This is a genomic window from Paenibacillus sp. JNUCC-31 (assembly GCF_014844075.1).
Lineage (GTDB): Bacteria > Bacillota > Bacilli > Paenibacillales > Paenibacillaceae > Paenibacillus.
Window position 1 is genome coordinate 1,730,140 of sequence record NZ_CP062165.1, and the last position, 461,373, is coordinate 2,191,512.

The 461,373-nt window shown below is 47.4% G+C and carries 414 protein-coding genes, 11 tRNA genes, 3 rRNA genes, 10 pseudogenes, 1 riboswitch and 3 other annotated features (2 of these 442 cut by a window edge); of the genes and pseudogenes, 83 read left to right on the forward strand and 355 right to left on the reverse strand.

The window, feature by feature from the left end; all coding sequences use genetic code 11:
* From ptsP to JNUCC31_RS07360, 10 genes are all read right to left on the reverse strand, one after another.
* Nucleotides 1-509, reverse strand: partial view of a phosphoenolpyruvate--protein phosphotransferase gene (gene ptsP, locus JNUCC31_RS07315; RefSeq protein ID WP_192272841.1) — the 5' end (the start) only. It extends 1,204 nt beyond the left edge of the window; the window shows 509 of its 1,713 coding nt (coding positions 1-509); it begins with the start codon at nt 507-509; its stop codon lies off the left edge, out of view.
* Nucleotides 502-777 (reverse strand): HPr family phosphocarrier protein, encoded by a 276-nt coding sequence (locus tag JNUCC31_RS07320; RefSeq protein WP_024633102.1) that lies wholly within the window; start codon nt 775-777, stop codon nt 502-504. Before JNUCC31_RS07320 ends, ptsP begins: the two co-directional genes overlap by 8 nt.
* Before the next feature lie 77 nt (nt 778-854).
* Nucleotides 855-2,909, reverse strand: a complete 2,055-nt coding sequence (gene ptsG / locus JNUCC31_RS07325) for a glucose-specific PTS transporter subunit IIBC (RefSeq protein WP_192270091.1) — start codon at nt 2,907-2,909, stop codon at nt 855-857.
* A 288-nt stretch (nt 2,910-3,197) separates the two neighbouring features.
* Nucleotides 3,198-4,052 carry a glucose PTS transporter transcription antiterminator GlcT gene (glcT, locus tag JNUCC31_RS07330; RefSeq protein ID WP_192270092.1) on the reverse strand — a complete coding sequence of 285 codons (855 nt, stop codon included), beginning with the start codon at nt 4,050-4,052 and terminating at the stop codon, nt 3,198-3,200.
* A 166-nt stretch (nt 4,053-4,218) separates the two neighbouring features.
* A complete protein-coding gene (gene floT / locus JNUCC31_RS07335; RefSeq protein WP_192270093.1) occupies nt 4,219-5,766 on the reverse strand; it encodes a flotillin lipid rafts scaffold protein FloT in 1,548 nt (515 codons plus the stop codon).
* A 58-nt stretch (nt 5,767-5,824) separates the two neighbouring features.
* On the reverse strand, nt 5,825-6,361 hold the full coding sequence (locus JNUCC31_RS07340; RefSeq protein WP_192270094.1) for an NfeD family membrane protein: 537 nt from the start codon (nt 6,359-6,361) through the stop codon (nt 5,825-5,827).
* A gap of 264 nt (nt 6,362-6,625) precedes the next feature.
* Nucleotides 6,626-7,789, reverse strand: a complete 1,164-nt coding sequence (locus JNUCC31_RS07345) for an iron-containing alcohol dehydrogenase (protein WP_062324974.1) — start codon at nt 7,787-7,789, stop codon at nt 6,626-6,628.
* A gap of 289 nt (nt 7,790-8,078) precedes the next feature.
* Nucleotides 8,079-9,677, reverse strand: a complete 1,599-nt coding sequence (locus JNUCC31_RS07350) for a UDP-glucose--hexose-1-phosphate uridylyltransferase (RefSeq protein WP_192270095.1) — start codon at nt 9,675-9,677, stop codon at nt 8,079-8,081.
* Between the two features lie 15 nt (nt 9,678-9,692).
* A complete protein-coding gene (galE, locus tag JNUCC31_RS07355) occupies nt 9,693-10,682 on the reverse strand; it encodes a UDP-glucose 4-epimerase GalE (RefSeq protein ID WP_192270097.1) in 990 nt (329 codons plus the stop codon).
* 1 nt (nt 10,683) lies between these two features.
* Nucleotides 10,684-11,865 (reverse strand): galactokinase, encoded by a 1,182-nt coding sequence (locus JNUCC31_RS07360; RefSeq protein ID WP_192270099.1) that lies wholly within the window; start codon nt 11,863-11,865, stop codon nt 10,684-10,686.
* 156 nt (nt 11,866-12,021) lie between these two features.
* On the opposite strand from JNUCC31_RS07360, the gene JNUCC31_RS07365 reads away from it, so the two are divergent.
* A complete protein-coding gene (locus JNUCC31_RS07365) occupies nt 12,022-12,984 on the forward strand; it encodes an AraC family transcriptional regulator (RefSeq protein ID WP_416234377.1) in 963 nt (320 codons plus the stop codon).
* A gap of 142 nt (nt 12,985-13,126) precedes the next feature.
* On the opposite strand, the gene mgrA is transcribed toward JNUCC31_RS07365, so the two are convergent.
* The 6 genes from mgrA to JNUCC31_RS07395 form a co-directional block, all read right to left on the reverse strand.
* The gene (mgrA, locus tag JNUCC31_RS07370) at nt 13,127-14,134 is read right to left on the reverse strand and encodes an L-glyceraldehyde 3-phosphate reductase (RefSeq protein ID WP_192272845.1); all 1,008 of its coding nucleotides are present in this window, start codon (nt 14,132-14,134) and stop codon (nt 13,127-13,129) included.
* Nucleotides 14,135-14,223: 89 nt separating this feature from the next.
* The gene (locus JNUCC31_RS07375; RefSeq protein ID WP_192270119.1) at nt 14,224-14,964 is read right to left on the reverse strand and encodes an NAD-dependent protein deacylase; all 741 of its coding nucleotides are present in this window, start codon (nt 14,962-14,964) and stop codon (nt 14,224-14,226) included.
* A gap of 43 nt (nt 14,965-15,007) precedes the next feature.
* Nucleotides 15,008-15,772 (reverse strand): HAD family hydrolase, encoded by a 765-nt coding sequence (locus JNUCC31_RS07380; RefSeq protein ID WP_192270121.1) that lies wholly within the window; start codon nt 15,770-15,772, stop codon nt 15,008-15,010.
* Between the two features lie 61 nt (nt 15,773-15,833).
* Nucleotides 15,834-16,598, reverse strand: coding sequence for an alpha/beta fold hydrolase (locus tag JNUCC31_RS07385; RefSeq protein ID WP_192270123.1), 765 nt, complete (start codon nt 16,596-16,598; stop codon nt 15,834-15,836).
* A 91-nt stretch (nt 16,599-16,689) separates the two neighbouring features.
* Entirely contained in the window at nt 16,690-17,355 is a 666-nt protein-coding gene (locus tag JNUCC31_RS07390) for a bifunctional 2-keto-4-hydroxyglutarate aldolase/2-keto-3-deoxy-6-phosphogluconate aldolase (protein ID WP_192270125.1), read from the reverse strand.
* 86 nt (nt 17,356-17,441) lie between these two features.
* A complete protein-coding gene (locus JNUCC31_RS07395; RefSeq protein WP_192270127.1) occupies nt 17,442-18,407 on the reverse strand; it encodes a sugar kinase in 966 nt (321 codons plus the stop codon).
* Nucleotides 18,408-18,629: 222 nt separating this feature from the next.
* On the opposite strand from JNUCC31_RS07395, the gene JNUCC31_RS07400 reads away from it, so the two are divergent.
* The 3 genes and pseudogenes from JNUCC31_RS07400 (at nt 18,630) to ilvD (ending at nt 22,020) form a co-directional block, all read left to right on the forward strand.
* The gene (locus JNUCC31_RS07400) at nt 18,630-19,682 is read left to right on the forward strand and encodes an acyltransferase family protein (protein WP_192270129.1); all 1,053 of its coding nucleotides are present in this window, start codon (nt 18,630-18,632) and stop codon (nt 19,680-19,682) included.
* A gap of 109 nt (nt 19,683-19,791) precedes the next feature.
* Nucleotides 19,792-20,040 (forward strand): annotated as a pseudogene (locus JNUCC31_RS07405) (KGG domain-containing protein); the annotation flags it as partial.
* A gap of 294 nt (nt 20,041-20,334) precedes the next feature.
* Nucleotides 20,335-22,020: a dihydroxy-acid dehydratase gene (gene ilvD / locus JNUCC31_RS07410; RefSeq protein WP_192270133.1), complete on the forward strand. Its 1,686-nt coding sequence runs from the start codon at nt 20,335-20,337 to the stop codon at nt 22,018-22,020.
* A 108-nt stretch (nt 22,021-22,128) separates the two neighbouring features.
* Here the strand turns inward: ilvD and JNUCC31_RS07415 are convergent, their stop codons facing one another.
* Nucleotides 22,129-23,430, reverse strand: coding sequence for a polysaccharide deacetylase family protein (locus tag JNUCC31_RS07415; RefSeq protein WP_323374366.1), 1,302 nt, complete (start codon nt 23,428-23,430; stop codon nt 22,129-22,131).
* Nucleotides 23,431-23,763: 333 nt separating this feature from the next.
* Between JNUCC31_RS07415 and JNUCC31_RS07420 the strand changes: the two genes are divergently transcribed.
* A complete protein-coding gene (locus JNUCC31_RS07420; RefSeq protein ID WP_192270137.1) occupies nt 23,764-24,960 on the forward strand; it encodes an AI-2E family transporter in 1,197 nt (398 codons plus the stop codon).
* Here JNUCC31_RS07420 and JNUCC31_RS07425 read toward each other — a convergent pair.
* The 15 genes from JNUCC31_RS07425 to JNUCC31_RS07495 all read right to left on the reverse strand — a co-directional run bounded on the left by JNUCC31_RS07425 (nt 24,939) and on the right by JNUCC31_RS07495 (nt 40,940).
* On the reverse strand, nt 24,939-26,747 hold the full coding sequence (locus tag JNUCC31_RS07425) for a peptidoglycan D,D-transpeptidase FtsI family protein (RefSeq protein ID WP_192270139.1): 1,809 nt from the start codon (nt 26,745-26,747) through the stop codon (nt 24,939-24,941). The genes JNUCC31_RS07420 and JNUCC31_RS07425 overlap by 22 nt on opposite strands.
* A 122-nt stretch (nt 26,748-26,869) precedes the next feature.
* Complete coding sequence (locus JNUCC31_RS07430) at nt 26,870-29,152, reverse strand: methyl-accepting chemotaxis protein (protein ID WP_192270141.1); 2,283 nt, start codon at nt 29,150-29,152, stop codon at nt 26,870-26,872.
* A 235-nt stretch (nt 29,153-29,387) separates the two neighbouring features.
* Nucleotides 29,388-30,716, reverse strand: coding sequence for a peptidase U32 family protein (locus tag JNUCC31_RS07435; protein ID WP_192270143.1), 1,329 nt, complete (start codon nt 30,714-30,716; stop codon nt 29,388-29,390).
* A 17-nt stretch (nt 30,717-30,733) separates the two neighbouring features.
* The gene (locus JNUCC31_RS07440; RefSeq protein ID WP_192270145.1) at nt 30,734-31,663 is read right to left on the reverse strand and encodes a peptidase U32 family protein; all 930 of its coding nucleotides are present in this window, start codon (nt 31,661-31,663) and stop codon (nt 30,734-30,736) included.
* A gap of 15 nt (nt 31,664-31,678) precedes the next feature.
* Entirely contained in the window at nt 31,679-32,719 is a 1,041-nt protein-coding gene (gene mltG / locus JNUCC31_RS07445) for an endolytic transglycosylase MltG (protein ID WP_228469565.1), read from the reverse strand.
* A gap of 75 nt (nt 32,720-32,794) precedes the next feature.
* A complete protein-coding gene (locus JNUCC31_RS07450) occupies nt 32,795-33,109 on the reverse strand; it encodes a DUF1292 domain-containing protein (protein ID WP_024633076.1) in 315 nt (104 codons plus the stop codon).
* Nucleotides 33,110-33,409 (reverse strand): DUF1292 domain-containing protein, encoded by a 300-nt coding sequence (locus JNUCC31_RS07455; protein ID WP_062325013.1) that lies wholly within the window; start codon nt 33,407-33,409, stop codon nt 33,110-33,112.
* A 12-nt stretch (nt 33,410-33,421) separates the two neighbouring features.
* Entirely contained in the window at nt 33,422-33,838 is a 417-nt protein-coding gene (gene ruvX / locus JNUCC31_RS07460; RefSeq protein WP_192270147.1) for a Holliday junction resolvase RuvX, read from the reverse strand.
* Between the two features lie 125 nt (nt 33,839-33,963).
* Nucleotides 33,964-34,224 (reverse strand): IreB family regulatory phosphoprotein, encoded by a 261-nt coding sequence (locus JNUCC31_RS07465; protein WP_024633073.1) that lies wholly within the window; start codon nt 34,222-34,224, stop codon nt 33,964-33,966.
* Nucleotides 34,208-34,450 (reverse strand): hypothetical protein, encoded by a 243-nt coding sequence (locus JNUCC31_RS07470; protein WP_192270149.1) that lies wholly within the window; start codon nt 34,448-34,450, stop codon nt 34,208-34,210. The genes JNUCC31_RS07465 and JNUCC31_RS07470 overlap by 17 nt, the downstream gene beginning before the upstream one ends.
* Before the next feature lie 50 nt (nt 34,451-34,500).
* The gene (gene alaS, locus JNUCC31_RS07475) at nt 34,501-37,131 is read right to left on the reverse strand and encodes an alanine--tRNA ligase (RefSeq protein WP_192270151.1); all 2,631 of its coding nucleotides are present in this window, start codon (nt 37,129-37,131) and stop codon (nt 34,501-34,503) included.
* A 433-nt stretch (nt 37,132-37,564) separates the two neighbouring features.
* On the reverse strand, nt 37,565-38,632 hold the full coding sequence (locus JNUCC31_RS07480) for an AI-2E family transporter (protein ID WP_076287766.1): 1,068 nt from the start codon (nt 38,630-38,632) through the stop codon (nt 37,565-37,567).
* A 250-nt stretch (nt 38,633-38,882) separates the two neighbouring features.
* Nucleotides 38,883-39,092 carry a hypothetical protein gene (locus JNUCC31_RS07485; RefSeq protein WP_024633070.1) on the reverse strand — a complete coding sequence of 70 codons (210 nt, stop codon included), beginning with the start codon at nt 39,090-39,092 and terminating at the stop codon, nt 38,883-38,885.
* Nucleotides 39,093-39,102: 10 nt separating this feature from the next.
* Nucleotides 39,103-39,624, reverse strand: a complete 522-nt coding sequence (locus JNUCC31_RS07490) for a PRC-barrel domain-containing protein (RefSeq protein ID WP_192270153.1) — start codon at nt 39,622-39,624, stop codon at nt 39,103-39,105.
* A gap of 164 nt (nt 39,625-39,788) precedes the next feature.
* Nucleotides 39,789-40,940, reverse strand: coding sequence for a cysteine desulfurase family protein (locus JNUCC31_RS07495; protein WP_192270155.1), 1,152 nt, complete (start codon nt 40,938-40,940; stop codon nt 39,789-39,791).
* A 124-nt stretch (nt 40,941-41,064) separates the two neighbouring features.
* On the opposite strand from JNUCC31_RS07495, the gene JNUCC31_RS07500 reads away from it, so the two are divergent.
* Nucleotides 41,065-41,523: a hypothetical protein gene (locus tag JNUCC31_RS07500; protein ID WP_192270157.1), complete on the forward strand. Its 459-nt coding sequence runs from the start codon at nt 41,065-41,067 to the stop codon at nt 41,521-41,523.
* Nucleotides 41,524-41,718: 195 nt separating this feature from the next.
* Here the strand turns inward: JNUCC31_RS07500 and cymR are convergent, their stop codons facing one another.
* On the reverse strand, nt 41,719-42,138 hold the full coding sequence (cymR, locus tag JNUCC31_RS07505) for a cysteine metabolism transcriptional regulator CymR (RefSeq protein ID WP_062325025.1): 420 nt from the start codon (nt 42,136-42,138) through the stop codon (nt 41,719-41,721).
* A 325-nt stretch (nt 42,139-42,463) separates the two neighbouring features.
* On the opposite strand from cymR, the gene mnmA reads away from it, so the two are divergent.
* The gene (gene mnmA / locus JNUCC31_RS07510; RefSeq protein WP_064635858.1) at nt 42,464-43,588 is read left to right on the forward strand and encodes a tRNA 2-thiouridine(34) synthase MnmA; all 1,125 of its coding nucleotides are present in this window, start codon (nt 42,464-42,466) and stop codon (nt 43,586-43,588) included.
* Between the two features lie 141 nt (nt 43,589-43,729).
* Here the strand turns inward: mnmA and crcB (JNUCC31_RS07515) are convergent, their stop codons facing one another.
* The 3 genes and pseudogenes from crcB (JNUCC31_RS07515) to JNUCC31_RS07525 all read right to left on the reverse strand — a co-directional run.
* On the reverse strand, nt 43,730-44,089 hold the full coding sequence (gene crcB / locus JNUCC31_RS07515) for a fluoride efflux transporter CrcB (RefSeq protein WP_192270159.1): 360 nt from the start codon (nt 44,087-44,089) through the stop codon (nt 43,730-43,732).
* On the reverse strand, nt 44,086-44,487 hold the full coding sequence (gene crcB / locus JNUCC31_RS07520) for a fluoride efflux transporter CrcB (protein ID WP_192270162.1): 402 nt from the start codon (nt 44,485-44,487) through the stop codon (nt 44,086-44,088). The genes crcB (JNUCC31_RS07515) and crcB (JNUCC31_RS07520) overlap by 4 nt, the downstream gene beginning before the upstream one ends.
* Nucleotides 44,488-44,515: 28 nt before the next feature.
* A pseudogene (locus tag JNUCC31_RS07525) lies at nt 44,516-44,818 on the reverse strand (AAA family ATPase); the annotation flags it as partial.
* Nucleotides 44,819-44,929: 111 nt separating this feature from the next.
* Here JNUCC31_RS07525 and JNUCC31_RS07530 point away from each other — a divergent pair.
* A pseudogene (locus JNUCC31_RS07530) lies at nt 44,930-45,890 on the forward strand (IS30 family transposase).
* Nucleotides 45,891-46,454: 564 nt separating this feature from the next.
* Here the strand turns inward: JNUCC31_RS07530 and JNUCC31_RS07535 are convergent.
* The 3 genes from JNUCC31_RS07535 to JNUCC31_RS07545 form a co-directional block, all read right to left on the reverse strand.
* Entirely contained in the window at nt 46,455-47,819 is a 1,365-nt protein-coding gene (locus JNUCC31_RS07535) for a sensor histidine kinase (RefSeq protein ID WP_192270164.1), read from the reverse strand.
* A complete protein-coding gene (locus JNUCC31_RS07540; protein ID WP_192270166.1) occupies nt 47,816-48,514 on the reverse strand; it encodes a response regulator transcription factor in 699 nt (232 codons plus the stop codon). The genes JNUCC31_RS07535 and JNUCC31_RS07540 overlap by 4 nt, the downstream gene beginning before the upstream one ends.
* Before the next feature lie 116 nt (nt 48,515-48,630).
* Complete coding sequence (locus JNUCC31_RS07545) at nt 48,631-49,131, reverse strand: PepSY domain-containing protein (RefSeq protein ID WP_192270168.1); 501 nt, start codon at nt 49,129-49,131, stop codon at nt 48,631-48,633.
* A 674-nt stretch (nt 49,132-49,805) separates the two neighbouring features.
* Here JNUCC31_RS07545 and JNUCC31_RS33170 point away from each other — a divergent pair.
* From JNUCC31_RS33170 to JNUCC31_RS07570, 6 genes and pseudogenes are all read left to right on the forward strand, one after another.
* Entirely contained in the window at nt 49,806-49,955 is a 150-nt protein-coding gene (locus tag JNUCC31_RS33170; protein WP_228469566.1) for a hypothetical protein, read from the forward strand.
* Between the two features lie 393 nt (nt 49,956-50,348).
* Nucleotides 50,349-51,079, forward strand: a pseudogene (locus JNUCC31_RS33905) (YheC/YheD family protein).
* A 94-nt stretch (nt 51,080-51,173) separates the two neighbouring features.
* On the forward strand, nt 51,174-52,265 hold the full coding sequence (locus JNUCC31_RS07555; RefSeq protein WP_192270170.1) for a glycosyltransferase: 1,092 nt from the start codon (nt 51,174-51,176) through the stop codon (nt 52,263-52,265).
* Nucleotides 52,265-53,233 (forward strand): C40 family peptidase, encoded by a 969-nt coding sequence (locus JNUCC31_RS07560; RefSeq protein WP_192270172.1) that lies wholly within the window; start codon nt 52,265-52,267, stop codon nt 53,231-53,233. The genes JNUCC31_RS07555 and JNUCC31_RS07560 overlap by 1 nt, the downstream gene beginning before the upstream one ends.
* 399 nt (nt 53,234-53,632) lie before the next feature.
* Nucleotides 53,633-54,043, forward strand: coding sequence for a glycosyltransferase family protein (locus JNUCC31_RS07565; protein WP_228469568.1), 411 nt, complete (start codon nt 53,633-53,635; stop codon nt 54,041-54,043).
* Between the two features lie 244 nt (nt 54,044-54,287).
* The gene (locus tag JNUCC31_RS07570) at nt 54,288-54,965 is read left to right on the forward strand and encodes a M14 family metallopeptidase (protein WP_192270176.1); all 678 of its coding nucleotides are present in this window, start codon (nt 54,288-54,290) and stop codon (nt 54,963-54,965) included.
* 651 nt (nt 54,966-55,616) lie between these two features.
* Here JNUCC31_RS07570 and JNUCC31_RS07575 read toward each other — a convergent pair.
* The 9 genes from JNUCC31_RS07575 to JNUCC31_RS07610 form a co-directional block, all read right to left on the reverse strand.
* Complete coding sequence (locus JNUCC31_RS07575; protein ID WP_228469569.1) at nt 55,617-56,081, reverse strand: TVP38/TMEM64 family protein; 465 nt, start codon at nt 56,079-56,081, stop codon at nt 55,617-55,619.
* Nucleotides 56,082-56,249: 168 nt separating this feature from the next.
* On the reverse strand, nt 56,250-56,789 hold the full coding sequence (locus JNUCC31_RS07580) for a glycosyltransferase (RefSeq protein WP_228469695.1): 540 nt from the start codon (nt 56,787-56,789) through the stop codon (nt 56,250-56,252).
* A 58-nt stretch (nt 56,790-56,847) separates the two neighbouring features.
* A complete protein-coding gene (locus JNUCC31_RS07585; protein ID WP_192270182.1) occupies nt 56,848-57,201 on the reverse strand; it encodes a hypothetical protein in 354 nt (117 codons plus the stop codon).
* Nucleotides 57,202-57,289: 88 nt separating this feature from the next.
* Complete coding sequence (locus JNUCC31_RS07590) at nt 57,290-57,460, reverse strand: hypothetical protein (RefSeq protein WP_192270184.1); 171 nt, start codon at nt 57,458-57,460, stop codon at nt 57,290-57,292.
* 42 nt (nt 57,461-57,502) lie between these two features.
* The gene (locus JNUCC31_RS33180) at nt 57,503-57,745 is read right to left on the reverse strand and encodes a hypothetical protein (RefSeq protein ID WP_228469570.1); all 243 of its coding nucleotides are present in this window, start codon (nt 57,743-57,745) and stop codon (nt 57,503-57,505) included.
* Between the two features lie 33 nt (nt 57,746-57,778).
* Nucleotides 57,779-58,402 (reverse strand): undecaprenyl-diphosphatase, encoded by a 624-nt coding sequence (locus JNUCC31_RS07595; RefSeq protein WP_192270186.1) that lies wholly within the window; start codon nt 58,400-58,402, stop codon nt 57,779-57,781.
* Between the two features lie 113 nt (nt 58,403-58,515).
* Nucleotides 58,516-59,919, reverse strand: coding sequence for a HAMP domain-containing sensor histidine kinase (locus JNUCC31_RS07600; protein WP_192270188.1), 1,404 nt, complete (start codon nt 59,917-59,919; stop codon nt 58,516-58,518).
* A complete protein-coding gene (locus JNUCC31_RS07605; RefSeq protein ID WP_192270190.1) occupies nt 59,916-60,593 on the reverse strand; it encodes a response regulator transcription factor in 678 nt (225 codons plus the stop codon). Before JNUCC31_RS07605 ends, JNUCC31_RS07600 begins: the two co-directional genes overlap by 4 nt.
* Before the next feature lie 311 nt (nt 60,594-60,904).
* Entirely contained in the window at nt 60,905-61,672 is a 768-nt protein-coding gene (locus JNUCC31_RS07610; protein WP_192270192.1) for a C40 family peptidase, read from the reverse strand.
* A 390-nt stretch (nt 61,673-62,062) separates the two neighbouring features.
* On the opposite strand from JNUCC31_RS07610, the pseudogene JNUCC31_RS07615 reads away from it, so the two are divergent.
* The 3 genes and pseudogenes from JNUCC31_RS07615 to JNUCC31_RS33190 all read left to right on the forward strand — a co-directional run.
* A pseudogene (locus tag JNUCC31_RS07615) lies at nt 62,063-62,395 on the forward strand (hypothetical protein); the annotation flags it as partial.
* 181 nt (nt 62,396-62,576) lie between these two features.
* Nucleotides 62,577-63,338: pseudogene (locus JNUCC31_RS33185) on the forward strand (COG4705 family protein); the annotation flags it as partial.
* 661 nt (nt 63,339-63,999) lie between these two features.
* Complete coding sequence (locus tag JNUCC31_RS33190) at nt 64,000-64,200, forward strand: hypothetical protein (protein WP_323374390.1); 201 nt, start codon at nt 64,000-64,002, stop codon at nt 64,198-64,200.
* Between the two features lie 59 nt (nt 64,201-64,259).
* On the opposite strand, the pseudogene JNUCC31_RS33195 reads toward JNUCC31_RS33190, so the two are convergent.
* The 3 genes and pseudogenes from JNUCC31_RS33195 to JNUCC31_RS07635 form a co-directional block, all read right to left on the reverse strand.
* Nucleotides 64,260-64,432 (reverse strand): annotated as a pseudogene (locus JNUCC31_RS33195) (AAA family ATPase); the annotation flags it as partial.
* A 68-nt stretch (nt 64,433-64,500) separates the two neighbouring features.
* Nucleotides 64,501-65,808, reverse strand: a complete 1,308-nt coding sequence (locus JNUCC31_RS07630) for a replication-associated recombination protein A (protein WP_192270196.1) — start codon at nt 65,806-65,808, stop codon at nt 64,501-64,503.
* Between the two features lie 53 nt (nt 65,809-65,861).
* Entirely contained in the window at nt 65,862-66,740 is an 879-nt protein-coding gene (locus tag JNUCC31_RS07635; protein ID WP_192270198.1) for a LysR family transcriptional regulator, read from the reverse strand.
* A gap of 164 nt (nt 66,741-66,904) precedes the next feature.
* Between JNUCC31_RS07635 and JNUCC31_RS07640 the strand changes: the two genes are divergently transcribed.
* Both JNUCC31_RS07640 and JNUCC31_RS07645 read left to right on the forward strand, forming a co-directional pair.
* Complete coding sequence (locus JNUCC31_RS07640) at nt 66,905-67,645, forward strand: SDR family NAD(P)-dependent oxidoreductase (protein WP_192272849.1); 741 nt, start codon at nt 66,905-66,907, stop codon at nt 67,643-67,645.
* Between the two features lie 31 nt (nt 67,646-67,676).
* A complete protein-coding gene (locus JNUCC31_RS07645; RefSeq protein WP_192270200.1) occupies nt 67,677-68,582 on the forward strand; it encodes a DMT family transporter in 906 nt (301 codons plus the stop codon).
* A 99-nt stretch (nt 68,583-68,681) separates the two neighbouring features.
* On the opposite strand, the gene JNUCC31_RS07650 is transcribed toward JNUCC31_RS07645, so the two are convergent.
* From JNUCC31_RS07650 to JNUCC31_RS07680, 7 genes are all read right to left on the reverse strand, one after another.
* Complete coding sequence (locus JNUCC31_RS07650; RefSeq protein ID WP_192270202.1) at nt 68,682-70,868, reverse strand: HelD family protein; 2,187 nt, start codon at nt 70,866-70,868, stop codon at nt 68,682-68,684.
* A 176-nt stretch (nt 70,869-71,044) separates the two neighbouring features.
* Nucleotides 71,045-72,838: an ABC transporter ATP-binding protein gene (locus JNUCC31_RS07655; protein ID WP_192270204.1), complete on the reverse strand. Its 1,794-nt coding sequence runs from the start codon at nt 72,836-72,838 to the stop codon at nt 71,045-71,047.
* Between the two features lie 71 nt (nt 72,839-72,909).
* Nucleotides 72,910-74,208, reverse strand: a complete 1,299-nt coding sequence (locus tag JNUCC31_RS07660; protein ID WP_192270206.1) for an NCS2 family permease — start codon at nt 74,206-74,208, stop codon at nt 72,910-72,912.
* Nucleotides 74,209-74,681: 473 nt separating this feature from the next.
* Nucleotides 74,682-75,440 carry a tRNA threonylcarbamoyladenosine dehydratase gene (locus tag JNUCC31_RS07665; protein ID WP_192270208.1) on the reverse strand — a complete coding sequence of 253 codons (759 nt, stop codon included), beginning with the start codon at nt 75,438-75,440 and terminating at the stop codon, nt 74,682-74,684.
* Between the two features lie 18 nt (nt 75,441-75,458).
* Nucleotides 75,459-77,237, reverse strand: a complete 1,779-nt coding sequence (gene aspS, locus JNUCC31_RS07670; RefSeq protein WP_192270210.1) for an aspartate--tRNA ligase — start codon at nt 77,235-77,237, stop codon at nt 75,459-75,461.
* 165 nt (nt 77,238-77,402) lie between these two features.
* The gene (gene hisS, locus JNUCC31_RS07675) at nt 77,403-78,656 is read right to left on the reverse strand and encodes a histidine--tRNA ligase (protein ID WP_192270212.1); all 1,254 of its coding nucleotides are present in this window, start codon (nt 78,654-78,656) and stop codon (nt 77,403-77,405) included.
* 544 nt (nt 78,657-79,200) lie between these two features.
* Nucleotides 79,201-81,192: a serine hydrolase domain-containing protein gene (locus tag JNUCC31_RS07680; protein WP_192270214.1), complete on the reverse strand. Its 1,992-nt coding sequence runs from the start codon at nt 81,190-81,192 to the stop codon at nt 79,201-79,203.
* Between the two features lie 216 nt (nt 81,193-81,408).
* Here JNUCC31_RS07680 and JNUCC31_RS07685 point away from each other — a divergent pair, with 216 nt between their 5' ends.
* Both JNUCC31_RS07685 and JNUCC31_RS07690 read left to right on the forward strand, forming a co-directional pair.
* Nucleotides 81,409-81,996: a sensor domain-containing protein gene (locus JNUCC31_RS07685; RefSeq protein ID WP_192270216.1), complete on the forward strand. Its 588-nt coding sequence runs from the start codon at nt 81,409-81,411 to the stop codon at nt 81,994-81,996.
* Between the two features lie 158 nt (nt 81,997-82,154).
* Nucleotides 82,155-83,912 (forward strand): helix-turn-helix transcriptional regulator, encoded by a 1,758-nt coding sequence (locus JNUCC31_RS07690; RefSeq protein WP_192272851.1) that lies wholly within the window; start codon nt 82,155-82,157, stop codon nt 83,910-83,912.
* Between the two features lie 29 nt (nt 83,913-83,941).
* On the opposite strand, the gene JNUCC31_RS07695 is transcribed toward JNUCC31_RS07690, so the two are convergent.
* The 6 genes from JNUCC31_RS07695 to JNUCC31_RS07720 all read right to left on the reverse strand — a co-directional run bounded on the left by JNUCC31_RS07695 (nt 83,942) and on the right by JNUCC31_RS07720 (nt 89,907).
* Nucleotides 83,942-85,210: an SEC-C metal-binding domain-containing protein gene (locus tag JNUCC31_RS07695; RefSeq protein WP_192270218.1), complete on the reverse strand. Its 1,269-nt coding sequence runs from the start codon at nt 85,208-85,210 to the stop codon at nt 83,942-83,944.
* 448 nt (nt 85,211-85,658) lie between these two features.
* A complete protein-coding gene (locus JNUCC31_RS07700; RefSeq protein WP_192270220.1) occupies nt 85,659-86,105 on the reverse strand; it encodes a hypothetical protein in 447 nt (148 codons plus the stop codon).
* Between the two features lie 105 nt (nt 86,106-86,210).
* Complete coding sequence (locus JNUCC31_RS07705; RefSeq protein WP_192270222.1) at nt 86,211-86,717, reverse strand: type 1 glutamine amidotransferase domain-containing protein; 507 nt, start codon at nt 86,715-86,717, stop codon at nt 86,211-86,213.
* A 287-nt stretch (nt 86,718-87,004) separates the two neighbouring features.
* Complete coding sequence (locus JNUCC31_RS07710; protein WP_192270224.1) at nt 87,005-87,172, reverse strand: hypothetical protein; 168 nt, start codon at nt 87,170-87,172, stop codon at nt 87,005-87,007.
* A gap of 77 nt (nt 87,173-87,249) precedes the next feature.
* The gene (dtd, locus tag JNUCC31_RS07715) at nt 87,250-87,711 is read right to left on the reverse strand and encodes a D-aminoacyl-tRNA deacylase (protein WP_192270226.1); all 462 of its coding nucleotides are present in this window, start codon (nt 87,709-87,711) and stop codon (nt 87,250-87,252) included.
* Nucleotides 87,712-87,723: 12 nt separating this feature from the next.
* Nucleotides 87,724-89,907, reverse strand: a complete 2,184-nt coding sequence (locus tag JNUCC31_RS07720; protein ID WP_192272853.1) for a RelA/SpoT family protein — start codon at nt 89,905-89,907, stop codon at nt 87,724-87,726.
* A gap of 374 nt (nt 89,908-90,281) precedes the next feature.
* Between JNUCC31_RS07720 and uraA the strand changes: the two genes are divergently transcribed.
* Nucleotides 90,282-91,598: a uracil permease gene (gene uraA / locus JNUCC31_RS07725; protein ID WP_192270228.1), complete on the forward strand. Its 1,317-nt coding sequence runs from the start codon at nt 90,282-90,284 to the stop codon at nt 91,596-91,598.
* A 174-nt stretch (nt 91,599-91,772) separates the two neighbouring features.
* Here uraA and JNUCC31_RS07730 read toward each other — a convergent pair whose 3' ends face one another.
* The 6 genes from JNUCC31_RS07730 to JNUCC31_RS07755 form a co-directional block, all read right to left on the reverse strand.
* Entirely contained in the window at nt 91,773-92,285 is a 513-nt protein-coding gene (locus tag JNUCC31_RS07730; RefSeq protein WP_024633046.1) for an adenine phosphoribosyltransferase, read from the reverse strand.
* A 37-nt stretch (nt 92,286-92,322) separates the two neighbouring features.
* Nucleotides 92,323-94,731: a single-stranded-DNA-specific exonuclease RecJ gene (gene recJ, locus JNUCC31_RS07735; protein ID WP_192270230.1), complete on the reverse strand. Its 2,409-nt coding sequence runs from the start codon at nt 94,729-94,731 to the stop codon at nt 92,323-92,325.
* Between the two features lie 39 nt (nt 94,732-94,770).
* Nucleotides 94,771-95,736, reverse strand: a complete 966-nt coding sequence (locus JNUCC31_RS07740) for a cation diffusion facilitator family transporter (protein WP_192270232.1) — start codon at nt 95,734-95,736, stop codon at nt 94,771-94,773.
* Between the two features lie 75 nt (nt 95,737-95,811).
* Entirely contained in the window at nt 95,812-96,720 is a 909-nt protein-coding gene (secF, locus tag JNUCC31_RS07745) for a protein translocase subunit SecF (protein ID WP_192270234.1), read from the reverse strand.
* Nucleotides 96,710-97,960 carry a protein translocase subunit SecD gene (gene secD, locus JNUCC31_RS07750; RefSeq protein WP_192270236.1) on the reverse strand — a complete coding sequence of 417 codons (1,251 nt, stop codon included), beginning with the start codon at nt 97,958-97,960 and terminating at the stop codon, nt 96,710-96,712. Before secD ends, secF begins: the two co-directional genes overlap by 11 nt.
* 90 nt (nt 97,961-98,050) lie before the next feature.
* The gene (locus tag JNUCC31_RS07755) at nt 98,051-98,290 is read right to left on the reverse strand and encodes a post-transcriptional regulator (RefSeq protein WP_036617497.1); all 240 of its coding nucleotides are present in this window, start codon (nt 98,288-98,290) and stop codon (nt 98,051-98,053) included.
* A gap of 225 nt (nt 98,291-98,515) precedes the next feature.
* Here JNUCC31_RS07755 and spoVB point away from each other — a divergent pair, with 225 nt between their 5' ends.
* Nucleotides 98,516-100,129 (forward strand): stage V sporulation protein B, encoded by a 1,614-nt coding sequence (gene spoVB, locus JNUCC31_RS07760; RefSeq protein ID WP_192270238.1) that lies wholly within the window; start codon nt 98,516-98,518, stop codon nt 100,127-100,129.
* A 2-nt stretch (nt 100,130-100,131) separates the two neighbouring features.
* Here spoVB and JNUCC31_RS07765 read toward each other — a convergent pair whose 3' ends face one another.
* Nucleotides 100,132-100,833, reverse strand: a complete 702-nt coding sequence (locus JNUCC31_RS07765) for a YetF domain-containing protein (RefSeq protein ID WP_192272855.1) — start codon at nt 100,831-100,833, stop codon at nt 100,132-100,134.
* Between the two features lie 230 nt (nt 100,834-101,063).
* On the opposite strand from JNUCC31_RS07765, the gene JNUCC31_RS07770 reads away from it, so the two are divergent.
* On the forward strand, nt 101,064-101,456 hold the full coding sequence (locus JNUCC31_RS07770; protein ID WP_192270239.1) for a TIGR04086 family membrane protein: 393 nt from the start codon (nt 101,064-101,066) through the stop codon (nt 101,454-101,456).
* 145 nt (nt 101,457-101,601) lie between these two features.
* On the opposite strand, the gene yajC is transcribed toward JNUCC31_RS07770, so the two are convergent.
* The 66 genes from yajC to JNUCC31_RS08100 form a co-directional block, all read right to left on the reverse strand.
* Nucleotides 101,602-101,916 carry a preprotein translocase subunit YajC gene (yajC, locus tag JNUCC31_RS07775; protein WP_192270240.1) on the reverse strand — a complete coding sequence of 105 codons (315 nt, stop codon included), beginning with the start codon at nt 101,914-101,916 and terminating at the stop codon, nt 101,602-101,604.
* A gap of 65 nt (nt 101,917-101,981) precedes the next feature.
* Complete coding sequence (gene tgt, locus JNUCC31_RS07780; protein ID WP_192270241.1) at nt 101,982-103,118, reverse strand: tRNA guanosine(34) transglycosylase Tgt; 1,137 nt, start codon at nt 103,116-103,118, stop codon at nt 101,982-101,984.
* 40 nt (nt 103,119-103,158) lie between these two features.
* Nucleotides 103,159-104,187, reverse strand: a complete 1,029-nt coding sequence (gene queA, locus JNUCC31_RS07785; RefSeq protein ID WP_192270242.1) for a tRNA preQ1(34) S-adenosylmethionine ribosyltransferase-isomerase QueA — start codon at nt 104,185-104,187, stop codon at nt 103,159-103,161.
* A 7-nt stretch (nt 104,188-104,194) separates the two neighbouring features.
* Complete coding sequence (locus JNUCC31_RS07790) at nt 104,195-106,270, reverse strand: SpoIID/LytB domain-containing protein (protein ID WP_228469572.1); 2,076 nt, start codon at nt 106,268-106,270, stop codon at nt 104,195-104,197.
* Nucleotides 106,271-106,351: 81 nt separating this feature from the next.
* Nucleotides 106,352-107,362 (reverse strand): Holliday junction branch migration DNA helicase RuvB, encoded by a 1,011-nt coding sequence (ruvB, locus tag JNUCC31_RS07795; RefSeq protein ID WP_192270244.1) that lies wholly within the window; start codon nt 107,360-107,362, stop codon nt 106,352-106,354.
* A gap of 55 nt (nt 107,363-107,417) precedes the next feature.
* The gene (ruvA, locus tag JNUCC31_RS07800; protein ID WP_192270245.1) at nt 107,418-108,032 is read right to left on the reverse strand and encodes a Holliday junction branch migration protein RuvA; all 615 of its coding nucleotides are present in this window, start codon (nt 108,030-108,032) and stop codon (nt 107,418-107,420) included.
* Nucleotides 108,029-108,532, reverse strand: a complete 504-nt coding sequence (gene ruvC / locus JNUCC31_RS07805; protein WP_024633031.1) for a crossover junction endodeoxyribonuclease RuvC — start codon at nt 108,530-108,532, stop codon at nt 108,029-108,031. Before ruvC ends, ruvA begins: the two co-directional genes overlap by 4 nt.
* Before the next feature lie 319 nt (nt 108,533-108,851).
* Nucleotides 108,852-109,544, reverse strand: a complete 693-nt coding sequence (locus tag JNUCC31_RS07810) for a BofC C-terminal domain-containing protein (RefSeq protein WP_192270247.1) — start codon at nt 109,542-109,544, stop codon at nt 108,852-108,854.
* Between the two features lie 223 nt (nt 109,545-109,767).
* A tRNA-Pro gene (locus JNUCC31_RS07815) sits at nt 109,768-109,841 on the reverse strand.
* Nucleotides 109,842-109,849: 8 nt separating this feature from the next.
* A tRNA-Leu gene (locus JNUCC31_RS07820) sits at nt 109,850-109,928 on the reverse strand.
* A 14-nt stretch (nt 109,929-109,942) separates the two neighbouring features.
* A tRNA-Arg gene (locus JNUCC31_RS07825) sits at nt 109,943-110,019 on the reverse strand.
* 7 nt (nt 110,020-110,026) lie between these two features.
* Nucleotides 110,027-110,101: transfer RNA gene (locus JNUCC31_RS07830), tRNA-Gly, on the reverse strand.
* A 20-nt stretch (nt 110,102-110,121) separates the two neighbouring features.
* A tRNA-Asp gene (locus JNUCC31_RS07835) sits at nt 110,122-110,199 on the reverse strand.
* Nucleotides 110,200-110,226: 27 nt separating this feature from the next.
* Nucleotides 110,227-110,300 (reverse strand) — tRNA-Met (locus JNUCC31_RS07840).
* Nucleotides 110,301-110,320: 20 nt separating this feature from the next.
* Nucleotides 110,321-110,396: transfer RNA gene (locus JNUCC31_RS07845), tRNA-Val, on the reverse strand.
* 7 nt (nt 110,397-110,403) lie between these two features.
* Nucleotides 110,404-110,475: transfer RNA gene (locus JNUCC31_RS07850), tRNA-Glu, on the reverse strand.
* A 4-nt stretch (nt 110,476-110,479) separates the two neighbouring features.
* A tRNA-Asn gene (locus tag JNUCC31_RS07855) sits at nt 110,480-110,555 on the reverse strand.
* Between the two features lie 84 nt (nt 110,556-110,639).
* Nucleotides 110,640-110,756: ribosomal RNA gene (rrf, locus tag JNUCC31_RS07860) — 5S ribosomal RNA — on the reverse strand.
* 80 nt (nt 110,757-110,836) lie between these two features.
* Nucleotides 110,837-113,885, reverse strand: a 23S ribosomal RNA gene (locus JNUCC31_RS07865).
* A 339-nt stretch (nt 113,886-114,224) separates the two neighbouring features.
* Nucleotides 114,225-115,776 (reverse strand): 16S ribosomal RNA (locus JNUCC31_RS07870).
* The 16S, 23S and 5S rRNA genes sit together here with 9 tRNA genes alongside, the layout of an rRNA operon.
* Before the next feature lie 431 nt (nt 115,777-116,207).
* Nucleotides 116,208-117,830 carry a LysM peptidoglycan-binding domain-containing protein gene (locus tag JNUCC31_RS07875; protein WP_192270249.1) on the reverse strand — a complete coding sequence of 541 codons (1,623 nt, stop codon included), beginning with the start codon at nt 117,828-117,830 and terminating at the stop codon, nt 116,208-116,210.
* 195 nt (nt 117,831-118,025) lie between these two features.
* Nucleotides 118,026-118,910, reverse strand: a complete 885-nt coding sequence (gene ilvE / locus JNUCC31_RS07880; protein WP_192270251.1) for a branched-chain-amino-acid transaminase — start codon at nt 118,908-118,910, stop codon at nt 118,026-118,028.
* Nucleotides 118,911-119,049: 139 nt separating this feature from the next.
* On the reverse strand, nt 119,050-119,931 hold the full coding sequence (gene pheA, locus JNUCC31_RS07885; protein ID WP_192270253.1) for a prephenate dehydratase: 882 nt from the start codon (nt 119,929-119,931) through the stop codon (nt 119,050-119,052).
* On the reverse strand, nt 119,928-120,896 hold the full coding sequence (gene thrB / locus JNUCC31_RS07890; RefSeq protein WP_192270255.1) for a homoserine kinase: 969 nt from the start codon (nt 120,894-120,896) through the stop codon (nt 119,928-119,930). The genes pheA and thrB overlap by 4 nt, the downstream gene beginning before the upstream one ends.
* Nucleotides 120,893-121,963: a threonine synthase gene (thrC, locus tag JNUCC31_RS07895; RefSeq protein ID WP_192270257.1), complete on the reverse strand. Its 1,071-nt coding sequence runs from the start codon at nt 121,961-121,963 to the stop codon at nt 120,893-120,895. Before thrC ends, thrB begins: the two co-directional genes overlap by 4 nt.
* 119 nt (nt 121,964-122,082) lie before the next feature.
* The gene (locus JNUCC31_RS07900) at nt 122,083-123,369 is read right to left on the reverse strand and encodes a homoserine dehydrogenase (protein ID WP_192270259.1); all 1,287 of its coding nucleotides are present in this window, start codon (nt 123,367-123,369) and stop codon (nt 122,083-122,085) included.
* Nucleotides 123,370-123,464: 95 nt separating this feature from the next.
* Nucleotides 123,465-123,902, reverse strand: a complete 438-nt coding sequence (locus JNUCC31_RS07905) for an ACT domain-containing protein (RefSeq protein WP_024633956.1) — start codon at nt 123,900-123,902, stop codon at nt 123,465-123,467.
* Nucleotides 123,903-124,134: 232 nt separating this feature from the next.
* Nucleotides 124,135-125,445, reverse strand: coding sequence for a GTPase ObgE (obgE, locus tag JNUCC31_RS07910; RefSeq protein ID WP_192270261.1), 1,311 nt, complete (start codon nt 125,443-125,445; stop codon nt 124,135-124,137).
* A 17-nt stretch (nt 125,446-125,462) separates the two neighbouring features.
* A complete protein-coding gene (locus JNUCC31_RS07915; RefSeq protein WP_063568125.1) occupies nt 125,463-126,200 on the reverse strand; it encodes a Spo0B domain-containing protein in 738 nt (245 codons plus the stop codon).
* Between the two features lie 151 nt (nt 126,201-126,351).
* Nucleotides 126,352-126,663, reverse strand: a complete 312-nt coding sequence (gene rpmA / locus JNUCC31_RS07920) for a 50S ribosomal protein L27 (RefSeq protein ID WP_024633959.1) — start codon at nt 126,661-126,663, stop codon at nt 126,352-126,354.
* Between the two features lie 23 nt (nt 126,664-126,686).
* Entirely contained in the window at nt 126,687-127,016 is a 330-nt protein-coding gene (locus JNUCC31_RS07925; protein ID WP_192270263.1) for a ribosomal-processing cysteine protease Prp, read from the reverse strand.
* A gap of 13 nt (nt 127,017-127,029) precedes the next feature.
* Entirely contained in the window at nt 127,030-127,341 is a 312-nt protein-coding gene (gene rplU / locus JNUCC31_RS07930) for a 50S ribosomal protein L21 (protein ID WP_062328098.1), read from the reverse strand.
* 14 nt (nt 127,342-127,355) lie between these two features.
* Nucleotides 127,356-127,440: a sequence feature (ribosomal protein L21 leader region), on the reverse strand.
* 56 nt (nt 127,441-127,496) lie between these two features.
* Complete coding sequence (locus tag JNUCC31_RS07935; protein WP_192270265.1) at nt 127,497-128,747, reverse strand: Rne/Rng family ribonuclease; 1,251 nt, start codon at nt 128,745-128,747, stop codon at nt 127,497-127,499.
* A 104-nt stretch (nt 128,748-128,851) separates the two neighbouring features.
* On the reverse strand, nt 128,852-129,712 hold the full coding sequence (locus JNUCC31_RS07940; RefSeq protein WP_192270267.1) for a M50 family metallopeptidase: 861 nt from the start codon (nt 129,710-129,712) through the stop codon (nt 128,852-128,854).
* On the reverse strand, nt 129,705-130,589 hold the full coding sequence (locus JNUCC31_RS07945; protein ID WP_192270269.1) for a M23 family metallopeptidase: 885 nt from the start codon (nt 130,587-130,589) through the stop codon (nt 129,705-129,707). The genes JNUCC31_RS07940 and JNUCC31_RS07945 overlap by 8 nt, the downstream gene beginning before the upstream one ends.
* Before the next feature lie 223 nt (nt 130,590-130,812).
* Nucleotides 130,813-131,607 carry a septum site-determining protein MinD gene (gene minD, locus JNUCC31_RS07950; protein WP_024633965.1) on the reverse strand — a complete coding sequence of 265 codons (795 nt, stop codon included), beginning with the start codon at nt 131,605-131,607 and terminating at the stop codon, nt 130,813-130,815.
* Nucleotides 131,608-131,610: 3 nt separating this feature from the next.
* Nucleotides 131,611-132,273 carry a septum site-determining protein MinC gene (gene minC, locus JNUCC31_RS07955; protein WP_192270271.1) on the reverse strand — a complete coding sequence of 221 codons (663 nt, stop codon included), beginning with the start codon at nt 132,271-132,273 and terminating at the stop codon, nt 131,611-131,613.
* A 73-nt stretch (nt 132,274-132,346) separates the two neighbouring features.
* Nucleotides 132,347-132,880 (reverse strand): rod shape-determining protein MreD, encoded by a 534-nt coding sequence (mreD, locus tag JNUCC31_RS07960; protein ID WP_192270273.1) that lies wholly within the window; start codon nt 132,878-132,880, stop codon nt 132,347-132,349.
* A complete protein-coding gene (gene mreC, locus JNUCC31_RS07965; RefSeq protein ID WP_192270275.1) occupies nt 132,880-133,752 on the reverse strand; it encodes a rod shape-determining protein MreC in 873 nt (290 codons plus the stop codon). The genes mreD and mreC overlap by 1 nt, the downstream gene beginning before the upstream one ends.
* A gap of 186 nt (nt 133,753-133,938) precedes the next feature.
* The gene (locus tag JNUCC31_RS07970) at nt 133,939-134,973 is read right to left on the reverse strand and encodes a rod shape-determining protein (protein ID WP_062328075.1); all 1,035 of its coding nucleotides are present in this window, start codon (nt 134,971-134,973) and stop codon (nt 133,939-133,941) included.
* A gap of 201 nt (nt 134,974-135,174) precedes the next feature.
* Complete coding sequence (gene radC, locus JNUCC31_RS07975) at nt 135,175-135,864, reverse strand: RadC family protein (protein WP_192270277.1); 690 nt, start codon at nt 135,862-135,864, stop codon at nt 135,175-135,177.
* A gap of 35 nt (nt 135,865-135,899) precedes the next feature.
* Nucleotides 135,900-136,511: a Maf family protein gene (locus tag JNUCC31_RS07980; RefSeq protein ID WP_192270279.1), complete on the reverse strand. Its 612-nt coding sequence runs from the start codon at nt 136,509-136,511 to the stop codon at nt 135,900-135,902.
* A 92-nt stretch (nt 136,512-136,603) separates the two neighbouring features.
* Nucleotides 136,604-136,846, reverse strand: a complete 243-nt coding sequence (locus tag JNUCC31_RS07985; RefSeq protein WP_024633972.1) for a DUF4321 domain-containing protein — start codon at nt 136,844-136,846, stop codon at nt 136,604-136,606.
* 145 nt (nt 136,847-136,991) lie between these two features.
* The gene (locus tag JNUCC31_RS07990) at nt 136,992-138,191 is read right to left on the reverse strand and encodes an SPOR domain-containing protein (protein WP_192270281.1); all 1,200 of its coding nucleotides are present in this window, start codon (nt 138,189-138,191) and stop codon (nt 136,992-136,994) included.
* Nucleotides 138,192-138,310: 119 nt separating this feature from the next.
* On the reverse strand, nt 138,311-139,681 hold the full coding sequence (gene murC, locus JNUCC31_RS07995; RefSeq protein WP_192270283.1) for a UDP-N-acetylmuramate--L-alanine ligase: 1,371 nt from the start codon (nt 139,679-139,681) through the stop codon (nt 138,311-138,313).
* A gap of 5 nt (nt 139,682-139,686) precedes the next feature.
* A complete protein-coding gene (locus JNUCC31_RS08000) occupies nt 139,687-141,063 on the reverse strand; it encodes a bifunctional folylpolyglutamate synthase/dihydrofolate synthase (protein WP_192270285.1) in 1,377 nt (458 codons plus the stop codon).
* Nucleotides 141,064-141,140: 77 nt separating this feature from the next.
* Entirely contained in the window at nt 141,141-143,807 is a 2,667-nt protein-coding gene (locus tag JNUCC31_RS08005; RefSeq protein WP_192270292.1) for a valine--tRNA ligase, read from the reverse strand.
* A gap of 58 nt (nt 143,808-143,865) precedes the next feature.
* Nucleotides 143,866-144,144 (reverse strand) — a binding site (T-box leader).
* A 156-nt stretch (nt 144,145-144,300) separates the two neighbouring features.
* The gene (locus JNUCC31_RS08010) at nt 144,301-145,794 is read right to left on the reverse strand and encodes a LysM peptidoglycan-binding domain-containing protein (protein WP_192270294.1); all 1,494 of its coding nucleotides are present in this window, start codon (nt 145,792-145,794) and stop codon (nt 144,301-144,303) included.
* Between the two features lie 136 nt (nt 145,795-145,930).
* Nucleotides 145,931-146,839 (reverse strand): RluA family pseudouridine synthase, encoded by a 909-nt coding sequence (locus tag JNUCC31_RS08015; RefSeq protein WP_192270296.1) that lies wholly within the window; start codon nt 146,837-146,839, stop codon nt 145,931-145,933.
* On the reverse strand, nt 146,836-148,140 hold the full coding sequence (gene hemL, locus JNUCC31_RS08020) for a glutamate-1-semialdehyde 2,1-aminomutase (RefSeq protein ID WP_192270298.1): 1,305 nt from the start codon (nt 148,138-148,140) through the stop codon (nt 146,836-146,838). Before hemL ends, JNUCC31_RS08015 begins: the two co-directional genes overlap by 4 nt.
* Before the next feature lie 117 nt (nt 148,141-148,257).
* A complete protein-coding gene (gene hemB / locus JNUCC31_RS08025) occupies nt 148,258-149,259 on the reverse strand; it encodes a porphobilinogen synthase (RefSeq protein ID WP_192270300.1) in 1,002 nt (333 codons plus the stop codon).
* Between the two features lie 104 nt (nt 149,260-149,363).
* Nucleotides 149,364-150,926 carry a uroporphyrinogen-III C-methyltransferase gene (cobA, locus tag JNUCC31_RS08030; RefSeq protein WP_192270302.1) on the reverse strand — a complete coding sequence of 521 codons (1,563 nt, stop codon included), beginning with the start codon at nt 150,924-150,926 and terminating at the stop codon, nt 149,364-149,366.
* Between the two features lie 4 nt (nt 150,927-150,930).
* The gene (hemC, locus tag JNUCC31_RS08035) at nt 150,931-151,887 is read right to left on the reverse strand and encodes a hydroxymethylbilane synthase (RefSeq protein WP_192270304.1); all 957 of its coding nucleotides are present in this window, start codon (nt 151,885-151,887) and stop codon (nt 150,931-150,933) included.
* 2 nt (nt 151,888-151,889) lie between these two features.
* Nucleotides 151,890-152,540, reverse strand: a complete 651-nt coding sequence (locus tag JNUCC31_RS08040) for a precorrin-2 dehydrogenase/sirohydrochlorin ferrochelatase family protein (RefSeq protein WP_192270306.1) — start codon at nt 152,538-152,540, stop codon at nt 151,890-151,892.
* Nucleotides 152,541-152,545: 5 nt separating this feature from the next.
* The gene (ccsA, locus tag JNUCC31_RS08045; protein WP_379385324.1) at nt 152,546-153,373 is read right to left on the reverse strand and encodes a cytochrome c biogenesis protein CcsA; all 828 of its coding nucleotides are present in this window, start codon (nt 153,371-153,373) and stop codon (nt 152,546-152,548) included.
* A gap of 14 nt (nt 153,374-153,387) precedes the next feature.
* Complete coding sequence (hemA, locus tag JNUCC31_RS08050) at nt 153,388-154,776, reverse strand: glutamyl-tRNA reductase (RefSeq protein ID WP_192270308.1); 1,389 nt, start codon at nt 154,774-154,776, stop codon at nt 153,388-153,390.
* A 341-nt stretch (nt 154,777-155,117) separates the two neighbouring features.
* Nucleotides 155,118-155,516 (reverse strand): adenosylmethionine decarboxylase, encoded by a 399-nt coding sequence (gene speD / locus JNUCC31_RS08055; protein WP_192270310.1) that lies wholly within the window; start codon nt 155,514-155,516, stop codon nt 155,118-155,120.
* A 319-nt stretch (nt 155,517-155,835) separates the two neighbouring features.
* A complete protein-coding gene (locus JNUCC31_RS08060) occupies nt 155,836-156,426 on the reverse strand; it encodes a non-ribosomal peptide synthetase module (protein WP_192270312.1) in 591 nt (196 codons plus the stop codon).
* A 269-nt stretch (nt 156,427-156,695) separates the two neighbouring features.
* Nucleotides 156,696-157,340: a ribosome biogenesis GTP-binding protein YihA/YsxC gene (gene yihA / locus JNUCC31_RS08065; RefSeq protein WP_192270314.1), complete on the reverse strand. Its 645-nt coding sequence runs from the start codon at nt 157,338-157,340 to the stop codon at nt 156,696-156,698.
* 157 nt (nt 157,341-157,497) lie between these two features.
* A complete protein-coding gene (gene lon, locus JNUCC31_RS08070; RefSeq protein WP_192270316.1) occupies nt 157,498-159,837 on the reverse strand; it encodes an endopeptidase La in 2,340 nt (779 codons plus the stop codon).
* Nucleotides 159,838-159,923: 86 nt separating this feature from the next.
* Nucleotides 159,924-161,678 carry an ATP-dependent protease LonB gene (gene lonB, locus JNUCC31_RS08075; RefSeq protein WP_192270318.1) on the reverse strand — a complete coding sequence of 585 codons (1,755 nt, stop codon included), beginning with the start codon at nt 161,676-161,678 and terminating at the stop codon, nt 159,924-159,926.
* 169 nt (nt 161,679-161,847) lie between these two features.
* Entirely contained in the window at nt 161,848-162,945 is a 1,098-nt protein-coding gene (ispG, locus tag JNUCC31_RS08080; protein ID WP_090904393.1) for a flavodoxin-dependent (E)-4-hydroxy-3-methylbut-2-enyl-diphosphate synthase, read from the reverse strand.
* 122 nt (nt 162,946-163,067) lie between these two features.
* Complete coding sequence (gene clpX, locus JNUCC31_RS08085; protein ID WP_192270320.1) at nt 163,068-164,321, reverse strand: ATP-dependent protease ATP-binding subunit ClpX; 1,254 nt, start codon at nt 164,319-164,321, stop codon at nt 163,068-163,070.
* Between the two features lie 12 nt (nt 164,322-164,333).
* On the reverse strand, nt 164,334-164,924 hold the full coding sequence (clpP, locus tag JNUCC31_RS08090; RefSeq protein WP_192270322.1) for an ATP-dependent Clp endopeptidase proteolytic subunit ClpP: 591 nt from the start codon (nt 164,922-164,924) through the stop codon (nt 164,334-164,336).
* Between the two features lie 379 nt (nt 164,925-165,303).
* Complete coding sequence (gene tig / locus JNUCC31_RS08095) at nt 165,304-166,644, reverse strand: trigger factor (RefSeq protein ID WP_192270324.1); 1,341 nt, start codon at nt 166,642-166,644, stop codon at nt 165,304-165,306.
* A gap of 135 nt (nt 166,645-166,779) precedes the next feature.
* A complete protein-coding gene (locus tag JNUCC31_RS08100; RefSeq protein WP_416234385.1) occupies nt 166,780-167,760 on the reverse strand; it encodes a hypothetical protein in 981 nt (326 codons plus the stop codon).
* A gap of 187 nt (nt 167,761-167,947) precedes the next feature.
* Between JNUCC31_RS08100 and JNUCC31_RS08105 the strand changes: the two genes are divergently transcribed.
* Nucleotides 167,948-168,021: transfer RNA gene (locus JNUCC31_RS08105), tRNA-Arg, on the forward strand.
* A gap of 423 nt (nt 168,022-168,444) precedes the next feature.
* On the forward strand, nt 168,445-169,677 hold the full coding sequence (locus JNUCC31_RS08110; protein WP_192270326.1) for a CynX/NimT family MFS transporter: 1,233 nt from the start codon (nt 168,445-168,447) through the stop codon (nt 169,675-169,677).
* A 130-nt stretch (nt 169,678-169,807) separates the two neighbouring features.
* Here JNUCC31_RS08110 and JNUCC31_RS08115 read toward each other — a convergent pair whose 3' ends face one another.
* The 3 genes from JNUCC31_RS08115 to JNUCC31_RS08125 form a co-directional block, all read right to left on the reverse strand.
* Complete coding sequence (locus tag JNUCC31_RS08115) at nt 169,808-173,854, reverse strand: S8 family serine peptidase (protein ID WP_192270328.1); 4,047 nt, start codon at nt 173,852-173,854, stop codon at nt 169,808-169,810.
* Between the two features lie 366 nt (nt 173,855-174,220).
* Nucleotides 174,221-175,027, reverse strand: coding sequence for a class I SAM-dependent methyltransferase (locus tag JNUCC31_RS08120; RefSeq protein ID WP_228469573.1), 807 nt, complete (start codon nt 175,025-175,027; stop codon nt 174,221-174,223).
* Between the two features lie 694 nt (nt 175,028-175,721).
* Nucleotides 175,722-175,795 (reverse strand) — tRNA-Arg (locus JNUCC31_RS08125).
* A gap of 280 nt (nt 175,796-176,075) precedes the next feature.
* Between JNUCC31_RS08125 and JNUCC31_RS08130 the strand changes: the two genes are divergently transcribed.
* On the forward strand, nt 176,076-176,369 hold the full coding sequence (locus tag JNUCC31_RS08130) for a magnetosome magnetite crystal formation protein family (RefSeq protein WP_192270330.1): 294 nt from the start codon (nt 176,076-176,078) through the stop codon (nt 176,367-176,369).
* 135 nt (nt 176,370-176,504) lie between these two features.
* On the opposite strand, the gene JNUCC31_RS08135 is transcribed toward JNUCC31_RS08130, so the two are convergent.
* The gene (locus JNUCC31_RS08135) at nt 176,505-176,861 is read right to left on the reverse strand and encodes a hypothetical protein (protein ID WP_192270332.1); all 357 of its coding nucleotides are present in this window, start codon (nt 176,859-176,861) and stop codon (nt 176,505-176,507) included.
* 24 nt (nt 176,862-176,885) lie between these two features.
* Entirely contained in the window at nt 176,886-177,185 is a 300-nt protein-coding gene (locus tag JNUCC31_RS08140; protein ID WP_192270334.1) for a hypothetical protein, read from the reverse strand.
* Nucleotides 177,186-177,380: 195 nt separating this feature from the next.
* Between JNUCC31_RS08140 and asnB the strand changes: the two genes are divergently transcribed.
* Nucleotides 177,381-179,225 carry an asparagine synthase (glutamine-hydrolyzing) gene (gene asnB / locus JNUCC31_RS08145; RefSeq protein WP_192270336.1) on the forward strand — a complete coding sequence of 615 codons (1,845 nt, stop codon included), beginning with the start codon at nt 177,381-177,383 and terminating at the stop codon, nt 179,223-179,225.
* 129 nt (nt 179,226-179,354) lie between these two features.
* Here the strand turns inward: asnB and JNUCC31_RS08150 are convergent, their stop codons facing one another.
* The 8 genes from JNUCC31_RS08150 to JNUCC31_RS08185 all read right to left on the reverse strand — a co-directional run bounded on the left by JNUCC31_RS08150 (nt 179,355) and on the right by JNUCC31_RS08185 (nt 187,630).
* Nucleotides 179,355-180,215 (reverse strand): STM4011 family radical SAM protein, encoded by an 861-nt coding sequence (locus tag JNUCC31_RS08150; protein WP_192270338.1) that lies wholly within the window; start codon nt 180,213-180,215, stop codon nt 179,355-179,357.
* On the reverse strand, nt 180,212-181,609 hold the full coding sequence (locus JNUCC31_RS08155) for an STM4012 family radical SAM protein (RefSeq protein WP_192270340.1): 1,398 nt from the start codon (nt 181,607-181,609) through the stop codon (nt 180,212-180,214). Before JNUCC31_RS08155 ends, JNUCC31_RS08150 begins: the two co-directional genes overlap by 4 nt.
* A gap of 53 nt (nt 181,610-181,662) precedes the next feature.
* Nucleotides 181,663-182,448 carry an STM4013/SEN3800 family hydrolase gene (locus JNUCC31_RS08160; RefSeq protein ID WP_192270342.1) on the reverse strand — a complete coding sequence of 262 codons (786 nt, stop codon included), beginning with the start codon at nt 182,446-182,448 and terminating at the stop codon, nt 181,663-181,665.
* Nucleotides 182,441-183,787, reverse strand: coding sequence for an STM4014 family protein (locus tag JNUCC31_RS08165; protein WP_228469574.1), 1,347 nt, complete (start codon nt 183,785-183,787; stop codon nt 182,441-182,443). The genes JNUCC31_RS08160 and JNUCC31_RS08165 overlap by 8 nt, the downstream gene beginning before the upstream one ends.
* Nucleotides 183,788-183,802: 15 nt before the next feature.
* Nucleotides 183,803-184,645, reverse strand: a complete 843-nt coding sequence (locus JNUCC31_RS08170; protein ID WP_192270344.1) for an STM4015 family protein — start codon at nt 184,643-184,645, stop codon at nt 183,803-183,805.
* A gap of 368 nt (nt 184,646-185,013) precedes the next feature.
* Nucleotides 185,014-185,637 (reverse strand): XTP/dITP diphosphatase, encoded by a 624-nt coding sequence (locus JNUCC31_RS08175; RefSeq protein WP_192270346.1) that lies wholly within the window; start codon nt 185,635-185,637, stop codon nt 185,014-185,016.
* Nucleotide 185,638: 1 nt separating this feature from the next.
* A complete protein-coding gene (rph, locus tag JNUCC31_RS08180) occupies nt 185,639-186,397 on the reverse strand; it encodes a ribonuclease PH (RefSeq protein WP_053783129.1) in 759 nt (252 codons plus the stop codon).
* Nucleotides 186,398-186,574: 177 nt separating this feature from the next.
* Nucleotides 186,575-187,630: a GerMN domain-containing protein gene (locus tag JNUCC31_RS08185; RefSeq protein ID WP_192270348.1), complete on the reverse strand. Its 1,056-nt coding sequence runs from the start codon at nt 187,628-187,630 to the stop codon at nt 186,575-186,577.
* Nucleotides 187,631-187,842: 212 nt separating this feature from the next.
* On the opposite strand from JNUCC31_RS08185, the gene JNUCC31_RS08190 reads away from it, so the two are divergent.
* Nucleotides 187,843-188,409 (forward strand): phosphatidylglycerophosphatase A family protein, encoded by a 567-nt coding sequence (locus tag JNUCC31_RS08190; RefSeq protein WP_192270351.1) that lies wholly within the window; start codon nt 187,843-187,845, stop codon nt 188,407-188,409.
* Nucleotides 188,410-188,540: 131 nt separating this feature from the next.
* On the opposite strand, the gene JNUCC31_RS08195 is transcribed toward JNUCC31_RS08190, so the two are convergent.
* The 6 genes from JNUCC31_RS08195 to JNUCC31_RS33775 form a co-directional block, all read right to left on the reverse strand.
* Nucleotides 188,541-189,194, reverse strand: coding sequence for a ferric reductase-like transmembrane domain-containing protein (locus JNUCC31_RS08195; protein WP_192270353.1), 654 nt, complete (start codon nt 189,192-189,194; stop codon nt 188,541-188,543).
* Between the two features lie 34 nt (nt 189,195-189,228).
* A complete protein-coding gene (locus JNUCC31_RS08200) occupies nt 189,229-190,272 on the reverse strand; it encodes an FAD:protein FMN transferase (RefSeq protein WP_192270355.1) in 1,044 nt (347 codons plus the stop codon).
* Nucleotides 190,269-190,664: a hypothetical protein gene (locus JNUCC31_RS08205; RefSeq protein WP_192270357.1), complete on the reverse strand. Its 396-nt coding sequence runs from the start codon at nt 190,662-190,664 to the stop codon at nt 190,269-190,271. The genes JNUCC31_RS08200 and JNUCC31_RS08205 overlap by 4 nt, the downstream gene beginning before the upstream one ends.
* Before the next feature lie 171 nt (nt 190,665-190,835).
* A complete protein-coding gene (locus tag JNUCC31_RS08210; protein ID WP_192270359.1) occupies nt 190,836-191,828 on the reverse strand; it encodes an MBL fold metallo-hydrolase in 993 nt (330 codons plus the stop codon).
* An 18-nt stretch (nt 191,829-191,846) separates the two neighbouring features.
* Nucleotides 191,847-192,590, reverse strand: coding sequence for a class I SAM-dependent methyltransferase (locus JNUCC31_RS08215; RefSeq protein WP_192270361.1), 744 nt, complete (start codon nt 192,588-192,590; stop codon nt 191,847-191,849).
* A gap of 50 nt (nt 192,591-192,640) precedes the next feature.
* Entirely contained in the window at nt 192,641-192,766 is a 126-nt protein-coding gene (locus JNUCC31_RS33775; RefSeq protein WP_267132503.1) for a hypothetical protein, read from the reverse strand.
* 136 nt (nt 192,767-192,902) lie between these two features.
* On the opposite strand from JNUCC31_RS33775, the gene JNUCC31_RS08220 reads away from it, so the two are divergent.
* Complete coding sequence (locus JNUCC31_RS08220) at nt 192,903-193,778, forward strand: DUF72 domain-containing protein (protein ID WP_192270363.1); 876 nt, start codon at nt 192,903-192,905, stop codon at nt 193,776-193,778.
* 563 nt (nt 193,779-194,341) lie between these two features.
* Here the strand turns inward: JNUCC31_RS08220 and JNUCC31_RS08225 are convergent.
* From JNUCC31_RS08225 to JNUCC31_RS08315, 19 genes and pseudogenes are all read right to left on the reverse strand, one after another.
* Nucleotides 194,342-194,773, reverse strand: a complete 432-nt coding sequence (locus JNUCC31_RS08225) for a hypothetical protein (protein WP_192270365.1) — start codon at nt 194,771-194,773, stop codon at nt 194,342-194,344.
* A gap of 537 nt (nt 194,774-195,310) precedes the next feature.
* Nucleotides 195,311-195,556, reverse strand: coding sequence for a hypothetical protein (locus JNUCC31_RS34210; protein WP_488656255.1), 246 nt, complete (start codon nt 195,554-195,556; stop codon nt 195,311-195,313).
* Nucleotides 195,557-195,567: 11 nt separating this feature from the next.
* Nucleotides 195,568-195,855, reverse strand: coding sequence for a hypothetical protein (locus JNUCC31_RS08230; RefSeq protein WP_192270366.1), 288 nt, complete (start codon nt 195,853-195,855; stop codon nt 195,568-195,570).
* 227 nt (nt 195,856-196,082) lie between these two features.
* Nucleotides 196,083-196,403, reverse strand: coding sequence for a hypothetical protein (locus JNUCC31_RS08235; RefSeq protein ID WP_192270367.1), 321 nt, complete (start codon nt 196,401-196,403; stop codon nt 196,083-196,085).
* An 18-nt stretch (nt 196,404-196,421) separates the two neighbouring features.
* Nucleotides 196,422-196,937 carry a hypothetical protein gene (locus JNUCC31_RS08240; protein ID WP_228469575.1) on the reverse strand — a complete coding sequence of 172 codons (516 nt, stop codon included), beginning with the start codon at nt 196,935-196,937 and terminating at the stop codon, nt 196,422-196,424.
* Between the two features lie 102 nt (nt 196,938-197,039).
* Nucleotides 197,040-197,239: pseudogene (locus JNUCC31_RS34065) on the reverse strand (RHS repeat-associated core domain-containing protein); the annotation flags it as partial.
* Nucleotides 197,240-197,337: 98 nt separating this feature from the next.
* A complete protein-coding gene (locus tag JNUCC31_RS08250) occupies nt 197,338-197,691 on the reverse strand; it encodes a DUF3969 family protein (RefSeq protein WP_192270370.1) in 354 nt (117 codons plus the stop codon).
* Nucleotides 197,692-197,706: 15 nt separating this feature from the next.
* Nucleotides 197,707-198,447, reverse strand: a complete 741-nt coding sequence (locus tag JNUCC31_RS08255) for an RHS repeat-associated core domain-containing protein (RefSeq protein ID WP_323374391.1) — start codon at nt 198,445-198,447, stop codon at nt 197,707-197,709.
* A gap of 362 nt (nt 198,448-198,809) precedes the next feature.
* Complete coding sequence (locus JNUCC31_RS08265) at nt 198,810-199,031, reverse strand: hypothetical protein (RefSeq protein WP_192270373.1); 222 nt, start codon at nt 199,029-199,031, stop codon at nt 198,810-198,812.
* 14 nt (nt 199,032-199,045) lie between these two features.
* Complete coding sequence (locus JNUCC31_RS08270; protein WP_192270375.1) at nt 199,046-203,035, reverse strand: RHS repeat protein; 3,990 nt, start codon at nt 203,033-203,035, stop codon at nt 199,046-199,048.
* Nucleotides 203,032-203,946: a hypothetical protein gene (locus JNUCC31_RS08275; RefSeq protein WP_228469577.1), complete on the reverse strand. Its 915-nt coding sequence runs from the start codon at nt 203,944-203,946 to the stop codon at nt 203,032-203,034. Before JNUCC31_RS08275 ends, JNUCC31_RS08270 begins: the two co-directional genes overlap by 4 nt.
* A 27-nt stretch (nt 203,947-203,973) precedes the next feature.
* Complete coding sequence (locus tag JNUCC31_RS08280; RefSeq protein WP_192270379.1) at nt 203,974-204,192, reverse strand: RHS repeat domain-containing protein; 219 nt, start codon at nt 204,190-204,192, stop codon at nt 203,974-203,976.
* A 193-nt stretch (nt 204,193-204,385) separates the two neighbouring features.
* Nucleotides 204,386-206,659, reverse strand: a complete 2,274-nt coding sequence (locus JNUCC31_RS08285; RefSeq protein WP_228469578.1) for a glycoside hydrolase family 88/105 protein — start codon at nt 206,657-206,659, stop codon at nt 204,386-204,388.
* Nucleotides 206,660-206,667: 8 nt separating this feature from the next.
* Nucleotides 206,668-207,489, reverse strand: coding sequence for a polysaccharide deacetylase family protein (locus JNUCC31_RS08290; RefSeq protein WP_192270381.1), 822 nt, complete (start codon nt 207,487-207,489; stop codon nt 206,668-206,670).
* Between the two features lie 150 nt (nt 207,490-207,639).
* Nucleotides 207,640-210,969: a glycosyl hydrolase gene (locus JNUCC31_RS08295; protein ID WP_192270383.1), complete on the reverse strand. Its 3,330-nt coding sequence runs from the start codon at nt 210,967-210,969 to the stop codon at nt 207,640-207,642.
* Between the two features lie 235 nt (nt 210,970-211,204).
* Nucleotides 211,205-212,710, reverse strand: coding sequence for an extracellular solute-binding protein (locus JNUCC31_RS08300; protein ID WP_192270385.1), 1,506 nt, complete (start codon nt 212,708-212,710; stop codon nt 211,205-211,207).
* A gap of 18 nt (nt 212,711-212,728) precedes the next feature.
* A complete protein-coding gene (locus tag JNUCC31_RS08305) occupies nt 212,729-213,616 on the reverse strand; it encodes a carbohydrate ABC transporter permease (RefSeq protein WP_091001202.1) in 888 nt (295 codons plus the stop codon).
* A gap of 46 nt (nt 213,617-213,662) precedes the next feature.
* Complete coding sequence (locus JNUCC31_RS08310) at nt 213,663-214,592, reverse strand: ABC transporter permease (protein WP_228469698.1); 930 nt, start codon at nt 214,590-214,592, stop codon at nt 213,663-213,665.
* Between the two features lie 344 nt (nt 214,593-214,936).
* Nucleotides 214,937-217,339, reverse strand: a complete 2,403-nt coding sequence (locus JNUCC31_RS08315; protein ID WP_192270390.1) for an AraC family transcriptional regulator — start codon at nt 217,337-217,339, stop codon at nt 214,937-214,939.
* Between the two features lie 250 nt (nt 217,340-217,589).
* On the opposite strand from JNUCC31_RS08315, the gene JNUCC31_RS08320 reads away from it, so the two are divergent.
* A complete protein-coding gene (locus JNUCC31_RS08320) occupies nt 217,590-218,945 on the forward strand; it encodes a dipeptidase (RefSeq protein ID WP_192270392.1) in 1,356 nt (451 codons plus the stop codon).
* A gap of 682 nt (nt 218,946-219,627) precedes the next feature.
* On the opposite strand, the gene JNUCC31_RS08325 is transcribed toward JNUCC31_RS08320, so the two are convergent.
* The 4 genes from JNUCC31_RS08325 to JNUCC31_RS08340 all read right to left on the reverse strand — a co-directional run bounded on the left by JNUCC31_RS08325 (nt 219,628) and on the right by JNUCC31_RS08340 (nt 222,921).
* A complete protein-coding gene (locus JNUCC31_RS08325) occupies nt 219,628-219,999 on the reverse strand; it encodes a hypothetical protein (protein ID WP_192270394.1) in 372 nt (123 codons plus the stop codon).
* A gap of 114 nt (nt 220,000-220,113) precedes the next feature.
* Nucleotides 220,114-221,328: an N-acetylglucosamine-6-phosphate deacetylase gene (gene nagA / locus JNUCC31_RS08330; protein WP_228469579.1), complete on the reverse strand. Its 1,215-nt coding sequence runs from the start codon at nt 221,326-221,328 to the stop codon at nt 220,114-220,116.
* The gene (gene nagB / locus JNUCC31_RS08335; RefSeq protein ID WP_192270396.1) at nt 221,325-222,053 is read right to left on the reverse strand and encodes a glucosamine-6-phosphate deaminase; all 729 of its coding nucleotides are present in this window, start codon (nt 222,051-222,053) and stop codon (nt 221,325-221,327) included. The genes nagA and nagB overlap by 4 nt, the downstream gene beginning before the upstream one ends.
* 4 nt (nt 222,054-222,057) lie before the next feature.
* Nucleotides 222,058-222,921 (reverse strand): MurR/RpiR family transcriptional regulator, encoded by an 864-nt coding sequence (locus JNUCC31_RS08340; protein WP_192270398.1) that lies wholly within the window; start codon nt 222,919-222,921, stop codon nt 222,058-222,060.
* A gap of 154 nt (nt 222,922-223,075) precedes the next feature.
* Here JNUCC31_RS08340 and JNUCC31_RS08345 point away from each other — a divergent pair, with 154 nt between their 5' ends.
* A complete protein-coding gene (locus JNUCC31_RS08345) occupies nt 223,076-223,516 on the forward strand; it encodes a hypothetical protein (RefSeq protein ID WP_228469580.1) in 441 nt (146 codons plus the stop codon).
* Nucleotides 223,517-224,022: 506 nt separating this feature from the next.
* Here JNUCC31_RS08345 and JNUCC31_RS08350 read toward each other — a convergent pair.
* The 9 genes and pseudogenes from JNUCC31_RS08350 to JNUCC31_RS08385 form a co-directional block, all read right to left on the reverse strand.
* Nucleotides 224,023-224,118, reverse strand: a pseudogene (locus tag JNUCC31_RS08350) (LuxR C-terminal-related transcriptional regulator); the annotation flags it as partial.
* 7 nt (nt 224,119-224,125) lie between these two features.
* Nucleotides 224,126-225,058, reverse strand: coding sequence for a hypothetical protein (locus tag JNUCC31_RS08355; RefSeq protein ID WP_192270400.1), 933 nt, complete (start codon nt 225,056-225,058; stop codon nt 224,126-224,128).
* A 444-nt stretch (nt 225,059-225,502) separates the two neighbouring features.
* The gene (locus JNUCC31_RS33205) at nt 225,503-225,664 is read right to left on the reverse strand and encodes a hypothetical protein (RefSeq protein ID WP_228469581.1); all 162 of its coding nucleotides are present in this window, start codon (nt 225,662-225,664) and stop codon (nt 225,503-225,505) included.
* A 159-nt stretch (nt 225,665-225,823) separates the two neighbouring features.
* A complete protein-coding gene (locus tag JNUCC31_RS08360; RefSeq protein ID WP_017692532.1) occupies nt 225,824-226,048 on the reverse strand; it encodes a helix-turn-helix domain-containing protein in 225 nt (74 codons plus the stop codon).
* Between the two features lie 208 nt (nt 226,049-226,256).
* Nucleotides 226,257-227,216 (reverse strand): YhcN/YlaJ family sporulation lipoprotein, encoded by a 960-nt coding sequence (locus tag JNUCC31_RS08365; RefSeq protein ID WP_192270402.1) that lies wholly within the window; start codon nt 227,214-227,216, stop codon nt 226,257-226,259.
* Between the two features lie 222 nt (nt 227,217-227,438).
* A complete protein-coding gene (locus tag JNUCC31_RS08370) occupies nt 227,439-228,443 on the reverse strand; it encodes a DUF4340 domain-containing protein (protein WP_192270404.1) in 1,005 nt (334 codons plus the stop codon).
* Nucleotides 228,440-229,834 (reverse strand): GldG family protein, encoded by a 1,395-nt coding sequence (locus JNUCC31_RS08375; RefSeq protein WP_192270406.1) that lies wholly within the window; start codon nt 229,832-229,834, stop codon nt 228,440-228,442. Before JNUCC31_RS08375 ends, JNUCC31_RS08370 begins: the two co-directional genes overlap by 4 nt.
* A gap of 4 nt (nt 229,835-229,838) precedes the next feature.
* Nucleotides 229,839-230,555 carry an ABC transporter permease subunit gene (locus JNUCC31_RS08380; RefSeq protein ID WP_192270408.1) on the reverse strand — a complete coding sequence of 239 codons (717 nt, stop codon included), beginning with the start codon at nt 230,553-230,555 and terminating at the stop codon, nt 229,839-229,841.
* Nucleotides 230,552-231,676 carry an ABC transporter ATP-binding protein gene (locus JNUCC31_RS08385; RefSeq protein ID WP_192270410.1) on the reverse strand — a complete coding sequence of 375 codons (1,125 nt, stop codon included), beginning with the start codon at nt 231,674-231,676 and terminating at the stop codon, nt 230,552-230,554. The genes JNUCC31_RS08380 and JNUCC31_RS08385 overlap by 4 nt, the downstream gene beginning before the upstream one ends.
* Before the next feature lie 140 nt (nt 231,677-231,816).
* Here JNUCC31_RS08385 and JNUCC31_RS08390 point away from each other — a divergent pair, with 140 nt between their 5' ends.
* Nucleotides 231,817-232,989, forward strand: a complete 1,173-nt coding sequence (locus tag JNUCC31_RS08390; protein ID WP_323374367.1) for a glycosyltransferase family 4 protein — start codon at nt 231,817-231,819, stop codon at nt 232,987-232,989.
* A gap of 317 nt (nt 232,990-233,306) precedes the next feature.
* Here the strand turns inward: JNUCC31_RS08390 and JNUCC31_RS08395 are convergent, their stop codons facing one another.
* Both JNUCC31_RS08395 and JNUCC31_RS08400 read right to left on the reverse strand, forming a co-directional pair.
* Entirely contained in the window at nt 233,307-234,794 is a 1,488-nt protein-coding gene (locus JNUCC31_RS08395; RefSeq protein ID WP_192270414.1) for a DHA2 family efflux MFS transporter permease subunit, read from the reverse strand.
* Between the two features lie 262 nt (nt 234,795-235,056).
* Nucleotides 235,057-235,416 (reverse strand): hypothetical protein, encoded by a 360-nt coding sequence (locus JNUCC31_RS08400; protein ID WP_192270416.1) that lies wholly within the window; start codon nt 235,414-235,416, stop codon nt 235,057-235,059.
* A 183-nt stretch (nt 235,417-235,599) separates the two neighbouring features.
* Between JNUCC31_RS08400 and JNUCC31_RS08405 the strand changes: the two genes are divergently transcribed.
* Nucleotides 235,600-236,838, forward strand: coding sequence for a glycosyltransferase family 4 protein (locus tag JNUCC31_RS08405; protein ID WP_192270418.1), 1,239 nt, complete (start codon nt 235,600-235,602; stop codon nt 236,836-236,838).
* Nucleotides 236,835-237,008 carry a hypothetical protein gene (locus tag JNUCC31_RS08410; RefSeq protein ID WP_192270420.1) on the forward strand — a complete coding sequence of 58 codons (174 nt, stop codon included), beginning with the start codon at nt 236,835-236,837 and terminating at the stop codon, nt 237,006-237,008. Before JNUCC31_RS08405 ends, JNUCC31_RS08410 begins: the two co-directional genes overlap by 4 nt.
* A gap of 142 nt (nt 237,009-237,150) precedes the next feature.
* Here JNUCC31_RS08410 and JNUCC31_RS08415 read toward each other — a convergent pair whose 3' ends face one another.
* The 19 genes from JNUCC31_RS08415 to JNUCC31_RS08500 form a co-directional block, all read right to left on the reverse strand.
* On the reverse strand, nt 237,151-237,867 hold the full coding sequence (locus JNUCC31_RS08415; protein WP_192270422.1) for a glycosyltransferase: 717 nt from the start codon (nt 237,865-237,867) through the stop codon (nt 237,151-237,153).
* Between the two features lie 232 nt (nt 237,868-238,099).
* Entirely contained in the window at nt 238,100-238,816 is a 717-nt protein-coding gene (locus JNUCC31_RS08420; RefSeq protein WP_192270424.1) for a glycosyltransferase, read from the reverse strand.
* Nucleotides 238,813-239,754: an NAD-dependent epimerase/dehydratase family protein gene (locus JNUCC31_RS08425; RefSeq protein WP_192270426.1), complete on the reverse strand. Its 942-nt coding sequence runs from the start codon at nt 239,752-239,754 to the stop codon at nt 238,813-238,815. The genes JNUCC31_RS08420 and JNUCC31_RS08425 overlap by 4 nt, the downstream gene beginning before the upstream one ends.
* Nucleotides 239,736-240,563: a dTDP-4-dehydrorhamnose reductase family protein gene (locus JNUCC31_RS08430; RefSeq protein WP_192270427.1), complete on the reverse strand. Its 828-nt coding sequence runs from the start codon at nt 240,561-240,563 to the stop codon at nt 239,736-239,738. Before JNUCC31_RS08430 ends, JNUCC31_RS08425 begins: the two co-directional genes overlap by 19 nt.
* Nucleotides 240,560-241,546: a polysaccharide biosynthesis protein gene (locus JNUCC31_RS08435; RefSeq protein WP_192270429.1), complete on the reverse strand. Its 987-nt coding sequence runs from the start codon at nt 241,544-241,546 to the stop codon at nt 240,560-240,562. Before JNUCC31_RS08435 ends, JNUCC31_RS08430 begins: the two co-directional genes overlap by 4 nt.
* The gene (gene wecB, locus JNUCC31_RS08440; RefSeq protein WP_192270431.1) at nt 241,539-242,630 is read right to left on the reverse strand and encodes a non-hydrolyzing UDP-N-acetylglucosamine 2-epimerase; all 1,092 of its coding nucleotides are present in this window, start codon (nt 242,628-242,630) and stop codon (nt 241,539-241,541) included. The genes JNUCC31_RS08435 and wecB overlap by 8 nt, the downstream gene beginning before the upstream one ends.
* Nucleotides 242,631-242,644: 14 nt before the next feature.
* Nucleotides 242,645-244,267, reverse strand: coding sequence for a glycosyltransferase family 4 protein (locus JNUCC31_RS08445; RefSeq protein WP_228469582.1), 1,623 nt, complete (start codon nt 244,265-244,267; stop codon nt 242,645-242,647).
* 34 nt (nt 244,268-244,301) lie between these two features.
* Nucleotides 244,302-245,441, reverse strand: coding sequence for a CgeB family protein (locus JNUCC31_RS08450; protein WP_228469583.1), 1,140 nt, complete (start codon nt 245,439-245,441; stop codon nt 244,302-244,304).
* A 62-nt stretch (nt 245,442-245,503) separates the two neighbouring features.
* On the reverse strand, nt 245,504-246,598 hold the full coding sequence (locus tag JNUCC31_RS08455; RefSeq protein ID WP_192270435.1) for a CgeB family protein: 1,095 nt from the start codon (nt 246,596-246,598) through the stop codon (nt 245,504-245,506).
* A gap of 84 nt (nt 246,599-246,682) precedes the next feature.
* A complete protein-coding gene (locus JNUCC31_RS33210; RefSeq protein WP_228469584.1) occupies nt 246,683-246,823 on the reverse strand; it encodes a hypothetical protein in 141 nt (46 codons plus the stop codon).
* A 32-nt stretch (nt 246,824-246,855) separates the two neighbouring features.
* Nucleotides 246,856-247,197: a hypothetical protein gene (locus JNUCC31_RS08460; RefSeq protein WP_192273553.1), complete on the reverse strand. Its 342-nt coding sequence runs from the start codon at nt 247,195-247,197 to the stop codon at nt 246,856-246,858.
* Between the two features lies 1 nt (nt 247,198).
* A complete protein-coding gene (locus tag JNUCC31_RS08465) occupies nt 247,199-247,498 on the reverse strand; it encodes a hypothetical protein (RefSeq protein ID WP_192270437.1) in 300 nt (99 codons plus the stop codon).
* Nucleotides 247,495-247,833 (reverse strand): alpha-helical endospore appendage domain-containing protein, encoded by a 339-nt coding sequence (locus JNUCC31_RS08470; RefSeq protein ID WP_192270439.1) that lies wholly within the window; start codon nt 247,831-247,833, stop codon nt 247,495-247,497. The genes JNUCC31_RS08465 and JNUCC31_RS08470 overlap by 4 nt, the downstream gene beginning before the upstream one ends.
* 23 nt (nt 247,834-247,856) lie before the next feature.
* A complete protein-coding gene (locus tag JNUCC31_RS08475) occupies nt 247,857-248,144 on the reverse strand; it encodes a nucleoside-diphosphate sugar epimerase (RefSeq protein WP_192270441.1) in 288 nt (95 codons plus the stop codon).
* A gap of 121 nt (nt 248,145-248,265) precedes the next feature.
* Nucleotides 248,266-249,018: an amino acid ABC transporter ATP-binding protein gene (locus JNUCC31_RS08480; RefSeq protein WP_192270443.1), complete on the reverse strand. Its 753-nt coding sequence runs from the start codon at nt 249,016-249,018 to the stop codon at nt 248,266-248,268.
* A complete protein-coding gene (locus JNUCC31_RS08485) occupies nt 249,015-249,725 on the reverse strand; it encodes an amino acid ABC transporter permease (RefSeq protein WP_192270444.1) in 711 nt (236 codons plus the stop codon). The genes JNUCC31_RS08480 and JNUCC31_RS08485 overlap by 4 nt, the downstream gene beginning before the upstream one ends.
* Before the next feature lie 4 nt (nt 249,726-249,729).
* Entirely contained in the window at nt 249,730-250,473 is a 744-nt protein-coding gene (locus JNUCC31_RS08490; protein WP_192270445.1) for an amino acid ABC transporter permease, read from the reverse strand.
* A 26-nt stretch (nt 250,474-250,499) separates the two neighbouring features.
* Nucleotides 250,500-251,339, reverse strand: a complete 840-nt coding sequence (locus JNUCC31_RS08495) for a transporter substrate-binding domain-containing protein (RefSeq protein WP_192272873.1) — start codon at nt 251,337-251,339, stop codon at nt 250,500-250,502.
* Nucleotides 251,340-251,616: 277 nt separating this feature from the next.
* Nucleotides 251,617-251,946 carry a hypothetical protein gene (locus tag JNUCC31_RS08500; RefSeq protein WP_192270446.1) on the reverse strand — a complete coding sequence of 110 codons (330 nt, stop codon included), beginning with the start codon at nt 251,944-251,946 and terminating at the stop codon, nt 251,617-251,619.
* 270 nt (nt 251,947-252,216) lie between these two features.
* On the opposite strand from JNUCC31_RS08500, the gene JNUCC31_RS08505 reads away from it, so the two are divergent.
* Nucleotides 252,217-252,753: a GNAT family N-acetyltransferase gene (locus tag JNUCC31_RS08505; protein ID WP_192270447.1), complete on the forward strand. Its 537-nt coding sequence runs from the start codon at nt 252,217-252,219 to the stop codon at nt 252,751-252,753.
* A gap of 133 nt (nt 252,754-252,886) precedes the next feature.
* Here JNUCC31_RS08505 and modB read toward each other — a convergent pair whose 3' ends face one another.
* On the reverse strand, nt 252,887-253,570 hold the full coding sequence (gene modB, locus JNUCC31_RS08510; protein ID WP_192270448.1) for a molybdate ABC transporter permease subunit: 684 nt from the start codon (nt 253,568-253,570) through the stop codon (nt 252,887-252,889).
* Nucleotides 253,567-254,439, reverse strand: a complete 873-nt coding sequence (modA, locus tag JNUCC31_RS08515; protein ID WP_192270450.1) for a molybdate ABC transporter substrate-binding protein — start codon at nt 254,437-254,439, stop codon at nt 253,567-253,569. The genes modB and modA overlap by 4 nt, the downstream gene beginning before the upstream one ends.
* Before the next feature lie 268 nt (nt 254,440-254,707).
* Between modA and JNUCC31_RS08520 the strand changes: the two genes are divergently transcribed.
* On the forward strand, nt 254,708-255,757 hold the full coding sequence (locus tag JNUCC31_RS08520; protein WP_192272875.1) for a helix-turn-helix transcriptional regulator: 1,050 nt from the start codon (nt 254,708-254,710) through the stop codon (nt 255,755-255,757).
* 84 nt (nt 255,758-255,841) lie between these two features.
* On the opposite strand, the gene rpsN is transcribed toward JNUCC31_RS08520, so the two are convergent.
* The 34 genes from rpsN to JNUCC31_RS08690 form a co-directional block, all read right to left on the reverse strand.
* On the reverse strand, nt 255,842-256,111 hold the full coding sequence (gene rpsN, locus JNUCC31_RS08525) for a 30S ribosomal protein S14 (protein WP_192270452.1): 270 nt from the start codon (nt 256,109-256,111) through the stop codon (nt 255,842-255,844).
* 32 nt (nt 256,112-256,143) lie between these two features.
* On the reverse strand, nt 256,144-257,340 hold the full coding sequence (locus JNUCC31_RS08530; RefSeq protein ID WP_192270454.1) for a GTP-binding protein: 1,197 nt from the start codon (nt 257,338-257,340) through the stop codon (nt 256,144-256,146).
* A 41-nt stretch (nt 257,341-257,381) separates the two neighbouring features.
* Entirely contained in the window at nt 257,382-257,534 is a 153-nt protein-coding gene (locus JNUCC31_RS08535; protein ID WP_192270456.1) for a hypothetical protein, read from the reverse strand.
* Nucleotides 257,535-257,686: 152 nt separating this feature from the next.
* Entirely contained in the window at nt 257,687-258,913 is a 1,227-nt protein-coding gene (cntE, locus tag JNUCC31_RS08540) for a staphylopine family metallophore export MFS transporter CntE (RefSeq protein WP_192270458.1), read from the reverse strand.
* 256 nt (nt 258,914-259,169) lie between these two features.
* Entirely contained in the window at nt 259,170-260,366 is a 1,197-nt protein-coding gene (gene cntE / locus JNUCC31_RS08545; RefSeq protein ID WP_192270460.1) for a staphylopine family metallophore export MFS transporter CntE, read from the reverse strand.
* Nucleotides 260,363-261,127: an ABC transporter ATP-binding protein gene (locus JNUCC31_RS08550; RefSeq protein ID WP_192270462.1), complete on the reverse strand. Its 765-nt coding sequence runs from the start codon at nt 261,125-261,127 to the stop codon at nt 260,363-260,365. The genes cntE (JNUCC31_RS08545) and JNUCC31_RS08550 overlap by 4 nt, the downstream gene beginning before the upstream one ends.
* Nucleotides 261,093-261,938 carry a staphylopine uptake ABC transporter ATP-binding protein CntD gene (gene cntD / locus JNUCC31_RS08555; protein WP_192270463.1) on the reverse strand — a complete coding sequence of 282 codons (846 nt, stop codon included), beginning with the start codon at nt 261,936-261,938 and terminating at the stop codon, nt 261,093-261,095. The genes JNUCC31_RS08550 and cntD overlap by 35 nt, the downstream gene beginning before the upstream one ends.
* Complete coding sequence (gene cntC, locus JNUCC31_RS08560) at nt 261,919-262,806, reverse strand: staphylopine uptake ABC transporter permease subunit CntC (RefSeq protein ID WP_192270465.1); 888 nt, start codon at nt 262,804-262,806, stop codon at nt 261,919-261,921. The genes cntD and cntC overlap by 20 nt, the downstream gene beginning before the upstream one ends.
* Complete coding sequence (gene opp1B / locus JNUCC31_RS08565) at nt 262,806-263,738, reverse strand: nickel/cobalt ABC transporter permease (protein ID WP_192270467.1); 933 nt, start codon at nt 263,736-263,738, stop codon at nt 262,806-262,808. Before opp1B (JNUCC31_RS08565) ends, cntC begins: the two co-directional genes overlap by 1 nt.
* Before the next feature lie 13 nt (nt 263,739-263,751).
* On the reverse strand, nt 263,752-265,374 hold the full coding sequence (cntA, locus tag JNUCC31_RS08570; protein ID WP_416234386.1) for a staphylopine-dependent metal ABC transporter substrate-binding lipoprotein: 1,623 nt from the start codon (nt 265,372-265,374) through the stop codon (nt 263,752-263,754).
* Between the two features lie 115 nt (nt 265,375-265,489).
* A complete protein-coding gene (locus JNUCC31_RS08575) occupies nt 265,490-266,791 on the reverse strand; it encodes an opine metallophore biosynthesis dehydrogenase (RefSeq protein WP_192270469.1) in 1,302 nt (433 codons plus the stop codon).
* Nucleotides 266,792-266,822: 31 nt separating this feature from the next.
* On the reverse strand, nt 266,823-267,617 hold the full coding sequence (locus JNUCC31_RS08580) for a nicotianamine synthase family protein (protein ID WP_192270471.1): 795 nt from the start codon (nt 267,615-267,617) through the stop codon (nt 266,823-266,825).
* Nucleotides 267,618-267,644: 27 nt separating this feature from the next.
* The gene (locus JNUCC31_RS08585) at nt 267,645-268,481 is read right to left on the reverse strand and encodes a histidine racemase CntK family protein (protein ID WP_192270473.1); all 837 of its coding nucleotides are present in this window, start codon (nt 268,479-268,481) and stop codon (nt 267,645-267,647) included.
* 432 nt (nt 268,482-268,913) lie between these two features.
* Nucleotides 268,914-269,675 carry an ABC transporter ATP-binding protein gene (locus tag JNUCC31_RS08590; RefSeq protein ID WP_192270475.1) on the reverse strand — a complete coding sequence of 254 codons (762 nt, stop codon included), beginning with the start codon at nt 269,673-269,675 and terminating at the stop codon, nt 268,914-268,916.
* Nucleotides 269,675-270,487 (reverse strand): ABC transporter ATP-binding protein, encoded by an 813-nt coding sequence (locus JNUCC31_RS08595; RefSeq protein WP_192270477.1) that lies wholly within the window; start codon nt 270,485-270,487, stop codon nt 269,675-269,677. Before JNUCC31_RS08595 ends, JNUCC31_RS08590 begins: the two co-directional genes overlap by 1 nt.
* The gene (opp1C, locus tag JNUCC31_RS08600) at nt 270,450-271,334 is read right to left on the reverse strand and encodes a nickel/cobalt ABC transporter permease (RefSeq protein ID WP_192270479.1); all 885 of its coding nucleotides are present in this window, start codon (nt 271,332-271,334) and stop codon (nt 270,450-270,452) included. The genes JNUCC31_RS08595 and opp1C overlap by 38 nt, the downstream gene beginning before the upstream one ends.
* A 1-nt stretch (nt 271,335) precedes the next feature.
* Nucleotides 271,336-272,265: a nickel/cobalt ABC transporter permease gene (gene opp1B / locus JNUCC31_RS08605; RefSeq protein WP_192270481.1), complete on the reverse strand. Its 930-nt coding sequence runs from the start codon at nt 272,263-272,265 to the stop codon at nt 271,336-271,338.
* Between the two features lie 18 nt (nt 272,266-272,283).
* Complete coding sequence (nikA, locus tag JNUCC31_RS08610; protein ID WP_192270483.1) at nt 272,284-273,891, reverse strand: nickel ABC transporter substrate-binding protein; 1,608 nt, start codon at nt 273,889-273,891, stop codon at nt 272,284-272,286.
* A gap of 473 nt (nt 273,892-274,364) precedes the next feature.
* Nucleotides 274,365-275,588: an amidohydrolase gene (locus JNUCC31_RS08615; protein WP_416234387.1), complete on the reverse strand. Its 1,224-nt coding sequence runs from the start codon at nt 275,586-275,588 to the stop codon at nt 274,365-274,367.
* Between the two features lie 30 nt (nt 275,589-275,618).
* Complete coding sequence (locus JNUCC31_RS08620) at nt 275,619-276,680, reverse strand: LLM class flavin-dependent oxidoreductase (RefSeq protein WP_192270487.1); 1,062 nt, start codon at nt 276,678-276,680, stop codon at nt 275,619-275,621.
* A gap of 69 nt (nt 276,681-276,749) precedes the next feature.
* Nucleotides 276,750-277,622: a LysR family transcriptional regulator gene (locus JNUCC31_RS08625; RefSeq protein ID WP_192270489.1), complete on the reverse strand. Its 873-nt coding sequence runs from the start codon at nt 277,620-277,622 to the stop codon at nt 276,750-276,752.
* Between the two features lie 117 nt (nt 277,623-277,739).
* Nucleotides 277,740-278,288, reverse strand: coding sequence for an NADPH-dependent FMN reductase (gene ssuE / locus JNUCC31_RS08630; protein ID WP_192272879.1), 549 nt, complete (start codon nt 278,286-278,288; stop codon nt 277,740-277,742).
* A 24-nt stretch (nt 278,289-278,312) separates the two neighbouring features.
* Nucleotides 278,313-279,230 carry an ABC transporter permease gene (locus tag JNUCC31_RS08635; RefSeq protein WP_192270491.1) on the reverse strand — a complete coding sequence of 306 codons (918 nt, stop codon included), beginning with the start codon at nt 279,228-279,230 and terminating at the stop codon, nt 278,313-278,315.
* Nucleotides 279,231-279,285: 55 nt separating this feature from the next.
* A complete protein-coding gene (locus JNUCC31_RS08640) occupies nt 279,286-280,218 on the reverse strand; it encodes an ABC transporter permease (protein WP_192270493.1) in 933 nt (310 codons plus the stop codon).
* A 42-nt stretch (nt 280,219-280,260) separates the two neighbouring features.
* Nucleotides 280,261-281,901 (reverse strand): ABC transporter substrate-binding protein, encoded by a 1,641-nt coding sequence (locus JNUCC31_RS08645; RefSeq protein WP_192270495.1) that lies wholly within the window; start codon nt 281,899-281,901, stop codon nt 280,261-280,263.
* Nucleotides 281,902-282,145: 244 nt separating this feature from the next.
* Complete coding sequence (locus JNUCC31_RS08650) at nt 282,146-283,489, reverse strand: LLM class flavin-dependent oxidoreductase (protein ID WP_192270496.1); 1,344 nt, start codon at nt 283,487-283,489, stop codon at nt 282,146-282,148.
* A gap of 315 nt (nt 283,490-283,804) precedes the next feature.
* Entirely contained in the window at nt 283,805-284,080 is a 276-nt protein-coding gene (locus JNUCC31_RS08655) for a glutaredoxin family protein (protein ID WP_063566643.1), read from the reverse strand.
* Between the two features lie 202 nt (nt 284,081-284,282).
* Nucleotides 284,283-285,227 (reverse strand): phosphotransferase family protein, encoded by a 945-nt coding sequence (locus JNUCC31_RS08660; protein WP_192270498.1) that lies wholly within the window; start codon nt 285,225-285,227, stop codon nt 284,283-284,285.
* Nucleotides 285,228-285,444: 217 nt separating this feature from the next.
* Nucleotides 285,445-287,004 carry a glycosyltransferase family 2 protein gene (locus tag JNUCC31_RS08665; protein WP_192270500.1) on the reverse strand — a complete coding sequence of 520 codons (1,560 nt, stop codon included), beginning with the start codon at nt 287,002-287,004 and terminating at the stop codon, nt 285,445-285,447.
* Between the two features lie 65 nt (nt 287,005-287,069).
* Nucleotides 287,070-287,717 (reverse strand): GT-D fold domain-containing protein, encoded by a 648-nt coding sequence (locus JNUCC31_RS08670; RefSeq protein WP_228469585.1) that lies wholly within the window; start codon nt 287,715-287,717, stop codon nt 287,070-287,072.
* Nucleotides 287,718-288,631: 914 nt separating this feature from the next.
* Nucleotides 288,632-289,363, reverse strand: coding sequence for a sugar phosphate nucleotidyltransferase (locus JNUCC31_RS08675; RefSeq protein ID WP_192270502.1), 732 nt, complete (start codon nt 289,361-289,363; stop codon nt 288,632-288,634).
* Between the two features lie 17 nt (nt 289,364-289,380).
* Nucleotides 289,381-290,133, reverse strand: coding sequence for a glycosyltransferase family 2 protein (locus JNUCC31_RS08680; protein ID WP_192270504.1), 753 nt, complete (start codon nt 290,131-290,133; stop codon nt 289,381-289,383).
* Nucleotides 290,130-291,239, reverse strand: coding sequence for a glycosyltransferase family A protein (locus tag JNUCC31_RS08685; protein ID WP_228469586.1), 1,110 nt, complete (start codon nt 291,237-291,239; stop codon nt 290,130-290,132). Before JNUCC31_RS08685 ends, JNUCC31_RS08680 begins: the two co-directional genes overlap by 4 nt.
* A 73-nt stretch (nt 291,240-291,312) precedes the next feature.
* The gene (locus JNUCC31_RS08690) at nt 291,313-292,260 is read right to left on the reverse strand and encodes a glycosyltransferase family 2 protein (protein ID WP_192270506.1); all 948 of its coding nucleotides are present in this window, start codon (nt 292,258-292,260) and stop codon (nt 291,313-291,315) included.
* Between the two features lie 745 nt (nt 292,261-293,005).
* On the opposite strand from JNUCC31_RS08690, the gene JNUCC31_RS08695 reads away from it, so the two are divergent.
* Nucleotides 293,006-294,571, forward strand: coding sequence for a M4 family metallopeptidase (locus JNUCC31_RS08695; protein ID WP_192270508.1), 1,566 nt, complete (start codon nt 293,006-293,008; stop codon nt 294,569-294,571).
* Nucleotides 294,572-294,703: 132 nt separating this feature from the next.
* Here JNUCC31_RS08695 and JNUCC31_RS08700 read toward each other — a convergent pair whose 3' ends face one another.
* The gene (locus JNUCC31_RS08700) at nt 294,704-300,019 is read right to left on the reverse strand and encodes a WIAG-tail domain (RefSeq protein WP_192270511.1); all 5,316 of its coding nucleotides are present in this window, start codon (nt 300,017-300,019) and stop codon (nt 294,704-294,706) included.
* A 395-nt stretch (nt 300,020-300,414) separates the two neighbouring features.
* On the opposite strand from JNUCC31_RS08700, the gene JNUCC31_RS08705 reads away from it, so the two are divergent.
* A complete protein-coding gene (locus JNUCC31_RS08705; RefSeq protein WP_192270512.1) occupies nt 300,415-301,545 on the forward strand; it encodes a YheC/YheD family endospore coat-associated protein in 1,131 nt (376 codons plus the stop codon).
* An 85-nt stretch (nt 301,546-301,630) separates the two neighbouring features.
* Nucleotides 301,631-302,422, forward strand: coding sequence for an archaetidylserine decarboxylase (gene asd / locus JNUCC31_RS08710; RefSeq protein WP_192270513.1), 792 nt, complete (start codon nt 301,631-301,633; stop codon nt 302,420-302,422).
* A gap of 526 nt (nt 302,423-302,948) precedes the next feature.
* Here the strand turns inward: asd and JNUCC31_RS08715 are convergent.
* Together JNUCC31_RS08715 and pdxR are read right to left on the reverse strand one after the other, a co-directional pair.
* Nucleotides 302,949-303,734: an AraC family transcriptional regulator gene (locus JNUCC31_RS08715; RefSeq protein ID WP_192270514.1), complete on the reverse strand. Its 786-nt coding sequence runs from the start codon at nt 303,732-303,734 to the stop codon at nt 302,949-302,951.
* A gap of 209 nt (nt 303,735-303,943) precedes the next feature.
* A complete protein-coding gene (gene pdxR / locus JNUCC31_RS08720; RefSeq protein WP_192270515.1) occupies nt 303,944-305,401 on the reverse strand; it encodes a MocR-like pyridoxine biosynthesis transcription factor PdxR in 1,458 nt (485 codons plus the stop codon).
* 191 nt (nt 305,402-305,592) lie between these two features.
* Here pdxR and JNUCC31_RS08725 point away from each other — a divergent pair, with 191 nt between their 5' ends.
* From JNUCC31_RS08725 to JNUCC31_RS33215, 3 genes are all read left to right on the forward strand, one after another.
* Nucleotides 305,593-306,210: a pyridoxamine 5'-phosphate oxidase family protein gene (locus tag JNUCC31_RS08725; protein WP_192270516.1), complete on the forward strand. Its 618-nt coding sequence runs from the start codon at nt 305,593-305,595 to the stop codon at nt 306,208-306,210.
* Nucleotides 306,211-306,377: 167 nt separating this feature from the next.
* Entirely contained in the window at nt 306,378-307,676 is a 1,299-nt protein-coding gene (locus JNUCC31_RS08730) for an aminotransferase class I/II-fold pyridoxal phosphate-dependent enzyme (RefSeq protein ID WP_192270517.1), read from the forward strand.
* A 281-nt stretch (nt 307,677-307,957) separates the two neighbouring features.
* Entirely contained in the window at nt 307,958-308,083 is a 126-nt protein-coding gene (locus JNUCC31_RS33215) for a YjcZ family sporulation protein (RefSeq protein WP_228469587.1), read from the forward strand.
* Nucleotides 308,084-308,242: 159 nt separating this feature from the next.
* Here the strand turns inward: JNUCC31_RS33215 and JNUCC31_RS08735 are convergent, their stop codons facing one another.
* From JNUCC31_RS08735 to JNUCC31_RS08755, 5 genes are all read right to left on the reverse strand, one after another.
* Entirely contained in the window at nt 308,243-309,460 is a 1,218-nt protein-coding gene (locus JNUCC31_RS08735; RefSeq protein ID WP_192270519.1) for an ABC transporter permease, read from the reverse strand.
* Between the two features lie 2 nt (nt 309,461-309,462).
* On the reverse strand, nt 309,463-310,215 hold the full coding sequence (locus tag JNUCC31_RS08740; protein WP_192270521.1) for an ABC transporter ATP-binding protein: 753 nt from the start codon (nt 310,213-310,215) through the stop codon (nt 309,463-309,465).
* A 27-nt stretch (nt 310,216-310,242) separates the two neighbouring features.
* Nucleotides 310,243-311,616 (reverse strand): DEAD/DEAH box helicase, encoded by a 1,374-nt coding sequence (locus JNUCC31_RS08745; RefSeq protein ID WP_192270523.1) that lies wholly within the window; start codon nt 311,614-311,616, stop codon nt 310,243-310,245.
* 431 nt (nt 311,617-312,047) lie between these two features.
* A complete protein-coding gene (locus JNUCC31_RS08750) occupies nt 312,048-312,821 on the reverse strand; it encodes an SDR family NAD(P)-dependent oxidoreductase (protein ID WP_192270525.1) in 774 nt (257 codons plus the stop codon).
* 58 nt (nt 312,822-312,879) lie between these two features.
* Complete coding sequence (locus tag JNUCC31_RS08755) at nt 312,880-313,338, reverse strand: chemotaxis protein CheX (RefSeq protein ID WP_113055972.1); 459 nt, start codon at nt 313,336-313,338, stop codon at nt 312,880-312,882.
* Nucleotides 313,339-313,789: 451 nt separating this feature from the next.
* On the opposite strand from JNUCC31_RS08755, the gene JNUCC31_RS08760 reads away from it, so the two are divergent.
* Together JNUCC31_RS08760 and JNUCC31_RS08765 are read left to right on the forward strand one after the other, a co-directional pair.
* Nucleotides 313,790-314,692, forward strand: coding sequence for a LysR family transcriptional regulator (locus JNUCC31_RS08760; protein ID WP_192270527.1), 903 nt, complete (start codon nt 313,790-313,792; stop codon nt 314,690-314,692).
* 32 nt (nt 314,693-314,724) lie between these two features.
* Nucleotides 314,725-315,534, forward strand: coding sequence for a histidinol-phosphatase (locus JNUCC31_RS08765; RefSeq protein ID WP_192270529.1), 810 nt, complete (start codon nt 314,725-314,727; stop codon nt 315,532-315,534).
* Between the two features lie 505 nt (nt 315,535-316,039).
* Here JNUCC31_RS08765 and JNUCC31_RS08770 read toward each other — a convergent pair.
* The 6 genes from JNUCC31_RS08770 to JNUCC31_RS08795 form a co-directional block, all read right to left on the reverse strand.
* Nucleotides 316,040-316,672, reverse strand: a complete 633-nt coding sequence (locus tag JNUCC31_RS08770) for a GNAT family N-acetyltransferase (protein ID WP_192270531.1) — start codon at nt 316,670-316,672, stop codon at nt 316,040-316,042.
* A gap of 181 nt (nt 316,673-316,853) precedes the next feature.
* The gene (locus JNUCC31_RS08775) at nt 316,854-317,588 is read right to left on the reverse strand and encodes a metallophosphoesterase family protein (RefSeq protein ID WP_192270533.1); all 735 of its coding nucleotides are present in this window, start codon (nt 317,586-317,588) and stop codon (nt 316,854-316,856) included.
* A gap of 39 nt (nt 317,589-317,627) precedes the next feature.
* Nucleotides 317,628-318,569, reverse strand: coding sequence for a metallophosphoesterase (locus tag JNUCC31_RS08780; protein ID WP_192270535.1), 942 nt, complete (start codon nt 318,567-318,569; stop codon nt 317,628-317,630).
* A 178-nt stretch (nt 318,570-318,747) separates the two neighbouring features.
* Entirely contained in the window at nt 318,748-319,512 is a 765-nt protein-coding gene (sdhB, locus tag JNUCC31_RS08785) for a succinate dehydrogenase iron-sulfur subunit (RefSeq protein ID WP_062324117.1), read from the reverse strand.
* A 430-nt stretch (nt 319,513-319,942) separates the two neighbouring features.
* Nucleotides 319,943-321,685 carry a succinate dehydrogenase flavoprotein subunit gene (gene sdhA, locus JNUCC31_RS08790; protein WP_192270537.1) on the reverse strand — a complete coding sequence of 581 codons (1,743 nt, stop codon included), beginning with the start codon at nt 321,683-321,685 and terminating at the stop codon, nt 319,943-319,945.
* 42 nt (nt 321,686-321,727) lie between these two features.
* The gene (locus JNUCC31_RS08795; RefSeq protein ID WP_192270539.1) at nt 321,728-322,396 is read right to left on the reverse strand and encodes a succinate dehydrogenase cytochrome b558 subunit; all 669 of its coding nucleotides are present in this window, start codon (nt 322,394-322,396) and stop codon (nt 321,728-321,730) included.
* 304 nt (nt 322,397-322,700) lie between these two features.
* Here JNUCC31_RS08795 and JNUCC31_RS08800 point away from each other — a divergent pair, with 304 nt between their 5' ends.
* Nucleotides 322,701-323,624, forward strand: coding sequence for a LysR family transcriptional regulator (locus JNUCC31_RS08800; RefSeq protein WP_192270541.1), 924 nt, complete (start codon nt 322,701-322,703; stop codon nt 323,622-323,624).
* 72 nt (nt 323,625-323,696) lie between these two features.
* Here the strand turns inward: JNUCC31_RS08800 and JNUCC31_RS08805 are convergent, their stop codons facing one another.
* On the reverse strand, nt 323,697-324,368 hold the full coding sequence (locus JNUCC31_RS08805) for a potassium channel family protein (RefSeq protein ID WP_192270542.1): 672 nt from the start codon (nt 324,366-324,368) through the stop codon (nt 323,697-323,699).
* A 17-nt stretch (nt 324,369-324,385) separates the two neighbouring features.
* Nucleotides 324,386-325,720 (reverse strand): TrkH family potassium uptake protein, encoded by a 1,335-nt coding sequence (locus tag JNUCC31_RS08810; RefSeq protein ID WP_416234427.1) that lies wholly within the window; start codon nt 325,718-325,720, stop codon nt 324,386-324,388.
* A gap of 474 nt (nt 325,721-326,194) precedes the next feature.
* On the opposite strand from JNUCC31_RS08810, the gene JNUCC31_RS08815 reads away from it, so the two are divergent.
* Entirely contained in the window at nt 326,195-327,892 is a 1,698-nt protein-coding gene (locus JNUCC31_RS08815; protein ID WP_192270543.1) for a CPBP family intramembrane glutamic endopeptidase, read from the forward strand.
* On the opposite strand, the gene uvrC is transcribed toward JNUCC31_RS08815, so the two are convergent.
* Together uvrC and trxA are read right to left on the reverse strand one after the other, a co-directional pair.
* Nucleotides 327,861-329,951 (reverse strand): excinuclease ABC subunit UvrC, encoded by a 2,091-nt coding sequence (uvrC, locus tag JNUCC31_RS08820; protein ID WP_192270544.1) that lies wholly within the window; start codon nt 329,949-329,951, stop codon nt 327,861-327,863. The genes JNUCC31_RS08815 and uvrC overlap by 32 nt on opposite strands.
* A 320-nt stretch (nt 329,952-330,271) precedes the next feature.
* The gene (gene trxA / locus JNUCC31_RS08825; protein WP_017692451.1) at nt 330,272-330,589 is read right to left on the reverse strand and encodes a thioredoxin; all 318 of its coding nucleotides are present in this window, start codon (nt 330,587-330,589) and stop codon (nt 330,272-330,274) included.
* A gap of 263 nt (nt 330,590-330,852) precedes the next feature.
* Between trxA and JNUCC31_RS08830 the strand changes: the two genes are divergently transcribed.
* A complete protein-coding gene (locus JNUCC31_RS08830) occupies nt 330,853-331,008 on the forward strand; it encodes a YqzM family protein (protein WP_192270545.1) in 156 nt (51 codons plus the stop codon).
* Between the two features lie 123 nt (nt 331,009-331,131).
* On the opposite strand, the gene dnaI is transcribed toward JNUCC31_RS08830, so the two are convergent.
* From dnaI to JNUCC31_RS08885, 11 genes are all read right to left on the reverse strand, one after another.
* Complete coding sequence (dnaI, locus tag JNUCC31_RS08835; RefSeq protein ID WP_192270546.1) at nt 331,132-332,082, reverse strand: primosomal protein DnaI; 951 nt, start codon at nt 332,080-332,082, stop codon at nt 331,132-331,134.
* Nucleotides 332,083-332,311: 229 nt separating this feature from the next.
* Nucleotides 332,312-335,092 (reverse strand): alpha-mannosidase, encoded by a 2,781-nt coding sequence (locus JNUCC31_RS08840; protein ID WP_192270548.1) that lies wholly within the window; start codon nt 335,090-335,092, stop codon nt 332,312-332,314.
* A 4-nt stretch (nt 335,093-335,096) separates the two neighbouring features.
* Complete coding sequence (locus JNUCC31_RS08845; protein WP_192270550.1) at nt 335,097-338,270, reverse strand: beta-galactosidase; 3,174 nt, start codon at nt 338,268-338,270, stop codon at nt 335,097-335,099.
* Nucleotides 338,267-339,586, reverse strand: a complete 1,320-nt coding sequence (locus JNUCC31_RS08850; protein ID WP_062324108.1) for a glycoside hydrolase family 125 protein — start codon at nt 339,584-339,586, stop codon at nt 338,267-338,269. Before JNUCC31_RS08850 ends, JNUCC31_RS08845 begins: the two co-directional genes overlap by 4 nt.
* 292 nt (nt 339,587-339,878) lie before the next feature.
* Nucleotides 339,879-343,046 carry an alpha-mannosidase gene (locus JNUCC31_RS08855; protein WP_192270552.1) on the reverse strand — a complete coding sequence of 1,056 codons (3,168 nt, stop codon included), beginning with the start codon at nt 343,044-343,046 and terminating at the stop codon, nt 339,879-339,881.
* Nucleotides 343,047-343,050: 4 nt separating this feature from the next.
* Entirely contained in the window at nt 343,051-345,402 is a 2,352-nt protein-coding gene (locus tag JNUCC31_RS08860; RefSeq protein ID WP_192270554.1) for a glycoside hydrolase family 3 N-terminal domain-containing protein, read from the reverse strand.
* A 33-nt stretch (nt 345,403-345,435) separates the two neighbouring features.
* Nucleotides 345,436-346,290: a carbohydrate ABC transporter permease gene (locus JNUCC31_RS08865; RefSeq protein WP_228469700.1), complete on the reverse strand. Its 855-nt coding sequence runs from the start codon at nt 346,288-346,290 to the stop codon at nt 345,436-345,438.
* 84 nt (nt 346,291-346,374) lie between these two features.
* Nucleotides 346,375-347,304, reverse strand: coding sequence for an ABC transporter permease (locus JNUCC31_RS08870; RefSeq protein ID WP_192270558.1), 930 nt, complete (start codon nt 347,302-347,304; stop codon nt 346,375-346,377).
* Nucleotides 347,305-347,379: 75 nt separating this feature from the next.
* Nucleotides 347,380-348,852 (reverse strand): ABC transporter substrate-binding protein, encoded by a 1,473-nt coding sequence (locus JNUCC31_RS08875; RefSeq protein WP_192270560.1) that lies wholly within the window; start codon nt 348,850-348,852, stop codon nt 347,380-347,382.
* 282 nt (nt 348,853-349,134) lie between these two features.
* Nucleotides 349,135-350,649, reverse strand: coding sequence for a response regulator transcription factor (locus JNUCC31_RS08880; RefSeq protein ID WP_192270562.1), 1,515 nt, complete (start codon nt 350,647-350,649; stop codon nt 349,135-349,137).
* A 1-nt stretch (nt 350,650) separates the two neighbouring features.
* On the reverse strand, nt 350,651-352,480 hold the full coding sequence (locus JNUCC31_RS08885) for a sensor histidine kinase (RefSeq protein WP_416234428.1): 1,830 nt from the start codon (nt 352,478-352,480) through the stop codon (nt 350,651-350,653).
* 211 nt (nt 352,481-352,691) lie between these two features.
* Between JNUCC31_RS08885 and JNUCC31_RS08890 the strand changes: the two genes are divergently transcribed.
* A complete protein-coding gene (locus tag JNUCC31_RS08890) occupies nt 352,692-355,448 on the forward strand; it encodes an endo-beta-N-acetylglucosaminidase (protein ID WP_192270566.1) in 2,757 nt (918 codons plus the stop codon).
* 205 nt (nt 355,449-355,653) lie between these two features.
* Here JNUCC31_RS08890 and JNUCC31_RS08895 read toward each other — a convergent pair whose 3' ends face one another.
* From JNUCC31_RS08895 to JNUCC31_RS08910, 4 genes are all read right to left on the reverse strand, one after another.
* Nucleotides 355,654-356,172, reverse strand: a complete 519-nt coding sequence (locus JNUCC31_RS08895) for a DinB family protein (protein ID WP_192270568.1) — start codon at nt 356,170-356,172, stop codon at nt 355,654-355,656.
* Nucleotides 356,173-356,269: 97 nt separating this feature from the next.
* A complete protein-coding gene (locus tag JNUCC31_RS08900; RefSeq protein WP_192270570.1) occupies nt 356,270-357,241 on the reverse strand; it encodes a helix-turn-helix transcriptional regulator in 972 nt (323 codons plus the stop codon).
* A 133-nt stretch (nt 357,242-357,374) separates the two neighbouring features.
* Entirely contained in the window at nt 357,375-358,910 is a 1,536-nt protein-coding gene (locus JNUCC31_RS08905) for a replication initiation and membrane attachment family protein (protein WP_192270572.1), read from the reverse strand.
* A gap of 354 nt (nt 358,911-359,264) precedes the next feature.
* Complete coding sequence (locus JNUCC31_RS08910; protein WP_062324097.1) at nt 359,265-359,558, reverse strand: YuiB family protein; 294 nt, start codon at nt 359,556-359,558, stop codon at nt 359,265-359,267.
* Nucleotides 359,559-359,788: 230 nt separating this feature from the next.
* On the opposite strand from JNUCC31_RS08910, the gene hemQ reads away from it, so the two are divergent.
* On the forward strand, nt 359,789-360,535 hold the full coding sequence (hemQ, locus tag JNUCC31_RS08915; protein ID WP_192270574.1) for a hydrogen peroxide-dependent heme synthase: 747 nt from the start codon (nt 359,789-359,791) through the stop codon (nt 360,533-360,535).
* A gap of 143 nt (nt 360,536-360,678) precedes the next feature.
* Here hemQ and JNUCC31_RS08920 read toward each other — a convergent pair whose 3' ends face one another.
* Both JNUCC31_RS08920 and JNUCC31_RS08925 read right to left on the reverse strand, forming a co-directional pair.
* Nucleotides 360,679-360,933 carry a hypothetical protein gene (locus tag JNUCC31_RS08920; protein WP_024632648.1) on the reverse strand — a complete coding sequence of 85 codons (255 nt, stop codon included), beginning with the start codon at nt 360,931-360,933 and terminating at the stop codon, nt 360,679-360,681.
* Nucleotides 360,930-362,123: an NAD(P)/FAD-dependent oxidoreductase gene (locus tag JNUCC31_RS08925; protein ID WP_192270576.1), complete on the reverse strand. Its 1,194-nt coding sequence runs from the start codon at nt 362,121-362,123 to the stop codon at nt 360,930-360,932. Before JNUCC31_RS08925 ends, JNUCC31_RS08920 begins: the two co-directional genes overlap by 4 nt.
* 535 nt (nt 362,124-362,658) lie before the next feature.
* Between JNUCC31_RS08925 and JNUCC31_RS08930 the strand changes: the two genes are divergently transcribed.
* Nucleotides 362,659-363,633 carry an NAD(P)/FAD-dependent oxidoreductase gene (locus tag JNUCC31_RS08930; protein WP_228469701.1) on the forward strand — a complete coding sequence of 325 codons (975 nt, stop codon included), beginning with the start codon at nt 362,659-362,661 and terminating at the stop codon, nt 363,631-363,633.
* Nucleotides 363,634-363,717: 84 nt separating this feature from the next.
* A complete protein-coding gene (locus JNUCC31_RS08935) occupies nt 363,718-363,969 on the forward strand; it encodes a hypothetical protein (RefSeq protein WP_192270580.1) in 252 nt (83 codons plus the stop codon).
* A 21-nt stretch (nt 363,970-363,990) separates the two neighbouring features.
* On the opposite strand, the gene sda is transcribed toward JNUCC31_RS08935, so the two are convergent.
* Both sda and JNUCC31_RS08945 read right to left on the reverse strand, forming a co-directional pair.
* Complete coding sequence (gene sda / locus JNUCC31_RS08940; protein ID WP_017692430.1) at nt 363,991-364,134, reverse strand: sporulation histidine kinase inhibitor Sda; 144 nt, start codon at nt 364,132-364,134, stop codon at nt 363,991-363,993.
* A gap of 357 nt (nt 364,135-364,491) precedes the next feature.
* Nucleotides 364,492-365,151: a YheC/YheD family protein gene (locus JNUCC31_RS08945; protein ID WP_192270582.1), complete on the reverse strand. Its 660-nt coding sequence runs from the start codon at nt 365,149-365,151 to the stop codon at nt 364,492-364,494.
* Nucleotides 365,152-365,386: 235 nt separating this feature from the next.
* Here JNUCC31_RS08945 and JNUCC31_RS08950 point away from each other — a divergent pair, with 235 nt between their 5' ends.
* Nucleotides 365,387-365,641: a hypothetical protein gene (locus tag JNUCC31_RS08950; protein WP_062324093.1), complete on the forward strand. Its 255-nt coding sequence runs from the start codon at nt 365,387-365,389 to the stop codon at nt 365,639-365,641.
* Between the two features lie 31 nt (nt 365,642-365,672).
* On the forward strand, nt 365,673-367,202 hold the full coding sequence (locus tag JNUCC31_RS08955; RefSeq protein WP_192270584.1) for a Ppx/GppA phosphatase family protein: 1,530 nt from the start codon (nt 365,673-365,675) through the stop codon (nt 367,200-367,202).
* Here JNUCC31_RS08955 and ppk1 read toward each other — a convergent pair.
* Nucleotides 367,162-369,243, reverse strand: coding sequence for a polyphosphate kinase 1 (gene ppk1 / locus JNUCC31_RS08960; protein WP_192270586.1), 2,082 nt, complete (start codon nt 369,241-369,243; stop codon nt 367,162-367,164). The two genes, JNUCC31_RS08955 and ppk1, sit on opposite strands and share 41 nt — an antisense overlap.
* Before the next feature lie 248 nt (nt 369,244-369,491).
* Here ppk1 and JNUCC31_RS08965 point away from each other — a divergent pair, with 248 nt between their 5' ends.
* From JNUCC31_RS08965 to JNUCC31_RS08975, 3 genes are all read left to right on the forward strand, one after another.
* Nucleotides 369,492-369,719, forward strand: coding sequence for a hypothetical protein (locus JNUCC31_RS08965; RefSeq protein ID WP_062324090.1), 228 nt, complete (start codon nt 369,492-369,494; stop codon nt 369,717-369,719).
* Nucleotides 369,720-370,134: 415 nt separating this feature from the next.
* A complete protein-coding gene (locus JNUCC31_RS08970) occupies nt 370,135-371,115 on the forward strand; it encodes a glycoside hydrolase family 53 protein (protein WP_228469702.1) in 981 nt (326 codons plus the stop codon).
* Between the two features lie 452 nt (nt 371,116-371,567).
* Complete coding sequence (locus tag JNUCC31_RS08975) at nt 371,568-372,068, forward strand: hypothetical protein (protein ID WP_192270590.1); 501 nt, start codon at nt 371,568-371,570, stop codon at nt 372,066-372,068.
* A 128-nt stretch (nt 372,069-372,196) separates the two neighbouring features.
* Here JNUCC31_RS08975 and JNUCC31_RS08980 read toward each other — a convergent pair whose 3' ends face one another.
* The 3 genes and pseudogenes from JNUCC31_RS08980 to JNUCC31_RS33220 all read right to left on the reverse strand — a co-directional run.
* Nucleotides 372,197-372,838 (reverse strand): NAD(P)-dependent oxidoreductase, encoded by a 642-nt coding sequence (locus JNUCC31_RS08980; RefSeq protein ID WP_192272887.1) that lies wholly within the window; start codon nt 372,836-372,838, stop codon nt 372,197-372,199.
* Between the two features lie 153 nt (nt 372,839-372,991).
* Entirely contained in the window at nt 372,992-376,894 is a 3,903-nt protein-coding gene (locus JNUCC31_RS08985; protein WP_192270592.1) for a carbohydrate binding domain-containing protein, read from the reverse strand.
* A 325-nt stretch (nt 376,895-377,219) separates the two neighbouring features.
* Nucleotides 377,220-377,315: pseudogene (locus JNUCC31_RS33220) on the reverse strand (iron-sulfur cluster assembly accessory protein); the annotation flags it as partial.
* Between the two features lie 294 nt (nt 377,316-377,609).
* On the opposite strand from JNUCC31_RS33220, the gene JNUCC31_RS08990 reads away from it, so the two are divergent.
* Nucleotides 377,610-377,951: a hypothetical protein gene (locus JNUCC31_RS08990; protein ID WP_192270594.1), complete on the forward strand. Its 342-nt coding sequence runs from the start codon at nt 377,610-377,612 to the stop codon at nt 377,949-377,951.
* A gap of 498 nt (nt 377,952-378,449) precedes the next feature.
* Here the strand turns inward: JNUCC31_RS08990 and JNUCC31_RS08995 are convergent, their stop codons facing one another.
* From JNUCC31_RS08995 to JNUCC31_RS09045, 11 genes are all read right to left on the reverse strand, one after another.
* A complete protein-coding gene (locus tag JNUCC31_RS08995; RefSeq protein WP_192270596.1) occupies nt 378,450-378,899 on the reverse strand; it encodes a phBC6A51 family helix-turn-helix protein in 450 nt (149 codons plus the stop codon).
* Nucleotides 378,892-379,467 (reverse strand): hypothetical protein, encoded by a 576-nt coding sequence (locus JNUCC31_RS09000; RefSeq protein ID WP_192270598.1) that lies wholly within the window; start codon nt 379,465-379,467, stop codon nt 378,892-378,894. The genes JNUCC31_RS08995 and JNUCC31_RS09000 overlap by 8 nt, the downstream gene beginning before the upstream one ends.
* Before the next feature lie 52 nt (nt 379,468-379,519).
* On the reverse strand, nt 379,520-379,837 hold the full coding sequence (locus tag JNUCC31_RS09005; protein WP_192270600.1) for a DUF2577 family protein: 318 nt from the start codon (nt 379,835-379,837) through the stop codon (nt 379,520-379,522).
* Nucleotides 379,838-379,850: 13 nt separating this feature from the next.
* On the reverse strand, nt 379,851-381,107 hold the full coding sequence (locus tag JNUCC31_RS09010; RefSeq protein ID WP_192270602.1) for a hypothetical protein: 1,257 nt from the start codon (nt 381,105-381,107) through the stop codon (nt 379,851-379,853).
* A gap of 193 nt (nt 381,108-381,300) precedes the next feature.
* Complete coding sequence (locus JNUCC31_RS09015) at nt 381,301-381,621, reverse strand: hypothetical protein (protein WP_192270603.1); 321 nt, start codon at nt 381,619-381,621, stop codon at nt 381,301-381,303.
* 51 nt (nt 381,622-381,672) lie between these two features.
* Nucleotides 381,673-382,320 (reverse strand): hypothetical protein, encoded by a 648-nt coding sequence (locus tag JNUCC31_RS09020; RefSeq protein WP_192270604.1) that lies wholly within the window; start codon nt 382,318-382,320, stop codon nt 381,673-381,675.
* Between the two features lie 18 nt (nt 382,321-382,338).
* Nucleotides 382,339-383,085, reverse strand: coding sequence for a hypothetical protein (locus JNUCC31_RS09025; protein WP_192270605.1), 747 nt, complete (start codon nt 383,083-383,085; stop codon nt 382,339-382,341).
* Complete coding sequence (locus JNUCC31_RS09030; RefSeq protein WP_192270606.1) at nt 383,078-383,386, reverse strand: hypothetical protein; 309 nt, start codon at nt 383,384-383,386, stop codon at nt 383,078-383,080. Before JNUCC31_RS09030 ends, JNUCC31_RS09025 begins: the two co-directional genes overlap by 8 nt.
* A gap of 275 nt (nt 383,387-383,661) precedes the next feature.
* Entirely contained in the window at nt 383,662-383,874 is a 213-nt protein-coding gene (locus JNUCC31_RS09035; RefSeq protein ID WP_192270607.1) for a hypothetical protein, read from the reverse strand.
* Between the two features lie 64 nt (nt 383,875-383,938).
* Entirely contained in the window at nt 383,939-384,163 is a 225-nt protein-coding gene (locus JNUCC31_RS09040; protein ID WP_192270608.1) for a helix-turn-helix transcriptional regulator, read from the reverse strand.
* Nucleotides 384,164-384,242: 79 nt separating this feature from the next.
* Nucleotides 384,243-384,932 carry a hypothetical protein gene (locus JNUCC31_RS09045; RefSeq protein WP_228469588.1) on the reverse strand — a complete coding sequence of 230 codons (690 nt, stop codon included), beginning with the start codon at nt 384,930-384,932 and terminating at the stop codon, nt 384,243-384,245.
* Nucleotides 384,933-384,977: 45 nt separating this feature from the next.
* Between JNUCC31_RS09045 and JNUCC31_RS33225 the strand changes: the two genes are divergently transcribed.
* Complete coding sequence (locus JNUCC31_RS33225) at nt 384,978-385,157, forward strand: hypothetical protein (RefSeq protein WP_228469589.1); 180 nt, start codon at nt 384,978-384,980, stop codon at nt 385,155-385,157.
* A 340-nt stretch (nt 385,158-385,497) separates the two neighbouring features.
* Here the strand turns inward: JNUCC31_RS33225 and JNUCC31_RS09050 are convergent, their stop codons facing one another.
* The 5 genes from JNUCC31_RS09050 to JNUCC31_RS09065 all read right to left on the reverse strand — a co-directional run bounded on the left by JNUCC31_RS09050 (nt 385,498) and on the right by JNUCC31_RS09065 (nt 387,854).
* On the reverse strand, nt 385,498-385,974 hold the full coding sequence (locus JNUCC31_RS09050; protein WP_192270611.1) for a helix-turn-helix domain-containing protein: 477 nt from the start codon (nt 385,972-385,974) through the stop codon (nt 385,498-385,500).
* A gap of 682 nt (nt 385,975-386,656) precedes the next feature.
* Nucleotides 386,657-387,016, reverse strand: a complete 360-nt coding sequence (locus tag JNUCC31_RS09055; protein WP_192270613.1) for a hypothetical protein — start codon at nt 387,014-387,016, stop codon at nt 386,657-386,659.
* Entirely contained in the window at nt 387,016-387,147 is a 132-nt protein-coding gene (locus JNUCC31_RS33780) for a hypothetical protein (protein WP_267132504.1), read from the reverse strand. The genes JNUCC31_RS09055 and JNUCC31_RS33780 overlap by 1 nt, the downstream gene beginning before the upstream one ends.
* Entirely contained in the window at nt 387,113-387,568 is a 456-nt protein-coding gene (locus JNUCC31_RS09060) for a hypothetical protein (protein ID WP_192270615.1), read from the reverse strand. Before JNUCC31_RS09060 ends, JNUCC31_RS33780 begins: the two co-directional genes overlap by 35 nt.
* Nucleotides 387,569-387,572: 4 nt before the next feature.
* Nucleotides 387,573-387,854 (reverse strand): hypothetical protein, encoded by a 282-nt coding sequence (locus tag JNUCC31_RS09065; protein ID WP_192270617.1) that lies wholly within the window; start codon nt 387,852-387,854, stop codon nt 387,573-387,575.
* A gap of 194 nt (nt 387,855-388,048) precedes the next feature.
* On the opposite strand from JNUCC31_RS09065, the gene JNUCC31_RS09070 reads away from it, so the two are divergent.
* Together JNUCC31_RS09070 and JNUCC31_RS09075 are read left to right on the forward strand one after the other, a co-directional pair.
* Nucleotides 388,049-388,261, forward strand: a complete 213-nt coding sequence (locus JNUCC31_RS09070; RefSeq protein WP_192270619.1) for a helix-turn-helix domain-containing protein — start codon at nt 388,049-388,051, stop codon at nt 388,259-388,261.
* Nucleotides 388,262-388,276: 15 nt separating this feature from the next.
* Nucleotides 388,277-388,540 carry a hypothetical protein gene (locus JNUCC31_RS09075; protein ID WP_192270621.1) on the forward strand — a complete coding sequence of 88 codons (264 nt, stop codon included), beginning with the start codon at nt 388,277-388,279 and terminating at the stop codon, nt 388,538-388,540.
* A 215-nt stretch (nt 388,541-388,755) separates the two neighbouring features.
* Here JNUCC31_RS09075 and JNUCC31_RS09080 read toward each other — a convergent pair whose 3' ends face one another.
* The 7 genes from JNUCC31_RS09080 to JNUCC31_RS09110 form a co-directional block, all read right to left on the reverse strand.
* Nucleotides 388,756-389,868, reverse strand: a complete 1,113-nt coding sequence (locus JNUCC31_RS09080; protein ID WP_192270623.1) for a hypothetical protein — start codon at nt 389,866-389,868, stop codon at nt 388,756-388,758.
* Nucleotides 389,865-390,368 (reverse strand): DUF4365 domain-containing protein, encoded by a 504-nt coding sequence (locus JNUCC31_RS09085; protein WP_192270625.1) that lies wholly within the window; start codon nt 390,366-390,368, stop codon nt 389,865-389,867. Before JNUCC31_RS09085 ends, JNUCC31_RS09080 begins: the two co-directional genes overlap by 4 nt.
* 297 nt (nt 390,369-390,665) lie before the next feature.
* Nucleotides 390,666-390,962: a hypothetical protein gene (locus JNUCC31_RS09090; RefSeq protein ID WP_192270627.1), complete on the reverse strand. Its 297-nt coding sequence runs from the start codon at nt 390,960-390,962 to the stop codon at nt 390,666-390,668.
* Between the two features lie 29 nt (nt 390,963-390,991).
* The gene (locus JNUCC31_RS09095; protein WP_192270629.1) at nt 390,992-391,696 is read right to left on the reverse strand and encodes a hypothetical protein; all 705 of its coding nucleotides are present in this window, start codon (nt 391,694-391,696) and stop codon (nt 390,992-390,994) included.
* A 103-nt stretch (nt 391,697-391,799) separates the two neighbouring features.
* Nucleotides 391,800-392,642, reverse strand: coding sequence for a tyrosine-type recombinase/integrase (locus JNUCC31_RS09100; protein WP_228469590.1), 843 nt, complete (start codon nt 392,640-392,642; stop codon nt 391,800-391,802).
* A gap of 119 nt (nt 392,643-392,761) precedes the next feature.
* On the reverse strand, nt 392,762-393,802 hold the full coding sequence (locus JNUCC31_RS09105; RefSeq protein ID WP_192270631.1) for a tyrosine-type recombinase/integrase: 1,041 nt from the start codon (nt 393,800-393,802) through the stop codon (nt 392,762-392,764).
* Between the two features lie 219 nt (nt 393,803-394,021).
* Entirely contained in the window at nt 394,022-394,378 is a 357-nt protein-coding gene (locus JNUCC31_RS09110) for a HesB/IscA family protein (RefSeq protein ID WP_062324086.1), read from the reverse strand.
* 630 nt (nt 394,379-395,008) lie between these two features.
* Between JNUCC31_RS09110 and mqnE the strand changes: the two genes are divergently transcribed.
* Together mqnE and JNUCC31_RS09120 are read left to right on the forward strand one after the other, a co-directional pair.
* On the forward strand, nt 395,009-396,115 hold the full coding sequence (mqnE, locus tag JNUCC31_RS09115) for an aminofutalosine synthase MqnE (protein WP_192270633.1): 1,107 nt from the start codon (nt 395,009-395,011) through the stop codon (nt 396,113-396,115).
* 217 nt (nt 396,116-396,332) lie between these two features.
* Complete coding sequence (locus JNUCC31_RS09120) at nt 396,333-397,394, forward strand: NAD(P)/FAD-dependent oxidoreductase (RefSeq protein ID WP_063566178.1); 1,062 nt, start codon at nt 396,333-396,335, stop codon at nt 397,392-397,394.
* Here the strand turns inward: JNUCC31_RS09120 and JNUCC31_RS09125 are convergent.
* Nucleotides 397,391-397,645 carry a YuzB family protein gene (locus JNUCC31_RS09125; protein ID WP_063566116.1) on the reverse strand — a complete coding sequence of 85 codons (255 nt, stop codon included), beginning with the start codon at nt 397,643-397,645 and terminating at the stop codon, nt 397,391-397,393. The two genes, JNUCC31_RS09120 and JNUCC31_RS09125, sit on opposite strands and share 4 nt — an antisense overlap.
* 80 nt (nt 397,646-397,725) lie before the next feature.
* On the opposite strand from JNUCC31_RS09125, the gene JNUCC31_RS09130 reads away from it, so the two are divergent.
* Nucleotides 397,726-397,971 (forward strand): NifU family protein, encoded by a 246-nt coding sequence (locus JNUCC31_RS09130; RefSeq protein ID WP_192270634.1) that lies wholly within the window; start codon nt 397,726-397,728, stop codon nt 397,969-397,971.
* A gap of 129 nt (nt 397,972-398,100) precedes the next feature.
* Here JNUCC31_RS09130 and JNUCC31_RS09135 read toward each other — a convergent pair whose 3' ends face one another.
* Nucleotides 398,101-398,892 carry an SDR family oxidoreductase gene (locus tag JNUCC31_RS09135; protein ID WP_192270635.1) on the reverse strand — a complete coding sequence of 264 codons (792 nt, stop codon included), beginning with the start codon at nt 398,890-398,892 and terminating at the stop codon, nt 398,101-398,103.
* Nucleotides 398,893-399,220: 328 nt separating this feature from the next.
* On the opposite strand from JNUCC31_RS09135, the gene JNUCC31_RS09140 reads away from it, so the two are divergent.
* Nucleotides 399,221-400,210 (forward strand): DUF2167 domain-containing protein, encoded by a 990-nt coding sequence (locus tag JNUCC31_RS09140; RefSeq protein WP_192270636.1) that lies wholly within the window; start codon nt 399,221-399,223, stop codon nt 400,208-400,210.
* A gap of 95 nt (nt 400,211-400,305) precedes the next feature.
* Here JNUCC31_RS09140 and JNUCC31_RS09145 read toward each other — a convergent pair whose 3' ends face one another.
* The 6 genes from JNUCC31_RS09145 to JNUCC31_RS09170 form a co-directional block, all read right to left on the reverse strand.
* Nucleotides 400,306-401,142, reverse strand: coding sequence for a MetQ/NlpA family ABC transporter substrate-binding protein (locus tag JNUCC31_RS09145; RefSeq protein ID WP_192270637.1), 837 nt, complete (start codon nt 401,140-401,142; stop codon nt 400,306-400,308).
* An 88-nt stretch (nt 401,143-401,230) separates the two neighbouring features.
* Entirely contained in the window at nt 401,231-401,890 is a 660-nt protein-coding gene (locus tag JNUCC31_RS09150) for a methionine ABC transporter permease (RefSeq protein WP_192270638.1), read from the reverse strand.
* Nucleotides 401,891-402,925 (reverse strand): methionine ABC transporter ATP-binding protein, encoded by a 1,035-nt coding sequence (locus tag JNUCC31_RS09155; protein WP_192270639.1) that lies wholly within the window; start codon nt 402,923-402,925, stop codon nt 401,891-401,893. It lies immediately after the preceding gene.
* Between the two features lie 126 nt (nt 402,926-403,051).
* Nucleotides 403,052-403,193, reverse strand: a riboswitch (SAM riboswitch).
* 127 nt (nt 403,194-403,320) lie between these two features.
* Nucleotides 403,321-404,049, reverse strand: a complete 729-nt coding sequence (locus tag JNUCC31_RS09160; RefSeq protein ID WP_192270640.1) for a Cthe_2314 family HEPN domain-containing protein — start codon at nt 404,047-404,049, stop codon at nt 403,321-403,323.
* A gap of 214 nt (nt 404,050-404,263) precedes the next feature.
* The gene (locus tag JNUCC31_RS09165; RefSeq protein WP_267132505.1) at nt 404,264-405,187 is read right to left on the reverse strand and encodes a COX15/CtaA family protein; all 924 of its coding nucleotides are present in this window, start codon (nt 405,185-405,187) and stop codon (nt 404,264-404,266) included.
* Between the two features lie 316 nt (nt 405,188-405,503).
* Nucleotides 405,504-405,848, reverse strand: coding sequence for a thioredoxin family protein (locus JNUCC31_RS09170; protein WP_192270644.1), 345 nt, complete (start codon nt 405,846-405,848; stop codon nt 405,504-405,506).
* Nucleotides 405,849-405,991: 143 nt separating this feature from the next.
* Between JNUCC31_RS09170 and JNUCC31_RS09175 the strand changes: the two genes are divergently transcribed.
* Nucleotides 405,992-407,272, forward strand: a complete 1,281-nt coding sequence (locus JNUCC31_RS09175; protein WP_192270646.1) for a DUF2515 family protein — start codon at nt 405,992-405,994, stop codon at nt 407,270-407,272.
* A 263-nt stretch (nt 407,273-407,535) separates the two neighbouring features.
* Here JNUCC31_RS09175 and JNUCC31_RS09180 read toward each other — a convergent pair whose 3' ends face one another.
* From JNUCC31_RS09180 to JNUCC31_RS09200, 5 genes are all read right to left on the reverse strand, one after another.
* Nucleotides 407,536-409,164: a putative polysaccharide biosynthesis protein gene (locus tag JNUCC31_RS09180; protein WP_192270648.1), complete on the reverse strand. Its 1,629-nt coding sequence runs from the start codon at nt 409,162-409,164 to the stop codon at nt 407,536-407,538.
* 60 nt (nt 409,165-409,224) lie between these two features.
* Nucleotides 409,225-409,716 carry a DUF456 domain-containing protein gene (locus JNUCC31_RS09185; RefSeq protein ID WP_488656256.1) on the reverse strand — a complete coding sequence of 164 codons (492 nt, stop codon included), beginning with the start codon at nt 409,714-409,716 and terminating at the stop codon, nt 409,225-409,227.
* Nucleotides 409,717-409,719: 3 nt separating this feature from the next.
* The gene (locus JNUCC31_RS09190) at nt 409,720-410,469 is read right to left on the reverse strand and encodes a Cof-type HAD-IIB family hydrolase (protein WP_192270650.1); all 750 of its coding nucleotides are present in this window, start codon (nt 410,467-410,469) and stop codon (nt 409,720-409,722) included.
* Nucleotides 410,470-410,816: 347 nt separating this feature from the next.
* The gene (locus tag JNUCC31_RS33785; protein WP_416234389.1) at nt 410,817-410,930 is read right to left on the reverse strand and encodes a sugar phosphate nucleotidyltransferase; all 114 of its coding nucleotides are present in this window, start codon (nt 410,928-410,930) and stop codon (nt 410,817-410,819) included.
* Nucleotides 410,931-410,939: 9 nt separating this feature from the next.
* On the reverse strand, nt 410,940-411,635 hold the full coding sequence (locus JNUCC31_RS09200; protein ID WP_192270652.1) for a TetR/AcrR family transcriptional regulator: 696 nt from the start codon (nt 411,633-411,635) through the stop codon (nt 410,940-410,942).
* 243 nt (nt 411,636-411,878) lie between these two features.
* Between JNUCC31_RS09200 and JNUCC31_RS33790 the strand changes: the two genes are divergently transcribed.
* Together JNUCC31_RS33790 and JNUCC31_RS09210 are read left to right on the forward strand one after the other, a co-directional pair.
* A complete protein-coding gene (locus JNUCC31_RS33790) occupies nt 411,879-412,013 on the forward strand; it encodes a hypothetical protein (RefSeq protein ID WP_267132507.1) in 135 nt (44 codons plus the stop codon).
* Between the two features lie 11 nt (nt 412,014-412,024).
* Nucleotides 412,025-413,158 carry an SMP-30/gluconolactonase/LRE family protein gene (locus JNUCC31_RS09210; protein WP_192270654.1) on the forward strand — a complete coding sequence of 378 codons (1,134 nt, stop codon included), beginning with the start codon at nt 412,025-412,027 and terminating at the stop codon, nt 413,156-413,158.
* Between the two features lie 111 nt (nt 413,159-413,269).
* Here the strand turns inward: JNUCC31_RS09210 and JNUCC31_RS09215 are convergent, their stop codons facing one another.
* The 5 genes from JNUCC31_RS09215 to JNUCC31_RS09235 form a co-directional block, all read right to left on the reverse strand.
* A complete protein-coding gene (locus JNUCC31_RS09215) occupies nt 413,270-414,142 on the reverse strand; it encodes a metal ABC transporter permease (protein ID WP_090904530.1) in 873 nt (290 codons plus the stop codon).
* Complete coding sequence (locus JNUCC31_RS09220) at nt 414,142-415,101, reverse strand: metal ABC transporter permease (protein WP_192270657.1); 960 nt, start codon at nt 415,099-415,101, stop codon at nt 414,142-414,144. The genes JNUCC31_RS09215 and JNUCC31_RS09220 overlap by 1 nt, the downstream gene beginning before the upstream one ends.
* A gap of 3 nt (nt 415,102-415,104) precedes the next feature.
* Nucleotides 415,105-415,926: a metal ABC transporter ATP-binding protein gene (locus JNUCC31_RS09225; protein WP_228469591.1), complete on the reverse strand. Its 822-nt coding sequence runs from the start codon at nt 415,924-415,926 to the stop codon at nt 415,105-415,107.
* Between the two features lie 31 nt (nt 415,927-415,957).
* Nucleotides 415,958-416,905: a metal ABC transporter solute-binding protein, Zn/Mn family gene (locus tag JNUCC31_RS09230; protein ID WP_192272892.1), complete on the reverse strand. Its 948-nt coding sequence runs from the start codon at nt 416,903-416,905 to the stop codon at nt 415,958-415,960.
* A 237-nt stretch (nt 416,906-417,142) separates the two neighbouring features.
* Nucleotides 417,143-419,119, reverse strand: a complete 1,977-nt coding sequence (locus JNUCC31_RS09235; RefSeq protein ID WP_192270659.1) for a peptidoglycan D,D-transpeptidase FtsI family protein — start codon at nt 419,117-419,119, stop codon at nt 417,143-417,145.
* Between the two features lie 489 nt (nt 419,120-419,608).
* Here JNUCC31_RS09235 and JNUCC31_RS09240 point away from each other — a divergent pair, with 489 nt between their 5' ends.
* Complete coding sequence (locus tag JNUCC31_RS09240; protein ID WP_192265659.1) at nt 419,609-420,931, forward strand: IS4 family transposase; 1,323 nt, start codon at nt 419,609-419,611, stop codon at nt 420,929-420,931.
* Nucleotides 420,932-421,133: 202 nt separating this feature from the next.
* On the opposite strand, the gene JNUCC31_RS09245 is transcribed toward JNUCC31_RS09240, so the two are convergent.
* The 3 genes from JNUCC31_RS09245 to JNUCC31_RS09255 form a co-directional block, all read right to left on the reverse strand.
* A complete protein-coding gene (locus tag JNUCC31_RS09245; protein WP_192270661.1) occupies nt 421,134-423,161 on the reverse strand; it encodes a peptidoglycan D,D-transpeptidase FtsI family protein in 2,028 nt (675 codons plus the stop codon).
* Between the two features lie 105 nt (nt 423,162-423,266).
* Nucleotides 423,267-424,364, reverse strand: a complete 1,098-nt coding sequence (locus JNUCC31_RS09250; RefSeq protein ID WP_416234429.1) for a transglutaminase domain-containing protein — start codon at nt 424,362-424,364, stop codon at nt 423,267-423,269.
* Nucleotides 424,365-424,433: 69 nt separating this feature from the next.
* A complete protein-coding gene (locus JNUCC31_RS09255; protein ID WP_192270665.1) occupies nt 424,434-424,889 on the reverse strand; it encodes an ATPase in 456 nt (151 codons plus the stop codon).
* 217 nt (nt 424,890-425,106) lie between these two features.
* On the opposite strand from JNUCC31_RS09255, the gene JNUCC31_RS09260 reads away from it, so the two are divergent.
* Nucleotides 425,107-426,282, forward strand: coding sequence for an MFS transporter (locus JNUCC31_RS09260; protein WP_192270667.1), 1,176 nt, complete (start codon nt 425,107-425,109; stop codon nt 426,280-426,282).
* A gap of 172 nt (nt 426,283-426,454) precedes the next feature.
* Entirely contained in the window at nt 426,455-426,802 is a 348-nt protein-coding gene (locus JNUCC31_RS09265) for a toprim domain-containing protein (RefSeq protein WP_024631255.1), read from the forward strand.
* 87 nt (nt 426,803-426,889) lie between these two features.
* Here JNUCC31_RS09265 and JNUCC31_RS09270 read toward each other — a convergent pair whose 3' ends face one another.
* A complete protein-coding gene (locus JNUCC31_RS09270; protein ID WP_192272894.1) occupies nt 426,890-427,501 on the reverse strand; it encodes an SCO family protein in 612 nt (203 codons plus the stop codon).
* A gap of 545 nt (nt 427,502-428,046) precedes the next feature.
* On the opposite strand from JNUCC31_RS09270, the gene JNUCC31_RS09275 reads away from it, so the two are divergent.
* Nucleotides 428,047-429,027, forward strand: a complete 981-nt coding sequence (locus JNUCC31_RS09275) for a metal-dependent hydrolase (RefSeq protein ID WP_192270669.1) — start codon at nt 428,047-428,049, stop codon at nt 429,025-429,027.
* Nucleotides 429,028-429,134: 107 nt separating this feature from the next.
* On the opposite strand, the gene JNUCC31_RS09280 is transcribed toward JNUCC31_RS09275, so the two are convergent.
* A complete protein-coding gene (locus tag JNUCC31_RS09280; RefSeq protein WP_056702318.1) occupies nt 429,135-429,356 on the reverse strand; it encodes an alpha/beta-type small acid-soluble spore protein in 222 nt (73 codons plus the stop codon).
* 119 nt (nt 429,357-429,475) lie between these two features.
* Here JNUCC31_RS09280 and JNUCC31_RS09285 point away from each other — a divergent pair, with 119 nt between their 5' ends.
* On the forward strand, nt 429,476-429,679 hold the full coding sequence (locus JNUCC31_RS09285; RefSeq protein ID WP_192270671.1) for a hypothetical protein: 204 nt from the start codon (nt 429,476-429,478) through the stop codon (nt 429,677-429,679).
* Nucleotides 429,680-429,780: 101 nt separating this feature from the next.
* On the opposite strand, the gene trpS is transcribed toward JNUCC31_RS09285, so the two are convergent.
* Nucleotides 429,781-430,773, reverse strand: a complete 993-nt coding sequence (trpS, locus tag JNUCC31_RS09290; RefSeq protein WP_192270673.1) for a tryptophan--tRNA ligase — start codon at nt 430,771-430,773, stop codon at nt 429,781-429,783.
* Nucleotides 430,774-430,837: 64 nt separating this feature from the next.
* Nucleotides 430,838-431,103 (reverse strand) — a binding site (T-box leader).
* A 248-nt stretch (nt 431,104-431,351) separates the two neighbouring features.
* On the opposite strand from trpS, the gene JNUCC31_RS09295 reads away from it, so the two are divergent.
* Nucleotides 431,352-432,326 (forward strand): aldose 1-epimerase, encoded by a 975-nt coding sequence (locus JNUCC31_RS09295; protein ID WP_192272896.1) that lies wholly within the window; start codon nt 431,352-431,354, stop codon nt 432,324-432,326.
* Nucleotides 432,327-432,526: 200 nt separating this feature from the next.
* Nucleotides 432,527-432,760: an alpha/beta-type small acid-soluble spore protein gene (locus JNUCC31_RS09300; protein WP_105601328.1), complete on the forward strand. Its 234-nt coding sequence runs from the start codon at nt 432,527-432,529 to the stop codon at nt 432,758-432,760.
* An 82-nt stretch (nt 432,761-432,842) separates the two neighbouring features.
* Here JNUCC31_RS09300 and JNUCC31_RS09305 read toward each other — a convergent pair whose 3' ends face one another.
* On the reverse strand, nt 432,843-433,256 hold the full coding sequence (locus JNUCC31_RS09305) for an O-methyltransferase (RefSeq protein ID WP_192270675.1): 414 nt from the start codon (nt 433,254-433,256) through the stop codon (nt 432,843-432,845).
* 276 nt (nt 433,257-433,532) lie between these two features.
* Nucleotides 433,533-435,332 (reverse strand): M3 family oligoendopeptidase, encoded by a 1,800-nt coding sequence (locus JNUCC31_RS09310; RefSeq protein WP_192270677.1) that lies wholly within the window; start codon nt 435,330-435,332, stop codon nt 433,533-433,535.
* A gap of 118 nt (nt 435,333-435,450) precedes the next feature.
* Here JNUCC31_RS09310 and JNUCC31_RS09315 point away from each other — a divergent pair, with 118 nt between their 5' ends.
* Both JNUCC31_RS09315 and JNUCC31_RS09320 read left to right on the forward strand, forming a co-directional pair.
* Nucleotides 435,451-435,621, forward strand: coding sequence for a YycC family protein (locus JNUCC31_RS09315; protein ID WP_192270679.1), 171 nt, complete (start codon nt 435,451-435,453; stop codon nt 435,619-435,621).
* The gene (locus JNUCC31_RS09320) at nt 435,618-435,851 is read left to right on the forward strand and encodes a hypothetical protein (protein ID WP_192270681.1); all 234 of its coding nucleotides are present in this window, start codon (nt 435,618-435,620) and stop codon (nt 435,849-435,851) included. Before JNUCC31_RS09315 ends, JNUCC31_RS09320 begins: the two co-directional genes overlap by 4 nt.
* 14 nt (nt 435,852-435,865) lie before the next feature.
* Here the strand turns inward: JNUCC31_RS09320 and JNUCC31_RS09325 are convergent, their stop codons facing one another.
* The 3 genes from JNUCC31_RS09325 to JNUCC31_RS33230 form a co-directional block, all read right to left on the reverse strand.
* Entirely contained in the window at nt 435,866-436,600 is a 735-nt protein-coding gene (locus tag JNUCC31_RS09325; protein ID WP_192272898.1) for a DUF2225 domain-containing protein, read from the reverse strand.
* A gap of 36 nt (nt 436,601-436,636) precedes the next feature.
* Nucleotides 436,637-437,014, reverse strand: a complete 378-nt coding sequence (locus JNUCC31_RS09330; protein WP_192270683.1) for a globin domain-containing protein — start codon at nt 437,012-437,014, stop codon at nt 436,637-436,639.
* Nucleotides 437,015-437,257: 243 nt separating this feature from the next.
* The gene (locus JNUCC31_RS33230) at nt 437,258-437,476 is read right to left on the reverse strand and encodes a hypothetical protein (protein WP_228469593.1); all 219 of its coding nucleotides are present in this window, start codon (nt 437,474-437,476) and stop codon (nt 437,258-437,260) included.
* A gap of 100 nt (nt 437,477-437,576) precedes the next feature.
* Here JNUCC31_RS33230 and ylbJ point away from each other — a divergent pair, with 100 nt between their 5' ends.
* Together ylbJ and JNUCC31_RS09340 are read left to right on the forward strand one after the other, a co-directional pair.
* Nucleotides 437,577-438,827, forward strand: coding sequence for a sporulation integral membrane protein YlbJ (gene ylbJ / locus JNUCC31_RS09335; RefSeq protein ID WP_192270685.1), 1,251 nt, complete (start codon nt 437,577-437,579; stop codon nt 438,825-438,827).
* A gap of 106 nt (nt 438,828-438,933) precedes the next feature.
* Nucleotides 438,934-439,737, forward strand: a complete 804-nt coding sequence (locus JNUCC31_RS09340; protein WP_192270687.1) for an NAD kinase — start codon at nt 438,934-438,936, stop codon at nt 439,735-439,737.
* A 29-nt stretch (nt 439,738-439,766) separates the two neighbouring features.
* Here the strand turns inward: JNUCC31_RS09340 and JNUCC31_RS09345 are convergent, their stop codons facing one another.
* Nucleotides 439,767-440,150, reverse strand: coding sequence for a YutD family protein (locus JNUCC31_RS09345; RefSeq protein ID WP_228469594.1), 384 nt, complete (start codon nt 440,148-440,150; stop codon nt 439,767-439,769).
* 14 nt (nt 440,151-440,164) lie between these two features.
* Complete coding sequence (gene lipA, locus JNUCC31_RS09350) at nt 440,165-441,064, reverse strand: lipoyl synthase (RefSeq protein WP_062324056.1); 900 nt, start codon at nt 441,062-441,064, stop codon at nt 440,165-440,167.
* A gap of 194 nt (nt 441,065-441,258) precedes the next feature.
* On the opposite strand from lipA, the gene JNUCC31_RS09355 reads away from it, so the two are divergent.
* Nucleotides 441,259-442,329, forward strand: coding sequence for a M23 family metallopeptidase (locus JNUCC31_RS09355; RefSeq protein WP_192270689.1), 1,071 nt, complete (start codon nt 441,259-441,261; stop codon nt 442,327-442,329).
* A gap of 123 nt (nt 442,330-442,452) precedes the next feature.
* Here JNUCC31_RS09355 and yunB read toward each other — a convergent pair whose 3' ends face one another.
* From yunB to zwf (JNUCC31_RS09375), 4 genes are all read right to left on the reverse strand, one after another.
* Nucleotides 442,453-443,229 (reverse strand): sporulation protein YunB, encoded by a 777-nt coding sequence (yunB, locus tag JNUCC31_RS09360; RefSeq protein WP_267132518.1) that lies wholly within the window; start codon nt 443,227-443,229, stop codon nt 442,453-442,455.
* A gap of 314 nt (nt 443,230-443,543) precedes the next feature.
* Nucleotides 443,544-444,188 (reverse strand): fructose-6-phosphate aldolase, encoded by a 645-nt coding sequence (gene fsa / locus JNUCC31_RS09365; protein ID WP_024632668.1) that lies wholly within the window; start codon nt 444,186-444,188, stop codon nt 443,544-443,546.
* A gap of 87 nt (nt 444,189-444,275) precedes the next feature.
* Nucleotides 444,276-445,169: a phosphogluconate dehydrogenase (NAD(+)-dependent, decarboxylating) gene (gnd, locus tag JNUCC31_RS09370; RefSeq protein ID WP_192270693.1), complete on the reverse strand. Its 894-nt coding sequence runs from the start codon at nt 445,167-445,169 to the stop codon at nt 444,276-444,278.
* A gap of 397 nt (nt 445,170-445,566) precedes the next feature.
* Entirely contained in the window at nt 445,567-447,021 is a 1,455-nt protein-coding gene (gene zwf / locus JNUCC31_RS09375) for a glucose-6-phosphate dehydrogenase (protein ID WP_192270695.1), read from the reverse strand.
* Between the two features lie 415 nt (nt 447,022-447,436).
* Between zwf (JNUCC31_RS09375) and JNUCC31_RS09380 the strand changes: the two genes are divergently transcribed.
* On the forward strand, nt 447,437-447,757 hold the full coding sequence (locus JNUCC31_RS09380; RefSeq protein WP_024632671.1) for a winged helix-turn-helix transcriptional regulator: 321 nt from the start codon (nt 447,437-447,439) through the stop codon (nt 447,755-447,757).
* A gap of 290 nt (nt 447,758-448,047) precedes the next feature.
* On the opposite strand, the gene JNUCC31_RS09385 is transcribed toward JNUCC31_RS09380, so the two are convergent.
* Nucleotides 448,048-449,199, reverse strand: coding sequence for a Gfo/Idh/MocA family protein (locus tag JNUCC31_RS09385; protein WP_192270697.1), 1,152 nt, complete (start codon nt 449,197-449,199; stop codon nt 448,048-448,050).
* A 111-nt stretch (nt 449,200-449,310) separates the two neighbouring features.
* Between JNUCC31_RS09385 and JNUCC31_RS09390 the strand changes: the two genes are divergently transcribed.
* Entirely contained in the window at nt 449,311-450,180 is an 870-nt protein-coding gene (locus tag JNUCC31_RS09390; RefSeq protein WP_192270699.1) for an AraC family transcriptional regulator, read from the forward strand.
* A gap of 258 nt (nt 450,181-450,438) precedes the next feature.
* Here the strand turns inward: JNUCC31_RS09390 and JNUCC31_RS09395 are convergent, their stop codons facing one another.
* Complete coding sequence (locus tag JNUCC31_RS09395; RefSeq protein ID WP_192270701.1) at nt 450,439-451,227, reverse strand: TrmH family RNA methyltransferase; 789 nt, start codon at nt 451,225-451,227, stop codon at nt 450,439-450,441.
* 92 nt (nt 451,228-451,319) lie between these two features.
* Nucleotides 451,320-451,982 carry a potassium channel family protein gene (locus tag JNUCC31_RS09400; protein WP_192270703.1) on the reverse strand — a complete coding sequence of 221 codons (663 nt, stop codon included), beginning with the start codon at nt 451,980-451,982 and terminating at the stop codon, nt 451,320-451,322.
* Nucleotides 451,983-452,166: 184 nt separating this feature from the next.
* Between JNUCC31_RS09400 and sspI the strand changes: the two genes are divergently transcribed.
* Nucleotides 452,167-452,400: a small acid-soluble spore protein SspI gene (gene sspI, locus JNUCC31_RS09405; protein ID WP_062324046.1), complete on the forward strand. Its 234-nt coding sequence runs from the start codon at nt 452,167-452,169 to the stop codon at nt 452,398-452,400.
* Nucleotides 452,401-452,838: 438 nt separating this feature from the next.
* Here the strand turns inward: sspI and JNUCC31_RS09410 are convergent, their stop codons facing one another.
* From JNUCC31_RS09410 to JNUCC31_RS09445, 8 genes are all read right to left on the reverse strand, one after another.
* Nucleotides 452,839-454,422 (reverse strand): peptide chain release factor 3, encoded by a 1,584-nt coding sequence (locus JNUCC31_RS09410; protein WP_192270705.1) that lies wholly within the window; start codon nt 454,420-454,422, stop codon nt 452,839-452,841.
* 360 nt (nt 454,423-454,782) lie between these two features.
* On the reverse strand, nt 454,783-455,181 hold the full coding sequence (locus JNUCC31_RS09415; RefSeq protein ID WP_053783291.1) for a DoxX family protein: 399 nt from the start codon (nt 455,179-455,181) through the stop codon (nt 454,783-454,785).
* A gap of 408 nt (nt 455,182-455,589) precedes the next feature.
* The gene (zwf, locus tag JNUCC31_RS09420) at nt 455,590-457,140 is read right to left on the reverse strand and encodes a glucose-6-phosphate dehydrogenase (RefSeq protein ID WP_192270707.1); all 1,551 of its coding nucleotides are present in this window, start codon (nt 457,138-457,140) and stop codon (nt 455,590-455,592) included.
* A gap of 247 nt (nt 457,141-457,387) precedes the next feature.
* Entirely contained in the window at nt 457,388-458,125 is a 738-nt protein-coding gene (locus JNUCC31_RS09425; RefSeq protein WP_192270709.1) for a YwmB family TATA-box binding protein, read from the reverse strand.
* A gap of 249 nt (nt 458,126-458,374) precedes the next feature.
* Nucleotides 458,375-459,055: a response regulator transcription factor gene (locus JNUCC31_RS09430; protein ID WP_192270711.1), complete on the reverse strand. Its 681-nt coding sequence runs from the start codon at nt 459,053-459,055 to the stop codon at nt 458,375-458,377.
* A complete protein-coding gene (locus tag JNUCC31_RS09435) occupies nt 458,985-460,106 on the reverse strand; it encodes a sensor histidine kinase (RefSeq protein ID WP_192270713.1) in 1,122 nt (373 codons plus the stop codon). The genes JNUCC31_RS09430 and JNUCC31_RS09435 overlap by 71 nt, the downstream gene beginning before the upstream one ends.
* A 34-nt stretch (nt 460,107-460,140) precedes the next feature.
* On the reverse strand, nt 460,141-460,788 hold the full coding sequence (gene liaF, locus JNUCC31_RS09440) for a cell wall-active antibiotics response protein LiaF (protein WP_192270715.1): 648 nt from the start codon (nt 460,786-460,788) through the stop codon (nt 460,141-460,143).
* A gap of 149 nt (nt 460,789-460,937) precedes the next feature.
* Nucleotides 460,938-461,373, reverse strand: partial view of a PspA/IM30 family protein gene (locus JNUCC31_RS09445; RefSeq protein ID WP_192270717.1) — the 3' portion only. 272 nt of this gene lie beyond the right edge of the window; only the last 436 of its 708 coding nucleotides appear in the window; the start codon falls outside the window, past its right edge; its stop codon occupies nt 460,938-460,940.

Consider the following 461,373-nt stretch of genomic DNA (forward strand, 5'->3'; position numbering starts at 1 on the left):
TGAGCTGTGTCGGAAGGCGTCAGATCCTCAGCAAGCACGATCACTTCTTCACTGATCTCAGCCGGACTCATGAAGTCGATACCAAGCAAGTGATTCAGCACACGTTTGGTAACGTCACGCATGTCAGCCGCACGTTCCTGCAGGTATGCACTCTTCATGTTCTCGAACATGGAGATAAATTGCGATGCGGTCTCGTTCAATGCGAATTCTGCATTAACCTTCTCATCAGCAATTTTCGCTTTAACCGGATCAATAAGTTCCGGGTCATTCAGAATGAGCAAATGCGAAGCAAAAATTTCAGCTTTTTTCTCGCCAAGCTCTTGTAAAGTACGCTCTTTGATCGCCTCCAGCTCAGCCTGGGACTTGCCCAGCGCTGAGTCGAGTTTTGCGATCTCTGCGTCAACGTCGTTGATTTGGCGTTTTTCTACAGAGTAGTCGGGATGCTCCAAGATAAACGCCTTGGCGATAGCAATACCCGCCGAAGCCGCGATCCCGGAGACATTAAGCATTAATTTCGCCCAGCCCTTCGTTAACCATAACATCAGTCAGCGCTTGAAGAGCTTCCGCTTCGCCTTCACCTTCAACGATGATGTTGATGGTATCGCCTTGTTCCAGACCGAGGGAAAGTACGCCCAGGATGGATTTCAATGTTACTTTTTTGCCGTTAGCTTCTGCAAAGGATTCTGCACCTTTAAATTTGTTTGCTGTATTAACCAGGGCTGTCGCCGGACGTGCGTGGATACCATCTTCGTCTGTAATTCTGAATGTTTGTTGCATTACAATCATCTCACTTTCAGTAATTTAGTTTAGGCATTGCATATATTAACACTTGCTTGCCATAAGGATAACACTTCTTATTTTATCTCAATAATTGGCTGATCGCCAACTTTGAGCACACCACTCTTCTTGAGGGTGACAGTTGATCCTTCTGGCAGGTTGGTGAAGATGACTGGTGAAATGATCGAAGGAGCGTTAGCTTTGACATACTCCAGATCGACTTCCATGATCGGTTGACCTGCCGATACCAGATCACCTTCCTGTACAAGCACGTTAAAGCCTTGACCTTTCAGCTTCACCGTGTTGACACCTATATGAACAAGCACTTCCTTGCCACCGTCGGACATAATACCTACGGCATGTTTGCTTGGAAATACGTTAAACACTTTACCATACACCGGCGATGTAATGGTACCATCATGTGGCAGAACAGCGAAACCGTCACCTGTCATTTTTTCAGCAAAAACCGGGTCAGGCACGTTTGTGATATCCATCAATTCACCATTTACTGGCATGACGATATCTTCGGCAATAATGCGCTCACCTTCTGCTCCCTGTGCCTTCTCCTCTTCAGGAGTTGGTGTGACATCAGCGGCTGGTGTCGGTGCCGGGGTTCGTCCTGCAATGATATCCTGCATCTGCGATTTGATTGTATCTGAACGTGTACCGAAGATGGCCTGTACATTATTACCCACTTCCAGTACGCCAGATGCACCCAATTGTTTTAAACGATCTTTATTAACATTGGATTTCTCATTCACTTCAATCCGCAAACGAGTAATACATGCATCCAGATGTTTGATATTCTCCTGTCCACCGAAGGCGGCAAGGATATTGTGTGGCAGCTCATCCGTTGATCCTGAACTTCCACCGGAAGATGTCTCAGGTGTAGCCTCTTCACGTCCTGGTGTTTTGAGGTTGAATTTGCGAATGATGAACCTGAAACCGAAGTAATAGATCACCGCAAGAATCAAACCTACGATAATAACATCCCACCAAGGTGTGCGATTCGGAATGATCCCGAAGATCAGGAAGTCAATGAATCCACCGGAGAACGTCATCCCGATTTTGACGCCAAGAATTTGCATCGTCATGAAAGACAAACCTGCAAAGATACAGTGTACTGCAAACAATACGGGTGCCACAAACAGGAACGAGAATTCAAGAGGTTCTGTAATCCCTGTAAGGAACGATGTCAGCGCAGCTGAACCCATGATCCCTGCAACATATTTTTTATGCTCCGGTCTTGCTTCATGGTACATCGCAAGTGCAGCAGCTGGCAAACCGAACATCATGAACGGGAATTTACCAACTTGGAACGTTCCCGCTGTAAGGTTCACACCATCACGCAGTTGATTGAAGAAGATTTGCTGGTCCCCACGTATGACGTCCCCAGCCTTGTTCACATATTCTCCGAACTCAAACCAGAATGGAGAGTAGAAAATATGATGAAGACCGAACGGAATCAATGACCGTTCCACGACTCCGAAAATGAATGCCGACAATGTCGGACTTGTATCTACCATGAAGTGAGATACGGCATTCAATCCATTTTGAATCGGAGGCCAGATAATCACCAGAAGCAACCCGATTAAGAGGGAAACGACTGAAGTGATGATCGGCACAAAACGTTTACCTGCGAAGAAACCCAGGTAAGAAGGCAACTCGATTTTGAAAAACCGATTGTAACATAGCGCGGCGGCAATACCTATGATAATACCTCCGAACACGCCTGTACTCAATGTAGGGATGCCCAGAATACTGGCATAACCCGGTACTTCACCAATCATAGCCGGTGTAACGCCAACGGCAGTACCCAATGTGACGTTCATAACCAGATAACCGATGATTGCCGCAAGACCTGCTACGCCTTCGCCTCCGGCTAAGCCGACGGCTACACCGACGGCAAACAGCAATGCCAGATTATCAAATACGATCTGACCCGCGTTCATCATGATCGTGGCAATTGAATTCACCCAAGGAGTGTCAAGTGCCGTTGCATATTGCAGAAAGTCCGGATTCACAAGCATGTTACCAATTCCGAGCAACAAACCTGCGGCTGGCAGAATCGCCACCGGCAACATAAGTGCCTTACCTACTCTTTGCAATACACCAAAAAGCTTTTTAAACATCGCTTCGTATTCACCCTTTCGTCTAAGATTATATGTCGTGATGCAAGCAAGGGGAAAAACAAAAAAGGCATGAATTAATAAAGTGAACTGTGCCAACCTTCGGGTATAGCATACCCTGTATAAGGTAAGAACAATCACACTCTAATAACTCATGCCTGATCGAATCAGTAACACGTCGCTTATGTTTATTCAGTTGCTTGATTACGGAACCATTGTAGCACCACTTCAAATTCAGTGCAAGCCTTTACACAAAAATTCTTAAATTGGAATTCCACCTGTGGAAATATTTCACTTGTTGTCTTCTTCTTTCCTTTGATTCAGACGCTGCAAATGAATCGTCAGATACCCCACTTCGGCAGGATATACCGGAAGATTCAGTCTCTTCTCCATTACTTTCGTCAGTTTCCATGCAAGCGAGTACATTTCAGGGTATTCCAACTTCAACAGAGAATCCAATTTATGGAGTTCTTCGACTTTGTCTCCCCGACGTACACGCTCAAGGGCAAAACGAAGATGAGTCAACAAACGGGAGTAATCGAGAGATTCCGTTTCAAATGAATAGTCGAGTTGGTCAGAAACCAAATTCACCAAATCGGTGATCAATTGGGAATGTTCACGCACCTGAGTTATGTTCTGATTGGTCATTGCACTGTAAATATGGAGTGCGATAAAGCCAATCTCGTCTAATCCCAAGTCTACGCTCATTTTCTCCTTGATCAGTCGGACAGCGTACTCTCCCATCCGATATTCATCTGGATATATCTCACGGGTTTCATATAGAAAAGGATTCTGAATGACAATTCCCTGTTCCTTGCGTTTTAAAGCAAAAGAAATATGATCAGTCAAAGCAATATGAATATGCTCGTTGAGTGGAACGTCCGTACGCTCTGCAATATACGTAATGACTTCGTTAATAATCTCGATCAACGCCTCATCCACCTGTGGAAGAAGCTGTTTGTACTGCTCTTGCTCCTGCTGATTTCTCAAAATGAACATCTTTTCCACAGCCATCAGTGGAATAATGTCATTGGTTTTCCGGTTGAAGCCGATGCCTTTACCAATCACGACGACTTCCCCGTGGTCAGGATGCTGTGCAATAATTACATTATTATTTAGCGCTTTGTTTACATGCAGGCTACTCAATGTTTGCACCTCTTTTTTTCACACCATCATAGGCATGATTCACTCACACCCTAGTAAAAACGAAAAGACATCCGGAGCGGGCAAATCGCGCCGGACGTCTCGCTTAAAAAGTAACAAAAATTCGCCTTAAGGTCAATAGAGCACGAGTGCATGATGAGACCATCTCTTACTCGTCAACGCCAGCTCTTTCCACAATCTTATCGATTATGGACGGTGTGGTTACAGGCTCACTTTGCTGTATGGCAACAGGTGCTGATGTTTTGGGTTTGGTCAGTCCTTTGATTAATTGCTCCACATCAATACCGGAGACGCTCTTGAGCATCTCTGGAGCCGTAGCCATGAGTTCGGTTACGTAGTTGCTTACACGTGCTGCACCCTCACCTTTACCTGTATCCACAACAGTAAGTTTATCAATCGCCGAGATCGGCTCCGCAATTTTACCAGCAAGTTCAGGCAGCATTTTGACGATGATGTCGAGTATTGCAGCTTCGCCAAACTTCTGGAATGCTTCAGCCAGCTTCTCCTTCGCTTCCGCTTCTGCAAGTCCTCTCAGACGAATAACTTCTGCATCCGCTGTACCTTTGGCACGTTCCGCATCTGCCATGGCCTGACCCTCAAGTCGTTTTTGCTCAGCTGTTGCTTTGGCATGCGTTTCAATGGAGTACTGTACTGCCTCCGCCTCACGCATTCTTTTGGTTCTATCCGCTTCGGCAGCCTGCTCCACCGCATAACGATCGGCTTCTGCCTTTTTCTTCACTTCAGCATCATATTGCTTCTCACGTACGATAATTTCTTTCTCTTGCAGATCAATCTCACGTTCTTTACGAACAAGTTCAACCTTCATCTCTTCTTCCACAACGGTTTGTCTCGCACGTGCTTCGTGGATATGGTACGCCTGATCGGCTTCCGCTTTCGCCGTATCCTGATCCCGTTTAAACGTCGCTACTTTCAGTTCCTTCTCTTTGGCAGCTTCAGCGATATTCGTATCACGCAGCAACTCGGCTTTTTGCCCCTGTTCTTCCGCATTGGCCTTCTGAATACGTGCATCCCGCATCGCTTCCGCTTCCGCAATTTCAGCATCCCGCTTGACAGCTGCTATTCTCGGTTTACCGAGGGCATCCAGATAGCCTTGTTTATCACGAACATCTTTGATGGTAAAAGAGACAATTTGCAGCCCCATTTTTTTCAAATCTCTGGCAGCTACACCTTGAACCTCTTGCGCGAAGCGATCCCGGTTACGGTATACTTCTTCCACCGTCATCGTTCCGAGGATGGCCCGCAAATGCCCCTCCAGAACTTCCTGTGCTTCGCCTCTCAACGATTCAACAGGCTTACCAATAAATTGCTCGGCTGCAGTGGCCACGTCTTCTACAGAGCTTCCAACCTTGATAATGGCGACACCATCGGCAATGACCGGCACACCCTGTTCCGTATATACTTCTGGTGTAGAGACGTCCAGCTTATGGGACAACAGCGAGATAAACTCAGATTGCTGGAACACGGGCAAAATAAATGCACCGCCGCCACGAACAATTTTAATTTTGCGACCAGAGTCATCATCGGAAATGTTCTTGCTCCCCAAGAATGAACCCGTGACGATCATCGCTTCATCCGGTCCAACCGTTTTGTACCTCGCCCAGAAAGCCAAACCAAGAATCAGAATTACACCGACTACAATTGCAGGAATTAACAACACATCCCAATCTAAATTCATTCCACATCTCTCCCCTTATTCATTCATGAGTGCTTAAACTGCTTACTGTTAAACTTTCTTAAACATCTTTAAGTACATCTTCATCCCATTCCGATACACGCAGTACACCTTCGGTTACATCCACCACTACAACACGCGCTCCCGCCGCAATGGGACGATGTTCAAAGCTGGATGCGATATGAACCGTATTACCAGAAGCAATTTTGATCATGACTTCACCAAACCCTTTTTCCGGCACGGGAATGGTGATCTCACCAATTTTCCCAGACAGCTCTTTCATTGAAAATGCAATGGAGACATCACTGTTACGCATCGGCTTGATATAAGCAAAGAATACCAGCATGGCTGCAGCTATACCTATAAGCAGGGATAGTATCAGTGCCGACATGGCAGTCATAGAGCTGTAACGTGTCAGCATAATGCCAGCCCCGCCAAACGTTGTAATGGAACCGGCAAGCACAACGGGTTTGAAAAAATCAAGGCCAGGCAATTCAAAGGCCCCGTCCAGCAAACCGTCAATCAAGTCACCTAGCACAAGGCTGACGACCGCAAATATCGCACCTCCGATTAGACACCCCCAATAGATGGACTCCATATCCCGTTCCTCCTCTCTTCTGCCGCAATTCCATACTCACTGGGCATTCCTCATGTAAATAAATACGTAGCAAATGTCAAAATGTTTCAAAATGTTTCCTCTAATGTATTCTCAGCCCGATAATGGTTATTTTCCATACATTCTTCACTTATTGCTTCGTTTTTCTTTATCTTGTGCGATCATGCCACGCGTAAAAAAAACCGCAGGTTTCCCGGAAAGGAAACCTGCGGTTCAAAGACAGGATAAATCTCAATGTACTTGATGTTACAGCGAAGCTTTGTAGATGGATACGACATCTTCACGTTGCAGTTTTTTGAAGTTACCGAATGGGCCGAACAGCATCGCTTTGTCTGCCATGACGTCGATTTGGCTGTCATCGATATCGTAGTCAGCCAAACGGTTAGGTGCACCAATGGATGTCCAGAACCGGCTCAACGCTTCAATGCCTTCCTCTGCAATCTGTTTGTCCGATTTGCCTTCAGGGTTCACTTCAAACACATTGATCGCCAGACGTTTGAACCGATCCACATTTACATCCAGGTTATGTTTCATCCAGTGCGGGAACAGGATCGCCAGTCCTCCACCATGCGGAATGTCGTACACAGCGGATACCGCGTGCTCGATGTTGTGTGTCGCCCAGTCCCCTGCAAGACCCATGTTCAGCACGCCATTCAATGCCATCGTTCCGCAGTACAGAATCGTTTCGCGCAGCTCATAGTTCTCTAAGTCTTCGACCAGACGAGGTGCTGCATCCATGACGGTGCGCAAAATCGTCTCACAGAACCCGAGTTGAACCGGTGTGTTGGCATCCAAATGGAAGTAATGCTCCAATACATGGGACATCATATCCACCATACCGTATACCGTTTGGTCCAGAGGAACGGTATATGTATTTACCGGATCAAGAATGGAGAATGCTGGGAACGAATACGCGCTGCCCCAGCCCAATTTCTCTTGAGTATCCTGGTTGGTGATCACCGAACCCGAGTTCATTTCTGAACCCGTTGCAGCCATTGTCAAAACGGTACCAAGTGGAAGAGCGTCTTGCGCAACGGCTTTGCGCTGAGCAAAGTCCCACATGTCGCCATCATACTTCGCACCTACAGCAATCGCTTTGGAACAGTCCAGTACACTGCCGCCGCCTACAGCGAGGATCAGGTCGATGTTGTTCGTTTTGCAGAGGTCTACCCCTTTATGCACAGTCGAAAGACGCGGGTTCGGTTCAACACCCGCCAGTTCTGTAACTTCTGCTCCGGCTTCCTTGAGCAATCCGATCACCTGATCGTACAAACCGCTGCGTTTGATACTGCCCCCACCATATACAAGCAGAACCCGTTTGCCGTATTTCGGTACTTCGGTTTTTAGTGCTTCCAGCTGACCTTTACCGAATATCAATCGGGTTGGATTATAAAATTGAAATGATCTCATATCTATGTCGCCTCCAATGGAGTTTAGAATTTTTTAGTGCAACTCCAATTATAGTACCCCGATTATATAAAAACAAATCGATAGCCACTCACTTTATATCAACCCGTCGATTTGTAAATGGGGACGGAACATCCTACTGCACGAATACTCTGCCATACAAAATGATGCCAGCTCAGGCTAAAGTGATAATACAGCGACCGACTTATCCACAACTACGATTCAATTTCACCTGTCAAAACAAACCAAAACACCAGCCCAAAAACGGGCTGGTGTTCGTTGTTATACATGTTTATTCCGTGTATCCCATGCTGCTTACAAAACGACGGAAGGCTTGTCGTCCTGATTCATCATATTTGTAGACGCCCGCATGCTCCAGAATCTCGGCGAATTTCAAGCCGACTTCCTGTTGTACAAGGGCTACGGCTTGTTCCTTCGTCAGGTTGGGACTGAAACGTTCGATCATTTCTTCCGCCCAGCCCAGATGCTTGTTCAACACATGATCGGAAGCTGTGGCTGCCTCGGCAAGTTTGGTATCTCCAGCGAGAATATCCGCGATGCCGTCCAGTTCCTCTTTCAAACGACCTGGCAGGATGGCAAGCCCCATCACTTCGATGAGCCCAATGTTCTCCTTCTTCAGATGATGCATTTCGCGGTGCGGATGGAAAATCCCTTCGGGATGCTCATCATTCGTGCGATTGTTCCGCAGAACGAGGTCCATCTCATATCCACCATCTGCACTGCGACGAACGATCGGGGTTACCGTGTTGTGCGGAACCCGCTCTCCGTCCACTTCACTGAATGCCTCGATCTCCACAGCAGCATCACTATAGACCTTCCACGCTTCATAAACGGCATTACCCGCTTCGAGCAACTCTGCCGGATCATGTGAAGCCAGTCGCATTACGGACATCGGCCATTTCACGAGACTAAGCGTAAGCCCCGGCGAACCTGCATGGCGGAATACCGCCTCTGGCTTCGCATTTTGAATGGCAAAGGTGTGACGTCCACCCTGGAAATGGTCATGGGTCAGGATGGAGCCGCCAACGATCGGCAGATCGGCATTGGAGCCGATAAAGTAATGCGGATACTCCCCCACGAAGGCCAGCAGCCTGCGGAGTGTGTCCTTGGTCAATTTCATCGGCACATGATCGTGATGGAAAATAATGCAGTGCTCGTTGTAGTACACATACGGCGAGTATTGGAAGAACCAGGGTTCACCGTTTAATTCCAGCGGAATCACACGCAGGTTTTGACGAGCCGGGTGGTTAACCCGACCGGCATAACCCACATTTTCACGACACAGTTGGCATTTCGGATACACCGGAGGTGGAAGCAGTTTCGCCATCGCGATTTCCTTGGGACTTTTCTCCGGCTTGGACAAGTTAATAGTAATCTCCATGTCGCCATAAGCGGTATCCTGTGTCCAGTACACATTCTTGGAGATACGATCCATTCGAATATAGTTAGAGTGAATCGAAAGCTCATAGAATTGGGAAGTAGCCGCCTCAATGCCTTCTGTCTGCTCCGTATGACGGAAGGCCCGCACTACCTCGGATGGACGGGCCATCAATTGACCCATAATTTTCGCATCAAGCAAATCACGATACGTATCGGTATTTTCAGGGATAAGTCCAATTTCAAATCCATAATCAATCAGTGTATCCAGCAACGGTTGTGGTCCGTCCAAAACCGTCTCGTTCAATACTCCTGCATACGGCTCGGAGAACCCGAACTGTTCCAGCAGCAGATTACGGCTGTAATCCCGATCTGCTTCTTCAATCAGCTTGTTCTGCAAGGCAAATGCTACCAGACGTTCAATGGCATGCAGTGCTTCCTGCTGCTCCGGTGTCCGCTCTGTGGCACCTGCTGCAATATGAGTCTGTGACATATGATTGTTCGCCTCCTAGTTTTTTCCGTAGCCGTCAGGGTGAGACTGGTGCCAGCTCCATGCGCTTTGAACAACATCCTCAAGATTCGTCCATTTCGGGTTCCAGCCCAGTACAGATCTTGCTTTGGCAGACGAAGCCACCAACACAGCCGGATCACCCGCACGACGTGGTTCCTGTACAACCGGGATTTCAAGGCCGGTTACTTTCTTCGCTGTCTCGATAACCTGCTTCACGGAGAAGCCTTGACCGTTACCCAGGTTGAACACGTTGCTGTTCTCGCCTTTGCGGAGATAATCTACAGCCCGCAGATGTGCATCCGCCAGATCACTTACGTGGATGTAATCACGTACACAGGTTCCGTCTTCCGTCGCATAGTCGTCACCGAACACAGCGATGTGAGGACGTTGTTTTAACGCCGTTTGCAGCACAAGTGGAATGAGATGGCTCTCTGGCTGATGATCTTCACCGATTTTACCGCTGTCATGGGCTCCGGCTGCATTGAAGTAACGCAGGGAGACGTATTTGATTTCCTGTACTTTATCGAACCAGGACATCATGCGCTCCATCATCAGCTTGGTTTCGCCGTATACGTTCGTAGGCTCTGTCCGGTCGCTCTCTTCAATCGGCACTTTCTCCGGCTCACCGTAAGTGGCAGCTGTAGAAGAGAAGACAATGCGACGTACATTTGCTGCATTCATCGCTTCCAACAGGCACAGTGTGCCAAACACGTTGTTGTCATAGTATTTCACGGGATCTTTCATACTCTCGCCAACCAGCGAGTTGGCTGCAAAGTGGATGACTGCATCGATGGAATTCTCCGCGAACAGCTTCGCCAGAAGTTCCTTGTCACGCAGGTCCCCTTCATACAATTTTCCGCCTAGCAAAGCTTCACGATGCCCTGTCTGCAAGTTATCCAGGACAACTACCTCTTCCCCACGTTCCAACAAAGCCGCTACCGTATGAGAACCAATATATCCTGCTCCACCTGTCACCAAAATTGCCATCTTACTTCGCCTCCTTCAATTCTTTAACACCGTCGCCTACTCCACACACATAAAAATCGCCCTTGAGACTGGTACGCACTTCATACGCTGCGCCCACTTCGCTGACAAAACGCTCTACATCATCTTCATGCACAAGTGATACGGTACAACCGCCAAATCCCGCTCCGGTCATGCGTGCACCAAGTGTTCCCGGAATTCGCTGTGCTTCCTCCACCATCACGTCCAGCTCTTCGCAGCTCACTTCATAGAGATAACGAAGGGATTCATGAGAAGCATTCATCAGCTTGCCGAAGGTTTCCAGATCGTTATCACGCAGTGCATCCACCGATGCAAGTACACGTGCATTCTCTTCCACCACGTGCTGGGCACGCTGTCTTACCTTCTCATCCTTGATGTGATCCTGCAGTGTGACGAATTGTTCTGGTGTCAATTGCGCCAGATAATTCAGTGCAGGCAGTTGTTCTTTCAAGATCGAAAGTGCCTGCTCACATTGGGAGCGACGCTCGTTGTATGCCGAGTCCACCAAACCGCGGCGTTTGTTCGTGTTGCCAATGACCAGCTTGTAGGCGCCGGTACGGAATGGAACTTTTTCATACTCAAGGGTGTCGCACATTAGCAGGATTGCATGATCCTCTGCGCCATTGGCTACAGCAAACTGATCCATGATTCCGCAGTTGACGCCAACGAATTCGTTTTCCGCCTTCTGGGACAGCAGTGCCAGTTGCACCGTATCAATATCCTTAACACCTTCGAGCGACTGGATCGCATACCCGGTAAGAACCTCCAGCGATGCAGAAGAGGAAAGTCCTGCGCCGTTCGGAATTTCTCCGTGGTAGAGGAAGTCATAACCTTTGGATACCTTAACACCTTTGCCTTGCAGTTCTACCATGACGCCGACCGGATAATCCGTCCATTCCCCTGTTTTCTCACTGCCAATGGAAGAAGTGTCCAGCGTCCCTTCATAGGACATATTGGTGGAAGCCAACTGCAACTTGTTGTCCTCACGCTCACGGATAATCAAAGTGGTACCGAATTCAAGCGCTGCCGGAAGCACGTATCCACCGTTATAGTCGATATGCTCACCGATCAGATTCACCCGCCCAGGGGCATGGAATACACGGATGTTCGCTCCACTCTCTCCGTACTTGTCAATAAACTTTTGTTTCAATTCATTTATGTTCATTGCTGCTGCACCCCATCTCATGGTTGTTGGTTTTCTTAATGTTATTATACAAGAAAGCGGTCACCCTTGAAATGAAGCCATGTGTGTTCCATATGGATAAATGTGACCTTAAGGCGTATAATGAATGGACCATCAAGGAATGAAAGGAATATCATCATGACTGAACAACGTATGGAAGGTACAGCAGATCACCCAATAAAAAACAATCCGGAAACCTCGGGCAAAAGTGGAGCACTCAGTTACTCGGTTGCCTCCAATCCGGTTTATTATGAAAAAGGGGCATTGCATGTCCTCTTTGCAGGCGCAAGCCAGACACTTCCCGGTCACGCCCTCGGACCGAAGCTATACGATTATTATCTTTTGCACTATGTAGAAAAAGGAGCCGGTACGTTCCGCACGGAACTGCATTCCTACGAACTATCCGCAGGAGACTGTTTCCTCATTCAACCGGGCCAGCTTGTAAGCTACCAATCCCATGCCCGTCATCCCTGGCAATACCGCTGGATGGCCTTTACCGGAAGCCAAGCTGCGCAGCATACGGAAGAAGCGGGATTCCGGCCAGAGAAATCCGTATTTCATGCCGGACCATCCTGCGGAATTTCGGATTGGTTATCCGTGATGCAGGCAGCTTTTGCCGAGCGAAAAGAAAGTTCTCATTTTACATCACTGGGTACGTTATATATGATTCTAGCTGAAGCACAAAATCACCTTTCTCAGGGCCAAACCTTAATACCGGGTGAATCTTCAATACGACGAACTGTGAAACAGATGATCCAATACATGTCTACCCAATATGCCTACCCTGTCTCGATCGAGCAAATGTCAGCGAGTCTTGGCTATAACCGTGCGTATTTGTCCCGCATTTTCAAACAGGAAACAGGCCTTTCCCCCGTCACCTACCTGCTTAAACTGCGGATTGACAAATCACGCCAGTTGCTGCGGGAACGTCCCGATCTGTCCATTGAACAGGTATCCGCTTCTGTCGGACTGCCGGATGCACTCTATTTCTCGAAACAGTTCAAACGATTTCACGGTGAAGCTCCCAGTCTGTACCGGGAGAACATTCTTGCCAGGCCGCAAACGCAAGGGGCACGCAAAGTCCCCCCAAACAATCGATGATCCCTCATACCGAAAAAGGAAACTCACTTTCTTACATATAGATAAGAAACGATAAAAAGGTGCATCCCGCCAATATGGCTAAGATGCACCTTTTAAACTTTATTTATTTGAGTTCTTTAGTAGATGATGAAAATGGGGACCATTATTTATCCACAGGTTCCGGACTCAGAATCGATTCGATGCGTTCCAGTTCCTCTGTGGAGAATTCCAACTGGCTGAGAGCAGCCACATTCTCTTCGATCTGAGCAGGACGACTTGCACCGATCAGTGCAGAAGTTACGCGTCCATTACGCAGTACCCAAGCGAGAGCAAACTGGGCCAGACTCTGGCCGCGTGCCGCTGCAATCTGGTTGAGTGCACGAACTTTTCGCAGTGTCTCTGGCGAGATGTTGTTCTCATTCAGAAAGACGGAAGGCCCCTTGGCACGTGAATCTTCTGGAATCCCGTTCAGGTATTTGTTGGTCAGAATACCCTGGGCCAATGGACAGAAGGCGATGCTGCCTGTTCCATACTCATCGAGCACGTCCTGTAACCCATCTTCAATCCAGCGATCCAGCATCGAATATTTGGGTTGATGAATCAGCAAAGGTGTCCCCAGTCCCTTGAGAATTTCCGCTGCCTGCTTCGTTTGTTCTGCAGGATAGTTGGAAATCCCCACATATAGGGCTTTACCGGAACGAACAATATGATCCAATGCCATCATCGTTTCTTCCAGAGGTGTTTCGGGATCATAACGATGGGAGTAAAAGATATCCACATAATCAAGGCCCATGCGTTTTAAACTCTGGTTTAGACTGGAAACGAGATTTTTGCGGGAACCCCACTCCCCATAAGGTCCGGGCCACATATAATAACCGGCTTTGGTGGAGATGATGAGTTCATCCCGGTATGGCTTCAGATCCTGTGCCAGCACCTGACCGAATAACTGCTCTGCCGATCCTGCCGGCGGGCCATAATTGTTGGCAAGGTCAAAATGCGTGATGCCCAGATCAAACGAACGGGTAATCATGCTTCGGCCGTTCTCCGCGTTATTAATGCCGCCAAAATTATGCCATAACCCGAGTGAAATTGCTGGCAGTTTCAATCCTGAACGTCCAACACGGTTGTATTTCATTGTTTCATAGCGTGCTTCGCTGGCTACGTAGACCATCATGAATCCCTTCTTTCCCCAGGTTCCGCCTCTTGTACCCGGCCCGTATGCCGGAGAAAGCGGTCATTCAGACAAACGTTCACTTCCATTTAACCAAGAAGCTGGTCCACCTTATTCATTACCTCACCGATCGGATCTGTAATCAGCAAATCAGCCTGCCGGTCGTAAGCTGTAGGTGTAGCATTAAGCAAGACTGTATGTTTCCCCTGAAAATACGTAATTAATTGTGCAGCAGGATACACGGTAAGTGAGGTACCTCCGACCAACAACAAATCTGCTGCAGACAGGACGTCCACCGAACGATATAATATCGTCTGGTCGAGCTCCTCTTCATACAACACGACATCCGGCTTAATCACACCACCACATGCAGTGCAACGAGGAACCTTGTCTTTTGCCGTAATAATATCATTAAGCGTATAGAACCTTTTGCAATCCATACAAGCGTTTCGATGAATGGAACCATGAAGCTCCAGGACATTGCTGCTGCCAGCCTTCTGGTGCAACCCGTCGATATTTTGGGTGATGACCGCCTGAAGTCTTCCTTCCTGCTCCAATCTGGCAAGCAAATGGTGGCAGCCGTTAGGCACCGCATCGGGATGAAGCATTTTACCTCGATAAAAATCATAAAAAATATCAGCATGCTGGTCAAAAAAATGTCTGCTGAGCAGCTCTTCCGGCGGATAGGGTGAATGCTGCTCTGTCTGGTACAAGCCAGCGGCAGAGCGGAAGTCGGGAATCCCGCTCTCCGTTGAAGTTCCGGCCCCTCCAAAAAAAACAATGTTGGAACTTTCCTGAATCCAGGCAGCCAGTTGTTCCGCTCCGTTCATCCTCTCTCCTCCTTTTATGAGATCAGCCCTGTGATCACCGTTCTCAGGTGACCTTCAGCTCATGATAATTCTGAATGATAACATCGGCGTCATGTAAATAGTCACTTCCCTTGACTAATGGACAGAAACCAATCCTATAAGACACCCCCGCGTTCCGTCCCATCTGCATATCTCCATTACTGTCACCGATCACGACAGCCTCCCTAGGATGAATATGTAATTCACGGCAAGCCAGAACTGCAGCCTCTCCATCCGGTTTCCCCCGGCTTACCCGATCACTGCCTACGATTGATGTAAAATAGGATCGGATTCCCATCCAATCCATATGCTCTTCCGCAGCAATTGTGCTGTCCGAAGTAACCACTGCCAGCGGAATACATGCCTCTCGACAGTTCTGCAAAAAGGCTATAAGTCCAGGCATCGGTTCGGCCCTTTTTCGCTGTCTCACCTCATGCATGGCTACACTGGAAAGATGGCGGATCGTAGTGATTGCTTCATTCCATGGCATACCCGCTGCGTACAACTGTCCAGCAAGCAGTCCGTTGCTCTCGTCCACCGTGGCAATCGCCAAAGGTCCCAGAAGGTCATATCCGATAAGATGGCCCCCACGATCTCGTACCGTACCCAGAACTTGCTCACGCTCCACCGTGAACGAGGCCCCCAGCTCTGTCAGTTTTGATTCCAACTGATTCAGCAAAGACTCTGCCCACGGGCCCCACAGTTGCAGGAAATCGAGCAGCGTGCCATCCTTATCAAATAGAATGCCTGCACACGGTACTTGCTTACCACGAATGTGGAGCTTGGTCATTCATATCCCCCCAGTTGCCCGGTCAGTTATTGATAGGTGCCCTTAAAACGTTGACAGGCGTTTACTTGATTGTGTTCAGCCAGCCTTGAATCGTCTTCACTGTCTGGGAGAGCTGCTCCTCCCCACTGACTCCAGCTTCGCCATCCCCACTCTGGTGACCATAATCCCCAAATTGGGAGTGATTCCCGCCTTCAATAGTGTAATACACCGTATCTTCCGGCAAGTATGCACGGCCACTCTGGTACTTCGTTGCATTCACAACTTCATCATTGGTACCCAGAATTGACAAGGCTGGAATTCCCAATGACTTCACACTGCCTTTTTCATCGGGATAGGATGCAAGGAAAAAGATGCCCTGAAGTGCATCCGGGTGGGCAGCGGCATAACGTGCAGCCATTGATCCACCAAGTGAATGTCCTCCCATAACAAACGGCTCATCAGGATAGGCTTTAAAAATCTCATCTGCCAAATTCTGCTTCAGCACAGCCAGATTTACTGGCATCTTGGCAATAATGGTATGGTGCCCGGCTGCTGCCAGCTCATGAGCAAGTGGTGCATAACTTTCAGGCTTAACCAATCCGCCTGGATAGAATATAACACTGGGTCCCACAGGTTTGTCTGGCATAAAATCAATCCAGTTTTCTTTCTCTTCCACAGTCACCTGATTGGCTGTTCCCATGGCAGTCTGAGCCATCTCCTGTGGTCCGTAAGGGGTAAACAGCTTCCAGGCAACAAATCCACACCCAATGACAATGAGCGCCAAAAGAACGAGCAGGAATTTCCCGATGCCCCTCTTCTTGCGCCCTGTATTATATCGATTTCTCAACGTTCATCACCTTCCACACTTCCGCAGGTGCCGCGGCTTGCAGAACGGGAGCCTTCATTCCTGAGGCTCCCCCCTCTCCAAAATTTCATGGCTATTCGGCCTTGGCCTTGCGGTAAGCATCCATGTATTGTTCCGCTTTGCGGCGGACATAGCTCAAGTCCCCCGTCTTCACAGCTTCCGTTGTCAGGTCCGAACCGATACCTACGGCAACCGCGCCTCCCTTGATCCAGTCACCCAGATTAGACAAGGATACTCCGCCGGTAGGCATAAAATTCGCTTGCGGCATAGGTCCCTTCATCGTTTTGATAATGGAAGGATCGTAGAGATTGCCAGGGAACAGCTTCACAATATCCACGCCAAGTTCCAGTGCACGTTGCACATCCGCAATGGTCATCACGCCTGGCAATATCGGAATACGGTACAGGTTGCAGATTTTCACCGTGTCCGGATTCAAGGAAGGACCTACAACAAACTCGGCACCAGACATGATCGCAGCGCGAGCTGTTTGAGGTTCAAGCACGGTCCCCGCTCCAATAATGGCAAATTTCTCTGGATCTTGTGTGTTCCAATGGTATACACGGCTTAGCTTCTCGATGGCTTTGAGTGCACTGGGCACTGTCATGGTAATCTCAATAACCTTGATGCCGCCCGCGATGGCTTGCTCGGCCATGGCGATCACCTGGTCAGCAGAATCTGCACGCAGAACCGCAACGACCCCATTATCCGTTATTTTTTGCAGCAGCTGAAGCTTCTTCATTCCATTCTCTCCCTTGTCAATGTGGTTGTGTATTACAAGCCTTACATTCATGAACGAAGATGAGACATATATGATATCAGCAGCGACTAGCGCTCAACATGTGCTACATTGTTCAGCTTGGCCTCGACCTGCTCCCATGTCGGAAGCGCCTCCCAATCGCCAACAGCCTGTATAACCATGGAACCGGTCAAATTCCCGAGCCGGGTCGCTTCCTGAGGAGAATAACCTTTGATAAGGCCGGACAAAAAGCCAGCACAGAATCCATCTCCTGCCCCTACCGTATCCAGGACATGATCCGCCTTGAAGTACGGAACTTCCGTTAGGGTACCATTCACCAATACGTAGGTCAAATCAGGGCCGCCCTTCACGATACAGACCGCATTCATGGCGGATAAACGCTCAAGCACTTTTTGAACATTATCTTCATTATACAGAAGTTTCATCTCGTCCAGACCCGGCAAGAAATAGTCTGCCTGCTCAGCCAGACGCAACAGGACAGGACGCGCTTCTTCAACTGACCACAGTTTAAGACGCAGATTGGGATCAAAACTCACTTTCACACCAGCCTGTTTGGCTATATGTATAGCAGCTTCAACCGTAGCAAGTCCCGATGCGCTGATTGCTGCAGTAATGCCTGTAACATGAAGGATTTGCGCACCCGCAATATAATCCGCATCAAGGTCTTCAGGAGTGATTGCACTTGCAGCGGATAGCTTCCTATAATAATGTACCGAGGCTTTCCCGGAAGCGTTCTCACGAATCATCAGACCCGTGGGCTCCTTCTCACTTATCCTAGCTCGTGATACATCTACACCTTCACCGCGAATCGCCTTCATGATCATGTTCCCCATCGGATCATTACCCAGACGTCCAAACCAGCCGCTGGTATGCCCCAGACGGGATACACCAATCGCCAGATTACTTTCTGCGCCCCCAAATGACTTGTCTAATGTCGCCGCATATTCAAGACCTCTTGTATCCTTGGCTGTCAGCAAACCCATGCTTTCACCAAACGTAACAATTTCAGGGCTTTGGCGGGTATTCGTCGACATGACTTCTTCCCTCCTTATATTTACAATTCCTCATCTTCTTTATCCATTGTCATCCTCTATGCAACCGTTGTCAATCCCGGGGCGTTCATTTTGTTGTCACAGCTTTGAGAAAGGATAGCGCTTTCCTATGTGAATTATATCACAATGAAACACACACATTCATATTACCCTTAGTACAGATACAAACGGCCCTTGCCAAAGGGTCAACAGGGGGGCTACACCATGACCAAGCCGACAATCATTCGGGAAGATCAGGATTCTTTTTTTTACAATCTTCGCTTTATGCTTATTGTCTGTGTTCTTGTGGGCAATGCACTGGAACCGCTTATTACACGTTTTGCAGGAGCTGAAGCTCTGTTCCTGTGGATATATACGTTTCACATGCCGCTGTTTGTATGGGTGACCGGCTACTTTGCCAGACACTCAGTTCAAGGTGCACCCGGACGCAATGTGCTTAAACAAATTGCAGTTCAATACGTTCTTTTTCAAACCTTATATGCATTAATGGATTATACGGTGTTCCACACACCCCATATGCGCTTGTCTTTTTTTGCTCCCTACTTGTTGCTGTGGTTTTTGGCCAGTCACTTCTGTTGGAGACTGCTGCTCCGTCTTACGCTATCCTGGAAACCGATGTATCGGTTGATGACCTCCATCCTGCTTGGAGTTATCGCCGGGTACTTGCCAATTGACGGATTCTGGCTTAGTTTCAGCCGGACCTTTGTTTTCCTGCCGTTCTTCATGATTGGTTATGATTACGGGGGAGTGATTCGTTCACGTTTGCAATCAGGCTTGGCCCGCAATATGGCAGCTGCTTTATCTGCTGGACTACTCATTTGGATTGCTTTTGGAGGACTGGGAATTTCCGCTGGCTGGTTAACGGGCAATATGACTTACGCAGAGCTTGGTCGTCATGAGTGGTATGCCGGAATCTATCGACTTGGGGTCTACACACTGGAAATGGGATCAGGTGCATTATTTCTCGCCTGGGTTCCTTCTCTGACATCCAAACTGACAGATATGGGACGACGCACCCTTTACGTTTTCCTGCTCCATGGATTTCTTGTTCGTCTTACGGTCTGGTCGGGAGTCTACAATAATATGGAGACCAGCTTATACATTCCGGTGATTGTATGCATTGCGTTAATGTTTGCTATAACACTTGCTCATCCAGTGGTCCGTCATGCCTTTCGGCCTCTTATCGAACCCGATGTTTCCCGCTTTCACTTCAATCGCCAAGGGGGATTGAAACGTTCAGCGCCCTGGTTCAGATAAGCTGAGGCTCTCTTTTCTCCATCGAAACCGACTTGTTTCAGGCTGGAAATTACGTGGTAAGTAGCATTACGCGCTACAACAAACAACTTATGATACGGAGTGATTTGTAATGGCACGTCCACAAACGTCTGAACGCAAAATGAGTCGCGAGGAAGCAGGCAGATTGGGTGGCAAGGCTACATCCAAAAATCATGATCGAAGCTTCTACCAGATGATAGGGAAAAAAGGTGGAGAAGCTACTTCAGATGCACATGATTCCCATTTCTATAAGGAAATTGGACGCAAGGGCGGAGAAGCCACTTCCGAAACTCATAATAAGGAATTCTATCGGGAGATCGGACGTAAAGGCGGTAGCAGTTAATATGTCCTGATGCACAATGTGTTGAATTAAACCCGGGGCTTCATTCCACTAATGGAATGAAGCTTCTTTCTATTGATTGTAGAAATATGACGACGGTTGTGATAGACTCTATAGAAAAACCGGGTTGTTCACGGGTTTAAAGCACCAAAGAACTTCACAAACTACGGGAAGCTCGAAGCCGGCAATGTCGGTCTATTTTTTAGAGTACGGATGAAAATAAACGACAGATGCACTGCCATTTATATTTCCATTCATGTTGCTCAATATTATATATTTGGGGGGAAATACACCATGTCAGCCAAGAAGATGCGTTCCGATATGATCAAAAAAGGTTTTGACCGTGCACCGCACCGCAGTTTGCTCCGCGCAGCGGGCGTTAAAGAAGAGGACTTTGGCAAGCCGTTTATTGCCGTATGTAACTCATACATTGATATCGTGCCGGGCCATGTCCATCTGCAGGAATTCGGTAAAATTGTAAAGGAAGCTATTCGTGAAGCCGGTGGCGTTCCATTCGAATTCAACACCATCGGAGTAGATGACGGAATTGCCATGGGACACATCGGTATGCGTTACTCGCTGCCGAGCCGTGACATTATCGCGGATTCCGTGGAAACGGTTGTATCCGCACACTGGTTCGACGGCATGGTATGTATCCCGAACTGTGACAAAATCACACCAGGCATGATGATGGGTGCGCTTCGCTGTAATATCCCTACCGTGTTTGTCAGCGGTGGACCGATGAAGGCTGGTCGTGACAGCAATGGTAAAGCCCTGTCCCTGACTTCCGTATTTGAAGGCGTAGGTGCTTATCAAGCAGGTAAAATCGATGACAAGAGCCTTCTTGAGCTTGAACAATTCGGTTGCCCGACATGTGGATCGTGTTCCGGTATGTTCACAGCGAACTCCATGAACTGTCTGGCTGAAGCAATGGGACTGGCTATGCCAGGAAACGGAACCATCCTTGCTGTTGCTCCTGAGCGTCGTGAGTTTGTTAAACAATCCGCTAAACAACTGATGGAACTCATCAAAATGGATTTGAAACCACGCGATATCGTTACTGTAGAAGCCATCGACAACGCTTTTGCACTGGATATGGCTATGGGTGGCTCCACGAATACGGTACTTCATACGCTTGCACTGGCTCACGAAGCAGGCATCGAGTATCCAATCGAGCGAATCAATGAAGTTGCTAACCGCGTTCCTCACCTGGCAAAACTTGCACCTGCTTCTGATCTTCACATTGAAGACGTGCACAATGCGGGTGGCGTAAGTGCAGTTCTGAACGAATTGCTCAAGAAACCAGGTGCGATTCACGGTGACTGTATTACGGTAACTGGTAAAACGATCCGTGAGAACGTTGAAGGACAAGAAATCCAGGATACGAATGTCATCCACCATCTGGACAATCCGCATTCCGAAAAAGGCGGTTTGGCTGTATTGTTTGGTAACCTTGCACCACAAGGGGCTATCATCAAAGTCGGTGCTGTTGACGCATCGGTTGGCGGATATCACAAAGGTCCTGCTATCTGCTTTGATTCCCAGGAACAAGCGCTTGAAGGCATTGCGAATGGCAAAGTAAAAGAAGGTCACGTTGTCGTAATTCGTTATGAAGGACCAAAAGGCGGACCAGGTATGCCTGAGATGCTCGCTCCTACTTCACAGATTGTAGGTATGGGACTTGGTGCCAAAGTAGGTCTGATTACCGACGGACGCTTCTCTGGCGCATCTCGCGGAATCAGTATCGGACATATCTCTCCGGAAGCTGCTGAAGGCGGACCAATCGCTTTTGTTGAAGAAGGAGACATCATTGAACTTGACCTGAACAACCGCATCATCGAATTGCACATCAGTGACGAAGAATTCGAACGTCGTCGCGCAGATTGGAAAGGCTTTGAACCAAAAGTAAAAACCGGTTACCTCGCTCGTTATTCCAAACTGGTAACGAATGCAAGCAACGGCGGCGTACTGAGTATCTAATTCAAGTTTAAGGATATCCGATGAATTTCTATATCGGAAACATAAATAAAGGGTTGCTCTTCAGCCGACTTCGGCGGAGGGCAACCCTTTTCTTTATTCATTTCGCAATCAGTTTCGTTCAGGTACAAGATCCTGTTCAGGAACCAACAATTCCTCTGAGGACTGTTCCACCGTCGCTGCTACCAGTGCATGCTGTCCATAACGTTCCAGCAACACGTCCATGGGCATGGCAATCATTTTGGGAACCAATTGTTCTGATCGCTGCTTTAGACGTTTTGTCCCCGCTGGATGAATTACACTCAACAGAAGTTTCAGGTACACTTTGGATGCAGAGCTGAACGGCCCAGGAGCCAGTTCCTTCACCGTGAATCCGAACTTCTCCGGTCCCCGGTTAATCATGCTGACACCATACAGAGCCTTGGCTGATCTCAGTTCAGGATCAAGTACGACCTTCCTTGCCAAATCAGGCAATTGCTGTTCCATGGCCCGAATCATGCGAATAGCGAGATGCATACTCGATCGTGAAGTCATTCCCAGATCGAATAATTTTTTATTATCAAAATGAAGTTCAATTACCGGATCTCCGTTCTGAATCACATGACCATCATTCATTTCAACCAATGCTCCGTGATACACACGCGAGCGGAAGTGAAGCAGCGGATCATCTGGTGAAGCTGTTTGCAAATGGTACACCCAGTGGAATAATTTTTCCCAGCCCAGCCATAACGTAACTACCATTCTCTTCCAAAGTGATAAATGGGTCTGTGGCTGACTTGAACTCTTAGGTTCGCTCACCGTAACGCCTCCCATCAACGTATCGACGCGCACACTTTGTAATCCCTGCCTGTCTGCTTCCTTCAATACGACTTCCAGCGCCTGGAGCATCTGCTCCGGCGCGTGTACATCAGCGCCGAGGGTGGTCCCTCGATCATGCAGTAACATGACCTCTCCGCCCCTTAGCTCCTTCAGCATTCGTTCAGTCAATTTCTCTGCACCCACACTGCTTCTCCAGTCCTCAAACATGGAAGACCACAGTACGATCCGACGATCTTTTTTACTGAAAAAATCAAACAGATTCATAATCCCCCACGGCGGACGATAATAACAAGTTCTTGCCCCTGTAACCTCCTGTATAATCTGACCCGTCCGTTGGATCTGATCCTTCACCGTGCGCGGCCGCATTAACCAATTGGTTTTGTGAATATAATTATGAATTCCAATGAGATGACCTTCCTCATGCATGCGCTGAATGAGCTCGGGATGACGGGCTGCGTGCTCCCCGACGACAAAAAACGTGGCCTTCGCTTCATGCTGCCGGAGCAGATCAAGTAATCTGGGCGTATACTCCGGATCTGGACCATCATCAAAGGTTAAGGAAAACTCCGTCTCACTTCTCCCGCGTCTAAACACACGAAAACCGAAAAGTCTGCTAACCAAACTCGGAATAAAGGCGTAAAAAGATGAAATATACAATAACCACAGTAATATACTCTGAAGTAAATTTGTCATGCTACAAACTCCCCGCTTCTCTTGCTGAATTACCGTGCAAAAAAGCACTAACCAAAATAAACCGCCTTTAATTTTATCATAATTCAGACTTTTCTTGAATCCTCTTTTCCCAAAAACTCAGCTATCGTGTACAATAAATGCATCCTAATTTTTGCCTTAGTCTTGCTGATTGAAAAATGCTCTTTGGATTTATGCAAACTGCTCACCTTAACGACGTACAAAGGAGCCCTGCCCATGCTACCGCTTTACAGAAAATACGGGCGCACCGTCTTTGACATTGCGCTGCTCGTGTTAACCGTGTATTTCATCATGTACGGTTTCAGTCGATTATATCAATTGGCTGCACCAGTTTTCCTCTCATTTATAGTGTATTGGATGATCGAACCTCTGGCAAGATTTCTGCATCGTAAAGGATTGCCCAAAACCTTGGGCGCCGCCATTTCAGTTTTGTTGTTTCTAGCAACGATCGTTGCTGCCTTTTTTGGATTGGGACTAATCATCGTATCCCAGATATCTAACTTGCAGGATAATTTCCCTTATTATATTGAAATGGTCCAGCGTGAATTCACCAACTTTGTTTATTTCATTCAGGATAAGTCAGATGCATTACCTGACGGAATTACCGACAAGGTAAGTGACTATTTTGCGACATTAACCGGATTTCTCTCCAAATGGGTAACCAGCGGTGCGCAAATGGTCATCGGTTTTCTGAGTTCATTTTCTTCATTTATTACCAACTTCGGGATTGCCATTATTCTCGCGTTCTTTCTGAGTATCGAGATTGAGTCCTGGCGCAAATTTGCCCGGGCCAAAACGCCAAAAACGTTGAAGCTGGCTCTTGAATTTATGCGTAATCACGTGTTCAAGACGATTCGTTCATATTTGAAAGCCCAGATGATCATGATGCTGATTACATTTGTATTGATTTATGCAGGCTTGTTGATTCTGGGAACCTCAAATTCCTTCACTATCGCAGCGATCTGTGCTGTTTTTGACCTTGTGCCTTTGCTGGGTGTTCCTGTCATATTCATTCCGTGGATTGTTTATCTGTTCATCGTGGGGAATAGCAGTCTTGCGATTGGCTTAATTGTAGTACTTGCTGTAACCATGCTGACACGTCAACTTCTGGAACCGAAAATCTCGGGTAACTCGATCGGAGTATCATCCGCATATTTGATGCTTTCCTTTATGCTAATCTCACTCTCCGTCTTTGGTCTGGCCGGTGTGGTGTTATCTCCAGTGCTGCTGATCCTGCTCAAGGAACTGCTGCAGCAAGGATACCTCCAGCAGTGGATTCACTTGCCAAAAGACGAATTCGAATCCTCCCCGTTAGTTATGGACACACCGGTTAGTGCAGCCCCTGGAAGGGCTGCTGAGGCTCCGGTGCAGGAAGCTGTTCCTGCCGAAAATCATGAGGATTCCGCCAAATAATCCATCACTTTCCTGAATATTTGTGTTGCTTGATGACGGCTGTTTGGAGCAACATTTTGGACGAGGACAGCTACAGCATATTGGGGTTGATGAGTTGGCCCATACCCGATGAACCATTGATGATTACGTTTCTCTCCGCGCTGTTTTACCTGTGCGGTACCCGACTTCCCTGCCACTTGCCATCGTGCATGTTGCAGGGATTTTCCTGTTCCATCACTCACGACCTTCTTCATCCAGGATAACAGCTGATGTGCTGTTGCAGGAGAGATCTGTCCTGCTGCCGAGGGTGAGTCATGCTGCGGCATTTCCAGCATCGTATCACCGTCGGCATATCGGATACGCTGAACGAGACGCGGGGCGCTTACCTCCCCCTCATGGAGGAGTGTAACAATCAGGTTGGCCGCTTGCAGCGGGGTCACCAACACGTCCCGCTGACCAATAGCTGTCTGTACCTTTGCACCCTCATCCTGAGGTGAGACTGAAGGCAGCCTTACTCGTCCTGCCTCCTCATGGTCGAAATGCTGTAATATTGGCATTCCGGCGACCTGCTTCCCCTCCCAGCCTACAGGACGCCCCAGCCCGAGTGCATCCGCCGTACGCTCCAGCTGCTCCATATCGAGCCGGCGGGCCGTTTCAGCAAATACAATATTGCAGGACTCGGCAAATCCTTGCTCCAGATTTAATTCCCCATGCCCATGTTCCTTCCAGCAGGACAGGCCATATTTCCCCCACTCGCCACCGCAATGGAAGGTCTCCCCTTTGGATACCGCTTGATTTTCCAGCGCCGCTGCGGCGGTAACAATTTTGAATATGGAGCCTGGTACTGCCCCCTTTACGGCTCGATTCGTCCAAGCCGTTTGGTTGGGCTCCACATGCTGTGGATTATAAAACGGCCGCGAAACCATAGCGCGCACATCAGCATGGTTCACATCCAGCACAACGATTGATCCTTCCTTCATGCCGGCGTTTTTCACAATTTGCTCAATCCCCTGTTGAATCTTCGCATCAATGGTCGTCTCCGCACGTAAGGGATAGTGTGTATTGGATGGTGCAATCACGCGGGGCTGGATCGTCGCAATAACCTCTCCTGAACCTGTAACCATACGTGATACCAGAGTAGGTCCTATTCCCTTCAACAAAGGTTCTAATGTTCTCTCCAGCCCAGCTGCTCCGGATTTTATGGCAAAAGGCTGCTTTACTTCATCTTTATGAACAGCCTGCGAATTCAAAGGGCCGGGCTGTTCAGCAAGATATCCCAACCATTGCATGCCTGACTTGCCCTGCCCATAACGTGTCATCATGGGGTATACACTCGCTCCATACACCTGCAAATCACGCAATCTGGCCACCTGAGAATCGGTCAACGTGATCGGCTGGCGTGTCCCTGCTTTCCAGAAATGAGGTGCATTCCCCTGGCTCCATTCTTTTTGCAACAATTGCAAATCGGTATGTAATAGGGCTGCCATTTCTTTAACTCCGGGTTGCGTCACTGCGAACTGATTTGATTGACTTGATGAATTGGTATGCGGAAAAAGGACCAAACCCCATTCCAGCTTGCCCGTTAAGGGCTCCCCTTTGTAATCGGTAAAATGTCCACGCCCACTATCCAGCACAACCCCACGTTCTCGCTGCAATACGGACATTTCACGGATGGTACGTTGAAATCCTGGCATTGTGCGGTTGACCTGAACGATCTGAACCCAAGCCAAACGAATCATAAGCAAAGTAAATATACCTGTCAGAAGAATACATGCAATATAAAGACGTCGTTTCAGTTGCAGATGCATAAGGCCTCACCCTTCAACGTTTTGGCATAGTATTCTTCATTCAAGCTGGGATTATCCGGTAATGACAAGAAAACCTGCCCCAACAAGGGGCAGGCTTCTCGAATGGATCAAATATGTTTGGTTTAGACCGTAAAGCGAGACAACGTATCTTTCAATTCCGTTGACACATTCTCCAGTTTTGCAGACAAGTTTACCAGTTGATTACTGATATTTTGCTGTTCACTGCTCAAAGAAGCAACTTCTTGGGATGTAGCTGAAGACTCTTCAGCTACTGCACTGACATTGCTCATCGCTTCGGACAACGTTCCTTGCGATTTATTCAAATCTTCGATTGAACCTGTGACCATGCCCAGGCTCTCCACAAATGCACCCATTTGTTGCTGTACTGAAGCGAATATGACGTTGGTATCTTTCACGGCATCCATCTGTTCTTTGAACAACGGATATGCTGCAGACAATTGATCAACCGTCTCATTCATCTCCGTCATGATCTTGTCCGTAATATCTCCGACCATATCAATGGATTGTCTGGATTGTTCAGCCAGCTGACGAACCTCATTCGCCACCACCATAAATCCTCGGCCTGCCGCACCGGCACGGGCTGCTTCAATCGTTGCATTCAATGACAAAATGTTGGTCTGTTTTGTAATGTTTTGCATGACATCAAGCACTTTCAGAACGGATGACGTACTCTCTTTCAGTGAATCAACCTTATTGACGAGGGCACCGATCATCTCTTCAGTCTTCTGTGTTTTGGTCATCAACTGGTTCAAATGATGTGTTCCAGTCTGACTGGACTTCTCGACATGACGGGCTGAATCGCCCATCTGTTCGTTAGCAGTGACCACACTCTCCATCTGACGGGAGATATTGTCGGTCAATTCATTTCCACGTTCAGCTTCTGTTGCCAGACTGCTTGCACCGCCAGCAATTTCTTCTGTAGCCACGGCAATCTCGGAAGCAGAGACTGCTGTTTTCTTGGAAGCACTGCTCAGTTCTGAAGCAGTATCAAGCACTTCTTGCGCAGAACGGTTGGTTTGCTCCACCAGCTTCGTGATCTGTTCCATCATGAGATTGAATGCAGCTGATAATTGACCAATCTCATCCTTGGATGTATAAGGTGTGCGTACTTTAAGATTTCCTTTGGCACCTTCCTGCATCAGATCTTTCAGGCTACCCAATGGACGTGCGATCATGCGAACCATCCATATACCGATGAATACGGCGATAGCAGCATCTACGAGTGCCATCCACAATGTCAGTGTCAGAATGCCTTTGGCATCTTTCACCAGCATAGAAGTTGGGACCATACCGATCAATTTCCAGTCGGATGAATCCATAGTACTGTACACTGCCAGCATATTGGTCGAATTACCATCCACAGTATATTCTGTAGTCGTGCTGCCGGATTTTTCTGTTAGCTCTTTGATAAATGTCAAATCCGTATCTTTCCCTGCACGATCAGCAATCGTTGATGCTACAACTTTATTATCCGGAGCGACCAGTTGAAGTACTGACCCTTCTCCCAAATCAAGAGACTTCAATTGCTGCTCCAGAACTTCCAGCTTCAATTCAATGATTAATACATAAGATTGGGTTGTCCCTTGCAAGTTTTTCATCGAACGGGCGATGCGGAACGTTGGTGTACCACCATCTTTTTTGGCTTCAGTTGGAAGCCAGCGATATCCGCCTGCTTGAACCAGTTCATCATACCAGGCCTCATTGCGAATATCACCCATGGATGAACTGCTGCTTCCTGTACCCATAGTAGATCTTGTTTCATCCGTCGGCACAAGATAAATCGCTTCCATAGATTTATTCGTAAATGCAATGTTAGACAATTGTTTATTGATCGAACTTGAATTGATAAACGTATCATACGCCGATAAATTCGTATCAGACATCTTTTGCAGCAAGGACTGCATCTCTGGATCAAAGAAAATCTGTGTCGATGTATCTACAAACCGTTCCAAAATAATGTCCATTTTTTGTTTGGTTTGTTCAATTGTTTCCTGGTTTGATCGGGAAGCATTCTTCTCAATCGTATCCTTGGCTTTAGCGTAGGATAATAGACCCAGACTAACCACAAAAATCATGATGCCCGCAAAAAAGATCAAAAACAGTTTAACGCCTACCGATTTAATCGGGTTAGCCTTCTTAATTTGCTCTAACGTTGTTCCCCCGACATTCTTCCAGTTTTGCTTTTTCCACTGGTTTTTGGTCTTGTTCCACCCCAGCTTCATCTTCCCTGAGTCCAATTTAAAGGACTTTCTGCCTGGAGTGTCCCCAGTCTTACTTTTCACTACTTTTTCTTTCTTTACTTTCTGAACCTTCTCGGGCTTAACCTTCTCGGGTGTTGTTATTTCTTCCCCACTGTCCTTCTGCTTCTTTTGAACCAATCCCATTCACCTGCCAGTAATTTACTTGTTGGATTTTTCTTTCTCTCCCCTATAAATATGTAGTATTCGACAGCTTTCTTCTTTCCCCTTTCATTTTTTCGAAATTTATTACAACTTTTTTCCTATTTTTCTATAAAAAAAAGACCCCCATATGCCGATATACGGAGGTCAAAATTGGATATTTTATAACACTATATTGTTAATTCATAGTATTATTTTGTTAAAAACTAGGTATTTAAACCTATTTCTTTTTTCTCATCATATCGAAGTAGGAAACCGGTTGATCCACCTTCATTTTGATGCGCTGTAGCGGGTGACGGGCTGCATCGAGTACGTTGCCTTCTTCATCCTGCAATTCCCCAACCACCTGTTTAAAAAAAGTACCTCCCGGACCGAAAAACTCGATTTCCTGTCCTGGTTTGAAATGATTACGCTGCTGAATCGTCGCCATTCCTGTAGTCGCATCATAATCCATAACCAATCCGGCAAAGTCATAAGGTACCGCTTTTTCTTCCGGCTCATAGATATGATCCTCATGGTCCGGTGTATCATAGAAAAATCCGGTATTGAGCGGACGATTCGCTGCTTTGTTCATTTCCTCTACCCACTCAGGCTTCAATACATAGTTCTCCGGGTCAGCCATATAAGAATCGATCGCTTGACGATATACGTTAACCACGGTAGCCACATAGTGAATCGACTTCATGCGTCCTTCAATTTTAAAACTGTCCACACCCACATCAATCAGTTCCGGGATATGACCAATCATGCACAGATCCTTGGAACCCATAGAAAAGGAATTATCCTTCTCCTCGAACAGAGGCAACTGATTCTCTCCCAATTTGAATGGTGCAGGTGCCTGCATTTGCATTTCTTCTTCGCTAACCCACACGGTATCTTCCCGGGCATCTTCAAACAGATCATACTTCCAGCGGCAGGATTGGCAGCAGCCACCCCGGTTGGAATCCCGGTCCGTAAAGTGGTTGGACAACACACAGCGTCCAGAAAAAGACGAACACATGGCTCCATGAATAAACGCTTCGATCTCGATATCCACGTTGGCCTTGATTTCTTCAATTTCCTCAAAGCTTGTCTCACGACCGAGAACAACGCGCGGAAGACCTTCATCCTTCCAGAACTTCACAGCTTGCCAGTTCAGGGTGGATTGTTGTGTACTCAAATGCACTTCCAAACCCGGTACCGCACGTTGAGCTACCTCGATGATCGCTGGATCCGCTACGATAATGGCTGCAATTCCTGCATCATACAAGTTTTGCAAATACGCTTGAATTCCTTCGATATCTTCATTATGTGCATAGATATTGGTTGCCACGAATACCTTGGCACCATACTTTTTGGCAAATTCCACACCTTCGCGCATTTCTTCAAAGCTAAAGTTATCCGCATTGGAACGCAGTCCGTATGCCTGGCCACCGATATAAACAGCATCTGCACCATAATGGATTGCAAATTTAAGTTTTTCCAAATTGCCTGCCGGAGCAAGCAACTCCGGTTTGTCCAGACGGTTACGTTTACCCGAGAACTTCCGTTGTACCGCCACTGTTTCCATTTCGTTCACCTCGTCTATTAATACACCTGTTCTTTATAGAAAAATCCGAAAGACAACTCCCGTTCAGGGTCTTGCAATTGACGAACCTCATCCAGCCATTCTTCACAAAATGCATACGCATCGGCATCAGCCGCATAACTGTCCAGAGCTGTACGGTATGCACGTACGACAGCTTCGTTATATGCAAGCGGTTTTAACATGCCTTCAATTTTGAAACTGTGTACCCCTGCTTCCATCAACAGGTGAAGATCTTCAAGAATACAGATATCCTCTGAACTCATAATGTGTGTTCCATTCACATCTTCATAGATCGGAAACTTCTCATCCCGGCGTTCAGCCTCGATCAGGAATAAACCACGTTCTTTACCCAGGTTCCCTTCTACCGGGCGTCCCTGATGAGCCATATAACTTTGTACCAAACTTCGTTTGGAATGGTAAATATTCGTCATCCCATGCACTTGAACCTGGGCTTCCACCTTCAGAAAAGGGACCATTTCGGTCAACTCGTCCATATTCAGCTCCCGAGCAAGCACGACACGACTCGCGCCTTTGGTTCCCCAGTAGTTCGCCGTTGCATAGTTGGTCGATGTCATCTCGGCATTCCAGTGCAGCCGGATATGCGGGGCATGCTCCTTAATAGCTGCGAGCACGGACGGATCGTTAAACTCCACAGCGTGGACACCGATCTTGCCCATTGCCTGGACATATTCCGGCAATTCTTTCAGCAACTCGTTGGACATCAGATTGTTCATGGATACATAGACACGAGCCTGATGTCTGGCTGCAATGGCAACCACTTCGGCTGTCTCTTCCACACTGAAGCTGCCGGGAAGACGCATGCCAAAGCGATCATCCCCAATTAACAAAGCATCTGCCCCTGCTTGTAGCAGTGCTTCTGCCTCTTTCACATTTGCCGCCGTTACGAGCAGTTCATGTTTTGTACTCATATACATCCCCTCCGCTTATTGCGCAGCCTTACTTTTGGCTATATTTTGCTGGTGTTCCTTGTAGGTCTTGGCAAACAGATGTCCGAATGAACCATCCTTCTTGGTCACATAGAACAGGTAATCCGAAGCTTCCGGATTCAACGCTGCCTCAATGGATGCCAGACTTGGACTTGCAATCGGTCCCGGTGGTAGCCCTTTGTTCAGATACGTATTATAGGGACTCTGCACCTTCAGATCCTTGAACAACAATCTGGCCTTCGGTTTATCCAATAAATACTGCACTGTGGCATCAATCTCCAGTTTCATATCCTGGTTGATCCGATTATATATCACCCCGGCAACCAACGCGCGTTCCTGATCCACCACGACTTCTCTCTCAACAAGCGATGCAATGGTTAACACCTCATGCAAAGACAGATTTCTCTCCTTGAGTTTGGACGCCAAATCAGGAATAGAATTGACCTTGGTCTGGAACTCCTCAAGCATTCGCTGCATGACTTCTTTAGTAGAACTTCCCTCTTTCAGCTCATACGTCTCAGGGAACAGGTACCCTTCCAGTGCATATCGCATTTCTTCATCTACCGGAACATCCTTGATAATGTTGATATCAAAAGCAGATGGATCATTCGCAAGCTTCATAAATTCCTCACGATTCACAATGCCTTCAGCAGATAGTTTGTCCGCCATTTGCAGCACCGTGTATCCCTCAGGGATAGTAAACTTCACCATCGATTCCGGCACAACTTCACCGTTATTCAGCTTATTAATAAGCTCATCGTATGTCACGCCTGGATTCAAGGAATATGTACCTGCCATAAAATTTGACCCTTGTTTTTTCCATTTCAGATATCCCTTAAAGGCTAAACCACTTCGAATCAGACCTTCTTGCTCCAGCTGGTCTGCAATTTTGGACGTTCCTGATCCGCTCTTGATCTCGAACACAATCGGTTCGGTGGATGCTTGTACCGGACGCATCATGCTCCAGACATATACACCTGCTCCTCCGGCAGCAACCACGATGACTAGCAGAAGGACTAATATCGCTTTTCCTTTCAAAAAAGAAACAACTCCTTTACACAACCAAAAAGAGCGGACTTCTCCGCCCTTCCGGTTTCTTCAATTTGAAGCTGGTTAATCTTCGTCAATGGGGAGTGTACACTCATCATAAAGTTCAGAGATGTTCTCCCACTCATCATCATCGTCAATCGTGACTAATTCCGGCATGATCTGGCCTTCACTTCCCGGCAAAACCCGCAGAAGTTCAACTTCGTCATAAGGACGGAGTGAACTGCGGAGCACCGCATACTGCTGACCCTTTACTTCAAACTCGGCCAGCAAGTCATACGGATGCGATTTACCGTTCTCTTCTTCCAGCTCAACATGAGCACCAAAAGCCAGACGCAGCGAATCTGTCCATTTCAAGTCTTCGCGGCTGTATTCTGTCATTTAGTTTGCTTCCTCTTCATCTTCTGCAAGAAATGTATTAAACGTCTCCTCGACGATATCCCATTCGGCATCATCTTGGATGACGAAAAGTTTAATGTCGTCGCCCTCTTCTTCATAACGGAATGCATAGACATCCGTCTCTCCATCTTCGGGTTCAACCGGAGCAACCATCATGTACTTGGCCTCCGAACCGTCCACTTCGAATTTCATGATGACTTCAAATTCCTCTTCATTACCCTCGTCATCCGCAATGTAAATAATCTCCGATTCTTCTTCCATACCCAGTTGATCTTCAGTCATTGTTGATCCCCCTCACCTTTTACTATTGGCATCCAAATAATTTTGCAAAATCAAGCTTGCGGCCATTTTGTCCACAACCTGCTTGCGTTTTTTGCGACTAACATCCGCTTCAAGCAGCGTTCGTTCAGCTGCCATGGTTGTCAGTCGTTCATCCCAAAGGTGAACAGGTAAATTCAGTTCGCCCCGCAGGCGTTCGGCAAAAGCGATGCAGATTTCACCACGCGGCCCTACGGTGCCGTTCATGTTTTTGGGAAGTCCGACCACAATCTCGCTGATCTCATGCTCACGCACAAGCTCCGCGATCCGAGCGAACTCACCTTCATCCCGGCGGCGTTCAAGTACTTCCAATCCCTGGGCAGTCCAACCGAAGGCGTCACTAGCGGCAACTCCGATTCTTCGGTCCCCATAGTCCAAACCTAATATTTTCATCCATGCTCTCCCATCCTCAAGCCTGCTCAGGTCGATTAATATTCGCCTTTTCAAGCTTCAGGCTGTCTTCTGTCGGTTCATTTCCCGCTGCCTGCATGGCTGCATCACAGCGGAAGCGATGTACATTACCGGTGATTGGCCAGATAAGAACGAACAAGCTCTTCAATCAGCTCATCGCGCTCTTTTTTACGGACCAGACTGCGTGCATTGTTGTGACGAGGGATGTATGCGGGGTCTCCAGAAATCAGATACCCGACAATCTGGTTAATAGGATTATACTCCTTATCCACCAGTGCATCATATACCGTGAGAAGAATCTCTTTGGAGGATGCTTCCTGCTCGTCAGCTTTCACATTAAATTTAACCGTCTTATCCATGGAGTCCATTGATGGCACCTCGCTCCTGCATGAACATGGGGACCATGTCCTGCCGAATTGATTTCTGCTTATATAATAACATATTCTGACTGCCACAAGTAAACAAAGGATAAGCCAATTGTGTTTTTTGCTTGTCCTTTACCGGCTTCAGCACGTGCATCATTCGATTCCACTCGCTCTCGGGTACATAAGTTGGACGGGAAGAAGCATCCCGATCCAACCTCTGTATAAACAAATAGAACCACTTCGAACTACATTTTAGCGTTTGAAAGCCGCTCGTTCGATTTATGCAGTATGCCCACTAACCAGTGAAACCGCAAGTTTCAGTGCTTCATCCAGCTTGGTCGCGTCCTTGCCTCCGGCTTGCGCCATATCAGGACGTCCGCCACCTCCGCCGCCGCATACTGCCGCAACTTCCTTGACGATTTTTCCTGCATGAAGCCCTTGTTTCACCTGTTCAGCAGGGACAGCTACAACGAAATTCACTTTGCCATCGGCTGGAGCACCCAATACGAGTACAGCGTTAGGCAATTTTACTTTTAATTCATCAGCTACTGTACGCAGGGCATCCATATTCGGTGCATCCACACGAGCTGCAAGCAATTGTGTATTTCCTGCTTGTACCACTTGATCTGTCAAAGCGCCTGCTTCCATGGCACTCAGCTTGCTTTGCAAAGATTCAGTCTCTCTGGCAGCTTCCTTCAATTGCTGATTCAAACCTTCAATGCGTTTAGGCACGTCCGCCACATTCGCTTTGAGCAGGGATGCGGATTGTTTGAGCAATTCAAGTTGACTTTCTACATACAGATACGCGCCACGGCCAGTAACAGCTTCGATCCGGCGTACACCGGAGCCGATTCCGCTCTCGCTCACCAGCTTGAAAATACCGATCTCTGAAGTATTGTTTACGTGACAGCCGCCACAAAGTTCCAAACTATAGTCCCCGATTTGTACCACACGTACGATATCGCCGTATTTTTCACCGAACAGTGCCATAGCGCCCATTTCTTTGGCTTCATCAATAGCTTTCAATTCAATGTTTACATTCAGACGATTCCAGATCTGCTCATTTACCTGCCGCTCGATCTCTGTTAATTCTTCTGGCGTAATGCTGCCGAAGTGGGAGAAGTCAAAGCGCAGACGTTGAGGCTCTACGAGTGATCCTGCCTGATTCACATGAGTTCCAAGCACATCCTTGAGCGCTTTGTGCAGCAAATGGGTAGCGGTATGGTTTTTGATAATATCGCCACGTTTGGATGCATCCACTTCAGCATTAATCACTTCACCCACACGCAATTCACCGGATTCTACCGTCACCAGATGCACATGTTGTCCCAGCGGAGCTTTGAACAAACCTTGCACTTTTGCCGTTACGCCAGCTCCGCGCAGCAAGCCCTGATCACTCACTTGTCCGCCACTTTCCGCATAGAACGGAGTCTTGTCCAAAATGACCTGACAGGTCTGTCCTTCGCTTACGGAGTCTACCAGCGCATCACCGGCTACAATGGCTACCACTTTTGCTTCCGTCAACAGGTCATTATAACCAACAAACTCACTTTTAACCGCCAGATCGGCAAGTGGTCCACCTTGAACCTTCATGCTTTCGCTTTCCTGACGGCCAGCACGTGCCCGATCACGTTGCTCTTGCATCGAAGCATCGAATCCTTCACGATCTACTGTCAAGCCATGCTCTGCTGCGTAATCTTCGGTCAGGTCAAACGGGAATCCGTATGTGTCATACAGTTTGAATGCTTCCGGACCACTGATTACCGTGCGACCTTCGGATTTGGCCCCGACACTGATATCTGCCAGAATAGCCAGTCCGTCGCTAAGTGTTTCGTGGAAACGCTCTTCTTCCGTTTTGATCACTTTGGCGATAAATTCTTGCTTGTCTACCACCTCTGGGTAATACACTCCCATCACTTCACCGACTGTTGTTGTCAGTTCATACAGGAACGGACGGTCCAGCCCCAGCACTTTACCGTAACGTACTGCACGACGGAGAAGACGGCGAATTACATATCCGCGTCCTTCATTGCTTGGCAGAACACCATCACCTACAGCAAAGGCAACCGTACGAATATGGTCGGCAATCACTTTCAGAGCAACGTCAATCTCTACGCTGTCATTATATTTCACACCGGCAAGAGCCGCTGTTCTTTGAATCATCGGTTGGAACAGATCGGTATCAAAGTTGGAATCCACATTTTGCAGAATGGATGCAAAGCGCTCCAGCCCTGCGCCAGTATCAATATTTTTGTTTGGAAGCGGTGTGTAGCTGCCGTCCTTGTTATGATTGAACTGGGAGAACACCAGGTTCCATACTTCCAGGTAACGTTCGTTTTCGCCGCCTGGATACATCTCGGGATCATTCATGTCATTGCCGTAAGCTTCGCCACGATCATAGAAGATTTCGGTACAAGGTCCACACGGACCTTCCCCAATATCCCAGAAGTTCTCATCCAATTTAATGATACGCTCAGCAGGCAATCCCACTTTTTCGTTCCACAGTTTGAAAGCCTCTTCGTCTTCAGGATATACCGTTACCGAGAGACGTTCCGGATCGAAACCGATCCATTCTTTGCTTGTGAGAAATTCCCATGCCCAGGTAATGGTCTCTTCCTTGAAGTAATCTCCGATGGAGAAGTTGCCGAGCATTTCGAAGAACGTATGGTGACGACGAGTTTTACCGACATTTTCAATATCGTTTGTACGAATACATTTTTGGGAGTTTGCCAGACGCGGATTCTCCGGTTTCTCCCGACCGTCAAAATACGGTTTCAGCGGTGCCATGCCTGCATTGATCCACAGAAGGGATGGATCATTGTGAGGTACGAGCGATGCGCTCGGCTCAATTTTGTGACCTTTACTTGCAAAAAATTCTATCCATTTGGACCGGATTTCACTGGCTTTCATACGGTGTGCCTCCAATTAATTATAATAGTCCGGTGCATATTGGCCCCGGGTTGATAACAAATAAAAAAACAAACACAAAAAACGCCCCTGAATTTGTCAGGGACGATTATAATCGCGGTACCACCCTGGTTATTGCTGCTCATCCCTTGCTGCCCGGATAAACAAACAATCTCCTCGTTGATGCGAAATAACGGTCGCTCCCGGCAGGGTTGTCCTGCACTCCGAAATCAGCTTTCCGCCGCTTCAACTTTCAAGACTCTTCCAGCCATCGGACTCAGACTACATCTGATCCGAAGAAGTCTATTCTCTGAGGAAAGGAACCCTCGGCGTACTTCATTTCATCATCGATTTATTGTTCTACACATACCCCTCCATTATATCGATATGCCTATATGGTGTCAACGCACCCATTTGTACCAGACTGTTGCTATGATCAGTCCGTTCTTCGTTTGATGTAATAGGCAAAAAAGTGCTGCACAATGACTTTCAGAACAGCAAAGACTGGCACTGCCAGAATGAGACCTACTATGCCCGCCAGTTCGCCTCCCACAAGGAGCGCGAAGATAATCGACAACGGATGCAAATGCAGCGTCCGCCCTACCACTTGAGGGGAGATGACGTTGCTCTCCAGCACCTGGCACAGTGTGTTCACAATGACAACGAAGAGCACCATTTTGAACGATACCGTAGAAGCCATCACCACCGCAGGAGCTGCTCCCAGAAACGGGCCAAGATAAGGCACGATGTTAAATACAGCGACAATGCTGGCGAGCAGCAGTGCATAAGGCATATCAATGACGATGTAACCGATATACGCAAAGATGCCCACAATCACACAGACGATAAATTGTCCTCGAATATAGTTTCCCAAGGCCGTATCTATCTCTTTCATCACCGAAACAATGGCCTTACGCCGTGAGCGGGGCAGGTACGCCACAATCGTACGCTCGAATACCTCAAAATCTTTTAACATATAGAAAATGAGAAATGGCACGATAAACACGTTGAACAATACATTAATGGTTGTCCCGATATTATCCATCAGCTTCGTGATCCCTTGGGTCAGCCGATCCTCCATCTGGAAAAACCAGCTGTTCATACCTGTGCGCACACTTGGCGGCATTAATTTGTGATCCATATTGTTCATCAGACTCTGGGCACGCATCGACAGCTCAGGCATATGCTCGTTCAGTTCCTCCAACTGTTCAATCAACACCGGAATGACATTCATCAGGATGACCCCGATACAGGTGAGGAAAAAAGCATAGATTAACAGCACGGCAATGGTTCGAGGGACTTTGCGCCCTCCCAGCATGCTTACAATCGGATTGAGCACATAGGATATGATGAGGGCCACAATAAAAGGTGCCAGCACTGTTTTCAGAAATCCATATATATGAAGCAGCAATGGCCTCAGCAGCCAGATAAAATATAGAATAATCAATCCGAGTAGCAGCCAGATGGCATAACGGAACAGCTTGTTCTTGGTTAATTGCTCCACTTGTATCTCTCCCTTTTGGACTGGCTCTGAAAGTCAGTATATGTAAGGAAGGGAATATTTATTAACGTATTAAAAAAGCGCCCCCTTCATGATGAAGGAGACGCATCTTGTGATCCCGGGTAGCATATATTCATACAAGTCCCTTGAACCACTATGTAACCGCAGCTATATACATCTGTCATCATTTCATGACAGCATTCAATGACAATCTTTGTCATGAAACCGCATATAGAAGAAGTTATGCTGCTTATTAAGAAGAAGCATGCAGATGTGGGAAGTCTTGCGGCAGCTCTTCCCCGAAGAACAGATCATCAAGGGAACTGAGCGTGCCGTCTTCCTCTACTTGGTACACGGACATTTTCTCACCGTTCACTGTTAGTTCGATAAAGCATCCCCAGCAATAAAACTGGTGGGAACCGATTTTCCCAATATCTTTCGAACTACAATTTGGACATTTCATATTCATTCACCTATCCATTAACAGAATGAATGGCATTTTCCAAGCGTTGTTCACTCAGCGGCGGCACCATAATGGCACTTTCCCCGATGGACATATCGCTTGTACATGGCAGCCATTTGCGGCCCTCAATCAAATCGGACACAAAACCGTCCGTAATTTCAATCCCTATTATTGTATTTCCCAACTCCTGGTCAAAATAAACATCGGAGACACGTCCAAGCAGCAAACCTTCTTCGGTGAGCACGGACATCTCCTTTAATTTAGACTGGCCGAGGAGGTACGTGTGTTTTATGTCGTCGGCTTCCGCCTTGCGGACAGCCTGTTGATTACGGATCATGACGGCATCTTCGCCGTAGGCAACGATATCTTGCCACTGCACGATTTTGACATGACTGGTAAACAGGCCTTTGTTTTCAAGTTCAATGCCTTCAATTTTCCAATCGTCATTCACAATGAAATCCTGGATTTTACCGACCTGCTTCCCATCTTCAACATCAAAAACGGCAAGTCCGATCATTTCCTGAAGCTTCATCGCAGGGTCCCCCTCATCTTCTTATCATTAAATAGCCGCGGCGCTATTGCTAGGTATGCCCAATGTTGATGAGTGGCAATCAGACGCCGATCATCAAAACCGCTTCTATCCAACCGATGAAATGGAACTTCTTCCCTCCTTCTGTTCCATGTGCACAGAGCCCCTTAGGCTCTATTACGCAGTCGCCCCAGAATGGTTCCAATTTTTTCGGCGGTTATCATGATTTCTTCCGTAGTATTACCCAATCCCCAGCTAAAACGAATCGCGGAATGCAAAAATGTATCTGGCAGATTCATCGCTTTCAGCACATGGGATACTTCGAGGGAACCGGAAGTACATGCCGAACCGCTCGCAACTGCGATGCCTTCCATGTCCAGATTCATGAGCATCGTCTCCGTGGATACTTCCGGAAAGCTAATGTTCAGGATATTGGGTAGTGTATATTCCGGATGTCCGTTGACGTGAAAATGCTCCGCTCCTACCTGTTTCTCCAGTTGTTCCAGCAGCAATGATCGCAATGCCAGATCATGTTCACGGCGCGCCTCCGCTTGTTCTCCTGATAATTTCAACGCCTCCGCAAATCCAGCTATACCCGCTATATTCTCGGTACCGGCCCGTCGCTGCCGTTCCTGAAGGCCACCATGAGATCTCGCTTCCAGCACAATTCCGCGCCGCACATATAATACACCCACGCCTTGAGGGCCATTGATTTTATGAGCAGAGAAGCTAATCAGATCCACAGGCAGTTCTTTGCATGAAATGTCCTGGATTCCAAGAGCCTGAACTGCATCGGTATGAAACAAAATATCATGTTGACGAGCCAGTTCACCAATTTCGCGGATCGGCTGAATCGTGCCCACTTCATTATTGGCATACATCATCGTGATCAGCACTGTATCCGGCCGAATGGCATCTTTCAGCTCTTCCAGACGTATTCTTCCGTATTCATCTACAGGCAAATAGGTCACGTCATAGCCTTGGCGCTCCAGCTCCTGACACGTATGCAGTACAGCATGATGTTCAATGGCTGTTGTAATGATATGTCGTCCCTTTTCTTTTCTCGCTGAAACTGCACCAAATATCGCTAAATTGTCGCTTTCCGTGCCACCTCCGGTGAATACGAGCTCATCCGGGAAACAACCCAAAGACGCCGCAATGGCATCCCTTGCTCCACTGACGGTCCGTTTGGCTTCCCTCCCAAAGGCATGGATGCTCGATGCATTGCCATATTGTCCTGTCATCACTTTCATCATCGCTTCCGCGACTTGTGGATGCATAGGTGTCGATGCGGCGTGATCCAAATATATTCTTTTCATTGATTTCACCCCGTTATATGTTGGACTTCTATCTTTTCATGATGTAATTGAAAATTTAAACAACTGCTATTGTGTCGCATCTTCGTGTATAATGTTTAATATCCATTAAAAAGGAGAGATCGGCATGAGTGATCAGGTCCTCAGTCAAATTCTGAATCAGCTTCAGCAAATGGACAAGCGTTTCGACAACATCGATGGCCGTCTTGAGAAGATCGAAGACAGGCTCGACACCATGGACGGTAGGCTCAATACCATGGACGGTAGGCTCGATACCATGGACGGTAGGCTCGATACCATGGACGGTAGGCTCGATACCATGGACGGTAGGCTCGATACCATGGACGGTAGACTTGATACCATGGATAGCAGACTTAACGTCATCGAGGAACAAACCAAAAACATTCCACTGCTGCAGCAGGCCGTTATGGAGACACTGGAAGTTACTAAACGTCTTGAAACTTCACAATTCTCTTATGAACGTAAAACAACTGCTGAATTGAATACGCATGAGCACAGCATTGATATTTTGAACCGTCGTCAATTGCGTATGGAAGCAGATATTGAAGCACTTAAACGTTGTTAGATTCTCGAACTTCCGACTACATCGATCCAGAGGCACCTCGAAAACTGGTGCTTTCTTTAGTCCCTGGTTACATAGATCGTGTTCATTCCAGGTTATCGTAGAAGTGGAAGAATCATATTGCAGCTTGTTTCATGGCTAAAGCCCCCATTTATGGGGGCTTTAGTGTGTCGTTCGTGATGCTCATCATCAACTATGTTAAATATAGAACATGTAGGAATCTTTTTGTTCCTGATCCTGGAATGTAATCAGATCCTTCAGCGTTGTTGAATCCAATACTTCTGCAATGCTGTCACGGATACGCAACCACAAGTCGCGCTTCGCAGGATCATCTTCCTCTGTGAAATCCACTGGAGAGATTGGGCCTTCCAGTACACGAATAACATCCCCTGCCGTTACAGTAGCAGGATCACCTGCCAGAATGTAACCGCCGTAGGCGCCACGGATACTTTTGACCAGTCCTGCATTACGCAGGGGAGCAATCAATTGCTCCAGATAATGCTCCGAGAGCTGGTTGCGCTCAGCAATACTTTTCAAAGATGTAGGGCCTTCGCCTATTCTGGCTGCCAGCTCCATCATGATTGTGAGGCCATAACGGCCTTTTGTCGATATTTTCAAAGGAGTCACCTCTTTCCATTTTCGAAAAAAACAAGTTGTAAACTATTAAATAACAGGATGTGGCACAAGACTGCTTTCCATGAATCCGCCACAGCGGGATATGAAAAATACAGACCTAGTCCCATTAATCCTCCGTATTCCGATCATAACCCTCAGCTAATGTTAACATATCTGCATGCTTTATGGAAAAGAAAGATTGACAATATTCCAAAAATGTACGCCTGGAGTGGACACTATCCAAAGTTGGCCGGGTGTATCGTAACTTGAGTCCGGTTATGCTAGAATAAGAAACGAAACACATTTATATAGAGAAATGGTGATAACGATGTCCAAAACAATTGAAAATACACGGGTCGTCGTTGGCATGTCCGGAGGTGTCGATTCTTCCGTCACCGCACTGTTGCTAAAAGAGCAGGGTTACGATGTCATCGGCATTTTCATGAAAAACTGGGATGACACGGACGAGTTCGGTCACTGTACCGCTGAAGAAGATTCAGAGGACGTACGCCGGGTTTGCGAACAGATCGGCATTCCTTACTACACTGTCAACTTCGAGAAAGAGTACTTTGATAAAGTATTTTCCTATTTCCTTGATGAATATAAGTCGGGTCGGACTCCGAATCCAGATGTCATGTGTAATCGTGAGATCAAATTCGGCGAATTCCTGAACAAAGCACTGGATCTCGGCGCTGACTATGTGGCTACAGGCCACTATGCTCGCCTCATTGAAGAAGATGGAACGTTCAAACTGCTGCGGGGTGTGGACAGTAACAAAGACCAAACCTACTTCCTCAATGCACTGAATCAGAACCAGCTGTCCAAAGCCATGTTCCCGATTGGTCATCTTCCAAAACCGGAAGTGCGCAAGATTGCAGAAGCGGCTGGCCTCTACACCGCGAAGAAAAAAGATAGCACAGGTGTGTGCTTCATCGGTGAGCGCAACTTCAAAGAGTTCCTGAGCAACTATCTTCCTGCCAAAGGCGGAGACATGGTTGATATTGCAACCGGAGAAGTGAAGGGCCGTCATGACGGTCTGATGTACTATACGCTTGGACAACGTCAGGGTCTCGGCATTGGCGGTTCCGGTAATGGTGAACCCTGGTTCGTGGCAGACAAGGATCTGGAGAAAAATCAACTGCTTGTCGTTCAAGGCGACGCACATGCAAGCCTGTATTCAACCGGTCTGACTGCAACAGGTGTAAACTGGATCGCAGGTGCAGCACACATGCCTAACGTACCATTCCGTTGTACCGCCAAATTCCGCTATCGTCAGCCGGATCAGGGTGTAACCCTGACATGGCAGGAAGATGGCAGTGTGGATGTACAGTTTGACCAACAGCAAAAAGCGATCACGCCTGGTCAAGCCGTTGTGTTTTATGATGGAGATGTATGTCTCGGCGGCGGAACGATCGATCAGGTTCAAAAAGTGCCTGTACCTGCGCTGCAATAGATTCAATATCAGAAATGAATCCATCCCCGTATGGATTTTGCACAATACCTTGTATTCCTATAACAAAAGCCATCTTTCATGTATACCATGACGGATGGCTTTTTTCCTTCTTTTTCCTGCAAAAAAAATAATTATTTTCACTTATGCAGCCAGCCACACTCCTGCAAAAGAGGCCGCAACCCCCATCAGTACCGAACTTGTGACGTATATAACTGCTCTGAAGTAACGTTCCTGCCCCATCAGACCAAGGGTTTCATATCCAAACGTTGAGAATGTGGTATACGCTCCGCAAAATCCTGTCCCCCAGATTACCCAGACTTCGTCCGGGATTGAAGCTGACTGATGCCAGCCATAGAGCAATCCAAGTAACAGAGAACCACTGATATTAATGACCCATGTCCCCCATGGGAAGGCCGATCCAAGCGAACCGGATATCCATCGCCCCAAACTGTAGCGAAGCACTGCACCAAGCATCCCTGCAAAACCGATCCAGATGATCATGGTGCAGCACCATTCTGCGTCGGTTTACCCAGCATTCGCTGTCCAACCTTAATCCCCAATGCACACAGTAATAACCCTGCGAGTAGACTCACAACGAGGTATATAACAGCCTTACCCCACATTCCTCCTTCAGATAAACGGACCATATCGAGAGTAAAGGTGGAGAATGTGGTGAATGCCCCAGTAAACCCCGTTCCAATCGCAAGGCGAAGTTGAGGCGTTATTTTGCCGGGAACAGCTATGGTGAAAAACCAACCCAAAAACAGGCTCCCGATCGCATTGATCAGCAGCACTGCCCAAGGGAAGCCTTCATTGGCTGCTGGCATCCATAACTGTATCCCATATCGGCATAACGTACCCAAAATTCCGCCGATTCCAATATAGAATACTTCTTTCATTGTTCAAGCATCTCCCGGGTTATCGATCTTACAGCTCTCTGCGCCGCTGCTGGTTTAGACGAATCTTGGATTCATTGCCTTGTTCCGTTGCTTCATAGAAAATGCGGCGTGAGAGCTGTTTCGGTAAATATTCCTGTTTCACATAATGGCCCGGATAATTGTGCGGGTACTGGTAGCCTTCATGTCCCAGCTTCACTGCACCGGAATAATGGGTATCCCTCAGATGAAGAGGTACCTCAGCCGACTTCACCTCATCGATGGCATTCATCGCTTTGGAGATCGCAGTGTACACCGCATTGGACTTCGGACTTTCAACAGCAAAGAGGATTGACGGATTGTAATATGAAGTGCGACACCTACTGGAAATAAATAAAAAAGGGCTCATGGCCGGATCGTGTAGAATGAAGGTTCCTACACCACATTCACACAAGGAGAATCCACCATGAGCTACACACATCTTAGCATAATTGAGCGCAGCAAGCTAGAAATCCTCCATCGGCAAGGTCAAAGTTCAAGAGCCATCGCAAAAGAATTAGGAAGGCATCCTTCGACGATTTGTCGTGAATTGGATCGTGCTACTTCATCGAAAGCCTACCATGCAGAGCAGGCTCAGAGCGCTTATGAGGAGCGTCGTAAAACTTCGATCTCACTGGGTAAATGGTCCGATAGCTATTTCCATGGAGGAAAAACTGCTGGCAACGTGGTCTCCGGAGCAAATCACGGAACGTTTTCGCACCAAGGCCTGCCGTCGGTCTCCTTTAAAACCATCTACCGCTCGCTCTACGCCGGGCATCTGGTTCGAGGCACGTTACAGGTCCTTCGGCACAAAGGAAAGCGTCAGAAACCCGCAGAAACTCGCGGTAAATTCGCTATCGGCAGATCGATTTCGGATCGCCCCAAAGAGGTTCTTGCCCGTAAAACGTTGGGCACTGGGAACTGGATACCGTCGTATCGGGTCGTGGGAAAAGTAAAGGTTGCGTAGCCACGCTCATTGAACGCAAAACCCGTCTGTATACGACCATTCTCATGCCTGATCGCACCGCTTTGTCCATGGAAAATGCGCTTGGTGTAGCCATCTCACAATATCCCACAGGTACTTTCCTTACAGCTACGGCTGACCGGGGAAAGGAGTTTGCATGCTATACCAATCTGGAAACAAGCCATGACCTGCACGTTATTTTGCTGATCCATATTCGTCTTGGCAACACGGTTCCAATGAAAATGCGAATAGCTTGCTTCGAGAGTTTTTCCCGAAAGGCATCGATCTCGCTCAAGTGGAGGATGAAGATCTCGCCGGTTCACTAGATCTAATTAACCACAGATCAAGAAAATGCTTGGGTTGGAGAACCGCTCACGAATCTTTCACAGAGGTACTGTCGCACTTGGTTTGCCAATCTGTCTAATGAAAAAACAACTTGTGATTACTTGCTTAGCTATAACCCTTGCCTTGAGCTTCGGATTTTACCAATCCTTTGCTCTAGAAACAGATGAACGTCAAGTAGAATCGAGTCCTTCACAAGTGATATCAAGGAACATAGATGAACGCTCCGATCAAACTAATTTGAAATATGGGCAGCCACTTCCCGGAACCCTCCATATATCATATGTTCCGAAAGGAGGTATTTTTTGTCCTCAGATTAGTCATTGAGACTATTAAGCTCTGAGCAACAATCAGTAATCTATTTCGGAGGGCAAGAGATTGCAGATATTTCGCCCCGGCTCAGTTGCTCCTCTAAAGCAATCGGGCCGCCTTTTAATATTCCTCCGGCAGTAAATGTGGTCGTGCCCCGGTCATGCTCAGTGATGACCCAAAATTTCACTCCGCTTTTTAGGCCCGATTTATTTCCAGGCTACGTCAACAAATCATCCTTAAAAGCATCCATTCAACAACATGCATCAATTTGACTTTATTCCCATTAGTTGAACCCTTTACTAAAAAACGCTTTCCAGCCGAAGGTGACGATCGTTCAGCCCGCATCTTCCTGCTCCACAGGCAGATGCAAGATAACCTCCGTGCCCGCGCCAACTGCGCTTTCTATACGGATCTTCCCATGGTGCTCGCTTACGATCGATTGAGCGATCGGCAGACCCAGTCCGGTCCCCCCCGTCTTACGATTTCTAGAGGAATCGACGCGGAAAAAGCGTTCGAAGACATTTTCGATATCCTCATGCGCAATGCCGATCCCATAATCTTTGACCCTTATAATGGCATTCGCCGCCTCCTTCGTTACATGGATGTCGATGGATCTTTCACTGTATTTCAACGCATTGTCGATGAGAATGAGCAAGAGCTGTTTCACCTTGGACAGATCCGCTTCGATCTCTATTTCCCGGCAGTCCGAATGAAGACGGATATCATGCTTATGAAGCTGCTTGGCCAGCGAAGATACTTGCCTGCAGCAGGCCACCAGATCAAATTTCTCAAAGACGATATTTTCGTTCTTTTGGGAGGAGGCAAGGTCCAGTAATTGCCGTGTCATCTTCCTCAATTGCTTGGATTCCTCATAAATCGCCTCGACGGACTCACTCTGGATTTTCTGATCGCGCGTCCCCCAGCGCCGAAGCATATTGGCATATCCTTCAATAATCGTGATCGTCGTATTTAACTCATGCGACGCGTCGGAGACGAATTGCTGCTGTTTATGAAAGTTTTCCTCCAAACGCTCCATCATCCGATTGAACGTTTCCGTCATATGAAAGAGTTCGTCGTTTGATCGGCCTTGCGTCGGAATTTTTTTAAATACCAGGTTGCTTTCGATTTCTTTCATCGTAATGATGCTATCCGTGATCGGCTTAAACAGCGTTCTCGACAGAATTAGCGCCCCGCCAACGCTGAGCATGACTGCGCCGAGCGTCGCGAAGAACAGAATTATCACCAGCAGGTTTATATTGGATTCGAGGGTCTCCATTTTCTCTGCAATCTCCAGGACACCAATGATCTTGTTGTCAGACTGTATCGGGATTCGAACGACTAATATTTTCTGATCGTTGATAACGAGCAGCCTGGAATCGTTCATGGAAGAAATAACGATTTGATTAAAATCGATGTCCGGTTCTTGTTGATAAACTTGAACGATCTTCAAATCCGGCGTGAATACCCGGATCGCCGAATCTTCGGGCAGATAGCTCAAGATTTGGCCGTTTTGATTCTTGTCCAGTATAACAGAAGGTCCGATTTTCTCGATAATCTGCTCCGACTTGTTGCGCAGCAATTCGATCTCGTTGCGCGTGGCCATTTGAATAAATAAGAAATAGATGCCGATATCTACGCAGAGCAAGATGAGAATGACCAATATGGAAGTGAGTAGCGTGAATTTGGTTCGAAGCTTCAACTGTCCTCCTCCCTGACGCAGAAGCCCACTCCGCGTATCGTATGGATAAGGTTAACATCAAAATCATGGTCGATCTTCTTGCGAATGTATCGGATATAAACGTCGATGACGTTCGTTTCTCCTTCAAAGTCATATCCCCAGACATGGTTCATGATCTGTTCCCTGCTCAGGACATGGTGTTTATTCTCCAACAAGAACAAGAACAGATCGTACTCTTTGGGCGTAAGATCGATCCTTTTTCCTTCGCGGTTAATTTCCCGAGTCATTTTGTTCAACGTAAGATTATCGATCTGCAGTAATTTTGCCGGTTCCTTCACCTCCGGCTCTACGGAGCGATTGCGCATCGTCGCCCTCATCCTGGCGAGCAGCTCTTCGATCTCGAATGGTTTAGTCACATAATCGTTGGCTCCCTGGTCGAGCCCCGATATTTTATCCGGCGTCGTATTCCTCGCGGTCACGACGATGACCGGCGTATGTATATCGATCTTCCTTAATCTTCGCAATACCTCGATTCCATTCAATTCGGGCAGCATAATATCAAGGAGAATAAGCCCCCATGCCTTCGACAGCGCCTGCTCCAAGCCTTCTTTCCCGTTATCGGCTATCGTCACCGCATAGCCTTCATAGGTCAGTTCCAATTCGAGAAGCCGAGCGATTTTAGGCTCATCCTCGACGATTAACACGTCTTTGTTCATCGTGAATCCCCCTCCCGTCTTTTTATTATACGTAAAAACCGCTTCCACCAAACAGATCTATCCCGGCAAAACGGACAAAAAGCCTAAGCTTTCGCTTAGGCCCATCGGAAGTCGGTTCAGTCGTTTTCGGGAATGACCTTCCCCGTCGTGGCGTCTACCGTAACCTCATGCTGTGTTCCCGCAGCGTCTTTGATCGTAACGGTATAGGCGGCTACGCCGTTTTCCGTCTCCAACTGCACGTCGGACACCGTTCCTGCCGTTTGCTTCAAGGCTGCATCAATACTCTGTTGCTTCGTGATAGAAGCCGCTTGCGCGCCATCGTCGTTTACTTCTTTATCGTTATCCTGCTTGTCCTGCGCACCGTCGTCGTTTACTTCTTTATCGTTGTCCTGTTTGTCCTGCGCGCCATCGTCGTTTACTTCTTTATCGTTGTCCTGTTTGTCCTGCGCGCCATCGTCGTTTACTTCTTTATCGTTGTCCTGTTTGTCCTGCGCGCCATCGTCGTTTACTTCTTTATCGTTGTCTTGCTGGGTTTGAGCTTTTTGGGCTGGCGTTGCCGAAGCGGAAGCTGCAGCATCCGAAGCTGCATTCGTGGAAGGCAATAAGGCCGCTCCCATGATTCCTCCTCCAGTAATAGCAACAGCAAGCGCACCGACCATCAGTTTCTTGTTCATTGTGAATTCCTCCTTCAAATTTAACTACAGTCTATATTGTAGGCCACGTACTTTAGAAGATAAGGTGAGTTATATTAGAATTTAATGAGGGAAACTCCTATGCCACCAAATTTCGGCCTCCGGTCAATAAGAGTTCTATTTTAATTTTAATAAACGAAGAAATACTATTGGCACGCAAGCGCCGCATGCAGGCATAGCAAGGGATGGAAAAAAAGATGTGTTATGCTTGGTTCGGGTGATACGACACCAAAAAAACACACTTTGGAAGGCCGTTATACCTTAAAGGCTAATCGTTTCAGCAAGATATTGATCGGGGCGGAATTAAGTCTGACGCTCGGATGGTCAGTAAACTCACCGATCTTTGCAAGCTCGTATTCGACATAAGCCGCCAGCGCTTTTGTCGCGGACAACGTCATTGTCACGATCAAACAGTTTCTAGTCGTCTCTAAAGTAATTGCTTTTGAGTTAAATAAGCGATGCACAGCGGTACGACCCTAACCAGGCAATTTACGTAAACGAACGGAAAAATGGGTTGGTTTTAGGGCTATGGAACAATTCATGCGATCCAGAATTTGTTTTACCAAAGGTCTCGCTTCACTTCTTAATATTCGCAATCAATGTCTGCCCAAAAGTTTACTTTAGAGAGCCCTTACCTTAGTGAAGATCAATATACCAAGCTGGTTGAAATTCCGCCGCTAACCGAAATAACGCAGCCGATTACCGGTCATGTGCTGTCTCATTGGGCTTGCGTGGGAAAGTCCGATTAAAATAGGTATCCCCTAATACGATACGCAGCTTATATGCATTTTAATTAACGATTGGAACTATGATTAGCGTTCCTTAGTTAATGCGGAGTATGTCATTCTGCAACAACCTCAAAAGTTTTTTTGCTGACAGAATATTTGCCCTCTCATCTCCATGAACACCTGCTGTTACCATTACCTTGCTTACTTTTGAGCTACCTCTGATGACGTAATATGAGGTTTTGAACTTAGTGGCTTTCGCTAAAAATCGTTCTTGTATATCTAAATTGAAATCCCCCCAGTTATACTACAGTACGTTCCAGCTTAAGTTTAAGAAACGGACAGGAGCTCGGAGCCAAAATGACCCAAGGCACATATTCTGGTTATGGTTATGAACTCCGGAAGGTGGGGATGAATATGGGAGGCTATGCGACTATATATAATGTAAGCAAATCCTTGCTTCACAACGAGGAACTTCGCCGGAATGTTCCCGAGACAAGGATGTATAGTAAGTCGGTTTTAAAGACAATGTTAGATAAGTACAACATGGTTTATGTCAAGCCTAATAGCGGAACCGGCGGCAAGGGTGTTATGAGGGTGGAAAAGCTGGGACAAGGTAGCTATAAATACCAACTGGAAAAGTCGGCTAGAACCTTCAACTCCTTCGATAGGCTGATTCAATCCATTAGCAATGAGACCAAAAATTGTCCTTACGCTGTTCAACGCGGAATTAATTTATTACGACATAGCGGTCACCACTTTGATCTGAGGATCATGGTACAGAAAAATCCCGAGAGAAAGTGGGAAACGACCGGTATCATTGGTCGTTTAGGACATCCCAAAAAATCATAACGAATGTATGCAAAGGGGGCCGTTCCAAGCCGGTTGAGCTTTTATTAAAAGAGCATGTAGCAAACATTGCCGAATACACAAATAAGTTGAGAAACTTAGGGTGCCAGGCTACCATGCAGTTAAACGAAAGGTTTCCTAAAATTAGAGAGATTGGCCTGGATGTCGGCATAGACCAAAATCTACATCCGTGGATTTTGGAAGCGAATCCCCAGCCCGCAATTTATGGATTTAAAACGTTGGATAAGCGTATATATCAAAAAATGTGTCGTTATCAAAGAGCGTACGGCCGGCGTTAATCAGTCGATGTAGTTTTAAGCCCTTCCCTGCAATGAAGAATTCTCATACTATACACCATCTTGTATGATTCAGATGAGTCGGGGATGGTGAGAAATGAAAGTTTTAATGCTGGTATCGCGGTTGAATATTGGAGGAACCGAAAAATATATTCTTTCTCTCTCGCAAAGTTTGTTAACACATGGGGTTCAAGTCGGTGTTGCAACTGATGGAGGACCAATCGCAAACTCATTTCAAAAAGCTGGGATTAAGCTTCATAATGTGTCAATTGAAAAAAAACTAAAACGAATATCCTTATTGTCTTCGATCGTGGCCAAAGAAAAGTATAACCTGATCCACGCCCATGATTCCAAGGCATTTGCTCAGGCAGTAGCCTTATCTCAACAATGTAAAATCCCTTTAATTGTTACTATACATGGCACTTATCATCGTCGGGCTGCCCTATTATCGGCAGCAAGAAGTTCCAAACGCCTGATTGCGGTTTCACCAAAACTGACCAAATGGTTGGTGAATCATAACATTCCTACGGACAAGATCCAGATGATTCCTAATGGAATTGACATCGCAACGTTCCGTCCTGCGGCGAATAAAAACCATTGGAGAAAGGCGCTCCATTTACCGCAAACCGCCCAAATTCTTGTATACGCTGGAAGATTCTCGTCTGATAAATATCCCATAGCCAGAAAAGTAGTCTTGGCAGCAGAACAAATCGCTAAATACAACCGTCAGTTTTTAGCCGTTCTAGTTGGTCCTGGGCCTCATCGTTCAAATCTAATTCATTTTGCGGCTAAAGCCAATCGTCGTCTTGGTCGAACAGCAATCATTATTCGACCACCGATGTCTAATATCCAACATGCCTATTATGTTTCGGATGTTGTTGTAGGAACGGGACGCGTGGCACTTGAAGCAATGGCATGCGCAAAACCGGTCCTTGCTGCCGGCGTTGCAGGGTACTGCGGTATTGTACAGCAGAAAAATATAAATAAGATAATTCAATGTCATTTCGGCGACCACGACGCTTTTGCGCCGATCACACCCGAAAAACTTACGTCTGACATTAACAGCCTATTAAGAAATCCAAAAAAAGCCCGTGCTTTAGGAAAATTAGGCGTTACAACAGTAAAACAGAGATTTTCTTTAGAAACCATTAGTTCTCGAATAATTCAAATATACAAGGGGGACAACTGATGACAACTACAAATTTAATCGTAACCCTCACTTTATTTCAAAAAGATTTTTTCACACGAAAAAAAAGAGTGTTTACCAACATCAGCTTAATCACAAGAAATACATTAAACTATTTGCCGCTAAAAGATGTAATGGAAATATTGGAGTATGATATTTTAAAAAACAGCACAAACAGCATGTTGATTACAGACGGCTCGGAGCTCGTGACAATTCCCAAAAACGGTGCGCTCGCAAAAAGAGAAGGTGTCTCCTTTCAAATTGATCCTCTAATCATGATAAACAAGGAGCGTTTCATTAGTCTCCGTTCTGTAAACCGGCTTTTGAACGTCGATTTTTTGGTTAACAGGAAAGCTAAGCGTGTATCCATACGGCAACCCGGTCGCTTCATCATCACGATAAAAGGCGACACCGTTAAAAAACTATCCAAATTGCTGAATACTTCGGTAAAAAAGCTTCTCTCTGTCAATAAAAATTTAAAGGAACCGATTCCTCCCGGAATAAAAGTAACGATCCCAACGATTGATTTCGATGCAGTCCCCCAAGTAAAATCATCCGAAAAAGCGAAAATAAAACAAGAACCGGAAAAGGCTCCCGCAATTATTGCACTAGGTAGAAGCCTGATGAGGACTCGTTACCAGTTCGGTGCCGGGCCATATCCCAGAAGCAAAAGATTGGACTGTTCTTCTTTTACCCAATATATATTTGGAAAAAATGGAGTTGGATTGCCCAGAACTTCTAGCTCACAAGCTCGATATGGTCGAAGGATTACCCAAAAAGAAATAGAAGCAGGGGATTTAATCTTTTTCAGAAGAGATCGCTATTCCGATAATCGGATTGGTCATGTTGGCGTCGATATTGGAAATGGCAACATGATCAATACCTACCAATCCCCTCCCGGTGTCACCATTACGAAATGGAGAAGACCGTATTGGCTGAAACGATATGTAACCGCTCGCGAGATATTATAGAGCAAAGCAGAGCTTGTTTCGAGGCTCTGCTTTGGAATGGCATTTAGATTTGTTGGTTTGCAGATTCCGCGCGGATGGATTCTCTCCCGTGAGTTTAAGTTTTTTTCACTGGAGTGACTTTATTTAATTGAGGTTGATTAGCAACAGGCTGATTCGACAACGCAGGGACTTGTCCGTTACCTGAAATGTCGAGGCGCGCAGTAACAAAGGTCCTCACCCTATGTACACACCCGATTTAAGATCGTTTTCAGTGCAGTTTTTGAAAATTTACGGGTATCCTGAATATGGGGGCGAACATCATCGTTACCAAGGAGCACTTCAAACCTGCGAAGTTCCTTTTGTAACATAGCCATTTTCTCCCTTCATTCACCTGATTCAAGTGGATAATCGCCTCATTATATGGCTGCCATTAAAAAAGCTCGACCGAATACCAAAGTAACCCTCTTCCTACATTCGCTTACATTCGTTCCTAAAGCTCAGGGTGTACAGAATAGCTTGAAACATGCTGATATTATTATTGCAAACAGTAGTTCATTAAAGAGCAAACTAACCGATCGCTTCCCAACTCAGGCACACAAAATCCGTACAGTTGAACTTGGGGTAGACGTTAATAGGTTTAGACCGCCAAGTGAATCTGAGTGTAAAATCCTTCGGGCTAAGTATGCCATTGGTAAAACATTTGCTATTCTGTTTGTAGGGCGGGTTATTCCGCGCAAGGGAGTTCCAGTTTTGCTGAAGGCAACCCATCTTGCCGATCAACAAGTCCCGTTCACCATATTATTGCTGGGAAGGGAAAAGACTCCCATATGAAGAAACTTCGCGAGCAAGCATCGAAACTTGGCATTTCCGTGTCTTGGATAGGGAAAAACAAAGAGCTTGTTCGTTCATTGGGCGATCACGCACGAACAAATGTTCTTAGTCGGTTTACCTGGCGCCAAACAGCGCCAAACAAAGACAGTTAATCGAAATCTTAATTTGCCGCTCGGTTTAAACTCCTGCCTGTACAAATTCTATCAACTCAACATAGTATATGGCAACGGAGGTGGTTCAAAGTATGCTAACTGAAAAACGCAAGCTTGCCAAAGGCACACCGTATGAAACATGGCTTCATCTGTTTCATGGCGAACTGCCTGGTCCAAATGTTATGATTGTGGCCGGCATCCATGGTAAGGAGGTCGGTAGTATTCGTGCAGCCCAAGAGCTGGTCAAGCAGTTGAGAAATCAGGAGCTAACCATTAGACGTGGGATTTTGATTGTAGTCCCCATTGCGAACCAGCCTGCCTTCAAAAAAAGAGTGCGCGGAAATCCAGATCTTAATCGTACGTTCCCGCACGGATCAGACCGAAGGGCAACTCATGAGATGTCCCGCGCATTGTTCGAAATCATGCAAAACTACAATCCGGACTGGTATCTAGATCTCCATGAAGCGAATGGCTTATCATCAAAAAGCAAGAACGTGCTCGGCCAAACATTAATCACGAACCCAGGTAACGCTGCAGTTCCCACTGTCCAGAAGATCATCAAACAAATAAACTCGACCTCCATCCGGCCCTCCCATCATTTTCACATCCGCTTACACAAACTTAAAGGTTCTTCCCGTACTGCAGCAGCCGAACATATTCATGCAAGATCTGTAACAGTCGAAACATGCTGGAGCCTTAAAATGAATACAAGGATTGAATACCAAACGCTAGTGATCCGACACTTCCTTAGGGAAGCAGGTCTACTGTAGAAATAGAAAGGAATGCTTTGGTTTTGAATTCCTTTATTCCGCCTAATGTACTAAGTAAAGCTCGAATAAATAATGCTATGATTCAGCACCTATCAAAGTCTCCAACATAAAATGTTGTAGTCCATTCTTGAGCTCCTTCGTGACCGCCGGTGACTCCTTTTGACCGTGACGGATCGCATAGGCTGCCGCTGCCTAAATAAAGTGGCGATTTAAAAAGTTTGGCAACCCCCCAACTTCAACGGTGCCGAGGGACCCTGACGGTATACAGCTTCTCGGCCTTTTTGCTGCCGTCCGTTTTTGTCTGCGTCCATCAGCATACTTACTTCCAACTCCTAAAATACATACCGCTTTAACTCACTTGAACGGCTTCATGGTAGCCGTCCCCTAAACTTTCCCTCAAAACCAATCCACGCTTCTAAAATGTGCTGTTCAGGCGTCAAATGATAGCAGTATACAAGGATCAAGCTCATGCTCCCCTATCAAACAGGATGATCAGAGCTGAAAAAACCAACCCCCGGCTGGATTAGTTGTAGGGTAGTTTTTTTTGAATTCATACGCTAATCTGTCATCATGAATCCCAATAATCTGCATTCACGGCCAATAATATGAGATTAGAGTACCGTTCTTTTGTCCCTTCACTCCTTGTGTCTACTACTCAGCCGTCACCCTGTTATCATGAAGCTTGCGGGATGTCCGCTTCTTTAGATACCAGGACAATCCGGCGAGGATGGTAAAGAGCATGCAACCGATGATAGCCCAGAACAGCGCCCCTTTCCGAAAGCCTCCGTACATTACGCTCATGGCTACGGTATGCGGGAGCACACAGAGTGCCGTTGTCAGCACGTAACCGAGTATTTTTACCTTTAGCAACCCTGCGGCGTAATTGACAGCATGATACGGGATGAAGGGGACAAACAGAAGACCTTTAACCTCGTTGGTTCCCAGCCAATCCTTCATTTTGACTAGATACGATTCAACCCGCGTCCCTGTAAAATATGAAGAGAACGATCGAGTAAGCCAATAACCCAAGGTGGCTCCGATGATACCCGCTCCCCAATAAGACCCATAGATTTCCAGCACCATAACAGCGGTGATTTCCCTTGGCAGCGGTAGCATGTTGAGCAGGGTTTGAAACAGCAGCCCAGCGACGAAACCAAGGATACGATATTGGCGTATCAGAGCGATGATTCGCTATTCGCTCAGCATCCCCTGTTCGAAGCAAATGAATAATGTAGATTACCAAGCCTATCAGCAGCAAAAATCCGAACCATTTCAACGAGTTTTTCATGTTTTATAGACGGCCGACAGCTCGTAACCCGAACTTGGATCTTGACGATACTGCAGCGTCGACAAGATATCCTTTACGATCAGCTCGCCAGCTGCTCCTTGGTAGAATCCAGCCATTTTCCCTTGGATCCGGGCGGACAACACCAGTGCCTCAATAAATAGCTGAAGCTGTTCCGCGAGCTGACGGACGTTGGATGAAATCTGGGCAATGCCGTTATTCTTAAAGTACAGGGCGTTTTCCCTCTCCTGGCCTCCAAAGGGGCTCAAAATAAAGATCGGAAGTTTCAGGATGACGGCTTCGGATAAAGTAATCCCCCCGGCTTTCGTCACGATACAGGAGGACGCAGCCATCAGATCTTGGATGTCTTTTACGTATCCAAGGATATTGACCTGTGGATGTTCGGGATACAGCGATTTCAATTTGTCAAAGGTATGCTGCTTACGCCCACATACGACCGTGATTTCGTAAGATTGCTGGCCAAGCAGCAGATATATATGCTCGGTGGGCTGTTGGAAAGCCGTAAATGTGCCTGCCATAATCAAGATCTGTTTACCCTCGGATCCTTCATAGGTAAGAATCGGAGCTACTCCTGTATTATAGAATTGGGGGCGTACAGGAATGCCAGTGACGCTGACCTCGTCTCCAGCATCTTCGTCTGACGAATCCGTTCAGGCATCGGTTCACCGGGCCGGATGGATTGGAATCTCTGGTCATGTAATAGCTCAAGCCATAATAATCGAAGCCCAGATGGGACGAGAACGGGCTCATTTGGTACACCTTCGAAAAAAAGGAATTTAACATAGGATGAGCTTCCTTCATAAGGTCAATGATTTGCACCTGATTGACCTGCAGCATATAAAAATAATGCAATAATGCCGAGGAAACCTGCTGATGGCCGTCTCCAAATCCGGCTGTCAAAATCAAAATTTTTGGGTGACGGGGAGGCATGCTTGTTCCCTCCTATGGACACAACAAATTAGCATTGCAGTTTATTTTTATAGCCAGATCCGGCCAGGATCTTTGCCAAGACTCGACCTTAATTTTGCTGACATGAAATATCCTTGCCGGGAACGACCAGAATATGTCCCAAAATAAACCTCTGCTCTTCCTCGGAAAGGCCGGAACGTTGAATCAGTTGACGAATTTTTGTTTCCAAATCATGCATAGACTCCAAAAACAGATTCATATCCTGTAGCTGGTCATACATGTTTATCACTCCCCATCGATAATTTCGCTGTTGAATTTTCATTTATGGCTGTTTCCACAGATTCCGGATCGGCTCGCTGGCTGAGGCTCGGCCAAAATACGATAGGCCGTACAGGTCTTCCAGTGTCCGAAAAACATTTAAATGGGAGACTTTTTGACTCAATGAGGCTTGACGAACATGATCCCCCACGATGATGGTCGGAATATGATTCCGGCTGCTGTAATCATCTTTGTCCCAGGTTAGAATCCTGTTGTGGGACTTTGCCCATTCGATATAGTGATCCATGTTCTCTTAAAGCGGTAACTTACGCATTGACGTTCACTTCCCTAATTGAATTTGTTCTTCCTTGGTCACGTTCCGGGGCAATATCTTCGATTCGTATTTTTCATACCACCCGAGACCTGCTTTAAACGAACGGGAAATGAACGAGAAGCGCTCCGTAAGGCGGTGCACCCCTGCTGCAACTATGATACCGATCAGCGCCCCACCCAATACGTCGAACGGATAATGTACACCTGTCCATACTCTGGAGAAAGCAATAGCAGCAGACAAGAGCAGCCAGATGATTCCTTCTTTTCGGCGATATATAACGAAAGATGCGGCAATGGCAAAAGCTCCGATGGAGTGATCGCTTGGAAACGACGCGTTGGCCGGATGCGGTATCAACTGCAGCACCGTATGGGCTACAAAAGGTCGATCCCGGTAAAATAGATGGCCGATCACCCAGCTGATCCCAAGCCCGATGAAAACGGAAACGACAGACTCAGCTACCATTTTTCGATTGCTTTCCTTACGACTAAACCAATAGACCAATAGACCCACAAAAAATAAATAGAAAGCATATTCCGCCAAAAAACGCATAATAGCATTCAAGGAGGGAGCAGCTTTCCCCCACGCATTAATGAAATGAAAAAGCTCATAATCGATTTGACCGATACTCATTTCTCATACTCCTTCGTCTTATTCTGATCTGTTAATGATAACGATCGATGAAAATAAGCTTAACGAAAGATAATGAAAATTTAATGAGAATTAGCCTTTCGATTACATCATTATTATGGTACCGTCGGGAAAGACAAGATTACGCAGGTTCCTTCGTCTTCTACGCTGATGAGAGAAATTTCGCCCTGATAGTGCTGAATGAGATTTTTGGCGATCGCCAGACCCAGACCCGTTCCTCCAATTTCTCTGCTGCGGGCCCGGTCTACACGGTAAAATCGGTCGAAAACATGCTGGATTTCAGCCGTCGGTATGCCGATTCCATGATCCTGAATGGATATGCGCAACTGTTTTTTTTCTTCATAGCTGCGAATGTCGATTTCTTTATGATCCCCTGAATACTTGACCGCATTTTCAATGACGATAAACAGCATTTGTTCGAGGTGAAGTGGATTGATCTTCACCATTTTGCCGCTCTTCTCCCCTTTCATACGGAAAGTGAATTCCGGATACAGATCTTTCATCCTACGAAGAGTTTTGGTCAGAAACGGTTCAATCCGAATTTGTTCAATATGATTGGTCAAAGTCGAGGACTCCGCCCGCGACAGCGCCAGGAGCCCTTGAACGAGCCCTTTCAGTCTTCGGACTTCCTGAAGCGACGCCTCCAGCGACTCCTCCAGGACAGCCTGATCTCTTTTTCCCCACCTGTCCAGCAAGTTCAAGTGGCCTTCCAGAATGGTGATGGGCGTGCGCAGTTCATGCGAAGCATCGTCCACGAACTGCTTTTGCTGGCGGAAGGACACTTCCAGTTGGTCCATCAGCTCATTGAACAGGCTCGCCAGCTGCGATAGCTCATCCCCGTTTTCGATATTTGCGACGCGTTCCTGAAGCCCGTTTCGCTTCACATTTTGAATGGTGATGGCAAGCGCCTTAACCGGCCGTAAAAACTGCTTGGCGATCGCCCAGCCGCTGGTAGCGCTAATGCATACGGCCAAAAAGCCCCCGATGACCATGACCCACAGCAGCGTATCGTTAAAATGGTCGAAGGTCTCGAGATTCGTTGCAATTTCAATCGTTCCAGCTTCGTTGTTGATCATAAGAGGAGCCCGGTATACGAGAATATGGTCCTCCTCATGCCATACATCCTGCAAGGAGTTAATCGTGCTCGGAAGCGGTTGGACCCAAAGTGGATTAAAATGGTCCGCAGCCAGCAGCAGCTCCATCCCATTTTTATCAATTAGGCGAATCATTTGATTTTTTCCTAGAACATTTCGCATAAAGGAGTTTGTTTCCGGTGAATGCAGCAATTCCCCGTTAGCCGGCTGATCCTCCAAATAACCATGGACCTGTGACATCATGACATGAAGCGCGTCCCGCTCTTGGTTCAGCATCCAGTACTTCAATACCAGGTACTGGGCAAAGTTGTACGTGGCGAACAGCAGAAAAATGAGCATCGTTGCGCCGATCGTCAGCTTCCATATAACAGGCAGCCGTTTGAGCCAATCCGTTATCCGTTTCATGGCCGCATCACGTATCCCATTCCGCGCACGGTCTGGATGACGCTTTCTTCTCCGGGAACATCCAGCTTATTCCGCAAATACCGGATGTACACATCGACCACATTCGTTTCTACCAACGAATCGTAGCCCCATACCAAGTCGAGCAGCATATCTCTCGTTTGGACAAGGTTTGGATGCTTCATAAATATGGCCAACAGGTCGAATTCACGCTTGGTCAGTTCAACAGGGTTACCGCCACGGGTAACAACTCTGGCATCCAGGTCCACAATGATGTCCCTGAATGTCAGTATTACCCGATTCTGCTGATCCCGCAGCTCGATCCTGCGGAAAATCGCGCGCATGCGGGCAAGAAGCTCCTCGATGTCAAATGGCTTGGCGATATAATCATCTGCACCGCTGTCGAGGCCTTGCACCCGGTCCTCCAGTCCATCTCTGGCCGTGAGCATGATCACAGGAGTGCTTTTCACATTCCGGAGCCTGCGGCATACCTCTACCCCATCCAAATGTGGCAGCATAATATCCAGCAGGATCAGATCCCATTCCTCCTTCAAGGCTAGTTGAAGTCCGCTGGTTCCATCATGGGCAGCACGTACAAAGAATTGCTCATGCTCAAGTTCCAGCTGGATAAAACGCACAAGGCTTTTTTCGTCTTCTATAATAAGTATCCGTTTCATTGATATCTCCTCCAGGTTACAGCTGCAATGACAAGTATATTCAAATATCATGAGAAATCGATAAGAAGATAGGTGCTGACTCTGATCATCTCTACTAGTTTGGTCATACCCTGAAATTGTAAACAAATGATAATCCTTTATCACATTTTCTGTATAAGAATAACGTCTATTGACGTACATTCTAAGAAGCCAGACCGCATTTAGTGGTAGTTTTTCTTACGATATAAGAAAGCCCCAGACTCCGAAGCTTATACTTTCTTATATCTTCAAAAAGGCAGAGTCTCGCTTGAGACCCTGCCTTGTAAGTTCTTCTAGTGTTCCCCTTGTTGATCCTCTCCATCTGCACTTCCGGAATTTCTCCACTGATGTTTGGAGGAATGCTTCTGTATATTTGTCGGCTTTTGCAAGGAATCGCTTTGGTCCGATACCGAAGGCGCAGCTGCGGAATTGTCGGCAGAATTCTGCCCATTGGAATCTTGGCTGCTTGGATCCTTTCCGTTATTGCTCTGTTCAGCAGCTTGACTTTTTGGTGTCTGCCCGCCGGAAGCCTGTCCATTGTCGGAAATGACGCGACGAGCGGTTACAAAGGTGCGATCCCAGGTACTGCCGGAAAAATTGGACACCGTCACGCCAATACCGACTCTGTAGGTATGCAGGACCTGACCGTTCCCCATATAAATGCCGACATGATTGATGACGCCGTCGTGATTCGTATCGGAGAAAACCAAGTCTCCCTGCTGCAACTGATCCTTGGACACCTGCGTACCTACCTGCGATTGCTGTCTTGATGAGCGGGGCAGATCGAAGCCGTTTTGCTTGAAGACATACTGCGTGAATGAGGAACAATCGAATTCGTCCGTTCTTCCGGAAGGTGCTCCAAACTGGTAGCGAACGCCTAAAAATTGTTTCCCTGTCGAGATGACCCGATCCGCCACGGAGCTACCGGAAACGGAAGCCGCGTGAACCGGATGGGTCGGCAGCATCATGCTTCCGGAAAAAGCAATGGAGAGACACAAGCCGATCCCGGTTAAAGTTTTGCCGATCCGGCTCTTTCTGATGATGTTCGTGTTGTTATCCATAAAGCCCTCCCTACAATTCGTTTTGGATGGAGTGAAATTCATGCGTGATTAGCACTTCACCCTTCCCCACCAGTTATAGGTGACAGAAATTAAAATATGATGAGAAATGCCAATACCCCATGGATGCAATTTTATCCAACGCTTACTGAGTAGTTTCGGTTGGGATGGGTCACTTTCACAGAAAGTTCTCATTTTCAGCTGTTACGCTAATGGACAAAACCGAATCAACATGGACAGTATGAGCAGCTGATGCCGGTGGTTTCTATGACGATAAAGGAGGATGGGCAAATGGAACAGTAGACGCATAATCAGGAGGGCTTGATCCAGCCGCCCATGAGCCCGGGAAGACGGATGTTAAACAAAGTCCCGCAAGTCACCATCTTTTTTTGAATCATTAAAATCTTGGCAACGACCGTTGGGGAGACGGCAGCGGACCTGCTGAACCAAAACCTCAATCTTCGCCTGACCGTAACGACGCTGCTGATGACGGTGCTTTTGATCGGGGCTCTTCTACAGTTCAAGGCAGACAAATATGTGCCGTGGATCTATTGGCTGTCAGTCGTATTCATCAGCGTTGTTGGTACTATAATCACCGATAATCTGACCGATAACCTCGGAATTCCGCCAGAAACGAGCACCATAGTGTTAGCCATCCTGCTGACTGCGGTTTTCGTGGTTAGGTACGCAAGCGAGAAGACACTGTCGATCCATTCGATTACTACTGCTTTACAATGACTACTTTTCAGATCGGTAAATGATAAGCAAAGAAAATCAGAAGTCACCATATTTTTTGGAATCCTCAAGATTATGGCAACCAGTGTGGGAGAAACAACGCAGACTTCCTTATTAGTGAATGAAATATAATAAAGTTGTGGGAAACCACTATAAAGAAAGGAAATTATATATGCAAGAAAACCAAAATAAAATGATAATTTTACTTAACAAAGTGCCCCAAGTGACGATTTTCTTTTGGATCATCAAAATTTTATGTACCACTGTTGGTGAAACATTTGCTGACTTCATCAATTTCAACATTGGACTTGGTTTAACTCTTACTACCATTATTATGGGAGTTGCGTTTTTTATTGCATTGTTTTTTCAATTTAAAGCAAACAAGTATGTTCCAGCCATTTACTGGGTAACCGTTGTTCTTATAAGTGTATTTGGAACACTGGTAACGGATAATTTGACAGATAATATGAGCGTACCACTTGAGGTTAGTACAGCTGTTTTCTCGGTGCTACTAGGACTGACTTTTCTATTTTGGTATCTTAGTGAAAAAACACTATCGATCCACTCGATTTTCACTAAAAAAAGAGAAGTTTTCTACTGGCTTACGATCCTTTTCACCTTTGCACTTGGAACTGCAGTCGGCGATTTATATTCAGAACAACTTGGTTTTGGTTATCTTAACACAGGAATAGGCGTTGTTATTATTATTGCTCTTGTGTTCTTAGCTTATAAATTTTTGAAACTTGACGGGGTATTAGCTTTCTGGATTGCATATATTTTAACTCGTCCGCTTGGAGCGTCACTTGGAGATTACCTATCTCAACCAAAAGTAAATGGCGGATTAGGACTCGGGACAACCGTTACGAATGTCATCTTTCTTATCGCTATTTTAGCGATCATCGTTTTCCTTGCCGTTTCAAAAATTGATACAAATGCTAAAAGTGATAAAGCGGAAACAAACCAAAGTAATGCAAATAAGAAACATGTGCTAACACAAACGATTGTTGTACTCGTAATTTTCTTAGTTGTTGGTATAGGCGGTTATAACTGGCGCAGTAATTATATTGCATCACAAGATGCTGCTGAGCAAGCTACGTTAGGAGGTGAATTAAACGATTTTGTTAAAATTGAAAATGATATGCTAAACGCTGTAAATAAAAACGACTTTGCTCCAGCAAAAAAAGGCGCTGATAATTTGGAACATCAATGGGATACACAAGAACCTAAGCTTCGAAAAATTGATAGCACTACATGGACGAAAATTGATGGAACAATTGATGTTGTATTAGCAGCAGTTCGTTCATCGAATCCTGATGTAAACAAGTGTAAAACAGCACTTAACAATTCACTTAGTACCATAAACGCAGCAAATAAATAATAATCTTAGGAATTGCCAACCGCGATTCCTTTTAAAATGGAACTTTTATTAAACTAAACTCCGTTAAGAATATTCCTTCACAATATCGATAAATTAACATACTTCATTTGCTAAAATATAAAAAAATGCGTTTTGATAAAAGGGTTATGGTTCAACTGACTCCCAAGGAGTTTGGGAGTCAACTGTCCTAATAGGACGAGTAGCCCATCCAGAAAAGATTGTGACTAATTATCACAGTAGCGGTAAGCCAATGGATGTTAAACGCCTGATCGGTGCACATCTCTCATCAAGTGAAATGGAGAAAGTTATGGATAATTTAGATAAACTGGGTGTAGCTACAGCAAGACATTTTTTTTACTATTCAGCGTTTAACCCTTTCCCAAGATCGTTTGAACCTTTACTAGATTATTTTTGCTAAGTTCCATAATTTCTCCATAAAGTTCGCCATAAACCTTCTCTTTTCCCCTGGATTTTGGTCCCTTTGCGGACGTCTCCCCAAGCCCTGTCCAAAGCTGTATAGGCCGTGTTTGACTTAGGAGTTACACCAAAGGGACAGAGAGTGATATACGGGCTTCTGGGAGGCCCAAACGCTCTGCCGATTCGATTGCACTAAATGTAATGTTACCTACGTTCGGATCGGCATAATGTACCCAAAATTCCACCGATTCCAATGTAGAATATTTCTTTCATCGTTCAAGCATCTCCCGGGTCATCGATCTTACATCTCTCTGCGACGTTGTTGGTTTAGACGAATCTTGGATTCATTGCCTTGTTCAGTAGCTTCATAGAACACGCGGCGTGAGAGCTGTTTCGGTAAATATTCCTGTTTCACATAATGGCCCGGATAATTGTGCGGGTACTGGTAGCCTTCATGTCCCAGCTTCACTGCACCGGAATAATGGGTATCCCGCAGATGAAGAGGTACCTCAGCCGACTTCACCTCATCAATAGCATTCATCGCTTTGGAGATCGCGGTGTATACCGCATTAGACTTCGGACTTTCAACAGCAAACAGGATCGCCTGGGCAATGTTCAGCTTGGCTTCAGGCCAGCCATTATTCCGATAAGCATCCAGCGCCCCAATGGCCTGCGTCATCGCTTGCGGATTCGCAAGTCCAATATCTTCACTGCTTGCTGCAATCAGACGACGTATAAACGTCATCGGGTCCATACCCAACTTTTCCACCGCATACAAAAACCAGAACAGTGCTGCATCACTGGAACCCCGGATGCTCTTGTGAAATGCCGACAGTACATCATACTGCGTCGATTCATCTGCTCTCACAATGGGACGACGAATAGACTCTTCGGCTACATCAAGCGTAATATGGATCGAGCCGTCCTTCTCTGGCGGTGTGGTCAGTGCGGCAAGTTCCAATGCGTTCAGTGCACGCCGAATATCACCATTCGCCATTGTTGCAATATGCTCCAGTGCTTCGTCGTCTGCCTTCAGGTCCATGAATCCCAAACCTTTATCTGTATCCGCCAGTGCCCGGCGCATTGCAATCAGGGAATGCTCTTTGTTCAAAGACTCCAGCTGAAACAGCGTGGAACGGCTCATCAAGGCCCCGTTTACATAATGAAAGGGATTCTCTGTCGTAGCGCCGATAAAAATAATCGTGCCCTTCTCTACTGCAGGCAGTAGTGCATCCTGACGTGAACTATTAAAGCGGTGCACCTCATCGAGGAACAAAATGGTTTTCGTTCCGTACAACTGCTTGTTGGTCTGCGCCTGCTCGATGACTTCACGTACATCTTTAACGGAAGCATCCACCGCATTCAGACGGACGAACTGTCCCTGGGTATGCTGGGAAATAATATGTGCCAATGTCGTCTTGCCGCACCCCGGAGGACCATAAAGCAAGATGGAAGAAATCTGATCCGCTTCAATGGCGCGCCGAAGCAATTTTCCCGGTCCTATAATGTGCTCTTGCCCAATATATTCATCAAGCCGCTCTGGCCGCATACGGTCAGCGAGCAGTCTTGCTTGAGGTTCTGAATCCTGCTGAAACGAAAATAAGTCCATTGCTCATCACTTCCTTAACGGATTGCCTCACTCTTTCCTTACCAAATTCCTGACTAATCTCTACTCTCTATCATATCATACTCCCGTGGAAGCATATCCATAAATGCACCAAGTGCACTGCTGACAAAGGCATCCTTACGAGTAATAAAACGAGTCATCATGCGATTCATGCCTACTGGGAGTGTGTGCTTTCGCAGCAATCCATTTTCAATCTGATGCCGAATGACGATCTCAGGTAACAGCGAAATTCCCATGCCAGACGAGACCCCGCTAATAATTGCTTCGAGGGTTCCAAATTCCATAATGACCGGACGGTTTACCCCGCTCACCGATAACCAATCCTCCAAAATTTGACGATAGGAACACCCCATGCTGTAAACAAGAACAGGTTTACTTGTAAGTTCTTCATCCATTAGCCCCAAACCGGAGGAGACAACAAAGAGTTCCTCGTCAAATACGGGAGTAGAGGAAATGTCGGGATGATCGCATGAACAGCCGATGAACGCCCCTTCCAATTCATACCCAATCACCTGATCCATAAGCAATTGGGAATTCCCCGTGGTCAACGATAAGGAGACAGCTGGATGCTGTTTATAGTATTTTGCAAAAAGCTCAGGTAACCGAACCGCTGCAGCGGTCTGCGTGGAACCGATCCGTAGTGGGCCAGCAGGCTCAATTGTAGAGCTCAGCGCTTTTCCAGCCTCATCGAGCAGACCAACAATTTTATCCGCATACGTCAGCAGCATCTCACCTGCTGGAGATAAAGTCATACCGCGATTATGACGGATAAACAACAGTGTCCCTACTTCGGATTCCAGATGTCTTATCCTTGCTGTGACATTGGACTGCACGTAACCGAGGCGCTCAGCAGCTCGGGTCAGATTTCCTTCTTGTGCGACACATTGGAATATCCTTAAATCTCCGCTCTCCATTGTGAACCTCCCGGCTATGACTTTATTCAGTCAGACATCATTCAAAATGATACCTGAATCATTAACAATCATTATACAGTATAGCTGCTTCGAGCTACAATCGGGGTAGATCAGAACACAGCAGCTCGCTATCCGCTGAGTTCACTTAAGGAGTGTTAATAATGATGAACTGGACAAACACCGTAGCTTTGGTAACTGGAGGCGGTACGGGAATAGGTCGAGCTACCAGTATACTATTGGCTAATCGCGGAGCCACCGTGGCCGTTAATTACTCTCGTTCCCAGTATGAGGCCGAAGAGACGGTACAACATATTCTGGATGTCGGAGGTCAGGCTTTTGCCATTCGGGCCAATGTGGGTTCGGATGTCGAGGTTCGCGGAATGGTGGCCTCTATCATTGAAAAAGTCGGACCTGTGACCGCACTCGTAAATAACGCCAGCATCACACATCATATCCCAATGAAGGATCTGGAATCCGTAACGGATGAGATATGGGATGAACTGTATGACGTCAATGTCAAAGGCATGTTTTACTGCGCACGAGCTGTATCGAAGGGAATGCAGCAGACAGGCCAAGGCGCAATCGTTAACCTTGGCAGTATAGCTGGCAGCACAGGATCAGGCTCCTCCCTTCCTTACGCCGTTTCCAAAGCGGCTGTACACGGTTTAACCAAATCTTTAGCACATGCGCTATCTCCTGATATTCGGGTTAACGCCATCATTCCAGGTGCAGTCGCTACCCGTTGGTGGGCAGGAAAAGAAGAACAGATGAATCGTCTGGGCGGTGAATTATTGTTGCAGAGAATAGCGGCAAGCGAAGACATTGCACATATGATATGCGCTGCGCTGGAACAACCATCCATGACCGGACAACTGATTACAGTTGATAGCGGTCAAACGTTATGAGCATGCCGAGAATACAAAGGGAGGAAGCCTGATGAAGCCCCTAAGATATACAATCCTGATCATCATAACCACTCTCATTATGGGAACCTCGTTTCCCGTAGGAAAAATCGGTATGATGTATGCTCCTCCCTTTTTATTAATGGGACTTCGCTATATACTGGCAGGAGCGTTACTTGCTTGGATCATTAGAAAACGTCCTATGCCTGCGGGGTGGAAACAGTGGATGCAAATTGCTGTAATCGGTTTGTTTCAATCGGCGGGAGTAATGGGTTGTGCCTACTACAGCATGAACTGGATCAGTTCGGGAGAGTCCGCCATTATCACATTTACCAATCCCTTGCTTGTCATCATCCTGAGTGCTGCTCTATACGGAGTATCCTACCACTTTAGCCAGTGGATCGGTGTAATTCTCGGATTTGTCGGGGTGGTGTTGACCTTTGGATTCCATATGAGTTTAAGTCTTGGAACGTGGATTGGGTTTGGCGGCGCTGTATCTTTTGCTGTATCCACGTTGCTCATTAAACGCTGGGGAGCAGCTCATGATACGTTTGTTCTTACCGCATATCAGATGTTCGCCGGAGGCGTCGTACTGCTTGTACTGAGTCTCTTTACAGAGCAACCTCATTTTATCGTAAATACAACTTCCATCGTTGTCTTGGTATGGCTGACGATTTTCTGTTCCATCATTCAGTTTACGCTCTGGTTTTACTTGCTGCAAAACACAGATCCGGCCAAAACCAGTTCCTTTCTTTTTCTGGCGCCGCTCTTTGGACTGCTGTCTAGCTTCTTCTTGTTGGGCGAGCATGTCGGCTGGATGGTGGGTGCAGGCGGGGTCATGATCTGTCTGGGCATTTTCCTGGTTAACCGCCATCCCGCTAGGCATAAGTCAGTTCTGGATAAACCGGTGTTAACGAACACCTGCAAGTTAACTCAGTAGTCAGAGATCGTATAACAAATGTTAAAACGTACAAAAAAGCATGGTGCCTTAACAGCGCCATGCTCTTTCCATATGAATACGATGTTCAACAATCAGGTTTCACTCTGCCTCGCTGTCAGGCCAACCCTGAATGGCAACAGACTCGCCTTCCGAGTTGTGAGTCGCAGCAGCATAGTCAGGCAATGGGCCGTCGTGGAATAACCACAGTTCGTGCAAAGCCCGGGTACAGCCAACGTATAACAGTTTCGCATCACCCGCATTAGGCAGATAGTGCTTCTCATCGCCATCGGCCACGATAACTGCATCAAACTCCAACCCTTTCGACAAATAGACAGGTAAAACGGAGTGTCCGCCGGTGTACTGTTTTTTGCCGCCGTCAATCAAGTTCAGGTCCCAGCCTGCTGTTTGGAGTTCATGATGAAGCTCCTTTGCCTCATGCAGGGTACGGGTCAGAATCGAGACAGTGCGGTAGTCTTTGACCGTTAGCAGCTTCAATGCACGCTCAAGGCTTGCGGTTCGCCCTTCTTCCCCATAGGACAACGTCCGTACAGGGTCACCACTCCGAAATACAGGAATCGCCGTGATGCCGCTCTTGACGCCCCGCTCCAAAATGGTATTTGCATAATCTATAATTTCCATCGTCGAGCGATAACTGCGGGTCAAGGCAAAGTATGCATTCTGTTCCTCAGGAAACAGGGAACTCATTTCTTCCCACGTATGAACACCACGGTACTCATGAATGCCTTGAGACAAATCACCCAATATGGTAAAGGAATGCCCTTTGACGAAGTGATCCAATAACGCCACATGAAAAGGAGAAAAGTCCTGCGCTTCATCAATGACGACGTGATCGAATCGCTCTGAACCTTCAATATCATGCACCAGTGTATGGATGTATACCAATGCAGGCAAATCCTCTTCACGGATGATATCCTGCTTCAAATCTGCTGCCGTTTGCTTCATCACCAATTTGGGAATAAGCGCGCTGAGCGAGGCAGGTACCGAACCGCCTTTAACAACCTTGAACAGCTGTTTATACAGCGTAAGCGGTTCATATTGAGGCCATTTTTTGGCGTAGGCTTTCTCACGGGTTGCCGCTTTCTTTTTACGTTCTTTGCGAACGGCTTCCGGGGAAGGTTTCTTGAGCTCCATCTCAATCCAGCGGTGAATACGCGCCATGACCCGCTCTTTTCGCTTTGCCAGCGGATAATGTTTGTATTCTTCCCCAAACCAGTTCTCGATCTCGGCTTTGCTGAGCACTGCGCCATCCCATGGACTGAAGTCCATATCGGGTACGGAATCCTCTTCCATCCCGGACAGCCACTCCCGAATCAGTTCCATGAAGCGGATCGAGCCTTTGTAACGCCCTGGCACATCATCATTGAGCTCAGGACGTGCATCCGGCGTTTCAAACCAGGTGTTCAATGTCTCCGACGTGTCTGCCAAAGGTAGGTCCAGCCCCAGCAGGTTCATCGCCCAATCCGGGAATGTACGCTGCTGAATGTCCCCTACACCGAGCTCCGGGAGTACATCTGATATGTAATCCAGGAACATATGGTTGGGTGCGAAAATAACCATTTTCTCCGCAGATACCTGCTCCTTGTACTGATACAGCAAGAAGGCAAGGCGATGCAGTGCGACGGTTGTTTTACCCGAACCGGCCACACCCTGAATGATCAATGCGGTGTTTCTCGCCGCACGAATGATCTGATCCTGCTCCGCCTGAATGGTGGATACGATATCACGGAGCTTGTTGTCCTTGTTCTCTCCCAATCGATACACGAGGAATTCATCCGATACAGCTGGCTGGTCACTGTCGCGATTGTACGTATCCGCCACACGTTCCAATATACGCTGCCGAATAACAACGTTTCGTTTCAGATAAACCAGGCCCTCAATGAGTCCCTCAGGGGCTTCATACGTTGCGGAGGCTTCCCCTCCGGTAAATGAGTAAAACAGGCTTGCGACAGGAGCGCGCCAATCGATGACGAGCGGATGCTCTCCCACCTCTTCGCGGTCTACGCCGATTTTGCCAATATACAGCGGTTTCCGTGCACCACTGCCCTGTTCTTCGAAATCCAAGCGTCCGAAATAGGGTTGCTGCGCGCTCTTGGACAAGGCGGTGCGGCGCTCTTCGCGTCCAGCCTCCAGCACTTGTTCTGTGAAGTCGTGGCCCGTGTACACCGGCATTTTCTGCAAGCGTTCCAGCTGACGATCCACTTCCTCCATCGTTCGCTCTAACCTGTACTCTTCTTCTTGATAGGCACTTTGAAAGCTGTCTGACATGTTTCAGTTACCTCCTAAGAATATGTTTGCTCTGCATAGTCAATCACTGACGACACAAAAGGATACCCACTATATCATATTGATGTACAAAAAGCTACAGTAACCCGGTTAGCAAAATGAAAGAAACCGCTGTTCCTGTCCTGCAAAGAACAGAGGAACAACGGTCACTATCTAAATCATACCGGCTCCAAATCCGACTTTCCATCCTGTGCCACAAACTGTTTCTGGGCCAGTTCACGGTATACCGGATGTGTACTGATCAACTCCGCATGTGTTCCGGTTCCCGTCACATGGCCCTGTTCCAGAACAACAATCTGGTCAGAATCGACGACGGTGGACAATCGGTGTGCAATAACAACCGTCGTTCGTCCTTCCATCAGATTGGACAGAGCTTGCTGTACTTCATGTTCGGAAGTGCTGTCCAGACTGGATGTCGCTTCATCCAGCATCAGAATATCCGGGCTGCGCAGCAGTGCACGAGCAATAGCGATCCGTTGGCGTTGACCACCGGAGAGCTTGATCCCGCGTTCTCCGACTTCCGTATCGTAGCCCTGAGGCAATTTATCAATAAAAGCTGAGGAATACGCCATGTCTGCCGCCTGTCTAATTTCGTCCATACTTGCCTCACGACCCAGCCCGTATGTCATGTTTTCCTTGATGGTCCCAGCCATCAGAGGGCTTTCCTGTGATACATATCCAATCTTGCTGCGCCAGGAGGACAACGAATAATCCGTGATGGCTTGTCCACCATACGATATACTACCTGAACCAGGAAGATAGAATTGTTCCAACAAGGAGAACAACGTTGATTTCCCGCTACCGCTTGGCCCGACAATAGCCGTCACTTTACGGGCCGGAACAGTCAGATTAATCCCATGCAGTACCTCTTCCCCTGTCACGTAAGAGAAGTGCAGGTTGTTAAATGTAATCGTCTCATTGCCCTTTGGAGCAATGGTTGTACTATGACGAGGTTCTTCTTCATGTGCCAGTATAGATTGTATGCGTTCTGTGGCACCGACAACCTTTTGCAGGCGCGAATACAGTGTCGTAAATTGCCCCATTGGCATAATGACCTGGAACAACAACAGAATGAAGGCAACCAGTTCCCCCGGAGACAGCAATCCAGAAGCCACCCGCATGCCGCCAACCCCCAGAATAACAACCAGTACTGCCGTCATGACAAACGTAAAGAGCGGACCGATCAACGCCAAAATCCGAGCTTCCTGTAGTCCAAAAGCAAACATCTTCCCAATACGGGAATCGCCTGCTTCCGCCTCCTGTTTCTCTGTACCATACGCTTTCACCAAACGAATCTCGCCAATGACTTGGCTGAGCACCGAAGTAAGACCAGCCATTTCGTCCTGCTGCTTTTTGGAGATTTTGTACATTTTACGTCCAACAGGTAACAGAATCAGCAGCGTGAGCGGAACCAGACTCAGGATAATAAGTGACATGACCCAATCCAGATAGAAAAGCAATGCTACCCCGCCCACAACCGCAACGATGTTGGATACAAAAGAAACAAGATAATCCGCAATTAACGTCATAATCTGACTCGTATCATTTGTAATTCGACTCATCGTATCACCCGTACGATTCCGGTCGAAATATGGCATCGGTAGGGATAACACCTTGTTCCACAGCTTTGTTCGCAGTGTCGCAACCACCCGTTGACCTGCATAGTTCAACATATAGATGCTGATGCCTGAAGCGATGGCCTGAATAACAAATGCACCCAGCAGCAGGAAAATAACAGACTTGTTCAGCGCGGACATCGTAAGCCCATCAATCAGGCCCTTGGTCATCAATGGCACAATCAGTCCGGCTGTCGTCTGAATGAGTGTCAGGATCAACGCTACGATCAGAATAAGCTTCGGTGGATTTGTGGCAGCAATCAGCTTCACAAAATCCTTGAATCCTTTTTTTCCTACTTTCGGTTCAGCCTGTCCCGCTTGTTGTTGCTCTTCCATTCTCGTTCCCCCGTTCTACCCTTGTTCACCAGAGATCATACGGTATGAGTTTACATAACATTCCCTATCTTTTACAATATCCCGTGCAGCACAAAATTGGCCAAAAACAGAATGGCAATGCCGTACATGACTTTAGGCACCTGCTTACCCTGACCCGCCGCCAGCTTCGCCAGCGGATACGCGATGAATCCAAATGCCATACCGTCCACGATGCTATATGTAAATGGAATCATGACCATAATCAGAAAAGCTGGGAAAGCCTCCGTAAAATCACTAAAATCCATATCCTTCACACTTTGTACCATCAAGCCGCCAATTATGATCAAAATGGGAGCAATCGCGCTGTCTGGAATGTAACCGAGCAGCGGGATAAAGAAGAATGTTGCCCCGAAAAGCACAGCTGTAACGAGCGGAGTCAAACCCGTGCGACCGCCAGCCGCAATCCCGGCTGTAGTCTCGGCTGCGGCAACTGGAGGACTACTCCCGAATACACCTGCCAGCACAGTACTAATCGATAGTGCGCGCAAGCTCCCCTTGAACCTCTGTGGACGGCCAATCAAATGCGTCTGAGCCGTAATCAATCCGATATTTTCAAATACAACAATGAGCAGCAACAGGAATACTGCGATCCAGAACGCCAAATCGGCCAGCTTTACCAAAGACAGCTCCCCAAACAAGCTGCCATATTGACGCAATGCTTCTATAGCTGACACGGATTCACCGGGATTCACGGCACCGAGTACATATGCAAGGCCTGTCCCTGCGAGAATGCTGATCAAGAGTCCGCCCTGTACATTACGTATAAATAAAACCAAGGCGATCACAAGAGTAACACAGGCGGTGATCACTCCAGGATCATTAAAATGTCCGATAGCCACAAATGTGGTCTGATGTGCGATGACGATTCCGCTTTTTTGCAAACCGATGAACGTCAGGAACAGACCAATCCCCACCGTAATACCATGCTGCAGGTTTTTCGGAATGGCCTCACTAATCATTTTATATAGTGATGTAAATGCAACTATCGCAAACAGCACACCGGTGACGGATACAACCGCCAAGGCTTCCTGCCAGCTCAATTTCATCGAATGTACGAGTGTGTATGTGAAAAACGCATTAATCCCCATTCCAGGTACAACGATAATTGGCGATTTTCCACCAAATGCCATCAGCAAACAACCAGCAATAGACGTCAGCAGTGTACCCACCATCGCCGCCTGCAGCGGCATTCCGGCATCAGCCAGAATGGTTGCATTGACCATCACGATATACACCACGGCAAAATAGGAGATGGCTCCCGCCACAACTTCCTTCTTCCACTGGTCTCCCGGCTCCATGCCAAGACGCCTGGTCATCCATCCTTGTTTCATTCGTTCTGTTCCCCTCTCTCTATATAAGCCGAATAGATGTATTTACACTCTACCACTGCGCGGACAGAACAACCTTCCGATCGCTGTTATCCCCAGATTTTTAGATTTATGTTTTTAAAGTTAAATCCGGTGATAAGCATATGCTTCCGATGCAGCTTTCTTTCAGAAAGCTTTTAGGCGAACGCTTCGCTTCTCCAGGTTTTTTCTGTCCTCTTCGTTCTTGTGTAAATCTTATATTCATCTTATATAGCTGCGATTTCTCTATGTAGTTATCATCATTTCGCGCAGCACCACATATCATACACGGTTTTGGGATTGAAGTACATCACGTAACCCTGACATTTGTTAAGGTTTTGAGTCTCTTTTTAATACGGCTTTGATTTGCCCTTTTCTCCCTCTATCCACATGTGTTGACCATGCCAAAAAAAGCGCAGGCACCTTGTCGGTACCTACGCTTTTCCATTCACAGCAGATTACTGCTGCTTGTTCTCTGCAATTTCGATCAGTTCCTTGACAGCCACACTGACCATGATCAGTCCGGCTACCGGAGGAACAAAGGCGTTACTCGCTGGTGGCTGTTTGGCCTTGCGAATTTCCGGCGCATTCTCAGGAACAATTTTCTGCGTTACATCTGCGCGCGGTTTCAGCGGTTCTTCGGTGGAGAAGACCACTTTCACCCCTTTTTTGATGCCATCTTTGCGCAATTTTGTACGAACAACACGGGCAATCGGGTCCATGGTTGTTTTTGAAATGTCCGCTACCTGGAATTTCGTCGGGTCCATTTTGTTTGCCGCACCCATGCTGGAGATGACCGGAATCTTCCGCTTCAGGCATTCCTTGATAAGATGGATTTTGTATATGATCGTGTCGGACGCATCCAGCACATAATCCAGCTCATACTTGAACAATTCCTCATATGTCTCTTCGGTGTAAAACATATTCAGTGCAATCGCATCGCACTCCGGATTGATCAGCTTCACCCGCTCCACCATCAAATCTGCTTTTTTCTGACCAACGGTCGTTGTCAAAGCATGAATCTGACGATTGATGTTGGTGATGTCCACCACGTCTTTATCAATGAGAATGATACGGCCAACGCCACTGCGTGCGAGTGCTTCCACGGCAATACCGCCCACACCGCCGATGCCGAGCACAGCGACTGTACTATTTTTCAAGGCGTTCAGACCTTCAGGTCCGATAGCCAGTTCTGTTCTTGAAAATTGATGGAGCATTGAGAGTCGATGCCTCCTTTATTTCTTTTCCGCCACCGGTTTGCGGGCTACGCGGATGTGAAGTTGTTCCAATTGGGAGTTATCCACTTCAGATGGTGCATTCATGAGCAGATCCGTTGCACTTGCCGTTTTCGGGAAGGCAATCGTTTCACGCAGATTCGTGCGACCTGCCAGCAGCATCACCAGACGGTCGAGACCAAAAGCGATTCCGCCGTGTGGTGGCGTTCCGTATTCAAATGCTTCAAGCAGGTATCCAAATTTCTCGTTGGCTACTTCCGGGGAGAGTCCCAGTGCAGCGAACATTTTTTCCTGAACATCACGTTTGTAAATACGCATCGAACCGCCGCCTACTTCATAACCATTCAGAACAAGGTCATACGCTTGAGCGCGGATCGCACCCGGATCTGTGTCGAACAGATGCACATCTTCGTCTTTTGGACGAGTGAACGGATGGTGTTCTGCCACATAACGTTTCGCATCTTCATCGTATCCGAGCAGCGGGAAGTCTACGACCCATGCAAATTTGAATTTGCTGTCATCGATCAAGCCCAGTTGACGACCGATTTTCAAACGAAGTGCTCCCAGTACATCAGCAACCACTTTTTTAGTGTCAGCAGAGAAGAGCAGCAAGTCGCCTTCTTCAGCGCCCGTACGTTCTTTGACGGCTTCGATCTCTTCCGGCGTAAAGAACTTCACGATTGGTCCTTTGAACTCGCCATCTTTGACTTGAATCCATGCCAATCCTTTTGCACCGTACCGTGCTGCGAATGGTCCGAGGTCATCGATTTCTTTACGGCTCCATGTACCACAGCCTTTGGCGTTTAGCACTTTCACTTCTCCACCTTTTTCGATGACAGAAGCAAATACTTTTACACCGCTGTTCGCTACGATATCGTTCATTTCGACCAGTTCCATGCCAAAACGCAGATCTGGTTTGTCTGAACCGTATTTACCCATGGCATCTGCATACGTAATCCGTTGGAAAGGTAGTTCCAGCTCAATGCCTTTCGTTTCACGAAGCAATTTGGCCATCAGCTCTTCCATCATTGGCAGCAGGTCATCCTGTTGAAGGAAGGAAGTCTCGATGTCGACTTGGGTGAATTCCGGTTGACGGTCTGCACGCAAATCTTCATCACGGAAACAACGTGCGATCTGATAGTAACGCTCAAGTCCGCCGACCATCAGCAATTGTTTGTAAATTTGTGGGGATTGCGGCAGGGCGAAAAATTCACCTTCATGCACACGGCTTGGTACGAGATAGTCACGCGCACCTTCCGGGGAGCTCTTAGTCAGGATCGGTGTTTCCACTTCAACGAATTCTTCTCCATCCAGATAATCACGGAACACTTTGGATGCTTTGGAACGAAGCTTCAATGTTTCGAACATTTCCGGACGACGCAGGTCCAGGTAACGATATTTCAAACGAAGACTCTCGTCAACTTCCACACCATCTTCGATAAAGAATGGAGGTGTTTTGGCCGCGTTCAGCACTTCGATCTCGGTAATTTGAACTTCAATTTCGCCTGTAGGCAGGTTTTTGTTGACCGTTTCGGCATCCCGTTTAACCACTTTACCCGATACGGCGATAACATATTCACTACGCACTCTGTCAGCGATTTGCAATGCTTCGCCAGAGTAAGCTGGGTTGAAAACAACTTGTACAATACCACTGCGATCACGCAGATCGATAAACAGTACGCCCCCCAGGTCACGGCGGGTCTGTACCCAGCCGTTCAATGTTACGGTTTCACCGATGTGTGCGGTTGTTAATGCGCCGCAATGATGACTTCTTTTCATAACCAAACTCCTCATTATGTGAATTTCCGTTCTGTATGGGCGGGCAGAACCCGCTTTTCAACAGCGCGGTTGCGTGAAGATAATTTTATTGAAAAGGCATTAGCTGCCGAATCATTCCATTGTTAAATCAACTTTTTTTACAGTTGGCTGTTTTTTGTTGCACTCTTATTTAGCTCCCTGAATGCTTTCAATCAGCTCTTCCAGTTTCACGGTTTGCTGTTCACCTGTGTCCATCGATTTAAGTGCAATCTCTCCACGTTCCAGCTCATCGTCTCCCAGAATCGCCGTGTAGCGAGCTTTATAACGATCCGCTGACTTCATTTGGGCTTTCATCTTGCGACCCAGATAGTCACGCTCGCCGGAAAGACCAGACTGACGAAGTTGGAACAACAGACGGTTTACTTCCCGGTCCGCTGCTTCACCGAGAGCAACAAAGTATACATCAAGCGGAGCGAGGGCACTTACATCAATGTTTTGGTGTTCCAGAATCAGTTGAATGCGTTCCAGACCGATACCAAAACCAATGCCCGGTTGATCCGGTCCACCAATGTCCCCAACGAGGCCGTTATATCTGCCGCCGCCACCCACGGTATCAATCGCACCAATACCTTGAGCCTTCAATTCAAATGCCGTCATGGTGTAATAATCAAGTCCACGTACCAATCTTGTGTTCACTGTGTAATCTACGCCAAAATCCTCCAGAAGACTTTGAACTTTTGCAAAGTGATTCGTTGCTTCCTCGTCCAGGCTATCCAGAATGGATGGTGCACCGACAAACTTGTCCTGATCCACCTTGCAATCCAGAACGCGAAGCGGATTACGCTCCATGCGGTTTTGACAATCCTTGCACAGGGTATCTTTCATGGGTCTCAGGAATCCAAGCAGTTCTTCACGATAAGCAGCACGACTTGCCGCATTACCAACCGAGTTTACTTCGACTTTGACATCTTTAAGTCCCAGCTCGACACAGAACTGATAACCGAGTGCGATAACCTCGGCATCAATCGCCGGATCGACTGCTCCGAATGCCTCCACTCCGAACTGGTGGAACTGACGCTGACGTCCTGCCTGCGGACGCTCATAGCGAAACATCGGGCCGACATAATAGAGTTTGGTTACATCTGGCTCCCCATAGAGTTTATTCTCTACAAAAGCACGTACAACACCAGCAGTTCCTTCCGGACGGAGGGTCATGCTGCGATCTCCCTTGTCCTTGAACGTGTACATCTCTTTCTCAACGATGTCCGTTGTCTCTCCTACACCCCGCTCAAACAATGTGGTCTGTTCGAAGATGGGTGTGCGAATTTCCCGATAATTAAACCGACGACACAGGTCCCTTATTTTCTCCTCTACAAACTGCCACTTCTCCACAACCCCAGGCAGCAAATCCTGAGTTCCTGTTGGTTTCTGAAAAGCCATCTCTCATCCCTCCAGCATCTATGTTTCTCTATATAACAAAAAAATCCCTCGCCCTGTCGCTGTATACAGCAAACAAGGGACGAGAGATTGTGTTTATACATTCACCCGTGGTACCACCCACATTCCGGAATCCCTGACACTTTCGCCGTTCAGGTGATCATCTGATCATATGGGACTGCCTTACAGCAATCCGATCAAAACGATCATTCCGCTCTACGTGTAACGCACGTCCTGCGCAGGCCGGCTAATGACCATCAGATACAATTCTGATGTGTTCGCCGTCTGTTCTCGGGGAAGTCATTCGTCCGCTCATCAAGAGAATCCTTACAGCCTGGGGATTCCTCTCTGGTCATGTGGGCACGGAGTACTTGGTCCCGTCATCAAATCAGTAATATATTCAAAAAACGACTTGTATTGACTATAGTCAACGTATTATTTTCTGATTGTAATGAACCGCAGTACTAAAGTCAAGGGATAACATGAAAGATAGCACAAAAAAGTGAAGCGCTGTTCCATCAGCGCCTCACTTTTAATCCGATTAAATTCAGGGTTTGATTGGTAAGGTGTAGTAATTAAAAGCTTTATCAAGCAGTGCACTAGCTTCTTGGCGACTCAACGTTTGTGTGGACCGGAAATCAACATTCCGATTCGAATTCATCTTCGTATCCGGGTCTACAATACCTTGAGAAACAAGCGCAGCAACAGCATCAACCGCCCATGAATCCGTTTTGCCGATCAGTTTAACATTCGTTCCAGGCGCTGCATGCTTAAGATTTTGAATCATAACTGCCGCCATTTGTCTTGTCATTAAGGACTTGGGTTGATAATTGGGGATTCCCGCTATCATTCGTTTCTTATTTTCACGAAATTCATCCGGAAACGTATGCATGCCATGGGCGCGCAGCAATACATCCGCAAATTCTCCCTGTGTCATCTTTCCTTTAGGATCAAAGCGGTTACCTGATTTGGCTCCCATAATGTCTAATGCGTTTAAATTATCAATATACGATTTATATACACTGTCATTGGGCACATCGGAGAATGCAGTTTTCATCTTTACTTTTTGGGCATGAGCAACGATATCTATTCCTTGGGGATTCGTATAATAGAAATAGGTGATATCACCGGATTTATCTTTTTTGAATGCCATTTTATTACCGGCTTCATCTTCAAATAGAAGCGGATGAACCATTTTCAGCGTATGTTTGCCTGTAGTCCCCGTTTCCATGAACAAATTCCCATTTGCATAAGAAATTTTAGTCCTTACTCCATAAAAACGTGTGTTTCTGTATAATCCAACGTAAGCTTGGGCGGCTTGTTTGCTTATTTTCGAATAGGTGGATGGCTGCGTTTTTACAGTCTTGGGAAAATAGTGATTCATAAATGCCTCGAACACACCTAAACTCATCATTGAATCGTTATTATAAGACAAGTAAAAGGCAGTATTCTTCTCTGGCAAGATGGCAATTAAAGAGGAATGACCCGGAACATTTCCTCCCTTGAGTATTACATGCTGACCATTCATCACATTGTTGAAATACCCTTCGAATCCAACGGTTGTGATAGGAATTGTAGGATCAGCGTAATATTGATAGGTATGCATCAAATCGATGCTTTTTTTGCTGACGATTTCTTTGCCTTCAAATTTTCCTTTGTTTAAGTGCATAATCAAGTACTTAGCCATGTCTGTACCTGTTGAAGTCATACCTCCTTCAGGCTTCACGGAAGGTGCAGTTCCCATTGTCGGCTGAAGCTCACCGTTCGGTCCATAGTGTGCAGCCATATTGGATAATACCTCAGGAGTCAATCTAACACTGGTCTTGTTCATCCCTAATGGTTTGAATATATTTTTCTCCATATAATGTGAATAAGGCATGCCGCTTACGTTCTCTACTGCATATCCCGCCAACATAAAACCAAAATTGTCATACGTATAAACTTCTCCCGGAGGTCTTACCACAGTCGGCATATTCTTATTGAGATACCCCTTCATTGAAATGTCCTTATTCAAATATTCCACCGAATAATCAGTGACGATATCTGGCAAGTCCACCCCGCTCGTATAGGTAAGCAGATCAAACATCGTCAGCGGTTTTCCGGTTTTGTTTGGTACTTTCATTCCACCGAGATATTCTTGGATGTCATGCTTAAGATCAATTTTCCCTTGATCGACAAGCTGCATAGCCGCCAATGCTGTAAAAGACTTGGTAACAGATCCAATTTGGAAAACAGTATCTTTATCAACAGGTATCTTCTTTTCTCTATCTGCATAACCGTACCCTTTACTTAAAACCACTTTCCCATCCTTAACGACTACAAAATTGGAGCCAACGGTATTGAATTCCTTCATCTTATCCGCAAATACAGCGTTAGCGAACGCCTCTACTTCCTTTGAATCTATCGGCCCCTCCAAGCTGACTTTCTCTATTGATTTCTGATCTGATGCAGCTACACCATTCGTAGGTGTACAAGCTGTTACGATACTCGCAGATAATAGCAGAACTGCAAGACTGGTATTGCGAATTGCTTTTCTCATGGTTCCTGTCTCCCTTTATCATATTTGCCCTATGACCACCTGGCCTACCCAAGTATTGCAAAGTGCCTGTCATACGAACAAGTTGCATTTCGTCACCACTTTCTCTTGGTGCTCTAATGGTTCTCAAATAATGTCACATGACATTTCCACACTGGATGAAGTGACACGAGAATCGGTATGATACGTCTATTACATTGAAGGGACGATGGAACATTCATGAATAAAACGATCCGTTGCTTTTTCCAAAATGGGTACTTCTTATTGCTCACTTTTGCTACAGGATTATTTTACTTTAGCTTTTACTTGGTTACTCTGACATTAGGCATAGGTCTTTCTTTTACAGTCGCAGGCATTCCCCTGCTCATACAAGTATTGCGAACCACGCTAACCTTCGTGCAATACGAACGTATACAAACGAAGATCTACACCGATATCACCACTCAGCCTTACGAACGGAGAATAAGAATAGATCAGTCCTTATGGGCGCAAGCCAGAGAGGAACTTATGAATACACGTAACTGGGTCGCGATCTGTTGGTTGATGTTGAAGTTAGGGATTGGTATTCTATGTCTCCTATGTGCTGCTTTGCTCTGCGTGATACCCCTTTTGTTAATGCTAACTCCGCTGTTCTTTCCTATCTTTGATATCCACCTTTTCGGAATGCAGATAGATACCTTCATGAAATCACTTTTCATTATGGCTATCGGGGTTGTTTTTGCTTTTATTAGTTCTTGGCTATTAAAGGTCTTGGTTCGTCTAATCGGCGGCTACACGCGTCAAATGACAAAAAGGTTAAACCGATAGTTTCTGTGTTACAATTTACACTTGTCAAAACTCACTGCAGAAATTATCGTTTTATCGATTTAGATTAATAATTGTAAATAAAAAGATATAGAAGACTTTAGTAAGGAGAGAGTAACTTGTTTGAAACAGTAAAACAGTGGTTCTGGTATGACTGGATCATGTTCATATTTCGGCTTATTTTAAGTATTTCTCTGATGTTCACAACCGTACAGTTCCATGCTCAGATCCCCCTGCCGCTTTGGGCTTTGATTTTTTGGCAGATTTTCGCTTTTTCCGTTCCCTGGCTTTGTTTGCAGCTCAGCTATAAATATTATCTGCTTACAGAAATTATTTTTTCGGGCGGACTATGCTTGTATTTAACATCTTTGTTTCCGGAAGCTTATCTTGCGTTTCTGACCTATGCTTTTCTGATTGCGGTGAATAGCGCTCGTCAATCCTATCGTTGGACAGGCCCAGTAACGATCCTGCTCTTGCCGATGTTGATTAATGTGTTATCCCATCAAAGCAATTATTGGGTCATGATAATCCAAATCGGACTCGCTTATGCCATCGGGTTTGCCTTTCATTTGCTGGTAGTCAATCATCGACAGAGTGAAATCATCCGGGAACAGAATACGGTTCTACAACAGTATTTGTCCCAGATTGAACGCATCACGCTAGCCGAGGAACGAGATCGGCTGTCCAAGGATCTCCACGATACCATCGGACATTCCTATACTTCTATCATCATGGGATTAGAAACATTGCGCCTTGAACTTTCTACTGAGGCAGGGAAACAGAAGATCAGTTCTTTGTTGAATCTAGCCCGCAGAAGTCTAAAGGAAGTCAGAGGATACTTGCATCAGGTAGAGTCCCCGCTGGAGACACTGCCGATGCTTCAGTCGTTGCAGCAATTAGTAGAAGATTTTCAGGCACAAGCAAAAGTAAACGTTCATTTCCGAACCTTTGGAGAGGAATACCCATTATCCAAGCTGGCCAAGATGACCTTCTATCGTTGTTTGCAGGAATCGTTAACTAACGCCGTACGGCACGGGGAGTCCACGGAAATCATCGCTACTCTAAAATTTGAGCAGCGGCAAGCCAGACTGGAAATACAGGACAACGGTAAAGGAATGGAGGAATGGCAGGATGGCTTTGGCTTGAACGCGATGAAAGAACGCGCGATGAATCTTCAAGGGCAAGTGTCGGTTTATTCCGTGCCTGGGGAAGGAACGCTCGTGACTTGCACATTGCCAAGACAAGTGGAATTATCGGATGAAGTTATTCGCTTACTGATCGTGGATGACCAAGCCATCATCCGGGAAAGCCTACGGACCATTCTGGAGGGGCACAAGGATCTGAAAGTGGTCGGGTTATCTGAGGATGGCTTACAAGCCATTGAAAGATGTGAGCAGGATCAGCCCCAAGTGATACTCTTGGATTTGGACATGCCCAATATGGATGGAATTTCAGCAACCAAAATAATTAAACAAAAATGGCCGCACATTCGAATTCTAATTCTAACCACCTTTCAGGATACAGAACAGGCCCTTGAAGTTCTGCGAAGCGGAGCAGATGGCTACTTATTGAAATCTATCGAACCGCGTGAACTTGCTGAAACGATTCGTCTTGTCTATCGTGGGGGTACACTGATTGATCAAGAAATGTCGCATAGATTGTTTGAGAAGCTCGAAATGGACAACACTGGAACCGGAGTGTTGAAACCAAGAACAACGGAGAACTTCGGCCTGACTTCAAGAGAAATGGAAATATTACAGCTGGTTTGCAAAGGTCTACGCTATAAATCCATCGCTGCCAAATTATATTTATCTGATGGCACAGTGAGGAATTATGCCTCCGCAGTCTATATGAAATTGGGCGTTCGTAACCGTGAAGAAGCTGTACAGAAGGCAATAGAAGCTGGATTCCTCGAATGAATTCCAACTTCTATTGCCTTCTCATACCTCTATTGTTTCAGCATCCACTTCAGCAGATCCGGCACGCTCGCCCATAGACGGGAGTGCATAATGACATATTCAATCGCTTCGTCGGAATCGCCCATTCCGACAAAATCAGGGAGGTTATGCGGCAGCCGCTTCAAACCCAGCAGGTAATCAGGCACATGCTTGTTCACACCCCTGGCCACACGGTACAGCATTTTGAGCTGGGAGGTGATTCCGTTCTTCTTATACTCCAGAATGATCCGGTCATAGGCAAAGGCAGCTGCGGCGTCACCTTTCCCATACTTCTCCAGCAGTTGCTCTGCCTGCTTCAATTGGTTGCTGTACAAATACACAGCAGCGAGCAGGTAACGCGCTCCGGTATTGTCTTCCGTATTAAGCTCCAAAATATGCTCCAGGATTTGTGCCGCTTCTTTGGTATCTCCGCCAAACCAGCAGGATTCGGCGTAGCTTTTGCATATCCGGATATATGGACGAGTCTCATGAAGCCCCCAGAAGTGCCCTTTGTTCTTCTCAAAAAACAGTGCGCCCAGTTCGCGTTCGCCTGCAGCGATTCCGGCCTTGAGATAAGCCCGTGCATCAGACTCATTGTCCGATTCCTCAGCCAGAATACGATACGCATCAGAGCTGTCAGAATACATCTCCAGGGCCGTTTTCGCCAGCTGTATTCTGCGTTTGGAAGAACTGGCTTCCATCGCCTTATTCAGCAGAGCCTGCGCTTTGTCCTTCGATGTGCCTGGGCTGTTTAGAATCATCAGCTCGTCCGTTTCGCCGTCCATTCCGTATTCTTCGATGTAATTAAACATCTCCCTAACCTTTCGGGAGATCGTTGCTGTCGTTACCTCATATTTATCAGCCAGCTCAGTCTTCGAAACATTAAAGCCATATTCCTCGGACAGCAAATACTCAATTGCGGCACAGAACGAGCCTGTCTTCTTCACCGTAGGGCGAGTCTGACGGGAATAGCCGTTCCATAGCACCAGAGCTTCCAAAATCAGCTCCCGCTCGTATTGGTTCCTCATGCTCTCAATAAGCTCCAGGGCCAGTTGTTCGTGAGCCGGATGCTCCCATTTCAGTTCGTGCGCCACCATCTTTTTCAGCTTGGTCAAGGTCAGTTTGCTCTCAGGCTGAATCGAGGCTTTCTGGACAGACTGCTCCGTTGATATCAGCCGCAGTACGGATTCTACCGCAGAGGACTCCTTATCCAGACAGCATTTCTTATATTTTTTCCCGCTTCCGCATGGGCATAAATCATTTCTTCCAACCTTACTCAAAACTAATTCCCCCTTAAATCTATCACTAGCCATTCGCATAAGAACACTGTTGCTTTAGCATTATAGGTGTCATTTCTCAAACGAGGCATTCTTTATATAACTGACAATTTCCATCGATCAAGCACAAAACGGCTGCCCCGCTCTATTTAAATCCATTTCTCTATTCTAGCAAAAATTTAAATACGGGGTAAGCTTCGCCCTAAACATATACATTCTCATCTCAAAAAAAAAGCCTGCACACGGTGTGCAGGCTCAAAGGATATATAAAAAAGGGGGTCATGCTTGTTATTATAAACACCCTATGTTAAAGCCTTATGTAACTAATATTACAGTAATATTACAAAAATGATAGCGCTTTATTTCTCTGATTTTCTCCCATAGCAATTAAAGCCCCTGCAGCTGGTCCTGACATCGAAGTCAGGCACTACAGGGGCTTTATAACTACATATTAATTCAATTCTTCCACATAAGCTTGGTTAGAGCGAAGTTTATGAACGATTTCCTCATAATCCTCATCCCTTACTTTGGCAGACAAAACATAATGCAGATCGTCATAGTCAGCCGAGGACACGTCTGCAGCATCCAGCAGATCGCCGTCCTCATTGACATTATCCCGGGAACCTCGCTCGGTATGGCGATCCACATTACTAACGACCGGAATTACATTTTCGCTGGCGGGGACCCCAGGAGCAGCACCCACACCCATGGCTCCATTGGTTCCTACGCCACCCGCTGTGTTATAAGGCACCAGAGGTACCATAATCCGTCTGTCTCTGCCAACCGCACTGTCCAGTTGCCCTACTTCCAAATGCTCTGTACGGAACGTCTGAAGGGAAGTTCTCGCTCCCTCCGCCTCGTCCTCGGTCCGAAAATAAGCCTGAATATGTTTTGTCATGTCAAACCCTCCTTTATCGGAATAAACGTTTTGTAAAATAAAACGTAGAAGCTTCAAGTTCACCTTACAACATAATTAAATTTAACGTACGCCCGTTCGACGTCATTAGATTACTTTTAACAACTCTCGGACAAATGCCGGTTCATCGGCAGGCGTTCTTGATGTAATATAATTGCCATCCACAACTGCTTCATGATCCTTGAATTCTGCTCCTGCGTTCACCATATCATCCTTGAGCGGAGGATAGGATGTAATTGTACGGCCTTTCAACAGGTTTGCACTTGCCAGAATTTGCGGACCATGGCAGATCGCAGCGATTGGCTTTTTGGCACTGTTGATTTCGGTCACGAATTTCAGAATGTGTGCGTCCGTACGCAAATTCTCAGGAGAGGAGCCTCCAGGAATGACAACTGCATCGTAATCCGAAGCCGAGACCTCAGAGATCGCTTTGTCTGAAGTATAGGAGACTTTACCCCCTTTACCCTTCAACGTCTCTCCTGCCTTCAAGCCGATAATTTCAACGTCGTGCCCGGCTTTTTTTACCTCATCATATGGAACCTGCATTTCCGAATCTTCAAAATCATTCGCCAATAAAAAAGCAACTTTACTCATAACGTATGTTCTCCTTTCCGTGTCGAAATTTCTTGAAATCGGGTATTCGCAGAAATTCATTATCTGCTTATCTCGTTCATTGCCCGTAATAAATATGTGAACTTGGCACTCCATTGTGCCTCGTTCTGTTATTACCCTAACTAGACCCGTTTATAACAAGATGAGCCTGTATTATTTTGACTTTGATCTTACGATCCGTGTCAGAGAACGATCAGGTTCATAAACAAAAAAAGTCTTGATTCGATAATCGAATCAAGACTTTTTATTTCATTCCATACTCTCAGCACTCAGTCACGCGGAAGACGGCTCTGCTCTCCTTTATCTGAATCCTGAAGAGCCCAGATCGTAGTTGCGCATTCGGTAGCAGCACGGGCAAGCTTCAGGGACTCATACAGGTTTCCAGGTAGAAGCAAAGGTTCTATTCGGGAACGTGTTTCCTTGACGGATTGGCGCATAATTGGTGGGATACTCCTTTGATTATCGTAGGTTAATGAATCGAATTATCCCTCATTATGGCCTGTTCCCCAACCAATTATGCATTCGTTTCTTGACGGTTAGGACTTTCGAGCATCAAAGTCACGGGTCCCCAGTTGGTAAATGTCACATCCATCATGGCCCCGAAGCGTCCGGTTTCAACCTGAATCCCTTTATCCCGTAACAGCTGATTAAACGTTTTATATAACAATTCAGCCGCTTCAGGTCTGGCTGCAGCTGCAAAGCTTGGACGTTTTCCTTTGCGGCAATCCCCGTACAACGTAAATTGCGAGACAGATAATATAGCTCCGCCCACGTCCATCAAACTGAGATTCATCTTTTCCTGCTCGTCCTCGAAGATTCGAAGTCCGGCGATCTTGTCTGCCAGATATATGGCGTCTTTCTCCGTGTCCTCATGTGTAATCCCCACAAGTAACATTAATCCGGATTCGATTCTCCCGGTCAGTTCGTCTCCCACGGTAACTTGAGCCTCTTTGCAACGCTGTACTAGCACCCTCATCTTACAGGCTCCTTACTGCATAATCCGATGCACCGAATAGACATCTTTCACCCGTTTGATCCGTTCCACAACCGAATGCAGATGCTCCGTGTTGCGAATCAGAATGGTGACGTGCACCAATGCTAATTTATTTTTGTCTGTCCGTCCGGTGACAGCAGATATATTCGTTTTACTTTCAGAGACAGCCTGAAGCACTTCATTGAGCAAACCATTGCGATCATGGCCCGTAATCTCAATATCCACGCTGTAGTTGGCTTCAATATTTTCTTCCCACTCTACTTCAATGACGCGAGCTGCTTCTTCCCCATCCGTACTGGACGGAATATTTGGGCAATCACTGCGATGCACGGAAACACCCCGTCCGCGTGTAACATACCCGATAATATCATCCCCTGGTACAGGATTGCAGCAGCGAGCAAAACGAACAAGCAAATTGTCTATGCCTTTGACACGGATGCCATTGGTCGGACGGGTTCTGCGTTCGGGTGCAGGCTTCAGCTCACGCATCTCGGAATTCAGTTCAAGCAAGCTGGATTCTTCCTGCTCCTTGCGAAGTTTCTCCGTTGCTTTGGTCACAATCTGTGCAGCCGTAATCCCACCGAACCCGACTGCTGCGAGCATATCCTCAATATCATTGAAAGCATACTTTTTGGCTGCTTCCTGCAACTTGTCATCCGTCATCCAGGCAGATGGATCAAGTCCCATCCGCTTCAGTTCTCGCTCACAACTCTCGCGTCCTTTTTCAACGTTTTCTTCCCGCCGTTCCTTCTTGAACCATTGCTTGATCTTCGCTCGTGCATGAGAGGATTTTGCAATTTTAAGCCAATCCTGGCTCGGTCCATATGAATGTTTGGACGTCAGAATTTCGATGATATCACCCGTTTTGAGATGATAATCGAGCGGAACGATACGACCATTCACTTTGGCACCAATCGTCCGATTACCCACCTCTGTATGGATTCTGTATGCAAAATCCAAAGGAACGGACCCTGTAGGCAATTCGATAACTTCCCCTTTTGGCGTGAATACAAACACCAGATCCGAGAAGAAATCCATTTTAAGCGATTCTACAAATTCAGACGCATCCTGCGCTTCATTTTGAAGTTCAAGAATCTCGCGGAAAAATGTAATTTTATCTTCAAAATTATTTCCGTTTCCGTTCGCAGCGCCTTCCTTGTAGGCCCAATGGGCAGCAATCCCGAATTCAGCGGTCCGGTGCATATCCCATGTCCGAATCTGAACTTCAGTCGGTTCACCATTCGGACCTACGACCGTTGTATGCAGCGATTGATACATATTCGCCTTCGGCATCGCGATATAGTCCTTGAAACGTCCAGGCATCGGTTTCCATAACGTGTGTATAATTCCGAGCGTAGCATAACAATCCTTGATGTTATCCACAATAATACGAATCGCAAGCAGATCATAAATCTCGTTAAACTGTTTGTTTTTCGTTGTCATTTTTTTGAACACGCTGTAGATGTGCTTAGGACGACCCGACAGATCTGCCTGAATTCCCATCTCATCCAGCTTGCTCGTAATGCCGTCCATAACGGTATCAATATATTGCTCACGTTCCGCACGCTTTTTGTGCATCAGGTTTGCAATTCGATAATATTGCTGCGGATTCAAATAACGGAGGGCGATGTCCTCCATTTCCCATTTGATCGCAGAGATACCCAGACGGTTCGCAATCGGACAGAAAATCTCCAACGTTTCATACGAAATCCGGCGTTGGCTTTCTTCCGACTGAAACTTGAGTGTCCGCATATTATGCAGACGGTCAGCCAATTTGATCACGATGACACGGATGTCCTGCGCCATGGCGATGAACATTTTGCGGTAGTTCTCGTTCTGCTGTTCTTCCTTGGAGCGGAACTGAATACGTTCCAGCTTCGTCAAGCCGTCAACAAGCATGGCACACGTATTGCCGAAATGATTGCGGATTTCTTCAAGTGAAACCGTAGTATCTTCTACTACATCATGAAGAAGCGCTGCAATTATGGAGATGGTGTCCATCTGCATGTTTACAACAATATCGGCAACCGCAAGCGGATGCAGAATATACGGTTCTCCCGATTTTCGCGTCTGTCCATGGTGGGCCTGATCAGCAAATTCGTAAGCTTCACGTATGCGCACCAGATCGGGTTCTTTGATATACGCCCCGGCCTTCTCGAGTAATTGCTCTATGCCCATTCTGATCTGTTCCGTGTCCTTTCTATACAAAATGGAACCCGTGACATAATATCAACACAGGTTCCCCGTAAAAGTAATTTCCTATAATTATGACGCTTCGCCCGTTTCCCGTCAACTACTGACGAATAAGAGCATATATCCATTTTTCTTAAGCGTTATGTATCATTTCTGAAAGATGTTGCCCCATATACGACACAGGGTGGGAATGCTCCTCATTTACTAGACATTATTGCCGTTATTTACCGAAATAGAAGGTCAAATTGTAGGAATATAAATTCTTTTACCCTGCTCAGCAGAAAAATGTTATTGCTTAATTATGAGAAACTCTGTACTATATTGAAGATTTGTGTTTCGGAAAAAGGAGATGAACATGCTTGCAACGTGAAATTCAGGTTAATCAAAAGATGCCACTCGGCTCAGGCTCACTGCTGAGTCTCCAGCATTTGTTCGCCATGTTTGGCAGTACGGTACTCGTGCCGAACCTGTTCGGTGTCGACCCAAGTATGATTTTGCTTATGAATGGTATTGGAACATTGCTGTACATACTTATGTGCAAAGGAAAAATCCCTGCTTATCTAGGGTCAAGCTTTGCGTTTATCGCGCCCGTTTCTTCCGTGTTAATCGCACACCCTAACAACGGATATTCCATGGCGCTTGGAGCGTTCATCATAACAGGCGTTGTTTTCTGCATTGTGGCTCTTGTCATCAAATATGCGGGAACAGGCTGGATTAACGTGGTATTCCCGCCAGCGGTTATGGGCGCCATTGTTGCCTTGATCGGTTTAGAACTTGTACCTGTGGCAGCCGGAATGGCTGGCCTGATCAATTCAAATCCTGCGGAGAATCCCGACTGGATACCTCAGGCTAAACCAATTATTTTAGCCATGGTTACTCTTGGTATCACTGTAATTGGAGCAGTAACGTTCCGCGGATTCCCCAAAATCATTCACATTCTGATCGGGATTGTATCCGGTTACGTGCTCGGATACTTTATGGGTGAAGTAAAGACGGCGAATATAGCGAACGCTGACTTTATCTCGCTGCCGACAGTAACGACACCGACATTTGACTGGTCCGTCATCTTCACCATTTTGCCTGTCGCCCTTGTTGTCATTGTCGAACACATCGGACATCTGCTTGTAACGAGCAGCATAGTGGGCAAAGATCTATCCAAAGATCCCGGTCTGCATCGCTCCCTGCTCGGAAACGGCGTTTCAACCATCCTTTCCGGTTTCGTTGGGTCCACGCCGAATACAACGTATGGTGAGAATATTGGGGTTATGGCTCTAACAAGAGTTTATTCCACCTATGTAATTGGCGGCGCAGCTGTCATTGCCATTGTGCTTTCTTTCTCTGGAACCTTCTCGGCTTTAGTGGCCAACATTCCTGTCCCGGTTATGGGTGGTGTATCCCTGCTTTTGTTCGGAGTTATTGCGGCATCCGGTTTGCGTATTCTGGTCGAGCAGAAAGTCGATTTCTCCAAACCGACCAATCTTTTGCTAACTACCCTTGTACTCGTCATTGGACTCAGTGGTACTGAGATCACACTGTATGGAGTTCATCTCAAAGGAATGGCTCTGGCAACCATCGTCGGAATTCTGCTGAGCTTGTTATTTAAACTATTTGAAGTATTGGGTTGGTCGAATGATCAAACGGAGAAACAGCCTTTAACCGAGAGAACGCCGGATTGATTCCTTGCCGACTAATTTTGAACGAACAATGTTTATTCATTCTTCATCTTATACATCGTACAACGCAAAAAGCCTGCTCTCTAACCTTAACGGGTTGAGGGACAGGCTTTTTTGCAAATAGTTAATGCTGTATATTATTTCCCGGGAAACGGGAGACCCAGTTCAGCCGGAATTCTAGTAGTTCATCAATGTAAATACATCAATTCCAGGCAATTTCGCACGTCCATTCAAATCAGACAACTCAATCAGGAATGCTGCACCTACAATTTTTCCACCCAATTGTTCAATCAGGTTAATGGAGGTAGCAATGGTTCCGCCTGTTGCCAGCAGATCATCTGCAATCAGAACATTTTGTCCTTTTTCAATCGCATCTGTATGCATAGCAAGCGTATCTTTGCCATATTCAAGATCATAACCGACTTCGATCGTCTCTCCAGGCAATTTTCCGCTTTTGCGGATCGGTGCAAAACCGACACCAAGAGCGTACGCCAGAGGAGCGCCCACAACGAATCCACGTGCTTCAGGTCCGGCAATAACGTCAATTTTGAGATCCGAAACCATTACTTTCAGCTCATTGATCGCCTTGCGGTACATTTCTCCATCCTTCAACAATGTCGTAATGTCTTTGAAGCTGATTCCCGGTTGTGGAAAGTCAGGAATGACACGAATATAATCTTTAAAATCCAAAATAATCTCCTCCTAAAATAAATAGCACAACTTCTATCTAAGATACGCCCTTCATCCGGGATATCATCCATTGAGTCAACTGAGGGGTGGATGCATCCAGCATCACCTGCTCTGTCTCGGCCATACTTTCCAGTGCCTGATAGTGACGCGAAGCAGTTAGATCACGCTTGGGCGGGTTATCCACAAACGCTATCTTCCCATGGTCTCGGGTAATGAACGATAACTCTTCAAAAACATTCAGCATCATGGTAATCATGCGCGGCGAGCAGCCACACTGACGACTGAGCACAGGAGTGATCTCTTGTTCCTCTACGGGCTCAGCTCTCCATTTCGACACCAGCATATAAATACGCTTGAAGAGTTCTCTGGAAGGCATCTGAAGGCGATCTCGATGGTTGCCTGATCCGTGCAGAAGGATGATATTCTCGGCTCCGCTGAATAAGGACAGCATGGCATCAAGTTGTTCCGGGGTTTCCGGCGTATCAAACACAAATAACGTCCGGACCTGTTCCTGTCCATAATGCTGAGCAGCAGCATTACACGGAAACAGCCCGACCTTTCTATCATATACCCAAAGGCACGGTTCATACAATGAATTTCCCTCAGAAACATTCGTTTCTTTCCGAACGATGGCACCAATAGAGCCTGACTTGTATCGTAAATGTACTTCAAGCGAACTCAGGAAATGCTTCATCGCGTTTAGCGGTTCCGTATTGCCTCGCAGATCGAAAACTTGCGCATGAGGGACATGAATGTCCTGAAGCATCAATTGTGGCTTCCTCATGCCATTCCACTCATTAATGGACAATTCACCCATCACATCTATGATCGAGCCTGGTGGTAGAAACTCAGCCAATGCTCCCTTGCCAAAAGCGACTGTTTCCAGCTGCTGTCCGTCCTGTTCCAAAACCAGTTTCAGATGACGTTTCTCACGCCCCATCGTTCGTGTTTCTTTTACAGTCACATGGCGAAGTACAAAACGAGGGGAAGGATTGCTCATGCCAAACGGTTGCAACCTGTCGATTTCTTGAATGACCTGCAACGGTACATCACTGATTCTGCATTCATCATCCGCAAGACGATGAGGGATAAAGTCTTCTTCCGTCAACACAGTTGCAGCAAACTCATTCAGCCCTGCTTCAAGCTCTTCAAGCTGATCACGATGAAGACTCATACCTGCTGCAGCTGGATGGCCCCCGTAATGGTCCATCGTGTGTTTACAAGCCGTTAATGCCTCATAGATGTCCAGTCCCTCTATAGAGCGTGCTGAACCTTTACAAGCGCCGCTCTCCGGGTCAATGCCCAGGATTAGCGTTGGCCGATAATATCGTTCAAGTAGCTTGGAAGCTACAATACCTACAACGCCAACATTCCAACCTTCTCCTGCCAAAACGATGACATCCGGCACGGCCCCTGAGTTAAGTTCAATTTTTTGCTCCAACTGGGCTGTCGCTTCCTGAAGTATACCCTCAACGACCTGTTGCCTTTCACGATTCAACAAGTCCAGTTGACCTGCCAGACTATGCGCCTCATCCAGATCCTCCGTGGTAAGCAGCGATACTGCTCTTCCAGCGTGATCCAGACGTCCACTGGCGTTAATGCGCGGAGCCATGGCAAAGGCGATATTAATCGAAGTGACCTGGCTTTGGTCCACACCACTAATTTCAAGCAAAGCACTTACACCAGGCAGACGCGTACCACGCATGGATTCAACGCCATAACTGACGATAACCCGATTCTCACCTTCCAAAGGCATCAAGTCGGCAACCGTACCGATTGCAGCAATCTCCATCCATTCTCCTGGCACTTCCCCAATCAATGCCTGAGCCAGCTTCAAAGCCACCCCTGCACCAGCCAATCCTTTAAAAGGATAAGGACAGCCGGGAAGCTTGGGATTAATTAGCGTGTAGGCCTTGGGCAGAACCTCGGGAGGTTCATGGTGGTCCGTCACAATGACTTCGATTCCCAGTGTTGAAGCATAAGCTATCTGCTCTACCGCACTGATTCCGGTATCAACCGTGATAATCAGCGTGACACCCTGTTGATGGGCCCAATCCAGAGCATGATTGTGTAGACCATATCCCTCATTGGAACGATGGGGAATATAGATATCGTATGATGCACCAAGATGGCGCATTAAATGAATCATCAGCGATGTACTGGATACGCCATCCGCGTCATAATCCCCATAGATTAAAATATGTTCTTCACGCTCAATGGCCTGCCGGATTCGGGGTACAGCTTCTTTCATGCCTAGAAGCAGATAAGGATCATGCATCTGATTCAGATCAGGATGGAGAAACCGTTCTGCCTCTATTTCATTGTGCACCCCACGACTGACCAGCAAACGTCCAACAAGTGATGAAACGGAAAGCGCCTGCGAGAGTCCCGCAGCCGCCTCCAAGTCGATATTTGGTGTATTCCACCGATATTGCGAATAAAGCAATGATAACGCTCCTTTCCTGATCTACACGACCAAGCTTCATTACTGAATTAATGTCGCTTCAGGATCTGGCAGTTCATGATTGGATTTATAAGGATATCCGGGATCATAAGGTATAGCCTGGATCTGTACTTCTTTGACATGACTGAACCGGGTCAGTAGTAGTGTCTTCGCCCGATTCGCAATTTCCTGTGCCTCCAGCACGGAAATTCTGGGGTTCACACTAATGACCAGTTCAATCGTAACATCATGTTCCTGCTCACGTGCTACCAGATGTTCAATCGTAATGATGCCATATACACGCTGCACCGTCTCTTTAAAATCAAGTGCTTCTTCCTGTTCCAGTTCCTGAACAAGTGAACCGTATACGGTATCCACAATCATTCTGTATCCCTTGTGAAGAACAAAACAGGAAGCGATCAAGGCAGCGGCAGGGTCCATATATCGAAGAATACTCCACCCTGTGGTCTCTCCTGCCATGGAACCTATAATGCCGACCAATACAACAAGCGAACAGTAGAGTGCCCGGCGATGCTGCTGTGCATAAGCCAGAGCCTGTGACTGATTTCGTTTACGGAAATACCGATACTGGTATTGAAAGATTGCTTCTTTGACAGCCAATGCGACAAAAGCCACCACTAGTGCATGAGTGTACTTCTCTAGCGATTCGGGTTCATCCCCAGACAGACTGGTTAAAGCAGAAATGGCAATCTGTAGGCCTCCCATAAGGATGAGCACAGACAATAATACCGAAATCCCGGGTCTCGCGATACGTGAATGTTCCTTTGACCGCTCCCTACGAGCCTTGTTTTTCGTTTGTACAGACTTCGAGGGAAAGAGACCGGACAATGATGAAGCAGCTTCTGAGGCGGAGTACAGGCCGTCTGCAAGCAATGATTTGCTGTTTGCCATATAACCGAATCCCGCCTTGATTACTGCAAGTGTCATATTTCCGGCGATCCCGCTCCACGTGGCAGCGTGAGCAGATGGGATACGTTCTCTGGTCATGGATATGCCCCCCTTTATTACTCTGCCTAAAGTTGCAAAACCGCGCCTGGCAGACGCGGCTTAACAATTACATATTTAGTTGGATGCTTTGACAGCTGCTTTAGGTTTTTCTGTTTGTTTACCTTTGAGTACCAGCCACAACGGAGCGGCGATGTAGATGGAAGAATATGCACCGAACAACGTTCCGATGACCATGGCAAGTGAGAACATGCGAATGGATTCTCCACCAAAAATAAACAAGCAGAGCGAAGCGACAAACACGGTGAATGTTGTATTCAGGGAACGTGTCATCGTTTGCGCCAAACTGCGGTTGACTACTTCACGCAAATCGGCTTTCGTAGTCTTTTTGGCAAAACGCATATTCTCACGAATCCGGTCAAAGATAACGATGGTATCATTGATCGAGAACCCGACAATGGTCAGTACAGCCGTAATGAAGGTCAGATTCACTTCCAGACGGAATATCGAGAATACACTAATGACTACAAACGCATCATGGAAAAGCGCAATGACCGCTGCCAAGCCAAACCGCCATTCAAATCGAATAGCCACGTAGATCATAATTCCGATACTCGCGATGAGAACCGCGTATATGGCATTACGTTCCAGTTCTTTAGCCATCTCCGGGTCAACCGTGTTGACTTCATAAGAAGCGGTTGAATCCAGCTTGGTGAATTCTTGTTTGAATTTACTTTCCTGAGTTTCATCCAGTACGTTTGAAAAACGGACGTTAACCCGATCAGCGCCAGGTGTAATATGAACATCGTTTGCGTCAACGCCAAGCTCAGTCACAATCGGCTTAATTTGTTCTGTCGTGATTGCTTTGGATACCGTAATATCCACATTTGAACCCGAGCGGAAATCAACTGCATAATTCAAACCAAGGGCCAAAATACTGATAATACCTGCAATCGTCAAAATGATGGAAAAAGTGTAGGCAATTTTACTGCCCTTAACATAATCAAAATTCCAATTAAAGCGCACGAATTTCACTCTCCTTCACTCCGAAGTACTTAGGCTTCTTCAATACGTTAGCCCGCACAAGCAGGGTCAACAGGAAGCGGGAGAAGAAAATATTCGTGATAATGCTGGTCACGATGTCAAAAATCAGTACCAGTGCGAAACCTTTAACCGCACCTGTACCCATGAAGAACATAACTGCCGCAGCAATGATTGTTGTAATGTTGGAGTCAATGATGGTACGGAACGAGCTCTTACCACCTGCTCTAACCGAAGACAATATCGACTTGCCGCTCCGCATTTCTTCTTTGATCCGCTCGTACGTAATGATGTTGGCATCCACAGCCATACCTATACCAAGGATAAATGCCGCGATCCCTGGAAGAGTAAGTACGAATTCTCCCATATAGAAGATTGCAAGTACTAGCCACGTATGCGTAATCAAGGCAAAGCTCGCAATAATCCCAGGAATACGATACAAACCAATCATGAACACCAAGATAATAATGGAACCAATCAATCCCGCTTTAATCGTCTGGTCCAGAGATAGTTTACCCAGCGTTGCACCAACGCTTTGAGAGTACTTCTCTGTCAGTTTCAACGGCAACGCACCCAAATTAATGGTATCACGAAGCTGATTGGCTTCCTCACGAGAGTAATTACCCGTAATCTGCGCTGAGCCATCACTCAGCTGCTGCTGTACGGTTGGAGCTGACAGCAATTGATCATCCAGATAGATGGCCAATGGTTGTCCAATCAAGCGTTTGGTGACTTCAGCAAACTTGGCTTTGTCTTTAACCTGGATGTCGATCATCGGCTCGTTCAGTTGGTTGAATACCACTTTGGCGCCATTCTCCACGAACTCATTTCCCCGAAGCTCGATTTTGGTGTATTCGCCTTCTTTGTCATTCTTAGCTTTACTGCGGAAGGTCATGACAGCAGGTTCTTTCATTTTGGCTCTAACCTCAGCCTCGTCGGTAACCCCGGCCAGCTTCAAACGGATCCGGTTCGTTCCTTCAGTTGTTACTTCCGGCTCGCTTGTTCCGAGCGCATTGGCACGGCTCTCCAGACTTTTTGCTGTTTGCACCAAAGATGCTTTGGTGACTTCCTGTCCTTGCTCCAGTGGCTCTGCTTCATATAGGATCTCGTAGCCTCCTTTTAAATCAAGGCCCAAGCGTATATTTTTTAGCAGCCCTGGACTTGTGCCCAACATTACTCCTGCGGTCACAAGCACGACCAGAATGAAACTGACGATTCTTTTCATGCCGTTCCTAGATCCCCTTTCGTTCTCAATATTCCTATTATAGCGATGCCGTAAAAAGCAGTCAATTTCCAACAAAAAAGATCCCTTTCGCTAGAAAGAGGACCCCCGGTATGCAGACACGGTCATAAAGTTCATAAAGCTTGTTGCTTTCAGTGACAAAATGTCGTTCACCAGCTGGTGAAGCGGTGGAATGCCCTGCTTTTCATATTTATGACTGACGCAATTCCAGACATCTTTGCTGGTGACATATTCGTAACCGACAAGCCTTAATTCCTCTGCCTTGCTGCGGCAGAGCATCTCTATAGACTGTTCCAACTCCACATCATTCATTTCTTCCAACGGGGAGCCTCCCTTCGTACATCCAAGCCTTTATGCGGCATCAATATTACATGATTCGACTTTACCCGATCATATTCCTTCTTGCTGATGATGGATCTTTTTGTTAATCGTGTCCAAGTTGTCATGAGAAGATAAAGGACTGGCATAGGATGAAGAACAACGGCTTTGTCCCGTTTATGAAAATCTGTACTTTTCAACCGGGAAAGAGGGGTATTCTTGAAGAAACAGACATTTATCCAGGGAGCCATGATCCTGCTCGCGGCAGGCATTATCAATCGGATTCTGGGCTTCATCCCACGCATTGCGCTGCCACGGGTCATCGGTGCAGAAGGTGTTGGCATCTACCAACTAAGCTACCCCTTTTTCATCGTGCTTGTCACATTAATTACAGGCGGTATCCCACTGGCTGTAGCCAAGCTCGTTGCCGAGGCGGATACAGGTGCCAACCGCTATTCACCCCAGCGAATTCTGCAAATCAGCTTGAGCTTTACACTAACTCTTGGTGTTGTGTTTATGTTTTTGTGTATCATCTTCGCTCCTTGGGTCACTCGTTATGTTCTGACAGATGAGAGAGTATATCATACGTTTGTCAGCATGAGTCCCATGATTGCCATCATCGCCGTATCTGCTGTCTACAGAGGTTATTTTCAGGGTAAACAGAACATGATGCCTACAGCCATTTCATCCATTGTTGAAACCATCATTCGTATAATCTGTGTGATCTGGTTTGCGTGGCTCCTTTTACCCCAGGGTATTGCCCAAGCTGCAGCAGGCGCCATGTTGGGAGCACTTGTCGGTGAATTCTTCGGCATGCTCGTATTATTGTGGAACTATGCTAGACAGAAAAAGGAATCAGGTCTTGATTCACCTCATTCCATTCGGACTTCTCGCATCGAATCCAAGTCGAAAGTGTTAAAGGAGTCAACCGGTTCAGAGCCTGGACTACTACGTCGCTTACTTGCCATTTCGGTTCCCGTTACTGCTGGGAGATTAGTCGGTTCCCTGTCTTATCTGGCTGAGACCATTGTTACCGCACAGAGTCTCGCTCTTGCGGGTATCTCCAAAGGACTCGCTACGGCTCAATATGGTGCGTTACAAGGCATGATAATTCCACTGCTGTTATTACCTGGTGCATTAACGTCCTCTTTAGCCACATCACTTGTGCCTTCATTGTCAGAGGCTTCTGCTCAAGGTGATCGTGCCCTGATTCATAAACGAATGCACCAGGCCTTGCGACTGGCACTCGTAACAGGTGCTCCATTTTCTGTATTTATGTATGTGCTTGCCGAACCGATGTGTCTCATGCTGTACAATGATGCATCGATTGGAAGCATGCTTAAGCTCATGGCTCCTTTTGCTTTGTTTATCTATATCCAGGCTCCACTTCAAGCGGCCCTTCAGGCGCTGGATCGTCCGGGGAAGGCACTGCTCAATACGTTTATTGGTGCGGTTATCAAGATTACGTTAATTTTAATGCTCGCATCCCGGCCGGAATATGGGATTTTTGGAGCGGTCATTGCCATTTGTGTGAACTCCACGATCGTTACTCTTCTACACGCAAGAAGTGTGCGCAGCCTGCTTCAGTTCCGTTTCAAAATCATGGATTGGGTCAAAACAGGGACGGGTATGGTCATCATGGGGGCCGCTACACTTGTTGTTTATGAACAGACTATAACTTTGCTTCCGTTCTGGCTCAGAATGATTCTCGCACCTTTTGTTGGTTTGATCGTTTATTTCATCGTTATGGGGTGGACTAAAATGATTGATTTTCACGATCTTTCCCGTGCTCCCATCATCGGCTCTTGGTTTAAGCGCCGTTCCCGTAAATAAATTTACTTTTCATCTTTCAAACTTACGTATATTTTGCCGTTATGGTCGATGGAGCATATAAATACATCCTTAAAATCAAGAATGCCCTTTCCCTGAATCTGATTTTTAAGCCAAAACCGTGTTTTCTGAATCAGCTCAAGGTTCTGGTCCTGCACTTTACCATCCATGATCAGGGGTAGGGGAAGCCCTTCATATTTAATATTTTGGAAACCATCGATCTTCTCTCTTCTTGCTTTTTGTATGCTATTTGTAGCTCCATCCTTCCCGGCATTGTTGCCATTCTCGGAGGGGTGACTTTTGGGAAATACGGTTAACTTGCCTGTCGTCTCCAAAATGGCGAATTCCACTTCACCAATGCTGTCGATATTCTGTTCACGGAGCTGAAGCAGAAGGTCATCCAGATTATATCGCTGCTTGCGCATCTCATCCCGATGCAATGTTCCCTTGGAAATCAAGACCGTCGGTTTCCCATCAATCATTAGCCGTAATTTACGGCTCTTGAGACTTAGATAAGCCATGATAATCTGCACAACAAGTACTGTGAGCATAGGTACGATACCATGAAACAACGGCTTATTGGTATCTTCGATCACAAATGCAGCAATCTCTGCAAGCATAATGGAAACGACCAGATCAAACATGGACAGCTTCCCAATTTCCCGTTTGCCCATCAGTCTGATCGCTCCGTAAACGATAAAATACATGAGAATGGTTCGGAAAATATGTGCTCCGATATCTGATAAGTTCACAACAGGGTTCCTCCTTCCCAATATGAGTTTTTACACAGGTACCTGATGCGTAATCTTTATTTTGACCTGAAGCTCACATGCTCATGCAAATATAATGTGTTCATTTAATGGAAAATTCAGTTCATAAGTCCGAAGGCTTGACCATACACTGTATTAACTTCAAACTTGTACAAGGGGGTTGCTTCATGCAGTTGATTCGCCGAATGGTTTCATTTCGAATGTCTAACCCGACTCTTTCCGGCCTCTGTCATGCCTTTGTGTGGATGTTGCTGGGTGCACTGATTCTTTCCTTCTTTCTTTGGATGACTGGAATGCGGGAACAGGACCTTTCTCTGTATACGTACGTAGTTCATGGATTGTCCTTGCTGGTCGGCGGATTTATATCTGGCAAAAGGTCAGGGGAGCGAGGCTGGTACTATGGAGGTATTACCGGAATCATCTATGGAGTTATCGTGTTGCTGATCGGATTTCTGGCACTCGATGCTTCATTCAATTGGAAAGATAGTCTGCAGCTTGCAAGTGCATTCCTGATCTCTGCTCTCGGTGGCATATTCGGGGTCAATACACGCAGATCATAGAAGAAGTTCAGAGGTATGTTTAGTTCATAAAAATAAAAAAGAGAACCGGGCCTCCAAAAGAGATCCGGTTCTCTGAACAAGAAGAATACGCTGCAAACGTACTCATAGCCTTACAGGCTATTAAAGGTTATTGAACATCTATGATTTATTCAACCGATGTTTCACGGGCAACTGCACTGCTAATCGCATTACGATCAAATGTAAGTTTGGTTACATCGTTAACACGCAATACAACCACGTCATCCGTGATTTCAGCAATGGTACCGTGAAGGCCACCGATTGTAACAATTTTATCACCTTTTTTCAACTGGCCAAGCATTGCGTTACGTTGTTTCTGCTTTTTGTTCTGTGGACGAATCATCAAGAAGTAAAAAATTGCAACCATGAGTACCAAAGGTACGATCAAAGATACAATTCCTCCGCCCGCATTGGCCGTTGTAGCTGTTAATCCTTGGAACATTCAAACTCCCCCTTATCGACTATACATACAAATAACCTTGTTACTTCGGTTCCGCAAAAACCTGATCAGAAACCTTTGTCATTGTCGTGAAGACCATATTGATCGAAAAATTCATCCCGGAAATCAAGCAGACGATCTTCCATTATGGCTTTGCGCACATTGCGCATCAAATTCTGCAAGAAATGAAGATTGTGAATGGTTGTCAAACGCAAGCCAAACGTTTCATCCGCTTTGATTAAATGACGCAGATAAGCTCTGGAATAGTTACGACAAGTGTAGCAATCACATTCAGGGTCCAGTGGCCCAAAATCGGTTGCAAACTTGGCATTACGAACTACCAGTCGTCCCTGGCTGGTCATCGTAGTTCCGTTACGGGCAATTCGGGTAGGCAGAACACAATCGAACATGTCCACTCCGCGAATCGATCCCTCAATCAATGCATCGGGTGAACCTACACCCATCAAATAGCGTGGTTTATTGGAAGGCAACAAAGGAACCGTATAATCCAATACACCATACATCAAATGTTTTGGTTCTCCAACGCTCAGTCCACCAATAGCATACCCCGGGAAATCCATGGAAGTCAAATCTGCTGCGCTCTGACGGCGAAGATCTTCATGCATGCCTCCCTGTACAATGGCAAACAACCCTTGATCATTCGGACGAGCATGACTTTCCAGACAACGTTCTGCCCAGCGGCTTGTTCTTTCAAGTGATTTTTTCACATATTCGTACTCAGCCGGATAAGGCGGACACTCATCAAACGCCATCATGATATCGGAGCCCAGTGCATTCTGGATCTCCATTGCGACTTCAGGCGAAAGAAACTTTTTGTCCCCGTTAAGATGGGAGCGGAAATTAACGCCTTCCTCCGTAATTTTGCGCATCTCACTAAGAGAGAACACCTGAAACCCACCGCTATCAGTCAGAATCGGGCGATCCCAATTCATGAATTTGTGCAATCCGCCAGCCTGACGAATAATTTCATGTCCCGGTCTCAGGAACAGATGATACGTATTGCTCAGAATGATCTGAGCATCCATCTCTTTCAGCTCTTCGGGACTCATCGTTTTCACCGTCGCCTGTGTTCCTACAGGCATGAAGGTCGGTGTCTCAATAATACCGTGAGGTGTATGTACACGTCCCAGACGGGCTCCGGATTGTTTGCAGGTTTTGATATGTTCATACGTAATTGCTGACATTGGTTATAATCATCCTCTAGAAATTAATCGTATTGCCTTATTAATAAATCAGCATAGCATCGCCAAAGCTAAAGAAACGGTATTGCTCCTTAATCGCTTCTTCATATGCCTGCATAATATGCTCTCTACCCGCCAGCGCACTGACCAGCATAACCAACGTTGATTTCGGGAGATGAAAATTCGTAAGCATTCCGTCGATCACTTTGAATGTATATCCCGGGTAAATAAAGATCTTGGTCCAGCCACTACTTTCTTGCAACTGTCCATTCTCAAACTTGCTACCTACCGTTTCCAGTGTTCGACAACTCGTTGTCCCTACCGCATATATACGGTTGCCACGTTTTTTCGTTTCATTAATCAGATCCGCCGTCTCTTGAGACAAGGAATAATATTCCTCATGCATGACATGCTCTTCCACAACATCAACCGACATCGGCCGGAAAGTTCCAAGTCCAACGTGGAGGGTAATGAAAGCTACATTAACGCCCTTGTCCCGAATTCGATCCAACAGTTCTTCTGTAAAATGTAGTCCTGCTGTTGGGGCAGCAGCCGATCCTTCGTGTTTCGCATAGACCGTTTGATACCTTTCCCGGTCATCCAATGTCTCTTTGATATAAGGGGGCAAAGGCATTTCACCCAGGCGGTCCAGAATCTCCTGAAAAATCCCATCATAGGAGAACGTAAGCATGCGAGCGCCCATTTCGCCTTCTTCATCAATGACTGCCTTGAGCTCGTCGCCAAAAACGATGACGGAACCAGCTTTCAGCTTCTTGCCTGGTTTAACCAGCGCTTCCCAACGATCGCCTTCCACGTTTTTGAGCAAAAGCACTTCTGCCTTTGCTCCAGTATCCTCTTTGGTTCCAAACAACCTGGCTGGAAGAACACGAGTATCGTTTAACACCAGTGTATCCCCTGGCTGAAGGAATTCAATAATATCAGGAAACGTGTGATGTTTAACTTCACCGCTTTTCTTATTTAAGGTCAGTAACCGGGACGCCGTGCGATCAAGCAATGGTGTCTGTGCAATGAGTTGCTCCGGTAATTCAAAATCATATAAGTTCACATTCATTTTAGTTTCATTCCTTAACAATAGTCGCATTTTGATAATAGTGTTTCAATATTGCCTGGTAATCATACCCTTCGTCTGCCATGCCTTTGGCTCCCCATTGGGACAAGCCCAATCCGTGACCGTTGCCCTGGCCGATGAACATGAAGGTTTGGCCCTGGGTTACAGCTCTCGCTTGACCCTCAGCACTCATCACCACAAGAGCATTACTGGATGATGTTCCTGTGCCTGAGGCAGATAGCACAGCAGCACCCTGTGAGCCTGTTTTGCTTGCCGTTTTGCCGTCAGCGCCTAATACAGTATAACTTCCGGTCCCTGCAATATCAAATAAGGTGCTCGGTAATCCGCCTAAAGCGGAACGGTACGTATCTCCATATTTTACTGTCATGGGCTGCCCGTTGGCAGTGACTTCAAGAGTTCTTCCGGAAGGCCCTCGTTTGGTCACTTCCAGCGTTGAGATGGAAGAGGGTACAGCTGTAGTCGTTTTACCCTGCAGGGATTTAACCAACTGGGCTGATGTGAATGGTCCTCTTACCCAAGCATAGTCATTGGATTGCGGCACTTTGGCCAGAACTACAGCTTCGTTGCCTGGATTCAACTTCGCTACCGGTTCAACGTTGGATTGAATTAACGGAACGGGACGGACATTCGTATTTTGGGCAGTAACCGTAACTTTGGCTAGCCCGGCATCTGTTTTGGTTGTCAGTTCCTTTACATTATCTTCACGGATGTACCCGCTGACTCCAGAGCTGAGCAGTACATGATACCATGTATGTAAGCCTGCTTGAGCCGATGTGTCCCCACGGCTGTCCACATTACTGAACACACCCGCTCCTCCATTCCATACCTCGGACGGATGAGCCGTCTGTCCTCCTGCATTAGAAGAGAACACGGCTTCAACGATTTTACCTCCGCTCTTGATGACTTCTCCAGCAGTCGCATCAACCGCGCTGGTGACTTTGTCATTCTCTGAACCTATGCCGTTATAGGCCTGACTCAGCGTGGTATCCACGACATTAGCAATCTTAAAACGCTCCCCTTGTTGAAGTGCATATGAGCGTGCAGCAACAGCCTGTACTTTCAGAGCTTCTGCTGGCCAGGAGGAATACACCTCTGCACCGACGACCGAATACAGGTATTGCTCCAGTGAAACTACATTCACTAACGCAAGGTCTCCACCCACGATGCTAATTTCCATGTCTCCGCGATACGTTCGCTGGGAGCGTTCCAACACCTTGATTCCACTACCATCTCCCTGCACCAATGCCTTGGCTTCATTGCCTGCAATGGTGTAATGCGGAGCCGTCTTTAATGTGTCGGTACTTAAACCCGCATCCTGACGAATTATAAGTGCGGCACTATTACTATTTACAGGAGACAGCCTTACTCCTGGAACACTGGCTTCTACATTATTTTTCAGTGCGGATAAATCTGCATCACTTGCAGCTTCTCCGATCCATACCGTGTACCCCGGAGTACCACCACTCAGTTGCAGTACCGTATAGGAGGTAAAACCTGCTCCAGCTATGGAAGACTGCGTAGCCTCAGCCTCTTGAAGCGAACTGTATGTTCCCGTAGAGAGACGTTTGCTGCCCGTCACTGCGGGCTGTTGACCGCCGAGTTGAGTTGCTGCTACTTTCTGCACACGTGCTACAGCTTGTCTAGCTAACTCTTCTGTAGCATAATTCCCTGTGTACAGCTGATAAGTAGTTTTCCCACTCAGAGACGTTGTGAATAACAATGGCTTGTCACTGGTTGCCTGCAACAATTTTGCAGCTGCTGCCGCCGTTTTGAAATCACCTGTTTCCAACACTTTTACGCGGAATCCATCCGCAGTGAAACGAATTTGTCCTGCTGGAAGAGTTATACTTGCTCCGCTTTCCGAACCGATATTCCAAGTTCCACTCGATTCAAGCGTAATCAGTGGTGTAGTCGATTTATACGTACTTCCCAGGTTCGCAAACATGGCTACCCGGATCATCTGCCCGTCACTTTCAGCGGCATAAACCGGCACTTGTAGGCATCCTACTGTCAACAAAGCTGCGGCCAATACCTTTAAACGCCGACTCCACTTTTTAGTTTGCATTACGTTTCCCACGATCAGGCTCCTCTCCATGTTGGTCCCAATTTTTATATAAGATGAATCCGATGGATATAAAATCTTAAATTACTTCCCATCTCTCGGTGGAACGGGCAGACCTAAATGATGATAAGCCATATCCGTTACGATCCTGCCTCTTGGTGTACGTTGAAGCATCCCAATCTGCAGCAAATAAGGCTCGTAGACATCCTCAATGGTCTGACTCTCCTCACCAATTGTAGCGGCTATCGTATCCAACCCCACTGGGCCTCCCCGGAAACTGTTGATCATTGATTTGAGCATCTTGTGATCAATCTCGTCGAGACCCCGCGGATCGATCTGAAGTCGTTGCAGCGCTTCTTCCGCCAGTGCCTGTGTGATGATGCCATCACCCCGTACCTGAGCAAAGTCACGCACTCTTTTCAGAAGTCGATTAGCGATCCTCGGCGTCCCACGGGAGCGCAATGCAATCTCTTCGGCTGCATTACCTACAATCTCCACCCCTAAAATCTCTGAGGCTCGTGAGACGATGTAGGCCAGCTCATCCACCGTGTAAAATTCCAGACGACTAATTACGCCAAACCGGTCTCTAAGAGGCGCAGACAGCAAGCCTGCACGCGTTGTAGCGCCAATCAATGTAAACGATGGCAGATCTAGACGTACGGAGCGGGCACTTGGACCTTTACCAATCATGATATCCAACGCAAAGTCCTCCATGGCCGGGTACATCACTTCTTCTACCGTACGATGAAGACGATGGATCTCGTCAATAAACAGGACGTCCCCTTCTTGCAGGTTTGTGAGCAACGCTGCCAGGTCACCTGGGCGTTCAATTGCAGGTCCCGATGTCGTCCGCAGGTTAACGCCCAATTCGTTGGCTATAATATTGGCAAGTGTTGTTTTTCCCAGTCCGGGTGGACCATATAACAACACATGATCGAGTGCCTCATTACGCATTTTGGCGGCCTCAATGTATATTTTCAAATTTTCCTTGACCTGGTTCTGCCCAATATATTCATTCAGATACCGGGGACGAAGGCTCAGCTCAACCGCCTGGTCCTCCATCATCAGGTTCGCGGAAATAATCCGGTCATCCATATTCATCCCTACCTTTTTTGTGCGGGTTACTGCTTAATTCAATATGCAAAATGTATTATCCCGTAAACAGCATTTGCAGTGCCCGTTTCATCAACACATCAACAGAATCGGCCGAGGTAACATCCTTCTTCAATTTGAGCCATACTTTATCCAATTCACTGTCCGTATATCCCAGCGCCTTGAGGCCTTCACGTGCTTCGTCCCAGGCAGAGCCGCTTCCTGCTTCTTCTGAAGGAGGGGCGAACAAACCTGTTGCATATGTTGCAGCCCCGAATCCATCCAGTTTGTCCTTGAGATCCAGGATCATACGCTGTGCTGTTTTCTTGCCAATTCCCGGCAGCTTGGTTAAGAACGTCAGATTCTCTTGATAAATAGCAGTCACGACATGGTCCGGCGTACCGCCAGCAAGTATACCCAGAGCAACTTTGGGTCCAATACCTGATACCTCGATCAGCTTGCGAAATAACTTCTGTTCTTCTCGTGTGGCAAAACCAAACAGCAACATCGCATCTTCACGTACATGATGATGAGTGTAAACCATAATTTCGCCTTCTTGCTTCGCAAATGCATATGGATTCGGACAAAACACACGATAACCTACACCATGAACATCAAGTACAATATATTCATTCTCCAGATGTGCAAACTGTCCTCTTAAAAAATCAATCATTTTCGCAATACCTCATTCAACTTGGAATTTAATGTATACGAGTGTGCATGGCACACGGCTACAGCCAAAGCATCCGCTACGTCATCTGGCTTCGGAATAGCCTGCAAACGCAAAAACATTTTGACCATTTCCTGAACTTGCCGCTTCTCAGCTTTGCCGTATCCAACGATCGCCTGCTTAATCTGCATCGGCGTATACTCTGCAATAGGCAGTCCCTTCTGAGCAGCAGCCAGTACCATGACCCCTCTTGCCTGGCTGACAGACATAGCTGTTGTTACGTTACGGTTGAAAAAAAGTTTTTCCAGCGCTACCGCGTCCGGTTTGTATTTATCGATCAGCTGTACCATGCCCTCATATACATGAAGCAGTCTTTCCTCTTCAGGGGTATGTGCTTCCGTCTGAATACAGCCATATTGTACAGGGGTCACCTTACTGCCGATTTTATCCACAAAACCAAAACCAACAATCGCAATCCCCGGGTCAATTCCCAAAAAACGCAAAACCATCTCTCCCTTACAAAAGCGAACATATGTATCGTTCATTTCATTATAACAAAAGATAGACCCTGCGGCAGGAAAAACTTTGTCCGGATCATTTACTCGCCTTTATTTGTGATTAAACTCCAATCGCTATCTTCAATTCTCAGACATTTGGGTCAACAACGACAAAAAGGACATCGTTCGATGTCCTTCTTGATTTCATCTTCGTATGTCTTCTTCGTGGGGTACACAACGTGTTACTATGCTGCACCCAGCTTCTTCCCATCTCATGATGCAGAAGAATAGAATGAATAAGTGCAGGTCGTCAGCCTTTTCTTATTTATCCGCCATTGCGTACTTCTTTACCGGCCTCATCCACTGCATAATCACTAAACGTGGATATCACGCTGTCATATTCATCCTTATCCTGAATACGGATACCCTGCTGCAACTGCTCCAACACCCCCTCAGGCAGTGAAGTCTCCAACGAGCCTACGTCCATCTGAAAAAAAGTACGAATAACTTTCTCTTCTGCAGGTCGGCCTTCGTAAAGATTGAGATTACCCACTGCATCTATACTGATATATGCCTGCTCTTTACATAACGGAGAAAGATCATCAACATGTTGCTTAATGTGCATTACTTCTGATGATTTAACCTCCGCTTCCCATTCGGGATGTTGAATGAGTAATATTTTCAACTGGGGGACAGCCAACTTGCCCAATTGTTCCGTCTCCACTCCGCAGATGTATTGTGTCTCCAAAACAACGCTTGTTAAATGGTCTGGATCAGGTCCAAGTTGTTCAACCAAGGTCTGAATTTCTTCTTCAGACCTTGGTTCCATTGTTGGAGGTCCCATTGCGGATACAGCCTCGCTGAAATTGGTTGTTAGTAAACGCTCGATTGCAGAAGAAATCGGCAACCCACTGTAGGCCAGTATGGCTACGGCAATCAAAGCTGCTGTCATCCACAAGGTTCGTTTCCACCGGCGCCAGCGTCTCTTGATATGTTTTTTGAAGTTAAACGTGTTCACATGAACCCCTTCTATCACTTTTTAAACCTATTGTGACCGAAAGCTCTGGGCTTTATGCAGATATACCTTTATGAGACAGCATTCCCTTACGTTTTGACTACAATCGCGATAGAGGCTGTACTACTTGTGTTATTACTCTTCATAGTTCCCATGAATTGTAAAATAGAACTGAAAATAAACACAAAAACGGATTATCTATTATAGATAATCCGTTTTTGTGAGATCGGGATGACACGATTTGAACATGCGACCCCCTGGTCCCAAACCAGGTGCTCTACCAAGCTGAGCTACATCCCGTTATTTTATACCGGCGAGAGGACTCGAACCTCCACGGTTTCCCACTCGATTTTGAGTCGAGCGCGTCTGCCATTCCGCCACGCCGGCAAGTAAAGTTATAATGGCGCGCCCTGAGAGATTCGAACTCCCGGCCTTTTGATTCGTAGTCAAACGCTCTATCCAGCTGAGCTAAGGGCGCAAAATATTGGAGCGGACGACGGGAATCGAACCCGCGACCCTCGCCTTGGCAAGGCGATGCTCTACCGCTGAGCCACGTCCGCAAACGGTAGTAAGAAAAAAATGGCGGAACCGACGGGATTCGAACCCGCGATCTCCTGCGTGACAGGCAGGCATGTTAGGCCAACTACACCACGGTTCCAGATCACTTTCAATGAAGAAAGTATAATTGCGGGGGCAGGATTTGAACCTGCGGCCTTCGGGTTATGAGCCCGACGAGCTACCGGGCTGCTCCACCCCGCGTCGTTATTCAGAAAACTATATGGTGGAGGCTGAGGGGATCGAACCCCCGACCCTCTGCTTGTAAGGCAGATGCTCTCCCAGCTGAGCTAAGCCTCCATATTTATGACCCGTAGGGGATTCGAACCCCTGTTACCTCCGTGAAAGGGAGGTGTCTTAACCCCTTGACCAACGGGCCTTAATGGCTCCCCGAACAGGGCTCGAACCTGTGACAACTCGATTAACAGTCGAGTGCTCTACCAACTGAGCTATCAGGGAATAATATGCATTTGCAGTGCAAAAGCAATCCATCGTACAACGTCAACATACTACATTTGTTTTCTATGTATGATGAAAGAGTTCGCTTGGCGGCGTCCTACTCTCCCAGGACCCTGCGGTCCAAGTACCATCGGCGCTAGAGGGCTTAACGGTCGTGTTCGGGATGGGTACGTGTGGAACCCCTCCGCCATCGCCACCAAACGCTTAGCTTAGCCTTACATTCAGAGTTTATTCTCTGAAAACTAGATCCGAAACGAAACCTGCGATTACAACCTGCATATTTGGATAAGCCCTCGACCGATTAGTACTGGTCAGCTCCATGCATTGCTGCACTTCCACCCCCAGCCTATCTACCTCGTCGTCTTCAAGGGGTCTTACATACTGGGAAATCTCATCTTGAGGGGGGCTTCACGCTTAGATGCTTTCAGCGCTTATCCCTTCCGTACATAGCTACCCAGCGGTGCTCCTGGCGGAACAACTGGTACACCAGCGGTACGTCCATCCCGGTCCTCTCGTACTAAGGACAGCTCCTCTCAAATTTCCTACGCCCACGACAGATAGGGACCGAACTGTCTCACGACGTTCTGAACCCAGCTCGCGTACCGCTTTAATGGGCGAACAGCCCAACCCTTGGGACCTACTTCAGCCCCAGGATGCGATGAGCCGACATCGAGGTGCCAAACCTCCCCGTCGATGTGGACTCTTGGGGGAGATAAGCCTGTTATCCCCAGGGTAGCTTTTATCCGTTGAGCGATGGCCCTTCCATGCGGTACCACCGGATCACTAAGCCCGACTTTCGTCCCTGCTCGACTTGTAGGTCTCGCAGTCAAGCTCCCTTATGCCTTTGCACTCTTCGAATGATTTCCAACCATTCTGAGGGAACCTTTGGGCGCCTCCGTTACTCTTTAGGAGGCGACCGCCCCAGTCAAACTGCCCACCTGACACTGTCCCCGCACCGGATTACGGTACCAGGTTAGAACCTAGATACGATCAGGGTGGTATCCCAACGGTGCCTCCACGCAAGCTGGCGCTCACGTTTCAAAGGCTCCCACCTATCCTGTACAGATCGTACCCAAATTCAATATCAAGCTGCAGTAAAGCTCCATGGGGTCTTTCCGTCTTGTCGCGGGTAACCTGCATCTTCACAGGTATTAAAATTTCACCGGATCTCTCGTTGAGACAGCGCCCAAGTCGTTACGCCATTCGTGCGGGTCAGAATTTACCTGACAAGGAATTTCGCTACCTTAGGACCGTTATAGTTACGGCCGCCGTTTACTGGGGCTTCGGTTCACAGCTTCGGATTGCTCCTAACCGCTCCCCTTAACCTTCCAGCACCGGGCAGGCGTCAGCCCGTATACTTCGCCTTACGGCTTCGCACAGACCTGTGTTTTTGCTAAACAGTCGCTTGGGCCTTTTCACTGCGGCCCCCTCGTGCTATTCACACTACCGGGGCACCCCTTCTCCCGAAGTTACGGGGTCATTTTGCCGAGTTCCTTAACGAGAGTTCTTCCGCCGCGCCTTAGAATTCTCTTCTCGCCTACCTGTGTCGGTTTGCGGTACGGGCACCATCACCTGGCTAGAGGCTTTTCTTGGCAGTGTGAGATCATGACCTTCGCTACTATAATTTTCGCTCCCCATCACAGCCCAGCCTTACGATGTGCGGATTTGCCTACACATCAGCCTCACTGCTTAGACGGACATCCATCAGTCCGCGTCACTACCCTGCTGCGTCCCCCCATTGCTCATAACGGCTTACGGTGGTACAGGAATTTCGACCTGTTGTCCTTCGACTACGCCTTTCGGCCTCGCCTTAGGTCCCGACTTACCCTGAGCGGACGAGCCTTCCTCAGGAACCCTTAGGCTTTCGGCGGATCAGATTCTCACTGATCTTTTCGTTACTCATACCGGCATTCTCACTTGTATAATGTCCAGCGCTCCTTACGGTACACCTTCAACCCTTATACAACGCTCCCCTACCCCTGGATCGACTTCACTCCAGCTTCGAAGTCCTGTGTTTATCCCCTGAGAAGCATTTGGTCATCCAAGATATCATCTCTTGTCAGACAAAAATGTCCTTGTGGTAAACACCGCCTCAAAGAAGCAGTGAAGTCGATCCAAGCCATAGCTTCGGTGGTGTGTTTAGCCCCGTTACATTTTCGGCGCAGAGTCACTCGACCAGTGAGCTATTACGCACTCTTTCAATGGTGGCTGCTTCTAAGCCAACATCCTGGTTGTCTGTGCAACTCCACATCCTTTCCCACTTAACACACACTTGGGGACCTTAGCTGATGGTCTGGGCTGTTTCCCTTTTGACAATGGATCTTAGCACTCACTGTCTGACTCCCGGAAGTAAGTCTATGGCATTCGGAGTTTGACTGAGCTTGGTAACCCTTGCGGGCCCCGCACCCAATCAGTGCTCTACCTCCACGACTCTGTTTTCCGAGGCTAGCCCTAAAGCTATTTCGGGGAGAACCAGCTATCTCCGAGTTCGATTGGAATTTCTCCGCTACCCCCACCTCATCCCCGCACTTTTCAACGTGCGTGGGTTCGGGCCTCCAGTGCGTGTTACCGCACCTTCACCCTGGACAGGGGTAGATCACCCGGTTTCGGGTCTACGTCCACGTACTATGTCGCCCTATTCAGACTCGCTTTCGCTGCGGCTCCGGCTCTTCACCTTAACCTTGCACGGGAACGTAACTCGCCGGTTCATTCTACAAAAGGCACGCCATCACCCCTAAAACGGGCTCTGACTTTTTGTAAGCACACGGTTTCAGGTTCTATTTCACTCCCCTTCCGGGGTGCTTTTCACCTTTCCCTCACGGTACTGCTTCACTATCGGTCGCTAGGAAGTATTTAGCCTTGGCAGATGGTCCTGCCGGATTCATACGGGGTTTCACGTGCCCCGCACTACTCGGGATCCGTCTCGGAGGGAACCAACTTTCAACTACAGGGCTTTTACCTTCTTTGGCGGGCCTTTCCAGACCTCTTCGTTTAACCGGCTCCTTTGTAACTCCATGTGAGACGTCCCACAACCCCAGAGAGCAAGCTCTCTGGTTTGGGCTTCTCCGCGTTCGCTCGCCGCTACTGACGGAATCACTATTGTTTTCTCTTCCTCAGGGTACTTAGATGTTTCAGTTCCCCTGGTATGCCTCTACACAACCTATGTATTCAGTTGTGAGTAACTGGAAATTACCCCAGCTGGGTTTCCCCATTCGGACACCCCCGGATCAAAGCTTGCTTACAGCTCCCCGAGGCAGTTTCGTTGTTCGCCACGTCCTTCATCGGCTCCTAGCGCCTAGGCATCCTCCGTGTGCTCTTAGTAGCTTAACCATATCGCTCGTGTTCGAGCTGTCGCTCCACTTGTTTTGGACTGCGTCCAAAGCCAAAAGTCGCTCCATTTCGATCACTCGCTCATGCAATCTACCGTTTTTATTGAAACTTGTTTACACAAGTTCAGCTAAAAAGGAATGTTCTAATTCGCATTTTTCGTTTCGATATCTAGTTTTCAAAGAACAAGCTCCATGCAAAAGCAAGCTGTTTGAGAGTTTGAGCTCTCAAAACTGAGCAACGAGTGAGTGAAAAGCTTTACGAAGTAAAGCTCGCTTCGGAAGCATGCTTCCTGAAGACTTGTATTTGAATGTTTCCGTTACAGGAAACGATTCTCCATAGAAAGGAGGTGATCCAGCCGCACCTTCCGATACGGCTACCTTGTTACGACTTCACCCCAATCATCTATCCCACCTTCGGCGGCTGGCTCCTTGCGGTTACCCCACCGACTTCGGGTGTTATAAACTCTCGTGGTGTGACGGGCGGTGTGTACAAGACCCGGGAACGTATTCACCGCGGCATGCTGATCCGCGATTACTAGCAATTCCGACTTCATGCAGGCGAGTTGCAGCCTGCAATCCGAACTGAGACCGGCTTTTTAGGATTCGTTCCACCTCGCGGCTTCACAGCCCGTTGTACCGGCCATTGTAGTACGTGTGTAGCCCAGGTCATAAGGGGCATGATGATTTGACGTCATCCCCACCTTCCTCCGGTTTGTCACCGGCAGTCACCTTAGAGTGCCCATCCGAAATGCTGGCAACTAAGATCAAGGGTTGCGCTCGTTGCGGGACTTAACCCAACATCTCACGACACGAGCTGACGACAACCATGCACCACCTGTCTCCTCTGTCCCGAAGGAAAGGTACATCTCTGTACCGGTCAGAGGGATGTCAAGACCTGGTAAGGTTCTTCGCGTTGCTTCGAATTAAACCACATACTCCACTGCTTGTGCGGGTCCCCGTCAATTCCTTTGAGTTTCAGTCTTGCGACCGTACTCCCCAGGCGGAGTGCTTAATGTGTTAACTTCGGCACCAAGGGTATCGAAACCCCTAACACCTAGCACTCATCGTTTACGGCGTGGACTACCAGGGTATCTAATCCTGTTTGCTCCCCACGCTTTCGCGCCTCAGCGTCAGTTACAGCCCAGAGAGTCGCCTTCGCCACTGGTGTTCCTCCACATATCTACGCATTTCACCGCTACACGTGGAATTCCACTCTCCTCTTCTGCACTCAAGTCACCCAGTTTCCAGTGCGATCCGGGGTTGAGCCCCGGGATTAAACACCAGACTTAAATGACCGCCTGCGCGCGCTTTACGCCCAATAATTCCGGACAACGCTTGCCCCCTACGTATTACCGCGGCTGCTGGCACGTAGTTAGCCGGGGCTTTCTTCTCAGGTACCGTCACCTTGAGAGCAGTTACTCTCCCAAGCGTTCTTCCCTGGCAACAGAGCTTTACGATCCGAAAACCTTCATCACTCACGCGGCATTGCTCCGTCAGGCTTTCGCCCATTGCGGAAGATTCCCTACTGCTGCCTCCCGTAGGAGTCTGGGCCGTGTCTCAGTCCCAGTGTGGCCGATCACCCTCTCAGGTCGGCTACGCATCGTCGCCTTGGTGAGCCGTTACCCCACCAACTAGCTAATGCGCCGCAGGCCCATCCCCAAGTGACAGATTGCTCCGTCTTTCCAGTTCTCTTCAGGCGAAGAAAACAACTATTCGGTATTAGCTACCGTTTCCGGTAGTTGTCCCAAACTTGAGGGCAGGTTGCCTACGTGTTACTCACCCGTCCGCCGCTAACCATCTGAGAAGCAAGCTTCTCATCAAGTCCGCTCGACTTGCATGTATTAGGCATGCCGCCAGCGTTCGTCCTGAGCCAGGATCAAACTCTCCAATAAAGTATTGAAAAGAGCGATAAGCTCAATTTGAATCTGACGAGATTAAAAATCTCATTTATGCTTCAAAACCATACCGTCCGAAGACGTGTACCGACTTCTCAGCGTCGATCTTGCAAGCAAGATCGTTACTCACTCGTTGTTCAGTTTTCAAAGATCAAACTTATTTCTGCACTTCTTTTCTGTGTCGGCCGTTCGTTTCAGCGGCGACTTAAATAATATATCATACTGGTGAAACCAATGCAATAGTTTTTTCGAAAAAACATTTAATAGATTCTAAGTCCTTGACGCCTCTACTAAAACAATAGTGGATTTGAGACACTATTCCATTTCCATACTGTCGTAAAATTGCCCTGCTCTAAATACAAACCTCCAAAAGACCAGCTCTTCACAGAGTTAATCTTTTGGAGTTAAATAGCATTTACTTTACAAAGTTATTGCTGGATCCAAGGGTTCCTACGCTTTTTATCAGAACTCCGGTTAGTGGATGTTCCCTTGCGTTCTTTTGGAGTTCTCCCGGATACGGTTACTTTGGATTTGCTTTTCGCTCCAGGTCTGGCTGTTCTGCGTTTCGCAGTTCCTGTTTTGGCTGCTTGTTTAGGCTTCGTTTCTAGATGTGAGTCAGCCTCACTCTCAAAAGCGGACTGGCTCAAATTCGCCTCGTCACGTCTTCCTTTCTTGCCCTCCCCTTTACCTTGGGATGGATAAAGTTCACCAAATGCCCCAAGCGGTGACGGCGGTACTGTATTTTGAGTAGGGTAAGGGTTCTGGTAAGCATATTCCACCGGGTGATTCGGCATCATGGAAGTGGTCATTTCAGGTTGAACGCCGTATGGGTTATATGTGCCCCACGCCGGTTCCTGGTAGTTGTGTGATGGATAAGTATAATGATGAGCAGGCATATGATGGTTGCCACATCCGCATGGTGGGTATGGGAGCATAGAGTAAGGAGAAATAACAGGCGGTTGGTGGTTCATATGTCCATGGGCTGCAAACGGAGGATAAGGACTATTCACTTGACTTGCTGGCGCGATCGGATATGAGTTGTTCTGCATCTCTGCAGATATGTTTGGCATAAGGTTGTTATGATTATACTCATACTCATTCCCATTCCATGGAGCGTTAGGTGGGGTTCCTATAGAGTAAGGGCTCACCTCCGTTATACCAGGGAAGGCAGCATGGTTATTTACACCAGCCGTATACATGTCTTGTGGAGTAATGTATACCTCTTGCGCAGGCACAGGAACTTGCGCATAGGGATGCTCTGCTGGAGCATGAAGCATTTTACTGCCACAGCCACACGGTGCTTTGGCCTCAGGCGCTACTTCCGAAGGAAACTGCATGTTATTGGGCATTACGGGTAAAGGCATAACCTCAGGAGAAATGTTAGGCATGGTATACGTCGGTGACTCAGATATCGGTTTTAATTGAACCTCGGATTTAGTTTGTTCTTTTTTCTGAACTTGCTTCTCCGGTTCCATCTCAGGCATTTCAGGCAATTGCGGTAGAGCTTCCACCTCAGGCTTCACATTAGGGACGACCGGATTTGCGGGAACAGGAGCGGGAACCGAATTAGAAACTTCAGGTACCGGTGCAGGGACTGGCTCTACGGGTACAGCTGGAGCCGTTTCTTCTTTAACTCCCGTGTATTCCTTTCCTTCAGGCGACAACTTCTCATGAGCAACATTAGATGATGCACCATTCTCTGAACCCGTATTTCCCGGTGTAGCCATCGATGGAATGTACACAGTCTCCCCTACAAGAAGAGCATTGGGATTTTTCAATTGAGGGTTCGCATTGATCATGTCCTTCAACGGAACTCCCCAAGCCTGTGACAATTTCCATAACGTATCTCCTTGCTGGACTTTATGACCGTGCAACATGCCCTCCGGCTTTGGTGTTACTGGCTCCGCAGGAATTTTGACCTTCATACCGATTTCCAACTTGTCGGGATCTGCAATTTGCGGATTAGCTGCAATAATTTTGTCCAACGCTACATTATATTTTTGGGACAGCAGATATAATGTGTCGCCTTTTTTCACCATGTGTATTTTCACTTGGAACTAACCTCCTAGACGTGATACTTGGGCAGTACATTCGCCCATACCGTTACTACATCCTATGCAGAAATTAGGCTAATGACATCAACTAAGCAAAAAAAATCCTCCCAGCCCCAAAAACCGCATACTCCGAGTATGCTGAATTTCTGGAGACAAGAAGGACTTCTTGCTACGCTATTCCGTTCGTTCAGTTTAATCTTCCCATACTTTGTAACCGTCTTTGTCGACAATCTGACGGAACGCTTCAAGCAGTCGGAGCGTTACAGGTCCTGCGACACCCGTTCCGATTGTTCTGCCATCTACCTCATATGCAGCAATTACTTCCGCAGCGGTTCCAGTGAAGAAGACTTCATCGGCAATGTATACATCATGCAGGGTAAATGGTACTTCTTTTAATTCAAGATCCAGTTCACCACACAGATCGATAATCGCCTGACGAGTAATCCCTTCCAGTGCACCCAGATAACAAGGAGGCGTATAGACGACACCATTTTTAATAATAAAGATGTTATCACTTGAACCCTCTGTAACATAACCTTGTGAATTCAGCATAATTGCTTCACCCACACCTGCATAGTTGGACTGGATCTTAACAAGGATGTTATTCAGGTAATTTAGCGATTTAATTTTGGGATTCAATGCGTCCGGGATGTTGCGTCGTTGGGATACAGATACGGCTTTCAATCCAGTAAGATACGCTTCTTCCGGGTAAATTGCGAGTTGCTCGACAATGATAATAACAGATGCTTTAGGGCAACGCAGCGGATCAAGACCCAGATTACCAGGACCACGAGAAACGATTAGGCGAATATAACCGTTACGCATATCATTGCGACGTACCGTTTCTGCCATCACTTCCAGCATCTCATCATAAGACAGCGGAATGTTCAGACTGATGGATTTAGCCGAATCATACAAACGATCCAAATGCGCTTTGCATCTAAAAATGTTGCCGTTGTAAATCCGAATACCCTCGAAAATACCATCTCCATACAAAAATCCATGATCATATACGGAGACGGTAGCGTTCTCTTTGGTTACATATTGACCATCCAAATAAATCCATTGTTCTGACACGTATGACTGCACCTCCATAATATTTCATTCCTCGTTTTCGAAAACTACGTTTAACCCGTTGTTTTGCAACCAATGACAAGCCATTGTCTGCCCATTTTACCCAGTCTTATGACAACCTTCAACAGACCACGCAACTAATTTAGATCGTTTTCAGCGAAGGATATGAATAACAGGGATAACTACCCAGAACACGTACCTGACAATTCAAAGCTTCAATCTCGGCCATGGCCGCGGTAAGCAATACAGAATCGGCACTTTCCTCAACATCAATATAAAAATAATAGCTCCCCAACCGCTTCTTTGTTGGACGCGATTCCAGTCGTGTCAGGTTTAGCTTCCGCCAGGCAAACGCCGACAAAACCTGATGTAACGCACCCGGCGCATCTTCAGGCAGGGTAACAAGCAAGCTGGTTTTTACATGGTCGGGCTCCCGTGGGATCTGTACAGGTTCATGACCTATCAAAACAAAACGAGTATAGTTGTTATCATGATCGGTTACCCGTTCAGCCATGATGTCCAAACCATGCTTCTGTGCAGCAAGCCTTGTGCCAATGGCAACCCAGCCTTTGCCGGGATTTCTTTTCACAATTTCTACAGCTTCCGCTGTACTGTTAACACCTTCAAGGTCCGCTCCAGGTGAATGCAGGCGAATAAAATTCTGGCACTGCGGGATAGCCACGGGATGGGACATGATCTTCGTGATTTTCCCAAAATCATATTCGCCGCTCTCTGTTTTAAACTCGGAGCCATGTCCAATGACATTTTGTATAGATGGATAAACCCATTCTGCTTGCATCGGAATATCCACTTCATTAACGAGCCAGTCCATATGCAGACTAACCGAACCTTCAATTGTATTCTCAATGGGAATGACACTGTATTGTGACTTCCCACTATCCGTTGCACGGAAGACATCAGAAATCAGCTTGGAATGAATCAATTCTAAAGGCTCCCCATTAAACAGAAAATCTACTGCTTCATGAGAAACTGAACCTTCAGGTAATACTGCAATTCTTTTCATGCGTTAACTTCCCCTTTAATTCTGTCCAAAAAAGGACTTTCATCTTGATCAGACAGCACGGTAACACCGTCCAAGTCCGGATCCAGCCACAATGCCGAAGCAGTAATACCTTCACGACTCATGGTATCTATCAAGTATTGCTTCAGTTCTTCCTTGCGGATGTCATGACGATCTACCAACGTCAAAACGGTTGGGCCAGCCCCGCTCAAAGCAGCGCCTAGAGCTCCATGACTGACCGCATGTTCCAGAATCTCAGCCATCCCTGGAACCAATGATGTTCTGTAAGGCTGATGAATACGATCAGACATCGCCTTTTGGATCATATCCAATCGCCCACTTGCCAAAGCTGCAACGAGTAGGGATGATCTGCTTATATTGTGAATGACATCAGACTTGTCGAACTGCTGCGGGATCACATTCCTTGCTTTTGAAGTGGACAACTCGAAGTCTGGTACGATAACTAACGTCTGCAAATCCTGATGCGGCTCTATACGAATATGATCTACACGACTGCCATCCCACGCCGCTGCAATGATACCTCCATATAATGAAGCCCCCACATTATCCGGATGTTTCTCCAGTGACGTAGCCATGTCCAGAAGCTTGGCATCCGATAACGGAGTACCAATTAATGCATTAGCAGCAACCAATGCACCTACGATAGCCGATGCACTGCTTCCCAGTCCACGTGTGAGAGGAATATCGGAGTACATGGAAATATCCAACTCAGGCACGGAAATCCCGGCTTCGTTGAACACCATCTGTGCAACTTCATATATCAAATTGGATTTATCTGTAGGCAGACCTGTCAGATGGTCCCCATATAAATGGAATGTCGTTTGCTCAGCCGGTTTCATCTCAAGCCAGACATAGAGAGACAAAGCCATGCCCAGGGTATCAAACCCTGGACCGAGATTGGCTGTACTTGCCGGTACTTTAACTGTTACCCTTTGCTGCAAACTCATACGGATTGCTGCTCCAGTTGCGCAATTGCCGCCATAACTGCTTCTTCCGAATCTTCAACAACAAGAGGTTCAGTTGCTACCGTTTTGATGGCAATATTAGGATCTTTCAGGCCATGTCCTGTCAGTACACAAACCACAGTCTCTCCGCCTTTAAAGTACCCTTCACGCTTCAGTTTGTATACACCAGCAACGGAAGCAGCCGAAGCAGGTTCAGCGAAAATCCCTTCACGTGCAGCAATCGTACGGTAGGCAGTCAGAATCTCTTCATCAGTAACATAATTAATCTGTCCGCCAGACTCTTCAGCTGCAGCTACAGCCGTTTTCCAACTAGCCGGATTACCAATTCGAATGGCAGTTGCCACGGTTTCTGGCTCCAATATCGGTTCACCTTTGACAATCGCCATGGCGCCTTCCGCTTCAAAACCGACCATACGCGGCAGGGAATTCGATTTCCCTGCTTCTTTATACTCTTTGAATCCTTTCCAGTAAGCCGAGATGTTCCCCGCGTTACCCACTGGAATGGCAAGTACATCAGGTGCCTGACCAAGCTGTTCAATGACTTCAAAGGCAGCCGTTTTTTGTCCTTCAATCCGGAACGGGTTCACGGAGTTCACGAGCGTAATTGGATGTTTGGCTGTAATCTCACGCACTATTTCCAATGCACGGTCAAAGTTGCCATTAATCGCAATCACCTTGGCTCCGTAGATCATGGCTTGAGCCAGCTTACCTAAGGCAATATTGTTATTTGGGATCAATACGATACAATTCAGTCCCGCACGAGCCGCATAGGCAGCTGCAGCTGCTGAAGTATTACCTGTCGATGCACACATGATCGTGCGGCTGCCTTCTTCCATTGCTTTGGCAACAGCCATAACCATGCCGCGGTCTTTGAAAGACCCTGTCGGGTTCAGACCTTCATATTTGAAATATACATTCAATCCGAGTTCCTCGGAAAGATTCTCCGCATGAACCAGAGGTGTATTTCCTTCGTGAAGCGTAAGCAGGGGCGTATTTTCATTAACCGGAAGGTGTTCTCGATAAGTTTGCAGTAATCCTTGATATCTCATTGGGGGTAAACTCCTTTGTCGTTAATAATCCGAATATTATAATTGCATGTACTATATGGTTAGACGTGTAACATAAATTTTAGCTTTGATTTGAAATTCAAACCGAAATTTAGGACGATTTATCCTTCAACCCGGTAAACACTCTTAATGCGACGAATGACGGAAAGAGATTCAAAATGTTTTAAAACTTTATCCATGCTGGCCTTGCTAGCGTTATGCGTAACAATGATGATCTCTGCATCCGGGTTATGCTCGTTTGGCTGTTGCACAACCGAAGCCAGGCTGACTTCATATTCAGCGAAGATTTGAGTGATTTGTGCGAGAACTCCTGCTTTATCATCCACATGCAGCAAAATGAAGTTTTTCGACATAATGTGCTCGTCACTTTGCAGGCGCTTCTGTTTATAAGGCACAATCGCTTTGAGACCATTCACGCCCAGCTTCAGGTTTTTGATCACAGCCACAATGTCCGCAACTACAGAAGTTGCTGTCGGAAGTTCACCTGCACCCGCGCCGTAGAACATGGTCTCTCCTACAGCTTCACCGTGTACATACACCGCATTAAACACGCCATTGACGGAAGCTATCGGGTGATTCTGTCTTACCATCGTGGGCTGAACACTAATGGTGATCTCATCGTCCCGACGGTCTGCGATACCCAGCAGCTTCATCTCGTAGCCAAGTCTTTTGGCATACGTTATATCTTCACGGGTTACGGAGGAAATACCGCGAACGGTCACATCCTGCAGTTCCACGTTAGTTCGGAAGCCAAGAGTACCCAGTATCGCCATTTTCCGAGCTGCATCGAGTCCTTCGACGTCCGAAGTAGGATCAGTCTCTGCATATCCAAGTGCTTGAGCCTCTGCCAAAACCTCTTCATACGAGGCGCCTTCCTGGCTCATTTTGGTCAAAATAAAGTTCGTTGTTCCGTTCACAATCCCCATAATGCGGGTAATCCGGTCGGATGAGAAACCTTCAATTAGGGTGCGTATAATCGGAATTCCCCCAGCCACACTGGCTTCATAGAATACATCACATTGCTTCTCCTGTGCCTTGGCCAAAATCTCCGAACCATGCAGAGCCATCAGATCCTTGTTCGCGGTTACGATATGCTTGCCCCGCTCCAGTGCTTCAAGAATGTATTCCTTGGTCTGATCAATACCGCCCATAACCTCAACAATCACATCGATATCCGGGTGACGAATGACTTCCCAGGGATCTTCTGTGAGCTTTGCACGATCTACGGCGATGACACGCTCCTTCTCCGTATTCTTCACTGCAATTTTCTCGATGATAATCGGTGATCCAACCTGACTACTTAGATCCTCCTGATTTCCCTCTACGATACGAACGACCCCAGTACCCACTGTACCCAATCCCAACAATCCCACTTTCACCGGTTTCACTAACCAATCAACCCCCTAAGTCTTTTTCAGCCTGCCACCCCTGTACATGAAATCAGAAATACAACCTATATTTAAACGTTTTGAGTAACGTCCAATTAACCTTGGCCTACAATACGCGTGCGCCGAACTCCGGGCATATCCTGCATCCGATCCAGCATTTCCCCGATTTCCCCATGGAGATGTGATGTCTCCACTGAAATGACAACGTTGGCTCTTCCCTGAAGCGGGATACTTTGATTAATAGTAAGCACGTTGGCTCCATAACCAGCTACATGTCCAAGCACACGAGACAAAATTCCCGACTGATGCTCCAGGTCAATGGAAATCGTTACAATTCTCTCCCTCTCAAGCTGATTAATTAAATGGATCCCATCCTTGTACTTATAAAAAGCACTTCGGCTTAGTCCAACCTGCTCAACCGCTTCATGCACTGTTTTGACATCCCCGGAAGCCAGCAGTTCTTTTACCTGCATGGTCTTCACCACTGCCTCTGGCAAAATGTCTTCCCGTACTAAGTAATAGCGTTCATTCACAGAACGTCCTCTCCTCAAAGACTCATGTATTCATATAGTGGACATTATATAGGATCTATCTCAAAAGGGCAATACCTCACATGTCTATTTTTAGAAAACTGTTCCTCACAGTATACAAGTTTCAACCTGGAGCATGTAAGAGTAAATAAAAAAAAACGCAGAGAAGTGGGTCATCTCCCACGACTCTGCGTATTGCTTTAATGCTTTTTATTGTACAAGGTTCACTGCTATCTTAGTAGTAGCTGCTACCTTCCACAAATTCAAACTCAAAATCACCAATGCGCACAATGGTTCCTTCTTCAGCTCCGCGTTTACGCAGTTCCGCATCCACACCCATATGTCGCAATGTACGCGCAAGTTTTAGAATGGCTTCATGGGAATTCAACTGCATCCGTTTCATCATACGTTCAATCTTGGCACTCTCAACAACGAAGATTTCATTCTCACGTACAATACGGAAGCCATCGTCCTCTTTTTTGTCCAAGCTGTACACTTTGCGTTCGGATAAGTCTGCAACTTCTTCCACCACAGGCTCGTCCGGGATTTGATCCAGCAGATCAGCTGCACGGTACAGGAGCTCTTGAATCCCTTTTCGTGTCAGTGACGAGATAGGCATCACTTCAATATCCGGTTGAACCTCCCGAGCCTTCTGTAAGAATTCCTCAAGATTGGCTTCGGAATCGGGCATGTCCATTTTATTGGCTGCTACAACCTGTGGTCTTTCGGCGAGGACAGGATTGTACAATTTCAGTTCCTCGTTGATTTTCTGCCAGTCTTCGAACGGATCGCGTCCTTCGGAACCCGACATATCAACAACATGAACGATAATGCGTGTCCGTTCTACGTGACGCAAGAACTCATGTCCAAGTCCAACCCCTTCGTGGGCACCTTCAATCAGGCCTGGCAAGTCGGCCATAACAAAGCTGCGACCTTCACCTACACCAACAACACCCAGGTTAGGTGTAATGGTTGTGAAATGATATGCTCCAATCTTTGGCTTGGCTGCCGAAACAACAGACAACAGCGTGGATTTCCCAACACTCGGGAAACCAACCAAACCAACATCTGCCATGACCTTAAGCTCAAGTACGATATAACGTTCTTCGCCCTCTTCACCATTTTCGGCCAGTTCTGGCGCTGGATTGTTAGGGGTGGCAAAACGAATGTTTCCCCGTCCGCCTCGTCCGCCACGAGCAACAACAACCTGTTGACCATGACGTGTCAAATCAGCCAATACTTCTCCACTGTCTTCATCCAAAATCACAGTCCCTGGTGGAATACGTACAATCATGTTCTCAGCGTTCGCGCCATGCTGACTTTTATTACGTCCCTTCTCACCACGAGGGGCCTTGAAGTGACGCTGGTAACGGAAATCCATCAACGTACGCAGACCTTCATCCACACGGAAAATGATGTCAGCTCCTCTGCCTCCATCACCCCCGGCAGGTCCGCCGTTCGGTACATACTTCTCACGACGAAACGAAATAATTCCGTCCCCTCCGTCTCCGGCTTTCACATAAATCTTCGCTTTATCTACAAACATTGGTTAACCCCTTCTTCCTATATTCCGCAAGGCATTCTGAATTGTATAAACGTATCCTCAGACGGAAGCTGCTCCGTTCTGACTTTTTTTCCTTTGAGTACGGCATTGAGCTGCCGTAATGTTTCCGGATCGGGTGTTTGATCCCCATCCAGCCGGACAACCACATCTCCGTGATCCTGTCCGAAGTTCAAGGTCAGTTTGCGAACCTCTCCCCAAGACGACCGGCCGCCGCCATATTGATAGGCTCGAATCGCATCGGCAATCGCCCCCGTAAGCGACTCGCCATCCTCGGGAGAGACCAGAGCACTAAGCTGTAACTCTTCCTCTACGACCACATGCAATTCCAGAGCGACTCCACTGGTCCGGAAAGATTGAAGATAAAAAACGAGTGAAGGAATACCCAATCTGGAGATTCGGCTTTCTTCGTTAACCCGCTCTACTATTCTTTCCACACATTGCACTGATTTATCAAGTTTGCCCAGCCGAAGATATCCATATAACACCTGAAGATCGTTCATCCAATCATGCCTATGATGATTTAATGATGCAATTGCTGTCTTTTCCATAGATTGTATGATGGTTCTGCGTTCCGCCTCTGCCTGTCTCTTCATCACGTTCACAGAAACAAAAAGCACCGCGACGGACCACAATGCGTACACAGCAATTGAAATAATCACTGGATACAGCATAACGAAAACCAAAGGAATCAGAAGTGAACATGCCGCAATCCAGGGCACTCTTTTCCAAGATTTCATGGCTTCTCCCCGTTCTACAAAACTCGGTTGGTTTAAACCCCACCGTAACCAAGTATAACATGTCTTTTCTGCCAGTTCATTATCGAATAACCTTTAAATACAAAAAACCTCCGGCAAAAATGCCGAAGGCTCCTTAGGCGGAATGCCGATATTATGCTTCTACTGCAGCTGCTACTGGAGCAACATTCACAGGGTAGATGCTTACTTTTTTACGATCGCGTCCCCAACGTTCGAATTTCACAACGCCGTCAACTTTCGCAAACAAAGTGTCGTCTTTACCGATACCCACGTTAGTACCTGGGTGAATTTTCGTTCCGCGTTGGCGAACGAGAATGCTACCACCAGTTACTGTTTGACCGTCAGCACGTTTAACGCCAAGACGTTGTGCGTTACTGTCACGACCGTTCTTTGTGGAACCCACACCTTTTTTCGATGCGAATAACTGAAGATTTAATTTCAACATGATTGGTTGTCCTCCTTCTTTAATTATTTGACTTGCTCTATCTGAATATACTTTCCGTATGACTCTGCAATATCAGTGAGCATAACCACCATGGATTCGAGTAGCAATTGTACCTGGGACCAGGTTTCATCTCTCACAAGCACTGGCAAAGAAGCACTTAAAAAGCCATTCTTCATCTTGGCATCCATTTCGACACCAGTCAATGCTTCGATCGAGTTCACTGTACCCACTGTAACAGCGGATACCCCGGCACATACGATGTCTTCTCCCCGCTTGGCAAAATTAGCATGCCCTTTGATGGAAAAGCGATCAATGCTCCCGTCATCATTACGAAAGATTTCAACGATAATCACTTATCGCACCTTCTTACGCTTTGATTGCTTCGATAGTTACTTTAGTGTACGGTTGACGGTGACCTTGCTTCACATGGTAGTTCTTTTTCGGTTTGTATTTGTATACAACAACCTTTTGTCCTTTGCCATGTTTCTCCACTTTAGCCGTTACAGTTGCTCCGGAAACCAATGGTGTACCTGCTGTCAAACCTTGATCGTTAGATACAGCCAGGACACGGTCGAACGTTACGCTTTCGCCATCGTTCGCAGTCAATTTCTCGATGAACAGAACATCGCCCTCTTGGACTTTGTACTGTTTGCCGCCTGTTTCAATAATTGCGTACATTTGCCTTGCACCTCCTCATGTCTCAGACTCGCCCGTTCTCAGGTGACAGTGTCCTTGCGTAACTGTTCTTATACCCGGCCAGTGCGGTTACAGCATGTGCAAGACCAATAGGCTAGACACATACCTGATGATTATACCACCAGCTACACTAAAAATCAATGCAAAGGGGAAATATATCTTTTGCCTGTCCCATGACAGGAAGAACACGGCTCCACATAAGGCAGCGTGCTCTCTTCCCGCACCTTCTTGCGGGTGAGTTCGAGCAGCCCCAGCTTGGTCCAGCCCATTACAAAAGCTTTGGTACGATCCTTCTTAAGCTCATTTTCGAGCGATGCCGCAACCTCCTGCCGATTCATCGCTTCCTCCATATCAATGAAGTCCACAATAATCATTCCACCGATATCCCGAAGCCGCATTAAACGAGCAATCTCAACGGCAGCCTGCATATTTGTCTCCGTTACAGTCTCTTCCAGACTGTCACCGCCTGCTCCAGTGTACTTGCCTGTATTGACATCGACTACGGTGAGTGCCTCCGTATGGTCAATAACGATATAGCCGCCTCCTGGCAGCCACACTTTGCGGGCAAAGTCCTTGTTCAATTGCTCCTGTACACCGTAAGCGGCAAAAATGGATTCCGCTCCCCGGTACACCTGAACTTTAGGCTGATGGCCAGGACATATCTCTTCCAGTAAAGCAGTCACTTCACTAGCTTGTACTTCATCATCCGTAATCACTTCATCGCTACCAGGAGTGTACACATCCCTAATAATTCGCTGAACCATATTTTGATCCCGATGCAGCAGGCTTGGTGAAGGCAAACTTTCCGATTTCTCGCGAATCAGGTGCCACTGCTCACGTAATGTTTCCAAGTCAGCCTCTATGGCTTCCCGCTGCTCCTCTGCGGATACGGTTCGAATGATAAGCCCTTCTTCGCCCCGTCTTAATTGTTCACCCAGTCCTTTGAGCCGGGAACGATCTCCCTCACGGGCAATTTTCTTGGAGACAGCTACATAGTCGGCAAGTGGCATGTAGACAAGCCAGCGGCCCGGCAGTGAATAATGAGTCGTCACCCGGGCCCCTTTGCTTCCAACAGGTTCCTTCAGAACCTGGACAATTACATCCTGACCCGGACGAAGCAACTCCGAGATCGATGGCTTCACTTTGGGCTGTTTCTCCAGATTGGGATGTAATACATCATCTACATACAGAAAAGCATTCTTTTTCTGACCGATATCCACAAAAGCAGCCTGCATACCTGGCAACACGTTCACTACTCTTCCCTTGAAAAAGGAATTCAGCAGTCCACGCTCCCGTGTACGCTCTGCTGTGAATTCTACAGCTTTGCCTTCTTCCAGAAGCGCCATTTGCACGAGGTTATGTTCATTATGTAAAATCATTTGTTTCATGGCTTCACCTCTAGAAGACAATTCAATTCATCCACATCCATTCTGTTTCATTGCACTACTCGTTGTACATGTATTAACCCAATTCCGGACAGGATCCCACGATACTACAACTTCTCGGTGTTTTGTTTGAAATAGGAACCAATGATGCGTTGCTCAGGCAAAACGGCCAAGATTCTCCCCTGTCTGTTCATTACATATATCATATGATATCTTTCTCTCTTTAATAGACGCAAAATAGGTTCCAAAGGTTTCGCCGGAAATGAGATTATCGGCTGTGCCAAGCTGCCTGTGGCTGCATATTGGGCGAACGTACCTTCACGATTCATCAGAAACCGAATAAAGCGATATGGAATATTTCGGTAATCGGTCACATTGGAATAAAACAGGAACAGTCCGATCAGCAGAATATTTAGCGGCAGCCCGTACCCGCCAGCAAACCAGCGACTAATGGCAAACACAATCACTCCAGCACTACAAACGATACTGATTCGGTAGGTCCACATCAATGTTGTATAGTAGGGAGCAAACAGGCTGACGAGTGCCTGTACAATTTTACCGCCATCCAGCGGCAGCACTGGCAACAGGTTAAATAGGGCAATCAGCAGATTCCCCTTTATAATATAATCCAAAAAAACCGGGTCCCCCACGCTACCGTATTTTAACAGCAACACGATTCCAACCATGAGCATATTTTGTAAAGGCCCTGCCAAGGCGATCATGATTTCCCGTCGCGCTGTAATATTCCCGCCATCCTCGATTATGGCAACTCCGCCAAAAGGCAGCATCTGTATCGACAGGACACGGCAGCCCAGAAGGGCTGCCGCTGCAGCATGTCCACATTCATGAATAAATACGATCGTGAACAAGGTGATCAATTCAATAAAATGTCCGGTTATCAGAGATGCCATCATAATGATCACAAAAAAAGGATGGAACGAGATACGTACACCCCATATCCTAATCAAGGGCAACCACTTCCGCAGGGTCTACGTACTCCTCGCCCTCTTTTACAGCGAAATACAATGTGGCAGGTTGATCATTTCCGATCTCCTTCAGACTTCCAACTGCATCTCCCGCTTCAACCCAATCATTCACCTGGACTTCACTTTCGTTCAAGCGTCCGTATATGGCTGTCACTTTGCCAGAGTGCTGAATCACAACCGTCGTTCCATTTTCCGGATCATCCAATACCTGAAGGACACGCCCAGCATCCGAGCTGACTACCTGGACAAGTCCAGTACCACCCGATTCAGGAACAATCTCAATGCCTTTCATGCTCAGTGCAAAAGGTTGAACAATCGTTCCAGAGAGCGGTTTGCCCAGCAGGTGTCGAATACCCGACCCGTTCACAGGATCGGTGGTATGTCCTAGCACAGGCAGGAATGATGGCGTTCCGCCAAAATGCTTTTCGTACCAGGCTTCCGCAACTTCAAAATTCATATCCCGATGCAGCATATCGGCGATCACAGTTTTGGCAGGTGTCGTCCATGATGTGTTCAACTGGAACAATCCCCAAACGGCGCCAAAAACGAACACGCTAATCACAGTTCGTCCCACGAATGACTTTATTAGATTGAAACGAGGATGGCCGTCAGGACCGTAATGACCGTTCTCTTTTTTCCATAGCCACTCTGGATCTCGTTCCTGTTCTGCCAGCGAAGCTCTTGCCGTTCGCAGATTTTCTTGTATATCCATAGACGAGAATGGATTCCGTTGCGTCGATTTACCAGCATTGAACACCGTACCTGATTCTCGCTGCTGCATGATCTCCTCATTAGCCCCATCCATCAGTCGTCGAATGCGTTCTTCTCTTCTCTGCTTAATTCTGAGTTTCGTATTCATGGAATATCCTCCCGCCGAGGCTTGTTTACTACATCCTATGAGGAGCTCGTTCATAATATGAACAAGCTTCGGCAGGAAGCAAAAATAACCCCACAACGTGGAGTCCTTCATCAAAAAACGATCCCTTTGCTACACAGGCACATCAATTAAATATTCATAATATTCAAAAAAGCCGGGCGTTAGGCCACGGCTGTCATACATAAATCTGATGAGGAAAAGTGAGTTAACCCATCCCAAAAAACTTTTTGAAACGTGAGAAGGCACCCTTCTTCTGCTCCAACTGCATCAATGGAACCGTATCTCCCAAAATCCGACGGGCAATATTGCGATAGGCAATAGCCGCAAGTGAGTCTGGATTCATGACTGTCGGTTCTCCCGAGTTGGCCGCCTTGATGACAAGTTCATCATCGGGAACAATTCCAATCAGGTCAATATTAAGTACTTGTAAAATGCCATCAATATCGAGCATGTCGCCTGATTTGACCATATTGTTACGAATGCGGTTCACGACCAATTTTGGGGATTGAATGTGTGAACTCTCGAGCAATCCGATGACACGATCCGCATCACGGACAGCCGCATTCTCAGGTGTAGTGACCACAATTGCCTGATCCGCACCTGCAACCGCATTTTTGAATCCCTGTTCAATTCCGGCTGGACAATCAATAATGACGTATTCAAAATCTTTCTTCAATTCAAGGATAATGTCCTTCACCTGTTCTGGTGATACGGAGTTCTTGTCTCTCGTTTGCGCTGCAGGCAGCATATATAATTCTTCGAAACGTTTATCTTTGACCAAAGCCTGATTCAGACGGCAGCGTCCGTCTGCAACGTCACACAGATCATAAATGATCCGGTTTTCGAGTCCCATTACGACATCCAGATTACGAAGGCCGATATCGGTGTCTACCAGACAAACCTTTTTGCCGAGCAGCGCCAGCGCTGTCCCGATGTTTGCCGAGGTGGTTGTTTTACCCACGCCGCCTTTACCCGAAGTGATCACGATTGCCTCTCCCATGAGCTACACTCCTTTAAACACATTAAAATCTCGGCGCAACCGAACGATATTGCTCATCTTGTCGATCTGCATCTGATTATCCTGTAAATAAGCAAATTCCATTCCGGTCTCTCGGCTCTCCCACTCGTCAGGAGGACGGCTAATAATATCCGCGATGCGCAGCTGAGTTGGAGCAAACACCGAAGCCGCAATGATCGAGTCTTCGTCCCCACCAATTCCGGCATGAGCCATGCCTCTGAGTGAACCCAAAACATATATATCTCCGGTGCACGTTACCGTGCCCCCCGGATTGATATCTCCAAGAAACAAGAGATTCCCTTCATGATGAAGTACCTGACCAGAACGCACCATACCGCACATGGTCATAATCGGCGGAGGCCCTTTAACCTCTGGTTTAAGGGCCGGTGAGTCGATGGAACGAATGAGCAAATTCCCTTTTTGTTTTAGTATATCAAGAATTGCTTCTTTCTGGTCCTCCGTCACTTCCCGGCTGCCCATTTTGATATCCACATGAACAATCGGTCCGGTCAAAATATTTTGATGGCTGTGTTCCAGCTTATAGCGGAGCTCATAGAGCAATTCCTCGAATTCACATTGATCGTCCAACAGGAAAACCAGGCCGTCTCGGATGCCTTTAATCGTTACGTGATTCGATTTTACCGTCATAAGCCTGTCCCTCCCATCTCATTACATTTCGTGGCCGGGTCCCCAAGTTCCTGCTTCTTGCTCCAGAAATGTATTAAGAAGCTTCTTCTGCTTTGCTCTTTCTCTTGCCAATCCGTTCCAATTGTTTGCGCAGCGGGACATAGATGATCAGTGCAAACACAAAATGAATGAACAAATTGGGAATCATGTATTCAATCAGTGCCCAGTCAAATGTGACGTGGTTGAGTTGGAAGAGTTTGTACAGAAAGAATAACATGGTGTCATTGAGCAGACTTCCCAAAAGGACGACAGAAACCATAACCGGCAGTGGTGCACGTGGTGCTTGAAAAATAAGTCCCATCATGTAGGCAGACAAACCCATGGAGAATCCGTACGGTCCAATCATTTCCCCATAAAATACGACGTCGTGCAGAAGTCCAAATAATAGGCCAAGCACCAACGCCGTGTGCCGATGATGATATACAGCGATAAACAAAATCACGATGTAGACTAGATTGGCCGAAATACGCATTTGCCAGGCGGAAGGAATAAGTAACGGAAGAATCGTTCCTTCCGCAATGAACAACACGAACAGCAGCAGGAATAAGACTTGCTTGCGTGTCACCATTATTCTTTTACCTCAGGCGGGATAATGACAATCAGCTCTTTCCAATCCAAAAAGCTTGCATAGGGTTTAATTGTAGCTGTTTTTGTTAGACCATACTCGCTTTTCTCAACCTTCTCCACTTCTCCGATCCGCATATACTTCGGAAAGTTATTGATAATCCCGGAAGAGATAATTTCATCACCGTCTTTAATATTTGAATCTTCCGAAATTTTGGTCATTTTGAGCATACCGGTCTTCGGATCATAACTCTCGATCATGCCAAATACTTTCTCTTTGCCCACCGCTGTAGCTGCAATCGCATTAGATGTCGGATCATTGGCGTCCATAGAAGTTAATAGATTAACCGTTGATGTATAAGAGCTGACATGACTGACAACCCCAACTAAGCCTTCCTGCGAAGTAACAGCCATCCCCGGCTTGATTCCTGCATTTTCACCAATGTCAATATTGATCGTTCTACTGTTCGGGTCAGAGTTGGCACTGATGACCTGAGCAATTCGTGAACTGTAATTATACCGATTCTTTTGTTCTTCGGTAAAATTGAGGGCTTTCTGAAGCTGTTCATTCACCTGCTCCATATCATTGTATTTCAGCCGATCCCGGGTGTAGTGCCCCATAGCAATTCGAAGCTCTTCATTTTCTTGATATACCGTACGCATGTTCGCCAAATCTTTGAAAAAGCCCGCTACAGAAGAAGCGGGCTTGTAGAATACGTATTGTACAAATCCGACTGAATCCTTCAGGAATTTCTCCGGCCAGGATAGAGCGGTTCGCGGACCGAGCGTAAAGCCCATTAACGCGATAAATGTAACAAGGCCCACCAGCAAAACAAAAAGTCTTTTGTTACCCAGCAGTTTAAACAGTTCGACCACCCTCTAACATCCATTATTCTCTTCCGAGCCATGCCCGGCGGGGAGACTGTCAGACTTATAGTCCCTTCGAGAATATCAGCTGATTCTCCCCGGGTATGCGGGTAATAGCTCTCCCGGGATTAACCGGGTCCTCCATTGATATCATTCCGCTTGGTCGATAAGGCAGCCAAGCCGGGCAAATACCAATTAACGTTTGGAACGAACTGCCGAACTGCTTCTGCTCTTGAACAAATGAATATTTTCAAGTGCTTTACCTGTTCCGAGTGCAACACAATCAAGCGGGTTCTCTGCTACGATCACAGGCATACCTGTCTCACCAGCAAGAAGCTTGTCCAGATTGCGAAGCAATGCACCGCCTCCTGTGAGTACAATACCACGGTCCATAATATCCGCTGCCAGCTCAGGAGGACATTTCTCCAAGGTTACTTTTACAGCTTCAACAATGGCATTCACGGTATCTGCCAAAGCTTCACTGATTTCATCGGATGTAATCGTAATTGTCTTCGGCAGACCGGTCACAAGGTCACGTCCACGAATCTCCATCGTTTCCACTTGCTCAAGCGGCATAGCCGATCCGATATCCATCTTTAATTGCTCGGATGTGCGTTCACCGATCATCAGATTATACTGACGTTTAATGTATTGAATAACGGATTCATCCATCTCGTCACCAGCAACACGAACCGAACGACTCGTTACAATCCCGCCCAGGGAAATAACCGCTACTTCAGTTGTACCGCCACCGATATCTACAACCATGCTTCCTGTTGGCTCCCATACCGGCAGATCAGCGCCAATTGCAGCCGCAAAAGGCTCCTCAATCGTGTAGGCCTCACGTGCACCTGCCTGTTTCGTTGCATCTTCAACGGCGCGCTGTTCTACCGCTGTAATCCCGGAAGGTACACATACCATCACGTTGGGATGACGTTGGAACATGGAACGTTGCTTTTGCGCCTGACGAATAAAGTATTTGATCATCGTTGCTGTTGTATCGAAGTCAGCAATAACGCCGTCCTTCATCGGACGAATCGCACGAATGTTCCCTGGTGTACGACCGATCATTTTTTTCGCCGATTCACCTACTGCCTCAATTGTTTTCGTATCAGTCCGGATCGCAACTACGGAAGGTTCCCGTACCACAATTCCTTTTCCACGTACATAAACCAACGTATTTGCTGTCCCCAAATCAATCCCCAAATCTTTATTAAAACCACCAAACATGACGTTAATCTCCTTTTCTGCCTCATATAGCCGCTCCCGTAAATCAAGAGCATTTCATTTTCATTCCCACCGTTATGGCGGAGCTAATATTCGCATTTGTTTTGTGTTGCAGTTCTTTTGAGTTGCATTTGTAAAGTGAACCTATCTTCTACGGACAACGCCGTCAATATTCATAGGAAAACATCAACGCCAACCATTATATTATACTAAGCCCTTCTCCTTCAAACTTACGTAGGTTCCATCTCCGATAATAATGTGATCCAGCACGTCTATGCCAACAATTGAACCAGCTTCAATCAGTCTCTTGGTTATTTGGATATCCTCTGGACTAGGTGTAGGATCACCGCTCGGATGGTTGTGTGCGCACACAATGGAAGCGCTGCTGCATTTGATGGCAGCCCGGAATACTTCACGTGGATGTACAATGGAAGCGTTCAGGCTACCCATGGAGAGTGTTTCCTGGGCAATAATATGGTTTTTGCTATTCAGAAAAAGACACACAAAATGTTCCTTCTGCAAGTAACGTAACTGTTCGGTAAGGATATCGGCCGCATCCCGAGGCGTCCGAATTGAAGTTGACTGTGTTAGTCGGCTCTTGGCAATCCGGTGCCCAAGCTCAATGCCGGCTTTCAGCTGTACTGCCTTCGCCATACCTATTCCCTTCATCGCAGTCAGTTCTTCCATACTCAAATCCATCAACGAGCGGATGCCACCCGCTTCAGTCAGAATCCGCTGTGCCATATGCACTGCGGATTCCTGTCTTGTGCCCGTTCGAATTAAGATTGCCAACAATTCAGCATGGCTTAAGGCGCCCGCCCCGTATTCCATCATGCGTTCTCTCGGGCGTTCTTCCTGGGGGATGTCGCGCATCATATATTGAGGCGACTCCATATGTTCCCTCTTTTCATAACGTCAATTGCAGAATTTCAAGTGTGTGGCAGTACATGCACGCCGAATCCACTCAGCATGTCACTGAGTAAGGACAGAGGCAAACCCACCACATTAAAATAACAGCCTTCAATACGGTCTATCAGTGAAGCACCAATGCCCTGAATGGCGTATGATCCTGCTTTGTCCGAAGGTTCTCCTGTCTGAACATAAGCACGAATCGTAGCCTCAGACAGCTCCTTCATCGTTACATCCGTCTGACGATACTGAACCATGGATTGCCCATTGCCAGCATCAATACAGGCCACTCCAGTGAATACACGGTGTACACGCCCCTGCAGACGGGATAACATCCGTTCAGCGTCTGCTTCGTCAACGGGCTTGCCAAGAATATCGCCGTCCAGAACGACAATCGTGTCGCTTCCAACAATAACAGCATCCTGCTCACGGCCTTCCAGCCCACGATAAACGGCAAGTGCCTTGCGCATGGCAAGCTCCTGTACTGTTTGTTCTGGAGTCCATTCCGGTGGAGTATCTTCATCGGCATGACTTGGTATTACATCAAAAGCTAAATGAAGTGAGGCGATCAGTTCTTTACGCCGTGGCGAAGTGGAGGCCAGAATAATAGGGCGTTGCTGTATTTTATCCAAAATAATCGGCTCCTTAGGCTACGGCGACATCCTGTCGGATCACGCTAGTAGATGTCTTTTTTTTAGTTTCTTCGTCATAATTCGTCATACTCCTATAATCTGCGATACAGCCATACAGCAGCAATGATACCGATCAGACTCAGGAGGCTCATTTGAAATTGAAGTGAAATGTCATAACTAATAATGTCCAGATCAGCCTGAGGCGACCAGCGAATGGTCGTGGCTTTCGTTAGAAAGGCTACGGCCTTTACAGGCTGCAGTGCCTTGGCGATCCACGCTCCGGCCAGCCAGCCGAGCAGCAGAAACAGCAATAACATGCCGAAGTTTTTTTTCATCGGTGATCTTCCCTCGCCATTTTTTGACACCCACATTATTATACGGGGTTTTGTACGTCAATACAAACACAAATCCGGCAAGGGGAACTATTTCCAGTTCCTTGCCGGATAGGTATTCCAAAGCTGTGTTATGGGAAAGAGCCTGTTACTGTTTTATCGCTTCAAGCCATTTTTTTTGCTGTAATACATATTCCATCAGATCGGACTGTACAGACCACATATGCACATTTGCCGGATTTTTGTTGTACTCAGCCAATGCGTTTACCGCACTGTTCATTGCTTTCTCCATCGCAGATACATAGGGTTGTACGTCGGTGCTCAGGCCTGGAGAAATACTATTCAAACCGGTCAGCCAGAGCTGGTGCTGGTTCTGCAATGCATTCATCGTTTCACTTGAGACTGCTGCAGGAGCAGCTTGACCGAGTTGCTGAATCGAGAGGGTAGACAGTTGTTCAATCAAGGCTGAACCGCTTGTGAAGAAGCGCTGAACATCCTCTGCTTTTCCGCCGAAAACTGCTGGATTCACTTCAGGGTTGACGATCTCCTTAACATACAATTCTACACCTTCGGCCTTCAGCCTTGAGCTAAGCAGCTTGGCCTCCTCACGGTCAGCCGAAATGCCTGCGTATACCCGATTGCCGTCTTCTGGATCAGACCCTGTGGCAATGCCTGCCTGCGATAATTCCACCTTGGCCTGTTCAGCACGTTCAGGGGAACTGAACACACCATATTGCAGCGCATAGTAGCTGCCGCCTGTAGTTGTTGCCTGGATCTGCTGTTCCGAACCTGCCACTCCCTGCTGACCTGTTACAGCCGATACCGCCTGATTAGCGGGGATCTTGCTTCCAGGATCTACGGCCCCTTCCCGATTAAAAAAAGAAAGAATAACCATGCCGAAGAGGGCCCCGGTTACAAGTGCACCCGTTACTGAACCAATCATTTTCCAGCCCCTCGGGGGACGATTTCGCTTATAAGAGTAGTTTTCACTATTTGCAAGCCAATCATGACCTCCATAATTCTCATCCGACCTGTTCTCGTCCTCATCTCCCGGATACGCAGTTAGATGATCATAACTGTATCCGGGCTCATCGAGTTTCGAATCCTTGTCCGTTCTTTGGTAAGGTTCAGGTACAGTGGAGCCTGTCAGCATCGTCTCTCCCCAGTCACCGGGAATATCCTCTGGTGTCCATGAAGGCGTTGTATTCAACTGCGTTGGTGTTGGCGTTGGACTGTGCGGAATTTCTTCACTCAAAGCTGCAAATGTGCTGGATGTGGACATCCCCTTGTTTTCAGGCTTGTCCGACTCGTTATCCCCAAAGCGAAACGTCATTCTAGCATTGCTCACCCCGTACCCTCTCCTTTGTCCCATTTATAACAGCTATATGCGGAGAGAATCTGAACCATTCCATTTCATGCAAAAAACCGCCTGCTTCGCAATGAAGTCAGACGGTTTTACAATTGTAATTATTTCAACCCTTTGGCAAGTGTATCGCCAACTTTCCAGATATCACCTGCACCCATCGTGAGCACAAGATCGCCTGGCTGAAGACGGTTCTGCAAATCTGCAACAACTTCTTCCTTTGTCGGAAGATAACGTGCAGAGGCATTACTGTTTTGAACGATGAGTTCAACCAGTCTAGCCGAGTGAACACCTTCAATCTGTTTTTCACCCGCAGGGGAGTAGATATCGGTAATGAGAACCTCATCCGCTTCTGCAAAGGCACGACTGAACGCATCAAGCAGGAAGAACGTACGTGTGTAACGCTGAGGCTGGAATACCGCAATAATACGTTTCCCCGTTGCTTTGGCCGCACTGATCGTAGCCTCAATCTCCGTTGGGTGATGAGCATAGTCATCAATAATCAGCATATCACGAGCCTCACCCAGCACCTGGAATCTGCGTTTTGCCCCATGGAACTGGATAATGGCAGCGGTAATTTTCTCGAATGGAATACCTGCTTCCAGACAAGTAATGACTGTAGCCATCGCATTATAAACGTTATGTTTACCTGGAACCGACAATTCCACTGTTCCCAAAGCAGAGCCCTGATGATTCATTGTAAAGGAAATGCGACGGTCCCCGAGCACGATATCCGTTGCTGTATAATCAGCTGCGTAATCAATGCCGTATGTGGTCACCCGGGACTTCAGCTCTGGCAAAATGGCCTGAACGTTCTCGTCGTCAGCACATACAATTGCCGTGCCCTCTGGCCGAATTTGGCTCAGAAATTGTACATAAGCTTTTTTGAGTTCCTCAAAATCACTGTTGTAATTCTCCAGATGGTCTGCTTCAATATTCGTTACAATACCCAGCCATGGGTGGTACTGTAAAAATGAGCCGTCGCTCTCGTCTGCCTCTGCGACAACCCAGTCGCCTTGACCGGCCTTGGCGTTGGTCCCCACGTTCATGATTTCCCCGCCAATTATGTAGGTCGGGTCTGTATCGCATTTCTCCATAACCAGTGCAATCATGGATGAAGTGGTTGTTTTGCCATGAGCCCCGGCCACAGCCACACCCTTGCGCTCGTTCAGCAAACGCGCCAGCATCTGGGCACGATGCAGAATCGGGATGTTCAGCTGTTCAGCTGCCACCCGCTCTACATTATCTGCCGGAGCAGCCGTAGAGTAGACCACGAGGTCTGCCCCATTCACGTGCTCTGCGGTATGTCCAATATATATTTTCGCTCCCTTGGCTGCCAGCTTCTCGGTCAACTCCTGTGAAGCGACATCCGATCCGGTAACGGTGTATCCCATCTCAAGCATAACTCTCGCGATGGCACTCATGCCATATCCGCCAATCCCTATAAAATGAACGTGTTCCGATGTATTTAACAAAACTTTCACCAACCTTTTTCAGAATCGGTTTGATGCAAAAGGGCTGCCCGCACATCTGCAATCAGGTACAGTGTGCCAGACACCACCCCCAGATCTTCCGCTTCCGTCCGTGACTTCAATAGATCAAGTGCCTTTGCCCATTCGGGCTCGACGATGATTTCCAGCTCCTGTTTCGCAAAGGCGGGACGTACCCGTTCGACGATCTGCAGCAATTCGGCTGCATCCATTTTGCGTCGGAAGTCTGGCTCGGTCAGGATCAGCGTATCCACTAGTGGCAGTATATGCTGCAAATACGCTTCGTGATGCTTATTCGCGAGCATACCCATCATCAAAATTAACTTGTTGTGAGGATAAACGTCGATAATGCTCTTGGCGAGCGATTCAGCCCCTTCCGGATTATGTGCTCCGTCCAGAACAATTCGGGGTTGTTCAACCACTTTCTCGAACCGTCCTGCCCAGAAGGCATGCTCCAGTCCAAGTGCAATATCTTCATCATCCAGCATAAATGCCATGTATTGCCGAAGCAATTCCAGTACCATAAGCGCGCCCGCTGCATTATCGCATTGATGTATGCCCTGCATGCGGATACGAATGTCCATCTCACGGAACGGTCCTGTAAAATGAAAAGATTGTCCGTTCTCATCGCTGTCCAGTCTATGATAGGAGAATTGATTTCCTGCAAGGTACACGGTTGATCGGAGACGCTCTGCCGTCTCCTGAATCACCTTCACAGCCTCTGGCTGAGTGGCACAGGTAACGACAGGTACTCCAGGCTTAATAATACCTGCCTTTTCTCTCGCGATGGCTTCAATCGTATCTCCTAGCACATCCGTATGATCCATACCGATATTGGTAATGATGGACACCACAGGTGTGACGATATTCGTTACGTCCATCCTTCCCCCGAGTCCTGTCTCCCATACTACAACGTCCGGGTAACACTCCTCTGCATAATACAAAAGAGCAAGTGCCGTAGACACCTCAAACATCGTCGGTGACCCAAGGGCAGTGGACGCCATCTCCTGGACCAACGGATGAAGGCGATTCGAGAGTTTTAGCAATGTCTCTTCCGGGATGTCCTCCCCGTTGTACTGAAAACGGTTTGTGAATTTGGTGATATAGGGTGAGGTATAGGTTCCAACATCATATCCCGCCTGAAGAAGCACTGACGTCAAAAAAGCGCAAGTCGAACCTTTGCCGTTCGTTCCCGCGACATGAATAAATTTGAGACGCTGATGTGGATTGCCAAGCCTTGACATCAATCCCTCGATTCGTTCCAATCCAGGTCGGATGCCAAAAGGAATAAGACCATTAATCCAGTTCACGGCCTCGTCATAGGTAAGTAAAGGAGCTGCTGTATCTGTCCCGTTAAGTTCCGTCATATGATTCACCTTCGGTTTGAGTTTGGTTGAAAAAAGCAGCCGGATGGGACAAAAGCTCTCCATCCGACCCGAATATATTAACCTTTCAGTTCCTTGATTCGTGCAATCACTTTATCCCGTTTATCAGAATAATCTGCTTGCTTGGCGCGCTCTTCCTCGATAACCTTGGCAGGAGCCTTGGCAACAAAGCCTTCATTCGCCAACTTTTTCTCCACACGCAGTACTTCGCCCTCAAGGTTCTGCAACTCTTTCTCCAGGCGAGCCACTTCCTGTTCAATATCAATCAAACCTGCCAGCGGCAAGTACAGTTCAGCCCCCGTAATGACAGCAGTCATTGCTTTTTCTGGCGAGTTCAGATTCAAACCGCTATCGAACTCCGACGTATTACAGAAACGTTTGATGTAATGGCTGTTACGTTCAATGATGCTGGACATTTCTTCGTTATTCGCTTTTACCATCAGTTCAATCTTCTTGCTCATCGGTACGTTCACTTCTGCACGGATATTACGAACTGCACGAATCGTATCCATGAGCAGATTCATCTCCGCTACCGCCTCAGGGTTCTCCAATGCTGGGTCATAGACCGGCCAGGATGCCAGAGTAATGGTCTCACCCTCATGTGGAAGATGTTGCCAGATTTCTTCTGAAATGTACGGCATGAACGGATGAATCAATCGCATCGTATGATCCAGTACATATGCTAGTACCGATTGAGTTTTCTTCTTGGCAACCGGATCTTCCCCGTAGAAGGACAGCTTCGAAAATTCAATATACCAGTCACACAGGTCATCCCAGATAAAGTTATACAGCAAGCGGCCTGTTTCACCAAATTCATATGCTTCGATTAGACGCGTAATATCACGAGAAGTTTCGTTCAGGCGGTGCAAAATCCAATAATCCGCTGTTCCGAGGTCTCCACTAATATCACGATCTTCATAAGTGAACCCTTCCAGGTTCATGAGCGCAAAGCGTGATGCATTCCAGATTTTATTGGCAAAGTTACGAGCCTGTTCCACCCGTTCCCAACGGAAACGGAGATCCTGTCCTGGAGTGCTGCTCGTCGAAATCATATAACGCATCGCATCCGCGCCATATTTCTCAATAACATCCAGTGGATCGACACCATTACCGAGCGATTTGGACATCTTACGTCCGTCTGCATCACGAACAAGACCGTGCATCAGCACATCCTTGAACGGAATTTCTTCCGTGAACTCCAGAGCGGTAAAGATCATGCGCGCCACCCAGAAATAAATAATGTCATACCCGGTTACAAGTACACTCGTCGGATAATAACGTTTCAGATCATCCGTTTCTTCTGGCCATCCTAATGTCGAGAAAGGCCATAATCCGGAACTAAACCATGTATCCAGAACATCTTCATCCTGTCTCAGCTTGCGACCAGCGTATTCCGGCAACGTTGTTGGATCTTCAGCGGATACAATAATTTCTCCAGTTTCCTCATCATACCAGGCAGGAATACGGTGACCCCACCACAGCTGACGGGAAATACACCAGTCCCGAACATTCTCAATCCAGTTCAGATACGTTTTCTCAAAACGATCTGGAACAAAACGAACCCCTTCGCCACTCTGCTGTTTCTGAATGGCTTTCTCTGCGAGAGGCTTCATCTCAACAAACCATTGTGTGGACAAATATGGCTCAACCACAGCGCCAGTACGCTCGCTATGTCCAACCTGATGCGTATGATCCTCAATGCTGATCAGTACACCCTGTTCTTTCAGGTCTGCAACAATCTGCTTGCGACAGTCACTGCGATCCAGTCCCTGATATTTGCCTGCTTCGGCATTCATTGTCCCCGTCTCATCCATTACCGTAATTTGAGGCAGATCATGACGAAGACCCACTTCGAAGTCATTCGGATCATGTGCAGGCGTAATTTTCACGGCCCCGCTTCCGAAATCTTTATCTACATACTCATCTGCAATAACCGGAATTTCGCGACCGATAATAGGCAGGACAAGCACTTTTCCAATCATGTCAGCGTATCGCTCATCCTTCGGATGGACGGCAACTGCCGTATCACCCAGCATCGTCTCTGGACGAGTAGTCGCTACAGTGATGTGACCACTTCCGTCTTTGAGCGGATAACGCAGGTGGTACAAGTGACCCTGTACTTCTTTATATTCAACCTCAATGTCAGACAATGCAGTCCGGTTCACCGGGTCCCAGTTAATAATTCGTTTGCCTCGATAAATAAGGCCTTTTTCATACAATTGAACAAACACTTTGCGAACAGCCTGGGACAAACCCTCATCCAACGTGAAACGTTCACGTGAATAGTCGAGTGATAATCCCATTTTGCCCCATTGCTGACGAATGGTTGTAGCATATTGTTCTTTCCAGTCCCATACCTTCTCCAGAAACTTCTCGCGACCCAGATCATAACGAGTCTGGCCTTCTTCACGCAGCTTCTGCTCCACCTTGGTTTGGGTGGCAATCCCTGCATGGTCAGATCCCGGCAGCCAGAGAGCGTCGTAGCCCTGCATCCGCTTGGTGCGAATCAGAATATCCTGCAGTGTGAAATCGAGCGCATGCCCGATATGAAGCATCCCGGTTACGTTTGGAGGTGGAATTACTATCGTATAAGGCTCGGCATCTTTACGTTGACCGGCCTTGAAGTATCCACGCTCCATCCAGGTGGAGTACCATTTCTGCTCCGCAGCTTTCGGATCATATGTGGTCGGCATTTCTGTTGCAGCTGAATTTTTTTGTTCAGACATGTGTCATTCCTCCGTTACTTAATCATCTTCGCCAAAAAACAAAAAAACCTTTCATCCATCAAAGGACGAAAGGTTAGCTTTCGCGGTACCACCTTTGTTTCACGCAGACAGAAAGAGAGACTACGCCTTCTGCATATACGTGACACTTCAAGCAGATAACGGCTGCTACCGGCCCATCCTACCTCAGGAATGAATGATCGTAACCTTAACATCCCTTGTATTCAAACAGGCAACTCCCGGACGACTTCGAACAGTTGGTTCCTGCGGAATTTTCCAGCGCTACAATCCCGCTCTCTGAAAGGTCATACTGTCTACTACTCCCGATCCACGTTGTTCTTCAAAAAACCTAAACACATCATACCCTGCTCGTGCCCGATAGTCAACCTGACAACAGCGGAACAGTAGCGCTGCAATGCAGGTAAAGGGCTGACAAGGCTAAAACCCGTCATCCTCAAGGGATCACGGGTTCGCAATGGACGCTGGAACCAATAGGTTAAGGGATATATAAAATCTGCCCTTCTTCCACAACCTGTTCGGATAATCGGTTATACAACTGAAGCTCTCTGGTGCTTAACTGATATCGTTCTGCAATGGTATCGAGTGTCTCTTCACGCTGTACAATGCATAATTTCACCTTACGGAACGGCGTCTGATCCACAATGGTGCCGAGGAACAGGTTCTTCCACTCCACATCATCAGGCGGGTATGCTTCTTCTTGGAGTACTCCCGCGAGCGCCTCTTGCTCCCGCTCCGCTTCCGCCTCACGTGTCGCTCTGCCGGAGGATAACAAGGAGGATATACCTACACCCTCTTCCTGTCTTGGTGCAGACTCTCTCTTGCTGCCAAAAGCAACCTTGAGCTCCGGCTTGTCTTCCGTCTCAGCCACAGGTTCGGGGATGAAGGCTTCGATAGCAGCAGACTCATTCGCCTCCACTGCTTCCAGAGGTCTGTCTTCCTCCGAAATCTCCGGTTCAGACGATGCGAATACATCCTGCCAGTTCTCTGGCTGTGAACCAGCCGAGGCATCAACAACGTCCTGGTTCTCTTGCCTTGGTTCAGACCGGGCAGATTCAAAGTGCCATACATTCGGTGCTGCCGCCCCATTGGAAAATTGTAGATATGAATTGGAATCGATCTGCTCCGAATTCCTTGAGTTCGTATGTAAGGTCTCGACGGAAGGCTCGGACCAGACAGACGACTCTTCAGCCAAAGGAAGCAACGGCTCAGATTCAGGATATGAAGCCAAACGGTCTGCTGTCTCCGCCATAAAAGATGAAACTGGGGAAGGCGGATTGAACAACTCATTGGATTGCGCTTCAGCCTGTTGCTCCGGTGACTGAAATTGTTCAGCTGAGGCCTGGTATAGTTGTTCCTGCTTTAACTCCTCTTCGTTTCGTAATACATCTTCGCCAGCAGAAGGAACAACAAATTCCTGAGCGCCATAGACAGGTCCCGCTGCACTCGTAAGCCCTTCCTCTTCACTCCGTTGAAGCAAATACTCTTGGGCAAACGTATTGGGATAGCTGCCTGTCTGCTCTGTTTCAGCAGAACGAGTGTCTGGCTGAGAGTCGGGTGAATGCACGACGGTAAACTCATCTGCTGACCACACCTGCGGTTCCTCTACCGGAAAGCCCTCAATGCCTCGAAGTGACAGTACGCCCGTAATGTTCAGACTTCGGTTGGATAACAGATCAACATCAAAATTTTCAATCTCAACGGAAATATCCTCAATGGATCTCACCCGGTTCAAGGGTACCGTGATCTCTACCGGAATAAAATGTTTGAGCTCCTCCGAGATTTCGTTCTCTCCCCGATAAGCACCTGTAAGCAGTAGATGGCCACGCAAGGTAGCATGATCATCCTGACCTATGACTTGAATGCGGGGGTATAACTCAATTTCCTCCAGTTCCTCTATCGCAGGAACTCCCTCTGACAAATGAACGCGCTCATAAATATCGAACCGCAAACCATAAGGTTGATTCAACAAAGGTGGCGTCCTCCTTTCGGCATATGTTCACCATGATCCTTCTCATGGGACTGATCCATGGTCCAAATCCTTCGTTACCCCATCTATATGCCTTGAATGAGATGAGCATGCCACCTTTTGTGCAAACCTTACCGGTTTATTGGTCCTTGCCTTCACGTTGTGCCAGCTGTAGGAGATCCGAAGGCCAAGGGTCAGCCACTTCAATTCGTGCTCCAGTCAGCGGATGATCAAAACTCAGTGTCTCCCCGTGAAGTGCCTGTCGCCCAATAGAATCCCTTCTACCTCCATACAGCTCATCTCCAACGAGGGGGTGTCCTGCATAACTTAAGTGCACCCGAATCTGGTGTGTGCGTCCTGTATCCAGTGTCAGACGAACAAGAGTAGCTTTATCCCACACCTTCACGATCTCCAAATGGGTGACGGCTTCCTGCCCCCCTTCCGAGACACGTCTGCGTTGCTTGTGATGCCTGTCCTTGCCAATCGGAGCATCAATTGTCCTGAGTTCCTGAGATATTTGACCGCCTGCAATGGCGACATACTGGCGTCCAATATCTTTGTTACGCATCGCTTCATCCAATTTGGCGAGGGCAAAAGCATTTTTGGCATATAAAACCGGTCCGGTGGTATCCTCATCCAGACGATGAACATGGCGTACACTGGCCTGAATTCCATTCATTTCGTAATAGGAAGCCACCGCGTGATCCAGCGTAATCGCTTGGTCCATTCGACTCCCATCGGGATGAAGTTTCATTCCCGCCGGTTTGTGCACAACCAAACAGAAATCATCCTCATACAGTACATCAATATCGGCCCACCGCGGTTCAACATCTATTGGCTGAGACGCAAAAAGGGCCAGCCGAAGCCGATCCCCTGCAAGTTGTACCCCCTGGTTCTTCTTAAGCTGACGCAGCATTTTTTCTGGTAACTGAAGCTCAGACAAGAGCCATTGCTCTGCAGCCGTTTGCCTGTCTGAACTGCCTGTCACCACCTTGCCTGGCATCAGCTCAATCCATTCCCCACGGCGTTTCCAACTTTTAATGGTCATAATGATTGAAGAGCCTTACGGTTTGCCTCGATCGTATCGTCAATATCCTGCTCCGTATGCACGCCAGAAACAAACATGCCTTCGTATTGAGAAGGGGCAACACTGACACCTTGATCAATCATAGCCGCAAAGTAACGACGGAATTGATCCAGATTGCTTTCTTTGGCGATATCATAATTCGTAACCGGAACCGCACTGAAAAATGGACAAACCATGGAACCAACACGGTTAATGGTCACCGCTACCCCTGTCTCTGCTGCATTCTTCTCAAATCCAGCCTGCAAGCGAGCAGACAGCGTCTCCAGGCGATCATAAACCTCCGGTGTCAACAATTTGAGGGTCGTATAGCCTGCCGCCATAGCCAGCGGATTACCGCTCAGTGTACCTGCCTGATAGATCGGCCCAGTTGGAGCAATCTGTTCCATCAGATCACGTCTGCCGCCATAAGCGCCTACCGGAAGTCCACCACCGATAACTTTTCCCAGACAAGTCAGGTCAGGTGTTACGCCGTAACGTCCCTGAGCACAGTTCAGTCCCACACGGAAACCGGTCATCACTTCATCAAAAATGAGCAGACTTCCGTATTGAGACGTCAGACTCCGCAGCCCTTCAAGGAAACCCGGAATCGGTGGTACGACACCCATATTCCCCGCAACAGGTTCCACAATAATGGCTGCCAGTTCTTCACCATAACGTTCAAAAGCAAGCTTCACCGACTCCAGGTCATTGTATGGAACCGTAATCGTATTTATGGCTACGCCTTCAGGAACACCCGGGCTGTCAGGCAGACCCAGTGTTGCTACACCAGAACCTGCTTTGATCAGCAAGCTGTCGGCATGCCCATGGTACGATCCTTCAAACTTCAAAATTTTACTGCGTCCTGTTACACCACGTGCCAGCCGAATCGCACTCATGGTCGCTTCCGTACCGGAATTCACCATGCGTACAATATCAATTGAGGGCACACGCTCACAGACGAGCTTTGCCATCTCTGTCTCCAGCAGCGTTGGCGCGCCAAAACTTGTTCCTTTAAGGGCCGTCTCACGCAAAGCTTCAACAACTTCAGGATGCGCATGTCCCATAATAAGCGGACCCCATGATCCTACGTAGTCAATAAAAACATTGCCATCAATATCATAGATTTTGGAGCCTTCTCCGCGCTCTGCATAGATTGGGGTAAGTCCAACCGATTTGAATGCCCGAACCGGGCTGTTTACCCCCCCGGGTATGTACTGCTTTGCTTCTTCAAATGCGCTGCGTGAGCGCTCATCATTGCGACGAGTTCCTTGTTGTGCGGTCATGAACATCCTCCTTAGTGATGAGGCCTCTCCAAACATACGGGTAGAGGCCTTTTATCTATTTTTTTGAGAAGTCATAATAGATCTTGTTCATCTCATAGCTGTTATCAAAACAAGTTATTATTTCTCAGCCAGCCAGCGTGAAGCATCTTTTCCGTAGTAGGTAATAATCATATCTGCACCTGCGCGTTTCATGCTGAGCAGAATTTCCATGGCGACTTTCTTCTCATCAATCCAGCCTTGAATCGCAGCTGCTTTCACCATGGCATACTCTCCACTTACGTTATAAGCAACCAGTGGAAGATCGAATTGATCTTTAATCGTACGCATGACATCGAGATAGGACAGTGAAGGTTTCACCATCAACATATCCGCGCCTTCCAACACATCCGTCTCCGCTTCACGCAACGCTTCACGAGCGTTCGCCGGATCCATCTGATACGACTTGCGATCTCCGAATTGAGGTGTGGAATCCGCAGCTTCGCGGAATGGACCATAGAATGCTGAAGCATATTTTACAGAATAGGACATAATCGGAATGTGACTAAAACCATTCTCATCCAGTCCGGCGCGGATGGCTTGTACAAATCCGTCCATCATGTTGGATGGGGCAATAATATCCGCACCCGCCTTGGCTTGCGACACGGCTGTTTTCACGAGCAGATCCAGCGATTCGTCATTGAGAACATCTCCGCATATATGACCGTCGATTTCAACCGTGTGTACCATGCCACAATGACCGTGATCCGTGAATTCACACAGGCAGGTATCTGCAACAACGAGCAGCTCCGGATACCAGGATTTGATCAACTTCGTGGCTTCCTGAACAATGCCATTATCCGCGAATCCTGACGAACCGACAGGATCTTTGGTTTCCGGAATACCGAATAACAGCACAGCTGGAATACCGAGTTCCGCAATCTCCTTCACTTCTTCCTGTAAACGGTCCAGCGAGAAGCGGAATACGCCAGGCATGGATTTGATCTCGGATTTCACATTTTCACCATAGGTAACATAGATCGGTTGGATAAAGTCATCCACAGTCAAATGGGTCTCTCTCACCATATTGCGAATACCTGCGGATTGACGTAAACGGCGATGCCGCACTATTGGAAAACTCATACGTGTGAAACCTCCTATTCATTTGGTGGGCAAAAAGCGAAGCGCGCCGGTATCGTAACGAATTCAGCACGCTTCATCTATCGATTGCGGTTCAATTTATAGAATCAATGAGGAAATGCAGCTTCTGTAGCCGGCTTCCGTTTCCACTCACATAAAACAGAGATCAGGCTCTCAATGGTAGCTTCTTCAGCCATCAAAGTGACGTTCAACCCGGCTGCCTCAGCTGTCTTCGCTGTAACGGGTCCGATACAAGCAACCTCTACATTTTTCAATAAAGGCAAAGGGTCCTGCAATCCCATTCGTTTAAGAATGTTCATGAAATTGGTGACGGTGGATGAACTCGTGAAGGTCACCGCATGAATGCCGCCCTCTTCAAGCAGTTTCAACAGTTCATCATCATCCTCACCAGCCAGAATGGTGTCATAGATAATCGCCTCGGTGACCTGCAGTCCCCGTTCCCTCAACTGTTCAGGCAACCAGGAGCGCGCGAGGTCTCCATGCGGTAACAGAACCCTCTGGCCTTCCTTCAGTTCGCTTTCGAACGCTTCAAGCATGCCTTCTGCCTGAAATGGTCCCTGGATGACCTCAGCAACAATGCCATATTTACGGAGAGCTTCCCCGGTGGAAGGTCCCACCGCAGCAACTCTAGCTTGATGCATGGAGCGGACATCCTTGCCCTGTTCCTGCAAATGACGAAAGAAAAATTCCACCCCGTTCACACTCGTGAAAAATACCCAGTCAAATGTATTTAACGCACCAAAGGCTTGTTTGACACTTTCTTGTGCCGACTCCCCTGATGGCATCACGGTCTCAATCACCGGGAACTCGTAAGGTTCCCCGCCCAGTTCTTCAATCCGGTTCACCAATTCACTAGCCTGACTGCGTGCCCGGGTCACCAGAATTCGTTTGCCAAACAGCGGCAGTGCTTCCGCCCATTTCAATTGTTCCCGTTGGTTTACAACATCACCGACAACAATGACAGCTGGCGGTTGAAAGTTCGCAGCGATGACTTTTGCTTCGATATCCTCAAGTGTGCCTGTGATCGTGTCCTGCTCTGCTCTGGTTCCCCAGCGGACCAATGCAACTGGTGTTTGCGACGGACGTCCATGACGGATTAATTGCTCACTAATATAACCAATTTTGGCGACGCCCATCATGAACACAAGTGTGCCCGTTGCATTTGTCACTTTATCCCAGTGGATACTGCGATCAAGCTTGTCCGGACTTTCATGCCCCGTAATAATGGAGATGGATGAAGCATAGTCGCGGTGGGTCACGGGTATTCCGGCGTAAGCAGGTACACTTATGGCTGCGGTTACCCCAGGTACGATTTCATAAGGAACACCGTTTTTGCGGAGCAAATCAGCCTCTTCACCTACGCGTCCAAATATCGTCGGGTCTCCCCCTTTAAGCCGGACCACAACTTTTCCTTCCAGAGCAAGATCCACCAGTAACTGGTTGATCTCTTCCTGCTTCATCGTGTGTCGATCCGGCCGTTTACCTACATATATCTTCACCGCGCCGGGCTTCATTTGTTTAAGCAATCTCGGACTTGCCAGCCGATCGTACACGACAGCATCCGCTTTACCGATCGTTTCCCAACCCTTAACCGTAATCAGTTTGGCATCCCCTGGACCAGCACCTACCAAAAAGACCTTTCCCACCATATCTTCATCCCCTAACTTCTGCCAGTATCTGCTCTGCTCCCCGTTCAATCAATCTCCAAGCCACTTCTTCACCAAGACGAACCGGATCTTTCCCTGTCAGAGTTTCTTTAAGAATCAGCCCACCGTCCGGTGTACCGACCATACCTGTTAATTGTAACGCGTTTTGTCCATTCGGGGAAACTGCATCTTGCTGTGGCACCCATATGGCATGAGCTCCAATCGGAACCTGGCAGCCTCCATTCAGTACGCTAAGGAAGCGTCGTTCAGCCAACACAGGTAATGCCGTTTCCGGGTCATTGTACAACTGTAACAGGTGAAGCAGCTCAGCATCATCTTCACGGCACTCAATGCCCAACGCCCCCTGACCTACTGCGGGAAGACAAGCCTCCTCTGAGAGATATTCCGTAATCCGATCCTGCCATCCCATTCGATACAAACCAGCCGCAGCCAAAATAATGGCATCCAAACCTTCTGTCTCCAGCTTCCGTAAACGGGAATCAATATTGCCGCGAAGAGATTCAAGTTGCAAATCCGGGCGGTATGCCTTTAATTGACTGGAACGGCGCAGGCTGCTTGTCCCGACTTTTGCACCTTCAGGCAGTTGATCGAGCGTAAGTCCTCCATTGGAAATCAAGGCATCCCGTGGGTCTGCACGACGCGGAACAGCTCCATTCGTCAATCCTTCAGGCAACTCTGAAGGCATATCCTTCATACTATGAACGGCCATGTCGATCGCGTGATCCATCATTGCCTGTTCGATCTCTTTGACAAACAGTCCCTTGCCTCCGACTTTGGACAGTGTTACGTCAAGAATCAAATCTCCTTTTGTAACGATTTTATGTACTTCAAAGTCAAAAGCTAATCCTTCTCGCTCACAAATATCACGTAAGTCCTGAATGACATGACCAGTCTGAGTCAAAGCAAGTGCGCTTTGTCTGCTTCCCACTTTAATTGTCCGCATATCTACACGTCCTCCTGATTATGGGATATCCAGTCCCCAATTTGTTCTTCGGTCCAATACTGAAACTGTCCTGTACGAATATGTTCCAGCACATCCATCTCGGTTAAACGACGGAGCAATTTTCCCCGCAGACTCGGAGAAGATACACGTGCCTTCACTTCCATCCTCATCTGATACAAAAAATCAATATATGTCTCGTATTCCTCTCCAAATTGCTGTTCCAGCGTGGCACGAATCTCTGCTGCAGCTGCAGGGCCTGCTCCAGCAGTCGATATCGCGATACTCAGCCTGCCTCGTCTCACCACACTTGGTGTAATAAAGGTACTGTTCTCGGCCGACATGGCGTCATTGACCAGTATACCCGCTTCTTCAGCTTCACGTACAACGGATAAGTTCACTTCACTATGATCCGTTGCTGCATATACGAGAAAGGCCCCCCGCAAATCTCCATTGCGGTAGGACCGGGCTATCCATTGAATTCGGGAATCCTGATGCAATTGTTGTAATGTTGACGTAATTTCCGGGCTGATCACCGTGATCTGTGCCTCCGCATGGAGCAAACCTTTTATTTTACGTTCTGCAACACGCCCGCCTCCAATTACACAGCATGACTTCCTCGATAAATCTACAAATATCGGCGTGTATCGTTCCATCCCTTTCACACTCCCGTCCAACGATGAAACGCTGAATATGCATTGGATAAAAAACTAATAATGACAAAGCCATAACCGATCAGCGTCCATCTTGCCATAATGACTGTAGAGAATTGTTTCCTTCTTTTGAAGACGAAGTACCCCACATAAATAGCTATGGCAAGCCCTGTTGCTATAACTTTGAGATCCAACAGCAGACTCCAGCGTGTTTCGGCCACTATAGACAACACCGCGAGCATGACCGAAACACCAAGGAGAGGCGTACCAATCAATGTGGCCGTATCCATGTATTTACCGATTACTTCCAAACTCGGCAAACGACGGACGGTATCATTCCACTTTTTATGCTTCAGCTTGCGGTGCAGGAACAGATATAACATGGCAAACACTGCAGCAACGGTTAACGCTGCAAATCCAAGATTGGCCAATGTGATATGCATAATGAGCAGTCCATGCACAGTCTGCCAATTGTGTAATGAAATCTCTCCTGCCGTGAACCACAATCGGTTCAAAACGGTTACGGAGAACCCCACAACATTTAGCAGCAAGATAACAAATTCAGAACGCTGAACACGTGTCATTACAAGAGACATCAGTACAATGCTGAATGAAAATAGAAACAAAAAATCAAAAGTTGTATAGAATGGAAAGTGGCCTTCGATCCACATACGCAGAATGACATGCGTCACCTGCAGACCCCAAACAACAACAAGAAACCCTGTGCCTGTCCGCTTCGCCCCCACATTGCGTCGAATGCAGTCCGAGAAATAGAACAGTAGGCTCAGGGCATACATATAAATTAAAGCTTCATAGACTTGTTCAGCAAGGGTCAAGCTGCCCACCCACCTTATACGCCTGCCGGAGCATAAGCCGGCACGGGATCTTGCCGGGTATCGTTAAGATGAACGACGGCTGGTTTGCGCAATGCCGTAGCATCGCTCTGGTTCACTTTCTCAGCGGCCCCCTCTACTGCATTCTCCAGGGCAAAAATCTGAGTAAACATGCGCAGCGCTTCATCACCGTGCTTGGTTCCTGCCATTTCCTTGATCCGGTTAATCGGATCTGTCGTCATTTGATTCACGATACTCTTGGTCAAGCGACGAATGACTTTTCGTTGATGTTCATCCAGTTCAGGCAACTTGTTGAACAGACTATCCATCGTCTCTTCATGGATGGAAGCACCTTTCTCCTGCAAGGCACGAATCACAGGACGAACACCCAGTGTTTTGAGCCATTGATAATAGTCTTCCATCTCGAGTTCAATCATTCTCTCAATCTTGGCAGCTTCCACCTTGCGCATCTCCAGGTTGCTCTCCACGATTCCTTCCAGATCATCAATATCATAGAGAAATACATTGGATAACTCACCAATCGCCGGATCAATATCCCGCGGAACGGCAATATCAATCAGGAACAGCGGGCGCGATTGGCGGCGCTTCATACTATCCCGGACAACGGTCGCATCCAGTATATAACGCTCAGCCCCTGTGGAACTGATCACAATATCAACTTCATTTAACCGATCCAATGCCTGCTCCATCGTACACGGAGTTCCTCGGAACTTGGCTGCCAATTCTTCGGCCCGCGCAAGTGTACGATTCGCCACGATCACTTCGGATGCTCCATTAGCATAGAGATGTTTCACTGTAAGTTCACTCATTTTGCCGGCACCCAGGATCAGCACCTTCTTGTCTGTGAACATGCCAAAAATCCGTTTGCCCAGTTCAACAGCAGCATAACTTACAGAAACCGCACTTTCCCCAATTGAGGTTTCCGAATGTGCCCGTTTACCCAATGTAACTGCTTGTTTAAACAGCATGTTAAACCATGTTCCGGTGGCCTTCTCTTCCTGAGCTTTGAAAAAAGCCTGTTTCACCTGCCCAAGAATCTGAGTCTCACCAATGACCATGGAGTCCAGTCCACAAATGACACGGAACAAATGGCGCATGGCCTGATCATCTTCATATATATATAAGTGTTGCGTAAATTCTTCCCGCGGAACATTAAACCACTGTTCCATGAATGTCCGAATAAAATAACCACACATGTGAAGACGGTCTACCACAACATACAACTCGGTACGGTTACATGTGGCTACGATTACACCTTCCAATACACTCTTGGTCAGCTTGAGCTGCTGCAGCGCTTCAGACAAGTCCTTTTCTGCAAATGTGAATCGTTCCCTAACCTCTACAGGCGCCGTGCGATAATTCAAACCAACGACAACGATGTGCATTGCAAGTTCACCTGCCTAATAAATTTCCAATCAAAGTGTTTTCTACATATGTCTATCCATTTATGATTGACATGGTTAATTATATCACATATCCATACGGTGACCGGGCCATTTTTATGAAATGTTTATGAAATCCCCATGTAGATCATCTTATGCATGGTCATTTATTGTAGTGTCTCACCAATCTTCACCGTTATTCCTTAATCCCTCTTTAACGATGAAGATTTTCTGAAACTTGATATAAAACAAATAGCCATGGAATTTCCATGACTATAAAGGTTGGGATGATTTACGTTTCCACCCCAAATATGTGAACATTGTTCATGCGTTGTTTTTCAACATTAGATCCACTCGATTTGTTTCATTTCTGGTGTTTCAACTTGAAATTCGCCCAATCCGCGTACCAGTTTCTTTGCGTACGTTTTCTCAGGTTTTAATACGGATACCAGGTAGTCAATGGCCAGTTGTGGGTCTACCGTCTCCCCGCACGTGTAGCAATCAATCGCTGCAAAACCTCTTTCAGGGTACGTGTGAATCGAGAGATGGCTCTCAGACAGCAGTACAAGCACTGTGGCTCCTTGTGGCTCAAACTGCTTGGATTGTACGGACATCACTGTCGCGCCACATGCCTCCGCTGCTTCAACCAGTTGAGCTTGCAAATACTCCGCACTGTTCAGTAGATCAAAGTCGACACCCCAGGCATCAACAGCAACGTGTCTTCCGAAAGTTGAATATTCCATCCTTCGGCTCCCCCTTCCTAGGAATAAAATGTTTGAAAAAATTTCATCCGCTAGGACCTACGTCATTCACTTCCCGAGGTAATAATCTCTCGCAACATATAATGTCCTGAGTGAATCCTGGTTCCTATATTCTTTTCAACGAGATTAAAAATAACATCTATTCAAATGGAATGCAACCCTTTTCCGGAAGTAAAAAAATAAAAAATTTAAACTTGCAAAGACCAAAAAATCCCCTTTTGCTGGAACCAGGCAAGTGCCATGGGTCAGAGCTTTAGGGGATGTTTACTTGCATATATCGGGTATGACTTTCACCCTTAGATCAATAAGCCTCAAGCTCAAACATCCGTTGTCGGCGGAGAGCGATTTGCTCATCAATCTGATGGAGTTGTTCAGAAGTAGAAGCATGATTTCTTGTATCTAGGAGTGAATCAATCTCGGCGTATATCCGATTAATCTCGCGCTCAACATCCCGAGCCTGGAACAGATGTTGCAATTCAAGCAGCGTATTTTTGTATTCGTAAATGACACGGACATTCTCCCCGGTCTGCTCCACAATTTTACGGACAGTGCCACGAGCATAAACATACGTCATAGTGAACTCTTCGTAAATTCGATGAACAACGCCGTCACCCTTAAAGGCCATAAAGAGCTTCCGGACTACGTTGGTCAGATGAGGGTTTACCAGGCGGCAAGATAACTCACAGATATAAAACCCTTCAAGGCGGTCAAAAGGGAAATGAACTTCCTCTCCACTCACATCCTCTAGCACGATCTCCTGGCAACCATTCTCCAGCACCTTGACTCGATGATGAATCCGGCCGTCTTCTGTCATGTGCAAAAACTGATGCATCTGGGGTTCTGACAATTTAAAAGTGGCTTTAACGTACTCTGTGGCTAACCGCTGAGCCATACAAATCTCCTCAATTCTTTCCCGATTGTCTTGCCTTCCTGTACCTGTGGCAGTGATCTCAAAATTTTTCAGGCCGGCAAGGCCGGTATTTTGGTTACTGTTGGCACAAATGCACTTATATTCATTATACACTGTCGTCTCACTATTTCGCTCTAAACCAAAACAGGATTTCTTACGAAATTCCAGAAAATTACGGATTAATCTTGGATCTCATTAAAGATACACCTAGGTTGCTCACTTTCCTGCATTAAAACGCCGCAATCTCTCGTTTATCCGTTAATTTCGTGGCTTTCGTCAGCCTGTGCTTCTTCTTCCACCGAAGCTTCACCGATCCCGGCATGGCGAGTAATGATCTCCCATAATTCTTCTTTACCCAACCCCTCTTCGGATGAAAAGGGCACAAACAGATCGCCAGGACGAAGATCCAAAGCTTCCTTGATCACTTTGATATGTTTGGCTCTGCGCGTTTTTGGAATCTTGTCCATCTTTGTCGCTACCACAACGAGAGGCAGACCGTGATGGCGGAGCCAGTCGTTCATCATCATGTCATCCTTGGATGGTTCATGTCTCATATCCACCATTTGCATGACCAACTTCAATTCTTTCCGTTCCAGCAAATATTTCTCCATCATTTTGCCCCAGGCAAAACGCTGCTGCTTCGACACTTTGGCATAACCATATCCAGGGAAATCCACAAAATAGAGATCCTGATTGATCTTGTAATAGTTCAATTGCTGTGTCTTACCAGGGGTAGAGCTCGTCCGTGCCAGATTTTTGCGATTAATCAAACGGTTAATCAAAGATGATTTCCCCACATTTGATCTTCCTGCCAAGGCAATCTCGGGCAGGCCGTCCTCGGGGTATTGTTCAGGCCGAACGGCGCTGATAATAAATTCGGATTGATTTACTTTCATATTGTATCTGTCCTCTCTTGAACGCGTATGCTCTTAATTGAAAGCTGATGTTGGTATTATGCCATGGATTGTTCTATCATACCAAAAAAACCGTTCCAACGGACGCCAAAGCTTCCGCAGAACGGTTTACTCTTCATACGATCCCTCGTTTAACGGGCTACAGATGTAATCCTGCCTGTTCCACAAGTGCATGTTGCAGCACCTGATCCATATGGGCCACGGGGACAAATTCCACATCTTCCTTGATGCTGTCCGGAATATCCCGCAGGTCCCGCTCGTTATCCTTGGGCAATAATATTTTTTTGTAACCGGCCCGGTGAGCTGCCAGTGATTTTTCCTTCAGTCCGCCGATTGGTAACACACGGCCACGTAGCGTTATTTCGCCTGTCATGGCAATATCTTTGGATACATGTTTGTTCGTCAGAGCAGAGATCAACGCTGTCGCCATTGTAATCCCGGCAGATGGTCCATCCTTGGGAATAGCCCCTTCCGGAACGTGAATATGGATATCGTTCTTTTCATGGAAGTCAGACGGAATTCCCAATTGTTCAGCTTTGGATCGGGTGTAGCTGAATGCTGCTTGAGCCGATTCCTTCATGACATCGCCCAGTTTACCTGTCAAAGTCAGCTTGCCCGTTCCAGGTACCACCGTAACTTCAATCACAAGGGTATCTCCACCCACCTCAGTCCATGCAAGACCTGTAACCGTACCGATCTGATCTTCCAGTTCGGCCATGCCGTATCGGAATTTGCCAGGGCCAAGGTAGTCTTTCACTTCATCCGATGTGATATTAATTTGACCTTCTACACCAGATACGATGTTTTTGGCCGCTTTTCGGCATAATGAAGCCATCTGCTGTTCCAGATTCCGCACCCCGGACTCCCGTGTATATTCACGAATGACACGCAACAAGCTGTCATCCCCGATATGCAGCTGATCTTCTTTCAGACCATGGTCCTGTTTCTGCTTCGGCAGCAAATAATTCTTGGCGATTTGCAGCTTCTCCAGTTCGGTATATCCCGGAATGTTGAGCATCTCCATCCGGTCCAGAAGCGGACGCGGAATGTTATGCACCGTGTTGGCGGTTGTTACAAACATAACGTTGGATAAGTCAAACGGTAACTCCACAAAGTGGTCACTGAATGTGTTGTTTTGCTCGGGATCAAGTACCTCAAGCAGCGCTGCGGAAGGATCCCCACGAAAGTCTGAGGCCATTTTGTCGATCTCGTCCAGCAGGAAAACCGGATTGAGTGAACCCGCCGTCTTCATGCCCTGAATGATACGGCCTGGCATTGCGCCCACATAGGTACGACGATGTCCACGAATTTCCGCTTCATCCCTTACGCCGCCAAGCGATATTCTGACAAACTCGCGGCCAAGCGATCTGGCAATGGAGCGCGCCAGTGACGTTTTGCCGACCCCTGGAGGTCCAACAAGACAGAGAATCGGCCCTTTAAGCTTTTTCACCAGCTTTTGAACAGCCAGATATTCAAGCACACGCTCTTTCGGTTTTTCCAAACCGTAATGATCTGCGTTGAGCACATCTTCTGCCTTCTGAATATCCAGGTCGTCGGCTGTCATCTGCGTCCAAGGCAGTCCCAGCAGCCAATCCACATAGTTGCGGATTACCCCGCCTTCAGCAGAACTCGATGGCATTTTCTCCAGACGATCAATTTCCTTTTCAACCTTTTCCTTTACCTTGTCCGGCAGGCCAAGAGCCTCCATCTGATTACGGAGTTCCTCAACCTCGCCTGCACGGCCCTCTTTCTCGCCCAGTTCTTTTTGAATCGCCTTCATCTGCTCGCGCAAATAATATTCCTTCTGGGTTTTCTCCATTTGTTTCTTCACTCGCTGGCTGATTTTGCGTTCAAGCTCCAGTACTTCCCTCTCATTGTTCAGGATGTCCAGCAGCTTCTCCAGCCGTTCCCGCACATCGATCGTCTCCAAAATCTCCTGTTTGTCCTTGATCTTCAGAGACAGGTGACTTGTGATAACATCGGCCAATCGACCTGGTTCTTCAATATCAGACACGGCCGCAAGTGTCTCAGGTGTAACCTTTTTGGACAAATTAATATAATTTTCGAACTGATTCAAAACGGTACGCATTAGCGCATCCGTTTCGGGACGGCTGTTCTCCTCTTCAGGAAGCTCCTGTGCCAGCACTTCGTAATACTCTTCGTTGTCCGTATATTCAATAATTTCAGCCCGTTCCAAGCCTTCCACAAGTACACGAATCGTTCCGTTTGGAAGCTTCAGCATCTGTCTGACCTTGGCTACGGTTCCGATTCTGAAAATGTCCTCTTGTGTTGGTTCTTCAATATTTACCTCGGCTTGGGAACATAGGAGAATCAAATGTTCTTCTACCATCGCTTTTTCTAAAGCCTTGACCGATTTCTCCCGGCCCACATCGAGATGCAGTACCATACTCGGGTAGACGAGAAGTCCTCTTAAAGGCAGTAAAGGAAAACGACGACCTTTCGCTTTGCTCGGTCCCATCGCTTTCGCACCTCCAATGGCTCTCAGGTTGTAGTCATTCATTATTCTATCAAATGTTCACATAAAAAACCAATGAAGGGAAGCGCTTAGCAGCTTCCCGAATCTGTTACCTGTCCTGGACGCGGCAAGTCAGCACGCAAATAAGAAGCGGATGCAGGTGGAAAAATTTCCGGTGAAGGTGGCGCTGCCTCTTCGGCAAGGTCCATTTGTTTCGCTTGCTCCTGATCAGGTACCCAGTCAAATACTTCTCGGAACACGTCCTCAACCGTATCCACCGGGATAACTCGTAAGCCATCCAGATTATCAAAGATGGACTGCCAATTCTCTGCCGGAATAATGACCGTCTTTGCCCCTGCCTGGAATGCAGCCTCTACTTTGGCCAGTACACCGCCGATCGGCTTCACCCGGCCATGAATACTAATCTCACCCGTCATCGCTGTCTCATGATCAATAAGACGCCCCTGGATGGCTGATGTAATGGCAGTGGCCATGGCAATCCCGGCAGACGGACCATCAATTGGCGTTCCACCCGGGAAATTAACGTGTAAATCGTAGTCGTTAGGACGAATACCCATGGCTTTTAATACGGTTAACACATTTTCAACCGAGCCTTTAGCCATGCTTTTTCGCCGGAGTGTGCGCGAACCGCCTCCAATCTCTTCTTCATCCACAACGCCCGTAATGTTGATTCGGCCCTGATCCCGAAGAGCCGGAACAGCAGATACTTCAATCTCCAAAATGGTACCCATATTCGGTCCATATACAGCCAAGCCATTGACAAAACCAATTTGTGGCCGCTGAGGCACCTTGCGATCTGGCCGGGGCTGAATCTGGCTGCTGCCAGCCACCCACTCCACATCGGACGCCTGCAGTGTTTCCCTTTTTTCGGTCAAGGCCAGCCCTGCAGCGAGCTGAATAATGTTCACCGCTTCACGCCCATTGGTTGCATATCGCTTGACCACATCGACAGCCTCCGGGCATGGACTGAATCCGATTTTCTGCACGGCATCTTCCGCTATTCGCCCGATCTCTTCGGGCAACAATGGACGGAAATAGACCTCCATGCACCGCGACCGCAAAGCTGGAGGCAGTTCATGGGGCGAACGTGTCGTCGCTCCGACAAGGCGAAAATCGGCTGGCAGACCATTTTGAAAAATATCGTGGATATAAGCAGGAGTATGCGTGTCTTCCGAGTTATAGTACGCACTCTCCAAAAACACCTTGCGATCCTCCAACACTTTAAGCAGCTTATTCATCTGGATGGAATGCAATTCACCAATCTCATCAATAAAAAGCATACCTCCGTGTGCCTTCGTAACAGCACCAGGTTTCGGTTGAGGAATGCCTGCTACCCCCATCGCTCCTGCTCCCTGATAGATTGGATCATGAACTGAACCAATCAAAGGGTCAGCAATCCCCCGTTCATCAAAACGGGCCGTTGTGGCGTCGAGTTCCGTGAATTTGGCATCGGGCTTGAAGGGAGAGGATGGATTCTTTTTAGCTTCTTCCAAAACTACCCTTGCAGCAGCTGTTTTCCCCACTCCTGGGGGGCCATATATAATGACATGCTGTGGATTAGCACTGCATAGCGCAGCTTTAAGGGCCCGGAGTCCGTCCTTTTGCCCCACAATGTCATTAATCGTTGCTGGACGTGTCTTCTCGGCCAAGGGTTTGGTGAGTGATATGGAGCGCAACTTCCGCAGTTTCTCCAGCTCCTTGCGGGATTCCCGCTCAACGGCACTGCGGTTTGTTTTCTGGCCACGAAGCAAATTCCAGAAATACAAACCAATCACCACACCAAAAAATAACTGAATCATCATTATGACCATACCAAATTCCATGTCTCCACATCCTCCTGTTCTGTCCCTATCTCATAAGAGATCATGCTAATACTTGGTAGTATAGCCTTTTCACCGAGACGTAAACGGGTGTACGGCAATTTGTATGTCAGAGAATGCAAAACAGCCCGTCATTGCTGACGGGCTGATGCAGGAAACATATATAAAAGAATCAGTGCGAGCGGCCTGGAATAACCCCTGTCGTTTCATAGGACTCCACGATTTTGTCGATCTCTTTTTTCAATTCCTCAACCATGATTTCTTCCGGCACTTTACGGATCATTTTACCATGTCGGAATAACAAGCCTTCTCCGCGTGCACCGGCAATTCCGATATCCGCTTCTTTTGCTTCGCCAGGACCGTTCACAGCACAACCTAGCACCGATACTTTGATCGGCACCTTGAGCTTGGAAATATACTCTTCCACCTCATTAGCAATGGAGAACAGATCGATATCCAAACGGCCACAGGTCGGGCATGAAATCAGCGTAGCTGCATTGGAAATCAGCCCAAAGGTTTTAAGCAGATCACGAGCAACTTTGATCTCCTCAACCGGGTCCGCACTAAGCGATATCCGCATTGTCGACCCAATGCCCATGGATAACAAGGCACCCATACCCGCAGAACTTTTGATTGTACCCGAGAACAACGTGCCCGCCTCGGTAATTCCCAGATGCAACGGATACTTGATGATTTGAGCGGCTTTGGTATACGCTTCAATCGCCATCGGTACATCCGAAGCTTTGAGGGATACAATGATATCATGGAAATCAAGCTCTTCCAGAATGCCAATGTGATACAATGCACTTTCTACCATAGCATCAGCCGTAGGATACCCATACTTCTCAAGCAAATGGTTTTCAAGCGAACCGGCATTTACCCCGATGCGAATCGGAATACCTTTCTCTTTGCAAGCCTTGACCACTTCTTCCACTTTGGATCGTTTACCGATATTGCCGGGATTAATCCGTACTTTATCGATGCCGTTCTCAATCGCAAGGAGAGCCAGTTTGTAATTAAAATGGATATCCGCTACGAGCGGAATATGAATCCGTTTTTTGATTTCCTTGATGGCTGCAGCAGCTTCTTCATTGTTCACCGTTACACGCACCACTTGGCAGCCTGCTTCTTCCAAACGCAAAATCTCTGCCACGGTTGCCTCAACGTCTGCCGTTTTCGTTGTACACATGCTCTGGATGATGACCTCGTTGCTGCCACCAATCGTTAAGTTCCCCACTTTTACGGGACGTGTATCTTGTCTTAAAAACATGAGTGATTTCTCTCCCCACAACGTCAAAGCTCCACCCTGACAGAGACATGATTCGCCTTCTGCCAGGAGTGGAGAACTGACAAGTCTATATTTCAGTGTTGAAACGGAATATTCACCTTGAATTAGGCACTTTCTTCCTGCTTGTCGTCCTTCGATTGGCTCAGTTCAGGCACGACTCTCTTCTCAACGACTTCTTCTGTAATGACACAGTTCGTAACATCATCACGGGAAGGCACTTCGTACATAATCTCAAGCATAATGCCTTCGATAATGGCACGCAGTCCACGTGCACCCGTGTTACGTTTAATGGCTTCCTTCGCAATCGCAAGCAATGCGGCTGGTTCGAACACCAGATTCACATTATCCAGCTCCAGCAATTTTTGATATTGTTTGGTCAGCGCATTTTTTGGCTCGGACAGAATCCGTACCAATGTATCTTCGTCCAGCGGCTCCAACGTGGAGATGACTGGCAGACGACCTACGAACTCCGGAATCAGACCGAATTTCAACAAGTCTTCCGGCAATACCATACCCAAATATTCGCCCGGTTTCAGATCTTTTTGCTCCGTAACAGTGTTAAAGCCGATCACTTTTTTACCGATCCGGCGTTTGATCATTTGTTCCAGGCCATCGAAGGCACCGCCGCAAATGAACAGGATGTTGGTGGTATCAATCTGGATGAATTCCTGATGTGGATGCTTACGGCCACCTTGTGGTGGTACGGAAGCTACAGTTCCTTCCAGAATTTTCAAGAGTGCCTGTTGAACACCTTCACCCGATACATCACGTGTAATGGATGGGTTCTCGGATTTACGTGCTACTTTATCAATTTCATCGATATAAATAATGCCGCGTTCTGCTTTTTCCACATCATAATCAGCAGCTTGAATCAGCTTCAGCAGAATGTTCTCTACATCCTCGCCGACATAACCTGCTTCAGTCAATGAAGTTGCATCAGCAATAGCAAAAGGAACATTAAGGATTTTGGCCATCGTTTGCGCCAGCAACGTTTTACCAGAACCCGTAGGTCCTAATAGCAAAATGTTACTTTTTTGCAATTCAACGTCCTCAATCTTGCTTTGTGTGTTGATGCGCTTATAGTGATTGTAAACCGCAACTGACAAAGACTTTTTCGCCTGATCCTGTCCAATAACATATTGGTCAAGAATGTCACGAATTTCTTTCGGTTTTGGAATATCTTTAAGGTCCAGTTCTTCGTCATGACCGAGCTCTTCCTCAACGATTTCGGTGCAAAGTTCGATACATTCATCACAAATGTAAACGCCTGGTCCAGCGACCAGTTTACGCACCTGTTCCTGAGATTTACCGCAAAAAGAGCATTTCAATTGCCCTTTCTCATCGTTAAATTTAAACATGAAACCACCCCTTTAGGAATTGATCGGTCTGCTGAGCACCTGGTCAATAATGCCGTACGTTTTGGCTTCTTCAGCACTCATGAAGAAGTCACGGTCGGTGTCCCGCTCGATTTTCTCAAGGGGTTGACCTGTACGATCGACGTATATTTGATTCAGTTTCTGACGTGTTTTAATAATCCATTCTGCGTGAATTTTGATATCCGCAGCCTGTCCCTGAACGCCGCCAAGCGGCTGATGAATCATCACTTCGCTGTTCGTCAGCGCAAATCGTTTGCCAGGAGCACCGGCTGTCAGCAATAACGAGCCCATGCTTGCTGCCATACCTACGCAAATGGTCGATACATCCGGCTTGATATATTGCATCGTATCGTATATACCCATCCCTGCGGTGACAGAACCACCAGGTGAATTAATGTACAAGCTGATATCCTTCTCTGGATCGTCGGCTGCCAAAAACAAAAGCTGCGCTATGACAAGATTGGCTACATCGTCATCAATCGCACTGGTTAAAAAAATAATGCGATCCTTCAGCAAACGCGAATATATATCGTAAGACCGCTCGCCTCGATTGGTTTGTTCAACAACCATTGGCACCAGACTCATGAGACCAACCTCTTTTCTACATGTAATTAGACATAGGCTACCTGTAAAGCAAACCCAAATTCATTCTAACACGTTCCTGTGACAATGTCATTTTTCACAAGTAGTGTCAAGACGAAGTGAGTTTATCTTTTTAGCCTGATCATATTTAACCATGTTTTCTATGTATGTGCAAATTGGAGCATTCCTATGCCGTTTCACCTTTTTTTTATTTAAAGTGGAACCATGGGATGTTAAATATGCATAACCATATATCGCAACGACTCACACCCATATTATTACTGAATCATCTATAAAATGGATGCCATAATTTAAAAATAAGGCACGCAATGATTCACGTGCCTTATCGTTTATTCAGCTGTTCATTACGTAACAGCTTGTCTTATTTTTCGTCAGCTTCTGCAGCAACTTCTTCAGCTGGAGCTTCAACAGCTTCAACAACTTTGCTGTTTTCAACGAGAACGTCAATCGTTTTACGCAGTTTCACTTCATCACGAAGGCTGTCCAGGGAACCATTACCTTCGAGAATGCCACGAATCTCCTCAGCAGGACGCTTGTAAGACTCAGCCATTTTTTCGAGCTCTTGGTTCACTTCTTCGTCAGACACTTCGATGTTTTCCGCTTTACCAACTGCTTCAAGAACCAGATTGTTGCGAACACGTTTGGAAGCATCTTCCTGCATTTGCGCTCTAAGGTCAGCTTGAGTTTGACCGGAGAAGCTCAGGAACATTTCCAGGTTCATTCCTTGGTTGCGCAGACGGTTGTCGAAATCACGCATCATGTTTTGTACTTCGCTGTCAACCATTGCAGAAGGAATGTCCACTTCAGCATTTTCAGCCACTTTTTCTACAACAGCATTTTCTTGAGCTGCTTTGGCTTCATCTGCTTTACGGGATTCCAATTGTGTTTTCAGATCAGCTTTGTACTCTTCAAGCGTTTCGAATTCGCTGACATCTTTTGCAAACTCGTCATCCAGCTCAGGAAGCTGTTTGCGTTTGATTTCATGTACTTTCACTTTGAATACCGCTTGTTTGCCAGCCAGTTCAGCTGCATGGTAGCTCTCTGGGAAAGTCACTTCAACGTCTTTGAAGTCGCCTGTGGACAGACCCACAACCTGCTCTTCAAATCCCGGGATGAATGTGTTGGAACCCAGTTCCAAGGAATAACGCTCAGCTTGTCCGCCTTCGAACGGTACACCATCAACGGAACCGTCAAAGTCGATTACAGCAACATCACCGTTTTGTGCAGAACCTTCGTCGATAACAACGAGTTCAGCGTGACGCTGTTGAAGACGCTCGAGCTCTTCAGTTACTTCTGCATCCGTTACTTCATGTTTGGCTACAGCAACTTCAACGCCTTTGTAGTCACCCAGTGTAACTTCAGGTTTAACGGTTACTTTCGCTTTGAACTTGAATACTTGTCCTTTAGCGAATTGTTCGATATCTACATCAGGACGATCAACCGGGAAAATATCCGTTTGGTCGATGGCTTCTGTATAAGCTTCAGGAAGCAAAATGTCGATGGCTTCTTGATACAAGCTTTCCACACCAAAACGAGCTTCGAAGATTGGACGTGGAACTTTACCTTTACGGAATCCAGGTACGTTTGCTTGTTTAACCACTTTATTAAAAGCTTTGTCGAGTGCTGCAGTTACACGATCTGCACCCACTTCAACCTCAAGAACCCCTAGGTTCTTCTCTATCTTTTCCCAAGTTGCTTTCATTGTATACTTTCCCCTCCAAAATTCACATGTTCACGTAGGCAATCACGTACAAAATAACCATTTTAGTATAAACAAGATTAGATTCTTTTTCAAGGGGAATCCCTTGATACGGTTTGAGGAAAACGTTTCCGACTCCTATTGACCGTCCAAACCGGCAGAAACAAACTGCTTCATCGATCGATATGCCTGCTCCAGACGAAAGCGCATCGCCCCTGTCACAGCATACATTGAGCGAGTATCTTCCTCGTCATGCGAACCGCCCAGACTGTCTGCAACGGTCATATGTAGAGCAGCTGCCCATATATCTGTCATGGAATCATTTTCTTCCAGCATGGACATGTAATCACGGGTTCCGTACACGGCCATGACATATTGAATCCACAGTTCTTGTGCAAAATAAAAGAGCGTAGGTTCATGAACCTCCGTCTGATCCGCTACCCGTTCAAGAATCTGAACAATCTGGAGCGGGAAATCCTCAGGTCTAAGAGGAACGGTATCTATCTCCACTTCAACCGGCTCATCCCCACGAGTAAATGCAATAACACCCTGAACACCACGGCGGCGCAATGTCTGCAGCACACGAAACTGAAGCAAGGGATGCAATGTCTTGTCTTTGAGCCAACCAGTCAGCGAATCATCAATCTCCGGCCGTTCGAGATAGGCAAGCTGTTCCAGCGCCAGCATCGTTTGTTCGGATAAAGGCTCTTCCATCACAGTTCGAAGCAGTTTATCAGCATAACCATCATCTTGCTCCAGTTTGGACCGGGCATGTTGACGTGCCATGTCCTCTTCACTGATTTCCTCTTCCTCGCGCTCTTCATGGACCACTGGTGGATCTTCCCCGTAATGAGGGAAAGCCGCTTGAAGCCATTCGAGCAACGCTCGCCATTCGTCGTAATGCCGTTCTTCCTGCCCTTGGCATTGCAGTAAAAAGCGAAGCAGGTCCATCGCTTCACCGTATCGTTCGTTTTCTAGCATAACCGTCAATTGAATCTGGTAATAGTCCAGCGTCTTAGGAAACAGCACGATATTGTTGCTGTGCTCGGTTTCCGGGGTCGTGGATTCCTTAATGGGAGCACCTCCTCTGTATCCAGAATCTCCAGTCGCAATAACCATAAATAGATGTATATTAAACGAAAATCGATCTATTTTTTTGAGTTCTTCTGATATTCTAACATAACCTTAATTATAATGAAAAAAACGTTACTGCCGCCAAATATAATATACGAAAAATAATTTAAAATAAAACGGTTGATATTCATGATTATTTATGATAAAATAATTTTTGCTTGAAAAATTTCGTGTCTCAGTAGCTCAGCTGGATAGAGCAACGGCCTTCTAAGCCGTCGGTCGGGGGTTCGAATCCCTTCTGGGACGTATTAAGAAAAGCTTCCTTCGGGAAGCTTTTTTTGCGTTCTGGGGATAAGAACCCCAATGGTTCGTCGGAGCATCCGCTTCGTTAGCGCTACTTCGCAGTCTCGACGGCAAGGAGAGTATCCCTTCTGGGACGTATTAAAAAAAGCTTCCTTCGGGAAGCTTTTTTTGCGTTCTGGGGATGAGAACCCCAATGGTTCGTCGGAGCATCCGCTTCGTTAGCGCTACTTCGCAGTCTCGACGGCAAGGAGAGTATCCCTTCTGGGACGTATTAAAAAAAGCTTCCTTCGGGAAGCTTTTTTTGCGTTCTGGGGATAATCTGCTCCGTTCGTTGTCTGTTGTTGACATGAGATGTTATGCTTAATTAGTGTATATGTTATATATCAAAGTATACATATTAGACAAATAACCCATAGGAGATTTGCCATGCCCTCATCTTTGCATCAAAACTCACCTGACCGTGCTGCAGTCGATAATTCATCGTCAGTATCCATGAAACTTGGACTCTTGCTGGCAGGCATTATCGTTATCGCAGCGACCATGCGTTCACCCATTACGGCAACAGGCCCTATCGTGGAACTGATCCGTGCAGATACAGGAATAAGTCATACGATGGCAGGGTTGCTTACCTCTCTTCCTTTGCTTGCCTTTGCGGCAATTTCTCCGTTTGCCCCACAACTGGCACGAAGATTCGGATTAGAAACGGCTTTGTTAACGGCCATAATTCTTGTAACCATAGGCGTAACCCTCCGGTTCATGCCCTCTGTTCCCATTCTCTTCGCAGGAACAGCGATTCTCGGATGTGGCATTGCCCTAAGCAACGTATTGCTGCCCAGTCTGATCAAGCGGGATTTCCCATTGCGAGTTGGACTAGTTACCGGCCTCTACTCCGTATCCATGAATATCTGGGGTGCCATCGCCTCAGGAATTAGTGTCCCCGCGGCAGGCTTGACCTCCATGGGATGGCACGCATCACTGGGTATGTGGGCCGTACTGTCCATTCTGGCACTGATTCTCTGGCTGCCTCACGTCCGTACAGGACGTCGTGGTGAAGTTTACGTGGCTTCGAGAACGGAAGCGAAGCCGGTTCGTCTGCGCTCTTCTTCCTTAGCCTGGTCTGTCACACTGTTCATGGGATTACAATCTTTAATTTTTTACACCACGATTACCTGGCTGCCCGAGATTTTATCTGATCAGGGTTTCAGTTCCTCTTCGGCGGGTTGGATGCTATCCCTGATGCAAATGGTTAGTGTTCCGGTAACGTTCATCGTTCCCATTCTGGCAGGACGCATGAAAGATCAACGTGGGTTGACTGCAATCACATCCTCATGTTTGATTCTGGGATATGCATTCCTTTTAAGCGGTATCCCCTCCCTCATAACCGTCGGTGTTGCTTTGGCCGGCGTGGGAGCCGGGGCTTCATTCGGACTTGTAACCATGTTTTTTGTACTGCGTACAGCCGATGCCAGACAAGCTGCAAGCCTATCGGGAATGGCTCAGTCATTCGGATATATGTTGGCGGCAGTCGGACCTTTGCTGTTCGGTGTGCTTCATGACTGGACCAAAGGATGGACCCTGCCGTTATTGGTACAGGTTATCGTTGCGATTGTTTTACTGATCGCAGGGATCAAGGCCAGCAAGAATAGAGTAATCGGTTAGATTTAAAAAAATGGATATCCATTCCATGTATGCAGCAAAATATAAAACCAAACGGCCTCCATCCCGCGAAATCGAGATGGAGGCCGTTTATGCGAAGAACCATTCCTTCAATAAATGAATGCCGCAGGATTCACTTCACCTTAACCGTGATGGTGTCTGTGCTGGTAACTCCAGAAGCGTTGATTAATTCTGCCCGATACTTGTACGTTCCGGATGTGCGTCCCGACAGCTTACTCACAGCGCTTTGCGCAAAAGGCGTAGCTGCACTGAGTACCTGGGTGTCGATCAACTGATCATTTTCATAGAGGCGATACTCCGTGGCATTGGTTCCCCACCACAAATTCATAAGAACCTTATAATTGCCGTCACCATCCCAGTTATCGTGAGAGAGAACAGCTTTACCCGGCGATGCGTTGGTCACCCGAACCGTCAACGTCTGACTCCGCGTTGTCCCCTTGTCGTTGGTTAACTCGGCTACGTACGTATATGTGCCGTTGGCTTTGCCCGTGATCTTCGTCTGAGCAAATTGCGCCCAAGGGGCATTGTAGGTCAACTTCTGTGTATCGATCAAAACTCCATCCTCATAAAGCTTATAGCTTGTAGCGTTCTCGCCCCACCACATGTTCATAGTGACGGTATACGAGCCCTCAAGCAAGCCGTTAACTTGTCCGTTATTGTGAGACAATGCAGGCGTTCCAGGCGCTCGGACAGCCGGGGTTTCCGGTTCGGTCTCTTTGGATTCCAAATGTAATGCCGTGCTGGCCTTACCCGAAAGTCCCTGCTGGTCTGTTACCGTAAATTCAACGATGTATTCCCCTGCTTCAATTCCTTCCAGAGGAAGACTGAAGCTACCATCTTGTTTTACTTCAAAAACACCGTCCTTATAAATTGAACCATTCTCTTTTTTCACGACATACGTTGCTTCCAAGGCAGCAGACGGGTCAAACTCGATGTTCCAGCCCTCTCGGAGAGCAGGAGCGGCACGGAAGTACAAGTCGTCCACGTTACCGTTAATGACAGCAGTTTCATCCTGTTTGAACTCCAGCTTTTCTGGAGCAGTTACAGCCGGAGCTGTCTTTTTCACCAGGAATGGGGAGGTGTCTTCCTTGTAGGTTTTGCCGTCCACACCGATCGTCGTGATATCAACCGTGTACAAACCATCCGGAATTTCAGTCACTTCGTCTGTTGTGTAATCCGCATATTCGCCATCCCATGCCAGATTATATCTTGTATTGGCAGCGAAGTTATAGTTGCTACCAAAAATGTAACCGATGTATCCGTCTTGATAGTGTCCCCCTTCGGGGTTAAGACCATCAAAAATCTCAATCAGAGCGAAATTCATTGGATTATAAAATTCCATGGCAACATTGAGTGTATCCAGCGTGCCATCAGACTTCAATGGATAATGGAACGGATTCTTCTCTGTACCTTTTACAGTCTCAATGTATTTAACTCCTGCCAGCGTAATATTGAAATGCGCAACATATGGAACCGTAAATGTATTCGTTCCATTGGACAATTGAAGATATCCTTGTGCTTCTGTTACTGCAGTCACACCTTTTGGAACAGTGATGGTCACCTGCAACTCTTCCTCACCATTCAATGTGAAGGAGCTTTTGTCCACCGCTACAGAAACGCCAGGAACCGTGCGTGTTGGGTTTACATTTACGGTGTAGTCCCCACCACTGCCATTCAGCGACTCCACTTTAATCGTTTTGGTGACGGTTTTTTCGTCCGTACTGAGGAAATTACCGAAATTGACACTTCCTGTCACATTAGGCTTCTCAACAACCACGCCATTCTCTGTGTATTTCGTTACATCCAATACTTTAACAAATGCAGCAGGATCAATCGTTTTCACCGCCTGAATACGTCCTGCGCCTTGATCAAACACATCATATTTCGTCGTGTCGAGCACTTTACCATTGTTCATTAGTGCAACCTTAATATCAAAAGGTGTCCAGTCGCTGTGCTTCTCCATCAGCAAGGCAACCAGTCCGGCAACATGTGGTGTCGCCATACTTGTCCCTGATTTGCGATCATAAGCTTGTGAATAATCTGCTCCAGGCTCGTCCTTGCCATAGGCAGGAATTGTAGACAGAATGCTGGCACCAGGTGCGACCACATCCGGTTTAATATCAAGGGTCACCTTGGCTGGTCCACGGGAACTGGTCGTACTCATTTCATCTCCCGGCGTTTGACCACGCTCAAAGTCACTAAAGCTCACTTTAACCGGTTGTCCTGCATCCAGTTCAGCCTTGATGACTTCCCCATCCTCCTTCGACATGCTCAAAGTAGGAATTAACTCAAAATTATCCCCCAAACTCACACCGATCGGTCCCGGGATATTGTTATATACAATAATGGCAACTGCACCAGCGGCTTTGGCATTGGCTACTTTCTCCACAAATGCCAGTTCACCACGCTGAACCAAAGCCACTTTACCTGTAAAATCCTTGCCTTCAAAATCCGTTGGTTTGCCGAGTCCGGCAAAAACAAGTTCATATGAATCCGTTAAAACCGATTCCGGGTCTGCCGAAAGGCTCCAGCCCATGATATCAAGGCGATAGACAGACTCTGTCACAGCCAGCGGGTTTTGCTCTGTTTCAGTTGGAGCAGCCGCTGGCTTTTCTTCTACAGTGGCAAATTCTGGAGAAGTTTCGACAGGTGCAGAAGGTGAGGCTGGTTGAGTATGCTCTTCTGAAACGTCACCCTCTGTATCTCGAGCTACAACATCGGCAGACGCTTCAGTTGTTATTTCAACTTCTTTTGATCCTGAAAATGCAGCTTCGTTGGCTGATGTAGCTTCCTCTTTTGTGGCATGCTCTTCAAGAGCAGTTACAGATGGATCTTTATCATCTATTATCGATGCTGGCTCACCCTGATCCAACACTTTAGGACTATCCGTTCCCGGTGCTGACCCCAGTTCAGGTGATTGTTCAGCCTCAGGTACCGGCTGCTCTTCAGGACGTGTACCTTTACCTTCCTCACCAATCCAGAAATGCGTATTAGCCGTAATGATCTGGCTAGGCCCTGTCGAGTTGCCTACAGTGATTGCCATAGCCGATGCTCCCGGGGAACCCAATGTATAACGATTCGGGCCATCATTACCGCTTGCCACAACTGCAGTCACGCCAGACAGCATGGCATTGTTAAGTGCAACGGAAGTGATATAACTTGGATCATTTGCGGAGTTACCCAACGAGAGATTGATTACGTCCATGCCATCGGCAACGGAACGGTCAATTCCACCCAGCACCCATGAAGTTTGCCCACTTCCATAAGGTCCAAGCACACGATATGCATAAATATCGGCTTCAGGTGCAATCCCAACAATGCCATAATCTCCAGCTTCACGAGCAGCAATGGTACCGGCTACGTGAGTACCGTGAGAAGTGTAATAAGCACTTCCTTTTTCATTAAATTCAGGTTCACCCGAACCTTTCCACTCTTCACGTGTTGTTTCATAAGGATCATTGTCATTTCCAACGAAATCCCACCCACCCTTATAAGCCTCTTGCAGATTAGGATGTTCGTAGTCGATCCCTGTATCAATAACGCCTACTTTAATGCCTTGTCCTTTATACCCCAGATCCCATACTTCCGGTGCACCAATAAAAGGCGCTGTATCTTTCATATATGGATCCACTTCATCTGTTTCCGGAGATAACGTAATTTCAATGTCAGGATATACGCTAACGACACCCGGTATACGAAGCAATTGTCCCAATTGGTTTCCTTTGAGCTCAATAGCTACACCATTCAGGGCATATGCGTAATTTTCCAATACTTCATGTTTGATTTTCTTCTGAGTGAGGCTATGTACAAATGACTGTTGTTGTTGCTCTATTTGAGTCACAGCATTTGTTTCCATAGAGGAGGTAAAAGATTTTCCTTCGAGGGTAGATTCGCCTTGTGCAACAGCAACCGGCTTATTGGAGAGTTCAACGATAACTCTGGTTTCCTCTCCGCCAAGACCTTCCAGACTCTTGTCCAGAAAAGGATCTGCGGCAAGCTTGTCTTTCCGCTGATCAAGAATTTCTCTCCATTGCGTGGCCTCAGACTTGCTTAGAACATCCTCAAGCTGAACATCTGCAGGAGCAGCTCCAGCCGCTGGCATAATCATGGAGAAGATCATAAGAACACTTAACAATATGGATATCAAACGTTTATTCAAAGCTATTCCCCTCCTTCTACAATATAAAAGTACCTCACCAATCGGGCCCTGCTATGACAAGCGCTGCAACACTTGTAACCACTTCACCTTCCTATCTGCAAAACGATTGACCCTCGGTAAATTATTCTACTAAAATAGTACACTTCCCTTCTAAATAATTACAATTATGATATAAAAATTACTTATATGGTTCTTTGGTAAGAGAAAAATGTGGAATTGTATTTATTTGTCGTTAAATTATTTCAATTTTTATTTAAGGCATAGGCAAAAAGGCAGGGAGCCTCTTATCGAGAGGAGATTCCCAGCCTATGCATGAATCAATGTTTTTTTAAAATAGAGCGTATTTGTTCATTTAACAAAGGCATTTCATGTGATTATTTCAATTTTCGGCTTTACTGCTTCAATGCGCAGCCGCTTATAATCAGCATAAATCGCATCTTCATCCCAGAGTTTTGGCAGAACGATTTTGCTGGTTTCATGACAAATTTCCTGAATCTTCTCCTGATCCAATCCCTGAAAATAGTCCCCTCCAAAATGGGCTAACCAGCCCTCAATTCCCTTTTCACCATCGACTAGTCTGGTAGGGCGGTCATAGTGATAGGCCTGTCGTACCAAAAACCCGCCTTGCTCCAGAACCTGGCTATATTGGCCGATTGTTGGGAAGTACCAAGGATTGCGTTCTGAAGCCCGAATCCCAGTGTGACGTTCGAATACCTCTTCTAATGCATCAAGAACAATCTGCACATTGCCTTTGCCACCAAACTCCGCTACAAAACGTCCTCCGGGCTTCAATGACTTCCATATACTGTCGACAACCAGTCGCGGACTTCGCATCCAGTGCAGGGCTGCATTGGAAAAGACAGCATCATACAGCTTGCTTGTCTCAAACTGATGTCCGTCTCCCTCCATGAATGTGATATGGGGAAATTTCTCCCTCGCCCGACGTATCATGTCCGGGGATGAATCCATGCCGACGACCTCAGCCTGTGACATAGAAATTTCGTACGTTAAATCCCCCGTCCCACATCCCAGATCCAGGATGTATTCGCCTTTCCCCGGTTGAAGCCACGAGATTAAGTTTCTACCGTAACCAGATACAAAAGCCAGTTTGTTGTCATACTCATCCGCTTGCCATTGGTTTATCGACTGCATGAATACCACCATCGCTTTCATGATTGATATCCTCATTGTGGCACATTATGGTTTATTATTTAAATATATAAACTCTATCTATTTAATAGGTTTCACCTATAAATACACATCTATTTTCCATGAAAAATAATTATTCACTTCATTAAAACAGGCCTCCACCCAGTGGAGACCTTGTGATTTATCTTTTTCTATTGTCCAGGTGCATAAAATGTCCCTACCCATTCGACAATATCATTTTGATTCAACGATCCACTTCAATAATGCTGCGCGGTGGATAAGATCCGAAACCCACAGTTCTTTTTGGATTTGATTCCCGATGGGACGCTAGTCTGGGATGGTTAACCCATCTCACAGCCAAAAATGATATCATCGATCAATTTATGAAAAATACCCGTCAGTCTGTAGAAACCGTAAACGGGGGAATGATCGCGGGTGATGAAAACCCTGAACTAAGGCAAATTCTTGATCCCATAAAGCTGTAAAATCTGAATATGATCATGTTCAATTTGCCACAGCAGAAGGTAAGCTCTTGAATTTACCACTTGTACGAAAAAAAGCTTCCCGAAGGAAGCTTCTTGTTTTACGGCCCAGGAGGGATACTCTCCTTACAGTCGAGACTGCGAAGTGTTCCTACCGAAGCTCATGCTCCGACGAACCATTGGGGTTCTCATCCCTTGTACGAAAAAAAGCTTCCCAAAGGAAGCTTCTTGTTTTACGTCCCAGGAGGGATTCGAACCCCCGACCGACGGCTTAGAAGGCCGTTGCTCTATCCTGCTGAGCTACTGAGACAAATATGTATAATAAAAATTCGGCGCGATTTCTATTATACTCTGATTTCTATAATTTTCAAGAGTTTTATTAAAAATTAATAATTGCACCTTTTCACACGGCTGGATCGTATTATTCTCATACCTAACCTATGTAAGAATATGAATGCTGTTATGAGGCCATATTGATGAGAATAAGATAACTGCATAAAGAAAAAGGGATGACCTATTCATTGTCTGATGTACTGGGTAATCTTTTGGATACATACACTTTAAGGACTCAAATGAAGGAGAGAACCGTGATGAGACAACTTTTATCCGCATTATCCTATTTCAGCATTTTCTTTGCTCCGTTCCTGTTCCCCATCATTATTTGGATTGTTGCGAAGGACAACTACATTGAAGGACATGCCAAACGGGCATTATTCTCGCATATCTTCCCGTTTCTTGCTGCAATCCCGTTACTTTATTTCTTCGTTACCGCCCATAGTCTGGGCTCCGCGATCGGATTTGTAATCCTGTTCTTTGTCATTTATGCATTAAGTTTTGTCTATAATATTGTCAAAGGGATTCAAGTGCTGCGTGAATATGCCTGACCAGAAGTAGAAATATAGGTATTACAATCAAGTTATACTTTAAATGCAGAAACCCGCCTTTCAAAAGAAGGGCGGGTTTCTGCATTCCGGTTACTTGTTTCCTTTGAGCATCTGAGCAGTTGCTTGGACGTCTCTTTACGCTTGACCTACCAGATAGCGCTGAAGAGTTGGGCCAAGTAATCCAAAAGCAAAGAGTTCGCTTTGAAAGCGTGCCTTATCATCCCCAGCTGTAATGCCTTCACTGTTCTCAAACGCCGTGTTCGTGGCATCTTCAAACGCTGTGTGCATATTGTTATTGTACCAGTCCAGAACAGCATCCGAATGATTGCGTACAATTCGAACGACTTCGAGTGAGTTCCCTGGCTGCGTTGCCGCAACATAAACAAGTAAAGACGGATCCCCTGTGTTTCCAGGCTGCACCTCAACTTCTGCACAAGACAATCCATCCACTTCCGTTAATCTGCGTATTTTAGCATCCTGAATGGCATACATTTGTTATCGCGCTCCTTTTCCATTTCATGTACTTTGTTCGATCTGGTATCGGGTCTCTGGTGTTCCCAAGCGATAAATCTCTCGATAGACCTGCTGTAATACAGCTTCATATGCTCGGTTTACAGACTCCTCAGGCGTATCCGGCCATGGGAATACCATTCCTGGAAAGGCCTCTTCCTCTTTTTCCTGCATAAGGTTAAGCAATCCCAGTAATTGTTCCGCCTCCTGAGGCGTCGCCTCAATAACCCACTCATACGACGTTGCATGCGGATCAGGAATAACGGAGCGCCCCATGACAGATACATAATAGGTCATACTTTCCATTTGCAAGTTCTCTCCTTCACTGGCATGTTGAGGCCGTTGTCCCTAGAACTAGTTTCCGAAGAGGACAGACATTTTATGCCTGCTTTCGGCATATATTTGTTACGACTTCTGACGAAAAAGATAACATTTGCTGGCTGTTAGCGACTGAAGCGGCCATACGGATGAATGACTCGACTAAGAAAGGATGAACAAACCATGTGCGGTATAACCGGCTTCATACAGTGGAATCGGGATTTGACCCAGGAATCAGAGCTGCTGGTCCGGATGACGGACAGCTTGTCGAACCGGGGGCCCGACGCTTCAGGTACATGGATCTCCAATCCTTGTGCGTTCGGACACCGGCGTCTCAGCGTAATGGACCCGGAGAACGGGGCACAGCCCATGCATGCGTTACAAGGAGACATCTCCTATACCGTCGTGTATAACGGAGAACTATACAATGCACCCGAGTTGAAAAAGGAATTGCTCCAGCGGGGACATCATTTCCGCACGCAATGTGATACGGAAGTGCTGCTCGCCTCTTATATTGAGTGGGGACCGGCCTGTGTTGATCGGTTTAACGGAATTTTTGCTTTTGCGATATGGGATGGCGGCCGCGAACAGGTTTTTATGGCACGCGATCGCTTGGGCGTCAAACCCCTGTTCTACAGTAATGCAAAGGATGCTCTCGTATTTGGCTCAGAACCCAAAGCACTGCTCATTCACCCGGATGTCGAAGCTGCTGTTGGTCCTGAGGGATTGGCGGAGGTATTTATTGTGGGGCCTGCCCGGACACCTGGACACGGCGTCTATTCCTCCCTGAGCGAGCTTAAACCAGCCCATGCGCTTATATACAACCGAAACGGGATTAAAACCTATGCTTACTGGAAGCTGGAAAGTCAGAAACACGAACATAATCTGGAAGAAACAACTGCCGAAGTACGCAGACTGTTGCAGGATACATTAGAACGACAGCTTGCTTCGGACGTTCCGGTTTGCTCCCTTTTGTCGGGGGGGCTGGATTCCAGTGCTTTATCTGCTCTTGCCGTAGATTATTACAACCGTACCGGTCAGGGCCAAGTCAGTACGTATTCGGTCGACTATGTAGATAATGCGAAGCATTTTCAGGCGCACTCCTTCCAACCTGGGGCAGATGGTCCCTGGATTCAGCGTATGGTGGATGAACTGAAAACAGATCATCACTGGATTGAGATTGAAAATGGAGAGTTGGTCCATGCACTGACCCAGGCGATGCTCGTGCGGGATTTGCCGGGTATGGCGGATGTAGATTCCTCTCTCTATCTCTTCTGTAAAGAAATCAAAAAAGGAGCTACAGTTGCCATTTCAGGTGAAGCAGCGGATGAAGTATTTGGCGGTTATCCCTGGTTCCATCGGGAAGAGATGCTGAACTCCGGCACATTCCCATGGTCTGTAGCTCCTGACATGCGAGCAGGATTGTTATCCCCGGACATTCGGGAATGGATCAGACCGCTGGATTATCTCGCAGATCGCTATTCGGATGCTGTGGCTGAAGTACCTTCGCTCGATGGGGAAACAGGCAAGGCAGCCCAGATGCGAGTCATGTCCTATCTGAACATCACCCGGTTCATGCCTACACTCCTTGATCGTAAAGATCGGATGAGTATGGGAGCGGGGCTTGAGGTTCGGGTGCCTTATTGTGATCATCGCTTGATTCAGTATGTGTTTAACGTTCCGTGGGAAATGAAAATGACAGGCGGACGGGAAAAAGGAATTCTGCGTAAAGCGCTGGAAGGTGTACTGCCTGACGATGTATTGTACCGCAAAAAGAGCCCGTATCCGAAAACACATAACCCGCAGTATCTCGCTGCCGTTAAACAACAGGTACTGGATATTCTGGATGACGCAAGCTCACCAATCTTGCCATTAATCGATAAAGCCCAAATTCGGAAATTGGCCTCTTCACCGGACGCTTCTTCCAACCTGCCCTGGTTTGGACAGTTAATGTCAGGGCCACAACTGTTTGCTTACCTGACACAGATCAACTCATGGTTGCGTACGTATAAAGTGGCGATTCGTTAAAATAGGGCGGCTTTTCAATCCTAAAAGGGGTGCCTGATGACAGTATTACAGCTGTCCATCAGGCACCCCTTTTGTAATATTTGACTACATGATAACTGCAGATAATTTTAAAATGGATAAGAGACTGTATCAGTTGATCAGAACCGGATTACGTTCAAGCAATCCACTGCCAAAAATATCTCTGAACGGCGAATCCTCCATATGAATATAACCGATGTAACAGCCACACTTCTTCATGCCGCATGGCCGATCAGCGGCTAAAGCTTCCAAACCATCGCGATACAGATGACCAATGATCCGGCGATCCTTGTAGCACCTTTTTACATGCCCTGACCCTTGTACATAAAAAACCTCCGAACCAGCGGAGCATCGCTTGCCCATACTTTCGTAATCCTGCAAATTCCCTTCAAACAACGGATCAATTGACCGTAAAAAGTCAACCTCTTCCACGGTATAATACTTTGGCCGATCTTTAAATGCATTGACCCACATATACACGTCATCGGGTAAAGCCTGTCTCATCGATTCAATTGCCGGGAATGCACTGCGCAATCCAACCGTCCCCACACTAAAAGCAAGTCCCATCTCACGTAAAGTCAGACATTGTTTGACAAAGGAAGACTCCTTTGTCTCACGAGGGTGATATGTCGCCCAGAATGCCGCTTTATCAGGGTTCAATTCGCGGGCCCAGTCCAGTTTGACGGACAAGTTCGTTTGGACTGCAATTTTGCCCACATGTGGCATATGAGATAGTTCAATCATCGCGTCCCGATACCAGCGTCGTACCAGGGCTTCTCCATAGGGATTAAAGAAAATTGAAAATTGATGTCCAGCACGCTCCTGCTCCCTCACCCAGTTCACAAATTGACGCAGTTGTTGTTCATCCACTTTCAGCGTTTCCTTGGAGTCTACCGTTTTGCTAAAAGGGCAGTAGGGACAGTCGTAATTACACGACGACAGCTTGCCCCGATAATACAAGGTTGCTCTCATGAGACTACATACCCTTCCATTTGTTCACGAATCTCAGCGGAGATGAGCCAATCTCCAATGGCATCCGAGTAGCCCAATCCCTCTTCTGTCAGACGCAGCACCTGGTTACCCTTATCGTCCTGCTCAAGCTCAGCCATGCTCTCCAACATCAATCCACTCAACCATCCGTAGTCTGACATGACTTCTGTTCCGAATCGCTGAGCATAATCCGACAGCTTCAAGCCTTCGCGATGCAGCAGGGCTTTCAGAATAAAGCGGCGCTTCTGCTCCTCCAGGCTCAGTACAATACCGTAATCGGCTACATCATAGCGCTCGGTTGCGACATAATCGGCGATGATGCTTTGTGTAGCCTTATAACTAACGCCATACTTGGAAGCATAGTGTACTTCACTGGTATAAGAGCGTGCACCGCATCCCAGACCAACCATGCCTTCCTCCTGACAACTGTAGGGAAGAAGCTCTTTGCTTCCAATTGACGATCCTTCTTTGGCAAATCTGCGCATGGAATACTGGACATAGCCCCGGCTTTTTAAAGTCTCACGCGCAGCCTTATACAACTCCATCCGAATATCCGGTCCCTGACGCTGAATGTCATCCGGTTTCACAATGGTATTCTCGCGGGTGTACAGTGGATAAATAAAAATCTCACCCGGCTCATAGGAGAGAACGCGTTCCAGCGAATACAGCCATGATTCCACCGTTTGTCCCGGCAGACCATAGATCAGATCCAGATTCAACAAAGGGAATCCAAACCGTGTAAGTTTCTCAAGTGCGCGTTCCACTTCCTGCGGCTTCTGTGGACGGTAAATGGCTGAGGCTTCCGCTTCGATAAAGCTTTGGATGCCCATGCTTACCCGGTCCACGCTTCGTTCCTTCATGATTGCCAATTTGGCTTCTGTTACGGTGTCCGGTGACGTTTCTACCGAGATCGAAGCTTGCGTCGGATCAAGCCCCATCACATTTTGCGCAATATCGAACAAACGGTTCAACTGAGTTTCATTCAATAACGTGGGTGTGCCACCACCGATGGCAAATCTCGAATAGGGTCTGCGTGATGTGATGGGTGCCCACTGTTTGGCTTGCCGTTCCAGCGCATCCACATAACGCACATGGGTATCATCACGTCGATCCGGTAAGGTGAACAGGTTGCAAAATCCGCAACGAGCTGCGCAAAACGGAATGTGCATATATAAAAAATATGTATCGGTGTTCTCACGCTCCCACAACGGACCGAGCGGTAATGGTGGATTCAATTCCCGATATGCGGTCTTATGGGGATACGAATATAAATAAGAGCGATAGGGGAAAGCAAGCACTTCTCTGAGACCTGCAGCTGTATTGGGTCCGGACTGTGCGGAATGGCCTGCTGTCGTATGTTGAGATTGATGGTCCATCGGTTTCCTCCCTGTATCCGGTTTGTAGTCGTTCATGATACGAACCATTTGTTCTATAAAATAAATTCACGATAAGGCACATTCCAGACCACATCATGTGCCAGCCTGTGCCCCTGATAACCGTCCTCGCCATACGCCGTGCCATGATCGGAAAAAGCAAGACAAAACGTAGGCCGTAACCGCTGCCTCATGGCATCAAACAATGGCCCGAGGGCTTGATCCACATATCGAAGCGCTGCACGTTGTGTTTCTACCGAGTCCTCTCTTGCCCCCTCCACGAAATAGCGATTGGGCCCATGGATGGCAGACACGTTCAGGAATAAAAACAGCTTCTCATCCGGTGCACTTTGCTCCAGCAGCTTCAAGGCATGCTGAACCTGATGCTCGGTCGATTTGGGGTTGGTTACCCCAAAGTTCATTCGCCAGTAGCTCTGTTGAAAATAACCCGGCAGCACTTTGGCGAGCGGATTTTTCTTGGTGAAGAAAATAACCCCGCCAATACAAATCGTCCGGTATCCTTCAGCCGCAAACCCGGATACGATATCCGGTGTGTCGAACAGCCAGGTATGCGGATGCGTCTTTAAGCCGGTATTTCGGGAATGAAAAAGTCGTACATGGGAGGCTTTGTCAGTGTTCGCGGGTGTAGGCATGAAGCCACCAAAAAAAGCATGATGTGCCGCATATGTAAAACTTCCAGGGGTATGACGCTGCTCCCAGGAACCTGAACCGCACAGGTTGGGGCAATTCGGCTCTTCCAGCTTCGCAACGTCATACCTTAACGTGTCCAGCGTAATCATCAACAGATCATGGGAGCCAACGATGTTGTTCATATCAGGCATGGTTGGAAGGCTCCTTTCGCAAAAGTTCCATTTCCCATTCATAGGTTCCCAGTCCATTATGCTGTACTCTGTACAACAAATCTCCGAACGGATTCACATCCAGAACATAGGCAAGGGGTTCAGTACCTACAGTGAGCATCACATCAATACCGGCTGACCACGAGTTGGGGAAGGCAGCCATCGCTGCTTTCGCTGCCGTCTGAACCCCATCCATCTGCTGTTCGTTCAGTCCCGCTTCTACAGGCAGCATGCGCTCATTGCGCAAGTGCAGATTGGTGATCGGGGTTTGACTAAGCCGAACGATGGCATGACCTGTTTGTCTTCCTGCCACAAGCTGGCGAATATCATACACGCTTGAACCAAGGGACGCTTTTGCCATCCAACGTTCAATCTGTGCACCCTCAGCACACAGCCAATCCATGAGAGTTGATATCTCTGGAGTTCGTGTATACCTGCGCATACGGCCTTCGTTATAGAAAATGGTCTGTCCCTGAACCTGTTCCATTCCCACTGTGGTTATAGCAATTTCGGCACCCGTTCGGGGATTGACTTGATAGGCAACAACGCCTGAAGCCCCGGAGCCACACGCGAGCTTCACGAAAACGCGATTCATACCGGCAGTCTCCATTGCGGTACGCAGGTCCGCATACGTTCTGATTGGCCCCGAAGATTGGAGCGTTGGGGGGACCAGCACGCCATGTGAGGATAGATGCTGCTGACATTTCCTTTTATCAAACATGATCGCAATGTCAGCAGGATCATTCATGAACCGGGCATTGGGCCAATACTTCCGGGCTTCATGGCCAATTCGTTTCAAACATGCTTTCCAGCCAAGAAACCATTGTTTAGGCGCGTAAATCCGCCCCCACTCCTGTTCAAGAGTCAGTGTCTCTTCTGCAGGAATCATTCTCGCATAAGCGCCATCCATCAACGGAGGTGTATTAGCTCCGAGAAAGAGCAACTCACGCTCTACCTCCCATTCCTCGCCTGGAGCATCTATTCGGATAAGAGGATCGCTGCTCACTCCGTGAACCAAATCCTGATTCGCATATGGCATTGATGCTGATGAGGATAGCCACGACACTCCTTGCATCTGCGTAGCAACTTCACCTTCCATACATTGCTGTACGGCATCCGCCATCGTTCCGCCCCTTCTCCAGGCTTTCAACAAGCTGTCATAAGGCAATACAAAGGCCGGTTGTAAGCCAAGATGCCGCCTTGCCTCCTGCAATCCAAGGGTACGCCGATTATTTGGGTTCCCAATTAACAATAACGGCTTCGGCGTCATGTCATAGTCCGTACCCACAGCTAGACGCTGCAAATTTTCTTCCGTTTCCATCGTGCCTGACATCATTTATTCCGTTAAGGACGGATAACGCCAGTCATCTTCATCACTCTGTTGTTGCTCGCTGACATCAACAGACATGCCTGAACGTTTCCAGCGAATGAGCATTTCGTCCGTCATATAGTGGTAACTAAGGTTGAGATGTTTAAGTTTCTTAATCTTGTCACTGGCAAGCAGCGCTTCAGCTCCTTCATCAGACAGGGTACCCTCTGACAGATCCAGGACTTCAAGTTGATCCAGAATCGGCGCCTCAGCTGCAGCTTTTGCAATCTCATCCTGAATTTCACTGTCTTTCAGACCCAAGTACACCAACTTTGGAAATAAGCCCTTTTCCAGAAGCGGAAGTACATCTTGCAGTGAACCATCGAAACCGTAATCCTCCACACCCAGATACAATTCAAGCTTACGCAATTCAGGCAACTCGGCCCGGGCCATTGAAGCTAACACTTCTCGGGGCAAACCGCCACAGATAATAACGAATTCTTCCAGTTTGCCATGCTGGATCGGTCCCAGACTCAGTCCACTGCTGCCCTTTACCCAAAATGACTTTAATTCAGGAAAAGCAATCAATAGCGGGGTGAGATCCGTCTGAATAATCCATGATACTTCACATTCCTCGGAGCCCATATCTCCGATGAACAGTTTCCTCAAAGACGGAAAGCTTGGTGCCAGTTCAATGAGCGTACCCATAAATTCATCCGGCGAATTTTCATAAGCCTGTCCCCAGTCTCCAATAATCAGGCTCTCCAGCGAACCGGCCTCCGGTTTGGCAGCCAGTTCCCTGATCAACTTTTCCATACGAATACCGTCCTCATAATCATCATAAGACACCGTAAGCTTCACTTCTTGCATAAAGTAAATCCCCTCCGTTTGAGTTCATTGATGATTCGTTAACTTGAATGTTAACCCATTCTGTACGAGCCTTGCAACTTCTTCCAACCCTAGTCCTAACGCTCTGCTCAAACGTGAAATCTTCGTATTTTCTTTATAGGTATAAGAACATACGTTCTGATATATTGTCTGGAAAAAGCGGGATTTATTTTGGGTCCCACGTACCGGCTTTATAAAGATCGACTCACTCCTATAAAAATAAAAAAACGTTAATGGTCGGTGAAACATTCCACAGGAATGAGTCTTACCTTCCACTAACGCTTTGATATTGAATCATGGCCATAATTCACCTTATACATTCATATTCCTATGATCCGATTCGTTGAATCTCAGCCTTCCAGACTGGATATGAGCGCTCTCAGCGCATGACCCCGGTGACTGATCGCCTGCTTTTGTTCCAACGTCAACTCAGCCATCGTCATCTCATATTCAGGTACATAGAAGAGTGGATCATATCCAAAACCGCCTCCGCCAGATGCTTCAGCTGTGATCCAGCCTTCAGCGGTGCCTTCTGCTTCAAACTTGTCCCCAGTTACCGGATCATACAGCACCAGAGCACAGACGAAGCGGGCCGGACTAAGCAATGGTTGCTCTGTGTCCTCACCAGATTTGAGCGATTCCAGCGTCTCAAGCAACTTGGCATTGTTCTTTGTGTCAGTTGCTCCTTCGCCTGCATATCTCGCAGAATACACTCCCGGCTCACCGTCCAGCAGATCGACACACAAGCCCGAATCATCAGCCAGGACAGGTAGGCCAAGTGCATCACCCACCGCTTTTGCTTTCTTCCAGGCGTTCTCCGCAAAGGTCACCCCATCCTCAACGACATCCGGCAGTTCGGGATAGTCAAACATGCTCTTGACCTCTTTGCCAAGTGGTGCGAAGGCATGGGCGAATTCACGAACTTTCCCCGCATTGCGGGTTGCGACAATGATGATTGGACTATCCAGACGCATCTTACGCTTCCCCTAGTCCACGGGCACCGATCTTGAGCGCAATCGGTCCGAGAACTTCTTTTTGCCGCTCGATCATCTCCAAAATCCCCTGTTCACCCAGCTCCAGCATCGCGTTCAGTTCACGGCGGTCAAACGGTGCTTCTTCACCTGTTCCCTGAAGCTCTACATATTTACCGCCGCCTGTCATCACCAGGTTCATATCCACCTTGGCTTTGGAATCTTCATCATAGTTCAGGTCCAGCACAGGCTGTTCTCCAACCACACCTACACTTACCGCTGCAATGAAATCCGTAATCGGGAATACTTGCAATTTGTGCTGTTGGGCAATTTTGTTCACAGCGAGCGCCAGAGCTACAAACGAACCGGTAATGGACGTTGTACGTGTGCCCCCGTCTGCTTGTATGACATCACAGTCCAGTGTAATGGTGCGCTCGCCAAGAGCCTGCAGATTAACCACGGAGCGCAATGCCCGGCCAATCAGACGCTGAATTTCCATCGTGCGTCCAGTCAATTTGCCGCGATTCGCTTCACGCTGGTTCCGGGTATGTGTGGCACGTGGCAGCATGGAGTATTCAGCCGTTACCCAGCCTTTCCCCTGTCCTTTCATAAAGGGAGGTACCCGCTCCTCCACCGTAGCTGTACAGATCACTTTGGTATCTCCGACTTCAATCAGTACAGAACCTTCGGCGTATTTATTCGTGTTAATTGTTAAATTCATCGGGCGCAGCTGGTCGCTGGTTCGTCCGTTAGATCTCATCATTTCTGCCTCCTACGACTTAAGCATCCTGTAATGTCGAACTTGTTCACACTTTTACGAATCCCTTCTATTTTACCAAAGAGTTCACTTAAAAGCATCCTGTCCCCCAAAGAGTTCTGTTAAAAGCATTCTATCGACCAAAGAGTTCTGCCAACTGTACGTTAGACGGCTCTCTGAGGCTTAAATTGGAATTTCATTGATATATTCAGGCTTCGACACCGGAGCGCTATAATCCCGGTTATCATCACTCATGACTGTCTTTTGCCCATTCCACTCGATCTGCACTTTTGCATCCTTGCCAGTGGTATTCTCAGCCGTGGTCAACACGACAGATTGCAGCAGTTCGCTTGGTACGACATCCCCTTCGGTAAACATGTCGTCTTTGAGCGCAACGGTTACCGTTCCATTCTCAGACGTTTTGACCGATTGCAGCTGCGTGCCGCCTGTCATGACCTCTTCCAGCTCACCGCCTTTGGCTGGCCCTTTGATCAATTCGTTCAACGCCGCCTGAACCCGGTCTCCACCTGGTGTGACAAGACGGGTAACCGGGACATAATATTGGATGCCTGCTGGTGAAGCAGCTGAAAAATATACCGTGACCGGACTGCTGTTGGTTGTGAACGTATCACCCAAATCGAGATTGATGCCCACCGCCCGATTTAACGGTTCAGGCAGCGGCGTGCTGTTTACTGGCATTTGCGTCAACTTTTTGCCGTCCACCCAGATTTGTACGTTCTGCACATCCGGTGTGCCGGTGAGCGTCCAGGTTACAGCCTCCAGCATTTTGCGCTCGTCCTTGGCATCGTATTTGGCAAAGTTGCCGGAGAACTCCACGACTGCCAGCTTGTCATCCGAATGAATTGTTACGTTCTGCACGACGGTCCCCTGCGGGAGAACCCCCTGAAATCCTTCAGGCAACATTCCTGCATATGGGCCACCCGTCACGAGTGTATCCAGGGCTGTTTTGGGACTGCTGACGTCCGTGCCGGAAGGAAGCGTCATCGATACCGGAGCCAGCAAACCTTGATGATCCTGCAGATACACGGTTGTAAGCGGCAGCTTGGCGAGTGATCCGTTGCCCTCGGCCGCCTGAATCATGGCTGCTTCCTGGATCGGCGGCGGTGGATCGACTGCCTCGGATGACTGTGCCCCAAACATGCCACATCCCGACAACACCACAGGAATGCTCAGCAGCGCAACTGCCGATGCCGAACGCCAATATTGGATCTTACTCATGATCACGTTCCCCCTCATCATTTTTACAGTTTGTACTACCATGTATACGAGCCTTTGCCCAAAAAATAACTACTTTTTATACAAGCCATCATGCATAAAACGAAAAATCGGCTCTCACCCCCAGGCAAAGAATAGCAAAGAAACCCAAAACGGGTAAGAACGTATTAGGATACAAGAGTAGGGACATTGCTAACTTAGAGGAGGAATCGCCCATGAAACATCCTGAGCACGAGAAAATCCCTTACAGTCTGAATAGCCGCAAGGTGGCAGAGGCCACGAGGGAATGGCTGCACAAGCGGGGCGTTACAATCCCTGAGATCGCAGAGCTGGTCATGTTATTGCAGAAAAAGTACTACCCGGACCTTACGATGGAAGAATGTATCGACAATGTAGAGAAGGTTCTCCGTAAGCGCGAGGTGCAAAACGCTGTTCTGACCGGCATTCAGCTCGATCTGATGGCAGAACAGGGTCAGCTCATCCCCCCTTTGCAGGAGATGATTGAGAACGATGAAGGACTATATGGCGTGGATGAAATTCTGGCATTCTCCATCGTCAATGTATACGGAAGCATCGGATTTACGAATTACGGCTATGTAGACAAGCTAAAGCCCGGGGTACTTGAACGACTAAACGACAAGAGCCTCGGCCCTGTGCATACGTTCCTGGATGATATCGTAGGGGCTATTGCCTCGGCGGCCAGCAGCCGGATTGCGCATCGCAAACAATCGGAGCTTGAAGAAGCTTTGGGAGAGAAACCCGTCAGCGATGATATCGTATAATTTGCACGGGTGATTAGGAAGTTGGATAATGAACGAACAAAGTAAATTCAACATTTCAATCCATTCTGATCATGACAAAAAGCGGCCACCAGGCCGCTTCTTTTGTGTATATTCCCTTGTTTTATCCTACGCTATTTCGAATGCTCTTGTCTCCCCGCCCCCGTCAAACGATATACTTCTGACCATTTCTGTTCCGCTGCCAGCTTAGGATGTACATGACTGGGCCCAATTGTAATTTCCGGGCCTTTGCGTTCTCGCAACAACCCCCGAAGCACGGTAATACCAAGTACGCTCAATCCGGTGAATACGTACATCAGACGCATCAACACATTGCCTGAATCGGAGCCGGTAACCATACCATGGAATAACAGACCAATGAATACGGGATAAGACAACATATGGAACGTAAACCACCATTTGCGGCCAAGCTTGTTACGCAAGTCACTGGATAGCAGCACGATCACCAAGCCATACACGGATAACGTGCCCAGACCACTGCCTATCGGATGTACTGAAGCGGTAAACGGAATGAGCATTTCACTCCAGGTGAACGGACTATAATGGTCTATATATAAGGTTAACGCATGCACGATTCCAAGTCCGAAGGCGAGCCAGGTCGTTCGGGTATGCCATTTAAACATGGCCGCTTTGGGTTTGCCTTTAGCCATTGGCATCCCTTGAGCGATCCCCAGAAACACACCGGCAAAAAGCAGCAAATAAGCGGCTATCCCACTAATTCGAATGATATTCCACGTTGGCAGGTAATCTACAATCCATTGTGCCATAACCGGCTCCCCCCCTATCTGATAGACTTGTCATTTATATAAGACTGAAGCGGTGATCCGGGTCGAAACCAGGCCAGCGTTCAGCGAGCGTATCCATATTTCCTCTAAAATAAGTGCTCCCATCCCGAGTCATCCACAGGACATCATGCCGATCATAATGTCGGTTTAACCAGCCTACTGCCTCGGCACTTCCCCAAATGCAGACAGTCTTGGCAATAATCTCACATTGCGATGCATGCTGGCCCAGAACAGTACACTGAAGTACATCCGTATTCGCCGGCTTCATCGTCCGGGGATCAATTAAGTGATGCGAAAGGCTTCCATCTGTATTCTGCCATTGTCTTCGTATCACTCCTGAGGTGGCCACTGCACCTTTCCTCAACTGAATATTCCCTGGCAGATTTCGCTTCTCCTGATAAGGATCGGTGACTTGAACGGACCACATCGGATGAGTCGTTGCTCCCCATGCCTGAATATCTCCACCCGCATTAATCAAGCCCGCCTGAATGTGAAGTGTACGTTGCAACCAATCTGAGATACGTTCAACAGCCCAGCCCTTAACAATGCCCCCAAGGTCCAGCTCAGTCCCCGGGTCCTTATGAACCATTCGGCTGCCTTCCCGTTGAATCCAGCGTGGACGGCTATAGTCATATTCATCTTTTTGCATACCTGTTATATCAGCGTGTCGGGTGTTCAATCGGCGTGAAGTTCCTGATTGCTGAAGCTGTGTTTGTTGTACTTGCTCGAAGCTAACATCGTAACCGGAAGCACGAAGAGCCTGCGAAATACCAGGTTGAAAAATCCCCTCCGTCTGCCCCATATAACCGTATGCCAAACTTAATACTTCATCCATTGCTGCGGAGATCGGCATCCATCCTGTACAGCGATTCAGACGATTCAATTCACTGTCTGCCACAAAACGGCTGAAGCGCTGTTCCTGCGTTTCGAACCAATTTTTCACCAGCGCTGCCGCATGCTCAGCCTCTTCCCGTCCGGCTGCCAGTTGAACTTCCACGTCCGTGTTCATCGCCCGGAAGCGGAACTTGAGCAGTTGGCAGGCTTGCTCCGTGCGGCTCATGATGCACCTGTGCGTGACTGGTAATTGCCACGACTATATCCGGAATCTGTATCCTGATTGCTGCTCTGACTTGAATTCCAGCCGCCTGACAACCTGTCTTGATCCGGAACGATGGCGTTAGTTCCATCAGTCGCCCCTTCATCTTGGTCGTAGCCTTCATTGGACGGTCCATTCAAACCGTTATCCGTGCTGTTCATCCATTCATCCATTACATCGTCTTGGGTGTCTACCTGAGTTGAAGCTGTACTGCTTGTATCAGTACCATTAGCCACCGCATAAGCGGCATCAAAGGCATCAGAAGTTCTTACATATTGAAAGAGTGCAGCCACGGTCAATGTTGCTGCCGCTGAGGCTTGCCATTTTCTCCATTGATTTCTTTTTTTCCTACTCATCGCTCTTCCCTACTTTCTCTGGCGAAGTTCATGCATTTATCATAGAAGTGCTGGCTTAAAAGAAGATGAATGAACGGTTAAGAGAGGCTAAAGCTTTATCTCATTTAAGTGGTCTACACGCAAAAAAAAGACCCTGAACAGGAAGTTCTCCTGGCTCAACGTCTTGGAATCTTAATCGATACTATCTCTAAAAAAGAAAACTCCGTTCGGCTGCTGATCCTGTACAATAAGCTTCCGCCGGATCAATTCCTGCAGATGCGCCAACGTCTCGCTCATCGCAAAGCGAAGCTGATGCGTTCCCAACCGATCGCCGAACATGAATACACAGATATCATATCCGCTTGCAGGTGCCTCCTGGATTCGCTCGTTCATCTTCTGAAGGCGCTCTTCATGATGAGCGAGCAGATGGACCGTTCGATCGGAAAAGTGGGCAAACGGATTCCGGTGCCCTGGATAAGCCAGCGCTACATCCAGAGCTCCCAAACGATGCAAACCTTCCAGGTAAGACCATAAAGGCTGGTCGTCACTTCCTGGCTGCAAGCTGATATTTGGTGAAATTTGCGGTAATACGGCATCTCCACACAAAATCTCCCTGGAGGCCGGAGCATAAAAGGACAGATGCCCTGGAGAATGTCCACCGGTCTCCACCGCAATCCATTGTTTCCCGCCCATCTCCAGCCACTCGCCATCTTCAATCGGCGTCACATGGGGAAGTGGCGTAATCTGTGAATCAAATCCCTCCAAATGTTCGCGGATCTGCTCCGTCTTGTCTTCCGGCATCCCATGACGACCATAATATTCAGGCAGCATGGTATTGATGGTCGCTTCAGGACCCCACATATAATCTGCCTCCTGGCGGGAGCGTGTGGACATTCGAACAGGTACACCCGTTTGCTGCTGCATCCAGCCGGACAACCCCAGATGATCGGGATGATGGTGGGTCAGCACAACTTGCTTAATATCCTGAAAAGTTAACCCTAAACCCGCAAGTGTTTCGTGCCACTCCTGTTCTGTTTCAGGACTGCGTGGTCCCGGGTCAACAATAGTTATTGTTCCATCCGGCTCGTTAAGCACATAACTGTTCACCCAGCGCAGGGGAAAAGACATGGTAACTTTGATCCGCTGTATGCCTACTGGCATGGAAATGGCTTCCGTACGCTTCATTAATATTCTCCTCCAACTCTACTGCACAGGCCGATGACCGACAAAAATCATCCTTGGGGATGTCTGCTCATCGTACTTTTCTTCATCATAACCCCCGTGTACCTGATCCACCACCAGCCCTGCCTCGTGAAGCAGATCACTTAGTTGTTCACGGGAGTACAGCTTGACGCGCTCCTGATAGATCCGCGGTTTTTGACCCGAAGCGGTATCGGTAATGTGAATTTCTTTTTGTACAAACCCGTCCTCGATCTTGCGAAACTCCTCAATATTCTGTCCTTCGCTTTCACGTGTTGAATGCTGCACCAGATGGCGAGTCACATAAGCCGTGTTTATAAAATCAATAATGTAGCTGCCCCCCGGCTTCAGGATGCGATGTATAGCGCGCAATACTCTTAGTTGCTCCCCATCCTCTTGGAAATAACCAAACGAAGTAAACAGATTGACGACGGCGTCAAATCCGCCTTTCAGCGGAAGCTCGCGCATATCGGCGTGATACCATTTTACACGATGTTCGGTGTCCATGCTGCGTGCTTCACGCAGAAGCACATCAGACAGGTCGATACCTGTCACCCGGAAACCAGCGTCAGCTAGTGCCAGAGAATGTCGGCCCATACCACAGCACAGATCCAGTACCTGGGACTTTGGCTCAAGCTTTAACCAGTTGATCATTTTATGCACTTCGTGATATGCACCTTGCACATCCCGATGTTTGTACACAAGAAGGTAGTCTTCTCCAAAACTTTTTTCGTACCATTCCGTCATTACATATCGCCCTCCGCATGGTCTCTGGCCCAACGATCGGTAATACGCTGTTATACCAGCCGGATCTTTTCTCCATAGCTTTTAGTCATTGTATCGTCTTTATCCTTCAAACTCAAAAATTCCCACGAATCGTCCGCATTGAACGGCAGGAAATCACACGTTATAATGTTAAACATCGTCAGGCCCCCGCGAATCGGTTAACTATACATAGAAGAGTGATTTATAAACAATATGACATGACTGTTCATTTTGTGAACGACACGAAAAGAAATGAAAAGACGCTGCCGACAGGAGAAACAGGAGGTATGATTCATGATTCGGATTGGACTTACGGGCTGGGGAGATCACGAAGATTTGTACCCCAATCGTACCAAAGCGAAAGACAAGCTCCATCTGTACGGACAATATTATACAACTGTGGAGGTGGACAGCTCCTTCTACGCCGTTCAGCCTCGGGACCGGATGGCCCGCTGGGCAGCCGAAACGCCGGAATCCTTTGCTTTTATCGTCAAAGCCTATCAGGGGATGACAGGGCATTTACGGGGAAAGCCCTATTTTACAAGCACCTCGGAGATGTATAAAGCTTTTCGGGAATCCCTGGAGCCTGTCATGGAAGCAGGCAAGATGCAAGCGGCCCTGTTCCAGTATCCCCCGTGGTTTGAATGCAATCGGGACAACGTCAATGAACTGCGTGAAGTAAAGCTGAGAATGGAAGGCATTCCTTGTGCCCTCGAATTTCGTCATCGCAGTTGGTATGAAGCGGGTATGCGAGAACGGACGCTGGCATTTCTGAAGGAGCAAGGCTGGATCCACAGCGTCTGTGATGAGCCTCAGGCTGGCCCAGGATCTATTCCCATTGTACCTGAGGCTACCAATACCGAAATGACACTGGTGCGCATGCATGGGCGCAACGAATCAGGCTGGCACCAGAATGGTGCGCCCAATTGGCGCGAGACCCGTTATCTGTATCGCTATAACCAGGAAGAGTTGGTGGAATGGAAGGGTTATTTGGAGCAATTGCAGGAGCAGAGCAAGGATGTCTATGTGATTTTCAACAATAACTCGGGCGGCGACGCCGCTGCCAATGCACAGATGATGATGGAGCTGCTGGAGCAGCCAGTGAAGCCCTTCCCTGATCGTACGGAGCCGGAGGAGGAAGAGGGACCGGAGCAATTGGAACTGTTTTAACTTTCATCTCAATATTCAAATTATACGTACAACCAAATGGTGAAATCATCATACGGCTATTAGGTGGTTTATATTTGTTATTGGTTGGATAATGGGGTCATTCGGCAATAGGTAACCCACCTCCCAATAAAAGAACCTAAGGGAATATGCTCCTTAGGTTCTATCCAACTCTTCTTTATCCAATTAAATCGTTCCAATTAACTTCGGCTGCTTTAAACCTAATTACCCCTACATCATCGACACCAGTAAGAATCATCTCATTGGCTTCATTTTCTGATGTCGCTCTGACTTCAAGGAATTACATCCATTTTTCACTAATTGCTTTGGGTCTTTTGGCAAGTTGTTTGGAGAGAACTTAACAGTCCCCTTTGTCGACGGCTTGTTGCCAGAGAATCCGCTTTCACTTTCTAATGCTAATGAATTCTTTTCATAGATCAATGGATTATTCTTCACATAAGCATACAAATTCAAGCTCAGTGGGTCGTCAGCTCGCCCTCGTATGAATCCTCACTCATCAATCGGCTGACACTCCGGGCGTAACACTCTGGATCGGGTCCCTTCATTTATACATGTTCTTGGTAAGAAATCGACTCAAATAATGGACCAAATACAGGGATCAATTTGTTCATGTACCAATTTATATCAGTTATATTGCTGTAACTCTCTACTTCAACAATTTTACGATTAATATCAGGACTCATTAAAAAAGTACCATTCTCACGAATTAAAAAAGTGCCTCCTATATTCGTATCCTTCCAAGTCATTCCAACCCCGAGTAATTCTCTTTGCTTTTCTTTTGTACTTAGAATCTTTAACAACTCTTCTTTAGAAATACTGACGTGTTGCCAACCATAATCATCATCGTCACCAATGGGCAGGAAAGTTGCATGTCCGTGATCGTTATACGACCAACCGTATTTTTCTAATTTGCTTAGAATAGTCATTCCTGATATTTGCTTTGATAAGCATATTTCAATAGATGATGAGACAGACATGGATCATCTCTCCTTTTTAATCTAAGAATCCCCTAAAACCAATTCCCTTCTGTGTAAGCCAATCCTTAATTGTTTGAGGAATCCGCGAATTTGAGTATAGAGAGTAAGTGGTATCAACACTTCTATTTATTCGTTTCACTAACTATAATAAACAAACCTTGCTAGGCAAAAGCCAACAAGGTTTATTTTTTGTAACATACACGTTATTATTTCGTAAAATGATCACCGAGAATGCTTTTATCAATGGGTTTTAAACTATCAAAGTATTTTTGTTCATATAGCGCCTTAACCGTTAAATGAATATTCTCTCTACTTACTTCTTTCACTAAAACTAAATTAGGCTCAATGGAATAGTACCCGTAGTCCTCCAACTCTGATTCGAAATCCTGTTGAAGTCTTACGACGTCATATACATAAACATGATAAAAAGATGTCTGAGACACTAACAATGACATCGTTTCTATATCCTTTACTAATTGCTTCGTATTCGGCTAATTCTGTGTCTTCAAGAAAATAAACTTTAATTTCATCCATAAACTAATCTTCTTTCTCCAATACATATGTCTTTATTACAGTATTCTCATCAAATACATAAATTCTCTCACACTGTGAACATCTCCATACATCATATCGAGGAAAGGGGATCGTTACTGGGTCAATTAAATCCCCTAAATTTATAATATCGTCCCATTCACTATCTGTATAAACTACTAGCTCAACATCATTAGGTGCTTTTGAATTCGACAGTGTTGCACCACATTTACATTGGAATCTCGCCACCATTAAAACACCTCTTAAGGATAAGTTATAGTTCCTTCATTTGTCCAAACTTCTACCTTTCCAGGAATTGTTTTGTTAGAATACGTTCCGGAAGTACGCTTAATAATCTGCTTTGCTTGCTCTGCAGTCAATCCTGAGCCCCTAGCGTCAATCATCACTGTTTCTTCTCCTTGTTTAAATCCCTTTTGTATTCTTGTTATGCCCGTATTAATATTGGGATTTTCTAAAGTTATGAGTTCAGTTTTAATTCCATCGACTTTCCAGATAATCGTATTGATTTTGATGCTGTAAAGAACGTTCACTAAAAATCTCCTAATTTTTATTGATGGCCATTACTCAAAGCGTTAATATCAGAGCATCAGACTTGATACATTTGTATGAAATTGAACTGGAAAAGCTCCATAACAACAATATAGACGTAGATAAAGACCGTCCATAAAGGTAGGTCTTGGTTTTGTTTTTTAGGGTAAAAAAACCACATGGATTTGTTACATTCGCATGTGGCACAAATGTTAGAATCCTAACGAACTCAATGAAAACTTAGACCATCGTCCATAATTTCGCCGTTTAAGTTCTGAAGAAATCGATACTCAGCAAAAATTTTATCCTCAAACATTATATTTAACGTAGTTTGCACATACTCTATGGGCTCGTCAGGATAATAATTAATAACTAGCGCTAGTTTACCTCTATTTAAAACTAGGTTTGAAAGTTCAGAATTACCAAAAGCCTCGAAATACTCCTCTGGCTCCTCTAATTTCCATGAATCAACGTACTTCCAAAAGCAATCGGTAGCTTTCACAAAACATTTGAACTTCTCTTCAAATTCCGTCAAATCATTCGTATTCAAACTAAATCACTCTCCTAATTAAAGATGTGGGCCAAATAAGTCAAATATTATATTGCCATCTTCAGTTTTCCTTCCATAAATACGATAACTCTCAAATTGTTTATTTTTCACTTTAATTTCCAAGCTGTAACTATTACCGTTTTTAATAAATGGATTAATATTTTTCACTCCGTTTGCTCCAAATTCATTTACATATCCCTTTGAGGCAGATTTAGAAAATGCCTCTTCTGCCTTTTTCCCGGTTGTTTTCCCCCATTGTTTCAATACAGCTTCTGTAGCTTCTTTAGTAATAGTATAAGCTATTTTAGCTTCTCCAGGCCCAGCAATAATACCAACGGTATTAAGCAATACGCTTCCTAATGGTACTTGTGAAGCATTCCCATTGATTAACTCATTGTGCATGGAAGCTGTGTAGGACTGAGTCGCCCTATTCTTAGAAGGATTACCAGAATAGTAGTCAATATAAGAAGTTCGATTAACTTGATTTAGATATTTTAATCTAATTAAATTAGCAGAATCATGTGCCGCTTGCATAATATATGGGTTATTTGTGCTTGAACCTAATTTAAATAAACTCTGGTATGATTTTATAAGACTTTTGTCCTGCGATGTATATGTTACCCCTATCTCAGTGTGCATATGTCCACTTGGGTCAATATGAATCAACGGATTATTATGCACATACGTGTACAGGTTCAGACTCAGCGGATTCGTGAGTTCACCTTCACCGTATCCTCATTAATGAAACGGGCCGTGGACGTATCATACCAACGGGCTCTCAGATACTGCAGTCCGGTCACTTCATCCCAATACTCTCCGGCATAATGCAATACGTTCAGAAGCTCTTACAAAAAGAGAACCTTGAAAGGCATTAGGCCAATCAGGCTCCCATTAATGGTAAGAACCTTAATCCTTATTATTGATACTCCTTTGATCAACCGGCTTGAGATTTATCATTTAATAGTTTTTCAGTAGGTATGTTTGGAGCTGGCAACTGCCTTAATGTGTTGATAGTTTCCTCCTTAAGCTCTGAAATAGTAGATTGTAATTTTTGAGGCATTAAACTCTCAACATCCTCCAGTTCACACCCGGATTTAATTATTTCTATTACTTCATTGCTTAAAGTCATACCCTCTAAAATATCCGCTGTAAATGGATTGAACAGATATCCTTCTATCTCTTCAAGATTGACTACACCCTCTTCAAGAGCAGTTAGCATCCCTAATTCTAGAATTGATACAATTCTCTCTATCTGAACTTTACCAGAGACTCTTAAATTCAATTCCATATTATTCTCCACTCCCTAATTGTTACTCCATCCAGACTTAACTTTAACATCAAATACTTTTCCTGAAGAACTCTCAAAATAGTGAATTGACACTTCTTTACCACTAGCATCGTAACCATCTTTATACACTTTTTTCCACTGTCCAGATTCTACATTTCGTAATTTTTCAAGAACATCCTTGTTATTAACATTAACTTTTTTTGTTCCATTTTGAACACCTTTGAATCCTTCAGGATATTTAGGAGCCTTTTTAATAGAGTCGTAGACGTTATTTATTTTTCCCGTCCCTTGAGTCGCCTGTCCATTATTCGAAGTCGATGGCTTACTACTACTTGACGATCCACTTCCTCCTCTGCTTCCACCTCCACCAAAGCCTCCTCCAGACGATCTGCCCATACCGGCACTGCCACTGGCGCTGCCACTTCCTGATCCTAATCCCTCTAAGGCGTTCTTTTCACCTCTTTTGGCTTCTCCACTCGGATCCACATAGATCAACGGATTATTTTCCACATACGTATACAAATTCAGACTCAGCGGGTTTATCAGTTCACCCTCGTACGTATCCTCACTTATAAACCGAGCCGTGGACGGATCATACCAACGGGCTCTCAGATACTGGAGTTCTGTCACTTCAACCCAATACTCCCCGGCATAACACAAGACGTTCGGGACGCTCTCCTCTGTCGTTTCCGGATTGCCCCAGATGTCACAGGTGTATCGGTTCAGCCTATCCCCCGTTGCACTTTTCAGTTCTATAGTATCTCCATGGTCGTTCTTCCAGTATCTTTACAAACCACTCTCAGCGAGAAACCGGCCGGACTTAAAACTCTTCCAGTCACGTCAAAGACGTAACCGGCTTATAGGGAAACCATATCGTCTGACCCAACTATACCTTCTACAACAAATAGGTTGCAGTCATCATAGTAATAATAGGTGTTTAATTCCATTTTTTAATTATTTTTTTCATTATAAATTCGTCGCCTTTATACCAAATAGTAGACCCGCCTTCTTCGCTGCTTAATGTATTGTATTGGCTGGAAGATAGATTCATTTGGCACTAGACTTCCCTAAAAAAGAAACCTTGAAGGGATTGATACCTATCAATGTAAAGTAAAGAATTATATATCTAATTCATTCCACAGTTCTAGGAGCTTCTTTCCTTCAATTTGTGCATCTTTAAACAATTCGTTAGACGTTTTAAAAAATTGTGAATAACTATCTTTAACTCTTGTTAAATAAAATCCAGCCTGATTGTGGCTAATCCAATAACTATCTAATTTATAATAAAATTGGAATTCTTCTCCCATCTCTACTCTTTGTTTCATTTCCTCAAAATCCATAGTATCACTCCTAGTTATCTTATAAATGTTCCGTCAGCGTTCCATTTGTATATATGTTCGTGTGGCCACTCTGGGTGAGTTTTAGCGTTTCCATGATTGGTATAATCAACGTCTCTTACCGCTCTACCATCAGCCCCGTAATATCTCCTAGTTTTTATTTCACCAGTTTTTTTGTCTAGGATATCTACCGATGAATTAGGTGTCCCCTTTTTAGGATTTGGAATTGATGTTGTAGTAGTATGGTTTGATTTAGGAGTAACATCAATTGTCTTACCTTTATTAGATGTCACTGTCTGTTTTGGGTTATTTCCCGTCCCCCTACTCGACTGTCCATTACTCGAAGTCGACGGTTTACTACCAGAGGATCCGCTACCACTTCCTCCTCTACTTCCACCTCCACCCATACTTCCGCCTGGGGTCATTCGTCCTCCACTGGCACTACCACTGCCACTTTCTAATCCTAACAAAACGTTATTAGCCGGTTTTTTCGACTTTCCACTGGAGTCTACATAGATCAACGGATTATTTTCCACATACGTATATAGGTTCAAACTCAATGGATTCGTGAGTTCTCCTTCTACCGTATCCTCGTTGATGAAACGGGCCGTTGCAGGATCATACCAACGGGCTCTCAGGTACTGGAGACCCGTCGCTTCGTCCCAATACTCCCCCGCATAGCGCAGGACATTCGGGACCGTCTCCTCTGCCGTTTCGGGATTGCCCCAGATATCATAGGTGTATCGGTTCAATATGTTACCTGATGCATCCCGGATCTCCGTCACATCCCCGTGACCGTTGGTCACATAGGATTGAAGCTGACTCTCTCCAGCCATCTGCCGGGCGGTCAGTTTCCCGGTCGCATCGTATACGTAGCCTACCGTGATCTGTACCGTTCCCGTGCTGCTTACCGTACCTTCGGCCACCAGCAGTCCACGGTCATCATAGTAGTAACGGGTCGTTTTTCCTCCCGTACTTCGTTCGGTCATTAGACCGTCTCCATTGTAACGGTAGCTCACACTCTGGTCGTTGACCGTGGCACCCGTCAGTTGGTTACGGGCATCGTAGGTATAGGAGGCTGCCGCTGGCGGGCTCCAGTCCCGGTCACTCTCCAGACTGCTCCGGTTATCCCGCACGTCGTAGGTATAGGTCTCCTGATACTGGCTGGACGTTTGAATTCGGTTTAGCTTGTCATACGTAAACTGGTAGACCGTTCCCTGATCCGTTTTGCTCGTGATATTCCGGTTGTTATCATAGGCATAGCTGTAACTTGGGCCATTCGTTCCCTGGAACGTATGCGTGAGTCCCTTCAGGTTCAGGCCATCGTAGGTATATACTTCCTTCCACCCGGACCCTGCACTTTTTTGTGCCAGACTGTTGTTGCCGCGATACGTGTACGCGAAGCTGCCGAGGGCCGTTCCGCCGCCGCTCGTCAAGCTCAGGGATGCCGGAAGCGCCGAGGCTCCCTTGAATGTCATGCCCAGGTTGAGCGTATAACTGCCTTGCTGGAAGGTCTGACGGGTCCGCACACCTCGGGCATCATAATCCATGGTTAACGTCGCTCCATCCGGATAGGTGATGCTCTCCAGTTCACCGACGGGTGTATATGCATATTGGGTACTTCCGGTAGGGTCGCCCATACCAGTTCTCCGCCCCATGGCATCATAGGTATACGAGATCGTTCCGTCTGTGGCCCGGTTTTCCAGCAGGAAGTTACGGCTGTTGTAGACGTAGGTGCGTTCCTGCCCTTTGCGATCCAGCACCTTCGTCACATTGTCATTTGCATCATACGTATATGTCGTGTCTTGCCCCAAGGGGTCTGTCTGTACGAGCAAACGGCCCATCTCGTCATAGCGTTTTTGTAGGGTTTTTCCGTCTGCATAGGTTACCTTGGTTAAATCACCACCGAGATTATACGTGTAACTTGTCTTTTTATTCTCGGCATCCGTCACTGAGGTGAGACGGGACAAGGCATCATACCCATTCGTGGTCAGGTTGCCGTTTCCGTCGGTGACGGAGATAACGTTACCCACGCTGTCATACGTGTAGGTGGCTAGAGCCACGTTGCCGCTGGCCTTGAGCTCTTCCTTTTTGGTCACCTGGCCTATCACATTGTAGATCTCACGAATACGGTTGTTTTCGCCATCCGTGATCGTCAGGGTACGCGCCGCATCATCATAAGCCATTTGGGTAGTGGACGTTCCGTCCTGCTGACGAATGACGCGATTGAATGCATCATGGACATATGTTGTCGTCTGACCAGCAGCATCCGTCTGAGCGATCATTCGGTCATACGCATCATACGTATACGTCTTGCTGCCCCGTGCATTCGTTTCACTGGACAGCCTGCCCAGCGGGTCGAAACGGTACACCGTTTGACTGAGGTCAGGGGTCGTTACGGTCAACATATTATTTACGTCATCATAGGCCAGGGTGGTGATGCTTCCGTCTGGATTCTTCTCGGAAATGACACGCCCAAGCTTGTCATAGGTCGTTGTTGTTGTATTCTGGTTGCCATCCGTATAGCTGTTCATCTCTCCGGTGGCGTTATACCCTGCTTGCACAGTAACAGTAGAAATCTTCCCAGCCGCATCCGTAACTTGGACTTCCTGCCGGGTAGGCAACATGGATTTGTAACCAAACTGCTGACGAACGATGGTATCTGCCGTCTCTCCCTTCAGTTGGAGCACCGTCGGGTTTCCGTATCCATCATATTGATAATTCGTCTGGCCCAGAAGATTGCCCTGACTGTCCCGTATGACTGACTGTGTCAATGATCCGGTAACCGAATCATAACTGTAATTTGTTGTTGCTTGTTGATGATTACCGCCTGTTTCGGTACTTTGAGTAAGTACAATGACTGGAGACAAGTCATACCCGCTTAAAAACTTCATTTCGTAGGTGGACTTGATGGTGGCTCCAAGTGGATCCGTTTGGGAGGTGACCTGTCCCCAGTCGTTATACTGGAGTGAAGTCACCGCTGCACTGGAAGCACCGGCTGTATCATACGAACGTTCTTCAATGCGGGTCGGCACATTCCGGTAGGCGGCTTCATTATACGTATAGACCGTATCTCGCCGCTGATTCCCTTCGATTGCGCGGGTGCTGATGTTTGTGTTATAGACCACGTCCGGTTTGTTATGTGCAACAAATTGTTTCCTAAAGCTGTAGTCGGTTCGGGTCAGCCCGTCCTCCACCATGGTCGTAAAAGAATTACTTTGTCCGTATACCGCGCCTATATCACCGCTATAACTCACATTGATTTGGTTAGAAACTTCCTGTCCTGCTGTTGTACTATAGAACACTTTGCGCTGCCCATATCGAGGCTGGGTCTCAGCGCCAGTTGGCCCCAATTTTCGCAGTACGGTCCCACTGAACGTATATTGTGTCATCGCTTTGGTCGGATGCTCAATGGAGGCCAAAACGAGCCAGTCGTTCCATCCCCAATAGACCTGCTGATTTTCTCCCGTATAATCCTTGAAGGAATCAATCAGGTTGAAAAGTAGTCCATTCCAGCGAAGATACCCATACTTCGTTATCCTTCCCTCTGCATCAATGACTTGATCGAGCAACCTCTGGGTACGGTTGTTGCTCGTCACATTTCGTGTTTTATACGTGACCACCCGATCATCAAAGGAAACTTTGACTTCATTGGTGCTGTATGAAAAATCCATCGTCTGCACGGGCTGTCCCTTGCCAGCCCGAGTCATAACAAAACTCAGAACGGTGCCGTAATTGAAGTTGGTGGTGTAATAAAATTCAATGGTGTTATTATATTGATTACGAATTTGCAGAATGTTTCCGGCCTGATCAAAATATTGAACAATACCGGTATTGTAATCTTTTAAAACATAGTGAGCCTTTTCTCCGGATACATAGAGTTCGGAATTCTCAGGCCCGAAGTCCAGATTGTCCCACGGATAGCCTGCTAACCCGCCTCTTTCAGAATCGGCGAATGTACCGACTCCCGGGATATGAACATACGTCCCACCGCCTTCATGCTTCACATAAGGCAGATCCCAGGCCAGCCTTTACCGATTGGAAATTTTTGTTCCTCTGTTGTCGATTCGGTTGTGTTTTTAAAATCAGGATTTACTCTCGCACCAATCCGGTCCTTTCCCAACGTACTGTCATACTTGCGACGCAGAGTAAAATCAAGACCGTTGGCCCCCGGCATTACGAGGTCAACCACGCTTATATTAAGCGAGCCATCGCTCGTCGAGATACTATCGTTGACTGACCCTACTCCATAAGGAGCCTGATCGAACTTGATGGACTGACGTTGTAACGCGATGTCATCATATCCGTTTGCAGCGAGAGCAAACGTGTCCGGGGCTGTGTACACCTCGTCTGTGACAGATGCAGGCTCGGACAAATCACTGTATGTAGCCTCTGTTACCGAAGGCTCATCCACCCGGCCCAACGCACCGGATTCATTTTCAAATGTAACGGATTCAGGACTGTCCGTTAACGAATGATTCATTGTGTCTGGATATTTCTCTTGTATGTATGTCTCATAGGAGCCTCCTTGTTCCTGAGCAATCAACGCCTGATAGATTTCATTCAACGCATATCCTTTGCTCAGTTCAAGAATGACCCAATCCCGTTCTACCTGAAAACGTTCGGATACGGTCGTAATCGTAATGAGATCTTTTGAATCAACAGCTCCTCCCAAGGTGGGGGTCAATGGAGCATCGCCGTATACATCCCCCGTTACACTACTGTTAGCCTCGTTGTTATAGGATGAAGAAGCTACAGCACGTTGTATCCCCAGTTCTGGCGGAAATAGCATGGATACCACAAAAGCGAAAATAAGCAGGATAGATAGCCCTTTTTTTATATCATCAATCTCTCCCCATATCGATTGTAATTCCCTTCTGGACGAACGCAGACTATTCTTGGATCGTCCCCATTGCAATAATTCAAGAATTCAAGCTGACTATCGCTAAGATGCACTCTGAACTATTTTTAATAGATTTCCGTTGGTATCATACTGATATGTATATACCTTTCCATTAGCGGTCGTCACGGATGTTAATCTATTGTTGGAATCATATACATAGGTCGTTTTGCCTGCTGCCTGTACTGAGGAAGCCATACACAATATCCCCAGACTTAATACGCATGCTCCAGTCCACCTTTTCCATTTCGCTTTGTTTTTCAATTTATTTCCTCCTCATGACAGGATATTTGGATCTTCCTTATTATAGTAAATATATTTTGTAACTATCTATCAAAATTTGTCGATTAACCCAAAATATCCAGAATAATTGTGGCAATAGAACAAAAATAAGACGATTCAGGCAATTAAGTTGCCTAAATCGTCTTATTTTACTCCAAATGGACTTAATCAAGCATCAGCGCTGCACGGCTGTAACTGAAGAGTCGAGCGAAATCCCGCTCAGCTGCTGATGCATCTTATACGCCTCAATCCCGGCCAGAAGCACAATGCCGATACCGTGCGTATCATTCAGAATCCACCCCAGATCGTCACGGTAATAGTGCGCGGTAAAAGAATAACCGGAGCCCCGACATACGCCGTACACATTACCTTTGTAATCAATGGACAGACGGGTCATCCCTTCCCAGCCTTTACGTACCGCTTCCAGATACGCCTCTGGCTGCTCCAGCCAGCCTTCACGGATACCGCGGGCAAAAGCGTAGATAAACATCGACGTACAGGAGGTTTCCTCATACGAATCTGTGCGGTTCAGCACCTGATGCCAAAGTCCATTTTCACCTTGCAATGCCAGATAGCCCTGACACAAGTCCCGGTAGAAGCTTAGCAGTTCCGGCCGTTTCGCATGATCATCCGGCAGTATGGATAACAGCTCAGTTAGCGAAAACAGAACCCATCCGTTCCCGCGCCCCCATGGAATGCCTGTCGCCCGTCCACGCACAAAATCATACACATGGGACATGATCTGTTGTTCGGGAATGTAGAGATATTTGCGGAACATGAAGAACTGGTTGATCGCATCATCCCAATAGGAAGTATCTCCCGTCAACTGACCGTAACGCATCAGGAATGGCGTGCTCATATACAGATCATCACACCACATCGTTTCCTGGCGCATCTCTCCGCTGCCGCGAACACGGTAAAAGGCCCCGTCGTCCAGACGTTCCTGTTCATCCGTGATGTAGGCTGCAATACGATCCGCAGTATCTCTCCCCCCGCGAATATCACCGAGTTCCATCGCTGCCAGTAAAGTAGCTCCGAATGAACCGCAATCATCCAGGCTGTCAATCGCAGACAACTGATTATTGATTCCCGCTGCGCCGTAACCTTCCCGATCCCATAGAGCATAACGGTCAAACGATGTACTCAGGCCGATATGGTCCCGCACATACTGAACATAGTCGTCACGTCCCAACTCCTGTCCAATCTGAAGAAGGCCAAGCAGGGTAACACCGAGTGGATAATTCCATTTCCCGTAATGGGTATTTTCCAAATAAGGTCGAACACTTGTTTCGGGAAGATCTACATGCCAGTACACGCCTCTGGCTCCATCATCAAATACGGTATCCGTTACCACGATATCTTTGGGAGATGGTTCAGAGCCTGGAGAAAATACGCCCGTATACAGCCAAGCGTCGGGACATCCTGCAACCGGATGAGGCGGTCTTAATCTCCAGCCTTGTAAATCGGAATTCTCTGCATCCTCCATCGTGAATCCCCAAGATCCGTTTCCAGCCTTCGTTTCACCTTTGACTACGAGATCACAAGTACCATAGCGACGAGGCAGCTCAACATGGAAAGTCCCGGTAGCCCCAGCAGTGTACACTTCCCTGCCGTCTACATATAAAGTCAGTGCACCATCATGCGTTCCTTGTAAAATTACTGGTGACAATCCAGGCTGGATTACATCGAGCTTGGACCAAGCATAAGCCACCAGCGACTGTTCGGTGTCGGATGGATTGGCTGGATCTGATTGATCTATCGAATCCGTGGCAACTGTCAGAATTCTGTTAAAGCAACCCGCCTCCTGTTCCTCTTCTGTCCAGTTCCTGCGTGGATACCAGGAGAGGCCTGTTTCTTCTTCGCTCATGCCATCACGAGGGAGTATTGGTACAGGTTCATCGACTGGCTCCGAGTACAACCAGCCCTCCTGACCATGACGATCCACACCCGGAGTGAGGAAGTGAAGCGGGAAATTTTTAAATGAGGCCGTCCCGTAGATTCCGCCGAATCCCACTTCTGTTTTTACAAAACAAAGCAGCACATCGTTCCAGCCATATTTCACGGAGATTGGAATCTGGGTTCTGCGCTCGGGAAATAACTCCTGCAACAGCTCGGATTTGAAGATCTCTTCTCCGTTTACATAAACCATCACCGGACTGTAGCAATTCAGGCTCGTATTTAATACAGCCTCCTGCTGACTCCATAATTTGCCCCATACGTACACATACTGTCCTGCGCGCGCCTCTTTCCACTTGGCGTCCAGGTTCAGATCATAACGGTAATCCCCGAGCCTGCGGAAGCCTCCCCGGTGGTAAGCTCTGAACAAAAAGGAGTGCTTGGGATGATCGCCAATATAACGCTGCGCCACCGTGGTCAAAATATCCGGAATTGAATCATACACCTTGCCTGCAATCGCCTCGTTCTCATGAAAATAACGAATGATCGTCAACTCCTTTCCTATACCTTGATTCGTTCGGTTAGTCGCAATGTCTCTCCAGCTTTCACTTCAACCACCTGCTGATCCGCCGTAAACCAGACGGGGATGGCCGATGGGTTATGGATCATCGACCGATCTGCGGAACATTCAAGACGTTTGACCGCTTTCCAGTAAGCAATGACTTCGATGTTCGTTGCGTACCATATGTCATCCCGGCCACCAATCTGCTCAGCGAACTGCTCGATGATCTGCCAATTGTCGTTATCATTGAATTCGTAGCTGTGACCCCATACATATAACAAGAGCGGTGTACCTGTCTTCGTATGCTGGATAAAACGTTCGGCATGGGTCATCAAATCATGGTTATGATGGCAGGTTGGATGCCATTCGAGCGGTCGCTCAGGCAGCGTGTATCTGCCGTGCGATTCAACCGTGCGCGCATAATCGATGCCGAGCCATTCCAGCTTGGTGCTTAGCGATCGGTCATACCCCCCGTTGGGGTAGGCCATACCTCGTACCGGATAATCGACAAGCTGTTCCAGTGTTCTCCGATCTTCCATAATCTCCTCGGTCAACAATTCATCCGGGACATAGGGCAATGTGGGATGGGTGACCGTATGTACAGCCACTTCATGCCCGGCATACAATTCCGCAACTTCTGCTCTCTCGATCCGACCAGGCTTGCCCAGAGTACCGGAGTTCAAATTGAATGTGCCCCGTAGCCCATGTCGGTTGAAAAGTTCCACCAGTCTGCGGTCATGTACTACCCCGTCGTCATAACTGAACGTCAATGCTTTCATCACGCCACCCGGATATCGGTCGAATTGAATGCGATGTCCCATCTTGTTCCTCCTTTTCACAAATCACTACGTATTGAACGTTGAGAAATTTACACCTTACTAGAACGTCTGTAGCCCGGAGCCCTGCGTGAGAAATGGGTAGAGCGTAATCCCGACGTACCGTTTCTCTCGTAACGTTTATTCTTTAGCAGATCAATGACCCGCTTCACGCAAGCTGTGACTGGCTGAATCAAAATACGACCCTTCCAGCAAACCAATCAATGTGTTGGTAACACGTACTTCAATATCGTTATCCCCTGCTCGAAGCCAGGAGGCTTCTCCCGCCCAGCGATAGGGAGACCAGCAGCGAACGCCCAGACTATGACCATTCACCCGTACCTCTACCACATCCTGTACCCGCCAGTCGTTGAATTCCAGTTCAAAAGACGCGACCTCTTCAGCAGGCTCATCCAGCCAGAAGTTCCGTTTATAGCTCATCTCCCCTGCAAAGTGGGGATAAAGTGGTTGGGGTTCATGCCCAATCCGAATCGCTGTATCCGGTTCAGGAACAAGTGAGACCATACCCTCATGATGGAATTCCACACCAAACCGCCCTTGAAGATACAGCGCATCAACGATACCTTCTTCATCCCTCGTGACCTGTACGGTAACGGTCATTTCATTCAGACCACTGTGTAATAGCTCCGTTATATTACAGCCAATATTATGATGATCAGTAATTTCAATCGTCTCGAATTGATCCTGTCCAATTCGTTGTCCGTTGATTTCCATGGTCCAGTTACCCGAAATCGCCGCCCTGTCCATGAATAACAGACATTCGGCCAATGCCGTCCTCAGCTCAAATGTAATCGTATATTTGCACTGGATTGGATAGGCAACGGATGCTTTCTTCGGTGTGCCAAATACCTGATCAAACTGGAGCGGCAGATGATGGTTCTCCGACAATTCAGCCGCCTGGTCAATAAATGGTTTGACTGCCACATGATCACGCTCAAAAATTACACCGTTGTCATTGGAAGCCACGAGGTGGAATTTCCCCATTCGAAGTGTGTTCGGTTGAATGCTTTCCAGCCGCCATGGTCCCTCCGAAGGAAGCTTTATAGTGTAAGAATCGTTCTCGGTAACGAGGCGACTCGTGCAAGACTTCATTCCATTTTTGGTCAGAGCCGAAGGAATAACCTCTGTTTCCTCTTGGGCATGTTGTAAAGTAAGCCTCACAGCATGTGCTTCATAGGGAGCAAGCTTTAGCGATATGCACCACTCACCACCACTGCTGGTAAACGGCAATGGTTCACGCTGTCCTGTTTCCAGATTAAGCCGTTCCGCGAGCAGACGAGTACCTTCCGAAAGTTCTTCACCCGGCCATAACCGCTTGGCTACCACTTTCAATTGCCCTTCAAGCCGCTGTCCTTCCTGGTTGGACAAAAAAACCATAAACTCTCTGTCCGATAATTGACGGGTTTGCATAAGCAGCGACGCACTTTCTTCCTCCATAATCCAACAGATCGGTTCGGGCAGCACCTGATCCAGCAGCAGGGAGATCAGTTCCAGGGAGAAATCATCTCCGCGACCTGTTCCCGCGGGTAGAAAATAAGCATTGCCCTGCCCCTGTTGCCACATCAATTCACTGCCGTTATGGCATGGTTCTCCACTATTCCCCCAGTACTCCTCGTGTGGCTGATTGCCTGCACCAAACAACTGGGCGGCCTCATCTCCTACAGGGCTTCCCGGCTGAATAGCTATATATGGCGGCATGCCTACGGATATGACCGTTCCTCCCTGTTCCAGGAACTGCTTCACCTGCCGCCAGGCCGCTGCCTCCAGGTTCAGCATCGGTGGAAGAATCAGCACCTCATAGCGTGCAACGCCAATCTGCATCATGCCCTCGGCCAACGTAGCTTCGGCTAACAGCTCGGGGTCCAGATGATCATAGTCACGTCTATTTTCGAGCAGGTGCGAGGTGATCCGCATCCAATCCTTCGTGAGACGATCCAGCTTCGCCCGTTCTGCTTCGTCCTCCCCGCCGTATTCAAATCCGTGTAGCGGATTACCCATCAGGCTCCAGAACGTGGTCGTTGGATCAAGTACAGCAATACGGATATCCGCTGTTCCGGTGCTCATCAGATAGCTTAAACGTCCCGTATAATCCCCGAGCTGCCGGAAGTGACGCCAATAGGGGTTTTGTATGAACTGGGATGGGGGGGCATCATGCTTGGCAAGTCCGCCAATCGTATAGAAAAAGGCGTGGAAGTTAAAAAAGTTGGTGCCCATGGCTGCCATCCGATCAATCATCCACTTGGCATCCTGCAGCGTCATCGACCAGCCTACACTGTGAAAACACTCCATCAGATTACGGTTACGTCCCAGCTGTCGGGCAAGCGAGCTGACCATCTTCGGATTGTCGCGCATTTTCTTGCCATACCGTTCCAGAATCCAAGATAAGGGGCGTCCGATTTTCTCATGCGCCGAATCTCCCCCTGGCATGTGGCTGAACAACTGCGTGGTCATCCGTACCCCTGGCACTTCTGCCGCATACTGAATCCCTGCCTCTTCGCACCAGTCATGGACCTGCTTGTGATACGACTCCCTGAGCAGAAGATGCAGCGATTGGTAATAGTCATACCGAATACACTCCGCATCTGGAACATCGCCATGTAACAGAGCAGGCAGCGACTCGATCAGGCTGTAACCGTTGCGTTCACTGAAATATTGGGGAAGCTGTGGAGACCACGGAATACGCCCAAGCGGCGCGATTTCATCGGAGAATATGCCTTTGATTACGCTTTCAAATTGTTCTCCAACTGCCTCCTTATACCGGTCATGGGTCAGTTCAATAAAACGGCTCATCGCTTCCTTGTGACACGGGTCAACAAAGTTGCCGTAATATTTGAAATCATCGATCTCTTCTTCCTGAAATATAATCACATCCCAGTCCCCAGCGGGAGCTTTCCATAACAGGCGAAAAGCCGTACGGTATGTAAAAAACCGCTTGCGATTATACGACGTGAGTCCTGTCTCCTGATATACCTGATCTGTCTGAATATTGCCGATGTTGCTGCGCAAATCGATGGATTCATGCCACAAGCGTCTGCCTTGCGCATTCCTTGGGATCGCCTTTGCAACTAATACTCGCCCCCATGGCAACTCATGATCCACAGCTTCTCCGCTATGAACACGAATCTGATGATGTACAAGCTGGCGCTGTTTTGCTTCAGGAAAATCAAGTGTCACTTCTCCACCGGCCATCCCGCTTGGATAGGGATATTCATCATATAACCAGACCTGCATGCCACTAGCAGCCGCTGCTTCCACTGCAATCCGTACCTTGTCAAACCATGCTTCGGAAAGATAGGGAATTTCCAGTCCCTGACGTGGACAGATGAAAAAACCACCTACGCCCTGAGCAGACATTTCGGCTATTTGCCGTTTGATCTGCCCTTCTTCCATATCCCCATTCCAAAACCAAAAGGGATGAACCCGGTACTGAGCCTCAGGATTTTGAAATGCATCCCCGTTCCACATGTCGCTTCCTCCCTGTGTGTTCAAGAGTGGTCGTCCTTCTACCGATAACGTTCATTTAAGTTCAAATAGGTTTGTTTTGCAATGATTATACATCAAAATCCAAAGACTGGAAGCCAAAATCCTCAAAAAAAATTAACGAAGTAGTTTTGTAATTGAAGCCAACTATGAATAACGGAAATGCCCGGCTGCCGCACTTACACTGCGAGAAAGGCTGCCGGGCACCTGGAATATCAATCTACTTCAGTGCAGCGTATAGCTCATTTACTTCTTTGACGTAGTCATCCCCGCCACTGCTCTTCCACAGCGCAACGGCATCCTGGAATCCTTTCTCGTCAATCTGTCCCACGATGAATTTGATCCGGGCATCGTTAATAATGTTGTCCAGCTGGGGGCCTTTCTGTGCATACACGTCGGAAATCAGCGGCTCACCCGGATTGGGAACAACGATCTCCTCGTTGGCCTTCTGAACCTCGGCTACCTTTTCACGAACCGGTGTCGGCTCAACGCGGAAGGCGCGATCTTCCGGAAGAAACATCAACATTTGGTTCAAGCCCTGCAGATCGCGCAGTGCAAGCTTGTCGGTGGTCGGAACAACATATTCCCCTTTTTTCTCGTATTGCTTGCCTTCCAGGCCATTGGACAGCAGTGCCTGGAGTTCCGGTTCGTTCAATTGATCCAGGAATGCCAATACCTTTTTCAGGTCTTCTTCCGTTTTCACGCCACTTTTGGAGATGGCTATCATACCGGAGTAGCCTGAGGTTGGCATGTCACGCAGCCCTTTAGGCCCTTCCATCGCCTGAAGCACATCCACCCGGCCTGTTGCTGATGGGTCTTTCTCCAATATTTTCTGATCCATCCGCTGTGCGTTATCCGCTACATCGATCATGACACCCGCTTGCCCGTTTACAAACGGATCAGGCAGTTTGGTCGCATCCATTACGGCAAAGTCCTTGTTTACGAGACCTTCACTATAGATTTGGCGGAAAAATTTCAGTGCTTCCATATACTCCGGTGTTTCGTGTGCCGAAATCAAATTACCGTTACCATCATCCCCCCACTTGTTGGGTGCACCGAACCAAATCTGCATGTTATCCCAAGGACCTGTGAATTTGCTGGCAACCAGACCGTAGGTGTCGTCCTTGCCATTGCCATCCGGATCATCCTTCGTGAACGCTTTCAATACATTGTAAAACTCATCAATCGTCTTTGGCTCTTCCAGGCCCAGCTTCTCCAGCCAATCCTTGCGGATCGTGACGCCGTTACGTCCCAGTGGACGTCCCCGGTAGATGCCGTAGGTTTTGCCATCGATGGAAGCATTGTTGGTGATAATTTCATTCATCTGGCTTAAATTTGGATAGTCTTTCAGATAAGGTCCAAGCTCCCAGAAAGCTCCGGTTCGAGCTGCATTTATGAAACTTGGGGATTTGCCAAGCACAACCATAACATCGGGCAGCTTGCCCGAAGCCAGCGTGATATTGAATTTGTCCTCATAGGAGCTGCTCGGTACCCATTGCAGATTCACATCCACCTTGGTCAGTTCCTCAAGCTTCTGAATGACAGGGCTGTTATCGGGCGGATTCTCCGCTTCAAAGTTCGGAAGCATAATCGTAATCTGATCGGTACCTCCCGCAGCTGCTCCTGAACCTTCTTTATCCGTGGAGCAAGCTCCCAGAACCGTACTCAGTACCAATGATGCGGAAAGCAGCAATGCGCCTTTTTTGAATCCCGTCTTTTGTCCCATACGTTCTCCCCCTTGGCTTTAGCCTTTGATTGAACCTAACATGACACCTTTGGCAAAATGCTTCTGCAAAAACGGATAAACCAGCAAAATCGGTATGGTGCCGACCACGATGACCGCCATTTTAATGGACTGCTCTGGTGGCTGTACGAAATTAGGGTCCATGTTCGCCATATCTCCGACACTGGCCTGCGAGAGCAGAACGATCTGTCTCAGCATGACTTGCAGCGGCCATTTGTCACTGTCTGAAATGTACAGGAGTGCGGAGAAAAAGTTATTCCAGTGCCCTACGGCGTAAAATAACGCAAATGTGGCAATCACCGGTTTCGATAATGGCAGAACGATCCGCCACAGCACCCCAAGATCCGAACAGCCGTCGATACGGGCCGCTTCCTCCAGCCCGGGCGGCATTTGCTGAAAAAAGTTTTTGACAACAATTAAGTTAAAAGCGCTGATCGCGCCAGGAAGCATGAGGGCCCAATAGGAATCCAAAAGTCCAAGTCCACGAATGACGAGATAGGTTGGAATCATCCCGCCACCGAACAGCATGGAGAAAATCACCATGTTCATCATGACATTACGCCCCCAAAAATCACTTCGGGACAGCGGGTAAGCCATCGTCAGCGTGAAAAAGAGATTGACCAATGTACCCGCAACCGTAACAAATATCGAAACGCCTATACTGCGGAAGATGGTGGACGAGGAAAAAATATACTCATATGCGCTGAACGAAAACACCTTCGGAATGAGGAAAAAATGGCGTTCGGTGATCTCGGCTTCCGTTGCGAAAGAATTTCCTATAATATACAGGAAAGGAAGGACGGTTAATATGCCCAGAATCCCCAGCATGACGTAATTGAAAATATCGAATACTCTGCCGGCAGGGCTGTTGTATAAACGGCTGTTCATGGGCGATTTCCTCCTTATGGATAGATGTCATGGATGGCAACACACCTTAATAGATTCCGGGATGACCGAATTTCTTGGCCAGTTTGTTACTGCCGAGCACCAGTATGATCCCGACCACAGACTTGAATAACCCGACAGCCGTACTGTAACTGAATGCACCTTGCGTAATCCCGACGGTGTATACATACGTATCAAATACGTCTGCCACATCACGATTCAGCGAGTTGGTCATCAGATAGATCTGTTCGAAGCCGGTATCCAGGAAGTTCCCCAGTCTGAGAATGAGCAAGATGACTATGGTTGTGCGAATGGCTGGAAGCGTGATATGCCACATGCGCCGCAATCGTCCTGCACCATCCACAATTGAAGCTTCATACTGCTCTGTATCCACACCTGCCAGCGCCGCTAGGAAGATAATCGTTCCCCAGCCCATCTCTTTCCACATCATCTGAACAATAATGAGCGGACGGAATGATCCCGGACTCGCCAACACATCGATCGGTTTACCTGTGATCCAGGAGATCAGGTCGTACAGTACCCCGCCTTGCGGAGTCAGGAATACGTAGGTGATACTTGCGATAATGACCATGGATACAAAGTGAGGTACATAAACGAGCGTCTGAATCGTTCTTTTGAAGAAAGCGACCCGGATTTCATTTAACAATAATGCGATAATAATCGGTGCCGGGAAAAAGAATATAAGATCATATAAGGCAAGGACGAGTGTATTCCTCAGCAATCGGAAGAAATCCGGATTGGAGAAGAAGTTCGTAAAGTTCTCCATGCCCACCCATTGACTGTTGCGGATGCCCAGAAAAGGCTGATAGTCCTGGAAGGCAATAACGATCCCCCACATGGGCAAGTATTTAAAAATGACAAAGTACAAAAATCCGGGAAGTACAAGCACGTACAGCCATTTATTACGTTTGATCTGCCTCTTCCAGTTGGACTCCCGCTTTATCGGCAATGCGGCCATTTCCACCTGAGCTGCTGTAGCGCCATTTCCATTCCAGTCCGTCTTCCCGTTCATCATATCTCCCCTCCCTATTTATGTAAGCGTTATCAATCAACTTGTTATTCAGACTATACAGCTGCCCTGTTTCCGGCAACCTTCATTTTTTGCATGGTTACGCAAAGTGGCCCGAAAGCCCGCTATAACGCCATTTGCACTTCGACCTGGACCTATTTTGGCAGCAGAGATTGCACATTTTTGCAACATTATCCTTCTTTGCTTGCAAGGTGTTTCTGAGGTAAGAAACATGAATAACCGGAGTCCCATGAAGCGGGATTCCGGTCAGCGTTGAAGTCTTATGCACAGGTTTATTTACCCAGCCATTGATCCCGATACTGGCTCGGCGTTAAGCCTTCCTGTTTCTTGAAAATCCGATTAAAGTAACTGTGCTGGTATCCAACAGCGCCTGCAATATCATTGATTTTCATCGTGGTCTCACGCAGCAATTGCTTCGCCGCATCCATTCGTACCCGTGTTAAATAATCAATGAAATTCATACCGGATACCTGCTTGAATGCTTTGCTTAATGCATAAGGGGTCATCTGCTCCGCATCTGCACAGCTTTCCAGGGAAAGCTCATTTCGATAATGCTCATCGATAAACAACATCGTGCGTTCCACCACCTGCTTCAGCGGCTCCTGGGATCGCATCTCGATCTCCTGTATATAAGGAAGCAATACTTCTCCGATCATCCATTTCATCATTTGGGCAGGTTCGCGAATGGTGGACAAGCGCTCATACATGTTGCAGCCTCCAAACAGTTTGTAGGGTGTTACTCCTGTCTGCAGCATCATATGCTGAATACTTCCCAGCAATTGGAGCATCATCTGCTGCACCTGAAATTCGGTGCTGCCTGCTCGGGTGACCTCGGTCATAAATTGTTCGAGAACGCGCTCAGCCTCCTCCTTCTTCCCAAGCCTGATCGCCTGAAGGATCTCACGTTCCAGCCCCAGTGGATACGAGGCTTCTTCCGTTCTGCGGAAACATTGCTCATCCTCCAGATCGAGAATCTGGCTTCCAACTTCCACGCTGCGATAAGCAACCGCCTGCTCCATCTCCACGAATAATCCCGGCAATTCCTGCGGGGAAGCAGCCGAACGGCTTACCAACACCGTCACGTTCATTTTCAGGGTCTGACCAATGACCTCCACCAGTTCCTGTCCCCATAACAACGCTTGTGACTTTGCAGGCTCGTCCTCGGGAGCAATTACCAACATGGCCGAAGACAGGTCGTGAAAGTTCATCACGCTAATTTGGCTGAAATAATCTTTGGCAACTTCTTCAATAATATTAACTGCCGCAAAGGTAACCAGCCCCGTATCCTGACTCCCAAATCGACCCTGCAGCTGGGCATATCCCGTAAAATACATCTGAAGCAGCAAAAACTGCTGGCCTTCCACCTCAAAGCCAAGATTCCTCATCCGCTGCTGAAGATCCTGCTCGTTATAGGCATATAGATGCCCCTGCACCAGTTGTAATACAAAACTGTCCCGCAAGTGGGGCAGCTGCTCCTGCAATTGACGGTGTGCGGTTAAACTTTGAGAAGTCAACTCATTCCACTGCTGCTCCAGCAGCTGGAATTCATCCAGCCTGGTGTCTGTTGATGCTTCATTCCTGCTCGGCGTCAATAAATGGAGCATCCTGGCTACGGGAGAGTATATCCTCCGTGAAGCAAACCAGGATAACACCAGCCCCAAAAGAAGACTGCCAGCGCTCGCAATGACGATGATTTTGGATACGAGCTTCACCGGCGATGTCACGGATGTCAGCGGAGCTGCGGAGACATACGTCCAGTCTGAATCGATCCGACTCAGTGATCCATAGGACACGGAATAGGTCTCATCCTCATATTTGAACAGGAATGAATGGCTGTCTGGATGCAGGGCAACTTCTTCTTTAAGCTGCTGCTCAAATGCAAGGTCTGCCCTTCCCGCTATCGGATTTCCAGTAACCAGTGTATTGCCCTCCGGGTCCATGAGAAATGTTGAACCTTCGTCATAGGGAGTAAGCGTTTTCAACAAACTGGCGACCTTCTCATTATCCAGCGTGATGATTAGTGCGCCGAATGGATTGATGCTCTCACCCGGAATCTTATGTACAAGAACCAATGCATTCCCCGGATCGGTATGAAGTAAGCTATTCTGTTCCGTGAGTGACTTGTCGCTGCTCTGGCTCGCAACCCAATCTGTCCAATACACATGGTTGCCCATCGTCAGATAGCGATCATAGGCTTGGTTTTTCGCATCATCCTTCAACTCGGTATAATCCCGGTTAAACAAAATTGGTTTCGGTTCCTGCAAATATAGCTGTGCGGATTTGATCAGCGGGTGAGACCCTTGCAGTACATAAAGTGTGGTGACGATCTCCTGTGTTTCGTTGAAATAATACACAAAATCCAGTGTTCGCAGTGCATTGCCAAATCGGGGTTCAAAAGCCCAATGGGACAAGGTCATCTCCAGATAAGCAAGCTGGTCGTCCACATTGCGTGCCCGGTTCTCAATCTGCTTTTGATGCATCTGATTAAATTCATTTTCCATCCGGCCCACGACCAACTGGTACATCACGATGCCTGTAATCAGTCCGGGGATGCTGGCAATAAGCAAAATAAGCATCAGACTGTTTCGATAAAAACGCCCCTTATGTCTTCCTGTATTTAGCCCGGGCCAGCGCATGAGCCTGCCCAACGTCCTTACGTTCCTACTTGGTTCCATCAACGCTCACCTGCCTGCTTGCGTATGGTCTGACTGTCATGGGAACTGCTTCAACTCCCCCTGCTGAATGGTTTACATTGCAGTGCAAAATACATATGAGAATATATGGATGAAATCCGTTTCTTGTATTATACGCATAATTTCCGGGAGAATAAAACGGTACGTAGCCGATCATTTTTTAACCAATGTTTTATTAACATGTCAAAATGGATTACAATAGGGTATAGCAGAACATGAAGGAGGCCTTTTAATGAAGGAACAAGCTTATTTTCAACAAAATAGAGACAAACACCTGGCAGAATTGAATGAATGGTTATCCATTCCAAGTATTTCAGCCATTTCAGCACATAAAGAGGATATTAACCGTGCGGCTCAATGGGCTGCGGATGCACTCACACGTGCAGGTATGGAAAATGTAGAGGTTATTCCAACGGCGGGACATCCGATTGTCTATGCAGACCACCTGCATGCACCCGGCAAACCAACAGCTCTGATCTATGGACACTATGATGTACAGCCTGTCGATCCGTTAAATCTGTGGGATTCACCTCCATTCGAACCTACGGTTCGGGACGGCAAACTGTTTGCTCGGGGTGCCACGGATGACAAAGGACAAATCTTCATACATATTAAGGCGGTTGAAGCTCTGCTTGCCGAAAACAAGGAGCTTCCCGTGAATGTAAAATTCTGCATCGAAGGGGAAGAAGAAATCTCCAGTCCAAACCTGCCGATCTATCTGAATGACAATACGGACAAGCTGCGTGCAGATATGATACTGATCTCGGATACATCTCTGCTCGAAAAAGGAAAACCGGCGATCTCCACAGGTCTGCGTGGCCTTTGCTCGCTCGAAGTGGATCTGAACACAGCCAACACGGACCTGCACTCCGGTTCTTTTGGCGGAGGTGTACCGAACGCACTGCATGCGCTCGTATCCCTGCTCGCTTCGCTGCATGATGAGCAAGGCCGCGTGAGCGTAGATGGTTTCTATGAAGGGGTTCTGCCGCTCTCTCCTGAGATGAGAGAAGAGTTCGTGAAGCAGGGCTTCAATGAAGATCAGCTTCGTCAAGACCTGGGACTTGAGCAATTGTACGGAGAAGAAGGCTACTCGTTCGTGGAACGTGTTGGCGCACGTCCGACACTGGAACTGAACGGCGTATGGGGCGGTTTCCAAGGTGAAGGCACCAAAACCGTTATTCCGAAGGATGCTCATGCCAAAATCACATGCCGCCTCGTTGCGGATCAAGATCCGCAGCATGTGCTGGATCGTATCGAAGCACATCTGCGCGCTCACCTTCAACCGGGCGCAACGCTGCATGTGAAACAGATTGAGAAAGCCTTTGCGTTCAACACGGATCCTACCGATCCAATTCTGCAAAAAGCAGCTGATGCGTATGAGCAAGTGTACGGTGTTCGTGCCCTGTTTACGAAAGACGGCGGCTCCATTCCGATCGTGGAGAAACTTTCACGCGTGCTGGGTATTCCAGCGGTTATGATGGGCTTCGGTTTGCCCGATGAGAACCTGCATGCACCGAACGAGCATTTCAACCTGGAGAACTTTGATAAAGGGTTGTTGACAATTGTTCAGTTTATGAAGAGTTTGTAAAATTGAATCCTCACTCTTACACGAGGTCACTCTGCAGGGAGAACAAGCTTCCGATCGCTGTTATCCCCGGATTTCCTTGATTCCCTTTTAATAAAGGGAGAAATACCGGTGATAAAGGCGAACGCTTCGCTTCTCCAGCTTTCTTCTCCCCACTTCGTTAACGTGTAAATTATGAATTCAATTCCATATAGTATTAGTATACGTAGATCTAATAAAAGCGACGACCCTAAGGGATGTCGCTTTTATTAATCCGATTTCGTCCCCTGCACTACTTTGCAGCTTTTTCATAACTGATTTTAAGATTGAACCTACTTTACAAATGAAGGGTATAGGTAGATATATAAATAGATAAAGGGGGTGTGCCGTCCATATTCAAGACGGCACACCCCTTTTGTAATTGGTAGATCATTACAACGGCTCGTTATTTGCCTTTTAACGAACCGAGCACGTGCTATTCGACGAAAATCCGCAGTTCTGGGGAATTAACGAATCGTAGGAGCTTTATTTCCTCATCTTGCATGTCGTTCATCAAGTTTACACCGGAATAGCGTGGCTGACGTTCGTTAGACTTTCCAATCCAGACTATTCCGCATAATAAGGTGTAGTAGGTTCGTTAGCACTGTGACTAGAAGGAGAAATCCAACTTCCGGGACATCTCCAGCTCTACCCAGTCATCCTCCACTTAAGAGCGGAAGGTTGTGAAATTCAACATATGTACAAGCTGCATCATATGCGTGATTTCCTGCTGGACTCTCGAGGTGTCCTCACCAGCCATCGCTTGATTGGCCCGCAGCGTTCTGCGGGTGTTGAGCATACCGTCGATTAATTTCATAACCGTGTTGCGTCCACGATGATCCACAATCATATACTTTTTGCGTGCATCCAGCTCCACCCATACGATATTGCTGAATGAAGGGAACAGGTGTCTGCGGTACTGCTCCATATCGGTCTCATTGTAGTGCTCGCCATAAAAGGCATAATATCCGTGTACGTGCAGCTTTTCCGCCAGCTCTGTGATGAACGGGTCGAATTCGAGCATAGCGTTACGTTCCATGTTTCACGCCTCCGTAATGCGTGATCCGCAGATCTCGTCTTTTTTGAGATCTATTTTAACATATTACGAAAGGTATTGCCTGTTGAGGCACACGACAATACTACAGATGTAGAATTAACCGCCGACTCGTCTGCCCTTCACCCACACTTCCTCAATTTTCAAATCACCATTCAGCAAAACGACGTCCGCCTGTTTTCCTTTAGCAAAGGAACCCGTTCGGTGATCAATGCCGAGCAGACGTGCCGGCGTCAGGCTGGCTGCCCGTGAGGCTGCATTGAGACTCAAGCCCACTTCCTGTACCAGATAGCGGAAACCACGAATCATCGTGAGCGTGCTTCCTGCCAGTGCGCCTCCGTCTTTCAAACGTGCCACACCTTCCGTAACAATCACAGGCAGATCGCCAATTTTGTATTCACCATCATCCAGCCCGGTAGCAGACATCGCGTCTGTGATTAACACAAGCTGATCTGCTTGTTCTTTCAGTTGAGCCAAAATAGACATCGCCGCCGGATGCACATGGATACCGTCTGCAATGATCTCTGCACTGATGCGGGAATCACTAAGCACTGCGCCGGCAGCTCCGGGATTGCGGTGATGCAGCGGTGTCATCGCATTGAATGTATGCACGGCATGGTGCAGCCCGGCTTCGACCGCAAGCTGTACTTCTTCATAGGTCGCATCCGTATGTCCTAATGCTGCGGTAATTCGCTGCTCGCGCAGCCATGAAATGACTTCGAGCGCCCCCTCACGTTCCGGCGCCAGGGTGACTTGACGAATCAAGCCGGGATATTGTTTTTCCCACGCGTCCAGCCAGGACACATTAGGCAATACAATATGATCCGGGTTTTGTGCGCCGGGCCACTTCGGACTGAAAAAAGGACCCTCCAGATGTACACCTTCCAGCTGTGCATAAGGCATGTCACCGGAACGGTAGCTGTCCACTTCAGCCAATACCCGGTCCAGACTATCTTTGGGCGCCGTCATGGACGTTGCCAACATTGCAGTGGTCCCCTGTGTGCTGTGAAATGAAGTGATTTTATCCATCACTTCCTTACTCGCGTCCATAAAGTCTTCGCCATTTCCACCATGTACGTGGATATCTATAAATCCAGGCACAATGACGCCATGCTTGGAAACAGGCACAGATACGGCTTCACGGCGAATATGTTCAGATAATCCCTCGGGTGCGCCAGCATAAAGGATCTTCCCATCCGTCCAGACAAGTACACCATCCTCCAATACACCATCGGGCAGTACGATTTTACCTCGAAGAAGTGAAATGGTTTTTTCACTCTCTTGCTCCTGGTTTTCCATAGCTTCTACGTTCATTTCACCAGCCTCCCAGCCGCACGATCCAGCAACACGACCACATTAGGATGACATTGCAGCAGCGAAGCGGGACATTGGGTCGTAATCGGCCCCATAAAGGCTTCACGAATAATTTCGGCTTTCTCCTCACCACGGGCGATCAGCAGAATTTGTTTGGCTTTCAGAATCGTACCTACACCCATCGTAATGGCCTGAGTTGGAACTTCATCAATATGATTAAAAAAGCGGGCGTTTGCTTTTCTTGTCTCTTCTTTGAGATCCACCACATGTGTCCGTCCTGTAAGCTCGGTTCCGGGTTCATTGAAGCCAATGTGGCCATTATGTCCGATACCCAACAATTGCAGATCTACTGGTCCACGATCATCAATCCGTTGTTCATAGGAATCACATTCTTGTCCCAAATCCGAAGCCTGCCCATCCGGCACTTGAGTTCTGGCGAGATCAATATCAATATGGGAAAACAATTGTTCATTCATAAAGCTGCGGTAGCTTTCGCGATGCTCCACAGGAAGACCGACATATTCATCCAAATTGAAGGAAGATGCCTGCGCAAAGCTGACCAGACCTTTCTGATACAAAGCAATAAGCTGTTTATAGATACCCACAGGAGAACTTCCAGTCGCGAGTCCCAGTACAGCCCGGGGTTTGGTCTGTAGCAAACTGGCAATCACACCTGCACCAGTTGCGTTCAAATCTTCTTCGTTTTCAAAAATACGTATATTCATCTTTTTAGGCACCTCCATTATGTTGAACCCGATAAGACTGTACATTGTGATACGATTGTTCCAATTTTGGGATAAAACGGTCGAAGTCGGCACTCACCATGCCCGTGAACAGAATATCAACGACATGCAGCAGCGCAATACGTGAAGCCATGTCTCCACGCCTCATGCCTTCTTCCAGTGAAGACGTAAACAGTGGAATATCCGACACCGTCGCAAGTTGGTTATTCCCATAGGATGTTAGAGAGATGGTAGAAGCTCCCGCCTGTTTGGCACAATGCAAAGCATCAATCGTCTCCGGCGTTTCACCCGAGTAGGATACTGCCATCGCCACATCTCCCTCACCCAGTGAAGAAGCTGACGTAATTTGCATATGTGAATCCGAGAAGGCGGTACAGCTTTTGCCAATCCGTACCAGTTTCTGGTAGAAATCCTGTGTAACAATGGAAGAGGTCGCCACCCCGTAGAGATCAATACGACGGGCATGGCATAGTAACTGAACCGCATGCTCCAACCTTCCTAAATCCAGCAAACGGGTGGTATCCGCAATGGATGCAATATGGTTGGCTTCAATAGCTTCTACAATTTTGGATAAAGGATTGCCCGCGACGATATCCTGATATGCAGTTTCAGTGGATGAGTGTGACAGTTCCGCGGCCAGTTTCATTTTGAAATCAGGGAAACCCTTGAAATGAAATGATTTGCAAAAGCGGGTTACCGTAGCCGCACTTGTTCCGCTTTGCTGCGCAAGATGGTTAATGGTCCAGCCAGGAATATCGGACGGAGACTGTAAAATCACCTCTGCAATTCGTCGTTCCTGAGACGGAAGTTCGTTCAGTTCTTGCTGCAACGCATGTAGTATGGCTGCCATGAGCTCTCCTTTTGTGAAAATTATTTTTATTAATTTATTATAAATAAAGAAAATTATTTTTATGTTTTCATTTTAATCAATACGTTGTTGCAAATCAAGAGGATTTTAACCATCCACTACCGTATCTATGATGAAATTTGGAGAAGGCATCTTCTTGATTAAGGAATGGGATCCCGCTTATATTGGAGATGACTTTGAAGAAAATGTGGATACATTCCCTTTCAAGGAAGGAGCACACTTGGTGAACCGACGACAACGTCAAAAAATGATTCCTTCCACCTGGATCATTGCCATAAAAAAGACCGAAGCTCGTAAATACTATGTCCTGTATGCCATCGACTGGAAGCGTGGAGGGCGACTAAGCTGGGAAGGCTGGGAAAGCCTCGCAGACTTGTTGCAGTTCCATATCCCTATCAAACGTAGGGCTGGCGGTTCGAAATCCTTCTCCCAACCTGCCGCCAAAATTGCGAAAAAAGCACTCTATCTGCACCTAAATGAAACACAATACGGTAAATTGGAGCAGCTCTTTTATCAGCCTTTTTCGAAGAAACAATGGAGAGCTTTTATTCATGAGCATGCCAATAACATTATGTAAGTGAAACCTTATGCCATATCCGATTATGATTTCCATCACGCTCTGCCCGTAGCAATCTGTACCCTTGGAATTTCTGCGGGCTGAGCCTTTTCCCAAGGGAGCGTGATGAATCAATGAAATCTCAGCAAAGAAATCTGGCCTATTACAGGCATCACAGAAAGCGCGTCATTCAACGTAAAAAACAGCTTGCTGTACGATACTGTTGGTCCTACAAGTTCGAAGGTATTTTGGCAAAAGGAAAGATACATTGTTCCTGCTGGTGGTGCTGCGAAAAAACAAAACGGCTAGGATATCCTAAATCTGAGCTAACTAGAATAGCGGACTGCGATGAGCAACTTTTGAATTCAGATTTTTGAGAATATCAAGTCGAAACAAGCGATTCCTGCACTTTAAGGATTTGCTTGTTTTCGCTTTCCAACCTAAAACAAAAAAGTCTTTCCCCATTCTTCATGATGAAGAATAGGAAAAGACTTTCATGCTGCTTCAATCAACTGTGCAGTATCGCGTCAGATCTTCAGTTCTCCGAGCTTAATCAGCTCTACAACTGCCTGCGAACGACCCTTAACATTGAGTTTCTGCATCACATTCGAAATATGGTTTAAAGTACACTCAAGAATTAATCTGTAAATGATCTGCTTGTAGCTCTTCTTCTGCTGACTTTATGTTGTTGTTATTATCAGCGTTCTTTTTATCAACAAGTGACTTTTTCCACTTATCCCACAAACGATCAAATGCAGTATATAAAGCAAAACTATAAAGTATTGCCGTTTTCAGTTCATTTACTATGCTATTAAGATAGATATTTTCGATTTTTATAAAATAAGCTACCATTGATCCTAAAGCTATTATTGCAAAGTTCATTACATAGATAACGCTCATAAATTCCCTTTTAGCGGTTTTATCTCTGTACTCTAATGTATCGAATATCTCCGAACTAATAATTCCTTTCTTAAGTTTCCATTTTCTCCTCCCAAAAACATTCTTAAGATAAAAGTACATTTTACCTGAAACTCTCATTATAAAGTAATTCATGAAGAAAACAAAAGTAGTACATATTGTGATAGAGTTTATGTAATCATTAAATGAGACTAGTAAATAAAAATAGAGTAAAACAAAGAGTAATGAATTTATAAAGACACTGATTGTTAATGATATAGCATACAAACCACTGTATCTAAACATGGTCTCCATATTTATTTTATTTAAAATAAAAAAGGTGATTGTTAAAGGCAGAAAAGCAATTATAAATATTATCATAGAAACTAAGAAGTATGATTTCCGCAGAAAATTGTATTTTTTCGCCCCTTCTTTTTTTCCGAAATAATAGAAAGATGACATAAATAGAGCAACTGAGAACATAAATATAGATAGATAAGTACAAGCCCATTTTATAAAAATTTGATTAAAGTCATTTCCTTCAGCTGTAAATGAAATTACAAATAAGCCTAATGAAAAAAGAAATATAATTGCTGAAATCCAAAGTTGTGTTTTATCAGTATCTTCGTTTTTCCCATAAAACTTAGAGATCTCGAATCGACTCATGGGTTTATCCCTCTTCTCTATTTCTCTATTTCTATATAGGTGATTATACTATTTATAAGATTATTACTGTTAGCTTTCCTGCCTATTTTCCTTTTAATACTATATATAAAGCTAAGTGAAGTCGATGAAATACAAATTTATTAAATAGCATCAACAAAGAAGAACTGAAGCTTCAACTCCAAAAAGACCTACAGTTGTATCATCGATTCTAACTAGTAACAAAACCTTCCTTTGAATCTGTCGATAACCATATTTGCCATCATATCGTTGATACGTTCGATATATTTACGTTTTACATCGGCATAAAACTACTCAGGGATACACCAAACACGTGGCATAGTTTCTGAATATTTCCGATGACGCTACCTTTTCCATGTTCTGAAATCCTTCTTGTTGCTTCCTCCTTCCAGGTAACAAGCACTTTTTTAGCAACCATTCTCCCGTTCAGTTTTTGCACATAGCGGTATTTGATCCAAAAATTCTTTCCGTCGAACCTCGCTGATCAATCAGTCCGAACTCGCCTTGTTCCGTTATTTTAGCATCCATCACTTCAAACGTCCCCGGGTCATGAATCTCCAAATGTACATAATCTTTCAGTAAGTCCATCCCTCAACAATATGCATAGGAATAGCCTCTTTTCTAATTTTCTCCGAGTACGTTTTAAACTTTCCCCTTCATGACTTACAAAAAAGTCTTTCCCCATTCTTCATGATGAAGAATAGGAAAAGACTTTCATGCTGCTTCAATCAACTGTGCAGTATCGCGTCAGATCTTCAGTTCTCCGAGCTTAATCAGCTCTACAACTGCTTGCGAACGACCCTTAACATTGAGTTTCTGCATCACATTCGAAATATGGTTACGCACCGTTTTCTCGCTGATGAATAACTGCCCTGCGATGTCACGCGTCGTTTTGTCCTGAACCAGTAATTCGAATACTTCGCGTTCACGGTGGGTCAACAGAAATTTGCTTTTATGATCGATACCCTTCAATGTTCACCCCTCCTTGCTCGGGTTGTGTTGGTGTAACAAGGTTAAGGGGATACAGTCAACTCATCTTATGTAAGGTCAAGGGCGTTGGTTCAGTTTTATCAAAAAAATGGGCAGTCTTTTATCCAAAACAAATATGCCCTTGCAGCTGATGTTTCCCATCCGCGCAAAGGCATACTTGTTCAAACTCAACTCGGAATTTACCGATTATTTATCGGTTCATCAAGCCGTCATTGTTGCGGTGCAATATCCCATCGGGATGAACACCATCACGGTGATTGGGGTTCACTGCGTTGGTTGGGAAAATACGTTCAACCATCGATTGGAATGAACCAATCATGCCCCTAACCGGTTTCCCGTTACGAATATCGGTGGAATAGCTCTCCACATGCTGAACAAATTCAGGATTAGAGGAAACGTATACGTTCTCTACATGAGGTGCATATTGTTTGATTTTTGCCGAGATCTTGGATTTAATCTCTTCTGGTGTGTTGTCATCCGTGCTGTCTACACGTGCTGTATCACTCTTCATCCCATAGTGGCCATCGCTCATCGAACGTGCATTGCCGCTGTTGGTCAGTCCACGCATCATGCCATAAGATCCAGTACCCATGGTTCCATAAATACTGCGGTCGTTCCCCATGTGGCTCCGGTCTGTCGCAGCATTCGTGTTCAATCCAGGAGCGATGCCGCTGGTTCTATATGGAGACATGGTTCCGTTACCACCATTCACACGCATTCCGCCCATATCCTGGTTTAAGCTTTCGGTACGCATGGTACCGTTGGCGCGATTTCCATGGGTTCCGTTCATTTTGCTTTCCAATTTGCCAGTGTGACCATCTGCCAAACGGACAGCAACATAAGCGTTACGATCGGACAGCATGACTTTTGCTGACTTCACTTCTTTCATTTCGGTAATACGTTTAGCCAGCTCGTGACTTTCTTTCAGGTTAGTGACGTTATGCATCCGGTAGCTCTTCGCACGAATACCATCCATCCCATTGGACTCAACACCATAACGGTTGATGCCTTTCACTTCATGACGAACACTTTGGGTGTGCAGATTTTTATTATCTTTTGTATTCGTTCCACAACCCGTCAATCCGACCATTACGAAAATTGCAGTAGACAAAGATAAGCTGATTGCTGTCGCCTTTTTGGCTGCTGGCATGTCTCATCCTCCAATGTTGTTGGTTTTGGTCACAAGGATAGGATGCACTTCTGTACGTAGCGCTATGCTGAAAGGATATGGAACACCAACCAACCTGTATTTATTTGCACCACCTCTCTTTCCATAAAAAAAGCAGTGCTTGCAACAAGTGCAGCACTGCTTTAACCAAATTACTTATCCAGTTGGACTATTCATCATATTAAAGGCTCTGCTTCAATCCAATTACTTGGATGACGGTTCCTTGTCCGCATTCTTTCCGACAGACGATGCTGTATTCGAATTCTTTATCGAATTCGGAAATTGCTCTGCTTCCTTCAGACTGGTTTTATCCATGGAATAAGCCCACTGACCATCCGGGGTTATCACCCAGATCTGATCCGGTTCCGATGCAACGGTAAGCCCCCGATATACATCCGTAACGGCCTCTCCGTTAACCATCTGCTCAACAGATAATGTAAAACGGGGCACGGTTCCTTTCAGTTCAGAAGCTTTGTGAACATCGTCCGCAGTGGACAGATTTTTAATTTTGCCAATCAGCGAAACGGCATCTGTTGTTTCAATTGCTTCACCGTTAAGCGTCCACTTCTGCTCTGCCGTACCCTCTTCAGAAGAAGATTTGAGCATCCAGGTGGCAGCTTCGCCTTCCCACTCTAGCGAGGTAACATTCGTTTCATCCAGATTAAACGGTGTCGTATCCAGCAGATCATGTCGTGACAGTTCAATATTGCTGATCACTTCCGTTTGCACAGCAACGACGGGTCCGGAGTTAACCCGCACATAACGAGCTTCATCAGCTGGCAACTGACCTCCTATGGTCAGCTTGATAACGCGATTATCATTTAATTGAATGTCCAGCAACGTTGCATTTGTACCCAATCCATATTTATCGAGATCCTTCGGTTCTTCCTCGACAACCATTTCCTGATCCGCACCACTCAAGGCATCAAGCCAACTGCTTACAGTATACCCATTCAGAGGATAAGCCTTGGGTTCCACCATATTCCAAATACCGTTTTTTAGTTCCAATTTCGAAGTGGAAGGCTCTGTCCCATGGGATGTGCCTGCATTGGTGTCATGAATGGTGATGGACTGTATGTCTCCAGACTGGATGCCAAGCAACTTCACCTTCTCTGCTTCCTCTTCACGAAAATAATTCTGACTGGCCGCATAGACCCAACCGATGATCAAAACCACTACGACCAGAATCGTTGGGAGCCATTTTTTCATACCCGTCTACGCCTCCACCATAAGAATACACCTATCATAACAAAGATGAGCGGGAATGCGACAATCGCTACGAAGAAAATAATTCTGGCCTGCTGGCCGTTCAGGTATGCCATCTGATAACCGGATTGTACGCGTGGTCGGATGGTCACCCCATCCTCTTTTTCACTCAGATAATTAACGGCATTTAGTATAAAGTCCCGATTTCCTCCATTCGCAATTTCCGAATCCTGCATGAAAATGGATGATCCCAAAATCACAGCCTTTGGTTTGCCATCGGTAGTATCCGCAGCATATCCGAGTTCGACAGGACCTTGTACATCCTGATCCGGATCATTGGATGTCTCATTTTGTAATAGTCCTGCGATGTTTGTCTCCCCATAACTTTCATTCGACGAATGAATGAGCGGTGACAGTTTGTATTTGTCCTGCTCTTTACTGGTCAAAGCAATGGACAGGGATAACATCGGGTATAGCTTGCTCTCTGATAGCTTATCCGTGATGGCATGTGTGCCATACTCAGGCACTACCCAAAGTGGGCCCATTGTACTGGCTTGCTGGTTATCCACCATGACGGCATGCTCATCAACAACACCATAATCCGTCATGAGTGCATCAATATTTTTCCATGTCACCTTCATATCCTGATGAAATCCAAGAGACAACAACAACTTACCTCCGTTATTCAGATAAGTGCGAATAGCCTTTAGTTCGCTATCACTGATATCCCGCTGTGGACCGATAATAGCAAGCACGTCCGCATCTTCTGAAACCTGACCTGCCTGATTTAGCTGAAGTTCTTCTGTTGTGATATTATTCTGTTCCAAAGATGCGCGCAGCGTAGTCAGCTGATCCAGACCTAACTCTTCATGCCCTGTCAGGAAGACCATTTTATTCTTTTCCGTCGAAGACAGATTGATTAAGGCTTGTGTCAGCTTCTCCTCACCTGTGAACTGATACGATCCATCACTACCATCACCAACAGCCGTGAACAGGCTGGCGATATCAATGACTTTATGCTGATCGCCCTGTTCTAATACGATAGAGCTCCCTGTAATCCCATACTTCGAAGCAAGCGTTGGTTCCTGAGTCAGATTGTACTGCTTCATCTTCAGTTTGCTGTTGCGTTTCGTGTATTCCTGAACCATATCTGTCACTTCGCGGTTCAAAACTGTATTATTTGCATTTTCGACGGTTAACACCAGGATGTTGACGTCTTCTTTTACGTTTTTGATTGCAGTAAGTGACTGCTCTGATAAGGTGTATTGCTTGTTGGAAGTCAGATCCAGCTGGAAGCCGCTAAGTGAATTCAGAAACAGAGTTAGCAAAATAAAGATGCCAATCATCGCTACAGATAGCACAGTACTGTTGGTATGACTTAACCATTTTTTCATCTTCTCACCTCCACCGCTTCCGTTCCACAATCTGAATGCTTAACAGCAGAAACAAACCTGAGAGCGTGACATAATACAGTATATCCGGGCCACTAAGTACACCCTTCGTAAAGCTGTCAAACCGATTCGTCAGTGCAAAAGGATCCAGCCATTGCTGTAACGCTGATCCGGTATTGCCTGCAAATGAATCAAGCATCCACAATACGAGCAAAATAATAAAACCGGCTACCGCAGATACCATCTGATGCTGGGATAGCGTGGAAGCAAACAGTCCAATCGCCATCATGCTTCCGCCCAGAAAGAACAGACCCAGTGCAGACAACCATACCGAGGTGAGATCCAGTTCACCGAAGAAAGACATGATTAGCGGGTAAACCAGGCTGCACAAGATCAATACGACAAGAATGGCGAGCGACGCCAGATATTTGCCAAAAATAATCTCTGTCACCCGTGCAGGTGAAGTCAGCAAGAGTTCATCCGTACCCTGCCTGAATTCCTCGGCCACCAGTCTCATCGTCAGCAACGGTACCACAAAAAGCAGCATGGATAACGTATCCCCCAGCACCAGACGGTAATCCACTATGCTTGGCTGGTAGTACACAAAGCTGGAATAGAACAACAGGCTTGTCATGAGTACATACACGGCAAAAGCAAAATACGACGTCGGTGACAGGAAATAAGCCTGAAGTTCTTTATTGCAAACCGCCATCATTCGTCTCATTTGGAACCCTCCCCTGTATGGGAATCAGACGAAGCACTCTCGGAATTAGTCGATTGCTTCAGTTCTGAAGCGGTGTCCGAATTGACCTCTGCACCTACCGCCTGATTGGCGAGTTGCGCTTTATCAGCTTCAGGCTCCTGCAATGCCAGTTCCGATTCGGATTCCGTTGTGGTAAGCTTCAGAAATATTTGTTCCAAACTGAGATTTTCTTTCTTCATCTCCAGGATTGGCAAGCCTGCACCGGACAAAAGGTAAAAAAGTTCTTCTCGAAAATCATCCGAAGATTCACCGGTAAGCAACATTTTGACCGTATCGTCAGCATCGGTAGACGCCTGTCCATCCGCTGCTTGAATGACTTCGCTACGAACCTTCTCCCAAGGTGTCAGCAAGTTATGTAATTGCTGCTCTGTTGCCTTCACTTCAATCGATACTTTGAATTGTTCACCCAAGGAGGAGCCAAAATGCTGCGGTGAACCGTCCAATACAAGCTGTCCCTGGTTAATAATCAACATGCGATTACAAAGCGTGCTCACTTCCGGCAAAATATGTGTACTGAGCAGCACGGTATGATTCTCACCCAGTTCACGGATCAGATCCCGTATTTCTATAATCTGATTCGGATCAAGTCCTGAAGTCGGCTCATCTAGCACGAGCAGATCCGGTTTGTGAATAATGGCTCCTGCCAGCCCAAGACGTTGCTTGTACCCTTTGGACAGCCCGCGAACCAGTTGTTTTTCCCGGTCCTGAAGACCCAACCTGCTAACCATCTCACTGACCCGCAGTTTCACTTCACGTGCCGGGACATCTCTCAGATGGGCGACAAATTTGAGGTACGAGTGCACCGTCATGTCCGGATAAAGCGGTGGTGTCTCAGGCAAATAACCGATTTTGGAACGGACGCTCCGGCCCTGATCGTGCACCGATATGCCATCCACTGCAATGGAGCCAGCTGTTGGATGCAGATATCCGGTGATCATTCGCATCGTTGTTGTTTTCCCGGCACCATTCGGTCCCAAAAAGCCAACAATCTCACCGCGCTCCATGGTGAAGTCCAGTTGATGCACGCCGTGCCGTCCATCAAATACTTTGCTTACCTGTTTCACTTCGAGCACATCATTCATCCTTTCCCGTTAAAATACCCGTGTGCCATCATCGCTTTCTTCAGATGGTCAACACGGGAAGTTCCTTGTATCTTACGTGCTATATCCTAAATACAGCTTAAGGTCTCTTAAAAGAGAGCTTAAAAATATGTGTCTAAATCGTGAACAACCCTTCATTCACCCACACCCTGTACTCTGGGGCAACGTACCATACAGTACAGGAGCATCAGCACCTGCACAAAAGTCAGAGGGTGAACCGTGTGAAAGTACTATTCACATTTTTTGTTCCAAGCGGCGGTGTAGATACGTTAAACCGATTGCGTACCGCTGTTCTGCAACGCCACGGCATCGAAGCGCATGTGTTGTATCTGTACCCTGGCTCGGGAATGCAGAACAATAACAACACGCCGGTCTTCACCGCTTCCAGTGATGAGGAAATTCACAGTTTGATTCATCATCACCAATATGATGCCATTATTGTCACCTCGGATATCTCCATGCCGGGCAGACTGAGAGCCCTTGGGTTTAACGGTCGAATTATCTATGAAGCACAGGGGCTCGGAACGCGTGAACAGGCTTTTAAAATGATTCAAATGGGAGTACCTGATCTGCATGCATACTGTAATGCTGCAGTCATTCCTCCAACGGATCATCTATTGGAGCTGTTTATCCATATGTGCCCCTGGCTCCATCGGTTTGTCATTCCCAATATGCTGGATACCAATACCTTTGCTCCAATTTCGGTGGATACCCCGCCCTATCCGGTGCTTGCATGGGTGGGAAGACTCGAACACAACAAAAATTGGCGAGAATACTTGGCGATATCCAGCAAAATTATTAGTACAATTCCCGAAGCCAGACTATGGTTGTTCCACGATCCCACCTTGGCTAATCCGGAAGATGAGGCCATGTTCCGACATATGCTAGTGGAGTACGGGCTTGAAGATCGGACTGGTATTTTTATCAACGTGCCTCATTCCGACATGCCTACATTCTATTCCATGATTGCAGCTTCCGGGGGAATTATGCTATCCACCTCCCTGCTTGAGGGGTTTGGATACGCCGTTGCGGAAGCGATCAGTTGCGGCTGCCCGGTGCTCAGCACGGATTCAGATGGTGTCCGTTCCTTCATCACACATAACCGAACGGGAAAATTCTATCCGCTTGGCAACGTGAACGCCGCTGTATCCGAAGCCATAGACCTTATGCGTAACAACGAACTAAGGGAGTATATACGCATTCAGGGCAGGCAACATATGGCGCTTTCCTTCTCACCCGATCGATATGCATTGTCATTTCGTGAAATGATGACTGCCCTGAGCATTTTCTCATGAATACGGCAAAAAGGCAGTTCAGAAAGATTCTCTGAACTGCCTTAGGTTGATCTAACGAATCTGACACACGTTATTCGCTCTCATTTGCGCCGTTCTGAAATGTAAGGAATTCCAGAGAGGTTATTTCATCGATCAAGTCGCTTTTTAGGCTCTGACGTGCGTTTTAGACCGAAATAACGTCACTGAAGTTCGTTAGAATTTGCAATCCTTGCGAATCCGCCATTTAATGTTCGCTAGGTTCGTTAGCACCTTGCAGCTAAATGGGAAACTCTTTCGAGACAGCCCTTAATCCGATACCCTATATGTGGTTATCACAATTAGTGACCCATCATCATCGCCGGATCAGGCTGATCCCCGGTTTGAAGGGATTCTTCCTCCATCCGTTTCGGCTTACGCAGAATCAGACTGAGTACACATCCAAACAAGGCAATGCAAGCGGCCAGGAAGAAGGTATCGTTAAAACCAGCGACCAACCCATTAACTACAGCCACCCCATCTGTTGCGCCAGCTGTATTGCTTGCAATATGGGAAGTGAGGAATCCAGTGAGCCCGGCAACTGCAAAAGAAACAACGACTTGTTGCGCAGCAGCGGTAAGCGGAGTAACCCGACCTACCAGTTTGCGTGGAGCCGCATTCAGCACGTGCGTGTTGAGCGGCATCATGGACAGACCCATACCCAATCCCATCATGACAAGACTAGTAATGATCAGGCCAAGACCCGTCTCTGCCGTAATGGAGGATAGAATAAACAGTGCACCCGAGATGATACCGAGACCGACAAATGCCAATGGTCTTGCACCAATTTTATCAAATAACCGTCCACCTAACGGCATACCCACACCCGAGGCCAGCGCCTGCGGCAGCAGAATGAGTCCTGTTTCCAGCGCGGTGTAGCCCTTGATCTGTTGCAGATATAATGGAATCAGAATCATCGCTCCGAACAGAGCGACTTGCGACACCCATGCCAGAATAATTCCCCGTGTGAAATCCGAGGATTTAAATACCCGAAGTTCCAGCAGCGGATTTTTGTGCCGAAGCTCAACGATAATGAACAGAATCAGCGCTACGCCCCCGACAATCACACCTGTCAGTGTAGTTGCAGACGTCCAGCTTGTTCCGCCCTCACTTACACCATATGCGAGCATCGAGAATGCAATGGGTGCCAGAATCATGCCAAGCAGATCAAGTGCAGGTGTGCGCCCACGATCCGTATCCGGCAGGAATTTGATACATAGAATAAAAGCGGCAATCCCGATCGGCAGGTTGATCAGGAAGATCCAGTGCCAGCTGAGGGACTGAATAAACCAACCGGATAATACCGGCCCTAGTGCAGGAGCCAGCAGCATGGGAATACCGAGCATCCCCATGATGGAGCCTCTTCTTTCAGGAGGAGCCAGACGGAACACCATCGCCATACCAATCGGTGCCACCATGCCTCCGCCAATTCCCTGAATGATACGGTAAATGATCAATTGCTCAGGAGACTGTGCGATAGAGCATAACACTGAACCCAGAGTAAACATTGCAATCGTGAACAAAAATACTCTTTTGGCACCAAATCGATCGGTCAACCATCCTGCCAGCGGAATGACGGCTGACAGAGCTAACGTGTAACCTGTAACGGTCCATTGGATCGTCTTCAGGTCAGTCTCAAAATATTGAACCAGATTTGGAATCGCCACGTTAACTACCGTGCTGTCCAGAATGACCATAATCATCCCGACAATAATGGCCAGTAGCGGCAGAATAATCGTTTTAATCGAAAACTCGGCCGGGTCCTGGGGAACTGCTGCTTGTTGTTTCACTCTCTCCACTCTCTTTTCCGGCCTGGAGGCTTATCTGTGTATGTCTCTCCATCAGCCTTATATTCACGACGTTTCAAACTTTTGTTTTAAACCGTCGTTTTAAACCCTTGTTTTAAGCATAGGTTAATTCTAATGAAAATACCTTTGCTGTCAAGCTATTTTTTTATTAGATATCTGTATAGGTATGTATGCCAAAAAAATGGACCAGGTCTTCATCCTGCTCCACCCGTTTTGGTTAATCAAACCTCCGATTGAACTTTTATTAATCTGCCAGCTTGATCATCTGGTGTTCCGAAAGTATACCCAGGGTCTGACCGTTTTCACTTCTGCAATACATACGAATCACGAGATGATTCGGCGAAGAACTATTGCTGATGATCCTCAGTTCGCACGGTTCCGACGTTACCGACAGGTTATGGATAATGTGATTGGAACTCTCTTTTCCGACCTCAGCTCTCATATGAAACAGATAACGATATAGTTCCCCACGGGTGGAACTGACTCCACCGACAAATACATCGACTTCGTCATTTTCGAAATAGGCGATCTCAATGTCCATGTACCTCACCGGAACACCAATTTGTAGCAGGTTCTCATGAATCTCCAGCAAATATGCGGCCATTGTATATCCCCCCCTTAAGCGCGAACCCTTTCTTAAGATATGGTATGCCTTCACTCGTCCGTTGCTATTTGTATTCACCCATTTTAACTATTTACACAGTAATGCCCACCCTTTCGGTTGCCTTTTTTCATAGAATAACAGGATAGAAGCTCGGCCTGTGCAGGCCCTGACAAGGAGGTACCTATGAGAGTTCTGATCGTGACCTATTGGGAACTTACGCAGATGGGTGGAATATGGACATATGTGAAACAGCTCGCTGACAGGCTGATGGCACTTGGCGTTGAGGTCGATATCATGGGCACCAACGGTGCCAAAAATGAAGTGTATATTCGCAATCTCAATCGTTCCTTCTCCAAGGATAAAGTATGGCCCATGCTGCAAGCCAAGCTCAATCCTACAGATCTTCCCCATTTCACAGCCGATTCTCTCGTGGCTTATTATGAATTAAACAGATATGCCTTTGAAATGGGGGCCGCTTATCTCGGTGTTGATCACTACGACGTCATACATGCGCAGGATCCGGTAGCCGCCGTCGCGATAAAACGCATTTTGAACCGCAACACACCGCTGGTCACCAGCTATCATGGAGCCCTTGCGCGCGAAACCTTCTATGATGCCCAAAACTCTAATGCACAACTTACCCTCCCCGCATATTTACAATCCAAACGCGGTCGCTACTTTCTCTCATTGGAAGAGCGGAGCGCTGAACAATCCGAGCTTATTTTGGTCTCCAGCCATTGGATTAAGAGCACACTGGCGGAACTCCATGTTCCGGAGTGGAAATTCCGGTTAATCCCTTATGCTGTGGATCTTCCATCCTATCGTGCTCAAGCAGCGATCAGGTTCCGTCATCGTAAGCCAGCAGGCAAAAAAGTAATCGCTTTTACAGGAAGGCTGGAGTATATCAAAGGGGTCCATGTGTTAATCAAGGCACTCTCCAGTCTGAAAAAAATCCGTTCAGATTGGGTCTGCTGGATTGCTGGAGAAGGGAATCTGAGAGATGAATTGTATACGCAAGCCATGAAGGCAGGGGTAGATTCGGACATCGTATTCTGGGGCAAACTGGACAACATCCCTTCCTTCCTTCGACGCGCCGATATTTATGTACAACCCAGCTTACAGGATACACAGCCTTTCTCGGTCACAGAGGCACAGCTCGCCGGACTACCTGTCATTGTAAGTGATACCGCAGGCATGCCTGAGATGGTTCAGCCTGAACATACCGGTTGGGTCGTGCCACCGCAAGATGCGGAGTCCCTTAGTACATTATTGAACGCCCTCTTGCAGGACGATGCGACCCGTACAAAGGTAGGGGCAGCCGCCAAAGCATGGGCTGAGCAACATCGTTCACTGAAAGAGATGGGGATGCGTACACTTCATGTCTACCAGGAAGCCATACAGATGGGAGGTCACCGGAAATGACATTGCTTGTACCCAGTGATTTGTATAACCGTTGGTTTACCACTCCTGTGTCGACGGCTCACATCGAGGTAGATTACGTTGTAATGAATGAATTAATGAGGAAGCTGCCCAAAGGATACGTATTCCCTGATCCGGCAACGATGCACATTCTCACTTCAGAGAACAACTAGAATCTAGAGACAAATACCTTTTAAACAGGAATAAACAAGAGGATATTCGTTCCTGCCGCATGTTCTTCGAACGGCAATCGAATACCCTCTTTTTTTGCAGCCTCTCATCTGACACTCGGACCTTCACGAGAATGCCAAGCCTTTATTTCCAATAACCGCCGACCTGCTGCAAATTAAGCAGGATAGGTCGATGCTTCGCCTGAACAAGCCCCATCTCGGTTTTTAATGCCTCGAAGTGTTTCTTGGTTCCCATGGCTTCATGAACCCGGTAACACAGCAGCGGTTCATTGAAATAGAACAGTTCATATACCGGAAACAGTCTCAGCCACATCTCGTAGTCGTGCGTATACTGAAAATCCGTGTCGAACAGGCCAAACCTTTTAAAAGCTTCCATCTCCAGCATGACAGTACAGCCGTTGATCGGGCATCCTTCCATGAGCACCTGCAGCACTTCGAGACGACTCCCTACTTCAGGCCGCACCGTGTCCACCCATTCACTGTCCGCATTTACATAATGATAGGCCCCGTGACAGAACGATGCCTTGACCTCAAGCATGAACTTCAGTTGTTTCTCCACCCGGTCCAGCAGCATCACATCATCTGAGCTGAGCCACACAAAATAATCGCCTGTCGCCAGCTTAATCCCCTCGTTCAGTGCTGTGGCCGTACCACCATTCTTTTTCCGAATATAACGAATGCGATCCATGAAGGGTTCTAGCCGCTCCACATGCTGCGTAGAGCCATCGTCCACCACAATGATCTCAATATGCGGATATGTCTGGTGAACGGCACTGTGAACAGCCTGCTCGATGTACGCGCAATTATAAAAAGGAATGACAATTGATACTTTCGGCTCCATTCGGGCCTCCCCTTTCTCCGCGTAAAAATCACGATTCTCCCTATTATATGAAGATGGCTCCGTTAGGAATCAGGCATCTGTTACACAGCTACAGCATAAATTACGATCCGTATACATCAGCATTCTGCATCTTTCGATTTTTATCGTTCAAGGAATTTATACAAAATGCTAAACATAAAGAGGGCGTTATTCAGCCACCTTACGGCCTCCATAACCCCCTCACATTGTTCATTTATCCTCCCATGGCTGCAATACGCTGTAATAGGGGTGCACGATATCGGGACCATACCATGGAGGCCTCCCGGCCGATCGTATCCGCATGGCGTACAGACCCCATTCCCCCGTGCCATCGATATGCCGTAAGCGCTTCGTTCAGATATGGAAAACGATGTCCGTTCAGCAGAATACGCATCCATAGGTCCAGATCATGCGTATACGGTAGCAGTTCATCGAACAGACCGACCGCACTGAACAGATCCCTGCGGATCATCACAGTACAGCCGTTCACCGGATTACCGTTTACGAAAAGGCGCAGCCAATCGGGTTCGGCCATTGGTTCTGCCCCTCCGTTCAACTTGGTTACCGCAGAGTGCTCATTAATGTAATGAAAGTTGGTATGTGAGATGAGCACATTCTCCCGCTGCATAAATTCAACCTGATGACGAATCTTGTCGGGATAAAGGAAATCATCCGAACTCAGCCACGCGATATAGTCCCCCGAGGCATGGCGGATGCCGTGATTCAGAGCCGAGGCTGTGCCGCCATTGCTTTTGCCAAGTACATTAATGTAGGGAAGGTAAGGGTGGAGCAGTTCGGCATGCCGGGTCGAGCCATCGTTGACGATAATGATCTCCACATCGGGATACGTCTGGTTCATTGCACTTTGAATGGCTTGAGGCACATAGGGACAATTGTAAAACGGAATGACAATGGATACTCTGGGATTCATCCAGTTGACCTCCCCTCCTGGGTACGAACATCACTTAGAATGTCCTGAAGAGATTGGGCAAAGGGGATCAATGGCTGCCAGCCCAACTTGCGCAGCAGTGACATCTCCTCCTGTTCTCCAGCCCCGTCCGGACCGGAAGAAGCTCCATCCCAGCGTACGGGCACTTCCGCTTCGGTCATGGTCAGCAGCGTATCCGCTATCTCGCCCAGGCTGCGCTCTTTGCCCGATACAACGGGATAAACGGTGCCTGACGCGCCCTTCACAAGCAAGGTCGCATAAGCCCGAACCGCATCCCGTACATCCAGAAAATCACGGGTATTATCCCGGCCGGATAGACGGAAAGGCTCTGTCTTGCCTTCCTGTTCACAGGCGACAACATGACGTGCCAGCAGCGAACATATGCCTGTCGAGGGACCTGCCCCGATCAGATTGCCCGGCTCTGCCAGTATAATTTGCTGTCCAAAGAGGGACATCCACGACAGCGACACCATCTCCTCCAGCGCTTTGCTGAGACTGTACGGGTGGGGAGGCTGCGGATGCCGTCCGGGTTCAGGGGTGTATTTTAACCTTGAACCTACAATAACGGTCCGTGCCGCTGGACAGCTTCGAAGAGCATCCAGCAGGTACAGGACAGCCATTACATTGGTCTCCAATACAAGCAGCGGATCGGACCAGGAATCCGGCACCGAATTTTTGCCTGCGAGATGTAATGCATAGTCCGGTTTCACCTCGTCAATCAGATGACGAACTTGCTGTTTATCATTAAGATCACAGACATGTACAGCTACGCCATCGCCAAACGAGTACACACCGACTCGTCTGACCACCGCTACAACCACTGCTCCAGCTGCCCGGAAATATGCGACCGCATGCCGTCCGGTAAAACCGGACGCACCTGTGATCAGCACCTTTTTGCCTGTCAGCTCTGCTCCATCCATAATGCCAGCTCCTTCAGCATTGTAGAATAATCCGGAAGGTCTGTCTTCACGTCCTCACGTGTGGACACCAGCGTACGATCCTGCACTACGCTATCATCCGGTACGACAACAACATCCTGCTTACCCCATGTCTGTTGGAACAGGAGAAGCAGATCATGCTTGCTGATCGGTTCGGGGTGAGCAAGATGAATCAGACCGCTAACCGGGGACGACAAATAATGATCTACCCATTTGGCCAATTCAAGGGTGGTCACCCCATTCCAGAAGACACGTGTATATCCGCCAACTTCACCTGTACTGGACATGAACCAGTGCATCAGACCGATGCCGCCCTTCCGAATTTCAGGCCCAATAATGGACGTGCGAATCGTCAGGTGTCCGGCATCATGGACTTCACCCAGTGCTTTTGTGATCGCATAGGCAGATGTTCCATCCGTAATATCATTCTCCCGGTACGCCCCCCGGTCCCCACTAAACACACAATCCGTACTGATGTGAATCAGACGTGCTCCAATCGTGTCGGCTACCCGCCGCAAACGATGCGGCAGGAATCCGTTAATGTGATATGCTGTAATTTTGTCTTCATCTGCAAAGCTGTTCAAAACACCCACAACGTTAACGATAATATCCGGATGCACCGCTTCTACCAGCCGGTCAACCATATAGCTGTCGTTTACATCCAGCAATAGACCTCTCGGGTCCGACACATCCCGGGTTGTATAGAAGACACTATGCACGCCTTGACGGCGGAAATAGTCGACCAGAATATGGCCGGCCATTCCGTTTCCCCCAAGTATCAAGAGCTTCATGACAGGAATCCTCCGCGTTTTAAAATTTCACGAATCTCCTCTTTCGTCATCAGCTGATGTTCGGAACTAAAACTGCTGAAAGAAACCGGAGGGCAGTGTGTGTAATGCTCCTTGAGTCCTGGTATGCCCAGCGTCGGAAGAATAACCAAATACTGCTCATCATAGACTACCGTGGTCATACTCTCAAATTCACTCATCAGGATTTCATGAATCTTCTCGCCAGGTCGGGTGCCGCGCTCCACAATGGATACATTCTCCACACCTGAATCCTCAATCAACACTTCAGCGAGATCCACAATTTTGCACGTCGGCATCGTCATGACAAAAATTTCGCCGCCAACGCTTTCCACCGATGCTTTGAATAGCAAGGTAATCGCATCTTTCAAGGTTAGAAAGAAGCGTGTCATGTTCATGTCGGTAATGGAGACTTGACCTTTCTGACGAATCTGATTTTTGAACAAATGCACGACACTGCCGTTCGTTCCAAGTACATTGCCACCACGCACAGTGACAAACCGCGTATTGCTGTGAAGCAGATTGGCATATACAATCAACTTCTCACCGATCGCCTTGGTCATGCCGTAGAAATTGGATGGATTGGCGGCCTTGTCGGTCGAGATGTAAATGACTTTTTCCACATGATTTTCAATCGCAGCCTCGATGACATTTTGTGTGCCGATTACATTGGTTTTGAGTGCTTCGTAGGGTTGATCTTCACACACGGGAACATGCTTGAGTGCTGCGAGATGAAACACATAATCCACATGCTGACAAGCGACCGTTAATGCATCCTTGTCTCGAATATCACCAATGCGAAAATGAAGACGCGGGTCTTCAAATTCACGGCTCATCGCCACTTGGCTGGACTCATTCCGGGAGTATACAATAATCTCCTTGGGCTGCTGGGGCAGCAGTTGAGCCACAAGTTCATAACCCCATGATCCCGTACCGCCAGTCACGAGTATACGCTTATTTTCAAACATGCATTTTCCCTCCAAGCAGAAATTTGACCACTTTACTGGATACATCTGTTGCTTTGTAACCCTGCGGGCATTCCCATTCGTTTGGCATTTCGGTCATCACTTTTACACAGCCCGCAATACGCTCCGCATCCAGACCCGAGACCACATTACTGCCACAATCCACCGTCTCTGGCCGTTCCGTTGTACGACGCATGGTGACCGTAGGCACCCCCATGATGCAGCACTCCTCCTGGACGGTACCGCTATCCGTGAGTGCACAGCGTGCATGTCGTTCCAACATGACAAAATCAAAAAATCCGAATGGCTCGTGAAATTCCACCAGCGGGTTCATCTCCAATTGCAGATGCTCGGCAATGCGAATGGCCGTTCGAGGGTGAATGCTGCATATGACTCGCATGGCATGTTCCTCAGCAACCTGATTCAAACCTTTCATAATCTCCAGCAAATGAGGGGGATGGTCGACATTCTCTGCCCTATGGGCCGTAACCAGAAAATATTGCCCGGACTTCAGCTTCAATTTTTTCAGTATTTTGCTGGAACTCACTTGTGTGTCGTAATGACGCATCACTTCATAGATCGGATTGCCTGTCAGCACAATTCGGCGACTGGGAACCCCTTCACTAACCAGATGTTTCTTACTTTGTTCCGTGTATGGCATATTAATGGTGGAAATGGCGTCAATGACCCTGCGATTTTTCTCCTCAGGCACATCCAGGTCAAAACAGCGATTGCCCGCTTCCATGTGAATGACGGGTATGCCCATCCGCTCAGCCAGCACAGCACACAAGGCACTGTTCGTATCGCCAAGCAGCAGCACCTTGTCAGGCTTCTCCTGATGCAATAAATCTTCCATTTGCGTAAACATGGAAGACAACTGCCGACCTAGTGAGGCCGCTTCGTCCTGAAGAATATAATCCGGGGCACGCAGACCCATTTCCTTGAAAAAAAGACCGCTGAGACTTTCCGTGAAGTTCTGTCCCGTGTGTACCAGAATATGTTTGGTCGCGTACTGGTCCAGTTTGGAAATGATCAGGCTGAGCCGTATAATTTCAGGTCGCGTACCCAGCACCGTCATGATCTTCATCGTAACCCCTGCCTTCATCGTCTATTGGATAATCTTCGGCGAGCCCGGCTTCGTCCTGCTTTGCCAGTCGCACGTTTGCGAGCAGACGGTAGCCCCAAGCGCACACGCTTCTTTTTGCTTGTCTTCAGCTTCCTCCTGCCTGTTCCCGTCCCTCGTTTCCTTCCGCCATGAATCCTACTGCGATGAGATGGTCGCTGGTGACGACTTCGTCTTGTACTGCCATTTGAGCTGGAATCTGTTACTTCGTGGACAGGATGACCTATCACAATCGGAGGTAACGGTGAAAGCGGCAACGTATGGAAAACAGCCAGTGGAATTAAAAGTGCCCGAACCGTAGCCGATTCCAGAACCAGCACGGTTCGCAATCCCCCCTCACCCCATGCGTACACTGGACCATTCGGAGGCTGAATATACGGAAACCATCCGGGAAAACGCATTAACCACTGTGTCACCATCGTATGCAGCTTTACCCTGTAGGTTTCAATACCGTACAGCTTTTCCGCTTCTGTCCGATTACGCCATCCGGTATCGGAGGCCAGTTCGGGATCATTCAGCAAGGTTGTTGCCAGCGTGACCAGTGCTTGAGTCTCACCAGGCGGAGCCAGAAATGCACCACTGCCTACGGATTCCAGCAATTCCTTCAGTCCGCCTTGAGCAAAAGCGATAACCGGTTTGGCGAAATAAAGTCCCTCCAGCGCGGTCATTCCAAATCCTTCTTTGACCATACTCGGGATGACAACGATATCCATGGCCGTATAGGCCAGAGATACGTTCTCTTCGAATTTGGTAAAGGTGAACCGGCGATAGTAACCTGACTTTTTCACCCGTGACACACACTCGTCATAGTACTTTTTGTCCGCTGATGTGCCAATGATCCAGAATCGGCAGCGTGAATGGACCTCACACAATTGCAGCGCCATATCGATAAACGGTTTTAGACCTTTGGCATCATATATAAAAGAAGAGATATAACCGATACAGATTTGCGATGGCTTGAAACCAAGCTCTTTACGTTTGCGTTCCCGCAAGTGCACCCATCGGTCCGGGTCCGGCAAAGACGGGTCCCAGGTTGGGGAGATCACGGTGAGTTTATCGCTCATGCCAGCTTGTTTGAATGGAGTTACCGCCGTTTCGGATATGCCTATGATCCAATCCGAGTAACGACCAATCATCTGTACCGCCTCGGTTGTATGTTCATTCGCCTGAATAATTTCAGTAATCTTCCAGATGACCGGGATTTGCAGAGACTTCGCTGCTACAGCTGGCATCACATTGACACAGGTATTCGTTAACACCATTTCAGGCGCAGTCTCCCGGATCAGGGAGACTACCTCCTGATAGGATGGTGAGTGGCGAAGCTGTTCTGCATCCGTTGCGATCCCCCGGTAAGGTGTGTACACACCGTGAAGCATCGGCAGAAAACATATTTTGACCTGAATATCGAATCTCCGCGCAAGTCCGGCGAGTTTTCCTTCCTGAGGGACAACGAGTACACAATCGAAGATGGTACCCATTTCCCTCATAAAATGAAGCAGCAGCTTCTCCGCCCCCGTAATGCTGCGGGTGTTGCACACATGTGAAAACAACATGAGTTTAGGTTTAATCGCCATGGCCGCACGGACCCTGCATGCGAACATACAGGGTACAGTGCACACCTCCTTCCGGCCAAGATTAAGGGAAGATAATGGTCAACAGTTCATTGATTCTTCTGCCATACGTGTGGTCTTTCAATGTGCGTTCAAGTCCGCGCAGAGCAATTTCACGACGCTCTTTCTCATGCGAGATATAGTACTCCACCTTGTCGAGCAATTCCTGAGGTGATGAGTACGTCTCAATCTCCACACCCGGTTTATAAAAACGTGCCAGGTCATCACGAGCATCGGTCAATTGAAGGGTAGCGGAAGCCGCAATTTCAAACGTTCTCGGGTTCGGTGAGGCTGGCGTAATCTTAACATGATTGTTGTTGACCGAATCGTCTTCGTGGGAGCGATGGAGGTTAATGACAATCTTAGTGCCGTTATACACATCATTGGTTTCCTGTGGACTCATCCAGCGACCCAGTTCAATCTTTTCACCATAAGCAGTATAGTCAGGCAAACGGTCCCACCAGATACCATTAAACACGGTATTGTGTGACATCAGCTGGGCCATGATCGGATTAAAGAAATACACCCGGTTCCAGTAAGCCGAGCCGATAAAGCTGACTTCCCGGTGGAGCGATGAGGGTGTTGTAATTGGGAAGTAGTGGTTAGTGAAGGCAGCAAACGGGAGGTAGTGCACTGAAGGACAACCGTTCTGCCGATACAGATCCACACAGTTCAGTTCCAAGGTGAAGACATGATCGAAATGCTTCACGGTCTCCAGTGTCATATCCGTATAATACGGATCATCGGTAAGCCAGATTGCCGTCTGGATGCCTGCTTGCCGAATCGCATCCAGATGCTCCAATGGAATATCCATGCCATCCAACACAAGCACAAGGTCTGGCCGGGTTTGCAATGCAATTTCAGATACGGGCTGGCGCGGATCGGAAAGGGTCACCTGAGCAACCATGCCTTGCAATGTAGCCATGATTGCCTCGTCCAGTGGAGAGTAAGGAAATCCTTTACCTGAAGATACGTACAGAACGTGGATCTGTCGGAAAGGCAATGGCTCCTGTGCACAATTGACAATATAGTTGGCACGGCCGCGCAGATATCCTTCTTCCTTGCCCGCATCGTATCCGGCATGTTGCCCGTTTTTGCGTGCTTGGTCAGCCAGGCTGAGCACTGGCGCATGAGACTTTTTCGTTTTACGATGTTTGAGAGACATACCGCCACTCCTTTTATTTTGGGGATAGGATTCTCTTTACTTCTTTAATGCAGATCAGATCTCTACACATGCTCCAACAGCTGGGCGATACGACGGGTGAACGTATGCTGGTTCATCGTGGTGAGCAGCCCCCGCCAAGCCAAGGCTTGCCGTTCTTCCTCATGGTGCAGGTAATACTTGATTTTGCGCTGGAGCTCAGCCGCCGTTGTAAAGGTCTCAATGTCATATCCAGGCCGGTAATAACGGGTGAGATCTTGGCGCGCATCCGTAATCTGCATCGTTCCGCAGGCACTGATCTCATACGTACGCGGATTAATGGAATGACCTTCGAGATGATGTGTATTGCGATTGTCCTCTCCATTTTCGCAAGTCCGGTGAATGTTAATGACGATTTTGGCGCCGTTGTAATAATCTACGGTTGCTCCGGGATCAATCCAGCCTTCATGAATGAAGCGACCAAGAACATCGAAGCGTGTAAGACGGTTCCACTGGCTGCCGGCAATAAACACTTTTTTGTCTGCCAGAAAAGGAGCCAGCTCGTCGAACAGCGCAATGCGGTTCCAGAACCCGGTGCCGATAAAACAAATGTCGTACTGATGCTGAGGTGCCGTACGCCTTGGTTGATACATCCCCGGATTCACAGCGAGCGGCATATAAATGACTCGATTCGCTCCATGTGCCGTATAGAAGGGTACGGCCGCTTCCTCATGGGTGAACACGACATCATAATGCTGACAGATGGTTGTCGTATCTTCGGTAAAATACGGATCATCCACAAACCATACCGCCGTTCGAATACCCATTGCCCTTATACCGTTTACCTGTTCCAGATGATCGGGAGGAAATACATGCAGTCCATTCATAACCAATACCAGGTCTGGCCTGTGCTGGCTCGCATCCTGCAGCATGGTTGCCGGCGATCCGACAACACACTCACGTACAGATTGCTGCAGTGCCACAGTGACGCCTTCATCGATGGCATCGAATCCCTGCGGGATATACAGCACTTTCATATCCCGCACGGTCGGCTCAAACATCTCCACTCGCTCCATCATGGCTTGACAGCCGCCAAATCTGCGGCCTTCTGCATATCCGCCGCGGTATGCCGTCTCCGCTTCTGTAGGCGGTCGGTGTCGTCGTTTTGCCACATCCTTCACCCTGTCTTCCTTCAGGAGATCCGATATCAGATTCTCCCCGAGATTGATGTTCCCTCTAAAGGATATGCCTCGGGGTCAGATGCATCATGGACGGGTGTCCTGCAAGGTGCAAAATTGGCGTCTGCCCTCCACATCCGCCTGCACGGGCATGTCCGCTTCTGCGGTAAAGCAAATAACCCGGAAGGATCTATCCCCCCGGGCAATCGTCACATACTTGACATGCATCTATAACCAACAGGTGATGCACACTTATTCTGTTATTGCGCTTTGTAAGCCAGTTGATGTCCGTCCTCGAATCCCTTGGCGAAACCCGCGTTGAATCCCTCGTTGTACGCTTCGTTGTAGCCCTGACTGTAAGCACTGTCCGGGTTCGGATCGGTAGGGGTAGCCGGGACGAAAGGTTGTGCGGGCTTCGGACTCCGGTGCCGCCTTACCGCACGTTTCTTTTTTTTGAGCCACGCACTACGCCCTTTGAGGGTACGCTTATGCAGTACACGTCTGCCTTTGGCCGCACGCAGCTTACGGATTTTACGCAGACGGGCACTACGGACAAGCAAAGCTCTTTTGGTTCTCAGACGTATTTTTTTCTTCTTTAACATGTCAACATTCCTCCTGTATATTCCGGACCATGCGTATCGCATAGCCAGGGTCTCTGAGCCAAGGCGTCCCAGGCTCCCCTTGCTGGATCCGGGCCAGCCTTATACCCGTAACCATTCGGGACATCTCCTCTTGATAACGGCTCAGCAAACGAATATTCTCGGCCAGACTGCGGGCGGATACTTCCGAATGGGCAGACACGCTGGCCACACTGTCCAGAATACGGGCGAGCGCCTGCTGACTATGTGCGATGGATTCAATGAGGGCCAGTTTCGCTTCCTGCTCACGCCGCAACAAACTCATTTACCGAGATCCCCCATATCCATACTGCCAAACATTCCGCTGTCCGTTCCGCCCTCTTCACCATCGTCCTGCACCATGATAGCTTTCAAGTTGTTGCACAGTCCGGTTTCCATCCGGGTCAATCCTTCCAGTATTTCCACCAGCTGATCATGCATTTTAAGCGGTTCGGCCACCTGATCGCCATGGGTTAGAAAGGCTTCACCGTTCAGATGATTTAGCGCCCAGTTCCTTACTTTCTCAGCTTCAACCGCCTTAGCCTCCAGAATGAGAGCAATATTCCACTGCATTTTGGCAGCTGCATCCAACATCAGGATGAGGCTTTGTTCTCTGCTCATGTCCTTTCACCCGCCTTCCGGGCTTATTCTTCCTCTTGACCTGCCATCTCCCGCATCACTTGGGTCAGCGTTTCGGCTACGGCTTCTTCCAGGTCTGCAAGGCCTCCCAAATAGGAGATGATGCTTTTGTTGATCTGTCCCGAGCTATCCAGCAGACCGTCAACGCCATCCAGCTCCGGTTCGATATCCGGCAAATGATTGATGATTTCAGACATGCGCACAGCGACCTGCCGTTTGGCATCAAGTACACGTGCAATCTGCTGGTGAGAATGTGCAATATGTGTGATGATTTCATCGATTTTGCTCTGCATGGTCCTCCTCCTTACCGTCACGGCCTGCTTCACCCATAGAAAAACCCGGCCTATCAGCATTTGCCTGCTACAGCATATGCCGGGCCGGGATCGTCAGTTACTCCAGCTTGCGCCTATATCGTCAAATAACGTAACTCCAGTCGGAAGAATATCGACTAAGGAATTGGCGGGTTCGTTCCTGTCTGGGACGCAAAAACACCTCTTCTGGTGTTCCTTCCTCCACAATCGATCCTCCATCCATGAAAACAACTCGATTCGCCACCTCACGAGCAAAGCCCATTTCATGGGTGACCACAATCATCGTGATGCCTTCCTCGGCAATCGATCGAATGACGGACAGTACCTCGCCCACCAGCTCCGGGTCAAGCGCGGAGGTAGGCTCATCAAACAGTATCACCTCAGGATTGAGTGCCAGCGCCCGTGCAATGCCTACCCGCTGCTGTTGTCCACCTGACAGCATGCTGGGATACTCATTAATTTTGGCGGACAGACCCACTTGTTCAAGCACACGCAAGGCTCGTTCACGAGCATCTGCTTTGGACATTTTTTGGGCGATGATTAACCCTTCCGTAACGTTATCCAGCACCGTTTTATGCTTGAACAGATTATAATGCTGGAACACCATAGCTGTTTTCCGTCTCAACTGCATAATGTCATGTTTACGCGCATGCTTGCAGTCTATGGTTAACCCGCTGATCTGAACCTTGCCCTCATCGGCACGTTCGAGAAAATTCACGCAGCGCAGCAATGTTGTTTTACCCGACCCGCTCGGTCCAAGAATGGCAACAACATCCCCCTGCTCCACAGTCAAATCAATCCCTTTCAGCACTTCCTGCTGACCAAACGACTTGTGTATATTCGTCAGTGATATCATGACACCCCTCCTTTGCTGTACACGGCAACTCTGCGTTCCAGCAAAGCTGTAATCCGTTCGGCGATCACCGTCAGACCCCAATAGATCAATGCGGCAGCAATGAAAGCCTCCAGAAATTTCAGGCTGACCGAAGCAACCACATCCGCTTTGCCGAGAATATCCATCTGGGAAACGGTAAACGCAAGTGTTGATCCATGCAGAAAACCAACAAACATGCTGCACAGATTCGGCAAAACCGCACCAATCGCCTGTGGTAAAATAATCCGTCTCAACGCCTGGGATGTACTCATGCCTACGGCATGTGCAGCCTCCATCTGCCCCGTGTCCACCGCGAGAATGCCGGAACGAATAATCTCAGACATGTAGGCTCCCGCCGTTAACGAGAAGGCAAACAGTACAAATACCAGAATCGGAATGGAAGAAGACTGAAAAGCCCAGCCGTACCGGGCAGCGAGCTTATCGATGATCAACGGAATTCCATAATAGATCAGAAACAGATGCATTAGCATCGGTGTACCACGAAAAAACGAAACATAAAACGCAGCAATTCGGTGGACCCACGGAACCTGATCGATGCGAACCAGAGCCGTGACCAGACCCACACCAAAGCCTGCAATCAACGGTACAATCGTAATGACGAGTGTCAGTGGCAATGCCTTTAGAATCTGGAAAAAGGATGTGTAGATAAAGTTGAAATCAATAGACATTCACTCACCCCGCTATTCGTTTCAGGCGTTCAGCTCTTACCGCCGGCCCGCGTACTTCCCGCTTACGTTCATGACGCTGGAGTCTGCGTTCTGCCAGCGCAAAGCCTTTTTCAAGGACAAGTACGATAATATAGTAAACGACTGAAAGACTAATATACACTTCAAGCGCATGCGATGTAGCCGAGATCAGCGTTTGTCCTCTGCCCACCATGTCCATGACTCCAATGGAAAAAGCAAGTGACGTATCTTTCAGTGAACCAATCAACGTATTCGCCATATTCGGAAAAGCAACAATGAGCGCTTGCGGCACCACAATGCGCCGAAACGACTGAAACGTGGTCAAGCCCGCAGCGTAGGCTGCTTCCGTCTGTCCCTTGTCCACACTGCGTACAGCTCCGCGAAAAATTTCGGCAAAGGACGCTGCATCACTCAGCGCATAAGTCACGATGACGAATACCAGCGGATCGGTCCTCGACAGATCCATGCCCATCGGTTTAAGCAATTCAGGTAATCCGTAATAGACCAGGAACAACTTGATGAGAATCGGCGTGCCCCGCATGAAAGAGACGTACAGGGTCGCGAGCTGGCTCAGTACCGGAATCCGGTATAATCTCGGAACCGCCAGAAGCACTCCGCCCGCAAGGCCAAGCACAATGGAACCGCCCAGCACAATCAGTGTAATATGCAAATATCGCAGCAGTTCAGGAACGAAATCCAGAACCAATGACAGATCGAATGATTTACCCATAACCGTCGCTCACCTTTCCCACCGAACTATTCCTCAACCGTGTAATCCGCTCCCAGCCATTCTGTGCTCAATTTGCTCAATGTTCCATCTTCCTTGATTGATTTGAGGGCTTCATCCACTTTCGTTTTGAGCTCCTCCTCGTCCTTGTTCAGGATGAAATACACTTTGGAGTTGGACAGAGCGTCTCCTACAGTTTTCAACTGGGCATCCACCACTTTGTTCTGATAATCAATGGCAAACTGCGTGCTGATGGTTGCATCTACCCGCCCTGTTTTGATCTGCGTATTCGTATCTTCACCTGCTCCGGAATAGACAATATCAATGGCGTTGCCATTCGCTGCATTCCATTTCTCAGCCAATACGGCCGCATTACTCGTAGCCCCGACAATCAGTTTTTTACCCTTCAAATCCTCGATGGATTTTACGTCCTGATTTTTCTCACTGACGACAATTTTATTGGGGAAAATATTATAGGCTTCATCATTAAACAGGAACTTGGCCTGTCGTTCTTCATTTACTTCCATCTGATGAGCGATCAGGTCAATCTTCTTCGTTTCCAGACTTAACAGCAGGTTTTTGAACTCCATGGTGCTGAATTCAAATTCATACTCAGGCAGCCGTTTATCAATCTCGCGGATCAGCTCTACATCGTAACCTGTCAGCTTGCCATTCTCATCAATGAAACAAACATTCGGGAACTGCGTGCCCGTACCCACGATAATCTTCTTTACTTTATCTTCACCGGATGCCGAAGCTGTGTCACTTTCGTTCGCTGCATTGCCTGAGCTGCATCCTGCCAGCACCGCCAGCATCGTTATGAACAGCAGCACTGTCCGTATTCTCTGAATCCCCCGCTCTTTTACCATTCCCATTCTCCTCCATAAGCTGTGATTCACAGCCAATATAATGTCTACACCAGCCGACTTTAACAAACCATTCTTACTTGTATAGTCGGATTTAGGTTGATCAAAGAATAGCACTGTATATCATATCGAGGCAATATATATGCTAATAGGACATCCTGATAACGTTATAGATTTTCTCTATGCGTAAGCAATACCTGATTCAAAAGCCAATCAAAAAGAAGCCATCCGGAACTGGACAGCTTCTTCAAATACGATTACTTTAATTCAACACACGCATCTATCTGCGGCTGGCCCATTTAATTTTACGCGCCACTTCCACACGTTGCAATTGCAAGCGTTCGATTCGTTCCTCAAACTTCTCACGTTCATCTTTGGAATGAGCTGCATGAATCTGGTGGCAGAGACCTGTCAATTTGCTGTTGATATAATCTAATCTCATCCATAATTCTTGTTCAGGTGTGCGCTGCTCCGCTTCCGGCTGAAATATCTTGAGTTGGTGGATAAGGGACTGCTGCCATTCCTGATCCTCAATTTGAATAGCAAAATGCAAAAGATCCAGATAGTCGTCGATTTGCAACGATACACTGCAATCCGGTTTAGTATTCATAAACGTCTCTCCTCATTTCAGTTCTTTGGCTGGAATCAGTCACTTCTATTTTACAGGATAGGGCATACTTTAGGCGAGTCCTGAACGGTTAAATTATGTAAAAAGTTTTGTTATTTTTGCATATAGAAGCTTTCGATGCACGTATAGACAGATTTGATTCGAGATTTATATTCCCCCATTGAAATTCATGCTAAAATAACTCCAATATATGATAAACCAATTTAACAGGTTGGAATAGTTACCATTATGTACAGAAGGGATTGATCGACCATGACTGAACAATACCGATTGGCTACGATTGAAGATGCCGAACAACTGCTGGCCGTAACTGTGAATGCCTATGAGACGATTCGGGCCCTGAACATTCCTTTTCCCGCCGGACACGCTACACTGGAAGTCATTCAGAATAATATTGTACAGCATGAATGCTATCTTCTTGAAAAAGAGGGAGAAGTCATCGCTACCGTTACTCTTGACCGAGCCGAAGATGCACAGCGGCAGGCCATCAGCCCTTATCCTTTCATCCGCTGGTTCGCGGTAAGTCCAGCCCATAAAAGCAAGGGTTATGGCTCCAAACTGCTGGATTGGGTAGAGCAACATATCATTCTGCAAAAGCTTGATGCACCTGCCGTATTTCTGGCGACGGCGACCCGTCATCCCTGGCTTGCTCCTATGTATGAACGGCGAGGATATGAACCTTTTCATACCAAAACGGTACAGACCCCTGAACGTCAGGAAGAAATTGTATTTATGGTCAAAACGCTGGACCCTTCCCGTTTTACGACACCCTCGATCCAAACAGGATAAGCAAAGAACAGCTTGAATGAGCGCAAACTTAAGGACATACAAGGCCTGTATTTCAAAAACCCGCTTGGAGAAAGGCCTCCTCAAGCGGGTTTTTGAATTCTGATCCATATCGACATCACTCAATTGGCTTGAATCACGTCTTGCTGTCACGCGGCTGTCTGGTTAAGAGCAGCATGATAAACGAAATGATAATAATGGAGCCTGTCCATGCCCAGGCCATCGTCTGATTGCCCGAATCCACAGCAACATAGATCGCGGTGGGTACAGTTTGCGTTTTGCCCGGAATATTACCTGCAATCATGAGCGTAGCCCCGAATTCCCCCAGTGCACGAGCGAAACCCAGGATGAAAGCCGTCATCAATGCTCTGCCCGCAAGCGGAAGCGAGATATAACGAAATACCTGCCATTCATTCGCTCCTATGGAGCGGCCTGCATCTTCCAGATCCCGATCAATGCCGCTAAAACCGGATTTCATCGTCTGATATACCAATGGGAAAGCGACCACCACAGAAGCAATCACGGCAGCCCACCAGGAGAAAATGACAGGCGCGGAGAAGATGGCCTCGATCCACTGTCCCAGCAGGCTCTTACGACCCAATAACACGAGTAAAATAAATCCGACCACAGTCGGCGGAAGCACGAGCGGGAGCATAAATGCCGTTTCCAAAAAAATCTTCCCCCGGAACGATGCGCGTGACATCTTCCAGGCCACAGTGATGCCCGCCACCGCTGCGATTACGCTGGACAGCAGGGCAACCTGAAGGGAAAGACGAATCGGTGACCAGAATACCGTCCAGTCGATCGCGCTCACATTCATTCTGGAATGGAAAACCCGTATTTGGCGAAGACATCAAGCACTTCAGGCGTTTGCAAATACGTGTAAAATTGTTCTGCTTCTGTCCGGTGCTTCGTACCCTCAATAATCCCTACCGGATAATTGGCAGGTGTATAGCTGTTCTTGTCCACTTCAAATGCAATTTTCACCTGATCCGAAGTGAGTGCATCCGTTTTGTACACAAATCCTGCATCCGCATTGCCCGTCTCTACGTACTGCAGTACCTGTCTTACATCTTTCCCCTGTACTAGCTTGCCTTTCAGTTGATCCCAAAGGTTGGCATTCGTCAGCGCTTCTTGAGCATACGTTCCCGCTGGAACACTTTCCGGAATGCCGATCGCTACTGTTTTGATGGAATCGCTCGTCAGATCCTTCTCGCTTGTTACGGTATCTGAGCTATCCGCTGGAATAATGGCTACCAATGAATTTTGCAGCAAATTCTTCTGATCACCGGATGCAATCCATTTCTCATCTACGAGCGCGTTCATATTTTTGGTCGCAGCCGATACAAAAATATCTGCTGGCGCACCTTGTTCAATCTGCTGTTGCAATGCTCCAGATGCACCAAAGTTGAAATGAAGTTCGATATACGGATGAGACATCTCATAATTCGTCTCAATCTCCTTCATCGCATCGGTCAAACTGGCTGCTGCCGAGATCGTCAACGCCACTGTTTCCTGCGGCTCGGTATTCTCAGTTGTTGCTCCCTCACCTGATGCCGCTGGGGATGATGTGGTTGGTTCCGTTGCTGTGGATGTATCCGTACTGCCCGTACTTGCGCCGCAACCACTCAATACGATAGCCAATGCAAGCGACATGCTCCCTAACACATATCCAATACTCTTTTTCATCTACTTCTCCCCCGATGTTATGTTTAGTTATAACTAGATATAATTAATTATATTTCATTATACATAAGATCACCGAAATGGGAAGGTGATTTAGATCACATCCTGTTCTTCAGACTGTCTTGGGGGCTAATTCCGTGTTCTCAGGTTTATGACATCCGTCAATTAATGGTATAGTACTAGAGACTATAACGTTTGTCGGAACCTGTGAATGAGGTGGATGAACGAAACTATATATGATTTGTGTACCCTTAAAGGAGGAGCTTCATTGATGACGGAGGAGCAATCCTATACCACCGAAGAAATATCCAAGCTACTCAAAATATCGAAACTGACGGTCTACGATCTGATCAAAAAGGGAGACCTCGTCGCTTATCGCGTTGGCAAACAAATGCGAGTTGACGCCACCGATCTGGAAGCGTATAAACAACGTTCCAAGCAGCTTCAATCGCCAACGCACCGGGCCGCAGTGGATTCAGTTCCCCCCTCTGAATCTTATCCCGAGACGGGAAGCGATCCGACCAATCATGCCGCTGCAAGTGCTTCTCCTCTACCCAGAGGGGCATTCACAGCTTCATCTTCCATGACGAGTAACACTTCGGCAGCCCATTCGGCTCGACATCTGGTCATTACGGGCCAGGATGTCAGCCTGGATATTCTCATGCGCTATATGGAGAAGCAAACACGGGATATTCGTCCGCTGCGTTCTTTCATGGGCAGTCTGGACGGCCTGATCTCCATGTACCGCGGGGAGTCTGACCTGGTCAGTACCCATCTGCTCGACGGAGATACAGGAGAATATAATCTGCCTTATATACGCAAAATCCTGATCGGCTGGTCGTATGTCGTCGTGAATTTGCTGACACGGCCTGCCGGGCTGTATGTACAACGCGGTAATCCTCGCGGTTTGCAGAACTGGACAGATCTGATGCAGCAGGATCTTCGATTGGCGAACCGGGAGAAGGGGTCAGGGGCACGTGTATTGCTGGATGAACAATTGCGTCTGCACGGTATTCCAACTTCCCATCTGATTGGATATGACGTGGAAGAAACCAGTCATATGGGCGTAGCCGCCAAGGTCAGCTCCGGGGAAGCTGATGTGGGAATCGGCAGCGAGAAAGCTGCACGGCTTGTTGGTCAGGTTGATTTTATTCCACTCGTTCAGGAACGGTACGATCTGGTGATGTTGAAGAAAAAGGGAAACGAAGCGTGGAACGAATCGGTACTGCGCATTCTGCAATCACCTGAATTCAGGCACGAGCTGCAGTCATTTGAGGGATATGATGTCTCCCGCACAGGCGAAATTTTGTACGAAGTCTAGCTCGACACCTGAATTGCTCTTGGGAATTAGGAATTAACAATTAAAGAAAAAAACAATCATAATCGAAAGGATCATTCATGCGTTTTACCAGCTGGATTTCGTGACGCCAGGAATTTGCCCTTGATGGGCCAGCTCACGGAACACAATCCGCGATACCTTGAACTTGCGCAAATATCCTCTCGGGCGGCCCGTCAGTTCACAGCGATTTTTCAATCGGGTCGGAGAGGCGTTGCGCGGCAATTTCTGCAGTGCTTCATAGTCACCCTTTTCTTTCAGCTCACGACGCAGCTCCGCATACTTGGCTACGATGGCCTGACGTTGTTTTTCGAGTACTACTTTTGATTTTTTAGCCATGGATTGCAGCTCCTTCATGAATTTAATTTAATTTAAACAACTTCAACTGGCCAAGGCAGGGGATTGTCAAAATGGCCCCAGTCGGCCTGCATTTCCTCATCGCTGAGCAGGCATTGGTCCAGTTCTTCTTCAATGATGGCACGTTCCATTTCAATTCCGATCATGACCAGTTCAGTCTGTCGGTCTCCCCACTGTGCATCCCATTTTCCCAACATATCCGGCTCGGTACGCAAAATTTCTTCCTTCTCAGCTTCCGGCAACGCCGCAACCCAATGTCCAGCAGGACCGAACTGAATGGATGAACCCGCCTGACTCAGGCTTGCAGCCATATCCCCTTCAGCCGCCAGCCAGACCAAGCCTTTGGCACGTACCACTTCTTCCGGCCAGTAGCTCATGAAATCAGCCAGGCGCGAGGGGTGAAATGGTTTTCGGCGACGATACACGAAGGAACCAATGCCGTATTCCTCGGTCTCCGGTGTATGTGATTCCTTCTCCAGCTCCTGAATCCATCCGGCTGACATGCTAACTTTCTCGAAGTCGAAGAGACTTGTATTCAAAATTTCAGACGGGTTAACCTGTCCGTTTACGGTCCGAATGATTTTGGCGTTCGGCTGAAGCTTGCGGATGACACCTTCAAGCTTGTTCAGCTCCACGTCATCGACCAGATCACACTTGTTAAGCAGCAGAACATCGCATGTCTCAATCTGGTCAATCAGCAGGTCCACCACATCACGGGTATCTTCGTCCCCGGTAGCCTGATTCCGATCCAGAAGGCTCTGTCCTGAGGCAAAATCATGCCAGAAGCGATTCGCATCCACGACCGTCACCAGACAATCCAGCTTCGCCAGACTTGTCAGATCAATACCCGACTCCTCGTCGGCATATGTAAAGGTCTGCGCTACCGGCACAGGCTCACTGATGCCTGTCGATTCAATCAGGATATAATCAAATCTGCCTTCGTTCACCAGCTTCTCGATCTCCTGCATCAGATCATCCCGCAAGGTGCAGCAGATGCAGCCATTGGACAGCTCCACCAGTTTTTCTTCAGTACGTGACAATGTCGCCTCACCCTTCACCAGAGCGGCGTCGATGTTCACCTCACTCATGTCATTAACGATGACGGCTACCTTGAGCCCCTGCCGATTGTGCAGCACGTGATTCAGAACCGTCGTTTTACCTGAGCCGAGGTAACCGCTAAGAACAGTTACCGGAACTTGCTTTTGTGTCATGTGTATCTACTCCTTATGATTGTGGTCATATGTTTCTATCCTTAATTGTAATTATTACGATTAACAACAATGACTATAATCTTGTTGGACGCCGTTGTCAAATCATTTTTGTTTTTCTCGTGCGAGGCGGCCGCTTGGGTCACGGATCGTCTTCCGATCGCTGTTGCCGCAATCCCAGCCCAAAAAAGACCCATGGTCTGCTTCCTGTAGCTCGCATCATAATGATACGTCTCAGGAAAAGTCAGTCCATAAGCCTTTAAGTCTTGTTCTTATAGGTGCCATACGATCGGACCGTGTTTGTTACTTATCATCACATGCAATAACATATCTCTGCACAACCATCCCATCAGTTCTCCGCCACGGACCTGGCCCTATTACCGACTTCCATTCGTTGCCTGAAAGCCACGACGAAAATCATTCCTGCAATGGATAGAAGTGTGCAGATCGTAAACATGGTGGAATACGAGCTTATTTGTACAATCAGTCCCATCGCAAGACCGCCCAGGGAGAAGCCCAGATCATACGAGGACATGAAAATACCCATCAGCACATATCTGGAATCGGCAGGCAGCACAAACGACAAATAGGTCGTTAATGTCGGGTACAGCAATGCCACGGCAAAACCGCTGAACACCGCGGACAGGTACACCAGCGGACCAATCGTCTCCAGCAGTGCGAGCAATTGGGTTCCCAGTGCTGCACACAGCAGCAGCCCGGCCATCAACCACGTATTCCAACTGCCATCGGAAGGGATTTTTTTGCGCAGAATGAATCTGCACAGAATGACGACCAGTCCCTGATTTGTTAAAAATACGCCTGCGCTCGCCTTCCCGGTTGATACCATATACAGCGGAAGAAAGGTCGCTGTGGCCCCAAATACACATGAAGCAAACAGCATAACAACGCTGCTGATCAACAGCGGTGTGCTGCGCCAGATGCCGCCGAATGACCGCATCATATCGCCAAGCGTATACGATTTATTCTGTACCGTGCTTCGGGGCAAATCCACGTTATAGCCAATCAGGAGCGGAAAAGCAGCCAAACCGACCATTAACAGGGTAAACCAGATGTCGCTGGCATGTTCCCAGATCTGGATGGCGAGTATGGGAATGACCAGAGACGGGACCATCGTAAAAAGGGTATACATGGACAATCCCTGAGCCCGGTCCTTGTCCTCCAGCTTTTCCACAATGCCAGCCTGCATAGTCATGGAAAAGAACGCCGTCGCTACACCTTGCAGCGCCCGCAGCCACAAATACGTTTCCACACCAAACACAACAAACAACAGTAATGTTGCGGCATGCAAAATCAACAGCCACTTCATTACACGCAGCGGACCATAACGCCCCAGAAGCTGCGCCGCAAAAGGCCGTAGAAGCATACACGTAAACATGTACGCACCCATCATCAGACCAATCTCGGCCTGGTTCAACCCTGCTGATTCACTTCGCAAAGGGAGAATAATCGTCAAAGCCGAATTGGCGGCAAAAAATAAAAAGGCCAACAGATAAAACCGGATAAACGCAAAAGATACCGGATTTGATGTGCCGCTCGCCGTTACAGAAGACTTCAAAACATCGTCCCTACTTTCTTCTATGTAGATTAAACTAAACATTTACACGAGAACGGAGAGGACAGAAATAACCTGAAGAAGCGGAGCTAAAAGCTTTCTGAAAGAAAGCTGCATCGGAAGCATACGCTTCGCCTTTATCCCGGATTTTCCCCTTTGAAAATAGGAATCAAAAAAATCTGGGGATAACAGCGATCGGAAGGTTGTTCTGTCATCGGAGTGGCAAGTGTAAACATTCTTTAGTTCAATTTGTATAGAGTTAATCCACAGACATATCTGTGACTGGTTTTCTTCGTTCATAAGCAAAAGCAATCATTACCGCCCCCAGGATAGCACAAATCATGTACATAAATGAATAGGAGGACAGATCAGCGATCGGTCCCATCAACACACCGCCCAGAGATACACCCAGATCTGCTGTCGCAATAAATAAACCGATCAATACATTTCGATTCAGCTGTGGCAATACAAATGACAGGTAGGTGGTTAACGTTGGATAGAGGATGGATTGAGCAATGCCCATCAAGATTGCCCCCACGTATAGAAGGACGGCCCCTCCTGTGACCGCCCAGCTGACACATTGTGCAGCAACTGCCAGCAGGAACATTGTTCCCATGATAAAAGGTGCATGCCACCTGCCATCGGAAGGGATTTTTTTACGTAACATGATCCGTGCGAGCACAACAGTTCCCGCTTGAAGCATCAGATAGACACCCGCATTGCCACTTGGCAATTGACTGGCGTAGAGTGGAATAAAGGTCGTGATTGCACCGAACACAACAGAAGCACTTAGCATCAATATACTGCATCTAAACAAAAATGGATTTTGCACCAACTGACGAAAGGCTTGAAGCATGCTAACGTTCTGCTCGGCTGGATTACCAGCAGAAGGCTGCTCCTCGCTCTTGTCCATTTTGGCGGTATATCCGAATACGCCTGTGCAGACGGCAATACCGATCAGCACGACCGTAAAATAATCCATCCCGCCTGTCTGCCAAATCCCTAGCGCCAGGACAGGTCCCACAATGCCGGGAATATAACTGAACAACGAGTAATAGGAAATGCCCTGGGAACGGTCTTTCTCCGGCAGGGCATCAATAATGCCAATCTGCAGCGCCATGGAAAAGAAAGCGGTTGATACCCCCTGTAAAATACGAGCGAGCAGATAGCCTCCAAGCCCTGTAAACGTGTATAAAATCAGGGCAAATCCATTGATAATCAGAATAAAACGAAGGACTTTGATCGGTCCGCGCTTTTGAATGATGTGACCTGCCCATGGTCTGAAAAACATGGTTGTGAACATATAGGCGCCCATAATCAGCCCGATGGTTGTACTGCTCGCCCCCAGGGATTCACCCTGTAAAGGAATAATGACATTAAGAATTGCATTTGCACTAAAATACAGAAGAACCAGGATGTACAAACGCAGAAACGGCCATGACATCGCTCCACTCATCCCTGATCCTCCCCCTGAAACGTAATTAAATAGGTTAATAATCTCCTCGCATAATCGGACTGAACATGCTTCAGCTGCTCAATAGGCACCAATTCCTCAATCTGACCGTCCCTGAAAATAATAACCCTGTCACAAATATAAGCTGCCGCCTGAATATCATGCGTAATGAACACATAGCTCATCTGATAAAATTGCTTTAATTCTTTTAGCAATCGCAGCACCTGAATCTGCACAGACACGTCCAGAGAACTGATGGCTTCATCGAATACAATGCATCGGGGTTCAGTCGATATGGCTCTCGCAATACATACTCTCTGGGCCTCTCCACCCGATAGTTCATGCGGATATTTGAGCCTGTAGGATGAGTCTAATCCCACTTGATGCAACAACGTATCCACCTTGCTTTGCATATCCGCTTCCATTTTTTTATGAGCCTTCAAAGGCTCCATAATGGCTTCCTCCACCGTGAGAAATGGATTAATGGAGGACGTATAATTTTGAAATACGGCACTGATGCTGCCCATTCTCACGCGGCGATCATTCACGTTTTTCCCCTCAAATAAAATACGCCCGCGATCAGGCTTCTCGATGCCCAGAATCAAACGTCCCAGTGTAGACTTGCCACTCCCACTTTCGCCGATGATGCCGAGACATTCGCCATGCTGGCATTCAAATGCCACGTTTTTCAATACCTGCTGCTTTTGTTTGGAGAACAATCCGCCTTGTTTATAGGACTTTTCGATCCCATCCACCTTGAGCATCTGCATCCCCTCCCTGCATCAATTTCCTGAAATGGTTGCTCAGCTCCAACCGGGTGGAAACCAAATATTGAGTATAGGCATGCTCCGGCTTCGTAAAAACAGACTGAATATGCCCACTTTCGACAATGGCGCCGTCTTTCATGACCATCACTTCATCTGCAATTTTTTGTACCACACCGAGGTCATGGGATATAAACAGCATGGAACAACCCATTCGTTCGCGCAGTTGAATCAATTGTTCCACCACTTCATATTGAGAGATCGTATCCAGCGCCGTTGTCGGTTCATCCGCAATGATCAGATCCGGCTCCAACACGAGTACCAATGCAATCATGATTCGCTGCAGCATGCCACCCGATAGCTGATGTGGATATTGATTCAGGATTTCCTGCGGATGCTTTAACATGACGCTTTCCATAGCGCTAATGATCTTCCGTTCGCTGTCTCTTTTATTCCAGTCAAAATGCGTCTGGAGCGTCTCTCGAATATGCACGCCTATTACTGAAGAAGGGTCAAAAGCGCTCATGCCATTTTGCAGAATCATGCATACGTTTTTGCCTCTTCTTCGTCTCATTTCTTGTTCGGAAAGCTGGTTTACGTCCTCGCCTTGGAAGAGAATCGTTCCAGATTGACGAATCCAGGGTTTATTCAAACGCATAATGGACCTGCAGGTGACGGACTTGCCACTTCCGCTTTCCCCGACTATGGCCAGACAGCTTCCTTGTTTGACCTGAAATGAACTGTTATGAATAATGACCTTGTCCGTATTGGCATCCCAGACCTTCAAATGTTTAACCACTACTATATTCATAAACGGCCTCTCCCACCTCTTTTTTACGAAGCTTGCCTTGGGAAGTCATTAATTGGGGGTCCAAAGCGACCTGAAGTGCATCCGATAGGAAATTAAAAGCTGACACGACAATGACAATGGCTATTCCAGGTGCCAACATTAACTCCGGTCTGGAGAACATGACTTGCCTTGCCTCATTCAGCATCATCCCCCATTCGGCATGAGGAGCCTGGATTCCCAAACCCAGAAAGGAAAGCCCCGAGATCTGCAGCATCATCGAACACATGGAGCCACTCGCTATCACTGCTATATCGGCAAAGGTAACCGGAACAATATGCTTGGTGATAATGCTAAGGCTGCCAATGCCAGAGGCTTTGGCGAACTTCACATACTCCATCTCGGAGAACTGCATCACGGATGTCCGAATAACGCGGGCAAACCACGCCCATTTCATAACCACGAACGCAATCAGAATATGTTCAAGTCCCGCACCTAAAATACCGACCACCGCCAGTGTCATGACGTAACCCGGGAAAGACAGCATCACATCACATATTCTCATGATCCAGGCATCTGTCTTCCCCTTGAAATAACCCGCAATAAATCCGACGACAGCTCCGACCAGAACAGACATCATCAGGGCAGCCAACACCCATAGTACACTGGGACGAATGCCATAAATGAGTCTGGATAACACACATCTGCCCAAATGATCATTTCCTAGCCAATAGGTCCAGGAGGAGGAAGCATATCGAAGCTTCATATTCACTTCCTCCGGGTCATGGGGTGCACACCAAGGGGCAAATATGCCCGCAGCAATAATGATCACAATGAAAGCGAGCGATACCATCGCAAGCTTGTCTTTGCTCAAATTTCGTAATAATCGCATTAGAGATCCTTTCTTAACCTGGGATTCATCGCCGCATTGATCACGTCAGAAATCGTATTAAACAGCACAAAGGTTACGGCCAAAATAAGAACATACGCCTGAATAATCGGGAAATCCCGGCTGAGGATTGACCTCACACTCAACCTCCCAAGTCCCGGCCACGCAAACACATTTTCAATCACGACGGTACTGCCAAGCACGATAGGGATCGCCATGCAAAATATGGATACCGCCACTTGCAGCGAATTTCGCAAAATATGCAGGGTCACCTTCCGCTCACTTAAGCCGCTTGCCCTTCCGTAGAGCACGTAATCCTCATTCATGTTGCTTAACATCGAACTCCGAACCGTTCTGAAATAAATACCTGTATAACTTACCGTGATCACAATCACTGGCAGAATATAGCTCTTCAATGAGTCCATTCCGCTCGTAGGCAACAAGTCCAGCTTGACGGAAAAAGTCCAGATCAGGATGGCTGCGAGCCAGTAGGATGGCATCGCGGTAAGGATAAACGAGATGCCCCTGACTGATTTATCTACGGCTTTCCCTTCTCTCATGGCACAGGTCACACCCAACAAGATGGAGAATCCAATAATGAACACTGATGATACCAGCGTTAACTTTAATGTGTTCAGGAAAGCCGGACCTACCAGGGACCACACCGGTTCACCAGATACATATGAGCTGCCAAAATCAAACTGCATACAGGCGATCAACCAATTCACATACTGGACGACGAAGGGTTTATCAAATCCTAAAGCTTCATTCGTTTGGGCGATTAATTCGTCCGTAATCTGAGGAACCTCCTGTGCCTGTAACACAACTACAGCGGGGTCCAGGGGCGAAAGATTAATGAGTACAAACGTTATCAATGAAATGACGAACAGCAAGGGTATGGCGAGCAATATCCGTTTGACTATATAACTTCCCATATCCATCCCCGCTCTATTTAAAATTCAATTGCTCAAATGGCAGTTCATATTGAGTCTGTTTGAATGAGATTCCGTCCAGATTTTGGGGAGCCACGACAGTAACCCGTCCATTGGTAATCGGAATAAACACAGCTTCATCATGCACGATTTTCATAATGTCGGCGTACAGGGATTGGCGGGAAGCCCCATCTGTGGACACCATGACTTCATCAATTTTCTTATATAGTTCATCCGCCTGGGCTATGCCGCTTGTTGTATGTTTATAGGCGGAATCCGAAGTGAACGCAGAGATGGTACTCTGTGGATCGTACGCCAGTCCCCAGGTTTGGTTGAATAACAGATCATATTCCCCGGTTGCCCTTCTGTTCGCGATGGAAGTGGATTCCTCTCCGACAATCTCCAATTGAATGCCCAATCCTTTTAAGGCATGCTGAATCCATTCCGCCTGTGTTTTTTGCGAAGACGAATTGCTATCATAGTACAAGGTCATGGCTAGTTGCTGACCATTCTTTGTCCTCACTGCTTCCGCGGTTGATAGGGTCCAGCCCGCTTTTTCCAAAAGCTCTTTTGCCGTCTCCGGGCTATACTCCCGCTTCTTTAACTCGACATCAGCATAATTGACGTTTGATGAGAATAAGGTGTCCGCTACGGTTTGGGTTCCATTAAAAATATCATTGCTGATCGTTTCCCGATCAATCGCATGCCAGATGGCTTCGCGAACAGCCGTTTCGTGGACAGGGTTATCCACTCTGCTGCTATTGGCAACGATCATATTTGTATTCATCGCTTCACTTCGAACCACTTGATAATCACCCGAATCAGCCAATTGATTCATGGCTTCAACATCAATGCTGTCCGCCCCCCGATCATCGGTGAACACAAAGTTGATTTCGCCCTTCTGTAATGCGAGTAATGTCGTTTCTCCTGCTGGCAGAACCTTGGACGTAATTTTTTGGATCTCAGGTGCGCCGCCCCAGTATTCTTCATTGGCTTCAAATGTCGCATTCTCGTCGATTTTATGTCCGATAAGCTTGTAGGGCCCTGTGCCGTGATAGCCGCTAACCCCGTCCTTTGTGCCACCATTCGTAAAATCCTTGGGTGATATAAATACATACGGTCTGGTCATGGACAGCTCCACCAGCGCTGGATAATAAGGATCGGAAAGCACCAGTTCAAATGTGTATTCATCCATGACTTTTGTACTTACGATTTTGGTGGACAACTTGATCCAGGCATGTTTTTCGGCATTGGCCTGAACCGCATCGATATTTTGTTTGACCGCCTCGGCGTTAAATGGCTCACCATCATGGAATTTCACATCCTGTCGCAAATGGAACGTATACGTTTTCCCGTCCTCAGCAATATCCCATGATTCCGCAAGTAATGGCTTGATTCCATCGACTGTGTTCTCAACCAAAGATTCGTAAACCATCCCTTGTGCGGGCATGGAACCTGTGTACAGATGGGGATTCATATCATTAATATCCTTGGCGGATGCATAAATGAGTTCAGTTTTGACCTCGCTATTCGCTGACTCGGTTTGGGTGTTGGCATCCTCTTTTTGGCTGCATCCGGCAATGACGGTAATCATGGACACTAGCAATAATAAAAAACGAAAAGCACTACCTTTTTTCACAACATCTCCTCCTGATGATGAAAGATTATACAAGTAGAACCAAAGACTTTACACCAGACCACTGCGCGGTCAGAACAACCTTCCGATCGCTGTTATCCCCTAGATTGAGATATAATTAAACCTTGCTGTTCGCCAGCCCTGTGCAGATCATTCGGATGTCCTCATTGAAGGATTGAATGACAAAGGCAGCCGATAGATTCTGATCCGGGTGAGCACGAGCGACTTCTTGAAGCTTCGCCTCATAATTGGCAATAAACATATCGATGGTTGGACAATGAACCTCCAAATGCCTCGCAATGCCCTGAATGATTTTGATGCGGTAATAATCCTCCTTCGGCATTCTGGGAATGTCCAAATATCCATCCTGATTGATGAACATCTTCCTGAAGGGAACAGCCGAAAAGTCAAAATACTTACCCTCCGGATTCGGTTCCGAAAAGGGATCAATCAATAGCGAGGTGTATCGTATGTATAATAAATACTCTTGATGAAGGTCCTGCAACTGATTAAAATTTTCGATATCCTGGCGTGATAAACTCTCCAATCGCACCGGATAATTGTCATCCGTCATGAATTGCAGCAGATTGACACCCTTGATACGGAGCCGATCCGTAATCGTCATAATTTCGTTCCACTGTGTCCGCATATCCCGAACTAAATATTGGGTTACCGGACCTTCGGGATAGATTTTGTATACATATTTCCGAATGTCTGACACTCCGAAGATCGCATCCAATGAAAAGTCATTCATGAACAAAGGCGGGTGAACATATAAAGAAATATTTCTCGTTTCCGCCTCAATTGGAGAAGGCATAACTTCCAGTGCAATGCCCAGTTGCTCGGACATCCTGCACAGTCTGTCTACATGTTCCGAAGGAGTTGAAGTGGAGCCAATATAGACCTTTTTCTTGACTCCTGTTGTAAGGACATGGTTGGACGGTTGATCGAGCATCCATCGGGTGTCCCCCAAATAGGTAGAGAAGCTGACAACTTCCGTATCTGCATGTAGCTGTCTCACATATTGGCTTACCAGCATGTTGGAGCCAAAGGTTGGAGAGACCAAAATGATGCATTTCACTTGTTTGATGAAGTGTTCATTCATTTGTTTCAATACGTCGATGTAAGCATCGGTTGTTACAGCGAAAATAAGCGTATCCCATTCCCCTTCAATGGTCTCATATCCCTTAAACACCTGGTCGATGAAGCATTCACCCGCCAACGGCCGATGCTTTTCATTTTGAATACTTGCTCCAATGAATCCGTCACTTTGCCGAATGGCCTCAAAAAAAGATTCTGAACGCACCGATTCCCTTCCCACTACGCCCACGCGGCAATGAAGTTGTTTTTTGAGCATTACTGCCAATTGAATGGATACAGGACCTGTACCAAGTAACAAGATTTTCTGAAATCCGCTCATATAATCCTCCCTCTTCACAAGCTCAAGCGAGCTATGCTTTTTGGTATAGTGCAATATCAAACACATCATCTGGACGAAGGATATTGTCGACCATGTTCCACTTGCGGGTGTCCGTCTCTCTCATCGGATAGTTGAACAACGATTTTAACTGGTTACCGTATCTCATGGCCACCACTACATGCTCATTCGTCAATGCATGCAATTGGTCCAGCAGATCATATTTATTAGCAACCGTGGAACTGAAAATGATATGCGTGGCTTCTTTCGTAAAAGCTAGGTCCTGCACCAATGTTTGCTGTAAATGAATGTTCAAGCCCGCACCCAGCGTCTCCACAACCTGTCGCCCGAGTGTAATGGCTTCTTCGTCAATATCGATCCCAACGACCTTTGCCCCTGTTCGCTTGGCGATAAACAAAGGCGTCATCGGAAATGACCCGGAGCCGACCAGTAGCACTTTGGATTCCGAAGTGACATGAAAGCTGCCAAACTCTTTTTCAATACATTCTTCGATGTTTCTGAAATAATCCGCGATTTCTACTTCTCCGTCACGCAGCTTCAAGGCCCTGTATTTCTCCATGATCGCCACACATTGGGCAGATTTGTCTCTTAGATCAAGGACAAGCTGATGCATGCTGCCTGATTCCTGATGATCAAGCTGTTCCCAGATTCGTTCGTTCTCCTTGTCCGTAATAAACGAGGAATAGTCATTGATTAAAGTCTCCAGTTCTGAGCTATGCTGTACCGTATGATCATATCTGCCTGCCAACTCATCGAATTTCCCGGAAAATTCACTCAAGCATGTTTGAAAATCAATCAAAGTCTCCATTCCTTTTCCTCCTGTAACTCGTCATGGTCATGCATCTATAAAGGCTTTGCCCTGGGCCACGATTCCAACAGATCCTTCGATCGTAATTCCTTCAACCTCTGCCCCATTCCACTCCGCCATTACTTTAATCGCACCACCAGGCTGCTTGATATGCCGAACGATCTTCCTTTGCCTGCTCCAAGCCAGATAGGCTCCCACAGAGGCTGTACCCGAACCGCACCCCCTTTCCCAGATCAGACTATCCAGCTGCGGGACAAAGATAAGCGGTGCCAGTTCATCCGATTGAGGTTTGTATAATAAAATGCCAATCAGCTTATCCCCCAAAGTTAAGCCCAGTAATCGCGCCAGGGCTTGTGCCCTCTTTCTCATTGCTTCATCAAACGCCTCCACTTCGATGACGATATGGATGAACTCCCGATACCGCACAATCACCATATCCATGTTCATTCCCTCATACTTGATGGTCCGCTGCTCGATCTGCTGAGGAACTGGCATCGTGACCTGACAGAAATATTCATTCTGTTGCTGCTTCTTCACCTGACACCTGATTAATTGATCTGTCCCGGAAACCTCCAGAACGATTTCTGTAAAATCAGTTGAATCCAACTCGTTTTCGGACGCGATATACGCAGCCAAGGCCATACAGGCATTTCCACAGAACTCTCCACCGGCCATTTCCAAATGGGCAGCCGCCTCCTGTTTTATCGCTCCCCCAATGAACCCCACCTGTTCGGCGTATACGTTGTCATAGGACATAATTTGGGCAGCGATGTGTGGATATGTCTCAGCTGGATGATCCGTTTTCACCAGGACCGTCATATTTTGAGTGGGATTAAACTTGATAAAATCAATCTCCTGTTTCATCGCAGCTGCTACTCCTATTCTTGATATGAAATGATGTTGAGTCACTTTGCTGTATAAATTGAACTAAAGAATATTTACACTTGCCACTCCGATGACAGAACAACCTTCCGATCGCTGTTATCCCCAGATTTTTTTGGATTCCCTTTTTGCAAAGGAGAAAATCCGGGGATAAAGGCGAACGCGCCGCTTCTTCAGGTTATTTCTGTCCTCTACGTTCATATGTAAATGTTTAGTTAATTTATATAAAACAATGTTAATAGTAATGATTACGATTAATGGTCGAGAAAAATATAGCACAACCCGCTTGAGAGCGTCAACAAATATTTCCATAAAAAAAAGAGTGTTATGGCTGTTATTTTATGTTCAAACAGGAACAGAGCTGACGCATTTGCGTCAACCCTAATTTGCCAATCGTATGCAATTGGAAGTACATCAGCAACTTTTAAAAGGCATAACGGACGCCAGCAATGCTTTTGCATAATCATTCTTCGCATCCGAGAGACGATTCCGTTCAAGCTCCTCCACGATCGTTCCTCGATAGAGAAAAAGTACCCGGTCACACAGATTCGCCACAGCCTGAAGATCATGTGCAACAAAGAGATAGGTCATGTTCAGTTCATGCTGCAACGTGCGCAGCAACTCCAGAATTTGCGCCTGGACGGAGACATCCAAAGAACTGAGTGCTTCGTCCAACACCAGAAATTTCGGACGGGTTGAGATGGCACGTGCAATGCATACCCGTTGTAGTTGTCCCCCACTCAGTTCATGAGCATACTTGTGCATCACCGCATGAGGAAGCCCCACCTTCGCCAGCAGGTCATTGACCCGGTCATCCAGATCCACAATATCACCCAGTGCAACCAATGGTTCAGCTATGATATCACGCACGATGAATTTGCCATTGACCGAAGACGTATAATCCTGAAAAACAACGCTTATTTTCCCTTTATTCTTCTTCATCCATTGGGAAACAACCATCCCCTCAATCCGCACTTCACCTTGTGAAGGTTTCTCCAGTCCTAGAACCAGGCGGCTTAGCGTGCTTTTCCCACTTCCACTCTCACCAATCAGACCCAGGCATTCACCTTCACGGATGTCGAAATGGATGTCTTTCAAAATTTCCGTTTTCTCTTTCCGAAAGAAACCACCCGATTTGGCGTAGCTTTTGGACAGATGATTCACTTCGACCAGCATTACTGCACACCTGCTTCCATAGAAGCCTGAAAAGGCTCGGACAGCTTGATTCGAGTCTCAATCAGAAACTGTGTAAATTCATGCTGGGGATTCGAAAATACGTCATTCGCCTTGCCTTGTTCGACGCATTCCCCATCCCGCATGACGATGAGATCATCTGCCAAATATTGCACAACACCCAAATCATGAGATATGAAGATGATGGACATGCCCATCGTTTCACGAAGTTGCTTGAATTGCTCGACTATCGCACGCTGGTTAATGGAGTCCAGTGCGGTCGTCGGCTCATCTGCGATAATAATGTCAGGTTCCAGCATCATGGCAATGGAGATCATAACCCTTTGCAGCATGCCCCCTGATAGTTGATGCGGATACTTTTGCAGCACCTGCTCAGGCTGAAGAATATGAACACGATGCAAGGCATCCGCCGCCAGTTGTCTGGCTTCTTTTTTGGGGATTCGAAGGTTCTCTCGAAAGGTCTCCATCATTTGTTTCCCAATCGGTTCGAGCGGGTTAAACGCCGTCATTGCATCCTGTAAAATCATGCAAATACGCTGACCCCGGATCTTTCGAAGCTCTTCCCCGGTTTGCTGTAATAGATCTTTTCCCTGATAAAGGGCTGTTCCACTAATTTCAAGCCAGGGCGAGGCCAATCCCAGAATGGCTTTCGTGGATAAGGACTTGCCGCTGCCACTCTCGCCCACGATGCCCAGGCAGGTATTGGGTTGCAATGCAAAGCTTAGATTTTGCACGATGGACAGACCGGTCCTGCTGTCAGTGATGGACAGATTTTTTACTTCTAACAAAGACATTCAACCGGCCTCCCTTCTTTTGCGTATAACTTTTCGGATTCATTGCCGCATGCAGGCTGTCTCCCAAAAAGTTGAAAGCTGCCACGACCAGCAAAATCGCCAATCCAGGCGCAAGCATTTGCGTTGGATGTGTGATCATTACATTTTTTGCATCATTCAGCATCATGCCCCACTCCGGCGTGGGGGCCTGTACACCCAAACCAAGGAAGGACAACGCCGATATATTCAGGATGACCCAGCCCGTATCCAATGTCGCAAAGACAGCAACCTCGCCAGAGACACCCGGCAGCACATGTTTTCTCATGATATGGCCCGTCCCGCATCCCGAAACTTTGGCAAAACGAATATAGTTCTTGTCTGTATATTGAATGACCGTTGTACGAATCATCCGGGTGTACCATGCCCATTTGGCGATAATATTAGCAACGACGACATTTAGCAGGCCTGGACCGAGAATACTGACAATCGCCAAAATCATGACTTCGGCTGGAAAGGAGAGCATCATATCACAGATTCGCATAATGACCTCATCCACCTTGCCACGAAAATAACCCGAAATGATACCCAGCAGGGTTCCGACCCCTATCGTAATCGTGGTTGTAATCACAGCAAACAGAATCGTTGTACGAATACCGTAGAGTAGACGCGACAGGTTGCAGCGGCCGAGTTGATCGGTACCCAGTGGATATTCAAGACTGATCCCTGCATATTTGTTCATAATGTCTAAACTCGTGGGATTATGCGGTGCGAACCAGGGTGCTCCCACGCCAGCGACGACCACAAGTGTGATCGTAATCATGCATAACACTGCCATTTTATCGGACACCAGGCGTTTCCAGAACATCATGTTACCCCTCCCTTCTGATCCGGGGATCCAGAGCTGAATTCAGAAGATCCACGAGTAGATTACAGACGACAAACATGACACCCATAATCAGAATATAGGCTTGGATAATTGGAAAATCCGAATTGAAAATCGCGGTGACGCACAAACGCCCAATGCCTGGCCATGCATAAATATTTTCCACAATGACCGTACCCGCGATTAACTTCGGGATCGACATGCCCAGCGCCGTAATCGATAATTGAAGGGAGTTACGGAACACTTTCCAGATAATCGTCCGTTCCTTCAATCCTCTGACACGAGCGTACAACACGTAGTTTTCGGTTTTGTTTTGCACCATATTGTTGCGAATCAGCCTGACGTAGGTAGAGATGAATACCAGGGACAGCGTGACTGCCGGCAGGATGACTGAACTTGCCTGTTCCATGCCACTCGTGGGGAACCAATTCAGCTTGACGGCAAATAACCACATCAGCAGAATGCCAATCCAGAAGCTCGGCATGGCTGTGCCAATAAAGACCAATGCACGCATCAAACGATCCACTAACCTATTTTCATATATCGCGCTGAGCACACCGATCAGAATACTTATCGTCAGGATGATAATGAGGGCGACCGCTGACAGTTTTAAGGTAGCTGGAAGTGCTCGTGCTATCTGTTCTCCAACCGATTGTTGATTGACATAACTAATACCGAAATCGCCCTGAATGCTGTTACCAATCCATTCCACGTAACGGGTTAGAAACGGCTTGTCCAATCCCAGTGTTTCCCTCATGGCATCGACCATCTCCGGCGTTGGTGTAACCTGATTCACGCGCAAGGCCACTTCAGCCGGGTCACTGGTACGCAAATGAATCAGAATAAATGCTAGAAATGAAATACCGATCAGCACGGGAATAATGGCTAATATTCGTTTTATGACGTACCTGCCCAAGGTGATCCTCCTCTCTGATTACTCTTCGAAGTACATCTTCTCAAACGGAATTTCGTATTGCGAAACGTTAAAGCCGACACCCTGCAGCGCCTTAATATGAACGGCTTTGGTAACGGAATAGGTCAATGGAATATATACATTTTCTTGATGAATATACGTTAAAATCTCTTTGTACATTTGCTCGCGCTGTTCCTCATTCTGCTCAACCATCAGGTCCGTGATCATATGATCCAGCCACTCTTTTTTCTCCAGCCCCAATTGGGCTTGATAATCGGCGTGGGAGGGCACCCTCCATGAAGAGACATACGTTTGCGGATCATATGGCAATCCCCAGGAAAGGGAATACATCAGATCGAATTCACCCGTTTTCTGACGATCCAGATAGGCCTGCTTTTCTTCTCCAACAATGTTTAAAGCGATGCCAACCTGCTTCAGATCATTTTGCATGGATTCACTAATGGTTCGCTCCTGCGCGTTATCGGAGTTGTAATAGATTGTTAGTTCAAGCTTGTTCCCGTCTTTGTAACGATAGCCATCCGAGCCTGCAATCCAGCCAGCCGCCGTAAGCAGATCACTAGCTTTATTCATGTCATATTGAACCCCCTCAAGGCCCACATCAGCGTATGGAACCGAGGTAGAGAGCAGCGTATCCGCCACTTGTTCCGTCCCGTTTAGAATGCCATCCGCGATGATTTGTTTATGAATGGCATACATCAGTGCTTCACGCACTTGGGGCTCGCGAGTTGCTGAACGGTTCGTATTAAGAACGATCGCGCGTGAGCCAACCGGATGACTGATGACCGTGCTGTATTTCCCCTGATCCGTCAACACTTTGAACGATTCATTATCTACCATGTCACCGTCCGAACCGAATAACAGGTCTACTTCTCCCTTTTCCAGGGCAAGCAGAATCGTTTGATGGTCAGGCATGACTTTCCACTTAATCGTTTGGATCTGCGGTTTGTCTCCCCAGTAATTTTCATTGACCGTAAATGTCGCGTACTGGTCCTGCTTGTGCTCTGTTAAAATGTATGGCCCTGTTCCGGCATAGCTGCTAACTCCATTCGCAGTTGTACCGTCAACAAAGCTTTTCGGTGAGATGAAGCGAAACGGACGTGTTAACCCCAATTCCTCCAGTGTCGGGTAATACGGGTCTTTCAACACAATCTGGAACGTGGAGTCATCAATCACCTTCGTCTCCTTGATCTCAGCGACCAGATTCAGCCATGAGTTCTTCTCGACATTCTCCAGTACTGCATCGATATTCAGCTTCACGGCTTCGGCATTAAATGCCTCTCCATCCGAAAATTGAACATCTTTATGTAAATAGAAGGTATACGTTGTGCCATCTTCTGATATATCCCATTTCTCCGCGAGTGCAGGCTTAATGCCTTCTGGCGTATTGATTATAAGAGATTCGAATACCATATTCTGTGCCGGCATCTCTCCCGCGTATAGATGAGGATTAATATCTCTGATATCCTTCGTGCTGGCAAAGACCAACTCGGCGTTGGATGCTTTGGAGGTTTGCTCTGCGTTTCCTGCTTCTGTCCCGGTGCATGCCGATAATACAAGCAGAATCGAAATCAATAAAGCCAGTGTGTAAACCTTGCGTGATGTATGCATGATTCCCTTCCTTTTCCCTCATAAAGTAGATAAGTTGAAACCATTAAACATTACACTTGGCCACTCCGAGTGCAGAATCATCTTCTGATCGCTGTTATCCCCAGATTTTTTTTGATTCCCTTCTCCAAAGGGAAAAATCCGGTGATAAAGGCGAACGCTTCGCTTCTTCTGATTGATCCCGCTCTCTTCGTTCTTGTGTAATTGTTCAGTTCTTCTTATAAAGTGATTTCAGTATTATCTTGTATAAATGTAATGATTACGATTTATAATAGTAATTATTACGATTAGAATCGTAGCATACAATGTGGAGAACCACAATAACAAAATTAAAAATGGAAATAGCAAAAAAACGGCCACCTGATTGAGGTCACCGTTTTTTGCGTCCATTTCGCGATTGTAGTATATAAGTTAACACTAAAAATATTTACACTGCCACTCCGATGACAGAACAACCTTCCGAACGCTGTTATCGGTTATCTGCCATCTGACTGTAACTTTTGCAATGCCTGTTCAGCCAGCGCAGCCAGAAGGTGTGCGCCAAGCGGCAGCGCACGTTCGTCCACATCGAATGCAGGATGATGCCATTCATGCGGTCCTGACGTTCCGAGAAAGAGGAACAGACCCGGAACCTCCTTTTGATAAAAGGAAAAATCCTCGCCCGCCGGGGAAGGTATCGGTCGGATACTGTTCAGCCCAATCTCGCTCGCGACCTGCTCCGCCGCAGCAGCCAATGACGCATCATTGACCACGGCAGGGGGGCCCTGAATCCAGCGCACGGTAGCCCGTGTCCCGTAGGCTGCTGCAACACCAGCAACCACCTGGTTGAACCGCTCGCGAATCCGGGCACGCACCTTCTCGTCAAAGGTACGCACGGTGCCATCCAAGATGGCTTCTTCGGGAATGACGTTCCAGGCAGTGCCGCTGTTAATTTTGGTCACACTGATCACGGCGCTCTCCTGTGCTCCGACATTACGACTCACGATGGCCTGTAATGCAGTCACGATATGGGAAGCGACCACAATCGGGTCAATACCTGCTTCCGGCACCGCCGCATGCGTCCCTATACCTTCCACTTTGACCACAAAACCATCTGCCGCTGCGAGCAGCGCTCCTTCACGGATACCTACCGTACCGACCTGCAAATCCGGTTTGTTATGCAAACCAAAAACAGCCTGAACTTCGGATAGCGCTCCGCTCTGAATCACCTGCCGGGCCCCCGTCGCTTTCTCCTCCGATGGCTGGAATATCAAACGAACTTTGCCCTGAAGATGGGACTCACGCTGTTTCAATAATCGTGCAGCACCGATCAGAATGGCGGTGTGTGCATCATGGCCGCAGGCATGCATTCGGCCAGCGACTTGAGAGGCATACTCCAGCTTCGTCTCTTCCTGGATCGGCAGCGCATCAATATCTGCGCGCAATGCCACTACCGGGCCATCACCCTGCCCAATTTCAGCAATAAGGCCCGTTCGCAGTGAATATTCATCTGCAATCCGTACCCCTTCCTCCACCAGCCAGCCTCGGATGGCCTCTGTCGTTTCCCGTTCCTCACCGGATAGCTCGGGGTTACGATGCAAATGTCGCCGAATCGCCGTTAAGTGTTCTGCGAATTCCTCATCCTGCCCAACGTCAAGTTCAAGCTTGCGGCTCTGTTCTTCTTGGTCTGCCTGCTCAGGCTGTTTCAGATCACTGCTCACGACATAACCTCCTTTTATCATCGTATATTCCTAACTGATTACCGCTTGTGCAGGTGTTGAATCATTCGTGAATTCACCCAGTCCCTGCTCATTCAGAGCCTCACGCAGCAATTCAAATGAACGAATGCGCTTGGTAAAATCACGTGTGGCTGTGGTGACCATCAGTTCATCCACAGCAAAATCCTGCTGGAACTTCGCCAGAGCTGGACCGACCGTTTCCTTCGTACCTCTCGTCACACTTGGCTCCAGAATCTCGATCCGATACTTCTCGTTCGACTGCCGTCCGAATTCTTCCGCCTGCTCCACGGAACCAACCGTCAATATCTTGCCATTCTCCAGATGGATCTTGACCAGCATATGTTCACTTGCCAGCCCTTCGGCTTCTTCCGTACTCTCCGCCACAATTAACGACAGGGCGAGGATGGCATACGGCTCCCGCCCATGTGAACGGTCGAATTGTTCCCGGTAAATACGCAGAGCCTCCAGAGCCACCTCCGTATTGCTATTAATAAACAACGAAAATACATAAGGCAACCCCAATTCTGCCGCCATGCCTGCACTGTCGATACTTGCCCCAAGCACGTATAGCTCGGCGGGGATCTCGGATACCGGTGCAGCGCTCAAACCGGCCAAAGGATGTGTTTCATCTTCATGTGGTTCATTATGAATGAACTGCTTCACCTGATTGATTTTATCCTTCAGTGAAGCGGCCTCCTGAATTCCTTGCTGTAGTGCCTGTGTGGAACGGGGCAATCCCCCCGGCGCACGTCCAATACCCAGATCGATTCTTCCCGGGCCAAGCGCAGAGAGCACATTGAAGTTCTCGGCCACTTTGTAAGGACTATAATGTTGGAGCATCACCCCGCCAGAACCGAGACGTATCCGCTCCGTATGCGCCAGCAAGTGGGAAATGAGCACTTCGGGTGAGGAGCCGGCAACATGGCCTGAATCATGATGTTCCGATACCCAGAACCGATGAAATCCAAGCTGTTCAGCTCGCTGTACCAATTCAATCGTATGCCGAAACGCATCAATCGGCGACTCCCCTTCGTAGATCGGGGTTTGATCCAATATGCCAACACGAATACCCATCCTATTCTCCTCCTTCGATCATGCCGAACCTGACTTATTAAAATCCTTCCTGCTTCCTTAATGGATGCTCTATAGCTGCCGCAGCAGTTCCCCGAAAGGCTCTGCAAAAGGCGAGTGTTCCTCTTTTAACGTAACGACGCTGATCTGCAACGATACACCTGCAACCTCGTGCACCTGAATGGGGAACAGCTCCTGCTCCCGTACTTCCTTCTGTACTGTTAATCCAGGCAGAAATGCGATGCCTGCCCCCTGCATAACCAGTTTCTTCGCCGTTTCCGAATGATCGACATGATATGTAATATCCGGTGGATGTTCCAGCGAGTCAAAGGCCCGATGAATGCGCAGCCAGTCCAGTGAACCACATTCGAAAAAGACAAGCCGCTCATTCCGGATGGCTTCCATACTGACATGCCCGCGTTCGATAAACGGGTGTCCTTTGTAAACGTAAAGCTGAATGGGATCTTCATAAAAGGCAACCGTACGAATCGCCGGGTGCATGACCTTGCGTACAAACGCCAGATCGATCTCCTGATTCAGCAGCTTGGCGACCAATTGATCTGTCGTTGCTGTCGTCAGCTTCATGCTGACTTCGGGATAAGCTTCCTTGATTTTGGGCAGAAAGTCCGGAATGACATAATTGGATACGGATACCGTACTGCCGAGTCGCAGTGCATCGGGCGTCGTACGGCGTTGCTGGATCTTCTGTCTGCCCTTCTGAATCACTTGCAGCACTTGCTGGGCGTAGGGAAGGAATTTTCTTCCTTCTTCCGTGAGCACAATCTGTTTGCCAAGACGGTCAAACAATTTGCATCCGAGTTCACGTTCAAGGGACTGAATACGAGCGGTGACAGAAGGTTGGGACAAAAAGAGTACCTCGGCAGCCTTATTGAAGCTTCCGTAATGATTGATGTATACAAATGCTTCAATGTTCTCAATATTCATAAGCGCCCCCCGAATCCAGTTTATATACACATTGAACAAAGAATATTTATACTTGCTACTCTGATGACAGAACAACCTTGATTTCTATATCTATTTATCCAATGAATTTACTTGGTTTTATGATATCGTAAACCCATTCTTTTCCAGCGTCAATATCAATTCTTCCAGAGAACGATCCAATCGTGCAGTGATATCCGCCGAAATTACGTATTTCCCGTCATCGAGTCGATCAATTCCCTGATCAACCGCATATACCCCGCCGAGAATATGTCTGCCGCCAAGTGCTGCCAGAACAGGCTTCAATGCATAATCGATGGCGAGCAGATGGGCGATCGAGCCTCCGATGACGAGTGGAAGAGACAGTTTGCCCCGCAGTCCTTCTTGTGGAATCAGATCCAGGAACAGCTTCAGCACACCTGAGTACGATGCTTTGTATACCGGAGTCGCCACAATGACGGCGTCCGCAGCTTCAACGACAGCGAGTGCATCCCGAATGATTGAGCTATCGAATCGGGCTTGCACCAGATCTTCCGCTGGCAGGTCAGCCACATGAATCACCTCAACGGTAATGCCTGCCTCTTTTAATTTATTGCTGCTGTAATCGGTAAGGCCTGTCAGACGCGAACGTTTGGAAGGCGCTCCGGCAATAATAACGACATGTGACATCATGATTCCTCCTTGGAATAGCGGTCAAGCCGCTCCTTTTACTTTGGGGTCAAGCCGATCGCGAATATCGTCTCCAATCAGATTAACCGCCAGTACAAACATGGTAATTGCGAGTCCCGGGAAGGTACAGATCCACCAGGCCACCGTCAGATAACCTCTTCCTTGCGAGAGCAGCGCTCCCCAGTCCGGAATTTCCTTCAACACGCCAAGTCCGAGAAAGCTGAGCCCGGAGCCTGTCAGAATGGAGCTACCCACGCCGAGCGTCGCCATCACCAGCAACGGTGACAACGAATGAGGCAGTACATGTTTCCAGAAAATACGGGCATTGGAGCCCCCAAGCGAACGTGTAGCTGTAATAAAAGGCAAACCTTTAACGGACATCACCTGCCCACGCATCACCCGTGCATACCCCGGAATGGAGGATACCGCAACAGCCAGTGCAATGTTAAGCAGTCCTGGCCCCAACGCTGCCGCGACGGACAATGCCAGTAACACGCCTGGAACAGCCATCAGAATATCGACGGCGCGCATGGTGATAGTGTCCAAAATACCTCCTGCATAGCCTGCAATAATGCCAAGGGCACTGCCCACAAGTCCACCTACGAGCACCGAGGCAAATCCAATCAGCAGTGAATCCCTGCTGCCATGCACAACTACACTGAACATATCCCTGCCAAAATAATCGGTCCCAAACAGGTGCACAGCAGAGGGAGCCTGCAGGATGGCATCCGTCATCATCTGAGTAGGGTCATAAGGAGCAATCCAGCCCGGCACGACTGCACAAGTGACGGTAAACACCACGATCAGCAACGCTGCATAAAAGAATAAACGGGAAACCGCGAATGAGACGCGGTGACGCAGAGGACGGCGACTCCAGAGGCGTAAACGCCCTGTTCTGCCGATCCAGCCTTTTTTGTCACCCACCAATGGTTTCATGCTCATAAGACTCCTCCTTCCTTACTCCGCGTTCAGATGTTTAAGACTGTTCCATCCGTCATCACGTTCGGACTGCACGCCTAACTCGGGGATCAATGTACGCATAAGAGATATCCACCAGTAAATTCAACACGACATAGATAATCGCTGTAAAAAAGACAACTCCCTGCACGACAGGCAGGTCTTTGGCCATCAACGCATCCGCGATGATTCTGCCGATCCCCTGTCTAGAGAAGACGGTCTCCACCACAACGGTTCCTGCGAGCAGATCACCGATCAACATGCCAATCACCGTCACCGCAGGAATCAGCGCATTTCGCAATGCATGAACGTACATAATCGTTCGCTCTGTAAGCCCCTTGGCTCGCAATGCCACGATAAAGGGTTCATTCACCACTTCCAGCATGCTGTTACGCACCATACGAACGATGAAACCCGCACCGACGATCCCCAGTGTTGCAGCTGGAAGTACCAATGAACTGAACCCATCGGAACCCATCGCCGGGAACCAGCCAAGCTGTACCGAGAATAACAAAATCAACAGAATGCCGGTCCAGAAGGTCGGCATGGAGATGCCAAACAATCCAACGAGCCGGGCGATGAAATCAATCACGCCATTACGATGAATGGCAGACAGTACGCCGAGCGTAATGCCGATGGTTATCGCTATGATCGAGCTGAGCGCGGTGAGTGCCAGTGTGGCCGGGAAATGTTCCAGTATCTTGGGCAGTACCGGGTCGGAATTGATCATGGATTTGCCGAAATCCCCACGCAACATGTCTCCGAAATAGTGGGCAAACTGAATGTAAAACGGCTGATCCAGACCAAGCTGAACCCGCAGGTTCTGAATCATCTCGGGTGTTGCCGATGACGGGTCCAGCATGAGCAGGACCGGATCACCCGGCAGCAGATACATGATGCAGTACACCAACACCGAAGCTCCGAAAATAACCAGAAGCGATGTAGCAAGTCTTGTCAGTATCGTTTGAACCATACCGGGTCGTCTCCTTCCTGTCTGCATCATTGACGGTACGTTTTATGGCTGAATCCGAACATCATTGAACAACGGATACCCGAGTGAATCAAACTTGATACCCTCCACCGATTTGGATGCAGCCACCGTATAAGGGAACACATAGATCGGTAGAATTACAGCCTGCTCGATCAAATATTGCTGAATGTGATTATAGATATCCACGCGTTTATCCGGATCAGTCTCCACCGCTCCTTGCTCCAGCAGTTTATCGATCTTCGGATCGGACAGACCTGATAATGTCGGACGTTCACCCTCTGCACTCGTATGATAGAAAGCGAAAAGTGCATTTGGATCGGAGTTGACCTGGCTGTTGCCATAGAGATCATAATCCCAGTTCTGATAGATGACCGTAGCAATGTCCTTCGTAATTTCAACTTCAACCGCTATGCCCACCTGTTTGAGCTGCTGCTGGATAATCGCAGCAATGTCATTGCGCTTCTCCCGGTTCGGCGAACCGTCCACATAACGCAAGGTCAGCTTCTGACCATCTTTTTCACGGATGCCATCTGCTCCCTTGACCCAGCCCTGCTCATCAAGCAGCTGATTGGCCTTGTTGATATCCGGATGGATACTTCCTTCCAGGGAGGCATCATAACCGAGGATTCCTGGAGACAGTGCAGACCACGCTCGTTCGTAGTTACCCAGATACAATGTCTTAACGATGGATTCCACATCTACAGCAGATTGAACCGCCTGTCTGACTTTCACATCATCCCAAGGCGCTTTGCGCAGATTGAAAAAGAGGGTATACGGCAATCCGACCGTATTGGCCTGCAGCAATTGCTGGTTTGGATCACTCTTCAGTGCAGCAATATTTTGCGGTGGAACGGTTTCTGCCGCAAGTACCTGCTTACTCTGTACACTGCCGATGCGCGTTGCTTCTTCCGGTACAATTTTGAACGTAATCGTATCGATATGAGGGGCACCTTTATTTTCAACCGTTTCCGGAGCCCAGTTGTAATCCTTGTTTTTGGCGACAACGATATCCGCATTTTCATCCCATTTCACGAAGGTATACGGGCCAGTGCCCACCGGATTTTTACCCAACTGATCACCGTATTTCTTGGCGGCTGCAGGAGACACGATCCCTAGCAGGGCCTGACTCAAGTTGCCGAGAAAGGCTTGCGAAGGCTGTTCCAGATTCACCTTTATGGTGTATTCATCAATGACATCTGAGGAGGTATAAGGTCTGATCAGGGCAAGGGAATTAGCGGCTTTGGTGGCCGGATCGATCACCCGATCCAGATTGAACTTCACGGCTTCCGCGTTAAATGGTGTCCCATCATGGAACTTCACATCTTCACGCAGCTTGAACGTATAGCTTTTGCCATCTGCCGATACACTCCACTCCTTGGCGAGCCAAGGTTTAATGGAACCATCCGGCAGCTGTACCACCAGATTGTCATAGATCGTCCGGATCGCACGTACGGTGACGGCAAGACCACTTCGATGCGGGTCCAGCGTATCCGGTGATGTGGCGAGTGCATAGGTTAAATTCCCACCTTCTGCTTGCCCCGTCTGCTCCCCACCGGAAGCCTGAACTGCACTGCTCGAGTTACCTGCCGCTCCGCAACCGGATAATACCAGCACCAATCCTGCCGCCAATGCCATATATTTCATCCATGAGATAGACCTGTTCATATCGCTTCCCCCTCTGTGTCTGTGTATACAGGTGTCATTGATTAATTCATTTTATCGAATTATTAATTTATTCATTATATAACCTATCCGTTAACTTGGTTTTGAAGCATCATTCAGCCACTTCAGTAAATGCAATCCGATCACGTGCACTTCCTTTCGTGCGGTATACTGATTGCTTGGCGCCTATTTCATCCGGATGCCTCATTCCTGGACTGTTGTTACCGACCTTATGTTCTGCATATTGTTAAGCGTGCTGGGTTCCCACTTGCTCTCGGGCAGCCGTGTAACGGTTCACTGGAATTTGCACACCGAGATTGCCGCGCAATGTATCATGCTCGTATTCGGTGCGATAGATGCCGCGCTCCTGCAGAATCGGGACAACCAACTCCACAAAATCGGACAATCCACTTGGCAGTTCGGAAGCAATAATGAAGCCATCCGCCGCTTCCGCCTCAAACCATTCCTGGATCTTGTCAGCCACCTGCTCTGGAGTGCCCAGGAACTTGCTGCGCGGTGTGGCTGCCCGCAGGGCCACTTCACGCAACGTCAACCCCTGTTCTTTGGCGTCCCGTTTGATTTTGTCCGTACCACTGCGGAAACTGTTGCTGCCGATGCCATTCAGCTCAGGGAACGGTTCATCCAGCGGATATTGGGAGAAGTCATGATGCTCGAAGAAACGTCCCAGATAATCCAGCGCTTTATCGATGGTGACCAGGCTCGCAATCTCCTGGTATTTCTGTTCTGCTTCCTCTTCTGTCCGTCCAATGATCGGATTGATTCCTGGCAGAATGACGATATCCTGTGAAGAACGTCCATAGGAAGCCGCCCGTGTTTTGACATCCTTGTAAAAGGCCTGTGCATCCTCAATCGTATCGTGCCCGGTGAAGACCGCGTCCGCTTCCTTCGCAGCAAGGGTCTTGCCATCCTCCGAAGAACCGGCCTGGAAAATGACCGGCTGCCCCTGTCGCGAACGTGCAATGTTAAGCGGACCCTGTACGGAGAAGAACTCTCCTTCATGATTGAGTGTGTGCAGCTTAGATGGATCGAAGAAAACGCCGCTCTCTTTGTCTCTTACAAATGCATCATCTTCCCATGAATCCCACAGCCCCTTGGTCACCTGCAAATATTCCGTTGCAATCCGGTATCGTTCCGGATGGGTTGGGTGGTTGCTTTTACTGTAGTTTTTCGCTGAACCTTCAAGCGGGGAAGTTACAACGTTCCAGCCGGCACGCCCGTCACTGATCAGATCGAGGGAGCCGAACTGTCTGGCAACGGTGAATGGATCACTGTAGGACGTGGAGAGGGTTCCAACCAGACCGATCCGCGATGTAATGGCGGCCAGGGCGGACAACAAGCTGATGGGCTCAAATCGATTCAAGAAGTGAGGTATAGATTTCTCGGTAATATAAAGACCGTCAGCGATAAAAACGAGATCGAATTTGCCTTCTTCCGCCTTCAACGTCTGGCGCTTGTAAAATTCAAAATTCACACTGGCATCCGATTGAATCTCCGGGTGTCTCCAAGTCGTCATGCTGCCTCCGACACCGTGGACAATCGCTCCAAATTTCAAACTGCGCTGATCCGTCATAACCATTCCGCCTTCCTTGGATTAGAATATTTCAAGACATTTCTGAAGTCCGATCTGTTAGGGATTACGAATGAAGAAATTCAAATGTTAACTATTCCTATGAGTTTGGTCAGTTTTAATTCCACAAATCTTATCACTGCCCCGCACATCGGTCAACAGCGTTACTTATAGAACTTTTCTATATAAGGATTGGATATGTGAATAGGAGGAGAAACGATGTCTTAAAGTTACTTTAAAAGTCCCGACTGCTGCAAACTGAAAATGACAGCCTTTCGCAGTCGGAAACTGCTTTATCATGAGATGCACCACGTCCGGTCAGACTGCTGCTTCATCGGGCTGGGCGAGAAGTTCCGCCAGCTTCTCCAAATCAGGCTCAAGCAATGCTTCATACTTGCCGTCCCCACCCACCTCAATAACAGGTACATGTCGAATGCCATATTTGGCTTCAAGCACATCCCTCAGCACATCATTGCCTTGCACTTCGATGTTCTCAAAAGGCTGGTTACGGGCCGTAAGAAATGCCTTGACCTCCCCGCAAAAATGACAGCCTGTTTTGCTCCAGAGCACTACTTTTTTCGATGTAGAAGACATTGGCATACCTCCTGATTGATTTTATTGGGAGATCAGGATGGCTCACCACCCAGACCATTCATTCCTATCTGTTAAATAAGAATTATGGCTATAAATGTACTCCTCGTCACTTCAAGCGTCAATGGATCTGCCAATAGAATAAACCTATAAGAGGATAGAAAAATTAAATTTAAAATTGGAGAAAAACTCTGCAAGAGCACTTTTAATCCCTGGACGCATCCCTGACCATGTTAAAAACCTGTTTGGCAGAACCAGCATAATGGTTAACCTGCTCCGGACATTTATCCATAGCCCATCGGAGGTTATCAAAGGCCTTTAACAGTAATACATGCCTCGCCAGATCCAGTTCCTCCTCACTCATTCCGTATCCTTCCGAGAACGCTTTCAATTGTTCCTCATCAGGGCCTTCTCCCCGAAGCTGACACCTCATGAGATGGATGACATCTCCATACGGCACGACAGTAACTTCGGCACTCCCCCAATCGAGCAATATCAATTGCCCTGTCGGATGAACCATCGTATTTTTCAACGAAATATCGCCATGACATAAACCGAAGCGAAACTTTTTATTACTCAGCTGCTCGAACCATTGTCGTACAATCCCAGATTCCTTTTTCTTGATCACGCCCAACTCAAGCAACGGATCATGCTCTGTCAAACTATTGATATTATAATGCACATATCCTCGCCAACTGCCATCTGATCCTGGATGAGGCGGAGAACGGAATGTACCCTGAATGGGATCAATCAGCTCCTCGCCAAAACCGGTCACTTGAATGGAATGAATTTGTTTCGCATATTCACCGAGCTTCCTCCAGATGTCGGACGGGGCTGCCTTGCTGTCCAATCCGTTATCCCCTTCGACAAACGTTTGAATCATATATGCCGTTTCATCCATAACCCCAACGGACCATGTATAAGGACCCGGAATACCCGCTGCTGCCTGCTCAATACACCATTTCTCCTTGATGAAGGTGGGGTAATTATCCTTATTGTTCATGCGGACCACGACTTTATGACCTTCCGTCTCAACCACGCAAACCTGATTGACAAAGCCTTTTCCGATAATCGGATATGAGGATTTCACTTGTTCCAGCAGAAACTCACCAGCGATTCTTCGGGCTTGTATTACCATTGTGTCATTCATCGTGCATTCCCCCTGTTTTGATATACGTAAGCATGCTTGCGAAAATTGAATTGGTCCTAGTGTAAAAGTAAATCGCTAATCTTTCAATCGTTACACTTCATGATTCGTGATATATGTAAAGCTCGGATGCGGAAAGATGTATAGCGTTACGATACACTGTACATCACATTCCGCATCATGCTGTCGAGCCGATCTACAAGGCAGCCGAACCCCGTCATTACAAATCTTCGTTCAAAAGCTGCGGGGGAGCGATGATGGGCCAGCCTTCTTCCATCGAATGCAATCGGTTGGCAGATACATGAACAACATGCCCGGTTTGCACTCCCCACCGTTCCGCAGCATAGGGGGTTACAAACCTCCTGCGTTTACCGTCACTAATCTGGTACCACACATCCCGCTCATTCGTCGTAGCTACAATCATGCCTTCTTCCAACGCCTCGCGGTTGCTCTGAACCGGTTGAGCATGAACATGATTTCTTTCCAATGGCCAGCCCTGTACCTCACCCGCAGATACCAGCGGCTCACCTGCGGGTACACCGAGCAGATCCGGTTTGGCAACCAGAACGGGAGATATGCCTCGCGGAACGGGGATGTTCAGCTTACGTCGCTGTCCGCGAATCAGTCGGTAGACATCTCCCTTGATGTCCGAGATGAAACAGGACTCCGGGTAAAAATCCGTACTGCGTCTCAGCCTGAGCGTTATATCACTGCTGCCCTTGGTGGACATGCGCTGTCGCAGGTCAGGCGAGTCCCTCTTGTCAAGGGACGACGTGTTCTCGTGCTGACTGGACGACACTTTGGCATGCAGCGAGAGGCGGGAAGTTTCTGTAACCAGCGCATGGGGATCTCCCCATTTTCGGGTATAAAACTGTTCATTATCTTCGTTCACAACAACAAAATCCTGTTCTCCCAGTGCCTTCATACTAACACTTCCATAGTGATGAATGAAGGCATCCCCTGCCACCGCCAGCCTGTATCCCGCCAGCTTCGCCCGGATGATCCAGTCGTCATCTTCAAAGTTGCCCACCGCGTAACCCTCGTCAAGGTAACCTACCCGCTCCAGCAATTCCCGGGAGAACAGCCAGCAAAATCCGACCAGTCTTTCAGTCTGCCGATGTTTTGTGGCATCCGGCCGATTATGTCGGGCAGCAAAAGACCACATGTCCTCCACTTCCCTGTACGGGACTTCAATCTGCTGATCTCCGCCAATGTAATTCGTTACCGGGCCCACGACTCCGATCTCGGGATGGCTGTCAAGACAGGTCATCATGTTTTCCAGCCAACCCGGGGTGACCAGTGTATCGTTGTTCAGTACGACAATGTGTCGACCTCTCGCCATCATCAGCCCGTGATTGACACCACCGGCAAAACCACGATTTTTATCCAGCGCAGCGACCCTTACCATGCCGCCTTTGCGAAGCATGGCTTCCGCCGTGCCATCCTTGGACGCGTTATCCACAACGATAATTTCAAAAGGAGCAGGCGTATGTTTTTCGATACTGGATACACATTGCAGGACATACTCGCGCTGGTTGTATGTCGGGATAATAATGCTCACCCCTTCGAATACCAGCCCGAAAGAGCTCTGTCCCTGCCGCACGCCCTCATCATACCCTCGGTGGTAGCCCTGCTTATACTGTTTTTCCTCTTTGGCCGCCCGCGCTCCTGTACCTTTGCGCCTAAATTTCCGTACAGTTCGACTTCGAGCTGAGTGCAGAATAACGGTATCCGTCCGTGACTCTTTCCGCTGTCTTGAACGTCTGCCTGATGTGCTCATGTTGCTTCCCCCATTTCCCCTTGTCTGATGCATACGGAATAGTAACCCCCGCACCCGACCGTCCATTAGAGTTGAAGCTCTCCTGTAACCAATTTGTCAGCCAAATGTCCAAAATCGATGGCAACCCGACCCAGCTCGCCAGCAATTCGGCGGCACAGAATGACGGCAGGAATTCCTGCTGCTACAAGAGCGATATCAAATGAATGCTCCGCAGTTTGCTGCATTACTCTCGGGATGTCCGCTACCCCCTCCACTGCGCCTATGATGCCTGTCACATGAATGCCGCGGCTGTGCAACAATGCTCCGAGCTCCGCAGCTCGGCTCCCAATTAGCAGCACCCGGCGTCCATGTATCACGGGCAGCAACAGACCTGACTGGTGCAGACTGTAGTTAATCGTGGAACTGGTCAAATTCAGACGGGACCAGTCAATGCCGAAATGGCGTAATACTGGAAATAACAGCCCCTGAAAGGTGGGGGCACGCGAGGTGGGGACGCCTACCCAATCTGCGCCGTGAATTGCATCCGCGAGCGTAGCGCGGATGTCCGGGGTAGAGCGTGGCACCCCTGCATAGGGCAGAAACGGTGCCAGCTCCTGCACTTGTTCGCCGGGCAGCACGGTGTCGGCGGCGAGGGTCAGCAGTTCGCCATCTCCGAGGCGAACGACGGACAGGGGGCGCTGCGCATCCAGCGCCCCCTGGATGTGGCCAGCCATCTCATGAGGGCTGGCCAGCCGGGTGAGGCTGGGCGCGTATTGGCGGAATCCCGCCTCAATCAATTCTGCCGCCGCGGCTGGCAGAATATGATCGGGCGGGATATACTGCGCGACCAGCCCCTCCCCGCCCGCGAACACGCCGTCGCGGAAGCCCTCGGCGTAGCCGCTCTCGGGCAATGCAGCCGGCTGCGCAGGCGCAAGTGCCCTTGCGCTGCCCGCATTCGCGGCAGCGCTCTTCCGCCCCACGGGAGCGACACCACCGTGACGGTGTGTCGCTTGCCGCGGGGCGGAGCCAGCACTGCTGGCAGGCATCGCCTGTGGCGTGCTGGCTTGCGGTGCTGGCTCAAGCGCACGCTGCGCAGCCGTGCGCTGTTTGCTGCGGGCGCCTGCGGCCCGCCCGCCGCGCGGCGCAGCATGCCTGCGGCTGGCAGCTGCGCGCTTGCCCGTTTTGGCTCGCGCCCCTTTGCCGCCACGGCTTAAGCTTGCTTTGGCTCGCGCGCCTGCGCTCCCTCGCCCTTCACCTGTTCTTGCTCCCGGTTTGGCTCGTACGCTTGCATTTCCGCCACGTTTTGCACGGGTACGTCCGATAGCTTTAGCTTTCTGCTCTGCATGCTGCTTGCCTTCTGTTCCTGCGTGTTCCACACTTCTCAACCTCGTACTTTCGTTTCCCAACTCACGGTCTGAACTCGCTTGGGGCTGCACTCCCACAGATGCGTGCCAGATGCCGGCATGGCTGCCCCGTGTCTTCTTTTTGACCACATCGCTGCGTTTTGCTACTCTCACGGCATTCCCTCCCTTGGCATGCACGAGGAGTGCCGCCGCTGCACAAAGCGCCGGAGCATTCTTCCGGCTCCGGCGCAGGTTGATCTGATCTCACGGGATACTTTACAGCGGCAGCATCAGGCGCATATATTTTAGGGCAGTTGTCCCTTCATGTGGATAGCTGCTTCCTGAAGCGATTGGAATGTTCCTGCATCACTCCAATATTTTTGCAAAATATCGTATTCCAATCCTCCAGCAGCTGCATAGTGATTGTTTACATCCGTAATTTCAAGCTCGCCACGTGCAGAAGGTGCAATGTTTTGAATGAGATCAAATACATGGTCATCATACATATATATGCCAGTAACACAATAAGAGGTCTTGGGGTCACTCGGTTTTTCCTCAATGTATGAGATTCGTTCCGGATGCTGTGGATCAAACACCGGTACCCCATACCGCCGTGCATCATCCACTTCTTTGAGCAAGACACGAGCCGTACCCGTTGGTTGCTGCATATATCGATCCACATAAGGCTTCAAATCGTCACTAAACAAATTGTCTCCCAGCAGTACAACGAACTTCTCCCCCGGAAGGATAAAAGACGTCGCCAGATCCAATGCTTCAGCAATCCCGCCTGCCTTTTCCTGAATCCGATACGTAAGTTTGACACCATGATCTGCTCCACTACCCAAATACTCCGTATATAACCCAGCGGAATGTTTGTTGATGACAATTAATATTTCTTCAATACCTGCCTGGCGGAGTCTGTCGATGCCATACATAATCATCGGATGCTTGCCGACTGGAATCAGATGCTTGTTAATCAGCCGGGTCAGAGGATACAGCCGCGTTCCTGTTCCGCCTGCAAGAATTACACCTTTCATTCCACTATCCCTCCTTCTTAAGATGTCTCAATATAATTAAGGGGATCGACATGCCATTTGTTGATAAAAATGGATCGATTGCGCTCAAGCAACTGTTTCCACGCCACAGGATCGGTCTTCTGAAAACTTGCACTGCCGCGATGATGTACCAGAACATCCCCGCATACCAGCAACCGATATCCCTGCAAGCAGGCCCTGTAGCAATAATCGTCATCTTCATAGTGTCCTGGCGAATATACTTCGTCAAGCACACCAATATCCTCCATCACACTTCTCCGCATCAGCATGCACAAACCGACAATCCGTTTGACTTCCTTCCATCTGGACGAATCGGCTATATTGTTGGCAGCAGCCAGCTCCTGAAAATGTGCCATATCCCGAAAGTCCAGCTCCACTTGCTGGATACCGCTGGCATAGTTGGTCACCGGACCTGTAATTCCGATGCTTCCATGACTGTAGAGGGCTGCCCGCAAATTTTCCAGCCAGCGGGATGTGACCGTAACATCATTATTCAGCAGCAGGAGCTCATCACCACATGCTGCACGGAGTCCGGCATTACATGCTGCCGGGAAACCCCGATTTTCCGGTAACCGGACAAAACGGATTCGTTCACGGGCACAGTACGCAGCGGTTCCATCAACCGAACCATTATCCACAACGATAATTTCATATGGGGTATGGATATCGGTATACGTTCGAATGGCATCGATACATGGCTTCAGCAGGTCAAGCCCATTGTACGTCGGAATAATAATACTCGTCAGTGTCATCTGGCGTTCCTCCTATAGGCCACTTCGACACGGGAAAGCAAGCGGGCTTGCGAATGATTTCCGCCCATTTCCAGCCAGGTTGCCAGCGCCTCCAGGTGGTCCCCGATGATCAATCTGGCGACTTCGTTGCCGCTGCCCATATTGGTGGAACGCAGACGATTGGAACGAATGACATCCACTTGACTTGGTGCAGTTACTTTTAATCCATGCTGGATGGCAAGGCTTTGCGCCTTGGGGGGCACGGCCAGCGCCTCCGGTTTTACGATCTGGATCATGTTACGCGAGAGGGCATGAGGTACAGCCGTCAGCGAGTTGGAACCCAGATCCGATCGGTTCAATACCCGGTTAAGATAAGCTTTGATCCGGCTCACTTCATCCTGGCGGGCAAAGGGAGGCAAAAGGGAGGTTAGGTTGTTCAGTGCCACATCATCTCCCCGGTCGACCGCATACAAGAACGGAGCAAGTTGCTCCGCCGGGACGACCATATCCCCATCCACAAAGAGAAGGATGTCCGCCTCCGTCATTTTGGCCCCCAGTGCTCGGCCCACATCATGTCCAGCCCGATCTGGTTCATACACCAGTGTAACGCCAGGCTGTTCCAACACCTGGGTTAGACTATTGTCGGTTGTTCCGTTTAATACCACAATGATATCCTTCAAAGGTAAACGTTTCAGTTGTGCTAACACTTGCCCCAGCGTAAGTTCCTCATTACAGGCACAGACTACCGCAGCAGCAGATTGATGAAGGGCAAGGGGAACGATATTCAATGAACGCCCTGAAGCATGAGCATAACCCTGCATAAAGGCTTTCCCCGCCTGCATGGCTGCGCTATAGCTTCTTAGCTCCGCCGAGATCTTTGCTTCATGCTCCTGCCAAGCCCAACGCGCATGTTGTTCAATGGATTCATTATTTTCCAGTGTCTTGTGTCCCGCTGCTAGACCTGCTTTCCATATTTCATGCAGTACGAAGCTTCTCGCTGCGGGCTTGCTCGTTGCTGCACTCTTTATCGGGGATTTGGTCAGAACCCTCCTGCCCTTGGTTCTGTTCCGGGTTGTTCGTCTGTTTACTGTCCGTTGACGACGGACACCCCCTGAACGCCCCTTCATTTCCTCACCTCCAGCATTCTGCATCTTTTGACGTGTCGCTTTCTGGATTTATGCAAAATACTCATGTGCATGCTCACCTTATCAAGCTGCGAACACGCTGCAGATCGGAATGTCCTCCGCGTGGGCCCAGCTTATCGGTAATCCACCGGATTGCGGTCAGATGATCATTCCATACCACTTGACTGAGCAGATCGGGCCCTCCGCGTCTCTTGACTCGCACCGGATTCATTTTGCCTACAGGCACATGATGAACGGCACGTACCTCCAACCCGCCAGTCACAGCCATTGCATGGGCCAGCGGTGGCGTCTCCAGAGTATCCGCACCGATTACCTCAAGTGCCCTGCGACTTAATGCATGCGGAATGGCGGTCATGGAAGCTCCTTTCAGATCGGGTCTCGCAAGCATGCTATTCAGGGCATGTTTAGCCTCGACCACAGGGTGAACAGGGATACGCGTAACCGGACCGTCATAATCATTAAGCGCGACATCCGTCCCATCCAGAATTGCCCTTACATAAGGCGCCAGATGTTCTGCCGAAATGGGTATGTCTGCATCCGTAAACAACAGCACCCTGCCCCGAGCCGCCGCTGCACCGACCCGCCGTCCTCCATCATGTCCCAGTGCTTCTGTATAACGAAGCACCTGTGCCCCCGCCCTTCTTGCAACTGCTGCTGTCCCGTCCGTTGAACCGTTAACAACAACAAGCACTTCCGAATCACGGCATATACGCAGCGCCTGACGAACGACCGCACCAATGGTCCGTTCTTCATTCATGGCAGGTATAACAACCGAAAGCATGGGCTGATGCGAGTTTGCCGATCCCTGCACGAGTGTATCTCTCATGGCATGTTCCGCTCCGAGCTCTGGCCAATCTGCAAGTTCCACGGGTGGAATCACGTACTTATAGGCCTTTGTACCCTTTTTGTATGCAGATTTCAAACGACGTTTCTTTACTTGTGCCTTTCTTTGTACCCGATTCGATTTGGATGCATAAAAAGCAGTATTACGGCGTTTTTGCAACACAGTCACCTCCCGGGTATACATCATCGGCATGCAAAGGGAGTACACGTTATTCTATGTATTCATGGAGCAGTGGAAACGGCGTATGTCCTTGAACCGAGCAGGTTCTGTCGGCCACAAGGTCAAGTCAATCCATTTATTTAGACAGCATCCGTCAAAATATGCAGAAACCGCTAAAGCTCCCCTACTTCAGACACAATTTTAAAAAAAATCTAAAATTGCATCTTTTCCAAACTTTTACATTGTGATAATATACGTTGCAAGCAGTTATTGACAAAAAAAACCAATGGTGAACACATGTTCCTTTCAGTTTTTTTTGTTCTCATTAATTGACCTTAGGTTAAATCAGAACGCTGGAATACAGCTGTAAACAGTTTCTGGCCTGCAACTTGAAAGGAGTGATGCCGCACAAAACGTAATTCAGATATGTGAGTCCGGAACGACTACCTGGCTCCGTAGAACATCCTGCTTCGCAAGTGGACAAGACCCCTGGCTTCTGGAAGAGGAACCACAATGAACGACTATGCCTCCCGGCTGAACAGAGTACACGGTATTCCTTTTACGGTCCAACCCGTGGACATATGCAGACTCTATCGACTTTGTTCCATATCGTTTCTTGTCATATTCCACGCTTCAGATTCAGCCCCACGCTCCGCGCTGCCCAAGTTGCAGACGGAACTCCAACCGAGATTGGCATAATTCCGTGTTTCCACCAAAAATTTTATTGAGAATAGGAGAGTTTACTATGAAATTTGCTAAAGTTATGCCAACAATTCTTGGAGGAGCTCTTTTGCTCGCTTCCGTATCTTCTGCTGCAGCAGCTCCATTATCTGATCAATCCATTCCATTGCAGGCCCCGTATGCCTCGGAGGAGGGTATCCAGTTGACCAGCGGATCAGATGAAACCATCTTCAATTTCCTCGGACAACAGGAACAGTTCCTGAATTCTGATGTGACATCCCAGCTCAAAATTATTAAAAGAACTACGGATACTTCTGGTGTACGACACTTCCGCCTGAAGCAGTATATTAAGGGGATTCCGGTCTATGGTGCTGAACAAACCATTCATTTGGACAAAACAGGTCAGGTTTCATCCGCGCTTGGTGATCTTCCACCAGTTGAAGAACAGTCCATCCCCAATGACGGCGTAGCTGAAATTAGTGCAGAAGATGCGATCCAGATTGCATCGGAAGAAGCCACTTCCCGCATTGGAGAACTTGGGGAGCCCCAGAAAACAGCTGATGCTGAGTTGAACATTTACTACAATGAAGAGGATGGCCAAACTTACCTCGTGTACATTACGGAAGTCAACGTGCTTGAACCTGCCCCATTGCGTACCAAATATTTCGTGAATGCCGTTGACGGAAGCATCGTATCCCAGTATGACCTCATTAACTTCGCAACAGGAACGGGTACCGGTGTAACTGGTGATACCAAAACCCTTACCACAACTCAATCGGGCAATACCTTCCAACTGAAAGATACCACTCGCGGCAATGGAATTCAGACCTTCACCGCAAACAATGGCTACTCCATTCCAGGCACGCTCCTGACCGATTCCGATAACGTATGGACGGATCGTGCAGGCGTAGATGCTCACGCCCATGCTGCTGCCACGTATGATTTCTACAAAAGCAAATTCAACCGTAACGGTCTGGACGGCAACGGTTTGTTGATCAAATCCACTGTACATTACGGCTCCAACTATAATAATGCCTTCTGGAACGGAGTACAGATTGTCTTTGGTGACGGTGATGGTACGACTTTCCGCTCCCTGTCTGGTGATCTGGATGTGGTCGGCCACGAATTGACTCATGGTGTCATTGAGTACACAGCCAATCTGGAGTATCGCAATGAACCGGGTGCATTGAATGAGGCCTTCGCGGATATCTTCGGTAACACCATCCAAAGCAAAAACTGGCTGCTTGGTGACGATATTTACACACCTAACATTCCAGGCGATGCCTTGCGTTCCCTGTCCAACCCAACATTGTATGGACAACCTGATAAATACAGTGACCGCTACACTGGAACATCCGACAACGGCGGAGTTCATACGAACAGCGGTATTATCAACAAGGCTTACTATCTTGCAGCACAAGGCGGCACACATAATGGTGTGACTGTAACGGGAATCGGGCGCGATAAAGCCATTAAAATTTTCTACAGCACGCTGGTGAACTATTTGACACCAACATCCAAATTTGCTGCGGCAAAAACAGCGACCATCCAAGCAGCTAAAGATCTGTATGGGGCAAATTCCGCTGAAGTTACTGCAATCACCAAAGCTTATCAAGCTGTAGGATTGTAAAAATAATCATTGCATGTGTTTGCACTCATCTTAAACCGTTCAGGCACCCCTCACCGTCCGAACGGATCGAGCTTATTCATGAATAAAAGCGGTGTCCCGGACATACCCGGGAACCGCTTTTAACATTTTGCATCATTCGATTTTATATATGGAAGGTCCGGCGGCAATCCATGACAATAATCCGTACGTGTGTGTGCATCCTGTCGCGCGAGACACTTCCAGTACCGCTTCGTCTTCACTCTGGGAGAGAAGAGACACCTGAAATCCCCGATCAGTACACATGGCGACAATCACATAATGCTCCGAACTAAATGACTCCTCAAAGGCTACTGTCACTTCCACGCATGCTTCATCCTCTGGCAGTACAAATGCCTCCATGCCGAACTGCTGTACAACAGGCTGACGACTCACACTGCGCACAGGCTGGAATGCCAGATGTTTGGGCTGAACCGACCCGGATTGCAGTTGACTGCTGCCCACTGCATCATCACACAGATGTTCCTGTGTAATCGATTGTTCACTCCATATAAACTCCGTAGTTCCACCGATCCCCTGTGTCAATTCAAGCGGTGATTGCTGTGTCTGAACTATCTCCTCTGTCGTCGTCACTGAAGCAGCTGCCAATGATTCTCCAAGTGGGTCCGTTTGGGATGACTGCTCTTGTTGTCCCTCCAGCTCCTGATTCGATGTCTGGTGAATTTCTGTTTCCTCCAGACCAGCACCGGGCAATGCCTCGACCAGGTCCTGCTGTGAAGGCTGTACTGCTTCGCTCTCTGTCTGAAGCAATGCTTCTTGTCTTTTGATCGCTGCCAGCTGCTCCAGCGTTTCTCCACTGAACTGGCGAATCGCATTCCATATCTCTTCGCTCAAATGCGCCGGACCTACAATCCCCGCATTCAAGTGATCGGATGTAATACTTTGTTCACTCAGTTTGCTGCCATCGATGGCGCGGTCAGCAAGATGCGCGGATGTTATCGCGCCGTCGGCCAATTTGCTACCGTTTACACTGCCGTCGGCCAATTTAGCACTCGTGACTGCCCCATTTTGCAGATGGACCCCGCTTACTGCTTCTTCTTCCAGATGGGTTGTGCGGATACTGCGTTCTTGAATATGATCCGCAAGGATCGTTCCATCCTGAATATGCCGGGATTGCACACTTTTGTCTGCCATGTGGACAGCCGTTACCGCTCCTTCAAGCAACTTGCTGCTGTTTACACAGCCGTCGGCCAGTTTGGCACTTGTTATGGAACCATTGTGCAGGTGAATCGCACTTACCGATTCCGCTTTGAGGTGGGAGATCCCAATACTGCGTTCTTGAATATGGTCGGCATGAATCGCTCTCTCCTGGATATGACGGGATTGCACACTTCCATTTGCAATATGGACATCCATCACCGCATCTTCAAGCAGTTTGCTGCTGCTCACACTGCCATCGGCCAGTTTGGCAGTCGTTATAGACCCATTTTGCAGATGAACCGCATTTACGGCTTCCTCTTCCAGGTGGGACGTGCCAATGCTGTGCTCCTGAATATGGTCAGCAAGGATCGCTCCCTCCTGAATATGACGGGACTGCACACTTTCCGATGCGATATGAACCCCCGATACCGCATCTTCAAGCAATTTGCTGCCGTTTATGCTGCCGTCGGCCAGTTTGCCACTCGTTACGGACCCATTTTGCAGATGAACCGCACTTACGGCTTCCTCTTCCAGCTGGGCTGTGCCTATGCTTCGCTCCTGAATATGCCCCGCATGAATGGCACCTGCCTGAATATGCCCGGATTGCACACTTTCGGGTGCGATATGAATTCCCGATACCGTACCTTCTAGTAACTTGCTGCCGTTTATACTGCGGTCCGCCAGTTTGGCACTCGTAACCGATCCATTTTGCAGATGGATTGCACTTACTGACTCCTCTTCCAAATGGACGGTGCCAATGCTTCGCTCTTGAATATGCTCAGCAAAGATGGCCCCCTCCTGAATATGACGAGATTGCACACTTTCGTCTGCAATGTGAATATCCGATACCGCTCCTTCAAGCAACTTGCTGCCATTTACACTGCCGTCAGCCAACTTGGCACTTGTTACAGATCCATTTTGCAGATGAATCGCACTTACGGCTTCCTCTTCCAGGTGTAATGTGCCAATGCTTCGCTCCTGAATATGGTCAGCATGGACCGCTCCTTCCTGGATATGGCGGGACTGTACACTTTCCGATGCGATATGAACCCCCGATACCGCATCTTCAAGCAATTTGCTGCCGTTTATGCTGCCGTCGGCCAGTTTGACACTCGTTACAGACCCATTCTGCAGATGAACGGCACTTACGGCTTCCTCTTCCAAATGGAATGTGCCAATGCTTCGCTCCTGAATATGGTCAGCATGGATGGACCCTTCCTGAATATGACCGGATTGCACGCTTTCGGATGCGATATGGATCCCCGATACCGTGCCTTCGAGCAGTTTGCTGCCGTTTATACTGCCTTCCGCCAGTTTGTCACTCGTTACAGACCCATTTTGCAAATGAACCGTACTTACTGACTCCTCATCCAGATGAATTGAGCCAATGCTGCACTCTTGAATATGATCAGCAAGGATTGCTCCTTCTTGGATATGGCGGGTTTGCACACTTTCGTCTGCAATGTGGACAGACGATACTGTCCCTGCGGCTAATTTGCTGCCATCCACACTACCACTCGCAAGTTTGGAGCGTGTTACAGATTCATCCTGTAATATAATCGTACTTACCGCTTCTTCTTCCAGATGAGACGTTCCGATACTGCGTTCATGGATATGATGAGGAAGAATCTCACCATCTTGAATATGACGGGAATGTACAGCTCCTTGCTGCAGGTGAACCGCACTTGTCGACTCTGCCTGGAGATGCAAACCACTGATTAAACCTGGCTGAAGATGAGCCGCTGTAATGGATAAAGGTGCCAGGTGGTCTGTTTCGACAGATCCAGGTGCCAAGTGATGGGATGTAACCACCTGTTCAGCAATATGCTCCTCCTGAATGATGGCTGCCCTCAGATGCTGTGAGTTGACTACATGAGCTCCCAAATGATCAGACTTCACGCTTCCTTCAGCCAGATGGGCAGATTGTACAACGGATGGCTTCAAGTGCTCGCTACCTACAGCCTCCTGTTGTAACTCTGTCCCGGATACCGAGTCTGCTGTCAAATGATCCGCAGTTACGGAACCACGCCGCAGTTTGTTGCCCGTAATACTCCCATCAGCAAATAATTCCGGTGAACGTACTTCCTCCGACAAATGTTCCAGTGAAACGGCATGCTGCTTCAGGTGATACCCGCGAATGGTTCCTGCTGGAATATGTTTGGCGTTAATGCTTTCTGCCATAATCTTGGAAGAAGTCACGCTGCCGTCTGCCAGTTTGGCTGACGTAACAGCAAAATCCGCCAGTTTATCCGTGGCAACACTCTCTGGTGAGAGCTTAGGGGAGGTAATCGCATGATCTGTCAGATGAGGCGGAAAAATGGACCCGCCAGCCATCTGGACTGAAGTTACACTACCAGGAGCCAATTTGTCTGTTGTGACTGCCGCCCGTGCAATAGCATCTGTTTCAACACTGCCCGGCTGAAGATGAGGTACACCTACGGCATGTTCTGTCAGGTGCTCCGATTTCACTGCATAAGGTCTTAGGGCCTCGGAACCCACGCTGCCTGGAGCCAGATGTGTACCTGTAACTCCACCGCTCGCAAGATGCGAGGATACGACACTTCCCGGGGCAAGTGCTCTGCTGCTAACCGAAGCCGTTCCAAGTTTTTCTGTTGTCACACTTCCATCCGCTAGCTTGGCGTCTGTAACTGCAGCATCCTGCAATTCATACGTACCTACAGCTGACTCTGCCAGATGCTGCTCAGATACCACGCCATCTGCGATAGCGTCACCGGACACACTTCCGGTAGACAGATGAGTTGCCTCGATGCTTCCACTTGCAATGTGAATGGAATGAATTGCGGAATTGTCCACATGTACCGGTGTGATTCCCCGATTCGCTATGTGTTCCCCACGAATGGACCCTTTCGCAAGATGTTTGCCCTGTACAGCTTCATCCGCAATTTTGGAAGAAATGACGCTCTGATCAGAAATTTTGGAGGCCGTAATCGACTGTTCCAGCAATTTTGCTGTTCCAACCGACTGATCTGCCAGTTTGCTGCTGGTTACGGCACCGTCCGTCAAATGTTCAGTGCCCACTTCTCCATTGCCAATCTGCTCCTTGCCAACTGCATAAGCGCGAATCTGGCTTGAACCGATCGAACCGTCCAGCAGATGTCTTCCGCTCAGCGAACCCTCAGCTAAATGTCTTGTTTGTATGGATCCATCCTCGATCTGGTCACTTCCAATACTACCAATAGATAGTTGTGAACGACCGACAGACCCATCTGCCAGATGTGTCTGTTTAACAGCACCTGCCTGAATATGGTGAGACTCGATGGATTGTTCTTCGATTTTGCTGCCTGTGACAGCACCTTCACGAATTTTGGATGTAGTCACCGCATCGTCAGCCAGCTTGGAGGTATGCACAGCTCCTCCGGTGAGATGCCTTGTATCCACGGCGCTAATCGCGATCTTGTCTCCGGTTACGGCATGATTCTTGATTAATTCTTCCGTAACCAGCATGCGGCTGAGATGTCTTGTGCTGATGGAACCGTCGGCAATTTTGGCCGAATCGATGACCTGGTTGCCAAGCTTCTGGGAAGTAATACTGCCATCTCTGATTTTTTCACCGGCAATCGAAGCATTTCGTATTTTGTGACCGGACACGGAACCGTCAATCAGGTGCTCCTCGGATACAGAAGCTTCCGCAAGTTTCGCGGAAACAATGGCACCGTCTGCAATGTGAATGCTGGTCACCGCATAATCCTGCAACGCTTCACTGCCGACCGCATCCGGTTTCAGCTTGGAGGCATCCACAGAGAAAGGGGCCAGTTTGCTCTCCGTAACAGCAAATTCACTTAAGTCATCTGTGTAGATAAAGTGCCCGGTGTGACCCGGCATCTGATTCTGATTCAGGATCTTCAACCGATCCTGGGTTGCTGTTTCCTGCTTGTTAATGTCCTGCTCTTCTTCCAGAACTAGCGGAGCCACGCTGCTGACCTGAATCTGCTTTTCCGGGCTACCTGGCGTCTCAACGACTTCCTCGCCATCAGACTCTACGGGTTCCGGCTTGATGATTTTGGATACGATCTCCAGGTCTTCCAGCTCGTTCGTTGAAGCCGGCAGCTCTGTTGATTCGAATAGAAATTCTTCTGATTCCTGAATGGCCTGCGAATCCCGTTTATTTGCATTCAAGCGTTCTTCCCTATTCGAAGTGAAACCTGAGTTCATTGTGTCTGACCGTCGATTATTCTGATCAAGTTCCTTAAATTTGGGACTCACATGCCGCAGTTTCGGCGTAGGAACCTTCTTATTGCCTTTTTTACTCATGCAACTAGCTCCTTCCTCTGACGTTCGTCTCCGGCATCATATGCTCCAGTCTGGGCATCTGCCACTGCATTTCCTGACTTTTGCCGAACTACAGCCCTTGGATGTACAAGGTTCAACATGTGTATTGACGAACCGTAGAGGTGAAATAGGCTGTACACGTACGCAGATGTAAGGCGGCTGTCCACGCCTTCGTCCCGGAAATGTCATACGATATGATATAAGCATTTTGCATAGATCCATATGATGCAAAATGGCTGGGTACGAGAACATGTCGGTGCATTTCAATGCATCATGATTCCGGTCTGCGTTATCGTGATGTCCAATCATGCGGTGACAGACCGGCATTCCATGAATGGACGATCCATGGTCGCGATAACATTGAAGGAGGAACGGTCATGCTACAAGAAACGATCGGCATTATGTTCGATTCACGCATGTACCGGGGGATACCGGCCGGAAGGACCGGTCAGGAATCACTCGCGAATTACGAACGGGCCGCAGCCTGTTATGGATTAACCCCTTGTTTTTTGCGACTGGAAGATATAGATTCGGACATGAAAACCTGTATTGCCTATGTCAAAAAAGATGGCGTATACGTTCGGCAAAAGATGGCTCTGCCTTCCGTCATTCATAACCGGGCTCTCCAGCTGCGCCGGGCGGAGCAACACAAGGTGACCCAACTTCTCTTGCAAGGCATTCAGGTATACAATGTACGCAATCGATACCGTAAGGATCATATTCACGAGATGCTTCATCAGGATTTCAGTTTGAGGCAGTATCTCCCCCATGCAGTCAAAGCTACTCCGGAAGATTTGGTATACATGATGGAACATTATGATGACTTGATTATTAAACCGTGCAGCGGAAGTATCGGACATGGTATTATGCGGATATTTAAGAAAGACGGTCAATGGAAGCTGACCTGTGAGACGAAAGCTTCCCGCAGAGGATGGGCTACTTTTCGACTCAGCAAAGGACAACTGCCTTCCGCCACCCTGCGACGTATTTTCCGGCATGCCTATCTCATTGAAGAACGCATTCCACTGGTACGTTACGAGGGAAGACCGGTCGATCTGCGGGTGTCGGTGCAACGTGGAAGGGATGGTTTGTGGGGAATCACGGGTATGTTCGCCAAGGCTGCGCCCGCTCATACCTTTGTCACCAATATAGCCCAGGGCGGTAAAGTCATGACGCTGGCTGAAGCACTGGGTACGGTGGAATCCGACATTCATTTACTTGAACTGGCTACCAGGATCAGGTCTGTCGCGCTACGGATCGCACAAACGCTGGCTTCAAGCCTGCCACATCTTGCGGACCTTGGTCTTGATCTGGGGATAACCGGGAACGGGGAGATTTATTTTATCGAATGCAACGGGAGGGATCAGCGCTACGGATTCCGCAAGGCTGGAATGAACGAACATTGGAAAGTCAGCTACCAGCGACCTATGGCTTACGGACGTCTGCTGCTGGAGCAGAATTCGCTCATACCACGACAACCGCAGACTTACCATAGGGGCCCGTATTGATTTCGTAAGCATTCTGTGTCAATATTATGCAGAACGGCCGGTCCTGCCGGCCTTGAAGTTCGCACTAACCCTAAGGGGGATATTCATGGCAAAAACGCTGTTGCGGTTAATGACCGAGCTTTCTTCTCGCAAATGGATCTCCCGGACCGTGGGAGCCTTCTCCAAGAGCCGGGGAAGCAAGGCATTTATCCCTTATTTTGTCCGGACCTACAACATCCCTGTTCAGGAAGCTGAGAAAGACTGGAAGGAATATCGTTCATTGAATGATTTCTTTACCCGTAAATTAAAACCGGGCATGCGCCCGCTTGAACTTTCAGAACATGCACTGATCAGTCCGGTAGACGCCAAAATCACGGCAGCCGGTCCGGTATCTGCTGGAACGCTCCTGAATGTTAAGGGACAAAACTATACACTTGCTGAATTGTTAAACCACTCACCACATTTGGAGAAGTACAAGCACGGCTACGCCTTCGTTCTGTATCTTAGCCCTCGCGACTATCACCGTATTCATGCGCCTGTCAGCGGTCGTAGAATTGAGAGTGAGCATATCAAGGGCAAGGTATATCCCGTAAATGATTTTGGTCTGACTCATATGAAATCGGTACTGAGTCGAAACGAACGGCTTATTACGTATATTGGTCATGATTTTGGAGAAGTTGCTGTCGTGAAAGTAGGCGCAATGAACGTGAGCAGTATACAATACGCCAATACTGACGTAAGTTCCTGGGCACAGGGCGATGATCTGGCCTATTTTGAATTCGGTTCTACCGTCGTACTGTTAACACAAAGCGGCACATTTGAACCGAACCCGGGCTTGCAGCCAGGGGACTCCGTCAAAATGGGCCAATTGCTCGGAAGGTTGAAACCGATAAACTGAACCGAGTGAAGGTCTGGAAAAATAACAAGAAAAGAAATACGTCAACGGTGCAGATGATTCCAATAATAGGAGTCATCTTTTTTAATTTCTGAATATAAGGAAAACATTATTGGAGGACTTCTGTCCATGTAAAAAGGTACTCTCAGCCTGAACACCTTCCTTGTGAAAAGTGTTCAGGCTATGAGTACCTTTGCCAAGCAGAGCATCCGATGATGCACTTTATACTATACAAGCCAAGATAGTTCCATTTTACAGTCCATGTATACATGCAATACGGAGCCAAGCTCCGTCATATTGGTGTATGACCATTCCTCAAAACCACACGTCCTGCTGCAACTCCTCCGCTGGTTTGAAGCGACGCAGGCGGTTCCGGAAAAGATTAAAACCCTTTGTAGAGCACCCCCGGTTGCGGACCCGACGTTTCCCGTTCATCACAAGTTCCCCCTTTCGACCATCTGGAATGCTACATACTTACCCCTGCTTCCCAGAATTGAAACGTTGCCATATTTACCCGGTAGCAGAGGTCCTAACGAATTTCGGACGGACTTTTGCCGGTGTACTGCTTGAACTGACGACTGAAGAAAAAGATATCCCGATACCCGAGGGCATCTGCCACCTCGGTTACGTTCATGCCCGTGTGTACCAGCAGATGTTCGGCACGCTCGATACGCATGCGGATAATATAGGATTGCACGGATGAACCTATCAATTCCTTGAACTTGATTGAGAAGTATCGAGGCGATAGTCCCGCCCTTGCAGCGAGGTCTTCCACCCGATGTGTTATCCCTGGATGCTGGCGTACATAGTTCGCCACCTCCTGGATGACATCGGACAACTGGTTGCTCACCTTTTTCTCCACAGGTGCTTCTGTATCTGCACGCAGCAAATGAATCATCAACTGCTTCAGAATCAGCCGACTTTCCTCGCTCCTTCCATATACATCAGATAGGAACAATCTTACATACCGCGCCAGCAAATGTTCAAATTCTACCGTTTCCTGTACCTCACGATAGGACTGAGGCACATCGATAACAGGCACATCTACATCAAAATGAATATATGTCAGTACCAGCGGCTTCTGCCTGTTATGTGTTGCACTTGTATGGTCTCCTGGCCGGAACAGGAAACAGCTGCCTTTGCCAACTTCATACGGCTGGTCGTTCAGCACAACGGTACCTTCACCGCTCCATACATAAAATAGGTCATAGTTTTGCATCGGTTTTTCCCGCTTCTGCCACTTCCATCCCGGTTCGCAGACAATTTTGGCGACAGCGGGCAAAATAACAAAAGATGACGGCGATGCCTGCAGCATGTCGCCACTCCCCCTTGAAAGTTAATCTATCCGTATATTGCATCATTCAATTCAGGCCTCTCCCGGGTATAAAATATGGACAGGAGGAAGCATTCTGATCCATACTTTTTCTGATTGAAAGACGCCCTTTGGATTAATGCAAAATACTCACTTTATATGATTTCTACTCCTGGCGAAGCGAAATATCTTATCCCATTATACAGCGGAATTCACTGAAACAAAAATGTGCACTTCTCCCAAGCTAACCGCATCCGCCGGATGCCCTCTTGAATCTCTTCTTTCTCCAGATGTGCGAAGCCAAAACAGACAGCCGGATGACCTGGTGTCAGCTGATATCGCACCGCATCACGGAATACTACACGTTCCTCCCGAGCCAGCATCTTGAACCGCTGATAGCTATCGATATCTCCCTTCCACGTGGCATAAATATGCAATCCTGCATCTCCGGGCTGCATGATGAAGGGCTCAGGTAACTCTCGCTCCATCTCGCTGACAAAAAACGCATGCCGCTCTCCATAGAGCCGGGTTAATCGTCTTAGATGGCGCAAATATCCGCCTCTGGTCATAAATTTCGCGAGTGCACGCTGTTCCAGAATCGCAGAAGGTACCGGTTCATACAACGTTTTTGCAGCGATCAGCGGCTTCACCAGACTTGGTGGCAAAACCGCGTATCCAAGCCGGAAGGACGCAATCATCGTTTGCGAGAATGATCCGACATAGATGACCCGTTGTTCACGATCGAGCACTTTGAGCGGTTCGATCGGCCTGCCACCCCACCGAAACTCACTGTCATAATCGTCTTCAATAATGACAGCATTACGCTCCGAGGCCCATGCAAGTATTGCTTTGCGTCTGTCCAGCCCAAGAACAGCACCTGTTGGAAATTGGCGGGTTGGTGTTACAAATAACGCTTGTGCTTTCCATGATTGCGGAATAATTCCTCTGGCATCAACTTCGGCTGGAATAATCTGTCCACCACAGGACTTCACTGCCTGGGCAATTCCCTGATAACCCGGGTTTTCCAATACCACCGCAGCCCCTTCAGGGATAAGCAATTGAGCCAGCAAGGTAATCCCCTGCATGGAACCACTGAACAACACGATCTGTGAAGCATCCGCCTGGATGCCGCGTGTCCACCTCAAATGTGACGCAATGGCCTCCCTCAGTTCCAGATCACCTGCAGTACCACTTTGTTCACGCTGATCACTCCGATGAACAGCGGCCAGGGCGCTCTTCCATTCCGCTTGCGGAAAATGCTCGGCAGGCATGCGATGCACATGGAAATTGATGAGGGATGGATCACGCTCCATGACAGATCGCGTATCTTTTTGAATCTGTGTATTCAGCGTACTCACCCGTTCTCCCCATGGAGAAAGCTGAATCACTGCTTCCTGTCCCACCTGTTCCTGTTCCGTTAACGTATCGGTAACAAAAGTCCCTTTTCCCCGAAACGCCTGCACATACCCATCGGCAAGCAGCATGTCATACACCTGGGCAACAGAGCCCCGCGACATGTCATATTGACGCGCCAGCTCTCGGGTAGAGGGCAGCCTTGTGCCTCCAGCCAGCGTCCCGGCATGAATCGCGTCACGCAGAGCATGGTATAACGCCTCGTATTTGTATCGATGCTGCAGCTCGTATGAATTCAGGGGCAGCCACAATTCCATCGTGCACCTCTTCTCCATTGGTCATGATCATGCAGCTTCATCAGCATTCATGAATTTAGTTTATTATATAATCCCAAATTGGCCTATCAAATTGAATGTAAATTGGATCTTTTTATATGTCAATACAGGTTTTATTGTTATGGCTAAGGTACAACGATTTAATCCATATACCAATCAAGGGGGAACACTAGATGAGAAGAAAAGAATTTACTGTAGATGAAGAACAGGAAATTACAGCGTTTTTGGACCAATGCTCCTTTGGTTTTCTGGGAACGGTTAGTCCGGACGGGCAGCCACGAGTGACACCGCTGAACTTCGTATATATGGACGGTTGCTTTTATTTTCATGGGAGTCTTGCCGGAGAGAAAATGAAACAGATCAAGCATGACTCCTCCGTCAGCTTTACCGTGGCAGAAGAGTTCTCCCTGATTCCATCCTACTTCAGCGATCCGGAGTTGGCTTGTCCGGCAACCTCGTTTTTCAAAAGTGTGATGGCATTCGGTCAGGCAGAGCCTGTACAGGATCTGGACATCAAAGGCAAGGTGCTGCAACGTTTCATGGAGAAACTTCAACCGCAAGGCGGATATACTCCCATTGATGCTGCCGATCCACGGTACAAAGGTCAGCTTAAAGCCGTCGCTGTCGTCCGTATTGTTCCTGAACGGATGAGTGCCAAATTCAAATTTGGACAAAACCTCTCCACCGAACGCTTCGATCATATTAATGGCGAACTGGAACAGCGTAACGAAGGACGAGATGCGGAAACTGCCGAAATGATGCGGAAATACTGTCCTTTTCATCAGGAATAACCCTCATTTTCCAAGCTAAATAAGTGACATCATCCTTACTTGAAGCACTTCGCAACAACGCGGTGAAGCGGTAAAACTGTCATGTTACGTAATTTCCGTGACGGGGGGAAAGCAAGGTGTTATAATGTTAGGCAGTTGAATCACAAAGACTTGGAAGGATGAAAAGAATGAATCCACTGGCTGAACAGTTGAACGAAAGTATTCAGGCAGGCAGCAGTCACGTCTACTCTATGCTGTCGCAGCTCGGCAAAGAAATCTATTTTCCAAAAGAAGGTATATTGAGTCAGTCCGCTGAAGCAGCAAGTCTGGCCAAAACCTATAATGCTACGATTGGTATCGCCCTGGAGGGCGGTGTGCCGATGCATCTAGCTGTAATTCAGGATAAGCTCTCTGCATACCAACCGAAGGATCTATACCCTTACGCTCCACCTGCAGGGAAGCCTGAACTGCGGACTGTCTGGAGAGACAAGATGCTCAAGGAAACACCTTCGCTCGAAGGCAAAACGTTCGGTAATCCAATTGTGACCAATGCATTAACCCATGGACTGAGTATCGTAGCCGACCTGTTCGCCGAAGAAGGGGACGCTGTTATATATCCGGATAAAAACTGGGAAAATTACGAGCTGACCTTCGGAATTCGTCGTCACGGCCAGTTGGTTCATTATCCTTTGTTTGATGATCAATTGAACTTTAACAGTACGGGTCTGCTCGAAGCATTGCTTGCGCAAAAAGACAAAGGCAAAGCCATCGTACTGCTAAACTTCCCGAATAACCCGACAGGCTACACGCCTGGTGCCAAAGAAGCAGACGCCATCGTGGACACGATTCGTCAAGCAGCTGAGGCTGGAGTGAACGTGGTTGCTGTGACAGACGATGCCTACTTCGGTCTGTTCTTCGAAGATTCCATTCACGAATCCCTGTTTGGCAAACTGGCTAACCTTCATCCGCGTGTACTGACTGTTAAAGTAGACGGAGCGACCAAGGAAGAATTCGTATGGGGTTTCCGCGTTGGTTTCATCACGTATGCCCATGAAGATGCTGCAGTCTTGCATGCTCTGGAACAGAAAACACTTGGAATCATCCGAGCAACTATTTCCAGCGGTCCACACCCTTCCCAAACTTTTGTGCTGGATGCGCTCAAAGCACCTGAGTTCGAGGCTCAGAAACAGGAGAAATTCGAGATCATGAAGGGCCGTGCCAACAAAGTGAAGGCCATTCTCGATAGCGGCAAATACGGAGAGGTATGGGACTACTATCCGTTCAACTCCGGTTACTTCATGTGTCTGAAGCTGAAAGACGTTGGTGCTGAAGCACTTCGTACCCATCTGCTGCAGAAATACGGTGTCGGTACCATTGCGCTGGGTGAGGCCGATCTGCGAATTGCTTTCTCCTGTATTGAAGAATCCGGATTGGAAGATCTGTTCGATACGATCTATCGTGGAGTTTTGGATCTACAGACAACGTAATTCATATACGGTAATGCTTATCCAAATAAATAAGTCAGGAGCGGACCTTCGTCCGTTTTCTGACAAATATGAACCCCCTCTGTATCCTGATGAATGCCTCTCGATACGAAGGGGGTTTTGTGTTTCATCCTGAACATGTATTGCTGTCTTGACCAGGGCCAATGCCCAAAACAATGATTTCCAAACTGTTCGGGGCAATGGCCCAATCAGCCTATCCCCACGGCACATAATATACGATGTACGCAAGGGCGTGCCTAACACCACTTGAAAGGGGAATGACCATGTCTGGAGTTGTTGAAGAAACAAGAGGCGGTTACGGTTACGGTTACGGAGGATTCACAAATACAGGTGCCATTCTCGTTCTGTTTATCTTGCTCGTCATTATCACTAAATCGTTCCTCTGTTAGTCCATACCTGCTCATTAAGTTGAATCACGACCGTCTGAAGCACAGAAAGAAGGGTACTCCGGGATACAGCTCGGAATGCCCTTCTTTTTGTGATCTCAAGTATAGATTCAATCAACAACTCTACCCAGCAACCCGCCTGCGGATCAAACGTTCAGTCGTTTACTCATCCTCTTCTTCCTGCAACCATTTGTTTGCCTGCGAACGTCGCATAATAAAAATGACAAGTACGCCCAAGATGAGTGCTGCTGCGATGATGCCTATTCCACTCACGCCAGCAGCCAGCATAGGCAGCCACATGAGTAATGCAGCCAGTACATGCAGATTTGAGATAAATCCAAGCACCTGGGAACGACGGCTCTCTCCCGAGATGGGATAGATCATGATCCAGAAGGATTCGCCATGACTACGTCGCAATGCGCCCAATTGCACACCGATAAGCAGCAGGAAGAACAGATATACACCAATACCGAAATAGCTGCCTGCCGTCCACCAGGACAGCAGCATACCGAGTACAATCAAGCGTAGAACAATAGAGAACACTTCAGTTCGAATAAACGTTTTGGTGATGAGATAACGGTAGGCTTTCCCTGCATTCCACGGAAGGCCACTCCCCCACTTGCTGAGCCAGCGGCGGGAACTGACTTTCTGTCCGGATGAAGGCACATCCACAAACCACCCCAGTGTTCTCATCACTCGTCCAGCCTGCCCCTGTTCCACCTGAATGAGACGTTCCCATGCAACCCGATGCTTCAACGGTATACGCAGGGCAACGATGTACACGACAGCCAACAGCAGCAGAAACCAGACGCTCCGCTGCGGAGGTTGCCATAACCAGGCGGCAATTGCCAGTAGGGCCAGCGCCCAGCGCAACAAACGGTATCCTCTTGCAGCACCCATCTGCACCATACGCAGTTCTTGCCAAGCTCCATAGCTGGACAGCCCCTTCCACAGAAGCAAAAGCAGGATAAACCAGCCAAACGGCCTTGCATCCTGATCCGCGCGAACATAGAGCGGCCACAACGTAACAAATACGAGCAACATACCCAGCGTTTTATAGATAATCCCACGGGCGAAGCTGTTCTTCAGATATTCCTGCATTCTATATTCCTGAGGCCGTAAAAATACAATGTCTGCGGAATGTAGATATGTACGATAACTGCTAAACAGCACTAGTGGTGCCACGAGCAGCAACGTAATCCAGCGAATCGGAAATCCTGCCGGAATATGTTGTACAAACGATGTATACCAGGCGGAGAACGCAATGACGAGAAATAAAAAGACCATGGCTACACCGCTCTGAATCACATAACCCAGATAAGGGAGAATTCCATTCCAGAATCCCGTGCGTCTTTGCTTCCATAGCTGCTTCAGATCCATGCTTAATCCCTGCCCTGTACAAGGGAATAGAACATGTGCTCCAACGTGGCATTCGATTCCCCGAATTGAAGACGCAGCTCATTCAGCGTTCCCTGTGCAATGACCTGCCCGCGATGCAGAACAATAAAACGGTCACAGTAATTTTCAATCGTGGACAGAATATGTGAACTCAGCAGAATGGAAGATCCCGAAGCCTTCATTTCGAGCATAAAATCTAGCAGTGAGCGAATGCCCAACGGGTCAAGACCCAGGAAAGGCTCATCAATGATGTACAGTGGCGGACCCGCCACGAAGGCACACATAATCATGACTTTTTGCCGCATACCCTTGGACAGATGGGTCGACAGACTTGTACTCTTCTCATTCATGCGGAACAAGTCCAGCAGCTTCTCTGTGCGCTTTTTGAAATCTGCCTCCGAAACCCCATACGCTCTGGCCGTAAACTCTAGATGCTCCATCACCGTCATCTCGTCATATAGCTCGGGAGATTCCGGTACAAAAGCCATGGCGGATTGATATACCTGCGGATCTTCATCCCGCTTCTTGCCCATAACCCGTACTTCGCCCTGCTGAGGGGTCATCAAGCCTAGAATATGCTTCATCGTGGTACTTTTGCCTGCACCGTTTAATCCGATCAGTCCGACCATCTCTCCGCGTCCAACTTCCAGATTGATGCCGTGGAGGACCGGCCGCTTGGCACTGTATCCTCCGCTTAGCCCGTTGATTTGCAATACGGGTGGTTGAACGTTATCCATCTACCCCTGCACCTCTTTCGTCAGGTTTTATTCTTCAGAGCGTGGCTCTTTGCCTTTGCTCCATTTGGGAGCGCCCTTGTTCTTGCGATCCTGGTCCCGTTCCGTTCTGCCTGCATTGCCAGCTGGCTTGCCGCCCGCCGGGCGTTGATTCGAAACAGCGGCTCTGGCGCCGCCATTGCGGCTGGCCTGACCAGGTTTACGATCCCGGGACTGCCCTGGTTTTCTGGAGAAAGAATGCCCTTCAGGCCGCGTATCCGGACGCGGATCAGCCTCCAGCACTTTACCCCCGAACAATACACGTTCCGGCAATTCGATTCCAAGCTCCCGCGCAAACTTGCGCATAATGAAAATTTGCGTTTCATCCACAATCGACAACACGATACCGCTGCGACCCATGCGACCTGTTCTGCCTGCGCGGTGGACATAGTGTTCCGAATCAAATGCAGGGTCATAGTTAATAACCATCGGCAAACCTTCAATATCCAGTCCTCTGGCTGCAACCTCGCTCGCGATCAACAGTTGCAGTTTGCCATTGCGGAAAGCGGATAGCACATTGCTGCGGGTCACCTTGTCAGCATCTCCATACAGCGCAGCTGCGGAGAAGCCAAGATGATTCATTTTCGCTTCAACCTCGCCAATATCCTCGGTAGCATTCACAAAGACAATGGCGCGATCGGGGTTATACTGTCTGACCAGACGACGCAGCATATCGATTTTGTTACGGTTTTCTTCCACAAAATAAAAATGCTCAAGTCCCGCCGCGGTTGCCCGGTCGGGTTCAATTCCGATCTGTACCGGCTCTTTCATCTCCCGCTTCGCGAGTCCAGCGGTATGTTCATCAATTGTGGCCGACAGGAAAATCAGCTGACGGTCGCGCAGCGCACTGCGCAATACAAAGTCCACATCGCTCACACCGCCGAGTTGGAACACCTGGTCTGCTTCATCAATAACGATCGTGGAGACGTTATGCATTTTCAACTTTTTCAGCGTGATCAATTCCTTCAGTCGCCCTGGCGTTCCCACAACCAGTTCCGGATGTTCACGAAGTTTCTCGACCTGACGTTTTACCGCTGCGCCGCCAATTAGACCAAGCACACCGATTTTCCGTTCTTCTCCATACCGTTGTGCCTCACGTACAATCTGCATTGCCAGCTCTTGTGTAGGCGCTATGATGAGCTTCTGTGTCCCTTTCACGTCACTCTTGATCGATTGCAGCAGTGGCAGCAAATAGGCGAGTGTCTTGCCTGTTCCCGTCTGAGATTTTGAAACCACGTCGCGGCCTTCCAAAATAACCGGGATCGTCTGTGCCTGTACCGGTGAAGGTTCGTTGATGCCATGTTTGGCGAGTAAAGCCTCAAGATCCTGTTCTACGCCAATTGAAGCAAATGTTTGATTCGTCATGTATGTCCATCCTTTAAATTTATTCGTTATGACGCTATATACATTCAACTAATAAATATTTACACTAACACTCCGATGACAGAACAACCTTCCGATCGCTGTTATCCCCAGATTTTTTTGACTCATTTTTGAAAATGGGAAATTCGGGGATAGCGTATGCTTCCGATGCAGCTTTCTTTCAGAAAGCTTTTAGCTTCGCTTCTTCAGGTTATTTCTGTCCTCTCCGTTATCGTGTAAATGTTTAGTTAAACATATATAGCTCTGCTTGTACTGATAAAATCGAAGCCTGTCATCACATTACCTTTCATTATATGCGAAAAAAGCCTGTGGACCAAATCTTATTCAGGAAACGTCTTTTCGCACGCAAAAAAAAGAAAAGCCCCTCGGCGGAGCCTTTCTTTCATCCGGTATATGATGCCCATTGTTGCATCTTACTTCTGATTCATTACACCGTGCGACAACTTGTCAGCGAGACGCGGAAATAGTTGATACAGCCACACTCCAGCCGAAGCCAGTCTGGGCAGATTCACTTCTTCCTTGCGCTTCTTCATCGCCCGGATCATATGCCCCGCCACCTCTTCCGGCTTCAGCATCATCCAGCGTACATTATTCACATAGTTGCCAGAGGGATCCGCCCGATGAAAAAACGGCGTATCGATGGGTCCGGGGTTAATGGTCGTTACCGTGACTCCGGTCTTGCGCAGCTCCTGGCGCAGGGCATTGCTGAAACCTAATACGGCATGTTTGGTCGCCGTGTATGAAGCGGATTTGGCAGTTCCGATTTTGCCAGCCATGGAAGCCACGTTTACGATTTGTCCCCTGCCACGTTCCAACATCTGTGGCAACACAGCCTTCGTGCAGCGAACAACACCCATGTAATTGACGTCCATCATCTCATCGAATTCCTGCACAGACATATCCGTCATGGTCGCAAACTTGCCGTAGCCCGCATTATTCAGCAGAATATCGATTCGTCCGTACTTTTGCAACATCGCATTCATGGCTGCCTGAACCTGCTCGTCATTCGTGACATCCAACGTAAGCAGTTCATGCTGCCCTTTCAGCGAGGCACCAATCTCTTCCAGCTTGTCCCGCGAACGGGCAGCGAGAATCGGAATGGCTCCTTCTTCGATCAACAGCTGCGCACAGAGCGCACCGATGCCGCTCGACGCACCTGTGATAAAAACAATCTGATCTTTCAGCATACCCGATATCCTCCCGTATTGAACACACATATTGCCTCATGAGGCACATGGTTCTATTCTACGAGATCATCACCTGAATATCCATCTCCCCGATGCCATCCATCAACAAGGGAATGCTTAGTGCCTTCGTTGCACTAAATGAAGTCAGATATTCAGAATTCATCACTTGCGGAGGTGTGATATCTACGACAACACCCTGGTTAGACAAAATGGTACTTGCATTACCGCTAATCATGTTACCAAGTTCCGAAATAGCACTTTTACTCATCTCATCCATTTCTGTAATGACAAAGCCGCCCATCATGGCAGAAACAATTTTCAATGCAACCGACTCTTGTATTCCAAACACGATATTTCCGCTCAGTTGTCCGGTCATTCCGATAACGATCCAGACATGGTCTGCAATGTACTCTACATTTTTCACGCCAAGACTCCCGGTGGAAGGCGAAACCTGGATGAGCTGTTCGAATACGTTCCGTGCCGATTCCAGGAAAGGATTAATCACTTCCGCTTTCACTGTCTAATGTCCCCCTTACACTGGGTTATTGGTCACACACCAAAAGTCCCATATTCAATAAATTTATTATACTTTATCACGTACAAGAATTCATCAAGAATTCAACAAGATAGGTGTACTATAATTTATCGTCATCCACGGAGTAAATGTTTATAGCTGATTCTATCGAAAAAACGGAGCTTTTCGCATCTGCTGCATGAAGAATTCCCATCGAGATGCATGGCAAAAGGCATTTAGGACTTTTTTACTGTTTTTTCGCATATATTATTTTTTTCAATTTCTCGAAATTAAATTAATTTCTCGGTCTAATGGACCTCCCCAAATCTCTAATGTGCCATTCATTGCCCTGTTGTCCTGAATCACCTATAATTTAAGGAACAAAAACAATGACCAGTTACGGGATTCCATACTTTGACTGACAGAAGACATTTTGCCCGCAAGGAGGCCATACATGAATATCAGCCAATTGGAGACGCTGATTACGATCTCAAAAACGATGAGTTTCCGCAAAGCGGGAGAACTTCTGAACCTGACCCAGCCTGCTGTCTCAGCCCAGATCAAAAGTCTGGAGGATGAATTCAGCACTGTGCTGGTAGATCGCAACCAGCCCGTCACTCTCACCGATCGTGGACAGGTGTTTCTGGAACATGCCGAACGCATGCTGGACATCGTAGGTGAACTGAAACAAAAGCTTCTGGATCTCGATGAGACCCCTCAAGGGCATATCAGACTCGGTACAACCACATCCATTGCCATTCAGATTTTGCCACGGGTCTTGTCCTACTTCCAGGATCAATTCCCTCAGATCAAAACCAGTATCCAGTCCCTGCCCTCTTCACAGATTTATACCCAGGTCGAGAATGGTCTGGTCGACATTGGAATCGGTTATCTCACAGAGCGCAATCCAAACCTGAATACATCCGTGTTGTACTACGATACGTTCGAACTTGTGGTCTCCCCTTCCCATCCACTGGCGAAGCAAAAGCATGCTGCGGTGGATGTGCTGCGCAGCACCCCTCTGATTTTGCTCTCCCCGGATACAGTGGGACGGCGCTTTACGGAAGGTATTTTCAAGAAACATGACATCGAGCCCAATATCGTCATGGAGTTATCGAGCAGTGAAGAAGTAAAGCGGATGGTTGAGATCAATCTCGGAGCGGCCGTCATATCCAAACAATCCGTTGCGCATGAGTTGCGGCAAGGCACACTTCGCATGATTCCACTCAGTGAACTCGAAGTCAGTCACCCTGTCGGGGTCATTTACAAATCAAGTCGATATCTCAACTCGGCAATGCAGCAATTCCTTAGCGATCTCAAAGGCATGCCGGAAACACAGTTCATCAGTTCAGAATGATACATGAGCGATAAGAAAGGAAGGATATCCATATGAAATTCGATCTCCACACACATCATTTCCGCTGTGGTCATGCAGACGGCAATATTCGGGACTATATCGAAGCAGGGATTGAAGCAGGACTTCAGGCCATTGGTATCTCGGATCATACACCTTACTTTGGCCGTGACGAAGAGCAGGCTTTCCCCCGGATTGCGATGGGCAAGTCAGAATTGCATCATTACGTGGAAGAAGTATTGGCTTTGAAGGAACAATATGCGGGTAAAATTGACGTGCTGCTTGGCATCGAATCCGATTATTTCCCTGTCCATGCCGAATTGTATCGCAGTACACTGGGGCAATATCCTTTTGACTATATTATTGGTTCAGTTCATCATACGGAAGATGTCAGCATATTCAACAAATCCCGCTGGAATGGATTAAGTGATGCACGTAAGGTTGAAGTGAAAGAGCGTTACTATGCATTGATCCGGCAATCAGCCCAAAGCGGCATGTTCCAGATCCTCGGACATATTGATGCGATGAAAGGAAACTACCCTCCCTTCTCCGAGATTATCGCGGATCAAGCCATAGATGAAACATTGCAGGTCATTGCAGAATCAAACGTGGCTATCGAAATTAACACTTCGGGCAAAACCAAGCTCAGTGGTGGCTGGTATCCGTCCGATGCCATCCTGGAGCGTGCACATCATTACGGTGTGAAGGTGACCTTCGGATCGGATGCACACAAACCGCAGCGTGTTGCTGATGAACTGGATGACGTTCGTACACGTCTGCAAGAAATCGGTTTTACGGAATGGGTATATTTCAAACAAAAACAAATGCAGATTGTTCCGTTTTAAACATAGAGCATCACAATAGCCCTCATGGCGTAAAAAAACGCTGTGGGGGTTTTGGTTTGTATCCTAATAAAAAAGATATTATATAAGTTCAACTAAATATTTACACGATAACGGAGAGGACAGAACTAACTTGAAGAAGCGAAGCTAAATGCTTTCTGAAAGAAAGCTGCATCGGAAGCATACGCTATCCCCGGATTTCCACTTTTCAAAAAGGATTCAATAAAATGGGGATAACAGCGATCGGAAAGTAGTTCTGTCATCGGAGTGTTGGCGTAGAAATTCCATAGTTAAACTTATATAGACAAAAAAAATGAACCCGCTAAGCGCGGGTCCCAACAGCATAATCTATTTATCAAAAAGGGGGTCATGAGATAAGTTTACCCGCTGTCTGTTAGAGTTCAATTGCAGCTATATTTCAATTGTGTAACAAATGAATCACTGAGTTATGAAATGGATTCAAATGATTGAAGTTCGATTCAAATCTCTTCAGATGCTCTATTCTATGTTACTCGTGCTTGTCGGATACCAATGTTTGAAGACGCCTCTCCTGAAGGGAGCCACTAAACTGTTCACGGTCCAGACTATACACCTTAACATCCAACAGGGTATCCGACGTCTCACCATCCTCATGATTCAAAACAAACGAGGGCAGGGTTCGTTCATGGCACATGCCGCATTTGATAAGTACTCGTTCGGAAGACACGTTTACCTCGTAACAGCGGGCTTCCACTTTCCGAAGACTGAGCTCGCTAAAACCAAAACGAATCAATCGATGTACCGCTTCAGTCGCAACGCCTTTACCCCAACAGGATCTGTCCAGAATGTAGCCGATCTGTGCAGTACCATTCTGATCGTTCCAATGCTGGAAAGAAGTAATACCCATAATCTGTTCACTTCCTTTCCAGCAAATGCCGTAATGCAATGAATCCAGTTTGGCACTGCTGCTGCGAATCTGATTCAATAGTCGCCGAGCCCGGATTAGTGTTGGCTGACTCCCCCTGTTAACATAACGAATGACCTGCGGATCTGAAAATAGTTCCGATAACGTGCTGTAATCACTCTGACGTAATGGTCGAAGAACAAGGCGCTCTGTCCATAAAACAGGCAATCCTTGGCCCAGCATTTTTCGGGTCAGCATGACAATCGCTCCTTTTGCTTAACGGGTTCTACTCCGGTAAGACAAGCATGCTCTAAGGGTGATCCGGCGTAAATAGAATACATGGATAGATACTGAAACATCGATTACACTTGGCAATACCTCGATCTGCTGCTTGAACAGTAGTATGCCAATTCATTACAGAGGTTTATTCCTGAATGGACTATTCCGTCTGCAAGCCGCGATAGACGCCTGTACGAAGTTCACGGATATAGAAATCGAGTGAAGGCACTTGAGCCTGCTGTGCAGCCTGTACTTCCCGTTCAATATCATAAGGTACTCTTACAAATTGAAGATTAAATGGAGTATTCCGGTCAGTGCTGTTTTCCCCTTCAAGAATACAATACGAAGCCTGGGTAAAATCAAGCGGGTTCCCCACACTACCTGCATTGAACAACATTTTTCCATTCATGAATTGCAAGTATGCATTATGCACATCCCCATAACCCACAACATCCGCCCTACCAAGCTCAGGTTCATCTGTCGGAGGTTCGAACATCGCTAACCGCTTTTCGATCTCATCCCACGGTTGTACGCGGTGATATACACTTTTTGGGGATGCATGCACCAGGCGGATGGTACGGCCGCTCAGCTCCAATTGGTGGCTAAAAGGCAGGCTCGCCAAATACGCCACTCGTTCCTTCCCCAGCTGTTTCGCTTGCCAAGTGAAATTCTCGTTATCATGATTCGCAGCAACCAGTTCATCCCAGTTTCCCCGGATGACTTGCTCACATGTTTTCCTGACTGAATCAACAACCTGTACAGGGTCAGGCCCTTTACCAACGAGGTCGCCAAGACAAAAGATTCGCTGTAAGCCGCGACTCCGAATATCGTTCAATACCGCTTCCCAAGCAGTCATGTTGCCATGAATATCGGATACAATCGCAATTCGTTCCATCTGGCCAACCTCCCTTTATGCTATTTATTCTTTATGTCGTTAACCCCTCAGTTCAAAAACAGTCAATTCCGGCCTGCACAGAAAGCGAATGGGCAGCTGGGTCATGCCAAACCCACGGTTCACATAGACTGGCATATGCCTTTCGCCTGCATAATATAACCCTTGAATATACTTCCGTGAACCTCTCGGTGTTGTCAATGCCCCGATCCAAGGAAAACGAACCTGGCCGCCATGACTGTGTCCGGACAACTGTAGCCCGAAACCAAAAGGTGCCGAAATGTCTGCATAATCAGGCTCATGCATCAGCAGCAGCTTCCACACCTTATTATCCAATCCTCGGATTGCTGCAGCCGGATCGGGTCTGCCTGTAAGTGCATCATCCAGACCTGCTATAGCGAGGCGTGAGTTCCCTTCTTCAATGAGAGCATGACTGTTACGAAGCAACGTGAACCCGGCTTCTTTGAACATTATTTCTACTTCATTCTGTTGCCTGCCCCGATAATCATGATTCCCCAATACGGCATATTTGCCATACTTCGCTTGCATGGAGGCCAGTACAGGGATACATTCCCTCATCGGTTCCGCTTCCCGCTCTACCATATCTCCGGTAAAACAAATCAGATCAGGTTGCTGTTCATGTATCGTTTCCGCCAGCTTCTCCATCTGTTTCAGCCCCGTATGGAACCCAAGATGAGCATCACTGAACTGGGCCACACGCAGCCCTTCAAATGCTTTGGGGAATCCTGGCAGTTTCAATTCAACCTGCTTGATCTCCAAGTGACGTGGTTCCCACAGCCAGGCGTATCCTCCCGTGAGCAAACTGGCACTTGCCGTCATTAAGATCATGCGCAGCAAAAAACTGCGCCGGGAGGGATCATGATCCTTTTCCTCTCCTGGAAAAATGGGCTTCCCTGGGTCAGACTCATTGTCTGGGCGCCGGGGCGGCGAGATCTTGCTGCCCTCACGGGTTGGTTCTCCCATGCGTCCCCCTCCTTCTTCCGCTCCACATCCATCCCCTTAGTATACCATATTCTGCATGACTAGCCCGGTTCCTCTGACCATGTAGAAAAAGAAGCCGGGATCTTAGGCTGCATACTGCCCGGGATCACGACTTCTTCTATGTTTGCAGATTCGAAGCTATGCATGTTATATGACCAGATTACACGCCCAACCAGCGTTTGAACATATGCTTGGTCGTTTGTTTGTTCATCTCGGCAATGGAGGTGGTGAGTGGAATTCCTTTTGGACAGGAGCGCACGCAGTTCTGCGAGTTACCACAGCCCTCAATACCTCCGTCTTCCATCAGTGCTTCCAGACGATCATCAGCGTTCATCTCCCCTGTTGGGTGAGCATTGAACAGGCGTACCTGCGAAAGAGCAGCCGGACCGATAAAGTCTGTTTTCTCATTCACGTTCGGGCAAGCTTCGAGACATACGCCACATGTCATGCATTTGGACAGCTCGTAAGCCCACTGACGTTTCTTCTCCGGCATCCGAGGACCTGGACCAAGGTCATAGGTACCATCAATCGGAATCCAGGCTTTAACCCGTTTCAGGGCGTTAAACATCCGGGTACGGTCGATAACCAAGTCACGTACTACCGGAAAAGTTTTCATCGGTTCAATGCGAACCGGCTGTTCGAGCTTGTCGATTAGGGCAGCACATGCCTGACGCGGCTTGCCGTTGATGACCATGGAGCAGGCTCCACAGACTTCTTCAAGACAGTTGGATTCCCAGCAGACCGGGGCAATGGACTTGCCCTCTGTATTGACCGGATTCCGTTGGATCTCCATCAGGGCGCTAATAACGTTCATGCCGGGACGGTACGGAAGCTCAAACTCTTCGTTGTACGAAGATGACTCCGGGCTGTCCTGACGGGTGATGATAAACTTGACGGTTTTTTTTGCTGTAGCTGTGTCCGTCATATCGTTGTCCCCTCCTTTGGTGACGATGATTGATTGCTATCGTTACAAGAACATATCGTTTACACAGGGTCACTCCGCCGACAGAAGATCCTTCCGATCGCTGTTATCCCCAGATTTCTTTGATCCACCTTATAAGGGGGGAAATCCGGGGATAAAGGCGAACACTTTGCTTCTTCAGTATTCTTCTGCCTTCTCCGTTAACGTGTTCACGTTTAATCATGTAAATATAAAATTAATCATCTTGTAATTTTGTAATACTGATGCTACCTCCGCTGCGTCGTGCACATAAGCCGCTTTACTGAAAGTAGCAATAATTCATTCTGGTTGGGCAGTAACGTTGAGAAGCTCTGCGTACGCTTCGCTTCTTCAGTATTTTTCTGCCTTCTCCGTTAAGATGCTAACTTTTAACCTTATAAATTAATTCGTTTACTTAGTCCTTCGAGTAGTCCCGGATCCGTGGTGGGATCAGGGAAACGTCTACAGGCTCGTACGAGATTTTTGGACCTTCCTTCGACCAGGAAGCGATCGTTGTTTTCAGGAATTCCTCGTCGTTCCGTTCAGTGAACTCCGGTTTGTAATGCGCTCCACGGCTTTCGTTACGAAGCAGAGCGCCCAGAGTCATCGCTTCTGCCAGTTCAAGCATGTTCCACAGTTGACGAGTAAACGCCGCACCCGGGTTGTTCCAGCCGGAAGTGTCGTACATGTTGATTTTGCCGTAACGCTCTTTCAATTCCTTGATCTTGCCGATGGTGGCTTCCAGTTTATCGTTGTACCGTACCACTGTCATGTTCGCCGTCATCCACTCACCGAGTTCTTTGTGAATGACATAGGCATTTTCGTTACCCTGCATATTCAGTATGCCTTCGTATTTATCCGTTTGACGCTTCGTGTAACCGTCGAATACGGAGGAACTAATATCTGCGGACGATTTTTTGAGTCCTTTGATATATTCAACCGCTTTCGGCCCAGCGACCATACCACCGTAGATGGCGGATACGAGAGAGTTTGCACCCAATCGATTGGCGCCGTGATATTGGTACTCACACTCACCGGCTGCGAACAGCCCCGGAATGTTGGTCATTTGATTGTAATCTACCCACATGCCGCCCATCGAATAATGGACTGCCGGGAAGATTTTCATTGGGATCTTACGTGGGTCATCACCCATGAACTTCTCGTAAATCTCAATGATCCCGCCGAGCTTCACGTCCAGCTCCTTCGGATCTTTGTGAGACAGGTCGAGATATACCATGTTCTCGCCGTTGACGCCCAGGCCCATATCCACGCAGACGCTGAAAATTTCACGAGTCGCGATATCACGCGGAACAAGGTTTCCGTATGATGGATATTTTTCTTCAAGGAAGTACCAAGGCTTACCGTCTTTGTAAGTCCAGATCCGTCCACCTTCACCACGAGCCGATTCTGACATCAGGCGCAGCTTGTCATCGCCCGGAATGGCAGTCGGGTGAATCTGAATGAACTCACCGTTTGCGTAATTGACACCTTGCTGGTACACCGCACTTGCGGCCGTACCTGTATTGATAACCGAGTTGGTTGTTTTACCGAAAATAATGCCGGGACCACCGCTCGCCAGAATAACGGCTTCTGCCGGGAACGTCTGAACCTTCATCGTTTTCAGGTCCTGAGCTACGATCCCGCGGCAAACGCCTTCGTCATCCACAACAGCCTGCAGGAACTCCCAGTTCTCGTACTTCGTCACAAGACCCGCTGCTTCCCAGCGACGTACTTGCTCATCCAATGCGTAGAGCAATTGTTGCCCTGTCGTTGCTCCGGCAAACGCCGTACGGTGATGCTTCGTTCCACCGAAACGGCGGAAATCAAGTAATCCTTCCGGTGTCCGGTTGAACATTACGCCCATCCGGTCCATGAGGTGAATGATGCCTGGTGCTGCTTCACACATTGCTTTAACTGGGGGCTGATTCGCGAGGAAGTCGCCGCCATATACTGTATCGTCAAAGTGTACCCACGGGGAGTCACCCTCACCCTTGGTATTTACCGCACCGTTGATGCCGCCCTGGGCACATACGGAGTGGGATCTTTTAACGGGAACCAGTGAAAATAAATGAACATGGACTCCGGCTTCAGCCGATTTGATCGCCGCCATCAATCCCGCGAGACCTCCGCCCACAATAATTACATTAGTTGATGCCATTGCTGTTCACTCCCTTATAAGTCAGCATTTAAGTCTAAATGCTTAAATCAGAACGGTCTTAACTGCGTCAATCATTGAAGTTGCTACCTGGAAATCCATGCTCCGGAAAGCGAGCAGGGATGCAATAAACATGAGGGCAACGATAGCAAACAAACTCATGCAGATGTAAGATGATACACGCTGCGCACGTGGGCCGACGGTAATTCCCCAGCTAACCAGGAACGACCACAATCCGTTGGCAAAGTGATAGGATGCCGCAACCACACTGATCAGATATAAAATAAACGTTACCGGGTTCATCACGATGCCATGTATGACACCGCCAAGCTCTTCATGTGTGACATTCCCCAGCGCAACCTGGAAACGAGTCTCCCAAATGTGCCAGATAACGAACACGAACGTAATGACACCGCTGACGCGTTGTAACGTATAACGCCAGTTGCGCTCATTGCCATAACGCCCCACGTTAGGCTTGGCCTGATAGGCAATGTACAAACCATATACACCGTGATAGAACAGCGGCAACCAGATGAGAAGTGTTTCAAGTACAATCACGAGCGGCAGGCCATTCAGAAATGCAACTGCATCGTTAAAGCCTTCTTTGCCGCCTTCAACTGCCGAGAAGTTCGTCACCATGTGCTCAATGAAAAACAGACTGAGCGGAATGACGCCAAGCAAGGAGTGCAGCTTTCTGGAGTAAAACCCTTTCATAAAATGTCGATCCCCTTTCGCTAAATACAACGTTTTCATAAATTAAATTCACATATCACGACGCAAACCTTTCCCAAGGAAAGGTTCGACAAATTGTTCCATTTTCATCAGGTGTGAACAACTTGTGTCACGACTCATGTTACTCCTTTTTTTCTTATAAGGGAATTGCAATATAATTATTAAATGTTATAACCTATAGGTATAAGTTATAAACATCGGACGTGCAGGCCATACAACATGGAGAAATATTTGACAAGGAGATGCCTCACGCAAAGACGCTTATTTAGAAAAGAGGTCAGTGCTCATGTTCGAGGAATTAAATGCTTTTGCTGCGGTTGTGGAGCAGTCCAGTCTGAACCGGGCATCCAAATTGCTGAATCTGTCACAGCCCGCGTTGTCCCGCAAAATCGCTAAATTGGAGGATGAACTCGGAGTGGCCCTCTTTCATCGCCGTGGTAAACGACTCGAATTAACCAGTGTGGGCCAAGTCGCCTACACTTTTGCGATAGAACAGAAGCAGCAGCAACAGAAATTTTTGACCATGCTGGCCCAGTACAAGGATGAAGAGCAAAGCTCCATTACGCTGGGAGCCAGTCTGACGACGCTTCAAACCACATTGCCGCCTCTGGTTAATGCATTTATGGAGAAACACCCGAATGCGGAGATCAAGCTGGTGACGGGGAAGACCCATGAGATCGTCTCTTTTGTCCGAGACAAAAAAGCAGACGTTGGCATTGTCGCCTCTTCGATTAGTGAAGCCGGGCTGAACTGTGTTCCACTCTTTGATGATCATCTGGAGCTGGTTGTGCCACTAAGTCATCCCCTTTCCGGTCAGGAGGCGGGAATGGAGCATTTGCAGGATCTGCCGATGATTACATTCTCCAAGGGTACATGGTATCGCAAATTAACCGACGACCTATTCCAGCGCTGCGCCGTGATGCCCGATATTCGCATGGAGATTGATTCATTCGAAGCGATTGTCCGTCTTCTGCCTACCTGCAAAGCCGCAGCCCTGCTTCCCAAGTCGTATCTCCGGCCTCAATTGCTAGCGGACAATGATCTCGTCTCTGTGTATTTGCCACAACTTCAACAGACCCGACGCACCACCTGTATGATCTATGGGGAAAAGGAAGACCTCAGCGAAACGTCCAGACAGTGGGTCAGGGAGACGGCTGCGTTATTTACAGCAAAGACGCCACTGCCCTCACGGAGGCCCCCGACGCCTTAGCCTTTATACTAAATTACGAATGCCGAGCTCCAGAGCTCGGCATTTGTATTCCGTATCACAAGAATCAACAGATCAGCCCTCCTGGCTGATCACCTCTTCCTCAAACCGATCAATGTCATCATTCATGCCAATAATCACCATGATATCCCCCATCTGAAGCGAGTCCAGAGCGGTTGGGGCGATAATGACCCCGGTTTCCTTTTGCAAGGCTACAATGCTGCAACCAAAGCGTACTCGTGCATTCAGAGTGGACAGCGTTTTATTATGCAGACAGGCTGGAACCTTCATCTCTACAATACTGTAATCATCGGATAATTCGATATAATCCAGCAGATTTGGGGTGACCAGTTGATGGGCAACGCGGATTCCCATATCGCGTTCAGGATAGACGACACGATCGATCCCCAGCTTATCCAGTGCCCGCCCATGAAGAACCGAAATAGCCTTGGCCACAACCGTTTTTACACCGAGCTCCTTCAGTAAAATGGCAGTGAGAATACTGGTCTGGATATCTGCACCGATGGCAACGATACAACAGTCGAAATTACGGATGCCCAGTGAACGCAGCACTTCCTCGTCAGTGGAATCCGCGACGACGGCATGGGTGACCAATTCACTTATGTCTTCGACGACCTCTTCATTTTTATCGATACCCAGTACCTCATAGCCTAGCTCCATTAATTCCTGTGCCAGACTGGACCCAAAGCGCCCAAGCCCAATCACTGCAAACTGCTGTGTTTTCATTGTTCTTCACGAACCCCTTATCCAATAATCATTTTGCCTTCCGGATACCTGTACAACTCTTTACCCTTTTTCTGTCCGAGTGCATACGCGAGTGTAATCGGTCCAAGACGCCCTGCAAACATGGTGAAACAGATCAAAAGCTTGCCGATCGTGGTCAGCTTCAGCGTAAGTCCCATAGACAAACCGACCGTACTAAAAGCTGATGTTGTCTCAAATAAAATCGTCAGAAAACTGCTGTCTTCTGTTGTACTGAGCACCATTGTGACCGCGATAATCAGCAACAGTGCGAGGAGCGTAATCGTCAACGCTTTAAAAATCCGTTCCTGTAAGAGCCGGTACCTGAAAAAGACAATATCTTCCCTCCCACGAATCATCGCGACAACAGCCCCGATCATAATCATAAAGGTGGTCGTTTTGATCCCGCCTCCCGTGGAACCCGGAGAGGCCCCGATAAACATCAGTATAATGATGAAAAACTGCGTCGCCTGCCTAAGGCCCGCAATATCAACCGTATTGGCACCTGCCGTCCGCGGCGTGACCGACTGGAAGAACGAACCGAGAATTTTACCACCCCAGTTCAAACCACCAAGTGTCCGGGGATTACTGAATTCAAATACAAAAATAACCAGTGCTCCAAATACGATTAACAATCCTGTTGTCAGCAATACCACTTTGGAATGCAGCGACAGCTTCTTTGTCCTCCGATACTCCACCAGATCAGACAGAACGACAAAACCGATACCCCCTGCAATAATCAGGAACATGGCTGTAAAATTCACAAGCGGATCATACACATACCCCGTTAAGCTGCGGAATTCTCCGAACATATCGAACCCGGCATTGTTGAACATGGAGATGGCATGCCAATATCCATAATAAATGGCCTGCCCCATTGGCATATCGAACGACCAGCGAATGGCGAATAACGTGCCACATATGCCTTCCAATATGAGCGAGTAGATCACAACCTTGCGAATAAGGCGGACAATCCCCTCCATCGTACTCTGGTTCATCGCTTCCTGCAAAATCAACCGCTCACGCAGTGAGATCCGCCGTTTGAATGCAATCGCCACCAGTGTCGACATCGTCATAAAGCCAAGGCCGCCAATTTGAATCAGGATTGCAATGATGATCTGACCCAACGTCGAAAAATGAGTACCCGTATCCACTACAACCAGTCCCGTTACACAGACTGCGGAAGTCGCAGTAAAGAGTGCGTCAATAAAAGGAAGGCTGACCCCGCTTCGACTGGATGCCGGGAACATCAACAGAAGTGTCCCGAGCAATATAATACCCGCGAACCCTAGGACCAGAATTCGGGGTGGTGATAGACGCATCCATTGAACATTCATTTTCACTTGAGTATCATCCACCTCTACCAAAAAGAAAATGACCCCACGACGTGGAGCCTTTCTCCGAAGCGCTTTTCCAAATGACTTGACGGAATACCCAAGCACTTGAAAAGCCACATTTCGGAGCGTAAACATGTATGATTTTCGCTGTAACACATATACATTGGGTTGAAATACATTTTATACTTTCTATTCGTTCCCTTGTTAGCTTAAAGACATGCGGAATATTGCACATTTGCTTCAAAATTATAAGCGTTACGGCCTTTGCTTACAAAACGATTTTTCTGTAAATAGCATCGAATTCCGCCAAAAAGGGAAAAACTCAGATATGGTGATGGATGGATCAGATTGTTTCGATCGTTTTCATTCGTTTTCATGCATTTGCACCACTTCTCGTTTCGCCATTGGCATTCGGGGCTTGGCCTGTGCTATGTTTACTTTAATATCCATATTAATAAAGGAGGACAATATGAAATGAATCCCTTAGGGCAGCCTTTGGTACTCAAAGCTAATTTCAAGCGTTTAGGGTTGCTTGCGGCGATTGGTCTGATTTTGTTTTTTGTTTTTCAAATCTTCCCTGCCACCTCATCGCAAACGACAGACATCCAGTCCACTTCCTTCATAAGTAAGGAAAAAGCGGCGGAGTCGGCACGATCTTTTGCAGCTTCTCTACCCGACTATACTCTTCCGACAGATAACGGAAATGAACTGGTGACGTACCAGACTCATTCCGATATTTATGGGTATATGGCCAAAACCAAACAGTTAGAAACCTATAACAAGAAATGGGAAACAACCTATCCTTACGATGTGTACCGCGTTCGTTTGCCCGATGAGGACAAAGGCGGTTATTTGAATGTTGACGTACATATGAGAACAGGGAAAGTGGTCGGTTTTAAGCGTGAGCTGCCTTCATCCCTGTATGCATCCATCGAGGCCGAACAGGATAAAAGTAAAGTGAATGCGGCTCAACGCTTGGCCGAAGATAACCTTTCTTTAAATGAAAAAGAACAGCTTGCCGCTGGTGTACTTGGTGAATTTGGGTATAACATCCCAAAACTCCAGCTAGACACCCGTGAAGAACAAGCGGGGCTGAAATACACGGATAATGAAAAGCAAATTGGAGATTCCAAGCTGGAGCTGATCTTCACTTTTGAAAACGGAGCGGTTCGCTCCTTCGAATCCGTCTTCTCGGTCCCTGCCTCCCATACCGACTATGTACAAAATCAGACCCGGCAGGCCAACTGGATGACTTACGGCGGTTATGCTTTCTTGACATTTGTGCTTGGCGTGCTCGCGATCATCTACAGTATTCTGACAAGAGCACACACGTCGTTCAAACGCGGCATCGTCCTGTCCCTGGTGTACTTTGCGGCTTCCGTGATTGGCACACTGAACATGATTCCGCTATTTCAGGCACAGGGTCTGTCTAACTTTATGCTCACTTTCCTGATGGTGATGCAGGCGGGGATAACGCTGGTCATGAGTGCAACCATTTATCTGTCCCTCGTTGCCGGTGACGGCATGTGGCGCAAAATCGGTTTGAATCCTTGGCCTCGTGCCAAAGAACCCGGATACGGAAAATATGTACTGCACAGTATGTATACAGGCTATCTGTGGGCATTGATTCTGCTTGGCGTTCAATCTGTACTGTTCTTCATTCTGGAGCGTAGTATTGGAAGCTGGTCAACCACATCGGCTGACCAATCCACGTACAACATGAGTTATGCCTGGATCTTCCCGATTATGGCCTGGATGGCCGGGATTGGTGAAGAAACGGTCTATCGTCTGTTTGGGATTCGCATGATGCAGAAGGTTGTCCGAAACACGTTCATCGCCTGCCTCATCCCAACATTGATCTGGGCACTGGGGCACACCCTGTATCCGATCTATCCGGTCATCACACGTCCAATAGAGCTGACCGTCATCGGACTTCTGTTCAGTCTGATCATGCTGCGTCACGGCTTCATCGCCGTTGTATTCGCACATGTTATCTTTGACAGCTTGTTGATGGGTCTCAGCCTGATCTTCATGGGTGATGTGCTGAACATTTCCGCAGGACTCTTCTGGATTGTTCTTCCGGGTATCGTTGGTTATATCATTTACAAACTGAATCCAAACAAAAAAGAGAAGCCGTATGTTACGACTCCTCATCACGAAGTGCTGCAATAATCTGATTCGCCAGCTTGTCACCAATAGACAGAGGCCGGAAGTCTTCGACGCTGGCCTCTTTTATTTTGCGCAAAGAGCCAAAATGCTTCAGCAGCAGCTTGCGCCGCTTTTCTCCAATCCCTGGAATGGCATCCAGACGGGAAGTCACCATCGATTTTCCGCGCTGTTCCCTGTGGAACGAAATTGCAAAACGGTGAACCTCTTCCTGGATTCGCTGCAACAGGTAGAACTCCTGACTATCCCGCGGCAAGGAGATGACTTCTGGCGGATTGCCGATCATCAGCTGTGAGGTCTTGTGCTTCGCATCCTTCACCAAACCACATACCGGAATAAACAATCCCAATTCATTCTCCAAAATGTCCACGGCTGCCGAAATCTGGCCTTTGCCTCCATCGACAACAATCAGGTCAGGCTGGGTCAGGTTTTCTTTCAATACCCGCTCATAACGGCGCCGGATGACTTCTCTCATCGTTTCATAATCATCTGGTCCTTCAACCGAACGGACCTTGTATTTGCGGTATTCTTTCTTATCCGGTTTACCATCGGTAAATACAATCATCGCAGATACCGGATTCGTCCCCTGGATGTTTGAGTTATCAAAAGCTTCGATGCGGCGCAGCTGATCCAGTCCAATCCAGCGTCCGAGACCTTCGGAAGCCTTCGATGTCCGCTCTTCATTACGCTCAATGAGTCGGAATTTCTCTTCCAGTGCTACACGAGCATTATCTACAGCCATTGTGATCATCTGCCGCTTCAATCCGCGTTGCGGAATGTGGACTTTAACTTCCAGCCATTCCTGCAATGCTGCTGCGACCTGAGAAGGATCTTCAAGACCTGGAGGTTGTTTATCAGCCAATACATCTTCCTGTGCGATAGCGTCGTCCTGGATAAACATCGCAGTTTCTTCCGCTTCTACTTCTGGTTGGAGTTCTCCATAAGATGCACGGGACTCAGCAACACGTAACTCAATCGCAGAATCTTGCCCCAATCGCGTTGTCTGTTCGGACTCAGCTGTCACCGCGGCAGGTACCGCTCCATCCGTATCGGATATATCATCCGCACTGCGGTCAGCAACTTCCAGATCTTTTGGCATTTCCGGCAGTAAAATTTCCTGTGGCAATGCTGGATTATCACTGTAGTACTGGGTCACGTAAGACATAAAATCACTGTATGCCTCTCCGTAAAACGGGAAAGTCGATACATGGCGTTCAATCATTTTCCCCTGACGCATATATAGAATCTGGACACACATCCAGCCTTTATCAATGGCAAAACCAAATACATCACGGTCTCTGGCATCCGCCATCGTAATTTTTTGTTTTTCCATCATCGCGTCAATGGCAATCACCTGATCCCGTAGTTCCTTGGCACGTTCAAAATAAAGATCCTCAGCCGCTTCCTGCATTTTGCGCTGCAAATCCTTCTTGATTTCCTCATGCCCACCGCTCAGAAAGGAACTAATCTCCTGCGAAATTTCATCATACTGTTCCTTGCCCACTTCCTTTACACAAGGAGCAAGACACTGACCCATATGATAATACAGGCACACTTCCTTCGGCATTACGCCGCACTTGCGCAGCGGATACATCCGGTCAAGCAGTTTTTTCGTTTGGTGTGCCGCATACGAGTTCGGATAGGGTCCGAAGTATTTGGCTTTATCTTTGAGAACCCGCCGGGTCACTTCCAGCCGGGGATGCTTTTCATTTGTAATTTTAAGATAAGGAAAGGTTTTGTCATCCTTCAGCAATACGTTGTACCGTGGCATATGTTTTTTGATCAGGTTACACTCCAGAATGAGTGCTTCCATATTACTGCCGGTAACGATATATTCGAAATCACGGATTTCGGACACCAGGCGCTGTGTCTTTCCGTTATGACTGCCGATAAAATAAGATCTTACGCGATTCTTCAATACTTTGGCTTTACCTACATAAATGATGGTACCCTCACTGTTTTTCATCAGGTAACAGCCGGACATGTCGGGCAGCAAAGCCAGCTTATGGCGGATCTGCTCCAGTGCCTTCTCCTGTTCCTCCAAGTTTTTGACGAATTCATCCATAATTCGGTGGGTCCTCCTTCCCGAAAAAAGTATAAATAAAAGGTTACACTGTACCACTCCCATTGCAGTACCATCTTCCGATCGCCGTTATCCCCAGATTTTTTCGATTCCCTTTTTTCAAAGGGAAAATCCGGTGATAGCGTATGCTTCCGATGCAGCTTTCTTTCAGAAAGCTTTAGGCGACCGCTCCGCTTTTCCAGGTTTTTTCTGCACTCTCCGTTACTGTGTGAATAATTATACTTTATATTGTCCTATATGAAAGGTTTCGACGCAAAACGCCCCCGGCGCATAACCGGAGGCGTATGTGTAAGCCTGGTAAATTATTGGTGTTTTGCGATAATTCCTTTGAGCGCATCTTTCGAGTTCAGACCAACCACTTTATCTACTGGTTGACCGTCTTTGAAGAAGATCAAAGTTGGAATGCTCATTACGCCGAAGCGGGAAGCGGATTCCGGATTTTCGTCCACATTGACTTTAGCAATTTTCACTGCATCGCCAACTTCGGTGGACAGCTCTTCCAGGATTGGAGCGAGCATTTTACAAGGACCACACCAAGGCGCCCAAAAATCAACAAGAACCGTTCCTTCGCCTTCGACTTCAGCGTTGAAGGATTGATCGGATACGTTAACAATAGCCATGAAATTGTCCTCCTTATATATACTTACGGTTTATTTTAACCTGTAACGTCGTAAACGACACTTCCAGTATAACACAGGTACTCTAAACTTGTGAAACGAACGCATCAATGTTCATCTTCCCAACATCAAATCTTCACAATCGAAGCACTTGCAGGTTCACTGCAAAATCTTTACAAACGCTTTCTTTTCCAAGTATACTAAAATTACTCCGGGCTTCAGCTCCCTGTAAGGGCAAGCTGTTATCCCCATAAGGAGGCAATACCATGGATGCAAATGTGCGGATCAACGACCCGCGTGAACATGTGAACGAGGAACCCCGTAACGATCTGTTTGATCTCATTGCGGGAGTTGCTGGCATGACCGGCCTGATGACGGTCATCTTTTTCGGGATGGTTATTTTCAAATTTCTGACCGAATAGGAGATCTTCAGGCTGCACGCAGGGCCAGAAAAGCCCGGTTTTCGCGACAAAGCGAAAGCCAGGCTTTTTTTGGGATGCGGCTATATGAGTTATAATAAATCAGAGCAGTAACACAAATATGAATTAACGTTTGCCGCGCTGGTTCTCACCCCGAACAGAGATCACATCCACAAACGGACGAATCCGGTCCATCAAACGCTGGCCTTTGTTCATTTCCTCGCCGTCCCTGCTGGTGAAGCTAAGATGTTTCTCCAGCCCATCCAAGTTGTAGTTGGACGTATAAAATGTAGGTTTGCGATTCATACGGTAGTTCAGAATGGAACCCATCACATGATCCCGAACCCATGGGTTCAGGTTCTCTGCCCCAATATCATCAAAGATAAGCAGATCGCAGCTTTTCAGAATATCCGTCGTTTCCTTCAGCTTGTTTCCTTCACTGATCATGGATTTCAGATCCTCCACAAAGTCAGGCATATAGATAATAACACCTGTGTGGCCCACAACCGCGAGTTCATGCAGCAGATAACACATCAGAAACGTCTTGCCCGTTCCAAATGATCCTTCCAAAAACAGTCCTTGCGGAGACAATCCATTCTCCTTGGTCTCGTTAATATAACGCAGAACCTGGTTCACCGCCGGAGCACGCATCCGATCCTTGCCCATAATTTCCACATCGTTATACCCAGCATTGAGTGCACGCTCGTCCACATAGAAACTGCGGATTCTCTGTTTGATGAGATGCTCATTTTGCCTGGCGACATGTTTGGAACAAGGTGCTTTTTTATCTATAATTTCGGGTTTACCGTTAAAATGCTCTACTTCCAGTTTGCAAAAGTGACCCTGGAAATCGTTAGGACAGTTGTCGAGTCCCGGGCAGTTCGCACAGTTCTTCGAATCTTTGGCATACTGATACAGCTTGCTAAGATCGGTAATAAGCTGTGCATCTTTCAGTTCAGGATGACCTGCACGGAATTCGCGTACGTACGGATCTTCCATCAATTCCGCCGCAATCCGCCGCGACTGTTCACGAAAGGAAGGATTCAGCTGCTGAAGCAGTCCTCCCAAGGATTCCATGGCTTCAAGCCCCCTTAATAGTATCAATATAGAATGAACAATTGAAATTTACGATGACCCTCATAATGGCAGGGTAACCTTCGATCGCTTGTAATTCTACTGTTCATTCTATATAAACTTGAGGAATAACTCAACATTTTCAGCTGGAAATAGCATTATCCATTCCATGACAGTACACATAACTTCAGGCAGAACCAATCAAAGAGTTGATCCGATCACATTTGCAAAATTAACGACGTAATCCCACGGTAACAATCTCACAAGGCCCAGCCTGTAAAGCCCATTCCTTGCGGATCAAGGCGGTGGAAGATTCATTTACAATAGAAGAATTCAGCTTGCCTGTCTCTTCCTCCAGAATGTTGCTTTGATATGCATCTTCCAATGCTTGCGGGATGGACTCCGAAGCAGCAAACTTCAATTCAGTGGTATTGGATCTCATATTATACCAACGTAACATCAGATCACCCGAGTCCTCGTTCACCTTCAGTGAAGAAAATGCAAGACCGTCCCCGTGCCACTCAAACGGTGTGTGACTCGGCGTCAGGAAACCTGGGTGTACGTCCGTCTGAGCCACAGTCCATGGAATCTGGAACTGATAAGCTTCAATGTACGCTCCGGAGGTAGCTCCTTTCCCATCATGAGGTATGATCTCCAGCTGGAAAGAATGCTCGCCGAGACACTGAGCTTCCGGTGTCGGGAACAATCCCCAGTCTCCAAGCTCTCCCACGGCACGAAGCAATGTCACGGCAATCGTATTCCGTCCATCCTTAAGCACCTCATATTCATTCAGACCCAGGTTGGCTACAACCAATCCAGCCTCACCTTCGCTCACATCCACAAAACTTTGCTGATGCTGGGTATTGCTCGGATTCTGCCATTCCGGTGCAGGCGTATTATCGCGAGTAGCAATTTCGAACATCGAGTCAACGTGATGAACAGCGGCTATCAGATCCGTCGGGAAGAGTGCCCGCACCCGATGATCCTTCGCCTGATTGTTGAAGGTTGTTTCGAGCTTGATCCCTTTTCCAGTGCGGCTTAACGACACCATGGTTCGGATCTTGAGCGTAACCATTTGTTTGGAACGTTGCGCTTTGCGATGCGGATAATAAATCAATTCCCGCTGCTCACGATCAAGCGTTTCGTCGGCGGATTCAGGAATCTGCCAATGATGAACAATTTCGTACGAAGCTCTGTAAGGCGCATCTTCGATAACACGAATTTCTGCCCGAAGATCCTTCGTAGTCAGTGCCACTTCGTTCTCCGGCTGTTTGAACATGTACTCATTGCCGATATCACCGACATTTTCATACACGCCAAGATCTTTATACGTCCGGCCTGTCCGTTTATCCGTGAGTGCAAAAGACCCGTTGTCTGCAATATTTACGATAAAATATTCATTTTCCATGCCACGTTCACCACGCAGCAGTGTAGTTGAATCACTCGCACCATGGCTGTCCATGTGAATCAAGGCATACGTCTTCAGGCCAAGTGCAGGCACATTCCCAGCTTCAAATGTGATTCTGACCCGACGGCAGCTATATGGCTGACGGAATCGATCATCCGGCAGATCATAGCCGAATTGCAGACCCAGATCCTCTACCGAACACGGAACTGGCTTGCCTTCTTCATCCACCAATATACGGCCTGACAGGTCAATGGCGTTCATTTTGGCGGCCATATCTTCCAATGAGAAACCGTCGCGGAAGTACAGACGGGCCGCATCCAGTTCCATCTGAACCACACCGCTGCGCTCCCATCCCGATGTGTTAAACACAACCACCGGCCGCGCTTCTTCACCATAACGTTCAAAGGTTGACGTATCTACCACTGCTGCGATTTGGCTGGTGCTATCCTCAATCAGGGCTTCAGCAACATGACGGCTCTTGTCAAACCGTGTGACCATCTCACGATGCACCTCGTCTACGCTGCAGCCACAGATGCTGTCATGCGGATGATTCTGCATCAACGTTTTCCAAGCATAAGTGAGTTGATCATGAGGATAAGGATGACCCAACAGGTGCGCGAACGATGCCAGTGGCTCAGCCACCTTTTCCAGCATGGCCTGTCCCAGTTGGTTCATCTGTTTCAGATAAACGCGTGCCGAAGCCGTGTTCACCAAAGTGCCCCAGCCATCGGTACGCTGGCTGCGCAGCTCTCCTTTTACAACAGACAGTTCCTGAACCGCTGATTCTTTCAACGCAGACAGATAGTCAGGGAAGTTGGAGTGAACAAACTCGATATCGGGATACAACTGTTCAGCCACACGGATCGCTTCAGGGAGATCCTTCTGAATCGGCTGGTGATCGCATCCGTTCATGTACAGCAATTCATTCGTCGATGCATATTTCTCCGCATCTGCAAGCTTGGTTTCCCAGAACTTGCGGGCCGAAGCTTCGTCCACCGGAACCTCATTCCCGTTGGAGTACCAGTTGGCAAATAAAACACCGAGCACCTTCGATCCATCCGGGCCTTCCCACATCAGCTCCGAGAAACTGGATTCGTATCCGGCGTCAGACACCGTGTTGTTGAAGCCCGTTGGCTTCACGCCTCGCCCGAAGAAGACATTATCGATACCCGATTGCAGCATAAGCTGCGGTGTCTGTCCCACCAGTCCAAAGGTATCTGGGAAGTATCCGATCTTTGAAGGTGTTCCATATCGTTTGGCATCCTTATGTCCGACCTGCATATTACGTACATTCGCTTCACCACTGGTCAGGAAGGCATCCTGCAAAATATACCATGGTCCAATGACAATTCGTCCATCACGAATATGCTTCTCCAGCCGTTCCTTCTGCTCAGGTCGAACCTGGAGATAGTCGTCAATGATGATTGTTTGACCGTCCAGATAAAAGCTTTTGAAATCAGGGCCCTGATCGAGCTGATCCAGTAATGAATCCACCAGTTGAACCAATCTCATATGGTGCTTCTCATACGGAAGATACCATTCCCGATCCCAGTGCGTATGAGAAATAATATGTGCTCTCTTCGATTTGCTTGTCGGTTTGGTCATTGAATTATTCCCCCTCTACCTCTTGTTGTACAACTTCTACCTCATCCGGACGATACACAGCTTTCAGCTGTCCGGCAGCATCTGTGGCAAACAGCACAGAGCGATTTTTCTCCAACAGGAACGTATACAGAGCTCCCGTACGCTTATCTCTGACTTTCACCTCATGATCCCAAGCGAACTCCGATACAAATACGTACAGATTCCCTTTCGGGAAGCTCAGCTTCCGGCCATAAATTCCTGCCAGATCACCGCCGGATATCCATTCCAGCTCATGTTCAATGCCAGCCACTTCTGATGCATATCGATACAGGTCTGCCAGCGGCTCATCCCGGCCGTTCAACTCCAGCGGCAGCGGACTCCAGATCAATTTTCCTTTGCCTAATGGCAGTAATACTACTTCATCAGGTGTATGATTCTCTGTATGAAGCAATGATTCCTTCGCCACCTCGGCAATCCGGCGACGACCATACGTGACGCGGTGATTCACCCCGTTAATATTCAGCATTTCTTCTCGCTGTACGTTGCCCAGACTGCGCTCACCGACAAGATGATCTGCACGATCACTTCTCTTCCAATAAGCATCCAACCCGAGTGGGCCAGTGATAAGCAGCGCAGCTCCCTCATTCTCCGCGAAGTTCAGCAGTTCACTTAACGCATCGTTGTCCATGTTGTGCGGACTCGGAACCATGATCAGCTTCGGTGGCTGCTGTTTCAACGCTTCCAGATGATACTCGGATACAGCCCGGAATGGCTGCTTCAGCTCATAAGCCATCACACGGGTCAATTTTGTGGTTGCATCGTAGGCCAGGGAACGGTTCGAGAAATCGTTGGAATACGGGAAGACCACTGCAATGTCCTCCAGCTCGCGATCGGTAAACAGGTCTCGAATTGGCTCCATGAATCGGCCAAAATCGTAAGACACATCGGCTTCAGGTTTTTCCGTACCATCCGCACGCAGCGCGCCGATATGAGATTCATTGGCATTATCCATATAGAAGTTGGTATTCCAGATCCATTGCACAGCTCCGGCACCGCCTGTTGAGAAGGCATAGGCATATTTGCGCTCCAGAATGCTGCGAAGCTCTTCCTCTGTACGTTTGGCCCGACCATCCGGGGTTTCCACATACATGATGCCTGTCTCCTGAATGAGATTGGGTTTATGTGGTGTTTTGGCGAAAATACCGTCCCAGATCAGGTCATCGTTGAGCCACCAGGAATGCACGGTTGTATAATCCACTTCCTGTTCATAGAAGAACGGGGAAGGGCGCTGTGCTCCGAGAGCTTCATCCTGCCCCACGGTAACCAGATGATGGGGAACAAGATCCTTGATCGTGCCTACAAGCTCTCTCGCCCAAACATTATGCATCTCCATGGAAAAGAGACAATAATCGAGCCAGCGTGTTCCTTTTTTAGCCTTGTGCATGTCCTGTACATCGAAGTTAATCTCTTCCGGTTCAGGAATGACTGCTGCGGTAAAGTCCGGGAGCTGCTTAGGTGACATGTTCCATGCCTCCTGCAATGCTTCAATCGTCTGATGTCGCTGCTGAAGCCACTCGATAAACGCCTGCTGCTCATACAAATCTCTTGCCGAACGCGGTCCATCGGAGAATATGCGCACAGGATCAAACATCGACGGTTCATTAATCAAGTCCCAGTCCACATGTGTGGAATGTCTGTGACGACTAACAATGCTGCGAATGAATCGTTTCTGTGCATCGACGCTCTGCGGGTCCAAATATGGATTTGTTCCTTCCCACGTCTCGGGTGTAAAGGAGAAAAAGGTGAATGTCACTTGAAGGCCATGCCGTTTTGCCGTTAACAGGAACGCATCAATAGCACGCAGTACATCCTCGGACATGTGACCATCCACCTGCATCATATTGCGATAGGCAGTCCAGATTCCGGTCCGAATCCAGTTAATGCCCGCCTTCGCCATCTGTGCCATATCCCGATCCCACACATCCGCATTGGGAAGGAACAGGAATTTCCGTGCCACGTCTGAGGTCATGTAAGTCATACCAACAACAGGCAATGGACGACCGTCTTTAATAAAATAATCTCTGCTGCGTGTCATGACTTCCCCTTCTGCCAACAACGCTGCGTCCTGACCCCAGAAGCCCTGCCGCAGTATGCGAACTTCTCCATCAGGTGCCTGAACACGACCCACGATACGGTACAGCCCGCTCTCGATTGAAACCGGAAGAAGAATGCGTTCAAAACGCTGTTCGCCGGAAAGTTCCATCTCCAGTTGATGATTCCATACCTTCTCTACCGTGCCGTTTGTACGATCTTCCCGTTCAACTGTTAGATCAAACGTCCACAGCTCCGGCTCACTTCGTCTGCTGCCCGCACGCTGTAGAATTTGGGTTTGCAGGATCAGTGAAGCTCGTTCACCCGGCTCATACGACGCATAGTTCGGCTTCAGGGATAGTTCGGTCACACCTTTGGCGCAATACCGCGCCCAATTCACCATTTCGGCTGCTCCATCCTGTTCCCAGAAGGCAGCTGTCAGGGGCAGATGCACAAACAGCCAGCGCGAGCCGGCAAACGTACTGCGGGAGTTTTCCCATAATACGACTGGGGCTGCGATGCTGCGACCATCCTTGCTGCGGCCGCGGAGCAGCGGAGAAATCTGCGTGCTCATCGGACCTGAGGAACCCATCTGATGTGGCAAATCGCTTGTTTTGGTTGTATGAGGTACCAGATTCCACGTATCCGCACTCTCGAACAGTCCCTCTTTGCCTGCAAGGACTGGAATATCTTCTGAGGAAGTTAGTGAACCCACTTTGGCTGCAGATACTTTTAACGCCTCATGAATATAAAGTTCCTGGTGATACGCCGTTTGTTCCGACTCGGAAATCCATGCCCCATTCTCCTGACGAACAGGACGTTTGAATGGCGCGCCCCCAATGCTGATCAGACTTCCGCCCTGATGAAGAAAAGCTGCAATTTCGGTCCAAGCGGATTTTGGAAAATAAGGCGCATGCAGGTTCACGAAACACCCTTCACCAGCCGCTCTGCTCAAAGCCGATGCCAATTCATCCGCGCCCACAACGAAGATCTCTTCCGATGCTTTCCACGAATCAAGAGCACCTTGCGTTGGCAAAGTACCTTCCACCGGAAACGCCGGATCAGAGAAAATAATCAGCTTTGTTCCCTTCACCTGTGCGGTACTCATAGCAAACCATCCTTCATGGATTTATAGACCAACTGGGAGAACAGGCTGTTGGACCAGGCAAACCATTTTCTCGTAAAAATCGTCGGATCATCGGCATGGAAACCTTCATGCATATATCCTGTATCCGCATCCGTTGCTTCCAGCATCCGAATGATTTCCAGCTTCTCCTCGGCCGATTGAGCAGTTAACCCCTGCATGGACAGACCCATATGCCAGATGTAATCCGGCGGAGTATGCGGGCTGCCGATTCCTTTGGCAACTTTGCCCTCATAATAGAACGGATTCTCTTTGCTGAGCGCAAAACGTCTCGTATTCTGATAGATCGGATCATCCGCTGTGACATAGCCAAGATAAGGAATGGACATCAGTCCCGGTGTACCCGCATCATCCATCAGGCAGTAGTTGCCGAAACCATCCGTCTCATAAGCATAGATCGGACCAAATTCAGGATGACGGTAAATACCGTACAGCTGAATACCATGATCTACTTCGGCTTCCAGATCCTTAAGCTCCTGCAGGAACTCCATATCCCGGAATACCCACTCCGCGAACTCCTGCATCTGACGCAGGGCAACGACGGCAAACATATTGCCTGGAATGTTGTAATGGAAATCGCACGCATCATCACTCGAACGGAAACCGGACCAGATCATGCCTGTGTAATTAACGGGCATGCCTCGTCCGTTATTGCGGATTGAATCCGTAGCAATGCCGTTATTGCGGGTAAAGCTGTATGGTGATTGCTCCATGTGATGCTGCTCCACCCGGAACAAATCCACGATTTTGCGCATGGCGGCTTTGAAGCTGGAATCGAAAATATCCGTCAGTTCGGTTTCTTTCCAATATAAATAAGCGAGACGCACAACAAAGCACAAAGAATCAATCTCGAATTTGCGCTCCCACACCCAAGGTGACATCTCGGTCACGTCGGTGGTATTCCAGTGCCAGTCATTGGCTGTCTCGTTGAAGGCGTTGGCATATGGATCAATATGAACATACTGGATGTGGCGCTTGATCAGACCACCAATAATGCGTTGCAGATCCTGATCTTCCTTGGCAAATGGAATGTAATGCACCACTTGCTCCACGGAATCACGCAGCCAGGAAGCTGGAATATCGCCGGTAATGACAAAGGTCGTGCCGTCATCCATCAATTTCGTTGTCGTTTCAATCGTATTGGGGAAACAGTTCTTGAATAACTGTAGCAGCTTCGGACGATGCGCCAGCTTCTGCTCTGCTTCTTCCATCACAGCCTGTACAGCTTGTGGCAATGCAACAGGGGGCATCGGTATTTTGGGTAATCTGAATTGTTCCATGAATGAGTGCACTCCTTAAACAAATTGAATGGTGTAGCCATAGCAAGATAAACCCATTAACTGTACACTAGGCCACTACGATTGCAGTACCATCTTCCGATCGCTGTTATCCCCAGATTTTTTTGATTCCCTTCTCCAAAGGGAAAATCCGGGGATAGCGTATGCTTCCGATGTAGCTTTCTTTCAGAAAGCTTTTAGGCGAACACTCAGCTTCTCCATCTGGTTCTGCACTCTACGTTTTCGTGTACATGGTTTAGTTCATCTTACATAGCTCAGAGTATTTCAAAAAGGTTTACCGTAGTAACACGGTTTTTATTTCATAAGGTTTAAAAGACAATGTAATCTGACCATTGGTACTGGCCAGCAGCTCGCCTGCCTCTTCCAACGCATTGGAGAGATAGGCCTGTCCAAATGTATGCGGCCATTGCAGCGTCACACGTTCACGCGTGCCCGAAGATTCATAGAAACGGAGCACTGTACCGTGTCCTTCCTCTGCCGGTTTAACCGTATCCAGAATGACATGTTTGCTATCAAAATCAATCCATGTTCCGATAGCCGGACGTACAGGTACATCAGCTTCAGCTGGATCTACTCCCGCCCCTGCGCTCTGCTGTACTTGATCCCTCTGTTGCATTTGCTCCGCTTGCTGTACAGTCACTTCATGGTTCAATTCGGCTGCCTGACGTACCGTATGCGCAGTTCTCCAGTCGCCTTCATGTGGATACAGGGAATAGGTGAAGTCATGTTCTCCAATATCCGCAGTACGGTCAGGCCATCTCGGTGCACGTAACAAAGAGAGGCGAATTGTGCTTCCCTGTACGTCATATCCGTATTTGCAATCATTGAGCAGACTGACACCGTACCCATACTCGGAAACATCCGCAAACCGATGCCCGCACACCTCATACTGGGCTTGCTCCCAGCTCGTATTGCGATGGGTCGGACGCTCCAATGCACCGAATGGAATTTCATAGGTTGCTTTCGAAGTCAGTACATCGATCGGGAAGCCCACTTTGAGCAATTTATGATCTTCATTCCAGCTCACATGGGTCTTGAAATCGATCCGTCGATTGTCATGATAGAATATAACGTCCTGTGTGATTTCTGACTGATGAATTTTCCAGCGGAAGCGAAGTACATCCTTCGTCGTTCCTGCCAGCACCAGTTGCTTCTCCACAAGCTCCACTTCACCAGCAACCTGGGCCTCATAACGGCTGTCGATATCCCAGGCATCCCAGAGCGTCGGACGGTCATGGAAAAATTGAAATTGATTGCCGCGTTCACCCGGCTTCAGAATCTCGCGTTCTGCTGTCTTGTCCCACAAGCGGGATATCTCGCCTCGATCGTTAAACTGCACATCGTAATATGCGGTTTCCCATGTATCTGTAAAGTTCTTTTGTTCAGCAATGCTCGTCATTTCCCGTACATTTGTTTCCCTAGCATTTTCCGGTATAAGCCAAATCGTCTTATGCCCAAACGCTGGAATGTCCGTCACCAGAATCGAAATTTGGCTATCTTCCCTATCCATTCGCAAGCGCTGACCTTTTTCATCTATTACATAACGGTCCAACCCATCATGCATTTGAAGTTGAACGATTGCATTTCGATTCCAGCCGAGGCTGTTGAACACAACATAAGGTAGAGAACCCTCTGGCCCCTGCGTGTTAATTCCCCTCGTCAATGCGGCCACCCCTTGATTCAGTCCTGCTCTACCCAACTCAAATACCCGAACATACTCCTCATCCGACGTTACATAGGATTCTGTAATGGCCGAGCCTGGAATAATATCATGGAATTGATTCAGCAAAATCAGCTTCCAGCCATCATGCAGGGAAGAGCGTATTTCCGCTTCCTGCTCTGCCTCCATATTCGATAGTGCAAGGGTATTCCACAATTCAGCTTCCCGATAAAGCACCTCGGCCTTCCGGTTGTTGCGCTTATTGCGACCATGGGTCGTATAGGTGCCCCGGTGAAGCTCCAAATACAAGTCGCCATGCCACTTCGGAAGATCAGGCTGGGCCTTCTCGATTCCGGCAAAAAAAGCTCCGGCGGTACTATAGCCATTCCTCGGTTGTCCAACCATCAACTCCGAACGATCCACATACTCCAGCATCTCACGCGTTACTCCGCCACCGCCATCACCATGCCCGTACAGAAGCATATGCTCCGGATGCGCTGCCTTCTCCCGGTAAGACTGCCAATGATCATGAATATCCTTCGGCAGCGTATGCTCGTTAACACCATGATTGAGATAGGAAAGGATCGCCGTGCCATCAATGCCCACCCAGTGAAAAAGATCATATGGAAACACATTCGTATCATTCCATCCGAGTTTGGTCGTCATGAAGTACTCGACATTGCCATGCTTCAAAATCTGGGGCAGAGACGCACAATAACCAAATGTATCTGGCAGCCATTCAATCTGTGATGTTTTGCCGAACTCCTCCATATAAAAGCGCTGACCGTATAACATCTGACGAATCAGGGATTCCCCGCTCGGAATGTTCAGATCCGGCTCAACCCACATACCGCCAACGAGTTCCCAGCGTCCTTCGGCAATGCGCTTCTTTACCCGTTCATACAGTTCTGGATCATGCTCCTTCAGAAAAGCATACAGCAAAGGCTGGCTCTGGGAATAAACATAATCGGGATATTCATTCATCAGTGCATCCACCGTGGAGAATGTACGACTCGTCTTACGCACCGTCTCACGTACAGGCCACAACCAGGCAATGTCGATGTGCGATTGTCCCACCATATGCTCCAAACCTTCGGCGTTACCACCGATTTCTCTTACCTCACGAATCAGGTTTTCTTCGATGGTGCGGATGCCTTCCCCTTGCTTGACTGCTTCTTCTGTCAGACCTACAAATTGATCCATCGCCCGATAGATCGCTTCCAGCAGGCGTACACGGCGGAAATCACTTTCGGGGATCAGCACTGCGGAATCGCGTACAATGGTGACCGTGTACATCAGGCTGCGGACAGGTTCATTCGGCCGCACCAGCAAACTGCGTATTGATGTAATCGGTGGCTGAATAACCGCTTGCTGATTCAATGGATCTACAGGCTCGGGTACCGGATCGAATAACTCAATCTCAAGCTCGGGCTGAGTCCCGATTCGGGAAGGGTCGAGTGTTACATACGTATGATTGCGATCCAGGCCCTGATAGGAATGTCCATTGACCCGCAGCAAACCTTCCCCACCGGATTCAAAAACAAGACCGTATGGTTCCTGCTGCCAGGAGGCGGGCACTTCCAGACGTGTACGGAAGAAATAGGTCGTTCCCTGTTCACTCGGGAAACGATTCAACCCTTCTCCTTCTGGATAAGCCTTCTGATCCTCATACTGTCCTGGCACTTTATAATAAGCACGGGTGATGTCCCAACTGCGCAGCTCCATTTGCTCCAGCCACTGACGTTCGGACAACTCGCGAATAAATCGTCTGATGCGTTCCATTTCCTTACGCCTCCTCTACCGTTAGCTCGGCGAACTGCGTATCATTTACATGTCTTCCGATATGAATATGGAACTTACCGGATTCAACGACAGGCGTGAGATCACGGCCGATATATTGCAGCTGCTCTGCTCCAATATGGAAGGTTACAGTCTGCGTCTCTCCAGGCTCCAAATTCACTTTCACAAATCCCTTCAGCTCCTTGGCTGGACGAGCCACTCGGCTGACCACATCGGATACATACATCTGAATGACTTCTGCACCTCTGCAAGGCCCCGTATTGGTGACCTTTACCGATACGGTAACCGTCTCGTCTGCTGTCATCGATTCCGTACTCAGCTTTGGCTCGCTGTATTCAAAAGTAGTATAGCTGAGCCCATATCCGAATGGATAGCGAGGCTCCAGATCCTCTTCCAAATACCGCTTGCCGCGTGATCGTTTACCATTGTAGTAAACCGGTATTTGACCCACATGCTTCGGAATGGAAATTGTCAGTTTGCCGGACGGATTCGCGTCGCCGAACAAAATGTCTGCAATGGCATGCCCACCTTCTTGCCCCGGATACCAGGCTTCCAGAATGGCATCAGCATGTTCATCCACCCAAGGTTCAGTAATCGGCCGACCGTTGATATATACAATGACAAGTGTTTTGTCAAGCTTGTGAATCTCCTGAATCAGTTCGAGCTGGACTCCGGCGAGTCCCAGTGTCATGCGGTCAATGCCTTCGCCACACTCCATGTCATTCCATGAGTTATCGGATACATTGGAAGCACCGGTCTTCAGATCGATCGTTCCTTCACCAAAATCTCGGGCACTTGAGCCGCCAACGACCATGATGACTGTATCGGCTTGCCTTGCCGTTTCTATCGCATGCTCGAATCCTTCTCTTGAATCGCCCTTGATTCGGCAACCTGGTGCGTAGAGCACCTCAGCTACAACATTCGACGAACGACCATCTGATCCTTCCCCCGCGTGTCCACTTTCACTAACGGCAAACTTACTGCGGATACCATCCAGCACCGTAGCCACTTTGGATTTTGGTTGGGGGGATGTATAGTCACCCAACTGGTTATAGGCTTGGTCTGCATTAGGACCAATGACAGCAATCCGGCCCGTTGTTGCCGTTGACAGAGGCAGCGTTGCCGCTTCATTTTTGAGCAAGACCACGCCTTCCGCTGCCAATTGACGTGCCAGCTGAATATGCTCTGCACTGCCAATGACTTCTGCCGCGCGATCAGCATCTACATAAGGCTGCTCGAACAGTCCCAGCTTAAACTTGAGCGACAGCACGCGGCGAACAGCCTGATCCAGTACATGCATCTCAAGCTTTCCTTCCGAGATCGCCTGTACCAGATATTGTCCAAACATCTCACCGGACATCTCCATATCAATACCTGCCTGAATGGCCTGTACGGATGCTTCCAGTCCATCCGCCGCCACATCATGCCCACTTGCGAGCATGTTGATGGCACCGCAGTCCGTAATGACCAGACCGTCAAAGCCCCATTCTTTACGCAGAACATCATCCAGCAATTCCGTATTAACGGTACATGGGATACCGTCAATTTCATTATAGGCCGGCATAATGGATTGAGCGCCTGCTTCAACAGCTTTGCGGAACGGATACAGGTCTACTTCCAGCAGCTCACGCCAGCCCATGTGTACCGGTCCCGCATTGCGTCCACCTTCCGAGCTGCCATAACCGACAAAATGTTTCAGTGTAGCCGCTACCGCATCCTCTTGGTCCAGACGCTCGCCCTGAAGTCCCTGTACGGAAGCAACAGCCAGTTCACCAATGAGATATGGGTCTTCACCAAAGCATTCCTCGGTACGCCCCCAACGTGGATCACGTACAACATCCAGTACCGGAGAATACGTTACCGCACCGCCTTGAGCACGCGTCTCACGAGCAACCGCCCGGCACATATCACGGTACAGATCCACATTCCATGTACTGCCCAAGAGCAGGGGAACCGGATAGACCGTACCGTCAATCGCCATATGTCCGTGTGAGCATTCCTCTCCGATCAGAATGGGAATCCCCAGTCTGGAATGCTCCACAGCATGATGCTGAATCAGGTTTACGGCCTCTGCCCCTTCTCTGGCAGACAGTCCATTTTCAAGCGTAACACCCGTCCATGGATCTGCACGAAGCGCACCGTACAAAGAGCCTACGCCTCCGTTTTCCACTTGTTCTTTAAAGGATTCATTCAGCGTAATGTTCCCCTGATCATTCGTATAGGTCTGCCAGCCAAATGGCTGGATGAGTTGACCCGCCTTCTCCTCCGTGGTCATTAAGCTCAGCAGATGTTCTACTCGCTCTTCCACGGATTTGCTCTTATCCTTATATATCATCATCCTTCGATGCCTCCATCTGTAGAAGTGATTTGGTTATTCTTTGACGGCTCCGACTGTCAGTCCCTGTACAAAGTAACGCTGGAAGAACGGATAAGCGAAAATAATCGGCAACGTGGCGAGAACCACCATCGCCATCCGTGAAGTATCCTGCGGGATGGATTGCATCGCCGCCAGACTCATCGAGCTGTTCGCCGAGTTCTGCTGGATGAACTGGATGCTGGACTCGATCCGCATCAGCATGGATTGCAGCGGTACGAGGTTGGGATTATCGATATATAACAGCGCATTAAACCAATCGTTCCAGTAGCCGAGCGTACTGAACAATCCGATCGTCGCCAGCCCCGGCAGAGATAATGGAATGACAATTTTGAGAAACGTATAAAATTCTCCTGCTCCATCAATTTTCGCCGATTCAATGACCGCATCCGGTACACTGGTCGAATAGAACGTACGCAGGATCATGATATAGAAGGCATTCATTGCGAGTGGCAGGATCAATGCCCATAAGCTATCTTTCAATCCGAGAAGCTGGGATACGACCATATAGGTCGGAATCATCCCGCCGTTGAACAACATGGTCAGGATGGCAAATATGGAGAAAAATCTCCGATAACGGAAGCTCTTGCGGGAAATCGCGTAAGCATACAATGACATTAGAATTAAACTGACGATGGTACCTAGTACCGTGACCAAAATAGTTACCCCGTACGCACGCAGCAGCGTGTCTCCACTCTGCCAGACAAACTGATAGGCTGCGAGACTCCACTCCGCCGGAATGAGTCGGTACCCGTCGCGGGCCAGTACCTTCTCGTCCGTGAACGAGATGATGACCACAAATACAAAAGGAAAAACACAAATCAAAGCGAATAGTCCGGCAATAATGTTCATAATTACGTTCCAGCCGCTGGATACATGATGGAAGTCGCGTTTTTTTACAAGTTGAGCCACAGTGGTTCACTCCTTTCCCTTATCCTAGAATAGGCTGCTATCTTTATCGATTTTGCGTACAACATAGTTGGAAATGATAACAAGTACAAAGCCCACAACGGATTGATACAATCCGGCAGCTGTACTCATGCCAATCTCACCGCTTGTTTTCAAGCCACGATACACATACGTATCAATAACATTCGTGACAGAATACAACGTACCTGAATCCCTTGGAACCTGATAGAAGAGACCAAAGTCGGCATAGAAGATACGACCCACGGCCAGCAAGGTCATAATAATGATGATGGGGGATAACAATGGAATCGTTATATTGCGAATCTGCTGCCATTTGTTTGCACCATCGATCATCGCTGCCTCATACAGCGACCGATCAATCCCCAGGATGGAAGCCAGATAGACAATGCTGTTGTACCCGATGGTTTTCCACAAAGCTACGAACACCAGGATATACGGCCAATACTTTGCTTCCGAATACCACTGAATGGGTTCCACGCCGAACCACCCAATAATTTGGTTCAACATCCCCCGGTCCATGCTCAGGAAGCTGAACGCGAAGTAACCGACAATAACCCAAGACAGAAAATACGGCAGGAACATACCTGTCTGATACAATTTGGCCAATCGTTTATTAATCAGCTCCGAGAGCAGAATTGCCAAACCTACAGCGAATACCAGCCCCAGAACAATAATGGCAATGTTATAAAAAAGCGTATTTCGAGTAATGAGCCAAGCATCGTTGGTGCTGAACAGGAATTTGAAGTTATCCCAGCCTACCCATTCACTCTTCATCAGACTTGCCCAGAAGCCTTCGCGGCTGAAGCGATATTGCTTGAATGCTGCTACTGTGCCCACCAATGGCAGGTAGGAGAAGAAGAAGAACCAGATGGCGCCTGGCAGCACCATGAACAGCATGACTCGGTTTCTAATCAAATTTTTCAAAAATGACGTCATATGGAGATCCTCCTTCAGGCTTGAATGAAAAAGGATCGGACGCAACAAGCAGCGGCCCGATCCCTGAATTTACCCTTACTTATTTGCCGCTCTCCAGGCATCAAGCTGGGTTTGGGCTTCAGCCATCACTTTTTCAAGTCCGGCTTGATTGAACTTCTCAATCACTTGCTCCAAATTGGTCTCCGGGTCCAGCGTACCTGTCATCAATGCGGCCCAGTATTGCTCTTTGACATTCTGCACTGCTGTCAGTTCCGAGGACACGTTACTTGAATCAAAGTTAAAGCTCAAAATTGGGGAATTTACACCCTCTGCATTAAACTTCTTGAACTCATCCCATTTGTTATCCGGGTCATTGTTGTTCAGATACAATAACATGTTGTTACCGAGAGAGTACGAAGGCATATCGTAGTTCTTGGATTCAGCCAGATTTTCCATGTGCGTATCATCCACTTTTTTGTAGTGAACGCCCTCAATACCTGAATCGACCATATTGCGCAGCACTGGATCTGTATTCAGCAGGTTCAGGAACTCCATTGCTTTTTCCGGATATTCAGAGTTGGCCGAAATGGCCATGATCGAACCTTGTACAGACGTGTTGGTGATGATCGCATCACTCGCTGGTGTGGAAACCACCGGATATCCGTAACTTGCCGACCATTGGTTGTCCGCGAGTGGTTGTGTCTGTGCACGATCCAGGAACCAGTTGCCTGATGTAGTCAGGTCATTGGTAGATCCTGTTGTTGCTGCCTCTGGCGATACATAACCAGCTTTGTAGTATTTGTGCATCGTTGTGAGTGCTTCTTTCATTTCCGGAGTCTCCAGAATGTTCACAATTTTATAATCCGTGGTATCCAGTTTGACTGCCATTGGCAAATTCTGAATGACATAGTCATAAGGAACATAAGGAACAAAGTTTTTATCCATTCCAAACGGAGTCACACTTGGCTCATTTTCCTTGATTGTTTTGAGCAAAGGCTCCAGACTGTCTAACGTACGAACATTGGAGATGTCCATTTTGTATTTATCAAGCAGCGTTTTGTTGAAACGCCATACCTCTTGTTGAGGCAGCTCCTTGTTGGCCGGAATACCGTAGTTGTGTCCGTCTACCTTGGAACCGCTCAGGAATGCAGGATCAATGGTTTTGGTGAGATCCTGACCGTGTTTCGCGAGCAAGTCATCCAGCTCCAGGAATGCACCCTTTCTTGCATTTTGAACATAGTCAAATCCGCCGGATGAGGTGAACAGGATGTCCATTGGCTCGCCAGATGCTACATTAACTTGCATCTTTTGCGGATAGTCACCCCAGTCAACCATTTTCATCGTTACCGTGGCATTGATTTTTTCCTTGGTGTACTTGCTGACTTCTTCCATCACTTTATTGACATCTTTCTGAGGGGTACCGATGGTGTACCAGATCAGCTCGACAGCGTCTTCGCCTGCTCCCCCTGATTCTGAAGCTTCCTTGCTTCCTCCACAGGCACTAAGAACAACTGTAACCGCCATCAAAAGTGCTAGAACGAGAGAAAAACTTTTTCTTTGTTTACTCATTTCCTTGATCCTCCCTTTTCGTGTTCCCTTAAGCTCTACAATCTAACTGCTTTAACCTTACCGAATGAAAGCATTTTCAAAAAGAAGATAAACTTAATATTTCGAGGTACAAATTAAAGAGAAATCAGTACCGGTTCATTAATTTGTACCGATTTGAATAAATCGCTTACATGAGAAAGACATCCTGAGTAACATTTGGCACCAACGTGATCGCATGCCCTCATGTTTCCAGAATGCCTCATCCATTTCTGTCTGCTGTTACAGTCTGAATTCCATCGAAGATTAACCAAAAACCTTAAAATCGGTAGGTGAAATCCCCACATATTTACGGAACTGTTTATAGAAATAACCTGTCTCCCAGTACCCCACATTCCTTGCGATTTCATGTACTTTCAGATTCGAATTGCGCAGCTGTTCCTTGGCACGTTCAATCCGGTATTTATTGATATATTCGGCAAAAGTCTCACCCGTCTCCTTATGGAACAGTTGTCCCAAATATACCGGATGAAGATGATAGTGAGCCCCCAGCAGCTTCAGGGAAAGCTCTTCTGCATAATGTTTGTCAATATGTTGAAGCACCTGGTTGACGATCGGATTCTTCAAATCCTGAAGCAGGGACTGAATTGTCTCCGTACCCACCTGCTGCAATGCCTGTACAAGTTCATCAAAGGTGCTGCTATCCAATACAAGACGAAGCCCTTGTTGGAAAATGGCAGACTCATCGGTATGTTTAATGCCCTCCAATTCCATCTTGAAACGAATGACTACTTCCAGTGCAATGTTCTGTAATTCGGCGGGCGTAACCCCATCGCGACGCTGTTCCAGATCTGCCCGAATTCGCTCGGTAAGCATCTCTGAATTGCGGGACAGAATAAGCTTGGCATACTCCTTCCAATCGATGGAGAAGGAAGAAGTGGAATCCCCGCACCTTTCCAATATGGCATGGTCAATTACTTTAAGGTCGGGATAGATCATGACATACTGGAGCGCCTTTTTTGCCTCTTGATAACTTGCCGGCGCATTGTGAAGCCCCTTCATCATACTTCCTGCCCCAATCACAACCGCAGGATATGTCTCCGATAGCGCAGTCGATAGTAGCTGAAGGCAATCCATAAACTTTTGCTCCTCGTCCTCATCTGCGTGCACATTGGCAACGATGACAATATCACCATCGATATCATGGAATACATTCAGATATGGCTTTTCTTTCAGCATACCCTCCACTCGCTCGAACATGCCGAATTCCTCCCCTTTTGCGCGCAGGATAGCCACTGCAACGTCAGGTGCGTCCAACGAAAGGTTCATGAACAGCGCGCGTTCCTCAAATTCTCTGGGCGCAATCTGTCCTGTCAGCCATCGGTGAAGGATGTTGTCTTTCAGAATCTGAACACCGTAAGCATCATCTGTTTGAGGAGACAACACATGATCCAGCTTTGCAGCCGTATTGCGGAGCGTCGATTCAAGCTCTTCCACATTGATCGGTTTGAGCAGATAATTTTCGATGCCCAGCTGCATGCCCTCTTTCAGATATTCAAACTCATTGAAACCACTCAGAATAATAACCTTGATATCTGGCTGCAATCGCCGCGCTTCCCGAATCAGATCCAGACCATTCATGATTGGCATGGATATGTCTGTGATCAGAATGTCCACGGGCTGTGACGACAGGGCATTTAATGCAGCCTGTCCATTACCGGCATGGCTTACAATTTCCATTTCGAATGATGACCAATCCAGAATATCGTACAATCCTTCAATGATGAACGGTTCATCATCCACAATAAATACCTTGTACATATTAAACACCTGTCCCTTCCATATGAGGATAACGAACCCTGATCAGGGTTCCTTCTCCGAGTGTACTCTCGATCGTGATGCCGAATTCCGGTCCATATAAGAAACGTAAACGGGTGTGGACACTGCGCAGTCCGAACATCTGGCCCGATTCTTCCGGGCGTTCCAGTTCTTCAAGAATCTCTGTCAGGCGCGCAGGATCAATGCCTTTGCCGTTATCTTTAACCTCTACCTGTAATACGTCGTCCAACTCTTCAACAACAATCGATAATTGGTTATCGGAACGTTCTGTTTGAATGCCATGCACCACATAATTTTCAATAATCGGTTGCAGGGATAGTTTGACCACCGGATGTTGGTTATGTTCAGGGTCCAACTGAATTGTATACATGAAAATATCCTTATAGCGAATCCGGAACAACTCCAGATATAAACGGCAAGCTTCCATCTCATCCTTCAGTGTATAGTTTTTCTTTTGCTGAACGAGGCTCTTGAATAACACGGATAAACTGTAGATCATCTCACCGACATCCTTCGCTCCCTGCGAAATCGCCCTCATCCGAATAACCTCAAGGGTGTTATAGAGAAAGTGAGGATTAATTCGAGCCTGAAGTGCAACTAGTTCCGTCTCCTTCTGTTTAATCTCGGCTTTGTAGACCCGTTCAATATACTGATTAAGTTCATCCAGCATATCGTTAAAGCTGTGCGAGATCTGTCCCAGCTCATCATCACGGGTATCATCGATGCGTGCTGTCAGATTGCCGTATTTCACCCTTTGGGTGAAACGAATGATTCGGCGGGTGCGTTTAGCAAAATTAATAATGAAAAACGCCGGAACCAATACGGCAAACAGGATACATATGATGCTAATCGAAACGATTGTATTGCGTGTACCCGCGTAGGCTTCAGCCATCTCATTCACAGGAACCGTGCCAACAACCACATATCCCTGATCCGCCGAGACAAACTTGTTCACATACATGTTCCGCTCCTTTTTCATCGAATCCATGTCGGTCTGGTCAAACAATGAATCGGCCACATTCACATACGGATATTGCTTCCCGTAATAGTAGTTGTTGGAGTCGAACAATACCGTGCCCTTGGCTGATAGCACCACAATTTCTCCCTTAAGGTTACTTTCATAACTGTCGAGAGCATTGCCAATGCCCGCAGAGTCAAAGAAAACGAGGAACTGTCCCAAATTTCGAAGGGTCTGTGTATTGTTGATGGGCACACGAATCGCATACAGCGCCGGGTCCCATTGATTTATTTCTTTGCGTATCCAATAGTTTGGCGCGCTGATATTTGGAGTCTCCATCGCCATCACGTCAGGAATATAGGAATGAGCCACGTTGGTGTCCAGCTTCCTGAATTGCTTATGCTGATTGAAGGTAGATAGATCCTGCCGCTCTGCACTATATAACATCACTTGATTGATATCCGAATTGCGATCCATGATGTTCTGAAAATGCTTCAATACGTCAGCAGAATAATCATCCTGATTCGCGTAATACCCATTCGTCAGATGCTGCACATATTCGGCGTACGTGTGATTCATGAGATAGGTAATATTGGCTGACAACGCCTCATTCTGATGCATGTCCCTCACCATGTTCTGTACCGATTCATACTGTTGGTGAATATAACGGTCGACACTTTCCATCGCCGCTTTCTGAATCGCCAACTCTCGGCGAATTGTTGCGTCGGACACCGACAGGAAAATGATATAAGACAAAGTAATAATCGTTACAATCGAAATCATGGAGAAGATGAACAGCATCTTCATAAACATATTATTTTTGAAGAAATTTTTGTAAACGCTAACAATTTTCAAATCGCAAGTTCCCCCCGCTGCTGATTTCATGTCTAAATTATATCATCTGCCTTCTGACATTAACTTGTCACCTGGAACTTTTCTTTAGTTTATACCTGTGTTTCTTTAATTTCACCCTATTTGAAAATGCTTTCATGCACTATCGTTAACCATAAGTTTAGTTTTGTGTAAAAGAATACCTTACATTCATTCGACTCGAAGGAGGAACAACATGACACGCAAACACAAACCCAAAGGCTTCATTCCCAAGGTAACTGCAATGATGCTCACGTCAGCTCTGCTTGGACAGGTCATTGCCTCATCCGTTTATGCCGGAGACACGCTCCCTTACACAGGTGAAAGTGCCAAAGGGATGAACCAGCCCTATCAGCATGGCTACACCGCTGCCCAGATTCTGAATTGGACACCCGAAAGTGATATCCATGGTGATCTGCTTCGTGCCCATGTACCTTTGCAACCTCGCAATGATGCATTTGCTGCAACGCAAGCTTATCCCGAACTCAACCCCGACACCCAACTGTTTACCATGAGTGGCGATTATGGTAATGCCTTCTTTGATAGTACCCCTTACACGAACGAGTTCAGTCAGTACCTCTTTAATTATTGGCAGTATACAGACTATTACAGCTATTGGCATGGCATGGCTTCTGCGGGTGTACCAGAAGAATTGTACGATCCAAATAAAGACTGGACGGAAAAATACTTCGAGTTTGGCATTTTGAATATTCCCAATCCGGCCTATACCAATGCAGCACACAAAAATGGCGTCCGGTCCATCGCCAATATTTTCTTCTCCGACAATGACCGTGGACCCCAAACCTACAAACAGATGCTTGTGCAGGATGAAGACGGAAATTTCCCTGTTGCTGCAAAGCTGGTCGAAATGGCGAAATATTATAACTACGACGGATATTTCTTCAATCAGGAAGAAGTCGCGAAAGGCGTTGCCCCCGAAGATATCCCTTCCTACAAGAAATTCATGAAATATCTCAGGGACAACGGGTTATATGTTCAATGGTATGACTCCACTATCAATACAACGGGCAAAATTCAATACCAGAACCAGTTTAATGGACTTAACAGTCCATTTGTGCAAGATTCTGCATTAGGCCGAGTCTCGGATTCGATCTTCCTGAATTACGTATGGAACCATGACATGCTGCGTGATTCTCGCAATCATGCCGTTAGCCTGGGACTCGACCCACTGGAAACGGTATTTGCCGGTATCGAAGGTGGGAATGACCAGTTCGGCCGCTGGAAGCAGCTCTACGATTTGCGCAACAATCTGGACGAGAACGGCCAGCCGATGAACAGTATTGCAACGCTTGGTGCCGACTTTACCCATAATGCCCTGGATGAAGAGATGGGCGATGGCAGCACCAATCATAGAGCCGAAGATAAGTACCAGTGGATGACCTTTGTGCGCGACCGCGCCTGGTGGTCAGGTCCGAATCAGGACCCAACCAACGCACGCCGTACATCATCCGCCGATCTGTCCGATGTGTACGCTTCCGGTACAAAATGGGACGGCATCGCCGCTTATCTTACCGAACGCTCTGTCATTCATGGCTCCAATTTTGTGACCAACTTCAATACAGGCCATGGGCTGAAATATTATGAAGACGGCACGGTTTCCAATGAAACCGAATGGTCCAATATCAATATTCAGGATATCCCGGTCACCTGGCAATGGTGGATGGATAGCCAAGGTGACAAACTGACGGTTGATTTTGACTATGGTCCAACCTATGAGAAAGGTGCTCGCTATACTTACGATTCCATTGGTGCGTTCAACGGCGGCAGCTCTCTGGTCGTGAACGGGCGTCTGAATAAGGACAATTTCCTGCGACTGTACAAGACGGATCTGTCCATCAATGCACAATCCAAACTGGAACTCACCTATAACAAACCGTCTGTCAGCGACGCTTCGTCCATGCAAGTTGGACTGATCTTCGAAGATGAACCAACCAAGGTGGTCAAAGTTAATGTGCCTGAATCAGGCCAGCATACGGATGAATGGAAAACCACTACACTGGATTTGAGCGCATACCAAGGAAAGACCATTGCAGCTTTCGGTCTATCCTTCGACCCTAATGGCACTACAATTGAGAATTATCAAATGAACATTGGTGAGATCCGTATCTCCGATGGTTCTGCCGCCAAACCGAATGCTCCAACCGGATTCCATATTGCCAAAGCACTGACCAACACCGATGAGTTGGTTGTCGAATGGGATATCGAGGACTATTCCAAGGTTAAGCAATATAACCTGTATGAGAACGGTGTCTATGTCGGTGGTGTGTATGACTCCACATTTTATATTAAATCGCTCAAACAACCCACGGGTGAACTGTCCATTCGGGCTGTAGGCCCAGATGGTACCGAGAGTGAAGCAACCGTCCTGCCGTATGATCTGAATGCAGCTGTTCAGGACATTGATGTCAAATTCAAGAGCAATGGCGATGCCATTGTCCGTTGGAAAAACCCGAAAAAGAACAACGATAAAGAACCCATCCAGCTTACACTTCAAACTGAATATGCGAAGGAACCTTTCACCAAGACACTTCAGGTCAAAAAAGGAAAACAGTCTGCTACTTTGACCGGCCTTCCGACCAATGGTGAACATTACGTTCTGAATATTGCCATTGGCAAACAGAATCCAGTGACAATTACCGGACAGCTTGCAGATACTCAGATTACACCATACGCCAAGGAAAAGGTCACGGTAAAGGATGGAAAGTACACCCTCGCATTGCCTGAGTTGGAGGATTGGTACAAGATTTATATCTATGAAAATGAGGTACCCCGTGAATTCGGAGTGACTTACGTATCGCAGAAATTCCCTTATATCATTCGGGGCAGAACGAAGCTGAGCGAACTTACCTTCACACCTGCGTCCAGCAGCAGCTCACTGAAGCTGGTTATTGAAGATTATGCTGGCAACAAGGCAACGACAATTTTGCGATAAACGATCCACAAGGTTAACTGACTTATAGGAGTCGAGAAAACAGAAAAATCAATCACGCCCTTTCGCTTCCCCCACAGGAAGTCGGAAGGGCTTTATTCATGTTCGGTACTTTTATTTCTCCACATGGATACCCCATGTTCTCTAGTCTAGCAAAAAAAAGCAAGCCTCTATGGATAGAAGACTCACCTTTTGTGTCTATATCATTTTACCGTTTATCATTATGCTGTTCCAACAAATAAAACATATAATCCGTTGGCACGCCGGAGTAACCTTGCTGCCTTAACATCGCGGTCACATTGCCCCGGTGATATGTTCCGTGGTTGACAACATGCTGCAGGATGTCGGAAAAACGTGTTTCCATTTTACCGTATTTCGGATGCTCAATCGTCATCTTCTTGTGGGGGTCAGGCGTATGCCGCAGTAAATCGCGGAACCGCTCTGTAACGCTGCCAAACAGCTCCCGCATCTCATTCACGGTTTTGCCCTGCGCTTCCTCTGTCCAACCCGAGATCTTCGGAAAAATGTCCTCGTTCGGAACTTCAGCGAGCACTAACATATAAAGCTGTTCGAACAAATACATGTGCCCGAATGTTTGTGACACGGATGGAAATACGCTCGTCACTTCCGCATGGAAAGCATCCTCCGGGAGCTGTTCCAAGTGTGTGAACAACCGATCGTTCGCCCAAACATGATAGTCATACAATGGGTAAGGTTGTTGAAGCATAAATAAATTCACCCTTCCTTTTCTTCACCCTTTTTTGGCTGTCGCAGCCTTGTCTTTATCGTATACCAAGTTTGCTGACAACTATTGTCAGCGAACTTCAATCCCGATCGTCTTCATAATGTTTGGCAATACCGTATGCCAGTTCCTGGATCCGACGCTTCAGCTCCAGTGGTTCCCGGATGTGAATGGCCGTGCCGAACGTCATCAGATATGTCGGAAGGTACCTGTTCATCGTCGGAACATCGAGCAGAAACCGCGCCTCCCGATCGGTTCGTTCCACCAAATAGTGACGCATATGCCAGTGGCTGCAAACCGCATTCAGCTTGTCAGGCTCCCCCTCAATGCGAATCGCAGCCAGCGGTCCGTCTGCCTCTCGTGCTCGCTCGGACTGTTCGCGGAAAAAGGCGGCCGCTGAGAAACGCTCCGGCTTGTCAAATCTCGCTTCGGTTAGCTCCAGCTGCTCGATACGTTCGACGCGGAAGGTTCGCATTGCCTGCGACCGTTGGCAGAACCCAACAACGTACCATTCGTTTCGGTTGTAAGCCAGCCCATATGGATCGACTTCACGTTCGTTAGCCTGCTCCGCATTTGCTTTGCGATAAACCATACGAACAGTTCGTCCGCCGTTCGTCGCTTGTTCCAAGTTCCGCAACAACGGAACGACAGAAGGCGCACGCGCCGAAGAAACTACATCCAGGCTGCTCGTCTGACGGGAAAGATCATGACGCTGTTCTTCGTGCAGTCCGTTCTCGACCTTTTTCAACGCGTATTCCAGCTCCTCCGCGTATGGATAGCCTGCACCCTGCGCAAATTTAAACGCGTCCACAAGACCCTTTAACTCTAAGGCGTTGAAGAATAATGGTGTCTCCTTGAAACTCTCCAGAATACGAATGCCACCATCATGACCCGATTCCGCAACGACCGGCACGCCACTGGCACATAATGCGTCGATATATCGGTACACAGTGCGGACACTGATCTCCAAACTGTCCGCGATTTGCGCGGCAGTGTACTTTCTTCCGGATCGAAGCATCCACAGCATAGACAGCATGTTATCCCATTTTGCCATTAGAAGTCCCTCTTTTCTTTGAGAGAATACAACTCATCTACACATTGTACAATGATGTAAAAATAATCATCTAGCAAAAAGGCGAGTCACCATTGATCAGGAGACTCGCCTTATCGGTCTATATGATGAAAAGTTATGAAGTTCCCTTTTGTTTACTCGCCTGCATCTGCTGGGCAAACCTCATCATCTCTTCGAACTCTTCTTCGGATACTGCATTACCTTCGGCGCCTATGTCTTGTACAATCGGAATTTCGGGTTTGGCTTTGGTTCCTTTGCCGTATGTACGGGAACGGGTTCCAGCTGCACCAGCAGCTTGTTTGCCTTTGACCTTGGCTTGGTCGCGAATATATTGTACCGCCTTCTCATAGGAGTTCACCTGCTTAAGCAGCATGTTGGAGGCAATGGCCTCAACGAAGTTGCGGTTAATTCTTTGCTCACCGCCGGATACAAGCAATGCCATCAAATAATGAATCAGCACATTAATCACTTCACCAGGCAATTTGTAGCTGAGATCGATTTTCTCAAAAATGTCCACCAGGTTGTCCGGTACGGCTCCAGGGAAGAACGTTTGAAGCAGTCGTGTGTAAGGCTCATTGCGCAGCATCATGTTGTATTGATGAATATCACACTTGGTCGAAAATTGCGGAGGCACTTCGACGTAGTATTCCATCTGCACGACGTGTTCGACTGGTGGTTCACCAGAATCCTCTTTCCGCTCAGGCTCCTCCATATGCTGTCTTAGAGCCACAACCTTCGCTGCCTGTACCGTTTGCTGCTCATGCCGCTTCTTGGTCTGTCTGAACTGCAGGCTTGCCTTGTGTTGAAGATCATCCAGCACGAGTTGTCCCTGTGGGTTGAAGATATCATCCTCATCCAACAAACGACATACATCCTGTACGCTGAGATTGAACTTGTTCACCACATAATTCACAATGCCGAGCTGCTCATGATCGAACCGCAGCTGTTCTACATGACGACGATTGACCGACTCACGCGGAAAACGCAAGATTATGTCGGCATAATTCAAGCTGTTCTCCTCGGCTGCACCCGTTGTTCCGCTGCGCTGGGCCGAAGTCGACACTTCCGACAATGCCTGCTCGAGTTCGTAATCAATGACATGGGTGTTCAATTCAAATATATCGTAAAAAGGAACAGAAATATTCTCTTTATTAGCTGCCGGGTAAGGTGCTTCACCGCTCTCTATGGCTGAAAAACCGGAACGTAGTGAAAGTACGGCGAACTTGCCGATCTTGTCACGAAGCAGCAGTGTCAAATGCTGTGTGCGGAAAAATTCTGCCGGAGAGAGCGGCGGCTGCAGCTCATATTCATAGATGTAATCATCATTTTCCGGAATATACAGCCTTGCCGTCTGAAGCAGTCCCACAGCCTCCAGCTTGGATGCCTGCTCCACCAAATACTTTCGTCCTTTCTCGCTTGGCTCAAGTCCAAGTGTCATGAACAGCCTCCGTTGCTGCTCAAGCGCCGAGTAACCGACCTGTTCACCTGGAAGATGCTGAAAAAGCAGTCGATACAAGCCAACCGCAAAGGCACCTACCATGGGCTGATACGCTCCGGTAAGCATACGGTCATCCAGGGCACTAAGTCCAAACTCCCTGTATACGCAGTAGCGATGATGTTCAGTATAATGGTGCATATTGGTCATGCGCATAGCTTGATCTCCTTCTCCCGAAAAGGTTGTTTATCTATTCTATCATAAATGTCTGATCCTCAAATGTTCAAAAACAGGTAAAAAACGGACCTGTTCTCGCTCCGTTTCGTCCTAGGTCGACAGCATTCACGTTTTCGCAGAGTTGCTAGATTACTATAAAAGCTACAGCCTTAGAAAACAAGTGGAGATATGGAGAAATGTTATCCATATGTATATGAGGCTTAGCCCAAACATAATACGCAAGATTTGGATGCACGCCAAAAAAGCCTTCCCTTTGCATTCGTAAGCGTTTACGACAAAGGCAAGACCTTTACAGGAATATTGCGGTCAGCGAAAACTTCTTTTGCCGGCCAATTAAAACATTTTGTATCCACCCAGACGAAGTTTGCGAATGGTCCAGCCACTAATGATTGCTCCTGCCAGTCCAGCTATGCCTGTCATATAGTCTACAATATGGAAAGATCCCAAATGTGACATCAGCGATGCCGTATGATCCCACAGGGAATATACGACGACAGGCAGAATGACGATGATGAACAGATAGGAAGGGAACCAGGTTGTCTTCATCAGCATATTCAGAATGAAACCGATACCAAACATCATAACAAAAAATAATACCATCAATACCAGCACAGGTATGAACTGCATCGGGTGACGTTCACCTCTTCTTTCACTGACTCGGTTTCTCATACTATGGATAGTAGATAGTGTACCGCAAAAAATGTGGCGAAGCAACGAACTTTCTGGACAAATTTCCCTATAATCACCCTCTGTTCATTTGCCCTTCTGCTTCCTGTTGGGATACAATAAAGACGATAACGCATTCAACCGTCCCTTACCGGGATTTGGAAATATACCCTGCAGGAGGAATACAATTCATGAACGAAGCCGCATCAACACTGGAGGGCTGGTACGCCCTGCATGACTTCCGCTCGATTAACTGGGCCGCCTGGAAAGCTGCCGATGATGAGGAACGTGCCGTAGCACTGGACGAGCTGGAGGAATTCTGGAAAGAATGGAAGGAAGTCGAGAATTCATCCCAAGGGAGCACAGTCGTGTATACGGTTGTAGGCCAAAAAGCTGACCTTGTCATGATGCATCTGCGTGAAACGCTGGAAGATCTGAAGGCCGTTGAGAATGCCTTCAACAAAACGATGTTTGCCCAGTACACGACCAAATCGTATTCTTACGTCAGCGTAGTGGAACTGAGTAACTATTTGGGCAAAGAAGGCGAAGACCCTATGCAGAACCCGGAAATCATCGCCCGTCTCAAGCCGGTCCTGCCACAGCGACAATATATCTGTTTCTACCCGATGAACAAAAAACGCGAGCTGAACGACAACTGGTACATGCTCTCCATGGATGAGCGCCGCTCGATGATGCGCAGCCATGGCATGATCGGTCGCAGTTATGCTGGTAAAGTGAAACAGATCATTACTGGCTCCGTTGGTTTCGACGACTGGGAATGGGGCGTTACGCTGTTTGCGGATGATGCACTTCAATTCAAGAAGCTCGTATACGAGATGCGCTTTGACGAAGTCAGTGCCCGTTATGGCGAATTCGGCTCTTTCTATGTGGGAAGCCTGCTGAACGAAGAAACACTGGAAGACATGCTCAAGCTGTAGGAACAAATAGCAAAATAAAGCACCGGACATCTCCTGTAAAGGTCAATGTCAGCGGTGCTTTTTTTTCATATCTATCTTATATTCAATACATCGTCTTGAACGGACCAACCGGGAGCATTCGAAGAACGTGATCCTTCTAAATCTTAGTCCTGATCCTCTTCATCGACCGCTTTTAGAGACTCCAGAAATTCGGCCGTTGCCCGGTCACGGTCACGCCCCTTCTCCTTAAGCCGCTCGATCGCTGGCAAAATGAGAATATCAACTTCCTTCTGAACAATATAAGCCAGATCATACTGATCCTGTTCCTCAAGATAACCGCCAACCTGCATCAGGGCATTGTATCGATCCAGTTCTTCGCGCGTGAGTAGTCCTCTGACCTGAACACTGCAATGTCTCATCCAAAAAACCGCCCTTTCTTCAGTACCAGGGGAATACCACCGATGATAAACAAATACCGGAGATCCACCAGCTTCTTCAGCTGAGCTGCCTTCCATCCTTTGTATTTCTTACCGCCTACGACGGCGATAGCTTCACCTTTCCCCAGTGAGGCTACCGTACCTTTACTTGTAAATTCAAAAGGCTCGGGCTGCTTCTTGCGGATGGCTGCGACAACGTTTTTGGCACAGTTAACACCCTGCTGCATTGCGATCTGAGCGGTTGGCGGATAAGGCCGCCCTTCGTTGTTAAACACCAGTGAATTGTCACCGATGACGTAGACATGCTCATGCCCTGGGGCACGCAGATATTCATCGACTTTCACCCGTCCACGCATTACTTCAAGGCCAGCTTGTTCAAGCAAAGCGTTACCCCGAATACCACCGGTCCATACGACCGTTGCTGCATCCAGTTTTTCTCCTTCACCCACAATGACCCCATCTGGCAAACATTGCTTAATCGGAACACCGATTTTGAAAGTAACCCCTTTTTTCTTCAACACGTTCATCGCATGTTCTACCAGCTCCGGATCAAAACCCGGGAGGGCTGAGGGTGCAGCTTCCACATTATAAATGTGCACATTTTTGGGATTCACATCGAATTCCTTGCAGAGCTGTGGAATTCGATCTGCAAGTTCAGCCACGAATTCGACACCACTAAAGCCCGCACCACCCACAACAAAACGAATGCGGTTACGCTTATTATCGTTTTTGTACATGGCAAATTGATATTCGATATGTTCACGAATCCGTCTGACCGAGTTAATGCTGCGAATGGTCATCGCATGGTCAAGCATGCCGGGAATACCGAAGGTCTCCGGTTCTCCACCCAGCCCAATGATCAGATAATCATAGGATAACGTGCCGTCCTCCAGAATAATCTTCCGATCCTGCAGGCGAATCTCTTTCACCGAAGACTTGACCAGATCAATCTTGAACTCGTCAATCAGCTTCGAAATGGGAACCCTTGCATGTTCAATGGTATCTGTGCCAGCTGCCGGCATATGTAGATGTGTGGTGATATAATGATAATCATGCCGGTTCACCAATGTGACATCGGCTTCGTTATAATTCAATTCTTTCTGCAGCCGCTGGGCTGTCAGAATCCCGCCATAGCCCGCGCCGAGGATGACGATTTTGGGAATACTGCTCATGTCTATACCCCTTCCGGTTTCGCTCGCATCAGCCGTTCGATTGTTTTGTTGTAAAAAGGCTCTTACTTACCCATATTGATGAGGTCTTATCCATTATGACGACAAATGTTAACTTCGCGAATTTATTTGAACTTTTTGCATGCAAGTTATCGGTTAAAGTTGTGAAATTATACACAAGATTCAACAAAACGCGGGTATTGTCTTCACATTACAAATTGGAGCTAAATTAGACAAAAAAACACATAGTACAGGTCAAGGATATCTGTATTTCTGGCAAAGATCAAGGTTTTTTTTGTTATTTTTCATAACCTTTCATTTCCAATTTCATCCTATTCTCACCCGATCTTCATCTATTGTTCTCAGATTCATCAAACTACCAACTTTGCAACCCAGTTTACACCGTTTATAATGAGAAAGACAGTTCAGCAACAAATGCGGGTTACTCTATGTGCCCTGCTCCACTATTTCTGTTAACTACCTATTAAAATAAGAAAGGTGTTGTTGATTTTTGACTGCACAAACTGCCGGTCATGACATGACCGATTTGCTTATTATTGGTGGCGGCCCTGCGGGCCTGTTCGCCGCATTTTACGGAGGAATGCGCCAGGCATCCGTTACTTTGGTTGAGAGTATGCCACAACTTGGTGGACAACTTGCCGCCCTCTATCCTGAGAAATACATCTATGATGTAGCCGGGTTCCCGAAAGTTACCGCTCAGGAACTGGTGAATAACCTGGTGGAGCAAATGAATCATTTTAATCCGAACATCCGCCTGGAAGAAAAGGTTGTGTCCGTAGAGAAACTAGAAGAACGTCATTTCGTCGTAAAAACCGATGTGAATGAATACCATGCCAAAGCCGTAATCATCACTGCGGGTGTGGGTGCATTCGAACCCCGTCGTCTGGAGCTTGAAGGTGCAGCCAAATTTGAAAAAACCAATCTGCACTACTTCATCAGTGATCTGAACGCCTTTGCCGGCAAAAAAGTACTCATCAGCGGTGGAGGCGACTCCGCTGTAGACTGGGCGCTTATGCTTGAGCCGATCGCTGAGCAGGTAACTCTAATTCATCGCCGCGACAAATTCCGTGCCCATGAGCACAGTGTCGAAAACCTGATGAATTCCAAAGTGAACGTGGTTACACCTACCGAAATCACGGAACTTCATGGGGAAGACCGCATTACGAAGGTGACTTTGGCTCACGTCAAAACGAAAGAAACACAGGAAATTGAAGTCGATGATGTCATTGTCAATTTTGGCTTCGTATCTTCCTTGGGACCCATCGCAGAGTGGGGCATTGAGATCGACAGCAACTCCATTGTGGTCGATTCCCGCATGGAAACATCGATTCCCGGCATCTATGCTGCAGGAGATATTACAACCTATCCAGGCAAGCTGAAACTGATTGCTGTCGGATTCGGTGAAGCACCAACCGCAGTCAACAATGCCAAGGTTTACTTCGACCCAGATGCCAAGTTATCCCCGGGACACAGCAGTAACATGAAGCGCTAATTCCTTATGGAATCATATAGAATATAAAAGACACAAAAAAGGGTATCTTACTCCTGAATGAATCCAACATCAGGAGGGATACCCTTGTCTTATATATGCCCGCTGTGTAACGGTCTGGTTGTACCGGAGCAGGCTTGTCCCCACTGCCTTCAGGGACTGTCAGAATGCGGCAAAATGGACGATTACACCGGACCATACAGCCCCTACGTATTTCAAACTTCCTCTGACACGGCAGACAAAGCCGAAAACGTTTGCAATCATATGATGTTCTGTCACCACTGCCAGACAAGCACGCTATGGCCTGTCCATCTATGGGACATGTCCGGGAACCTGTAACATTGCCTGCAATGAGGATCTCTAGTGAAGAATGGCAGATACGTCGGTACCCAGTTTGCGCTTATGGATTTCTGCCAACAGCAGTGCGATGAAATCTCGTTCGAGATTCAACTCAATCGCCTTATGGTAGGAATCCAATAACATCTCATCGGATAACATAGCCATTTCCCGCCACAACCTTTCCTTTTTTTTCCTCAAAACTATCATATCAGAGATTTATAAAGAGAACAAGCGTTCTTGTTATCCACAACGTTTTGTGGAAATCCTGTGTATAGTTTGTTGATAAATGGTAAAAATATTGATTGATCAACGGGGATATTGTGGACAGTATTTATACACAGGACTGTATCTTATCAAACAGAACGTTTATCAGAGTATTTTTTTTAGAACAAATTCATAGTTTTAAGACTTGCCTGCGAGTAAATTACCCGCACTTCTTCATTTTCAAACGTTTTCCATCCAGTTTCCCTTTATTTTACTATCGGATTTTATTTGGTTTTTTTTAACTTTTTTTCACCATTTTCATTGAGGTCTGGTGTTCACTTCCAGAATCCAGATCTTGCCTGAGTGATCCAGCCCGTAATCGAAACCAAGCTGCCCTACCCCCGGAAATTGTCTTTCCATAATTTGTGTGCAGGTGAGTGTAAGTGAACGCATCTCCCGGCGTTTGTGTCTTCCGGAAATATGGGGCAGCGACATCCCGAGTGCTCTCCTGCCGGAAAGCATTGTGCCTCCCTTGCTAAGATTCGTCACACATAGTCCCGGGCGAGCCAGTCTTCCTACTAGGGAACGGAACACCCATCCTCTTTCTGTTTTGACAACTTTGACTCTGTAATCGACTGGTCTGCCGTGAATCGTCGCAAGATGAACACCTTGCTGAATCAGGTATTTTCGTCTGGCTTTTACACGGATCAGGGAGCGATACATCTGGTTGTAGCTGGTAAAAGAACGAGTTGCCATCATATGAGTGTACCGATACGTTGCTCCGCTTGCGGACACTCTGATGACACCGTAACCGCCACCTCCGACAACCGGTTTGATATATACCATTCCATAGCGGTTAAGCATGTTCAGCAGATTTCTTGAATTAAATGCCATCGTCTGTGGAATATGGACAGCCGCTACCGGATATTTCATCAGTGCTGCTGTCTTCAGCCATTTGCTTGCAAGCTGTCTCGACATGGGTTAATCTCCTTTCCTGAACAATGGTCCTTCCTTATACATACTCAACAGGAGTCGTGCTTTCTTGGATGTCTGTCCAAGGCGAAGGCCCCTTTTCCGTGGAGATCGTCTAGAAGCATGTCCCAAGGTCGGAGCATGCGCCCGGTTTGCTTTTCAAACGCATCAAACTGTCGTATGCTACTAAAGAATGGTATGGAAAGGCTTAAATTGAGGATCTAAGGAGCGTTCAGAACAAATGGAAGCATTTTTCAAATCACTGTATGGCGTAGCTTATGTTGCAATGTCGATCGTTCTGGTAGCTGTCACGGTACTTCTCTTTGTTACAGGTATCCGGCTTTTTATCAAAAAACGTAATCGCGGGTTTGCCGCAAGCTGCATTATATTTGCCTGTTTCATCGTCTTCATCATTGTAGTAATGCTCACCACGCCCTTCTCCTCCACGCCTCCGGGTTCGCCGGAAGCCATGGCTGCCTTGCTTCACTTCGGGTAGGGTAGATCAACCTCTGTAGAAGGAGATGCTTATGACACATAATGAAACACTTGGAATCATTGACATCGGCTCCAACTCCATCCGTCTTGTCATTTATGAAATGGACCATGACGGAGCTTATCGCATCATTCATGAAGACAAATATGCCGCTCGTCTGAGCAATGTCGTTGAACAAGACGGCACCATCCTGAGACATTCACTGGATAAAGCCATTACCATTTTGCGGCAATTCAAGGCTACCTGCGAAGCGTATCACACCAAACTCATCCGGGCTGCAGCTACTGCAGCAATTCGAAATGCAGGCAATGCCCTCGAAATTATACGATGGCTCGAAACGGAGACGGGACTTCAGGTTGAACGTGTATCCGGCGATCAGGAAGCCTATTACGGTTTCCTTGGCGTTACACAATCAATTGATCTGGCGGACGGTTTTGTCGTGGATATTGGCGGGGGAAGTACCGAAATCACTGTATTCCGTGATCGTAAAAGACTGCATAGCATTTCACTTCCTATTGGCGCCGTTAATTCATATGCCCGTTATGGGAGGGAAGATCAATGGTCTGAAGCTAATGCTACTGCACTTTGCAATGAGGTTATTGAGGCATTAAGTGAACAGGAGTGGATAAGGCAGCATCCGGGCCTGCCTCTCATAGGGCTTGGTGGCACCATGCGTACACTGGCCAAAGTGGAACAGAAAAGAACCCAGTACTCCTTGCCTGTGACACATCATTATGAGATAAGTGGGGAAGCCATGGAAAATATCGCTCTTTCTCTGCCACATCTAACCTCGGCACAGCGCAAGAAAGTCCCCGGACTAGCCAAGGATCGTGCCGATATTATTGTTCCGGGTGTATTGATTCTGCGGACGGTCTTTCGAATGATCCAGGGTGATCGGTATGTTGTGAGTGGAGCGGGCTTACGGGACGGTTTGTTGCGAGATCTCATGGCTGAAGGTCAGCCTGTAGTTCCAGACGCATTGAAGGACAGCATTCGCAACTTCATCCATTTTGGCCCGCCGATCCCGGAGAACCGTCTGCACCGGGTTCATCAGGACACAATCACGATATATACTGCGCTACAGGGCAGCACCCCTGATCCGGCAGATGCCCGAATTCTGTACGCTTCTTCCATGCTGCATATGGCTGGAAAACAGATTAACTATTTCCGGTATCCACAGCACTCGGCCTACTGGATCATGAATGCCAGCATCTATGGACTGTCTCATCGAGAGACCATTTTGAGCGCTATTGCAGCTGATTATCATCCCAAAAAGAGAACGCCCCAGCTGCTTCATAAGCACAGGGACATTCTGAAGGATTCAGATGAACGACATGCGCATCGCTTGGGCTCTCTGCTGCGCGTCGCTGAAGCCATTAGTCGGTCTGAACGTATCGTCGCCATACAGGCAGCAAAAGAAAACGACTCGCTGTTTCAGATGCAATTCATCTGTGCAGGCGAGCCGTTACTGGAACTGAGCAGCCTCGAGGAGGCTGTGAAAGACTTGCAGGAAGCCTGGGGAGTTAAGTTATCGCACTCCATTCAGCAGGCTTCCAAGGAATAATGCCGAGCGCCTCCGTCTGACTTCTCAGCGGGGGTTCTTCATTTTGTACAAATACATAATTGCCGCCAGGCATGAGCTCTCTTGCCTTCACATTATCCATAAGTGACAGATTCAAAATGTCGACCAGCATCTTCTTCAGTTCCGGATCAAATACCGGACACATCAGTTCAATTCTCCGCTTCAAGTTGCGGGTCATCCAGTCTGCGCTGGACAGATACACATCCGGATTGCCGTTATTTTCAAAATAAAACAGCCTGGAGTGTTCCAGGAACCGGTCTACGATGCTAATTACCCGAATATTCTCACTCAGTCCCTCTACACCAGGACGCAAACAGCACACGCCTCGCACAATCAGGTCAATCTGCACACCAGCCTGAGAGGCCAGATATAATTCATCAATGATGTCCTGATGGGATAAAGAATTGATTTTGGCAATGATCCGGGACCGCCTTCCCTTCAGAGCATGTTCCGTCTCCCGGCGAATGAGTGAGAACAATTCATCCTTCATGCCATCTGGAGCCACGCGAAATGCCTGCAACGCTTTTGGTCCGGAATAACCGGTAATCTCATTGAACAATTCCGATGCATCCTCGCCAATGATGGGATTGGAGGTAAACAGTCCTACGTCGGTGTATACTTTGGCCGTACTTTCATTATAGTTACCTGTACCGACATGCACGTACCTTCTCAGACCACTCTGTTCCCTGCGTACGACCAGAATAATCTTGGCATGCGTCTTTAACCCAACCAATCCATATACCACGTGACAGCCTGCCTTCTCCAGCGTACGGGCCCAAGCAATATTCCGTTCTTCATCAAAACGGGCTTTCAATTCAACAACGACCGTCACCTGTTTACCGCTCTCTGCCGCATGCGCCAGTGCAGGAATCAGACGTGAGTCGCCGTTCACTCGATATAACGTCATTTTGATCGCCATCACGCGTGGATCTTCTGAAGCCTCAAGAATAAAATCCGTTACCGGTTCGAACGACTCGTACGGATGATGAACCAGCACGTCGCGTTTGCGCAGCAGTTCGAAGTGGCTCTCGCGTGGAAGGAATTCCAGCGGGTATACCGGCTGCACGGGAGCATATTTCAGATGCGTGAAACCTTCCAGACTGTCTACAAATCCAGCCAGAAAACTTAGATCCAGCGGTCCATCGATTTCGTACACGGGGTCCTGAATATCGAACTCTTCCTGCAGCTCAAGCAATGCGTCCGAACGAAAATCCTTGCATATTTCCAGTCGTACCGGCGCTCCCCGGCGTCTGCGGCGCAGCTCCTTCTCAATGGCTTCAAGCAGATCTTCGGCTTCTTCTTCATTAATGGAAAGGTCCGCATTCCGGGTCACGCGGAATTCCTGTACAGCCAGCGGAACGTACCCGCTGAAGAGAGTATGAATATGATGTTTGATGAGGTCCTCGATCAGAATGAACGTTTTCTTTTTACTATTCGCCCGAAGGGGCACCTGCACCACCCGCGGCAGATTGGAAGGCACCTGAACAATAGCCAAAAACGGCTCGTCTTCCTGCTCTTCTTCCTTCTGCAGCATCACCGACAGATATACAGACTTATTGTGTACCAATGGAAATGGCCGGCTTGAATCGATAGCCATCGGTGTTAATACTGGAAAAATGATCTCATGAAAATACTGGTCCATTGCACGCTGCTGGGTCACATTGAGATCCGTATATTCCTGAAAATTCACGCCTTTCTTGGCGAGCAGGCGAATAAGTTCCCGATAGGTTTTATATTGCTCGGCGACCATGGCCCCGGTACGTTTAATCAACCTGCGGTACAGACCGGAAGGCGTGTACCCCGTAAAATCCTTTTGTGTGAATCCGGCCTTGATCTTCTCTTTTGTCTCCGCTACCCTTACACTTACAAACTCGTCCAGATTACTGGCGACAATGCCAAGAAACCTCATGCGTTCCAGCAGAGGCGTGGTTGGATCTTGCGCCTCCTGAAGCACACGTCGATTGAATTCCACCCAACTTAAATCACGGTTAACGTAGTTCCCTGTTTTGATATCTCTATGCATGTATGGCCTCCGAATGTGTTGCGTATCTATCCTTGGTTAGATGTTCTCCTGTAATTGTACTATTCGTAATCAGCTACAAGCGTCATCGCAGTGTAAATGCTATGTAAAATTTATGTAAATGATACCTTATGACGATAACTTTTTCCATCCCTTTACAAAGAGAAGTAGACAGAGTAAAGTGATGTACAGTGTAAAATGGTTCATTTCCTGTTTTCATTCCAAAATTGTATTTGTTAAAGGAGTATATAATGAAATCCAATAAACCTAGAACGTTACAAAAAAATATAGAATTTTTCACAGCTGCCCTATCCCAATGCACCGTAACCGCATGGCAGGAAGATCCGGCTGGCGTATACTGCGAGGTAGGTCGCGGCATCGTGGAGCGAATCAGCGAAGATAGCGTGCGTATTCGCAACGATAACGGTACGAAGAGTCATTATGACCGGGATGTTACGATGTTCCAGACCGAAAAATAATGTTGTGTTAATACGAAAAAAAGACTAGCTTTCCGAAACACGATGTTGTATACTCTTGCCACAAGGAAAGGAGGTGCGTCAACATTTCTAATGACATGTTGAACGTGTCCCTTACCCGATCCACTAGCTCAAATTAACTGAGTCTGGTGGAGGCGCGGGATACGGATCAAGGTTTCAAAAAGCGCCACGGGTAGAAAAGCCGTCTTCGGACGGCTTTTTGTTTTGTCTTTTTTCGGGAAAGGTTGAAAAAACAACCAAAATATTGGAAATGGACCCTGTAGTTGAGCAAAGGATGCCCGATATAATTAGGTTGCAACTCAACCCATATTCGAGGAGGCATATTGTAATGCTCAAAAATGTAAGGGGTTTCAAAACATCCATTGCTTTGGTCTTTGTTTTGTTATTCACCTCCATTATGCTGCCTGCAGGCCAGCAAGCCAGTGCAGCACCCAGCTTCGCCAAAGGAGCCGATATCAGTTGGGTTCCCGGAATGGAAGCGCAAGGTTACAAATGGAAAGACAAGAACGGTGTACAACGTGATATTATCGATATTCTGAAAAAAGATTATCAGATCAACTCGGTTCGTATTCGTGTGTTTGTTAATCCTTCGAATGATTATGGTAACGGTTACATGAATAAAGACCGTGCTGCTGTGCTGGCACAACGTGCCAAAAATGCAGGGATGAGTGTCATGCTGACACTGCACTACAGTGATTCCTGGGCTGATCCGGGTCAACAAACCAAACCTGCAGCCTGGAAAAATTATACGTTCCAGCAGCTGATGGATGCCGTATGGAATCACACGCGTGAAGTCATGACGGCCATGCAGAGCAAAGGCGTAACCCCGGATTGGGTGCAAATCGGTAACGAAACAAGCAACGGCATGTTATGGGAAGATGGCAAAGCATCCACCAACATGAAAAATTATGCATGGCTGGTGAACACAGGCCATAATGCCGTGAAGTCCATCAGCACCAACACCAAAACAATTGTTCACCTGGCCGGTGGAGACGATAACGCCCTCTACGTATGGAATATCGGTGGTCTGATCAATAATGGTGCCAACTTTGACATGATCGCCATGTCCCTCTACCCTTCCGCTTCCGGTTGGAATACGGCGGTGACCAATACGGTGAACAATGCCAAGGATCTAATTAACCGGTATGGCAAAGAGATCATCATATCCGAAATTGGCATGGACAATAACCAGGCAGCGGCTGGCAAAAGCTTTGTGGCGGCGATGAAAAACCAAATTCGCAATCTGCCGAATGGCAAAGGTAAAGGTGTATTCTACTGGGAACCTCAGGCTACACCAGGGTACAACGGTGGCTACGGCAAAGGCGCATGGCAGTCAAATATGATGCCAACAGTCATTTTGGAAGGATTTATTGACTAAACGCGTTGGGTAGAAGGGTTTAGGAGCAGCTGGTGACCGTTCCGGGGTCGGATCGTTCTTTCGATCGCTGTTATCCCCGGATTTTTTTGTATTCCTATTTCATAGGATAAAATCCGGGGATAAAGGCGCACGCTTCGCTTCTTCAGAATCGATTCCGTCCCCTCCACTACGTTGGCTGCTAATGAGACACTTCAAAACGTGTTAAGTCACACGGGTGGGTAAGGTAAAAGGCGCTGCTCCAATTCGGGTGCAGCGCCTTTTTGGGGAGTTGGAGTAAGCTAGGCTGGAGCGGTTAGTTAGTTTAGTTAGATCGATTCCTTGGATTGGTTCATGTTAATTTGGAACGTTTAGATGAACTTGGACGTAAATAGTATATTCGCTTATATACCAATATAATAAGATAAGATTCAGGCTGCACATGCATAACCTTATTACAGAAGGTAGGGAAACGTATGGGATTTTTAAAAGAACTGGGACAGTTTGCTGGTGAAGTCACTGGCAAAGTACTGGGCGGCACCGTCAGAGTGGCTGGTGAACTTGCAGGGAGCCCATTCATTAAAGAAATTGGTGATGGCGTAGAGAAAGCTACGATTAACACAGGGAAAACGGTAGGACAACTTGCTAGCGGAACCTATGATATGGCCAGTGGTATGATCAAAAAAGACGATGCAACGTTAGACGCAGGACTTGCCGATATCGGAGGAGCCTTTACCAATACAGCGAAAGGTGTAGCGGTATCCGCGAAGTATGTGTATAAAGGTGGTAAAGATGTTGTCGTTGGCATGAAAGAAGACGATATGGAGAGAGTAAAGCTCGGGGCAAAACATCTGGTCGCCGCTGCGGCAGTCACCACATTAGCTGTAGGGCTCGTGGAGGTTATGGATGGTGCTGAAAGTATGGATTCGGCAGAATCCATAGATAACACGATTACACATGACGTTGCACCTCATTAGGTGGCGTATGCTAGTCCAGCATAACACGGGTTATAGAATACAACTCATAACGCCATCGCCATTACAAAACGGCCGCTCATCCCATCGTGATTAGCGGCCGTTTATCTGTTTATATGATGTTAAATCAATTACTTTGCTTCGCCAACAACGGTAAAGCGTTCATTTTTATGCTGCGGGTTCTCGATCTCATCCACCAAAGCAATGGCATAGTCCGCATAGCTGATGTAGCTTTTGCCTTCACTGTTCATCATAATCACGTCATGGCCAGCTTGATATTTGCCAGTACGTACGCCTTCCGGATTAAAGAAACCAGCCGGGCTCAGGAACGTCCATTGAATACCAGAGGAAGCTTGCAGATCCTGCAGGTTTTGCCCTTGGTTGGTCGCTGTTGCTTTGTAAGCATCAGGGAATCCTGGGGAATCCACAAGGCGCAAGGTTTTGGTTTCGTCCGTGAACAGACTGCCTGCTCCACCAACAACAATCAGACGAGTGCTCGGCGCATCCTTCAGGACATGGATCAAGGCTTGTCCCACTTCAACATGCAGGTTTTCTTTACCTGCTGGTGCACCGAATGCATTGACGATAACATCGAATGATTTGACATCTTCGCCTGTAAGATCGAATACATCTTTCTCGAGCACATTCAGGCTCTTATCCTCCACCTTGGATGCATTTCGAACAATGGCTGTAACCTCATGTCCTCTGTCCGCAGCTTCTTTCAAGATCAACTGTCCCGCTTTGCCTGTTGCACCAATAATTCCAATTTTCATCATAATCTCTCCTTTGATTTGTAAATTCAAACTCTATGTTGTAACTATAATGGTTACAATATATCTTGTCAACTACCACGATAAACCCCTGTCATCCCAAAAGATGAACAGGGGTTCAAGGTATGACCTAAAATCTGTGACTATCTTACACCATCACGCGCTCTTTCGCTGTATTGCCTGTAAAGTAACTTGCCTATTGGAAGTCGGGAGAAAATTCACACGCTTCTCGAATTCCAAAGCGGTCTGCGCTCCGGCGGGGGCACCTGGTGAAATGGCTCCCGCACTGTACGTGCTAACCCCCAGCGGGAACTGATAGTTTTTCCCGCCGTTGTTGTCCCACGTACCGCTGCCGTTGTTAAATACCGCCTCCAGACCGGTTGCCGTACCTACATCAATGGTGATCTTGTTGTAACCCGGTATTTCTGCCGCTGGCATCACCACGCCAGGAGGTGTCGTCCACGTTCCGCCCGTCGGACGGTAATGAATATTCGGACTTGTATATCCCTGCTTGTAATAGATGGTCACACTGTTGCTGTCCGGGACAGCGTCCGTCGTTACCACAAGTTCGGTACTGGCGGCAGATTTGTTGTTCGCTGCATCATAGGCTTTGAGCGTATAGCTGTAAGTGGTTAAAGGCTTCAGGCCGCTGTCCGTGTAACCAGGCGTTGTACTTGTACCTACCTTCGTTCCGTCACGGAAAATTTCATATCCGGCCACACCAACATCATCGGATGAAGCTTCCCATGTCAGCGTGATACGGTCCGCCGCTTTGGATGTTTCCGCTAATCCGGATGGCACACTTGGTGCGGTTACATCCACTACGGGGGCACCTTCGGTGATTTTTCCTGCGCTGTACGTACTGACGCCCAGAGGAAACTGATAATTTTTTCCACCGTTGTTATCCCATGTACCACTGCCATTATTAAATACCGCTTCCACACCGGAAGCCGCACCTGCATCAATCGTCATTTTGTAGTAACCCGGCATTTCCGCCGCAGACATCTTCACACCGGGAGAAGTCGTCCATGCCCCGCCTGTCGGGCGATAATGAATATATGGATTCGCATATCCCTGCTTGTAATAAATCGTAACGATGTTCCCCTCTTCCGTCTCTACCGTCACGAGTGCACTGTCTGGAGACATGTTGCCCGCAGCGTCCACCGCCTTCACCGTATAGCTGTAGCTGGTGGCAGGAGTGAGAGATTCATCCGTGAACGATAGCTTCACACTTTCTCCTACCTTGCTGCCATTCCGGTAAATGTCATATCGTGCCACGCCGTAATTGTCGCTGCTGGCTGTCCATTCAAGTGTCACGGACGAAGCAGTCATTCCCTTGACTTTCACATTTGCAGGTGCCGTTGGCGGTTGTGTATCTGCCCCCAGCGTCGTCACCTTCAAAGGGGTGCTCGCGGCAGAACTATTATTCGCCTTGTCCTTTGCCTTGATCGTATACCCATACTCGGTTTCTGGTTGGAGCCCGGTGTCCGTATAACTTGCTGTCTTGGAACTCCCCACCTGGGTACCATCGCGGTAAATGTCATAACCTTCCACCCCAACGTCATCAGATGATTCGCTCCATTCCAATGTAACACCCCGGTCCGTGACCCCCACTGTCTTCACATCCGTCGGTGCTTCTGGTGGTGTACGGTCTACGACTAGGAACGGATGTGTACCTTTGATGGTGCCATTGGCGTCCTCCACCATTTTTCCGGATGCATCTTTGGTATATTTGCCTGTACCTACATAGACGGTCTGAATGTCACTCCGGGTAACATTGCCATTGGCATCAACCACTTCAATATAATAATCGACCATTTGATCCTGGAATTCGTCAAAATACGTATAATACAGGTCACCAATTTCCTGAGCTGGTACCCGTTTGAACATATCCGTGCTGCTTGGCTGCCAGGCGACACCATTGATATCCGGCTTCAAATCGCGCTTGTTCATCGGGTATTCCTTCCAGGTGCTGACCTTGGCTGGGTCAATATTAGCCACGCCCTTCGCCTTGAGATCTGCTGGATCATACACTCGGAACGTGTTGTCCTTGGCATCAGCCCGTTTGTCACGATGCGTACGCACCTTCACTTTGATATCACTAATTCCGTTTGCATCATAGGCATAGGTGTAAATGCCAAAGGTATTGTCAAAATAATGGAGCGTCCATCCTTCTGCCTTGCTGACGTTGGCACTGCCGGGATTATACGGATAACGCTGAGGCCACCAGACCGATGGGCCCGTACGATCCTTTGCCAGTTGGGTGTTTACATAGGGCTTGGAAAAGAATAAAGATTGATTGAACGACAGTGTCGGCTTCACGCCATCATCCACGTTTTCATCGTAATAACCAAATCCGGAGTCCAGCGCTGGCAGTAAAAAGTACCAACTAAGTTCAGCAGGATTGGCTCCGTCCTTATAATCGTTCGCCGGGTCCCCTTTTACCGGGTAAGCCATCATCCATGGATTAAGCTGATTGCCTTCATACGTAATCTCACGATCAAGCGCTGTTGTCGGCTTCCAGTAATTCGGATGGCTGTCCAGCCAGATCTGCTCAGCCGTCTTTGCATAATTGAGTGCAGCCTGCTCTAGCGCAAAATTGCGCTCCAGATAATGATATCCATACTCGAACGATACCGTCATGCCTTCCGCGACGCCGTCCAGATTTTTTTTCGGCTCCAGATTAAGACCGGTTGCCTTGTTAAATGCATCAAACTGGCCTTTCCAGATCCCAAAAGGCAGACGCCAATGATACCACGTCGGATCGGACGACGAGTCGCGTGTATCGATCCACGATCCGTCTTGCACGTGTACAACGTCATCAGTTTTCGGGGTATTCGTACGCAAATATTCGTTGATGCTTTCCCCTTTTACTCCCTGCTGGGAATAAGTCACATTACCTGCATTACGCCACGTATCCTCCGAACCAGCGCGACCAGAGGAGTTATCTCCGTCATGTGCAATGACAAAAAACTGCTTCTGATCCACCATGCCTTCGAACGGCTTAAGTGCATCGGCTTTGACCGAGCCCTGATAACCTTCCTCCCATGATTCAGCCTGAGCGACTGGAATTCCAACGACACGTTTCTCTGTACCCGTGTCAGGATTGACGTATCGAACCCAGTGCGGTGTGGAGGCAAAAGGATATTTGTTGTATACCACCTGCTTCTCGTTAAACATCGGAGACGATGCCCACGAACCCACATCGCTGGTATTCTGCAGATCGGCACGATTTGGCGGCGATACCATCGTATCCTTTCCGGGATCGTTCAACAGAGGATAATCTTGCAGTGTACGCGAAAAATGATTGTTGCCAATCACCGACCATTCAATCCCGAGCTTGTCGAGAACTGGGATAATCCGTTCCGAGAAGCCGAGCTCGGTGGGAAAAAATCCTTTCGAGGATTTAAACGAATCCCCTAAGAAAAAGGGTTGAGCCATCACAGCATTCTGATAGATAAGATCCTTGAGCAAATATTCGTTTCCAGCCAGGGGCCCCATGGAATGGTGACCTGAGAAATGAATGAGGTCCATCGTTCGTTCACCATTGACGGTTTTGAGGTTATCGTAAGCACTCTTCCAGGGTGAACCCCAGTTTTTGTTGTTGTAACCGTTTATATTATTGGTGTACATAAAGCTGTCTACATTGTTAAGCAGCGAGCCTGACATCGTGACCTGCATTCCAGCGGCAGGATGATTGTTCTTCAGATCGCCAGCCACTTGCCAGGGCCAGGATAAATAAGCTCCGGTTTTGGCGTGATGAGTATAGTATGAGACGAGATCGTCATGCGGCATCGGTGCCCCGCTGGGCAAATAGTAAGAATATCCGGCAGGGGGACTATTTTTCAATTGAATAACCTGACCATCATACGTGTATCGAATTGGAGTTCCTACCGGAGCCGATGCATATTTGGAAGTATCATAGTAAGCCCAAAAATTCGGCATATGATTATGATATACATGAGAAGCGGAAATTTCTGCAAAAGCAATTGTAGTCTGCAAAGAAAAAATGAGCGGCAACGTCAAAAGAAATGCACCTATCCGTCCTGCTAACTTCATTCTCTACCTCCTCGATATGAAGCCGTCTATTCAGACGTTTAGTTCACGGAGTGACGGCTTGAGTATTGTTCAATCCTGTACTCGAACGTTTTCCTGCCCTACCTCCTCCCTGGCATTATCGCCTGTTCTTGTGTTTACCACCGTTCATTTCCGTGCTTTTTATATTGCGCAAACGTTTGCACAAAAACAATATAACTTCGGATGTAACAAAATGTCAATACGGAAGTTGGAAATAGTATCCATCCAACAAAAAAACCTCCATAACATGATTAGCCCTAGACTAATCCGTTATGAAGGTCGTAATCTACAATCTTAACCTACAATCTTAACAATCCTTATCCGGTACGCCCGCTTCTTCCTTCGTACGGAAGGATGAGCCGCAGCCGCATGTTGCCACTGCATTCGGGTTGTGAATGGTGAATCTACGCTATGCTATACGGAAGGCTTAACGCCCGTCACTACGCGGTTTCTCGCAAGTGAGCGGGATTGTGAATCCGCACGACTACTTGTTAATCACGCGCCACTATGACGCATAATCTCGTTAACCGCATTCTACCCTAATGATGTCGGACAAGTCAAAATAAAAAATCCGGATTTATTCTTATTAAGTAAACTCTCTACTTTAGCACTATGAAATGTACAGTCAAAAAGAATCACAACCATAGAACTAGCTTTCTAAATATGGTACAATATTCCTATAAAGGAGGTGAAAAGTATGAGTGTTATCAGCGACATTGCTTATGAGCTAACTCGGATTGACAGAATCGAACGTGAAGCTGAACAAGCAAAGTTAAGACAAGAAGAAGCATTAGGTGAGATGAATAAAATTATCGATGCAATTATTGCTCAAAGTAATGAGGATTTAGGAAACTGTTCAGTTACCTCCGAAAGTCTAACTGACTCCTTACTCTGGACTATTAATTTACGAAACAGAGTAATCATTATTAGTTCTGATGAGGTTTTCTCTAAATTTGATGAGAACAAAGACCGTTACTATAGAGATATCATTGAGAGGATTATAATTGAGAAACTTCGGTTACTTCCTCTTAAGAATTAATTGTTAAAGATAGTTCTCGTAACAACTTCCTAGAACCCCGAGTAAATTTAATCGCGCGGAATGTTGAGACACCTGATCCGGTGGCCCGCGCTCGGGGTCTTGGGGTTTACACACTCCCGGCTCAACTACTCCCTCACCATCCGCATAAATATACATTCGTAGAGGATTACGGATATGTGATTATCAATCCCTCATACCATCCGCAAACCCGCGCCACTACTGCGTTACCTATCCGTATGTAAAATACCGCGTTATTCATTGCATATACATTTCCAGTCTTACACGTACACAAACCGCATAGCCGCGCGGACTAATAGCGTATATCGGCCGTAACCTACTGGCAGTTTATGCAGCCGGTCATCCGCGCAGTATGCATCGATTATGCAGTCGTCCAACCCCGAAGTTTACCCGTGGACGTCCGCCAGGAGCGCGGTGCAGGTTTTAACGCCCTCTCACCGCTATTCTGTCCGGTACCGTCCGGCAATCCTACGCCACCCATCAGCCGACTAGATCGTTCAGGTCCGCGATATCTCTGCGGATTTCCTCGTCTGTCTTACGATTGTTTGTAATCTCATCGCGTCTATCCTCTACGATTGTACGATCGGACAGTAGCGCAAATCTACGCATGTATAAATCGAGAGCTTTCACGCTCGGAAGACCGTTGTTACCGCCGCGAATCGCTTTCATTAGAGCAATGTTTACCTCCGATTGCATCCCACGCAGATTATTGTCCGTAAGATAATTAACGTAATCAATAAACGGTTCTTGTGCTTTCCATTCGTAAAGAGTTGAACGCGCGATGCCGATCTCTTCCGCTAACTCTTGCATACTCTTCTTGCGGCCATCTTCGGAAATGAGCTCACCCCAATCATTAGATACCAGCATTTGCGCAGCCTTACGTTGTTGCGGGGTCAAGCGTGCCTCTAATACACTACGTTGTTTATTCATATCTATCATCCTCCTCGTATTCGTTAATCTCCGGCAGAACCTCGGCAATCGCGGTGTCTACGTCTTCCTCCGCCATAACAGCCGCGCCTCTACCGTGCTCCTTCTCGTAGTCCTTAATATCGTGAGACAACGCGGAATCCTTCGTCATTAGTCCGATGCTGAAATGCACCTTCCGCATTAGTCCGTTAATATCCAATTCCTCTGTCGTTCCACTATCGATTGCTTCATTAACGCTCTTAATGATCTGCAGGAACGCGCCAGCACCAAGCGCATGTAATCCGCACCAAAATCCCTTAGAGTAGCGCAGGACCTTCGCAGCTTCCTCATATTTGGCGAGTTTACTTACGTCAATGCGCGTTACTTGACCGGAAGCCAGAACGCCGGCATACTTTACAGCGATTACTTTAAGCGGCTGTAGACGATCAACTAGCGCCTTTGATAACGGAATATCGACCACGTTCGGACGCGGCTCGGGATCGGGATTCCTCCCTTGCTCAATTCGTATCTGACGTAACCTCTCCGCTAACTGCGCGGTATCTGTCCGTAACTCTTCGTTAGTCATTGCCATGTTTACGCCTCTCTTCTATTAAAATAAGACGAGCCGAAGCCCGCCCCGTTGTTCATATCCGGTCAAGTATCAGATACCGTTGCCCTGCGCTAAACATAACGACGGCAACTCGATCCCCAACCTTTAACGCATCCTTAAACGTAATCGTCGTATCCTGTCCGTTAATACTAACCTCACGCTCATGTTCGCGGAGGTGTTCGCATATTTCGCAATCTTCGGTATCTAAGTCGAAGTTAGCTTCGTCCAGCTTAACGCGAATATCCGGATACGCTATGACCGTACCTACCTCGATATCGACGTCTTTGTTATAGCCGAGCTGACGGATGATATCACGCAATTTACTCACGCCGCCGCCTTCTAATAACTGCATTCGGTCTCCTCCCTTATTGCGCTAGTACCGTAGACAGCTCGCGTGCCAGCTTCTGGATGTCCGCATCCTCGCGGATCGTTGCGTGAATCGTAATCTGTGGCGCAGAGTTTCCGCCTCCGTTACGGTAATCGCGCGCTTGTTGCGAATTGAGGACCATCTCGTCTTGGTGCAATCGCGCCGGATAGTTGTTGTATGGAACGCGGTCAAGACCCCCGGAGTGTCCTTTAACAGGGTATCCGACCGCTGCCATGCCCGCCTTAACTCCGCCCGGTGTTTTATCTCCGCCAAACTCCTGAACAATTTGTAGGTTCTCTGTTCCGGATATCTGTCGATTAGCCACACTTTTCATGTCTACGGAGAAAAACTCCTTAATCCCTGCGTTGCTCCAAATACCTTCAAGGATTGACGCACCAACCTGTACGCCTATTTTCGTTGCAGCTTCGATTATAGGCTTGGATACTTTCAACGCATTACCTAGCGTGTCTACCATCTGACTAGCCATATTCTTGATAATTCCCGATCCAGTTGAGTCATACCAAGCTTGGAAGTCTGCTGCCAGGGTATCAAATATATAGCTTATCTTGGCAGGTATATCCGGGAGCGCTTGAAATTCGGGATTATTAAAAAAGTTATCTTGGAGATATGCCGTAGCCTCATGGACTGCATTCACCGCGCCATTTACGAGCCCGCCGAACGCATCCACACCCCAATCTTTAAGTGCGGCAAATTGTGGCCCCTTCAACCATGCGTTAAACTCCGCAAGAACCGGCTTGAGACTCGTTAACGCCTCCGTCCCCATCTCCCGGAATGCACGGTTAACTCCACCGATTGCTGTACGCCATTGCCCCATAGCGGTCGTAGATTGCGCGTCGATCAGTTCGTTTGATGCGCCAAGCTTATCGAGAAATTTGTCCAGTTGGTCGAGTTGTTTTTCGAGAGGAAGCTTCTTGATTTCGTTGATGGCTGACCTTGGAACCTCGAAGCGCTCCACCAGTGACACTCCATCGCCAGAAAACAGCTCTTTTAATGCAAAAGCAGCTCCCCTGATACCTTGTTCGGGATCAATTGCGCCCAAACGTTCTGCGAGATTAATCATTTTCTCTAACTGCTTGTTGTCCTTTGTTGTCGGTATGAATGACTTACCCGCGTCCAAGAACTCATCGAGCGAGAATTGACTGACATCCGCGCGTGAGCCAACGTAGTCCATAAACTTATCTACGTTCTTCTCCGCGCTCTTACCGAACATGGCCGTAACCGTGACCTCTCTCATCTCGAACTCTGCCGCAGCCTTAATCGTTTTGTCTAGAACTTTGTCAACGGTAGCAATCGCTGCGATCGCGGCTCCAACGCCGGAAACAGCTATCGCGGTCTTAGCAGCAGCCGCTCCAAAATTCGCCATACCGCGCGTTGCGGAGATAATCGGCCGTGTTGCATTGTCGATAATACGCAAGTGTCCTACGATATCAAACGACATGTCCGGGTACCTCCCTCATCGCCTTAATCACGCGCTCGCCCATCTTCGCAGCCTTTGCGGCCTTTGCTTGCGTAAATCCCTTGTCGAAGTCGGCCAGGCACCGTTCGTATTCAACGAGCGCGCGACCATACGCTTTAACTTTACGGTTGTTGGAGCGCGAAAGTCTGCCGGCGGCCATACGGAAATCTCTGAATTGTCCAGGGAAACGCGCGGTGAACGTCCAGTCTTGCGGACTTATATACGTCAGTATTTGCTCGATTAACGCGAGTGTCTTGTTTACAGTTTCAAGATCCGATTGATGCGTGTTCATTAAGTTCCTCCTCCTTCATAATAGAAAAAGAGACCCCGGAGGGCCTCTCGCTTACTCTATCTCTCTACCTTCTGCAACGCTTGTTCTATAAACCTTGCCGTCCCGGTATGCACGCGCAGTTTCCAGCTCAGAAACACCATGTACCTGACGTGATCCACCGCGATAGTGCAACGTGAGCTCCGGAAATGCCGGTTTTACGCTCTTTTCCAATCGGTTCGGATTCGTTTCTTGCCCGGTATTAAACCAGATGTTATATGCCTCTTTACGTAGCGCGTGGAGGTTTACGATAGATTGAAGGTACTCGTATTTGGCATCCTCGATCGCCTTCAACTTCGCGTCATAGTTGTCGTGGAAGTGGCGTAAGGCTTCAACGCGAGCAAGTTCGATGGCTTCGTCGGCCAGTGCGGTGATACGACCGCTTGCGTTAATACTTACGGTGGTAGAGCGTTCTTCTGCCGCAGCGACATTCACCGTCAGTTCAGCAATCTTGCGTTGCAGGTCCGCTTCCCGCTGGACGTTCGCCTCGCTCGGGTCTGTTAGCGTGGTATTTTGGGCAACGGCGAGCTCGGAATGCGCGTCCTCTAATTGCTGCCTATACTTGGCCGAGCTATCTTGGTGGAGCTCAACCGCCTTACCTACTTTTGCCTTCTCCTCTTGGTACGCAGTAATTGCTGTCTGAACTGTTTGTGGTAGTTTCATATTGTATCTTCTCCTTTATTAGTTATTTGTGGCTGGGGCATCATCAGCCGGACGTTCATCTTCGTGATAGGAATAATAGCTTTCAGTGTTGTTAATGAAGGAACTGTACCGCACACCCAACCCCTCGCGTACGGAATCTTCAACTACTTTAAGGAAGAATTGCGATTGCTCCATATCATTAGCTGTATCCAAAGAGTTACGCGCTGCCTCTGCATCCGGCGACTCATAGCTCGCGTTCAAGTTATCGTATTGCTGCGACAAAGCTAAACGCATACCGGAAGAGTTATCCAGCGTCAGAACTGATGTAGACAAGTCCGCATAGGCTTCGGAAATCTTGTGATGGAAGTATCTCTCGTCTACTCCTTCGATGAATTGAGTAAGCTTTTGCGCGGCTGCCTTGCCATCTCTCGCGAGCATGAGTTCCGTTCTTAGCTTCCGGAATGATTCGTCGAACCGTTCAATTTTCGTTTGGTCAGGCTTCGGAATGTCGGAGTAGATTACCGCTTCTGCGTTTTTGCGAGCGTCTGCTAATAGCGCTTTAAACTCACGGTGACGTCTGTACGCCATTTGAAGCAGCTCTTTACCGCGAGTCTCACGGACTTTTGCTATTCTATTAGCGCGGCCCTCTTCTGATAGATCGCGATCTCCTTTTATTGCGTTAATTTCTTCGCGAAGCTTGTCATTAAACTGGCGATAGACACCTGTGTTCGCATTCTTTAATTCGTGGGCTTTCAAGATGCTTTCTTTCGCTTTTTGTCTACTCATTCGTAATCTCTCCTTTGTAATGGTTAATGAGCGCCAGGATAGCCGCTCTTATCTCAGCTTTTGGGATTCCGTAATTTTTCGTTGGACTGTACTCCTTGCATATTGATATCGCGGTCTTCTCGATCAAACGATATAGCCGCGCATCCTCCATCTTGGCGGCGGTACTCATGACGACATTGCGCTCGACGTGACCGTAAATCACCGATAGAAAATCCTCGCGCACATAACTGTCGATGACATAAGGCTCGAACTTAAGCGGTACCTTAGCGCCGTAGTCGACCGTAAAAGGCTCCGTAATCATCTTTTTCGCCCCTTCCGCCGACGCTTGACTTCTTCCGCATGAATTATAGGAGCCATGAACCGGATGTGTGCGCGGGAAACAGAATCACCGAACACTATCGTTATACCGTCGGAATATGAAACCTTTATCGTGCGCTCAATCATTGCGTCCCCTCCTTATAAAATACAAGCATATACCGCACCCTTTTACGTGATTTCACTTGATTTTAGACACGCAAAATAAGCGCGAGGGGTATTGTCCCTCCGCCTGTTAAAAGCTCTGTATTCACGTAAAACCTACGTAATTTCTGCCACGTTGAACAACCTCTTAGCTACGCGTTTCCTAGCGGTAGGCACGCGATACTGCATACCGGTTACCTGACCTTTGCGCTCGTACGTTGCCATTTCGTTAAAGTCCGGGTAACTACGTCGAACCTTTGCAATGACTTCCGGATCTTCCGTGTAGGCTGCGAGGTAATCAGCGCTTAGCCGCCATATTACGTTGGACAATTCGGTTCACTTCCTTAAATTAACGATTTAAATCATTAAAGTTAGAATGCAAAATAAAAGACGCTTAAAGCGCCAATTTGTCGGACTCTTTTGCTCTTTGGATTGCCAATAGCACGTCATCTCCGGTTCCGAATACCTGGGCCAATTTGATCCTCAGATCACGCGAAACATTACGTCTTCCGTTCTCCACGTCGCTCACGCACGATTGGCTGACGTTTAGTGCTTCCGCAAATTGCGCCTGCGTCATGCCGGCCATTACCCGGATACCGCGTACTCCTGATCCGTCCATATCACATACCTCCTTCGCTCATTTGGATTAACGCATAAGTCCGAAATAATTAATCAGGAACCTTCGTCCCCTTCCCTACTTACGCGGAGATGTGGACAGTACGAGGCTTGCGACAGTCTACAAACTTCTCCGTCAAAGGCTGTTCGTACATGTTGTACGTGACCACCTCGCCCCACCGTATGTCATGATTGTTTCCCTTGTATTTGTTCCGATCACTCGTCCAGCCGTACACCCCGTCCAGGTATCCCGCGCCTTCTGTTCCTTTTTTGTCAATGAGCTGAACGGTAGTCCTGCGTCCGTGCTTCTCCTTGCGCTTCTTCGCGTTATCCATTTTGGCGAGCTGCCTCGCGTTACCCTTCGGTAATTCGGAACGCTCCTGAATATTGATCAACTCCTCCGGACTGTAGAACCCGTACTCAAGTTGCATCCGGTTCCGCTCGCCCTCAAGATCAATTGTTCCATACCGTTTATTGCGTTCCCATAAAGTTTTGTACAGGCGCCGGCAGGTCGGCCCACAATTGAGTTTAGTCGCGCGTCCTTCGAATGGATGTTGGCACACTAGGCATAGCTTCCCGCCGAACTTCTCAACGGCGCCCTCTGCGTCAGCCTCGCAGTAAATCCGGACGTTATGCTTCCGCATAAACACCCGCGCTCCTGAGCCTGGCGGAACGATAAGGTCACGGTCACGCGGCATGTCGTACGGATCGCGCATGATAGACAGTCCTTTAACGTGATCTTCCGCGAGAATGTAGTCGGTTAGGCGTTCCAAGCGCTGACATTCGAGCCGCGTACGGAAGCGGCCGTCTCCGCCTACATGGTTATCGTGGTAATATTCGTCGTACAACTCCGCCATAGTCTCCGCAATCTGCAGACGCTGAGCGAGCGGTTGTTTGGCGTACGTCCGATAGTTGGCGCGTGTCCAATTCGGGAAGAGTTCGCAGGCGTTACCGGAGTAATCGTAGCGATCGACGTCGGGCGTGACGATGAGCTGTAAAGCGGGCCCTGTGCTGTATTCGACTAACTGTTTGGCTGCTTCCATGTGAATCCCTCCTTGTGGATGTTGACTGGTTTGACTTCCGCGTATCATTTGTTCTTTCTGTAAAGTCCCTCCGCGCTCTTATATCTCACCATACCTTTATGCGCGGTAACATTTATCCGCTAGGAACGAAGTGACGACGCGTGAGGGATAGTGTTCTTCTATCCCGAAACTCTGCTCGGTAATGTTTTATTTTTCTTTCTCGTTATTCTTTCTCGTTATTCTTTCTCTGGTTAAATGGCTTAACAACAGAGGAGAAATGGTTAACTATCCGAGTTTAAATCGTTTTACATCCACCTTATGATGCCTTGGGTTCCGGTTCAAATTCAGCCTGTTTTAGCTGCAATCGGTCCCTAGCCTCTTCAATCTCACGGTCCGCTGCGTCCATTCTATCTTGAAATGCACTCATCTCCTCAGCATAAATTGCGCGGAACTCTGCCTCGGTTAACGGTTCAAGCGGCTCGTAAATGCGTTTATTCGCCACCTTCCTCGACTTAGTGGCTTTTAACAGGCCGTATTTTTCGAGAACACTGATATGAGCTCGTATTTTGTACGCGGACAGCCCGGTTTGAGCGGTTATATCCGACTGGTTGAGCCACACTTTACCGTACATCGCGTGGCCCGACTTGTTCTGACGCCAGGACAGTAGATATCCGTATAGGCCCACCGTTTCCAGAGTGAACCCGTCGAGTATCGGGTACATCCGGAACAAGATATTTGGCATGCGCGCAAATCCGTCATCGTGGGCGAGTGGTTTTGTTACGTCGATTGTCATTGTTCACATCTCCTTTTTCACTATGGTTTGTATGGGAATCGGAATAATCCGCGAACCCTCTACTTTTTATGTTGCCATCTGAGAGCATTTCGCACGGTTTTTGTCTCTACTCGTTTTAACGATGCCCGCTCGCTTGCATCACACTTAACGGAAAATTTCACTATACCTTACTAGTGCCGCCCGTCTCATATCTCGGGCATATCACAGAAAAATCCTTATACTACGCTGTTCCCGACCGATTAGAATCTCGGGTAAGTTTCTCATAATATATAAGGACACCAAATTTTCAGTTTTTCATATACTTTGTGTCTAATTTGTGAACATTACATTAATCCGAAACCAATCGGAACATATGTTCGTATAACTTTATATAACAAACGGAAGAGAGCGTGCCTGAATGCGATAGCTAATCGCCACTCTCTTCGCCAGCGTTAGAAGCGCAGTTGCCGCTACACTCCGAATCTATGTTAAGCGATGTGCCTACGAGAGGTTGCCGCCTCTCCATCGCGTTAAAAGCTCCGGCCCAACCGTTGGCGCGGAAAGGCCGGATAAACTACGAACTGCATAGCGATCCAAATCGATAGTTGGCGCTACCGACTCAGTACAGTACGTTCCATGACGTGCGTCTTCTCCCCATTAGACAACCGAGCGGTTAGCGCCACCCGTGGCAGTGTCATTAGGTTCATCGAAGGTGTTCGAGCTTGAGATTAATATCTCCGCGGTCCTTTGTCCAAAGCATGATATCGATTAGGAACTGCAGCCCGTTCATCTGCTTTAGCTCCGTAATAATTGTTTCTATTAAAGCGCGGGTATCCATGCCTTCGACTTCGTTGGCGATAATCAGCCCGCCGGAATCTCCGTCAATATACAAGTGATCCATGTGCGGAGCCTTATGTACCTGGCGTAGCCAAAGATTGCCCGCGTCCATAATGAAAATGTGGCGTTCGTTCAATACATAGCCTTCGTATAGTGCGAATTGGTGATCCTCGTCAAACGGACCAAGTATCATCGAAGCAAGTTCAAGTTCAACCTTCGTGCTCATTATGCGACCACTTCCTTCACAATCATTACAAGCGCGTACACGAATTTGAGCATACGGATAAAGTTACGTTTATATGAAGTGTTTACTTCCTCGTTGTTACGCGTAGTTGGCATATTGGTAGTTGCAATCATTTGTGTTACCTCCTTCAATAATAAATCCGACTTCGGCAAGCTTGGCGGCTGACAGTGCGGCGACTCCTTCGGTTGTCCGTGGACTCAATCCGAGAATCCTCCGTAGTGCTCCCGGCAAGATAACGAGCTGCTGTCCGGACGTGAGATGCGTTACGACGAAATTGCCTCCGTGCTTCTCGCTCAGTTCGTATGTAATCCGCGAGGATAACGGATCGGATATGTCTGCGATGATGCTAAGCGCTTCAAGCTCCGCCGCGGATGCCTCAACGTTGGCTGTTCGGTTACGGCGGTTGATGCGCGGGAATACTGCTAGAAACAGGTTATGCAGAATGTTGCGTTCGATACCGTTGAGAGTGACGATGAAGCTTGCGGCGATGCGATCGCGAGTGTACGGAAGTGTTACCGTTGGAACGATTTTCATATTATTACGCCTCCTTATGGGGAATAAGTTTTTGGAGTAATTCAACCGCGCTCATGTCACGGATATTATTAATGAAACTAAGGTCACCGACTTTTAAATCGAATATTGAAGGCTCGCCGTAAGTTGTGACGTACTCTACCCCATCAAAGCTAATGCGCTCCATGACTGCGAGACTAAACTCAGTGTCAACGTAAATCGCGTGATGTTCATCTATAAGCGTGCCAGCGTATTCAATCCGCCACGGTCCATCGACGTCTACGCCTTTGGTTACGATAGTGATCGACATAATTGCGTACCTCCTTGCGGGATTTAATGCGGACCAGTACAATGTTGCTTGATAAAGATTTTCGAAACTTTTTTATACCTATATTCGTATATTCGCTTATCTGCTTTTTAGTATATACGCCTTTTAGTATAGAGTCAACACTTTATTTACGTATATCCGGATATTCGTTATAATTAAAGCAAGGGGGCATTCATGTGCGGAAAATAACTATTAGGCTTAACGAGTTAATGCAAGAACGTGGATTGACTCAAACGAAATTATCCGAGATGACAGGAGTACGCCAAGCGGCTATCTCTGAAATGTCACGGAATATAAGGGAACAGATAAATCTTCGTACTCTTGAAAAAATTGCTGACGCTCTCGAGATAGACAACATAGCTGATTTAATCAAAATTGAATATAAATAGAGGAGTGCTTCGTTTATGGCAGACACATACCCAAAATTAATAAAGACTTGTTTAACTTGTTCTGGAAAAGGAAAAATAGACTCACCTGAATTAGAACGCGATATAGACAGGATACAAGATACTCAAGGCCTTTCTTATGTAGATGCAGAGCGCCAAGCGATATCTCGGTTTAGAGGCGAACCTCACATCTTTTGTTCTGCTTGTTCTGGCAAAGGGGAAGTCTTATCGGAGCTTGGAGTAAAGGTTAAACGATTTATTAGCGAGTACAACGAGGTATAAGTGAATACATACCGGAAGACAACGAAGAGAGCCGTTAATCATACGGCTCTTTTTTGTGTGTATCTACCGTGTAATCAGCGCGTTAGGGCTTCGGTGAGGGAAGCGTACCCGGACGGCCAGGCGCGCTATATGTACGGGGATTTGACGGGGAGAACGCGGAATAACCGCAAACCCTGCGTGGGCTGCGGTTTTCGTAGTTATAAATACTTGTTTCCTCACAAGACCTGAAATGATTTCAGTTCCACTACCTCCCAAGTCTTACCAGAGGTATCAATGACACCTGTAATTCTAACTTGTTTCTTTTCTTTGTGGGCATCACAAGCACGTTTATAGTCATCTTGGTTCAACTCTAACTTCACACTATGTCTCTTATTCTCGTAGGTAGAAATTATATTAATACTACCATGTGTTAATTCTGAGTTGGATGATAATTTCGATATATACCCTTCTAGTTCGACGTCCTCAGATTTCTTTTCTCTCAAAGCTTCAGCTAAAACTTTTATTATGTGATAGTCAGATGAGTTTAAAGTAATTTTTTCTGGCAACTGTTCTGTATTCTCAATGGCTTTTGAATATTTAATCTTTGACTCCAGCTTGACCGATTCATTTTCGTCATAAAATGAAAGTAAAGCATCGCAAATGTTAGCATTAATCCCTTCCGTGTAACCTCTTTCCACTAAATCATTAAGTTTGTTATTTTCATCATTGAAGCTTTCTATTTGATGCATAGATTTGTGTATACGCTTCATTACTCTGCGTGAGAATGGTTCCGTAATGAGAGTATCGTTTTCAATAGCTATTTCTATATCGTCGTTTACAAGAGATCCTGACTCCACTGTTACTACGTAACTACCGTGGGCAGTTTGTCCCAGCTTGAAAAAATCACTATAACTTTGCGCTTTTTGTGAGGCTCTTTTAAAAACCCTTTGAGGAAGTTCTTCTGTATAGGCTGCTGAGACTATTAAGTTTTTAAGACCTTTTATTAAGTTTGATGCATAGCTTAAAGGTATGGCTCCATCTTCCGCAAACGATGAAACGATTCTAATTTCAAGTTTGTCGGTTGGTGAATCATAGCTAATTATATCTTTAAATATTAAGTCCCTACTTCTATTTTCAAAATCGCTTAAAATACCCAATGCAAAGTGCAAGCGCTGGTGGTAATCAGGGAATGACTCCTTAGCTGGTAATAAAACTGAAATCGGACTAGAATCGACAATGTCATGAGAAAAAACAAAAACATTAGGATTTGGGAAGTCCTTCATTCGGTTCCATCCATTATTTCTGAGATATCCAACAAAATTACTTAAACTTATAGTATCAAGACTCATAAGTCTTCACCCATCTTTGTTTTATTCATAAGTTCTCTTAATGACACTTCAGTTAGTACCTGATTCTTATGAATACTTACCCTGACAGTATCGGCGTTACTCGTTGGTTGCATACCTTTAAGCGAGCACCACCACGCACAATTTTTCAAAATTGTTCCTCTTTCGGATATCGTTAACCATTCATTTTGGTCCTTTGGTAGCACAAAAAGTACCAACATTCTAGGTGTACCTACTTCTTCTGAAACAAGGTCATTATAGTTCTTGGCTTTCAAATCATATTTTATGTAGTTATCTTCCTGAACAATATTTATTGTTGTCTTGAGTTGAATATCAATATTGTAACCACTATCACAGTATCTCCCATTTATTTTTTGAATATCTCTAAATATACCATCAAATCCATAGTCAAAATCAGGGCGGGAAAAATTCATTCCTGCTCTATGTGCTACTGCTATAGCGTAAGCTCTACTAAGTCCTTCCTTTATGTGGCTCTCAATCATATTATTTCTACACCTCTGAGAATATGTAAGTAGTAAACCTGACTCTAGGATACCACTCTGTAAAATTTTATGAAATAGTTTTCTATAATAGAATACATAAAATATATTAAAATCGACCTCCCAACGCATACAATCGCGTGGCAGGCGAAGCGATATTCGAAATTGGGCGCCGATTGAAGCACATTAAAGAGACGAAGATGCGTCTTTTTCACATTTGATTCCGCGCATCAAGATACCTACGGTCCGTAAAAGCAGAAAAAACGCCCACCTCCGGAGAGATGCGCTAGGTCTTGCGTATTATAGAGGACGCGGCCATTCCCATCCGTGACGCACGTATTCTTTCGCATAATCCCGCAAGTCTTCCTTCTCCGCGTCATCAAGCGTTACAGTCGCCAGATATGCGTAACACTCTTCCGCCTCATAGTCGATTACAACGTCTTCGATAACGCGGTCGCGGTCGTCTCCGAAGGATCGTTCCCGAACTTTGTGGCCGACTTGCGGCATCATACCCGTTTCGTATGCGCGGACGACTTGCGTAGAGAGTCCGGAAGTGGTTGCGATCGTTTGAACGATGATAACGTCAATTGTAGTCATGCGTAATACCTCCGTAAGAATTTATGTAGTTACATGTTCTTTTCTTTTGGTAGACTAAACTTTTCGAGCTCATTGTATATATCATCTTGGATACGGTAGTTTCGCGCAAGCTGAAATGGTATTGTGTAGTCACCAAACATATTATCCAGCACCTGATCCATATCTACTTTCTCAGCTTGATCTCGGCGCCAAGACAGATAAACTGCGTTATTCTCTCCGCCTCCTGCGTTATCAATTTTCACATCTATACACACCTCATATATGTTTGGGTTATCGAGCAATATCTTCGAATAAGCAATGAGGGAACCTCCCGCCTTCTTCACAAAGTCTTTTTCGTCCCAAAACGTACCCGGATTAATCGTGAGTTCAACTCGCTCACCGTAAACGTCCGGACTGGATACAAATTTACGGAACGTTTCGTCAGTAAGCGGAATTGCAAACGCACCTCCAACGTTATCTAAAAGGGCTTTACGAACGTTCTCCTCGGTTACTTCTGCCGTGACCCACTTAAACGCGGGCTTTACCGGCTCTGGGTCTGCCTTGGGCTCTGGAATTGGCTCCGGGTCGGGCGCTTTTGTTTCGGCCTGAACTACGGGGGTAGATGCTTGTGTACTTACTGGCTGCTCGGTCTCTTCTTCGTCAAGCCCCCCAACCATTTTCAGCAAAACGATAAATAAAACAGCGAAAATAGTAAGCTTCACATAAATCGGCATAACCTTCTTATCTCCTCGCATTGACGCGCCCCCTTTAGTCAAATATACAATTTATCCCTGTGAAAATAAAGAAGAAAAGGCGCAGCCCTCAACGGAACTTAATCCGTGAGAACTGCGCCTCATTTCATTCTTCGTTTTCCTCAACGTTTAACTTCGTTAGTCTCTTTCTCTTCGGCTGTTCATCCGCGATCTTATTTAATGGTGAAGTCTTCGCATGTTCGATCTTCAAGTCATCGTTAATCAACGCAACATATCGCTTAGTCATTTCCATCGTGGTATGGCCGAGTGTCTTTTGTACCGCGAAGGATGACGAGCCGTTTCTGATCGATTCCAAGGCGTAGATATGACGAAGGTCGTAAGGCCGGATGTGAACGCCGATCTCTTTGCTATGTCGCTCAAGCCTATCGCCCCAGACATGCCTATTCAGCGCGTTTCCTTCATACGTACAGAATATCGGAACCTTATCTGCCCATCCCTGCGGCCGCGCACGGATTAGTTTATTCATCGCCTTAATTGTTGCGTCAGATATCGGAAGATCCCTTGAACGCCGGGTCTTCGCCGTTAACGCCGTTACGTGGATTTCGCGAGCCTTGGGACGGAAATTGCTCGGCACAAGCGCCAGGGCTTCCGACGGCCGAATACCGGTATCCAGCGTCAATAAGATTAACGCGTAATCACGTAGTCCGACGAATGTTGATTGATCCGGAACCTTGAGGAGTTCGCGGAGAACTTCGATATCAACGCTGACCCGGCGACCTTCTTCACGGCGCTTCTTAAGATTAGCAAGTGGATTCTCCCTGATATAATTATTTTCTACGCACCATTTAAGGAATGTGCGTAAGTACACGAGACGACCGTTGTAAGTTGCTGGCGCTATGTCAGGCTGTGCGAGGTGTTCATATAGCATTGATTTTAGATTATGGGGAGAATCCCAGGCGTCAGGATAGCGCGACATAAACAGCGTCATGTTTCGCTCATAATCATCAATTGTATGTTTACTTAACCCCTGCACTCTCTTCCAATTAATAAACTCCGCGATGCACTCTTCCCACGTTCGAATTTTAAGGCGGCCCTCATATCGTTTCCTCATCTCTCTACTCGCTTCTTAATGAACTTACCCGTAGGTGAGAATTGATCGTGACTGCGCCGAACATCTTCCGTATCCATCTGAATATATCTTCGCATCGTACGAATATCAGACCATCCGCCCATCTTCTGTATAGTGAACGGATCAGCACCGTTAATGACCATAGCGCGCGCCCATGTATGCCGATATACGTGCGCGGTCATCTTCTTCCCTTCAACGCCCGCCTTCTCACCGTGATACTTCAACCTCTTATTAAACTGGTTCGCAGAGATGGGGTCACCGAAGCACGAAAGGAATAACCGATCCGTTGTGAAGTGCTGCCTGTTCTCATCTATAAGCTGCAGGATTAACTTCGCCACCGCGGCAGAGAACGGAACCATACGCGGCTTACGATTTTTATTGGCCTCACCGGATAATGTGATAAACCGCGTCTGAAAGTCGATGTCGCCAATACGTAGTCCGAGCATTTCAGATACGCGGCAACCGCTATCGAGCATCAACATAATGCCTACATAATCCCGGAATCCAACGAAGTCCCTCCGGTTCGGCTGCGCTAAGATGGCATTAATCTCTTCATCCGTTAGACAGTTTGTTAAGTCCACGTCCTGGCGTAGCAACTTCACTTTGCTTATCGGATTAAGTTCAATTAACTCGTCGCGCTCAAGCTGATTGAAGATCGCCTTTAACGTTCGTATACGGATATTAACGGTCGTGTCCGATAAACCTACGCGCTGACCCTCCGCAGATATGTGCTTATGTCCTTCATAACGAACGCGATCGTACTTCATATACGAAATGTGGTCACGAATAATACCGATGTCGATATGCTCAATGAGCGTGATATTTGGATGGAACTCGCGCAGCCAGGTAACGAAATAACCGTAATGCTTTGCGTAATCCGTGAGCGTCCTTTCGCGTAGTCCCTCCACCTTCTTCGCGCTGATTACGAAATCAAGCGCCTGTTCTAATGTAAGTTCCGGGTATAGACGTACATCACGCGCGCCAACTGGAGCACGCCGTTCTCGTTTCTTTAACGCCATAACAAAAAGACCTCCACAACGTAGTTAGTACGAGACTAATACGCCACAGAGGCCGTGATCCACAACCCTGAAAAGGCATTTCAAGGGTTGATAACGTTCATCGTCCGGGGTTGTTAACCTACCGAAATACCTGCGCAATCCGCAATCCCCACCGTTTAGGCTACCGTTACAGGCTTGCGCCCGTCATCCGTTACCGAATGCGCTCAATCCCGCGTCAGATTAACAATCCTTATCCGGTACGCCCGCTTCTTCCTTCGTACGGAAGGATGAGCCGCAGCCGCATGTTGCCACTGCATTCGGGTTGTGAATGGTGAAACCGCCGGACATGCCGGATTCTTCAAAATCAATTTCGAGGCCATTCAGATATTTCAGGTTTTCCTTCTCCACAACTACCTTCATATCCTGAATATCCATATAGAGGTCATCATCGGATTCTTTATCGTCAAAGCCCATGGCGTACGAAAAGCCGGTACAACCGCCCGGTGCTACGCCAAGACGCAAGAACATACCAGGTGTCTCTTGCTGTGCAAGCATTTCTTTCAATCTGTCAGCAGCTGTTTCGCTGATGTTAATCATGCCAGGTCACTCTCCTTTTTCATATAAAATCATGTTCAAAAAGGGCGCTTTTCAGTACCAAGAAGATGGGATGAAGATAGAAATGGAGTAGCGGAGCGTAGGCAAAACTACGTGAGCAACGGACATTTCGGCTGAATCCCATATTCGACGCTGAGATGCCCCTAGGCATCCTTCGTAATCAAAAGCGTACTTTTTTGAACAACCTTTCGTTAACTCTTCTTTAAATTATACTCCACCCCGTCAAGGGCCTCAAGTCATGTTTGCCTGTTTCCGCGTTCCCCCTGAACTCCTTTTTCTTCCCAGTGTATTGAACCCCCGGGACACGAGGTTTATAATGAGTAGGTGATCGCCTTGAAATGTCGATATTTTGTCATGACTTATTCAGGTGATGGTCATATATGGAGTTGTAATTTTTTTCACATTTCGAGACTGCATGCAGTCCCCAATGCATATAGAGTCGTAAGACTCATTTTAATGAAAAAATTAGTTTTACGTACGCAGCACACGCTGCACCGGGTAATGAAGAGTTAGTTCATATGAGAGGCGGCTGATGTCCGCATCTTTTCTATGTGGTTCTGTAGCAAGTCCTACACGCCAACTCGAATCCGGTAAAGAACAGGAGGATACAACATGTCTACATTGGTAACACCGTTCACAGACAAAAGAATGGCTGAAATCGTGGAGAAAGTGCAGAACGGCGTAAGGCTGAGCGTTGAAGACGGCGTTTATCTGTATGAAACAGATGATCTGCTGACTTTGGGCCAACTGGCTAATGAGGTCAACCTGCGGAAGAATGGCAAGAAAGTGTATTTTATTGAAAACATGAGCCTGTATTTTACCAACGTATGCGAAGCACACTGTGCTTTCTGTAATTTCCGCAAAGACCAGGGCGAAGATGGTTCTTACACGTTGTCCGGTCAGGAAATGATTGATTACGTAGAACAGCATATTCACCCAGGTGTACGTGAGTTCCATATTGTAGGCGGACATAATAACCATGTTCCTTTTCAATATTATGTCGATTCCTTGCGTGCTTTAAACGAGAAATATCCTGACGTTACGCTGAAGGCATACACGGCAGCCGAGATTGATTTCTTCACCCGGATCAGCGGACTGAGCATCAAGGAAGTATTACAGGAACTTCAAAAAGCAGGTCTGAAATCACTGACTGGCGGCGGCGCCGAGATCTTGTCCGATGAATACCGCAAAAAAATGCGTGTAGACAAAGCGAACGTTGATCGCTATCTGGAAGTGCACCGTACTGCTCATCATCTGGGCATGCGTACGCATACCACCATGCTTTATGGATCCATTGAATCCTATGAAGACCGCGTAAATCATATGGTACAGATTCGTGAGCTGCAGGATGAAACCAACGGTTTCATGGTCTTTATCCCGCTTTCCATGCAGCCAAAAAGCAAAAACGCCAGCATCATGCGTCGTAACTCAGCGTACGAGGATCTCAAAACGATTGCAATCAGCCGCCTGATGCTGGACAACATCGATCATATCAAAGCCTACTTCATCAACATCGGTCCACAGCTGACTCAGGTCGCCCTTGGATTCGGTGCCTCGGATGCACACGGCACGATCGTTCGCGAACGAATCAGTCATGCAGCAGGCGCACTTACGCCTGAAGGACTCACACGCAAAGAGCTCATATGGCTAATTAAGGGTGCTGGGCGCATTCCTGTGGAACGCGATACGTTCTACAATGAAATTCAAGTGTACGAATAGCTATTGCACAAGCATCATTCCCATAAGCGACTTTCATTCTACTCGGGAGCGTTTGGCGTGGAATGGTGCATACTACTGAAATATATCTGTAATTTTAAATGCCAATTTTCAATCCATTCAAATCTACATTAAAAAAGGAGCAGCTATGTTATTGCATAGCTGCTCCACAGGTTACAGCCCCGTTCACGCGGGACTGATGCAGAAAGGAAGCCGAGTCATGAAAAATTTTGTCATTCTAGGAGGCGGCTACGGTGGCCTCACAATTATCAAAGAACTTTTGGAAGGCAAGATCCCGTCGGATACACAAATCGTGTTGGTTGACCGCAGTCCCTTCCAAGGATTGAAAACTGAATATTACGCACTCGCAGCAGGGACCGTGTCCGATTATGACCTGCGTATCCAATTTCCCGTCAGTGACAAAGTCACTTATCGTTACGGAGAAGTCACTTCGATCGACCTGGAACAGCGCCAGATTGAATTTGAAGGCCAGGACCCGCTGGAATATGACAAGCTCGTGATTGGACTTGGGTGTACAGACCGATTCCACAATACACCCGGCGCTGAGGAATATAGCTGTACGATTCAAAGCTTCAGCAAAACACGGGAAACCTACCTTCGTCTTAACGAAGTCAAAGCCTATGGTAATGTGCATATCGTCGGCGGTGGATTGAGCGGCGTCGAGATCGCTGCCGAGCTTCGTGAGAGCAGACCGGATCTGAACATCAGCATCCTGGACCGTGGTGAACGCGTGTTATCCGCATTTCCACAACGTTTATCCGCTTATGTTCATGAATGGTTCGGCGAACATCAGGTCGAGACACGCGGACATATCGCCATTTCCCGACTTGAACCGAATGCCATTTTCAACCGGGATGAAGAAATTCTAACGGATGCGGTGGTCTGGACTGCCGGAATTCAGCCCGTAAAAGTCGTACAGGATCTCGATGTAACCAAGGACCCGCAAGGCCGTGTCGTCCTGAACGAATATTATCAAATTCCCGAATATACCGATGTGTATGTGGTAGGTGACTGCGCCAGCGTGCCGTATGCACCAAGCGGTCAGGCTGCCGAAGTACAGGGTGAACAAATCGCCCATATTCAGCATGCCCTCTGGAAAGGGGAAAAGCCCAATCCGCAGCCGCTTAAGCTTCGTGGCACACTCGGTGCACTTGGCAAGAAGGCTGGATTTGGGCTGATGGGCAAAACGTCCATGATGGGACGTGTGCCACGTATTTTAAAAAGCGGCGTGCTCTGGATGTCCAAGCGTCATCTCGGTTAATCGAGATCCAGCTCATCCCACGCATCGGCTTCGGCAATTTTGGCCAAGATGGCGTTATATAAATCCTCCACTTTGTCGGTAATGACAAGCTCGCCATTCACCAATGCAAATGGAGTCATGTAACATTGGCCGCAATTGCTGAGGCAGCCGTATTCTATCACATCATAGTCTGGATTTTCTTCCAGTTGATCCATGACTTCATCTGTACCAAAATGCATATTATTGGCACAAAATTCAATAATCGGTCTCATGTAGGTTCACCTGCTTTGTTTGACCATTTTAATTTATGGCCATTTGTAATATAATATAGTAAGGAAAGGAGTTGAAAAAAATGAGCGAAAACGCACAAAGCACCATGTACGATGAGGTATCTGATGTGCTTGACAAACTTCGTCCGTTCCTGCAGCGCGATGGCGGTGACGTGGAACTGGTCGACGTGGAGGACGGCATCATTAAGCTGAAACTGGTCGGTGCCTGCGGCAGCTGCCCAAGCTCCACCATTACCTTAAAAGCCGGGATTGAACGCGCCCTTCTTGAAGAAGTTGAAGGTGTCGAAGAAGTCGTACAAGTATTCTAATCAATCCTTCACGAAATAAACCTCAAGAGCCTTTCGCTTCCCATGAAGCGGAGGGCTCTTTTTTTGTGCAATTGAAGGCAGTCCCTTTTTTCATCGAACCTGATTATGCCTTATCCTTGCATTTCACGCCTAAGTCCGCACTTCGCCATCCTCACGCTGTATATTGGGACGAATCGGATCAAGTCCTCCAGATACATCCATAATATTGCCTGTTATAAAATCGGAATGATCCAGGCACAGATAGGTGATCACTCGCGCAATATCTTCACCGCTTCCAGGACGCCCTCTCGGCGTTTCCCCGTCGGCTATGCCAGCCATCTCATCAATTGTTTTCTCTTTGTTGGCACCGCGGATATCCCCCGGACATACCATATTAACTGTGATGCCGTAAGGAGCTTCCTCCACTGCAAGTGTCTTTGTAAATGAAACCAGACCTACCTTCGCAGCTGCGTAAACCGCCCGATGGGGCCATGACCTCGCTTCTCCTGCATGACTGAAGCCAAAATGTATAATTCGTCCCCACTGCTTACGTCGCATCTCTGGCAATACACGCTGGTCCAACAGCATCGGTCCAAGCAGGTTTCCTTGCACAAGCATCTGAACCTCATCTTCCGAATACTCGGCAAACCGTCGACGTTCGCGGACAAATGGACCCGCGTTGTTCACCAGAATATCAATGCTGCCCAATCTCTCTTCAACCTGAGCAACCAGCATGGTGATCTCTTCTGTCTTGGAAATATCGGCCTGGACGGCAATACAGCGCACACCCTTGGCTATGATCTGAGCCTTTAATGCCTCAGCTTCCGTACGGCTATGTACGTAATTCAGGGCAATATGGCACCCTTGATCTGCAAGACTGAGGGCCGTCATTTTACCAAGACCTTTGGCACTTCCCGTTATGAGGGCAATCTTTCCCTTCACGTTCATCCCCCTCTTCAAAGAGCAGTCACTCATCCAGTATAAAAGATTTATCATCCCCCCACAACTCGCGTTTCCCACCAATCTGTACCATTTGCAAAAAAGTGTAAATTAAGGACTAAATACTTATCTTTTGATGGACTAAATTATATCAACTTAGGTCTTTTGGAGGAAAATCAACCCTTTATCTCCATATATCTCTTGCCTGTTCTAAATGGCTATGATAATGTCGTTAGGTCCTTGTTTTTTAAACAAAAAGTTCCAAATACATAAATAAATTCATTATAGAATTGAACAGCACTTTTTCAGACTACACCGAAAGGAATTCGCTATGAAAAACAAAAACAAACGATGTTTTCTTGCACTTCTATTGGTAAGTTTGTTAACACTTTCTTTTGCAGTACAGGTATTCGCATCAAGTGAGACCGACAAAGCACCCGATGAATATGACTGGATTGACGGACCAGCATCCGTTTCCCTGGATAATAAGGCCACTTTGGAAATACAGGAAAATAACTACTTTCTAGATAAAGCTAATACACAACGATCCATGTTAAACATGGGGTCAAAACCTAACGGGAATGAGATTGGAAGTCTATACAGTGATAGCCAATTCGGTTCCTTGTATGTAGTGTTTGAGTATGTTAAAACAGGTCATATTGATGATAGGGAGCAGAATCTGGATGCCAATGAACTGTTAAGCAGTTATATCCGGGGCACGGAAGAAGAAAATAGAAATGCTGCCCCTGAAGATAAAATGTACGTAACAGGGTGGGAAATTGAACCGACATATGACAGTAGCAATCATCGTTTAATTTATTCTCTTGGTTTCAAGGATGCTTACCAGCAATCCATGGTCAATTACAACGTAAAGCTCCTGACACGTGAAGGATACATCACAGCCATTCTTGTCACAGAAACAGCCAACTTTCAGCAGAGTCGCCTTGCATTCGAAGAGATGGTTCTTAACAGGCTCAGCATAAATACAGGTTACACTTACGAAGATTATGATGCTTCCACTGACAAAACATCGACCGTCGGACTCAAAAGCCTTTTGGTTGGCGGAATTGGTTATACGGCGGGCCAAAAATTCAGCATACTGATTCTGCTAAAAAAAGGGTGGCCTTTTATCGTTATCGTATTTCTTGCCCTATTGGGCTGGAACAAATACAAAATGAAAACGTCGAACAAAGACGAAGCCATGCTATCCCCCACGGAGAAGGCCTATCTGCAAGATGCGGATGAACAGCAGTATGCTGAACAAAACGAATTATCTTATTATCGCAAATCTGGACAGCAATCCGAAACGAAACGAACATAACCAAAGACAGTAAAAAGGCCATGCATCTCTTGTTCAGAGATATACGGCCTTTTCTGTGTGTATATTTTGGCATGCTTTCAGCTTATTCGTTCAGCTTAAAATGCAGGTTCTACAGCACCTTGATAACGTTCTTTGATGAACGTTTTAACTTCTTCAGAATGCAGAGCTGCAGCCAGTTTCTTGATCGCATCTGCATCTTTGTTATCTTCACGGGATACAAGGATGTTTGCATAAGGGTTACCTTGCAGATCCTCAATCAGCAGCGCATCCTTCTCTGGGTTCAGATTGGCTTCCAGCGCGTAGTTGGCGTTAATGAATACCAGGTCAGCTTCATCCAGTTGGCGAGGCATCATGGCTGCATCCAACTCAATAATATTCAGGTTTCTCGGATTGGCTGTGATATCTTGAAGATTGGAAGTGATATTTTTGTCGTCTTTCAGCGTGATAAGTCCTTCTTTCGCAAGCAGCAACAGTGCACGACCACCGTTCGATGGGTCATTAGGTATGGCTACTTTGGCGCCATCTTTCAGTTCATCCAAAGACTTAATTTTTTTGGAGTAGCCAGCAAATGGCTCAACATGCACAGGTGTTACAGCAACGAGGTGGAAACCACGTTCTTTGTTCTCTGTATCCAGGTAAGGCTGGTGTTGGAAAAAGTTTGCATCCAGCTGTTTGTCCTCAAGTTGTTGGTTCGGTTGAACATAATCATTGAACGTCACGATTTGCAAGCGAATGCCTTCTGCTTCGAGCTCAGGTTTGATGCTTTCCAAAATTTCCGCATGTGGTGTAGGTGATGCTCCCACTTTCAATTCCACGGTGCGCGGTGCGCCTCCGGCATTGTCTGCGCCGCTGTCGGAATCCTTATTGTTTCCGCAAGCTGCAAGAACCGCAATCAACATAATACTGAGTAGAGCAATAGACCATTTTTTCATGTGTAAAACCCCTTCTCCAATAAATTTTTTTGCATGTTCCGTTATTTCACAATAAACACGAACATAACGCAACATTGCTGTCTATGTGTTATTTCCTGGTGAACCATTTAACCAACCGATCGCCAGCCATCTGAAGCACTTGCACCAGTATGACCATAAATACAACGGCTATAATCATAATTTCATTTTGATAACGGTAGTATCCGTAATTGATGGCCAATGTTCCCAGACCTCCACCACCAACCATTCCCGCCATTGCCGTGTAGGAAACAAGGGTAACGATCGTAATGGTGATCCCGGCTAGCAGACCCGGCAATGCCTCTGGCAGAAGCACACGCCGTACAATCTGTCCGGTTGAAGCTCCCATCGCCTGTGCCGCTTCAATGACGCCACGATCCACTTCACGCAGTGTAGTTTCCACCAACCGAGCAAAGTATGGAGCTGCAGCAATGACGAGCGGTGGTATAACGCCCAATACACCTGTAGCTGTGCCAACCAGTGAACGCGTAAACGGAATGAGTGCAACAATCAGAATGATAAATGGCACCGATCGCAAAATGTTTACGATAAACGATAGTACAGTGTACACCACTTGAGACTGGATTGAGGCCGACCTTGCCGTCATGAAAAGCAATACGCCTAGCGGCAAACCAATAATGATCGTGAACAGGCCCGATGCCCCCAGGATCTGCAGTGTTTCAATTGAAGCCTTACCGATTTCTTCCCAACGTACCGTTGAAAAATCCATTTAACGAAGCACCTCCACATCAAGTCCCTGATCCATTAACTCATGAATGGTGAGATTAATCTCATCCGACTGCCCCTCAAACCGAACAGTCAGCTGTCCATAGGGAACTTGCTTGATCGTTGAAATGGTGCCTTGCAAGATGGCGAAATCCACTCCTGTTTTGCGAACCGTTCTGGACAAAATCGCCTCATATGTTTTATCGCCCAGGAAGGATATTTTTACAAGCTTAGAAGATCCGTCCGTCTGCAATGAAACACCCGCACTCGCCAGAGCAGTCTCTTCCAATGCAATTCCCACCTCATGGTCACGCATCATAAAGTCACGCGTAATTGCATGCTGCGGCTTGAGGAATACTTCCGTCACCGGCCCTTGCTCCACGATGCCTCCTTGATGGATAACCGCCACCTGATCACAGATATTCTGGATCACGTGCATCTCATGGGTGATTAGAACAATCGTGAGGTTATACTTTTCATTGATATCCAGCAATAACTTCAGAATCGAATCCGTTGTCTGGGGATCAAGTGCCGATGTGGCCTCATCACACAGCAGCACGGTTGGATCGCTCGCGAGTGCTCTCGCAATACCCACCCTTTGCTTCTGTCCGCCTGACAGTTGGGCCGGATATTTATTGCTGTGGTCCTCCAGTCCAACCAATGCGAGCATTTCCTTCACTTTGCGATCTATTGCATCCTTGGGTGTATTGACCAGTTTTAAAGGAAAAGCGACATTGTCGTACACCGTAGCCGAGGATAACAAGTTAAAGTGCTGAAAGATCATGCCGATCTTGCGCCGTTGTTGTTGCAAATCGGTCTTGCCCAGACGGGTTAGATTGATCCCATCAACCCAAACCTCGCCTGCCGTCGGTCTTTCGAGCAAATTGATACAACGGATCAATGTGCTCTTGCCTGCACCGGAATGACCGATAACTCCGAATATTTCACCTTTACCGATATTCAAATTCAGGTCCGACAAGGCCGTCGTACTTTTAGCACCTTTACCGTACGTCTTGGTTAAACCTTTTAATTCAATCAAAATTACTACTCCTTCCCACTACCTACATGTATCTTTACCCGAATGAAAGGAAAACTCCCCTTGGTCGTACAAAAAAGAGCCCCTTTTGCAGAAACAAAAAGGGCTCTTCACGTGAAAGATTATACCTTCTCATCTGCCAAAATCGTGCCTTGCACCATTTTGTAGGAATTAGCACCTAACATCTATAAAGTATGACACAGCTGTCATGCAGTTATAAATCGGTTGCCGGGCTTCATCGGGCCTGTCCCTCCGCCGCTCTCGATAAGAAATATTTAATTTATAAGTTCAGTAGTTATAATGTTAATGTCATAAATGTTAATTCCATCTAACTGTCGATCAGGAACTCAGTATAATCCAAGTATTCCGATTTGTCAAAGGCAAATATTGCAATCCAATCACCTCGCAGGGTGGTTCATTCCCTGCTTATGCCACTTCTCGTTGATGTAGCCATACGCTGCTTTTAATGTCTTACATACCATATCTACACCTTGGCGGAGTTCCAAAAGATGCTGATCCAGGTCCTCCAGCTTCACTTTCCCTTGCAAAGTCTGGTGCAGCTGCCACAGATCATCCTGCATTTCGGAGTTCATATAATGAATCTCCATGTTTCGTCGTTTGCGCAATTTGCTCATCGGCTCACGGTAGGAGTCCTTGATCTGGATCAGCTCGTTGGCAAGATCATGATGCAGCTTATCATAGCCAAACTGTCTTAATACGGTGAAATAAGAAAAATGAATTTTAACATTGGTTGTATTCAGCTCAAATATTTCATTCAACACCGTACCTAACTTATCCAGAATGGCAAAACATCGGATGAAACCATCCTTGTAAAAGTAAACGTAACGGGCATACTCCGCTTTTTCTGGTATGGTCATATCATCCGTAAAGCCCGCTTTGACTTTTTGACGAAAATGGGAAGCAGCAAAACAGCTTTGCTCCAGTTCATCCAACGAGGAGATGAGTCCCTGGGTCCACACATACAGTTTACGAAAATCATGGGCAGGATCATGGTCCACATGCATTTGTCGCTGAAATAGCTCAAGCGTACCAGCCATCGCCTCCATTGCTTCCTTGAGTATGCCTTCGTTTTGACGCGGTAATTCACCCAGCAACGTTCGCAGCATATATAGCCTCCTCTATCCACTCTGCAGATCATCAAAATAATAATAATTTATAATATTAAACAAAATCGGAATGAGAGTAAACGTATGACCGCTGCTTACATTAGGTTGCCCTGACTCGCCTGACATCAAACAAAGTTCACCTGTCCAATGATGTACATCATCGGATGGTGAACTTCACTGGATTCATCCCCTGAACGACAATAATTCGGATATATTAGAAACGGTTAACGGGCCGATGCAACTTGTACACCAGGAAACTCATATAGGTTAATACACCGAACAAAATGGCAATATCGAGCATATGCGCCAACGCCACAAACATATACACTTCCGGGCGGTTCATCGTAAGCATTAGTCCAAAACCAATGACCACTTGCAACAAAACCAGCACAACAGAAATAACGCCGAGCGCTCTTAATTCCGTGTTATCCGGATGTTTGCGATACGCAAAATGACCGAGAATGGCAATGACGATCACTAATGAAACAGCCGCCACCCGGTGAGCAAAAGCAACAGCTACGCCTCCCGAGAGTTCGGGAATAATCTGCCCGTTACAGAGTGGAAAACCTGAACAGCCGCCAGCAGAATCCGTATGGCTCACAAAGGCCCCAGTATATACCACGAGGTACGTATAGATTGTGGAAAACCATACCAGATTACGAAAACCTTTGCTGACCCGCGGGTATCGATTCAATCGTTCCAATCCACCGTGGCGAGCCTCCTGCCGAATACCGAGCGCCATCATCAAGGAGCTGGCAAAAGCGATTAAGGCAAATCCGAAATGCAGTGCCATGACTGCGGATGATTGGGAGAATACAACGGCAAAAGCCCCCATGATTCCCTGGACAATAACAAACACCAGCGTTAGAAAGGAAAACAATTGCAGGTCTCTGCGTGATTTGCCAAACCGCAAGAAGGCTACAAATGAGGCAATGGACAACAGTCCTGCCAGTGCGCTAACCGCGCGATGGGAAAATTCAATAAGTGAGGCTACAGTGTGTGCTGGCACAAGTTTTCCGTTACATAAAGGCCATTCCGCGCCGCAGCCAAGACCCGATTCCGTTCGAGTTACAACGCCTCCGCCAAATGTGGCCAGAAACATGACAAGACAGGTTAATACGGTTAACCATTTAAACAAGGTTAAGTGCTTCAATTTTTTCTCACCCGCTGTTGGTTTAAGATGGCGAAGAACTACATTCTCCGCTTGATTCGATACTTTGACACTTATTTCACAACTAAATTCATTATACCGGATAAATGTGTCATTGACGCCGCGCTTTGTGACAAAATGTTAACGTCTGTCGAAAAGTTGACCCACAGGTCATCATCAAATATGTACATCACTACACGATAGTTTCTCCCGGAAATGATGAAAATACAAACGCCACTTCCCTATTTCAAGAGAAATGGCGTTCCTTTAATTATAACCTTTAACATGGTGAACCTGTCATACTTTATTTATGAATCGTGTTATACACCTCAACTGCCCGCTGCAGGAATTGTTCAATCTCTTCTCTCGACTTGCGCAGTTTGTTCACATAACGAACGAGTTCCCGGCCATCTGTGTAAGCTACAAAGCTGGGAATGCCAAGTATATTTTGTTCTTCACTCACCGTACCCACCTGATCCACATCGACTTCAATCAACGTTAGGTCACGTGAAAACTTCTCTTCAACTTCAGGCATAAAGGGATCGATGAACTTGCAATCACCACACCAATCTGCCTTAAATACCGCTACAGTTAAATGTGGAGATTGAATTGCCACATCAAATTCCGGTTTGGATGTAATCTTTTCCATTATCAATATCATCCTTTCTATACCTTGTCTTATCCTCTTAGTGAAGCAAATTGCGGAGTGGAAGTCAAATATTCAGCGCATACTGATATCAACAGTTTATAAAACTCAACCATAACCCGAATTTCAGGAAAGGATGTCATGCCATGACTTCCGTTAAAACGGATTCTTCCGAGTCTGCCCATCACGGGTCGATCATGCAGATGGTTCGATCCATTCCCGGTGCGGCCCGGGAAGTGTGGCGGGGAAAACAGGCCGCCTGGCAGGCTTCAAACCAGCTTCGTCATCCCTCGCGAGACATGGATTGGGACTCCGACATGGCTGCAGCCTTGCAAGCTGAAGTGGAGCGTCTGTTGCCCGGGAACGAGAATGCTTTTGCACGAAATACGCTTAGTGCACTGGTTTGTGAAGAGGATTGCATCATTCTGGAAGAGATCAAGACATTAACGCAAGAAAACAATCGAAGTAATATCACTCGCACAGCGGCATATCTGGAATGTTATGAACAGTATCCGGAGCTGCATTGGGCTTTACTGGCCCATATGGTCTCCCGCAACGGCGGATATCATATGACTGATCTTCAGAGTGACCTTATGCACAATCTGCAAAATCAAACAGACCGTGAACACATGTATCGACTACTGGAGCGATGCAATGCACTCATTTTTCAGGATGCTTACCCCCAGCTCCTGTTGTACATGAACAGCCGCCGACTTGGCCGGAGTTGTTTTCATTTGCTGTCCCATTTTCATATATCGGCGTTCATGACGCCGTTCTGGGAACGATTTTGGCTGGAGCGATGCAGCTCACTGCTGAGTGTGGCGTTAATTATTAATGAGCAGAACTATATTGAGAGCCGGGTGGTGCAGCATCCTTATTTTCAAAAACAAGTGCTGTCCAAATCCGCATTCCATCTGCATAATCTGGCTGGGCTGAATCATATTGTATTTCCACTGGGACAGAGAAAAGGTCTTGCAGGCCGGGTAATTGAGCATTTTGGCAAGCTGGATGAGCGGATTATGTTTGGCAAAGGCTTATATGCGATGCTATTCGGAGTGGAACACGTTTTCACACAAGTGTTAGAGTTTGCGCGCTCGGTTCCCCACCGTGGCTCACGTGCTGAATACTGGCCTGGTCTGTTCACCGCTCATAAAGATGAAGCCGGAGAAGCGGAGCTCTATAGCCAGGAACTGCTGGATCAAGAATGGTTAGCAGAAGGACAACGGTTATATAGTCCTGAATTGCTGGCGGTATGGGGTGATACGCCGTATGAACCGATTACAAGGCAGGATTGGCTGCAAAATCGCGATTGTCTCGGTCATCTCACGATCCCGCGCCGCCCCTGGCTGTTCGAAATGAGCCATGAACACCGGTATGGCATGCTGAAGACTGCATTGGCGCATGATGCCAAAACCTTTACGCATTAAAACAATTCTTCATTATAGATCGAAATGGTTCAAAATCGTCTATATCTTATACCTGCGAGCGAAAAAATTAAATAAAGCCACTGTGGATATAAGGAACGATGCTATCGATTGAAAAGACCCATACTTTATTCGCTGTCGACTATCGACGCTTCCCGTTTGTATGGAATACCTCATTACAAAAAAGCCCTGTCCGCTATGGAAGCAGACAGAGCTTGTACTAAGTTTTAAACAGATAACAAAGTGTGAATTGTGGGTTGAACAGGTTATCCACGTTGCCCGGCTCGACGCTGTAGACGCATGAGCGGACGGAGTATCTTTTGCAAAATACGAGGGTAACTGCCCAGCTCGTCCTTGCGCAACACACGCAGAACGACCATGAGTACCAGATACACAACAACCACAAGAGCACCGACAAACAGACAGGTAACAAGGAAAGATACACGTGTTGGCAGGAATAAATCAAAGATGGAGTTCCCGGCCCAGTTCGCGGCAAAACCAACACCCGCCGCGAGCAGCACGGTAATAATGAATCCTTTCCAGCGATCACCCATAATCGAGAAATCAACAATTTTCCGAAGCACCCGCAAATTGAGGTACGTTATGACCAGGAAACACAATGCGGTCGCAATAATAATCCCGTAAATGCCAAAGATTGGAGCGAGGATCAGACTCGCCACGAGTTTGACTACGATCCCTGCTGCCACGCTGATCATGGTGATCCGTGGTTTGCCTACCCCAAGCAAAATGGAGTTGGTGGTCATCATTGTAATTTGGAAAATCGTACCGAACGTCAGCAATGTAATGATTGGTGTCCCGTCTGGACTGGTGAACAGCAATCCGTTAACGGAATACGCCGCCGCACACAGTGCAATGACAATCGGCATTCCTGTCAAAATTGAAATGCGCAAAGCAAGCGTCACCTGATTTTTCAGATGGACTTCATCCTTGCGTGCAAAAGCTGCCGAAATGACAGGCACCAAGGATTGACTCAGTGCGATAGCCAGAATTGGCGGAATACCTGCAATACTTTGGGCCTTCGCACCGAGAATGGCAAGTACGCCTGTCGCTTCCTCCAGACCAATACGTCCGCTGAGCAGCGGAACTACCAGAGATGAATCAATAAAGTTGATTGCCGGAACAGCGAGTGAAGACAACACAATCGGAATTGAAAGTTTGAAAATATCACTGTAGATGCCCCGCATGGGCAGTTGCTCCACACGCTCGTAATTCAATTGCGCTGCACGGTCATTTTTTCGCAGCTTCAAGGTGAAGTACAACATGACGCCAAAAGCGCCAATGCTTCCGAATACACCCCCAAATGAAGCCCCAGCAGCAATCGTTTGATCATCGTAATTCCATTGCAGCATAACAAACGCCACGATGATTGCTGTACCTACGCGTGCAAACTGTTCCACAATTTGTGAAATGCCACCTGCCGTCATGTTGCCGCGACCCTGGAAATATCCACGCATCATGGCGATGGCTGGAAAGAGCAGCAGCGCTGGAGCCAAGGCACGAATGGCGCTCACGGATTCCGGTACTTTGGATACGTACGTCGCATAATAAGGTGCCGCGAACCACAATAAAGCAGACATGACTACACCGGCTACAGCCGCAAAGATCAGGGCTGCACGGTAGATTTGTTGTGCTTCGCCTGCGCGTCCCAGCGCATAGCGTTCCGACACCATTTTGCTAAGTGTACTCGGTATGCCCGCCGTTGCGACGGTTAACAGCATTAAATATACCGTATTGGAGATGGTAAACGATGCGTTACCGATATCGCCGAGGATATGCTCCAGCGGCACCCGTTGAACCAATCCGAGCACCCTTGCGATCAGCGCAGCTGCCGCCAGAATGAGCGTACCCTTAATAAATGTTTCTTTCTTAGACAAGCCAATTCCCCTTCTTTCCCCCACACGGACATGCATCCAGATGAAGCCGCTATTGAACGTCTATGCGAATCTTACCACCCAGATAATAAACAGAACAATCATGACGATTTGCAAAATAATTTTCATCACGGTGCTCGTAAACAGCCCCACCACGGAACCAAATCCGACTTTGGACGCTTTGGCAGGTGAAGACCCTCCGATCAGTTCCCCGATAAAAGCACCGATAAACGGCCCCAGTACCAGGCCGAACGCCGGAATGACAAATGGGCCAATGATAACACCAATCGTACTGAGTGTCGTCGATAATTTGGACCCGCCGAATTTCTTCACGCCCCAAGCACTGACGACATAATCAGCGACAAACAGCACCACTACAATCAAAATCTGGAAGATCCAGAACCACACACCGAACGGATCAAAGCTGAAGAACCAGCCATAGACCAGAAACGCGAAGAAAATCGCTACAGCACCAGGCAGTATGGGATATACCGTTCCGGCCATCCCCACCGCAAACAGCAGTACAATCAAAATCCAGCCAACGGTTGCGAGCAAAGGTTATTCCCCCTTCAAAATATGTTCACGGATGACTTCGACAATGCCATCTTCGTTGTTGCTCGCTACAATCAGGTCAGCCGCTTCCTTCACCTGCTCCTGCGCATTGCCCATGGCAACACCAAGACCCACAGCTTCAATAACAGCCAGATCATTCAGGCTGTCTCCGACAGCAACCACTTCGGACATCTCGATACCTAGCAGCTTGCAGACTTCGGCTACGCCGCTCGCTTTCGAAATGCCTGCAGGGTTAATTTCAATATTGACGGGTGAGGAATTCGTCATTTGAAGACCTCCCAGCTGCTGCAATTCCATCATGATCTGGTGACGGACTTCATCCACCTCTGTATTGAAGCCAAATTTCAGCCATTCCAGACCTTCAATATTGTCCGTCCAGCGATCACGGTTGAACAGCTCTTCCACGGAGTATGCCCAGTACCAGCTATTATATTTTTCGCCAATCTCCTGCATTTTGCGGATCAATGCCGGATCCATCAGATGGCGCATATGCAGATCATGCGGAGCTTTCCATACTTCACTGCCATTAACCGTAACCATCGGGGTCTCCAGCCCAAGCTGTACCGCATAAGGCATCGCATGAAACACGGCTCTTCCTGTTGAAAGGCACACATGCACTCCCCGGCGAATGGCGATCTGAATCCATTTGGCGGTTTCCTGTGTGATTTCATGATTATCGTTAAGCAATGTTCCATCCATATCGAGTGCAAGCAATTTGTATTTTAGTTCACTCATGTTGTATTTCCTCCTCAGTTGTCTCTCTACTTCTCCCTATCCAACATACTCTCACAAAAAGATCGCCCGGCATCCCGCGAATGCGGATGCTCCGGACGTCACAGCTAACGATATTTTACCACAGATCGTTGACCAGCAACAAAGTGACCCGCAATGTGGATGAACCTTCACACCCGGACAGAAAAACGCTGGGAATTCTCCGGCTTTCAGTTCATACGAACACTCGCATACTATAAACTCAGGCACAGGCTCCAACATTCTACATTCGACACAGCACATTTTTTTGTATTGTATAATTTTCTGAACAAAAAAACGGTCCATCCCCTACAGGATGAACCGCTTTTAGCTTAATCTTTGTCATTCTGCCTGTTCCAGAATGGTACGGCTCTTTGAACCGGCAGCAGCGACTTCGGCGTATCTTGGGTTAACGGATAGAGACGGGTCGCATACCCCGCAGCCAAGATTAGCCATCATCCCCTGTCCGCTCTTCTATCTGGCTTGGATACTACAAACAAGGATTGGGACATCAAATCCATTGTTTGTTTGTATACGGTATGTGCTGCATTTACATCACCAAGGAACCCGCCCATATACAGGTGGATTACACCGTGCAGTGATGCCCATATCGTGCTGACAAGAGTCCCGGTCTCTTCCTGGTCCGAAATCTGTCCTTGCTGCTGGGCGGTGCTGATTAGAATCAGTAAACGGCGTATGGCGGTCATCGTTCCCTGCATACTCTCTGCATCCGGCTTAAACTCGGCAAAAGCCCCTCCGAACATCAGCTTGTAGTAGCTGGTATAATCCTGCCCGAACTGCCAGAAGGCTTCGCCCAAATCCAGCAAGTGCTGTAATAGGTCAGAGGACAGCGGCACTTCTTCAAAACGCCGGGCCAGCAATTTGCAGCCCTCCAGATACAGCTGCTGGGCCAGGCCTTCTTTATTGACAAACAAACTGTAAATGATCTTGGTGGAGCAGCCCATCTTTTGCGATACTCCGCGCACGGTGACGGCTTCTGGCCCTTCTTCCTGCAGAATGGCTGCAGCCGCATCAACCACAAGCTTACGGAGATTTTCCGTATTTTGCAGACGGGCTTCCTGATATGTTTTTAATCCCCGCCCCCTGGATGGTGAGGGCTTGTCTTCATTACGGATAAGGATCACCTTCATTCGGTTATCACGTTACTGACCAGCAACAGAGTTGCCGGCTTCTAACAGGCATTCTAACCATTTGCAGAAAGGTTGTCAATAAAGCCCTCACGCTGAAAAAAACATTTGACACATGTGTATCTTTTTGGTTACTATGATTCACATAGGAAACAGTGTTACCGATATGGCTTTACGCCATCTTTTTTTCGAGATTTCAGTAACACTGTTTCTAATAGAAAACATTGTTAAAAAAGGGCAGAAATCATGAATATTAAAGGGAAACAGTACGTTGTTCCGGGACTCCGGAATTACCTGGGTGCCCAGATTTCCCGATTCATGACCCGCAGACAAAGTCTGCGGCTGGTTGGGGGCATGCTTCGCCCCCGCAAACAATATTAGGAGGATTACTAATGTCAACAGAACAAAAACAACGCAAACGATCCACTGGTCAACAAATTCGTAGATGGAGCCTGGCCCTGCTCGGGGTTATTGTGCTGGGAATCGCTGTATTTCTGCTGATGCCCGCCCCGGTGGAACCTGCTGCTTGGTCTGCACCTGCTGCCCCTTCTTTTGAGAAGGATGGCCCCTGGAAAGAGAACAACAAACTTAGCTCCGCTGAATTGGTTACAGACCGCGCGAAGTTCCCGGAATTTATCACTTTCGATACAGAAGGGCGGCTGTATACGGGTGACTCCGACGGCAAAATTTACAGAGTGGCCTTTGACGCGGAGGGCAAGGCACAGCCAGCCGAAGTGTTCGCCGATACCCACGGAACACCTAACGGACTGAAATTTGATGCTGCCGGGAATTTGATTGTGACGGATATTCAGAAAGGGCTGCTGTCAGTTGACCCGAAAGGGAATATCGAAGTACTCACCACTGAAGTTGATGGAGGGCCGATCTACCTGGCGAACGAGCTGGACATTGCGCAAGACGGATCGATTTATTTTTCCGATACCTCTAACTATGGCAAGGTCATGTTCAAAGAAATTGCCGAGAACAAGCCGCATGGACGATTGTTGAAATATGATCCGCTGACCAAGCAGACGACTGTTCTGCTTAAGGATTTATATTTTGCCAATGGGGTCGTATTATCTGCCGAAGAAGATTTCGTGCTTGTAGCCGAATCGTATCATTATCAGTTGACCCGCTACTGGCTGAAGGGGCCCAAACAAGGCACCTCTGATATTTTTGCGGAGAATCTGGCTGGGTTTCCGGACAATATCACCCGTGACGCACAGGGACACTTCTGGGTGGGGGTATTCACAACCCGTCTGCCTTTTGCCGATTACATGCATAGTCACCCTTGGTTAGCAGCGACGATGTCCAAAGTTCCACAGTCCTTGTTAAATGGAGCCAGCGCACCGGTGAAACATGGACTTGTCGCAGAATATGGACCAGAAGGAGAACTTGTGAATAGCTGGCACGATCCTGAGGGAACATTGTATGGCATCACCACGGCCGTAAGCCAGGGGAAATATTTATATCTCGGAACCGCACCGGGAGGAAGTCAAGGGGTTCATCGGGTGCTTTTGAAACCGTAAGGTTTGGTTATAATTCATCTACCTCATTGCCACCTTTAGGCATCCCAATAGCAGCTCACTCCGGCAGGAGGAGCTGCTATTGGGATTGGGTGGATCTTAAGTCTTTATGAATTAACGTGCTGCGAATTTGCGACGAGCATAACGGAACACAATACCGTGCTTTGGAGACAGCAACAGAGCCAGCACAAACAGAATACCTGCTACGGCAACCATACATCCTGCAATGGAAGCATCCAGCGCGTAAGCCATGATGTAGCCTCCAACCGAGGAAGCGGCTCCCACGAGCACGCTGTACAGAATCATTTTGCCCAGTCGATCCGTGAGCAGGTAAGCCGTCGCCGCAGGTACAATCAACATGCCCACCACGAGAATGGACCCTACACTTTCAAATGAAGCCACAGAGGTCATGGAAACGAGCCCCATAAGCAGATAGTGAAACAGCACCACCGGAATGCCGCAGGCCGCAGCCAGCGCCGGATCAAAAGCACACAACTTGAACTGCTTGTAGAACAACCCGATTACAAGGAGGATAACCAGCAAGGTGATACCCAGCATCCAGACCGCCCTTGGGCCTACATCTGTCCCTCCAAGGGTTAGAGTATCCCACTGCACATAAGCGATCTCACCGAATAACACACAATCGAGATCCAAGTCTATATGTTGGGCGTTCAAACTAATCAAAATGACACCCACTGCGAATAGTGCTGTAAATACAATCCCGATGGAAGCATCAGACGATAGTCCTCCAGCCTGCAAGCTTTGAATGAAGAACACCGTCAGTAATCCAAATACGGTTGCGCCGAGCAGCATCCACAGAGAGTCACGTGAACCGCTCCACAGGAAGGCAATGGCAATACCCGGAAGAACCGCATGACTGATCGCATCTCCTACCAGAGCCATTCGCCTTAAAATCAGGAAACAGCCGAGAATGGCACAGGCGGAGGATACCAAGATAGCCGTCAATATAATCCAAAACGTTGCCATTACAGCTCACCCCGTTCCTGCTGTGCCCGCTGTGCGGAGATTGTCTGGAGCGTGGCACGCTCTTCTCTCAGATAAGCGGATTTCGCCTGAATGCTGCGTAAACGCCGAGCCAGCAATCCACGACGTGGAGCCAGCAATGCAGAACCGGCAAACAACACTGTAGCTGCCAGAACCGTTACAGGTCCAGTTGGCAGATTAGGCACCAGTGTGCTGAAGATGGTACCTGTCGCACCACTCAGAGCGCCAAACACACCTGCCAGCAGCACCATAAGTGCGAGTGAATCGGTCCAGCACCGTGCTGCTGCTGCCGGTGTCACCAGCAGAGCGGCTACAAGTACCACCCCAACCGCCTGAATCCCTGCAACAACGGCGATAACAGTCAACAGCAGAATCAGTTGTTCCAGCATGGCGACTGGCAACCCCATCCCCCGTGCAAATCCCGGATCAAAGCTCACCAGCTTGAATTCCTTGAACCATGCAAGACAAGCAATCAATAATACCAGACAGACACTGCCCATGACGTACACATCCGTCATCACCATGGATGCGGCCTGACCAAACAAATATTTATCCAGTCCACTCTGACTGCCGCTTGCACCGTGCTGAATCCGAGTAAGCATCACTACGCCAATACCGAAAAATACGGTCAGCACAATCCCCATCGCCGCATCTTGCTTAATCCGGGAATAGCGTGTAATCCACGATATGCCGAAGGTTGCAACAATCCCGGCGACAAGTGCGCCGAACAAAAATAATCCGACCGATTTGGTTTCAGTTAACATAAACGCGATACAAATCCCCGGGAGGGCTGCATGAGCCAGTGTATCTCCCATCAGACTTTGACGACGCAAAAATGTGAATGAGCCAATAATTCCACTACTGAATCCGAGCAGCAGACAGCCAAGCAATATCCAGCGTGTATTGGGATCGGACAAAATGGCTACTATCCAGTTCCACATGGACTACACCTGACCTTTCTCCGTCCGGCTTCCGATCATCGCAATCCGGCCTCCGTACGTCTCTTGCAATGTTTCCGGTACAAACACTTCACTCGTCGGTCCACCTGCAACCAGCCGTCCATTGAGCAGCAGCACATGGTCAAAATATTCCTCTACTGTCGCCAGATCATGGTGAACAACCAGTACGGTCTTTCCTTGCTTCTTCAACTGTTCCAAAAGTGAAATGATGGCTTTTTCCGTTGTGGCATCCACACCTGCAAACGGCTCATCCATGAAATACAGATCGGCATCCTGTACCAGTGCCCGTGCCAGAAAGACACGCTGCTGCTGTCCGCCGGACAGCTGGCTGATCTGGCGATGCATATAATCTCCCATTCCCACTTGCTCCAGGCAGTGTGCGGCCAGATCCCGTTCTTTTTTGCCTGGACGACGGAACCAGCCCAGATGCCCATAACGGCCCATCATGACAACATCAAGCGCATGAGTCGGGAAATCCCAATCGACAGATTCCCGCTGAGGGACATAGCCAATTCGACGCCGTTGTTCACGGTAGGATTGACCGAAAATTCGGACCTCGCCGTGCATTTTAGGCACCAGCCCCAGAACCGCTTTGATCAGGGTCGATTTCCCGGCTCCATTGGGACCGAGTATACCGATCAGCTGGCCTTCAGGAATATCAAAGGACACCCCGCTAAGTACCGGCTTTTTATGATAGGCCACCGCCAGATCCCGAACACTCAGAGGAGCTGATGTTGGCTGCGTTCCTTGCAATTGATTAGGATTCGTATGTGTGTTGGATCTTTCGAATAAGGTTGCATCGCTCATGCTCTATCCACTCCTCTCTTCATGTGGCTCATCATTTTAATGCTTCTACAATTGTCTCGGTATTGTGGCGGATCATGCCGATATACGTGCCTTCTTCTGTTCCCTCAGCACCCATCGCATCCGAGAACAATTCACCACCAATGCTTACGGTATGACCTTTTTCGGCTGCCCCGGCAATAATCGCTTCCATTGCCTTTGCCGGTACGCTGGATTCTACAAATACAGCCTTGATATGGTTGTCCACGAGATAATCCCGCAGCTCGCTGACATCCCTCGCACCATACTCGGCTGCTGTACTGATTCCTTGAAGCCCCATCACGTTCATGCCATAGGCTTGGCCGAAGTATCCAAACGCATCATGCGCAGTTACCAATACCCGACTTGCTTCCGGGATCTCCTGGATTTTTTCCCGCACCTCAGAATCCAATGCCTCCAGTTTCGTTAGGTACTGCGCTGCCTGGGCCTTGTACTCTTCTGCATGTTCCGGGTCTGCTTCCACGAGTGTATCGCGCACAGCCTCTGTCGCATGCATCCAGTGGCTGACATCAAACCAGACGTGTGGATCGTATTCCGTTCCGCCTGTATCTTTTCCTGAACGCAATTGATCCACCGGAATGTTCTCCGTGACAGCCGTTACTATTTTGCTCTTGGACATTTTCTCCAAGATGTCTGTCATTTTCCCTTCAAGATGCAATCCGTTATAGAAAATGACCTTCGCTTGCTCCAGCTTCCGAATATCTCCCTGCGAAGCCTTGTACAAGTGAGGGTCTACCCCTGGGCCCATCAGCCCGGTGACATCAACATATGCCCCGCCGATCTCACGTGCTACATCCGCAATCATGCCTGTTGTGGCTGTGACCTGCACCTTCCCTTCACTACCTCCTGTTTCCGCTGCACCTGAGCATGCTGTTAGCATGATAACCAGAACAACAGCCGCCAGCGTCATCCATCCTCTCTGAATGCTCCTCATCTTTACCATCAACAATTCCAATCGCCCCTTTCCCTCTCCTAACATAATTGTCCTCATCTAATTTTGTTGTACAAGGTATTAAAATTTATATCAGACTAATAATGTTTCCCTTGTGCAAATTTTAGCCGATGAAAAATAAAAAGGCAAGGGATAATTTCCCTTGCCTGTCCAAATGAGTATGACGGCCTTTTCATCGGCCTGTTTTCTTCTAACTTGTCTCCTCTATTTCTTGTGCGTCGCTTCACGTTACTCTGTATCTTTCTCCTGATTTTTCTTCCCTTTTGGAGTCCCATCAAGGCCATATACTTCATCGTATGCATCGAAGATTTTGCGTGCGATTGGAGATGCGCTGACCGATCCAAAGCCACCTTCGGGTACCACAACAGCTATAGCCAGCTTCGGATTATCCCGTGGTGCAAACGCGATAAATACACCGTTTTCCTTTTTGTTCGGTCCAGTCCCCTGCTCGGAGGTACCTGTTTTCCGTGCATAATCATAGGGGAAGCCGTCAAACGAGCTTACTTTGGTAACCATGCCTTTATGCACTTCATTCCAGTATGCATCGGCAAAATCAACCTCGTTTAACACTTTTGGTTTGATTTTCTTGACCACATTGCCCTCGGCGTCACGGATTTCTTTCACCAAATGAGGTTCCATCCGTTTGCCCTTATTGGCAAGCATGGTTGTATATTGTGCGAGTTGCAGCGTTGTATACTTCGCTTGTTGACCAAACGAGGCAAAGGCTAGACGTGTCAGCCCGGATTCATCTTCATCAGTATATTCCAGTGTACCCAAATACTCTTTAGGCAGGTCCACTCCGGTAGACACACCCAATCCAAAATCTTTCATATATTCATGCCAAACACCGACCCCTTTAACCGCTCCATATTTGTTATAGAGGCCTTTACCAACCATGTCGATCATAAAGGCATTGGAGGATTTTTCGATTGCCCGTCTTGCGGTAATAGAGCCGTTAAATGCCGAGTGTGAGTTTCGAACCTTCCTCCCATCTTTCCCCAAAGTAGCGTAACCTTGGTCAAAATAGGTTTGACCTGTACTGAACAGCCCCTCTTTCAATCCAATTAGTACACTAAGTGGCTTAATAACGGAGCCCAACAAAACAACAGATTCAGCCTTTTTACCCGAATCATTGGGAGGGAAAGACTCCGCGGTTCCGTTGCGGAATACATACTTTATTTTGTCGTAATCCCATTTCTCATTTGGATCATAATCCGGCATGCTGGCCATCGCTACTACGTTACCTGTATCGATTTCCATTGCCACAGCATATCCTGTAATGGCATTAGGCAACTTCCTCAATTCATCTGTAATAGCCTGTTGTGCAACCATCTGAATTTCCTTGTTAATGGTTGTAATTAGGCTATACCCCTTTTCAGGTGGGGTTAGATTCATCGTTCCGTCCGGCAAATTGCGTGCATCAATATCAATGGACTGGTAGCCACTTCGTCCACGAAGTTCTTCCTGATATTGGAGTTCCAATCCATCAAAGCCAACTTTCTCTTCCTGATTATATACAAGACCTGGGTCACGCTGAGTGGAGTTCGACTCCAATATCGTTTTATATTGTTTCAACGTAGTTGGCACTCGCTTGAATTCTCTTGTGTAGCCGACCACCTGAACAGCTACTCCATCCGGATCATATTTTCGCACATTTTCCTCAAGGACCATAACGCCTGGATACTCTGCTTTTTTCTCCATAAAATAGGCAATCTCCTTGGTTGTTAAATCGGATTTAACCAGCCTTGGTACATATCCAAATGTCTTTTGGTAATCCAGATCCAAACGTTTAATGATCTCTTCTGCATCCGGTTGCTCTTTGTCACCCGGATTGAACTGCTTAAACACAGCTGCCAGTTCATCAGCCAGTTCCTGTGCTTCCTGCTTGCGGTCATCATTTCGATAATCTTCATACAACAACACATAGAGGGACTGCACAGGCTCCGAATAAGCCAGCGCTATTTTCCCTGTCGCATCATAGATTGGACCACGAACAGGGGCAAGTGGAATATCTTTGGTATTCCGACTGGTTTCCATATAAGTCAGTTCAGGTCCCTCGACAAATTGCACAAAGGCCAACCTGAAAATAAGGATACTGAATATCACAAACGCAGCGAAAAAAAACATATTCATTCTTGCACTAGACGGCTTGTTGATTGGTGTCTCCTCTTCAGACACTTTCTTTTTTCTCAATCGCTTAAACATGGGATAAGCCTCTCCGTTCTTATGTAAAAGTAGATTCATCTATCACGCCTATTGCATCATTCGGTTCAAATACATACCTTTCCTTCTACAAGTCTATCAAAGGTCAACTGCCATGTCCTCCAGATTTTGGTTACATTTTCGTAAACAGATGAGACATATAGTCCATTCTTCTAAAAAGGTGTCAATACAGACATATTGTTAATCTCATTATTTTTGAAATAAAATTTCATTCTCTTATATAAACGTGGCATGAACGATGTTTGTTACATACTGATTTGCAGCAGCTTATGGGAAAGTTGGCCTCTCAGTCCTGACAAACGTAAAAAGGACTCTCGAAAGGGCAATGTCATTAAGATAAGGCACAGACCCAAAAATGAATAACAAGAGCAGGTCATCCAAAAGATGGCCTGCTTTTTTTGCGTAAAAAAACTTGACAAGTTGTTAGAAATGTGTGGCGAAGCCCCTTGAAACAAAGAGGAGGTTACGCCAATGAATTCGTACGCAATTTCGCTAAAAGACAAGTTGACATCCCTCATACGAGAAATGTCTCTCGCGCCCGCACCTTATGTTAGAAACGCGGAAAACGATTTTACCCGAAAGAAAAAGTTGCCTTTTGAAACGGTAATGCATCTTCTCATCTCTATGGGAGGCAACAGCCTGTACAAGGAGCTTCTGGAATCCCAAGGCTATGATGTGAACACCGCAACCACTTCTGCTTTTGTCCAGCAGCGGAATAAAATTCTGCCGTCTGCTGTGGAGTTCTTGTTTCACCAATTTACGCAATCCTACACGGATATCAAGGACTACCGCGGGTATCGGTTACTTGCCGTTGACGGTTCGGATTTGCATATCGCTACGGACTCGTCAGACACGGATACCTACTTTCAAAATGCGCCTGGGACGAAAGGCTACAACCTGTTGCACTTGAACGCTGCCTATGACTTATGCAACCGACTATATGTAGATGCGGTCGTCCAGCCGCGAAGATTGTGCAACGAGGGAAGGGCGCTCGCCACGATGGTGGATCGTTCTCCCATTCAGGGAAAAACCATTGTCATTGCTGACCGGGGCTATGAAAGCTACAACAATTTCGCACATTTGGAACGCAAGGGGTGGAGCTATGTCATTCGGGTAAAGGATCTGAATTCAAAGGGGATTCTTTCAGGCTTACACTTGCCTTCTGGGGGAGAATTTGATACGAACGTGCATCTGACACTTACCAAAAAGCAAACCAAAGAGATTAAGGCTCAGCCTGAGAAGTATAAGTTCGTCCCATCCACCTCTACCTTTGATTTTTTGGATCTGCAGGAGAATCTGTATTACCCGATTTTCTTTCGGGTTGTTCGTTTTGTACTGCCAACGGGCGATTATGAAACCGTCATTACAAATCTTTCAGCCGATGATTTTCCGCCGGATGCACTGAAATCTATTTATCACCTGCGCTGGGGCATTGAAACTTCTTTCAGGGCACTAAAATACACTGTGGGTCTGACCAATTTTCACGCCAAAAAGCAAGAGTCCATCGTCCAAGAGATATTCGCAAGAATGATCCTGTACAATTTTGCTGAAATGGTGACCTCGCACGTCATCATTTCGCAAATGGATAAACAGCACCTATACCAAGTAAACTTTACGGTTGCTGTTCATGTGTGTAGGTACTTTCTGCGCTCAAGGGACGAAGAACCCCCGCCTGATGTTGAAGCACTGATTCGCAAGAACATATTGCCCATTCGACCCCATCGACCAGGACAGGAGAATAAGCGAAAAATCCGCTGGAAATCAGTCGTTAGCTTCGTATACAGAGTAGCATAATTAGTGCCATATGAACATTTTTTAAGCGGACATTCCTTCCGCTTTGTTTGCTGTATCATTTTTTCGTACTTGGACAAAAAAGTAACGGCACAGGACTTTTCCCATGCCGTTTCAATTTTATTTTTTTATTCTCATTTTTGTCTTTAAGCTAAACTTAATGACATTGCTCGAAAGGGTCCCCTCTTTAAATCAAGACTCACATTTACTGTGTATCTGATTCTTTATTTTTATCTTTCTTCGGTACACCGTCCAGACCAAACTCCTCGTCATACGCATCGAAGATCGCACGAGCAACTGGTGCCGCACTACTGGAACCGAAGCCCCCTTCCGGGATAACCACAGCTACAGCCAGCTTCGGATTGTTACGCGGTGCGTAGGCAATAAACACCCCGTTATCCACCGGTTTCCCCCCGACTACCTGTGTCGATGTTCCTGTTTTTCTGGCAAAGTCATAAGGGAAACCGCTAAATGAAGATACCTCCGTTGCCATGCCTCGTTGTACCTCATTCCAGTACGCATCATTAAAATCGACTGTGCTGAGGACCTTCGGTTTCATTTTCTCAACCACATTGCCCTCTGAATCACGGAATTCACTGACTAATTGTGGCTCCATTCGTTTTCCTTTGTTCGCAAGCATCGTGGTGTATTGAGCAAGCTGCATCGTTGTATATTTCCCTTGTTGACCAAAGGAGGCATACACCAGCTTGGTCAAAGAACTCTCGATGCTGTCCTCACCATATTCTTTGCGCCCAAGATATTCATTAGGCAGGTCAACACCTGTGGAGATACCTAACCCAAATTTCTCCATATATTTGTCCCAAACGTCAACACCCTTTGCACCATACTTGGAGTAAAGCTTTTTACCAATTTCGTCAATCATGAACACGTTCGAGGAATGACGAATCGCATCACGAGGATACAGCGCACCATACACATGCCCCGATGAGTTCTGCACTCTTCGGTTATCCCCACCAAACGTAGTAGAACCTCTATCCACGTACACCGAGTTAGTGGTAAAGAAACCTTCCTTCAAACCGATCAATACACTGAGTGGCTTGATCGTTGAGCCAAGCAATACGACGGATTCTGCCCGTTTGCCTGAGTCATCTGGCGGAAATCCACGAATCGTACCATTTTGATAAATATATTTTATTTTGTCGTAATCTTCAGAACTTATACCGCCAGTTCTCCACACGTTAGTGTCATAATCCGGCATACTGGCAGCAGCAACAATCTTCCCTGTATCCACTTCCATCGCCACCGCAAAACCCGTCTTGGCATTCGGATGCAGTTTGCCCGACACCGGGTTTCGATGAAGCCAGCTCAGTTGATCCAGAATCGCCTGTTCCGTTTTCACCTGAACATTCTTGTTAATCGTTGTAATCAGGTCATACCCTTTTTCAGGTGGAGTTGATCCTGCCACACCTTCTGGCAAGTTCCGCAAGTCAACGTCAACGGAATTATAACCGCTTTTCCCCCGCAGAACATCCTGATATTGAAGTTCCAGTCCGTCGAAGCCAACAAACTCATTCTCGGTATATACAAGACCTGGGTCCTTTTGCTTTTTATTGGCCTTATCAATCTCTTCGTACTTGTTCAACGCTTTGGAGCTTTTGAACTTTTTAAGATAACCAATCGTTTGAACGGCTACCGTATCCGGATCATAGTAGCGCACACTTTCTTCCACAATCTGAATCCCCTTAAATTCATCCTTGTGCTGTAGAAAGTAGGCCACTTCCTCATCGGACAGATCACTCTTGATCAGACGCGGCATGAAGCCATTGGATTTGCGGGAATTGAGGTCCATCTCTTCAATAATTTTCTCCACCGTAAGATTCTCGGAATCCTTTTTCTTATACTGCTCAAACACATCATGCAGCCGGGTTGCGATGTCCTCCACTTCCGAAATATTCGGATTTGGCTTGCCATCCACATCTCCATAATTTTTGTATAAGGTCAGATACAAGGATTGAATCGGCTTGGAGTAAGCAAGCTTCACCTTACCCGTGGAATCATAAATGGTTCCTCTTACTGGAGCGAGGGGTACGTCTTTGGTAATGTTGCTCGCTTCCTCCTGACTCAGCTCAGGCCCCTCCACGAATTGCAAGAATGCCAAACGTACAATAATAACGCTAAAAATAACAAAGGAAGCGAAGAAAAATACGTTCATCCGGGAACTGAAGCGCCGTTTGTCCGTAAGTTCATCCTTCTCTTTTGAATGGTTGTTCATTCACCCTACCTCTTTCATGACTTGATGCATACCGTCCAGGCTGTACAGCCTCGGCATGATAACCAGGCAACGTCGTCATCTCCCGGACCCGTGTCCGGCGTAATCTTAAGCGGATTGATCTTTCAGATGGGTATCGGCAAAGTTAGGCGGATTGAACCAGTCGCCACTGATCGCCCAAGTGGGATCAAGCGGTATCCAGCTTTCCGAATCGCTCAAATATATTTCATTCCAGGCATGCGGACCGTATCCACCCTGCCCATTATAACCAAGGCCTGTGACCACTTTAACTTCAAGCCCCTGCGAACGAGCCATGACTGCATATAGACGAGCGTAATCGATACATACGCCTTGACGTGTATCAAATGTATTTTGTGGCGTCTGCTCGTGCCATATGCCCTTTTGCTCATAGTCATCCACTTTACCATAGTCATATTGAATACGAGAACCTACCCAGTCATATAATGCCCTAGCTTTGGCTTCATCTGTTGTTTGACCCTTCACAATTTCTTTTGCCGCAGATTCAATATCCGCCGGAATGTTATGGTCAATGACTTCATATTTGCGTTGCAGGATTCCGCTCAGTTCCTTCTGAACCGCCTGAGTAAAAACCGGCAACTTATCCTTGATGAATGTACCGGATAATGGCTCTATGACCGATTTGGCCCCTTGCATATAAATGGGCGAAGCTTCTACATAGCGACTGAACATGCTGCCCGGATAGAGACTGACAATCATGAACAACACGGCAATCACAATCATCCCGCGGACTGATCCAATGACTGTACCAATCACAGCACCCGTAAAGCGGCTGAAAAATCCCTTTGGTCTGCTCTCTTGCTCTCCTGAACTGTATCTTCTGCTGAAAATAAGGGAAGAGAGCAATCCGAGAATCAATCGGATGAAACCATAACTAAGTACAAATAACACGGCAAACCGCATCAGCGGAAAATCAGCAATGGCCGTAATCAATGTATAATACATCTGCTCCCATCGGTTCAGCTCACGATTTGGCATGTCTGCAGCATGTACAGACAACCATTGCTGAACATATGGCGCCAGCCACAATGTTAAACCGATGGACAATAGAATGCCGATGACCGCCATAATACCATCCATGAGGAAACCAAAGAGTCTTCCAGCCGAACGTGAAGCTCCTCTGGACCATCCCTGCAGCAATGAAGCGGCCACAATCAGCAACAGCATAATAGTAATGCCATTAAATTCTTTTAGACTGTCGAGCCAACTTTGCAGCACGTATTCATTCCTCCTTTACTACGAAGCCGGTGCTGTCCCGTTCTCTTGTGCCTGTTTGACAAAAGTTCGTATCGTTTCGTTGTCGACCTTCCATTCACCCAGTGAGATCCCCCGGAATGTAACATCGACTTTATCCGAATTCGTTCTACCCTTAATCTCCACATTGGGGCTTGTGATGGTAAATGCTCCATCCTGTCCCTTGGTATATGTTGCTTTGGAAGCTTCCTTAAGCATCATGCTGGTTGCTTCCTTCTTCAATGTGTCCATCGTACTGGATTGTACGTCTGTCACTGTCTGTTTGATCTGATCAATGGAGATGCCGCTGTATATCAGTAGAGCCGCAATAATGATGATGGCAATCGCCCATTTCAATACGGTTTTGACCACGTTCAGAACAAAGAACAAAATGATCAACGCAACCACGATCACCAGCCAGTTCTGCATCACAAACTCTTTGATTACTTCTATGTTCATGACTACACCTTCCGTATTAGAGTTGATTATTTACACTTCCCGAATATTATACATGATTTCCGAAGCTGCTGTCAGCTAAGCACTGCCATGTAAAAATAAACGGTCTAAGTTCGTCCCACCTGGCGTACAAGTAGTACCATGAGGTTTTGCTTAAGGAACGGGGAACACGTTCATGTCCAGTTATTGAACTAGCATCGCTTAACAAGGAGGGGCTTCTGTGAAAACGGCCATCTGGCTATATCTTTTTCTGTTCCTTGCTGTTTTTGATCTGCACGCCCAGTATCCCATTTTGACCCCCTTCGCCATCTCGCTCGGGGCGGCTCCCACCTTCATCGGCTGGATGATGGGCATCTACTCCTTGACCCATCTCCCAGGCAATCTGATTGCCGGAACGCAAATCGACAAACACGGCAGTCGCCGTTATATTGTGTTCAGCCTGATGGGTGCAGGGATCATTCTACTTATTCAGGCGCAAATCCATACTCCCTGGCAGCTGCTTGCCCTGCGTTCCATCAGTGGATTCGTGCTTGCTTTCCTGTCCCCGGCCTGTCTCGCTCTGCTTGCCCAACTGTCAAACGATCCGATCAAGCAGGGCAAATATATGTCAGGCCATGGTGTCGTGCATACCCTGGCATCCGTGGTATCACCAGCCGCAGGCGCACTAATTGTCGGAGCGCTGGGATTCTCCGCCACCTTCGCAAGTCTTGGTTATCTGCTCATTCTATCAGGTGTAATTGCTTGGCTATCCATGCCTAAAGGTTTGACTGAGGTGCAGCATGAAAAAGTGACTGAGCCTCCCACACACAGCAACACGGCTGGGGGAAAAAGCAAATTTCTGCCTGTGTCCTGGCGATACTTTGCTCTGCCACTTGTCATTGCCTGTGCCCAAGGGATTCTTTTTTTTGAATTACCGCTGCGCGGAGGCGGACATTCGTCCATGATGTCTACAGGACTCTTGTTTTCCATCATCAGTATCGGAGCCCTATTTACTCTGAGCATGCTGTTTCTCAATCGGTACTCCCCCAAACTGCGCTTGGTTGCGGGTGTACTGCTCATGGCTTTATGTTTCTTCACCCTGGCAGCAATGCCACAGATTCCTTTATATTCAGTACTCTTCGTTCTGGGGATGTCCAAAGGCATTGTCTTCCCAGCCATGGCAACACTTTTTATTCGGTTAAGTGGTGGAGCAAAGCTAGGACGCATCTTTTCATTGCAATCCATTGCTACCTCCATTGGTTCTTTCATAGGTCCAATCACTGCCGGGCAGCTGCGCGTGGACCTATCTCCATATTTCATTGCCTTTGTATTATTGATGATCGGTATGATGCTGCTCCCTTATTTCACAACCAGACGCGAGGCTCATCTGGCTGATCCCAAAAGCATACTTGGTTAACCGTATCAAGATGATGATTCTACATCTGTACCCTTTGACAACAGAAAGGCTTGTTTTTTTTCCTGGCTTTGCATCATTCCCCCATTTACAGCTAAACTATAATCAGGTCGATTTTCGCTGCAACATTTCCCGGGGAATGTCGACATAAGCTCTCGACCAAGAGGTGAATATGATGCCTATTCATGTCATTGTGGAAGGTAAAAATGACCGCAGCAAACTGAAACGTCTCGTAGGACCCGAAATCAACATTTTGTGCACGTTTGGCACACTGAATTCACTCAAGCTTGAGTCGCTGCGCAAACAGGTTGGTTACGATGAGGTCTACTTATTTATGGATAATGACAGCTCAGGCAAAAAAATCAGAGGTGTGCTTCGGGATGCCTTCCCGGATGCAGTACAGATGTACACACGGCGTGGCTATGCGGGCGTGGAGGGAACTCCCGACGAGTACATTATCGCCCAGTTGGAGAAAGCCGGATTGGAATCGTATATCCAATATCCTGAGTTCCCGTCATTTTAGGAACAAGTAAGAGGCTGCTTGTCAGGGTGTTCAATCTACCCTGGCAAGCAGCCTCTTACTATGACTTGTTCATGTATAAATGCCTCTTCATTCTTTGATCAGATTGCGAATGTCCTCGGCAATGACAGCAGGTTCAACATCCTCAGTATTAAACGCATTATACACCTTGCGCAGCTGATTATTTCGGTCTACCAGTCCAATCATGTTCATATGGGCAAAATTGTCCTTGTTCTCACCCTCAATAAGAATCTGGAACGATTCCTTGGCGAGCTGCTTTGTTTTGTCCATATCCCCCCTCAGGAAATACCAACCCGAATAATCCGCGTGGAATCGGTCTGCGAACTCCTTAATTTTCTCTTTCGTATCTACTTTCGGATCAAACGAAATGGACACAAACGAGACATCCTTGCCAAAGGTATCGTCCTCTTTCAACAGATCCTGCACCTGAGATAACGTAAACGTCGTAATCGGGCATACATCCGGACAGCTGGTGAAATAAAAGTAGAACAAACGCACCTTTCCTTTCGTATCATCCAGAGACACTGTACTTCCATCTACATTTTCCATAGAAAAGGATTGAATCTCCCTAATTTCAGGCAACTTTTCCTTGCTGGCAAATACAGTACCCCACATCAAATACACAGCCATAATCAGTGCGAGCCCCAGCAGCATCCATGTCCATTTATACTTTTTCAACATCATTCTCGTCCCTTCCGTATCAGAGCATATGAATACGCATACATAAAACCTTGCTTGCTATCGATGTTATCTTGAACTTTCCTGAATTGAAATTTTTAATGGAAGTTCCTCATGGTCATTCCACTCTGATGCATATGTATACGAAGAACCCAAGTGTACATAATCACATAGACAATCTTGCCTAAAATACCGCATAATCCGGGCAAACCGAGAATCATGGCATAGGATAAAACGAATTTCGGTGGTAAATGCCCCGTTAGTTATTATTGGTTATATGCATGTTCCATTTCAGGAGATATCAAGTTCGCGGTTTTCCTTGATCTCTTGAGGTTACTTTCTGCTTCAATATAAAGTTTATCACAGGAAAAGGGAAAAGAGTTTGACAATGCTCGTACATTTGCTGGCAAATGAGCTGGATCTTGTCATAACTTTGTTCGTTTAGGGTGTTTTGCTTCTGGGCAAGCGGATAATATACACTATATATGGGTATCACCTAGATAGAGAAGCTATACGCATTAACGATACACCACACAAAGGAGACGTTTATGGATACTTCTACACATTTTGTCATGGGCATTGGTCTGGCTGGTCTGGCTTATGTCGATCCTGTCGTCGCGAGTAGTCCCATGCTCGCAGCAGCCGTCATGATTGGCACTATCGCAGGTTCCCAGGCTCCTGACATCGATACGGCGTTACGTCTCAAAAGCAACTCGCTCTACATCCGGAACCATCGGGGCATGTCCCATTCACTGCCATTTCTCCTGTTATGGGTGCTGCTCATTACCGGGGTTATTGCACTGATCTTCCCGGATGTCGCAATTGGACACGTCGCGGCCTGGACTGCTGTCGCCGTAGGCGTTCACGTTTTTACCGATTTGTTCAATACCTATGGAACCCAAGCAGCACGGCCATTTACAGAACGCTGGATTGCCTGGAACATCATTCATATTTTTGATCCATTTCTATTTACTACACATGTGCTGGCCATTTTGTTATGGGCATTCGATCTGATCGCCCCTGCTCCACTTTTTGTTTCACTGTATATTTTAACTGGTCTGTATTATGTATGGCGGACCATTGCTCGGGCTCAGGCTGTCAGCAAGGTGAAACAGCTCGATAAAAGTAACCCTGCTGGTCATTATATGGTAATTCCGACGATATCCTGGAACCGCTGGCATGTGGTAAAAAGATATGCCGATGGCAGCTATGAGATTGGCAAAATGGATCATGCTGTCCTGATATGGAATCTCCATGCTTCATCGTCCACTCACGCCGCTGTTGCCGCATCACGCGAATCACCTGAAGTCACAGCATTTCTTTACTTCACTTCCTATGCTGTCGCCGAGGTGGAGGAATTGCCAGCAGGATACAAGGTTCGCTGGGCAGATGTGCGTTATCGACACCGCAAACAGTATCCATTTGTCGCTGTGGTCGTTATGGATCGTAATTTTGAAACCATTGACACATATGTCGGCTGGTTAAGCGATGAGAAAATGGATAAGAAACTTTTATCTGCACGCTCTTGACGAAAGATACTTGGAAGGGCACAATCAGACATAGGAACTGATGCGCGAGAAAGCCCGGAGCGTTTCCGCTCCGGGCTTTCTGCTTGTTGCTGACTTGTTAGGATGAATTATTTGCCAGACCCAGCCAGAGACTGCTCAGCGATTTGCACCAGACGTTTGGTGATGTAGCCACCCAGAGAACCTGTCTCACGGGAAGTGTAGTTACCATAGTAACCGTCTTGTGGGATAGTTACACCCAGTTCCTGTGCAGCCTCCATTTTCAATTGTTGCAGTGCTGCAGTCGCTTGAGGTACCACCAAGTTGTTAGAAGAACGAGATCCTTGAGCCATATTTTAAATCTCCTTTCAATCTGTGTCTGTAATGTATTGCAAGCTTGCAAGATTATTATGGCTCGCACGCTTCAGGTTATACGGAATTTCATTAAATTTGTAGGTGGAGGTTTTTCCCAATGAGCAAGGGTTTATCCTTATGGTTTGCATTCTCTTCGATTATGTTGTTAGCGGTTACGGCGATCATGATCTCATACTCTGGCTGGTTGGCTACACTGCTGTTTGTCGTGTCCATTGCTAACATCGGCTGGGGATTCGTTATTCGTGCAAAGAAAGAGCGCCAGGAAGGTCGCTCAGCTTCGGAGACTGCTTCGAGCAGGTAGTTTCACAATAGTCTGCACAACCACATAAAGAGGAGCCGTAACAAGGCTCCTCTTTATTCATGTTAACTATTCATCTACTAAGCATATTTTCCCCTTACCACTTACACCATACGTCTAGGAACAAACCCCATACGTTCTTTAACCTCATTCAGTGTTTGGGAAGCAACTGCTTCTGCGCGTCGTGCTGAAGTTTCCAGGATGTCGGCCAATTCGCCAGACTCACGAATCTCTTGATACCGTTGCTGTAAAGGTTCAATCACAGATACGACCACTTCAGCCAGTTCTTTTTTGAACGGACCATACATTTTGCCTTCATAACGCTCCGCAACTTCCTTCAATGTCAGACCCGCACATTCAGCGTAGATACTCATCAGGTTGCTGACTTCAGGTTTGTTTGTTGGATCATATACAACTTCACGACCGGAATCGGTTGTGGCACGGCTGATTTTTTTGCGGATCACATCCGGCGGATCAAGCAAGGCGATGTAGCTGCCAGCATTAGGATTACTCTTGCTCATTTTCGAAGAAGCATCATCCAGCGACATCACACGAGCACCCACCTGTGGAATATAAGGGTCTGGAATCGTAAAATATTCACCATAACGGTGGTTAAACCGTCCTGCCAGATCCCGTGTTAATTCCAGATGCTGCTTCTGATCTTCACCTACAGGCACCAGGTCAGCATTATAGAGCAAAATATCAGCAGCCATCAAAGAAGGATAAACAAACAACCCAGCGCCAACCGAATCTTTACCTGATGATTTGTCCTTGAACTGCGTCATGCGTTCGAGCTCGCCCATCGAAGTCAGGGTGGTCATCAACCAGCCCAGTTCCGCGTGCTGCGGTACATGGGATTGCAGAAACACATTTGATTTTGACGGATCGATTCCAGCCGCGATAAACAAGGCAGCTACCGCCTCGGATTGCTCACGAAGTGCTGCAGGCTCTTGAGCCACCGTCACAGCATGCAGATCAACCACCATGAAGTGACATTGATAGTCATGCTGCAATTTCACAAAGTTTTTAATTGCCCCGATGTAGTTCCCCAATGTAAGCTTACCACTCGGCTGAATACCTGAAAGTACTGTTTTCATTTCACATAACGCCTCCCTATTTGTTCGTTCCAATTCTCCGCAGACGCAAAAAGGCCCCACATCCGCAAGGGACGTGAGACCGTGGTGCCACCCTTATTCGCATTGCTCCATCCATCCCGATCTAATCAGATCAAGGTGAAGAAATGCCTTCATTTCCCCGTAACGTGGAGTATACGTCCAGTTCTACTGAGGATAGCCCAGGCTCGGACCTTTCCTGTTCAAACCAGCACTCAAGGGTCCATTCGGTAAAGAGTTCACACCGATTCGCATCAACCATCGGCTTTCTGGAGAGAATTCTCTTAACTTACTTATCCCTGTCATCGCTTTGAATATCATTCATAAGATAAAACATATCTTTCAGAATTCCATCTTAATGCGCATAGAGCAGATTGTCAAAATGGGAATAGCTTTTTTTACCCACTTCACAGAAATCTGTTATGATGGAATTGCTTATCCTGATCGCCAGCATTCACTTGGAATGCTAATGGATAGGTGGCATGTACACAATGACACGCCTGCAACGGCAGATAGAAATGGCTGTTTGCAGACAGATTTCAAGTGGGAAAAGGAGCATCGATATGAAAAAAGTGACCAAAGGCCAATGGAATGGTTACGACACGTATATCCTACATAGCCGTGAATTGGAAATTACCTTGCTGCCACGTCTTGGAAATAATATCATTTCCATTCGTGATCTCGTGCAGGGCCGCGATGTCGTTCGCAGTCCGGAAGAAGATGAACTCGCCTTTTATTTGCAGAAGCCGTATCACTTCGGCGTTCCGCTTCTTGTTCCGCCAGGCCGGATTCACCGAGGACAATTCCAGTATGAAGGTGTCCATTACCAATTCGATCAGAATACGGCCAATGACAACCATATTCACGGCCTCCACCGCAGCCAGTCCTGGTGTGTCAGCGACATCGAAGAAGATGAAGATGGCTGTGCAATTACAACGGAATTATTAACTGAAAATGAAGCGCATTGGATGGCTCAATTCCCTATTCCTTTGAAACTTGAGATGACGTTCAGACTGCAAAACGCGGTGTTAAGCCAGCGCCTGCGTGTGACCAATCTGAGCTCTACTCCTGCGCCTTTTGGAATGGGATATCATACATGGTTTCTGCTTGACGGCAAACCTGCGGAATGGACACTTCAACTTCCGGTATCCGGAATTTACGCTCAGAATGAAGAGCAATTGCCTACAGGGGAGATAGAATCTCTTGGACATTGGTCTGCATTGAACGAAGGCATCAACATGCAGGGACGAAACTGGGATACCATTTTGAAAGCGGCTGAAGGGCAGCCAGCGGTAGCTCACTTGCGCAGGCAGGATGGATATACGCTGAAATATTCAGCAGATGAAGCATTTTTCAAACATTGGGTCCTCTTTACAAAGGGCGAATCCGATCAATTTCTGTGTATTGAACCCTACACATGGCTTCCTGATGCACCCAATTTGAATTTAACAGACGAGCAGACGGGACTGATTCGTCTGGAACCCGAACAGCCGGTTGAGCTTTTCACACGTATTGAGATTGTTCTGCCAACCGAGTAGTAATCTTGTACTCTCAGGTTTTTTTAGAGGACACAGTCCCTATATTTACCTTATATTTCACACTGCCGATCCATACTGGGTCGGCTTTTTCTATGCAACAGCTCGTCATTTTTGTCCAAATTTTACCTTACACCATATCATGTATATTTCCTCATTCTCTAACCATACTAACATCACCAAGCCATAAGGAGGTGACACACATGTACGGAGGTCAAAACCAAGGTAGCGGAAGCCGCTCCAACAATCTGGTTGTTCCCCAAGCAACAGCAGCATTGCAACAATTGAAAATGGAAGCTGCACAAGAACTGGGTGTAACGATTCCCCAAGATGGTTACTACGGTAACTACACTTCCCGTGAGACAGGTTCTCTGGGTGGTTACATCACTAAACGTCTGGTGCAAATCGCTGAGCAGCAATTATCGGGTCGTTCGTAAGCTCGTAATTCGTGCTCCGTTATCTAAGTACAAAAGCGGCCTTCCCCGGAAGTGCCGCTTTTCCTTTGTGCTTATATTACTATTATGAAGTCGACTCCATGCCTGAATCCATGTATGTATTGGTTCTAGGATAACGAATCATCAGGTTCGCCATATTATAGTTTGACTCCATCGTAGCATCAACCAGAATCATACCCTGTCTTACTGTAAAGTCATATGCAATTTCTCCGTGCGTCCAATTCCGTTTAAATTTCAAAGTCTCCAGTGCCATTGCGCGGAACGAAGAGCGTTGAATTTCGTTCAAGCCACCGTCCTCCACTTCCATTTGTCCATCACGTCCGGTTATCGGATTATGTCGAATTCCAAACTTTCCAATTACATTATTTCGTATTTGCACAAAAACTACACCTGAATCTAACCCTGACAATTCATAATCAAGCTCTTTGAACACCAAATCCAACTGTCGTGCTAATGAAAGCTGGTCAATTTTTACCATAACGCTCCTCCTTTATGCACTTCATCCTACAAAACAAGGACTTACGACTCATTATATGACAACAATTGGGGCCATTCAACAAATACAAACAAACTTGGGTAAATATAACTACAATTTGCACAATTAGTTGCCATTTTGCATTCTTCAAGTGAGTTTTTTCTCTGAATTGCGACAAATTATTCAATTTCAACTACATTCATAAATAACAAAAAAAAGACTGCAACCCCATGTGTATCACATCGAATTGCAGCCTCATTTCATATATAGGCATACGATTTATTTTGCTGTTTCCGTCATCTCAAGGAATTGCTCAATATCGGCAATGACCAAGTCCGCTGCATTTTGCCAGAAATCAGGTTGAGTAAGATCCGTACCCAGATGTTTCTGCGCAAGCTCCTCTACCGACATGCGTCCTGTATCTCGTAACAAATCATCATATTTATCCGCAAAGGCTGTACCTTCCTGCTGTGCTTTGGCATAAATACCCGCACTGAACATATAGCCAAAGGTATATGGGAAGTTGTAGAATGGCACACCTGTCAGATAGAAATGTAGTTTCGATGCCCAGAAATGCGGGTGATCCGACGCAAGCACACCACAGAAAGCCTCCTGTTGTGCTTCTACCATGAGTTTGGATAGCTCATCAGCATTCACCAGACCTTTTTTGCGTTGCTCATAGAAACGGTTTTCGAACAGGAAACGTGCATGAATGTTCATGAAGAAAGCAACACTTCGCTGAATCTTGTCTTCAAGCAGAGCCAGCTTCTCCTGTCCATCCTCCGCAGCCTGAACCAGCGCATCGGCTACAATCAACTCGGCAAAAGTAGAAGCCGTCTCTGCCACATTCATGGCATAGCGTTGATTCAGCGCAGGCAGTTCTTCCATAATGTGCTGATGATATCCATGTCCGAGTTCATGAGCAAGTGTCGACACATTGGAAGGCGTCCCAGAGAAAGTCATGAAAATACGTGTTGCTTTGCTGAGTGGCAATGATGTACAAAATCCCCCTGGACGCTTGCCAGGACGATCCTCTGCTTCGATCCAACGTTTCTCAAACGCCATCTCTGCAAATTTGGAAAGTTTGGGACTGAACTTGGCGAATTGATCAACAATATTGATGGCCGCCTCGTCATATGTGACTTTTCCTCCCGATTTCCCTACAGGTGCATCAACGTCACTCCAGCTGAGTTTGTCCACTCCAAGCAGTTGTGCCTTGCGCTCCAAATACTGAACCAATGCAGGCTTGGCACCGTTAATGACGTCCCACATCGTATCGAGCGTCTGACGTGACATCCGGTTCATCGCCAGTGGCTCTTTAAGAATGTCATCCCAGCCGCGCTTCTCATACAACTTGAGGCGGAAACCGGCGAGATGATTCAATGTATCTGCACAGAAGTCCTCAACATCAGTCCATGCCTGTTCCCAGTTAGCAAATACCGTCTCGCGTACATTGCGGTCACTGTCACTCAGTTTGTTGGCAGCCTGACCTGCGGACAGCATCACGGTTTCACCATCTTGCTCAAATGGAATGTTTACCTTGCTCACGATTGTGTTATAGAATTTGCCCCAGCCATGGTAACCATCTACGCCGAGATCAAGCGCAAGACCTTCAAGCTCAGGAGACAGCTTCTCACGAGCTTGCGTGCGGCTCTCATTCAGTGCAAAGGCAAGCGGCTGAACATCTTCCCGGGCAATCCATGCGTCCCATACAGAATCGGACGTCTGGCTAAGCGTATTATCAAATTGGGATTTGGTACTGTTCAACATTGCCGCAAGAGAACTAATGCTTCCCTGAAGCTGAACTGCCTTTTTATCATTTTGATTTTGCGAAGAAAGACAGGATACAAAGGCGGAGCCTTCCGAAATTCGGATGTAACAGCTCTGCAGCAGTTCGAGGATTGGATCAAACGCATGGGTCTCTTCCAATGACTTGGGTGCAGGTGTTTCTTTCAAAAGATTTTGCAGCTTGCGCACATCTTGCTCCAGTTCAATCAAATATGCAGCGAACGATTCGGAGGCAGAACCTCCACTAAAAATGGACTCCAAATCCCAGACGGGTTGTAATGGTGTTTTCATTTAATAAGGCACCTCTCTCAGTAAATTGGATAAGCAAACCTTGAATTAGAACTGGTTTTATAGGCACTATATCTCTATACTAGAGAAATAGTTTAAGCTATTTTCAGGAGGTCATTGTATGAAACCTTTACAAGTCTCGGCTGACACAGCCGTCAAATTAGCAGAATCTCTGGGTGTTCCCCTCGAACATCTGATGCATATGCCGCAGCATATCCTGATGCAGAAAATTGCCGAACTGGCTAAAGAGGAAGCAGCTAAGGCTGCGCCTAAAGAAGGCGAGCAGGAATGATTCCATTTGAGAACAGCTGGCCTTACGATATTGTGATGGGGGACATCTATGTACAGCAATGTCCGTACTGCCATGCAAGCAACGTCCTGCTGCCGCTCAAACCCAAGGAGCTTGTACGCATTCGCGAAGGCAAAAAGAAATTGCTGGTCTTTCCTTGTTGTAATGCCAGTATGACTGTAATCGACAATGATAGTGATTACCTGTTGTCCAGTCGTCCTGTCCGTAATTAGAGAACAACGGTCATTTATCCAATGGGGCTGCGTTTCGCAGCCTCTTTGTCTGCTTCAATCATCTCAGCTGGCAATTCCATCTTGCTCGAGATCATCTGTTCTCGCAGCAATGCCCACTGCTCCCGCGAAGCACGAATCATGGCAGCGTCGGTTATGCGTTTGTCATGGATGACTTTGCCGAACCATTTCACAGCCTCATGGAATCGACCGATCCTGCGGTTCAACTCCCCGAGCAGATATAGCAGCTTGGCTTCATTCCCGCCCGTACCTTCACGTTCAAAGACCTTCACGTAAGCCTCAAGACTAAATTCAAGAAATCGTTTTTCCTGAACATGATCCTCCATATACCGATACAGCCAGGCTATATGATGCAACAGTCCAGCGACGACGCGGTCTTTCTCCTGAATAACCTGTGCGCACAGCAAGCCCAGCTTGTAGGAATCCATTGCCTGGTCAAGTGTCCGCGCCCCGCTATAGTCCCGTTTCACCCATCGGTTGCCGATTTGTTCCTTGAAAGCCTTACGTTGAATGTCATTCAAATGCTCTGTTGCATTTTCTGTGGAGGCAAATCCGCATTGCGGACAGATTCGTACAACATAAAAATCCGGGTTCTCCCGCTTGTAGTACGCGCAAAAATCGGAATCTGTCCGATATGGCCGTTTCAGGCTTGGTCTTACTCGTGAGGTTTCATACTCAGTCTCGCAGTAATGACACTTCACCTTTACCTTATACAGAGGCTCTAATTCCACTTGTTTCATTCCTCTCCCCTAAGCTTGTAGTCGGAACTAAGGTGTATTCACAAAGTGATGTGCAGGTCCAGACAATCGTTGCAGGACAAAAGAATGTAATGGTTCTTCCACACCGACCTGGGTCAGCGCCTGGTCCATACACGCAAGCCAAGCTTCTGCCCGTTCAACCGTCACTTCAAAGTGCATATGGCGGGCACGCATCATCGGATGGCCAAAAGCTTCGGAAAACAATGCAGGGCCACCGAAAAACTGAGACAAAAACATGTATTGTTTGTCCATTACCGGCTGAATGTCTTCTGGAAAAAGAGGAGCCAGTTTCTCATTTTGCTGAACAATCGGATAGAAAGCCTCGACCAGTGCGCGAACACCTGCCTCACCACCCAGATTATCGTAGATGCTTAAATTAGGATTCATTCACTTATTCCCCCTCTCTTGTGTCGAATTTTGACATATATTACACTCCCATGCTTAATTGTGAAAGGAGATTAAACAACAAGGCCACGAACGCCTTTATCTTCATTCTATCAAAAAAATCCCAAAAGTCCTATATCACATGTCATGGGTATGGTTCCTCATAGCTATGATCCTTACAGGTCCTTCACGGGCTGAAGGCACAAAAAAGCGCCAAACAAGAGGTTTGGCGCACCAGATATTTCATCAATAACTTCGCCAGTCCTCTTCTTCAGAGCGCACAAGCGAGGCACGTATAACATAAACAAAAGCACAAACCAGGATTCCGGTGACAAGGCTCATAATCATCACTCCATCCGATTTTATTCCACCTTCTATAAACATGAGGTGACGTTCAGGCGTTTTCATTATTTTAGCATACATCTCTCCAAAACACAGCCACTTTTGCAAGCGCTTTCTAAACATTAATTTGTACTGTTTGTCCACCTTGTCTCATATATTGAAGGCAGAAGCGCGAGCGATCTACTGCACAGTTGACCATTCCAAAAATAAAGGAGAAGAATTCATGGCCGCTTCACAACGAATCACCCATGTCCTGATCCCACTCGCTCTCCTGATCCTGTGTGTGTTAATGGTGCTGTATCCAACAGAAACCTGGCATGCAGGCGTACGCGGACTATCCATTTGGTGGGACGTGCTTTTCCCCTCCCTTTTTCCCTTTTTAGTACTGTCTGAGCTGCTGCTCGGCTTTGGCATTGTCCACTTTTTGGGTACCCTCCTTAATCCGCTCATGCGTCCGCTGTTTCGTGTTCCCGGAAGTGGCGGCTTTGTCTTTGCCGTCAGTTGCGCTTCCGGATACCCCACTGGAGCCAAATTAACCGCACAGTTGTGGGAACAAAAATTGGTTACGCGGGAAGAGGGGGAACGACTCGTTTCTTTCACCACATCATCCGATCCCATCTTCATGATTGGGGCGGTATCGGTTGGTTTTTTTCATCATGCTGCCATCGCTCCCGTACTGGTTACATCGCACTATGCTGCTGCTTTTCTAGTAGGCTTGATCATGAGGTTCCATGGAAATTCTGCGAAAAGCAAACAGATGCCTAGCGACAGTCCGTCCGTCTCTGGAGAAGTACACAGGAACAGACTGCTTCAAGCCATATATGCGATGCACGAAGCAAGAATGGCTGATGGACGGGCTTTTGGTGAATTGTTGCGTCATGCGGTCTCTTCATCCCTTCGCCTTATTATTATCGTAGGAGGGCTGGTTGTATTCTTCTCTGTCATGATGGAGTTGCTTGTACAGACGGGATCGCTCGGTGGATTATATGCAATAACAGAACAATTGCTTCAATATACCGGATTGCCTCCGGCCTTATCACACAGTATCGTAGGTGGATTATTTGAGGTCACTTTGGGAGCCAAAGAAGCCGGAAGCGCAGGCTCATCAATTCCGCTTGTGTATAAAGCTGCTGCTGCTGCCTTTGTTCTCTCCTGGGGTGGGCTGTCTGTCCATGCACAGATTATGAGTGTGCTAAGCAACACGCCGATGAGATACGGACCTTTTCTGTTCGCCAGAGCCATTCATGCCCTTATTGCCCCTATTCTTGTACTTTTGCTCTGGAACCCGATGATGGGTGAAACGGGATCGCCTGTGTTCCTTCAAACCGGTGTCAAGCCAGAATCATTTGCATATACACCAGACTGGGGACAAAACCTTTTTTCGGGAGCAGCTGTATTTGCAGGCGTGTTACTATTCCTGTTGATGCTTTCGCTAATAAGTCCCTTGTTCTTACCCCGACGTGTCAAAAAATGAGCGATCTTGTGCATGTATATTCGACCGAAATATCACTCCAAACATTGTGTTATTCCCTGGAATTGATTATCATCGGTAGTATAATGACCACAAAGGAGCTTTCATCTTGAGATACTATGTTCAAGACCGCGGAGACCAGTTATCGATTGATCTCAGTCAGCAGTTTCATGCGCTGGCCAAAGAGGAAGGGTTCAAACTGGATGCAGAATCACCGGAGATCGTCATTTCCATCGGGGGCGATGGTACGATGCTGCAGGCATTTCACAATTTCATCGACCGCATTCCGGATATCGCTTTTGTTGGGGTTCATACAGGACACCTCGGCTTTTATGCCGATTGGAAGAAGGAAGAATTGCGGGAATTGGTGAGATTGATGAGTGGCAAAGGAGACCCGGAACGACTTAAACCTCGAATTGTCGAGTATCCGCTGCTGGAGCTTGAGATTCGCAAAAAGTCGGGCAATACCTCTTATATCGCACTGAACGAATTTACGTTAAAAGGTGTAGACGGTACGGTCGTTGCTCAGGTCGACATTAATGACGTTACGTTCGAGATGTTCCGGGGAGACGGTATCTGTGTGTCCACACCTTCAGGCAGTACCGCGTACAACAAGGCACTTGGCGGTGCCATGGTGCATCCCACGATTGAGGCGATTCAGATCGCAGAAATCGCTTCAATTAATAACCGCGTCTATCGAACGTTGGGTTCACCGGTTATTTTGCCCAAGCACCATCACTGCGATATCTTCTCTCGCAAGGACCAGCGGTTGTTGCTTACCATTGACCACGTAAATATTATGGTGGAAGATCTTATATCGGTGCGTTGTCAGGTATCCAAACATAAGGTAAGTTTTGCGCGTTTTCGTCCCTATCCATTTTGGAATCGGGTTCGTACTGCCTTTCTGGATTAAAACATATGTATCAAAAAAAGCGGTCCTTCTCAGGAACCGCTTTTTGCTTTGGCTGGAGGCTGATCTTTGCTCTTTTGCAGAACAAAGTACGCACAACCGAAGTTGCAATATTCATTGATGTAATCCACCATGCTTGAGATCGTGGAATCCTTTGTTGCTTTGGGATGGTTGTCCCGGTAAAAACCTTTCAACCGCAGCTGGCTGTAACCCCAGTCCCCAATAATGTAATCGTACCGCTCCAGCACTTCGCTGTAACGGTCACGGAAGACTTCTGGATTCCAGCCCTCTTTGTGATTCTGGACGATTTCATAATTCTTACCGCCGATTTGTACAATGATTGGTTCTTTCGGTTTGTCTTGAACCGACTCCTGAACCGATTCGTGAACCTCTTCTTGACTTTTTTCTTCTTCCAACCTTGTATCCTCCATTATGCGTGAGATGCCGCCTGTTCAGCATTTTTCGCAGCCGATTTCACCTGCTCATGCGCATGGTAAGAGCTGCGGACCATAGGTCCGGATTCGACGTGGCTGAATCCACGCTGCAGACCTTCCTGTTTCAGCGATGCGAACTCTTCTGGCGGATAATACTTCTCCACAAACAAATGTTTTTCCGATGGCTGCAGATATTGACCAATCGTCATAATATCACAGTTCACAGCGCGCAGATCATCCATCGTTTGCAAAATTTCATGGTATTCTTCTCCTACACCAAGCATGATGCTTGATTTCGTCGGAATATTCGGCTGCATTTCCTTGGCACGAGCAAGCAATTCAAGTGAACGCTTGTATTTCGCCTTCGCACGTACTTTGTCTGACAACCGCTCAACCGTCTCAATGTTGTGATTCAGAATATCCGGTTTGGCATCCATTACAATCTGCAAGGATTCCCGATCACCCAGAAAGTCTGGAATGAGCACTTCCACACTGCATAACGGCAAACGACGGCGAACCGCCTTCACCGTCTCAGCAAAGATCGTTGCTCCTCCATCCTTCAGGTCGTCACGAGCCACACTCGTAATTACGCAGTGCTGCAAGTTCATCTGTTCTGCCGCTTCCGCAACGCGTTCTGGTTCCTGCAAATCAAGCTCCGTTGGCAAGCCGGTATTTACCGCGCAAAAACGGCATGCCCTTGTGCAAATATCACCCAAAATCATAAAAGTAGCCGTCCGATTGGCCCAACATTCATAAATATTCGGACACCGTGCTTCCTCACATACTGTATGCAGCGTTTTGGAACGCATCATCGTTTTCATTTCCTGATAGTTGTCGCCGGTTGTCAATTTGATCCGAATCCAGTCCGGTTTCGGTTCTTTAACACGTTTAGCCAATGGGTAAAACCTTCTTTCTACTGAAGTTAGGCTGTTGCTCGGAACATATTATACCATGAAAGCACTGGAAAAACCCCCATTTGTCACATCTCATTCATGGTGGATAAAATGGAGACTTTTGAAGAACGCTAGGTTATAGCTTGGTTTACCGGGCATCATGTGCATCATCTTATTGGAAAGGGGGCTGCTTCCCTGTGCAAGATCGCCTTACATCGCGTTTCACTTACTCCTTTTGGATCAAAACATTACTCGCAGGCACACTGCTTCTCCCATTCTTGCCTGTTGATGTTTACAGTGAACCGGCTACCGCTGATTCCAGACCACAGGCTGCTGAGCAAAAACCAGAGGACATTTTCGCTTCTCGCCGACACTTGTATGAAAGCATCGGTCAAATGACTCAAATTCCCTGGTACAGGCTAGCAGCAATCGATCAATATGAACGAACCATCACACGTGCCCATCCCAAGGATCGCAAACATCCCGAACGGCTTACAGGCATCTTCATGACTTCCCCAGCCTGGAGAGGCTGGTTGAACCCTGATGAGACGGATCAACAACCCGCGTCCATTATTTTTTTTAATGGGTATGGTCGTGATGGTTCTGGAGATGGCCTAGCAGATGCCAATAATGATCTGGATGTGCTTTACAGCATGGCTTCCGTTATTCAAAATTACGGGACGAAGCCCGAGGATTTCAACATCGCCCTGTGGGAATATTATCACAACTCTCGGGCTGTTCAGCGCATTCAGCAATTCGCGAAATTATATGAGCATTTTGACAGCCTCAATCTCTTTGGTCATGCCTTTCCCGTCCCTCTCGGAACCAACTATTCATATCGCAGTACATGGGGCACCAAACGAAGTTGGGGCGGGTACCGTATCCATGAAGGCACAGATATTTTCGCACCGTATGGCCTGCCTGTGCGCAGCACCTGTTACGGTATCGTGGAAATCAAGGGCTGGAATCCATTTGGCGGATGGCGCATCGGTATCCGGGATCTGAACAACCATTATCACTATTACGCTCATCTATCGGGATTTGACAAGAACGCCCATATCGGCGAAGTGGTTTCTCCAGGCCAGATATTGGGCTGGGTGGGCAGCTCAGGCTATGGAAAACCGGGTACACAAGGCAAATTTCCTCCCCACCTGCATTATGGCATCTATCGTGACAGCGGGCTAAATGAATGGTCGTTCGACCCTTACCCGCATCTGAAGCATTGGGAGCAAGAGGAACATAAACAGAAGAACACTAAAGCGAAGTAAAGCCAAAATAACGAGTCACAACCTAACGAATCGACTACGTAAATAAAGGGGTGTCCCACGTCATGTTTAATGACATATGGACCCCCCTTTATTTTTTTGGATATTCACTTTGATTTTGATCCATTAGTGATTCACATCGGCGTCAAGCTGCAATCCCCCATTTGGATCAGATAAATCCGGCTCAATCTCCAGTTCATTTTCGTTCGGACTGTTAGTTGGTCCCTGCTGTTGAGTTGGGGGTCCAGGGCTGGGCGTTCCTCCATGTCCACTCGATACACCTGTCTGACCCGAAGGCAACGCAATCGCGGGTGCATTGCTGCCGTTACTGCCAACGGGCTTGCCCTGATTATCGTAGTAGTACATTGGGACATCCCCGACCACCAATAGGTAGGATATCGGAATCTCCGTATCCACCGTCTCAGGCTCCATGTCAAAGGGCACCACCACCGCAACTTCGGCAATGATGTGAATATACACTTCCACCAGAATCATGTTAATTCCGGCATTCTGCTGGCGAGTGTTCAGGTCAACCTTAACAGCTCCCTGGGGCTCGATTCGGACGGGTATACTTGGACCAAACGATGCCAAGACCGGGCTGCCCAAAGCCTGACCAAGCGGAATTTTTTCTTTTAACATATGCACGTTCTGCAATGTGGATTGCACGATGTTCATCGTACTTGCGGTAATCCGCATATGCTCATCATAATTCAGCATGAACCCAGACACTTTTCCGGCTGTATCGGTTTTCCAGTCAATTAGTCCTTCGGTGGATTTGCCTTCGGAGACTTGCGCTGTAATCGCCGTGTTGATCGCTTCCGTCGCAATCTGCTTCACTCTGATCTTGGCCAAATGCATAATGGGCGGTTTCATTTTCTTATCCACGTAAGCAAAACCCTGCATTAAACAGAACACTGTTACCAATAAAATAATCAACCACATTTTGCGCCTGCCGCTTGGCGGTTTGCGGCTTCTTCGGCTTCTTCTGCTCCGCCATCGTCTTCTCATCATCGGGCATCCCTCCCTCCGGGATGAGCTAAAGGCTATATATTATCCTTATGCACCGTTGTCCCGAAAAAGAAGGACAGCGCCTGCTCATGAGGAATCTCATCATCTTTTACTAAAATAAAAAAGCCTTCCACCAGCAGATTTCTCTGCAAGGCGGAAGGCTTGTATGGAACACAGACGCTGGAGGCCAAGTCAATGTCCGCAATTTATTACTTTGGAACAGACTCCCAATCTTTCAGGAAGCGCTCAATACCGCTGTCTGTCAGTGGGTGTTTCCACAATGTTGGCAGGAGCGAACCCGGAATGGTCGCAATGTGCGCACCGGAAAGGGCTGCATCCTCTACATGTTTGATATTACGGATGCTTGCTGCAATAATTTCGGAAGGCAGATCATACGTATCGAGAATGAGACGCAGATCCCGAATCAGCTTCATACCATCCACCGCAATATCATCCAGACGGCCAACAAATGGACTGATATAGGTAGCACCGGCTTTCGCCGCCATCAGACCCTGTGCTGCTGAGAAAATCAGCGTCACATTGGTTTTAATTCCTTTTTGCGTCAGTTCATGACAAGCATAGAGTCCATCTTCGGTCATCGGTAGTTTAATCACTACATTCGGTGCCCATTCTGCAATTTCATAAGCTTCCTTCAACATATCCTCGGCTTTGAGGCCGATGACTTCAGCGCTGACTGGGCCTTTAACAACGCCACAGATCTCCTGAATCACTTCTTTAAATACGCGACCTTCTTTGGCAATCAAAGACGGGTTAGTCGTGACTCCATCCACCAGACCAAGACGTTCGATCCGTTTGATTTCTTCAACATTACCAGTATCCAAGAAAAATTTCATGATATGTTCTCCTCCACTTGATGAATTTGTAAACAACTATGCTTATCATTACCCGATTATCCACATATGTTAACAGTTATATATAAATTAATTTTTTTCTACAGCGTGACCGCCAAATTCGTTACGCAATGCAGCGACAACTTTTCCTGTGAATGTGTCTGTTTCCAGGGAGCGGTAACGCATTAGCAGAGACAACGCAATAACTGGTGTAGCAGTTTGCAGGTCAAATGCCGTTTCAACTGTCCAGCGTCCTTCTCCTGACGAATGCATAACCCCTTTGATTTCATCCAGGTTAGCGTCTTTGGAGAAGGCACGCTCTGTCAATTCCATCAGCCAAGAACGAATAACGGAACCGTTGTTCCATACACGAGCCACTTTTTCGAAGTCGAAGTCGAAGCCGCTTTTCTCCAATACGTCAAAACCTTCACCGATGGAAGCCATCATACCGTACTCGATACCGTTGTGTACCATTTTGAGGAAGTGACCGCTACCCGCTTTACCTGCATACAGATAACCATTCTCTACAGCCGTATCTTTGAAAGCCGGCTCAACGATCGCCCAAGCCTCAGGGTCTCCACCAATCATGTAGCATGCACCATTCCGTGCGCCTTCCATACCACCGGAAGTACCTGCATCCATGTAGTGGATACCAGATGGTTTCAATTCTTCGTAACGACGAATGGACTCTTTGTAGTGCGAGTTACCTGCTTCAATGATGATGTCGCCTTTGGACAACAGCGGACTAACTTCAGCCAGTACAGCGTCAACCACGTTGTGGGGAACCATGATCCACAATACACGTGGAGATTCCAAAGATTCAACCATCTCTTTGTAAGAAGAAACGCCTTGCGCTCCGTATTCTTTCATTTCGTTTACTGCTTCTGCATTCAGGTCAAATGCAACCACTTCATGTTTGTGATCAATCAGGTTTCTGCCCAGGTTCAATCCCATTTTACCCAATCCAATAAGTCCAAGTTTCATTGCTAAGTTCCTCCTGTTATGAACATTTCTAATTTTTTTACGGTCAATTTCAAAAGAATGACTTAACATGTGGCGCAGCAGCCGTTCCGGTTACGAATCGTTCTTTCGATCGCTGTTGTCTCCATATTTTCTTGATTAATAATGTTAATGGTTAAAATATGGAGACAAAGGCGAACGCTCTGCTTCTTCAGAATCGATTTCGTCCCCTTCACTACTCACGCGTAATTGTTATGAACTGATTTGAATTGAGCCGCTAATCTATATCAAAAATTTTCGCTGCCTTCCGAATATTACCGGAAGGACTTATGCAAAATTGGAACGGTATACCTCATAAAAATTTGTATATTATCAAGGAGAACGTACCGTTCTCTTCTCTGATGCTGCTCTTACATTAGTCTTACCACCAACGATAACCATTCTCTGCAATCAGACGATCTGCTGAATCCGGTCCTTGTGAACCTGCGTTGTACGTATCCAATGGCACACTGCCATCCTGGAATGCTTCCAAGATCGGCTGTACCCACTGCCAAGCGAGTTCAACTTCATTCCAGTGAGCGAAGAATGTGGAATCGCCACGCATCGCGTCAAAGATCAGGTTTTCGTAAGCTTCCGGAATGTTGCGTTCACCTGAGTTGAAATTCATATGCATTGCTTCCACTTCGCCTTGGTTGAGTGGATTTTTCGCATTCAATTGAAGCGAGATGCTTTCTTTCGGACCAATTTCAATTGTAAGCAGGTTAGGCTCCGTTGTATTTTCGGATTCATGACCTGTTTTAAGTGGAGACTTGAATTCAACAACAATTCTGGTCGATTTTTCAGCCAGGCGTTTGCCTGTACGAATGTAAAATGGAACCTCGCTCCAGAATGGATCATCGATCCACAGTCTCGCGGCAACATAGGTCTCATTCTGAGAACCGGCTGGAATGCCAGGCTCGTCCAGGTATCCAACAACCGAAGTACCTTGCAGTTCCCCTGCTCCATATTGGGCGCGAACGACTTCAGAAGCGATATTCTCTTTCGTCAAGGGACGAAGAGCTTCAGCGATTTTCTGCTTTTTGAATTGAATTTCTTCCGGTGTGCAGCGTTTTGGCAAATGCAAACCAATCATCATCAGCAATTGAAGCATATGGTTTTGGAACATGTCACGAAGGGCTCCGCTTTGGTCATAATATGCGGCACGCTCTTCAACACCAACTGTTTCACTTGCTGTAATCTGTACATTGGCAATGTAACGGTTGGACCACAACGCCTGAATAACCGGATTCGCGTAAGTAAGGGTTTCGATATTTTGCACCATCGGTTTTCCAAGGAAATGGTCAATACGGTAGATTTCTTCTTCCGCAAAGGTATTGCTCAGTTTCTCATTCAGTTCACGCGCGGATTGCAGATCATGTCCGAATGGTTTTTCAATGATCAGTTTCTTCCAGCCTTTGGTGTTGCCCAAGCCGCTCTCCTGAATGTTCAGTGCAATTGGCTCAAAGAATTCTGGCGCTACCGACATGTAGAACATGCGATTTTCCGGGATGCTCAGTTCTTGTTCACGCTGCTCAACGAGTTTAAGCAGTCTGGTGTAATCTTCAAGCTTGGTATTATTCAGAGAACAATAACGGAAAGCCCCAATGAAATCGCGTACCTGAGATTGTTCTTCAGGCGTTTGCCGTGAGAATTCATGCAGCGACTTTTCCACATTCGCCTGGAAGTCAGTATCCGACAATTCACGCCGTCCAAGACCGATAACGGAGAAGGATTTTGGCATTTTTGAATCAATGTACAAATTATATAATGCAGGGTAAATCTTGCGTTTGGCTAAATCGCCTGTTGCCCCGAAGAGGACAAATGTCATTGCGTCCATTGGAGTGCCTCCTGTGATCTGTGCAGTATAGTATATGATGATGCAAAATGTTCAAATCCAAGCATGACAAAAGACGGAATTATTGGGCGAGTTATCCCCCATACCTCCGTTTGTGTATCTGACCTGAATTAAACATGGAACATTCCTTCTCTCCACAACCTTAATCAAGGTTATAAAATGTAACCAATTGAATTGACGTTACCCATATTACACCTGTCGTCACAATTCGTCAACAATCGTGTCGAACCTGTGAACACCCGTGTTTACAGGGTTTTTATTTAATGTTAACGCTTTATGTGGTAAGATTAAGAACAATTGGCATGTGACATTTTACACATATGGCTTGTAGACACTCAGGTTACAATAAGTATACTAATGCTATAATAAGCATAACTAAATCAAAGGAGTACAACTTATGAGCGATGATGAGAATGCCAAGCAAATATGCGAAAAGGTGGAACAGTCTTATCAGATCATTGGCCGGAAATGGGTAGCTCTCATTATTCATACATTGATGGAAGAACCCAAACGATTCAGTGAAATTCACGCTTATATTCCAGACCTGAGCAAACGGGTACTTAATGAACGGATGAAAGAACTCGAGGAAGAGGGACTGGTCGTGCGTCATGTGGTTACGGAACGTCCTGTTCGGACAGAATATATGTTGTCCCGCAAAGGTACGGAGCTCGGGCGCGCATTAAGCGCGGTGGAACGCTGGGCCGATAAGTGGCTGTAACACATACTTTGAGGAAAAGTATAGGTTCTCATTCTATTTTAGGAAAGGCCTTATCTGTCGAGGAAGCTTTTCTCTCTAACTTCGACAACTGCTTCGAAAATTTTGAAATCACACTTAAAATTTCATCACAATAATGCGCTGACGCTACTTTTAATAACATCTGCAGTTACCTTCATGTAATTTAAAGTATGCTGCTGCGTTCAAAATGCTGCCAACAATGTAGACAACAAATAAAGCCAGTTCTCACAAATTCTGTGCGACTGGCCTCTTTTTATGTTATATAACTAATACTACAACTTTCTCCCCAGCGTAATATCCAAGTCCTCGAAGTTCTCCACCGCCGTCTTTTTTTCATAAAAATGCACCGCGTGTTGCATCATCCCATCTCGTGTATAAAAAGCATCTTCCGCCTCCAGCGGAAAAGTAACCTTCTCCCCCGTACTGGCTGATTTATAGATGCCTACAATGAGTTCGAGTGTATTCCGTCCACTCTTCCCATCCACCAGAAGGGGCGCTCCTGTCTCAATGGCATGTAGCATATTTCCCACTTGCCCCGTATGACCCACATGAGTCACATCAGGCAATTCATCAGCGAGTTTCTGAATCTGTTGTTCCAGTTCTGGATTCGGTTCCGGAAATCCATTAGTTCGTGCCGTAGAAGCAACAACCTTCCAAGGCGCAGATACCCTGGCCTCTTTACCCTGAAAAATCAACTGCTGTTCCTCTCCGTGGTGTACCACTGAGCTGGTGATCATACCAAGTGCTCCTTCTTGGAAACGAAGCATCGCCATAGAAATATCCTCTACTTCGGCATTATCATGCGCCGTATTTGCCATCATGGCCTGCAATTCCACAGGAGGGCCCATCATCCAAAGCATCGCATCAATATGATGCACCGCATGATTAAGCGTGCAGCCGCCGCCTTCTTTTTCCCATGTGCCACGCCACCACAAATCATAATAATTATGGCCCCGCCACCAGAACGAATCGACCTGTACGTGGACAATGGGACCCATAAGTTTGCTATCCAGCACATCTTTCAGTTTCATCATCGGTGTCGTAAAACGATTCTGTGCCACAACCGACAACAGTTTTCCGCTTTCTTGTGCCGCTTCCAGCATCATATCTGCCTCTTGTAAAGAAGAGGCCATCGGTTTTTCGACCAACACATGCTTACCAGCACGGAGAAAATCACATGTTATTGGTGCATGGGTATATGGAGGGGTACAGACCGAGACCAAATCAATGTTTTGATCCAGTAATTCATGGTAATCGGTAATAGCTTGTGCTCCCTCCAAACCATATTCGTTAATTCGCTTCTGTGCTTTTTCCGCGTACATATCCACCACAGCTACGATCTGGCATCGTTCAGGAAATGCCAAATATGCTGTAATATGCGCCGTACTAATCGCACCTGATCCAATAATGGCCACTTTCAACATGGATGCATACCTCCCTTTTCCCTTCACAATACACAATAATAAAGCGCTTTTATGCGTTCATCTTGTGATAAAATGAAACTATATTGCGCACTTGAAGAGGAGGCATTCCTAATGCCCATCATCACCGAAGATCAATTTAATTTGGCATACCGTCGTACCTCAACGACCGCGTTTCGAGAAGTTTTCCACGCCCATTCACAGATAGAAATCACATATATTCATGATGGACATGGACAGTTGATAACAGAGGGACAGGCATTCCACCTCGAACCGGGGACACTAATGATTTTCCGTCCATTTCAACTTCATCAAGTCCAGATTCAAGTCACGAAAGAACATCCCTTTATCCGCAGTGTACTAATGTATGAGCAGCACCTGCTGAATCCGCACTCTCGGCAATTTGCCGTTTCGAATCGTTTTATGTTAGATCTTCTGGGGCAAGCATCTCCGCTTCAACCGATCCGTCTTCCCGCTGCGTCCCCGTTGGTTCGCATAATCGAGCAATATGCCAGTATTCTGCCTACGTTACTTCCACATGAAGCGGAAGAAGATACGCGACTCTTTTTACTTGCACTGCTCGCACAGCTTCGCTACCTTTGGAAGGATAGGCACTATTCCAGTTCTAACACGCTCCCAACGAGTTCTCCCGTTCTGCACCCTCATGCCGAAACAGTCATGCAATGGATTGAAGAGCACTACAACGAGGCTTTTCGTCTGGAAGATATCGCAGATACACTGCATCTCTCGCCTTATCATCTGTCCCATATATTTAAAAAAGCTACCGCCACCACCATCATTGCTTATGCCCAAGCTACCCGTATTCGTCATGCTTGCGTGTTACTTACGAGTACCACACATTCTGTCCCGGAAATAGGCCACCGTGTAGGCATGCCCAGCCCGTCTTACTTTTGCAAAGTTTTTCGCAATGCAACAGGCACCACGCCGCATCAGTATCGCCTGAATGTGCAGGGTAAGGGATAAGAAAATCATTGGACGAAAAGAAGCGAAAGGAATGACTCAATTGACATCCTTTCGCTCCTCCGCTTCCTGAACATTACCTAATTTATTCTCCCGGCTTACGCACCGGCTCCATATCGTTCGATTTATTTATTTCAACTTTCCATGACCATGCAAAAAAGCCTATTCCTCACTCACCGTTCGAGTTGGAATAAGCCTGTATTTCTTACTTCAATTGAAATGAAGTACATTATTCATGTGCTAAAGTAAATTATCTATGGGTTACACCATCCGCTGTCTCATCGCTTCAAATAACAAAATTGTTGCCGCCATCGCGGCATTAAGCGACTCCGCCTGTCCCTGCATCGGAATCGTAATCGCATCGTCCACCAGTCGTGCAGTAGATTCTGATATGCCCTTGCCCTCATTACCAATCACAAGCCATACCGATTGTGTAAAATCATAACTGTAACACGAATACTCCGCCTGCAAAGACGTACTCACCAACTTTACGCCCGCAGCCTTCGCTTCAGGCAGCAACGACTCCAACGGACCTTCTACAATTGGCAAATGAAACAATGACCCCATCGTCGAACGGATCGTTTTCGGATTATAGACATCGGCACAACCAGCACCGAGCACAACACCTGCCGCTCCCGCTGCATCCGCACTGCGAATGATCGTTCCCACATTACCGGGGTCCTGAACGTTGTCCAATACCACCACCAGCCCCAAGGTAGAAGACAACAGGCTTTGAAGCGGCTCACGACCTTTATGTACAACGGCAAAAACAGGTTGAGGGGTCATTGTATCCGTACACTTGGCGATAACCGCAGGAGATACGCTGATCCATTCCACACGCTGAAGTGGAGCCTCCAGTCCAGCCAGTTCCTTGGGTACACCCTGCTCCCCATCGTATACGATACATTCCAGATCTGCCCCGGCACGCAGCGCTTCCTGTACGAGATGAATGCCTTCAATAATATATTTATGTTGGCGGGTACGATGCTTTTTCTCCAGCAGCTGTGCCCATTCCTTCACACGTGTATTTTGCAGTGATACAATATCCATCTTTCCATCCTTCCCGTCTGCGGGATTTTTTATCAACATGTTATGAGATGCGTTGAAAATCATCGACAAAGGTTCACTTTATCAATGTAACATCACTTTGGATATGCCAGCTCCATTTTTGTTAAATGGTCCTTATGACCAACGATGATCAGCACATCCCCATCCTCGATCCGATCCTCCGCATACGGAGAGATATTCATCGAATTCCCACTGCGGATCGCCATCACATTACAACCGAAACGTGCACGAATATTTAGCTCCAACAGGTTTTTACCGATCATTTGCTCGGACGCTCTCATCTCCAAAATGCTGTAATCCTCAGATAACTCAATATAATCGAGAATGTTTGGCGATGTCAGATGATGGGCTACACGCAGCCCCATATCCCGCTCGGGATAAATAACCTTGTCAGCGCCGATCTTCTGCAATACTTTACCATGAAGTTCATTTTGTGCTTTTACAATCAGAACAGGCACACCCATATCCTTCAGAATAAGGGTTGTGAGAATACTCGACTGAATATCTTCACCAATCGCCACAACGACGACATCAAAATTCCGTATGCCCAGCGCTCGCAGCGCTTCTTCATCCGTCGAATCTGCCGATACGGCATGAGTCACCACATTGGACATTTCCTGGGTCCGCTGCTCGTCCGCATCAATTGCCAGTACGTCGAATCCCATGCCGCTCAGCGCATTGGCTACACTTGATCCGAACCGTCCCATGCCAATCACGGCATATTGTTTCTTTGCCATTAGGGTCTAACCTCCCGCTGCACTTCTGCATTACGCATCTATTGGTAGTCCATTTTTCAATTAAAGGGTGAATGTTTACTTAAATATCCTTCGTAGTATACCACAAAGACCAATAAACTTGAATGCGCTCACGCATCCCAGGGAACAGTATTAGAGCAGCCGAATATACGAGGAGGGACTTGCGATGCCCATTACATTAAGCTTGCGTGAAGCGATTGTTCATAAGGTTCATGACAAAAGTGATGATCAGCTCCGGGAGATGATTGAAGGTTCTGTAGATGGACCCGAAGCAGCATTACCTGGACTGGGTGCCATTTTCGAAATGATCTGGAAGAACACGGAACCTGCCAAGCAGGAAGAATTAATTCAAATCGCGCAGGAGCATCTGCACACCATTCCCGTTCAACCCATCAGATAAGAAGCCTTGAGGGAAAGGTACCATCATTACGTTGTTCTGTCTGCAAAAAAAGACTTTGCCTCTTTGGTCTGGATTATGCCCTGCTCAAGAGCAAGGCTGTTAAATCCCCCATAGACTAAGGAGGTTCCCCCCAACCAAACAAGGTACAGCCACTGAATAAAACTCAGGAGGCTGTACCTTGTTTGGTTATACATCTAGCTTCCCCATAGGGGATCTAAAATACCAGAAACTGACTCCAATCAAGCGGTTCTGCTTCCGTCAACTTTTTAATATCTTTTTACTGTTCAAAGAATTCTAATATTCCACCTTTTCCCCTATGCGTGAAAGATTGCTGAGATATAAAAGTTGGCTGGAAACGACAAAAATGACCCAAACCCCTCTGATCAGGGATTTAGGTCTTTTGCTTATGCCACCTTTACTATGTTAGGAAAATTCGGCTTATGGAGCTGTCTCAAGGAATTTCGCGGTCGGGTTCTTGTCCATTGCGGTTCTCATCGCGTATTCATTTTCGAACAGAACTACATAGTTCCCTTTTTTATCTTTCACCAGAGCGGAGTTGATCCGGAATTTGCTTGGGTCCAGATTCTCATCCACGATCCAGCGAGCGAATTGATAAGGCATGCGCTGTAGCTGAACGTCTACCCCATACTCGCCTTTCATCCGGTATTCAAATACCTCGAATTGGAGCTGACCTACTACGCCGAGCAATGTCTCGTCGAAGCTCACGGTGTTGAACACCTGAATCGTACCTTCCTCGGTTAACTGGTCAATCCCTTTTTGGTACTGTTTATGTTTCAATGCATTTTTGACCGTAACTTTGGCAAAAATCTCTGGTGAGAATGTCGGCAGTTCGTCAAAAATAACCTCGCTGCCTTGGCTCAGTGAATCACCAATCCGGAAGATACCCGGATCGAACAGACCAATAATATCGCCTGCATATGCCTCTTCCACAATATCCCGATCCTGTGCCAGGAATTGCTGAGGCTGCGATAGTTTGATCTCTTTGCCCACACGATTATGCTTCACGCTCATACCACGTTGGAACTTGCCGGATACAATCCGCAGGAATGCGATACGATCCCGGTGTGCCGGGTTCATATTGGCCTGAATTTTGAAGACATAACCGCTGAATTTCTCATTCGTTGGCTCAATCTCACCCGCTGTACTGCGACGCGGTTCCGGCTTCGGTGCGAGTTGCAGGAAGTTCTCAAGGAACGTCTGCACGCCGAAATTATTGATGGCACTGCCGAAGAATACAGGGGTCAGTTCACCGCGCTGTACCTTCTCCATGTCGAACTGGTCTCCTGCAACATCCAGTAGCTCCAGGTCCTGACACAGCTGATCATGCAGATAATCTCCTGCCATCTCACGAATGATTGGATCTTCGTAACCTTCCACCTTTTGAACTTTAATCGTCGAGTGGTCGTCCCCTTGGAACAATTCCACCTGATTTTTCATCCGATCGTACACGCCACACAGTTCACGCCCTGTACCAATCGGCCAGTTCATCGGTACCGAGCGAATCCCCAGTACGTTTTCGAGTTCTTCCATCAGATCAAACGGACTTTGTCCTTCACGGTCCAGCTTGTTGATAAATGTAAAGATCGGAATACCGCGCTTTGCACAAACTTGGAACAGTTTAATCGTTTGTGCCTCGACACCTTTTGCCACGTCAATCAACATTACCGCGCTATCGGCAGCCGTCAGTGTACGATACGTATCTTCACTGAAGTCTTGGTGACCCGGTGTATCCAAAATATTGATGCGGTGCCCCAGGTAATCAAACTGCATAACGGAAGAAGTTACCGAGATCCCCCGCTGCTTCTCAATCTCCATCCAGTCACTTGTTGCGTGTTTGCTTGCTTTCCGAGCTTTTACTGTACCGGCGAGACGAATTGCGCCCCCGAACAGCAACAGTTTCTCGGTCAATGTCGTTTTACCCGCATCCGGGTGAGAGATAATGGCAAACGTCCGGCGTTTGTCCACTTCCTGTTGAAGAATGTTATCTGCAGCTTTGCTCATAGATTCTATCCCTTTCATCCGTTCATTCACGTTAATCCGGCGAGGCCGGTCTATCATTCAATCTTTATGCAATCCGGCTATGCCGGTTGATTGTACCTTCGCATTTCGCACATGAGGCCATTAAGCATCTTATGTTAATTTTACACATTTACAACGGAGTTCATCCTCCCTAAGCATTGTGCTTCCAATCATGCCGTAGACCTGATTGAGTATCCAACTTTCCTATTGTACCATAATCTTTACCGAAAATAACCGATTACGTGCAGCAGAATCTTCTCTTTTCCGATTGCAAAAAAAGAGCACCCTTCCGCCATGATTTCATGGCATCCAGGTACTCATCATTCATTTCGCTTGCCGCGCTTAGAAAATTAATGCATCCAGTGCGTATTGTCCTCCACCTGTCAAAGCAAGTGCCACACCAACCACCAGAATCGCGAGGTTATACTCAAAGCCGTTTTGCGTAGACCAGTATCCGTTCGCACCATGAACCTTCACAATGGCAATAACCATGGTCAGAGCAATCAGAATGCCGCCTACCGGTGTGAGCAGACCCAGAGCCAACAGCAATCCGCCCCCGAATTCAGCCAAACCTGCCAGCAGTGCTACCAATGCCCCGGGTTTCATTCCCATCGATTCGAACCAGCCGCCAGTTCCCTTGATTCCGTATCCCCCGAACCATCCAAACAATTTCTGAGCTCCGTGCGCCATGAATGACAAACCAATCACCAAACGAATCAACAACAATCCTACATCCAACATTTTCTTTTCCTCCATTCAATATATACAAAATAGTATTCTTAGATTAAAGATATTATGCTAAAATTTTTTCTTCATGAATGTATTTCGTAGCCCCTTCACCTGGTTCACATTTTATCTCATGAATGATGTACGTTATCCGATTGATTCATCGGGTCCGTCTGTCTTTGCGTAATCTCTTTATCTCTTGAGTTGAGTATAAGTTATATACTTACTTTTTGTCAACAACTTATTTTATTATATTTCAAGGTTTACATCCCCCCACTTCTCCAACGCAAAAAAAAAGACCTGAAAAGATCGCATCTCTACGTTCTTTCCAAGTCTTATATAGAACAGGTTATCCTGTCACCAATAAAATGACTTACTCTGATCTCATCCATTCCATGCGTCCGGGAAGTTATGCAACCTCCGTTAATTGTTCACTTGCCAAACGACATTGTCTTCATCCTGACCGTTCACCGGCCACCAATGGAACCCATCCTGCTCCAGCAGTTTACCTGTCGCTTCCGGCCCCCACGTACCTGCCGGATACATATGCAGCTCCCCTTGATTCTCCGCCCAAGCTGCCGCGATCCGGTCTACGAAGGACCACGCTGTTGCGACTTCATCCCAACGGGTAAAGTAGGTCGAGTCTCCTTCTGCGGCATCATGCAGCAGACGTTCATACGCCTCCGGCGAGTTGATTCCGATCATACAGCTCTGACAGAAGTCCATGGCCAGCGGCTGAATCTCGGAGTCTGAACCCGGTTTCTTGGCATTGATTTTGATATAAATGCCTTCCATCGGATTCACCCGGATCACGAGCAGATTCGGCTCCAGCTTATACTTTTTGCCCAGATATACATTGCTTGGCATGGATTTGAACTCAACTACAATCTCGGTTGTTTTCACAGGAAGACGCTTGCCTGTCCGAATATAGAAGGGCACACCTGCCCAGCGGAAATTATCTACAAATACACGTGCAGCAAAGTATGTTTCCGTATTGGATTCCGGATCAACCTTGTCCTCCTGGCGATAACCGGGAAGCTGCTTGCCACGATACTCCCCTTCCGTATACTGCCCGCGCACAACGTTAGTGCTTACTTCTTCATCCGAAGTGAACGCACGCAGAGAACGCAGTACCTTGACCTTCTCATCGCGGATGTCTTCAGGGAATAAACGGCTTGGCGGCTCCATTGCAATCATCGTCAACATCTGCAGCATATGGTTCTGCCCCATATCACGCAAGGCACCGGAGTGATCGTAGTATCCACCGCGTTCTTCTACTCCGACCGTTTCTCCCAGTGTAATCTGGACGTTGGCAATATGTTTGTTATTCCATAGCGGCTCAAAAAAGGCATTTCCAAAGCGAATCACTTCGATATTCTGCACCATTTCCTTGCCCAGATAGTGGTCAATCCGATAAATCTCTTCCTCACGGAACACTTCACGGATTTGCTCATTCAGATGCTCAGCAGATTGCAGATCATACCCAAATGGTTTCTCGATCACAAGTCGATTCCACCCGCGACTCTCCAGCATCCCGCCATCCCGCAAACTATACGAGACGCTGCCGAAGAGCTCAGGAGCCAGCGCCAGATAGAACAAGCGATTACCTGGTGTGTTAAACTTTGCTTCCAGACTCTCCGTCTGCTCACGTAACTCTTTGAAACCGTCCACGTTATTGATATCTAGTGACTTATACTCAAAATGTTCGACAAAAGCATTCCACTCATCGGGCTCCCCCGCCGGATAGCGACAGAACTCTTTAATGGAATCATAGATGTCTTCCCGGAATTCTTCTGGTGACCTCGGGCGACGCGCTACACCAATAACCGCAAAGTCTTCGGCCAGCTTGCCTTCACGATATAGACTGTAGATCGCCGGAAACAGCTTCCGGCGGGCCAAATCACCCGTTGCTCCAAAAATGAAAAATACTGCACCTGGTGTCTGCACTTCATCTTGCATTTGTTTTTCGACCATGGGCTCCTCTTTCTTTCCGGGAAGACATCTTCACACTCTCCCCGAGCTATGTAATGGTGTTATATACGCAACATACAACCGTCAATTACCAGCAAATTCCCTTCTTGGATGTGATGCCATTTTAGCATAAAGCCTCATGGGTTGCACTAATTTTCCCGAGAAATGTTATCAATATTTTTCCACAATTCATGGAATTTTCATCGATAAAAATTCACGATCAAGTTTATAAATTCGCGTTAATATGGCATTAATATTCAATCGTGATCACTGGGAAACCTACTGTAACCCGATTAATCCCCTTTTCTCCATCCTGATGGACCGCCAATTGCATATTCAAGTTATGCGGACCGCTCTTAATCGCTACCGGCAGACCTGAAGCCTCATAGGATACGCTGGCAGTGCTGGTATCCGTATAACGCTCTATCGCTCGCATGTCCATATCTCCAGACAACTGCTCCTCGATTTGCTCCAATTGACTGCTGGCGCCACTTTCCACTGCACCTGTCCCCTGTACAGCGAAATTCCATGCTGCCTTCATTCCCGAGTTGGTAAGCAACCGGGATACCTGTTCATGTAATGTGGTTAACAAGTGCTGATCTGTACGTCCATTGCCTGATATCTGGACGATCGCGTAATATTCGTTTTCTCCTGTGATGACTACATTTATCAGGATACCTGCCTGCTGGCCATCGGCAACCCTCTCACTGCGGTATACATCATGGCCTGTTTGCCGACCACGTTCAGGTTGCTGCATTCCAAGCCGATGAGCGAGCATCTCCGCTTGATCTCTCGCATCGCCATGGCCTTCCCCTTGCCATTTAATGACTAGGCGCTCCGCATGATCGATTGCTGTATCTGCAGTCTTCATCAATTGTTCCAGCTTGCCTGCTTCGGATTCTGTCTTCTCCGCGTACACATGAGTCATGCCTACAAGTATAATGATTGCCAATGCCAGTATGCCTGCCGTCATCCATCGATTTAACATATGAATCCTCCGCTCTTTCTTGCATTCTATGAATCTATCAATCAGCATGCCCCCATTCCTCATTTGCTAAACTTTTTTGAGATACAAAAAAAGCCCGATCAACCACTTTCATGGTTGATCGGACCTCTTATCTCATATAATGGGCAGAATAATACTTCCGATGAGGTTCTACCCGAAGAATTTTTCCATTTCACCTGATCTGCTCAACATACCAATAGTGCATCCCTCAAGTTTCACACACTTCAGGACCTACTCCGCAAGTCCATTCTTGTAAGCATAGATGGCTGCCTGTGTACGATCATCGACACCCAATTTTGCGAGTATATTCGTGACATGGAATTTTACTGTTTTGATCCCGATAATGAGTTCATCGGCGATGTCCTGGTTAGACTTTCCTTTCGCCACCAACCGAAGTACATCCATCTCTCGATCGGTCAATTCATTATGAGCGGGTGCGGCTGCCTGTGGCTGTCGGAAACGATTCATCATTTTGGACGCCACCTGAGACTCCAGAACCGATTGCCCGCGTGCTGCTGCACGGATCGCATCTGCCACCTCATTGGCTCTTGATGTTTTCAACAGATAGCTAAAGGCTCCTGCCTCAATAACCGGATACATTTTTTCATCATCTAGATAACTGGTCAGCACAATAACCTTGCATTCCGGATACATTTTAAGCAGCTGCCGAGTCGCTTCAATACCGTCCATACCCTCCATGACGAGATCCATCAGGACAACATCAGGTTTGTACTCCTGTGCCAGCCGAATGCCTTCCTCACCGCTGCCCGCTTCCCCCACCACTTCGATGCCATCCTCGGTATCCAGCACCGCAGCGAGGCCAATACGTACCATCTCATGATCATCCACGAGCAACACTTTGATCGACGTTTCCGCTTCCGTCTCCGTTTCTATTCCCGTTTCTATTGACATGTTCTTCCTCGCTTTCATCGCTCATCAAAGGTATCGTAATCTCAATCCGCGTTCCCTTACCTGGCGCTGTTACAAATTGTATGGCTCCGCCAATTTCAGTGACCCGTTCACGCATATTAGCCAAGCCATAGGAAGCTTGCTTATTTTCATCCAGATCGAAGCCCTGACCATCATCACGAATGAGTACCCGAATCGCATCAGTACGGCGCTGAAGACGAATTTCCATTTTCTCCGCTTTGGCATGCCGTAATGTATTGGACATCGCTTCCTGTATAATACGGAACAGATGATTCTCAATGCCCTTGATCAGATGAATGTCCTCATCCATTTCAAGCACAATATCCATAGGAACCTTTGTTTTCAGTTCCATTACAAGATCACGCAAACCTTGTTCCAGATGTTTACCCTCCAGATAGACGGGTCGCAAATGCAGCAATAATGCACGCATCTCGGACTGGGCAACCGATGCCATCTCTTCAATCAAAGCGATCTGCCTCTTAGCACGCTCAAAATCCGTTTCCATCTTCCGTCCAACCGCTGTTGCCGTCATGGAAATGGCGAACAACTGCTGCGATACCGCATCATGCAGTTCTCGAGCCAGTCGCTGCCTCTCTTCTACAATGGCTGTTATTCTGGCCTGTTCAGCGAGCTGGGCGTTATTCGTTGACAGTCTTTGCAGTGAGGAGACCTGATCCTCCCACTTTTTGCCGATACGTCCTAGCTGCTCACTTAACCGGCCGACATCATCAATACCAAGGTCCGGCACGGTACGTGAGAGTGAACCTTTTTCCCATTGCAACAGCGTCTCTCGCAACAGTTCAAGCCTGCGTTTAACCCGGTAACTTTGATAAAATCCGAAGACCGCCCCCATACCAATCAGGAGCAGCAATAATGCCAGACCCGATTGAATCAGATGCCTCCAACCTGCAAAAGGAGCCAGGTAACCATATGTATACAATACATACAAAATCACGGCGAGCACAATGAAAACAAGGAGGACCCCTTCACCCATACTTCGGGTTACCATGTCGGTATGTCGTTTTGTCTTCATCAGGGTCTCCTCCTTTCTTCACCTATTTAACTTATTACGGATTACTGATGTTTAGGTCGCCAACAATATACGAAATGACAAATTTTGCTTTATGTTCACTGGACTCGTATCCAGGAGTTCTCCATACTAATTTGTTCATCATGCCACTATCCTGCTCTCCATTCAGGCTAATCCGTCCAAAGAGTACCGATGCCTCAATTTCAACACCATAATCTTCAGGCAGTGTCAGACGAACATTCCCCATAACCCCTTGCAAAAGTACAATCGTTTGTTTCTCTTCCGGGAGAGAAAGTGACAGATCTGCATTGATTTCACCCATGGCGTGCCATAGGCTCATACTACGCAATGTCCATGGTGCCTGATCCCAATAGTACCGAGCCATGAAGTTTTGCTTACGCATAACATTCCCATCTAAATGAATCTTTTTGTTTTTGGAATAAAAATAAGCCAGTGAAGCCAGTACAATCAGAAAAACAATCATCAGATTATCAAGCAACAGCAGTGCTGCACCAATACCCAGATAGCGATATCCTTTGTGGGTGTCTCCCTTACGAACTTGAACCATACCTATCGTTAACAGAATCAGTGCGGCGACGGTCAGCAGGTTTATATTTCGATTCAGTAACATCAACATGCCGATGACAATGATAATCACTGCAAGCCATTGACCTTTTTTATTCATATCTGCCGCACCTCCTCTGTAAGTTGATCTTCCCAATTCGACGGAAAAGCCATATCAGGCATCGAACACCTGTATGGCTTAACCTTTGTTCTACAAACCGTTCTTTATTCACGAATTATAGAATATCATATTGTCTGCTGAGCGAACAGTTATTCTTTTGAAGTACCGCCCGTTTCATTCTTGGCACCATTGCCGATTTTGTTTTTCAGAGCTTGCAGTTGTTGATCCACTTTGAACTGCTTTTCCGTATCTACAGGATTCGTATACGTCGATTGTGTATTGCGGTAAGGTGCACGGATCACATCCGCTTCCGCTTCCATTTGCATGATTTTCTCTTCCATGCGGTGGAATCCAAGGGATGCGCCACCACTCTCGATCGAATGTAAACTGTTGATTTGAGACATTTGTTTTTTGGCTTTCGCCATTTGTGCACGGGATACGAGTTCATTGCGTTTGTTACGCATTTTGTAGAACTCATCTTTCATGTCATGCAGTTGTTGCAGCAGATCTTTCGCTTGTGCTTCGGACTGTGCATGCAGTTCACTGTACTCCGTAATTTTTTGATCAAAGTAGATTTTCTCTTCC

Coding starts and splice junctions, on each gene's coding strand:
- JNUCC31_RS07320 (WP_024633102.1), bottom strand. CDS start 777: ATGCAACAAACATTCAGAATTACAGACGAAGATGGTATCCACGCACGT.
- ptsG (WP_192270091.1), bottom strand. CDS start 2,909: ATGTTTAAAAAGCTTTTTGGTGTATTGCAAAGAGTAGGTAAGGCACTT.
- floT (WP_192270093.1), bottom strand. CDS start 5,766: ATGAATTTAGATTGGGATGTGTTGTTAATTCCTGCAATTGTAGTCGGT.
- JNUCC31_RS07340 (WP_192270094.1), bottom strand. CDS start 6,361: ATGGAGTCCATCTATTGGGGGTGTCTAATCGGAGGTGCGATATTTGCG.
- JNUCC31_RS07345 (WP_062324974.1), bottom strand. CDS start 7,789: ATGAGATCATTTCAATTTTATAATCCAACCCGATTGATATTCGGTAAA.
- JNUCC31_RS07350 (WP_192270095.1), bottom strand. CDS start 9,677: ATGTCACAGACTCATATTGCAGCAGGTGCCACAGAGCGGACACCGGAG.
- galE (WP_192270097.1), bottom strand. CDS start 10,682: ATGGCAATTTTGGTGACAGGTGGAGCAGGATATATTGGTTCTCATACG.
- JNUCC31_RS07360 (WP_192270099.1), bottom strand. CDS start 11,865: ATGAACATAAATGAATTGAAACAAAAGTTTATTGACAAGTACGGAGAG.
- JNUCC31_RS07365 (WP_416234377.1), top strand. CDS start 12,022: ATGACTGAACAACGTATGGAAGGTACAGCAGATCACCCAATAAAAAAC.
- mgrA (WP_192272845.1), bottom strand. CDS start 14,134: ATGGTCTACGTAGCCAGCGAAGCACGCTATGAAACAATGAAATACAAC.
- JNUCC31_RS07375 (WP_192270119.1), bottom strand. CDS start 14,964: ATGAACGGAGCGGAACAACTGGCTGCCTGGATTCAGGAAAGTTCCAAC.
- JNUCC31_RS07380 (WP_192270121.1), bottom strand. CDS start 15,772: ATGACCAAGCTCCACATTCGTGGTAAGCAAGTACCGTGTGCAGGCATT.
- JNUCC31_RS07390 (WP_192270125.1), bottom strand. CDS start 17,355: ATGAAGAAGCTTCAGCTGCTGCAAAAAATAACGGATAATGGGGTCGTT.
- JNUCC31_RS07395 (WP_192270127.1), bottom strand. CDS start 18,407: ATGTCGACGAATACCCGCCAAAGCCCTGAAATTGTTACGTTTGGTGAA.
- JNUCC31_RS07400 (WP_192270129.1), top strand. CDS start 18,630: ATGACCAAGCCGACAATCATTCGGGAAGATCAGGATTCTTTTTTTTAC.
- ilvD (WP_192270133.1), top strand. CDS start 20,335: ATGTCAGCCAAGAAGATGCGTTCCGATATGATCAAAAAAGGTTTTGAC.
- JNUCC31_RS07420 (WP_192270137.1), top strand. CDS start 23,764: ATGCTACCGCTTTACAGAAAATACGGGCGCACCGTCTTTGACATTGCG.
- JNUCC31_RS07425 (WP_192270139.1), bottom strand. CDS start 26,747: ATGCATCTGCAACTGAAACGACGTCTTTATATTGCATGTATTCTTCTG.
- JNUCC31_RS07430 (WP_192270141.1), bottom strand. CDS start 29,152: ATGGGATTGGTTCAAAAGAAGCAGAAGGACAGTGGGGAAGAAATAACA.
- JNUCC31_RS07435 (WP_192270143.1), bottom strand. CDS start 30,716: ATGGAAACAGTGGCGGTACAACGGAAGTTCTCGGGTAAACGTAACCGT.
- JNUCC31_RS07440 (WP_192270145.1), bottom strand. CDS start 31,663: ATGAGTACAAAACATGAACTGCTCGTAACGGCGGCAAATGTGAAAGAG.
- JNUCC31_RS07450 (WP_024633076.1), bottom strand. CDS start 33,109: ATGACAGAATACAGCCGCGAAGACTTGAAATGGACAGATTCGCTGCGT.
- JNUCC31_RS07455 (WP_062325013.1), bottom strand. CDS start 33,409: ATGACTGAAGATCAACTGGGTATGGAAGAAGAATCGGAGATTATTTAC.
- ruvX (WP_192270147.1), bottom strand. CDS start 33,838: ATGAAAATATTAGGTTTGGACTATGGGGACCGAAGAATCGGAGTTGCC.
- JNUCC31_RS07465 (WP_024633073.1), bottom strand. CDS start 34,224: ATGGACTCCATGGATAAGACGGTTAAATTTAATGTGAAAGCTGACGAG.
- alaS (WP_192270151.1), bottom strand. CDS start 37,131: ATGAAAGCCAGTGAAATCCGGTCCAAATGGATAGAATTTTTTGCAAGT.
- JNUCC31_RS07485 (WP_024633070.1), bottom strand. CDS start 39,092: ATGAAATGTCCAAATTGTAGTTCGAAAGATATTGGGAAAATCGGTTCC.
- JNUCC31_RS07490 (WP_192270153.1), bottom strand. CDS start 39,624: ATGAAGCTTCAGGAAATGATCGGACTTGCCGTTTTTGATGTTGAAGAT.
- JNUCC31_RS07495 (WP_192270155.1), bottom strand. CDS start 40,940: ATGAAAAGAATATATTTGGATCACGCCGCATCGACACCTATGCATCCA.
- JNUCC31_RS07500 (WP_192270157.1), top strand. CDS start 41,065: ATGAGTGATCAGGTCCTCAGTCAAATTCTGAATCAGCTTCAGCAAATG.
- mnmA (WP_064635858.1), top strand. CDS start 42,464: ATGTCCAAAACAATTGAAAATACACGGGTCGTCGTTGGCATGTCCGGA.
- crcB (WP_192270159.1), bottom strand. CDS start 44,089: ATGATCATCTGGATCGGTTTTGCAGGGATGCTTGGTGCAGTGCTTCGC.
- crcB (WP_192270162.1), bottom strand. CDS start 44,487: ATGAAAGAAGTATTCTATATTGGAATCGGCGGAATTTTGGGTACGTTA.
- JNUCC31_RS07540 (WP_192270166.1), bottom strand. CDS start 48,514: ATGAACAAAGACGTGTTAATCGTCGAGGATGAGCCTAAAATCGCTCGG.
- JNUCC31_RS07545 (WP_192270168.1), bottom strand. CDS start 49,131: ATGGGAGCGGCCTTATTGCCTTCCACGAATGCAGCTTCGGATGCTGCA.
- JNUCC31_RS33170 (WP_228469566.1), top strand. CDS start 49,806: ATGTCTGCCCAAAAGTTTACTTTAGAGAGCCCTTACCTTAGTGAAGAT.
- JNUCC31_RS07555 (WP_192270170.1), top strand. CDS start 51,174: ATGAAAGTTTTAATGCTGGTATCGCGGTTGAATATTGGAGGAACCGAA.
- JNUCC31_RS07560 (WP_192270172.1), top strand. CDS start 52,265: ATGACAACTACAAATTTAATCGTAACCCTCACTTTATTTCAAAAAGAT.
- JNUCC31_RS07565 (WP_228469568.1), top strand. CDS start 53,633: ATGGCTGCCATTAAAAAAGCTCGACCGAATACCAAAGTAACCCTCTTC.
- JNUCC31_RS07570 (WP_192270176.1), top strand. CDS start 54,288: ATGCTAACTGAAAAACGCAAGCTTGCCAAAGGCACACCGTATGAAACA.
- JNUCC31_RS07575 (WP_228469569.1), bottom strand. CDS start 56,081: ATGCTACCGCTGCCAAGGGAAATCACCGCTGTTATGGTGCTGGAAATC.
- JNUCC31_RS07580 (WP_228469695.1), bottom strand. CDS start 56,789: ATGGCAGGCACATTTACGGCTTTCCAACAGCCCACCGAGCATATATAT.
- JNUCC31_RS07585 (WP_192270182.1), bottom strand. CDS start 57,201: ATGCCTCCCCGTCACCCAAAAATTTTGATTTTGACAGCCGGATTTGGA.
- JNUCC31_RS07590 (WP_192270184.1), bottom strand. CDS start 57,460: ATGTATGACCAGCTACAGGATATGAATCTGTTTTTGGAGTCTATGCAT.
- JNUCC31_RS33180 (WP_228469570.1), bottom strand. CDS start 57,745: ATGGATCACTATATCGAATGGGCAAAGTCCCACAACAGGATTCTAACC.
- JNUCC31_RS07595 (WP_192270186.1), bottom strand. CDS start 58,402: ATGAGTATCGGTCAAATCGATTATGAGCTTTTTCATTTCATTAATGCG.
- JNUCC31_RS07600 (WP_192270188.1), bottom strand. CDS start 59,919: ATGAAACGGATAACGGATTGGCTCAAACGGCTGCCTGTTATATGGAAG.
- JNUCC31_RS07605 (WP_192270190.1), bottom strand. CDS start 60,593: ATGAAACGGATACTTATTATAGAAGACGAAAAAAGCCTTGTGCGTTTT.
- JNUCC31_RS07610 (WP_192270192.1), bottom strand. CDS start 61,672: ATGGATAACAACACGAACATCATCAGAAAGAGCCGGATCGGCAAAACT.
- JNUCC31_RS07630 (WP_192270196.1), bottom strand. CDS start 65,808: ATGGACTTATTTTCGTTTCAGCAGGATTCAGAACCTCAAGCAAGACTG.
- JNUCC31_RS07635 (WP_192270198.1), bottom strand. CDS start 66,740: ATGGAGAGCGGAGATTTAAGGATATTCCAATGTGTCGCACAAGAAGGA.
- JNUCC31_RS07640 (WP_192272849.1), top strand. CDS start 66,905: ATGAACTGGACAAACACCGTAGCTTTGGTAACTGGAGGCGGTACGGGA.
- JNUCC31_RS07645 (WP_192270200.1), top strand. CDS start 67,677: ATGAAGCCCCTAAGATATACAATCCTGATCATCATAACCACTCTCATT.
- JNUCC31_RS07650 (WP_192270202.1), bottom strand. CDS start 70,868: ATGTCAGACAGCTTTCAAAGTGCCTATCAAGAAGAAGAGTACAGGTTA.
- JNUCC31_RS07655 (WP_192270204.1), bottom strand. CDS start 72,838: ATGGAAGAGCAACAACAAGCGGGACAGGCTGAACCGAAAGTAGGAAAA.
- JNUCC31_RS07660 (WP_192270206.1), bottom strand. CDS start 74,208: ATGAAACAAGGATGGATGACCAGGCGTCTTGGCATGGAGCCGGGAGAC.
- JNUCC31_RS07665 (WP_192270208.1), bottom strand. CDS start 75,440: ATGCTCCATCAATTTTCAAGAACAGAACTGGCTATCGGACCTGAAGGT.
- aspS (WP_192270210.1), bottom strand. CDS start 77,237: ATGAAAAGAAGTCATCATTGCGGCGCATTAACAACCGCACACATCGGT.
- hisS (WP_192270212.1), bottom strand. CDS start 78,656: ATGGCTTTTCAGAAACCAACAGGAACTCAGGATTTGCTGCCTGGGGTT.
- JNUCC31_RS07680 (WP_192270214.1), bottom strand. CDS start 81,192: ATGAGAAAAGCAATTCGCAATACCAGTCTTGCAGTTCTGCTATTATCT.
- JNUCC31_RS07685 (WP_192270216.1), top strand. CDS start 81,409: ATGAATAAAACGATCCGTTGCTTTTTCCAAAATGGGTACTTCTTATTG.
- JNUCC31_RS07690 (WP_192272851.1), top strand. CDS start 82,155: ATGTTCATATTTCGGCTTATTTTAAGTATTTCTCTGATGTTCACAACC.
- JNUCC31_RS07700 (WP_192270220.1), bottom strand. CDS start 86,105: ATGACAAAACATATTCAGGCTTATTTTCGGACCGAGGACGAGGCGGAG.
- JNUCC31_RS07705 (WP_192270222.1), bottom strand. CDS start 86,717: ATGAGTAAAGTTGCTTTTTTATTGGCGAATGATTTTGAAGATTCGGAA.
- JNUCC31_RS07710 (WP_192270224.1), bottom strand. CDS start 87,172: ATGCGCCAATCCGTCAAGGAAACACGTTCCCGAATAGAACCTTTGCTT.
- dtd (WP_192270226.1), bottom strand. CDS start 87,711: ATGAGGGTGCTAGTACAGCGTTGCAAAGAGGCTCAAGTTACCGTGGGA.
- JNUCC31_RS07720 (WP_192272853.1), bottom strand. CDS start 89,907: ATGGGCATAGAGCAATTACTCGAGAAGGCCGGGGCGTATATCAAAGAA.
- JNUCC31_RS07740 (WP_192270232.1), bottom strand. CDS start 95,736: ATGACCAGAGAACGTATCCCATCTGCTCACGCTGCCACGTGGAGCGGG.
- secD (WP_192270236.1), bottom strand. CDS start 97,960: ATGAAAAGAATCGTCAGTTTCATTCTGGTCGTGCTTGTGACCGCAGGA.
- JNUCC31_RS07755 (WP_036617497.1), bottom strand. CDS start 98,290: ATGAATGATGTGGAGTTGGAACAGTCTATAGAGATGCTCTGCCGCAGC.
- JNUCC31_RS07765 (WP_192272855.1), bottom strand. CDS start 100,833: ATGTATTTTATCGTTTACGGAGCGATCAGACTGATGGGCAAACGGGAA.
- JNUCC31_RS07770 (WP_192270239.1), top strand. CDS start 101,064: ATGCAGTTGATTCGCCGAATGGTTTCATTTCGAATGTCTAACCCGACT.
- yajC (WP_192270240.1), bottom strand. CDS start 101,916: ATGTTCCAAGGATTAACAGCTACAACGGCCAATGCGGGCGGAGGAATT.
- tgt (WP_192270241.1), bottom strand. CDS start 103,118: ATGTCAGCAATTACGTATGAACATATCAAAACCTGCAAACAATCCGGA.
- queA (WP_192270242.1), bottom strand. CDS start 104,187: ATGAATGTGAACTTATATGATTTTGAATTACCGGAGCAACTCATTGCA.
- JNUCC31_RS07790 (WP_228469572.1), bottom strand. CDS start 106,270: ATGCAAACTAAAAAGTGGAGTCGGCGTTTAAAGGTATTGGCCGCAGCT.
- ruvB (WP_192270244.1), bottom strand. CDS start 107,362: ATGGATGACCGGATTATTTCCGCGAACCTGATGATGGAGGACCAGGCG.
- ruvA (WP_192270245.1), bottom strand. CDS start 108,032: ATGATTGATTTTTTAAGAGGACAGTTTGCACATCTGGAGAATGAATAT.
- pheA (WP_192270253.1), bottom strand. CDS start 119,931: ATGAAAAGAATTGCAGTATTACCTGAAGGTTCAGTTTCTCATGAAGCA.
- thrB (WP_192270255.1), bottom strand. CDS start 120,896: ATGAGTTTGCAGCAAAGGGTAACAGTTAAAGTACCGGCAAGTACAGCC.
- thrC (WP_192270257.1), bottom strand. CDS start 121,963: ATGAGATATCAAGGATTACTGCAAACTTATCGAGAACACCTTCCGGTT.
- obgE (WP_192270261.1), bottom strand. CDS start 125,445: ATGTTTGTAGATAAAGCGAAGATTTATGTGAAAGCCGGAGACGGAGGG.
- JNUCC31_RS07915 (WP_063568125.1), bottom strand. CDS start 126,200: ATGAAATCTTGGAAAAGAGTGCCCTGGATTGCGGCATGTTCACTTCTG.
- rpmA (WP_024633959.1), bottom strand. CDS start 126,663: ATGTTGAAATTAAATCTTCAGTTATTCGCATCGAAAAAAGGTGTGGGT.
- rplU (WP_062328098.1), bottom strand. CDS start 127,341: ATGTACGCAATTATTGAAACAGGCGGCAAACAGTACAAAGTCCAAGAG.
- JNUCC31_RS07935 (WP_192270265.1), bottom strand. CDS start 128,747: ATGAAACAAATGATTTTACATAATGAACATAACCTCGTGCAAATGGCG.
- JNUCC31_RS07945 (WP_192270269.1), bottom strand. CDS start 130,589: ATGAATACGAAACTCAGAATTAAGCAGAGAAGAGAAGAACGCATTCGA.
- minD (WP_024633965.1), bottom strand. CDS start 131,607: ATGGGAGAGGCAATCGTGATCACTTCGGGTAAAGGCGGCGTGGGTAAA.
- minC (WP_192270271.1), bottom strand. CDS start 132,273: ATGACGGTAAAATCGAATCACGTAACGATTAAAGGCATCCGAGACGGC.
- mreD (WP_192270273.1), bottom strand. CDS start 132,880: ATGGTGACACGCAAGCAAGTCTTATTCCTGCTGCTGTTCGTGTTGTTC.
- JNUCC31_RS07970 (WP_062328075.1), bottom strand. CDS start 134,973: ATGTTTGGTGGTTTTAATAAAGATTTGGGGATTGATTTGGGGACAGCA.
- radC (WP_192270277.1), bottom strand. CDS start 135,864: ATGGAGTCGCCTCAATATATGATGCGCGACATCCCCCAGGAAGAACGC.
- JNUCC31_RS07985 (WP_024633972.1), bottom strand. CDS start 136,846: ATGAAAAAAAACTTCGGCATGTTATTGCTGTTTCTGCTGCTCGGCTGG.
- JNUCC31_RS08000 (WP_192270285.1), bottom strand. CDS start 141,063: ATGACGGAACTTAACGGGACAGATACAGCAGCTCCTTTACTTACCTAT.
- JNUCC31_RS08005 (WP_192270292.1), bottom strand. CDS start 143,807: ATGTCTGAACAAAAAAATTCAGCTGCAACAGAAATGCCGACCACATAT.
- JNUCC31_RS08015 (WP_192270296.1), bottom strand. CDS start 146,839: ATGACCATTAAAAGTTGGAAACGCCGTGGGGAATGGATTGAGCTGATG.
- hemL (WP_192270298.1), bottom strand. CDS start 148,140: ATGACCGCACAACAAGGAACTCGTCGCAATGATGAGCGCTCACGCAGC.
- hemB (WP_192270300.1), bottom strand. CDS start 149,259: ATGAGTTTTCCAATAGTGCGGCATCGCCGTTTACGTCAATCCGCAGGT.
- cobA (WP_192270302.1), bottom strand. CDS start 150,926: ATGGTGGGAAAGGTCTTTTTGGTAGGTGCTGGTCCAGGGGATGCCAAA.
- hemC (WP_192270304.1), bottom strand. CDS start 151,887: ATGCGGACAATTAAAGTGGGAAGCAGACAAAGCGCACTTGCTTTGACT.
- JNUCC31_RS08040 (WP_192270306.1), bottom strand. CDS start 152,540: ATGGAACGATACACGCCGATATTTGTAGATTTATCGAGGAAGTCATGC.
- hemA (WP_192270308.1), bottom strand. CDS start 154,776: ATGCACATCGTTGTCGTTGGTTTGAATTATCGCACGGCGCCTGTAGAG.
- speD (WP_192270310.1), bottom strand. CDS start 155,516: ATGGAATATTCAACTTTCGGAAGACACGTTGCTGTTGATGCCTGGGGT.
- JNUCC31_RS08060 (WP_192270312.1), bottom strand. CDS start 156,426: ATGGCTCAGCGGTTAGCCACAGAGTACGTTAAAGCCACTTTTAAATTG.
- yihA (WP_192270314.1), bottom strand. CDS start 157,340: ATGAAAGTAAATCAATCCGAATTTATTATCAGCGCCGTTCGGCCTGAA.
- lon (WP_192270316.1), bottom strand. CDS start 159,837: ATGGGACCGAGCAAAGCGAAAGGTCGTCGTTTTCCTTTACTGCCTTTA.
- lonB (WP_192270318.1), bottom strand. CDS start 161,678: ATGGAATTTGGTATGGTCATAATGATGATTCAGTTATTTTTTGGTGTG.
- ispG (WP_090904393.1), bottom strand. CDS start 162,945: ATGTTTTTAAGACAAGATACACGTCCCGTAAAAGTGGGGAACTTAACG.
- clpX (WP_192270320.1), bottom strand. CDS start 164,321: ATGTTTAAATTTAACGATGAGAAAGGGCAATTGAAATGCTCTTTTTGC.
- clpP (WP_192270322.1), bottom strand. CDS start 164,924: ATGAGTCTGGTGCCAATGGTTGTTGAACAAACCAATCGAGGCGAGCGG.
- tig (WP_192270324.1), bottom strand. CDS start 166,644: ATGAAAGCAACTTGGGAAAAGATAGAGAAGAACCTAGGGGTTCTTGAG.
- JNUCC31_RS08100 (WP_416234385.1), bottom strand. CDS start 167,760: ATGGTTATTGCGACTGGAGATTCTGGATACAGAGGAGGTGCTCCCATT.
- JNUCC31_RS08110 (WP_192270326.1), top strand. CDS start 168,445: ATGCCCTCATCTTTGCATCAAAACTCACCTGACCGTGCTGCAGTCGAT.
- JNUCC31_RS08120 (WP_228469573.1), bottom strand. CDS start 175,027: ATGAAAGCGATGGTGGTATTCATGCAGTCGATAAACCAATGGCAAGCG.
- JNUCC31_RS08130 (WP_192270330.1), top strand. CDS start 176,076: ATGAGACAACTTTTATCCGCATTATCCTATTTCAGCATTTTCTTTGCT.
- JNUCC31_RS08135 (WP_192270332.1), bottom strand. CDS start 176,861: ATGTATGCCATTCAGGATGCTAAAATACGCAGATTAACGGAAGTGGAT.
- JNUCC31_RS08140 (WP_192270334.1), bottom strand. CDS start 177,185: ATGGAAAGTATGACCTATTATGTATCTGTCATGGGGCGCTCCGTTATT.
- asnB (WP_192270336.1), top strand. CDS start 177,381: ATGTGCGGTATAACCGGCTTCATACAGTGGAATCGGGATTTGACCCAG.
- JNUCC31_RS08150 (WP_192270338.1), bottom strand. CDS start 180,215: ATGAGAGCAACCTTGTATTATCGGGGCAAGCTGTCGTCGTGTAATTAC.
- JNUCC31_RS08155 (WP_192270340.1), bottom strand. CDS start 181,609: ATGGACCATCAATCTCAACATACGACAGCAGGCCATTCCGCACAGTCC.
- JNUCC31_RS08160 (WP_192270342.1), bottom strand. CDS start 182,448: ATGCCTGATATGAACAACATCGTTGGCTCCCATGATCTGTTGATGATT.
- JNUCC31_RS08165 (WP_228469574.1), bottom strand. CDS start 183,787: ATGGAAACGGAAGAAAATTTGCAGCGTCTAGCTGTGGGTACGGACTAT.
- JNUCC31_RS08170 (WP_192270344.1), bottom strand. CDS start 184,645: ATGCAAGAAGTGAAGCTTACGGTGTCTTATGATGATTATGAGGACGGT.
- JNUCC31_RS08175 (WP_192270346.1), bottom strand. CDS start 185,637: ATGCGTCTGGATAGTCCAATCATCATTGTCGCAACCCGCAATGCGGGG.
- rph (WP_053783129.1), bottom strand. CDS start 186,397: ATGATGAGATCTAACGGACGAACCAGCGACCAGCTGCGCCCGATGAAT.
- JNUCC31_RS08185 (WP_192270348.1), bottom strand. CDS start 187,630: ATGAGTAAGATCCAATATTGGCGTTCGGCATCGGCAGTTGCGCTGCTG.
- JNUCC31_RS08190 (WP_192270351.1), top strand. CDS start 187,843: ATGAAACATCCTGAGCACGAGAAAATCCCTTACAGTCTGAATAGCCGC.
- JNUCC31_RS08195 (WP_192270353.1), bottom strand. CDS start 189,194: ATGGCACAATGGATTGTAGATTACCTGCCAACGTGGAATATCATTCGA.
- JNUCC31_RS08200 (WP_192270355.1), bottom strand. CDS start 190,272: ATGAGCCGCACGGAGCAAGCCTGCCAACTGCTCAAGTTCCGCTTCCGG.
- JNUCC31_RS08205 (WP_192270357.1), bottom strand. CDS start 190,664: ATGAGTAGGAAAAAAAGAAATCAATGGAGAAAATGGCAAGCCTCAGCG.
- JNUCC31_RS08210 (WP_192270359.1), bottom strand. CDS start 191,828: ATGAAGCGTACGGAAGCCATTTCCATGCCAGTAGGCATACAGCGGATC.
- JNUCC31_RS08215 (WP_192270361.1), bottom strand. CDS start 192,590: ATGACGGAATGGTACGAAAAAAGTTTTGGAGAAGACTACCTTCTTGTG.
- JNUCC31_RS33775 (WP_267132503.1), bottom strand. CDS start 192,766: ATGTTTAACATTATAACGTGTGATTTCCTGCCGTTCAATGCGGACGAT.
- JNUCC31_RS08220 (WP_192270363.1), top strand. CDS start 192,903: ATGATTCGGATTGGACTTACGGGCTGGGGAGATCACGAAGATTTGTAC.
- JNUCC31_RS08225 (WP_192270365.1), bottom strand. CDS start 194,773: ATGTCTGTCTCATCATCTATTGAAATATGCTTATCAAAGCAAATATCA.
- JNUCC31_RS34210 (WP_488656255.1), bottom strand. CDS start 195,556: ATGGTGGCGAGATTCCAATGTAAATGTGGTGCAACACTGTCGAATTCA.
- JNUCC31_RS08240 (WP_228469575.1), bottom strand. CDS start 196,937: ATGCAAGCGGCACATGATTCTGCTAATTTAATTAGATTAAAATATCTA.
- JNUCC31_RS08250 (WP_192270370.1), bottom strand. CDS start 197,691: ATGGAATTGAATTTAAGAGTCTCTGGTAAAGTTCAGATAGAGAGAATT.
- JNUCC31_RS08265 (WP_192270373.1), bottom strand. CDS start 199,031: ATGGATTTTGAGGAAATGAAACAAAGAGTAGAGATGGGAGAAGAATTC.
- JNUCC31_RS08290 (WP_192270381.1), bottom strand. CDS start 207,489: ATGGGACATCGCATTCAATTCGACCGATATCCGGGTGGCGTGATGAAA.
- JNUCC31_RS08295 (WP_192270383.1), bottom strand. CDS start 210,969: ATGTGGAACGGGGATGCATTTCAAAATCCTGAGGCTCAGTACCGGGTT.
- JNUCC31_RS08300 (WP_192270385.1), bottom strand. CDS start 212,710: ATGGGACAAAAGACGGGATTCAAAAAAGGCGCATTGCTGCTTTCCGCA.
- JNUCC31_RS08305 (WP_091001202.1), bottom strand. CDS start 213,616: ATGAACAGCCGTTTATACAACAGCCCTGCCGGCAGAGTATTCGATATT.
- JNUCC31_RS08310 (WP_228469698.1), bottom strand. CDS start 214,592: ATGGCCGCATTGCCGATAAAGCGGGAGTCCAACTGGAAGAGGCAGATC.
- JNUCC31_RS08315 (WP_192270390.1), bottom strand. CDS start 217,339: ATGGAACCAAGTAGGAACGTAAGGACGTTGGGCAGGCTCATGCGCTGG.
- JNUCC31_RS08320 (WP_192270392.1), top strand. CDS start 217,590: ATGAAGGAACAAGCTTATTTTCAACAAAATAGAGACAAACACCTGGCA.
- JNUCC31_RS08325 (WP_192270394.1), bottom strand. CDS start 219,999: ATGGAACGTAACGCTATGCTCGAATTCGACCCGTTCATCACAGAGCTG.
- nagA (WP_228469579.1), bottom strand. CDS start 221,328: ATGAACGTAGAAGCTATGGAAAACCAGGAGCAAGAGAGTGAAAAAACC.
- nagB (WP_192270396.1), bottom strand. CDS start 222,053: ATGAATATACGTATTTTTGAAAACGAAGAAGATTTGAACGCAACTGGT.
- JNUCC31_RS08340 (WP_192270398.1), bottom strand. CDS start 222,921: ATGGCAGCCATACTACATGCGTTGCAGCAAGAACTGAACGAACTTCCG.
- JNUCC31_RS08355 (WP_192270400.1), bottom strand. CDS start 225,058: ATGAGTCGATTCGAGATCTCTAAGTTTTATGGGAAAAACGAAGATACT.
- JNUCC31_RS33205 (WP_228469581.1), bottom strand. CDS start 225,664: ATGGACTTACTGAAAGATTATGTACATTTGGAGATTCATGACCCGGGG.
- JNUCC31_RS08365 (WP_192270402.1), bottom strand. CDS start 227,216: ATGCCAGCAGCCAAAAAGGCGACAGCAATCAGCTTATCTTTGTCTACT.
- JNUCC31_RS08370 (WP_192270404.1), bottom strand. CDS start 228,443: ATGAAAAAATGGCTCCCAACGATTCTGGTCGTAGTGGTTTTGATCATC.
- JNUCC31_RS08375 (WP_192270406.1), bottom strand. CDS start 229,834: ATGAAAAAATGGTTAAGTCATACCAACAGTACTGTGCTATCTGTAGCG.
- JNUCC31_RS08380 (WP_192270408.1), bottom strand. CDS start 230,555: ATGAGACGAATGATGGCGGTTTGCAATAAAGAACTTCAGGCTTATTTC.
- JNUCC31_RS08385 (WP_192270410.1), bottom strand. CDS start 231,676: ATGAATGATGTGCTCGAAGTGAAACAGGTAAGCAAAGTATTTGATGGA.
- JNUCC31_RS08400 (WP_192270416.1), bottom strand. CDS start 235,416: ATGGCCGCATATTTGCTGGAGATTCATGAGAACCTGCTACAAATTGGT.
- JNUCC31_RS08405 (WP_192270418.1), top strand. CDS start 235,600: ATGAGAGTTCTGATCGTGACCTATTGGGAACTTACGCAGATGGGTGGA.
- JNUCC31_RS08410 (WP_192270420.1), top strand. CDS start 236,835: ATGACATTGCTTGTACCCAGTGATTTGTATAACCGTTGGTTTACCACT.
- JNUCC31_RS08415 (WP_192270422.1), bottom strand. CDS start 237,867: ATGGAGCCGAAAGTATCAATTGTCATTCCTTTTTATAATTGCGCGTAC.
- JNUCC31_RS08420 (WP_192270424.1), bottom strand. CDS start 238,816: ATGAATCCCAGAGTATCCATTGTCATTCCGTTTTACAATTGTCCCTAT.
- JNUCC31_RS08425 (WP_192270426.1), bottom strand. CDS start 239,754: ATGGATGGAGCAGAGCTGACAGGCAAAAAGGTGCTGATCACAGGTGCG.
- JNUCC31_RS08430 (WP_192270427.1), bottom strand. CDS start 240,563: ATGAAGCTCTTGATACTTGGGGGAAACGGAATGGCCGGCCATATTCTG.
- JNUCC31_RS08435 (WP_192270429.1), bottom strand. CDS start 241,546: ATGTTTGAAAATAAGCGTATACTCGTGACTGGCGGTACGGGATCATGG.
- wecB (WP_192270431.1), bottom strand. CDS start 242,630: ATGAAGATCATGACGGTGCTGGGTACGCGACCTGAAATTATACGGCTC.
- JNUCC31_RS08445 (WP_228469582.1), bottom strand. CDS start 244,267: ATGTTCGCATGCAGGGTCCGTGCGGCCATGGCGATTAAACCTAAACTC.
- JNUCC31_RS08450 (WP_228469583.1), bottom strand. CDS start 245,441: ATGTCTCTCAAACATCGTAAAACGAAAAAGTCTCATGCGCCAGTGCTC.
- JNUCC31_RS33210 (WP_228469584.1), bottom strand. CDS start 246,823: ATGCATGTCAAGTATGTGACGATTGCCCGGGGGGATAGATCCTTCCGG.
- JNUCC31_RS08460 (WP_192273553.1), bottom strand. CDS start 247,197: ATGTTAAAGAAGAAAAAAATACGTCTGAGAACCAAAAGAGCTTTGCTT.
- JNUCC31_RS08465 (WP_192270437.1), bottom strand. CDS start 247,498: ATGAGTTTGTTGCGGCGTGAGCAGGAAGCGAAACTGGCCCTCATTGAA.
- JNUCC31_RS08470 (WP_192270439.1), bottom strand. CDS start 247,833: ATGAGCAGAGAACAAAGCCTCATCCTGATGTTGGATGCAGCTGCCAAA.
- JNUCC31_RS08475 (WP_192270441.1), bottom strand. CDS start 248,144: ATGCAGAGCAAAATCGATGAAATCATCACACATATTGCACATTCTCAC.
- JNUCC31_RS08480 (WP_192270443.1), bottom strand. CDS start 249,018: ATGATATCACTGACGAATATACACAAGTCGTTTGGTCAGCAGGAAGTG.
- JNUCC31_RS08485 (WP_192270444.1), bottom strand. CDS start 249,725: ATGTCTATTGATTTCAACTTTATCTACACATCCTTTTTCCAGATTCTA.
- JNUCC31_RS08490 (WP_192270445.1), bottom strand. CDS start 250,473: ATGGGTAAATCATTCGATCTGTCATTGGTTCTGGATTTCGTTCCTGAA.
- JNUCC31_RS08495 (WP_192272873.1), bottom strand. CDS start 251,339: ATGGTAAAAGAGCGGGGGATTCAGAGAATACGGACAGTGCTGCTGTTC.
- JNUCC31_RS08500 (WP_192270446.1), bottom strand. CDS start 251,946: ATGAATACTAAACCGGATTGCAGTGTATCGTTGCAAATCGACGACTAT.
- JNUCC31_RS08505 (WP_192270447.1), top strand. CDS start 252,217: ATGACTGAACAATACCGATTGGCTACGATTGAAGATGCCGAACAACTG.
- modB (WP_192270448.1), bottom strand. CDS start 253,570: ATGAATGTGAGCGCGATCGACTGGACGGTATTCTGGTCACCGATTCGT.
- modA (WP_192270450.1), bottom strand. CDS start 254,439: ATGAAAAAGAGTATTGGATATGTGTTAGGGAGCATGTCGCTTGCATTG.
- JNUCC31_RS08520 (WP_192272875.1), top strand. CDS start 254,708: ATGACGGAGGAGCAATCCTATACCACCGAAGAAATATCCAAGCTACTC.
- rpsN (WP_192270452.1), bottom strand. CDS start 256,111: ATGGCTAAAAAATCAAAAGTAGTACTCGAAAAACAACGTCAGGCCATC.
- JNUCC31_RS08530 (WP_192270454.1), bottom strand. CDS start 257,340: ATGACACAAAAGCAAGTTCCGGTAACTGTTCTTAGCGGTTACCTCGGC.
- JNUCC31_RS08535 (WP_192270456.1), bottom strand. CDS start 257,534: ATGGGTCTTTTTTGGGCTGGGATTGCGGCAACAGCGATCGGAAGACGA.
- cntE (WP_192270460.1), bottom strand. CDS start 260,366: ATGAGTGGAGCGATGTCATGGCCGTTTCTGCGTTTGTACATCCTGGTT.
- JNUCC31_RS08550 (WP_192270462.1), bottom strand. CDS start 261,127: ATGCTCAAGGTGGATGGGATCGAAAAGTCCTATAAACAAGGCGGATTG.
- cntD (WP_192270463.1), bottom strand. CDS start 261,938: ATGAATATAGTAGTGGTTAAACATTTGAAGGTCTGGGATGCCAATACG.
- cntC (WP_192270465.1), bottom strand. CDS start 262,806: ATGCGATTATTACGAAATTTGAGCAAAGACAAGCTTGCGATGGTATCG.
- opp1B (WP_192270467.1), bottom strand. CDS start 263,738: ATGGGAAGTTATATAGTCAAACGGATATTGCTCGCCATACCCTTGCTG.
- JNUCC31_RS08575 (WP_192270469.1), bottom strand. CDS start 266,791: ATGAGCGGATTTCAGAAAATCTTGTTACTTGGTACAGGTCCTGTATCC.
- JNUCC31_RS08580 (WP_192270471.1), bottom strand. CDS start 267,617: ATGGAGACTTTGATTGATTTTCAAACATGCTTGAGTGAATTTTCCGGG.
- JNUCC31_RS08585 (WP_192270473.1), bottom strand. CDS start 268,481: ATGAAACAGGAGATTGATTTTATCAAGTTTAATCCCACTCAAAATATG.
- JNUCC31_RS08590 (WP_192270475.1), bottom strand. CDS start 269,675: ATGCTGGTCGAAGTGAATCATCTGTCCAAAAGCTACGCCAAATCGGGT.
- JNUCC31_RS08595 (WP_192270477.1), bottom strand. CDS start 270,487: ATGTCTTTGTTAGAAGTAAAAAATCTGTCCATCACTGACAGCAGGACC.
- opp1C (WP_192270479.1), bottom strand. CDS start 271,334: ATGATGTTCTGGAAACGCCTGGTGTCCGATAAAATGGCAGTGTTATGC.
- nikA (WP_192270483.1), bottom strand. CDS start 273,891: ATGCATACATCACGCAAGGTTTACACACTGGCTTTATTGATTTCGATT.
- JNUCC31_RS08620 (WP_192270487.1), bottom strand. CDS start 276,680: ATGGGTATTCGTGTTGGCATATTGGATCAAACCCCGATCTACGAAGGG.
- JNUCC31_RS08625 (WP_192270489.1), bottom strand. CDS start 277,622: ATGAATATTGAGAACATTGAAGCATTTGTATACATCAATCATTACGGA.
- ssuE (WP_192272879.1), bottom strand. CDS start 278,288: ATGTCACATGTCGTTATTATTGCCGGAGCGCCTTCCAAACGTTCGCGT.
- JNUCC31_RS08635 (WP_192270491.1), bottom strand. CDS start 279,230: ATGAGCATGAAACCATTGGTGGGTGACAAAAAAGGCTGGATCGGCAGA.
- JNUCC31_RS08640 (WP_192270493.1), bottom strand. CDS start 280,218: ATGGTTCAAACGATACTGACAAGACTTGCTACATCGCTTCTGGTTATT.
- JNUCC31_RS08645 (WP_192270495.1), bottom strand. CDS start 281,901: ATGAACAGGTCTATCTCATGGATGAAATATATGGCATTGGCGGCAGGA.
- JNUCC31_RS08650 (WP_192270496.1), bottom strand. CDS start 283,489: ATGACGGATCAGCGCAGTTTGAAATTTGGAGCGATTGTCCACGGTGTC.
- JNUCC31_RS08655 (WP_063566643.1), bottom strand. CDS start 284,080: ATGTCTTCTACATCGAAAAAAGTAGTGCTCTGGAGCAAAACAGGCTGT.
- JNUCC31_RS08660 (WP_192270498.1), bottom strand. CDS start 285,227: ATGAATGACACAATGGTAATACAAGCCCGAAGAATCGCTGGTGAGTTT.
- JNUCC31_RS08665 (WP_192270500.1), bottom strand. CDS start 287,004: ATGAGCACATCAGGCAGACGTTCAAGACAGCGGAAAGAGTCACGGACG.
- JNUCC31_RS08670 (WP_228469585.1), bottom strand. CDS start 287,717: ATGGCTGGCCACATCCAGGGGGCGCTGGATGCGCAGCGCCCCCTGTCC.
- JNUCC31_RS08675 (WP_192270502.1), bottom strand. CDS start 289,363: ATGAAAGGTGTAATTCTTGCAGGCGGAACAGGAACGCGGCTGTATCCT.
- JNUCC31_RS08680 (WP_192270504.1), bottom strand. CDS start 290,133: ATGACACTGACGAGTATTATTATTCCGACGTACAATGGGCTTGACCTG.
- JNUCC31_RS08685 (WP_228469586.1), bottom strand. CDS start 291,239: ATGAAGGGGCGTTCAGGGGGTGTCCGTCGTCAACGGACAGTAAACAGA.
- JNUCC31_RS08695 (WP_192270508.1), top strand. CDS start 293,006: ATGAAATTTGCTAAAGTTATGCCAACAATTCTTGGAGGAGCTCTTTTG.
- JNUCC31_RS08700 (WP_192270511.1), bottom strand. CDS start 300,019: ATGAGTAAAAAAGGCAATAAGAAGGTTCCTACGCCGAAACTGCGGCAT.
- JNUCC31_RS08705 (WP_192270512.1), top strand. CDS start 300,415: ATGCTACAAGAAACGATCGGCATTATGTTCGATTCACGCATGTACCGG.
- asd (WP_192270513.1), top strand. CDS start 301,631: ATGGCAAAAACGCTGTTGCGGTTAATGACCGAGCTTTCTTCTCGCAAA.
- JNUCC31_RS08715 (WP_192270514.1), bottom strand. CDS start 303,734: ATGCTGCAGGCATCGCCGTCATCTTTTGTTATTTTGCCCGCTGTCGCC.
- pdxR (WP_192270515.1), bottom strand. CDS start 305,401: ATGGAATTGTGGCTGCCCCTGAATTCATACGAGCTGCAGCATCGATAC.
- JNUCC31_RS08725 (WP_192270516.1), top strand. CDS start 305,593: ATGAGAAGAAAAGAATTTACTGTAGATGAAGAACAGGAAATTACAGCG.
- JNUCC31_RS08730 (WP_192270517.1), top strand. CDS start 306,378: ATGAATCCACTGGCTGAACAGTTGAACGAAAGTATTCAGGCAGGCAGC.
- JNUCC31_RS33215 (WP_228469587.1), top strand. CDS start 307,958: ATGTCTGGAGTTGTTGAAGAAACAAGAGGCGGTTACGGTTACGGTTAC.
- JNUCC31_RS08735 (WP_192270519.1), bottom strand. CDS start 309,460: ATGGATCTGAAGCAGCTATGGAAGCAAAGACGCACGGGATTCTGGAAT.
- JNUCC31_RS08740 (WP_192270521.1), bottom strand. CDS start 310,215: ATGGATAACGTTCAACCACCCGTATTGCAAATCAACGGGCTAAGCGGA.
- JNUCC31_RS08745 (WP_192270523.1), bottom strand. CDS start 311,616: ATGACGAATCAAACATTTGCTTCAATTGGCGTAGAACAGGATCTTGAG.
- JNUCC31_RS08750 (WP_192270525.1), bottom strand. CDS start 312,821: ATGCTGAAAGATCAGATTGTTTTTATCACAGGTGCGTCGAGCGGCATC.
- JNUCC31_RS08760 (WP_192270527.1), top strand. CDS start 313,790: ATGAATATCAGCCAATTGGAGACGCTGATTACGATCTCAAAAACGATG.
- JNUCC31_RS08765 (WP_192270529.1), top strand. CDS start 314,725: ATGAAATTCGATCTCCACACACATCATTTCCGCTGTGGTCATGCAGAC.
- JNUCC31_RS08770 (WP_192270531.1), bottom strand. CDS start 316,672: ATGCTGACCCGAAAAATGCTGGGCCAAGGATTGCCTGTTTTATGGACA.
- JNUCC31_RS08775 (WP_192270533.1), bottom strand. CDS start 317,588: ATGGAACGAATTGCGATTGTATCCGATATTCATGGCAACATGACTGCT.
- JNUCC31_RS08780 (WP_192270535.1), bottom strand. CDS start 318,569: ATGGGAGAACCAACCCGTGAGGGCAGCAAGATCTCGCCGCCCCGGCGC.
- sdhB (WP_062324117.1), bottom strand. CDS start 319,512: ATGACGGACACAGCTACAGCAAAAAAAACCGTCAAGTTTATCATCACC.
- sdhA (WP_192270537.1), bottom strand. CDS start 321,685: ATGGCATCAACTAATGTAATTATTGTGGGCGGAGGTCTCGCGGGATTG.
- JNUCC31_RS08795 (WP_192270539.1), bottom strand. CDS start 322,396: ATGAAAGGGTTTTACTCCAGAAAGCTGCACTCCTTGCTTGGCGTCATT.
- JNUCC31_RS08800 (WP_192270541.1), top strand. CDS start 322,701: ATGTTCGAGGAATTAAATGCTTTTGCTGCGGTTGTGGAGCAGTCCAGT.
- JNUCC31_RS08805 (WP_192270542.1), bottom strand. CDS start 324,368: ATGAAAACACAGCAGTTTGCAGTGATTGGGCTTGGGCGCTTTGGGTCC.
- JNUCC31_RS08810 (WP_416234427.1), bottom strand. CDS start 325,720: ATGAATGTTCAATGGATGCGTCTATCACCACCCCGAATTCTGGTCCTA.
- JNUCC31_RS08815 (WP_192270543.1), top strand. CDS start 326,195: ATGAATCCCTTAGGGCAGCCTTTGGTACTCAAAGCTAATTTCAAGCGT.
- uvrC (WP_192270544.1), bottom strand. CDS start 329,951: ATGGATGAATTCGTCAAAAACTTGGAGGAACAGGAGAAGGCACTGGAG.
- trxA (WP_017692451.1), bottom strand. CDS start 330,589: ATGGCTATTGTTAACGTATCCGATCAATCCTTCAACGCTGAAGTCGAA.
- JNUCC31_RS08830 (WP_192270545.1), top strand. CDS start 330,853: ATGGATGCAAATGTGCGGATCAACGACCCGCGTGAACATGTGAACGAG.
- dnaI (WP_192270546.1), bottom strand. CDS start 332,082: ATGGAATCCTTGGGAGGACTGCTTCAGCAGCTGAATCCTTCCTTTCGT.
- JNUCC31_RS08840 (WP_192270548.1), bottom strand. CDS start 335,092: ATGACCAAACCGACAAGCAAATCGAAGAGAGCACATATTATTTCTCAT.
- JNUCC31_RS08845 (WP_192270550.1), bottom strand. CDS start 338,270: ATGAGTACCGCACAGGTGAAGGGAACAAAGCTGATTATTTTCTCTGAT.
- JNUCC31_RS08850 (WP_062324108.1), bottom strand. CDS start 339,586: ATGGAACAATTCAGATTACCCAAAATACCGATGCCCCCTGTTGCATTG.
- JNUCC31_RS08855 (WP_192270552.1), bottom strand. CDS start 343,046: ATGGAACGCATCAGACGATTTATTCGCGAGTTGTCCGAACGTCAGTGG.
- JNUCC31_RS08860 (WP_192270554.1), bottom strand. CDS start 345,402: ATGATGATATATAAGGATAAGAGCAAATCCGTGGAAGAGCGAGTAGAA.
- JNUCC31_RS08865 (WP_228469700.1), bottom strand. CDS start 346,290: ATGAACATTATTGCCGGACTATTCGCTTTGATTTGTGTTTTTCCTTTT.
- JNUCC31_RS08870 (WP_192270558.1), bottom strand. CDS start 347,304: ATGACGTCATTTTTGAAAAATTTGATTAGAAACCGAGTCATGCTGTTC.
- JNUCC31_RS08875 (WP_192270560.1), bottom strand. CDS start 348,852: ATGAGTAAACAAAGAAAAAGTTTTTCTCTCGTTCTAGCACTTTTGATG.
- JNUCC31_RS08880 (WP_192270562.1), bottom strand. CDS start 350,649: ATGTACAAGGTATTTATTGTGGATGATGAACCGTTCATCATTGAAGGA.
- JNUCC31_RS08890 (WP_192270566.1), top strand. CDS start 352,692: ATGACACGCAAACACAAACCCAAAGGCTTCATTCCCAAGGTAACTGCA.
- JNUCC31_RS08895 (WP_192270568.1), bottom strand. CDS start 356,172: ATGCTTCAACAACCTTACCCATTGTATGACTATCATGTTTGGGCGAAC.
- JNUCC31_RS08900 (WP_192270570.1), bottom strand. CDS start 357,241: ATGGCAAAATGGGATAACATGCTGTCTATGCTGTGGATGCTTCGATCC.
- JNUCC31_RS08905 (WP_192270572.1), bottom strand. CDS start 358,910: ATGCGCATGACCAATATGCACCATTATACTGAACATCATCGCTACTGC.
- JNUCC31_RS08910 (WP_062324097.1), bottom strand. CDS start 359,558: ATGCAGTTCATACCTGTGCTGGTATTGATGGTATTATTTTTTGTTATG.
- hemQ (WP_192270574.1), top strand. CDS start 359,789: ATGAACGAAGCCGCATCAACACTGGAGGGCTGGTACGCCCTGCATGAC.
- JNUCC31_RS08920 (WP_024632648.1), bottom strand. CDS start 360,933: ATGAGACATTGCAGTGTTCAGGTCAGAGGACTACTCACGCGCGAAGAA.
- JNUCC31_RS08925 (WP_192270576.1), bottom strand. CDS start 362,123: ATGAGCAGTATTCCCAAAATCGTCATCCTCGGCGCGGGCTATGGCGGG.
- JNUCC31_RS08930 (WP_228469701.1), top strand. CDS start 362,659: ATGACCGATTTGCTTATTATTGGTGGCGGCCCTGCGGGCCTGTTCGCC.
- sda (WP_017692430.1), bottom strand. CDS start 364,134: ATGGCTATGTTATCCGATGAGATGTTATTGGATTCCTACCATAAGGCG.
- JNUCC31_RS08945 (WP_192270582.1), bottom strand. CDS start 365,151: ATGTCGAGACAGCTTGCAAGCAAATGGCTGAAGACAGCAGCACTGATG.
- JNUCC31_RS08950 (WP_062324093.1), top strand. CDS start 365,387: ATGGAAGCATTTTTCAAATCACTGTATGGCGTAGCTTATGTTGCAATG.
- JNUCC31_RS08955 (WP_192270584.1), top strand. CDS start 365,673: ATGACACATAATGAAACACTTGGAATCATTGACATCGGCTCCAACTCC.
- ppk1 (WP_192270586.1), bottom strand. CDS start 369,243: ATGCATAGAGATATCAAAACAGGGAACTACGTTAACCGTGATTTAAGT.
- JNUCC31_RS08965 (WP_062324090.1), top strand. CDS start 369,492: ATGAAATCCAATAAACCTAGAACGTTACAAAAAAATATAGAATTTTTC.
- JNUCC31_RS08970 (WP_228469702.1), top strand. CDS start 370,135: ATGCTGCCTGCAGGCCAGCAAGCCAGTGCAGCACCCAGCTTCGCCAAA.
- JNUCC31_RS08975 (WP_192270590.1), top strand. CDS start 371,568: ATGGGATTTTTAAAAGAACTGGGACAGTTTGCTGGTGAAGTCACTGGC.
- JNUCC31_RS08980 (WP_192272887.1), bottom strand. CDS start 372,838: ATGAAAATTGGAATTATTGGTGCAACAGGCAAAGCGGGACAGTTGATC.
- JNUCC31_RS08985 (WP_192270592.1), bottom strand. CDS start 376,894: ATGAAGTTAGCAGGACGGATAGGTGCATTTCTTTTGACGTTGCCGCTC.
- JNUCC31_RS08990 (WP_192270594.1), top strand. CDS start 377,610: ATGAGTGTTATCAGCGACATTGCTTATGAGCTAACTCGGATTGACAGA.
- JNUCC31_RS08995 (WP_192270596.1), bottom strand. CDS start 378,899: ATGAATAAACAACGTAGTGTATTAGAGGCACGCTTGACCCCGCAACAA.
- JNUCC31_RS09000 (WP_192270598.1), bottom strand. CDS start 379,467: ATGGCAATGACTAACGAAGAGTTACGGACAGATACCGCGCAGTTAGCG.
- JNUCC31_RS09005 (WP_192270600.1), bottom strand. CDS start 379,837: ATGCAGTTATTAGAAGGCGGCGGCGTGAGTAAATTGCGTGATATCATC.
- JNUCC31_RS09010 (WP_192270602.1), bottom strand. CDS start 381,107: ATGAGAGAGGTCACGGTTACGGCCATGTTCGGTAAGAGCGCGGAGAAG.
- JNUCC31_RS09015 (WP_192270603.1), bottom strand. CDS start 381,621: ATGAACACGCATCAATCGGATCTTGAAACTGTAAACAAGACACTCGCG.
- JNUCC31_RS09020 (WP_192270604.1), bottom strand. CDS start 382,320: ATGAAACTACCACAAACAGTTCAGACAGCAATTACTGCGTACCAAGAG.
- JNUCC31_RS09025 (WP_192270605.1), bottom strand. CDS start 383,085: ATGAGTAGACAAAAAGCGAAAGAAAGCATCTTGAAAGCCCACGAATTA.
- JNUCC31_RS09030 (WP_192270606.1), bottom strand. CDS start 383,386: ATGATTACGGAGCCTTTTACGGTCGACTACGGCGCTAAGGTACCGCTT.
- JNUCC31_RS09040 (WP_192270608.1), bottom strand. CDS start 384,163: ATGGACGGATCAGGAGTACGCGGTATCCGGGTAATGGCCGGCATGACG.
- JNUCC31_RS33225 (WP_228469589.1), top strand. CDS start 384,978: ATGGTTATCGTGGTAATATTCGTCGTACAACTCCGCCATAGTCTCCGC.
- JNUCC31_RS09050 (WP_192270611.1), bottom strand. CDS start 385,974: ATGACAATCGACGTAACAAAACCACTCGCCCACGATGACGGATTTGCG.
- JNUCC31_RS09055 (WP_192270613.1), bottom strand. CDS start 387,016: ATGAGCACGAAGGTTGAACTTGAACTTGCTTCGATGATACTTGGTCCG.
- JNUCC31_RS33780 (WP_267132504.1), bottom strand. CDS start 387,147: ATGATTGCAACTACCAATATGCCAACTACGCGTAACAACGAGGAAGTA.
- JNUCC31_RS09060 (WP_192270615.1), bottom strand. CDS start 387,568: ATGAAAATCGTTCCAACGGTAACACTTCCGTACACTCGCGATCGCATC.
- JNUCC31_RS09065 (WP_192270617.1), bottom strand. CDS start 387,854: ATGTCGATCACTATCGTAACCAAAGGCGTAGACGTCGATGGACCGTGG.
- JNUCC31_RS09075 (WP_192270621.1), top strand. CDS start 388,277: ATGGCAGACACATACCCAAAATTAATAAAGACTTGTTTAACTTGTTCT.
- JNUCC31_RS09080 (WP_192270623.1), bottom strand. CDS start 389,868: ATGAGTCTTGATACTATAAGTTTAAGTAATTTTGTTGGATATCTCAGA.
- JNUCC31_RS09085 (WP_192270625.1), bottom strand. CDS start 390,368: ATGATTGAGAGCCACATAAAGGAAGGACTTAGTAGAGCTTACGCTATA.
- JNUCC31_RS09090 (WP_192270627.1), bottom strand. CDS start 390,962: ATGACTACAATTGACGTTATCATCGTTCAAACGATCGCAACCACTTCC.
- JNUCC31_RS09095 (WP_192270629.1), bottom strand. CDS start 391,696: ATGCGAGGAGATAAGAAGGTTATGCCGATTTATGTGAAGCTTACTATT.
- JNUCC31_RS09100 (WP_228469590.1), bottom strand. CDS start 392,642: ATGACGCTGTTTATGTCGCGCTATCCTGACGCCTGGGATTCTCCCCAT.
- JNUCC31_RS09105 (WP_192270631.1), bottom strand. CDS start 393,802: ATGGCGTTAAAGAAACGAGAACGGCGTGCTCCAGTTGGCGCGCGTGAT.
- JNUCC31_RS09110 (WP_062324086.1), bottom strand. CDS start 394,378: ATGATTAACATCAGCGAAACAGCTGCTGACAGATTGAAAGAAATGCTT.
- mqnE (WP_192270633.1), top strand. CDS start 395,009: ATGTCTACATTGGTAACACCGTTCACAGACAAAAGAATGGCTGAAATC.
- JNUCC31_RS09120 (WP_063566178.1), top strand. CDS start 396,333: ATGAAAAATTTTGTCATTCTAGGAGGCGGCTACGGTGGCCTCACAATT.
- JNUCC31_RS09125 (WP_063566116.1), bottom strand. CDS start 397,645: ATGAGACCGATTATTGAATTTTGTGCCAATAATATGCATTTTGGTACA.
- JNUCC31_RS09130 (WP_192270634.1), top strand. CDS start 397,726: ATGAGCGAAAACGCACAAAGCACCATGTACGATGAGGTATCTGATGTG.
- JNUCC31_RS09140 (WP_192270636.1), top strand. CDS start 399,221: ATGAAAAACAAAAACAAACGATGTTTTCTTGCACTTCTATTGGTAAGT.
- JNUCC31_RS09145 (WP_192270637.1), bottom strand. CDS start 401,142: ATGAAAAAATGGTCTATTGCTCTACTCAGTATTATGTTGATTGCGGTT.
- JNUCC31_RS09150 (WP_192270638.1), bottom strand. CDS start 401,890: ATGGATTTTTCAACGGTACGTTGGGAAGAAATCGGTAAGGCTTCAATT.
- JNUCC31_RS09160 (WP_192270640.1), bottom strand. CDS start 404,049: ATGCTGCGAACGTTGCTGGGTGAATTACCGCGTCAAAACGAAGGCATA.
- JNUCC31_RS09170 (WP_192270644.1), bottom strand. CDS start 405,848: ATGGAAAAGATTACATCCAAACCGGAATTTGATGTGGCAATTCAATCT.
- JNUCC31_RS09175 (WP_192270646.1), top strand. CDS start 405,992: ATGACTTCCGTTAAAACGGATTCTTCCGAGTCTGCCCATCACGGGTCG.
- JNUCC31_RS09190 (WP_192270650.1), bottom strand. CDS start 410,469: ATGAGTGAACTAAAATACAAATTGCTTGCACTCGATATGGATGGAACA.
- JNUCC31_RS09200 (WP_192270652.1), bottom strand. CDS start 411,635: ATGAAGGTGATCCTTATCCGTAATGAAGACAAGCCCTCACCATCCAGG.
- JNUCC31_RS33790 (WP_267132507.1), top strand. CDS start 411,879: ATGAATATTAAAGGGAAACAGTACGTTGTTCCGGGACTCCGGAATTAC.
- JNUCC31_RS09210 (WP_192270654.1), top strand. CDS start 412,025: ATGTCAACAGAACAAAAACAACGCAAACGATCCACTGGTCAACAAATT.
- JNUCC31_RS09215 (WP_090904530.1), bottom strand. CDS start 414,142: ATGGCAACGTTTTGGATTATATTGACGGCTATCTTGGTATCCTCCGCC.
- JNUCC31_RS09220 (WP_192270657.1), bottom strand. CDS start 415,101: ATGTGGAACTGGATAGTAGCCATTTTGTCCGATCCCAATACACGCTGG.
- JNUCC31_RS09225 (WP_228469591.1), bottom strand. CDS start 415,926: ATGAGCGATGCAACCTTATTCGAAAGATCCAACACACATACGAATCCT.
- JNUCC31_RS09230 (WP_192272892.1), bottom strand. CDS start 416,905: ATGGTAAAGATGAGGAGCATTCAGAGAGGATGGATGACGCTGGCGGCT.
- JNUCC31_RS09235 (WP_192270659.1), bottom strand. CDS start 419,119: ATGTTTAAGCGATTGAGAAAAAAGAAAGTGTCTGAAGAGGAGACACCA.
- JNUCC31_RS09240 (WP_192265659.1), top strand. CDS start 419,609: ATGAATTCGTACGCAATTTCGCTAAAAGACAAGTTGACATCCCTCATA.
- JNUCC31_RS09245 (WP_192270661.1), bottom strand. CDS start 423,161: ATGAACAACCATTCAAAAGAGAAGGATGAACTTACGGACAAACGGCGC.
- JNUCC31_RS09250 (WP_416234429.1), bottom strand. CDS start 424,364: ATGCTGTTGCTGATTGTGGCCGCTTCATTGCTGCAGGGATGGTCCAGA.
- JNUCC31_RS09255 (WP_192270665.1), bottom strand. CDS start 424,889: ATGAACATAGAAGTAATCAAAGAGTTTGTGATGCAGAACTGGCTGGTG.
- JNUCC31_RS09265 (WP_024631255.1), top strand. CDS start 426,455: ATGCCTATTCATGTCATTGTGGAAGGTAAAAATGACCGCAGCAAACTG.
- JNUCC31_RS09270 (WP_192272894.1), bottom strand. CDS start 427,501: ATGTTGAAAAAGTATAAATGGACATGGATGCTGCTGGGGCTCGCACTG.
- JNUCC31_RS09275 (WP_192270669.1), top strand. CDS start 428,047: ATGGATACTTCTACACATTTTGTCATGGGCATTGGTCTGGCTGGTCTG.
- JNUCC31_RS09280 (WP_056702318.1), bottom strand. CDS start 429,356: ATGGCTCAAGGATCTCGTTCTTCTAACAACTTGGTGGTACCTCAAGCG.
- JNUCC31_RS09285 (WP_192270671.1), top strand. CDS start 429,476: ATGAGCAAGGGTTTATCCTTATGGTTTGCATTCTCTTCGATTATGTTG.
- trpS (WP_192270673.1), bottom strand. CDS start 430,773: ATGAAAACAGTACTTTCAGGTATTCAGCCGAGTGGTAAGCTTACATTG.
- JNUCC31_RS09295 (WP_192272896.1), top strand. CDS start 431,352: ATGAAAAAAGTGACCAAAGGCCAATGGAATGGTTACGACACGTATATC.
- JNUCC31_RS09300 (WP_105601328.1), top strand. CDS start 432,527: ATGTACGGAGGTCAAAACCAAGGTAGCGGAAGCCGCTCCAACAATCTG.
- JNUCC31_RS09305 (WP_192270675.1), bottom strand. CDS start 433,256: ATGGTAAAAATTGACCAGCTTTCATTAGCACGACAGTTGGATTTGGTG.
- JNUCC31_RS09310 (WP_192270677.1), bottom strand. CDS start 435,332: ATGAAAACACCATTACAACCCGTCTGGGATTTGGAGTCCATTTTTAGT.
- JNUCC31_RS09315 (WP_192270679.1), top strand. CDS start 435,451: ATGAAACCTTTACAAGTCTCGGCTGACACAGCCGTCAAATTAGCAGAA.
- JNUCC31_RS09320 (WP_192270681.1), top strand. CDS start 435,618: ATGATTCCATTTGAGAACAGCTGGCCTTACGATATTGTGATGGGGGAC.
- JNUCC31_RS09330 (WP_192270683.1), bottom strand. CDS start 437,014: ATGAATCCTAATTTAAGCATCTACGATAATCTGGGTGGTGAGGCAGGT.
- JNUCC31_RS33230 (WP_228469593.1), bottom strand. CDS start 437,476: ATGTTTAGAAAGCGCTTGCAAAAGTGGCTGTGTTTTGGAGAGATGTAT.
- ylbJ (WP_192270685.1), top strand. CDS start 437,577: ATGGCCGCTTCACAACGAATCACCCATGTCCTGATCCCACTCGCTCTC.
- yunB (WP_267132518.1), bottom strand. CDS start 443,229: ATGCAGGGTTTTGCTTACGTGGATAAGAAAATGAAACCGCCCATTATG.
- fsa (WP_024632668.1), bottom strand. CDS start 444,188: ATGAAATTTTTCTTGGATACTGGTAATGTTGAAGAAATCAAACGGATC.
- gnd (WP_192270693.1), bottom strand. CDS start 445,169: ATGAAACTTGGACTTATTGGATTGGGTAAAATGGGATTGAACCTGGGC.
- zwf (WP_192270695.1), bottom strand. CDS start 447,021: ATGGACGCAATGACATTTGTCCTCTTCGGGGCAACAGGCGATTTAGCC.
- JNUCC31_RS09380 (WP_024632671.1), top strand. CDS start 447,437: ATGAGCGATGATGAGAATGCCAAGCAAATATGCGAAAAGGTGGAACAG.
- JNUCC31_RS09385 (WP_192270697.1), bottom strand. CDS start 449,199: ATGTTGAAAGTGGCCATTATTGGATCAGGTGCGATTAGTACGGCGCAT.
- JNUCC31_RS09390 (WP_192270699.1), top strand. CDS start 449,311: ATGCCCATCATCACCGAAGATCAATTTAATTTGGCATACCGTCGTACC.
- JNUCC31_RS09395 (WP_192270701.1), bottom strand. CDS start 451,227: ATGGATATTGTATCACTGCAAAATACACGTGTGAAGGAATGGGCACAG.
- JNUCC31_RS09400 (WP_192270703.1), bottom strand. CDS start 451,982: ATGGCAAAGAAACAATATGCCGTGATTGGCATGGGACGGTTCGGATCA.
- sspI (WP_062324046.1), top strand. CDS start 452,167: ATGCCCATTACATTAAGCTTGCGTGAAGCGATTGTTCATAAGGTTCAT.
- JNUCC31_RS09410 (WP_192270705.1), bottom strand. CDS start 454,422: ATGAGCAAAGCTGCAGATAACATTCTTCAACAGGAAGTGGACAAACGC.
- JNUCC31_RS09415 (WP_053783291.1), bottom strand. CDS start 455,181: ATGTTGGATGTAGGATTGTTGTTGATTCGTTTGGTGATTGGTTTGTCA.
- zwf (WP_192270707.1), bottom strand. CDS start 457,140: ATGGTCGAAAAACAAATGCAAGATGAAGTGCAGACACCAGGTGCAGTA.
- JNUCC31_RS09425 (WP_192270709.1), bottom strand. CDS start 458,125: ATGTTAAATCGATGGATGACGGCAGGCATACTGGCATTGGCAATCATT.
- JNUCC31_RS09430 (WP_192270711.1), bottom strand. CDS start 459,055: ATGTCAATAGAAACGGGAATAGAAACGGAGACGGAAGCGGAAACGTCG.
- JNUCC31_RS09435 (WP_192270713.1), bottom strand. CDS start 460,106: ATGAAGACAAAACGACATACCGACATGGTAACCCGAAGTATGGGTGAA.
- liaF (WP_192270715.1), bottom strand. CDS start 460,788: ATGAATAAAAAAGGTCAATGGCTTGCAGTGATTATCATTGTCATCGGC.